The sequence below is a fragment of the Streptomyces sp. NPDC098789 genome (assembly GCF_044759975.1).
In the GTDB taxonomy this organism is placed as follows: domain Bacteria; phylum Actinomycetota; class Actinomycetes; order Streptomycetales; family Streptomycetaceae; genus Streptomyces.
This window is the reverse complement of the sequence record NZ_JBIWAJ010000001.1, coordinates 1-448,220: the sequence shown is the minus strand read 5'-3', so window position 1 is coordinate 448,220 and position 448,220 is coordinate 1. Positions and strand designations below refer to the sequence as shown.

At 71.4% G+C, this 448,220-nt stretch carries 451 protein-coding genes, 2 tRNA genes, 1 other RNA gene, 2 pseudogenes and 1 riboswitch (1 of these 457 running past the window's edge); of the genes and pseudogenes, 216 read left to right on the top strand and 240 right to left on the bottom strand.

The annotated features are described in order from the left end of the window. Positions 1-717, top strand: the 3' portion of a protein-coding gene (locus ACIQWR_RS02280) for an ATP-binding protein (protein ID WP_404004408.1). The gene continues 351 nt to the left of window position 1, outside the view; 717 of the gene's 1,068 nt are visible here — the last part of the coding sequence; its start codon lies off the left edge, out of view; the stop codon is at positions 715-717. 270 nt (positions 718-987) lie between these two features. After that, the gene (locus ACIQWR_RS02275) at positions 988-4,881 is read left to right on the top strand and encodes a multifunctional oxoglutarate decarboxylase/oxoglutarate dehydrogenase thiamine pyrophosphate-binding subunit/dihydrolipoyllysine-residue succinyltransferase subunit (protein WP_404004406.1); all 3,894 of its coding nucleotides are present in this window, start codon (positions 988-990) and stop codon (positions 4,879-4,881) included. Positions 4,882-4,968: 87 nt separating this feature from the next. Here the strand turns inward: ACIQWR_RS02275 and ACIQWR_RS02270 are convergent, their stop codons facing one another. Next, positions 4,969-5,205: a hypothetical protein gene (locus ACIQWR_RS02270; RefSeq protein ID WP_404005019.1), complete on the bottom strand. Its 237-nt coding sequence runs from the start codon at positions 5,203-5,205 to the stop codon at positions 4,969-4,971. Positions 5,206-5,370: 165 nt separating this feature from the next. On the opposite strand from ACIQWR_RS02270, the gene ACIQWR_RS02265 reads away from it, so the two are divergent. The 5 genes from ACIQWR_RS02265 (at position 5,371) to ACIQWR_RS02245 (ending at position 8,652) form a co-directional block, all read left to right on the top strand. Beyond that, on the top strand, positions 5,371-5,619 hold the full coding sequence (locus ACIQWR_RS02265) for a hypothetical protein (RefSeq protein WP_404004404.1): 249 nt from the start codon (positions 5,371-5,373) through the stop codon (positions 5,617-5,619). After that, positions 5,585-6,115 (top strand): DUF6879 family protein, encoded by a 531-nt coding sequence (locus ACIQWR_RS02260; protein WP_404004401.1) that lies wholly within the window; start codon positions 5,585-5,587, stop codon positions 6,113-6,115. Before ACIQWR_RS02265 ends, ACIQWR_RS02260 begins: the two co-directional genes overlap by 35 nt. A 31-nt stretch (positions 6,116-6,146) precedes the next feature. Next, positions 6,147-6,995: a helix-turn-helix domain-containing protein gene (locus ACIQWR_RS02255; RefSeq protein WP_404004399.1), complete on the top strand. Its 849-nt coding sequence runs from the start codon at positions 6,147-6,149 to the stop codon at positions 6,993-6,995. Between the two features lie 331 nt (positions 6,996-7,326). Then, positions 7,327-7,476: a hypothetical protein gene (locus ACIQWR_RS02250; RefSeq protein WP_404004397.1), complete on the top strand. Its 150-nt coding sequence runs from the start codon at positions 7,327-7,329 to the stop codon at positions 7,474-7,476. A gap of 6 nt (positions 7,477-7,482) precedes the next feature. Beyond that, a complete protein-coding gene (locus ACIQWR_RS02245; protein ID WP_404004394.1) occupies positions 7,483-8,652 on the top strand; it encodes a protein-L-isoaspartate(D-aspartate) O-methyltransferase in 1,170 nt (389 codons plus the stop codon). A gap of 12 nt (positions 8,653-8,664) precedes the next feature. Here the strand turns inward: ACIQWR_RS02245 and fxsT are convergent, their stop codons facing one another. From fxsT to ACIQWR_RS02210, 7 genes are all read right to left on the bottom strand, one after another. Continuing rightward, the gene (fxsT, locus tag ACIQWR_RS02240) at positions 8,665-11,667 is read right to left on the bottom strand and encodes an FxSxx-COOH system tetratricopeptide repeat protein (protein ID WP_404004392.1); all 3,003 of its coding nucleotides are present in this window, start codon (positions 11,665-11,667) and stop codon (positions 8,665-8,667) included. A 74-nt stretch (positions 11,668-11,741) separates the two neighbouring features. Then, the gene (locus ACIQWR_RS02235; RefSeq protein ID WP_404004390.1) at positions 11,742-13,025 is read right to left on the bottom strand and encodes an HEXXH motif domain-containing protein; all 1,284 of its coding nucleotides are present in this window, start codon (positions 13,023-13,025) and stop codon (positions 11,742-11,744) included. Further along, positions 13,022-14,314 carry an FxsB family cyclophane-forming radical SAM/SPASM peptide maturase gene (locus ACIQWR_RS02230; RefSeq protein WP_404004387.1) on the bottom strand — a complete coding sequence of 431 codons (1,293 nt, stop codon included), beginning with the start codon at positions 14,312-14,314 and terminating at the stop codon, positions 13,022-13,024. The genes ACIQWR_RS02235 and ACIQWR_RS02230 overlap by 4 nt, the downstream gene beginning before the upstream one ends. Positions 14,315-14,462: 148 nt before the next feature. Further along, positions 14,463-14,651 (bottom strand): FxSxx-COOH cyclophane-containing RiPP peptide, encoded by a 189-nt coding sequence (fxsA, locus tag ACIQWR_RS02225; protein WP_354382783.1) that lies wholly within the window; start codon positions 14,649-14,651, stop codon positions 14,463-14,465. A 103-nt stretch (positions 14,652-14,754) separates the two neighbouring features. Next, complete coding sequence (locus ACIQWR_RS02220; protein WP_404004384.1) at positions 14,755-18,336, bottom strand: SAV_2336 N-terminal domain-related protein; 3,582 nt, start codon at positions 18,334-18,336, stop codon at positions 14,755-14,757. Between the two features lie 6 nt (positions 18,337-18,342). After that, on the bottom strand, positions 18,343-19,353 hold the full coding sequence (locus ACIQWR_RS02215; protein ID WP_404004382.1) for an AAA family ATPase: 1,011 nt from the start codon (positions 19,351-19,353) through the stop codon (positions 18,343-18,345). A gap of 82 nt (positions 19,354-19,435) precedes the next feature. Beyond that, positions 19,436-21,514, bottom strand: coding sequence for a trypsin-like peptidase domain-containing protein (locus ACIQWR_RS02210; protein ID WP_404004380.1), 2,079 nt, complete (start codon positions 21,512-21,514; stop codon positions 19,436-19,438). Positions 21,515-21,683: 169 nt separating this feature from the next. On the opposite strand from ACIQWR_RS02210, the gene ACIQWR_RS02205 reads away from it, so the two are divergent. Continuing rightward, entirely contained in the window at positions 21,684-21,869 is a 186-nt protein-coding gene (locus ACIQWR_RS02205) for a DUF6104 family protein (protein ID WP_356415216.1), read from the top strand. A 99-nt stretch (positions 21,870-21,968) separates the two neighbouring features. Here the strand turns inward: ACIQWR_RS02205 and ACIQWR_RS02200 are convergent, their stop codons facing one another. Next, on the bottom strand, positions 21,969-23,171 hold the full coding sequence (locus tag ACIQWR_RS02200) for an NADP-dependent malic enzyme (RefSeq protein WP_404004377.1): 1,203 nt from the start codon (positions 23,169-23,171) through the stop codon (positions 21,969-21,971). Between the two features lie 528 nt (positions 23,172-23,699). Between ACIQWR_RS02200 and ACIQWR_RS02195 the strand changes: the two genes are divergently transcribed. From ACIQWR_RS02195 to ACIQWR_RS02185, 3 genes are read left to right on the top strand one after another with little or no spacing between them, the layout of a single operon-like run. After that, entirely contained in the window at positions 23,700-24,653 is a 954-nt protein-coding gene (locus ACIQWR_RS02195; protein WP_404004375.1) for an ABC transporter substrate-binding protein, read from the top strand. Positions 24,654-24,682: 29 nt separating this feature from the next. Beyond that, on the top strand, positions 24,683-25,624 hold the full coding sequence (locus ACIQWR_RS02190) for an amino acid ABC transporter permease (protein ID WP_399262610.1): 942 nt from the start codon (positions 24,683-24,685) through the stop codon (positions 25,622-25,624). Positions 25,625-25,635: 11 nt separating this feature from the next. Next, the gene (locus ACIQWR_RS02185; RefSeq protein WP_330335186.1) at positions 25,636-26,388 is read left to right on the top strand and encodes an amino acid ABC transporter ATP-binding protein; all 753 of its coding nucleotides are present in this window, start codon (positions 25,636-25,638) and stop codon (positions 26,386-26,388) included. Positions 26,389-26,491: 103 nt separating this feature from the next. On the opposite strand, the gene ACIQWR_RS02180 is transcribed toward ACIQWR_RS02185, so the two are convergent. Further along, positions 26,492-27,253 (bottom strand): class I SAM-dependent methyltransferase, encoded by a 762-nt coding sequence (locus ACIQWR_RS02180; protein WP_404004373.1) that lies wholly within the window; start codon positions 27,251-27,253, stop codon positions 26,492-26,494. Between the two features lie 94 nt (positions 27,254-27,347). Between ACIQWR_RS02180 and ACIQWR_RS02175 the strand changes: the two genes are divergently transcribed. Continuing rightward, positions 27,348-27,977, top strand: coding sequence for a CGNR zinc finger domain-containing protein (locus ACIQWR_RS02175; RefSeq protein ID WP_404004371.1), 630 nt, complete (start codon positions 27,348-27,350; stop codon positions 27,975-27,977). Here ACIQWR_RS02175 and sodX read toward each other — a convergent pair. Next, the gene (gene sodX / locus ACIQWR_RS02170) at positions 27,881-28,282 is read right to left on the bottom strand and encodes a nickel-type superoxide dismutase maturation protease (protein ID WP_404004369.1); all 402 of its coding nucleotides are present in this window, start codon (positions 28,280-28,282) and stop codon (positions 27,881-27,883) included. The genes ACIQWR_RS02175 and sodX overlap by 97 nt on opposite strands. 153 nt (positions 28,283-28,435) lie before the next feature. Here sodX and sodN point away from each other — a divergent pair, with 153 nt between their 5' ends. The 4 genes from sodN to ACIQWR_RS02150 all read left to right on the top strand — a co-directional run bounded on the left by sodN (position 28,436) and on the right by ACIQWR_RS02150 (position 31,074). Further along, positions 28,436-28,831: a superoxide dismutase, Ni gene (sodN, locus tag ACIQWR_RS02165; protein ID WP_399262602.1), complete on the top strand. Its 396-nt coding sequence runs from the start codon at positions 28,436-28,438 to the stop codon at positions 28,829-28,831. A 433-nt stretch (positions 28,832-29,264) separates the two neighbouring features. Further along, positions 29,265-30,227: a zinc-binding dehydrogenase gene (locus ACIQWR_RS02160; RefSeq protein WP_404004366.1), complete on the top strand. Its 963-nt coding sequence runs from the start codon at positions 29,265-29,267 to the stop codon at positions 30,225-30,227. Positions 30,228-30,331: 104 nt separating this feature from the next. Continuing rightward, on the top strand, positions 30,332-30,541 hold the full coding sequence (locus tag ACIQWR_RS02155) for a helix-turn-helix domain-containing protein (protein WP_354382421.1): 210 nt from the start codon (positions 30,332-30,334) through the stop codon (positions 30,539-30,541). Further along, a complete protein-coding gene (locus ACIQWR_RS02150; RefSeq protein ID WP_404004362.1) occupies positions 30,541-31,074 on the top strand; it encodes a Clp protease N-terminal domain-containing protein in 534 nt (177 codons plus the stop codon). The genes ACIQWR_RS02155 and ACIQWR_RS02150 overlap by 1 nt, the downstream gene beginning before the upstream one ends. A 25-nt stretch (positions 31,075-31,099) precedes the next feature. Here the strand turns inward: ACIQWR_RS02150 and ACIQWR_RS02145 are convergent, their stop codons facing one another. Both ACIQWR_RS02145 and ACIQWR_RS02140 read right to left on the bottom strand, forming a co-directional pair. Beyond that, complete coding sequence (locus ACIQWR_RS02145; protein ID WP_404004360.1) at positions 31,100-32,011, bottom strand: helix-turn-helix transcriptional regulator; 912 nt, start codon at positions 32,009-32,011, stop codon at positions 31,100-31,102. A 1-nt stretch (position 32,012) separates the two neighbouring features. Next, entirely contained in the window at positions 32,013-32,942 is a 930-nt protein-coding gene (locus ACIQWR_RS02140) for a DUF4097 family beta strand repeat-containing protein (protein ID WP_404004357.1), read from the bottom strand. A gap of 198 nt (positions 32,943-33,140) precedes the next feature. Here ACIQWR_RS02140 and ACIQWR_RS02135 point away from each other — a divergent pair, with 198 nt between their 5' ends. Continuing rightward, positions 33,141-33,959, top strand: a complete 819-nt coding sequence (locus ACIQWR_RS02135; RefSeq protein WP_404004355.1) for a hypothetical protein — start codon at positions 33,141-33,143, stop codon at positions 33,957-33,959. A gap of 43 nt (positions 33,960-34,002) precedes the next feature. On the opposite strand, the gene ACIQWR_RS02130 is transcribed toward ACIQWR_RS02135, so the two are convergent. Then, positions 34,003-34,998, bottom strand: a complete 996-nt coding sequence (locus tag ACIQWR_RS02130; protein WP_404004352.1) for a LysR family transcriptional regulator — start codon at positions 34,996-34,998, stop codon at positions 34,003-34,005. Positions 34,999-35,210: 212 nt separating this feature from the next. On the opposite strand from ACIQWR_RS02130, the gene snpA reads away from it, so the two are divergent. Continuing rightward, positions 35,211-35,879: a snapalysin gene (snpA, locus tag ACIQWR_RS02125; protein ID WP_404004350.1), complete on the top strand. Its 669-nt coding sequence runs from the start codon at positions 35,211-35,213 to the stop codon at positions 35,877-35,879. Positions 35,880-36,038: 159 nt separating this feature from the next. Here snpA and ACIQWR_RS02120 read toward each other — a convergent pair whose 3' ends face one another. The 3 genes from ACIQWR_RS02120 to ACIQWR_RS02110 form a co-directional block, all read right to left on the bottom strand. Further along, complete coding sequence (locus ACIQWR_RS02120) at positions 36,039-36,623, bottom strand: GNAT family N-acetyltransferase (RefSeq protein ID WP_404005018.1); 585 nt, start codon at positions 36,621-36,623, stop codon at positions 36,039-36,041. A 142-nt stretch (positions 36,624-36,765) separates the two neighbouring features. After that, positions 36,766-37,842, bottom strand: a complete 1,077-nt coding sequence (locus ACIQWR_RS02115; protein ID WP_404004348.1) for a family 2 encapsulin nanocompartment cargo protein polyprenyl transferase — start codon at positions 37,840-37,842, stop codon at positions 36,766-36,768. A gap of 25 nt (positions 37,843-37,867) precedes the next feature. Next, complete coding sequence (locus tag ACIQWR_RS02110) at positions 37,868-39,280, bottom strand: family 2B encapsulin nanocompartment shell protein (protein ID WP_404004346.1); 1,413 nt, start codon at positions 39,278-39,280, stop codon at positions 37,868-37,870. A 245-nt stretch (positions 39,281-39,525) separates the two neighbouring features. On the opposite strand from ACIQWR_RS02110, the gene ACIQWR_RS02105 reads away from it, so the two are divergent. The 4 genes from ACIQWR_RS02105 (at position 39,526) to ACIQWR_RS02090 (ending at position 43,123) form a co-directional block, all read left to right on the top strand. Next, the gene (locus tag ACIQWR_RS02105; RefSeq protein WP_404004343.1) at positions 39,526-39,999 is read left to right on the top strand and encodes an RrF2 family transcriptional regulator; all 474 of its coding nucleotides are present in this window, start codon (positions 39,526-39,528) and stop codon (positions 39,997-39,999) included. 153 nt (positions 40,000-40,152) lie between these two features. Further along, entirely contained in the window at positions 40,153-41,349 is a 1,197-nt protein-coding gene (locus tag ACIQWR_RS02100; protein ID WP_404004341.1) for a globin domain-containing protein, read from the top strand. Between the two features lie 211 nt (positions 41,350-41,560). Continuing rightward, a complete protein-coding gene (locus ACIQWR_RS02095) occupies positions 41,561-42,151 on the top strand; it encodes an N-acetylmuramoyl-L-alanine amidase (RefSeq protein ID WP_404004338.1) in 591 nt (196 codons plus the stop codon). Positions 42,152-42,208: 57 nt separating this feature from the next. After that, on the top strand, positions 42,209-43,123 hold the full coding sequence (locus ACIQWR_RS02090) for a 1-aminocyclopropane-1-carboxylate deaminase/D-cysteine desulfhydrase (protein WP_404004336.1): 915 nt from the start codon (positions 42,209-42,211) through the stop codon (positions 43,121-43,123). A 447-nt stretch (positions 43,124-43,570) separates the two neighbouring features. On the opposite strand, the gene ACIQWR_RS02085 is transcribed toward ACIQWR_RS02090, so the two are convergent. Beyond that, on the bottom strand, positions 43,571-45,148 hold the full coding sequence (locus tag ACIQWR_RS02085) for a Na+/H+ antiporter (protein ID WP_404004334.1): 1,578 nt from the start codon (positions 45,146-45,148) through the stop codon (positions 43,571-43,573). A 55-nt stretch (positions 45,149-45,203) separates the two neighbouring features. Between ACIQWR_RS02085 and ACIQWR_RS02080 the strand changes: the two genes are divergently transcribed. From ACIQWR_RS02080 to ACIQWR_RS02070, 3 genes are all read left to right on the top strand, one after another. Beyond that, entirely contained in the window at positions 45,204-45,464 is a 261-nt protein-coding gene (locus ACIQWR_RS02080; protein ID WP_399262570.1) for a UBP-type zinc finger domain-containing protein, read from the top strand. Positions 45,465-45,679: 215 nt separating this feature from the next. Next, entirely contained in the window at positions 45,680-46,093 is a 414-nt protein-coding gene (locus ACIQWR_RS02075) for an anti-sigma regulatory factor (RefSeq protein ID WP_283448400.1), read from the top strand. Beyond that, positions 46,090-47,244, top strand: a complete 1,155-nt coding sequence (locus ACIQWR_RS02070) for an RNA polymerase sigma factor SigF (protein ID WP_404004330.1) — start codon at positions 46,090-46,092, stop codon at positions 47,242-47,244. Before ACIQWR_RS02075 ends, ACIQWR_RS02070 begins: the two co-directional genes overlap by 4 nt. A gap of 5 nt (positions 47,245-47,249) precedes the next feature. Here the strand turns inward: ACIQWR_RS02070 and ACIQWR_RS02065 are convergent, their stop codons facing one another. After that, positions 47,250-47,687 carry a hypothetical protein gene (locus ACIQWR_RS02065; RefSeq protein WP_404004329.1) on the bottom strand — a complete coding sequence of 146 codons (438 nt, stop codon included), beginning with the start codon at positions 47,685-47,687 and terminating at the stop codon, positions 47,250-47,252. 94 nt (positions 47,688-47,781) lie between these two features. On the opposite strand from ACIQWR_RS02065, the gene ACIQWR_RS02060 reads away from it, so the two are divergent. Together ACIQWR_RS02060 and ACIQWR_RS02055 are read left to right on the top strand one after the other, a co-directional pair. Beyond that, on the top strand, positions 47,782-48,750 hold the full coding sequence (locus ACIQWR_RS02060; RefSeq protein WP_354382403.1) for a diacylglycerol kinase family protein: 969 nt from the start codon (positions 47,782-47,784) through the stop codon (positions 48,748-48,750). 319 nt (positions 48,751-49,069) lie between these two features. Next, positions 49,070-49,327 carry a WhiB family transcriptional regulator gene (locus ACIQWR_RS02055; RefSeq protein ID WP_004937597.1) on the top strand — a complete coding sequence of 86 codons (258 nt, stop codon included), beginning with the start codon at positions 49,070-49,072 and terminating at the stop codon, positions 49,325-49,327. A 200-nt stretch (positions 49,328-49,527) separates the two neighbouring features. Here the strand turns inward: ACIQWR_RS02055 and ACIQWR_RS02050 are convergent, their stop codons facing one another. Together ACIQWR_RS02050 and ACIQWR_RS02045 are read right to left on the bottom strand one after the other, a co-directional pair. Then, on the bottom strand, positions 49,528-50,997 hold the full coding sequence (locus ACIQWR_RS02050; protein WP_399262976.1) for a sensor histidine kinase: 1,470 nt from the start codon (positions 50,995-50,997) through the stop codon (positions 49,528-49,530). 351 nt (positions 50,998-51,348) lie between these two features. Beyond that, positions 51,349-51,966 carry a TetR/AcrR family transcriptional regulator gene (locus ACIQWR_RS02045; protein ID WP_404004327.1) on the bottom strand — a complete coding sequence of 206 codons (618 nt, stop codon included), beginning with the start codon at positions 51,964-51,966 and terminating at the stop codon, positions 51,349-51,351. 82 nt (positions 51,967-52,048) lie between these two features. Between ACIQWR_RS02045 and ACIQWR_RS02040 the strand changes: the two genes are divergently transcribed. Then, on the top strand, positions 52,049-52,810 hold the full coding sequence (locus tag ACIQWR_RS02040; RefSeq protein ID WP_404004325.1) for an SDR family oxidoreductase: 762 nt from the start codon (positions 52,049-52,051) through the stop codon (positions 52,808-52,810). A 10-nt stretch (positions 52,811-52,820) separates the two neighbouring features. On the opposite strand, the gene ACIQWR_RS02035 is transcribed toward ACIQWR_RS02040, so the two are convergent. After that, positions 52,821-53,867, bottom strand: a complete 1,047-nt coding sequence (locus ACIQWR_RS02035) for an SIS domain-containing protein (protein WP_404004322.1) — start codon at positions 53,865-53,867, stop codon at positions 52,821-52,823. A gap of 503 nt (positions 53,868-54,370) precedes the next feature. Between ACIQWR_RS02035 and nagB the strand changes: the two genes are divergently transcribed. Beyond that, the gene (gene nagB / locus ACIQWR_RS02030; RefSeq protein ID WP_404004319.1) at positions 54,371-55,156 is read left to right on the top strand and encodes a glucosamine-6-phosphate deaminase; all 786 of its coding nucleotides are present in this window, start codon (positions 54,371-54,373) and stop codon (positions 55,154-55,156) included. A gap of 77 nt (positions 55,157-55,233) precedes the next feature. Here the strand turns inward: nagB and ACIQWR_RS02025 are convergent, their stop codons facing one another. The 4 genes from ACIQWR_RS02025 to ACIQWR_RS02010 all read right to left on the bottom strand — a co-directional run bounded on the left by ACIQWR_RS02025 (position 55,234) and on the right by ACIQWR_RS02010 (position 59,979). After that, on the bottom strand, positions 55,234-56,724 hold the full coding sequence (locus tag ACIQWR_RS02025; RefSeq protein ID WP_404004316.1) for a glycoside hydrolase family 3 protein: 1,491 nt from the start codon (positions 56,722-56,724) through the stop codon (positions 55,234-55,236). Positions 56,725-56,731: 7 nt separating this feature from the next. After that, positions 56,732-57,619 (bottom strand): carbohydrate ABC transporter permease, encoded by an 888-nt coding sequence (locus tag ACIQWR_RS02020; RefSeq protein ID WP_399262553.1) that lies wholly within the window; start codon positions 57,617-57,619, stop codon positions 56,732-56,734. Beyond that, complete coding sequence (locus ACIQWR_RS02015) at positions 57,616-58,614, bottom strand: carbohydrate ABC transporter permease (protein ID WP_404004314.1); 999 nt, start codon at positions 58,612-58,614, stop codon at positions 57,616-57,618. The genes ACIQWR_RS02020 and ACIQWR_RS02015 overlap by 4 nt, the downstream gene beginning before the upstream one ends. A gap of 75 nt (positions 58,615-58,689) precedes the next feature. Continuing rightward, positions 58,690-59,979 (bottom strand): extracellular solute-binding protein, encoded by a 1,290-nt coding sequence (locus ACIQWR_RS02010; protein ID WP_404004313.1) that lies wholly within the window; start codon positions 59,977-59,979, stop codon positions 58,690-58,692. 291 nt (positions 59,980-60,270) lie between these two features. Between ACIQWR_RS02010 and ACIQWR_RS02005 the strand changes: the two genes are divergently transcribed. The 7 genes from ACIQWR_RS02005 (at position 60,271) to ACIQWR_RS01975 (ending at position 68,477) form a co-directional block, all read left to right on the top strand. After that, positions 60,271-61,035 carry a GntR family transcriptional regulator gene (locus ACIQWR_RS02005; RefSeq protein WP_404005017.1) on the top strand — a complete coding sequence of 255 codons (765 nt, stop codon included), beginning with the start codon at positions 60,271-60,273 and terminating at the stop codon, positions 61,033-61,035. 245 nt (positions 61,036-61,280) lie between these two features. Then, positions 61,281-63,491, top strand: coding sequence for a carbon starvation CstA family protein (locus ACIQWR_RS02000; protein WP_404004311.1), 2,211 nt, complete (start codon positions 61,281-61,283; stop codon positions 63,489-63,491). Further along, a complete protein-coding gene (locus ACIQWR_RS01995; protein ID WP_399262545.1) occupies positions 63,488-63,685 on the top strand; it encodes a CstA-like transporter-associated (seleno)protein in 198 nt (65 codons plus the stop codon). Before ACIQWR_RS02000 ends, ACIQWR_RS01995 begins: the two co-directional genes overlap by 4 nt. Before the next feature lie 146 nt (positions 63,686-63,831). Continuing rightward, positions 63,832-64,329, top strand: coding sequence for a GNAT family N-acetyltransferase (locus ACIQWR_RS01990; protein ID WP_404004307.1), 498 nt, complete (start codon positions 63,832-63,834; stop codon positions 64,327-64,329). A 76-nt stretch (positions 64,330-64,405) separates the two neighbouring features. Next, positions 64,406-64,491, top strand: a riboswitch (cobalamin riboswitch). A gap of 187 nt (positions 64,492-64,678) precedes the next feature. Then, the gene (locus ACIQWR_RS01985) at positions 64,679-67,072 is read left to right on the top strand and encodes a ribonucleoside-diphosphate reductase subunit alpha (protein ID WP_404004305.1); all 2,394 of its coding nucleotides are present in this window, start codon (positions 64,679-64,681) and stop codon (positions 67,070-67,072) included. Further along, positions 67,072-68,100, top strand: a complete 1,029-nt coding sequence (locus tag ACIQWR_RS01980; protein WP_404004302.1) for a ribonucleotide-diphosphate reductase subunit beta — start codon at positions 67,072-67,074, stop codon at positions 68,098-68,100. The genes ACIQWR_RS01985 and ACIQWR_RS01980 overlap by 1 nt, the downstream gene beginning before the upstream one ends. Positions 68,101-68,354: 254 nt before the next feature. After that, a complete protein-coding gene (locus ACIQWR_RS01975) occupies positions 68,355-68,477 on the top strand; it encodes a hypothetical protein (RefSeq protein WP_354382388.1) in 123 nt (40 codons plus the stop codon). A gap of 78 nt (positions 68,478-68,555) precedes the next feature. Here the strand turns inward: ACIQWR_RS01975 and ACIQWR_RS01970 are convergent, their stop codons facing one another. Next, complete coding sequence (locus tag ACIQWR_RS01970; RefSeq protein ID WP_404004299.1) at positions 68,556-69,002, bottom strand: GNAT family N-acetyltransferase; 447 nt, start codon at positions 69,000-69,002, stop codon at positions 68,556-68,558. Then, positions 68,980-70,176, bottom strand: a complete 1,197-nt coding sequence (locus ACIQWR_RS01965) for a helix-turn-helix domain-containing protein (protein WP_404004297.1) — start codon at positions 70,174-70,176, stop codon at positions 68,980-68,982. The genes ACIQWR_RS01970 and ACIQWR_RS01965 overlap by 23 nt, the downstream gene beginning before the upstream one ends. Before the next feature lie 169 nt (positions 70,177-70,345). Here ACIQWR_RS01965 and ACIQWR_RS01960 point away from each other — a divergent pair, with 169 nt between their 5' ends. After that, positions 70,346-70,741, top strand: coding sequence for a hypothetical protein (locus tag ACIQWR_RS01960; protein ID WP_404004294.1), 396 nt, complete (start codon positions 70,346-70,348; stop codon positions 70,739-70,741). After that, entirely contained in the window at positions 70,732-71,067 is a 336-nt protein-coding gene (locus tag ACIQWR_RS01955; protein WP_404004292.1) for a hypothetical protein, read from the top strand. The genes ACIQWR_RS01960 and ACIQWR_RS01955 overlap by 10 nt, the downstream gene beginning before the upstream one ends. A 32-nt stretch (positions 71,068-71,099) precedes the next feature. Here the strand turns inward: ACIQWR_RS01955 and def are convergent, their stop codons facing one another. The 13 genes from def to ACIQWR_RS01890 form a co-directional block, all read right to left on the bottom strand. Continuing rightward, a complete protein-coding gene (gene def / locus ACIQWR_RS01950; protein ID WP_404004290.1) occupies positions 71,100-71,735 on the bottom strand; it encodes a peptide deformylase in 636 nt (211 codons plus the stop codon). Positions 71,736-71,792: 57 nt separating this feature from the next. Further along, on the bottom strand, positions 71,793-72,779 hold the full coding sequence (locus ACIQWR_RS01945; RefSeq protein WP_404004288.1) for a tetratricopeptide repeat protein: 987 nt from the start codon (positions 72,777-72,779) through the stop codon (positions 71,793-71,795). A gap of 102 nt (positions 72,780-72,881) precedes the next feature. Next, a complete protein-coding gene (locus ACIQWR_RS01940; protein WP_404004286.1) occupies positions 72,882-74,264 on the bottom strand; it encodes an HD-GYP domain-containing protein in 1,383 nt (460 codons plus the stop codon). Next, positions 74,261-75,745, bottom strand: coding sequence for an HD-GYP domain-containing protein (locus ACIQWR_RS01935; RefSeq protein ID WP_404004284.1), 1,485 nt, complete (start codon positions 75,743-75,745; stop codon positions 74,261-74,263). The genes ACIQWR_RS01940 and ACIQWR_RS01935 overlap by 4 nt, the downstream gene beginning before the upstream one ends. Before the next feature lie 186 nt (positions 75,746-75,931). Next, positions 75,932-76,270, bottom strand: coding sequence for a mycothiol system anti-sigma-R factor (rsrA, locus tag ACIQWR_RS01930; RefSeq protein WP_404004282.1), 339 nt, complete (start codon positions 76,268-76,270; stop codon positions 75,932-75,934). Further along, positions 76,267-76,911, bottom strand: a complete 645-nt coding sequence (locus ACIQWR_RS01925) for a sigma-70 family RNA polymerase sigma factor (protein ID WP_385782695.1) — start codon at positions 76,909-76,911, stop codon at positions 76,267-76,269. Before ACIQWR_RS01925 ends, rsrA begins: the two co-directional genes overlap by 4 nt. A 395-nt stretch (positions 76,912-77,306) precedes the next feature. Further along, complete coding sequence (locus tag ACIQWR_RS01920) at positions 77,307-77,966, bottom strand: alpha/beta family hydrolase (RefSeq protein ID WP_404004280.1); 660 nt, start codon at positions 77,964-77,966, stop codon at positions 77,307-77,309. Positions 77,967-78,006: 40 nt separating this feature from the next. Beyond that, positions 78,007-78,822, bottom strand: coding sequence for an SOS response-associated peptidase (locus ACIQWR_RS01915; RefSeq protein WP_404004277.1), 816 nt, complete (start codon positions 78,820-78,822; stop codon positions 78,007-78,009). Positions 78,823-78,929: 107 nt separating this feature from the next. Next, positions 78,930-79,154, bottom strand: coding sequence for a hypothetical protein (locus ACIQWR_RS01910; protein ID WP_404004274.1), 225 nt, complete (start codon positions 79,152-79,154; stop codon positions 78,930-78,932). Further along, positions 79,154-79,366 carry a hypothetical protein gene (locus ACIQWR_RS01905; RefSeq protein WP_404004272.1) on the bottom strand — a complete coding sequence of 71 codons (213 nt, stop codon included), beginning with the start codon at positions 79,364-79,366 and terminating at the stop codon, positions 79,154-79,156. The genes ACIQWR_RS01910 and ACIQWR_RS01905 overlap by 1 nt, the downstream gene beginning before the upstream one ends. Before the next feature lie 65 nt (positions 79,367-79,431). Next, on the bottom strand, positions 79,432-80,262 hold the full coding sequence (locus tag ACIQWR_RS01900; protein ID WP_404004270.1) for a helix-turn-helix domain-containing protein: 831 nt from the start codon (positions 80,260-80,262) through the stop codon (positions 79,432-79,434). Next, positions 80,259-80,780 carry a DUF6879 family protein gene (locus tag ACIQWR_RS01895; protein ID WP_404004268.1) on the bottom strand — a complete coding sequence of 174 codons (522 nt, stop codon included), beginning with the start codon at positions 80,778-80,780 and terminating at the stop codon, positions 80,259-80,261. The genes ACIQWR_RS01900 and ACIQWR_RS01895 overlap by 4 nt, the downstream gene beginning before the upstream one ends. After that, positions 80,761-80,970: a hypothetical protein gene (locus ACIQWR_RS01890; RefSeq protein WP_404004265.1), complete on the bottom strand. Its 210-nt coding sequence runs from the start codon at positions 80,968-80,970 to the stop codon at positions 80,761-80,763. Before ACIQWR_RS01890 ends, ACIQWR_RS01895 begins: the two co-directional genes overlap by 20 nt. Positions 80,971-81,250: 280 nt before the next feature. On the opposite strand from ACIQWR_RS01890, the gene ACIQWR_RS01885 reads away from it, so the two are divergent. The 4 genes from ACIQWR_RS01885 to ACIQWR_RS01870 all read left to right on the top strand — a co-directional run bounded on the left by ACIQWR_RS01885 (position 81,251) and on the right by ACIQWR_RS01870 (position 84,847). Next, on the top strand, positions 81,251-81,973 hold the full coding sequence (locus tag ACIQWR_RS01885; protein WP_404004263.1) for a M50 family metallopeptidase: 723 nt from the start codon (positions 81,251-81,253) through the stop codon (positions 81,971-81,973). Positions 81,974-82,018: 45 nt separating this feature from the next. After that, a complete protein-coding gene (aroA, locus tag ACIQWR_RS01880; RefSeq protein WP_404004260.1) occupies positions 82,019-83,377 on the top strand; it encodes a 3-phosphoshikimate 1-carboxyvinyltransferase in 1,359 nt (452 codons plus the stop codon). Positions 83,378-83,385: 8 nt separating this feature from the next. Next, on the top strand, positions 83,386-84,396 hold the full coding sequence (gene rsgA, locus ACIQWR_RS01875; protein WP_404004257.1) for a ribosome small subunit-dependent GTPase A: 1,011 nt from the start codon (positions 83,386-83,388) through the stop codon (positions 84,394-84,396). Positions 84,397-84,523: 127 nt separating this feature from the next. Continuing rightward, a complete protein-coding gene (locus ACIQWR_RS01870) occupies positions 84,524-84,847 on the top strand; it encodes a DMT family transporter (protein WP_399260092.1) in 324 nt (107 codons plus the stop codon). Here ACIQWR_RS01870 and ACIQWR_RS01865 read toward each other — a convergent pair. Beyond that, positions 84,813-85,370 carry a TetR/AcrR family transcriptional regulator gene (locus tag ACIQWR_RS01865; RefSeq protein ID WP_404004255.1) on the bottom strand — a complete coding sequence of 186 codons (558 nt, stop codon included), beginning with the start codon at positions 85,368-85,370 and terminating at the stop codon, positions 84,813-84,815. The genes ACIQWR_RS01870 and ACIQWR_RS01865 overlap by 35 nt on opposite strands. 131 nt (positions 85,371-85,501) lie before the next feature. Here ACIQWR_RS01865 and hisN point away from each other — a divergent pair, with 131 nt between their 5' ends. Further along, a complete protein-coding gene (gene hisN, locus ACIQWR_RS01860; protein WP_404004252.1) occupies positions 85,502-86,305 on the top strand; it encodes a histidinol-phosphatase in 804 nt (267 codons plus the stop codon). 109 nt (positions 86,306-86,414) lie between these two features. Then, on the top strand, positions 86,415-86,825 hold the full coding sequence (locus tag ACIQWR_RS01855) for a CBS domain-containing protein (RefSeq protein WP_330335180.1): 411 nt from the start codon (positions 86,415-86,417) through the stop codon (positions 86,823-86,825). A 105-nt stretch (positions 86,826-86,930) separates the two neighbouring features. On the opposite strand, the gene ACIQWR_RS01850 is transcribed toward ACIQWR_RS01855, so the two are convergent. Then, positions 86,931-88,400, bottom strand: a complete 1,470-nt coding sequence (locus ACIQWR_RS01850; RefSeq protein WP_385788522.1) for a catalase — start codon at positions 88,398-88,400, stop codon at positions 86,931-86,933. Positions 88,401-88,530: 130 nt separating this feature from the next. Between ACIQWR_RS01850 and ACIQWR_RS01845 the strand changes: the two genes are divergently transcribed. Further along, the gene (locus ACIQWR_RS01845) at positions 88,531-88,950 is read left to right on the top strand and encodes a Fur family transcriptional regulator (RefSeq protein WP_399260084.1); all 420 of its coding nucleotides are present in this window, start codon (positions 88,531-88,533) and stop codon (positions 88,948-88,950) included. A 161-nt stretch (positions 88,951-89,111) separates the two neighbouring features. On the opposite strand, the gene ACIQWR_RS01840 is transcribed toward ACIQWR_RS01845, so the two are convergent. The 4 genes from ACIQWR_RS01840 to ACIQWR_RS01825 form a co-directional block, all read right to left on the bottom strand. Further along, positions 89,112-89,185 (bottom strand) — tRNA-Met (locus ACIQWR_RS01840). Between the two features lie 76 nt (positions 89,186-89,261). Continuing rightward, positions 89,262-91,130, bottom strand: a complete 1,869-nt coding sequence (locus tag ACIQWR_RS01835) for a sel1 repeat family protein (RefSeq protein ID WP_404004248.1) — start codon at positions 91,128-91,130, stop codon at positions 89,262-89,264. Positions 91,131-91,387: 257 nt separating this feature from the next. Next, positions 91,388-91,461: transfer RNA gene (locus ACIQWR_RS01830), tRNA-Met, on the bottom strand. A gap of 60 nt (positions 91,462-91,521) precedes the next feature. Next, positions 91,522-94,404, bottom strand: coding sequence for a UPF0182 family protein (locus ACIQWR_RS01825; RefSeq protein WP_404005016.1), 2,883 nt, complete (start codon positions 94,402-94,404; stop codon positions 91,522-91,524). Positions 94,405-94,553: 149 nt separating this feature from the next. Between ACIQWR_RS01825 and ACIQWR_RS01820 the strand changes: the two genes are divergently transcribed. Next, positions 94,554-95,123: a PPA1309 family protein gene (locus ACIQWR_RS01820; protein ID WP_399260080.1), complete on the top strand. Its 570-nt coding sequence runs from the start codon at positions 94,554-94,556 to the stop codon at positions 95,121-95,123. Between the two features lie 30 nt (positions 95,124-95,153). Here ACIQWR_RS01820 and ACIQWR_RS01815 read toward each other — a convergent pair whose 3' ends face one another. The 4 genes from ACIQWR_RS01815 to ACIQWR_RS01800 all read right to left on the bottom strand — a co-directional run bounded on the left by ACIQWR_RS01815 (position 95,154) and on the right by ACIQWR_RS01800 (position 98,826). Beyond that, on the bottom strand, positions 95,154-96,242 hold the full coding sequence (locus ACIQWR_RS01815) for a PDZ domain-containing protein (RefSeq protein ID WP_404004245.1): 1,089 nt from the start codon (positions 96,240-96,242) through the stop codon (positions 95,154-95,156). 132 nt (positions 96,243-96,374) lie between these two features. Beyond that, positions 96,375-96,566 carry a hypothetical protein gene (locus tag ACIQWR_RS01810; RefSeq protein WP_354382369.1) on the bottom strand — a complete coding sequence of 64 codons (192 nt, stop codon included), beginning with the start codon at positions 96,564-96,566 and terminating at the stop codon, positions 96,375-96,377. Between the two features lie 138 nt (positions 96,567-96,704). Continuing rightward, positions 96,705-97,166: a molybdenum cofactor biosynthesis protein MoaE gene (locus ACIQWR_RS01805; protein ID WP_404004243.1), complete on the bottom strand. Its 462-nt coding sequence runs from the start codon at positions 97,164-97,166 to the stop codon at positions 96,705-96,707. Between the two features lie 505 nt (positions 97,167-97,671). Further along, on the bottom strand, positions 97,672-98,826 hold the full coding sequence (locus tag ACIQWR_RS01800) for an SDR family oxidoreductase (RefSeq protein WP_404004241.1): 1,155 nt from the start codon (positions 98,824-98,826) through the stop codon (positions 97,672-97,674). A 192-nt stretch (positions 98,827-99,018) separates the two neighbouring features. On the opposite strand from ACIQWR_RS01800, the gene ACIQWR_RS01795 reads away from it, so the two are divergent. After that, positions 99,019-100,425, top strand: coding sequence for a zinc-dependent metalloprotease (locus tag ACIQWR_RS01795; protein WP_404004239.1), 1,407 nt, complete (start codon positions 99,019-99,021; stop codon positions 100,423-100,425). Further along, positions 100,422-100,955 (top strand): NUDIX hydrolase, encoded by a 534-nt coding sequence (locus tag ACIQWR_RS01790; RefSeq protein ID WP_404004237.1) that lies wholly within the window; start codon positions 100,422-100,424, stop codon positions 100,953-100,955. The genes ACIQWR_RS01795 and ACIQWR_RS01790 overlap by 4 nt, the downstream gene beginning before the upstream one ends. 110 nt (positions 100,956-101,065) lie before the next feature. On the opposite strand, the gene ACIQWR_RS01785 is transcribed toward ACIQWR_RS01790, so the two are convergent. From ACIQWR_RS01785 to ACIQWR_RS01770, 4 genes are all read right to left on the bottom strand, one after another. Next, entirely contained in the window at positions 101,066-101,821 is a 756-nt protein-coding gene (locus ACIQWR_RS01785; RefSeq protein ID WP_404004234.1) for an AIM24 family protein, read from the bottom strand. A 17-nt stretch (positions 101,822-101,838) separates the two neighbouring features. After that, positions 101,839-102,519, bottom strand: coding sequence for an AIM24 family protein (locus tag ACIQWR_RS01780; protein ID WP_351043374.1), 681 nt, complete (start codon positions 102,517-102,519; stop codon positions 101,839-101,841). Positions 102,520-102,548: 29 nt separating this feature from the next. Then, positions 102,549-104,255, bottom strand: a complete 1,707-nt coding sequence (locus tag ACIQWR_RS01775; RefSeq protein WP_404004232.1) for a TerD family protein — start codon at positions 104,253-104,255, stop codon at positions 102,549-102,551. A 136-nt stretch (positions 104,256-104,391) separates the two neighbouring features. Then, entirely contained in the window at positions 104,392-104,988 is a 597-nt protein-coding gene (locus ACIQWR_RS01770; RefSeq protein ID WP_404004230.1) for a M48 family metallopeptidase, read from the bottom strand. 235 nt (positions 104,989-105,223) lie between these two features. On the opposite strand from ACIQWR_RS01770, the gene ACIQWR_RS01765 reads away from it, so the two are divergent. Both ACIQWR_RS01765 and ACIQWR_RS01760 read left to right on the top strand, forming a co-directional pair. Further along, positions 105,224-106,357 (top strand): TOMM precursor leader peptide-binding protein, encoded by a 1,134-nt coding sequence (locus tag ACIQWR_RS01765; protein WP_404004228.1) that lies wholly within the window; start codon positions 105,224-105,226, stop codon positions 106,355-106,357. A gap of 41 nt (positions 106,358-106,398) precedes the next feature. Further along, positions 106,399-107,727, top strand: a complete 1,329-nt coding sequence (locus ACIQWR_RS01760) for an ABC1 kinase family protein (protein WP_404004225.1) — start codon at positions 106,399-106,401, stop codon at positions 107,725-107,727. 21 nt (positions 107,728-107,748) lie between these two features. Here ACIQWR_RS01760 and ACIQWR_RS01755 read toward each other — a convergent pair whose 3' ends face one another. The 5 genes from ACIQWR_RS01755 to ACIQWR_RS01735 all read right to left on the bottom strand — a co-directional run bounded on the left by ACIQWR_RS01755 (position 107,749) and on the right by ACIQWR_RS01735 (position 111,616). Continuing rightward, positions 107,749-107,955, bottom strand: a complete 207-nt coding sequence (locus ACIQWR_RS01755) for a hypothetical protein (RefSeq protein WP_404004222.1) — start codon at positions 107,953-107,955, stop codon at positions 107,749-107,751. A 112-nt stretch (positions 107,956-108,067) separates the two neighbouring features. After that, positions 108,068-108,397 carry a hypothetical protein gene (locus ACIQWR_RS01750; protein ID WP_399260054.1) on the bottom strand — a complete coding sequence of 110 codons (330 nt, stop codon included), beginning with the start codon at positions 108,395-108,397 and terminating at the stop codon, positions 108,068-108,070. Then, positions 108,394-108,765 (bottom strand): WhiB family transcriptional regulator, encoded by a 372-nt coding sequence (locus ACIQWR_RS01745; RefSeq protein ID WP_404004220.1) that lies wholly within the window; start codon positions 108,763-108,765, stop codon positions 108,394-108,396. Before ACIQWR_RS01745 ends, ACIQWR_RS01750 begins: the two co-directional genes overlap by 4 nt. Positions 108,766-108,947: 182 nt before the next feature. Then, entirely contained in the window at positions 108,948-109,280 is a 333-nt protein-coding gene (locus ACIQWR_RS01740; protein ID WP_385785026.1) for a hypothetical protein, read from the bottom strand. Between the two features lie 167 nt (positions 109,281-109,447). Further along, the gene (locus ACIQWR_RS01735) at positions 109,448-111,616 is read right to left on the bottom strand and encodes an ATP-dependent DNA helicase UvrD2 (RefSeq protein ID WP_404004218.1); all 2,169 of its coding nucleotides are present in this window, start codon (positions 111,614-111,616) and stop codon (positions 109,448-109,450) included. A gap of 173 nt (positions 111,617-111,789) precedes the next feature. Between ACIQWR_RS01735 and ACIQWR_RS01730 the strand changes: the two genes are divergently transcribed. Beyond that, complete coding sequence (locus ACIQWR_RS01730) at positions 111,790-112,050, top strand: mycoredoxin (protein ID WP_385785020.1); 261 nt, start codon at positions 111,790-111,792, stop codon at positions 112,048-112,050. A 57-nt stretch (positions 112,051-112,107) separates the two neighbouring features. On the opposite strand, the gene ACIQWR_RS01725 is transcribed toward ACIQWR_RS01730, so the two are convergent. From ACIQWR_RS01725 to ACIQWR_RS01700, 6 genes are all read right to left on the bottom strand, one after another. Next, a complete protein-coding gene (locus ACIQWR_RS01725) occupies positions 112,108-113,463 on the bottom strand; it encodes an MFS transporter (protein WP_404004216.1) in 1,356 nt (451 codons plus the stop codon). A 103-nt stretch (positions 113,464-113,566) separates the two neighbouring features. Beyond that, positions 113,567-114,538, bottom strand: a complete 972-nt coding sequence (nudC, locus tag ACIQWR_RS01720) for an NAD(+) diphosphatase (protein WP_404004213.1) — start codon at positions 114,536-114,538, stop codon at positions 113,567-113,569. A 52-nt stretch (positions 114,539-114,590) separates the two neighbouring features. After that, the gene (locus tag ACIQWR_RS01715; protein ID WP_404004211.1) at positions 114,591-116,015 is read right to left on the bottom strand and encodes a dipeptidase; all 1,425 of its coding nucleotides are present in this window, start codon (positions 116,013-116,015) and stop codon (positions 114,591-114,593) included. 10 nt (positions 116,016-116,025) lie between these two features. Next, the gene (locus ACIQWR_RS01710) at positions 116,026-119,598 is read right to left on the bottom strand and encodes a UvrD-helicase domain-containing protein (RefSeq protein ID WP_404004209.1); all 3,573 of its coding nucleotides are present in this window, start codon (positions 119,596-119,598) and stop codon (positions 116,026-116,028) included. Between the two features lie 102 nt (positions 119,599-119,700). Next, positions 119,701-123,225 (bottom strand): ATP-dependent helicase, encoded by a 3,525-nt coding sequence (locus tag ACIQWR_RS01705; RefSeq protein WP_404004206.1) that lies wholly within the window; start codon positions 123,223-123,225, stop codon positions 119,701-119,703. Between the two features lie 225 nt (positions 123,226-123,450). Then, positions 123,451-123,798, bottom strand: coding sequence for an MGMT family protein (locus tag ACIQWR_RS01700; RefSeq protein ID WP_404004203.1), 348 nt, complete (start codon positions 123,796-123,798; stop codon positions 123,451-123,453). 119 nt (positions 123,799-123,917) lie between these two features. Between ACIQWR_RS01700 and ACIQWR_RS01695 the strand changes: the two genes are divergently transcribed. Then, on the top strand, positions 123,918-126,803 hold the full coding sequence (locus ACIQWR_RS01695; RefSeq protein ID WP_404004200.1) for a lysylphosphatidylglycerol synthase domain-containing protein: 2,886 nt from the start codon (positions 123,918-123,920) through the stop codon (positions 126,801-126,803). A 351-nt stretch (positions 126,804-127,154) separates the two neighbouring features. On the opposite strand, the gene ACIQWR_RS01690 is transcribed toward ACIQWR_RS01695, so the two are convergent. Then, positions 127,155-127,967 carry a YwiC-like family protein gene (locus ACIQWR_RS01690; RefSeq protein WP_404004197.1) on the bottom strand — a complete coding sequence of 271 codons (813 nt, stop codon included), beginning with the start codon at positions 127,965-127,967 and terminating at the stop codon, positions 127,155-127,157. A gap of 205 nt (positions 127,968-128,172) precedes the next feature. Between ACIQWR_RS01690 and ACIQWR_RS01685 the strand changes: the two genes are divergently transcribed. The 7 genes from ACIQWR_RS01685 (at position 128,173) to ACIQWR_RS01655 (ending at position 139,486) form a co-directional block, all read left to right on the top strand. Continuing rightward, positions 128,173-131,832 carry a nitrate reductase subunit alpha gene (locus ACIQWR_RS01685; protein ID WP_404004194.1) on the top strand — a complete coding sequence of 1,220 codons (3,660 nt, stop codon included), beginning with the start codon at positions 128,173-128,175 and terminating at the stop codon, positions 131,830-131,832. A 4-nt stretch (positions 131,833-131,836) separates the two neighbouring features. Further along, a complete protein-coding gene (narH, locus tag ACIQWR_RS01680) occupies positions 131,837-133,366 on the top strand; it encodes a nitrate reductase subunit beta (protein WP_404004191.1) in 1,530 nt (509 codons plus the stop codon). Further along, the gene (gene narJ, locus ACIQWR_RS01675) at positions 133,363-134,076 is read left to right on the top strand and encodes a nitrate reductase molybdenum cofactor assembly chaperone (RefSeq protein ID WP_404004188.1); all 714 of its coding nucleotides are present in this window, start codon (positions 133,363-133,365) and stop codon (positions 134,074-134,076) included. The genes narH and narJ overlap by 4 nt, the downstream gene beginning before the upstream one ends. After that, a complete protein-coding gene (narI, locus tag ACIQWR_RS01670) occupies positions 134,076-134,801 on the top strand; it encodes a respiratory nitrate reductase subunit gamma (protein ID WP_404004185.1) in 726 nt (241 codons plus the stop codon). Before narJ ends, narI begins: the two co-directional genes overlap by 1 nt. Continuing rightward, entirely contained in the window at positions 134,798-135,994 is a 1,197-nt protein-coding gene (locus tag ACIQWR_RS01665) for a TIGR04053 family radical SAM/SPASM domain-containing protein (protein ID WP_404004182.1), read from the top strand. Before narI ends, ACIQWR_RS01665 begins: the two co-directional genes overlap by 4 nt. 55 nt (positions 135,995-136,049) lie before the next feature. After that, on the top strand, positions 136,050-137,426 hold the full coding sequence (hemG, locus tag ACIQWR_RS01660) for a protoporphyrinogen oxidase (RefSeq protein WP_404004179.1): 1,377 nt from the start codon (positions 136,050-136,052) through the stop codon (positions 137,424-137,426). A gap of 509 nt (positions 137,427-137,935) precedes the next feature. After that, positions 137,936-139,486 (top strand): alpha/beta hydrolase, encoded by a 1,551-nt coding sequence (locus ACIQWR_RS01655; RefSeq protein ID WP_404004176.1) that lies wholly within the window; start codon positions 137,936-137,938, stop codon positions 139,484-139,486. 72 nt (positions 139,487-139,558) lie between these two features. On the opposite strand, the gene moeZ is transcribed toward ACIQWR_RS01655, so the two are convergent. From moeZ to ACIQWR_RS01595, 12 genes are all read right to left on the bottom strand, one after another. Then, positions 139,559-140,737, bottom strand: coding sequence for an adenylyltransferase/sulfurtransferase MoeZ (moeZ, locus tag ACIQWR_RS01650; protein ID WP_399260004.1), 1,179 nt, complete (start codon positions 140,735-140,737; stop codon positions 139,559-139,561). An 81-nt stretch (positions 140,738-140,818) separates the two neighbouring features. Continuing rightward, on the bottom strand, positions 140,819-141,583 hold the full coding sequence (locus ACIQWR_RS01645) for a spherulation-specific family 4 protein (RefSeq protein ID WP_404004173.1): 765 nt from the start codon (positions 141,581-141,583) through the stop codon (positions 140,819-140,821). After that, the gene (locus tag ACIQWR_RS01640; protein WP_399260000.1) at positions 141,571-142,566 is read right to left on the bottom strand and encodes an NAD-dependent epimerase/dehydratase; all 996 of its coding nucleotides are present in this window, start codon (positions 142,564-142,566) and stop codon (positions 141,571-141,573) included. Before ACIQWR_RS01640 ends, ACIQWR_RS01645 begins: the two co-directional genes overlap by 13 nt. Before the next feature lie 59 nt (positions 142,567-142,625). Then, positions 142,626-143,753 (bottom strand): hypothetical protein, encoded by a 1,128-nt coding sequence (locus ACIQWR_RS01635; RefSeq protein WP_404004169.1) that lies wholly within the window; start codon positions 143,751-143,753, stop codon positions 142,626-142,628. Continuing rightward, positions 143,750-145,321 carry a GT4 family glycosyltransferase PelF gene (pelF, locus tag ACIQWR_RS01630; RefSeq protein WP_404004166.1) on the bottom strand — a complete coding sequence of 524 codons (1,572 nt, stop codon included), beginning with the start codon at positions 145,319-145,321 and terminating at the stop codon, positions 143,750-143,752. Before pelF ends, ACIQWR_RS01635 begins: the two co-directional genes overlap by 4 nt. 192 nt (positions 145,322-145,513) lie before the next feature. Then, positions 145,514-147,202, bottom strand: coding sequence for a dipeptide ABC transporter ATP-binding protein (locus ACIQWR_RS01625; protein ID WP_404004163.1), 1,689 nt, complete (start codon positions 147,200-147,202; stop codon positions 145,514-145,516). Next, complete coding sequence (locus tag ACIQWR_RS01620) at positions 147,199-148,188, bottom strand: ABC transporter permease (protein ID WP_399259992.1); 990 nt, start codon at positions 148,186-148,188, stop codon at positions 147,199-147,201. The genes ACIQWR_RS01625 and ACIQWR_RS01620 overlap by 4 nt, the downstream gene beginning before the upstream one ends. Continuing rightward, positions 148,185-149,159 carry an ABC transporter permease gene (locus tag ACIQWR_RS01615; protein WP_404005015.1) on the bottom strand — a complete coding sequence of 325 codons (975 nt, stop codon included), beginning with the start codon at positions 149,157-149,159 and terminating at the stop codon, positions 148,185-148,187. The genes ACIQWR_RS01620 and ACIQWR_RS01615 overlap by 4 nt, the downstream gene beginning before the upstream one ends. Before the next feature lie 5 nt (positions 149,160-149,164). Next, positions 149,165-150,901 carry an ABC transporter substrate-binding protein gene (locus ACIQWR_RS01610; protein ID WP_404004159.1) on the bottom strand — a complete coding sequence of 579 codons (1,737 nt, stop codon included), beginning with the start codon at positions 150,899-150,901 and terminating at the stop codon, positions 149,165-149,167. A gap of 194 nt (positions 150,902-151,095) precedes the next feature. Beyond that, the gene (locus tag ACIQWR_RS01605) at positions 151,096-151,191 is read right to left on the bottom strand and encodes an Ms4533A family Cys-rich leader peptide (RefSeq protein WP_354382332.1); all 96 of its coding nucleotides are present in this window, start codon (positions 151,189-151,191) and stop codon (positions 151,096-151,098) included. A gap of 71 nt (positions 151,192-151,262) precedes the next feature. Continuing rightward, the gene (locus ACIQWR_RS01600) at positions 151,263-152,723 is read right to left on the bottom strand and encodes a DUF3152 domain-containing protein (protein ID WP_404004156.1); all 1,461 of its coding nucleotides are present in this window, start codon (positions 152,721-152,723) and stop codon (positions 151,263-151,265) included. Between the two features lie 6 nt (positions 152,724-152,729). Further along, positions 152,730-153,719, bottom strand: a complete 990-nt coding sequence (locus ACIQWR_RS01595; RefSeq protein ID WP_404004154.1) for an alpha/beta fold hydrolase — start codon at positions 153,717-153,719, stop codon at positions 152,730-152,732. A gap of 150 nt (positions 153,720-153,869) precedes the next feature. Between ACIQWR_RS01595 and ACIQWR_RS01590 the strand changes: the two genes are divergently transcribed. From ACIQWR_RS01590 to ACIQWR_RS01575, 4 genes are all read left to right on the top strand, one after another. Continuing rightward, positions 153,870-154,085: a hypothetical protein gene (locus ACIQWR_RS01590; protein WP_404004152.1), complete on the top strand. Its 216-nt coding sequence runs from the start codon at positions 153,870-153,872 to the stop codon at positions 154,083-154,085. Positions 154,086-154,244: 159 nt separating this feature from the next. Next, positions 154,245-154,886 (top strand): TetR family transcriptional regulator, encoded by a 642-nt coding sequence (locus tag ACIQWR_RS01585; RefSeq protein ID WP_404004149.1) that lies wholly within the window; start codon positions 154,245-154,247, stop codon positions 154,884-154,886. Between the two features lie 140 nt (positions 154,887-155,026). Beyond that, the gene (locus tag ACIQWR_RS01580; protein ID WP_399259980.1) at positions 155,027-155,254 is read left to right on the top strand and encodes a DUF3107 domain-containing protein; all 228 of its coding nucleotides are present in this window, start codon (positions 155,027-155,029) and stop codon (positions 155,252-155,254) included. Between the two features lie 122 nt (positions 155,255-155,376). After that, a complete protein-coding gene (locus ACIQWR_RS01575; protein ID WP_404004147.1) occupies positions 155,377-155,673 on the top strand; it encodes a hypothetical protein in 297 nt (98 codons plus the stop codon). Between the two features lie 268 nt (positions 155,674-155,941). On the opposite strand, the gene ACIQWR_RS01570 is transcribed toward ACIQWR_RS01575, so the two are convergent. Then, the gene (locus ACIQWR_RS01570) at positions 155,942-156,700 is read right to left on the bottom strand and encodes a ferritin-like fold-containing protein (RefSeq protein WP_404004144.1); all 759 of its coding nucleotides are present in this window, start codon (positions 156,698-156,700) and stop codon (positions 155,942-155,944) included. Between the two features lie 494 nt (positions 156,701-157,194). Here ACIQWR_RS01570 and ACIQWR_RS01565 point away from each other — a divergent pair, with 494 nt between their 5' ends. The 3 genes from ACIQWR_RS01565 (at position 157,195) to ACIQWR_RS01555 (ending at position 160,360) form a co-directional block, all read left to right on the top strand. After that, entirely contained in the window at positions 157,195-159,132 is a 1,938-nt protein-coding gene (locus ACIQWR_RS01565; protein ID WP_404004142.1) for a DEAD/DEAH box helicase, read from the top strand. A gap of 114 nt (positions 159,133-159,246) precedes the next feature. Next, positions 159,247-160,122 carry an alpha/beta fold hydrolase gene (locus tag ACIQWR_RS01560; RefSeq protein ID WP_404004140.1) on the top strand — a complete coding sequence of 292 codons (876 nt, stop codon included), beginning with the start codon at positions 159,247-159,249 and terminating at the stop codon, positions 160,120-160,122. A gap of 85 nt (positions 160,123-160,207) precedes the next feature. Then, on the top strand, positions 160,208-160,360 hold the full coding sequence (locus ACIQWR_RS01555) for a hypothetical protein (RefSeq protein WP_330332467.1): 153 nt from the start codon (positions 160,208-160,210) through the stop codon (positions 160,358-160,360). A 101-nt stretch (positions 160,361-160,461) separates the two neighbouring features. Here the strand turns inward: ACIQWR_RS01555 and ACIQWR_RS01550 are convergent, their stop codons facing one another. From ACIQWR_RS01550 to ACIQWR_RS01535, 4 genes are all read right to left on the bottom strand, one after another. Further along, positions 160,462-161,067 carry a MarC family protein gene (locus tag ACIQWR_RS01550; RefSeq protein WP_404004137.1) on the bottom strand — a complete coding sequence of 202 codons (606 nt, stop codon included), beginning with the start codon at positions 161,065-161,067 and terminating at the stop codon, positions 160,462-160,464. Positions 161,068-161,237: 170 nt separating this feature from the next. Then, on the bottom strand, positions 161,238-162,110 hold the full coding sequence (locus tag ACIQWR_RS01545) for a PHP domain-containing protein (RefSeq protein WP_404004134.1): 873 nt from the start codon (positions 162,108-162,110) through the stop codon (positions 161,238-161,240). Between the two features lie 144 nt (positions 162,111-162,254). Continuing rightward, the gene (locus ACIQWR_RS01540) at positions 162,255-162,902 is read right to left on the bottom strand and encodes a DUF6758 family protein (protein ID WP_404004132.1); all 648 of its coding nucleotides are present in this window, start codon (positions 162,900-162,902) and stop codon (positions 162,255-162,257) included. Positions 162,903-163,079: 177 nt separating this feature from the next. Continuing rightward, positions 163,080-163,664 (bottom strand): suppressor of fused domain protein, encoded by a 585-nt coding sequence (locus tag ACIQWR_RS01535; RefSeq protein ID WP_404004130.1) that lies wholly within the window; start codon positions 163,662-163,664, stop codon positions 163,080-163,082. A 336-nt stretch (positions 163,665-164,000) separates the two neighbouring features. On the opposite strand from ACIQWR_RS01535, the gene ACIQWR_RS01530 reads away from it, so the two are divergent. Together ACIQWR_RS01530 and ACIQWR_RS01525 are read left to right on the top strand one after the other, a co-directional pair. Next, positions 164,001-165,116, top strand: a complete 1,116-nt coding sequence (locus ACIQWR_RS01530; protein WP_404004127.1) for a magnesium and cobalt transport protein CorA — start codon at positions 164,001-164,003, stop codon at positions 165,114-165,116. A gap of 32 nt (positions 165,117-165,148) precedes the next feature. Beyond that, positions 165,149-165,661, top strand: a complete 513-nt coding sequence (locus ACIQWR_RS01525) for a hypothetical protein (protein WP_404004124.1) — start codon at positions 165,149-165,151, stop codon at positions 165,659-165,661. An 11-nt stretch (positions 165,662-165,672) separates the two neighbouring features. On the opposite strand, the gene ACIQWR_RS01520 is transcribed toward ACIQWR_RS01525, so the two are convergent. Next, positions 165,673-166,518: a hypothetical protein gene (locus ACIQWR_RS01520; protein WP_404004122.1), complete on the bottom strand. Its 846-nt coding sequence runs from the start codon at positions 166,516-166,518 to the stop codon at positions 165,673-165,675. A 162-nt stretch (positions 166,519-166,680) separates the two neighbouring features. On the opposite strand from ACIQWR_RS01520, the gene ACIQWR_RS01515 reads away from it, so the two are divergent. The 3 genes from ACIQWR_RS01515 to ACIQWR_RS01505 all read left to right on the top strand — a co-directional run bounded on the left by ACIQWR_RS01515 (position 166,681) and on the right by ACIQWR_RS01505 (position 169,912). After that, positions 166,681-167,952 (top strand): magnesium transporter MgtE N-terminal domain-containing protein, encoded by a 1,272-nt coding sequence (locus ACIQWR_RS01515; RefSeq protein ID WP_404004119.1) that lies wholly within the window; start codon positions 166,681-166,683, stop codon positions 167,950-167,952. Positions 167,953-168,154: 202 nt separating this feature from the next. After that, the gene (locus ACIQWR_RS01510) at positions 168,155-168,694 is read left to right on the top strand and encodes a DUF1003 domain-containing protein (protein WP_385787782.1); all 540 of its coding nucleotides are present in this window, start codon (positions 168,155-168,157) and stop codon (positions 168,692-168,694) included. A gap of 42 nt (positions 168,695-168,736) precedes the next feature. After that, a complete protein-coding gene (locus ACIQWR_RS01505) occupies positions 168,737-169,912 on the top strand; it encodes an Mrp/NBP35 family ATP-binding protein (RefSeq protein ID WP_404004116.1) in 1,176 nt (391 codons plus the stop codon). 528 nt (positions 169,913-170,440) lie between these two features. On the opposite strand, the gene ACIQWR_RS01500 is transcribed toward ACIQWR_RS01505, so the two are convergent. The 5 genes from ACIQWR_RS01500 to sigE all read right to left on the bottom strand — a co-directional run bounded on the left by ACIQWR_RS01500 (position 170,441) and on the right by sigE (position 174,846). After that, positions 170,441-171,184 (bottom strand): hypothetical protein, encoded by a 744-nt coding sequence (locus tag ACIQWR_RS01500; RefSeq protein ID WP_404004114.1) that lies wholly within the window; start codon positions 171,182-171,184, stop codon positions 170,441-170,443. 149 nt (positions 171,185-171,333) lie between these two features. Further along, on the bottom strand, positions 171,334-171,792 hold the full coding sequence (locus ACIQWR_RS01495; protein ID WP_404004111.1) for a sec-independent translocase: 459 nt from the start codon (positions 171,790-171,792) through the stop codon (positions 171,334-171,336). Positions 171,793-171,885: 93 nt separating this feature from the next. Further along, entirely contained in the window at positions 171,886-173,253 is a 1,368-nt protein-coding gene (locus tag ACIQWR_RS01490; RefSeq protein WP_404004108.1) for a S1C family serine protease, read from the bottom strand. Positions 173,254-173,356: 103 nt separating this feature from the next. After that, positions 173,357-174,070, bottom strand: coding sequence for an anti-sigma factor family protein (locus tag ACIQWR_RS01485; protein ID WP_404004106.1), 714 nt, complete (start codon positions 174,068-174,070; stop codon positions 173,357-173,359). After that, a complete protein-coding gene (gene sigE / locus ACIQWR_RS01480) occupies positions 174,067-174,846 on the bottom strand; it encodes an RNA polymerase sigma factor SigE (protein ID WP_354379599.1) in 780 nt (259 codons plus the stop codon). The genes ACIQWR_RS01485 and sigE overlap by 4 nt, the downstream gene beginning before the upstream one ends. 167 nt (positions 174,847-175,013) lie before the next feature. Here sigE and ACIQWR_RS01475 point away from each other — a divergent pair, with 167 nt between their 5' ends. Beyond that, a complete protein-coding gene (locus ACIQWR_RS01475) occupies positions 175,014-175,676 on the top strand; it encodes a class I SAM-dependent methyltransferase (protein ID WP_354379600.1) in 663 nt (220 codons plus the stop codon). A 169-nt stretch (positions 175,677-175,845) separates the two neighbouring features. Here the strand turns inward: ACIQWR_RS01475 and ACIQWR_RS01470 are convergent, their stop codons facing one another. Beyond that, a complete protein-coding gene (locus tag ACIQWR_RS01470; RefSeq protein WP_069086806.1) occupies positions 175,846-176,013 on the bottom strand; it encodes a DUF3117 domain-containing protein in 168 nt (55 codons plus the stop codon). Between the two features lie 306 nt (positions 176,014-176,319). Here ACIQWR_RS01470 and ACIQWR_RS01465 point away from each other — a divergent pair, with 306 nt between their 5' ends. Continuing rightward, complete coding sequence (locus tag ACIQWR_RS01465; RefSeq protein ID WP_404004104.1) at positions 176,320-177,123, top strand: enoyl-CoA hydratase/isomerase family protein; 804 nt, start codon at positions 176,320-176,322, stop codon at positions 177,121-177,123. A 413-nt stretch (positions 177,124-177,536) separates the two neighbouring features. On the opposite strand, the gene ACIQWR_RS01460 is transcribed toward ACIQWR_RS01465, so the two are convergent. Together ACIQWR_RS01460 and ACIQWR_RS01455 are read right to left on the bottom strand one after the other, a co-directional pair. Further along, on the bottom strand, positions 177,537-178,124 hold the full coding sequence (locus ACIQWR_RS01460; protein WP_399259943.1) for a DNA-3-methyladenine glycosylase I: 588 nt from the start codon (positions 178,122-178,124) through the stop codon (positions 177,537-177,539). After that, positions 178,121-178,459 carry a DivIVA domain-containing protein gene (locus ACIQWR_RS01455; RefSeq protein WP_404004102.1) on the bottom strand — a complete coding sequence of 113 codons (339 nt, stop codon included), beginning with the start codon at positions 178,457-178,459 and terminating at the stop codon, positions 178,121-178,123. Before ACIQWR_RS01455 ends, ACIQWR_RS01460 begins: the two co-directional genes overlap by 4 nt. Before the next feature lie 119 nt (positions 178,460-178,578). Between ACIQWR_RS01455 and folP the strand changes: the two genes are divergently transcribed. Next, a complete protein-coding gene (gene folP, locus ACIQWR_RS01450; protein ID WP_404004100.1) occupies positions 178,579-179,439 on the top strand; it encodes a dihydropteroate synthase in 861 nt (286 codons plus the stop codon). A gap of 56 nt (positions 179,440-179,495) precedes the next feature. On the opposite strand, the gene ACIQWR_RS01445 is transcribed toward folP, so the two are convergent. Both ACIQWR_RS01445 and dapE read right to left on the bottom strand, forming a co-directional pair. Beyond that, positions 179,496-180,251 (bottom strand): TIGR00730 family Rossman fold protein, encoded by a 756-nt coding sequence (locus ACIQWR_RS01445; RefSeq protein ID WP_404004099.1) that lies wholly within the window; start codon positions 180,249-180,251, stop codon positions 179,496-179,498. A 65-nt stretch (positions 180,252-180,316) separates the two neighbouring features. Continuing rightward, the gene (gene dapE, locus ACIQWR_RS01440; RefSeq protein ID WP_404004096.1) at positions 180,317-181,396 is read right to left on the bottom strand and encodes a succinyl-diaminopimelate desuccinylase; all 1,080 of its coding nucleotides are present in this window, start codon (positions 181,394-181,396) and stop codon (positions 180,317-180,319) included. 78 nt (positions 181,397-181,474) lie between these two features. On the opposite strand from dapE, the gene ACIQWR_RS01435 reads away from it, so the two are divergent. Both ACIQWR_RS01435 and ACIQWR_RS01430 read left to right on the top strand, forming a co-directional pair. Beyond that, positions 181,475-182,476 carry a hypothetical protein gene (locus tag ACIQWR_RS01435; protein ID WP_404005014.1) on the top strand — a complete coding sequence of 334 codons (1,002 nt, stop codon included), beginning with the start codon at positions 181,475-181,477 and terminating at the stop codon, positions 182,474-182,476. Positions 182,477-182,767: 291 nt separating this feature from the next. After that, positions 182,768-183,190, top strand: a complete 423-nt coding sequence (locus ACIQWR_RS01430; RefSeq protein WP_404004094.1) for an ATP-binding protein — start codon at positions 182,768-182,770, stop codon at positions 183,188-183,190. 97 nt (positions 183,191-183,287) lie between these two features. Here the strand turns inward: ACIQWR_RS01430 and dapC are convergent, their stop codons facing one another. Together dapC and fdxA are read right to left on the bottom strand one after the other, a co-directional pair. Then, positions 183,288-184,382 carry a succinyldiaminopimelate transaminase gene (dapC, locus tag ACIQWR_RS01425; protein WP_404004092.1) on the bottom strand — a complete coding sequence of 365 codons (1,095 nt, stop codon included), beginning with the start codon at positions 184,380-184,382 and terminating at the stop codon, positions 183,288-183,290. A 140-nt stretch (positions 184,383-184,522) separates the two neighbouring features. Then, entirely contained in the window at positions 184,523-184,849 is a 327-nt protein-coding gene (fdxA, locus tag ACIQWR_RS01420) for a ferredoxin (protein ID WP_283459813.1), read from the bottom strand. Between the two features lie 117 nt (positions 184,850-184,966). Here fdxA and ACIQWR_RS01415 point away from each other — a divergent pair, with 117 nt between their 5' ends. Both ACIQWR_RS01415 and ACIQWR_RS01410 read left to right on the top strand, forming a co-directional pair. After that, on the top strand, positions 184,967-185,947 hold the full coding sequence (locus tag ACIQWR_RS01415) for a GNAT family N-acetyltransferase (protein WP_404004089.1): 981 nt from the start codon (positions 184,967-184,969) through the stop codon (positions 185,945-185,947). Continuing rightward, positions 185,947-186,732 carry a transglutaminase-like domain-containing protein gene (locus ACIQWR_RS01410; RefSeq protein WP_404004087.1) on the top strand — a complete coding sequence of 262 codons (786 nt, stop codon included), beginning with the start codon at positions 185,947-185,949 and terminating at the stop codon, positions 186,730-186,732. The genes ACIQWR_RS01415 and ACIQWR_RS01410 overlap by 1 nt, the downstream gene beginning before the upstream one ends. 728 nt (positions 186,733-187,460) lie before the next feature. Here the strand turns inward: ACIQWR_RS01410 and ACIQWR_RS01405 are convergent. The 21 genes from ACIQWR_RS01405 to ACIQWR_RS01305 all read right to left on the bottom strand — a co-directional run bounded on the left by ACIQWR_RS01405 (position 187,461) and on the right by ACIQWR_RS01305 (position 213,258). Then, positions 187,461-188,078: a response regulator transcription factor gene (locus ACIQWR_RS01405; protein ID WP_404004085.1), complete on the bottom strand. Its 618-nt coding sequence runs from the start codon at positions 188,076-188,078 to the stop codon at positions 187,461-187,463. Further along, positions 188,075-189,271 carry a sensor histidine kinase gene (locus ACIQWR_RS01400; RefSeq protein ID WP_404005013.1) on the bottom strand — a complete coding sequence of 399 codons (1,197 nt, stop codon included), beginning with the start codon at positions 189,269-189,271 and terminating at the stop codon, positions 188,075-188,077. The genes ACIQWR_RS01405 and ACIQWR_RS01400 overlap by 4 nt, the downstream gene beginning before the upstream one ends. Positions 189,272-189,273: 2 nt before the next feature. Next, the gene (locus tag ACIQWR_RS01395; protein ID WP_404004083.1) at positions 189,274-190,014 is read right to left on the bottom strand and encodes an ABC transporter permease; all 741 of its coding nucleotides are present in this window, start codon (positions 190,012-190,014) and stop codon (positions 189,274-189,276) included. Further along, the gene (locus ACIQWR_RS01390; protein ID WP_404004081.1) at positions 190,011-190,940 is read right to left on the bottom strand and encodes an ABC transporter ATP-binding protein; all 930 of its coding nucleotides are present in this window, start codon (positions 190,938-190,940) and stop codon (positions 190,011-190,013) included. The genes ACIQWR_RS01395 and ACIQWR_RS01390 overlap by 4 nt, the downstream gene beginning before the upstream one ends. Positions 190,941-191,167: 227 nt before the next feature. Next, positions 191,168-193,114: a peptidoglycan binding domain-containing protein gene (locus ACIQWR_RS01385; RefSeq protein WP_404004079.1), complete on the bottom strand. Its 1,947-nt coding sequence runs from the start codon at positions 193,112-193,114 to the stop codon at positions 191,168-191,170. Positions 193,115-193,458: 344 nt separating this feature from the next. After that, positions 193,459-193,842 (bottom strand): DUF6113 family protein, encoded by a 384-nt coding sequence (locus ACIQWR_RS01380; protein WP_404004077.1) that lies wholly within the window; start codon positions 193,840-193,842, stop codon positions 193,459-193,461. Then, a complete protein-coding gene (mshB, locus tag ACIQWR_RS01375; protein WP_404004075.1) occupies positions 193,839-194,756 on the bottom strand; it encodes an N-acetyl-1-D-myo-inositol-2-amino-2-deoxy-alpha-D-glucopyranoside deacetylase in 918 nt (305 codons plus the stop codon). The genes ACIQWR_RS01380 and mshB overlap by 4 nt, the downstream gene beginning before the upstream one ends. Before the next feature lie 22 nt (positions 194,757-194,778). Next, the gene (locus ACIQWR_RS01370) at positions 194,779-194,973 is read right to left on the bottom strand and encodes a hypothetical protein (protein ID WP_283459796.1); all 195 of its coding nucleotides are present in this window, start codon (positions 194,971-194,973) and stop codon (positions 194,779-194,781) included. Between the two features lie 330 nt (positions 194,974-195,303). Next, on the bottom strand, positions 195,304-196,383 hold the full coding sequence (locus ACIQWR_RS01365) for an ABC transporter ATP-binding protein (RefSeq protein ID WP_404004072.1): 1,080 nt from the start codon (positions 196,381-196,383) through the stop codon (positions 195,304-195,306). Further along, on the bottom strand, positions 196,376-197,350 hold the full coding sequence (locus ACIQWR_RS01360; protein WP_404004070.1) for an ABC transporter ATP-binding protein: 975 nt from the start codon (positions 197,348-197,350) through the stop codon (positions 196,376-196,378). Before ACIQWR_RS01360 ends, ACIQWR_RS01365 begins: the two co-directional genes overlap by 8 nt. Before the next feature lie 12 nt (positions 197,351-197,362). Next, on the bottom strand, positions 197,363-198,367 hold the full coding sequence (locus ACIQWR_RS01355) for an ABC transporter permease (RefSeq protein WP_404004068.1): 1,005 nt from the start codon (positions 198,365-198,367) through the stop codon (positions 197,363-197,365). Then, positions 198,360-199,283, bottom strand: a complete 924-nt coding sequence (locus ACIQWR_RS01350; protein ID WP_404004065.1) for an ABC transporter permease — start codon at positions 199,281-199,283, stop codon at positions 198,360-198,362. The genes ACIQWR_RS01355 and ACIQWR_RS01350 overlap by 8 nt, the downstream gene beginning before the upstream one ends. A 90-nt stretch (positions 199,284-199,373) precedes the next feature. Then, the gene (locus ACIQWR_RS01345) at positions 199,374-200,999 is read right to left on the bottom strand and encodes an ABC transporter substrate-binding protein (RefSeq protein ID WP_404004063.1); all 1,626 of its coding nucleotides are present in this window, start codon (positions 200,997-200,999) and stop codon (positions 199,374-199,376) included. Between the two features lie 141 nt (positions 201,000-201,140). Next, on the bottom strand, positions 201,141-202,070 hold the full coding sequence (locus ACIQWR_RS01340; RefSeq protein ID WP_404004061.1) for a GNAT family N-acetyltransferase: 930 nt from the start codon (positions 202,068-202,070) through the stop codon (positions 201,141-201,143). 142 nt (positions 202,071-202,212) lie between these two features. Beyond that, positions 202,213-203,361, bottom strand: a complete 1,149-nt coding sequence (locus tag ACIQWR_RS01335; protein WP_404004059.1) for an ABC transporter ATP-binding protein — start codon at positions 203,359-203,361, stop codon at positions 202,213-202,215. After that, complete coding sequence (locus tag ACIQWR_RS01330) at positions 203,354-204,409, bottom strand: ABC transporter ATP-binding protein (RefSeq protein WP_399259904.1); 1,056 nt, start codon at positions 204,407-204,409, stop codon at positions 203,354-203,356. The genes ACIQWR_RS01335 and ACIQWR_RS01330 overlap by 8 nt, the downstream gene beginning before the upstream one ends. A gap of 16 nt (positions 204,410-204,425) precedes the next feature. Then, positions 204,426-205,358 carry an ABC transporter permease gene (locus ACIQWR_RS01325; RefSeq protein WP_404004056.1) on the bottom strand — a complete coding sequence of 311 codons (933 nt, stop codon included), beginning with the start codon at positions 205,356-205,358 and terminating at the stop codon, positions 204,426-204,428. Positions 205,359-205,389: 31 nt separating this feature from the next. Continuing rightward, complete coding sequence (locus tag ACIQWR_RS01320; RefSeq protein ID WP_399259900.1) at positions 205,390-206,313, bottom strand: ABC transporter permease; 924 nt, start codon at positions 206,311-206,313, stop codon at positions 205,390-205,392. Between the two features lie 182 nt (positions 206,314-206,495). Beyond that, positions 206,496-208,139 carry an ABC transporter substrate-binding protein gene (locus tag ACIQWR_RS01315; RefSeq protein WP_404004054.1) on the bottom strand — a complete coding sequence of 548 codons (1,644 nt, stop codon included), beginning with the start codon at positions 208,137-208,139 and terminating at the stop codon, positions 206,496-206,498. 416 nt (positions 208,140-208,555) lie between these two features. Continuing rightward, positions 208,556-210,454, bottom strand: coding sequence for a translational GTPase TypA (gene typA / locus ACIQWR_RS01310; protein WP_399259896.1), 1,899 nt, complete (start codon positions 210,452-210,454; stop codon positions 208,556-208,558). A 317-nt stretch (positions 210,455-210,771) separates the two neighbouring features. Continuing rightward, complete coding sequence (locus ACIQWR_RS01305; RefSeq protein WP_404004051.1) at positions 210,772-213,258, bottom strand: ABC transporter family substrate-binding protein; 2,487 nt, start codon at positions 213,256-213,258, stop codon at positions 210,772-210,774. 360 nt (positions 213,259-213,618) lie between these two features. On the opposite strand from ACIQWR_RS01305, the gene ACIQWR_RS01300 reads away from it, so the two are divergent. The 6 genes from ACIQWR_RS01300 to ACIQWR_RS01275 all read left to right on the top strand — a co-directional run bounded on the left by ACIQWR_RS01300 (position 213,619) and on the right by ACIQWR_RS01275 (position 220,550). Beyond that, positions 213,619-213,840 carry a hypothetical protein gene (locus ACIQWR_RS01300; protein WP_404004049.1) on the top strand — a complete coding sequence of 74 codons (222 nt, stop codon included), beginning with the start codon at positions 213,619-213,621 and terminating at the stop codon, positions 213,838-213,840. 174 nt (positions 213,841-214,014) lie between these two features. Next, entirely contained in the window at positions 214,015-214,836 is an 822-nt protein-coding gene (locus ACIQWR_RS01295) for a hypothetical protein (RefSeq protein ID WP_354379631.1), read from the top strand. A 1-nt stretch (position 214,837) separates the two neighbouring features. Further along, a complete protein-coding gene (locus ACIQWR_RS01290; RefSeq protein ID WP_404004047.1) occupies positions 214,838-216,766 on the top strand; it encodes a fumarate reductase/succinate dehydrogenase flavoprotein subunit in 1,929 nt (642 codons plus the stop codon). Beyond that, positions 216,763-217,533 carry a succinate dehydrogenase/fumarate reductase iron-sulfur subunit gene (locus ACIQWR_RS01285; protein WP_404004046.1) on the top strand — a complete coding sequence of 257 codons (771 nt, stop codon included), beginning with the start codon at positions 216,763-216,765 and terminating at the stop codon, positions 217,531-217,533. The genes ACIQWR_RS01290 and ACIQWR_RS01285 overlap by 4 nt, the downstream gene beginning before the upstream one ends. 139 nt (positions 217,534-217,672) lie before the next feature. After that, positions 217,673-219,766 (top strand): TPM domain-containing protein, encoded by a 2,094-nt coding sequence (locus tag ACIQWR_RS01280; protein ID WP_404005012.1) that lies wholly within the window; start codon positions 217,673-217,675, stop codon positions 219,764-219,766. Between the two features lie 37 nt (positions 219,767-219,803). Continuing rightward, on the top strand, positions 219,804-220,550 hold the full coding sequence (locus tag ACIQWR_RS01275) for a PspA/IM30 family protein (RefSeq protein WP_404004044.1): 747 nt from the start codon (positions 219,804-219,806) through the stop codon (positions 220,548-220,550). Positions 220,551-220,635: 85 nt separating this feature from the next. Here the strand turns inward: ACIQWR_RS01275 and ACIQWR_RS01270 are convergent, their stop codons facing one another. The 7 genes from ACIQWR_RS01270 to ACIQWR_RS01240 all read right to left on the bottom strand — a co-directional run bounded on the left by ACIQWR_RS01270 (position 220,636) and on the right by ACIQWR_RS01240 (position 228,904). Next, a complete protein-coding gene (locus tag ACIQWR_RS01270; protein ID WP_404004042.1) occupies positions 220,636-223,275 on the bottom strand; it encodes a SpoIIE family protein phosphatase in 2,640 nt (879 codons plus the stop codon). A gap of 149 nt (positions 223,276-223,424) precedes the next feature. Then, complete coding sequence (locus ACIQWR_RS01265; RefSeq protein ID WP_399260146.1) at positions 223,425-223,853, bottom strand: ATP-binding protein; 429 nt, start codon at positions 223,851-223,853, stop codon at positions 223,425-223,427. A 276-nt stretch (positions 223,854-224,129) separates the two neighbouring features. Continuing rightward, complete coding sequence (locus ACIQWR_RS01260) at positions 224,130-224,525, bottom strand: (deoxy)nucleoside triphosphate pyrophosphohydrolase (protein ID WP_399259880.1); 396 nt, start codon at positions 224,523-224,525, stop codon at positions 224,130-224,132. 30 nt (positions 224,526-224,555) lie between these two features. Further along, complete coding sequence (locus ACIQWR_RS01255) at positions 224,556-224,744, bottom strand: SPOR domain-containing protein (RefSeq protein WP_399259878.1); 189 nt, start codon at positions 224,742-224,744, stop codon at positions 224,556-224,558. 160 nt (positions 224,745-224,904) lie between these two features. Beyond that, on the bottom strand, positions 224,905-226,647 hold the full coding sequence (locus tag ACIQWR_RS01250) for a purine-cytosine permease family protein (protein WP_404004040.1): 1,743 nt from the start codon (positions 226,645-226,647) through the stop codon (positions 224,905-224,907). Between the two features lie 132 nt (positions 226,648-226,779). Then, complete coding sequence (locus ACIQWR_RS01245) at positions 226,780-227,532, bottom strand: GntR family transcriptional regulator (protein ID WP_404004038.1); 753 nt, start codon at positions 227,530-227,532, stop codon at positions 226,780-226,782. Positions 227,533-227,695: 163 nt separating this feature from the next. After that, complete coding sequence (locus ACIQWR_RS01240) at positions 227,696-228,904, bottom strand: DUF4190 domain-containing protein (RefSeq protein WP_404004035.1); 1,209 nt, start codon at positions 228,902-228,904, stop codon at positions 227,696-227,698. A gap of 259 nt (positions 228,905-229,163) precedes the next feature. Here ACIQWR_RS01240 and ACIQWR_RS01235 point away from each other — a divergent pair, with 259 nt between their 5' ends. The 3 genes from ACIQWR_RS01235 to ACIQWR_RS01225 all read left to right on the top strand — a co-directional run bounded on the left by ACIQWR_RS01235 (position 229,164) and on the right by ACIQWR_RS01225 (position 232,292). Continuing rightward, positions 229,164-230,297 carry a pyridoxal-phosphate dependent enzyme gene (locus ACIQWR_RS01235; RefSeq protein WP_404005011.1) on the top strand — a complete coding sequence of 378 codons (1,134 nt, stop codon included), beginning with the start codon at positions 229,164-229,166 and terminating at the stop codon, positions 230,295-230,297. Positions 230,298-230,441: 144 nt separating this feature from the next. Beyond that, positions 230,442-231,260: an isocitrate lyase/phosphoenolpyruvate mutase family protein gene (locus ACIQWR_RS01230; protein WP_404004033.1), complete on the top strand. Its 819-nt coding sequence runs from the start codon at positions 230,442-230,444 to the stop codon at positions 231,258-231,260. A gap of 114 nt (positions 231,261-231,374) precedes the next feature. Then, positions 231,375-232,292, top strand: coding sequence for an EamA family transporter (locus ACIQWR_RS01225; RefSeq protein ID WP_404004031.1), 918 nt, complete (start codon positions 231,375-231,377; stop codon positions 232,290-232,292). A gap of 18 nt (positions 232,293-232,310) precedes the next feature. Here ACIQWR_RS01225 and ACIQWR_RS01220 read toward each other — a convergent pair whose 3' ends face one another. From ACIQWR_RS01220 to ACIQWR_RS01210, 3 genes are all read right to left on the bottom strand, one after another. Beyond that, positions 232,311-233,105: a trypsin-like serine peptidase gene (locus ACIQWR_RS01220; protein WP_404004030.1), complete on the bottom strand. Its 795-nt coding sequence runs from the start codon at positions 233,103-233,105 to the stop codon at positions 232,311-232,313. Beyond that, a complete protein-coding gene (locus ACIQWR_RS01215; RefSeq protein WP_404004027.1) occupies positions 233,102-234,334 on the bottom strand; it encodes an alpha/beta hydrolase in 1,233 nt (410 codons plus the stop codon). Before ACIQWR_RS01215 ends, ACIQWR_RS01220 begins: the two co-directional genes overlap by 4 nt. Positions 234,335-234,592: 258 nt before the next feature. Further along, positions 234,593-235,963, bottom strand: coding sequence for an alpha/beta hydrolase (locus ACIQWR_RS01210; RefSeq protein WP_404004025.1), 1,371 nt, complete (start codon positions 235,961-235,963; stop codon positions 234,593-234,595). A gap of 289 nt (positions 235,964-236,252) precedes the next feature. On the opposite strand from ACIQWR_RS01210, the gene ACIQWR_RS01205 reads away from it, so the two are divergent. The 5 genes from ACIQWR_RS01205 to ACIQWR_RS01185 all read left to right on the top strand — a co-directional run bounded on the left by ACIQWR_RS01205 (position 236,253) and on the right by ACIQWR_RS01185 (position 240,646). Beyond that, on the top strand, positions 236,253-236,441 hold the full coding sequence (locus ACIQWR_RS01205) for an SflA family class IV lanthipeptide (protein ID WP_404004022.1): 189 nt from the start codon (positions 236,253-236,255) through the stop codon (positions 236,439-236,441). A gap of 2 nt (positions 236,442-236,443) precedes the next feature. Then, a complete protein-coding gene (lanL, locus tag ACIQWR_RS01200; RefSeq protein WP_404004019.1) occupies positions 236,444-239,047 on the top strand; it encodes a class IV lanthionine synthetase LanL in 2,604 nt (867 codons plus the stop codon). Positions 239,048-239,105: 58 nt separating this feature from the next. Continuing rightward, complete coding sequence (locus tag ACIQWR_RS01195) at positions 239,106-239,837, top strand: HEAT repeat domain-containing protein (RefSeq protein ID WP_404004017.1); 732 nt, start codon at positions 239,106-239,108, stop codon at positions 239,835-239,837. Between the two features lie 268 nt (positions 239,838-240,105). Then, entirely contained in the window at positions 240,106-240,375 is a 270-nt protein-coding gene (locus ACIQWR_RS01190) for a type II toxin-antitoxin system Phd/YefM family antitoxin (RefSeq protein ID WP_380878260.1), read from the top strand. Between the two features lie 7 nt (positions 240,376-240,382). Further along, positions 240,383-240,646, top strand: a complete 264-nt coding sequence (locus ACIQWR_RS01185; protein WP_404004015.1) for a type II toxin-antitoxin system RelE/ParE family toxin — start codon at positions 240,383-240,385, stop codon at positions 240,644-240,646. 188 nt (positions 240,647-240,834) lie between these two features. Here the strand turns inward: ACIQWR_RS01185 and ACIQWR_RS01180 are convergent, their stop codons facing one another. From ACIQWR_RS01180 to ACIQWR_RS01030, 31 genes are all read right to left on the bottom strand, one after another. Next, on the bottom strand, positions 240,835-241,089 hold the full coding sequence (locus ACIQWR_RS01180; RefSeq protein ID WP_404004013.1) for a Txe/YoeB family addiction module toxin: 255 nt from the start codon (positions 241,087-241,089) through the stop codon (positions 240,835-240,837). After that, positions 241,086-241,367, bottom strand: a complete 282-nt coding sequence (locus tag ACIQWR_RS01175) for a type II toxin-antitoxin system Phd/YefM family antitoxin (RefSeq protein ID WP_404004010.1) — start codon at positions 241,365-241,367, stop codon at positions 241,086-241,088. Before ACIQWR_RS01175 ends, ACIQWR_RS01180 begins: the two co-directional genes overlap by 4 nt. 284 nt (positions 241,368-241,651) lie before the next feature. Next, complete coding sequence (locus ACIQWR_RS01170) at positions 241,652-242,866, bottom strand: tyrosine-type recombinase/integrase (protein ID WP_404004007.1); 1,215 nt, start codon at positions 242,864-242,866, stop codon at positions 241,652-241,654. A gap of 39 nt (positions 242,867-242,905) precedes the next feature. Beyond that, entirely contained in the window at positions 242,906-243,085 is a 180-nt protein-coding gene (locus tag ACIQWR_RS01165; protein ID WP_404004005.1) for a helix-turn-helix domain-containing protein, read from the bottom strand. Next, a complete protein-coding gene (locus tag ACIQWR_RS01160; protein WP_404004002.1) occupies positions 243,085-243,360 on the bottom strand; it encodes a hypothetical protein in 276 nt (91 codons plus the stop codon). Before ACIQWR_RS01160 ends, ACIQWR_RS01165 begins: the two co-directional genes overlap by 1 nt. Then, positions 243,357-243,593, bottom strand: coding sequence for a hypothetical protein (locus tag ACIQWR_RS01155; protein ID WP_404004000.1), 237 nt, complete (start codon positions 243,591-243,593; stop codon positions 243,357-243,359). The genes ACIQWR_RS01160 and ACIQWR_RS01155 overlap by 4 nt, the downstream gene beginning before the upstream one ends. A gap of 15 nt (positions 243,594-243,608) precedes the next feature. Then, positions 243,609-244,034: a hypothetical protein gene (locus ACIQWR_RS01150; RefSeq protein ID WP_404003998.1), complete on the bottom strand. Its 426-nt coding sequence runs from the start codon at positions 244,032-244,034 to the stop codon at positions 243,609-243,611. Further along, positions 244,031-244,384, bottom strand: coding sequence for a hypothetical protein (locus tag ACIQWR_RS01145; RefSeq protein ID WP_404003996.1), 354 nt, complete (start codon positions 244,382-244,384; stop codon positions 244,031-244,033). Before ACIQWR_RS01145 ends, ACIQWR_RS01150 begins: the two co-directional genes overlap by 4 nt. Positions 244,385-244,439: 55 nt before the next feature. Then, positions 244,440-245,246, bottom strand: coding sequence for a hypothetical protein (locus ACIQWR_RS01140; protein ID WP_404003995.1), 807 nt, complete (start codon positions 245,244-245,246; stop codon positions 244,440-244,442). A 355-nt stretch (positions 245,247-245,601) separates the two neighbouring features. Further along, positions 245,602-245,805: a hypothetical protein gene (locus tag ACIQWR_RS01135; protein WP_404003993.1), complete on the bottom strand. Its 204-nt coding sequence runs from the start codon at positions 245,803-245,805 to the stop codon at positions 245,602-245,604. Continuing rightward, positions 245,802-246,374 (bottom strand): hypothetical protein, encoded by a 573-nt coding sequence (locus ACIQWR_RS01130; RefSeq protein WP_404003991.1) that lies wholly within the window; start codon positions 246,372-246,374, stop codon positions 245,802-245,804. The genes ACIQWR_RS01135 and ACIQWR_RS01130 overlap by 4 nt, the downstream gene beginning before the upstream one ends. A 43-nt stretch (positions 246,375-246,417) precedes the next feature. Next, complete coding sequence (locus ACIQWR_RS01125) at positions 246,418-246,969, bottom strand: hypothetical protein (RefSeq protein ID WP_404003989.1); 552 nt, start codon at positions 246,967-246,969, stop codon at positions 246,418-246,420. A gap of 16 nt (positions 246,970-246,985) precedes the next feature. After that, a complete protein-coding gene (locus tag ACIQWR_RS01120) occupies positions 246,986-248,269 on the bottom strand; it encodes a DNA cytosine methyltransferase (RefSeq protein WP_404003987.1) in 1,284 nt (427 codons plus the stop codon). After that, on the bottom strand, positions 248,269-248,691 hold the full coding sequence (locus ACIQWR_RS01115; RefSeq protein ID WP_404003985.1) for a hypothetical protein: 423 nt from the start codon (positions 248,689-248,691) through the stop codon (positions 248,269-248,271). Before ACIQWR_RS01115 ends, ACIQWR_RS01120 begins: the two co-directional genes overlap by 1 nt. Before the next feature lie 9 nt (positions 248,692-248,700). Next, a complete protein-coding gene (locus ACIQWR_RS01110; protein ID WP_404003983.1) occupies positions 248,701-249,228 on the bottom strand; it encodes a hypothetical protein in 528 nt (175 codons plus the stop codon). 15 nt (positions 249,229-249,243) lie between these two features. Continuing rightward, a complete protein-coding gene (locus ACIQWR_RS01105) occupies positions 249,244-249,567 on the bottom strand; it encodes a hypothetical protein (RefSeq protein WP_404003981.1) in 324 nt (107 codons plus the stop codon). A 70-nt stretch (positions 249,568-249,637) separates the two neighbouring features. After that, the gene (locus ACIQWR_RS01100) at positions 249,638-249,934 is read right to left on the bottom strand and encodes a hypothetical protein (protein WP_404003978.1); all 297 of its coding nucleotides are present in this window, start codon (positions 249,932-249,934) and stop codon (positions 249,638-249,640) included. Beyond that, positions 249,924-250,142, bottom strand: coding sequence for a hypothetical protein (locus tag ACIQWR_RS01095; protein ID WP_404003975.1), 219 nt, complete (start codon positions 250,140-250,142; stop codon positions 249,924-249,926). Before ACIQWR_RS01095 ends, ACIQWR_RS01100 begins: the two co-directional genes overlap by 11 nt. Next, positions 250,139-250,372, bottom strand: a complete 234-nt coding sequence (locus ACIQWR_RS01090; protein WP_404003973.1) for a hypothetical protein — start codon at positions 250,370-250,372, stop codon at positions 250,139-250,141. The genes ACIQWR_RS01095 and ACIQWR_RS01090 overlap by 4 nt, the downstream gene beginning before the upstream one ends. Before the next feature lie 34 nt (positions 250,373-250,406). Beyond that, positions 250,407-250,625: a hypothetical protein gene (locus ACIQWR_RS01085; RefSeq protein ID WP_404003971.1), complete on the bottom strand. Its 219-nt coding sequence runs from the start codon at positions 250,623-250,625 to the stop codon at positions 250,407-250,409. Positions 250,626-250,725: 100 nt separating this feature from the next. Continuing rightward, on the bottom strand, positions 250,726-251,268 hold the full coding sequence (locus ACIQWR_RS01080) for an antirestriction protein ArdA (RefSeq protein WP_404003969.1): 543 nt from the start codon (positions 251,266-251,268) through the stop codon (positions 250,726-250,728). A gap of 22 nt (positions 251,269-251,290) precedes the next feature. Continuing rightward, positions 251,291-251,355: hammerhead ribozyme type II (locus tag ACIQWR_RS01075), an RNA gene on the bottom strand. A gap of 9 nt (positions 251,356-251,364) precedes the next feature. After that, complete coding sequence (locus ACIQWR_RS01070; protein ID WP_404003967.1) at positions 251,365-251,772, bottom strand: hypothetical protein; 408 nt, start codon at positions 251,770-251,772, stop codon at positions 251,365-251,367. Next, on the bottom strand, positions 251,769-252,062 hold the full coding sequence (locus ACIQWR_RS01065) for a hypothetical protein (RefSeq protein WP_404003965.1): 294 nt from the start codon (positions 252,060-252,062) through the stop codon (positions 251,769-251,771). The genes ACIQWR_RS01070 and ACIQWR_RS01065 overlap by 4 nt, the downstream gene beginning before the upstream one ends. A gap of 12 nt (positions 252,063-252,074) precedes the next feature. After that, positions 252,075-252,395, bottom strand: a complete 321-nt coding sequence (locus ACIQWR_RS01060) for a hypothetical protein (RefSeq protein WP_404003963.1) — start codon at positions 252,393-252,395, stop codon at positions 252,075-252,077. Positions 252,396-252,405: 10 nt separating this feature from the next. Further along, a complete protein-coding gene (locus tag ACIQWR_RS01055; RefSeq protein WP_404003961.1) occupies positions 252,406-252,816 on the bottom strand; it encodes a hypothetical protein in 411 nt (136 codons plus the stop codon). 30 nt (positions 252,817-252,846) lie between these two features. After that, positions 252,847-253,164: a hypothetical protein gene (locus tag ACIQWR_RS01050; protein WP_404003960.1), complete on the bottom strand. Its 318-nt coding sequence runs from the start codon at positions 253,162-253,164 to the stop codon at positions 252,847-252,849. Positions 253,165-253,242: 78 nt separating this feature from the next. Then, positions 253,243-254,049, bottom strand: coding sequence for a hypothetical protein (locus tag ACIQWR_RS01045; protein ID WP_404003959.1), 807 nt, complete (start codon positions 254,047-254,049; stop codon positions 253,243-253,245). Positions 254,050-254,136: 87 nt separating this feature from the next. Continuing rightward, positions 254,137-254,796 (bottom strand): hypothetical protein, encoded by a 660-nt coding sequence (locus ACIQWR_RS01040; protein WP_404003957.1) that lies wholly within the window; start codon positions 254,794-254,796, stop codon positions 254,137-254,139. A gap of 1,301 nt (positions 254,797-256,097) precedes the next feature. After that, a complete protein-coding gene (locus tag ACIQWR_RS01035) occupies positions 256,098-256,904 on the bottom strand; it encodes a hypothetical protein (protein ID WP_404003955.1) in 807 nt (268 codons plus the stop codon). A gap of 11 nt (positions 256,905-256,915) precedes the next feature. Further along, the gene (locus tag ACIQWR_RS01030) at positions 256,916-257,845 is read right to left on the bottom strand and encodes a helix-turn-helix domain-containing protein (RefSeq protein ID WP_404003953.1); all 930 of its coding nucleotides are present in this window, start codon (positions 257,843-257,845) and stop codon (positions 256,916-256,918) included. Positions 257,846-258,602: 757 nt separating this feature from the next. Here ACIQWR_RS01030 and ACIQWR_RS01025 point away from each other — a divergent pair. From ACIQWR_RS01025 to ACIQWR_RS00900, 26 genes and pseudogenes are all read left to right on the top strand, one after another. Further along, entirely contained in the window at positions 258,603-259,031 is a 429-nt protein-coding gene (locus ACIQWR_RS01025) for a hypothetical protein (protein WP_404005009.1), read from the top strand. 18 nt (positions 259,032-259,049) lie between these two features. Continuing rightward, positions 259,050-259,742 carry a hypothetical protein gene (locus tag ACIQWR_RS01020; RefSeq protein ID WP_404003951.1) on the top strand — a complete coding sequence of 231 codons (693 nt, stop codon included), beginning with the start codon at positions 259,050-259,052 and terminating at the stop codon, positions 259,740-259,742. Then, positions 259,657-260,706, top strand: a complete 1,050-nt coding sequence (locus ACIQWR_RS01015) for a terminase (RefSeq protein WP_404003949.1) — start codon at positions 259,657-259,659, stop codon at positions 260,704-260,706. Before ACIQWR_RS01020 ends, ACIQWR_RS01015 begins: the two co-directional genes overlap by 86 nt. Positions 260,707-260,741: 35 nt before the next feature. Beyond that, positions 260,742-262,169 (top strand): phage portal protein, encoded by a 1,428-nt coding sequence (locus tag ACIQWR_RS01010; protein ID WP_404003947.1) that lies wholly within the window; start codon positions 260,742-260,744, stop codon positions 262,167-262,169. A gap of 50 nt (positions 262,170-262,219) precedes the next feature. After that, complete coding sequence (locus tag ACIQWR_RS01005; RefSeq protein ID WP_404005007.1) at positions 262,220-263,284, top strand: hypothetical protein; 1,065 nt, start codon at positions 262,220-262,222, stop codon at positions 263,282-263,284. 190 nt (positions 263,285-263,474) lie between these two features. After that, positions 263,475-263,729 carry a hypothetical protein gene (locus ACIQWR_RS01000; RefSeq protein ID WP_404003945.1) on the top strand — a complete coding sequence of 85 codons (255 nt, stop codon included), beginning with the start codon at positions 263,475-263,477 and terminating at the stop codon, positions 263,727-263,729. Between the two features lie 137 nt (positions 263,730-263,866). Continuing rightward, positions 263,867-264,868, top strand: coding sequence for a hypothetical protein (locus tag ACIQWR_RS00995; RefSeq protein WP_404003943.1), 1,002 nt, complete (start codon positions 263,867-263,869; stop codon positions 264,866-264,868). A 72-nt stretch (positions 264,869-264,940) separates the two neighbouring features. Next, complete coding sequence (locus ACIQWR_RS00990; RefSeq protein WP_404003941.1) at positions 264,941-265,399, top strand: hypothetical protein; 459 nt, start codon at positions 264,941-264,943, stop codon at positions 265,397-265,399. After that, positions 265,396-265,731 carry a phage head-tail adapter protein gene (locus ACIQWR_RS00985; protein WP_404003939.1) on the top strand — a complete coding sequence of 112 codons (336 nt, stop codon included), beginning with the start codon at positions 265,396-265,398 and terminating at the stop codon, positions 265,729-265,731. Before ACIQWR_RS00990 ends, ACIQWR_RS00985 begins: the two co-directional genes overlap by 4 nt. Then, positions 265,731-266,114, top strand: coding sequence for a hypothetical protein (locus ACIQWR_RS00980; RefSeq protein ID WP_404003937.1), 384 nt, complete (start codon positions 265,731-265,733; stop codon positions 266,112-266,114). Before ACIQWR_RS00985 ends, ACIQWR_RS00980 begins: the two co-directional genes overlap by 1 nt. Continuing rightward, the gene (locus ACIQWR_RS00975) at positions 266,115-266,612 is read left to right on the top strand and encodes a hypothetical protein (protein ID WP_404003936.1); all 498 of its coding nucleotides are present in this window, start codon (positions 266,115-266,117) and stop codon (positions 266,610-266,612) included. 140 nt (positions 266,613-266,752) lie between these two features. Beyond that, positions 266,753-267,493, top strand: a complete 741-nt coding sequence (locus ACIQWR_RS00970; protein ID WP_404003935.1) for a hypothetical protein — start codon at positions 266,753-266,755, stop codon at positions 267,491-267,493. Positions 267,494-267,603: 110 nt separating this feature from the next. Beyond that, positions 267,604-267,927: a phage tail assembly protein gene (locus ACIQWR_RS00965; protein WP_404003932.1), complete on the top strand. Its 324-nt coding sequence runs from the start codon at positions 267,604-267,606 to the stop codon at positions 267,925-267,927. Between the two features lie 80 nt (positions 267,928-268,007). Continuing rightward, positions 268,008-268,307: a hypothetical protein gene (locus tag ACIQWR_RS00960; RefSeq protein ID WP_404003930.1), complete on the top strand. Its 300-nt coding sequence runs from the start codon at positions 268,008-268,010 to the stop codon at positions 268,305-268,307. A 3-nt stretch (positions 268,308-268,310) separates the two neighbouring features. Next, positions 268,311-271,781: a hypothetical protein gene (locus tag ACIQWR_RS00955; RefSeq protein WP_404003928.1), complete on the top strand. Its 3,471-nt coding sequence runs from the start codon at positions 268,311-268,313 to the stop codon at positions 271,779-271,781. After that, the gene (locus tag ACIQWR_RS00950) at positions 271,782-272,627 is read left to right on the top strand and encodes a phage distal tail protein (RefSeq protein WP_404003926.1); all 846 of its coding nucleotides are present in this window, start codon (positions 271,782-271,784) and stop codon (positions 272,625-272,627) included. Between the two features lies 1 nt (position 272,628). Beyond that, the gene (locus tag ACIQWR_RS00945; protein WP_404005005.1) at positions 272,629-273,837 is read left to right on the top strand and encodes a siphovirus ReqiPepy6 Gp37-like family protein; all 1,209 of its coding nucleotides are present in this window, start codon (positions 272,629-272,631) and stop codon (positions 273,835-273,837) included. Positions 273,838-273,873: 36 nt separating this feature from the next. Next, on the top strand, positions 273,874-274,140 hold the full coding sequence (locus ACIQWR_RS00940) for a hypothetical protein (RefSeq protein ID WP_404003923.1): 267 nt from the start codon (positions 273,874-273,876) through the stop codon (positions 274,138-274,140). Then, a complete protein-coding gene (locus tag ACIQWR_RS00935; protein ID WP_404003921.1) occupies positions 274,140-275,540 on the top strand; it encodes a hypothetical protein in 1,401 nt (466 codons plus the stop codon). The genes ACIQWR_RS00940 and ACIQWR_RS00935 overlap by 1 nt, the downstream gene beginning before the upstream one ends. A gap of 11 nt (positions 275,541-275,551) precedes the next feature. Then, positions 275,552-275,782 carry a hypothetical protein gene (locus tag ACIQWR_RS00930; protein ID WP_404003919.1) on the top strand — a complete coding sequence of 77 codons (231 nt, stop codon included), beginning with the start codon at positions 275,552-275,554 and terminating at the stop codon, positions 275,780-275,782. Positions 275,783-275,796: 14 nt separating this feature from the next. After that, positions 275,797-277,044 carry a tail fiber domain-containing protein gene (locus tag ACIQWR_RS00925; protein WP_404003917.1) on the top strand — a complete coding sequence of 416 codons (1,248 nt, stop codon included), beginning with the start codon at positions 275,797-275,799 and terminating at the stop codon, positions 277,042-277,044. Beyond that, positions 277,041-277,376: a hypothetical protein gene (locus ACIQWR_RS00920; RefSeq protein WP_404003915.1), complete on the top strand. Its 336-nt coding sequence runs from the start codon at positions 277,041-277,043 to the stop codon at positions 277,374-277,376. Before ACIQWR_RS00925 ends, ACIQWR_RS00920 begins: the two co-directional genes overlap by 4 nt. Further along, a pseudogene (locus ACIQWR_RS00915) lies at positions 277,373-277,897 on the top strand (N-acetylmuramoyl-L-alanine amidase); the annotation flags it as partial. The gene ACIQWR_RS00920 and the pseudogene ACIQWR_RS00915, both read left to right, overlap by 4 nt. Before the next feature lie 42 nt (positions 277,898-277,939). After that, positions 277,940-278,230, top strand: coding sequence for a peptidoglycan-binding protein (locus tag ACIQWR_RS00910; protein ID WP_404003913.1), 291 nt, complete (start codon positions 277,940-277,942; stop codon positions 278,228-278,230). Beyond that, positions 278,230-278,448 (top strand): hypothetical protein, encoded by a 219-nt coding sequence (locus ACIQWR_RS00905; protein ID WP_404003910.1) that lies wholly within the window; start codon positions 278,230-278,232, stop codon positions 278,446-278,448. Before ACIQWR_RS00910 ends, ACIQWR_RS00905 begins: the two co-directional genes overlap by 1 nt. Positions 278,449-278,921: 473 nt before the next feature. After that, positions 278,922-279,413, top strand: coding sequence for a hypothetical protein (locus tag ACIQWR_RS00900; RefSeq protein ID WP_404003908.1), 492 nt, complete (start codon positions 278,922-278,924; stop codon positions 279,411-279,413). A 57-nt stretch (positions 279,414-279,470) separates the two neighbouring features. Here ACIQWR_RS00900 and ACIQWR_RS00895 read toward each other — a convergent pair whose 3' ends face one another. Together ACIQWR_RS00895 and ACIQWR_RS00890 are read right to left on the bottom strand one after the other, a co-directional pair. Continuing rightward, positions 279,471-280,253, bottom strand: coding sequence for an IclR family transcriptional regulator (locus tag ACIQWR_RS00895; protein ID WP_404003906.1), 783 nt, complete (start codon positions 280,251-280,253; stop codon positions 279,471-279,473). A 103-nt stretch (positions 280,254-280,356) separates the two neighbouring features. Beyond that, positions 280,357-281,307, bottom strand: a complete 951-nt coding sequence (locus ACIQWR_RS00890; protein WP_404003904.1) for a zinc-binding alcohol dehydrogenase family protein — start codon at positions 281,305-281,307, stop codon at positions 280,357-280,359. A 346-nt stretch (positions 281,308-281,653) separates the two neighbouring features. On the opposite strand from ACIQWR_RS00890, the gene ACIQWR_RS00885 reads away from it, so the two are divergent. The 22 genes from ACIQWR_RS00885 to ACIQWR_RS00780 all read left to right on the top strand — a co-directional run bounded on the left by ACIQWR_RS00885 (position 281,654) and on the right by ACIQWR_RS00780 (position 294,807). Next, positions 281,654-281,896: a hypothetical protein gene (locus tag ACIQWR_RS00885; RefSeq protein WP_404003902.1), complete on the top strand. Its 243-nt coding sequence runs from the start codon at positions 281,654-281,656 to the stop codon at positions 281,894-281,896. Positions 281,897-282,080: 184 nt separating this feature from the next. Next, complete coding sequence (locus tag ACIQWR_RS00880; protein ID WP_404003900.1) at positions 282,081-282,842, top strand: hypothetical protein; 762 nt, start codon at positions 282,081-282,083, stop codon at positions 282,840-282,842. 54 nt (positions 282,843-282,896) lie between these two features. Further along, entirely contained in the window at positions 282,897-283,331 is a 435-nt protein-coding gene (locus tag ACIQWR_RS00875; RefSeq protein WP_404003898.1) for a hypothetical protein, read from the top strand. 115 nt (positions 283,332-283,446) lie between these two features. After that, positions 283,447-283,884 carry a hypothetical protein gene (locus ACIQWR_RS00870; protein WP_404003896.1) on the top strand — a complete coding sequence of 146 codons (438 nt, stop codon included), beginning with the start codon at positions 283,447-283,449 and terminating at the stop codon, positions 283,882-283,884. Positions 283,885-283,972: 88 nt separating this feature from the next. Then, the gene (locus ACIQWR_RS00865) at positions 283,973-284,791 is read left to right on the top strand and encodes an AAA family ATPase (RefSeq protein WP_404003894.1); all 819 of its coding nucleotides are present in this window, start codon (positions 283,973-283,975) and stop codon (positions 284,789-284,791) included. Positions 284,792-284,803: 12 nt separating this feature from the next. Further along, entirely contained in the window at positions 284,804-285,187 is a 384-nt protein-coding gene (locus tag ACIQWR_RS00860; protein WP_404003891.1) for a hypothetical protein, read from the top strand. After that, the gene (locus ACIQWR_RS00855) at positions 285,084-285,731 is read left to right on the top strand and encodes a CHC2 zinc finger domain-containing protein (RefSeq protein WP_404003888.1); all 648 of its coding nucleotides are present in this window, start codon (positions 285,084-285,086) and stop codon (positions 285,729-285,731) included. Before ACIQWR_RS00860 ends, ACIQWR_RS00855 begins: the two co-directional genes overlap by 104 nt. Continuing rightward, entirely contained in the window at positions 285,613-286,230 is a 618-nt protein-coding gene (locus tag ACIQWR_RS00850) for a topoisomerase (protein WP_404005004.1), read from the top strand. The genes ACIQWR_RS00855 and ACIQWR_RS00850 overlap by 119 nt, the downstream gene beginning before the upstream one ends. Further along, on the top strand, positions 286,227-286,577 hold the full coding sequence (locus ACIQWR_RS00845) for a hypothetical protein (RefSeq protein WP_404003886.1): 351 nt from the start codon (positions 286,227-286,229) through the stop codon (positions 286,575-286,577). Before ACIQWR_RS00850 ends, ACIQWR_RS00845 begins: the two co-directional genes overlap by 4 nt. Next, a complete protein-coding gene (locus tag ACIQWR_RS00840; protein WP_404003883.1) occupies positions 286,574-286,792 on the top strand; it encodes a hypothetical protein in 219 nt (72 codons plus the stop codon). The genes ACIQWR_RS00845 and ACIQWR_RS00840 overlap by 4 nt, the downstream gene beginning before the upstream one ends. Continuing rightward, positions 286,789-287,982, top strand: coding sequence for a hypothetical protein (locus ACIQWR_RS00835; RefSeq protein ID WP_404003881.1), 1,194 nt, complete (start codon positions 286,789-286,791; stop codon positions 287,980-287,982). The genes ACIQWR_RS00840 and ACIQWR_RS00835 overlap by 4 nt, the downstream gene beginning before the upstream one ends. Next, positions 287,979-288,320, top strand: a complete 342-nt coding sequence (locus tag ACIQWR_RS00830) for a hypothetical protein (RefSeq protein WP_404003878.1) — start codon at positions 287,979-287,981, stop codon at positions 288,318-288,320. The genes ACIQWR_RS00835 and ACIQWR_RS00830 overlap by 4 nt, the downstream gene beginning before the upstream one ends. Continuing rightward, positions 288,317-288,703, top strand: a complete 387-nt coding sequence (locus ACIQWR_RS00825; protein ID WP_404003876.1) for a hypothetical protein — start codon at positions 288,317-288,319, stop codon at positions 288,701-288,703. The genes ACIQWR_RS00830 and ACIQWR_RS00825 overlap by 4 nt, the downstream gene beginning before the upstream one ends. Positions 288,704-288,904: 201 nt before the next feature. Then, entirely contained in the window at positions 288,905-289,174 is a 270-nt protein-coding gene (locus tag ACIQWR_RS00820) for a hypothetical protein (protein ID WP_404003873.1), read from the top strand. After that, positions 289,152-289,664, top strand: a complete 513-nt coding sequence (locus tag ACIQWR_RS00815) for a DUF6879 family protein (protein ID WP_404003870.1) — start codon at positions 289,152-289,154, stop codon at positions 289,662-289,664. Before ACIQWR_RS00820 ends, ACIQWR_RS00815 begins: the two co-directional genes overlap by 23 nt. A 24-nt stretch (positions 289,665-289,688) precedes the next feature. Further along, positions 289,689-290,531, top strand: coding sequence for a helix-turn-helix domain-containing protein (locus ACIQWR_RS00810; RefSeq protein ID WP_404003868.1), 843 nt, complete (start codon positions 289,689-289,691; stop codon positions 290,529-290,531). Positions 290,532-290,686: 155 nt separating this feature from the next. Beyond that, the gene (locus ACIQWR_RS00805) at positions 290,687-291,070 is read left to right on the top strand and encodes a hypothetical protein (protein ID WP_404003866.1); all 384 of its coding nucleotides are present in this window, start codon (positions 290,687-290,689) and stop codon (positions 291,068-291,070) included. Further along, complete coding sequence (locus ACIQWR_RS00800; protein WP_404003864.1) at positions 291,067-291,609, top strand: NUDIX hydrolase; 543 nt, start codon at positions 291,067-291,069, stop codon at positions 291,607-291,609. The genes ACIQWR_RS00805 and ACIQWR_RS00800 overlap by 4 nt, the downstream gene beginning before the upstream one ends. A gap of 388 nt (positions 291,610-291,997) precedes the next feature. After that, positions 291,998-292,798 carry a diaminopimelate epimerase gene (gene dapF, locus ACIQWR_RS00795; protein WP_404003862.1) on the top strand — a complete coding sequence of 267 codons (801 nt, stop codon included), beginning with the start codon at positions 291,998-292,000 and terminating at the stop codon, positions 292,796-292,798. Then, entirely contained in the window at positions 292,795-293,889 is a 1,095-nt protein-coding gene (locus ACIQWR_RS00790) for an ATP-grasp domain-containing protein (RefSeq protein WP_404003860.1), read from the top strand. Before dapF ends, ACIQWR_RS00790 begins: the two co-directional genes overlap by 4 nt. Further along, entirely contained in the window at positions 293,822-294,451 is a 630-nt protein-coding gene (locus ACIQWR_RS00785) for a C39 family peptidase (protein ID WP_404003857.1), read from the top strand. The genes ACIQWR_RS00790 and ACIQWR_RS00785 overlap by 68 nt, the downstream gene beginning before the upstream one ends. Further along, positions 294,451-294,807 (top strand): glutamate ligase domain-containing protein, encoded by a 357-nt coding sequence (locus ACIQWR_RS00780; protein WP_404003854.1) that lies wholly within the window; start codon positions 294,451-294,453, stop codon positions 294,805-294,807. The genes ACIQWR_RS00785 and ACIQWR_RS00780 overlap by 1 nt, the downstream gene beginning before the upstream one ends. A gap of 259 nt (positions 294,808-295,066) precedes the next feature. Here the strand turns inward: ACIQWR_RS00780 and ychF are convergent, their stop codons facing one another. Then, a complete protein-coding gene (gene ychF / locus ACIQWR_RS00775; protein WP_404005002.1) occupies positions 295,067-296,155 on the bottom strand; it encodes a redox-regulated ATPase YchF in 1,089 nt (362 codons plus the stop codon). A 148-nt stretch (positions 296,156-296,303) separates the two neighbouring features. Between ychF and ACIQWR_RS00770 the strand changes: the two genes are divergently transcribed. Continuing rightward, the gene (locus ACIQWR_RS00770; protein WP_404003852.1) at positions 296,304-296,807 is read left to right on the top strand and encodes a DUF6542 domain-containing protein; all 504 of its coding nucleotides are present in this window, start codon (positions 296,304-296,306) and stop codon (positions 296,805-296,807) included. A 21-nt stretch (positions 296,808-296,828) separates the two neighbouring features. Here the strand turns inward: ACIQWR_RS00770 and ppgK are convergent, their stop codons facing one another. Continuing rightward, positions 296,829-297,572, bottom strand: coding sequence for a polyphosphate--glucose phosphotransferase (gene ppgK / locus ACIQWR_RS00765; protein WP_404003850.1), 744 nt, complete (start codon positions 297,570-297,572; stop codon positions 296,829-296,831). Positions 297,573-297,639: 67 nt separating this feature from the next. Beyond that, the gene (locus tag ACIQWR_RS00760; protein WP_399259840.1) at positions 297,640-298,632 is read right to left on the bottom strand and encodes a 4-hydroxy-3-methylbut-2-enyl diphosphate reductase; all 993 of its coding nucleotides are present in this window, start codon (positions 298,630-298,632) and stop codon (positions 297,640-297,642) included. Between the two features lie 86 nt (positions 298,633-298,718). Between ACIQWR_RS00760 and ACIQWR_RS00755 the strand changes: the two genes are divergently transcribed. The 4 genes from ACIQWR_RS00755 to ACIQWR_RS00740 all read left to right on the top strand — a co-directional run bounded on the left by ACIQWR_RS00755 (position 298,719) and on the right by ACIQWR_RS00740 (position 302,680). Continuing rightward, complete coding sequence (locus tag ACIQWR_RS00755) at positions 298,719-300,140, top strand: APC family permease (protein ID WP_404003848.1); 1,422 nt, start codon at positions 298,719-298,721, stop codon at positions 300,138-300,140. A 9-nt stretch (positions 300,141-300,149) separates the two neighbouring features. Continuing rightward, entirely contained in the window at positions 300,150-301,364 is a 1,215-nt protein-coding gene (gene xseA / locus ACIQWR_RS00750) for an exodeoxyribonuclease VII large subunit (RefSeq protein WP_399259836.1), read from the top strand. A 349-nt stretch (positions 301,365-301,713) separates the two neighbouring features. After that, a complete protein-coding gene (locus ACIQWR_RS00745; protein WP_404003846.1) occupies positions 301,714-301,947 on the top strand; it encodes an exodeoxyribonuclease VII small subunit in 234 nt (77 codons plus the stop codon). A 142-nt stretch (positions 301,948-302,089) separates the two neighbouring features. Beyond that, positions 302,090-302,680, top strand: coding sequence for a malonic semialdehyde reductase (locus ACIQWR_RS00740; RefSeq protein ID WP_404003844.1), 591 nt, complete (start codon positions 302,090-302,092; stop codon positions 302,678-302,680). A gap of 160 nt (positions 302,681-302,840) precedes the next feature. Here ACIQWR_RS00740 and ACIQWR_RS00735 read toward each other — a convergent pair whose 3' ends face one another. Next, a complete protein-coding gene (locus ACIQWR_RS00735; protein ID WP_404005001.1) occupies positions 302,841-303,359 on the bottom strand; it encodes a DUF4245 domain-containing protein in 519 nt (172 codons plus the stop codon). 224 nt (positions 303,360-303,583) lie between these two features. Here ACIQWR_RS00735 and glpX point away from each other — a divergent pair, with 224 nt between their 5' ends. Then, positions 303,584-304,615: a class II fructose-bisphosphatase gene (gene glpX, locus ACIQWR_RS00730; protein ID WP_399259831.1), complete on the top strand. Its 1,032-nt coding sequence runs from the start codon at positions 303,584-303,586 to the stop codon at positions 304,613-304,615. A gap of 217 nt (positions 304,616-304,832) precedes the next feature. Here the strand turns inward: glpX and ACIQWR_RS00725 are convergent, their stop codons facing one another. Together ACIQWR_RS00725 and ACIQWR_RS00720 are read right to left on the bottom strand one after the other, a co-directional pair. Beyond that, on the bottom strand, positions 304,833-305,219 hold the full coding sequence (locus ACIQWR_RS00725; RefSeq protein WP_354379663.1) for a WhiB family transcriptional regulator: 387 nt from the start codon (positions 305,217-305,219) through the stop codon (positions 304,833-304,835). A gap of 163 nt (positions 305,220-305,382) precedes the next feature. Continuing rightward, positions 305,383-306,075, bottom strand: coding sequence for a DUF1707 domain-containing protein (locus ACIQWR_RS00720; RefSeq protein WP_404003841.1), 693 nt, complete (start codon positions 306,073-306,075; stop codon positions 305,383-305,385). 148 nt (positions 306,076-306,223) lie between these two features. Between ACIQWR_RS00720 and ACIQWR_RS00715 the strand changes: the two genes are divergently transcribed. Further along, the gene (locus ACIQWR_RS00715) at positions 306,224-307,891 is read left to right on the top strand and encodes a fumarate hydratase (RefSeq protein WP_404003839.1); all 1,668 of its coding nucleotides are present in this window, start codon (positions 306,224-306,226) and stop codon (positions 307,889-307,891) included. A gap of 38 nt (positions 307,892-307,929) precedes the next feature. Here ACIQWR_RS00715 and ACIQWR_RS00710 read toward each other — a convergent pair whose 3' ends face one another. Beyond that, positions 307,930-308,181, bottom strand: a complete 252-nt coding sequence (locus tag ACIQWR_RS00710; protein WP_404003837.1) for a hypothetical protein — start codon at positions 308,179-308,181, stop codon at positions 307,930-307,932. Next, entirely contained in the window at positions 308,178-308,534 is a 357-nt protein-coding gene (locus ACIQWR_RS00705) for a DUF6247 family protein (RefSeq protein ID WP_404003835.1), read from the bottom strand. The genes ACIQWR_RS00710 and ACIQWR_RS00705 overlap by 4 nt, the downstream gene beginning before the upstream one ends. 49 nt (positions 308,535-308,583) lie before the next feature. On the opposite strand from ACIQWR_RS00705, the pseudogene ACIQWR_RS00700 reads away from it, so the two are divergent. Next, positions 308,584-308,739 (top strand): annotated as a pseudogene (locus tag ACIQWR_RS00700) (glycerophosphodiester phosphodiesterase); the annotation flags it as partial. A gap of 68 nt (positions 308,740-308,807) precedes the next feature. Here the strand turns inward: ACIQWR_RS00700 and ACIQWR_RS00695 are convergent. Beyond that, positions 308,808-310,331 (bottom strand): ricin-type beta-trefoil lectin domain protein, encoded by a 1,524-nt coding sequence (locus ACIQWR_RS00695; protein ID WP_404003832.1) that lies wholly within the window; start codon positions 310,329-310,331, stop codon positions 308,808-308,810. A gap of 107 nt (positions 310,332-310,438) precedes the next feature. On the opposite strand from ACIQWR_RS00695, the gene ACIQWR_RS00690 reads away from it, so the two are divergent. The 3 genes from ACIQWR_RS00690 (at position 310,439) to ACIQWR_RS00680 (ending at position 315,446) form a co-directional block, all read left to right on the top strand. Next, positions 310,439-311,842 carry a class II fumarate hydratase gene (locus ACIQWR_RS00690; protein ID WP_404003830.1) on the top strand — a complete coding sequence of 468 codons (1,404 nt, stop codon included), beginning with the start codon at positions 310,439-310,441 and terminating at the stop codon, positions 311,840-311,842. Positions 311,843-311,954: 112 nt separating this feature from the next. Next, a complete protein-coding gene (locus tag ACIQWR_RS00685) occupies positions 311,955-312,734 on the top strand; it encodes a DUF402 domain-containing protein (protein ID WP_404003826.1) in 780 nt (259 codons plus the stop codon). A gap of 276 nt (positions 312,735-313,010) precedes the next feature. Next, positions 313,011-315,446: a SpoIIE family protein phosphatase gene (locus tag ACIQWR_RS00680; RefSeq protein ID WP_404003824.1), complete on the top strand. Its 2,436-nt coding sequence runs from the start codon at positions 313,011-313,013 to the stop codon at positions 315,444-315,446. A gap of 114 nt (positions 315,447-315,560) precedes the next feature. Here the strand turns inward: ACIQWR_RS00680 and ACIQWR_RS00675 are convergent, their stop codons facing one another. Further along, positions 315,561-317,846 carry a transglycosylase domain-containing protein gene (locus ACIQWR_RS00675; protein ID WP_404003822.1) on the bottom strand — a complete coding sequence of 762 codons (2,286 nt, stop codon included), beginning with the start codon at positions 317,844-317,846 and terminating at the stop codon, positions 315,561-315,563. Between the two features lie 231 nt (positions 317,847-318,077). Between ACIQWR_RS00675 and ACIQWR_RS00670 the strand changes: the two genes are divergently transcribed. The 5 genes from ACIQWR_RS00670 (at position 318,078) to ACIQWR_RS00650 (ending at position 322,940) form a co-directional block, all read left to right on the top strand. Next, positions 318,078-318,989, top strand: coding sequence for an SPFH domain-containing protein (locus ACIQWR_RS00670; protein WP_404003820.1), 912 nt, complete (start codon positions 318,078-318,080; stop codon positions 318,987-318,989). Next, the gene (locus ACIQWR_RS00665; RefSeq protein ID WP_404003818.1) at positions 318,986-319,270 is read left to right on the top strand and encodes a hypothetical protein; all 285 of its coding nucleotides are present in this window, start codon (positions 318,986-318,988) and stop codon (positions 319,268-319,270) included. Before ACIQWR_RS00670 ends, ACIQWR_RS00665 begins: the two co-directional genes overlap by 4 nt. Before the next feature lie 111 nt (positions 319,271-319,381). Continuing rightward, a complete protein-coding gene (locus tag ACIQWR_RS00660) occupies positions 319,382-319,906 on the top strand; it encodes a PadR family transcriptional regulator (RefSeq protein WP_399259810.1) in 525 nt (174 codons plus the stop codon). Then, on the top strand, positions 319,903-320,589 hold the full coding sequence (locus tag ACIQWR_RS00655; RefSeq protein ID WP_399259808.1) for an ABC transporter ATP-binding protein: 687 nt from the start codon (positions 319,903-319,905) through the stop codon (positions 320,587-320,589). Before ACIQWR_RS00660 ends, ACIQWR_RS00655 begins: the two co-directional genes overlap by 4 nt. Further along, a complete protein-coding gene (locus tag ACIQWR_RS00650) occupies positions 320,586-322,940 on the top strand; it encodes an FtsX-like permease family protein (RefSeq protein ID WP_404003815.1) in 2,355 nt (784 codons plus the stop codon). Before ACIQWR_RS00655 ends, ACIQWR_RS00650 begins: the two co-directional genes overlap by 4 nt. A 72-nt stretch (positions 322,941-323,012) precedes the next feature. On the opposite strand, the gene ACIQWR_RS00645 is transcribed toward ACIQWR_RS00650, so the two are convergent. Beyond that, positions 323,013-323,987 (bottom strand): hydrogen peroxide-inducible genes activator, encoded by a 975-nt coding sequence (locus ACIQWR_RS00645; protein WP_404003813.1) that lies wholly within the window; start codon positions 323,985-323,987, stop codon positions 323,013-323,015. Positions 323,988-324,155: 168 nt separating this feature from the next. Here ACIQWR_RS00645 and ACIQWR_RS00640 point away from each other — a divergent pair, with 168 nt between their 5' ends. Together ACIQWR_RS00640 and ACIQWR_RS00635 are read left to right on the top strand one after the other, a co-directional pair. Next, positions 324,156-324,710, top strand: a complete 555-nt coding sequence (locus ACIQWR_RS00640) for a peroxiredoxin (protein ID WP_399259802.1) — start codon at positions 324,156-324,158, stop codon at positions 324,708-324,710. Positions 324,711-324,713: 3 nt separating this feature from the next. After that, positions 324,714-325,265 carry an alkyl hydroperoxide reductase gene (locus ACIQWR_RS00635; RefSeq protein WP_385782390.1) on the top strand — a complete coding sequence of 184 codons (552 nt, stop codon included), beginning with the start codon at positions 324,714-324,716 and terminating at the stop codon, positions 325,263-325,265. Between the two features lie 101 nt (positions 325,266-325,366). Here ACIQWR_RS00635 and ACIQWR_RS00630 read toward each other — a convergent pair whose 3' ends face one another. From ACIQWR_RS00630 to ACIQWR_RS00610, 5 genes are all read right to left on the bottom strand, one after another. Next, positions 325,367-326,098, bottom strand: coding sequence for a hypothetical protein (locus ACIQWR_RS00630; RefSeq protein ID WP_404003810.1), 732 nt, complete (start codon positions 326,096-326,098; stop codon positions 325,367-325,369). A 4-nt stretch (positions 326,099-326,102) separates the two neighbouring features. Next, positions 326,103-327,437 carry an AI-2E family transporter gene (locus ACIQWR_RS00625; protein ID WP_404003807.1) on the bottom strand — a complete coding sequence of 445 codons (1,335 nt, stop codon included), beginning with the start codon at positions 327,435-327,437 and terminating at the stop codon, positions 326,103-326,105. A gap of 112 nt (positions 327,438-327,549) precedes the next feature. Next, complete coding sequence (locus tag ACIQWR_RS00620) at positions 327,550-328,263, bottom strand: transglycosylase SLT domain-containing protein (protein WP_404003805.1); 714 nt, start codon at positions 328,261-328,263, stop codon at positions 327,550-327,552. 400 nt (positions 328,264-328,663) lie between these two features. Beyond that, positions 328,664-329,980 carry a PhoH family protein gene (locus ACIQWR_RS00615; protein ID WP_404003802.1) on the bottom strand — a complete coding sequence of 439 codons (1,317 nt, stop codon included), beginning with the start codon at positions 329,978-329,980 and terminating at the stop codon, positions 328,664-328,666. 366 nt (positions 329,981-330,346) lie between these two features. Next, positions 330,347-331,108 (bottom strand): isoprenyl transferase, encoded by a 762-nt coding sequence (locus ACIQWR_RS00610; protein WP_399259793.1) that lies wholly within the window; start codon positions 331,106-331,108, stop codon positions 330,347-330,349. Positions 331,109-331,236: 128 nt separating this feature from the next. On the opposite strand from ACIQWR_RS00610, the gene mgrA reads away from it, so the two are divergent. Continuing rightward, the gene (gene mgrA / locus ACIQWR_RS00605) at positions 331,237-332,274 is read left to right on the top strand and encodes an L-glyceraldehyde 3-phosphate reductase (RefSeq protein ID WP_404003799.1); all 1,038 of its coding nucleotides are present in this window, start codon (positions 331,237-331,239) and stop codon (positions 332,272-332,274) included. Positions 332,275-332,416: 142 nt separating this feature from the next. Here the strand turns inward: mgrA and ACIQWR_RS00600 are convergent, their stop codons facing one another. Then, positions 332,417-333,145 (bottom strand): prepilin peptidase, encoded by a 729-nt coding sequence (locus ACIQWR_RS00600; RefSeq protein ID WP_404003796.1) that lies wholly within the window; start codon positions 333,143-333,145, stop codon positions 332,417-332,419. A 132-nt stretch (positions 333,146-333,277) separates the two neighbouring features. Here ACIQWR_RS00600 and ACIQWR_RS00595 point away from each other — a divergent pair, with 132 nt between their 5' ends. From ACIQWR_RS00595 to ACIQWR_RS00585, 3 genes are all read left to right on the top strand, one after another. Beyond that, on the top strand, positions 333,278-333,700 hold the full coding sequence (locus tag ACIQWR_RS00595; protein WP_404003793.1) for a DUF192 domain-containing protein: 423 nt from the start codon (positions 333,278-333,280) through the stop codon (positions 333,698-333,700). A gap of 86 nt (positions 333,701-333,786) precedes the next feature. Then, on the top strand, positions 333,787-334,404 hold the full coding sequence (locus ACIQWR_RS00590; RefSeq protein WP_404003791.1) for an SMI1/KNR4 family protein: 618 nt from the start codon (positions 333,787-333,789) through the stop codon (positions 334,402-334,404). 295 nt (positions 334,405-334,699) lie between these two features. Further along, complete coding sequence (locus ACIQWR_RS00585) at positions 334,700-335,983, top strand: extracellular solute-binding protein (protein ID WP_404003789.1); 1,284 nt, start codon at positions 334,700-334,702, stop codon at positions 335,981-335,983. Between the two features lie 184 nt (positions 335,984-336,167). Here the strand turns inward: ACIQWR_RS00585 and ACIQWR_RS00580 are convergent, their stop codons facing one another. Next, positions 336,168-336,797: a hypothetical protein gene (locus ACIQWR_RS00580; RefSeq protein WP_404003788.1), complete on the bottom strand. Its 630-nt coding sequence runs from the start codon at positions 336,795-336,797 to the stop codon at positions 336,168-336,170. Between the two features lie 185 nt (positions 336,798-336,982). Between ACIQWR_RS00580 and ACIQWR_RS00575 the strand changes: the two genes are divergently transcribed. Continuing rightward, positions 336,983-338,125 carry a serine hydrolase domain-containing protein gene (locus tag ACIQWR_RS00575; RefSeq protein WP_404003786.1) on the top strand — a complete coding sequence of 381 codons (1,143 nt, stop codon included), beginning with the start codon at positions 336,983-336,985 and terminating at the stop codon, positions 338,123-338,125. On the opposite strand, the gene ACIQWR_RS00570 is transcribed toward ACIQWR_RS00575, so the two are convergent. The 3 genes from ACIQWR_RS00570 to ACIQWR_RS00560 all read right to left on the bottom strand — a co-directional run bounded on the left by ACIQWR_RS00570 (position 338,116) and on the right by ACIQWR_RS00560 (position 341,445). After that, positions 338,116-338,442 carry a nuclear transport factor 2 family protein gene (locus tag ACIQWR_RS00570; RefSeq protein WP_404003784.1) on the bottom strand — a complete coding sequence of 109 codons (327 nt, stop codon included), beginning with the start codon at positions 338,440-338,442 and terminating at the stop codon, positions 338,116-338,118. The two genes, ACIQWR_RS00575 and ACIQWR_RS00570, sit on opposite strands and share 10 nt — an antisense overlap. Positions 338,443-338,605: 163 nt before the next feature. Continuing rightward, a complete protein-coding gene (locus ACIQWR_RS00565; protein WP_404003782.1) occupies positions 338,606-339,496 on the bottom strand; it encodes a polysaccharide deacetylase family protein in 891 nt (296 codons plus the stop codon). 332 nt (positions 339,497-339,828) lie between these two features. Further along, positions 339,829-341,445, bottom strand: a complete 1,617-nt coding sequence (locus ACIQWR_RS00560; protein WP_399259774.1) for an MDR family MFS transporter — start codon at positions 341,443-341,445, stop codon at positions 339,829-339,831. Between the two features lie 116 nt (positions 341,446-341,561). Between ACIQWR_RS00560 and ACIQWR_RS00555 the strand changes: the two genes are divergently transcribed. Continuing rightward, entirely contained in the window at positions 341,562-342,137 is a 576-nt protein-coding gene (locus ACIQWR_RS00555; protein WP_404003779.1) for a TetR/AcrR family transcriptional regulator, read from the top strand. 44 nt (positions 342,138-342,181) lie between these two features. Here the strand turns inward: ACIQWR_RS00555 and ACIQWR_RS00550 are convergent, their stop codons facing one another. Further along, positions 342,182-342,601 (bottom strand): nuclear transport factor 2 family protein, encoded by a 420-nt coding sequence (locus ACIQWR_RS00550; protein ID WP_404005000.1) that lies wholly within the window; start codon positions 342,599-342,601, stop codon positions 342,182-342,184. A gap of 151 nt (positions 342,602-342,752) precedes the next feature. Between ACIQWR_RS00550 and ACIQWR_RS00545 the strand changes: the two genes are divergently transcribed. Beyond that, positions 342,753-343,310: a TetR/AcrR family transcriptional regulator gene (locus tag ACIQWR_RS00545; protein ID WP_404003777.1), complete on the top strand. Its 558-nt coding sequence runs from the start codon at positions 342,753-342,755 to the stop codon at positions 343,308-343,310. 43 nt (positions 343,311-343,353) lie between these two features. Here ACIQWR_RS00545 and ACIQWR_RS00540 read toward each other — a convergent pair whose 3' ends face one another. From ACIQWR_RS00540 to ACIQWR_RS00475, 14 genes are all read right to left on the bottom strand, one after another. Continuing rightward, entirely contained in the window at positions 343,354-344,067 is a 714-nt protein-coding gene (locus ACIQWR_RS00540; protein WP_404003776.1) for an OmpA family protein, read from the bottom strand. Between the two features lie 4 nt (positions 344,068-344,071). After that, the gene (locus ACIQWR_RS00535; RefSeq protein WP_404003774.1) at positions 344,072-344,662 is read right to left on the bottom strand and encodes a hypothetical protein; all 591 of its coding nucleotides are present in this window, start codon (positions 344,660-344,662) and stop codon (positions 344,072-344,074) included. A gap of 28 nt (positions 344,663-344,690) precedes the next feature. Then, positions 344,691-345,299, bottom strand: a complete 609-nt coding sequence (locus tag ACIQWR_RS00530; RefSeq protein WP_404003772.1) for a pilus assembly protein TadG-related protein — start codon at positions 345,297-345,299, stop codon at positions 344,691-344,693. After that, on the bottom strand, positions 345,296-345,544 hold the full coding sequence (locus ACIQWR_RS00525; protein ID WP_404003770.1) for a hypothetical protein: 249 nt from the start codon (positions 345,542-345,544) through the stop codon (positions 345,296-345,298). The genes ACIQWR_RS00530 and ACIQWR_RS00525 overlap by 4 nt, the downstream gene beginning before the upstream one ends. Before the next feature lie 110 nt (positions 345,545-345,654). Then, positions 345,655-346,353: a response regulator gene (locus tag ACIQWR_RS00520; RefSeq protein WP_404003767.1), complete on the bottom strand. Its 699-nt coding sequence runs from the start codon at positions 346,351-346,353 to the stop codon at positions 345,655-345,657. Beyond that, a complete protein-coding gene (locus ACIQWR_RS00515; RefSeq protein WP_404003765.1) occupies positions 346,350-347,624 on the bottom strand; it encodes a sensor histidine kinase in 1,275 nt (424 codons plus the stop codon). The genes ACIQWR_RS00520 and ACIQWR_RS00515 overlap by 4 nt, the downstream gene beginning before the upstream one ends. A gap of 5 nt (positions 347,625-347,629) precedes the next feature. Further along, positions 347,630-348,520: a DUF5936 domain-containing protein gene (locus ACIQWR_RS00510; protein ID WP_404004999.1), complete on the bottom strand. Its 891-nt coding sequence runs from the start codon at positions 348,518-348,520 to the stop codon at positions 347,630-347,632. A 91-nt stretch (positions 348,521-348,611) separates the two neighbouring features. Further along, positions 348,612-349,550: a type II secretion system F family protein gene (locus tag ACIQWR_RS00505; protein ID WP_404003762.1), complete on the bottom strand. Its 939-nt coding sequence runs from the start codon at positions 349,548-349,550 to the stop codon at positions 348,612-348,614. After that, positions 349,547-351,022, bottom strand: coding sequence for a CpaF family protein (locus tag ACIQWR_RS00500; RefSeq protein ID WP_404003760.1), 1,476 nt, complete (start codon positions 351,020-351,022; stop codon positions 349,547-349,549). Before ACIQWR_RS00500 ends, ACIQWR_RS00505 begins: the two co-directional genes overlap by 4 nt. After that, the gene (locus tag ACIQWR_RS00495; RefSeq protein WP_404003757.1) at positions 351,019-351,414 is read right to left on the bottom strand and encodes a TadE/TadG family type IV pilus assembly protein; all 396 of its coding nucleotides are present in this window, start codon (positions 351,412-351,414) and stop codon (positions 351,019-351,021) included. The genes ACIQWR_RS00500 and ACIQWR_RS00495 overlap by 4 nt, the downstream gene beginning before the upstream one ends. Before the next feature lie 56 nt (positions 351,415-351,470). Continuing rightward, entirely contained in the window at positions 351,471-351,800 is a 330-nt protein-coding gene (locus tag ACIQWR_RS00490; protein WP_399259748.1) for a TadE/TadG family type IV pilus assembly protein, read from the bottom strand. A 153-nt stretch (positions 351,801-351,953) separates the two neighbouring features. Beyond that, positions 351,954-353,255, bottom strand: a complete 1,302-nt coding sequence (locus ACIQWR_RS00485) for a CpaE family protein (RefSeq protein WP_404003754.1) — start codon at positions 353,253-353,255, stop codon at positions 351,954-351,956. A 7-nt stretch (positions 353,256-353,262) separates the two neighbouring features. Next, complete coding sequence (gene cpaB / locus ACIQWR_RS00480) at positions 353,263-353,964, bottom strand: Flp pilus assembly protein CpaB (RefSeq protein WP_399259744.1); 702 nt, start codon at positions 353,962-353,964, stop codon at positions 353,263-353,265. 36 nt (positions 353,965-354,000) lie between these two features. After that, positions 354,001-354,957: a hypothetical protein gene (locus tag ACIQWR_RS00475; protein ID WP_404003751.1), complete on the bottom strand. Its 957-nt coding sequence runs from the start codon at positions 354,955-354,957 to the stop codon at positions 354,001-354,003. 393 nt (positions 354,958-355,350) lie between these two features. Between ACIQWR_RS00475 and ACIQWR_RS00470 the strand changes: the two genes are divergently transcribed. Further along, a complete protein-coding gene (locus tag ACIQWR_RS00470; protein WP_404003749.1) occupies positions 355,351-357,042 on the top strand; it encodes a chitinase in 1,692 nt (563 codons plus the stop codon). Positions 357,043-357,169: 127 nt separating this feature from the next. Continuing rightward, a complete protein-coding gene (locus ACIQWR_RS00465; RefSeq protein ID WP_404003747.1) occupies positions 357,170-358,513 on the top strand; it encodes a M14 family metallopeptidase in 1,344 nt (447 codons plus the stop codon). A gap of 131 nt (positions 358,514-358,644) precedes the next feature. Here ACIQWR_RS00465 and ACIQWR_RS00460 read toward each other — a convergent pair whose 3' ends face one another. Both ACIQWR_RS00460 and ACIQWR_RS00455 read right to left on the bottom strand, forming a co-directional pair. After that, positions 358,645-358,992 (bottom strand): hypothetical protein, encoded by a 348-nt coding sequence (locus tag ACIQWR_RS00460; RefSeq protein WP_404003745.1) that lies wholly within the window; start codon positions 358,990-358,992, stop codon positions 358,645-358,647. A 43-nt stretch (positions 358,993-359,035) separates the two neighbouring features. Further along, positions 359,036-359,815, bottom strand: coding sequence for an IclR family transcriptional regulator (locus tag ACIQWR_RS00455; RefSeq protein WP_404003744.1), 780 nt, complete (start codon positions 359,813-359,815; stop codon positions 359,036-359,038). Positions 359,816-359,981: 166 nt separating this feature from the next. Between ACIQWR_RS00455 and ACIQWR_RS00450 the strand changes: the two genes are divergently transcribed. The 5 genes from ACIQWR_RS00450 to ACIQWR_RS00430 all read left to right on the top strand — a co-directional run bounded on the left by ACIQWR_RS00450 (position 359,982) and on the right by ACIQWR_RS00430 (position 364,051). Further along, the gene (locus ACIQWR_RS00450) at positions 359,982-361,367 is read left to right on the top strand and encodes an alanine racemase (RefSeq protein ID WP_404003742.1); all 1,386 of its coding nucleotides are present in this window, start codon (positions 359,982-359,984) and stop codon (positions 361,365-361,367) included. A gap of 69 nt (positions 361,368-361,436) precedes the next feature. Further along, entirely contained in the window at positions 361,437-362,447 is a 1,011-nt protein-coding gene (locus tag ACIQWR_RS00445; protein WP_404003740.1) for a YdcF family protein, read from the top strand. A gap of 107 nt (positions 362,448-362,554) precedes the next feature. Beyond that, complete coding sequence (locus ACIQWR_RS00440) at positions 362,555-362,740, top strand: hypothetical protein (RefSeq protein ID WP_404003738.1); 186 nt, start codon at positions 362,555-362,557, stop codon at positions 362,738-362,740. Between the two features lie 226 nt (positions 362,741-362,966). Continuing rightward, entirely contained in the window at positions 362,967-363,473 is a 507-nt protein-coding gene (locus tag ACIQWR_RS00435) for a peptidylprolyl isomerase (protein WP_404003737.1), read from the top strand. A gap of 134 nt (positions 363,474-363,607) precedes the next feature. Next, complete coding sequence (locus tag ACIQWR_RS00430; protein ID WP_404003735.1) at positions 363,608-364,051, top strand: nitroreductase family deazaflavin-dependent oxidoreductase; 444 nt, start codon at positions 363,608-363,610, stop codon at positions 364,049-364,051. Positions 364,052-364,095: 44 nt separating this feature from the next. Here the strand turns inward: ACIQWR_RS00430 and ACIQWR_RS00425 are convergent, their stop codons facing one another. Then, positions 364,096-364,572: a macro domain-containing protein gene (locus ACIQWR_RS00425; RefSeq protein ID WP_404003733.1), complete on the bottom strand. Its 477-nt coding sequence runs from the start codon at positions 364,570-364,572 to the stop codon at positions 364,096-364,098. A gap of 89 nt (positions 364,573-364,661) precedes the next feature. On the opposite strand from ACIQWR_RS00425, the gene ACIQWR_RS00420 reads away from it, so the two are divergent. From ACIQWR_RS00420 to ACIQWR_RS00410, 3 genes are all read left to right on the top strand, one after another. Beyond that, positions 364,662-365,267: a dihydrofolate reductase family protein gene (locus ACIQWR_RS00420; RefSeq protein ID WP_404003730.1), complete on the top strand. Its 606-nt coding sequence runs from the start codon at positions 364,662-364,664 to the stop codon at positions 365,265-365,267. A gap of 238 nt (positions 365,268-365,505) precedes the next feature. Further along, positions 365,506-366,717, top strand: coding sequence for a pyridoxal phosphate-dependent aminotransferase (locus ACIQWR_RS00415; protein WP_404003728.1), 1,212 nt, complete (start codon positions 365,506-365,508; stop codon positions 366,715-366,717). An 88-nt stretch (positions 366,718-366,805) separates the two neighbouring features. Continuing rightward, positions 366,806-367,198, top strand: a complete 393-nt coding sequence (locus tag ACIQWR_RS00410) for a hypothetical protein (RefSeq protein WP_404003726.1) — start codon at positions 366,806-366,808, stop codon at positions 367,196-367,198. Positions 367,199-367,272: 74 nt separating this feature from the next. Here the strand turns inward: ACIQWR_RS00410 and ACIQWR_RS00405 are convergent, their stop codons facing one another. Beyond that, on the bottom strand, positions 367,273-367,710 hold the full coding sequence (locus ACIQWR_RS00405) for a hypothetical protein (protein WP_404003724.1): 438 nt from the start codon (positions 367,708-367,710) through the stop codon (positions 367,273-367,275). A 142-nt stretch (positions 367,711-367,852) separates the two neighbouring features. Between ACIQWR_RS00405 and ACIQWR_RS00400 the strand changes: the two genes are divergently transcribed. From ACIQWR_RS00400 to ACIQWR_RS00385, 4 genes are read left to right on the top strand one after another with little or no spacing between them, the layout of a single operon-like run. Next, positions 367,853-368,956, top strand: coding sequence for a hypothetical protein (locus ACIQWR_RS00400; protein WP_404003723.1), 1,104 nt, complete (start codon positions 367,853-367,855; stop codon positions 368,954-368,956). Continuing rightward, a complete protein-coding gene (locus ACIQWR_RS00395) occupies positions 368,953-370,155 on the top strand; it encodes a toxic anion resistance protein (protein ID WP_404003721.1) in 1,203 nt (400 codons plus the stop codon). The genes ACIQWR_RS00400 and ACIQWR_RS00395 overlap by 4 nt, the downstream gene beginning before the upstream one ends. After that, entirely contained in the window at positions 370,152-371,777 is a 1,626-nt protein-coding gene (locus ACIQWR_RS00390) for a substrate-binding domain-containing protein (protein ID WP_404003719.1), read from the top strand. Before ACIQWR_RS00395 ends, ACIQWR_RS00390 begins: the two co-directional genes overlap by 4 nt. Further along, complete coding sequence (locus ACIQWR_RS00385; protein ID WP_404003717.1) at positions 371,764-372,417, top strand: hypothetical protein; 654 nt, start codon at positions 371,764-371,766, stop codon at positions 372,415-372,417. Before ACIQWR_RS00390 ends, ACIQWR_RS00385 begins: the two co-directional genes overlap by 14 nt. A gap of 96 nt (positions 372,418-372,513) precedes the next feature. Here ACIQWR_RS00385 and ACIQWR_RS00380 read toward each other — a convergent pair whose 3' ends face one another. Beyond that, complete coding sequence (locus ACIQWR_RS00380; RefSeq protein WP_399259710.1) at positions 372,514-374,367, bottom strand: phosphoenolpyruvate carboxykinase (GTP); 1,854 nt, start codon at positions 374,365-374,367, stop codon at positions 372,514-372,516. Positions 374,368-374,587: 220 nt separating this feature from the next. Here ACIQWR_RS00380 and ACIQWR_RS00375 point away from each other — a divergent pair, with 220 nt between their 5' ends. Then, entirely contained in the window at positions 374,588-375,292 is a 705-nt protein-coding gene (locus tag ACIQWR_RS00375; protein ID WP_404003715.1) for a hemolysin III family protein, read from the top strand. A gap of 120 nt (positions 375,293-375,412) precedes the next feature. On the opposite strand, the gene ACIQWR_RS00370 is transcribed toward ACIQWR_RS00375, so the two are convergent. After that, complete coding sequence (locus ACIQWR_RS00370) at positions 375,413-377,497, bottom strand: thioredoxin domain-containing protein (protein WP_404003713.1); 2,085 nt, start codon at positions 377,495-377,497, stop codon at positions 375,413-375,415. 145 nt (positions 377,498-377,642) lie between these two features. Between ACIQWR_RS00370 and ACIQWR_RS00365 the strand changes: the two genes are divergently transcribed. Genes ACIQWR_RS00365 through ACIQWR_RS00350 form a run of 4 tightly spaced genes read left to right on the top strand, consistent with a single transcriptional unit; the run spans position 377,643 to position 382,092 of the window. After that, entirely contained in the window at positions 377,643-378,386 is a 744-nt protein-coding gene (locus ACIQWR_RS00365; protein WP_404003711.1) for an NUDIX hydrolase, read from the top strand. Further along, positions 378,387-379,550, top strand: coding sequence for a purine phosphorylase (locus tag ACIQWR_RS00360; protein WP_404003708.1), 1,164 nt, complete (start codon positions 378,387-378,389; stop codon positions 379,548-379,550). It begins immediately after the preceding gene. Then, positions 379,547-381,532: a hypothetical protein gene (locus ACIQWR_RS00355; protein ID WP_404003705.1), complete on the top strand. Its 1,986-nt coding sequence runs from the start codon at positions 379,547-379,549 to the stop codon at positions 381,530-381,532. The genes ACIQWR_RS00360 and ACIQWR_RS00355 overlap by 4 nt, the downstream gene beginning before the upstream one ends. Positions 381,533-381,552: 20 nt before the next feature. Continuing rightward, positions 381,553-382,092: a hypothetical protein gene (locus ACIQWR_RS00350; protein ID WP_404003702.1), complete on the top strand. Its 540-nt coding sequence runs from the start codon at positions 381,553-381,555 to the stop codon at positions 382,090-382,092. A gap of 80 nt (positions 382,093-382,172) precedes the next feature. Here ACIQWR_RS00350 and ACIQWR_RS00345 read toward each other — a convergent pair whose 3' ends face one another. Further along, entirely contained in the window at positions 382,173-382,718 is a 546-nt protein-coding gene (locus ACIQWR_RS00345; protein WP_404003699.1) for a Uma2 family endonuclease, read from the bottom strand. A 128-nt stretch (positions 382,719-382,846) separates the two neighbouring features. Here ACIQWR_RS00345 and ACIQWR_RS00340 point away from each other — a divergent pair, with 128 nt between their 5' ends. After that, positions 382,847-383,119 carry a hypothetical protein gene (locus ACIQWR_RS00340; RefSeq protein WP_404003697.1) on the top strand — a complete coding sequence of 91 codons (273 nt, stop codon included), beginning with the start codon at positions 382,847-382,849 and terminating at the stop codon, positions 383,117-383,119. Next, on the top strand, positions 383,116-383,523 hold the full coding sequence (locus tag ACIQWR_RS00335) for a PIN domain-containing protein (RefSeq protein WP_404003694.1): 408 nt from the start codon (positions 383,116-383,118) through the stop codon (positions 383,521-383,523). Before ACIQWR_RS00340 ends, ACIQWR_RS00335 begins: the two co-directional genes overlap by 4 nt. A 51-nt stretch (positions 383,524-383,574) precedes the next feature. On the opposite strand, the gene ACIQWR_RS00330 is transcribed toward ACIQWR_RS00335, so the two are convergent. After that, complete coding sequence (locus tag ACIQWR_RS00330) at positions 383,575-384,333, bottom strand: DUF4344 domain-containing metallopeptidase (protein ID WP_404003692.1); 759 nt, start codon at positions 384,331-384,333, stop codon at positions 383,575-383,577. Positions 384,334-384,487: 154 nt separating this feature from the next. On the opposite strand from ACIQWR_RS00330, the gene ACIQWR_RS00325 reads away from it, so the two are divergent. Further along, positions 384,488-387,673 (top strand): tetratricopeptide repeat protein, encoded by a 3,186-nt coding sequence (locus tag ACIQWR_RS00325; RefSeq protein WP_404003690.1) that lies wholly within the window; start codon positions 384,488-384,490, stop codon positions 387,671-387,673. An 84-nt stretch (positions 387,674-387,757) separates the two neighbouring features. Here the strand turns inward: ACIQWR_RS00325 and ACIQWR_RS00320 are convergent, their stop codons facing one another. Together ACIQWR_RS00320 and mca are read right to left on the bottom strand one after the other, a co-directional pair. After that, positions 387,758-387,997 (bottom strand): hypothetical protein, encoded by a 240-nt coding sequence (locus ACIQWR_RS00320; RefSeq protein WP_399259698.1) that lies wholly within the window; start codon positions 387,995-387,997, stop codon positions 387,758-387,760. A gap of 2 nt (positions 387,998-387,999) precedes the next feature. Next, positions 388,000-388,881, bottom strand: coding sequence for a mycothiol conjugate amidase Mca (mca, locus tag ACIQWR_RS00315; protein ID WP_385785334.1), 882 nt, complete (start codon positions 388,879-388,881; stop codon positions 388,000-388,002). Positions 388,882-389,129: 248 nt separating this feature from the next. Here mca and ACIQWR_RS00310 point away from each other — a divergent pair, with 248 nt between their 5' ends. Both ACIQWR_RS00310 and greA read left to right on the top strand, forming a co-directional pair. Then, on the top strand, positions 389,130-389,546 hold the full coding sequence (locus ACIQWR_RS00310) for a DUF4307 domain-containing protein (protein WP_399259697.1): 417 nt from the start codon (positions 389,130-389,132) through the stop codon (positions 389,544-389,546). Positions 389,547-389,832: 286 nt separating this feature from the next. Next, entirely contained in the window at positions 389,833-390,330 is a 498-nt protein-coding gene (gene greA / locus ACIQWR_RS00305; RefSeq protein WP_399259696.1) for a transcription elongation factor GreA, read from the top strand. Between the two features lie 87 nt (positions 390,331-390,417). On the opposite strand, the gene ACIQWR_RS00300 is transcribed toward greA, so the two are convergent. The 3 genes from ACIQWR_RS00300 to ilvA all read right to left on the bottom strand — a co-directional run bounded on the left by ACIQWR_RS00300 (position 390,418) and on the right by ilvA (position 393,745). Beyond that, positions 390,418-391,269 (bottom strand): ABC transporter permease, encoded by an 852-nt coding sequence (locus tag ACIQWR_RS00300; protein ID WP_404004998.1) that lies wholly within the window; start codon positions 391,267-391,269, stop codon positions 390,418-390,420. A 2-nt stretch (positions 391,270-391,271) separates the two neighbouring features. Continuing rightward, on the bottom strand, positions 391,272-392,312 hold the full coding sequence (locus tag ACIQWR_RS00295; protein ID WP_404003686.1) for an ATP-binding cassette domain-containing protein: 1,041 nt from the start codon (positions 392,310-392,312) through the stop codon (positions 391,272-391,274). 200 nt (positions 392,313-392,512) lie between these two features. Then, complete coding sequence (gene ilvA / locus ACIQWR_RS00290) at positions 392,513-393,745, bottom strand: threonine ammonia-lyase (RefSeq protein ID WP_404003684.1); 1,233 nt, start codon at positions 393,743-393,745, stop codon at positions 392,513-392,515. A gap of 237 nt (positions 393,746-393,982) precedes the next feature. On the opposite strand from ilvA, the gene ACIQWR_RS00285 reads away from it, so the two are divergent. Genes ACIQWR_RS00285 through ACIQWR_RS00275 form a run of 3 tightly spaced genes read left to right on the top strand, consistent with a single transcriptional unit; the run spans position 393,983 to position 395,257 of the window. Continuing rightward, positions 393,983-394,504: a MarR family winged helix-turn-helix transcriptional regulator gene (locus ACIQWR_RS00285; RefSeq protein ID WP_399259693.1), complete on the top strand. Its 522-nt coding sequence runs from the start codon at positions 393,983-393,985 to the stop codon at positions 394,502-394,504. 34 nt (positions 394,505-394,538) lie between these two features. Beyond that, positions 394,539-395,006, top strand: coding sequence for a sigma factor-like helix-turn-helix DNA-binding protein (locus tag ACIQWR_RS00280; protein WP_404003681.1), 468 nt, complete (start codon positions 394,539-394,541; stop codon positions 395,004-395,006). Continuing rightward, the gene (locus tag ACIQWR_RS00275; RefSeq protein ID WP_404003679.1) at positions 395,006-395,257 is read left to right on the top strand and encodes a hypothetical protein; all 252 of its coding nucleotides are present in this window, start codon (positions 395,006-395,008) and stop codon (positions 395,255-395,257) included. The genes ACIQWR_RS00280 and ACIQWR_RS00275 overlap by 1 nt, the downstream gene beginning before the upstream one ends. Positions 395,258-395,336: 79 nt before the next feature. On the opposite strand, the gene ACIQWR_RS00270 is transcribed toward ACIQWR_RS00275, so the two are convergent. Beyond that, on the bottom strand, positions 395,337-396,494 hold the full coding sequence (locus ACIQWR_RS00270; RefSeq protein ID WP_399259690.1) for a cystathionine gamma-synthase: 1,158 nt from the start codon (positions 396,492-396,494) through the stop codon (positions 395,337-395,339). 94 nt (positions 396,495-396,588) lie between these two features. Between ACIQWR_RS00270 and ACIQWR_RS00265 the strand changes: the two genes are divergently transcribed. From ACIQWR_RS00265 to msrA, 5 genes are all read left to right on the top strand, one after another. After that, on the top strand, positions 396,589-397,695 hold the full coding sequence (locus ACIQWR_RS00265; protein WP_404003676.1) for a hypothetical protein: 1,107 nt from the start codon (positions 396,589-396,591) through the stop codon (positions 397,693-397,695). A 66-nt stretch (positions 397,696-397,761) separates the two neighbouring features. Next, positions 397,762-398,856, top strand: coding sequence for a hypothetical protein (locus ACIQWR_RS00260; protein WP_404003674.1), 1,095 nt, complete (start codon positions 397,762-397,764; stop codon positions 398,854-398,856). A gap of 191 nt (positions 398,857-399,047) precedes the next feature. After that, a complete protein-coding gene (locus ACIQWR_RS00255) occupies positions 399,048-400,652 on the top strand; it encodes a M48 family metalloprotease (RefSeq protein WP_404003672.1) in 1,605 nt (534 codons plus the stop codon). Further along, on the top strand, positions 400,649-401,758 hold the full coding sequence (locus ACIQWR_RS00250) for a hypothetical protein (RefSeq protein ID WP_404003670.1): 1,110 nt from the start codon (positions 400,649-400,651) through the stop codon (positions 401,756-401,758). Before ACIQWR_RS00255 ends, ACIQWR_RS00250 begins: the two co-directional genes overlap by 4 nt. A gap of 104 nt (positions 401,759-401,862) precedes the next feature. Next, positions 401,863-402,537, top strand: coding sequence for a peptide-methionine (S)-S-oxide reductase MsrA (msrA, locus tag ACIQWR_RS00245; RefSeq protein ID WP_404003668.1), 675 nt, complete (start codon positions 401,863-401,865; stop codon positions 402,535-402,537). A gap of 88 nt (positions 402,538-402,625) precedes the next feature. On the opposite strand, the gene ACIQWR_RS00240 is transcribed toward msrA, so the two are convergent. Together ACIQWR_RS00240 and ACIQWR_RS00235 are read right to left on the bottom strand one after the other, a co-directional pair. After that, positions 402,626-402,970, bottom strand: a complete 345-nt coding sequence (locus tag ACIQWR_RS00240) for an AQJ64_40280 family protein (protein ID WP_385785374.1) — start codon at positions 402,968-402,970, stop codon at positions 402,626-402,628. A 90-nt stretch (positions 402,971-403,060) separates the two neighbouring features. Continuing rightward, positions 403,061-404,131: an NAD(P)-dependent alcohol dehydrogenase gene (locus ACIQWR_RS00235; RefSeq protein ID WP_404003666.1), complete on the bottom strand. Its 1,071-nt coding sequence runs from the start codon at positions 404,129-404,131 to the stop codon at positions 403,061-403,063. A 218-nt stretch (positions 404,132-404,349) separates the two neighbouring features. On the opposite strand from ACIQWR_RS00235, the gene ACIQWR_RS00230 reads away from it, so the two are divergent. Continuing rightward, the gene (locus tag ACIQWR_RS00230) at positions 404,350-405,291 is read left to right on the top strand and encodes a helix-turn-helix domain-containing protein (protein ID WP_404003664.1); all 942 of its coding nucleotides are present in this window, start codon (positions 404,350-404,352) and stop codon (positions 405,289-405,291) included. Here ACIQWR_RS00230 and ACIQWR_RS00225 read toward each other — a convergent pair. The 5 genes from ACIQWR_RS00225 to ACIQWR_RS00205 all read right to left on the bottom strand — a co-directional run bounded on the left by ACIQWR_RS00225 (position 405,281) and on the right by ACIQWR_RS00205 (position 410,576). Then, a complete protein-coding gene (locus ACIQWR_RS00225; RefSeq protein ID WP_404003661.1) occupies positions 405,281-406,294 on the bottom strand; it encodes a GNAT family N-acetyltransferase in 1,014 nt (337 codons plus the stop codon). The genes ACIQWR_RS00230 and ACIQWR_RS00225 overlap by 11 nt on opposite strands. 110 nt (positions 406,295-406,404) lie before the next feature. Continuing rightward, complete coding sequence (locus ACIQWR_RS00220) at positions 406,405-407,082, bottom strand: ABC transporter ATP-binding protein (protein WP_404003659.1); 678 nt, start codon at positions 407,080-407,082, stop codon at positions 406,405-406,407. Positions 407,083-407,180: 98 nt separating this feature from the next. Next, positions 407,181-408,683 carry an ABC transporter permease gene (locus ACIQWR_RS00215; protein ID WP_404003656.1) on the bottom strand — a complete coding sequence of 501 codons (1,503 nt, stop codon included), beginning with the start codon at positions 408,681-408,683 and terminating at the stop codon, positions 407,181-407,183. 199 nt (positions 408,684-408,882) lie between these two features. Then, positions 408,883-410,151, bottom strand: coding sequence for an Ig-like domain-containing protein (locus ACIQWR_RS00210; RefSeq protein ID WP_404003654.1), 1,269 nt, complete (start codon positions 410,149-410,151; stop codon positions 408,883-408,885). 131 nt (positions 410,152-410,282) lie between these two features. Next, a complete protein-coding gene (locus ACIQWR_RS00205; RefSeq protein ID WP_385785394.1) occupies positions 410,283-410,576 on the bottom strand; it encodes a hypothetical protein in 294 nt (97 codons plus the stop codon). 155 nt (positions 410,577-410,731) lie between these two features. Here ACIQWR_RS00205 and ACIQWR_RS00200 point away from each other — a divergent pair, with 155 nt between their 5' ends. Beyond that, a complete protein-coding gene (locus tag ACIQWR_RS00200) occupies positions 410,732-411,088 on the top strand; it encodes a hypothetical protein (RefSeq protein WP_404003651.1) in 357 nt (118 codons plus the stop codon). An 88-nt stretch (positions 411,089-411,176) separates the two neighbouring features. Here the strand turns inward: ACIQWR_RS00200 and hutH are convergent, their stop codons facing one another. The 5 genes from hutH to ACIQWR_RS00175 form a co-directional block, all read right to left on the bottom strand. Beyond that, positions 411,177-412,718 carry a histidine ammonia-lyase gene (gene hutH, locus ACIQWR_RS00195; RefSeq protein ID WP_404004997.1) on the bottom strand — a complete coding sequence of 514 codons (1,542 nt, stop codon included), beginning with the start codon at positions 412,716-412,718 and terminating at the stop codon, positions 411,177-411,179. Between the two features lie 55 nt (positions 412,719-412,773). Beyond that, positions 412,774-413,883, bottom strand: a complete 1,110-nt coding sequence (locus ACIQWR_RS00190) for a diguanylate cyclase domain-containing protein (protein ID WP_404003650.1) — start codon at positions 413,881-413,883, stop codon at positions 412,774-412,776. Positions 413,884-414,357: 474 nt separating this feature from the next. Next, positions 414,358-415,176 (bottom strand): enoyl-CoA hydratase/isomerase family protein, encoded by an 819-nt coding sequence (locus ACIQWR_RS00185; RefSeq protein WP_404003648.1) that lies wholly within the window; start codon positions 415,174-415,176, stop codon positions 414,358-414,360. A gap of 29 nt (positions 415,177-415,205) precedes the next feature. After that, the gene (locus ACIQWR_RS00180) at positions 415,206-416,393 is read right to left on the bottom strand and encodes an adenylate/guanylate cyclase domain-containing protein (protein ID WP_404003647.1); all 1,188 of its coding nucleotides are present in this window, start codon (positions 416,391-416,393) and stop codon (positions 415,206-415,208) included. Between the two features lie 139 nt (positions 416,394-416,532). Further along, on the bottom strand, positions 416,533-417,399 hold the full coding sequence (locus tag ACIQWR_RS00175) for a biotin--[acetyl-CoA-carboxylase] ligase (RefSeq protein WP_404003645.1): 867 nt from the start codon (positions 417,397-417,399) through the stop codon (positions 416,533-416,535). Positions 417,400-417,529: 130 nt separating this feature from the next. On the opposite strand from ACIQWR_RS00175, the gene ACIQWR_RS00170 reads away from it, so the two are divergent. The 4 genes from ACIQWR_RS00170 to ACIQWR_RS00155 all read left to right on the top strand — a co-directional run bounded on the left by ACIQWR_RS00170 (position 417,530) and on the right by ACIQWR_RS00155 (position 420,264). Next, positions 417,530-419,125, top strand: a complete 1,596-nt coding sequence (locus tag ACIQWR_RS00170; protein ID WP_404003642.1) for an acyl-CoA carboxylase subunit beta — start codon at positions 417,530-417,532, stop codon at positions 419,123-419,125. A gap of 28 nt (positions 419,126-419,153) precedes the next feature. Further along, positions 419,154-419,363, top strand: a complete 210-nt coding sequence (locus ACIQWR_RS00165) for an acyl-CoA carboxylase epsilon subunit (RefSeq protein ID WP_404003640.1) — start codon at positions 419,154-419,156, stop codon at positions 419,361-419,363. A 105-nt stretch (positions 419,364-419,468) separates the two neighbouring features. After that, positions 419,469-419,606 carry a morphogenic membrane protein MmpB gene (gene mmpB / locus ACIQWR_RS00160; protein ID WP_354379760.1) on the top strand — a complete coding sequence of 46 codons (138 nt, stop codon included), beginning with the start codon at positions 419,469-419,471 and terminating at the stop codon, positions 419,604-419,606. Between the two features lie 34 nt (positions 419,607-419,640). After that, positions 419,641-420,264 (top strand): Maf family protein, encoded by a 624-nt coding sequence (locus tag ACIQWR_RS00155; protein ID WP_404003639.1) that lies wholly within the window; start codon positions 419,641-419,643, stop codon positions 420,262-420,264. Here ACIQWR_RS00155 and ACIQWR_RS00150 read toward each other — a convergent pair. Then, entirely contained in the window at positions 420,245-420,670 is a 426-nt protein-coding gene (locus ACIQWR_RS00150) for a hypothetical protein (protein ID WP_404003637.1), read from the bottom strand. The two genes, ACIQWR_RS00155 and ACIQWR_RS00150, sit on opposite strands and share 20 nt — an antisense overlap. Positions 420,671-421,029: 359 nt before the next feature. On the opposite strand from ACIQWR_RS00150, the gene ACIQWR_RS00145 reads away from it, so the two are divergent. After that, a complete protein-coding gene (locus tag ACIQWR_RS00145; RefSeq protein WP_404003635.1) occupies positions 421,030-422,793 on the top strand; it encodes an acetyl/propionyl/methylcrotonyl-CoA carboxylase subunit alpha in 1,764 nt (587 codons plus the stop codon). A gap of 100 nt (positions 422,794-422,893) precedes the next feature. Here the strand turns inward: ACIQWR_RS00145 and ACIQWR_RS00140 are convergent, their stop codons facing one another. Beyond that, entirely contained in the window at positions 422,894-423,844 is a 951-nt protein-coding gene (locus ACIQWR_RS00140) for a DeoR/GlpR family DNA-binding transcription regulator (RefSeq protein ID WP_404003632.1), read from the bottom strand. Positions 423,845-423,988: 144 nt separating this feature from the next. Beyond that, a complete protein-coding gene (locus tag ACIQWR_RS00135) occupies positions 423,989-425,428 on the bottom strand; it encodes an NAD(P)H-quinone dehydrogenase (RefSeq protein WP_351038327.1) in 1,440 nt (479 codons plus the stop codon). A 172-nt stretch (positions 425,429-425,600) separates the two neighbouring features. On the opposite strand from ACIQWR_RS00135, the gene ACIQWR_RS00130 reads away from it, so the two are divergent. The 3 genes from ACIQWR_RS00130 to ACIQWR_RS00120 all read left to right on the top strand — a co-directional run bounded on the left by ACIQWR_RS00130 (position 425,601) and on the right by ACIQWR_RS00120 (position 428,723). After that, positions 425,601-426,038, top strand: a complete 438-nt coding sequence (locus tag ACIQWR_RS00130; RefSeq protein ID WP_283460507.1) for a gamma-glutamylcyclotransferase — start codon at positions 425,601-425,603, stop codon at positions 426,036-426,038. A 173-nt stretch (positions 426,039-426,211) separates the two neighbouring features. Next, positions 426,212-427,018, top strand: a complete 807-nt coding sequence (locus ACIQWR_RS00125; protein ID WP_399259665.1) for a purine-nucleoside phosphorylase — start codon at positions 426,212-426,214, stop codon at positions 427,016-427,018. 49 nt (positions 427,019-427,067) lie between these two features. Next, positions 427,068-428,723, top strand: coding sequence for a phospho-sugar mutase (locus ACIQWR_RS00120; protein WP_404003630.1), 1,656 nt, complete (start codon positions 427,068-427,070; stop codon positions 428,721-428,723). A gap of 127 nt (positions 428,724-428,850) precedes the next feature. On the opposite strand, the gene ACIQWR_RS00115 is transcribed toward ACIQWR_RS00120, so the two are convergent. From ACIQWR_RS00115 to ACIQWR_RS00105, 3 genes are all read right to left on the bottom strand, one after another. After that, positions 428,851-430,029 carry a methyltransferase domain-containing protein gene (locus tag ACIQWR_RS00115; protein WP_404003628.1) on the bottom strand — a complete coding sequence of 393 codons (1,179 nt, stop codon included), beginning with the start codon at positions 430,027-430,029 and terminating at the stop codon, positions 428,851-428,853. A gap of 9 nt (positions 430,030-430,038) precedes the next feature. After that, entirely contained in the window at positions 430,039-430,170 is a 132-nt protein-coding gene (locus ACIQWR_RS00110) for a hypothetical protein (RefSeq protein ID WP_404003626.1), read from the bottom strand. A gap of 247 nt (positions 430,171-430,417) precedes the next feature. Then, entirely contained in the window at positions 430,418-430,648 is a 231-nt protein-coding gene (locus ACIQWR_RS00105) for a hypothetical protein (protein WP_404003624.1), read from the bottom strand. A gap of 214 nt (positions 430,649-430,862) precedes the next feature. On the opposite strand from ACIQWR_RS00105, the gene ACIQWR_RS00100 reads away from it, so the two are divergent. Continuing rightward, positions 430,863-431,624 (top strand): DUF5919 domain-containing protein, encoded by a 762-nt coding sequence (locus ACIQWR_RS00100; protein ID WP_404003621.1) that lies wholly within the window; start codon positions 430,863-430,865, stop codon positions 431,622-431,624. Then, complete coding sequence (locus ACIQWR_RS00095; protein WP_404003618.1) at positions 431,611-432,078, top strand: NUDIX hydrolase; 468 nt, start codon at positions 431,611-431,613, stop codon at positions 432,076-432,078. The genes ACIQWR_RS00100 and ACIQWR_RS00095 overlap by 14 nt, the downstream gene beginning before the upstream one ends. Positions 432,079-432,098: 20 nt before the next feature. On the opposite strand, the gene ACIQWR_RS00090 is transcribed toward ACIQWR_RS00095, so the two are convergent. The 4 genes from ACIQWR_RS00090 to afsQ1 all read right to left on the bottom strand — a co-directional run bounded on the left by ACIQWR_RS00090 (position 432,099) and on the right by afsQ1 (position 435,575). Further along, a complete protein-coding gene (locus ACIQWR_RS00090) occupies positions 432,099-432,542 on the bottom strand; it encodes a hypothetical protein (protein ID WP_404003616.1) in 444 nt (147 codons plus the stop codon). Between the two features lie 107 nt (positions 432,543-432,649). Continuing rightward, a complete protein-coding gene (locus ACIQWR_RS00085) occupies positions 432,650-433,312 on the bottom strand; it encodes a hypothetical protein (RefSeq protein WP_404003613.1) in 663 nt (220 codons plus the stop codon). Between the two features lie 77 nt (positions 433,313-433,389). Then, complete coding sequence (locus ACIQWR_RS00080; RefSeq protein WP_404003610.1) at positions 433,390-434,901, bottom strand: sensor histidine kinase; 1,512 nt, start codon at positions 434,899-434,901, stop codon at positions 433,390-433,392. Further along, the gene (gene afsQ1, locus ACIQWR_RS00075) at positions 434,898-435,575 is read right to left on the bottom strand and encodes a two-component system response regulator AfsQ1 (RefSeq protein ID WP_283460500.1); all 678 of its coding nucleotides are present in this window, start codon (positions 435,573-435,575) and stop codon (positions 434,898-434,900) included. Before afsQ1 ends, ACIQWR_RS00080 begins: the two co-directional genes overlap by 4 nt. A gap of 195 nt (positions 435,576-435,770) precedes the next feature. Between afsQ1 and ACIQWR_RS00070 the strand changes: the two genes are divergently transcribed. After that, positions 435,771-436,478, top strand: a complete 708-nt coding sequence (locus ACIQWR_RS00070; protein WP_399259657.1) for a SigE family RNA polymerase sigma factor — start codon at positions 435,771-435,773, stop codon at positions 436,476-436,478. 193 nt (positions 436,479-436,671) lie between these two features. Here ACIQWR_RS00070 and ACIQWR_RS00065 read toward each other — a convergent pair whose 3' ends face one another. Beyond that, positions 436,672-437,379, bottom strand: a complete 708-nt coding sequence (locus tag ACIQWR_RS00065) for a uridine kinase (RefSeq protein WP_404004996.1) — start codon at positions 437,377-437,379, stop codon at positions 436,672-436,674. 65 nt (positions 437,380-437,444) lie between these two features. Between ACIQWR_RS00065 and ACIQWR_RS00060 the strand changes: the two genes are divergently transcribed. Beyond that, entirely contained in the window at positions 437,445-437,795 is a 351-nt protein-coding gene (locus ACIQWR_RS00060; RefSeq protein WP_404003606.1) for a hypothetical protein, read from the top strand. Positions 437,796-437,948: 153 nt separating this feature from the next. Here the strand turns inward: ACIQWR_RS00060 and ACIQWR_RS00055 are convergent, their stop codons facing one another. Genes ACIQWR_RS00055 through deoC form a run of 3 tightly spaced genes read right to left on the bottom strand, consistent with a single transcriptional unit; the run spans position 437,949 to position 441,260 of the window. Beyond that, complete coding sequence (locus ACIQWR_RS00055) at positions 437,949-438,863, bottom strand: aldehyde dehydrogenase family protein (protein ID WP_404003603.1); 915 nt, start codon at positions 438,861-438,863, stop codon at positions 437,949-437,951. Beyond that, positions 438,856-440,292, bottom strand: a complete 1,437-nt coding sequence (locus tag ACIQWR_RS00050; protein WP_404003600.1) for an aldehyde dehydrogenase family protein — start codon at positions 440,290-440,292, stop codon at positions 438,856-438,858. Before ACIQWR_RS00050 ends, ACIQWR_RS00055 begins: the two co-directional genes overlap by 8 nt. Before the next feature lie 5 nt (positions 440,293-440,297). Then, positions 440,298-441,260 (bottom strand): deoxyribose-phosphate aldolase, encoded by a 963-nt coding sequence (gene deoC / locus ACIQWR_RS00045; protein ID WP_404003597.1) that lies wholly within the window; start codon positions 441,258-441,260, stop codon positions 440,298-440,300. 246 nt (positions 441,261-441,506) lie between these two features. On the opposite strand from deoC, the gene ACIQWR_RS00040 reads away from it, so the two are divergent. The 4 genes from ACIQWR_RS00040 to ACIQWR_RS00025 all read left to right on the top strand — a co-directional run bounded on the left by ACIQWR_RS00040 (position 441,507) and on the right by ACIQWR_RS00025 (position 444,705). Then, the gene (locus ACIQWR_RS00040) at positions 441,507-441,959 is read left to right on the top strand and encodes a hypothetical protein (RefSeq protein WP_404003594.1); all 453 of its coding nucleotides are present in this window, start codon (positions 441,507-441,509) and stop codon (positions 441,957-441,959) included. A 1,241-nt stretch (positions 441,960-443,200) separates the two neighbouring features. Further along, positions 443,201-443,809 (top strand): PH domain-containing protein, encoded by a 609-nt coding sequence (locus ACIQWR_RS00035; protein ID WP_404003592.1) that lies wholly within the window; start codon positions 443,201-443,203, stop codon positions 443,807-443,809. Positions 443,810-443,852: 43 nt separating this feature from the next. Next, a complete protein-coding gene (locus ACIQWR_RS00030) occupies positions 443,853-444,461 on the top strand; it encodes a VanZ family protein (RefSeq protein WP_404003589.1) in 609 nt (202 codons plus the stop codon). A gap of 37 nt (positions 444,462-444,498) precedes the next feature. Continuing rightward, complete coding sequence (locus ACIQWR_RS00025) at positions 444,499-444,705, top strand: PspC domain-containing protein (RefSeq protein WP_404003587.1); 207 nt, start codon at positions 444,499-444,501, stop codon at positions 444,703-444,705. A gap of 6 nt (positions 444,706-444,711) precedes the next feature. Here the strand turns inward: ACIQWR_RS00025 and ACIQWR_RS00020 are convergent, their stop codons facing one another. The 3 genes from ACIQWR_RS00020 to ACIQWR_RS00010 form a co-directional block, all read right to left on the bottom strand. Beyond that, positions 444,712-445,476, bottom strand: a complete 765-nt coding sequence (locus tag ACIQWR_RS00020) for a hypothetical protein (RefSeq protein ID WP_404003586.1) — start codon at positions 445,474-445,476, stop codon at positions 444,712-444,714. Between the two features lie 148 nt (positions 445,477-445,624). Continuing rightward, positions 445,625-445,906 carry a hypothetical protein gene (locus ACIQWR_RS00015; RefSeq protein ID WP_404003584.1) on the bottom strand — a complete coding sequence of 94 codons (282 nt, stop codon included), beginning with the start codon at positions 445,904-445,906 and terminating at the stop codon, positions 445,625-445,627. Between the two features lie 139 nt (positions 445,907-446,045). Then, positions 446,046-447,194 carry an adenosine deaminase gene (locus tag ACIQWR_RS00010; RefSeq protein ID WP_404003582.1) on the bottom strand — a complete coding sequence of 383 codons (1,149 nt, stop codon included), beginning with the start codon at positions 447,192-447,194 and terminating at the stop codon, positions 446,046-446,048. 114 nt (positions 447,195-447,308) lie between these two features. On the opposite strand from ACIQWR_RS00010, the gene ACIQWR_RS00005 reads away from it, so the two are divergent. Then, entirely contained in the window at positions 447,309-448,022 is a 714-nt protein-coding gene (locus tag ACIQWR_RS00005; protein ID WP_404003580.1) for an alpha/beta hydrolase, read from the top strand. The last annotated feature ends 198 nt before the right edge of the window (positions 448,023-448,220 follow it).

Genomic DNA, 448,220 nt, shown 5'->3' with positions numbered 1-448,220 from the left:
GTGGACCGGCACCGCAAGGAGCTCGTCGCGAACGTCTCCCACGAGCTGCGCACCCCCATCGCGGCCCTGCGCGCGGTGCTGGAGAACGTGGTGGACGGGGTCTCGGCCGCGGACCCCGAGACGATGCGCACGGCGCTCAAGCAGACGGAGCGGCTCGGGCGGCTCGTGGAGACCCTGCTGGACCTGTCCCGGGTGGACAACGGGGTGGTCCCGCTCAAGGCCCGCAGCTTCGAGGTGTGGCCCTACCTGTCGGGAGTCCTGAAGGAATCGGGTCTGGCGGCGGCCGGCCGGCCCGGGCTGAGCACCGGCTCCGGCGGGCACACCCGCAACGACGTGCACCTGCACCTGGACGTCTTCCCGCCCGACCTGGCGGCCCACGCGGACGCGGAGCGGCTCCACCAGGTCGTGGCGAACCTGATCGACAACGCGGTCAAGCACAGCCCGCCGCACGGCCGGGTCACGGTCCGGGCACGGTCCGCGGAGGGATCGGGGAGCCTGGCGCTGGAGGTGATCGACGAGGGCCCGGGCATTCCGGAGTCGGAGCGGCTGCGGGTCTTCGAGCGCTTCAACCGGGGCAGCGCCCGGGGCGGTGACGGCGGCACGGGACTCGGCCTGGCGATCGCCCGCTGGGCCGTCGGCCTGCACGGAGGCCACATCGGCGTGGCCGAATCTCCTCGTGGTTGCCGGATCCTTGTCACACTTCCGGGCAGCTCGTAGGTAGCGTGTTGACGTAGGGTTCGAGTGGGAAGGACATGATCTCGGCCACATCGGCCCGGGGTCCGTCAGGGGTGCGAAGCCAGGGGGCCGCAACCTGGGTGACCCCTACCCGAACCACGCTTGTTTCCCGCCATTCCTACCGGCGAAACCCGCCGTTCGATGTGACCTGCACGACGGAAGTCCCGCCCGGTCTGCATCTGACCGCCGGGGAGGCGTAGCCTTTATTCCCGCTGTCCATACCTTGTGAAGCGGAAGAGGGCGGTTGCCGCCGTGTCGCCACAGTCCCCCAGTAACTCGAGCACCACGACCGAATCAGCAGAGAGCGGGAAGACCCCTGCCTCAGGCTTCGGCGCGAATGAGTGGCTCGTCGACGAGATCTATCAGCAGTACCTCCAGGACCCGAATTCGGTAGACCGGGCCTGGTGGGACTTCTTCGCCGACTACAAGCCGGGTGGCGTAGCCGCCGCGGCCAAGGCGGAAGAGCCCCAGAAGTCCCCGACGACGGACGGCGCCTCCGCACAGGCCGCCCCCGCCGCCGTGGCCCCGCAGGCCGCCGACGCCGCCACGGGGGCGGCGCTCGCCGCGCCGACCCCCGCCGCCGCGCCCACGCCCGTGTCAGCTCCTGCCCCTGCTCCTGCCACCCCCTCTGGTGCCCCTGCTGTGACTGTCACCTCCCCGGCCCCGGCCGCCGCACCGGCCGCGCCCTCCGCTCAGGCACCGGCTCCGGCCGCCGCCGCCGCCCCCTCCGCTCCCGCCGCCGCCAAGGCCGCGCCCGCCGCCGAGGCCCCCGCGGGCCCCGAGCTGGTGACGCTCCGCGGCCCCGCCGCGGCGGTGGTCAAGAACATGAACGCCTCGCTGGAGGTGCCGACGGCCACGTCCGTCCGCGCCGTCCCGGTGAAGCTGCTGTTCGACAACCGCATCGTCATCAACAACCACCTGAAGCGCGCCCGGGGCGGCAAGATCTCCTTCACCCACCTCATCGGCTACGCGATGGTGCAGGCCATCAAGGCCATGCCGTCCATGAACTACTCCTTCACGGAGAAGGATGGCAAGCCGACCCTGGTCAAGCCGGAGCACATCAACTTCGGCCTGGCGATCGACCTGGTGAAGCCCAACGGCGACCGCCAGCTCGTCGTCGCCGGCATCAAGAAGGCCGAGACCCTCAACTTCTTCGAGTTCTGGCAGGCCTACGAGGACATCGTCCGCCGGGCCCGCGTCGGCAAGCTGACGATGGACGACTTCACCGGCGTCACCGTCTCGCTGACCAACCCCGGCGGCCTGGGCACCGTCCACTCCGTGCCCCGCCTGATGCCCGGACAGTCGGTCATCATGGGCGTCGGCTCGATGGACTACCCCGCCGAGTTCCAGGGCACCTCGCAGGACACCCTGAACAAGCTGGGCATCTCCAAGGTCATGACGCTGACCTCGACCTACGACCACCGCACCATCCAGGGCGCGGCCTCGGGCGAGTTCCTGCGCGTCGTCGCGAACATGCTGCTCGGCGAGAGCGGCTTCTACGACGACGTCTTCGAGGCGCTGCGCATCCCGTACGAGCCGGTCCGCTGGCTCCGGGACATCGACGCCTCGCACGACGACGACGTCACGAAGGCCGCCCGCGTCTTCGAGCTGATCCACTCCTACCGGGTCCGCGGCCACGTCATGGCCGACACCGACCCGCTGGAGTACAAGCAGCGCAAGCACCCCGACCTCGACATCACCGAGCACGGCCTCACCCTGTGGGACCTGGAGCGCGAGTTCGCGGTCGGCGGTTTCTCGGGCAAGTCGATGATGAAGCTCCGCGACATCCTCGGCGTGCTGCGCGACTCGTACTGCCGCACCACCGGCGTCGAGTTCATGCACATCCAGGACCCGAAGCAGCGCCGCTGGATCCAGGACCGCATCGAGCGCCCGCACACCAAGCCGGAGCGCGAGGAGCAGCTGCGCATCCTGCGCCGGCTGAATGCCGCCGAGGCCTTCGAGACCTTCCTGCAGACGAAGTACGTCGGCCAGAAGCGCTTCTCCCTGGAGGGCGGCGAGTCGGTCATCCCGTTGCTCGACGCCGTCATCGACTCGGCCGCCGAGGCCCGCCTCGAAGAGGTCGCGATCGGCATGGCCCACCGCGGCCGCCTGAACGTCCTCGCGAACATCGTGGGCAAGTCGTACGCGCAGATCTTCCGCGAGTTCGAGGGCAACCTCGACCCGAAGTCGATGCACGGCTCCGGCGACGTCAAGTACCACCTGGGCGCCAACGGCACCTTCACCGGCCTGGACGGCGAGCAGATCAAGGTCTCGCTGGTCGCCAACCCCTCGCACCTGGAGGCGGTGGACCCGGTCCTGGAGGGCGTCGTCCGCGCCAAGCAGGACATCATCAACAAGGGCGGCACGGACTTCACCGTCCTGCCCGTCGCCCTGCACGGCGACGCGGCCTTCGCGGGCCAGGGCGTCGTCGCCGAGACGCTGAACATGTCGCAGCTGCGCGGTTACCGCACCGGCGGCACCGTCCACGTCGTGATCAACAACCAGGTCGGCTTCACCGCCGCCCCGGAGTCCTCGCGCTCGTCGATGTACGCGACCGACGTGGCCCGCATGATCGAGGCGCCGATCTTCCACGTGAACGGCGACGACCCGGAGGCCGTGGTCCGCATCGGACGCCTGGCCTTCGAGTTCCGTCAGGCGTTCAACAAGGACGTGGTCATCGACCTCATCTGCTACCGCCGCCGCGGCCACAACGAGTCCGACAACCCGGCCTTCACGCAGCCGCTGATGTACGACCTGATCGACAAGAAGCGCTCGGTGCGCAAGCTGTACACCGAGTCCCTCATCGGTCGCGGCGACATCACCCTGGAAGAGGCCGAGCAAGCGCTCCAGGACTTCCAGGGCCAGCTGGAGAAGGTCTTCGCGGAGGTCCGCGAGGCCGCCACGCAGCCCGCCGTCGCCGCCCCGGCCGTCGTGGCCCCGGCCGCCGGCTTCCCGGTGACCGTGAACACCGCGATCTCCCAGGAGGTCGTCAAGCGGATCGCCGAGTCCCAGGTCACCATCCCCGAGGGCGTCACCGTCCACCCGCGTCTGCTGCCGCAGCTCCAGCGCCGCGCGGCGATGATCGACGAGGGCACCATCGACTGGGGCATGGGCGAGACCCTGGCCTTCGGTTCGCTGCTGATGGAGGGCACCCCGGTCCGACTGTCCGGCCAGGACTCCCGCCGCGGCACCTTCGGTCAGCGGCACGCGGTCCTCATCGACCGGGAGACGGGCGAGGACTACACCCCCCTCCTGTACCTGTCGGACGAGCAGGCCCGCTACAACGTCTACGACTCGCTGCTCTCCGAGTACGCGGCCATGGGCTTCGAGTACGGCTACTCGCTGGCCCGTCCGGACGCGCTGGTCCTCTGGGAGGCCCAGTTCGGTGACTTCGTCAACGGCGCGCAGACCGTCGTCGACGAGTTCATCTCCTCCGCGGAACAGAAGTGGGGCCAGACCTCCGGCGTCACGCTGCTCCTCCCGCACGGCTACGAGGGCCAGGGCCCGGACCACTCGTCCGCGCGTCCCGAGCGCTTCCTCCAGATGTGCGCGCAGGACAACATGACGGTCGCGATGCCGACCCTGCCGTCGAACTACTTCCACCTGCTGCGCTGGCAGGTCCACAACCCGCACCACAAGCCGCTCATCGTCTTCACCCCGAAGTCGATGCTGCGCCTGAAGGCCGCGGCGTCGAAGGCGGAGGAGTTCACCACCGGCGGGTTCCGCCCGGTCATCGGCGACGCCACCGTGGAGCCGAACGCGGTCCGCAAGGTCGTCTTCTGCGCGGGCAAGGTCTACTACGACCTTGAGGCCGAGCGGGAGAAGCGCGGCATCACGGACACCGCGATCATCCGCATCGAGCGGCTCTACCCGCTCGCGGGTGCGGAGCTCCAGGCCGAGATCGCCAAGTTCCCGAACGCGGCGAAGTACATCTGGGCCCAGGAGGAGCCGGCGAACCAGGGTGCGTGGCCGTTCATCGCGCTGAACCTGATCGACCACCTGGACCTGGCCGTCGGCGCCGAGGTCCCGGCCGGCGAGCGCCTGCGCCGCATCTCGCGTCCGCACGGCTCGTCCCCGGCCGTCGGCTCCGCCAAGCGCCACCAGGCGGAGCAGCAGCTGCTGATGAACGAGGTCTTCGAGGCCTAGTCGCTGCCGCTGAGCCGAGCAAACCAAGGAAGGCCCGGCCCCCTCGGGGGCCGGGCCTTCCGGCGTCCCGCCGACCTGCGGTCAGGCCTACTTCGCGGGATTCAGGACGTTGCCGTTGGTGCAGTGGTTGAAGGTGTTGCCGTTCCACGCGCCGCCGACGGGGACGACGGCCAGCTCCTGGAAGCAGACGGCGGCGGCGGTGAAGCCCCAGTTGTTGGCCGCGTTGACTCCGCTGCCGAAGTTCGAGTCGTTGTCGGCGTGGGCGGGAGCGGCGAGGGCGACGCTCGCGAGAACCAGGCCCGCGGTGGTGATCATCTTCTTCATGCCCGCCCAACGACCCACCCACCCCACCGTCACGGCCCGTCACCCGGCCGCCGACCCCACTCCGTACGACTCAACTGTCATGGCTGGTTGCCGTCTTGACGCTACCGGCCGAGAGGGGGATGGTCGTGCAATCAGGTGCAACCCCCCTCACTGTGGGAGGTAGTCATGGCCCTAGTGTTCATCGCGAAGGACCCCGATACGGACGAGCGGAACTGTCCGACCGTGTGGGTGGACGTAGAAGCGGAAGAGATGCTGTTCCAGGGGTGGAAGCCTGATGAGGCGAGGTTGGCCGAGTGCCTGCTGACTGGCCCCATCCCCGACGGCGAAGGAGTGGTTCGGCTGCCCCTGCGCATGGTGGCCGCGATCAGGAAGGCGTGCGATGAAGCAGAGCGGGCCGGCGTTCGACTTCGATGAAGTGCTAGCCCGGAGCACCCGCTCCGCTGTGCATCTCGAGTTGCGCGACTCCTACGCGGTCGACAACGAGACGGGGCGCTACGCCGAGTGGAAGGCGGGCAAGCGTCACGACCCGGACGACCGCTCGTCATGGTGGCGCTCCTGGCACTCGCTCGTGACGGAGACCGTTGCCCGCGGCGTCGTGGTGCGACGGGCTCGGATCGTCTCCGAGCCGGTTTCGGAGTACATCCGGTTCGAGTACGACGGCACGTTCATGAACGTGGCGGCGGGTGAGCTCGTGCGCTGGCTACCGCGACGGCAGGCGTCCGACCTGGCGTTGCCCGGAAACGACTTCTGGGTATTCGACGGCGGGCTCGTTCGCTTCGGCCACTTCTCAGGAGACGGTGAATACCTCGGCGAGGAGTGGACACAAGCACCTGCCGTTGCCGAGCTGTGCTCGTCCGCCTTTGAGGCGGTGTGGCGACGCGCCACGCCACACGAGGATTTCAAGGTCTGACGACTCGATTCCCACCCTGGATAGCTAGCTCATGCCCGTATCCCCATCGTCCAGTGCGCAGGCTGCCCGCGAGGCACTTGCCGCACGCCTCGGTGACCTGCGCTTGGATGCGGGACTCACAGGACGCGAGCTAGCTTCCCGGGCCGGCTGGAGCACGGCCAAGGCATCCCGGATCGAAAACGCCAAGACCCCGCCATCAGACGCCGATATCAAGGCGTGGTGCATCGCTTGTGGTGCGGCGGACCAGACTGCCGATCTGATCGCGGCAAACCGCTCCGCCGACTCCATGTACGTCGACTGGCGCCGGAAGCAGCGAACGGGGCTACGCAGACTTCAGGAATCCGCGGTTCCCCTGTTCGAACGAACGCGACGTTTTCGCGTCTACTGCTCCAACGTCGTCCCCGGACTGATCCAGACGGATGGGTACGCACGGGCACTCCTGACGTCGATCACAGAGTTTCGCCAGATTCCCAACGACGTGGAACAGGCAGTCGAGGCGCGCATGGCCCGATCCCACGTGATCCGCGAGGGGGACCACCGCTTCGCGCTGATCATTGAGGAAGACGTCTTGTACTACAGCTTCGGCGACGCCGAGGTCATGGCTGGTCAGCTCGGTTACCTACTGGCTGTCATGTCGCTGCCGTCCGTCTCGCTGGGAATCATCCCCCGCACCACCCCCCGCCGTATGTGGCCGATCGAGACGTTCATGGTGTTCGATGACGAGCGCGCAGCTGTGGAACTGCTATCGGCAGACGTGACGGTCACAGCGCCGTCCGAAGTCGCCTTGTACATAAAGGCCTTCAGTGAACTGGCGGACATGGCCGTCTACGGCGGACGTGCCCGTGCACTGGTGACCGATGCCATTACCTCGCTCGGGTAACTCGCGTGCAATCTCGTGTAACAACGTAGCTAGCCCCCCTCTGCTGCTCCTAGCGTGATTGTCATCCGGTAGGCAACGCGGAGGGGTGTGGCATGGCGACGGCAGCGCAACAGGAGACAGCACCGACTGGTCCGCGCGAACCGGTGCCCGTGCCGGGGTGCGGGGTCTGTGACGCGCTCGACAGGGATCGTGAGATCGCGTGGGCGGTCGGGAACATGTCGGCCGTGGCCGTGCAGAACGCGGAGCTGGGGAACCACCCGCACGACCGACCCGCCCAGGTTGCCGTGATCGGGACGGGCATCGGGTTCGCGGAGTGAAAGGGGAGAAGATCATGGGTGGTCAGCACGGTGGCGGGACCGGATCCGGTCAGGGTGGCAGTCAGCAGGACGACGGCAGCAGCGGCCGCGGGCACGGTGGCGGCGGTACGGACACGGGGAGCGGCGGTAACAGCTCCGACGGCTCCGGCCCCGCGAAGAAGTAGCGCCGGATGACCGTACGCGAAGAGGAAGCGGGCCCTTCGGGGCTCGCCTTCGCGCTCGTCGCCTCGGGCGCCTTGCGATCCGACTGGCTGCCGACGTACCGGGCAGTGCCGCGGGAGGCGTTCGTACCGGCCCGCGTGTGGCCCGGTATCCCGTCCGGGACGGAGCAGAACCCCTTGGTCGACCGTGCGGCGGACCCCGAGGGATGGCTCGCAGCGGTGTACTCGGACATTCCGCTGACCACGCAATGGGACGACGGAATGCACAGTGGGGATGGCCTCGGGCGGACCCCGAGCAGCTCCAATTCCCAGCCGAGCATGGTGTTCGGCATGCTGGCCGATCTCGACGTCCAGGATGGCGACAAGGTCCTGGAGATCGGTGCGGGCACGGGCTGGAACGCCGGGCTCCTCGCCCACAGGCTGGGCTCCGAGCACATCGCCACGATCGAGTGCGACCCCGAGGTGGCCCGGGGCGCGGGGGCGAACCTTCGCGCCGCGGAGCTGTCCCCCCTCGTGATCGTGGGGGACGGCCGGGCCGGATACGCCGGCGGAGCACCGTACGACCGGGTGATCGCCACGTGCGCCGTCGGCAAGGTCCCCTACCCGTGGGTGGAGCAGACGGTCGCGGGCGGACTGGTCGTCGCTCCGTGGGGAACGGAGTACGGCGGCGAGGCCGTCGTCCGGTTGACCGTGGGCGAGGACGGTACCGCCAGCGGACACTTCACCCGTTCCAGTGCCTTCATGCGGCTACGGCAGCAGCGAACCGACCGGCCGACCCATGAAGACCACTTCCACGGCCGACAGTGGCCCGCGGGCGGCCGCAAGACCGTCACCCGCCTCTCGCCCACCGAAGTCGGTGGGTGGGTCGAACAGTTCGCGATCGGGCTGCGGGTGCCCGGCGTGTTCTGGAGCACCGAGCCGTACGAGGACGGCGGCTACACGCTGTGGACGTACAGCCTGGACGCCCGGTCATGGGCGACGGCCGATTACGAGCCGGGTGCCACGGAGTACGCGGTGGTCCAGTCCGGTCCACGCCGGTTGTGGGACGAGACGGAAGCGGCCCACCGGTGGTGGACGGATCGGGGCCGACCCGGATTCGAGCGGTTCGGGCTCACCGTGGACAGCGCCGGGGAACGCGCCTGGCTGGACCGCCCGGACGACCTGATCCGCCCCCAGTAGGAGCGACCCGGCCTACGGTTGGGGTTCGAAGTCCCAGTAGGGGCGGACCCGTTGGCGGGCCGAGACCGTGTGGACGTGTTGGGTGCCCAGGGTGCGGGTCAGGGCCTTGAGGGCGTCGTCCTCGTTCTTGCGGGACTCGTCCGTCTGCTGGAGCGCACGCAGGTCGGCCGCCAACGCGATCTGCGCGCTCAGCGCCATCGGATGGTCCGGCCCCAGCACCCGCTCCGCCGTCCGCAGCGTGTCCCGGCTGAGGCGCACGGCGTCGTCGAGCCGCCCGGTGATGTTGCGGCAGCCCGCCGCGTTCAGGGCGCTGCCCAGGGTCCAAGGGTGCCGCTCCCCGAGCGCGCCCCGCATCCCGACGAGGGCCTGCTCGCACAGGCTCAGGGCCTCCTCCCGCTCGCCCTGGGCCCGGAGCACCAGCCCCAGGTTGCCGACCGTGCCGATGCTGTACGGGTGGGCCAGGCCCAGCTGTGACTGGTAGCCCCGGACCACCGCCTCGGAGATCCGCCGGGACTCCTCGATGTCCCCGTACTCGCGCAGGTAGGTGGCGTAGTCGGAGGCGACCATCAGGGTCCACGGGTAGTCGGCGCCGAAGACCCGGGTGGCGCGTTCCCAGACGGTCCGCAGCCGGGTGCCGGCGCCGGGGATGTCCCCCGAACGGCGCAGGCACAGACCGAGGTTGTGCTCCGCGCGCAGGGTCTGCGGGTGGTTGACGCCCAGGATCTGCTTGTTGAGCTTGACTCCCTGTTCCTGCCGGGTCTGGGCCTCCCGGTAGCGGCCCATCAGCCGCAGGCCCATGGCGCAGGCGATGCCGGAGGAGAGGGTGGAGATGTGGTGCGAGCGCAGCACCCGCTCGCGGCGCCGCAGGGTCTCCAGGTCGAGGTCGTAGGCCTCCTGGTAGCGGCCCAGCAGCCGGTAGGTGGCGGCGAGGTTGTTCTGGGCGTTGAGGGTGGTGGAGTCGTCCTCGCCGAGGAGCTCGCGGTAGGTGGTCAGGCAGTGCTCGAAGAGGGCGCGGGCCGGTTCGAACTTGGCGATGCACAGCAGGACGCCGCCGTAGGCGCTGGTGGCCCGCAGGGTCTCCAGGTCGCGGTCGCCGCGCTCGTCGACGAGCCGGTCCGCGACGGCCTTGGTGAGGGTCTCGGCGCGCCGGAACAGGCCGAGGTTGCGCAGCGCCCCGCCGTATTGGTAGCTCAGCTCGCGCACCCGGTCGTGGTCCTCGCCGAGCATGGACCGCCAGGCCAGGTCGGTCTGTTCGCACAGCCGCAGGCAGCTGCGGTACTCCCCGGCCAGGATCAGGTAGCGCAGGCAGCGCAGCAGGAAGGACTGGATCCGCGGGTTGGTGCTGGTGAGCACCCCGGCGGTCTCCAGGTGCGGGATGAGCTCGGCGTACCTCGGCCAGAGCCGGGAGTCGGAGGGCCGCCCGGGGTCGGCGGCGGCCAGGACCTGGCGGACGGCGCGGGAGAGCGGTTCGGCCTCGTCCTCGGAGAGGTTCTCGCGGACGATGCCGTGCACCATCCGGTGCAGTTGGACGGTCTCCAGGCCGCCGCCGCCCTCCTCGACGGGCAGGTCGGAGTACTCCAGGCGGACGACGGAGAACTGCACGAGCTTGTTGAGGGCCGCGTTCCAGCGGATCTGGTCGTTGATCAGCCCGGCGAGCTGCTCGGGCACGTCGTCCGCGGGGAACTCGCCGAGCAGGCGCAGCGGGACCGGGCCCGGCGCGAAGAACACGAACAGCCGCAGCAGGGCCAGGGCGTCGGGGAAGTTCTCGCGGACGTTGTTGAGGAGTATGGCGAGCGCGGTCGGGAAGGGCAGCGGGTAGTCGTCGGAGACGGCGACCGCCTCCCGGGAGTCCAGCCTGCGCCGCAGCAGCGCGAGGTAGTCGCCCACGCTCAGCGGGGAGTCGGCGAGCCAGCCCGCGGTCTGGTCGAGGGCGAGCGGGTAGTCCTCCAGCGCCTCGGCGAGCTGGTCGGCCTCGTCCCCGGTGAGGCGGCGGGCGCGGCGGCGGATGAAGGTGATGGACTCGGGGCGGGCGTAGAGCGGGACTTCGACCAGGCTGGTGTGCCGGTTGCCCCACTCGCGGTTGCGCGAGGTGATGATGACGTCGCCCGCGCCGCCGGGCAGCAGGTCGGTCAGGTCGTCGGGGTTGTCGCACCCGTCGAAGACCATCAGCCAGCGGTTGAAGGGGGAGCCGCGGCGCAGCGCTTCGAGGACGGCCCGGATCTGCTCGCCGTAACTGCCCGCGCCGCGCGGCAGCCCGAGGGCGGGCGCCAGGTCGGCGAGCCGCTCGCGCAGGGTGGGCCGGTCCTCGGCGGGCACCCACCACACCACGTCGTACTCGGAGGCGAAGCGGTAGGCGTACTCGGTGGCGACCTGCGTCTTGCCCACGCCGGACAGTCCGAGCAGGGTGACCGTGGCGGCGCCGGGGGGTGCCTCGGTCAGGGCGGCGCGGAGCTTGCCGATGACGTCGTTGCGGCCGGTGAAGCGGGGGTTGCGGCGCGGGACGCGGCCCCAGATCTCGGGCGGGTCGTTGGGGAAGCGGGGGCCGCGGCGGCCGGTCTCGGTGCCGATCCGTTCGGTGGGCAGCTCCAGCCTGCGCAGCACCCGGTACTCGGCCTCGTAGGCGTCCAACCCCCACAGGTCGGTCTTCTCCAGCGCGGCGACGGCGCTGGGCAGCGGGGCGTCGGTGAGGCAGACGGCGGCGAACCGGTCGGGGTGGGCGGCGGTGACCGTGCGCAGCGCCGTGTTCCATTCCTCGTCCGTGTGGGTGCCCGCGGAGAAGTACCGCTCGCTGAGGACGACCAGGACCCGGCCGCCGCCGCGGGCGAGGTCGTCGAGGGCCTCGTCGAGGCCGGAGCTGTTCTGCGGGTCCCAGCGCTGGAGGGCGACGCGGTGGCCGTGCTCCTCCAGCCGGTGGGCGATCCACACGGCCCAGGGGCGGTTGAACCCCGCGAAGCTGATGACGAAGCGCTGTGGCTGCGCCGCTGTGTCGCGGTCGTGGCGACTACCGGTGGTCATGCGGCCGTCTCCCTGGAATCCGGGCGGTGGACGGGGTTGAAAAGGTACCGCAGGTGACGGGGGCTCAGCCCTCCTCAGGACGCGGCGAATGCGGCGAGTTCGGGGTGGTCCTCGCACCAGGCTCGACGGTCGTGGTCGATCGCCCGGCGCGCGACGGCCTGCTGGTCCCCCGGCGGCGGCAGGTCGTCCATGGCGGCTTCCGCCGCGGCCATGCCGGCGGTGAACTCCCTTCCGGTGACCGTGAGTTCGCGGGCGCCCTGGAGGACGGGGAGGACCGCGGCCACCTGGGCCCGGTAGCGGGCGTGCCGGGCCCAGGCCCCGCGGGCGCCGTAGAGGGCGGCGCGCTGCCAGTAGCCGGCCAGGGCCAGGTGGGCGTACGCGCCGTGCAGCAGTCCCTCCAACGGGCGGGGGTCGGCGCGCCAGGGGGCCCAGTAGCAGGGGGTGCGGTCGGCGGTGTGCAGCGTGAGGACGTCCGCGAGGGCGGTCAGCTTCCCGTGCTGGACCTCGTGGACGAGGGTGGCGGCGAGCGCGGGCGGGGCCTGGCCGCGGACCAGGACGGATCCGGCGGCGGCGGGCAGGGTGGCGCCGGTGGAACGGGCCCCGCCGGCCAGCGGGACCAGGGTGCGCAGGAGTTCGCCGATCTCGCCGGCCCGGGTGGAGTCGTAGCGCTCCAGCAGGGTGAGGGCGCCGGTCCACTGGATGTCCCAGCGCCGGTGCCCCTTGGGGGTGAGCCGGCGGGCGGGGCGTACGGACGCGGAGTGGCCCAGGGCCCGGTACGGGTCGAGGTCGTCCAGGGCGGTGCGGCCGCCCGGCAGGCCGTGCAGGGCCAGGACGGCGGGGTCGGCCGGGTCCCAGGAGCGTTCGGTGAGCGCGACGGGCCCGGGGCGGGCGGGGCGCAGCAGGCCGAGGGTGGGCAGGACGAGGCGGCCGTGCAGCGGGCGCAGGGTGAGCTTGAAGTCGACTCCGGCGCGCAGGGCCGCGGCGGCGGCGAGGGCCCCGAGGTGCGCGAGGTCGGGGGCGGGTCCGTGGGGCGCGTGCAGCCGGCGCAGGGTCTCCTCGGCCCACGCCCCGGTCGCCGGGTAGTGCAGCACGTCGCGCACCGCGCCGGGGTCGTGCCGCTCGGCCTCCTCCAGCAGGGCCCAGTGCTGGCCGGTCTCCCCGTCGGCTCCGCCGGGGGCGGCGTCGAGCACCCCGCGCAGCAGGACCAGGCGCTTGGAGCGGCGGATGTCGCGGACCAGCCGGGTGCCCTCGGCGCCGGGTTCGGTGGAGGAGAGGGCGCGCAGCAGGTGGGAGGTGACGGAGAAGCCGGGGAGCGGGTCGGGGGCGGCGGGCGCGGCGCCGGGGGCGGGGCGGGTCACGAGGCGGCCCGCTCGGGGCCGCGCGCGGTGGCGGCGGTCGGCGCCGCGGTGGCGGCCGTGGCTGTGGCGGCGTGGTGCAGGGCCGCCGCGATGTGCCGGATGAGCACCTGGAGGTCCTCGCAGTACACGGAGGGGTGTCGGAAGCCCCGGCCGGGCCGGTAGCGGTGCGGGTAGTGGCCGCCCCCGCACACCTCGACGAGTTCGCAGGAGCGGCAGCCCGTGGTGAGTGCGGCCCGGCCGAGCTGGCGGGCGGCCAGCCCGGGGTGGTCGAGGAGTTCGTCGAAGCTGTGGCTGTCCAGGGTCATCCCGGTGGCGGCGGCGCCCTCGTAGGCGGACTTGAGGGAGTCGGCCTGTTCGATGCTGCCGTCGGTCTCGATGACGGCGGTGGTGACCGGGGCCAGGCCCAGGGATTCGTTGGCGGCGGGCAGTCCGAGCAGCAGGGCGATGATCTCCTCGAAGAGCCGGATGCGGGTCCGGCGCACCCCGTCGTGCCACCAGCGCTCGAAGACGGCGGTCAGCCAGTCGGCGTACGGGGTGGTGCCCGGGGCCGCGCCGGGCGGCGGGTCGGCCCAGTTGGCCAGGGGTAACAGCAGCCCGATGGTGGGCGGCGCGAAGGCGAGCAGCGAGGCGTACGTCTCCACCGGGTCCTGGTCCACGTCCACCACGCACAGCACCCCGGCGTAGCTCTCCGGATGCCGGGCCAGCAGGCGCAGGCCGCGCGCGGCGGCGGCGAAGCCGGGGCGCCCGGCGTGGTCCACGCGCCGGGCGTTGTGCGCCGGGAGCCCCCCGTCGAGGCTGACGCCGACCCGGATCCCGGCGGCCGCGAGCGCCTGGAGCCTGCCCCGGGTGAGCAGGGTGGCGTTGGTCTGCACGGTGGCGGTGACCCGGGTGCGCGGGGAGCGGCGGGCGAGGGCCGCCCGGACCGCCTCGACGGGCGCGGCGAGGCCGGCGGGCGGGGTCAGCAGCGGCTCGCCGCCGTGCAGGACGAGGTCGACCCGGGTCAGGGCGTGGGCGGCGGCGTGTTCGGCGATCCGGTCGGCGGCGCGGGCGGCGGTGGCGGCGGGCATCGCCACGGGTTGGGCGCGCCAGCCCTGGTCGGCCATGGAGTAGACGTAGCAATAGGTGCAGGCGAGGTTGCAGCGGCTGCGCGTCTTGAGGACGAACTGGCGCAAGGGATAGGGGCGGTGGCCCGCGGCGCGGAGCGCGGGGACATCGAGCCGGGTGTAGGGCCAGGGCGCGTGGACGCGGTGCGCGGGCAGCACGGCGTCGCGCGTGGTCGTCTGCCTCATTCGACTGTTCCTCCCGCTGCGGACGGTCCATCCCTGCCCGGTGGATGTGTACGGCTAACGGCGGAAAGTGGTCAACCAGGGGGCGTTTTCTGCCGGTTCGGACCGGCCGGTCCGAGGCTCCGGCGGCCCGGTCCGGTAGCCGGCCGGATCAGTCGACGCCGGAGTCGAAGGCGTTCAGTATCTCCGCCGGGTGGGTGACGCGCTCCACCATGCCCTCGACCACGTCCGCCAGCACCGGGTGGTCGATGCCCCGCAGCGCGGCCAGATCGAGCCCGGAGAGGTCCGGCAGCTGTCCCGAACACCGGCGTGCGACCACTTCCTGATGCTTTGTCACCATGGCTTTTCCGTCCCCCTGTTGCGTCGTGTGTTCGATGGGTCCACTCCCCTTTCCCGGTGCCCGGGGAGCGGAAACGGTCACGGGAGGGGCGCCCCGAGGCACGTCAGAGTGCCGCCTCCAGCGCGCGCACCCGCGCGCGCACCGCCTCGCGCCGATCGTCGGGGCCTCCACCGGACCCGGCCGCGGCCGCGGACCCGGTCGCAGCCGCCCCGGACCCGGCCCCTTCGAGGCGCTGCCACAGCTCCAGGGCCCCCCGGTAGGCGTCCAGCGCGGCCCGCGGCCGGGCCAGGCGCTCCAGCACCTGACCGCGCAACATCTGTACGCGGGCGGCCAGTTCGACCGCGGCCTCCTGGCGGTCCGTGCGGTCGGCCTCCATCGCGGCGCGCCAGGCCCGCCGGTAGGAGTCGGCCGCGCGGTCGAGCCGGTCGACGGCCCGGGTCTGGGCGTGGATCTCCTGCTGCACGTCGCCGTGCTCGCGCCAGGCGTTCGCCCGTTCCAGGGGGCCGCGGGCGTGCCGGACCGCCAGCTCCAACAGGTACTCGGCCTCGCGCAGGTCGACCAGGTCGCCCTCGTAGGAGTGCCGCAGCCGCAGGCCCGCGGCGAGCCGGTGCAGCCGGTGCGGGGCGCGCGGATCGTTCTGCGGCACGGCGGCGCGGCTGTCCCGCAGCACCCGGACCGCCGTCGAGACGAACCGCTGCCCGTCGCTCGCGCGGGCCCGCTCCAGGAGTACGTCGCCCCACTCGGGCAGCAGCTCCCCGTAGGCCTCACCGTCCCGGGGGATCAGCCGCCGGGCCCGGCCGTAGGCGTCGGCCGCCGCGTCGAGATCGGCGGGGTCCGCGTCCCGCGCGTACCGCTCCCGGTGCACCCGGGCCAGGCACACCAGCGCCGCCAGCCGCAGCTCCGGCTCCCCGGCGGCGTCGGCCAGCGCGGCCGTCAGCACCCCGGGCGCCTCGTCGAGCCGTTCCGGGACGTAGCGCAGCGCCCGGGCGAGCTCCACCCGTACCCAGCCCCGCTCCCCCGCGGCCCCGCCGTCCGGCGGCGCGGCTCCGGGCCCCGGCGTCGCGGCCCGCTCCTCGTCCGGCGCCGCCCCCCGCTCCCCCGGGCCCGTGCGGGCGCGCAGCAGCGGAGCCAGGCCCGCCGCCAGGCGGGTGGCGGCGCGGTCGGCGAGCAGGGTCCGCCCGGCCGGGTCCGGCTCGCGGTCGGCCAAGGCCAGCAGGACCCGGCCCAGGGCCAGTTGGAGCCCTCCGTCCGGCTTGCCGCCGAGCTCCCGCTCCGCGCGGTCGAAGACCTCCAGCGCGCCCAGGGCCTCGCGCAGCGCCGCCGGGTCGTCGTGCAGTTCGCACAGCCGCATCAGGGTCCGGGCCCGCCGGATCGCGCAGTCCAGGCGCAGTTCCCGTTCCAGCTCGGGCACGGCCCCGACGGCCGCGAACTCGCGCTCGGCGGCGGCCAGCAGCTCGGCCGCCTCGGTCCCGGGGCCCGGCAGGGCGGCGACGGCCCGTTCGTAGAGCACCCGGCCGAGCAGCGCGCGGGCCCGGACCATGCCGGGCAGCGCGCTCACCGCGCGCGCCGTGCGCTCGGCCTCGGTCAGCAGGTCGAGGTCCCGCTGCACCTCCCAGAGCCGCAGCAGCGCCCCGGCCAGCTCGAACTCGGCCTCGCCCGCCGGGTCCCCGGGTCCGGGCGGCGCCGTCACGGCGCGCCGCAGCACGGCGACGGCCTCGTACAGGGCGCGCTGGCCGCCGTCCCGGTCGCGGTCGAAGGCGGCGAGCCGCGTCCGGGCGGTGCGCACGGCCCAGGCCCGGCCGGGCACGGGGGCGCCGCCTCCCGGGGGCGGTTCCTCGACCCCGGGCGGGGTGTCCTGCGGCCCGGGCAGGTAGCGGCGCACGACCTTGGCGGAGACCTGGGCGAAGGCCTGCGGCAGCTGCGGCAACCGCGGTACCGGCACCCGCCCCGGCTCCTCCCCGGCCCCGACACCGACACCGGCCCCGACACCGCCCCCGGGGCCCGGGCCGATCCCCGCCGCCACCGCGGCGCCGGTGTCCGCTTCGGGCTCCCCGACCGGCGCGACGCCGGTCGACGCGGCGCCGGCCGACGCGGCGCCGGTGAGCTGCGAGACCGCGAGCGCGGGGAAGTTGCGCACGCCCCGCCCGAAGTGGGCCAGTACGTACTCCGAGCAGTGCTTGAGCACCAGCGCGGCCTCGTCCCGGCCCAGCGGCCCGAGCAGTACGTCCTGCACCCCGGGCACGAACTCGTACCACTGCCCCGGCGTCGGACCGCTGCGCCGCAGCAGCCCGCTGAGCAGCACCTCCGCGAGGTCGGACGGTTCCGAGTCGGGCAGCATCGTGCGCTGCACCAGCCGCATCACCGGGAGCGCGAGCGGGGTCGCCGACAGGTACACGGCGAGCTGCACGGCGCGCGGCGAGGCCGAGGAGCGGAAGCGGCGCACCAGTTCGCGCGGCGGCCGGGCGGCCCGCGGCAGCGGTGCGGGCGCCGCGGGATGGTCGGCCAGCACCCGCCCGACCTCGGCCGGTACGGCTCCGCTGCCCAGCCCGGCCACCAGCCGGGCCCAGGCCCCGAGCGCGGGGGCGCTGGGCGGCAGCACGGGCACGGTGAGCCCGCCGACCGGTCGACCCGGCCGCGGCGGCCGGTCGGGACGGAACTCCAGGTGGGGCTCGCCGCCGTCGCGCCGGGCCAGCGTGCCCCGCTCGGTCGGCAGCCAGCTGCGGCCCCACAGCCGCTGCGGCAGCGGCTGGACGACCACGCAGGGCGTGCACTGGGCCCAGCGGTGCAGCAGTCGCTGCGCCTCGCCCTCGCGCCACAGCGGCCCGGCGCAGTCGGAGACCACCATGGTCAGCCCGCGCCCGGTCGGATCGCGCAACACGTCCGCGGCCCGCATCCGCACTTCCGGTTCCGCTCCGGCTCCGATCGCGGGTCGGCCGTCGGCGAGCCGGTGGAGGTAGTGCACCTGGACGTCCCGGAAGGCCCCCAGCCGCTCGCACACCGCCCGTAACTCGTCGAACATGTCGTGCCAGACGGCCATCGACGGGGACGCGTCCAGGACCAGCCGCATCGTGCTCTCGCGCCGGGTCTCGGGCCGCATCACGGGGATGACCAGGCCCAGCGCCCGGGCGCTGGCCTCGGCGGTCGCCGGCTCGTCCAGCACGCTGCGGGCGCGGGGCGCGGGTGGCCGGCGGCGCTGGAGCGCGCGCAGGGCCCGCTGGATGTCCAGGATCCGGGGCAGCGCGGCCGCCGTCGGCACCCGGACCCGGATCCCGGCGGCGCCCTCCGGTTCTGCTTCCGCTCCGGCTTCCCCCGGGCGGTACGGGCCCGCGCGCCCGGGGACGTACAGGTCGAGGCGGTCCTCCTCGGGCGGGCCCGCACGCCCCGGCGCCGGGTCGGCCGCCCCGACCCCCGCGCCGCTGCTCGCGTCCGTCCCTTCCGTCCCTTCCCTGCCGTCCGTGCCGTCCGTCTCCTGCGCCCCGGGGTCGCCCACCGCGCGGGTCCCGGTCCCGTCGACCGCGCCCGCCCCGGTGACCGCCGCGGACCCCGCGCCCCGGGCCGCCCGGGTGTGCCCGGCCAGCCAGAGCGCGTCGGCCAGCTCCTCGACGGAGGGGTCGAGGCCGGCTGCGCGCAGCAGCGCGGTCAGGTCACGGATTCCGGGCGGCGGCGGTCCGGCGGCGGCGGTCACGGGCCCTCACCTCGAACGGTCGAGCCGCTGGATGAGCAGGTCGGCGAGGTCCTCCCGGGTGGGCGGCGCCGCGTGGTGGGTGAGGTAGATGGCGTTGAGGAGCTGGTCGGCGGCGACGAGCTCGCTCTGGGAGCGGCTGAGGAACTCCCGGATGAGGTCGGCGCCGAGCGCGGCCGCCTCCTCGCCCAGGTGGGCCCGGACCATGGTGGCGAGCCGCTTCTCGCCGGGCGGGCCGAGCTTGAGCTGGATGCAGCGGCGCAGCAGGGCGGCGGGGAAGTCCCGTTCGCCGTTGCTGGTCATGATGATGAAGGGGAAGGCCCGGCAGCGGATCCGGCCGCCCCGGACGCTCACCTTCGCGCCGTCGTCGGTGAGGACCTGGACCTCGGGTTCCCGGTCGGCGACCCGTTCCAGCTCGGGGAGCGCGAACTCGCCCTCCTCCAGGACGTTGAGCAGGTCGTTGGGCAGGTCGATGTCGCTCTTGTCCAGCTCGTCGATGAGCAGGACCCGCGGTCGGTCGGTGGGCAGCAGTGCGGTCCCGAGCGGCCCCAGCCGGATGTACTTCCCGATGCCGGGCGTCCCGCCCGGATCGCCGCCCCCGGCGGCGATCTGCACGTCCTGGAGGCGGGCGATGGCGTCGTAGCGGTAGAGGCCCTCCTGGAGGACGGTCCGGGAGACCACGGGCCAGCGCAGGACGCGGCCGAGCTTCAGCTCGTGCGCGACGGCGTGCGCGAGGGTGGACTTGCCGGTGCCGGGGTAGCCGGTCACCAGCAGGGGCCGGCGCAGGTACAGCGCGGCGTTGATGACGTCGAGCTCCTCCGGTTCGGGCCGGTGCATCTCGGCGGCGTGCCGGTGGGCGCCGAGCCGCCGGGTGGCGGCGCCGTCGACCGCGTCGGCCGCCTCACCGGGCTCGATGACCGGGCCGCCGTCGAAGTCCCGCCACGGCGGCGGGGGCGGCAGGGCGTCGATGCCGTCGTGGGGCTCGCCGACCCCGCGGTAGATGAGCCACTCGTCGTTCATGGTCGCTCCCCCTTCGTGGCGGCCGCCCCTGCCCCGCTCCCGCGGTGCGGTCGTACGGTCCCGGCCCCGGCGCGGCCGCGGCTCACAGGTCCCCCTGCAACGGTTCGTCGTCCGGCAGCGGCCGCCCGGGGTCGTCCCAGACCAGGCCCAGCCCGGCGGCCCAGTACGCGTCGGGGTCGTGCCCGTGGGCCCGCCCCCGCAGGGACTGGAGCCGCAGGGCCAGCACGCCGCCGCGGCCCGCGTCGGCGAGTTCCTCGCGCAGGGCGCGGTGGAAGGGCGCGCACGGCAGCGTCGGGTCCGCCGGGGGGCGCCGGCACAGCACCACCCCGTAGCCGGCGCGGTGGGCGGAGTGCAGCGATCCGAGGGTGGGGTCGGCGTCCGCGGCCCGGCAGTGGACGGGCACGGTGTTGTCGGGCTGGCCGTCGAGCCAGGCGTACGTCGGGGTGCGCCGGCGTCCCCGGTCGCAGTCGGCCCGTTCGTCGAGCAGCGGTCCGGCCTGGACCCGGGCCCAGCGGTCGGCGCGGCGGTGGCCGTCGTCCGTGGCGGGCCCGGGCTCGGGCGGGTGGCGGAAGACCACGGGCCGCTGGGTGCCGACCGGGGCCGCGCCCGCCACCACCCACTCGTCCACGGGCAGGGTGAAGAGGTCGGGTGCGACGGCGGCCTCCAGCAGCGCGGCCCCCTCGTGCGTGTCGCAGCGCCGGAAGGCCTCGGCGAGCGGGGCCCGCAGCACCTCGGGCAGCGCGGCGAGGGTGGCCCGCTCCCCCGCGTCGACGGGGGTCAGGTGCTCGGGGCCGAGCAGGACGGACACCCGCCAGTCGTAGACCCGCTCCCAGCTGTGCGCCCACACCTCCAGCAGGACCGAGGGGCCGGGCGGGAGGATCTCGGCGGCGCGGGCGGGCCCGATCCGGACGGCTTGCCCGGCGGCGGCCAGCCTGCGCTCCTCGCGCGCCCGCTCGCGTTCGAGCAGGCCCCGCTCGTGCCGCTCGCCCAGCTCCCGGCGCAGGGGTCGCCACAGCCGCTCGGCGGTGGCCCGCACCCAGTCCCAGAGCTCCTCGTCGGCGCCGGGGGCGGGCGGCTCGCGGTGTTCGGCGACGCTGACGTCGGTGGCGTAGCGCAGCATGGCGGCGGCTTCGCTGACCCCGCCGGGCGGGTCGTAGAGCAGGCCGAGCCCGTCGCGCCAGCTCAGCGGGGCCAGCGGGCCGGGGTCCGGCTCCTCGCCGCGGGCCGCCTCGACCAGCGTCCGTACGGCCTCGGAGGAGCCGGGCGGGGGCAGCTCGGCCAGCAGCCCGCACAGGGTGGTCCGCTCGCCGGGGGTGAGGCGCTGGCGGCCGCCGTAGGGGTCGGGTTCGGGACGCGGGAGTTCGTCGTGCGCGTCGGTCCAGGTGCGGCGGTTGTCGACGTCGCTGAGGTGCTGGTCGTAGTGGTGCAGGTCGTGGGCCTGCATGACGCGGCGGTAGAGCCCGATCCGGCTCTTGGCGGAGATCGGCAGGGTGCGCAGCTGGACGACGGAGACGGCGAGCCCGCCGCCGCCGCGCGCGCGGGCCTTGACCACGCCGACGACCTCGCCGCGGGCCAGGTCGACGACCGGGCCGCCGGACATGCCGTGCTCGATCTCGTCCTCGGCGCCGAGCCGGATGGCGGCGCCGTTGCCCGCGGTGCCGCGCAGCCGGGTGGTGCGGCCGGTGATCTCGGGGGCGCCCAGGTCCTCGGTGCAGCCGAAGTACGCGACCTCGTCGAAGCGGGGCCTGGCCCGGTCGGTGAGCCAGACGCAGGCGTGCGAGACGGGGGCCAGGACGCGCACGAGCGCCAGGTCGGGCAGCTCCCACAGGCCGGGCCCGCCCGGCCGCCGCTGCTCCAGCCGCTCGGGCAGGACGCATTCCACGCGTCCGGCGACGGTTCCGGTGGCGCCGTCCCCGCCGGAGGAAAAGGTGATGCCGACCTCCCGTCCGACCAGCCGCATCCCACCGCCCCCTTCGCCCACCACGTGCGCGCACGTCAGGACCCAGCCGGGAGCGATGAAGAACCCGCTGCCCCAGGTGGCTCCGGTCCCAGGGTCCTCATACCCGTTCGGCGGGGCGTGGACGCGTACGGTCGCGGCCTGGACGAGGGGTTCCAGGAGCTCGAAGGCGCGCGCGGAGTCGCCCGTGCGCCCGTCCGCCATCCCCCGCCCCCGGTCCCGGTGAATCAGCACCCGGCAGCAACCAACGGCTGCGTCCGCCAAGCGTGTTGAGGCCATCCAGGGTATCCCTGCCCGGTGCCCGGCGGGAGGTGTCCGGCCGACGCGGATTATCCTGGCCGGGAAACACCCCCCCTCACGCACGGAGCCTGTCTTGTACTTCACCGATCGCGGCATCGAGGAGCTGGAGAAGCGGCGCGGCGCGGAGGAGGTCACCTTCGAGTGGCTCGCCGAGCAGCTCCGCACCTTCGTGGACCTGAACCCGGACTTCGAGGTCCCGGTCGAGCGGCTGGCCACCTGGCTGGCCCGGCTCGACGACGAGGACGAGGACGACGAGTAGTCGCTGTCCTTCCCGTCCGGATGCGCCGAAGGCCCCGCCGCAGTGATGCGGCGGGGCCTTCGGCGTACTGGGTACTGGGCCGTACTGCGGGCGGCTCGCTCAGGCGAGGCGCGCCACGCCGTCCGCGCGGGCCGCGGCGGCGACGGCCGCGGTGACGGCCTCGGCGACGCGCTCGTCGAAGGGCGACGGGATCACGTAGTCGGCGGCCAGCTCGTCACCGACGACGCCGGCGATGGCGTCGGCGGCGGCGATCTTCATGTTCTCGGTGATCCGGGAGGCCCGGACCTTGAGGGCGCCCGCGAAGATGCCGGGGAACGCCAGCACGTTGTTGATCTGGTTCGGGAAGTCCGAGCGGCCCGTGGCCACGACCGCCGCGTACTTGTGCGCGACGTCGGGGTGGACCTCCGGGTTCGGGTTGGCCATGGCGAAGACGAAGCAGTCCTTCGCCATCGTCGCCACCGCGGCCTCGGGGACCGTACCGCCGGAGACGCCGATGAAGACGTCGGCGCCGACGAGGGCGTCCTCCAGGGAGCCGGTCAGACCGGTCTTGTTGGTGAGGCCCGCGATCTCCGCCTTGACGTCCGTGAGGTCGGAGCGGTCGGCGGAGACGACGCCCTTGCGGTCGGTGACGCAGACGTCACCGATGCCGGCGTCCACCAGGATCTTGGCGATGGCGATGCCCGCCGCGCCCGCGCCCGAGATCACGGCGCGCAGGTCCGCGAGGGTGCGGCCGGTGAGCTTGGCGGCGTTGCGCAGGGCGGCCAGCGACACGATGGCGGTGCCGTGCTGGTCGTCGTGGAAGATCGGGATGTCCACGCGCTCCTGGAGGCGGCGCTCGATCTCGAAGCAGCGGGGCGCCGAGATGTCCTCCAGGTTGACCCCGCCGAAGGAGGGGGCGAGCCGGACGATGGTCTCGATGATCTCGTCCGTGTCCTTGGTGGCGAGCGCGATCGGAACCGCGTCGACACCGCCGAACTGCTTGAAGAGGATGGCCTTGCCCTCCATGACGGGGAGCGAGGCCTCCGGCCCGATGTCACCGAGTCCGAGCACGGCGGTACCGTCGGTGACGACGGCGACCACGTTGGACTTCCAGGTGTACTCGTGGACCAGCTCGGGCTGCTCCGCGATGGCGGTGCAGACCTTGGCCACGCCGGGCGTGTATGCGAGGGACAGGTCGTCCTTGTCCCGGACGGGAACGGTGGCCACGATGGCCATCTTTCCGCCGCGGTGAAGCGCGAACACCGCATCCGGGTTGTTGTCCGTAACGCTGTCGCTGCGAGGATTGACGATCTCCGCTGCCACTTTCTTAACCCCTTAAGTCTTTAATTCGTTGAGGGTGACCACTCCTGGTTAAGGGGTGGGCGGGCACCGCGTCCGTACTCCGCGTCGACGGGTTGGTTGGTCCGTCTCCGCGAAGGGGAGGTTCGTACGCGCGGGCGCGCCGCACGCGCGCCCTGAGCCCCGGATGAGGGGTGTAAGGATCTGTTCTACCCGAAGAACGCTCACCCAGACGAGTCGATTCCTGCTCGACCATAAGCCTCTTGTCCTAGTTTCGGCGAAAAGTCCAAGAGTCTGTGTCCAGTACCCGAGACGGGCCGCAAAAACTCCGGTAAAGCAGGCCCCGGACGGTGCATACTCCGGCCGCGACAGCCCATCCCCGCAGCGATGTTGGGTTACCGGGGTCGCCCGTTATGCGATTTTGACCTGATGGGCATCCTGAATGCGCCAGTCCGAATGGCAAGATGCCGTAATCACACAAGGTCGCGACACTCGAAGGTGCGTGCCCGACCGCCATCGGATGCTTTCCACCCCTGTCGGAGGAACCAGCTCATGACCGCAAGCACCACCCGCCGCACGACTGCCGCCCGGTCCCGGATCGCCGCGGTCGGCGCGATCGCGGTCGCCGGCGCCCTGATCCTCACCGGGTGTGGCGACCAGACCGACAAGGGCTCCGACACGGGCGCCAAGACGAGCAGCGCCCCGCTGTTCTCGAAGCTCCCGAAGAAGATCCAGGACGCTGGCGTGATCAAGGTCGGCACCGACGCGACCTACGCCCCGATGGAGTTCAAGGAGGGCGAGAAGATCGTCGGTGTCGACCCCGACATCGCCGCCGCCCTCAGCAAGCAGCTCGGTGTGAAGTTCGAGTTCACCTCCGGCACCTTCGCCACCCTGCTGGGCGGTCTGCCCACCGGCCGCACCGACGTCGTCATGTCCTCCATGAGCGACACCAAGGCCCGCCAGCAGGGCCTCGACGACAAGGGCCAGAAGACCGGTAACGGCGTCGACTTCGTCGACTACTTCACCGCGTCGACCGGCATCCTGGTCAAGAAGGGCAACCCGGAGGGCATCAAGACCCTCGACGACCTGTGCGGCAAGAAGCTCGCCGTCCAGCGCGGCACGACGTACGAGCAGTCCGCCAAGGACCAGAGCGCCAAGTGCGAGAAGGACGGCAAGGCGAAGCTCTCCATCGAGGCCTTCGACACCGACGCCGAGGCGCAGACCCGTGTGAAGGCCGGCGGCGCCGTCGCCGACCTGAACGACTCCCCGGTCGCCGCGTACATCGCGCAGACCGCGGGCGGCGGCAACGACTTCGAGGCCGTCGCCAACCCGGGTGACGCCGGCCTCTTCGGCATCGCCATCGACAAGAAGAACACCGAGCTGCGCGACGCCCTGGCCGCCGCCATCGACGCGACGATCAAGGACGGCAGCTACAAGGCCGCCCTGGACAAGTGGAACGCGGCCTCCGGCGCCGTTACCAAGGCCCAGGTCAACGCAGGTCAGTGACCCCCACGCAGCACTGAAGGGCAGTCACTGTGACTGACAAGCTCGAAAAGGTCCCCGGACCGGCGGACACCCCGCCGGCCGGGTCCGTTCCGCCCGAAATGATCCGCGCCATCCCCGTCCGGCACTACGGACGCTGGATCAGCGGTGTGATCGCGCTCGTCCTGTTCGGCGCGATCATCTACGCCTTCTCCCAGGGCAACGTGCGCTGGCAGACCGTCCCCGAGAAGCTGTTCGACGCGAGCATCCTCAGCGGCCTGTGGCACACGGTCCTGATCAGCGTCGCGGCGATGGCGCTCGGCCTGGTCCTCGGCGTCGCCTTCGCCGTGATGCGGCTGTCGAAGAACCCGGTGACCAGCACCATCTCCTGGTTCTACATCTGGTTCTTCCGCGGCACCCCGGTCTACGTCCAGCTGCTCATCTGGTTCAACCTCGCCCTGATCTTCCCGATCCTGAACCTCGGGTTCTACAAGGACGAGATGACCCAGGTCATGACCCCCTTCCTGGCCGCCCTGCTGGGTCTCGGCCTCAACGAGGGCGCGTACATGGCGGAGATCGTCCGGGCCGGCATCCAGTCGGTCGACGAAGGGCAGTCGGAGGCGTCCCACGCACTGGGCATGACCCGCACGCAGACGATGCGCCGGGTCGTGCTCCCGCAGGCGATGCGCGTGATCGTGCCGCCGACGGGCAACGAGTTCATCAACATGCTCAAGACCTCGTCGCTGGTCGTCGCCGTGCAGTACGCGGACCTGCTGCGGGCGGCTCAGGACATCGCGGCCACCTCGTTCGCGGTGATGGAGATGTTCATCGTCGCGTCGATCTGGTACCTCGCCCTGACCAGCGTGTTCAGCGTCGGCCAGTACTACCTGGAGCGCCGTTTCGCGCGCGGCTCGCTACGCAGCCTGCCGCCGACACCGCTCCAGCGACTGCGCGCCAACCTGAACATGTTCCGCCGTACGGAGGTGGCGAAGTGACCGCCCAGCCGATGGTCAAAGCCGAGGCCGTGCACAAGTCCTACGGCGCCGCCCACATCCTGCGGGGCATCGACCTGGAGGTCGCGCCGCGTGAGGTGTTCTGCCTGGTCGGCCCGTCCGGCTCCGGCAAGTCCACCTTCCTGCGGTGCATCAACCACCTGGAGCAGGTCAACGCCGGCCGCCTCTACGTGGACGGCCAGCTGGTCGGGTACCGCCAGAAGGGCGACAAGCTCTACGAGCTGAAGGACAGCGAGGTCGCGGCCCAGCGCCGGGACATCGGCATGGTCTTCCAGCGGTTCAACCTGTTCCCGCACATGACGGCCATAGAGAACGTCATGGAAGCCCCGGTCATGGTCAAGGGCGAGAGCAAGGCGGTCGCGCGGGCGCGCGCCGTCAAGCTCCTCGACCGCGTCGGCCTGGGCGACAAGGGCGGGAACTACCCCTCGCAGCTCTCCGGCGGGCAGCAGCAGCGCGTGGCGATCGCCCGCGCGCTGGCCATGGAGCCGAAGCTGATGCTCTTCGACGAGCCCACGTCGGCGCTCGACCCGGAGCTCGTCGGCGACGTCCTCGACGTCATGCGGGACCTGGCCGAATCGGGCATGACCATGATCGTGGTCACGCACGAGATGGGCTTCGCCCGCGAGGTCGGCGACAGCCTGGTGTTCATGGACGGCGGCGTGGTCGTCGAGGCGGGCAACCCGCGCGACGTCCTGGGCAACCCGCAGCACGACCGGACGAAGGCGTTCCTGTCCAAGGTGTTGTAACCCGAGGTGTTGTAACCCCGCGCACACGGTGCGAAGAGGGGCGGTGCGGACCTTGTCCGTACCGCCCCTCTTCGTCGTTCCGCCGGCCCGCGGCCCGAATCCCCTACTTGAGTCCTAGGACCAGCGCGTCCGACGGCGAGCGCCAGACGGTACGGGCCTCCGCGAAGCCCGCCCCGCGCAGGGTGCGGGCGTGCCACGCCTCGTCCGGGGTGTCCCCGTCGGCGTGCTCGCCGTAGATCTCGTACCGCTTCCTCGTGGGCTCGGCGAGCACCGGGTCGGCCGCGGCGACGGCCCACCACTCGGCCCAGTCGAGCACGCCCTCGGCGCGGGCCCGGTCCATGCCCGCGTGGCGGTGGGCGCGCTCGGCGGCATTGAGGAGCGGGGTCGCCGGGTCGGGCATGTGGTCGGCGTTCATGAAGACGCCGCCGGGGCGCACCAGGGGCGCCAGCTGCCCGTAGAGCACGGCGAGCTGCGGGCTGTGCAGCCAGTGCAGGGCGGTGGCCGTGAGCACCGCGTCGTAGGAGTCGTGCGGGAGCCGCGCGACCCAGTCGGGGTCCTTGAGGTCCGCGGTGACGAAGGTGACCCGCGCGTCGCCCGCGAAGTGGCCCTCGGCGATGGTCAACAGGGCGGGGTCGAGGTCGACGCCCGTACTGGTGGCGTTCGGGAACCGTTTGAGGACCCGGTCCGTGATACTTCCCGTACCGCACGCCAGATCCAGCACCCGGGGGGCCGTGCCGACGACCGCCTCGACCATGTCCAGCATGACCCGGAACCGCTCCTCGCGGTCCGGGAGGTACCACTCCTGCTGGCGGTCCCAGCTGTCCTGCCAGGCCTGCCAGTCCGTTCCGGTCGCTGCGTCCGTCATCCCGAACCCCTCCACCCGTAATACCCTAGAAGGCATATCGGCCGTTACCCGAACGGCACACCCGCACACTAATCCTCATCCGTAAGGACTACAAGTGGAACTGGCCCATTACTCGGACTACGCCGTGCGCCTGGTCAACACCGAGGAGCCGGCCCGTGGCAAGGATGCGCTGACGTCGGCGGAGACGGCCCGGGCCCTGTTCGGGGCCAGCCTCCAGGACGCCCGCCGGGTCACCGACGCCGACGTCACCCGTTTCCGCAACGTCCGCGCGCGGCTGCGCGCGATCTTCGAGGCGGCCGACTCGGGCGACCACTTCCTCGCGGTGGACCTGCTGAACTCGCTCCTGATGGAGTTCCCCGTGAGCCCGCAGATCTCCGGGCACGAGACGCCCGGCCCGGACGGCGAGCCCAACTGGCACATGCACCTCGCCGACCACCCCTCCAACGCCTCGGCCGGGTACGCCGCGATCGCCTCCATGGGCCTGGCGTTCCACCTGACGTCCTACGGCGCGGACCGGTTGGGCCTGTGCCAGGCGCCGCCGTGCCGCAACGCCTACCTGGACACCTCCACCAACCGGTCCCGGCGCTACTGCTCGGACCGCTGCGCCACCCGGGCCAACGTGGCCGCCTACCGGGCCCGCAAGCGCGAGGAGGCGCTCGGGTCCGGGAACAGCGGGCGCACCGCGCGGGCCAGCCAGGACGCCCGGGCCGCCAGCGAGGTCTGACCGGCGGCGGGCGGCCGCAGGCGCAGCCGCCCGACGCCCAGCACGAGCTCGTCGGGCACCACGCCGTAGTCCTCGCTGTCCCCGCTCTCGTTGAAGCCGTTGTCCCCGAGCACCCACCAGCCGCCCCCGCGCCGCTCGGCGGCCCGCTTGACGACCAACAGGTCCTGCTGGAGGGGGTGGCGCAGCACCACGACGTCACCGGGGCGCACGCGCCCGCCGTAGTGGACGAGCAGCTGATCGCCGGAGTCCAGGGTGGGGGCCATCGAGGGCCCGAACACCTCCACCATCCCGATCGGCACGTGCATGTGACACCTTCCCGGTTCCGTCCGTACGTTCGCTCACCACCCCCATCGTGCCGCTGGACTTTTGTCCTAAGCCCACGGGGCCGCCCGCGAATTCCGCTTTCTCACGGAGTAATCTCCCCCTTGAGAAGACGATCACGAGGAGGACCCACCCCCATGCTTTCCCGCTTCTTCGCCCCCAAGGTCACGGTCAGCGCGCACTGCGACCTGCCGTGCGGCGTCTACGACCCCGCCCAGGCCCGTATCGAGGCCGAGTCCGTCAAGGCCGTGCAGGAGAAGTACCAGGCCAACGACGACGCGGACTTCCGCGCCCGCGCCATCACCATCAAGGAGCAGCGCGCGGAGCTCGCGAAGCACCACGTCTCGGTGCTGTGGAGCGACTACTTCAAGCCGCCGCACTTCGAGAAGTACCCGCAGCTGCACTCCCTGGTCAACGACACCCTGAAGGCCCTCTCGGCCGCCAAGGCGTCGAACGACCCGGCGACGGGCCAGAAGGCCCTCGAACTGATCGCGGAGATCGACCGCATCTTCTGGGAGACCAAGGCCGCCTGATCCCGGGCGCACACGCAGAGGGGCCCGGTCGCATCACAGCGACCGGGCCCCTCTGCGCACATCCCTCCCGGCCCCCGTGCCGGGAGGGCTGCCTGGTGGCGCCTGGCCAGAATCGTACCCCGGTTCCTGGCTTGCCCATGACGTTCCGGTTAACCCCATGGAACACACAAGGGCGCTGCCCACACAGGTAATTGACGATCGAACAAAGATTCCGCTCTGCGGTACGACCGGGGGCCCGAAGGCCCGTTTCGGTAGGGTCCGACGGCACGTGCCACGGGACCGAGCGAGGGGCTGACCGAGGACCGACCGAGGGGCCGACCGGGGGGTCGGCCGGGGGGTCGGCCGAGGGACCGGTCGACGTGATCCGAAAGACAGGCCGGGAGTGCCGGGAACCCTGGCGGCGGCCCCCTACCGGGCGGTAGCGTCTGGCCGCATGTTCGCTGCCTACGCCGCCCGTATCGACCGTGACCAGCCGCTGAGCGGCCTCGAACTGGGCGAGCGCCCGGCGCCCGAGGCACGCCCCGGCTGGGTGACCGTGAACGTCAGGGCCGCCTCCCTCAACCACCACGACCTGTGGTCGCTGCGCGGGGTGGGCCTCGGCCAGGAGAAGCTCCCGATGATCCTGGGCTGCGACGCGGCCGGGACCGACCAGGACGGCAACGAGGTCGTCCTGCACTCCGTGATCGGCCAGAGCGGCCACGGGGTCGGGCCGGACGAGCCGCGCTCGATCCTGACCGAGCGCTACCAGGGCACCTTCGCCGAACAGGTCACCGTGCCGGCCTGGAACGTCCTGCGCAAGCCCGCGGAGCTGTCCTTCGAGGAGGCCGCCTGCCTGCCGACCGCCTGGCTCACCGCCTACCGGATGCTCTTCACCAACGCCGGCGTGCGCCCCGGGGACTCGGTCCTGGTCCAGGGCGCGGGCGGCGGGGTCGCGACCGCCGCGATCGTGCTCGGCAAGGCCGCCGGGCTGCGGATGTACGCGACGAGCCGCGACGCGGCCAAGCGCGAGCGCGCCGTGGAGCTGGGCGCGGAGGAGGCGTACGAGCCCGGCGCGCGGCTGCCCCGTCGCGTGGACGCGGTGATCGAGACGGTGGGCGCGGCGACCTGGTCGCACTCGGTGAAGTCCCTGCGCCCGGGCGGCACCCTGGTGATCTCGGGCGCGACGAGCGGCGATCGGCCCGCGCACGCGGAACTGACCCGGATCTTCTTCCTGGAGCTGAAGGTCGTCGGCTCGACCATGGGCACGAAGGAGGAGCTGGAGGACCTGCTCTCCTTCTGCGCGGCCACGGGGGTGCGGCCGGTCATCGACGAGGTGCTGCCGCTGGACCGGGCCCGGGAAGGCTTCGCGAAGCTGGAGTCGGGCGACCTCTTCGGCAAGGTGGTGCTGACGGTCTGACGGCCCGCCCCTCCCGCACGCCTACCCCGTCCGCACCGCGCCCGCGGCACTCCGATCTGTCAATTCGGGTTGACACGGCTCACCCGTCAACCTAAATTGACAACGTGACGGAAGCAACCGATCTCGCCGAACGGGCCGGTGACCGTGACCCGCGCGTGGGCCTGCGCGCCGTGGCCGCCCTCCGCAGGCTGCTGGAGCAGCTGGAGGCGGTACAGGTGCGCAGCGCCCGCAACCAGGGCTGGTCCTGGCAGGACATCGCCGCCGAGCTGGGCGTCAGCCGGCAGGCCGTACACAAGAAGCACGGGAGGGCCTGATGTTCGAGAAATTCACGGCCGGGGCGCGCGACACGGTCACGGGCGCGGTCGACGAAGCCCGCCGCACCGGCGCCGCCCGGGTCACCGAGGACCACCTGCTGCTCGCCCTGCTGGAGCTGGGCGCGCTCGACCGGCTCGGCGTGGACCGGGGGGCGACCGCGGCCGCCCTGGCCGAGGCCCGGCGCCGGGGCGGGATGTCGAAGGCCGACGAGGAGGCCCTGGCGGGCCTGGGCATCGACCTCGCCGAGATCGTCGCCCGCGTCGAGGAGAGCCACGGCGAGGGCGCGCTCGCCGCGGCGGGGGCCCGCCCGCAGCGCGGCCGCCCGCAGAGCGCCCGCGTCCGCTTCGCACCGGGCACGAAGAAGACCCTGGCCCAGTCGCTCCGGATCGCCGTGGGCCACCGCGAGAGGGCCATCACGCAGACCCATCTCCTGCTGGCCCTGCTCATCGCCCCGGGCCCGGTGGCCGACGTACTGGCCGCGCAGGGCGTGACCTACGCCCGCGTCGCGGCCACCGCCCCGGCCGCCGCCTGAGCGGTTCGCCCGGGGCCGCGGCGCGTCAGCGCGGTGCGCGGACCGTGGTGGTGATGCGGGCCGCGGCCGTCGCCAGGTCGGCGCGGACCTCCTCCAGCTGGGCGGCGGTGACGCCGTGGTCGCGGGCCGCGTCGCGCACCTCGTCACGGAAGCGGTCCAGCAGCCGGTCGAGGTCGCGCGCCGGGTCCTCGGTCGGCTGCAGGTCCTCGGCCCATCCGGACTCCGCCGCCCGGGCCTTGGCCCCGTCGTGGGTCGCGGTGGATCCCAGCCAGACGCCCGCCAGGCTGCCGATCTTGTCGGTGAACTCCGACAGCCCCTCGCGGACCCCGGACTTCGTGAACTGCTCCTGGAGCTGGCTCGCGATGCGCTGGACCTCCTCGCGGGCCCGGTCCTGGGCCTCCTTCGCCTGGCGGCGGGCCTGCTGGGCCTCCTCGCGGGCCCGGCGGCTCTCGTCCTTCGCCCGGCGGGCCTGCTCCTTCCACTCCTGGCGGGCCCGGCGCAGCTCCTCCTTGGCCAGCCGCCAGGTCTCGTCCTCGACCCGGGTGTCGGAAGCGGTGGCGGCCGCCGCCGCCCGCATCTCGCGCCGCAGGTCGCCCGCGGCGCCCCGGACGTCGTCGCGCATCTCGGCGGCCAGCTCGGAGACGGAGTCGCGGATCTCCAGCTCCAGATCGGCCAGTTCACCGCTGCGGTCGGCCAGTTCGGCGCGGCCCGCCTCGGTGATCGAGTACACCTTGCGCCCGCCTTCGGTGGCGTGCGTGACGAGCCCCTCCGCCTCCAGCTTGGCCAGCCGCGGGTACACGGTGCCCGCGGAGGGCGCGTACAGCCCCTGGAAGCGCTCCTCCAGCAGGCGGATCACCTCGTACCCGTGCCGCGGAGCCTCGTCGAGCAGCTTCAGCAAGTAGAGCCGCAGGCGGCCGTGGGCGAAGACGGGCGGCATGTCAGAGCACCTTCTTTTCGAGTTCGAGGGGGGCGGACGGAGCGGCCGCGTCCGCCGGCTCGCGGCGCAGCAGCGCGATCGAACCGGAGACGGTCGTGGCCCGCAGCGTGCCGGTCCCGGAGCCCAGTGTGCCGGTGATCCGCTTGGCGCCCAGCTGGCCGGAGACCCGCAGGTCCTCGAAGGCGTTGGAGACCCCGCCGGTGGCGGTGTTGGCCTCGACGCGGGCGTCGGTGGGGTGCGGGAGCCGGATCGCGACCTGCCCGGAGACCGAGTTGAGCGCGATGTCCACCGGCTGCGGGGACGTCTGGTCCGGGTCGAGGTCCAGCAGCATGTCACCGCTGACCGAGTCCGCCCGTACGCTGCCGCCCGCGCCCTCGACCACGGTCAGCCCGCCGGAGACCGAGTGGAAGCCGAGGGTCCCGCTGAGCGCCTGGGCCTCCACGCTGCCGGAGACCGTGTGCGCCTTGACGGCCCCGGACAGTCCCACCAGGGTGGCGTCGCCGGAGACGCCGTTGACGTCGGTGGCGCCCGCGATGCCCGAGACGAAGGAGGTGGCGCTGACGGTCGCGACCTGCACGCGGGTGGCGGCGGGCACGGTCAGCGAGATGACGGCGCTGCGCTCCCAGGCCTTGCGGCCGCCCTCGGAGCCGGAGCCCGTCCAGGCCTTCCACGGCTTGGAGTCGAACCACTTGCGCAGGTTCTGCGAGCCGTTCCAGGGCAGGTCCTCGTAGGAGACGGTGAGGACGTCGCCCTCCTGCACCACGTGCAGGGGCGGCCCGCTGACCTCGGTGACCTGGAGCTGGACCGGCCCCTCGGCGGCGGCGACCACATTCACCGTGCCGCCCACGACGCGGACGCGGAGCTCGGCGACCGGCTCCTCGAAGGTGAGCTGCTGGGGTTCGGCGATGGACCAGGTCGTCTGGTGTGCCATGGTGCTGATCCTCCTCGGGCGGACGCGCGGGTGCCGGGGTTCGGCATGACGCAACATATCGCGTCTTCTGAGTAACACGATATATCGCGGTTGCCGGAAGTCAAGCGGCTCGGGCGGCACTGCGCCGCCACATGGCGCCGCGCCCCTTCACGCTCTTCCATTTGGGTGGGTTGGGGGGATTTGCCTTAGCGTGTGGGCATGTCGATCTCCCAGACCTCGGCGGGCGGGCTGCTGCTCTGCCGCGCCGAACCCGCCACCGTCCGCCCCGCCGCCACCCACGTCCTGCGCGAGCGCCTGGTGCTCGCCCCGGCGGGCGACTGGAGCGCGCTGGTCCCCGAGCGATACCCGGCCGCCGACGCGTCCGGGGCCGAGGAATCCCTGGCCGAGGTGCTGACCGGCTGGACCTCGGCGCTGGCGGTGGGCGGCAACTGGCCGGTGCTGGGCGTGTGGTGGGAGTCCGGGGAGAGCGGCTTCGCCCTCGCGTCGGGGCTGCGGCGACCCGTCTCCTACGGGTGGGCGGCGGACGGGACCCCGCTCGGCGACCCGGACGCCATGCGCACGCTCACCGCGCGGCTCGGCCTGGATCCCGTACTGGACCTGGAGGAGTTGGAGCGGCTCACCCGCCCCGACGAAGCCGCCGACGGCGGGACCCGGCTGCTGGGGCTGATCGCACTGCTGGCCCGGGCCGGGCTGGCCCTGCCCGCCGGGCTGGCCCCCGGCGAGCGCGCCGACCGGCTGCGGGAGGCGGCCCGCGTCGCCCCGGGGGCCGAGGCCCTGGAGTGGTCCGGCTGGCGCGACGCGGTACGGGCGGAGCTCGACGTCGTGGAGGACGGCCCGCTGGGCCCCTGGCTCCGCGGCCCCCGGGCCCGCTTCGTGGGCGCGGCCCAGGTCGCGGCCGGAGCCCCCCTGATGCTGTGGGCGGCCCGCCGCCGCAACTCCGGCTGGCTGACCGCCGGCACGCTCCTGGTCGCACACGGCGCCCTGGGCCTCGCCTACGACCACGCCCGCCGCCGCTGAGCCCCCGGGCCGCCGCGCCGGCGTCGCCGCCGGTGAAGAATCGTTACGCCGCTTCGGCTTCCGCCTCCGCGCCGGCGCCGGTCCCGACGCCCGCCCCCACCTCCACGTCCGCCTCCAGCAACGGGCTCTCGTGGTGGTGGAGCCAGGCGCGGTACGGCGGGGTGCCCAGCGCCGCCTCGCGGTAGGCCGCGCGCAGGTCCTCGTAGACCTCCGCGTGCGCCCCGGGACTGGTGGCCAGCAGCAGGCGCACCGCGAGCGGGTCCCCGTACAGCGGGCGGATCGCCATGTCCTCGCGCGGCCCGGAGGTCGGCTGGCAGGGGGCGACCGCCTCGCCGGAGACGATCAGCGACGCGGCGGTGTGGTAGTCGGCGTGGAGCACCGGGGGGTGCAGTCCGGCGCCCGCGAGGACCCGCCGCAGCCCGTCCCACTCGCCGTCGACGGAGGGGTCCACCGTCCACCGGTCGGTGGCGAACTCCCGTAGTTCCACCACCGGCCGGCTGGCCGCCGGATGGTCCCGCGCCATCGAGACGAACTGCGGCTCGCGCTCCATCAGCACGTGCACCTCCAGCCCCTGCGGCACCCGCAGCGGGAAGCCCTCCACCTCGTGCACGAAGGCCACGTCAAGCTGTCCCGAAGCCACCATCCGCAGCAGCGCGTTGGCCGAGACGTCCACCACGAGCGAGGTGTCGGTGTCCGGCAGCCGCCGGTGCAGCCTGCGCAGCCAGCCCGGCAGCGCGCTGCTGGCGGTCGAACCGATCCGCAGCCGCGGCCCGTGGGCGAGCGCCCGCGCCTCGGCCACCAGGGCCGCCATGTCCTCCAACAGGGGTCTCGCGCGGCCGAGTACGGTCCGTCCGAAGGGAGTGGGCCGGCACCCCGTGCGCTCGCGCAGGAACAGCTCGCCGTCCAGGGCCCTCTCGATCCGGCGCAGTTGGGTCGTCAGGGAGGGCTGGCTCACCCCGAGCTGCCGCGCCGCCTTGTGCAGGCTGCCGGCGTCGGCGATGGCGCACAGCGCGCGCAAGTGCCTCACCTCGAGCTCCATGTCCCGAGAGTAGGGCGGCCCCCGTGGACCGCACCAGCCACTGATAGCCCCCCGAATCCCGCCATTCTCACGGAAGTTGCCCTGCCGAAATCTCGCCGATAGTTCCGGGCTATCGGCCGCTGACATCATCCGCCGCCCGGTCCGGCTCCCGCAGACTCCGGTACCGAACGACCCTCCACCCCCCACCGCACCGGATGAGCAGGAGCCCCCACATGCGCCACTCCCGACGAACCGTGCTCGCCTCCGCCGCAGGACTCGGCCTCGCCGCGGCCCTCGGCGTCCTCCCCGCCACCAGCGCGAGCGCCGCCCCGGCCGCCGCCCCCACCGGCAGCCCGGCGTCGTACGCGGCCTACGAGCGTTCCACGGAGAACGCGAACGCCAACCGCGCCTTCTTCGAGGCCGTGCAGCGCTCGGTCGCCGAGCAGCGCGCCGCGAGCCCGGGCCTGATGGCCGTCACGGTCACCTACAACACCCGTAACGCGCCCAGCTTCCGCAGCCAGATATCCCGCTCCACGCAGATCTGGAACTCCTCCGTCTCCAACGTCAAGTTGCAGGAGGTGTCCTCGGGCGGGAACTTCTCGTACTACGAGGGCAACGACCAGCGCGGCTCGTACGCCAGCACGGACGGGCACGGCCGGGGCTACATCTTCCTCGACTACGCGCAGAACCAGCAGTACAACTCCACCCGCGTGACCGCCCACGAGACCGGGCACGTCCTCGGGCTGCCGGACCACTACTCGGGCCCGTGCAGCGAGTTGATGTCGGGCGGCGGGCCCGGCACGTCGTGTCAGAACACCAACCCGAACTCCGCCGAGCGCTCCCGCGTGAACCAGCTGTGGGCCAACGGACTCGTCGCTTCGGGCCTCGGCACCAAGGGCTGATCGGGCCGGCCGCACGGGGGGCGGCCCGGGTTCCCGCCAGGGACCCGGGCCGTCCGCGGCCGCCGGATCGGACCGTCCGGCTCCTTGAGCGAGCGCTCCTGCCCCACCAGGGCGCCGCTCAGGAGCACCCTCGCGCCCCCTCCGCGAACGGGTCGCGGATCAGCGCGACTTGCGCCACATCGGCCACATCGGCGGGCCGTCGGGCAGCCGCACCGGGGTGCCCGTGAACTCCCACCCGAGCCGCTCGTAGAGCCGCATGCTCCGCTCGCTGCTGGCCTCCAGGTACGCCGCCACGCCGTCCCGGTCGCAGCGCTCCAGCACGGGACGGATCAACTCGGTGCCCAGCCCCTCGCCCTGCCGGTCCGGGTCGACCGCGATCATGAGCAGGTACTCGTGCTCCTCGGACGTGGGGTGCACCTCGCCCATGAGCCGGCCCACCAGCTCGCACCGCTCGTTGTCCGGGTCCGCGGCCTCGCGCATGCGCGCCGGCACCTCGTCCTCGCCCTCCGGTTCGCCGGCCGGGATCCGCAGCCACAGCGCCGCGGCCGAGCCGTCGGTCGCGATGTCGATCCGCCCCTCGGCCAGCGCCACGTCGACGAAGACGCCGAGGAACGCGGCGTGCACGGCGCGCCGGTGCTCCGGTTCCGGGAAGACCCAGGTGCTGACCGGATCGTCGAAGAAGGCCGCGTCGAGCAGTCGCGCCACCGCGTCCCGGTCGCCCGGCCCGCCGGCGCGTATCTCCATGACCGTCTCCGCACCCATCAGCCTCACCTTTCGCCACGCGTAACAACCTTGCGTGATCCTAGAGTTGGGCCGGGGCAGCGGAAAGGCCGGTTCCGGCACCTTGCGGTACCGGAACCGGCCTCCTGCCGCCCGCCGGCGCGGCTCAGCGCGTCCGGCGGGTCACGAACTCGGCCAGGGCCAGCAGCCCGTCCGCCGCCCCGGGATCCGGCACGGCCCGGGCGAGCTGCTGCACGGCCCGTCCCATCCGGTCGGCGGCATGGGCCTGCGCCCAGTCCCGCCCGCCGGCCCGCTCCACCGCGTCCGCCGCCCGGCGCACGTCGGCCGCCTCCATCGGGCCGGCGTACAGGGCGGCCAGTTCGGCTCCCGCCGCGGTGCCCGAGGTGAGGGCGGCCACGACGGGCAGGGACTTCTTGCGCGCCTTCAGATCGGCGCCCGCGGGCTTGCCGGTGTGCTCCGGGTCCCCCCAGATGCCGATCAGGTCGTCGATCAGCTGGAAGGCCAGGCCGGCCTCCCGGCCGAAGGCGTCCATCGCGTCGACCTCCTCGGGGCCGGCCCCGGCGTAGAGCGCCCCGAGGGCGCAGGCGCACCCCAGCAGCGCCCCGGTCTTGGCCATCGCCATGGACAGGCACTCGTCGAGCGAGACGCGCTCGCGGCGCTCGAAGCCGATGTCCGCCTGCTGACCGCCGCACAGTTCGATGACGCAGGCCGAGAGCCGGGCCGAGGCCCGCCCCGAGGCCGGGTGGGGATCTTCCGCGAGCTGCTGGAGCGCCAGCGCCATCATCGCGTCACCGGAGATGATGGCCTCCGGCACCCCGAAGACGCTCCAGGCGGTGGCCCGGCCGCGCCTGCGCACGTCCTCGTCGATCACGTCGTCGTGCAACAGGGTGAAGTTGTGCGCCAGTTCCACCGCGATGGCCGCCGGTACGGCGTCCTCCGCGTGCCCGCCCAGCGCCTGGGCGGACGCGAGGACCAGGGCGGGCCGGATGGCCTTGCCCGCCTGGCCCGCGGCCGGGGTCCCGTCGGCCTGCTCCCAGCCGAAGTGGTACATGGCCACGCTGCGCATCGACCCGGGCAGGCCCTCGACCGTACGGCGCAGCCGCGGGTTGACCGTTTCTCTTGTTCTGGCCAGCAGGAGCGCGGCTTCCTGCCCGTCGCCGGGCGGCGCCTCCGGGCCGGTCGCCGCCCCCTCGCCGACCGGCCGTTCCTCGGTGGCCGTCATGCCGTCGTCTCCCCGGGCCGCCGGCTCAGCGCCAGCGCCCGATCTCGACGTTCTCCAGCACGCCGAGGGCGTCCGGCACCAGGACCGCGGCCGAGAAGTAGGCGGTGACCAGGTAGGAGATGATCGCCTGCTCGCTGATCCCCATGAACCGGACCGACATGCTCGGCTCGATCTCGTCGGGGATCCCGGGCTGGTGCAGGCCGATCACACCGCCGTCGTCCTCGCCGGTGCGCATGCAGAGGATGGAGGTCGTACGGGCGTCACTGACCGGGATCTTGCTGCTCGGGAAGATCGGCACGCCGCGCCAGGACGGCACCCGGTGGCCACCGATGTCGATCGACTCCGGGTACAGGCCGCGCTTGTTGCACTCGCGGCCGAAGGCGGCGATGGCCTTGGGGTGGGCGAGGAACATCTTGGACCCGCGGCGCATGCTGAGCAGCTGGTCCATGTCGTCGGGGCTGGGGGCGCCGTCGTGCGGCTGGATCCGCTGGTCGTACTCGGCGTTGTGGAGCAGGCCGAACTCGCGATTGTTGATCATTTCGAATTCCTGGCGCTCGCGCAGCGCCTCGACCGTGAGCCGCAACTGCTCCTCGGTCTGGTTCATCGGCTGGTTGTAGAGGTCCGCGACGCGGGTGTGCACCCGCAGGACGGTCTGGGCGATGCTGAGCTCGTACTCGCGGGGCCTGGCCTCGTAGTCCACGAAGGTGCCGGGCAGGACGGCCTCGCCGCGGTGACCGGCGGAGAGGTCGATGGCGGCCTCGCCGTGCTTGTTGGTGTCGTGGGCCGGCTGGGAGCGCACCTGCTCGACGTGGGCCCGGAGCGAGTCCACCCGGTCGGCGAGCAGCTGGAAGTCCTGGCGGGACAGGACGAGCGCGGTGCCGGAGGTGGCGGCGCGGGCGGTGTACTCCCAGATCGCCTCGTCGTCGGTGAGCGCGCCCTCCCCGAAGTACGCGCCGTCGGCGACCGTGCGCAGGACGGCGTCCTCGCCGTAGGGACCCGGGCCGATCTGGTCGATCCGGCCGTGGGCGAGCAGGAACACCCGGTCCGCGCTGTTGCCGAAGGAGGTCAGCTCCTGGCCGACCTCGAAGTCGATCTGCTGGCAGCGCTGGGCGAGCTCGGTGAGGACGTCGAGGTCCTCGTACTCGCGCAGCAGGGGCAGTTCACCGAGCTCGGCCGGGATCACCTGGACCTGGGTACCGGTCTTGATGAACTCCACGCGGCCGTCGCCGACGGTGTAGGTGAGGCGGCGGTTCACCCGGTAGGTGCCACCCTGCACCGAAACCCACGGCAGCATCTTCAGCAGCCACCGCGAGGTGATCTCCTGCATCTGCGGCTTGGACTTGGTGGTGGTTGCCAAGTTCCGCGCGGCTGCTGTCGCGAGACTGCGCTGCGGCTGCTGAGGCTGGGCCTCGGACTCGGAACCTGCCTGGACCGACATGTGTTTCCCTTTCGATCACTCCATGGGTCTGCGAGTGAAGCCTTGCAGCACGGAGTGTGGTGGGACCATTACACAAAAGGGTGGGACTACTCCGTCCGGGGGATGGGCATGGTGATGGGTCCCCACACGCCCCACGCCCCTCTGGGACCCCATCGGTTCCAGCCACCTCCCCCTCCCGCCCCGAGCCGCCGCCACCCACCGCCTTTAATTTGCCTGGCAGATGCAAGTTTTCTAGAGTGGGCGGCATGCGCCTCACCCGATTCACCGACCTGGCACTGCGCGTCCTGATGCGCCTGGCCGTCGAGGAGACGGACCTCCCCACCACCCGCGAGGTGGCGGCCGCGATGGAGGTGCCCTACACGCACACCGCCAAGGTGGTCGCGAAACTGCAGCACCTGGGGCTGGTCGAGGCGCGGCGCGGGCGCGGCGGCGGGCTGACGCTGACGGCCGCCGGGCGCTCGGCATCGGTCGGCGGGATCGTCCGCGAGCTGGAGGGGGCGGGGGACGTCGTCGACTGCGACGGCACGGTCCCGTGCCCGCTGCGCTCCGCGTGCATCCTGCGCGGCGCGCTGCGCCGGGCCCAGGAGGCCTTCTTCGCCGCACTGGACCCGCTGACGGTGAACAGCCTGGTGGCGGCCCCGACCGGGCCGCTCCTCCTGGGCCTGGGCAGCGGCGCCACGGTCGCAGCCATCCCGGGGGCCCAAAGTCCCGGGCGATGAGGGCCGGTTGGCCGATACGGGACGGCCGTCCGGCTGCCTAGCCTGATCCCGAGGGGTCGTTCGAACGGAATTCCGCACCGCGGTGGAGTTCCCTTCACCCTTAAATATGAGTTTCATATACCACTTACGGTATCCACTACGCGAGGTGCACCAGTGCTGTCCGAGAAGTCGACCACCACCGTCCGAGCCACCCTGCCCGCCGTCGGGGCGGCGATCGGCGACATCACGGAGCTCTTCTACACGAAGCTGTTCGCCGCCCACCCGGAGCTGCTGCGCGACCTCTTCAACCGCGGCAACCAGGCCGCCGGCCTGCAGAAGCAAGCGCTGGCCGGCTCCATAGCCGCCTTCGCCACCCACCTGGTGGAGCACCCGGACGTGCGCCCCGACGTGATGCTGCACCGCATCGCCCACAAGCACGCCTCGCTCGGCGTCACCCGCGAGCAGTACCCGGTCGTCCACACCCACCTCTTCGCCGCCATCGTCGAGGTCCTGGGCGAGGCCGTCACCCCCGAGGTGGCCGCGGCCTGGGACGAGGTCTACTGGCTGATGGCGAACGCCCTCATCGCCATCGAGGAGCGCCTGTACGCCGAGCAGCGGGTCATCGCCGGCGACGTCTGGCGCGAGTGGACCGTCGCCGACCGGACCGAGGAGACCGCGGACTGCGCCACCTTCCACCTCGTCCCCGCCGACGGCGCCCCGGCGCCGGACTTCAAGCCCGGCCAGTACGTCTCCGTCCAGGTCGCCCTCGCCGACGGCGCGCGCCAGATCCGCCAGTACAGCCTCTCCAGCGCCCCCGGCGCACCCACCCGCTCCCTCACCGTCAAGCGGGTGCACGGCCCGGCGGCCGCGGGCCCCGACGGCGAGGTCTCCGGACACCTACACGCCCACGTCCGCCCCGGTGACCGGCTGCGCGTCTCGGCGCCCTACGGCGACCTGGTCCTGCGCGACCCCGGGGCGCCGTTGCTGCTCGCCTCGGCGGGGATCGGCTGCACCCCGATGCTGTCGATGCTGGCGCACCTCGCCGACACCGGCCACGCGGCCCCCGTCACCGTCGTGCACGCCGACCGCTCCCCCGCCGACCACGCGCTGCGCACCGACCACCGGGCGGTCGCGGGCAAGCTCGCCGGCCCCGAGGCCCTGTTCTGGTACGAGGCGGAGCCCGAGGCCGGCGACCGCGCGGGCCGGGTCGACCTGACGGACGTCCCCGTCGCCCCCGGCACGCAGGCGTACCTCTGCGGACCGCTGCCCTTCATGCGGGCGGTGCGGGAGCAGCTGCTGGCCAAGGGCGTGGCGGCGGCCGACGTCCACTACGAGGTGTTCGGGCCCGACCTGTGGCTCGCCGCGGCCTGACGCCGCCGGGGCCACAAGGGGCGCGAGGGGTGTGCGGGATGCGAGGGGTGTGCGGGGCAGCCGGGGACAGAGTCCGACTGTCCGGATCGGCTCGCACACGACTCGTACGCCGTACGAACGACCTGGCTCCGCGAGGATCGCCTCCGCTACACCCGTTGCGTAACGAGACGGACACTCAAGGTGACCGTCGCGCACCGCAAAGGAGGTGGCCGTGGCCGCACCCATGTCCGCGGACCGGTTCATCAGGGCACTACGCGGCGAGGAACTGACCGTCGTCGAAGTCGGCTCCTGGCGCACGCACAACCGCAACCACAAGGGCCCCTGGGGCCCCGTCAACGGCGTGATGATCCACCACACCGTCACCCACGGGGCCGAGCACACCGTCGAGATCTGTCGCGACGGCTACGACGAGCTTCCCGGCCCGCTGTGCCACGGGGTCATCACCAAGGACGGCACGGTCCACCTCGTGGGCTACGGCCGCGCCAACCACGCGGGGGCCGGCGACCGGGACGTCCTGGCCGCGGTGATCGCCGAGAAGGCGCTGCCGCCGGACGACCGGGCCGACACCGACGGCAACTCCCGCTTCTACGGGTTCGAGTGCGAGAACCTCGGCGATGGCGAGGACCCCTGGCCCGAGGTCCAGCTCGACGCCATCGCCCGCGCGGCGGCGGCCCTCTGCCGGGTGCACGGGTGGACCGCCCGCTCGGTCATCGGCCACCTCGAATGGCAGCCGGGCAAGATCGACCCGAAGGGGTTCACGATGCGGTCGATGCGGGACCGCGTCACCGAGCTCCTGAAATGACCCCCCGGGGCGCGGGCCGCCGGCCCGCGCCCCGGCCACTGCGCACACAATGGGTGGGTGAGCCACCCAGTCGACCCCGACCCCGCCGACCTCCTCCGGGCCCGACCGCCGTCACCGCTGGTCGAGGTGTGCGACGACCGGTTCGAGCGGTACGGCGTACGGCTGCTGCTGAAGCGGGACGACCTGGTCCATCCGGAGCTCCCCGGCAACAAGTGGCGCAAGCTCGCGCCGAACCTGCGGGCCGCGCTGGCCGGGGGGTACGGGTCCCTCGTGACCTTCGGCGGGGCCTACTCGAACCACCTGCGGGCCACCGCCGCGGCGGGGCGGCTCGTCGGGATGTCGACGGTCGGGGTGGTCCGCGGTGACGAACTGGCCGACCGCCCCCTGAACCCCTCCCTGGCCCGGTGCGCGGCGGACGGCATGCGGCTGCACTTCGTGGCCCGGTCGGCGTACCGGCGCAAGGCGGAGCCGCGGGTGCTGGCCGGGCTGCTGGCCGATGCCGGTGCGGCGGGGGCGTACGTCGTCCCCGAGGGCGGCAGCAACGCCCTCGCCCTGGCGGGCTGCGCCGAGCTGGGCGGCGAGCTGCGGGGGCTGACGGACGTGGCGGCCGTGGCGTGCGGCACGGGCGGGACCCTGGCGGGGCTGGCGGCCGGGCTCGGCGCCGGGCAGCGGGCGCTGGGTGTGCCGGTGTTGCGGGGCGGGTTCCTGGCGGCGGAGATACGTTCCTTGCAGGCGGCGGCGTACGGGGGGCCGCGGGGGGTGTGGAGCCTGGCCGAGGACTACCACCACGGGGGGTACGCGAAGGTGCCGGCCGAGCTGGCGGACTTCGCGGCCGACTTCGAGGGGCGGCACGGGGTGCCGGTCGAGCGGGTGTACGTGGCGAAGCTCCTGTGGGCCCTGACCCACCTCCTCCCCGGCGGCACCTTCCCCCCGACCACCCGCCTGACGGCCGTCATCACCGGCCACCCCTGACCCGCCCGGGGTGTGTCCTCAATCGCCGGACGGGCTGACTCTGGCCCGGCACCCGCCGCCCCGGGTGTGTCCTCAATCGCCGGACGGGCTGGATCGCGCCCGGGCCCCCAGGCGAGCCGATTCGGGCCCGGCCCGAACCGCCTCCGGCGGGTCCTCAATCGCCGGACGGGCTGACTCTGGCCCGGCGGTCGGCGCCTCGGGTGTGTCCTCAAACGCCGGACGGGCTGAATGGGCCCGGCGCCGGACGTCTCCGACGAGGGTGCCCACATCAGCCCGTCCGGCGTTTGAGGACACACCCGAGGCAGCGACCCGGCCGCGCCGACCCGGTGGCCGAATCAGCCCGTCCGGCGTTTGAGGACACGCCGGAGGCAGAGCCGGCACGGGGGGGGCAGCCCGGCCGCTCGGGGCCGATCCAGCCCGTCCGGCGATTGAGGACGCGGGGCCCGGCTAGGCCTCCTCGCGGTAGGCCGCCGCTTCCTCCAGGTCCAGCCGCCGCAGCAACGCACGGAGCATCTCGTCGTCGATACGCCGCCGGTCGCGCAGGGACACGAAGACCTCCCGCTCGGCCGCGATCATCTCCCGCGCCAACCGCCGGTAGACGTCGTCCGCCGACTCCCCCGTCACCGCGTTGACCTCGCCCAACCGCTCCCACACCGCGTTGCGCCGCCGCTCCAGCACCGTCCGCAGCCGTTCGGCCAGCGGCGGCGGCAACGCGTTCGACGGCTCGGCCAGCAGCTCGGCGAGCCGCTCCTCCGCCGCCCGCGAGGCCTCGCTCTGGGCCTGCGCCTCGGCCAGGGTCTCCGCGTGCGCGTCCCGCGGCGGCAGCCGCAGCAGCCGGATCAGCGGCGGCAGCGTCAGCCCCTGGACCACCAGGGTGGCGATCACCGTCGTGAAGGTCAGGAACAGGATCAGGTTCCGGTGCGGCACCGAGATCGGCACGGAGAAGGCGATGGCCAGCGACACCACCCCCCGCATCCCGGCCCACCCCACGACCACCGGCGCCTTCCAGTTCGTGTCCGTTTCCCGGCCCCGGATCCGCCCCGAGAGCATCCGCGGCAGGAAGGTGGCGGGGAACACCCAGGCGAACCGCGCGAGGACCACCACCAGGAAGACGAACACCGCGTACCAGGCCGCCGCCGCGCCCTCGTACTGCGCCAGCCCCTTCAGGACCACCGGCAGCTGGAGCCCGATCAGCGCGAAGACCACCGACTCCAGCACGAAGGCGACCACCCGCCACACCGCCTCCTCCTGGAGCCGGGTGGCGAAGTCGACCTGCCAGTTCCGGTGCCCCAGGTACAGGCCGACGACCACCACGGCCAGCACTCCGGAGGCGTGCACCCGCTCGGCCGCCGCGTACGCCACGAAGGGGATCAGCAGCGACAGCGTGTTCTGCAGCAGCGGTTCCCGCAGCCGGGTGCGCAGGTGATGGATCGGCACCATCAGCACCAGGCCGACGCCGACCCCGCCGACCGAGGCCAGCAGGAATTCCGTGATGCCCTCCGACCAGCCCGCGCCGACGCCGACCACCGCGGCCAGCGCCACCTTGTAGGCGGTGATCGCGGTGGCGTCGTTGACCAGGGACTCCCCCTGGAGGATGGTCGTCATCCGGTTGGGCAGACCGAGCCGGCGCGCGATCGCCGTGGCCGCCACCGCGTCCGGCGGCGCGATCACCGCGCCCAGCACCAGCGCCACCGGCAGCGAGAGGTCCGGTACGACCAGGTAGGCGGCGTACCCCACCGCCACCGTCGCGAAGAGCACGTAGCCCACCGAGAGCAGCGCGACCGGCCGCAGATTGGCCCGCAGGTCCAGGTACGAGCTGTCCACGGCCGCGGTGTGCAGCAGCGGCGGGAGCAGCAGCGGCAGCACGATGTGCGGATCGAGGGCGTAGGACGGCACGCCCGGGACGTACGCGGCGATCAGCCCCGCGGCGACGAGCAGCAGCGGCGCCGGGATCGGGGTCCGGCGGGCCAGCCCTGCAACGGCGGCACTCCCCGCCACCAGTGCCACCAGCGGCAATACCTCCATCGAAGATCCATTCTGAGTCGTCGCGCGCCCGCACCGTCGTCGTACGCTGGCCATCATGAGCGAGTGCACCCACGTTCCCGAACTGCCGCGCCCCGAGCCCGTCCCGCTTGCCCCCACCTGTCCCGAATGCGAGGCACTGGGCAGTCATCCGGTCCAGCTGCGGCTGTGCCTGGAGTGCGGCAACGTGGCCTGCTGCGACTCCTCGCCGCACCGGCACGCGACGGCGCACCACGAGAAGACCGGGCATCCGGTGATGCGCAGCTTCGAACCGGGCGAGAGCTGGCGCTGGTGTTTCGTCGACGGTTCGATCGTCTGAGGAGGGGTAGGTCAACCCTCTGCCGGTTCCCCCGATTTGGGCCCGCAGACCCCTAGCCACTGTGCGTACCTATTGGCCTACCATCAGTCACCGGTCGTAGGCGGGGGTGTTCCGAGGGTGCTCTGCCGTCGGTCCGTGAGGGGTGCCGCGACACGATCGCCCGGATCGCGATAGCGTCACCGGCGAACACAGCTCGTACCACCTTGGAGGTGAGGGTGTCCCAGATCGCAGGCGAGCCCGGGACCCAGGACTTCGTGGAAGTCCGGCTGCCGGCTGCGGGTGCCTACCTGTCGGTGCTGCGTACGGCCACGGCCGGACTCGCAGCACGTTTGGACTTCACCCTCGACGAGATCGAGGACCTCCGCATCGCGGTGGACGAAGCCTGCGCGATCCTGCTCCAGCAGGCCGTGCCAGGATCCGTCCTCAGCTGCGTCTTCCGCTTGGTGGAAGGCTCGCTGGAGGTGACCGTCTCGGCGCCGACCACGGACGGACGTGCGCCGGAGCGCGACACGTTCGCCTGGACGGTGCTGTCGGCCTTGGCCGGCAAGGTCGAGGCCACGGTCGAGGAGGACCGCACGGTCAGCATCAGTCTCTACAAACAGCGCGGCGCGGGACCAGGCCCGGCGTGAGCGGCGGGGAGACCCCGGTACGGGGCGGGGAACGGCCCCGAGTACGACATGAGGTCGACGGCGGCATCCCGGAGCAGCACAACGCCCGGCCGCACCCGGCCGAGGCGGATGCGGAAGACGGCTTTTCGGACTCGGCGGAGCGACGGGCGGGCCCCATGAGCGAGACCCAGCAGGACGAGCCACAGCACGACGGGCCACGGGACGACCGGCCGCTGGAGGCCGCCGCGGACGGCGTCACGGACGGTGTCACGGACGACGTGGCGGCACGGACGGATCCGGACGCGGCGGCGGACACGGGCGCGGACGCCGCGGCGGCGGCCGTGGCCGCCGCCGTCCTGGCCTCCGACATCGTGACGGAGCCCGAGGAGGTGCGGGAGGTCCGCGACACGCGCGACCCGCGCGACCGCAGTGCCGCCCGGGCCCTCTTCGTTCAACTCCGCACCCTCCCGGAGGGTTCCCCGGAGCGGGCGGAGCTGCGCAACCGGCTGGTCCGGATGCACCTGCCCCTGGTCGAGCACCTGGCGCGGCGCTTCCGCAACCGCGGGGAGCCGCTGGACGACCTGACCCAGGTGGCGACGATCGGCCTGATCAAGTCGGTGGACCGCTTCGACCCCGAGCGCGGGGTCGAGTTCTCGACGTACGCCACCCCGACGGTGGTCGGCGAGATCAAGCGGCACTTCCGCGACAAGGGCTGGGCGGTACGGGTCCCCCGGCGCCTCCAGGAGCTGCGCCTGGCCCTGACCACGGCCACCGCGGAGCTCTCGCAGCAGCACCAGCGCTCGCCCACCGTGCACGAACTGGCGGAGCGCCTCGGGATCTCCGAGGAGGACGTGCTGGAGGGCCTGGAGTCGGCCAACGCCTACAGCACCCTCTCGCTCGACGTCCCGGACACGGACGACGAGTCCCCGGCGGTCGCGGACACGCTGGGCTCGGAGGACGAGGCGCTGGAGGGCGTCGAGTACCGCGAGTCCCTCAAGCCGCTCCTGGAGGGGCTGCCGCCGCGGGAGAAGCGGATCCTGCTGCTGCGGTTCTTCGGCAACATGACCCAGTCGCAGATCGCGCAGGAGGTCGGCATCTCGCAGATGCACGTGTCCCGGCTGTTGGCCCGCACCCTGGCCCAGCTCCGGGAGAAGCTCCTCGTCGAGGAGTAGGACGCTCAGGCGGCGTCGCGCGGCCCGATGCCCAGGGCCTGCGTCGTCGCCGGGTGGACCAGCAGGGCGACGACGGCCACCGCCGTCAGCACCAGCGCGATCCCGGCGGCCATCATCGCGCCCCCGGTGTTGAACAGCGTCCACGCCACCGGCAGCGCCATCAGTTGGGTGATCAGCGCCGGGCCGCGGCTCCAGCGGCGGCCCAGGCGCAGCCCCCGCGCCGCGATCAGCGGCAGCGCGGCGAGCGCCAACAGGGTGATCCCGCCGGTCTCGGCCTGCTGCGGGGAGTCCGGGTTCCCGGCGATGCCCACGAACAGCATGTAGACGCCGAGCCCGGCCAGGGCCAGGCCCTCCAGCGCGGTGAGCGCGGCGGCGGCGGTCAGCCGGCCGCCCGGGGTGGCGGCGGCGGACGGTCCGGGGGCGGGGGTCTGCTTCGTACTCACCCCAGCAGGGTAGCCGCGCGCCGCGGGCCCCTGACCTGACGGTCCCGACCGGGCAGTGCGGTGAGCATTACTGGGGGTGGGTAGTCTGCTGCTCATGCGTGCACTTCTCGTGGCCAACCCAGCAGCGACGACCACCAGTGCGCGCACGCGTGACGTCTTGACCCACGCCCTCGCCAGCGAGATGAAGCTGGAAGCGATCACCACCGAGTACCGCGGGCACGCCCGGGACCTGGGACGGCAGGCCGCCGAGAGCGACGACATCGACCTCGTGGTGGCCCTGGGCGGCGACGGCACGGTCAACGAGGTGGTCAACGGACTGCTGCACAACGGGCCGGATCCGGACTCCCTGCCCCGACTGGCCGTGGTGCCGGGCGGCTCCACGAACGTCTTCGCCCGCGCCCTGGGCCTGCCCAACGACGCGGTCGAGGCGACCGGCGCGTTGCTGGACGCGCTGCGCGAGCGCCGGGAGCGGACGGTCGGCCTGGGTCTGGCGGAGGGCGCGCCGGGCACGGAGGACGAATCGGTGCCGGCCCGCTGGTTCACGTTCTGTGCCGGATTCGGCTTCGACGCGGGCGTCGTCGGCCGGGTGGAACAGCAGCGGGAGCGCGGCAAGCGTTCGACGCATGCCCTGTATGTACGACAGCTCCTGCGCCAATTCTTCGAGGAACCGAACCGGCGGCACGGCACGGTCACGCTGGAACGCCCCGGCGCGGATCCCGTGACGGACCTGGTGCTGTCGATAGTGTGCAACACGTCACCCTGGACGTACCTGGGTAATCGGCCCCTCTACGCCTCCCCCGAGGCGTCTTTCGATACTGCGCTTGACGTACTCGCGCTCGACCGTTTGTCAACTCCGTCGGTCGCTCGCTACGCGACACAGCTCCTGACCTCGACTCCTGAGCGGGGTCCGCACGGGAAGCACGCGGTGTCCCTGCACGATCTGACCGACTTCACCTTGCATTCGAAGGTCCCGCTCCCCTTCCAGATGGACGGAGACCACCTCGGTCTGCGCACCAGCGTTCGGTTCACAGGCGTACGCCGTGCACTGCGTGTGATTGTGTGAGTAGAAGGGCCGAAAGTCCTTCCACTCGAACGTTTTAACGTCGGTCCACCCCTAGGAAGTACGGCTGTGACCTACTAGACACCGACGAATCCAAAAAAACTTTCCGGAAGGGGTTGTATCCCCGTCCGAGGTTTGCGAATCTCTACATGGCGATCGGGACAGCCCGCAGAACCCGGCACCCACACAGATCGCCAGAACCCCTCCACGAAACACGGACCGCACCAGGAAACTGGGCGTCGGCCCTTCCCCCATCAGGGGATTCGTGAAAGCGTTCACATTCACAAGCAACCTGCCCGCAATACAAGGAGATGGAGCAGCCATGGACTGGCGTCACAACGCCGTTTGCCGCGAAGAAGACCCCGAGCTCTTCTTCCCCATCGGCAACACCGGTCCTGCGCTGCTGCAGATCGAGGAAGCCAAGGCCGTCTGCCGCCGTTGCCCCGTCATGGAGCAGTGCCTGCAGTGGGCGCTCGAGTCCGGTCAGGACTCCGGCGTCTGGGGCGGTCTCAGCGAGGACGAGCGCCGCGCGATGAAGCGCCGCGCCGCTCGCAACCGGGCGCGCAACGCAACCGCCTGATTTCGACTTTCGAGCCTCGAGCCGCAGCGCGTAGTACCCCGCATCAGCGCTCAGCACCATGCTCTTGAGCCCCGGACCGATAACCAATCGGTCCGGGGCTCAGTGCTGTGCCCCGCGCGATCGACCGGACGGTCGGACGGGCCGTGGGCACCCTGGTCACGCACGGTCACATGAGGGATCTGGTCACGCGGTGTGACGGGTCACTTCTGCGGGCTGGCCGGTATGTCCAGGACGACCTTGGTGCCGCGCGTCTCCCCCGCCACCATGTCGAAGGTGCCGCCGAGCTCGCCCTCGACCAGGGTCCGTACGATCTGCAGTCCGAGATTGCCGGCCCGCTGGGGGTCGAAGCCCTCGGGCAGACCGCACCCGTCGTCGAGCACGGTGATCAGTAGGCGCGCGTCGTCGCGACGGCTGCCGCTGCGTAGCGCGGTCACCTCGACGGTGCCGCCCTCGCCCTGGACGAAGGCGTGTTCCAGTGCGTTCTGGAGGATTTCCGTCAGCACCATCGACAGCGGCGTCGCCACTTCGGCGTCCAGGATGCCGAAGCGGCCCGTGCGGCGGCAGGCCACGTTGCCCGGGGAGATCTCGGCGACCATCGCGATGACACGGTCGGCGATCTCGTCGAACTCGACCCGCTCGTCCAGGTTCTGAGACAGCGTCTCATGGACGATCGCGATCGAACCGACCCGGCGCACCGCCTCGTTGAGCGCCTCGCGCCCCTGCGCGGAATCCATCCGGCGGGCCTGCAACCGCAGCAGCGCGGCCACCGTCTGGAGGTTGTTCTTCACCCGGTGGTGGATCTCCCGGATGGTCGCGTCCTTCGTGATCAATTCCCGTTCGCGACGGCGCAGTTCGGTGACGTCGCGGCACAGGACCAGCGAGCCGATCCGGGTGCCCTTGGGCTTGAGCGGGATGGCGCGCAGCTGGATGACCCCGGTGCTGCCCTCGACCTCGGTCTCGCGCGGGGCCCAGCCGCTGGCCAGCTTGACCAGGGCCTCGTCCACCGGGCCCCGGGAGGGGGCGAGTTCGGCCGTGGTGTTGCCCAGGTGCTGGCCCACCAGGTCGGAGGCGAGACCGAGCCGGTGGTAGGCCGAGAGGGCGTTGGGGGACGCGTACGTCACCACGCCCTCCGCGTCGAGCCGGATCAGGCCGTCGCCGACCCGGGGCGAGGCGTCCATGTCGACCTGCTGCCCCGGGAAGGGGAAGGAGCCCGCCGCGATCATCTGCGCGAGGTCGGAGGCGGACTGGAGGTAGGTCAGCTCCAGCCGGCTCGGTGTACGCACAGTGAGCAGGTTGGTGTTGCGGGCGATCACGCCGAGGACGCGACCCTCGCGCCGGACGGGGATCGACTCGACGCGGACCGGCACCTCCTCGCGCCACTCCGGGTCGCCCTCGCGCACGATCCGGCCCTCGTCGAGGGCCGCGTCCAGCAGCGGGCGGCGGCCGCGCGGCACCAGGTGGCCGACCATGTCGTCCTGGTAGGAGGTGGGACCGGTGTTCGGGCGCATCTGGGCGACCGAGACGTAGCGGGCGCCGTCCAGGGTGGGGACCCACAGGACCAGGTCCGCGAAGGAGAGGTCGGAGAGCAGCTGCCACTCCGAGACCAGCAGATGGAGCCACTCCAGGTCGGTTTCACTGAGAGCGGTGTGCTGGCGTACGAGGTCGTTCATGGAGGGCACGCTGCGAGGGTACCCCGGGCTCGGGCCATGACTTTCCCCACCGGGATTACCCAGGAGTACCCAGGAGCGGTCGACTCCGCGTAATGTTGGAGGAAGTGACGGGAACCAAGGACCCGCCATTGGATGGACAGAACAGAATGGTCTAGTCCACAATTGCCGAAGAGCTTCCGCCCTCCCCGCACAGGAGGACGGATCGAGGTAAGCCGCGCGTTCTGCCCTGACCGCGTCGGCACCTCCCACCGGCCGCCGGGCACCGCACACCCGACCGGCCGTAAGTACTCCGGGCTGCGGTGCCGGACGGGCTGAGGGTCCCGTCCCGGCACCGTGGCCCAGAGGAATGCGTCAGGGTCGCACGGTCGTCGAGGATTCCTCCGGCCAGGCCGCCATCGCGAGCGCCGCCACCGCTTCCAGCTCCGCCCGGGTCGCCCCGTCGCGCGACTGCTGCGACATCCCCTGGAGCACCGCCCCGCTGTACCGCGCCAGCGCCCTCGCGTCGGTGTCCGCGGCCAGCGTCCCGGTGGCGACGTCCGCCCGGATCCGGCTCTCGAACAACGTCAGGTTGGCCTCGCGCCTCACCCGTAGCGCTTCGGCCACCTCGTCGGCGGTGGTGTTGACGGCCGCGCTGATCACCAGGCAGCCCGGCGGGTGGGCCGGGTCGGTGTAGACCTCGGCCGCCTCGTGCAGGATCCGCGCCACGGCCGCGCGGGCCGTGGGCTCCTCGCTCAGGGCCACCGCCGCGAAGTCCCCGTACCGGCTTCCGTAGACCACCACGACCTCGTCGAAGAGCTTGCGCTTGTCGCCGAAGGCCGCGTAGAGACTGGGCGCGCCGATCCCGAGGGCGCGGGTCAGGTCCGCGATGGAGGTCGCCTCGTAGCCGCGCTCCCAGAAGGCGAACATCGCCTTGTCGAGGGCTTCGCCACGGTCGAAGGAGCGGGGCCTGCCGCGCTGTCCGGTCACCATGGGTCGATTCTATAGCGGGCGCTATGAAATCTGATACGGTCCTTTCTGTAGCGACCGCTAGCAATTATGGAGGGGGACACCCATGGGCGTGCTCGAAGGCAGGACGGCGCTGGTCACGGGCGGTAGTCGGGGGATCGGACGGGCGGTGGCGCAGCGGCTGGCCAGGGACGGGGCGCTCGTGGCCGTGCACTACGGACACGACGGGGACGCGGCCGCGGAGACGGTCGCCGCGATCACGGCGACGGGCGGTCGGGCCTTCGCCATCCGCGCGGAATTCGGGGTGCCGGGCGACGCACAGGCGCTCTGGGCGGCGTACGACGCGCATCCGGAGCACACCGAGGGCGTCGACATCCTGGTCAACAACGCGGGGGCCGCCACCTTCGCGGGGATCGAGGACACCGACGAGGAGACCTGGGACCGGGTCCAGGCGGTCAACGCGAAGGCGCCGTTCTTCGTCATCAAGCACGGGCTGTCGCGGCTGCGCGACGGCGGTCGGATCGTGAACGTGACGGGCACCCCGGACATCGCGCTGCCGGCCATCTTGGCCACGATCACCGCCAAGGGCGCCGTGAACGCGCTGACCCGCTCGCTGGCCGCGCACCTCGCGCCGCGCGGCATCACCGTGAACTCGGTGGGTCCGGGGATCACCGCGACCGACCTGAACGCGGCCTGGCTCGCCGATCCGGCGGCCCGGGCGCACGCGGCCTCCCGCTCCGTCTTCGACCGGGTGGGCACGGCGGCGGAGATCGCCGACGTGGTGGCCTTCCTGGCCTCGGCGGATTCCCGCTGGGTGACCGGCCAGCACCTGAACGCGACGGGCGGTCTCCAGCTGGCCCTGCTGTAGCGACGCAGCACTAGTGGGTCTCGGTGACCTTCGCCAGGGCGCGCGGGGCGTCCGGGTCCTGACCCCGGGCGATGGTCACCTCGTGGGCCAGCAGTTGGAGCGGCAGGATCTCCAGCAGCGGCTGGAGGGCCTCCGGGACGCCGTCGCCGGGCAGTGCGAATCCGCTGGTGGCGGCGGCGACGCGGGCCGGTGAACCGATCACGCAGAGGTCGGCGCCGCGCCCGCGCAGCCGGTCCAGGACCGGTTGCAGGGCCTCGCCGCCGCGCCCGTCGGGGACCACCGCGATCACCGGGAAGATGTTGTCGACCATGGCGAGCGGGCCGTGCAGCAGGTCGGCGCCGGAGTAGGCGAGGGCGGCGATGTACGTCGTCTCCATCAGCTTGAAGGCGGCCTCCCGGGCCGTCGGGTAACCGAATCCGCGCGAGGTGACGACCATCCGCTCGGCGAAGCGGTACCGGGCGGCCAGGGTGCGCACCTCGTCGCGCCGGGCCAACACCTCCTCGGCGAGCGCGGGCAGCCCGCGGGCCGCCGGGACGCCGTCCGCCTCCCGCAGGGCCTCGCTGAAGAGGTACAGGGCGAGGAGGGAGGCGGTGTACGACTTGGTCGCGGGCAGCGCCTTCTCCGGGCCGGCCAGTACGTCGATGCGGTGCTCGCAGACGGCGGCGAGCCCGGAGTCGGGGTTGTTGGTGACGGCCAGGGTCACGGCGCCGGCGGCGCGGGCGGCGCGGGCGGAGGCGATCAGGTCGGGCGAGCTGCCGGACTGGCTGATGGCGATGACCAGCACCCCGTCGAGGCGGGGGCGGGAGCCGTAGGCGGTGACCGTGGACATCGAGCTCAGCCCGCAGGGCAGGCCGTGGTCGACCTCCAGGAGGTACTTCGCGTAGAGCGCGGCGTGGTCGGAGCTGCCGCGGGCGGCGAGCAGCACGAAGCGGGGGCGCTGCGCGGCGATGGCCCGGGCGGTTTCGCGGATCGGGGTGGCGGCGTGGGTGAGGATGCGTTGCCAGGTCGCGGGCTGCTGGCCGATCTCGGCGGCCATCATCGTCCCGGGTCGTTCCATCCCCCCAGTCTCCCCCTCCCGCCCCGGCCGGGCCCGCCGACGCGTGAGGCCCCGCCGCCATATCGCCTGCCGCGCTGGCCAACGCCCCCATATCAGCCTCGCTGGCGTGCGAGGCGCCGCCATTTCAGCCCGCCGCGCCGGCCAACGCCGCCATATCCAGCCTCGCCGGCGTTTGAGGCGCCGCCGGAGGCAACGGGAGCCGCGCGGCGATCGAGTGCGGGCGGATGGGGCACGTCCCGGCCGGTGGGTGCCTCCGGCGGCGCCTCAAACGCCGGCGAGGCTGGAGTGGGCGCGGCCCCTCGGATGCCGGCGGGGCTGGAGTGGTCGCGGCGCCTCAAACGCCGGCGGGGCTGGAGTGGGCCAGCGGTGGCGGCGACCCGGGCGCCGGCCCGGTTGCGCAGGACGGGTGGGGAGAAACGGCTCACCATGGGAGGCGGCAGGAAGGCACGGCTCTGCTAGATTGGTCTATACCACACGTACCTTCTCAGATCGGCAGGCAAAGCGTGGAAGTTGTCATCGTCCCGAACGCCAGGGCAGGCGGAGAGCTCATCGCGGAGGCCATGGCGGCCCTCGTCCGCCGCAAGGCCGACGCACTGCTCGGCGTGGCGACCGGCTCTACCCCGCTGCCCATCTACGAGGCCCTGGCGACCAAGGTCAAGGCCGGCGAGGTCGACGCCTCCCGCGCCCGGATCTGCCAGCTCGACGAGTACGTCGGCCTCCCCGCCGGGCACCCCGAGTCCTACCGCGCCGTCGTGCTGCGCGAGGTCGTCGAGCCGCTCGGCCTGTCCGAGGCCTCCTTCATGGGCCCCGACGGCTCCGCCGAGGACATCGTGGGCGCCTGCGAGGCGTACGACCGCGCCCTCGCCGCGGCCGGCGGCGTGGACCTCCAGCTGCTCGGCATCGGCACGGACGGGCACATCGGCTTCAACGAGCCCTGCTCCTCCCTCGCCTCCCGCACCCGGATCAAGACGCTGACGGAGCAGACCCGCGTCGACAACGCGCGCTTCTTCGACAACGACATAGACCAGGTCCCCCACCACGTCATCACCCAGGGCATCGGCACCATCCTGGACGCCCGCCACCTGGTCCTGCTGGCCACCGGCGAGGGCAAGGCCGAAGCGATCGCGCAGACCGTCGAGGGCCCTCTGTCCGCACTGGTCCCGGCCTCCGCGCTGCAGCTGCACCGGCACGCGACCGTCATCGTCGACGAGGCCGCCGCCTCGAAGCTGAAGCTGGCCGACTACTTCCGCCACACCTTCGCCAACAAGCCCGCCTGGCAGGGCCTGTAGCCCGTGGGCAGCTGAACGCACGAAAGGCCGGGCGCCCCCGTGACGGGTGCCCGGCCTTCCGCGTACGCGGGGGGTGGTCAGGCCCCCGCGATGACCTCCGCCGCTGCCTGTCCGCAGACCCGCGAGGCCCCGTGCGTCTCGATGTACAGCGCGCCGCGCGAACGCTCCCGCGGCAGGCCCATCTCGACGACGACCGTGTCGGGCCGGGCCGCGACGAGCGCGTCCAGGGCCGTCGCCATCCAACCGTGCCGGTGCGCGTCGCGGACCACGGCGACGACCGTACGGGCACCCGCCGCCGCCAGGATCTCCTCCACCGGGGAGTCCTCCCCGAACTCGCCCGAGGCGGTGTCGGGGAGCAGCTCGGCCAGAGCCGCCGCCACGCCCCAGGGGGTCTCGTCGCCCACCGCCATGTTCGGCGCGGGGGCGAGCGTGGCGACGTACGGCGCGGTCACGGGCACCCGGGTGCCGCTCACGCGCAGGGCGCGGCGGGCCGCTTCGAGACCGATGCCGGGCGCACTCCCCTCCTGCTGCGCGCCCGGCGCTCCGGCTTCGCGGACCTGTCGGGTCCAGGCGGCGAGGGCGCGCACCCGGGCGGCGGCGTCGGCGAGCCGCTCCTGCGGGAGGGCGCCCTCGCGGACGGCCTCGACGAGCGCGTCGCGCAGGCCGAGCACGGTGGCCTCGTCGCAGAGGCCGCCGCCGACGCAGATCGCGTCGGCGCCCGCCGCGATGGCGAGGACGGTGCCCCGCTCGATGCCGTAGGTGGCGGCGATGGCCTGCATCTCCATGCCGTCGGTGATGATCAGGCCCTCGTAGCCGAGTTCCTTGCGCAGCAGGCCGGTGAGGATCTGCGGGCTCAGGGTGGCGGGCCGGGTCGGGTCGAGCGCGGGCACCAGGATGTGCGCGCTCATCACGGCCTTGGTCCCGGCGGCGATGGCGGCCTTGAAGGGCACCAGTTCGCGGGCGTAGAGGGTGTCGAGGTCCGCGTCGATGCGGGGCATCGCGTGGTGGGAGTCCACGTTGGTGTCGCCGTGCCCCGGGAAGTGCTTGGTGCAGGCGGCGACTCCGGCGGCCTGGAGCCCCTCGACGTAGGCGGCGGTGTGCCGGGCCGCGAGGTCGGTCTCGGCGCCGAAGGACCGTACGCCGATGACCGGGTTGTCCGGGTTGGAGTTGACGTCCGCGGACGGCGCCCAGTTGAGGTTGACCCCGCACTCGGCCAGCCGCCGGCCCAGCTCGCGGGCGACGTCGCGGGTGAGCCCGGTGTCGTCGACGGCGCCGAGGGCCAGGTTGCCGGGGAAGGAGGAACCGCCCCGCACCTCCAGGCGCGTGACGTCACCGCCCTCTTCGTCGATCGCGACGAGTACGTCGTCCCGCACGGACCGCAACTGGGCGGTGAGCGCGCTGAGCTGCTCGGCGGAGACGATGTTGCGGCCGAACAGGCCCACGGAGGCGAGGCCCTCGCCGACCAGGCGCAGCACCCAGGCGGGGGCGGTGGTGCCTTCGAAGCCGGGCTGGAGGACCGCGAGGGCGTCGCGGGTGATCGTGTCGGTGCGTTCTGCGAGGACAGTCATGGGTCCGTTATCCCTTCACAGCGCCGGCGGTGAGACCCGCGGCCATCTTCCGCTGGACGAGGAGGAACAGCACGACGATCGGCAGCGCCATCATGGTGGAGCCGGCCATCATCGGGGCGAACTCGGTGCCGTGCTTGGTGGTGAAGTTGCCGAGCCAGACGGTCGCGGTCTGGTTCTGCTGGCTCATCAGCATCAGGGCGTAGAGGTACTCGTTCCACGCCTGGATGAAGGCGTAGACGGAGGTGGCGACCATGCCGGGGGCCAGCAGCGGGAAGACCACCCGGATGAAGGCGCCGGTCGGCGTGCAGCCGTCGACCATGGCCGCTTCCTCCAGTTCCTTCGGGATGTTGACGATGAAGCCGCGCAACGTCCAGACGGTGAAGGGGAGGATGAAGGTCAGGTAGGTGATGATCAGACCGGTGAGCTTGTCGTACTGACCGAGGTCGTTCAGCAGCAGGAAGACCGGGATGATCATCGCGACCAGGGGGATCATCTGGACGGCGAGGATGCCGACGATGACCACCTTGCGGCCCCGGAAGGCGAACCGGGAGATGGCGAGGGCCGCCAGCATGCCGACCGCGATGCCGATGACGACCACGACGGAGGAGACGATCAGGCTGCGGCCGACCGGGCCCCAGAAGTCGGCGATCTCCAGCGCGCGCTTGAAGTTCCCCAGCGTGAACGTGGTGGGGAAGAACTTCGGATGCGGGTCGATCGCGTCCTTCTCCGGCTTGAAGGCCGTGTTGAGCATCCAGTAGACCGGGAAGCCGACGACGGCGAAGACGAGCAGGCCGCCCAGGTTCCAGCCGAGCTTGGACTTCTTCCGGCTCGCCTTCGGCGCGGGGCGCGCGGCGGAAGAGGTCGCGGTGGGCGGGGTCGCGGTGGTGGCGGTCATTCCACGTCTCCGATCTTGAGCATCTGGCGCATGTAGACGGCGACCACACCGAGCAGCAGCAGGACGGTCACCAGGGCGATGGCGGAGCCGCCCGAGTAGTCGTTGACCACGAAGGCCTGCTGGTACGAGTAGGTCGTCAGCAGCTGGAACTCGGCCTCGGGGTTGCCGTTGCGCATCACGAAGACCTGCGGGAAGACGCCCATGTCCCAGATCACCGAGAGGGTCGTCAGCATGACGATGATCGGCTTCAGGATGGGGAGGGTGACGTGCCGGAAGACGCCCCAGGCGCCGGCGCCGTCGAGGCGCGCGGCCTCCTCCAGCTCCTTGGGCACCTGCGTCAGACCCGCGCTCAGGGTGATGACCACGAAGGGCACCGCGCCCCAGACCACGAGGAGCATGATCACCGCGAGGCCCTGGGGGCCGTTGGCGAACCAGTTGTGGCCGATCATGTCCACGCCGGGCAGCTTGCTCAGCATGTAGTTGAGGACGCCGTAGTTGGTGTCGAAGAGCCACTTGAAGACGGCCGTGGCGACGATGATCGGCATGCCCCAGCTCGCCACCAACGCGATGTTGATGAGGGCCTTGACCCAGCCGGAGACCTTCTGCAGCAGCAGCGCGATCAGCATGCCGATGACCATGGTCAGGACGACCGCACCGACCGCGAAGATCACCGTGCGCAGCACCACGGCCCAGAAGACCTCGTCGCCGAGGACCTTGGAGAAGTTGTCGAAGCCGACGTACTTGGCTTCCTTGAAACCCCAGAGTTCGGACTTGCCGAAGCTCTGGAAGGAGAGGGACACCAGTCTGAAGAGCGGGTATCCCATGACGAGCGCGATGACCAGCAGGCACGGCGCGAGCAGCAGCCAGGGGGTGGAGCCGGAACCCTTGCGGGGACCCGTTCCTCCCGGCTTGCCCACGTTCCCTGTCTTCGCTGCGCTGGAAGGCTTCTGGTCCGCCGGCGGCAGATCGGCGGTGGTTGTCTGTGCGGCACTCATCGCGTGCTCCTCGGGGGTCCCTCTCTTGACGGGCAGCAGGGCCCCGCCGCTCCGGCGGGGCCCTGCTCACTCAGGTCACTTGGTGTTGATGACCTTGTCGATCGCGGCGTCGGCGTCCTTCGCCGCGGCCTCGACCGTCTTCTTGCCGGTGCCGATCTCCACGAGCATGGTCTGGAGGAGCTTGCCCTTCTCGACCTGGCCCCAGCCGGGCGCGGTCGGGACGAACCAGGAGGACTCGGCCGCGGTGGCCGAGACCTGGGTCTTCGGGTCGGCCTTCAGCGGAGCGAGGTCCGTCTTGTTGTTGGGCAGGTTGCCCTTGGCGATCAGGCCCTTCTGGCCCTGCGCGCCGGTGAAGACGTTGATCCACTCGGCCGCGACGTCCTTGGCCTTGGACTTGGACGGGACCGCGAGGTCCGAGCCGCCGAGGAAGACCGGCAGGGCCTTGCCGTTCGGGCCGGGCATCACGAAGGTCTCGACCTTGTCCTTCAGGCCACCGACCTTGTCGTTCTTCGGGGTGGCGGCGTCAGCGCCCTCCCAGCCGGCGGAGAAGATCGCCGCGGCGTTGCCCTGGCCGAAGACGACCGGACGGTCCGACTCGTCCTTGGTCTTGTCCGCGTGCATGTACTTGTCGAGGAGCTCCTTGTACTGCTTGAGCCCCTTCAGCGACTCGGCGGAAGACAGGTTCGCCTTCCACTTGTCGCCGTCCTTCTTGGCGATGCTGCCGTTGGCGTCGTAGACGAAGGACATCGCGGCGTACCAGTCCGGGGAGGGCTGGTAGAGGGCGCTGAACTTGTCGCCCTTCGCGGTCTGGATCTTGTCCAGCGCGCCGGTCAGGTCGGCCCAGCTCTTCGGGGCGGCGGTGACGCCGGCCTCGGTGGCCAGGTCCTTGCGCCAGGTGCCCACGCGGCCACCGGCGTAGTAGGGGACGCCGTAGGTCTTGCCGTCGTAAGTGACGGATTCCTTCAGGGCGTCGAGCCAGGTGCCGGAGTTCTCGAACTTCGACGCGTCGAGATCGGCGAAGGCGCCGGTCGACATGTAGCCGATCATCTCGGAGTTGCCCATTTCGACAACGTCCGGGGCCTTGTCCGTGGCGAGCACGGCGTCCAGCTTGGCGTTCTTGTCCGGCCAGCCGTAGTACTCGTGCTTGATCGTGAGACCCGGGTGCTTCGCGACAATCGCGTCGTCGGCCGCCTTCACCAGGTCCGGCCAGTTGTTCTGGGCGTCAACCGTCAACCAGACGGTCAGCTCCTTGGCACCCGAAGCCTTGTCGGTCTCGGAGCCCCCCTTGCTGTCGGAGCCACCGCACGCCGCCAGGCCGATAACCATGCCCGCGACTCCAACCGCCGCGATGAGCTTGCGCTTCACGCCACCCTCCTCAGGGATGCCTGCCTGCACTTCCCTTGCCCGCCGCGGTGACATACGCGAAGTACCTGACGTGGGGCCGGGATCTGATCCATATTGGTTTAGACCAGTAGTCGGAGCTTGGCCTAGACCTTTAGGGGTGTCAAGGGTCTAATGAGCGGGTGATCGGTCCGTTACCGGACCGACACCTGAGGTGCGGGCGAGGCCCGCCCCGCGGCCCGTGTCACGATGTGACCGCACATATCGGAGGAGCCGGTGACGGCAGCGAAACTGGAGTCGGGAAGGCGGGCGGCGATGGCCACCGAAGGGGCGACCACGGAGCCGGAAGGCGGGGCACCCACTCGCACCGCACGTGTGCCCAAGTACTACCGACTCAAGCGGCACTTGCTCGACATGACCGAGACCCTGCCGCCCGGCACACCGGTACCTCCGGAGCGCACCCTGGCGGCCGAGTTCGACACCTCCAGGACCACCGTCCGCCAGGCCCTCCAGGAGCTGGTGGTCGAGGGACGACTGGAGCGCATCCAGGGCAAGGGCACCTTCGTGGCCAAGCCCAAGGTCTCCCAGCCGCTCCAACTGTCCTCCTATACGGAGGACATGCGGGCGCAGGGCCTGGAGCCCACGTCCCAGCTGCTCGACATCGGGTACGTGACGGCCGACGACACCCTCGCCGGACTGCTCAAGATCACCACCGGTGGACGGGTGCTGCGCATCGAGCGGCTGCGCCTGGCGAGCGGCGAGCCGATGGCCATCGAGACCACGCACCTTTCGGCCAAGCGCTTCCCCGCGCTGCGCCGCTCGCTGGTCAAGTACACCTCGCTCTACACCGCGCTGGCGGAGGTGTACGACGTGCGGCTCGCCGAGGCCGAGGAGACCATCGAGACCTCGCTGGCCACCCCGCGCGAGGCGGGACTCCTGGGCACCGACGTCGGCCTGCCGATGCTGATGCTGTCCCGGCACTCCCTGGACGCCGACGGTGAACCCGTGGAGTGGGTGCGCTCGGTGTACCGCGGCGACCGCTACAAGTTCGTGGCACGCCTGAAGCGCCCGGCGGTCTGAGCCCACCCACCGCCCGGGCTCCAGGGCGTGTTTCGGCCGGGGACGCGCACGCCCCCCGCGTTCCCGGTCCGCACCCCCTGGCCGCACCCGCGCCATCGTTATACGTTCGAGGCCCCGCGGCGTCGACCCGCCCCGCGAACCGTAGTTGACTCACGTACCGCTATGCGGACGGGGGCTTTCGTTCACCGGGCGGTCCCCGTAGATTCCCTGCGCTCACGCAGATGATCAACGAGGGGACGAGGATCATGCCGGAAGCTGGACCCCAAGAAACAACCGGGCGGTCGGGGGGCGGGGGGCTCACCCCCAAGTCCATCGCCATCTGGGGCGCGGTCGCCCTCGTCGGCGCCGTCGGCTGGGGCGTGCTCGCCCTCTCCCGCGGCGAGGAGATCTCCGCCGCCTGGCTGCTCGCCGCCGCCCTGGGCTCGTACGCCATCGGCTACCGCTTCTACGCGCGTTTCATCGCGGAGCGCGTGCTGAAGGTGGACAAGACCCGGGCCACCCCGGCCGAACGCCTCGACAACGGTGTCGACTTCCACCCGACCGACCGTCGGGTGCTCTTCGGCCACCACTTCGCGGCCGTCGCCGGCGCGGGCCCGCTGGTCGGCCCGGTGCTCGCCTCGCAGATGGGCTACCTGCCGGGCACCATCTGGATCGTCGCGGGAGTGATCTTCGCGGGTGCGGTCCAGGACATGGTGACCCTGTTCTTCTCCACCCGGCGCAACGGCCGTTCGCTCGGCCAGATGGCCCGGGACGAGATCGGCCCCGTCGGCGGCGCGGCCGCCCTGGTCGCCGTCTTCATGATCATGATCATCCTGCTGGCGGTCCTCGCCCTGGTCATCGTCAACGCGCTGGCGGACTCCCCCTGGGGCGTCTTCTCCATCGGCATGACCATCCCGATCGCCCTCTTCATGGGCTTCTACCTGCGGGTGCTGCGCCCGGGTCGGATCACCGAGGTCTCGCTCATCGGCGTCGCCCTGCTGCTGCTCGCCATCATCGCGGGCGGTTGGGTCGCCGAGTCCTCCTTCGCCGACGTCTTCACGCTCGACAAGGAGACGCTGGTCATCTGGATGGTCGGCTACGGCTTCCTGGCCTCGGTGCTGCCGGTGTGGATGCTGCTCGCCCCGCGCGACTACCTCTCCACCTTCATGAAGGTCGGCACCATCGGGCTGCTGGCCGTGGGCGTGGTCATCGCCATGCCGACGCTCAAGATGCCCGCCGTGACCGACTTCGCCTCCCGCGGCGACGGACCGGTCTTCGCCGGCTCGATGTTCCCCTTCGTCTTCATCACCATCGCGTGCGGGGCCCTGTCCGGCTTCCACGCGCTGGTGTCCTCGGGCACCACCCCGAAGATGATCCAGAAGGAGACCCAGGTCCGGGTCATCGGGTACGGCGCCATGCTGACCGAGTCCTTCGTCGCGATCATGGCGGTCATCGCGGCCTGCATCATCGAGCCGGGCCTCTTCTTCGCGGTGAACGCCCCCAGCGGCCGGATCGGCACCACCGCCCTGGAGGCCTCCCAGGCCATCGGCGGCCTCGGCTTCTCGATCACGCCGGACGCCCTGACCCAGGCGGCCAAGGACATCGGCGAGACCAGCCTGCTCTCCCGCACGGGTGGCGCGCCGACCTTCGCACTCGGGATGTCGGAGATCTTCTCGTCCGTCGTCGGCGGCACCGCGATGAAGGCGTTCTGGTACCACTTCGCCATCATGTTCGAGGCCCTGTTCATCCTGACCACGGTCGACGCCGGCACCCGGGTCGGCCGGTTCATGCTCCAGGACACCCTGGGCAATGTGCACAAGTCCTTCAAGGACGTCAGCTGGAAGCCGGGCGTCTGGTTCGCGAGCGCGATCGTCGTCGGCGGCTGGGGCTACTTCCTGTGGGTCGGCGTGAGCGACCCGCTGGGCGGCATCAACCAGCTCTTCCCGCTCTTCGGCATCGCCAACCAGCTGCTGGCCGCCGTCGCGCTCGCCGTCTGCACCACGCTGCTCGTGAAGTCGGGGCGGCTCAAGTGGGCCTGGGTGACGGCCGTGCCGCTGGCCTGGGACGTGGCCGTGACGCTCACCGCCAGCTACCAGAAGATCTTCTCGGACGACGCGGCCATCGGCTTCTTCGCCCAGCGCGACAAGTACCTGGCCGGCATCGACGCGGGCAAGGTCCTCAAGCCCGCCAAGAACATGGACCAGATGCACACCGTGGTCACCAACGCCACGGTCGACGGGGTCCTCTCCGCCGTCTTCGCGGTCCTGATCGTCATCGTCCTGCTGGACGCGGCCCGGACCTGCCTGAAGGCCGTCCGCGACCCGCAGAGCACCACGCTCTCGGAGGTCCCGTGGACCGAGTCGAAGATCATCGCGCCGGCCGGTCTGATCCCGACGGCCGCCGAGAAGGCGGAGCTGGCCGCCGCGGGCCTGGACACGGGCGGTGGCCGGGTCAAGGAGAAGGAACCGGTGACGTGAGCGCGCTCCGGGCGGCGCTGGGCCGGATCCGGTTCTACGTCCGCGAGTTCTCGGGCGAGTCCGCCTACGAGCGCTACGTCGCCCACGCGCGCGGCCACGACCCGCACGCCGAGGTCCCCACCCGCCGGGACTTCGAGCGGGCCCGCACCGACTCCCGCGAGGCGGACCCCCGCGAGGGCTTCCGCTGCTGCTGACGCGCGACCGTAGGGCCCTGCCGCGAGTGCGGCGGGGCCCTGCGGCATGTGCGGGGTCAGCGCACCCAGTCCTTGAGGGGTTCGGTGTCCAGGGTGATGCCGACGGGAGCCCCCGCCCGCCGACACCGTCCCGCACACTCGACGCCATGGACATCACCATCCGGGCGGCGCTGCCCGCCGAATACGAAGAGCTGGGCGGGATCACCGCACGGGCCTACCTGGACGACGGTCTGCTGGGTCCCGAGAGCGGCGCGTTCTACCTCGCCGTGCTGCGCGACGTCGCGGCCCGGGCCGCCGAGGCCGAGGTGCTCGTCGCCGTGCACGACGGTCTGTTGCTCGGCGGAGTGACCTTCGCCGCACCCGGCAGTCCACTTGCCGAGATCGCCGGTCCCCACGAGGCGGAATTCCGGATGCTGGCGGTCGCCCCGGAGGCCCGCGGGCGCGGCGCGGGCGAGGCCCTGGTGCGGGCCTGCATGGACCGCGCGCGGGACCTGGAGGGCGTCACCCACCTGGTCCTGTCCACGAAATCGACCATGCTGGGGGCCCACAGGATCTACGGGAGACTGGGATTCACCCGGACCCCGGAGCGGGACTGGGCACCGGTCCCGAGCGTCCCCCTTCTCACGTACCGCGTGGAGCTGTAGCCACGCCGACACAACATGTGGGGGGTCGCGCACGGGGCGGCCCCCACATGTATGCTCGTGCTCGCTGTCGCCGCAGGGGAATCCGGTGCGAATCCGGAACTGTCCCGCAACGGTATGAAACGCACCCAATCACCCATTGGGGCTGCCGCAAGTCCGAGGACCTGCCGACAGCGCGCCCGGACCGACCGGTCCGGACGCCGACACGTCCGGGCCTCGTGGTTGGGCCGGTGGACGCCATGTGCTGACGCGCGACCGGCCTGCCCGGATCCGCGCGTCCGAACGCGCTCATGGCCACCCTCCGCTTCCCGCCTCCGAGCCTTCCGGAGCCGAGCGAGGGAGAGCCCCCCACGTGACCATCGCGCCTGCCGCACCGCGCGCCGAGTCCGCCCAGCCCGAGGCCACCGAGGGTCCTGGCGCCGCGCTGCTGCGCACCCTCACCGACCTCACCGTCGACCTGGTCGACACCGACCCCGGCCGGGTCGCCGCCGCCGCGCTGCGGGGCCGCAGCGCCGTGGCCGACGATGCCGAGCTGCGCGGGCTGGCGACCGAGGCTGCCGCGGGCCTGATCTCGGAGGACCCGCAGTACTCCCGGCTGGCCGCCCGTCTGTTGACGCTGGCGATCGCCGAAGAGGCCGCGGGCCAGGGGGCCACCTCCTTCTCGGCGTCCGTCGCCGTCGGTCACCGCGAGGGCCTGATCGCCGACCGCACCGCCGAGTTCGTCCAGGCGCACGCCGCCCGCCTGAACGCGCTGGTCGAGCACGCGAGCGCCGAGGGCGCCGACGACCGCTTCGGCTTCTTCGGCCTGCGCACCCTGCACAGCCGTTACCTGCTGCGCCACCCGATCACCCGTCAGGTCGTCGAGACCCCGCAGCACTTCATGCTGCGCGTGGCCTGCGGCCTCGCGGAGAACGAGACGGTCCAGGCCGTCGAGGAAGTGGCCTCGCTCTACCGGCTGATGAGCCGCCTCGACTACCTGCCGTCCTCCCCCACGCTCTTCAACTCCGGCACCCGGCACCCGCAGATGTCCTCGTGCTACCTGCTGGACTCCCCGCTCGACGAGCTGGACTCGATCTACGACCGCTACCACCAGGTCGCGCGCCTCTCCAAGCACGCGGGCGGCATCGGTCTGTCGTACTCCCGCATCCGCGCCCGCGGCTCCCTGATCCGCGGCACCAACGGGCACTCCAACGGCATCGTGCCGTTCCTCAAGACCCTCGACGCCTCCGTCGCCGCCGTGAACCAGGGCGGCCGCCGCAAGGGCGCCGCCGCCGTCTACCTGGAGACCTGGCACGCGGACATCGAGGAGTTCCTGGAGCTGCGCGACAACACCGGCGAGGACCAGCGCCGCACGCACAACCTGAACCTCGCCCACTGGGTGCCGGACGAGTTCATGCGCCGCGTGAACGCGGACGCCGATTGGTCGCTCTTCTCCCCGGCCGACGTGCCCGAGCTGGTCGACCTGTGGGGCGACGAGTTCGACGCCGCCTACCACAAGGCCGAGGCGGCGGGCCTGGCCCGCAAGACCATGCCCGCCCGTGACCTGTACGGCCGGATGATGCGCACCCTCGCGCAGACCGGCCAGGGCTGGATGACCTTCAAGGACGCCTCCAACCGCACGGCGAACCAGACCGCGGAGCCGGGCCAGGTCGTCCACTCCTCGAACCTGTGCACCGAGATCCTCGAAGTCACCAACGACGGCGAGACCGCGGTCTGCAACCTGGGCTCGGTCAACCTCGGGGCGTTCGTGCTCGCCGAGGCGGGCGAGATGGACTGGGAGCGGCTGGACGAGACCGTCCGTACCGCCGTGACCTTCCTCGACCGCGTGGTCGACATCAACTTCTACCCGACCGAGCAGGCGGGCAACTCCAACGCCCGCTGGCGCCCGGTGGGTCTGGGCGCGATGGGCCTGCAGGACGTCTTCTTCCAGCTGCGCCTGCCCTTCGACTCCGCCGAGGCCAAGGCCCTGTCGACGAAGATCGCCGAGCGCATCATGCTCGCCGCCTACGAGGCCTCCGCGGACCTGGCCGAGCGCCACGGCCCGGTGCCGGCCTGGTCGCAGACCCGTACCGCGCGCGGCGTGCTGCACCCGGACCACTACGCGGACGCCACGCAGTACTGGCCGGAGCGCTGGAACGCGCTGCGCGCCCGGATCGCCGAGACCGGCATGCGCAACTCGCTGCTCCTCGCCATCGCCCCGACGGCGACCATCGCCTCGATCGCCGGCGTGTACGAGTGCATCGAGCCGCAGGTCTCGAACCTCTTCAAGCGCGAGACCCTCAGCGGTGAGTTCCTCCAGGTCAACGCCTACCTGGTGGACGAGCTGAAGCAGCTCGGCGTCTGGGACGCGCAGACCCGCGAGGCGCTGCGCGAGTCCAGCGGCTCGGTCCAGGGCTTCGGCTGGATCCCGGCCGACGTGCGCGCGCTGTACCGCACGGCGTGGGAGATCCCGCAGCGCGGTCTGATCGACATGGCGGCGGCCCGTACGCCGTACCTCGACCAGTCGCAGTCGCTGAACCTCTTCCTGGAGACGCCGACCATCGGGAAGCTCTCCTCGATGTACGCGTACGCCTGGAAGCAGGGCCTGAAGACCACGTACTACCTGCGCTCGCGCCCGGCGACGAAGATCGCCCGGGCCGCGCAGGCCGCCACCCCGGTGGCGCTCCCGCAGGTCGACGCCGACGCCGAGGCCGAGGCGCTCGCCTGCTCCCTTGAGAACCCCGAGTCCTGCGAGGCCTGCCAGTAATGAGCTCCCCCACCAAGGCCGCGGCCGACAAGAACCTGCTCGACCCGGGCTTCGAACTGACCCTGCGTCCCATGCGCTACCCGGACTTCTACGAGCGCTACCGGGACGCGATCAAGAACACCTGGACCGTCGAGGAGGTCGACCTCCACTCGGACGTCGCCGACCTGGCGAAGCTGACCCCGGGTGAGCAGCACATGATCGGCCGCCTCGTCGCGTTCTTCGCGACGGGTGACTCGATCGTCTCGAACAACCTCGTGCTGACGCTGTACAAGCACATCAACTCGCCCGAGGCGCGCCTGTACCTCTCGCGCCAGCTGTTCGAGGAGGCCGTGCACGTCCAGTTCTACTTGACGCTGCTCGACACCTACCTGCCGAACCCGGACGACCGCGCGGCGGCCTTCGACGCGGTCGAGGAGATCCCCTCGATCCGCGAGAAGGCGCAGTTCTGCTTCAAGTGGATCAACGAGGTCGAGAAGCTGGATCGGCTGGAGACGCAGGCCGACCGCCGTCGCTTCCTGCTGAACCTGATCTGCTTCGCGGCGTGCATCGAGGGCCTGTTCTTCTACGGCGCCTTCGCCTACGTCTACTGGTTCCGCTCGCGCGGCCTGCTGCACGGCCTGGCGACCGGCACCAACTGGGTGTTCCGCGACGAGACCATGCACATGAACTTCGCCTTCGAGGTCGTGGACACGGTCCGCAAGGAGGAGCCCGAGCTCTTCGACGACGAGCTCCAGCAGCAGGTCGTCGACATGCTGAAGGAAGCCGTCGAGGCGGAGCTGCAGTTCGGCCGCGACCTGTGCGGTGACGGCCTGCCAGGCATGAACACCGAGTCGATGCGCGAGTACCTGGAGTGCGTCGCGGACCAGCGCCTGGTCCGGCTCGGCTTCGCGCCGGTCTACGGCTCGCAGAACCCGTTCTCCTTCATGGAGCTCCAGGGTGTGCAGGAGCTGACCAACTTCTTCGAGCGCCGCCCGTCGGCCTACCAGGTCGCGGTCGAGGGCACCGTCGACCTGGACGAGGACTTCTAGCACGGCCCGCCGGCCCCCCGGGCCGGCGCGCGAAGGGGCCGGGACGCGACGCACCGTCGTGTCCCGGCCCCTTCGCGCGTGCGGGGCCGGTACGTGTCCCCCACACGCGGCCCGCTGACCGGAACCAGACCTTCCTTTGGCCGGATCCGCCACCACCCGTCAACAAGGGCTGACGTACGGTGGGGCCCACCCGGCCCGGTCCCGCCGCACAGCGCCCGGCCCCCGGGTCCCACAGCCGACCCACAGGGGTTCCCATGTCTCGTACGCTCCGCACGCTCACGGCCCTCGCGTTCGCCGCCCTGATGCTCGGCGGTACGGCGGCCACCGCCTCCGCCACGGACACCGGCTGGACGATCATCGGCCACGCCCGCCCGTGACCGTGCGCCCACCCGAGAGGCCCCGCTCCCCATCCCGGAGCGGGGCCTCTCGTCGTGCGGCGACTTCATACGCCTGAGCTAAGAGCTCTCCACCCGGTAGAAGACCTTCCCGTGATGCCGCTCGGCGCCCAGAGCCCGGTAGAAGGCGAGCGCTGCCGGGTTGTCCTGATCCGCCGTCCACTCGACGCGCGAGCACCCTGCGACGGCCGCCTCCACCTTGAGTGCCTCCATGAGGGCCCCGGCCACACCACGGCGGCGGGCTGCCTCGCGCACATACAGCTCCTTCAGGTACAACGAGCTGTCAGCACCTGCCGCCGGCCACAGCAGCGAGTACGAGGCCAGCCCCAGCACCTGCTCGCCGTCATGGGCCAGGAGTACCGTCGCCGCAGGTCGGACACCGAAGAGCGCCGCCCGAATCTGGTGGACGTCACCTGGTGTTGCGCTCCCGCCGTAGTAGTCCTCGATCTCCCCGAGGATCGCGGAGATGACGTCAACGTCCGCTTCAGTGGCCCGTTCGATCCGCATCGCTGTCCCTCTCCCCAGGGGGCAGCGCAAGCACTTCACGCAGCACCCGCACCTCCGGCACCGTCCGTGCCCCGGGCACCCTAGCCGCCACCTCGCGCGCCCGGTAGACGATCAGCGCGGAGCGATGCTCCTCCGGCAGGGCCAAGATCGTCGCTGTAGCGCTGGCCGCGGCACCGGCGGTATCCCCATTGATCTCGGCGCATATGGCCTGGTCGAGAGCGACGAGAGCCCGGTCGGTGTGCTCCCGTCGCGGGTACAGCTCCAATGCGCGGGCCTGCTCCTCAGCGGCCCGGTCCGTCTCTCCCAAGTGGGTCCAGGCATTGCCCGCGTGAAACCGGAGCTGCGACTCCGAGTACCCGAAGGCCGAGGCGGTGCGCTCCGTCTCCGGGAGCCGTTCCAGCGCGACCTCGGCGCGGGTCAGCGCTTCCCCCGCATCATCGCGCTGTTGCATGATGGCCCGCGCTCGGGCCTCCAGCGGAGCGGCCAGCGCTGGCCCTACACACGGCAGACCACCGGCCAGTTGCTGAGCCCGCGTCGCCAGCTCTACCGCCCCCTCCAAGTCGCCGCCGTAGTAGAGCTGGTAGGCCTCCTGGGCGTACATCCAGGACAGCGCCGACCGGTCTTCAGCCGCCGTGGCGGCCGCCCTGCCAGTGCGCCACCAGGCCCGTGAACGCTCATCCCCCAGCTTCAACAAGGTCAGTGCCATCAGCCCCGACATCCGTGCCACGGCAATCGTCAGCCGCTTCCGCGCCATCGCCGACTGCCGGTGCGTCAGGACGAGACGTAAGTCCGTGAAGTCCGCCAATAGCTCCGGCAGCAGCTCGCCCTCCGGCCGGTACCGTGTCGCCCGGCCGTGCCGATCGACGGTGTACTCCCATTCGTCCAGTGACGCGTCGGTGAGCGGACCGGCGGCCAGGGCCTGACGGAGGCCCCGCTGGAGTGCGTCCGCCTGGTCGAGCGGGGACGAGTCGGGCCGGGTATCAGCGAGTGCGATCAGCTCCCCCTTGGCGCCCAACGCTTGGTCCAAGGCTCTGGCGATCGTCCGTGTTGGCTGCCGCTTGCCGAGTTCCAGGTCGCTGACCTGTGTCTTCCCACAGGCCGCAAGCTGGGCGACGTCCCGCACGGAGCGGCTGCCCCGAAGGCGGCGCAGGGCTTCACCGAAGGATTCGGGCACGGTTCCACCTCCGGGATCCGCAGCGTCCGCAGTGTCCGCAACGGTGCGGACGGATGCGGACACATCAACATGGTTCCTTACGTTCCGTACGCGACAGGCTACTCCCAGGAGCAACTCTCACCCGTCCATCGGGAGTTGCCAGCCCACTCATGACGCTAGGGAGACCAGCATGGACGTACGCGAGGGCAGGCCGGACGAGACGTTCGGGCACGTGGACCACCCGCTGCTGCGCCAGCGGGTCCGCGACCCGAAGTCGCTTCGCGAGGGCGAGTTGATGGCCGTGGTCGAGGAGTCCCTCGGCACGGTGGGCGGTATCCCGCGGTACACGCGGACCGCGTACGTCCGCGGCGACGACGGCCTGGAGTTCACCGCGGCCCCGGACACCCTGGAGCAGCCGCACGCCGCGGCGGCCGCCGCCGGGCGGGTCTGTGTCCGCTGCGACCACCCCATCCGGGCCGGCGGGGTGGAGGTCATCCGCTTCTCGGCGTCCGGGGCCCGGCCGAACGAATGGGCGCACGACCTCCGCGACCCCTCGTGCAGGCCCGCCCGCGCGCAATGGCGATGAACCGCGAGGCCCGCCTCGTCCAGGGCATCGCGTACGTCCTCGCCCACGCCGAGCAGCAGCCCGACGGGGCGGTCGCCGCCGATTGGGCGGCGTACCTGGCCGACGAGGGCGACCTCGCCGCCCACGGGGTGAAGTGCTTCCACTTCCAGGCCCGGGGCCGCCGCACACCGGCCGCCGAGCAAGCGATCGCCGCGTGGGACACCGCGATCCGCCTGGCCGACGGCTGGCCGAAGGCCGTGGCCCTCGCGGCCGCGATCCGCGACCTGCTCAGCGAGGAGGACCGGCACCAGGCCCGGCGCCGCGCACGACAGGCACGGGCTCAGTGAGCACGTGCCTGCCGCGGGGTATGTCGGAGGGCTCAGGCGTTCGGGACCGTCTCGTAGCGCGGGGTGCCCTCTTCCATCTGGCGCAGCGCGTCCTTGCGGTCGCGCTTGGACAGCCGGTCGATGTACAGGTACCCGTACAGGTGGTCCGTCTCGTGCTGGAGGCAGCGCGCGAAGTAGCCGGTGCCCCGCACCTTGATCGGGTTGCCCTGGGCGTCCTGGCCCTCGACCTCGGCGTAGTCCGGGCGGGCCAGGGCGGCGTAGGCGGTCGGGACCGAGAGGCAGCCCTCGTTCGAGTCGTCCAGCACGCGCGCGGCGGCGGGCAGCTCGACCAGCTTCGGGTTGACCACCACACCGGTGTGCCGGTTGCCGTCGTCGTCCGGGCAGTCGTAGACGAAGACCTTGGCGTCCACGCCGATCTGGTTCGCGGCCAGGCCCACGCCCTCGGCGGCCTTCTGGCTGGCGAACATGTCGTCGATCAGCTGCGCCAGCTCGTCGCCGAACTCGGTGACGTCCTTGCACTCGCGGTGCAGGACGGGGTTGCCGACCACCGTGATCGGGCGGGCGGTGCCGCGCTCGCGGTGGGCCAGCTCACGCTCCGCACCGTTCTCGGTGTCCACGACGTATCCGTCGTTCACGGTCTCGACGACCTCGTTCTCCTGCTGCGCCATGTCCGCCGTACGCCTTCCCTAGGTCACCGATGTGCCCGTACAGCCTACGGCCCCCGGTCAGCAGACTTCTTCGAGATCCCGCCACTCCCGGCTGTCGGGGCTGTCGGCGACCCACCCGTCGAGCAGTCCGCGCACCAGTCCGGGCGGGGCCGCGATCCCGCATTCGCGCTCGGGCACCCACAGGGAGCCGGATCCGGTCGTGCGGTGGCCGAGCGGTCCGGGGTGACCGGGCTCGCTGTGATCGTGCGGATCCAGCTGGTCGCCGTCGCCCTCGCCGCTCGGCATCTCGCTCTCCGAGCAGGTCCGGCACAGCAGCCGGACCGAGGAGGACCAGTCCTCGGCGGCGAAGCCCGCGTCCGAGGCCAGCTGCTCCAGGGCGTCGCGGTCGGCCTCGGTGGCCGCCTCCAGCAGCACCACCCAGGTCGGCACCGGCGAGGGCGCCCACAGCTCGATCTCGTCGAACACCGGGTAGGAGGGACCGGCGGCGGTCACCCGCTCGCCGTGCGGGACCCCGTCGTGCAGGACGACCTCGCCCCAGCGCCGCCCGGAGGAGGGCAGCGGGATCGAGAGGACCTCCATCCGGGCCGGGTCCAGCCTGCGGCCCCAGACCACCTCGGCCTCGCCCTCGGGCGAGAGCCGGACCGCCGCGCTGCCGAGCTCCATGCCGACGGGCTCACCGGATCCGTTGGCCTCGCCGGGCACCTTCAGCCCGTACGCCTGCCAGGCGCGGCGGGCCAGCGGCCAGTCCTGCAGGGCGGTGGCGGCGATGCCCACGTTCCACCAGTCGGGGGCGCCCGACTCGCGGTCCAGCAGCGCCACGGCGCGCAGCCCCGCGGCCCGCGCCTGCTCCCAGTCGTGCCGGAACTTGTGCAGCAGGGCCAGGTTGAACCAGGACTCGGACAGCCAGGGTTCCAGGTCCGCCGCCCTGGTCAGCAGCGCACCCGCGTCCTCGTACCGCCCGTCGCCGATCAGCGTGAACGCGCGGTCGGTGGCCTGCCGCCACGAGGCGGAGGGCCGATGCCGTACCTTCCCGAAGATCCTCACGATTCCCGCCTGCCGGTCCAACGATGCAACAGTGCAGCCTTGCGGACACTCTCACTTCGCATCCAACCATGCCCACGGATACGGCCGCTCATTACCCATGGGTTACCCAGGTCGGCCAGGTACAACTCTGGCACGTCCGCCGCGCCCCCGCGCATCCCGTTTCGGCCGCTCCAGGCGGGCACCATCCCGCCTCGAACTGTTCCGCCGCAAAACGTACGCGAGGCACTCGACGACGTCGGGATGGTGGTCGTGGGCCGTGCCGAGGCGCAGCTGCTCCAGCGCGGCCAGTGAGCCGCCCGGGTGACGGGAGCCGCCCACCAGGTCGTCGTAGGCGTTGGCGGTCCGCACGATGCGGGCCAGGACCGGCTGGTCGCGGTAGGGGTCGGCCTGTCTCTCGACGACCACGGCGACCTCGGCGGACACCCCGGTCTGGCGGGCCACCTCACCGCCCAGCACGGCGATCCGGCGGGCCTCGGCGGCGGGCAGCGGGGCGGTGGCCCCGGCGGGGACCGGGTCGACGAGGGAGAGCTGTCCGATGTCGTGCATCAGGGCGGCGTACTCCAGGACGATCAGCTCCCGCTGCGAGAGGCCCAGCTCCCGGCCCACGGCGCAGCTGAGGGCGGCGACCCGGCGGGCGTGCCCGGGCCGGGTGTAGCCGGCGATCTCGGTGGCCCGGGCCAGCGAGGTGATCGTCTGCCGGTAGGTGGTGCGGACGGCGTCGATCCGGCGGAAGGACATCTGAGTGAGCAGCAGGGGCACGCTGAGGACGGGCAGCGCCCAGAGCCCGGCGACCGCCACCCCCAGGGCCATCACCACGCCGGTGGCGCAGATCGCCGAGCCGATGCCGAGCAGGGCGCGCAGCTCGTCCCGCAGCAGCGGTCCGTACGGCCACCCGGTGCGCAGTCCGGCCAGCGCGGCGGCGAGCACCGCGTCGCACAGGGCGGTGAGGCCGAGCAGGAGGAGCAGGAAGAGCACCAGGTACGGGCCCCGGCCGACCTGCTCCTCCAGCCGGCCGGAGTTGTGCAGCGGCTGGAAGCAGGCGGCGGCGAAGCCGACGGTGAGGACCCGGCGGGCCACGTGGTCGACCGCGGGCCCGCGGCCGCGGGCCACCTGCGCGGCGATCCCGACGAGGGCGGCCGCGACGACGACGGCGACGACCTGGAGCGCGCCGTGGTGGGTGGGCTGCCCCGCGTCCGCCCCGAGCAGGGCGTAGGCGAGGGCCGCGGCGGACCCCAGGGGCGCGGGCTGGCGGTCCTCGGCCCGCAAGGGTCCGATCCGCGGCGGACCGGCCTGCGGCGGACCGGCCCCCGGGCGCCCGCTCGGACCGGGCGGGTCCCGGCGGGCGAGTTCGCCGAGGGTGATGAGCAGGCCGAAGGCGAGGGCGGTGCCGGGGCCGCTCACGCCGAACCACAGGGTGTGCGCGAGGGCCGCCGCGGTGAGCAGGGCGGCGGCCGCGCGGACGGCCTTGGCGCCCCGGTCCCTCATCCGGTCGCTCCGGGGCCGGTGGTGGCTCCCGGGCCGGCGGTGGCTCCGCCGGCGGCCGTGTGCGCCCGGGAGTCGCCGTTCTGGGCGGGCAGCCCCGGCAGACCCGGCGGCGGCGCGGGGGCCCGTACGGGCGCGGCGGCGGGGGCCGCCGCCGGTGCGGACTGGGGGATCACCTGGAGCTCCTCGTCCGAGGTGACCACCGGGTGCCAGCCGTGCCGGCCGATCGCCCGTACCAGCGCGCCCACCATGTCGGGGTCGAACTGGGCCCCCGCGCAGCGCTCCAGCTCGCCCAGCGCCGTCGGTACCGGCCGGGCCCGGCTGTAGGAGCGGGTCGAGGTCATCGCGTCGAAGGCGTCGGCCACCGCCACCACCCGGGCGAGGACGGGGATCTGACCGCCGGCCAGGCCGTACGGGTAGCCGGAGCCGTCCACCCGCTCGTGGTGGTGCAGGATCGCGGACCGCGCCTCGCCGAGGAAGCCGATGCCGCGGACCATCTCGTGCCCGTACTCGGGGTGGAGTTCGATGATCCGGCGCTCCTCCGGGGTCAGCGGACCGTCCTTGCGCAGCAGCCGGGTGGGCACGCCGATCTTGCCGACGTCGTGCAGGATCCCGGCGATCCGGACCACCTCCAGGCGGTCCTCGGCCATGCCCAGTTCGCGGGCGATCATCGCGGACGCCTGGCCGACCCGCTCGCTGTGGCCGCGCGTGTAGCGGTCCTTGAGGTCGACGGCCTGCACGAGGGCGCGGATGGTGGACCGGTGGGCCGCCCGTTCGTGGTGGTACTGGGCGAAGACCCAGCAGGAGATGTACATCGGCAGCAGCACCAGCAGCGCCGCGGGCGGCCCGTAGGGGCTGCGCCACATGACGGCCATCATGAGCCCCGCCAGGCCGTGCACGCAGTGCGGGGCGAGGGAGAGGGCGAGCGGCGCGCGCCAGGCGGTCGCCGCCGGCCGCCGCTCGGCGGTGGCCAGCACGCCCGCTTCGAGGGCGGTGAGCACCAGGCAGAAGACGACGGCCGCGAGGGCCGCCGGGAGCATCACGTAGGGGAAGTCCGCGACCGCTCCCCCGGGGTGGGCGGCGCCGCCGAGCGCGGCGGGACCGCCGAGCAGGGCGAAGGTGACCCCCGCGGCCCAGGCTGCAAGCGCCTGCTGCGCCCCGTGCCAGGCCCGGCGCACCGCGGCGGGGGGCTCGGCCGCGGCCCCGGCGAGCGCGCCGGGGAGGGCGACCAGCGCGGCGGCGGAGGGCGGCAGCAGGAAGACGGCGGCGAGGACGACGGGGAAGAAGGCCCCGATGCCCGCGGGCGCCCGCCCGCCGAGCCGCGGGCAGACCTTGGCCAGCTCGCAGGCGAGGTAGAGGACGGCGAGCATGGCGACGGCGGCCCGGGGCGTGCCGGAGCCGAGCAGCGCGGGCAGGACGCAGGCGAGGGTGCCGAGGACGGCACAGAGGACGTAGGCGCGCGCCGCCGGCGGAAGTCCCCGCATGGCGCTCTCCTCCCCCGGAACCTTCGAGCCAGGTACGGAAAAACAACCGGTACCGGAAGGGGAGAATAGGTGTGGCCCGCGGCGAGCGGGCCACATTCGCGTGTTGGGCCGTCCGGAGGCCCCTGGATTAGCACCTTCGGGTGAACGAAGTCGCTTTCCGGGGGCACCCGTTCCCTCGGAAAGGGATCAGCCCGTCGCCGGAGCGGCGGGAGCGGCGGGAGCGGCGGGACTCGGCGGCGCCGCCGTCACGTCGTGATCGGGTACGGCTTGTCCCGAGCGGATCAGCTCGATCCGGCCCATCACCTTCGAGCGCAGGTCCTGCGGTACGTCGTCCGACCCGCAGCAGCGCTTGACCAGCTTCTTCACGGCCTGTTCCAGGCCGTACTTCTCCAAGCAGGGATTGCACTCGCCGAAGTGCGTTTCGAACTTCGTGCAGTCGCTGTCCGGCATCTCGCGGTCCAGGAACTCATACAAGTGGTCCAAGACCTCAGAGCACTCCGTCTCGTGCGGATCTCCGCAGCTCATGAGCCCGAGCCTTTCCCGTCGTTCGACTCTCCCGCGCCGGCGGGGACCAGCCCGCGCTCACGGGCGTAGTCCTCCAGCATTCCGCGGAGTTGGCGGCGCCCACGATGCAGTCGCGACATGACCGTACCGATGGGTGTACCCATGATGTCCGCGATCTCCTTGTAGGCAAAGCCCTCTACGTCCGCGAGATAGACGGCGATGCGGAACTCTTCCGGAATGGCCTGGAGTGCTTCCTTCACATCCGAATCGGGCAGGTGATCGAGCGCCTGCGATTCGGCGGAACGCAAACCGGTCGACATGTGCGACTCGGCGCGCGCCAGCTGCCAGTCCTCGATCTCCTCCGCCGCACTGCGCTGGGGTTCGCGCTGCTTCTTGCGGTAGGAGTTGATGAAGGTGTTCGTCAGAATGCGGTAGAGCCACGCCTTGAGGTTGGTGCCCTCGCGGAACTGGTGGAAGGACGCGTACGCCTTCGCATACGTCTCCTGGACCAGGTCCTCGGCGTCGGCCGGATTGCGCGTCATGCGCAGCGCGGCCGAGTACATCTGGTCGAGGTAGCCGAGGGCGTCCCGCTCGAAGCGCGCATTGCGCTCCGGGGTCGTCTCCTCCGCGTGGCCTTCGTCGGTCCCAGCGACAGGACCCACCTCCTCCGACAGCGTGGCGGCTCCGAAAGCGGACCCGCTCGAATCGGAGAATAGTCGACCTTCCCGGCCATCCGCCGCCCGAGGGGCACCGTGCTTGGACCCGGGCAGCACCGTCCACTCCAGGCCGCTGGCGGCCTGCGGACGGTTCTGACTGATGACCTGGGTCATGCGCTCCCTCTCCTCCGGCGAGATTCCGTACGTTCCGACATCCCGCACAACAGCGGGGCCGGGGCACGGCATTCCCCGCCGCCCGGCGAGTTTCCCCGGAGTTCCGGAAAGGCTGGAATGCGAGGTCGCTCACATGCCCCCACGCGCTCCGGGAATGTGTCAGGTCGACTCCGGACACCGCCCGGAACCGGGGTCCGAGAGGGGCCTCGGAGGCGCCTCGGAAAATCTCAAACGGGCAGGTCCACGAGCCAGTCCGCCACCGCGTCCGTGATCACCGCGAGGGCCTCCTCCTGGGTGGTCGCCGCCCGCTTCGGCACCGCGAAGCCGTGATCGCCGTACGCCACCTCCACGAGCCGGTACGTGTCCCCCGCGCCCGGAGCCGGGAACTCCGCGGGGCCTCCGAAGGGGTCCCGGCCGCCCTGTACCACCAGCGTCGGCCGCCCGGCGCCCAGCAGCTCGGCCAGCCGGGTCTTCTCGGGCCGGCCCGGCGGATGCAGCGGGAAGGCCAGCGCCAGCACCCCGGCCGCTCCCAGCTCGGCGGCGGTCCGGCAGGCCACCCGGGCCCCCGCGCTGCGCCCGCCGGCGACCACCGGCAGGCCGGGGCCGCCCAGTGCGGGCCACAGCGCCCGCCAGCCCGTGTCCAGCACCTTCGGCGCGGCCGCCACCTTCTTCCCGGCCACCCGCCAGGGCTGCTCCACGAGGGCGACGGTGATCCCCCGGGCCGGCAGGGCGGCCGCCAGCGCGACCAGGTCCCGGGCCTCGATCCCGCCGCCGGCGCCGTGGCTGACGGCCAGTACCAGCCGCGGCCGCGCCGCCGGGTGCCAGGTGATCCGGGCCTCGCCCGCCGGGGTGTCGACGCTCTGGACGTGCTGCGTAGGCGTGCTCATGCCCCCATCCTGCGGGACACCGGCGTCGGGGCGGTGGAAGCTAGAAGAGCGTGGCCTCCTCGGGCGCCTCCAGCTCCGTCAGCAGCTCGGGCCCGTTGTTGCGGACGTTGCTGACCGAGGTGGAGACCGGATAGGCCCGCATCCGCCCGCCCGGCGGCGGCGCCAGCAGGGCCCGCAGCTCGGCCTCGTCGGTGCGCGCCGGGTCGAGCCAGGCGTCCCAGCGGTCCGGGGTCAGCATGAGCGGCATCCGGGGGTGGATGTCGGAGAGCGAGCGCGGCCCCTCGGCGGGCGCCACCCCGAGCGGGCCGGTCTCGGCCTCGGCGGTGATCACCGAGCAGGTGGCCCACCAGGCGAGCGGGTGCTCGTCGGGCAGGGTCCGGTCGCGCCAGAACTCGTATATCCCGGCCATCGCGAAGACCGCGCCGTCGTCGGGGAGCACGAAGTAGGGCTGCTTGCGGGCCCGCTTCTTCTTGCCCTCGACCTCCAGCTGCCGCTCGTCGTGGGCGGTGACCCACTCGTAGTAGCCGTCGGCCGGGACGATGCAGCGCTGCCGGGCGAAGGGGCGACGGAAGGACGGCTTCTCGTGCAGGGTCTCGGACCGGGCGTTGATCATCCGGGCGGCGCCCTCGGGGTCCTTGGCCCAGGAGGGGACCAGCCCCCACTTCAGGCGGCGCAGCTGGCGAACCGGACGCCGCTCGGCCGCGTCCTTCAGCGGCCGGTCGAGGACGACGAGGACCTCCTTCGTCGGCGCGACGTTCCAGTCCGGCGCCAGGGCCTCGGCGGGCTCCCACCGCTCCACCCCGAACGCGCCCGCCAGTTCCTCCGGCCCACGACTCGCCGCGAACCTTCCGCACATGGCGCTCCCCCTCACCTCTCCGCCGACACGTTCAAGAGTGGCAGACGGCTGTCCGCCGGAGCCGGGGGCGGGCGATCTTCCGCAAGCGCGGGACCACTCGCGCGACCTCAACGCGCGGCGGCCTCCGCGCCCCTCAGGGCCTCGGCCATCCGCTCCACCGCGTCGGCCGGGAGCATCCCCAGGTGGACGTGGGGCAGGCCGTCGGAGGTGACCGTGGGCCACATGCCGGTCCACGCGGCCTCCGGCACCCCGAGCCCGACCAAGGCGGCGCGCAGGGATTCCAAGGCGTCAGCGGCCCGTGCGTGACCGTCCCGCCACGTCCGCATGTCCATCACGCGGCCGCGCCCCCGGCGCCGGGGCACGTGGGGTGCCGGTAGACCACCGCGGACGCACCCGGCGCACGGCCGACACTCCCCCGCCGAACGGGCTCCAGCGGCCCGACCTCGCACTTGCAGGCCGCGCACACCTGCCCGGGCGCGTAGGTCAGGTACTCCCACTCGCCCCGGTCGAACGCCAGGGCCTCCGCCTGCTGAGCCTTTGCCATGTCGCACCCTTCGCTGCCGTCTCCGTGCATCGGCAGCTCATGGTGTCCGGATCGGGAGGTGAGATCTAGGAAATTTCCTGTTCCCTCAAGAAGTCGTCGCGAATTCCTGTGACGAGATCCCGCATGCCTTCACCTGAAAGGGCCACGCGGTCGAACATCCGATATTTGTTCTCGTACAGGGCGATGTCCCTGACTTCGCTGGTGGTGATCTCAGCGTGAGGGATTTCCACAATGACGAGCCGGCTGTCGAACAGGACGAAGGAGGACGTGGGAAGCCCGGGCATCGAAGCCGAGAGAGGAACGATCCCGATCCGAACGTTCGGCATCCTGGACATGGTGATGAGCCTGTCCAGTTGCGCAGCCATCATAGGGGCCGGCACCAGCTTCCACCTGAGCACCGACTCCGTGACGAGAAAGTCGAATGTGCGGGATCGGTCGTACAGGACTTCCTGACGACGCAGACGCGCACCGATCATCTCCTCAAGAGCATCATCGGTCAGCTCCGACCCTCTTTGCACTCCGCGCACATACTCGGGAGTCTGAAGCAGGCCGGGAATGCAGGAGCACTGGAAAACCCTGAGCAGATCCGTCTGCGCCTCCATCGCCTGGATCTCTTCCTGATGCTTGTGCAGTCCCGTACGCCGATAGATGCGCCACGCTGTGGCTTCAGTGGCTACATGCCGCGCGGCCTCCGCCAGCTCGGCCCGGACCTCAGGCGAGACCCCCAGGGCCTCCAAGACACGTTCCACGTCGAGAACGCTCGGGGGCAGAACCCCGTTCTCGATCTTGCTCAGCTTGCTCGGGGACATGACGGCGCTGCGGGCGACTACTTTCGCCTGCTTTCCGCTGGCTACTCGCAATTCCCGCAGCGCTCGCCCCAGGTCTGTTCCGTTCACGCGTCTCCGTACTGCTCCCACCATGCAGCGAAGGGAACAGCCCGCCCCAGAGCGACGTCCCGCCACTCCAGCCAATCAGCCGGATGGGGATGTGACTCCGCGCCGAGGAATTTTCCGCCTTCCGCATACTTCATGGACACCACGGATGATTCATCGAACATCCAGAAGTCCGGGACGCCTTCGAGGGGGTTCGGTTCATGCGTGGTGTCAAGAATGAAGAACTCTTCCCCGGCTTTCGCGTTCTTCCGGTATCCCCACCCGAGTTCGAAGCGAAGGTAGTCCGTCATGGGGCGGGAGATGATGTGGACGCGGTACATGCGCTTTCCCGCATCGATGTTTCCGCGCACTTCATCGGCCCATTGCTGATTGTAGCTCTCAGGTTGAGGCTCACCGGCGAGGAACGCACGGATCATCTCCGGGTTCGACGAGCCGCTGTAGTCGTCCAGGGTTTCCAGCCGGAACGCCTCGCGGTGAAAAGTGGCGAACAGATTCTCGAATTCATCGGGTGAGATGTTCACGAACGTACCTCTCGATGATCTCGGCGGGGATGCGGACGACTGTCTCACCGACAGGGATCTCGATGCCGACCAGCGCCCCCGCGTCCTCCACGTCATAGCCCTGCACCAGGAGGTCCCCTGTGCCGTCGAGGCGGTACAGCGTCGCGCACGACCCCTTCTCGCACTCCCCGACCAGCCGTGTCACTGCCATGCAGTCCCCCTTGGTAGCGGCGGCGCCGCCCCTGCTGTGAGGCCTTCGGTTGTCCTGTCCGATGCTCTCGACCACGTGGCCAGGGGGTCAAGCGATCACAGTTGAGAGAACAGGAAACCGGGATAGTAGGCCTAATACCAGCGTGGAAAATTCTCCCGCTGCCCCGAGGCCGGAACCTCAGCCGGTGCCCCGTGCGTCCTCATCACACGGGCACGCCTTCCGCACAGGGCTGCCAGACTGCCACGACACCCGATCACCACCGCAAGGAGCCGGCACACCCGTGGACGACACGCACACCCTCTCCGCCGCCGGCCTGTGGGACCGGCTCACCGGTATACAGACCGCGCCAGAACTCTGGCTGGTGATCGCCACGGCCGTCGTCGCGCTGGCCGTGGTGGTGCCCCGGCCGCTCTGGCTGCTCTCCCGCAACGCCGTGACCATCGCGCACGAGGGCGGGCACGGGCTGATCGCGGTGCTCACCGGGCGCAGGCTCGACGGGATCCGGCTGCACTCGGACACGAGCGGGCTCACGGTGAGCCGGGGCCGGCCGACCGGGATCGGCATGATCCTGACGGCCGCCGCCGGCTACACCGCGCCCTCCCTGCTGGGACTGGGCGGGGCCTGGCTGCTGGCCGCGCACCGGATCACCCTGCTGCTGTGGGTGGCCACCGCACTGCTGCTGGCGATGCTGCTCATGATCCGCAACGCGTACGGCGTGCTGACCGTCTTCCTGTCCGGCGGGGCGTTCCTGCTCGTGTCCTGGCTGGCCCCGGCCGAGGTACAGGCGGCGTTCGCCTACGGCGTGGTGTGGTTCCTGCTGCTGGGCGGCGTGCGTCCGGTCTTCGAGCTCCAGCACAAGCGGCGCGGCGGCGGGGCCCCGGACTCCGACGCGGACCAGCTCGGGCGGCTCACGCACGTGCACCCGGTGATGTGGCTGTTCCTCTTCCACGCCGTCTCGCTGTGTTCGCTGATCGGCGGCGGGCGCTGGCTCGTGGACCTGTGAGCCGATCAAGATCTGGGTCGCGCCCGACCAACTAAAGTGAGGGCCATGACCGACACCCCCGCGCCGTCCGCCCTCTGGCCCGCCCCCCTAGCCGACGGGCCCGTGCGCGCCTCCGTCACCGTCCCCGGGTCCAAATCGGTCACCAACCGGGCCCTGGTGCTGGCCGCCCTCTCCGCCGAGCCCGGATGGGTGCGCCGGCCGCTGCGCTCGCGGGACTCCCAGCTGATGGCGGACTCGCTGCGGGCGATGGGCGTGGGCATCGAGGAAACGGTCTCCTCCAGCTCCGCGGGCGACGGCGAGACGGGCGAGGCCTGGCGGATCATCCCGGCGGCCCTGCACGGCCCCGCGACGGTGGACGTCGGCAACGCGGGCACGGTCATGCGCTTCCTGCCGCCCGTGGCCACCCTGGCCGCCGGCGACATCCGCTTCGACGGCGACCCGCGCTCCTACGAGCGCCCGCTCGGCGAGGTCATCAACGCACTGCGCGCCCTGGGCGCCCGCATCGACGACGACGGCCGGGGCGCGCTGCCCCTGACCGTCCACGGCGGCGGCGCCCTGGAGGGCGGCACGGTCGAGATCGACGCGACCAACTCCTCGCAGTTCGTCTCCGCGCTGCTGCTCTCCGCCCCGCGCTTCAACCAGGGCGTCGAGGTCCGGCACGTGGGCAGCAACCTGCCGTCGATGCCGCACATCCGGATGACGGTGGAGATGCTGCGCGCGGCCGGCGCCCAGGTGGACACCCCCGAGGCGGGCGGCGAGAAGAACGTGTGGCGGGTGACGCCCGGCGCGCTGCTGGGCCGCGACATGGTCGTCGAGCCCGACCTGTCGAACGCGCAGCCCTTCATGGCGGCCGCGCTGATCACCGGCGGCACGGTGACCGTCCCCGACTGGCCGCGGCGCACCACGCAGCCCGGCGACGCGCTGCGGGCGATCTTCACCGAGATGGGCGGCTCGTGCGAGCTGACCGACGCGGGCCTGGTGTTCACCGGGTCCGGCAAGATCCACGGCATCGACGTGGACCTCGGTGACGTCGGCGAGCTGACCCCGGGCGTCGCGGCGGTGGCCGCGCTGGCCGACTCCGAGTCGGTCCTGCGCGGGGTGCAGCACCTGCGGATGCACGAGACGGACCGGCTGGCGGCCCTGACCGCGGAGATCAACGCGCTCGGCGGCGACGTCACCGAGACCGCGGACGGCCTGCGCATCCGCCCGCGCCCGCTGCACGGCGGGACCTTCCACACCTACGACGACCACCGGATGGCCACCGCGGGCGCGGTGATCGGCCTGGCGGTGCCGGGCGTGCTGATCGAGAACGTGGCCACGACCGCGAAGACCCTGCCGGACTTCCCGCGGATGTGGGCGGACATGCTCGCCGAAACCGGAACCGGAACCGGAGCGGGAGCGTAGGGACCGTCATGCGCAGGTACGGCAAGCACACCGACGAGGACGACATCCGCCAGCGGCCCAACCCCAAGGGCAACCGGCCGCGGACCAGCATCCGCCCCAAGCACGAGGACGCCGCCGAGGGCTTCGTCCTGACGGTGGACCGGGGGCGGCTGACCTGCCTGGTCGACGGCCGCACGATCCACGCGATGAAGTCCCGCGAGCTGGGGCGCAAGGCGGCGGTGGTCGGCGACCTGGTCTGGATCGTCGGCGACCTGTCGGGCAAGAAGGACACGCTGGCGCGGATCGTGCGGATCGAGGAGCGCAAGTCGGTGCTGCGCCGCACCGCCGACGACGACGATCCGTACGAGCGCGTGGTCGTCGCCAACGCCGACCAGCTGGCCATCGTGACGGCACTGGCGGATCCGGAGCCGCGGCCCCGGATGATCGACCGCTGTCTGGTGGCGGCGTACGACGCGGGGCTCGAACCGCTGCTGGTGCTCACGAAGTCCGACCTGACCTCCGCGGACAAGATCCTGGAGATCTACTCGACCTTCGGCCTGAACTACGTGGTCACCAACCGTGAGGAGCTGGCGACGGGCGACGCGGCCGAACGGGTGCGCGAGCGCCTGAACGGCCGGATCACCGCCTTCGTCGGCCACTCGGGCGTCGGCAAGACCACGCTGGTGAACTCGCTGGTCGCCGAGGGCCGCCAGCGCGCGACCGGCGTCGTCAACGCGGTGACCGGCCGCGGCCGGCACACCACCACCTCGGCGCTCGCGCTGCCGCTGCCGGGCGGGGACGGCTGGGTCATCGACACCCCGGGCGTGCGCTCCTTCGGCCTGCACCACGTGGACCCGTCCCGGGTGATCCTGGCCTTCCCGGAGCTGGTGCCGGGGACCGAGGGCTGCCCGCGCGCGTGCAGTCACGACGAGGCGGACTGCGCGTTGGACCAGTGGGTGGAGGACGGTCACGCGGATCCGGCGCGGCTGTACTCGCTGCGACGGCTGCTCCAGACGCGTGAGCGCCGCGAGGGCGACTGATCGGCCTTCGCCGGACGGTGGTCGATCGTCCGGCGGGGTTTGCCGGACGCCATGTCTGGTAAATGCATAATCGCACCAAGCGGCGCCGGCGCGAGCCGGGCCGCACGAGCGCGGGGAGGCATTCGACATGGCGTGGCTGCTCGTCGTGGTCGCGGGAATCCTGGAGACCGGTTTCGCGGTCTGCCTCAAGCTGTCCCACGGTTTCACCCGGCTGTGGCCGACCATCGCCTTCGCGTGCTTCGCCCTGGGCAGCTTCGGCCTGCTCACGATGGCGCTGAAGAAGCTCGACGTCGGTCCGGCCTACGCGGTCTGGACGGGCATCGGCGCGGCCGGTACCGCCATCTACGGCATGATCTTCCTCGGCGACCTGGTCTCCACCCTCAAGCTGGTCTCGATCTCGCTGGTCATCCTCGGGGTCATCGGTCTCCAGCTGTCCGGGTCGGCGCACTGAGCCCGCGGCCCGCTCCGAAGAGGGCGAGGTCCCCCAGCGGGGCGTCCCCGCCGGGCGCGACCACGTAGGACAGGGCCAGGCGCACGACCAGCTCGCAGCGGTACGCGGTCCACTCCCCCGGCGCCAGCGCGGCGGCGGCCCGGTCCCGGACCGCCCGGGTGAGCTCCTCCGGGCGCGGTCCGGGCACGAGCAGCGGGAGCCGCGCGTCCCAGCATCCGGTGAGCAGGGCCCGTAACAAGGGGTGCGCGCGGGCGGTGCGTACGGTCCAGCTCGCCAGCTCGGCCATCCGCTCGTGGGCGCCCTCCTCGGCGCCGAGCACCCGGTCCACTCCGGCGAGGTAGCGCTCGGTCTCGCGGCGGACCAGCGCCCGGCCCAGGCCGTCCTTGCCACCGAACTCGTTGTAGAGGGTCTGCCGGGACACCCCGGCCGCGGCGGCCACTTCCACCATCCGCACCACGGGCCACGGGCGCGCCGCGAGCGCCGCCACCGCCGCCTCAAGCAAGGACTCCCGCGCTGCCGGCATCTTCGCCTCCGCTCGTCTGTCCGTCAGGGTTGACGCGTGCGCGGAGCCTGTCAAGAGCGGCCGTCGGCCGGTGTGCGGCTTGATCGTGGACACCGTTGGTCCGGCCGATCCGATGTCGATACTGTTCGGCCATGCCCGAGTATGACGATGACCTTCGCCTTGCCCACGAGCTCGCCGACGCCGCCGACGTGGCCACGATGGCCCGCTTCCAGGCCCTCGACCTCAAGGTCGAGACCAAGCCCGACATGACTCCGGTGAGCGAGGCCGACAAGGCCGCGGAGGAGCTGATCCGCGCGGGCATCCTGGCCGCGCGGCCGCAGGACGCGATCCTCGGCGAGGAGTACGGGGTCGAGGGCACGGGCCCGCGGCGCTGGGTCGTCGACCCCATCGACGGTACGAAGAACTACGTGCGCGGGGTCCCGGTGTGGGCCACGCTGATCTCCCTGATGGTGGAGGGCGCCGACGGCACCTGGCGGCCGGTGGTCGGCGTGGTGTCCGCGCCCGCGCTCGGCCGTCGCTGGTGGGCCGCCGAGGGCGGCGGGGCGTACACGGGGCGCGGACCGGCGGACGGGACCCGGATCGGGGTCTCCAAGGTCGCCTCGCTGACCGACGCCTCCTTCTCGTACGCCTCGCTGGGCGGCTGGGAGGAGCGCGGGCTGCTGCCCGGCTTCCTGGACCTGACCCGCGCGGTGTGGCGGACCCGGGCGTACGGGGACTTCTGGCCGTACATGCTCGTCGCCGAGGGTGCGGTGGACATCTGCGCGGAGCCGGAGCTGTCCCTGTGGGACATGGCGGCGAACGCGATCGTCGTACAGGAGGCCGGGGGGCGTTTCACCGGCCTGGACGGGATCGACGGCGTGCACGGCGGCAACGCGGCGGCGTCCAACGGCGTGCTGCACGATGAGCTGCTCGGGTACTTGCGCCCGAGCGACTGAGTGCGCCCTCTTGATGACACTCCGTGTCCGTGGGAATCTGGGGCTCCTCCGCTTGTGGGTTTGTGAACCGGGCGGAGGGTCTCACCCCTAGGAGGTGGCTGTCTTCATGATGCTTGTCCGTGACGCCATGAGCACCCTGATCCTCACCCTCGGTCCCACCCATACCCTCCGGCAGGCCGCGTGCCTGATGTCCGGCCGGCACGTCGGCGCGGCCGTCGTGCTCGATCCGGAACACAGCGGCATCGGCATCCTGACCGAACGTGACATCCTCAATTCGATCGGCGCGGGGCACGATCCCGACCGCGAGATCCTGAGCGCGCACGCCACTACCGACGTGGTGTTCTGCACTCCCGACGCCACGCTGAACGAAGCCGCCGAGGCCATGGTCCGCGGCGGCTTCCGGCATCTGATCGTGCTGGAGGACGGCGGGCCGGTGGGCATCGTCTCCGTGCGCGACATCATCCGGTGCTGGCTGCCGCAGCGGCGTACGATCCTGCCCTCCCCGTCCCCCTTGCGCTGAGCCCGACCCGCCGTCCCGCGCGCCCGCCCGGGAAGCGGGCGGGAAGGCCGACGGGCCGGCACCCCCGTGGGGGTACCGGCCCGTCGCCTACGACAAGAGATCCGATCAGCCGCGAAGGGCCTGGACCGCGGCGTCGAGCCGCTTGCCGAAGTCGCCGTCCGCCTGGCGGAAGTTGTTGATCGCGCGCTCGACGATGTCGTCGCGCGAGACCTTGGCGATGAAGCCCGACAGGTTCTCGATCAGGCGGGACTTCTCGTCCTCCGAGTACAGGCGGTAGAGGTTGCCGGCCTGGACGAAGTCGGTGTCCTCGCTGTGCACCGCGGCCGGGTGGTTGCCGGTGCCCCCGGTGACGGGGAGCGGCTCCCACAGCGGACGGTCCGTCTGGTTCGGGCCGCCGAAGCTGTTCGGCTCGTAGTTCTTCGCACCCGCGTGGCGACCGTCGTAGAGGTAGCCGTCACGGGAGTTGGTGCGCGCCTCGGTGGCGTGCGGACGGTTCACCGGCAGGTGGTCGGCGTTGATGCCGACGCGGTAGCGGTGGGCGTCGCCGTAGCCGAAGAGGCGACCCTGGAGCATCTTGTCCGGGGACGGACCGATGCCGGGGACGAAGTGCGCCGGGGAGAAGATCGACTGCTCGACCTCGGCGAAGACGTTCTCCGGGTTGCGGTTGAGCTCCAGCTTGCCGATCTCGATCGGCGGGTAGTCCTCGTGCGGCCACACCTTCGTGAGGTCGAACGGGTTGAAGCGGTACTGGGCCGCCTCGGCCGCGGGCATGATCTGGACCTGCACGGTCCAGGTCGGGAAGTCGCCGCGCTCGATCGACTCGCGCAGGTCGCGCTGGTGCGAGTCGGCGTCCTCGCCCGCGAGGACGTTGGCCTCGGCCTGGGTGAGGTTCTTGATGCCCTGGTCGGTCTTGAAGTGGTACTTGACCCAGAAGACCTCGCCGGCCTCGTTGTTCCACTGGAACGTGTGCGAGCCGTAGCCGTTCATGTGGCGGTAGGACGCCGGGATGCCGCGGTCACCGAAGAGCCAGGTCACCTGGTGGGTCGACTCGGGCGACAGGCCCCAGAAGTCCCAGACGTTGTCGGCCTCCTGCGAGCCCGTGTACGGGTCGCGCTTCTGGGTGTGGATGAAGTCCGGGAACTTGATGGCGTCCTTGATGAAGAACACCGGGGTGTTGTTGCCGACGAGGTCGTAGTTGCCCTCTTCGGTGTAGAACTTCAGCGCCCAGCCGCGGGGGTCACGCACCGCGTCCGCGCTACCGAGGTTGCCGGCGACGGTGGAGAAGCGCAGGAAGGTCTCGGTCTGCTTGCCGACCTCGGAGAGGAACTTCGCCCGGGTCCACTCGGAGACGTCACGGGTGAGGGTGAAGGTGCCGTAGGCACCCGCGCCACGGGCGTGCACGACGCGCTCCGGGATGCGCTCGCGGTTGAAGTGCGCGAGCTTCTCCAGCAGCAGCTGGTCCTGGACCAGGACGGGGCCGCCGACGCCCGCGGTCTCGCTGTTCTGGTTGTCGGCGACCGGAGCCCCGGCCTCCGTGGTGAGCGGTCCCTGCGTCACGTGCGCCTCCTGCGTCATTCCTGCAAGTCCTGTCCTTGGCGTTTGCCGTAACCGATCCTACGATGGACTTTGTCTAAGTCAAGTAAGCATCCAAGTCCACACTGATTCGGGATCTACACCGAGTCACCTCGCTGTTAGGCTGGCGTCTATGAGTGACCTGCTGGAGAGACTTCGCGGACGCGGCTGGCGCATGACTGCCCAGCGGCGAGTCGTGGCCGAGGTGCTCGACGGTGACCACGTTCACCTGACGGCGGACGAGGTGCACGCGCGCGCCGTGACCAGGCTCCCGGAGATTTCCCGGGCGACGGTCTACAACACCTTGGGCGAACTCGTCACTCTGGGTGAGATCCTCGAAGTGTCGACGGACCACCGGCGCGCCAAGCGCTACGACCCCAACGCGCACCGCCCGCACCAGCACCTGGTCTGCGCCCAGTGCGGGGCGATCCGCGACGTCTTCCCGGCGGGCAACCCGCTGGCCGACCTGCCGGACAGCGAGCGCTTCGGCTTCGCCGTCTCCGCGGTCGAGGTGACCTACCGGGGCATCTGCCCGAACTGCGCGGGCGCGTAGCCGTACGGCGAAGAGCGCGAGCACAACGAAGACGGAAACGAAGACGAAGACGAAAACGACGAAGGGCCGGGGTCTCCACCCCGGCCCTTCGTCGTAGGGTCTGCGCACATGGGAACGACCGAAGGCCCGGATCCAGGGGATCCGGGCCTTCGGTATTTCAGTAGCGGGGACAGGATTTGAACCTGCGACCTCTGGGTTATGAGCCCAGCGAGCTACCGAGCTGCTCCACCCCGCGTCGGTAAACATGACTCTACGCGAAGGTCGCCTGCGGGAGCAAATCCATTGAACGGCGGCCCCGCGGGGCCGCCGGCTCAGGCCGACAGTTCCTCGGCCAGCGCCTCGCGCAGCCGCGCGGCCCGCTCCGAGACCTCCGCCGGCCCCAGCTCCATGGCCCGCGCGCACCACTTCTGCCCCTCGGCCAGGTCCCCGTGCCGCGCGGCGAAGAGCCCCAGCCGCAGCGCGGCGCGGCCGTGCCCCGCCACCGCGGCCCGGGTCCACCACAGGGCGGCCTCGGGCTCGCTGCCCTCGCGGGCCAGCAGCACCCCGAGGTTGAAGGCGCCGTTGCGGGAGCCGGCTTCCGCCGCCTCCCGGTACCAGCGCGCCGCCGCGACCATGTCACCGCGCCCGGCGGCCATCATGCCCACCCGGACCTGGGCCCGGCGGTGACCCTCCTCGGCGGCCCGCTCGTACCACTCCTCGCTCTCGGACTTGGGCGCGCCGCCGATCGGCTCGCCCAGCGCCACCGGCTCCGGCGGCGGGGCCAGCGACTCCAGCAGCGCGGCCAGCCGGAACGCGGCCTCCGCGCTGCCGCCGCCCGCCGCGCAGCGCAGGTGCCGCTCGGCCGCCCGCTCCTCGCCGTCGCGGACCAGCGCGATGCCGACCTGGAGGGCCGCGTCCGTGTGCCCGGCCGAGGCCGCCCGCTCGTACCACTTGAGCGCCGTACGGTCCTCGTCGCGGCTGGCGAAGAGGATGCCCAGGTTGAAGGCGGCGTCCACGCTGCCCGCCTCCGCCGCCTTGGAGAACCACGGCTCGGCCCCGGCCGCGTCGCCGCCCTGGAGCAGCAGGATGGCGAGCGCGTTGGCCGCCTCGCGGTGCCCGGCGTAGGCGGCGCGGCGGTACCACTGCTCGGCCTGCGCGGTCCGGTCCTGCGCCGCGCACAGCAGGGCGAGGTTGTACGCCCCGTTCTGGTCGCCCGCGTCCATGGCGCTGCGGTACCAGCGCTCGGCGGTCTGCGTCTCCCCGCGCGCGGCGTGCAGCGCGCCCAGCGCGTTGGCCGCGTTGCCGTCGCCGTCCTGGGCGGCCCGCAGCCACCAGGTGACGGCGTTGTCCTCGTCCCCCGCGTCGCGCAGCAGGAAGCCCAGGGCGCAGGCGGCCCGCGCCTCGCCCTGCTTGGCGGAGCTGAGGTACCAGCGGCCGGCCTCCTTGAGCTCCCCGCGCGCCTCCAGCAGGGCGCCCAGGTGCAGCGCGGCGCGCCGGTGGCCGCGCGCGGCGGACTGGCGGTACCACTGCTCGGCCTCGGCGGGCTCGCGGCGGCGCAGGTGCCGGGCGAGCCGGTAGGCGGCCTCGCGGTGGCCCTGTTCGGCGGCGGCGCGCAGCCACCGCTCGGCCCCGCCGTCCCCGCGGTGGGCCAGCAGGTCGGCGAGCCCGAAGGCGCCGAGGGCGTGGCCGGATTCCGCTGCCTGGCGCAGCCAGTACTCGGCGGCGGGCTCGTCCCCCCGCTCGCGGTAGTGCCGGCCCAGCGCGTGGGCGGCGGGTGCGGATCCGGCCACGGCGGCGACCCGCCACCAGCCGGCCGCGTCCTCGGGGTAGCCGCGCTGGTGCAGCAGGACGCCCAGGTTGTTGGCGGCCGCCCGGTCTCCCGCGGCGGTGGCTCCGCGCAGGTACGGCTCGGCCCCGGCCAGGTCGCCGCGGCGCAGCAGCAGCGCCCCGAGCACGCTCATGGCGCCGGGGTCGCCCTTGTCGGCGGCTCCGCGGTGGCGGGCCTCCAACTCGGCGTCGCTCGCCGCGTCGGCCTCGGCTCCGTCGAAGACCTCGTCGGTGCGGTACGTGTTCCGCTGGTCGGCGCCGGTCCGTACGGGCTCCGCGCTCACGGCCGCGGCCGGTTCACCGGCTCCCGTGCCCGTTTCGGCCTCCGCCCTCACAAACCGCCCTGTCTCCAGCAGAGTTGACCTGTCCCCCATAAATCCCATCGTCGCATCACCTGCTACCCGCGTACACCTGGTATGTCGCAGCCAGTGAGGTCACTAGTGAGGTCACTACAGCGCTTTGTCGACTTGCCCCCGATGGGACAAGTCAAACACGCTCCCGCCCCAACTCACCCACCTCAGCTACCGCGTGGCGTGTCCCGCATGTGCCGTGGGCACGGGTCACCGCCGCGCGGCCCAGGATCGGGCACGACGAAGGCCCGGATCCCATGGATCCGGGCCTTCATCTTCAGTAGCGGGGACAGGATTTGAACCTGCGACCTCTGGGTTATGAGCCCAGCGAGCTACCGAGCTGCTCCACCCCGCGTCGGTAAAACCACAGTACCACGACGCGGAACGGAACCCCTCATCCTTGATCGCCGGGCGGCTAGCCCCCCGGCTTCGGCTGGGTCGTCAGCTTGCCCTCGGCCTCGACCGCACGCTTCAGTGCCGCCGAGAGGTCGGCCTGCGCCTTGCCGTACGCCGCCCAGTCACCGGCCTTCATGGCCTTGTCGGCGTCGTCGAAGGCCTTCGAGGCGTCCGCGAGGGCCGCCTTGACCGTCGGGTCCTGGTTGGCGGGCGGCTTGGTGGTGCCGTCGCCCGGCGGCGGCTGGTTCGGCGTCGTCGGCGGCGTCGCCGTGTCCGCGCCGAAGACCACGCCGAGCGCCTTGTCCAGGGTGTCCTCGAAGGCCGTCTGGTTGCCGTAGGTCACGAGGACCTTGCGCAGCAGCGGGTACTTCAGCCCGGAACTGCGCACGTACACCGGCTCGACGTAGAGCATGCCGCCGTCCAGCGGGACCGCGAGCAGGTTTCCGTACTCGACCTCGGAGTCGCCACCGCGCAGCAGGCGGATGGACTCGGCGATCTTGGGTTCGGAGTTGAACTTGCTCTGGACCTGCTTGGGACCGTCGACCGGCTTGCTGGTCGGCATCTTCAGGATGCGGATCTTGCCGTAGTCCGGGGTGCCCGGATCGGCGTTGACCGCCATGAAGGCGCTCAGGTTGTCCCGCTCGTTCGGCGTGAAGGTCGTCGTGAGCGAGAAGACCTGGTCCTTCTCGGTCTGGCCCGGCATCTTCATCGACAGGTAGTACGGCGGGACCGCCGTGCCCTTGGTCGTCGGGTCGTCCGGGACGGCCCACGCCTCACTGCCGCTGAGGAAGGTCTGCGGGTCGGTGACGTGATAGCGGGTCAGCAGCTCGCGCTGGACCTTGAAGAGGTCCTGCGGGTAGCGCAGGTGCGCCATCAGGTCCTTGGAGATCTCGCTCTTCTCCTTGACCGTGCCCGGGAACGCCTTCATCCAGGTCTTGAGGACCGGGTCCTCGGTGTCCCACTGGAACAGGTTGACCTTGCCGTCGTAGGCGTCGACGGTGGCCTTCACCGAGTTGCGGATGTAGTTGACCTGGTTCTCCTGGGCCACCACCGCGCGCTGGCTGTTGGTCAGCGAGTCCGCGGTGCTGTCGCCCAGCGTGGTGCGCGAGGCGTAGGGGTAGCCGTTGGTCGTCGTGTAGGCGTCGACGATCCAGACGACCCGGCCCTTGACGACCGCCGGGTAGGGCGCGCCGTCGATGGTCAGCCAGGGGGCGACCGCCTCGACGCGCTCCTTGGGCGTGCGGTTGTAGAGGATCCGCGAGCCCTTGCCGATGGCGCCGGAGTACATGATCTGCGGCTCGCTGAAGGCGAGTGCGTAGGCGGCCCGGTTGATCGGGTTGTCGAGGTTGACCCCGCTGTCCCCGGTGTAGCTGGTCTCCTTCTCGCCCTTGTCGTCCGAGTAGTCGAGCTCCTTCTGCGGTCCGCCGACGATCGAGTACTGCTTCGTCTGCTCGCCGTAGTAGATGCGCTGCTCGAAGTCCGTGCCGAACATCCCCTTGGAGGGGAGGTCGGACTGGGTGAAGTCGGGAGCGCCGTCCTTGACGGTGGTGCCCTTGGCCGCGACCACGCCGTAGCCGTGCGTGTACTTGAAGTGGTCGTTGATCCAGTTGTTCTTCGGAATGCCGCCGATGTTCAGCTCGCGCAGACCGATGACCGTGTCCTGGCCGTTGTACCGGTCCACGGCGAGCGTGGACGGGAAGGCGTAGTAGCCCTTGACCTGCTGGAGCTGCTGGAAGGCCGGGGAGACGATGTTGGGGTCGAGGAGGCGGACGCTGGCCGTGGTGTCGGCGGCCTGCCGCAGCTTCGCCTTGTCCGTGCCCTCGGCGGGCACGCCCGCGTAGTCCTTCACGTCGGAACCGGCGATCCCGTAGGCGTCGCGCGTCGCCTTGATGTTCTTCTCGACGTACGGCGACTCCTTGGCCTGCTCGTTCGGCTGGACCTGGAACTTCTGCACGATCGCCGGGTAGAGCCCGCCGATCAGGATGGCCGAGAGCACCATCAGGCCGAAGCCGATCACGGGCAGCTGCCAGGTGCGGCGCCACAGCGTCGCGAAGAACAGCGCGGCGCAGATCGCGGCGATGCAGAAGAGGATGGTCTTGGCCGGCAGGTAGGCGTTGGCGTCGACGTAGCGCAGGCCGGTCCAGTTGTCGGCGGCCTTGAAGTCACTGGACTTCACGGCGAGGCCGTACCGGTCGAGCCAGTAGGCCACGGCCTTGAGCGAGACGAAGATGCCGAGCAGCACCGACAGGTGTCCGGTGGCCGCGGCGGTCGCGCGGGCGCCCGGGCTGGTGACGCGCAGGCCGCCGTACAGGTAGTGCACGATGGCCGCGGCGATCAGCGACAGCACGGCGGCGGCGAAGCCGAAGCCGAGCAGGAAGCGGTACCAGGGCAGGTCGAAGGTGTAGAACGACACGTCCATGTGGAACTGGGGGTCCTTCTGCCCGAAGGGCACCCCGTTCACGTACATGAGCCAGGTCTTCCACTGTCCGGCCGCCGAGGCGCCCGCGATCAGCCCGACGAGCACCGCGATGCCCAGGAGCAGCCACTTCTTGAACGGCGCGACGCTCATCCGGTAGCGGTCGAGGCTCTGCTGCTCCATCGACATCGCGCTGAGCGGCGGCCGGAGCCGGTGCGCCAGCCAGATGTTGAACCCGACCGCGCCGGCCATGACCAGGCCGAAGACGGCGAAGAGGCCGACCTTCGTCCAGAGCGTGGTGGTGAAGACGGTGGAGTAGTGGACGGAGCGGAACCAGAGCCAGTCGGTCCAGAAGCCCGCGAACATGATGAAGGCCATGGCCAGGACGGCCAGGACTCCCAGGGTCATCAGGAGAGTCCGGGCGCGCCGGGAGGGGCGGCCGACTCTCATCCGTGGCCCGGAGGGGCCTCCGCCGCGGTCCGGCATCTGGAAAGCCAAGGTGCGCACCTCGAAAGTCGCTGTGTGTCGTGTGTTACTGGAAAATTTTCAAGAGCAGGGCCCCCGATGGTAGAGCCCACTCATGCAACTTACTGAGGCTTTAGTCAGTTCCCGGTATCGCGTCGAAAGGAGGCAGGATGTTGTCCATGTCCAACCTTTCCCCCTCCCCCGGCACTCCGATGGCGGCCAGCCCGCTGACCCGCGCCGTGCTAGAGATCGACGAATACGCCGCCGGCCTGGGCTGGGACCGGCCCGCCCGGCTCTTCGCCCTCGTCGACACGGCCCGACTGCGCAAGCAGGAGCCCCGCCTCGCCCAGCAGCTCGGCCTCGACCAGGACGACGCCGGCAAGATCCAGCTGACCCCGATCGAGCAGGACGAACTCCCGAAGGGCATGGCCCTGGACAAGTTCCTGGGCACGGTCGCCTGGCCCGCGTCGGTCGTCGGCTGCGCGCTGACGGTGGAGCGGCTGATGCTGCCGCCGTCCGCGGAGGCCGCCGTGCCCTCCGACCTGAACGACAAGCAGCTCGCCAAGTGGGTCGCCGGGCACCCGGAGCGCCAGGAGGTGCGCCTGACCGTGGGCGTCCTGCGTGACGGGTCGCGCGAGTCGGCCGTCCGGCTGCGCGAGAAGGACGCGGCGAGCGAGGTGCTCACCGGGGCCACTCTGGTGCCGGGCCTCGCCGAGGCGCTGGCCTCCACCTTCTCCTGACGCCCGGGGGCGGCCGGCGGGGGGACGGGGTCAGGACGCGCCGCACTGCGGCAGTCCGGCCTTGTCCCCCTTGCTGATCTTCTCCAGTGCCTTGACGGCGTCGCCGATGGTCGAGACCTTCACGAGGGTGAGGCCGTCCGGTACGTCCTTGGCGGCCGCCGCACAGTTCTCGGCGGGGGTCAGGAAGTACTGGGCGCCGGCCTGGCGGGCGCCGATGGTCTTCATCTCGATGCCGCCGATCGGGCCGACCGTACCGGCGTCGTCGATGGTGCCGGTGCCGGCGACGAACTTCCCGCCGGTCATGTCCTGGGGCGTCAGCTTGTCGACGATGCCGAGGGAGAACATCAGGCCGGCGCTGGGGCCGCCGACGTCGGCCAGGTTGATGTCGATGCGGAACGGGAAGGTGTGGTCGGTCCCGGCCCGGATGCCGACGACCGCGTGAGCGTCCTCCGGCGACTTCCCAGTGGTGATCTCCACCTTCTTGGTGCCCGAGGGGTCGCGCCCGGCCTTCTTCGCGGCGGCCGCCTCGTCCGCGCCGATGACGGTGAACTCGACCTTCTCGCCCGCCTTGTGCTTGGTGACCAGCTTGGCGACGTCCGCCGGTTCGTTCACCGGGGCGCCGTCCACGGCGACGATCACGTCACCGGCGTGCAGCAGACCCTCGGCGGGGCTGCCCTTGACCACGGTGGCGACGTTCACGCGGGAGGTGAAGGGGATGCCCAGCTGCTTGAGGGCGGCCACCTTGGCGCTCTCCTGCGACTGGCTGAACTCCTCCGCGTTCTCCTGCGTGGACTGCTTGTCCGTCTTGCCGTGCGGATACAGGTTCTCGTGCGGCACCACGATGTTGTCGTGGGCCGCCCAGCCGTAGACCGCTTCCAGCAGGTTCATGTCGTAGTCCGCGCCGGTCACCCGGACCGTGGTCATGTTGAGGTGACCGCTGGTCGGGTAGGTCTTGCGGCCCGAGATGTTCAGGACCGGCTCGCCGCGCGAGTCACCGAGGGTGTTCACGGTCGGGCCGGGGCTCATCTCGGAGTACGGAACCTTGATGAACACTCCGGCGCAGAGCAGCGCGAACAGCATGAGGGTGGACGCGAGCATCGTCGCAGTGCGGCGTGGCATGGATCGACAGTACGTGACGGCCCTGTGGGGCGGCCCGTGGGGCCGGTCCGTACGGGGTGGTGCACGGGATGCGCCCGGGGGTTCCCGGTGGGGAGGTGGGTCGGACGCCTGGCGGGCCATTCACGGGACGCGTCAGACGGCGTCGGAACCGGAATGCGCCTTGGCCTTGTCGGCCTGGCCCGTACCCATGACCTCGCGGAATCGTGCGTAGCCGGCGAGTTCGGATATGTCGCCGGAAGTGCGGTCGCGGGCCGCCCAGCTTCCCCATATCGCTGCGCCGATGGCGGCGAAAAGCGGAATCAGCAACCACGCCAAAGAACCCATGTGCGTGCTCCCTACCCCGAGAACGAGCGGTTTGTTGATCCAACGCTCGTGCCCGGGGCGGGGTTACGCAAATCGAGGGCGTGTTGCGCGTCCGTTCGGGTGCGGACGCGGGGGTGCGGGGGCGCGGACGGGGGCGCCTCAGCAGGCGCCGACCCACTCCTCGGTGCCGTCCGAGAAGGTCTGGTGCTTCCAGATCGGCACCTCGTGCTTGAGGTCGTCGATCAGCATCCGGCAGGCCTCGAAGGCCTCGCCCCGGTGCGGGCACGACACGGCGACCACCACGGCGAGGTCGCCGACCCCGAGGTCACCGACGCGGTGGACGGCGGCCAGGGCGCGGACCGGGTACTTGGCCACGACGCGCTCGGCGACGCGGCGCATCTCGGCTTCGGCCGTCGGGTGGCAGGAGTAGCCGAGGGCGTCGACGTCCGCCCCGCCGTCGTGGTCGCGCACGGTGCCGACGAAGAGCGCGGTGCCTCCCGTCGCGTCGTCGCCGACGGCCCGGAAGACCTCGTCGAGCGAGAGCGGGGCGTCGCGGATCGCGAGCAGTCGGATCGGGTCCGGGGCGGCCTGCTCGCCGGGGTGGTCGAAGTGCGGAGCCATGCACTCATCGTGCACCACGGTTCTCACATCGCGGAATAGCCGATTCGACCGGTCGCGCACCCCGCGTATGGAGCCTCCTACAGAACCCGGCCCGAACGCCTCAAGCCCCGGCGGGGCTGTGCCCATGGCGGCCCCGTAGGCGGGCCGCCCTCGTAGCCTCCGGCTCCGGCAGCGCCTCAAACGCCGGCGAGGCTGAAGGGGGCCACATCGAGCCCGCCGACAAGGCTGGGGCCACATCAAGCCCGCCGGAGGCTGACGGGGGCCACATCCAAGCCCGCCGGGGGCTGAGGCGGGGCACATCGAGCCCGCCCGGCGATTGAGGGCCCGCCGGAGGCAGCGCCGGCCGAGGGCGGCGGGGAGCCACAGGTCGACCGTCGGCGAACCGTCCGTGGGGCCTCCGGCGGCGCCTCAAACGCCGGCGGGGCTGGACCGGGGCCACATCGAGCCCGCCGGGGGCTGAGGCGGGGCACATCGAGCCCGCCCGGCGATTGAGGGCTCGGGTGGGTCAGAGGCCCCGGCGGCGGCGGGCGGCGCGGACCACGGCGGCCGCACCCAGCAGCGCCACCGTCGCCCCCGCGGCCCCCGCGGCCGTCGCGTCCTTGCGGCCCAGCCGCCGCCCGGCGACCGTGTGCCGTCCGGCCACCTCCTGGAGCAGCTCGGCCAGCACCTCCTCGTTGGTCCAGCGCGGCCGCCACCCCGCCGCGTGCAGCCGACTGACGCTGACCACCCACGGGTGCATCGTGTACGCGAGGTCACCGGCCGGCGACGGCGTGAGCCCGATCCGGTGCAGCCGGGCCGCGGCGCCGAGCGCGACGGCGGACGGCAGCTCCATCCGGCGGATCCCGCTCAGCTCCTCGACCTCCTCCTGCTCCAGCCAGCCCTCGCAACCGACGGCCAGCTCGCCCTCCACCTTCTCCAGCGCCGCGTACTCCAGGGCGCTGACCAGGTCCTCGACGTGGCAGAACTGCCAGGTCGGCCGGGACCCGGCGACCACGAGCAGGCGCGGCGACTCGAAGTAGCGGGTCAGGGCCGTGTCCGTACCCCCGACCAGCACGGCCGGGCGCACCACCGTGACGTTGAGCCCCGGGTGCGCGCGCGGGGCCCGCCGGCCGAGGCGTTCGATCTCCAGCAGGTCGCCGACGCCGGTGGCCTCGGCGGTGGCCCGCAGCTCGGAGTCCTCGGTGAGCGGGATGTCGTTGTCCGGCAGGGCGCCGTAGACCATCGCGGAGGTGCAGAGCACGACCCGGTGCACCCCGGCCGCCGCGGCGGCCGTGAGCACGGTCTGGGTGCCGCGCACGTTGTAGGCGGTGCGGGCCGCCGGGTCGGTCTCCAGGTCGAGGTCGAGCGCGAGGTGGACGACCACGTCGGCGCCGCGCAGCTTCTCGGCGATCGCGGGGTCCCGTACGTCCAGGACGTGCCACTGCGCGCTCGCGCACTCACCGCGCCGCTCGTCGATCGCGATGACCTGCTTGACCTCGTCGGAGGCCGCGAGCCGGGCGACCAGGGCGGCGCCGACCCCCGCCGCGGCGCCGGTCACGGCGACGACGGGGCCCCGCGACGACGGGTTTCGCGACTGGCGAACGCCCTCGGGGCGCTCGTCGTGGTCAGGGTGGTTCTCGTCGCCGTGCGGCTCTCGAACCTGCGGATCTGGGGAACTCACCGGGCGTCTCCAGCGGTTGTCTTCAGTAGGTGAGCGTCCTGACGCGTACCTACCAGGTGATGTCCATCCTGCCGCAGCCCAGGAGTCGGCGGAGCACCGAGCCCGGATGCGGCTGTGGTGTCTACGCTGGGTGGTGTTGTCGGACCATTGCCCGTCGGCTCCCGCCGACGGCCCTACGAGCCGAGGAAACCCGTGAGCGACACCCCATTCGGATTCGGCCTTCCGCCGGAGGAGCCGGACAACGGCGACGAGGGCAAGAAGAAGGGCGATCAGGGCGGTCAGGGCGGCCCGGCGAATCCGTTCGGGTTCCCCGGGGCCGGACTGCCGGGCGCCGGCGGCCCCGGCGGCGCGGACAATCCGTTCGCCGCGATGTTCGGTTCGATGAACCCGAACGACCTGGGCGCGGCCTTCCAGCAGCTGGGCCAGATGCTCAGCTACGAGGGCGGTCCCGTGAACTGGGACATGGCCAAGGACATCGCCCGCCAGACCGTCGCGCAGGGCACCGCGGACGGCGTGAAGGACGCGAGCATCGGCCCGGCCGAGAAGTCGGCCGTCGAGGAGGCCGTGCGGCTGGCGGACCTCTGGCTGGACTCCGTCACCTCCCTGCCGTCGGGCGCCGGTACGGCCGTGGCCTGGAGCCGCGCCGAGTGGGTCGAGGCGACCCTGCCGGTGTGGAAGGAACTGGTCGACCCGGTCGCCGAGCGGGTGGGCGCGGCCATGGGCGACGTACTGCCCGAGGAGATGCAGGCCATGGCGGGCCCGCTGCTCGGCATGATGCGCTCCATGGGCGGCGCGATGTTCGGCCAGCAGATCGGCCAGGCGGTGGGCACGCTCGCGGGCGAGGTCGTCGGCTCCACCGACATCGGGCTGCCGCTGGGCCCGGCGGGCCGGGCGGCCCTGCTGCCGCTGAACGTGACGGCGTTCGGCAAGGACCTGGGCGTCCCCTCGGACGAGGTGCGCCTCTACCTGGCCCTGCGCGAGGCCGCCCACCAGCGGCTCTTCGCCCACGTGCCGTGGTTGCGCTCGCACCTGTTCGGCGCCGTCGAGGGATACGCGCGCGGCATCAAGGTCGACACCTCAAAGCTGGAGGACGTGGTCGGCCAGCTCGACCCGTCGAATCCGGAGCAGCTGCAGGAAGCGCTCCAGGGCGGCATGTTCCAGCCCCAGGACACCCCCGAGCAGAAGGCGGCCCTGGCCCGTCTGGAGACCGCGCTCGCGCTGGTCGAGGGCTGGGTGGACGCCGTGGTGCACGAGGCCGCCAAGCCCCGTCTGACCTCGGCCGACGCGCTGCGCGAGACGCTGCGCAGGCGCCGCGCCTCGGGCGGTCCGGCCGAGCAGACCTTCGCGACCCTGATCGGTCTGGAGCTGCGTCCGCGCCGGCTGCGGGACGCCTCGCGGCTGTGGGCCTCGCTCACCGACGCGCGCGGCGTGGACGGCCGCGACGGGCTGTGGGAGCACCCGGACATGCTGCCGACGGCCTCCGACCTGGACGACCCGGACGGTTTCGTGCACCGCGAGCAGCTGGACTTCTCGGAGCTCGACAAGATGCTCGGCGAGGCCGCCGAGAAGCGCGAGCAGGACGGTGACGACACCAAGTGAGTCTGTACGACGACGCGGTCCGCGTCCTGAAGGAGTACGACGGCCAGGGCGAGCAGGCCGCGCTCCGCGAGGTGTACCTGGAGCACCTGGCCGCCCACCCGGACGGGATGTGGAAGCCGTGCGAGGCCGGGCACGTCACCGCCAGCGCGCTGGTGATCGACCCCGTGCGCGGCCGCGTGCTGCTGACGCTGCACAAGAAGCTCGGCATGTGGTTGCAGATGGGCGGGCACTGCGAGAGCGATGACCGCACGCTCGTGGACGCCGCGCTGCGCGAGGCCCGCGAGGAGTCCGGGATCGAGACCGGGCTGACGCTGCTGCCCGGGGGTCCGGTGCGGCTGGACCGGCACCCCATTCCGGCGCCCTGCAACTGGCACCTGGACGTGCAGTACGCCGCGCTGGCCCCGGCGGGCGCGCAGGCGGCGATCAGCGACGAGTCCCTGGACCTGCGCTGGTTCGCCTACGACGAGGTGGCCGCCGTCGCGGACGACTCGGTGGTCAGGCTGCTGGAGGCGACCCGGGCGCGGCTCTGACGCCCGGCGGCCCGGCGCGCGGGGGCGGACCCGGATCCTGAAGGGTCCGGGTCCGCCCCCGCGGCATTGCCGGCGGGCGTCGGGCGCAGTGCCGGGCTTGGTGCCGGGCGTCAGTTCCAGGCGTTGTTCTGGTTCTGCGCCTGGGCGCCCTGCTGGCCCATGCCGTACTGCGCGGCGAGGCCCTGGCCGAGCTGCGCGTTCTGCGGCGGGAGCAGCTCGCTGGGCTGCACCAGGGCGAAGCCCTGGCCGAGGAAGCTGAGCTCCCAGCCCTCGCCGGTGTTCCCGCGGCGCCGCCACACGCCGGTGGAGTGCGTCTGGGCCTGCATCTGCACGCGCAGCGAGGTGGACCAGGCGACGATGGCGTCCGCGTCGACGTTGACGTACTTGTCGGGCGTGATCTGGAGCATCAGCGGCTGCCCCGAGGTCATCAGGGCGACCTTGCCGCGGCCGGTGATGTTCAGCTGGTACTTCCCCGAGCCGGAGATGCCGTACTGGCTGTCGACCGCGATCGCCTCGGTGTGCAGGGTGGAGTCGAGGGCGAGGACGTAGCTGCTGTCCACGGTCAGACCGTCCTGGTCGACGTCCACCACGTGCACGTCCTGGGCGAGGTTGGCGAAGTACACCGTCCCCTGCCCCGAGCAGCGCATGAGGTCGAGGCCCTCGCCGGTGCGGGCGCGGGCGTTGCGCTGATTGGTGCTCTGGTACTCGCCGTCGAAGTCGATCAGGCCCTGGTAGGCGACCATCGATCCCTTGCGGGCGAGGACGTCGTCCTGGCCGGTGAGGGAGACCCGCAGCATCTGCGGGTTCTGGACGACGTACCGCTCCTGGGACTGCGCCTCGGAGTGGCCGAAAAGTGCACTTTGCATGATGTGTCCGCTCCCCCTCAGCCCCGGGCCCGGAGCCGGTCGGTGCTGTCCTCGCTCGGCTGTACGACGACGATGCCCTGGCCGGAGAAGGCCATCTGGAAGGCCTCCCCGCTGCCGCGGCCGATCATCGACGAGGCCTTGAAGCTGCGCTTGCCCTTGACCTTGAGGTTCGGCGACCAGGCGACGAGCGCGTCCGGGTCGACGTACGTCTCGTCCTCGCCGCGGCCGCAGTCGACCACGATCGGCGTGCCGCGCGAGGTCAGGGCGACCCAGCCGGTGCCGGAGACCTGGACGTTGAACAGCCCCTGGCCCGCGAACTTCGCCAGCCCCTTGACCCGCTCGACGCCCCAGGTGAGGTGGGCGTCGAAGGCGAGCAGGTTGGTGCCGTTGACGGAGAGGGCGTCGTTGTTGAGGTTGATGACGACGACGTCCGCGCCGTAGTCGGCGAGGTAGAGGAGGCCGTCGCCGGTGCACTTCATCAGCGGTGCGCCCTCGCCCGTCAGCCACTGCGAGGCCATCTGGCGCACGGCGGGCGGGTTGGGCTCGTACTGCACGAAGCCCTCGTAGGCGACCATCGAGCCGGTGCGCGCGAAGAGGTCGTGGCCGCTCTGCATGGCGACCTTGAGCATGGCGCGCCCGTGGTTCTCCATGCGGGCCGCGACGGGGGTCGGGGCATAGCCGGCGAGCTGCGGGTTCATGGCGTTCATTGCGTTCATGGCGGGCTCCCTCAGACCTCGTAGGGCTGGACGATGATGAAGTTTCCGGGGGCTGCCCGGAACTGGAGGTTCACGGTCTCCCCGCTGTGCCCGGGGTAGGCGTTGCGGCGCAGCCGGACCTGGCTGGAAATGACCACCTGGGCGCCCGCGGACCACGCGACGATCGCATTGCTGTCGGCGAAGGTCGTCGGGGTGACCGGCAGGACCACGGGGGTGCCGTGCGTCTTGACGATGACCGTGCCGGAGCCCTGGAACTGCATGGTGAACAGGGCGCCGCCCGGAATGCCGTGGCCCTCGATGCGGCGCACCTCGTGCTGGAGCGACTCGTCGAAGGCGAGCACGCTCTCGGCGGAGACGCAGATCCCGTCGCCCTGGAGCTCGATGGCGTGCAGGTGGGTGCCGTTCTCGGCGAGGAAGACCTGGCCGCGGCCGGTGCAGCGCATGAGCTGCATCTCCTGGCCGGTGGCGTTGCCGACGATGCGGCCGGCGAAGCCCGCGCCCTTGTAGCTGAAGTCCACCTTGCCCTGGTACAGCACCATGCTGCCCTGGCGGGCGAGGACGGGCTGGCCGCCGATGCCCAGGTCGACGCGCATGAGCTGGTGGTTCTGCGCGGTCCAGCGGGCGCCGGTGGGGGACTCCTTGTAGAGCTGGAGGGCGGAGGTGAGGCCGGGGGCGGCGGGGGTCTGCGCCGGCATGCCGGGCTGCTGACCGTACGGGGCCCCGGGCGCGCCGGGCGGCGGGTAGCCGCCGGGGACCTGGCCGGGGACCTGGTGTCCGTACGAGGGCTGCGGCGGCTGGCCGTAGGGACCGGCCGGGGCGGGCGGCGGGTAGCCGCCGGGAGCCTGGCCGGGGACCTGGCGCCCGTACGACGGGCTCGGCGGCGGCTGCGGCGGGTGCACGGGCTGGCCGTACGGGCCGGGGGCCGCCGGGGCCGGTGCGAGCGGGCCCACCATCGTGGGCGCGGCGTGCATCGCGGGGGCGGGCTGCGGCGGCGCGGCGTACGGCGCGGGGGCCGGGGGCGGCGTGTGCTGCGGCGGCTGGGCGTGCTGCGGCGGCTGCTGGTACTGCGGCTGCTGCGGCGGTGCGGCCTGTGCGGGGGCTCCGGGCGGGGCGGCGAAGGCCGGGGGCGCGAAGGAGGGCGCGGCGGCGCTCTGCTGCGGGGCCTGCTGCTGCGGGGCGGGGGCCTCCTCCTCGGCGACCTCGCCGCCGAAGTTCTTCAGCAGCGCTTCCAGGCCGCCGTCGAAGCCCTGGCCGACGGCGGCGAAGCGCCACGCGTCCTTGAAGTAGAAGTCGCCCAGCATCACGGCGCGCTCGGTGCTGAACTCCGCGCCGGTGAAGGAGTAGCGGACCACTTCCTCGCCGCCGGCGACGACCCGGATGTAACCCGGACCGATCTGGGACATCTGGCCGGCGCCGTCGATCGTCGCCGTGAAGGAGAGCTTGCGGATGCCCGCCGGGATGCGGTCCAGGGTCACCCGGAAGGATTCGCTGTCACCGGACTGCTGGCCGAGGAGCTGGACGGACTCCTCGGGCGACTTGGGCTGGTTGAAGAAGATGAAGTAGCGGTCGTCCGACAGCCGCTCTTCCGCGTCGAGGCCGAAGCAGCTGATGTCGAAGGTCAGCCCCGGCCCGGCGATCTGCACACCCACGTACAGATCGGTGCCCGCGGTGAGATCACTGATCTTGGCCTTGTGGCCGCGCTGGAATTCCCTGGCCATACGTAACGACCGTCCCCCATCCCGACGATGAATGCGTGCCCGTCAGGCTAACGGCTCCCGCCGACATCGAACCAAGCCGGTACCGACCCGGTACACATCACGGACGGGTCACGTCGCGGGGCACGGCGGCGCGGGCTCATTCCTCGCGCGCGGCCGGGACCTTGGGCAGGCGCTCCGCCGCGACCACGCCTTCGAGATAGCCGCGCGCCCGCTCCGTACGGGGGTACGCCTCCAGGAGCTGCCAGAAGCTCGGGCCGTGCCCCGGGACCAGCAGGTGGGCCAACTCGTGCAGCAGGACGTAGTCCAGCACGTACTCCGGCATGCCCTGGAGGCGGTGGGACAGCCGGATGCTGGCCTCGGCGGGGGTGCAGGAGCCCCAGCGGGTGTTCTGGTTGGTGACCCAGCGGACCGAGCTGGGGCGCGCGCGGCCGCCGAAGTACTGCTCGGACAGACGCGCGGCGCGCTCGGTGAGTTCCGCGTCCCCCAGGGTCCGCTTGCTCTCCTGCGCGGCGAGCTTGTCGAGCATCACGCCCACCCAGCGCTGCTCCTCCGCCTCGGACATCCGGGCAGGGATGAGCACGACCGTCCGGTCACCCTCGCGGTAGGCGGAGACGGTCCTTCGGCGGCGCGCACTCCGGCGGACTTCGACGGCGCGGTGCGGTGGATCGGCGGACACGGCACGACCGTACCGGGTGGCCAGGGCGGAAGTCCCGCCCCGCGGCGGTTCGAACATGATCGATTCGCGGTTCGCTCCTTTCGGCGCCTCCGGACACCCCCGGGCGGTCGTCTCATATGCCGAATCGGGTCCACCTGTGGATAACTTTCCGCGCCGCGGGCGGGGTGCGGTCATGCTGCGAGAGCGGCGTCGGGGCCGCTCGGTGGACGAAGGCCGAAGGGCGAAGGCCGAAGGCGAAAGCCGACGGGTGAGGTTCGACAGGCGAAGGTCGACAGGCGAAGGGGGAAGGGCGATGTATCCGAAGGTGAAGCCCGCGCTGGCACGGGCCTGGCGGGATCTGCAGACCGTGCAGTTCGGGGTGACGCCCGCGCACGCGGTGGTGTTCGGGCCGGTGGACACGGCGACGGGGACCCTGCTCGAACGGCTCGACGGGACCCGCGGCATGGACCTGCTGCGCAAGGAGGGGGCCGCACTGGGGTTGCCGGACGGGCAGGTGGACGAGCTGGTGCGACGGCTCGCGGCGGCCGGGGTGCTCGATGACGCCACTGCGGGCGGGCCGCGGGCCCAGTCGTTGCTGCGGCGCCCGGAGGTGCTGGAGCGGCTGGGGCCCGACCGGGGTTCGCTGTCCTTGGTGCGCCGGGAGCCCGGCGGCGATCTGCGGGGGATCGCGGCGCGCCGGACCGTGCGGGTGCAGGTGCGGGGCAGCGGTCGGGTGGGCGCGCTGATCGCGGCGGTGCTGGCGGGGGCCGGGGTGGGCCGGGTCGAGGTGCTGGACGGCGGCCGGGTGGAGCCGGGGGACGTGGCGCCCGGCGGGCTCGGGCCGGAGAGCGTGGGCCGGCCGCGGGCGGAGGCGGCGGGGGCGCTGGTGCGGGCGTCGGCTCCCGGGCGGGCGCCGCGGGCCCAGGAGAGGGAGGGGCCCGAGCCGGGGCTCGCCCTGGTGGTGGTCGCGCCCCGGGACGGGCTCCAGGCGTGGGCCCCGGATCCGGACACCGCCGCGGATTGGGTGGCCGCGGGGATCCCGCATCTGTATGCCGGGGTGCTGGAGGGTACCGGGCTGGTGGGGCCGCTGGTGCTGCCGGGGACGACGGGGTGCGCGGGGTGCATGGAGCGGGCGCGGGTGGCACGGGACCGGGGCTGGGCGCGGATGCTGGTGCAGTGGCGCGGGGCGCACCGGCGCCGTGGCTCGGTCGCCTGTGACCTGGGGTTGGCCACCGCGGTGGCGGGGTTGGCGGCGGCCCATGCGCTGGCCTTCCTGGACGGGGAGTTGCCCGCGTCGACGGGGGCCCGCTGGGAGGCCGCGCTGCCCGCGCTGCACTGGGAGCGGGCCCGGGTGCGCGCTCATCCGGAGTGCGCGTGCGGGGCGGCGGGGTCCGGGGAGGGGGACTCCTCCGTCGCCCGAGAGGGACAGGACACAATGGCCGGGTAAGCGCCGCGTGCGGCGCGGCTGTCTGGGAACTGGAGGGGCGCATGTCTGATCTTCCCCGGAAGGCGGTCACTCGTACCGTCAAGCTGGCCGCGCTGCCGCTCGGCATAGCGGGCCGGGCCACCTGGGGGTTGGGGAAGCGGATCGGGGGCAAGTCGGCGGAGATCGTCGCGCGCGAACTGCAACAGCGCACCGCCGAGCAGCTCTTCCGCACCCTGGGTGAGCTGAAGGGCGGTGCGATGAAGTTCGGGCAGGCCATGTCGGTCTTCGAAGCGGCGCTGCCCGAGGAGGTCGCCGGGCCCTACCGGGCCGCGCTGACCAAGCTCCAGGAAGCCGCCCCGCCGCTGCCCGCCGCGCGGGTGCACCAGGTGCTGGCGGAGCGGCTCGGCGAGGACTGGCGGAAGTTGTTCTCGGAGTTCGAGGACAAGCCCGCGGCGGCCGCGTCCATCGGCCAGGTCCACCGGGCCGTGTGGCACGACGGGCGACAGGTCGCGGTCAAGGTGCAGTACCCGGGGGCCGGGGAGGCGCTGCTGTCGGACCTCAAGCAGCTCGGCCGGTTCGCGGGTCTGCTGGGACCGCTGATCCCGGGCATGGAGATCAAGCCGCTGATCACCGAGCTGCGCGACCGGGTGTCGGAGGAGCTGGACTACGAGCTGGAGGCGGAGGCCCAGCGGATCCACGCGGAGGCCTTCGAGGGCGATCCCGACGTGGTCGTGCCGGATGTCGTGCACCAGAGCGACCAGGTGCTGGTGACCGAGTGGATCGAGGGGACGCCCCTGTCGGAGATCATCGCCGACGGCACCCAGGAGGAGCGCGACCGCGCCGGACAGCTGCTGGCCCGGTTCCTCTTCTCCGGCCCCGCGCGCACCGGGCTGCTGCACGCCGATCCGCATCCGGGCAACTTCCGGCTGATGGAGGGCCCGGACGGTCGACTCCGGCTAGGGGTGCTGGACTTCGGTACGGTCGACCGCCTCCCGGGCGGGCTGCCCAAGCCGGTGGGCCGCTCCTTGCGGATGACCCTGGACGACGACGCCGAGGGGGTCTACGGGCACCTGTGCGCCGAGGGCTTCGTGAAGGAGTCCATCGATCTGGACCCGGACGCGGTGCTGGACTACCTCCGCCCGATCATCGAACCGGCGAAGGTCGACGAGTTCACCTTCACCCGGGCGTGGATGCGCAGCCAGGCGGCCCGGATCGCCGACCCGCGCTCCCCCGCGCACCAGTTGGGCCGGCAGATCAACCTCCCGCCGGCCTACCTGCTGATCCACCGCGTGACGCTGAGCACGATCGGGGTGCTGTGCCAGTTGGGTGCGACGGTGCGACTGCGGGAGGAACTGGAGGCCTGGCTCCCGGGGTTCCTGCCGGAGTCCTGATCCGTCGCGCCACGTCCCGGCTCACCACCAGGAGGAGTCGAGCCTGCCCTCGATCGCGCGGAGGTTGGCCCGCGCGCAGTCGTGGCAGAAGTACTGTCTGCTGCCGTTCTCGACGGAGCAGGTCCAGGTGGGCGGTGCGCCCTCGGGGGAGCGCGCGCCACAGCGTGCGCAGGTGACGGGAGGGGCCTCGGGTCCCTGGGGCGCGGGGCGGGGAGTCGGCTGGTCCACCTCCCGACGATACCGCCGCCCGGTGCGCGGCGGTCCGCAACGCACCGGGGGGCCGCTCCGAACGGAGCGGCCCCCCGGGGGTCTGCTGGTGTCACTCCAGGCGGGGCCTGGATCAGTTCATGACGGCCATGGCCAGTGCACGACGGGCGCGCAGCGAAACGCGCTCGGCTCGCCGCTGCATGCGGCGGGCGGCGACCACGCGCAGGGCACGGCGTTCGCCGTCCGCCTCACGCATGCGGTCCGCCATATGGGCACGGGCCAGGGCTTCTGGAATGAGTTGCATCTCGCGGGTCCTGTTCTGACGCGAGGTGATCGCGCCCATGGTGATGAAGTCTTCGGTGGCGGAGCCGGACGGCTGCTCGCTCGTGTTCTGCGGGGTCATGAGGGCCTGCTTCAGGGGATCGCGCGTCAGGGGGCGGTCGATGGTTCCGGTGAAGTTCATGCCGCAACGACCGGGTTCTTGCGCGGACGGCCACGCGGACGCTTGCGGGCGACGACGACGCCCTGGACGAAGAGCTCGCCACCCCAGACGCCCCAGGGCTCGCGGCGCTCGACCGCACCGGCGAGGCAGGCCTCGACCAGCGGGCACGTGCGGCAGAGCGACTTGGCGTACTCGACATCGGCCGGGGACTCGGCGAAGAAGACCTCCGGGTCGTAGGTGCGGCAGGCGACGGGTACGCCGAGGTTCTCGATGGCGTCGTCGAGCGCGGTGAGCGCGGTGAGGGGAATCAAGGTGGAGTCCTCCGGGACTGCGGGCGGGGAGATCGTCTGGGTCTGCGGTACGGACGGGGCGTGCGCTTCGAGTTGCACGGTGGTTTTTTCCTCGTCTGGTTCGTCAAGTCGTTCCGGCCGGTCGGCCGGGTTCGGCTGGTACCTGTTCTTGCCAGTCCCGTGGCCCCTTCGCGTTGTCGTCCCCGGTCGGGGACAAACAAAAGGGCCGCGGATCCCGGGTGGGGTTCCGCGGCCCTGAAGGCGCCGGCCTGATCGTGCGATCAGACTGGATCACTCCAGGGTTCGAGCCCGCGGAAGGCCCACATCAGGTGGTGCTGCGTCGTCTGCTTCGTCTGGTTTCCGGCACCGGCTGCCGCCGCGAAGCCGCCATAGGCATGCGCCTTGGCCTGGCCAGCTGCTACTGCCACCGGTGCCTGGAACGGTCGTTCATTGCGCTCGCTCACCCGGCGGGTGACCAGGGCGACGGGGCTGACCGCGGAAATGGCGGACAGACCGGTGCCCAGGACGGAGGGCGCAGAGGTAGCGAGAAGCAGGCAGGAGGAAGCGGCAACCGAGCGATCGGTCAGTTTGGTGGTGGTCATCAAGCTGGTCACTGGTCTCGCCTCCTCTCGGCGTCTCGGGGAGCGGGCCCGAGGGCCTGTCCCATGCGTATTCGGATAAGTACAGCACGAATCCGGGGCTTCGGAGAAGCCACCGTTTCCGTTGCTAAGAACCTATGGGGCTTCACAGGGCATGTGCAAACTATTTTTCCGACGAGTTTCTACGCGTCGTCCCCGGCACCGCTCCCGGGGTCCTCACCTGCACAGATGGCCAGGACGTCCGCCCCGAACCGGTCGAGCTTGCGTCCACCCACACCCGAGATCATCGACAGCTCTCCCGCCTCGGACGGCGCGGCCTCCGCGATCGCCATCAAGGTCTTGTCCGTGAAGACGCAGTAGGCGGGCTGGCCCAGCTCCTTCGCCTGGCCCGCGCGCCAGTCCCGCAGCCGCTCGTAGAGGCCTTCGTCCATGTCGGACGGGCAGTCCTCGCACCGCATCAGCTTCAGCTCGCCCGCCTCGGTCAGGGTCTTGCCGCAGACCCGGCACAGCGCGGGCCCGCGCCGGACCCGCTTGCGGGCCCCGCGCTCGGCGATCGCCACCGCAGAGCGGCTCCCCGCGGCCGTGGAGCCCGGTCGCAGCCCGTTCAGGAAGCGGCTGGGCCTGCGGGCCGCCCGACCGCCCGGAGCCCGCGACAGGGACCAGGAGAGCGTCAGGTGCACCCTCGCCCGGGTGACGCCGACGTAGAGCAGCCGGCGCTCCTCCTCGACCTGCTCGTCGGTCTTGGCGTAGGTGATCGGCATCATGCCGTCGGTGAGGCCGACGAGGAAGACCGCGTCCCACTCCAGGCCCTTGGCCGCGTGCAGCGAGGCGAGGGTGACGCCCTGGACGGTCGGGGCGTGCTGGGCGGCCATCCGCTCCTCCAGCTCGACCGCGAGGTCGGCCAGGGTGGCCCGGGGTCTGCTGCGGGCGAAGTCCTCCGCGAGCCGGACCAGCGCGGCCAGCGATTCCCACTGGTCGCGCACGGCCCCGGACCCGGCCGGCGGCTCGGTGGTCCAGCCGTTGGAGCTGAGCACGGCCCGGACCTGGGAGGCCAGCCCGACGACCTCGTCGACCAGCGGGTCGTTCCCCCCGGAGCGCGCGGCGCCCCTGAGGGTGAGCATGGCCTTCTTGACCTCGGGGCGCTCGAAGAACCGCTCCGCGCCGCGCAGCTGGTAGGGCACGCCGGCATCGGCGAGGGCCTGCTCGTACACCTCGGACTGGGCGTTGATGCGGTACAGCACGGCGATCTCGCCCGCGGGGACGCCCGCGGCGATCAGGTCCCGGATCCGGCCGGCGACCCCCTCCGCCTCGGCGGGCTCGTCGGGGTACTCGGCGTACGCCGGGTCGGGGCCCGCCTCGCGCTGGGAGACCAGCTCCAGGCGGTGCTCGGCGGCCCGGCCGCTGGCCTGGCCGAGCAGCCCGTTGGCGAGGTGGACCACCTGCGGGGTGGAGCGGTAGTCCCGGACCAGCTTGACCACGGTGGCCTGCGGGTACCGGCTGCGGAAGCCGAGCAGGTGGTCCGGGGTGGCGCCGGTGAAGGAGTAGATCGTCTGGCTGGCGTCGCCGACGACGCACAGGCTGTCCCGGTCGCCGAGCCACAGCTCCAGCAGGCGCTGCTGGAGGGGGCTGACGTCCTGGTACTCGTCGACGACGAAGTGCTGGTACTGGGTGCGGATCTGTTCGGCGATGTCGTGCCGGTCCTGGAGGATGCCGACGGTGAGCAGCAGCACGTCCTCGAAGTCGATCATCGACCGGTCGCGCTTGAGCTGCTCGTAGGTGCCGTAGATCTGGGCGATCTCGGCCATGTCCCGGGGGGCCTCGCGCCCCGCCTTGAGGGCGGCCGCCGGATAGTCGGCGGGGACGGTCTGGGTGACCTTGGCCCACTCGATCTCGCCGGTGACGTCGCGCAGCTCATTGCGGTCGAGGCGGATCCGGCAGCGCGCACCGGCCTCGGCCACCAGCTGGATCTTGCGCTCGACCAGCCGCGGGACGTCGCCGCCGATCGCCTTGGGCCAGAAGTACTGGAGCTGGCGCAGCGCGGCGGAGTGGAAGGTGCGCGCCTGGACGCCGCCGGCGCCCAGGGTGCGCAGCCGCCCGCGCATCTCGCCCGCGGCGCGGTTGGTGAAGGTGACCGCCAGCACGCTCGCCGGCATCAGCTGGCCGGAACGCACCCCGTAGGCGATGCGGTGGGTGAGGGCCCGCGTCTTGCCCGTGCCGGCGCCCGCCAGCACGCACACGGGCCCCTGCAGGGTCGTGGCGACCTCGCGCTGCTCCGGGTCCAGGCCCAGGAGCACCGCGTCGGCCGATTCGGCGGCGGCCGGGAAGGATGAGGAGTGCGTTGCTGCTGTCACCCCGCCATGCTGCCAGGTCCGGTGGGTCGGGCGAGAAACCTGTCCACAGGCGGTCCGAACCGGTCATACGAATGCACCGCCGAGCCCCGCCCCGGGGTCCCGGGAATGGGCGGGCCCCTTCGTACGTTCGACTACTCGGACGTATCCAGACCCCCCAGAGGAGAGCTCCCGCCATGCAGGACAAGGGTTCCGTGACGATGTACAGCACCACGTGGTGCGGCTACTGCCGCCGGCTGAAGAGCCAGCTGGACCGGGAAGGCATCGCCTACACCGAGATCAACATCGAGCAGGACCCCGAGTCGGCCGCCTTCGTCGAGAAGGCCAACGGTGGCAACCAGACCGTTCCCACCCTGCTCGTCGTGGCGCCCACGGGCACCGAGTCCGTGATGACGAACCCGAGCCTGGCCCAGGTCAAGCAGGCGCTCGCCGTCTGATCCGCCTCCCCGGCACACAGAAGGGCCCCCGCTCCGGCGGGGGCCCTCTGCGTGTGGTCAGGCGGCCGGGGCGCGGTCGCCGGCGCTGCCCGCGACGGTGTCGTGGGTCGTGTCGGCGGCGCCGGCCGCACCGGCGGCGACGGCCTCGCGGTCGGCCCTGCGGCGGAGCGCGTCCTCGTCGGTGCGGGCGTCGTACGTGAACAGCTTGGGGAGCAGCGCGGACAGGACGGCCACCGAGGCCACGCAGGCCACGCCGCCGCTCCAGAACGCGGAGCGGGTGCCGGTCCAGCCCGCCATCGTGCCCGCCCGGACCTGGCCGAGCTGCGGGCCGACGCTGTAGGAGAGGACCTCGATGCCGGCGAGCCGGCCGCGCAGTTCCTCGGGGATGGTCTGGTTCCAGATCGTGGCGCGGCCGAGGCCGCTGAGCATGTCCCCCGCGCCCGCCACGGCCAGGCAGGCCAGCACCACCCAGATGCTGCCGGTCCAGCCCGCCGCCGCCACCGCCAGGCCCCACACGGTCGCGCCGCCGATCACCAGGAGGCCGTGCCGGTGGACGCGCGAGGTCCAGCCGCTGGTGAGGCCCAGCAGGAGCGAGCCGACCGCGCCCGCCCCGTACATCAGGCCCAGGGCCCACACGGCGTCCAGCTCGTCCGCGAGGAAGGGGAAGATCGTGTTGGGGAAGGCGAGGAACATCGCCGCGAGGTCCACCGCGTACGTGCCGAGCAGCACCGGCCTGCTCCACGCGTACCGGGCGCCTTCGGCTATCGAGCGCAGCGAGGGCCGCTCGCCGCCGTGGACGGGCGGCGCGGGTGCCAGCCGGGTGCACAGCACCACGGAGGCGACGAAGCCGATCACCGTGATCGCGTAGGCGCAGGCGTACCCCGCCCACGCCACGACCAGGCCCGCCAGGGACGGTGCGGCGATGGCGCCGATGTTGTAGCGCAGCGAGTTCAGGGCGGCCGCGGCCGTCATCTGGTCGTGCGGGACGATCCGGGCCATCAGCGAGTCGAGGGCGGGCCGCTGGAGGCCCGCGAGACCGGAGACGCCCGCGGCGACCACGTACAGCGGCCACAGGAGGGGGTCCGGGAGTACCGCGTTGACCAGCAGGAGCAGGGCCAGGACGCCGAGACCGGCCTCGGTCAGCAGGATCAGCCGCCGCCGGTCCACCGCGTCCGCGAGCGCCCCGCCGTAGAGGCCGCAGACCACCATCGGTACGAGCTCCACCGCGCCCATCGCGCCCACCGCCAGCGGTGAGTCCGTGAGGTGCTTGATCTGGAGCGGCAGGGCGATCATCGCCATGAAGGAACCGAAGAAGGTGACCGTGCCCTGCCAGAAGAGCAGCCGGAAGTCACGGCTGGAACGCCAGGGCGTCAGATCGGGCAGGAGCGCGGCGAGGCGTCGGGGGGTACTCACGACGGACCATCATCCGCAGGCCGACAGAAGTCGACAAATGATTTGTTTCCGGCCGCCCGGCCCCCGTGCCGGGCGGCGGGGTGCGGGCGGCCGGGTACGGGCGTCAGGCGGTGGGCTTGGGGAGGGGGGCGCCGTACCAGAGTTCGACCAGGCGGGCCGCGATGGAGATGCCCGCCGGGGGGAGCACCTCGCCGGCCTCGATCGCGCGCCGCAGGTCCTCGCGGGAGAACCAGCGGGCCTCCTCGATCTCCTCGCCGTCCACGGTGATCTCCGAGGAGATCGCGCGGGCGTTGAAGCCGAGCATCAGGCTGTACGGGAAGGGCCAGGGCTGGCTGGCGACGTACTCGACCGCGCCGACCCGGACGCCCGCCTCCTCCCACACCTCGCGGATCACCGACTGCTCGATGGCCTCGCCCGGCTCCACGAAGCCCGCCAGGGTCGAGAAGCGCCCCTCCGGCCAGTGCACCTGGCGACCGAGCAGCGCGCGGTCCTGGTCGTCGGTGACCAGCATGATCACGGCCGGGTCGGTGCGCGGGTAGTGCTCCGCGCCGCAGCCCGGGCAGCGCCGGATGTGGCCCGCGGCCGCGACCACCGTGCGCTCGCCGCAGCGGGAGCAGAAGCGGTGCATGCGCTGCCAGTTCTCCAGGGCCACGGCGTGCACCATCAGCCCGGCGTCCCGCGGGGAGAGCAGCAGGCCCGCCTCGCGCAGGCCGGCCGGGCGGGCCGACTGGTCCATGCGGCCGGGCAGCGAGTCCTTCTGGAGCGCGAAGTACCGCACGCCGTCCTCGCCGGTGCCGAGGAAGTAGCGGTGGGTCTCGGTGGCCGGGGCCTCGAAGGCCGGGGTCATGACGATCTCCGTGCCCCCGTCCGGGGTGTCGTCGATCAGCACCTGGCCGCCGGAGACCACGAAGACGCGGGTCGTCGGGTGGCTCCAGGCCGCGGCCAGCCAGGCCTCGTCGAGGCGGTGGTGCGCGGCGCGGTCGATGCCGCTGGGCGCGGTCAGCGAGACGGGCCGGTCGGCGGCCAGGCCGTCGGCGGCGGCGTGCTCGGTCGAGATGCTCACTAGTACTTCCAACTCCCCCGGAGTGGTGGGACGGGTACGGGCGCGGGCGCGGGTGCGGGCGCGATCAGCCGGCGGTGGGCGCGGACGCGGACGCGGGCTTCCAGTTCTCGGCGAGGTCGGACCACAGGTACGCGGTCGTTTCGACGCCCTTGAGCAGCAGGTCCAGCTCGACCTTCTCGTTCGGCGAGTGCCAGCCGTCGGAGGGTACGGAGATCCCGAGGAAGAGCACGGGCGCGCCCAGCACGTCCTGGAGGTCCGCCGCGGGACCCGAGCCGCCCTCGCGGGTGAAGCGGATCTTCTCCCCGAAGGCGCGCCCCATGGCCCGTACGACCGACCGCAGCGCCGGGTGGTCCAGCGGGGTCAGGCAGGGCCGGGTGGGGGCGCCCCAGACGATGGAGTGGCGGATCCCGTCGGGCACCCGGGCCGCGACCCAGTCCGTCACGGCCTTCTGGACCTCGTACGGGTCCTGGCCGGAGACCAGCCGGAACGACAGCTTCAGCTGGGCGGAGGCCGGGACGATGGTCTTCCCGCCGGGCCCCTGGTAGCCGCCGCCGATGCCGTTGACCTCGGCCGTCGGGCGGGCCCAGACCCGCTCCAGGGTGGAGTAGCCGGCCTCCCCCGAGGCCGCGTGGGACTTGGCGGTGCGCAGCCACTCGGCCTCGTCGAAGGGCAGCTCGGCGATCAGCGCGCGCTCGGCGTCCGTCAGGACGGCGATGTTGTCGTAGAAGCCGGGGACGGTGACCCGCTCGTCGGCGTCGTGCAGCGCCGCGACGAGGCGGGCGGCCACGGTCGCCGGGTTGGGCACGGCGCCGCCGAAGGCACCGGAGTGGATGTCCTGGTCCGGCCCGTTCAGCTCGATCTCGCAGTCGGCGATGCCGCGCATGCCGGTGCAGACGGTCGGGGTGTTCTCGGACCACATGCCGGTGTCGGAGACGATCACGACGTCGGCGGCGAGGCGGGCGGCCTCGGCCTCGACGAGGGCGCGGAAGTTCGTGGAGCCGGACTCCTCCTCGCCCTCGATCAGCAGCTTGAGGTGCACGGCGGGGGCGGCGGCGCCGGTCGCGGCCAGGTGCGCCCGTACGCCGAGGGTGTGGAAGAAGACCTGGCCCTTGTCGTCGGCCGCGCCCCGCCCGTACATCCGGTCGTCCTTGACCACCGGCTCGAACGGCTCGGTGTGCCAGCCGTCGGCGAGCGCGGCGGGCTGTACGTCGTGGTGGCCGTAGACCAGGACGACGGGCGCGTCCGGGTCCTCGCTCGGCCACTCGGCGAAGACGGCCGGGGCGCCGGGGGTGGGCCAGACCTCGGTGACCGGGAAGCCGGTCTCCGCGAGCGCCGAGGCGAGCCACCGCGCGCTGCGCTCCACATCGTCCGCGTGCTCGGGCTGGGCCGAGACGGAGGGGATGCGCAGCCACTCGGCGAGGTCGTCGAGGAAGGCGGCGCGGTGCGTGTCGATGTAGGCGCGGACGGCGCTGTCCGGGGTCTGGCTCATACCCACGAGCCTAACCGTCCGCCTGTGGGGCGCCGTCCGTGTCCGTTTCGCCTTGGAGGATCCGCTCAAGGCGGGCCCTGGTCGGCAGGTTCGCGGGCCGTATCACCCGGCCGCTGCGGACGTGCAGGAAGGCGACGGTGATCCGGTCGAGCGGGGTTCCGGTCGCTTCCGACCAGGCCAGGCGGTAGACGGCGAGCTGGAGCGGATCGGCTTCGGCGGACCGGCCGGTCTTCCAGTCGACGATCTCGAAGCTGCCGTCGTCATTGCGGTAGACCGCGTCGATCCGGCCCCGGACGACCCGGCCCGCGAGGGTGAACTGGACGGGCACCTCCATCCGGTACGGGGTGCGCTCGGCGTACGGGCTGCGCTCGAAGGCGGCCTTCAGCGCGTCCAGGTCGCGCTCGTCGGCCACCTCCTGGTCGGAGCCGGGCAGCTCGGTGACCGGGTCCAGTACGTCGAGCAGCGGCAGCGGCAGGTCGTCGAAGCGGGACTCCACCCAGGCGTGGAAGCGGGTGCCCTGGCGGGCGGCGGGCTGCGGGGGCTTGGGCAGCGGGCGGGCGAGGTCGCGGACGAAGCCCTCCTCGTCGGCGGCCAGGCGCAGGAGCTGGCTCGCGGAGAGGGTGGCGGGCAGTTGGACGTCGCGGACGGCGGCGCGGGAGCGGCGCAGTTCGCCCTCCAGGGCGTCCAGGTCGCGGTCCCAGGAGGCGAGGGTACGGGTCTCCTCCGGAGTGGGGCGGGGGCCCTGCGGGGCCGCGGGTTCCGGGGCGGGTGTGGGTGCGGGTCGGGGGCCCTGCGGGGCTTCGGGGCTCCGCCCCGGACCCTGCTCCTCAAACGCCGGAGGGGCTGGATCGGGGGCGTCGGGGTGCCCGAGCGGGGCGGAGATCGGCCCGGAGGTCTCGGGGCTCCGCCCCGGACCCCGCTCCTCAAACGCCGGAGGGGCTGGATCGGGGGCGTCGTCGTCCCAGGGGGGTTCTTCTTCGTCCCAGGGCTCTTCGCAGTCCGGGGGCCAGAGGTAGTCGTCCTGGGGGGCCGGGGCGGGCTCGGGGGCGGGCGGGGCGGCCAGGTAGGAGGCGACCAGGGCCGCCGCGCGGCGGCGCAGGGCCAGGGAGTCCGGGTCCAGCGGGAGCGGCCAGGAGCGGTCGGGGGCGTCGGCGGTGTCCAGGGCCGGGTTCACGGCGTCCGGCTCGGGCTCCTCGGCCCAGGCCTCGATCTCGCCGAACCCGGCCGCGCAGTGGTCGTACAGGGCGGTCAGGAAGGAGGAGGGGCCGCGGCGGCGCTTCTGGGTCGGGCCCCACCAGTGGCCGGAGCCCAGCAGCAGGGACCTGGGGCGGGTGAAGGTCACGTAGCCGAGGCGGAGCTCTTCGGTGGACTGGTGGGCGCGCAGCTGCGCCTTGAAGTCCTTCAGACCGGCCGCGGTCCACTCCGGGTCGGCGGGCAGGGTCTCGGCGTCGCCGCGCAGGGAGTGCGGGAGGACCTTCGCGTACGAGGTCCAGGCCTCGCGGGAGCGTTCGCTCGGGAAGGCGCCCGCATACAGCCCGGGAACGGCCACGACGTCCCATTCCAGGCCCTTGGACTTGTGGGCGGTCAGCACCTTGACCGTGTTCTCCCCACCGGGGAGGGCCTGGTCGAGGCCCTTCTCGTACTGGGCGGCGGTGCGCAGGTAGGCGAGGAACGCGAGCAGCGTGGCCTCGCCGTCGAGGGCGGCGAAGCCGGCGGCCACGTCCATGAATCCGGACAGGGTCTCACGGCGGCGGGCCGCGAGCGCGTGGGGGGACGCGGACAGCTCGACGTCGAGCCCGGTGGCGGCCAGCACCCGGTGCAGGACGTCCATGAGCGGGTCGGACAGGGCCCGGCGCAGGTCGCGCAGCTCCTGCGCGAGGTGCGCGAAGCGGACCCGGGCCTCGGCGGAGAAGGGCAGCGCGTCCTGCTGCGGGGCGTCGCCGAGGAAGGTCTCCAGGGCGTCGGCCAGCGAGACGACCTCGGCCGGATCGACCCCCTCGACGGCCGCGGCCAGCCGCTGGTCCGCGTCGTCGCCCGCGGCCGGGGCCCGGGCGACCAGCAGCCGGGCCCGCTGGCCGAGCAGGGCCAGGTCGCGCGCGCCGATCCGCCAGCGCGGGCCGATCAGCAGCCGCACGAGGGCGGCGTTGGCTCCGGGGTCCTGGAGCACCTCGCAGACGGCGACCAGGTCGGCGACCTCGGGCAGGTGCAGCAGCCCGGACAGGCCCACGACCTCGACGGGGACGTCACGGGCCACCAGGGCGCCCTGGATCGCGGCGAAGTCGCCGGCCGAGCGGCACAGGACGGCGATCTCGCCCGGTTCCTTGCCGGTGCGCACCAGGTGGGCGATGGAGTCGGCGAGCCACTCCAGCTCCTGGGCGTGCGTCTCCAGCAGGGCGCAGCGGACGAAGCCGTCGCGCTCGGCGCCGGGCGCCGGACGCAGCGCCTCCACGCCTTCGTGCAGGGACCGCAGCGGCGCGGCCAGGTCGTTGGCCAGGTCGAGGAGGCGGCCGCCGCTGCGCCGGTTCTCGCTGAGGGAGAGCCGGGTGGCGGGGGTGCCGTCGGCGTGCGGGAAGTGCTCGGGGAAGTCGTCGAGGTTGGCGACGGAGGCGCCGCGCCAGCCGTAGATCGCCTGGCAGGGGTCGCCGACGGCGGTCACGGCGTGGCCGGTGCCCTCCCCCGGGACTCCGTCCCGGGGGGACGCCTTGCCGAAGAGCCCGGACAGCAGCAGCCGCTGGGCGACCGAGGTGTCCTGGTACTCGTCGAGCAAGACCACGCGGAACTCCTCGCGCAGCAGCGCGCCGACCTCGGGGCGGGTGGTGGCCAGCTGTGCGGAGCGGGCTATCTGGTCGCTGAAGTCGAGCAGGTCGCGGGAGGCCTTGGCGGCGCGGTAGCGGCCGACCAGCTCCAGCAGTTCGAGCCGGCCGCGGGCGGCCTCGGGGACCTTGCGGAGGTCTTCGTTGCCGAGCTTGACGTCCGCGAGGGCGTCGAGGAGGGCGGTGTCGTGGGCGCGCAGCCCCGCCGGGTCGACCAGGTGCTCGGAAAGCTCGCTGTCCAGCGCGAGCAGGTCGCTGACCAGGTCGGGGAGGGACTTGGTGAGCGAGGGGTAGGGGCCGGGGGCCTCGCGCAGCACGCGGGCGGCGAGCTGGAAGCGGGTGGCGTCGGCGAGCAGCCGGGAGCTGGGCTCCAGCCCGATGCGCATCCCGTGGTCCTTCAGGAGCTGCCCGGCGAAGGAGTGGTAGGTGGAGATCCGGGGCTCGCCCCCGGCGGTGTCGTCGGCCGGGGAGGGGTCGGGGTCGCTGATCCCGGCCCGCGCCAGGGCCGTCCGTACCCGCTCGGCCAACTCGCCGGCGGCCTTGTTGGTGAAGGTCAGGCCGAGGACCTGCTCGGGCGCGACCGTGCCCGTACCGACCAGCCAGACCACGCGGGCGGCCATGACGGTCGTCTTGCCGGAGCCCGCGCCCGCGACGATCACCTGGGGGGCGGGCGGGGCGGTGACGCAGGCCAGTTGTTCGGGCGTGAAGGGGATCCCGAGGAGCTGCTTGAGCTGCTCGGGGTCGGTGAGGACGGGCTGGCGCGCGGACACGTAAAAAGGCTAGCGGCCCCCACCGACAGCCCCTACCTACAGCCCCGACCGGGTGCCGGGACCGAGCACTGCGACCGGCCGCCGTCGTCCGTGTGCCACGCGCTAATCGACGGTCTGGCGGCCCTCGGGGCGGGCGCTGCAGGCCGCCCGGAAGGAGCAGCGGGAGCAGTGGTCGCCGGTGGCGGGCGCGAAGCGCTCGTCCAGGACCCGGCCCGCCGCGGTGGCCAGCAGGTCGCCGACCCAGTCCCCCGCCGGGCCGCCGTCGAGCGGCTGCTGGGCCTGCACCTTGGGGACCTCGTCGCCGCCGTCCTTCTTCGCCGCGCCCTGGCGCAGCTGGACCAGTTCGGCGCCGCCGGGCTCGGGCCGGCGGCCGTCGAAGACCCCGTCGACCGCGCCCTCGCGCACGGCGAGCTGGTAGACGGCGAGCTGCGGGTGCCGTTCCACCTGTTCGCGGGTGGGGGCGGCCTTGCCGGTCTTGAAGTCGACGACGTACGCCCGGCCCGCCGCGTCCGTCTCGACCCGGTCCATGGAGCCGCGGATGCGGACCTCGTACTCGCCCGCGCCCAGGGTCACGTCGAAGCCGTGCTCGGTGGCCACGGAGGTGCGCCCGCCGCGGTCGGAGTTGTGCCAGCGGATGAAGCGCTCCAGGGCGGACCGGGCGTTCTCCTTCTCCTGGCGGGACTTCCAGGGCGCGTCGAAGGCGAGGGCGTCCCACACCGAGTCCAGGCGCTCCATGAGGACGGCGAGGTCGGCGGGGGTACGACCGGAGGCGACCTCGTCGGCGAGGACGTGGACGACGTTGCCGAAGCCCTGGGCGGCCGACGACGGGGCGTCGGCCTTGACCTCGCGGCCCAGGAACCACTGGAGGGAGCAGGTGTTCGCCAGCTGGTCCAGGGCGCTGCCGGACAGCGCCACGGGCCTGTCCCGGTCGCGCAGCGGGACCGTGGCCCGGGTGGGCTCGTACAGGCCCCACCAGCGCTGCGGGTGCGCGGCCGGTACGAGCGGACGGTCCTCGTCGTCGGTGAGCGCGGCGAGCCGGGCCAGCCGCCGGGCGGCGGCGTCGCGCAGCGCCTCGGAGGCGTCCGGGTCGACGGTCGTGGCGCGCAGCTCGGCGACCAGGGCCGGGACGGCGAGGGGGCGCCGCGGGCGGCCGGTGACGTCCTTGGGCGTGACGCCGAGTTCGGTGAGGAAACGGGAGGGCTGGTCGCCGTCCTCGGCGGGGGCCTTGACGGCGGTCACGACGAGGCGCTCGCGGGCGCGGGTGGCGGCGACGTAGAAGAGGCGGCGCTCCTCGGCGAGGAGGGCGCCGGGGGGCATCGGCTCCGCGAGGCCGTCGCGGCCGATCCGGTCGGCCTCCAGGAGCGAGCCGCGGCGGCGCAGGTCCGGCCAGAGGCCCTCCTGCACGCCGGCGACGACGACCAGGCCCCACTCCAGGCCCTTGGAGCGGTGCACGGTCATGAGGCGGACCGCCTCGGGGCGGGTGGCGCGGTGGCTGAGGGTGTCGGCCGCGATGTCCTCGGCCTCCAGCTGTTCGAGGAAGTTGAGGGCGCCGCGGCCGCCGGTACGGTCCTCCGCGCGGGCGGCGGTGTCGAAGAGGGCGCAGACCGCGTCGAGGTCGCGGTCGGCGTTGCGGCCGGCGGCGCCGCCGCGGCGGGCGTTGCGCTCCAGGCGCTGCGGCCAGGGGGTGCCGTCCCACAGGACCCACAGGGCCTCTTCGGCGGTGCCGCCGCCCTGGAGCAGCTCGCGGGCCTTGCGCAGGAGCGTGCCGAGGCGCTGCGCTCCGCGGGCGTAGGCGGGGTCGTGCGCGGTGAGGCGTTCGGGTTCGGCGAGGGCGCGGGCCAGGAGGACGTCGGAGGGGGCGGGGACGATCGTGCCGGCGGCCCGTTCCTCGTCGCGCAGGGCCCTTCCCAGGCGGCGGAGGTCGGTGGCGTCCATGCCGCCGAGGGGGGAGGTGAGGAGGGTGAGGGCGGCCTCCACCGGGAGCCAGGATTCCGGGCCGGGGGTGGGTTCGGCTTCCGCCGTGGGGGTGGCTTCCGCCGTGGGGGTGGCTTCCGCCGTGGGGGTGGCTTCCGCCGCGGGGGGCTCGGGCTCCGCCGGGTGGTGCCGGTGCGTCGGGTCCTGCGGGTGCTCTTCTGCCTCCGGCGGCGCCTCAAACGCCGGCGGGGCTGAATTTGGCTCGGCCAGAGCGGGATTGAGCTCGGCCAGAGCGGGGTTTGGCTCGGCCGGGGCTGCATTGGGCTCGGCGAGAGCGGGGTTGTGCTCGGCCGGGACGGGGTTTGGCTCGGCCGGGGGTGGGGTGGGGGTGGCTGCGGTGCGGAGGGCGGTGAGGAGGGGGGTTACGGCTGGTTCGTGGCGTAGGGGGGCGTCGTTGCCGTCCGTTTCGGCCGGGACGCCCGCGGCGACCAGGGCGCGGCGCATCGCGGGCAGGGTGCGGCCGCCGGAGCGGACCAGGACGGCCATGTCCTGCCAGGGCACCCCGTCCTCCAGGTGGGCCCGGCGCAGGATGTCGGCGATGTTCTCCAGCTCGGTGGCGGACGTCGGGTAGGTGTGGACCTCCACCCGCCCGCCCTCCCGCACGGCCCGCAGCTCGCGGTGGGCGCGGACCGCGGCGGCCGGGAGCCGGGTCATCGGCATCCGGGTGGTGAGCAGCCGGGTGGCCGCGAGGAGGCCCGCGCCGGATCGGCGGGACACGGTCAGGGAGCGGATCCCGGCGCCGGGGAAGACCGAGGCGAAGTCCAGGATGCCGTTGACGTCACCGCCGCGGAACGCGTAGATCGACTGGTCCGGGTCACCGAAGGCGACCAGCGTGCCGGCGGGACCGTTCAGCGCGCGCAGCAGCCGGACCTGGGACGCGTCGGTGTCCTGGTACTCGTCGACGTAGATCGCGTCGTAGGCCGCGGACACCTGCGGGGTGCGCTCCGCGAGCAGCACCGCGCGGTGCAGGAGCTCGGCGTAGTCGAGCGTCCCCTGCATGTCCAGGACGTCGAGGTACTCGGCGAGGAAGGCGGCGGCGGCCCGCCAGTCGGGGCGGCCGGTCCGGGAGGCGAAGGCGTCCAGCGCGGCCGGCCCCAGCCCCAGCTCGCGGCTGCGGGCGAGGACCGCCCGCACCTCGTCCGCGAATCCGCGCGTGGTGAGCGCGGCCCGCAGGTCGTCGGGCCAGCGGATCGACTTCAGGGCGCGCTGGCCTTCGAGCAGGGCCCGTACGGTCACGTCCTGCTCGGGGCCGGACAGCAGCCGCAGCGGTTCCGTGAAGAGCTCGCTGTCCTGGTGGGCGCGGACCAGGCCGTAGCAGAAGGAGTGGAAGGTGGTGGCCTGCGGGGCGCGGGCCCCGCCGAGCCGCAGCGCGGTCCGGTCGCGCAGTTCCACCGCCGCCTTGCGGCTGAAGGTGAGGACGAGGATGCGGGCGGGATCGGCGCCGGCCTCGACCCGGGCCGCGACCGCCTCGACCAGGGTCGTCGTCTTTCCGGTGCCCGGTCCCGCGAGGACCAGCAGCGGTCCGGCGGCGTGGTCAACCACGGCCTGCTGCGCTGCGTCCAGGACAGGGGGATCCACCTGCGCCGGTCCGCCGCGGACCAGCCGGTACGCGTGCGGGGCCCGCGTACGACGGTCCGAAGGAGAGCTGATCACGTGGGGTGCCGGTCCTGGTGGGTCTGGGTTCGTGGGTGCGCGGGGCGGCCTGCGCGGCGCGGGCGAAGGCTCAACGCTACGGCAAGCGGGCGACCCCGCGCAGTCTCCCCGGGGGCCCCGCGTCCCCCGTACGGGCCTGTGGGAGCACACCCGCACGTCCGATGGCCGAAGCTGGCAGGTGTGACACTGCACACGCCCGCGCCGGGGCCCGGAGCGAACCGGACGTCAACCGTCCGCCGCCCGGTGTCCGTCCCAGCGCGCGCGTTTCATGTCGAGGCGCGGCACGTGTCCCGTGGCCGCTGTGGAGGCCGCGCGCAGCGGTGTGCCCTCGTCCCGGTAGTGCGCCAGCGCGCGCGGTTCGCTGCCGGGCAGCAGGACCCCGTCCGAGCGGACCACGCGCCACCACGGGACCGGGCCGCCGTAGAGCGCCATGACGCGCCCGACCTGGCGCGGGCCGCCGTCGCCGAGCCATTCCGCGACGTCCCCGTAGGTCATCACCCGGCCGGGCGGAATCTCCTCGGCGACGGCGAGGACTCGTTCCGCGTACTCCGGCAGCTCCGGTTCATCGCTCATGCGGCACATGGTGCCGCACCCCGCACCCGGACCACCGAAACGGTTCCCTCCGGTGGGACGCGCACCCTGCTGCCTCGCGCCCCGGCTCCGCCGTGCCACCATCTTCCGGGCGGTGACAGGTGATACGTGATCAAGAAGAGACGGATGTGACGGCGAAGGAGCAGGGTGTGAGCCCTCCCGCGAGCAGTCCGGACGGCCCTCCAGGCCCTTCGGGAACCCCCGGCTCCCCGGACTTCCCCGGAGCCGATCCCGGTCCCGGGGCAGGAGCACGGCGGGCGAAGGCGGACGGTGCGGCGCGAGCCGACGGCGCCGCCGCTTCCGCGCGCCCGGACGCCGTCACCGAAGCCACCGATATCACCGACGTCACAGCCATCACCGACGTCACAGCCATCACCGCCGACCGGGTCGAGGTCGACGAGCCCCTGCTGGCCGCCCGCGTGCACCGGCCCTCCGACCTGGTCCGGCTGCTCGTCGGCATCCTCGGCATCGCCGTCGTCCTCGGCATCGCCGCCTTCGCCCACGGCACGACCGTCGGCCTGGAAGCGGACATCAACAAGGGCACCGGGCAGGCGCCCGACGTGCTCATCAAGGTCGCCGGGCTGGTGTCGAGCATCGCGATCCTGCTCGTGCCGGTCGCCTTCGCCATCGAGCGGTTGATCAAGCGCGACGGCCTGCGCATCGCCGACGGCGTGCTCGCCGCCGTGCTCGCGCACGGCGTGACCCTCGCCATCGACCTCTGGGTCTCGCGCGCCGCGCCGGGCACCATCCGCGAGGCCCTGACCCGCCCCACCGGCATCGGCGAGGACCTCACCGATCCGGTCCACGGCTACCTCGCGCCCGTCATCGCCTACATGACCGCCGTCGGGATGACGCGCAGACCCCGCTGGCGCGTGGCCCTGTGGGCCGTGCTCCTCCTCGACGCCTTCGCGATGCTCGTGGGCGGCTACACCACCCCCTTCTCGATCATCCTCACCGTGCTCATCGGCTGGACCGTCGCCTACGGCACGCTGTACGCCGTCGGCTCCCCCAACGTCCGGCCCACCGGCCAGAACCTCCTCGCGGGTCTGCGCCGGGTCGGCTTCCAACCGGTCAGCGCGACGCGTGCCGAGGTGCCGGAGAGCCCGGAGGGCAAGGAGGTCTCGGAGCAGAACGACCGGGGCCGCCGCTACCACGTCACGCTGGCGGACGGACCGCCGCTGGACGTCACGGTCGTGGACCGCGAGCAGCAGGCCCAGGGGTTCTTCTACCGGGTCTGGCGGCGGCTCACCCTGCGCGGGATCACCACCCGGCGCAGCCTCCAGTCGCTGCGCCAGGCGCTGGAGCAGGAGGCGCTGCTCGCGTACGCGGCGATCGCCGCCGGGGCGAACGCGCCCCGGCTGATCGCCACCTCCGAACTGGGGCCGGACGCCGTGATGCTCGTCTACGAGCACCTGGGCGGCCGGACCATGGACTCGCTCGCCGACGAGGAGATCACCGACGAGCTGAGCCGCAACGCCTGGGAGCAGGTCCGGGCCCTGCAGTCGCGGCGGATCGCGCACCGGCGGCTCACCGCGGACGCCCTCGTGGTGGATCGTTTTGGCAACGTCATCCTCACCGACCTGCGCGGCGGCGAGATCGCGGCCGGCGACCTGGTGCTGCGGATGGACATCGCCCAGCTGCTGACCACCATCGGCCTGCGGGTCGGGGCCGAGCGCTCGGTGGCCTCGGCGCTCCAGGTGCTGGGTCCGGACGCGGTCGCGGACTGTCTGCCGCTGCTCCAGCCGATCGCGCTGAGCCGCTCCACCCGGGCCACCCTGCGCAGGCTGGCGCGCGAGCGCTCGACCCGCGAGCGGGAGGCCGTGTTGGAGAGCTCGCGGCTGGCCAAGGCGCAGCGCGAGGCGGAACGCGAGGCCGACGCGGCCGCGCGCCGCTCCTCCAAGGCCGTCTCCAAGGCGGAGACGAAGGCCGAGCGCAAGGCCGAGAAGCGGGCGCTGGACGAGGCCCTCGACGAGGCGCGCGAGGAGGACCTGCTCAGCCAGATCCGCCAGCAGGTCCTGCTGATCCGTCCGCAGGCGCCGGTGGAACCGGCCCGGCTGGAGCGGATCAAGCCGCGCACGCTGGTGTCCTTCATCGCGGGCGCGGTGGCGGCGTACTTCCTGCTCTCCCAGCTGACCCAGGTCGACTTCGCGACCACCTTCGGGCAGGCGCGCTGGGGCTGGGTCGGGGTGGTGCTGGCCTTCTCCGCGCTGACCTACTTCGCGGCGGCCATGAGCCTCTTGGGCTTCGTGCCGGAGCGGGTGCCCTTCTTGCGGACCGTGTGCGCGCAGCTGGCCGGGTCCTTCGTGAAGCTGGTCGCTCCGGCGGCGGTGGGCGGGGTCGCGCTGAACACGCGCTTCCTCCAGCGCTCGGGCGTGCGGCCGGGGCTGGCGGTGGCGAGCGTCGGCGCTTCGCAGCTGTTCGGTCTGGCGAGCCACATCCTGCTGCTGCTGTCCTTCGGCTATCTGACCGGGACCGAGAACACCACGCAGATGACCCCGTCCCGGGCGGTCATCGCGGGGCTGCTCACGGTCGCCGTGCTGGTGCTCGTGGTGACGGCGATCCCGTTCCTGCGGAAGTTCGTGGCGACCCGGGTACGGGCGTTGTTCGCCGGGGTGGTGCCGCGCATGCTGGACATCCTCCAGCGGCCGCAGAAGCTGATCACCGGCATCGGCGGGATGCTGCTGCTGACCGCCTGCTTCGTGATGTGCCTGGACGCCTCGGTCCGCGCCTTCGGCGGGGGCGAGGCGCTGAGCCTGGCGAGCATCGCGGTGGTCTTCCTCGCGGGCAACGCGCTGGGGTCGGCGGCGCCGACGCCGGGTGGTGTGGGCGCGGTGGAGACCACGCTGACGCTCGGGCTGATCGCGGCCGGGCTGGAGAAGGAGATCGCGATCTCGGCGGTGCTGTTGTTCCGGCTGTGCACCTTCTGGTTGCCGGTGCTGCCGGGGTGGATCTCGTTCAACTATCTGACCCGCAAGGAAGCCATCTAGTTCCGGCGGCGGGCGGGGGTACGGGGCGGAGGTCGGGCCGGCCCGGCCCGCCCCGCCCCCGGTGGGGCCCTCAATCGCCGGGCGGGCTCCACTTCCTCCAGCCCCGCCGGCGCCTGAGGCGCGGGTCCCGACCCCCAGGTCCCGGCCTCCAGGTCCCGACATCCAGCCTCGCCGGCGTTTGAGGCGCGGGTCCGGGCGGAGCCCGGGGGCCGGCGGAGCCGGGTTGCTGGTTCCGCCCGAGTGGGGCCGCCCGTGCGGCCCGTCGTGCCTCCGGCGGGCCCTCAATCGCCGGGCGGGCTCCACTTCCTCCAGCCCCGCCGGCGATTGAGGCGCGGGCCGGGCGGAGTCGGGTCAGAAGGTCAGAAGGAGCGTGGTCAGGAGGAGGGCCGAGGCTGTCAGTTCTGCGGCGCCGACCAAGGGGGGCTTCAGGCCTCGGCCCGGGAGCAGGGCGGCTCGGGCGAGGTAGAGGGCGAACGGGAGGGCCAGCCAGGGGCTCAGCCAGGCGGCCGCGACCAGCGCCACCGCGTGGTAGGCCACCGAGGCCCGGCGCCAGGCGGGCGAGTTGCGCTCCCGGATCATCGTCTTCACGTACGGGACGGTGCCGCCGAAGTAGAGCAGGCAGGCCAGCGCCGCCCGCCAGCCGTCGGCGAGGTCGCCGCCGCCCAGGCGCAGGGCCACCAGCAGCATCCCGCAGGCCGGGACCACCGCCGCCAGGCCGTTCCACAGGGCCCGTTCGCGGTTCTGCCGCGCCGCGTACGTGTTCACGGCGACGCAGGGGGCGGCCGCGGCCCCCGCCCACAGCAGCCAGGGGTGCAGGACGGCGAGCGGCAGCGCGAGCAGCGCGCAGGCCGCGCCGAAGACGAGCCCCGGGCGCAGGTGGCGGCCGGCGGCGCGCGGGTTGCGCGAGTGCCGCCGCAGCCGCAGCCACTGCTGGCCGTGGAAGACGGCGACGTAGCCGAGCAGCCAGGCGCCGAAGAGCGCCGCGTGCGCCGGGCGGGGCCGCGGTGCGAGCAGGACGCCGACGAGGAACGGCACGGCGAGCATCGCCCACGCCCCGTGCTGGTCCGGCAGCCAGCGCCGCGCCCACGAGCGCCGGGGCGCGGCGGGTCGGGGCGCGGCGGGGCGGGGGCGCGCACCGCCGCGGGTTTCCGTTTCCGGTCGCACGGGTCGACCCACCACCTAATTGGCATGAATGCGCGTAATTAACCTGCGCCGTCGCGGAATTGACGCCATTCCAGAATGCACCCGATCGGCCCGTGAAACTCCGGCAGATGGTCACCCCCCTCCGGGACCTTTGTCACCGGATGCGGCCATTGCGCGGGCGTACGGTCGTTCGGGGATTCGAATTTGCGATGGCCTGGAGGTCGCGTTGCAGGAGCATCAGGGTGCCGCCGAGCAGTTGATCAAGGCGGGCAGCTTCTTCAGCCGGGCCGAGGTCTCGGACGACCTGCGCACGGTCCACCGGACCGGCGGCCGGGCCGCGGAGGCGTTCTACCGCGACCGTTGGAGCCACGACAAGGTCGTGTACTCGACGCACGGCGTGAACTGCACCGGTTCGTGCCGCTGGAAGGTCTACGTCAAGGACGGGATCATCACCTGGGAGACCCAGGCCACCGACTACCCGTCGGTGGGCCCGGACCGCCCGGAGTACGAGCCGCGCGGCTGCCCCCGCGGGGCCTCCTTCTCCTGGTACTCCTACTCGCCGACCCGGGTCCGCTACCCGTACGTCCGCGGCACGCTGCTGGAGATGTACCGGGAGGCCAAGGGCCGCCTCGGCGATCCCGTCGAGGCCTGGGCCGACATCCAGTCCGACCCCGAGCGCCGGCGCCGGTACCAGAAGGCCCGCGGCAAGGGCGGTCTGGTGCGCGCGACCTGGGAGGAGGCGACCGAGCTGGTCGCCGCCGCCCACGTGCACACCATCAAGGAGCACGGCCCGGACCGGGTCGCGGGCTTCTCGCCGATCCCGGCGATGTCGATGGCCTCGCACGCGGCGGGCGCCCGCTTCCACTCCCTCATCGGCGCGCCGATGTTGAGCTTCTACGACTGGTACGCCGACCTCCCGGTGGCCTCGCCGCAGGTCTTCGGCGACCAGACGGACGTGCCGGAGTCCGGTGACTGGTGGGACGCCGCGTACCTGATGATGTGGGGCTCCAACGTCCCGGTCACCCGGACGCCGGACGCCCACTGGATGACCGAGGCCCGCTACCGCGGCCAGAAGGTCGTCACGGTCTCCCCCGATTACGCGGACAACACCAAGTTCGCCGACGAGTGGATGCACCCGCATCCCGGTACGGACGGTGCGCTGGCCCTCGCGATGGGCCACGTCATCCTGAAGGAATTCTTCGTCGACAAGCAGACGCCGTTCTTCGCGGATTACGTCCGCCAGTACACCGACCTCCCCTTCCTGGTGTCCCTGCGGGAAACGGAACAGGGCCTGGTGCCCGGCAAGTTCGTCACCGCCGCCGATCTCGGGCACGACACCGAGAACGCGCAGTGGAAGACGGTGCTGATCGACGACGTCACCGGCGAGCCGGTGGTCCCGAACGGCACGCTCGGCCACCGCTGGGGCAAGAACGAGAAGCCCGAGTGGAATCTGGACCTCGGGGACACCGTCCCCCGGCTGACCCTCCTCGACGACGGCCCGGACACGGTCGAGAGCGTCTCGATCACGCTGCCCCGCTTCGAGGACGACGAGCGCGGCGGGGTCATCCGCCGCGGCGTGCCCGTGCGCCGGCTCGGGGACCGACTGGTCACCACGGTCTTCGACCTGATGCTCGCGCAGTACGGGGTGGCCCGCGAGGGGCTGCCCGGCGAGTGGCCCGCCTCGTACGAGGACGCGAGCCAGCCCGGTACCCCCGGCTGGCAGGAGTCCCTGACCTCGGTGCCCGCGGCCCAGGCGGCCCGGGTGGCCCGCGAGTTCGCCGAGACCGCCGAGCAGTCGCGGGGTCGCTGCATGATCCTGATGGGCGCGGGCACGAACCACTGGTTCCACTCCGAGACCATCTACCGCGCCTTCCTCGCCCTGCTCACCCTCACCGGCTGCCAGGGCCGCAACGGCGGCGGCTGGGGCCACTACGTCGGCCAGGAGAAGTGCCGCCCGGTCACCGGCTGGGCCACCCTCGCGGCCGCCTCCGACTGGTCGCGCCCGCCGCGCCAGATGATCGGCGCCGCCTGGTTCTACCTGCACACCGACCAGTGGCGCTACGACACCCTGCCCGCCGAGGCGCTGGCCTCGCCGTTGGCCGAGGGCGCCTTCGCCGGCATGACCGGTTCCGACTGCCTGGCCGCGAGCGCCCGGATGGGCTGGATGCCCTCCTACCCGACCTTCGACCGCAACCCGCTGGAGCTGGGCGAGGCCGCGGACCCGGTGGCCAGCGCGGTCGAGCAGCTCAAGAGCGGCGAGCTGGGCTTCGCGGGCGAGGACCCGGACGCCCCCGGCAACTGGCCGCGCGTGCTGAACGTATGGCGCGCCAACCTGCTGGGCTCCAGCTCCAAGGGCAACGAGTACTTCCTCAAGCACCTGCTGGGCACGCACTCCAACCTGCCCGAGGACGGGCCGCGTTGCACGCCGAAGGACGTCACCTACCGGGACGAGGACGTCGAGGGCAAGCTCGACCTGCTCATGACGATGGACTTCCGGATGACCTCCACGACGCTCCTGTCGGACGTGGTCCTCCCGGCGGCGACCTGGTACGAGAAGCACGACCTGTCCTCCACCGACATGCACCCCTTCCTGCACGCCTTCACCCCGGCGGTCGACCCGCCCTGGCAGGCCCGCTCGGACTACGACGCCTTCAAGGGACTGGCCGAACGATTCGGCGAGTTGGCCGGGATCCACCTGGGCGTGCGCAAGGACCTGGTCGCCACCGCCCTCCAGCACGACACCCCGGGCGGCGAGATGGCCCAGCCGGGCGGGGTCGCGCTGGACTGGTCGAAGGGCGAGTGCGAGCCCGTACCCGGCCGGACCATGTACAACCTCCAGGTCGTCGAGCGCGACTACGGCGCGGTCGGCGAGAAGTTCGCCGCGCTGGGCCCGCTGGTCGACGCGCTCGGCGTGACGACGAAGGCCATCACCTTCGACGTCGCCGAGGAGATCGACTACCTCCGCGCGAAGAACGGCGCGGTCCGCGGTGGCGTCGCCGACGGCCGCCCGCGGCTGGAGACCGCGCAGCAGGCCTGCGAGGCGATCCTCTCGCTCTCGGGCACCAGCAACGGCCGCCTGGCCACACAGGGCTTCGAGACGCTGGAGAAGAAGGTCGGGACGCACATGGCCCACCTGGCCGCCGAGGCCGAGGGCAAGCGGATCACCTTCGCCGACACCCAGGCCCGCCCGGTGCCGGTGATCACCTCGCCCGAGTGGTCGGGCAGCGAGGCGGGCGGTCGCCGCTACACCGCCTTCACGATCAACACCGAGCACCTCAAGCCCTGGCACACCCTCACCGGCCGCCAGCACTTCTTCATCGACCACGACTGGCTGCACGAGGTGGGCGAGTCGATGCCCGTCTACAAGCCACCGCTGAACATGCACCAGCTCTACGGGGAGCCCGAGCTCGGAGTCGTCGACGAGGGCAAAACGGTCGCCGTGCGGTACCTGACCCCGCACAACAAGTGGGCGATCCACAGCCAGTACCAGGACAACCTCTACATGATGACCCTGGGCCGCGGCGGGCAGACGGTGTGGATGTCCCCGCAGGACGCCGGGGCGATCGGGGTCGCGGACAACGACTGGATCGAGGCGGTCAACCGCAACGGCGTGGTCACCGCCCGCGCGATCGTCTCCCACAAGATGCCGCCGGGCACGGTCTACATGAACCACGCCCAGGAGCGCACGGTCGGCGTCCCCAAGACCGAGAAGACGGGCCGCCGCGGCGGCATCCACAACTCGCTGACCCGGGTGATGCTCAAGCCCACCCACCTCATCGGCGGCTACGCCCAACTGACCTGGGCCTTCAACTACCTCGGCCCGACCGGCAACCAGCGCGACGAGGTGACGGTCATCCGCCGCCGCGACCAGAACGTGGAGTACTGATCAGATGCGCGTCATGGCTCAAGTGGCGATGGTCATGAACCTCGACAAGTGCATCGGCTGCCACACCTGTTCGGTGACCTGCAAGCAGGCGTGGACCAACCGGCAGGGCACCGAGTACGTCTGGTTCAACAACGTCGAGACCCTCCCCGGCCAGGGCTACCCGCGCCGCTGGGAGGACCAGGAGAAGTGGAAGGGCGGCTGGGAGCGGACCCGCTCCGGCAAGCTGCGACTGAAGGCGGGCGGCCGGCTCGCCAAGCTCGGCAAGATCTTCGCCAACCCGGACCTGCCGGAGATCTCCGACTACTACCAGCCCTGGACGTACGAGTACAAGAACCTCACCGAGGCGCCGGCGGGCGACGACATGCCCACCGCCCGCCCCGTCTCGCAGGTCACCGGCGAGCCGATCGACAAGATCGAGTGGGGTCCCAACTGGGACGACAACCTCGGCGGCGCGCCCACCCACGCCCCGCGGGACCCGATCATCGAGAAGATCCGCGACGAGGTCGGCGAGAAGATCCGCTTCGAGTTCGAGCAGAGCTTCATGTTCTACCTCCCGCGGGTCTGCGAGCACTGCCTGAACCCCGCGTGCGTCTCCTCGTGCCCCTCGGGCGCGATGTACAAGCGCGAGGAGGACGGCATCGTCCTGGTGGACCAGGACCAGTGCCGCGGCTGGCGGATGTGCGTCACCGGCTGCCCGTACAAGAAGGTCTACTTCAACCACCAGACCGGCAAGGCCGAGAAGTGCACGCTGTGCTTCCCGCGCATCGAGGTCGGCATGCCGACCGTCTGCTCGGAGACCTGCGTCGGGCGGATGCGCTACCTCGGCGTGATGCTCTACGACGCCGACAAGGTCGCCGAGGCCGCGTCCGTCGCCGACGAGCACGACCTCTACCCCGCGCAGCTGGAGTGCTTCCTCGACCCGCACGACCCGGCCGTGGCCGCCGCCGCCCGGGCCTCGGGCATCACCGACGAGTGGCTGGACGCGGCCCGCCGCTCCCCCGTCTACGACCTGATCGCCACCTACCAGGTGGCCCTCCCGCTGCATCCGGAGTACCGGACGATGCCGATGGTCTGGTACGTCCCCCCGCTCTCCCCCGTCGTCGAGGCGGTCGCGGCCACCGGCAGCGACGGCGAGGACGCGGGCAACCTCTTCGGCGCCATCGACGAGATGCGCATCCCCGTGGAGTACCTCGCCGAACTGATGACCGCCGGTGACGCCTACCCGGTGCGGGCGGTGCTGCGCCGGATGGCCGCGATGCGCTCGTACATGCGGCGGATCAACCTCGGCGAGGACCGCGACGAGTCGATCGCGGCGGCCGTGGGCCTGACCGGCCTGGAGATGGAGGACATGTTCCGGCTGCTGGCCATCGCCAAGCTGGAGGACCGCTTCGTCATCCCGACCGCCGCCCGCGCCGACGCGGACGCGCTCGCCGAGAGCCACCCGCTGGACGCCACCTGCCCCGTGGGCGAGCCCGCGGGATCCGCGCCCGCTCGCGTCCTGCTCAACATCAGCCCCACGAGGAGGACCCCGTGACTCCGGACGCCGTCGTACGACTGGTCGCGAGCTGTGTGTTGCAGTATCCGGGAGACTACTTCCATGACGAACTCCCCCGGCTCCGTGCGGCCCTGGCCGGGGCGCCCGCCGAACAAGCCGCCGGGCTCGGCTCCTTCCTCGACGAGACGGAGGCGCTGACGCCGATCGAGCTGTGCGCCCGGTACACCTCGACCTTCGACACCCGCAACCGCCGCTGCCTCTACCTCACCTGGTGGGTGGACGGGGACACGCGGCGCCGCGGGCTGTCGCTGGTCCGGCTGAAGCGGATCTACCGGGACTTCGGGCTGGAGTACACGGGCGAGGAACTGCCCGACTTCCTGCCCGTGGCGCTGGAGTTCGCCGCCCGCACCGAGGAGGCCGGCACCCGGCTGCTCCAGGAGCACCGGGCCGGGCTGGAGCTGCTGCGCCTCGCCCTGACCGAGTCCGACTCGCCGTACGCCCCGGTGCTGGAGGCGGTCTGCGCGACGCTGCCCGGCCCCTCGCCGGAGACCCGGGCCGAGGCGAAGGCGCTCGCGAGGAACGGGCCGCCGCAGGAGCTGGTGGGCGCGGGCTCGGCCCTCGAACCGTTCGGCCCGGGCCTCGACATGCCCTCGGACCTGCCCGTCGGCCTCCCCCTGGGCCGGCCCACCGACCTGCCCTGGCCCCAGGCCCCGAAGCGGCCGATCGAGATGAAGGACGCGGTGGCCTGATGGACCTCCTCCTGTGGGGCGTACTGCCGTACGTCTCGGTCGCCCTGCTCATCGCGGGCACCTTCTGGCGGGCCCGGTACGACAAGTTCGGCTGGACCACCCACTCCTCGCAGCTGCACGAGTCGCGGCTGCTGCGGATCGGGTCGCCGCTCTTCCACTTCGGCATGCTGTTCGTGATCATGGGTCACGTCGTGGGCCTGCTGATCCCGAAGAGCTGGACCGACGCGGTGGGCCTGAGCGACCACGCCTACCACCTGCTCGCGATCTCCACCGGCACGGTGGCGGGCGTCGCGGCCGCCGCCGGCATCGGGGTGCTGGTCTACCGGCGCTTCAAGGTCCCCGCGGTCCGCAGGGCGACGCTGCGCAGCGACCACGTGATGTACACGTGCCTGCTCGGCGCGATGGTCCTCGGCCTGACGGCCACGATCCTCAACTCGACCGGCATGACCGACGACTACAACTACCGCACCGGCATCTCGCTCTGGTTCCGCAGCCTCTTCACCTTCCAACCGGACTACCACCTGATGGCGGGCGCCCCGCTCGCCTTCCAGCTGCACATCCTCTTCGGCTTCACGCTCTTCGCGCTGATCCCGTACTCGCGACTGGTGCACATGTTCTCGGTGCCGCTGAAGTACCTCTTCCGGCCGTACGTGGTCTACCGCAAGCGGGACCCGAAGCAGCTGGCCAACCGCCCGAGCAAGCGGGGTTGGGAGCGCGTGTCGTGACCGGCACCCCGCGCACCGTCGTGCGCAAGCCCGTGCACGCGGTCTCCGAACGGCCCTTCATCGTCATCTGGGAGGCCACCCGGGCCTGCCCGCTGGCCTGTCTGCACTGCCGGGCCGAGGCGCAGACCGCCCGTGACCCGCTGGAGCTGGACGGACGGGACGCCCGTCGGGTCATGGACCAGGTCGCCGCCTTCGGCCGGCCCGGTCCGCTGTTCGTGATCACCGGCGGCGATCCCTTCCAGCGCCCCGACCTCACCGAGCTGGTCGCGTACGGCACCGGGCTCGGCCTGCGGGTCGCGGTCTCGCCCTCCGGCACGCCGACCCTCACCCGGGAGAACCTGGTCGCCGTCCGCGAGGCCGGGGCGATCGCGCTGTCCCTGTCGCTGGACGGGTCGACGGCCGAGCGCCACGACAGCTTCCGCGGGGTCGACGGGGTCTTCGACTGGACCCTGGAGGGGTGGCGCACGGCCCGGGAGCTCGGGCTCAAGGTGCAGATCAACACCACGGTGACCCGCGAGAGCCTGGAGGACCTCGCCGACATCGCGGCGGTGGTCCGCCGCGAGGTCGCGATGTTGTGGTCCGGCTTCGTGCTGGTGCCGACGGGCCGCGGCGAGCGGTTGGCGTCCCTGACCCCGGACGAGATCGAGGACGTACTGCACTTCCTCTACGACTGCGGCGCCGTGATGGCCACCAAGACCACCGAGGGCCACCACTTCCGCCGGGTCGCGCTCCAGCGCACGATCCTCGACGCGAAGGGCGAACGGCCCGAGCTCGGGCCGCTGTACGAGCGGCTCATGGCGCGGGCGCACGAGCTGGGCGTCTTCGACGGCGCGCGGCGCACGGTGCGCAGGCCGCCGATGGACGTCTCCTCGGGGCGGGGCTTCGTCTTCATCTCGCACACCGGCGAGGTGCACCCCAGCGGGTTCCTGCCGGTCTCGGCGGGCAACGTGAAGAACCACGCGCTGGCCGACATCTACCGGGGCTCGGCGCTCTTCACCACGCTGCGGGATCCGGAGCTGTTGCGCGGCAGGTGCGGTGCGTGCGAGTTCAAGACGGTGTGCGGGGGTTCGCGGTCGCGGGCCTACGGGTTCACCGGTGACGTGCTGGAGGCCGATCCGTACTGCGCCTACCGGCCGGGGAGCTTCCCCCATCAGGACGAGCTGCGTGTCCTGACCGAAAGCATGAGGCACTGACGCACAGGATTCCCATATGTTTCATATGGGAACATATCGGCCACAGGAGAAGACAATGCGCTCAGTGATCGTCGTCGGCGGCGGCATCAGCGGCCTGGCTGCCGCCTGGCAGCTGCGCGGGCGGGCGGACGTCACCGTCCTGGAGAGCCACGCGAAGGTCGGCGGCAAACTGCGGACCGGCACCATCGCGGGCATCACCGTCGACGAGGGCGCGGAGTCCCTGATGGCCCTGCGGCCCGAGGCCGTCGAGCTCGCGGCGGCGGTCGGACTCGGGGACGCGCTGTGCGATCCCGCGAAGGCCCCCACCACCATCTGGACCAACGGCGGCCTGCGGCCGCTGCCCCCCGGACACGTCATGGGCGTGCCCACCGACCCGGCCGCCCTGACCGGCACCGGACTTCTCTCCCCCGCCGGCGTCGCGCGGGTCGCAGCCGAGGAGACCCTGGAGGCGCCCGCGCTCACCGGGGACTGTTCGGTGAGCGCCTACCTCGCCTCCCGGTTCGGCCAGGAAGCCGTGGACCGGCTGATCGAGCCCCTGCTCGGCGGGATCTACGCCGGGCGCGCCGACCGGCTCTCGCTGCGCGCCGCGATGCCGCGGATCGCGGCCCTCGCCGAACAGGGCGGGCCGCTGCTGCCGGCGCTGCGCCGGATGAAAGCGGCGGGCGCGCCGCGCTCGGCGGCCGTCGCCGTCCAGGGCGTGACCGGCGGCACCGGGCGCTTCCCGCAGGCCGTGGCCGACGCGTGCGGTGCGCGGATCCTCACCGGTACGACGGCCCGCTCGCTCCAGCGGACGCCGGCGGGGCGGTGGCGGGTGCTCGCCATGACGGACGACGGGCCGCTGACGATGGAGGCGGACGCGGTGATCCTCGCGCTGCCGGCCTTCGCGGCGGCCGAGCTCCTGCGGCCGCACTCGCCGCTGGCCGAGGCCGAACTGTCGGGCATCGCGCACGCCTCGACGGCCGTCATCACGATGGCCTTCTCCCGGGCACAGGCGCACTTCCTGCCCCAGGGCAACGGGTTCCTGGTGCCGCCCGTGGACGGGCACACCCTGAAGGCCGCCTCCTTCCTCTCCAACAAGTGGTCCTGGCTGGGGGCCTCGGCGCCGGACACCTTCGTGTTGCGCGCCTCCATCGGGCGGATCGGCGACGAGGAGCTGCTGGACCGGCCCGACCGGCACCTGGTGCGGACCGCGATCGCCGAACTCCACCACGCGGTGGGGCCGATGGGCGAGCCCGTCGCGACGCGCGTGACCCGGTGGGACCGGGGGCTGCCGCAGTACGGGGTGGGGCACCGGGAGCGGGTCGCGCGGATCCGCGAGGCCGCCGGGAAGCTGCCGGGGCTGGCGCTGTGCGGGGCGGCCTACGAGGGGGTCGGCGTGGCGGCCTGCGTAGCCACGGGCCGCGCCGCCGCCCACACCATCCTCCCCACCTGACCCCTGGGCCCCTGGCCCCGCCATTTCAGCCCCGCCGGCGTTTGAGGCGCCCCCGGAGGCCCCACGGCCCGCACCGGCCCACCCAGTTCAGCCCCGCCGCCGGGAACGGCCCGCCAGTTCAGCCCCGCCGGCGTTTGAGGCGCCGCCGGAGGCCCCACGGGCCGCACCGGCCCCACCGGACCTGGCCCGGATCCAGCCCGCTGGGCCCGCCGAGGTGACGCCCGGCTGTGGCCGCGGTTGCCTCCGGCGGCGCCTCAAACGCCGGCGAGGCTGAAACTGGGCACTCCACCGCCGGCGAGGAAAAGGTGACCGGCCCCGGCCGCGCGGCGCCTCAAACGCCGGCGAGGCTGGATCGGGCGCTCCACCGCCAGCGAGGCTGAGGTGGCCGGCCCCCAGGCATGGGCGCTCACACGCCGGCGAGGCCGAGTTCGGCCAGGCCAGGACGGTGGGGGGTACACGAACGGACCATGGCGGGGGCGAGGGGGGGAGGGGGGAAGCAGGATGGGGGCATGCCCACTGCCCCGCGGATCACCGCCGTCGCCGCCCTCGCCGCCGCCCTGTTGTCCACCGGCGCCTGCTCCGACGCCGGCAAGGACACCACCAGGGGCAGGGAGAACGCCCCGGGCGCCCCGGCCGCCCCCGCCTGGAAGCCCTGCCCCGCCCCCTCCGCGGCACAGGGCGCCGGCCAAGCGCCCGGCAAGGACTGGGAGTGCGCCACCCTGGAGGTCCCCGTCGACTACGCCGAGCCCGGCGGCGACACCCTCCCGCTCGCCCTGATCCGCGCCAAGGCCACCGGCCCGGGGTCCGCCCGCATCGGCTCGCTCGTCTTCAACTTCGGCGGCCCCGGCGGCTCCGGCGTCGCCTCCCTGCCCGGCGCCGCCAAGGAGTACACGGCCCTGCGCACCCGCTACGACCTGGTCAGTTTCGATCCTCGCGGGGTCGGCCGCAGCGCCCCGGTGCTCTGCGAGAGCGACGCCCAGCTCGACCGGTACTACGCCGCCGACAACACCCCCGCCACCCCGGCCGAGGAGCAGGCGTACCTGGCCGGGATCAAGACCTACCGGGACGGTTGCGTCCGCAATTCCGGCAAGCTCCTCCCCCACGTCGGCACCGAGAACGCCGCCCGCGACCTGGACCGGCTGCGCCAGGCCCTGGGCGACGAGAAGCTGTACTACTTCGGCATCTCCTACGGCACCGAGCTGGGCGGGGTCTACGCCCACCTCTTCCCGAAGAACGTCGGCCGGGCCGTCTTCGACGCGGTCGTCGACCCGACCAAGACGTCGGAGGAGGGCGCGCTGGGCCAGGCGAAGGGCTTCCAACTGGCCCTCGGCAACTTCGAGCAGGACTGCGTGGACCGCGGGGACGCCTGCCGCCTCCAGGGCAGCACCGCCAAGGAGATCGACGCGAACATCGTCAAGCTCCAAAAGGCCCTGGCCGCCAAGCCCGTCGAGGGCGTGGGCGAACGCCGGCTCACCGCTTCCGCCGCGACCAACGGCATCGCCTACGCCCTCTACTCCAAGGAGGGTTGGCCGCTGTTGGAGCAGGGGCTGGACGAGGCCGAGGGCGGCCAGGGGCAGTTGCTCCTCGTCATGTCGGACGCGCTCAACGGCCGCGACGCCAAGGGCACGTACAACAACATCGGCGCGGCCAACACCGCGATCAACTGCGCGGACTCCAAGGAGCGCTTCACCCTGGAGCAGACGAAGGCCAAGCTCCCGGCCTTCCGCGCCGCCTCCGCCGTCTTCGGCGACTTCCTCGGCTGGGGCCTGCTCGGCTGCACCGACTGGCCGGTCAAGGGGGCCTTCGACACCCCGGACGTGAGCGCTCGGGGCGCCGCCCCGATCGTGGTGATCGGCAACACCGGCGACCCGGCGACCCCGTACGAGGGCGCGCGCAAGATGGTGGAGCGGCTCGGCCCCGGGGTGGGCGTGGAGCTGACCTACAAGGGCGAGGGGCACGGCGCCTACAACAGCGGCAACGCCTGTGTGCAGAAGGCGGTGGACGCCTACCTGCTGAACGGCAAGGTCCCGGCGGCCAAGGCCGTCTGCACCGCGGTCTGAGCCCGGACGCGCGGAAGGGCCCCGCCGCGCGTCGCGCGCGGCGGGGCCCTTCCCGTACGGAGAGCGGGTCGCCTAGTAGATCGGCTTCTCCGGCTCGATCTGGTGGACCCAGCCGATGACGCCGCCGCCGACGTGCACCGCGTCCGCGAAGCCCGCGGACTTCAGGACCGCGAGGACTTCCGCACTGCGGACACCCGTCTTGCAGTGCAAGACGATCCGCTTGTCCTGGGGCAGGTCCTGGAGGGCGGTGCCCATCAAGAACTCGCCCTTGGGGATCAGCTTCGCGCCGGGGATCGAGACGATCTCGTACTCGTTGATCTCGCGGACGTCGATGATCTCGATCGGCTCGTCGTTGTCGATCCACTCCTTGAGCTGCTTGGGAGTGATCGTCGAGCCGGCGGCCGCCTCCTGGGCCTCCTCCGACACGACGCCGCAGAAGGCCTCGTAGTCGATGAGCTCGGTGACGGTCGCGTTCGGACCGCAGACCGCGCAGTCGGGGTCCTTGCGGACCTTGACCTGGCGGTACTGCATCTCCAGGGCGTCGTAGATCATCAGGCGGCCGACCAGCGGGTCGCCGACGCCGGTCAGGACCTTGATGGCCTCGGTGACCTGGATGGAACCGATGGACGCGCAGAGCACGCCCAGCACGCCGCCCTCGGCGCAGGAGGGAACCATGCCCGGCGGGGGCGGCTCCGGGTAGAGGCAGCGGTAGCACGGGCCGTGCTCGGACCAGAAGACCGAGGCCTGGCCGTCGAAGCGGTAGATCGAGCCCCAGACGTACGGCTTGTTCAGCAGCACGCAGGCGTCGTTGACCAGGTAACGGGTCGCGAAGTTGTCCGTGCCGTCGACGATCAGGTCGTACTGGCTGAAGATCTCCATCACGTTCTCGGCTTCGAGCCGCTCTTCGTGGAGGATCACGTTCACGTACGGGTTGATGCCGAGCACGCTGTCGCGCGCCGACTGCGCCTTCGAGCGGCCGATGTCCGCCTGGCTGTGGATGATCTGGCGCTGCAGGTTCGACTCGTCGACCTCGTCGAACTCCACGATGCCGAGGGTGCCCACACCGGCCGCGGCCAGGTACATCAGGGCGGGGGAACCGAGGCCGCCGGCGCCCACCGCGAGCACCTTGGCGTTCTTCAGGCGCTTCTGCCCGTCCATCCCGACGTCCGGGATGATCAGGTGGCGGGAGTACCGACGGACCTCGTCAACGGTGAGCTCAGCAGCTGGCTCTACCAGGGGTGGCAGCGACACGGGCACTCCAGGCGGGTCATCCCCGCACCAGCGGGGAGCATTAAAGTGTTGTTCTGTTCCGCAACACTGCCACGGCCCACTTCATTCCGAGACACTCGTCCCGATCCGCGAGACGATTTCGTCCCAGTACCCGGGCATCGAGGCCCACGGGTCGCTGCCCGCACGCGTTCCGAGCCGGTCCGTGAACCAGATCGTGCCCGCCCCCTGCCACCGGGCGACCCGCACGGCCTCCTCCAGGTGCGTGCGCGGAACCCCGTGCACGAAGTGGCAGAACCGCTCCGGCGGATGGTCCGCCGTCCACTCCGCCACCTGCGACCAGCGGTAGTCGGCCCAGCTCCCGGAGAAGGTGACCAGCTGGTCCGCGGCCTCGGTGTAGCCCTCGTACGGGTGCGTGCCGTGCCCCAGCACCAGGTGCGGGCGGTGCCCGCCGGTCCCCAGCGTGCGCAGGGTGTCCGTCAGCTTGCGCACGGCGTCCAGCCCGGCCCGGTCGGCCGGGGCGCCGGCCAGGTAGAAGCCGCCGACCCGGTACCAGTCGACGAAGCGGTGGGCGTCCGAGACCAGCTCGCCGAAGGACCGCTCACCGTCCCGCATCGCGAGATGGCCGAGCACGGCGGCGCCCGTCTCCCGGAGCCGGACGGCCGCCTGCGAACAGTGCGGGTCGGGCCGCTGCCCGGGGCCGTCCGCCACGTTCAGGACGGCCCAGTGCAGCGGGGTGCCGGGCCGGGACAGCTCGGCCCACTCGGCGGGCGCGACCAGCGGGTGCCCGTACCCGGGGACCCCGAGGCCCAGCCGGCCGGCCCCGGTGGCCGCCTGCCGCGCCCCGGGCGGGGTGGTCAGATGCGGCACGCCGCCTCCATCCAGATGTCCGCGAGCGATTCCTCCAGATTGATCCGGGGCCGCCAGCCGAGCCGGTCGCGGGCCGTGCGGACATCGGCCTGCTGCCAGGTGCCGCAGCCGTCCGGGTACGGGTACGGCGGCGGGGTGGCGGCCAGTTGCTCGGCGGTCGCCTCGGCGCGCGGGGAGCCGATCGCGGCCAGCCCCGCCGGACGGCCGGGGTGCGCGTGCGGCTGCTGCGGGCCGTCGAGCTCGTGGATGGCGCCGCCGTAGCCCGCCACCCGGGCCAGTACGGCGGCCGCGTCGCGCAGTCGGACCGCGCGTCCGGTGCCGATGTTGACGACGCCCTGCGCGGCGGAGAGCGAGGCCGCGTGCACGGCCCGCGCCACGTCGCGCACGTCGACGAAGTCGCGCTGCACGCCGAGGCCGCTGAGCTTCAGCTCCGAGTCCCCGGACTGCATCGCCCGGCGCATCGCCTCGGCGAGCCGGCCGAGCGGGGACCCGGCGGGGGTGCCGGGGCCGACGGGCGAGAACACCCGCAGCACGACCGCGTCGAGGCCGGACCCGAGGACGAGTTCGGTGGCGGCGAGCTTGCTGACGCCGTACGGCCCGCCGGGTCTCGGCACGGCGTCCTCGGCCGTGGACGATCCGGGCTGGCTGGGCCCGTACTCGGCCGCGCAGCCGAGCTGCACCAGCCGGGCCCCGCAGCCGCTGCGGCGCAGCGATTCGCAGACCGTCGCGACGGCGACGGTGTTGTGCCGGGTCAGCTCGCGCGCACCGCCGCGGGTGGCCCCCGCGCAGTTGATCACGACGCCCGGGTGGACGGCGTCGAGGAAGCGGGTGAGCGCGCCGGGGCTGCCGGTCGCGAGGTCGAACCGGACGTCGGCGTCGTCGCCCCGGCCGAGGGCCGTGAGTTGGACGGCGGGGTCGGCGAGCAGCCGGTCCGCGACGTAGCGGCCGAGGTACCCGTTGGCTCCGATCAGCAGCACCCTCATCGCGCGGCCCCGTGGTCGTTTGGCTGGCCGGTCATGTCTTCTTCTCCTTGTTGGCGCGGTCAGGTCTGTGCGTGTGCGGATGCGCGGGAGAGCGCGACCGTGGCGTGGACGAGCAATCCGGCGGCGGCCGCCGCGGCGGCGACCGGGTTCGGGATCAGCGCCACCGCGAGGGCGATGGCGGCCGGGACCCGGTGCGGCGTGTGGCGGACCAGCAGCCGGGTCAGGAAGAGGAGCAACGCGAGCGGCACGGCGACCGCGAGCGGGGCTCCGAGGAGGACGAGCGGGACGGCCGCGAGGGCGGTGAAGCAGAGCGCCGCCCCCACCAGCAGCGGCCGCGCGCCCGCCGCGAAGTCCTCCAGCGCGCGGCTCCCGGCGAGGCGGCGGCGCGCGCGGGCCGTGAAGGCGGCGTCGCACCAGTGCGCGGGGGCGGCCGCGAGGGCCAGGCCCACCCCGAGGGGCGTGCCCAGCGGCGTACCGAGCCGGTACACGGCGTACCCGGTGGCCGCGGCGGCCAGCAGTTGGGGGAGCCAAGGGTGCCGGCGGCCGCGGGGGCGCGGCCGGGCCAGAACGCCGACGGCGAGCGCGACGGCGAGGACGGCCACCCAGGGGGCGGGCCCGCCGAGCAGGTCGGCGCCGAGCGCGAGGGCGCCGGGGACCAGCGCGTACGCCGCCCCCCGCAGCTCCGCCGGGCCCGCGCCGGCCGGGGCGGCGCTCCGGGGGGCGTCGGGGACCTCCCCGCGCGGGACGCGGGCGTAGAGCTCCTCGGCGAGGGAGAAGACGTCCCGGTGGCGGAACCGGGCGGCGGTCCGGTCGGTGATCCCGTGCGCCTCCAGTCCGGCGGCGATCTCCAACGGGTCGACGGCCCGCTCGCACAGCTCCCGGTGCCGGTGCATCAGTGCCTTGACCGGGTCCCCGCTCGCGCGGCGCCGTCCGGTGACGCCCCGGCCCGGGCGCGCGTCGGCGTCCGGCGCGGGCCCGGCGGCCGGGGCGGGCGCCGCCGGGGCGGGCTCGGGCGACGGTTCGGGCGACGGCTCGGGGTCGGCCGGCGGCGGGGGCGCGAGCCGCAGCACGAGCGTGGTCTCCACCGGGTCCGCGCCGGGCTCCGGGTCCGGGTCGGGCGCCGGGACCAGGACCGGGCGCCGGGCCAGGTCGAAGAGGGACGGGGTGGTGTCCGGGTGGGTCGTCATACCGTCGCCTCCGGGGACGCGGCCCACGTCGGGGTGGTCCAGTGGCCCGGCACGCGGGCCTCCGGCGGATGGGTGAAGGGGGCGTCCGCGGGCGGGCAGGCCGCGCCGTCGGCGATCAACTGGAGGTAGATCTCCCGGAAGGCGGCCACGTTCTGCTCGACGGTGAAGAGCTCCAGCGCCCGCGCCCGGGCCGCCGCCCCCAGCCGCCGGGCGCGCTCCGGATCCCGCAGCAGGGTCAGGCAGGCGTCCGCGAGGGCGCGCGGATTGCGCGGCGGGACCACCAGTCCCGTACCGCCGATGACCTCGCGCACCGCCCCCACGTCGGTGGAGACCGTGGCGCGGCCGCAGAACATGGCCTCGACGAGCCGGATCGGGAAGCCCTCGACCACCGAGGACAGCACGGTGACCGGGGCGGAGCCGTAGGCGTCGGGCAGGGCCGGGGTCTCCGGCCCGCCGATCTCCTCGAAGGTGACGGGGCTCTCGCCGACGGTCACCGCGTCCGCCGCCTCGTCGGGGAAGAGCTGGGCCGCGAGCGAGCGGCAGTCGGCCAAGTACCCCGGCGCCGCCGCGGTCGCGAAGATCCGCAGGCGGGTGTCCGGTTCGGCCCGCCGCACCTCCGCGAACGCGTGCAGCAGCGCGATGAGGTCCTTGGCCGGTTCTATCCGGCCGACCCACACCAGGGTGGCCGGGTCGCCGTGGTCGGCGGCCTCCCCGACGGTGGCGAATCGGTCCGCCTCCATGCCCGGGTAGACCGTCCGCAGCCGCTCCCGGCCGGCACCGCACTTCTCCTGCCAGCGCCGCGCGTGCGCGTTGCCGGGGGTGAGCAGGTCCGCCCGGGCGTAGATCTCGGCGGCGAGGCGGACCTGGAAGGCGCCGAGCAGGGCCCGCAGGGCCGGGCGTTCCTCCGCGTGCTCCAGGTAGTGCGCCCGGAGCTGGACGCCGTACTCCGTGACCAGCAGCGGGACTCCGAAGAAGCGTTTGGCCACCAGCCCGGGCAGTGCGGCCAGCCCGCCCGCCGCCGCGTGGCAGACGTCCACGGCGCCGAGTTCCTCGTACCAGTCCAGGCTGAGCGGGCGCAGCGCGCGCTCCAGCTCGTCGACGAAGGCGAGCAGGTCGGGCACCTGCGCCGCCCGGACGGCGCGGCTCGCGCCCGGTGCCCGGCAGCCGGCCTCGACGGCCCGCACCGCGGTCTCGGAGCGCACGGCCGCGTACAGGCCGCCCTGGTCCCGGGCGAGTTCGGCGAGCCCGTACAGCCCGGCGGCGAACGCCTCGGCGTCGGCGGCGGCGATCCCGCGGACCAGGTCCGTGAAGCAGGCCAGGAAACGGCGCCGCTCGCGGCGCGAGTAGCTGCGGCCGTCGTCGTCGGGGGCCCACAGGGAGGCCGTCCGCACCCGTGTGACGTGGGCGGGCAGCGGCACCCGGCCGCGCTCCTCCTGCCCGGCGCTGCGGCTCAGCGCGTACAGCTCGAACTCGTGCTGCGGAAGCCCGCGCACCAGCCGGTCGCACCAGAGCCTCGCTTCGCCCGTCGCATACGGATAACCACCTTCCGTGAGCAGTGCGATCCGCACGAGTGGCACCCCCGATCTCCCGTTCAGGCGGCCTCCGTCGGTCCGGTGACCCGCCGCGAGAACTCAAGCGGATATGCCGAAGGCGCGACGGACGGTTGTCCGTCGCGCCACCGGAAGGGGTGAAGAGTCGTAACTTTCCCGTACGGTTCGCGTTCGACCGCGCTAAGACTGGTGCGCTGCCTGGTACACGGCCTACTGCGCGGGCTGGTGCGCGGCCTCCTTCTGCCGGGCCCGGGCGGCGCGCCGTTCGGCGGCCAGGGTCGGGTCCAAGGAGGGCACGGCCGCCAGCAGTTGCCGGGTGTAGGCGTGCCTCGGCCGGTCGTAGACCTCGTCCACCGGGCCCTCCTCGACGACCTCGCCGCGGCGCATGACCACGACCCGGTCGCTGACCTGCCGGACCACGGCGAGGTCGTGCGCGATGAAGACGAGCGCGATGCCGCTCTCCCGCTGGATCTCCGCGAGCAGGGCGGTGACCTGGGCCTGCGTGGTGACGTCGAGCGCGGAGACCGGCTCGTCGCAGACGATCAGCCGCGGCCGGGGGGCGAGCGCCCGGGCGATCCCGACCCGCTGGCGCTGGCCGCCGCTGAACTCGTGCGGGTAGCGGTCGTGGTGCGCCGCCTCCAGCCCGACCCGGAGAAGGAGTTCGCCGACGCGGGCCCGGATGGCGGCCTCGTCGCGCTCGCCGGCCGCGCGCAGCGGGTCGGCGATGGACTCGCCGATGCTGCGGCGCGGGTTGAGGGAGGAGACCGGGTCCTGGAAGACCATCTGGACGCCGGGGGCGATGCCGGAGGTCTCGCGGCCCTCGTGGCGGACGGTGCCGGAGGTGGGCTCCAGCAGCCCGACGAGCATGCGCCCCAGGGTGGACTTGCCGCTGCCGCTCTCGCCGACGATGCCGAGGGTCTCGCCCGCGGCGACGGTGAGGGAGACCCCGTCGACCGCGGTGACCCGCTTGCCGCGCCGCCCGAACTCCCGCCGCAGGCCGACCGCTTCGACCACGGGCGTACGCTCCCCCGCGGGCGCGCCGGCGGTGCGCGGGGCGTCCAGCCGGGGCACGGCCGCGAGCAGCTCCTTCGTGTACGGGTTCCCGGGCGCGGCCAGCACCCGCGCCACCGGGCCGTGCTCCACGGCCCGCCCGTGGCGCATCACGAGCAGCTCGTCCACGCTCTCGGCGGCCACTCCCACGTCGTGGGTGACGAGCAGCAGACCGAGGCCGCGCTCGGCCCGCAGCCCGTGCAGCAGGTCGAGGATCTGGGCCTGCACGGTGACGTCGAGCGCGGTGGTCGGCTCGTCGGCGACGAGCAGCCGGGGTTCGCAGGCCAGCGCCATGGCGATGAGGGCGCGCTGGCGCATGCCGCCGCTGAACTCGTGCGGTCGGGCGCGCGAGCGGCGCACGGCGTCCGCGATGCCCACCCGGTCCAGCACCTCGACCGCCCGGGCGCGCGCGGCGCGCCGGGAGACGTCGGCGTGCACCCGGTAGACCTCGGCGATCTGGTCGCCGATGGCGTAGTAGGGGTCGAGGGAGGTGAGCGGGTCCTGGAAGACCATCGCGGCGACGCCCCCGCGCAGCGCGCGCAGCGCGGCGGGCGGGGCGGACCCGACGTCGGTGCCGCCCACCCGGACCGTGCCGGAGAGCCGGGCGCCGGTCCCGTGGTGCAGGCCGAGCAGGGCGGCGGCGACGGTGGACTTGCCGCTGCCGGACTCGCCGACGACGGCGAGCGCGCGCCCGGGTTCCAGCCTGAAGGAGATCCCGTCCACGGCCCGTACGTACTCCCCCGGCCCGCCGACGGGGAAGTCGACGGCGAGGTCGACCACCTCGACGAGCGCCTCGGCCGGGGGCGGGGTCGGGGTCGAGGTCGGGGGCGTGGGCGTCGTTCCGGTCATGTGAGCACCACCCTGCGGTCGGCGGCGGCGTACAACAGGTCGGCCACGGCGCCCGCGATGACGACGGCGGCGCCGGTGACCAGCACCACCCCCACCACGACGGGCAGGTCCACGACCCGGACCCCGTCGATCAGGGTCTTGCCGAGCCCCGGGATGCCGAAGAGCGACTCGGTGAGCACCGCGCCGCCGAAGAGGGTGCCGAAGTCGACCGCGCTGAGCGCGACGACCGGCGCCACCGCTCCGCGCAGCGCGTGCCGGGTGACCACGCGCCGCTCCGCCACGCCGTAGGCGCGGAAGGTGCGGATGTGGTCCTCGGCCAGCGTCTCCAGGGTGGAACTGCGGGTCAGCCGAGCGTATTTGGCGCTCTCGAAGAAGCCGAGGACGAGCCAGGGCAGCAGCATGTTCCAGGCCCACTGCTCGGGGTCCTCGCCGAAGGGCACGTAGGTGGGGAACGGCAGCCACTGGAGGTAGGCGCACACGACCATCAGGGCCAGCAGGCCGAGGATGAAGACGGGGGTGCCGGTCCCGGCCAGGGTGAGCACGGTCAGCACCCGCTCGGTGATCCCGCCGCGGCGCAGCGCGGAGAGGAGTCCGGTGCCCACCCCGACGGCGAGCCAGATCACGAGGGTGCCCACCGCGAGCGAGGCGGTGGCGGGCAGCCGCTCCAGGAGGAGCTCGGTGACCTGCTGGTCGTTCTGGTAGGAGAAGCCGAGGCAGGGCGCGTCGCAGTGGACGAGCGCGGCGCCGCCGGAGTAGTCCCGGCCGGCCACGATGCCCTGGAGGAAGTGCAGGTACTGGACGACCACGGAGTCGTTCAGCCCGAGCTGTTCGCGGACCTGGGCGATCTGCTGCGGGTTGCAGCGTTCGCCGCAGGCGAGCCGGGCGGCGTCGCCGGGGGCGAGGTAGAAGAGGAGGTAGACGGCCACGGACAGGGTGAGCAGCACCAGCAGGGCGCCACCGGTCCGTTTGAGGACGAAGCCGATCACGCCCGTCGCTCCTTTCTCGACCCGATCCGCAGGCGGGATTCCTCGCGCGGGTCGAGGGCGCTGCGGACGGCGTCGCCGAGCACGGTGAAGGCGAGGGTGGTGACGAAGAGCAGCCCGGCGGGCAGCAGGACGTACATCGGGTCGGCGCGGAACCAGGTCTGGGCCGAGGAGAGCATCTGCCCCCAGGAGGGGGTCGGGGGTTTGACGCCGACGCCGAGGAAGGACAGCGAGGCCTCGGCGACGATGCTGATGGGCAGCAGGATCGCGGCGAAGGTGATCAGCGGCGCCGCCAGCGAGGGCAGCAGCTCGCGACGGGCGACGCGCAGCCGGCCGCTGCCGCCGAGCCGGGCGGCGGCGACGAAGTCGAGGCCGCGCAGGGCGAGCGCCTGGGCGCGGACCATGCGGGCGGTCTGGCCCCAGCCGAGCAGCCCGATGATCAGGACGAGCAGCAGCGGGCGCGGGAAGTCCGCGGGGACCACGGCGGTGAGCGCGATCCCGAGGACGATCGCCGGGAGGCCGAGCATCACGTTGGTGAGCCAGTCGATGACGAGGCCCACGGGCCGGCTGCCCAGTGCGGCGGCGAGTCCGGCCACCAGCCCGGTCAGCACCTGGACGGTGGTGGCCCCGATGGCGACGAGCAGCGAGATCCGGGCGCCGTGGGCGAGCCGGGTGAAGAGGTCGCGGCCGGTGCCCGGTTCGACGCCGAGCCAGTGGTCGCCGGAGACCCCGCCGAAGGAGCCGAGGGGGACCCCGCCGCGGGCCGAGTCCACGAGGTCGTCGTGGTAGGCGTTCGGGTCCTGGCCCGCGAGGTGGGCGAGCAGGGGCGCGGCGAGGGCGACGAGGACGAGCACGGCCAGCACGACGGCCGCCGCGAGGGCGCCGGGACGGCGGCGCAGCCGCCGCCAGACCTGGCGCGCGGCGCCCGCGGCCGGGGTGGTGACCCCGGCCGCGGACGCCGATCGTTCGGATATGAGCGTCACTTGACCGAGACCTGCGAGATGTCGAGGACGCCGGTCCAGTCGCTGATGACGACGCCCTTGACGTCCTTGCCGACGAGCCGCTTGTAGACCGGGTGGAAGAGCGGGACGTCCAGGGCCTGCTCACCGATCTTCTTGTCGAGGGCGCCCCAGCGCTTGCCCGCCGCGGCGAGGTCGGTCAGCTTCGCGATCTCGTCGATCTCGGTGTTGACGGCCGGGTCGTCGAGCTGGGCGTGGTTGTAGTTGGAGCCGTCCTTGACGATCTGGCGACCGTCGAAGATCGGGGCGAGGAAGGGGGCGCCGGAGGGCCAGTCGGCGCCCCAGCGGGAGAGGAAGAAGCCGGGGGTGTTCTTGACGTCCCAGCGCTTCTCGTTGAAGGCGTTGTTCTCCAGGCCCTCCAGCTTGACCGTGATCCCGGCGGCGGCCAGCGCCTGCTGCACGGCGGTGGCGACCTCGGGGCTGGTCTGCCGGTTCTGCGCGGTGGAGTGGGTCAGCGTGATGGTGAGCCCGTCCTTGAAGCCGGCCTCGGCCAGCAGCTGCTTGGCCTTGGTCGGGTCGCCGGTCTTCCCCGCGGGGAAGTGGTCGTAGGCGGCGTGGCCGAAGGCCTCGCGCTCGGGCAGGAAGGTGGTGGCGGGCTCGGCCAGCGCGGAGCCGCCCGCCGCGTTGATCACGCTGGTGCGGTTGATCGCGTACGAGATGGCCTGGCGCACCTTCGGGTTGTCGAAGGGGGCCACCTTCGGGTTGAAGGCCAGGTAGTTGATGTAGCCGAAGTGGCCGGTGCCGACCCGGGCGGCGAGGTTCTTGTCGGCGCCGATCTGGGCGAGTTCGGCCGGTCCCAGGTTGGTGTCGGTGGTGATGGCGGCCGCGTCGGCGCCGGAGCTGGTGGAGAGCCGCTGGTTGATGACCGCGGAGTCCAGGCCGGAGCGGACGTCGATCCTGTCCGGGTAGGCCTTGCGCTCCTCGTCGGTCTTCGGGTCCCAGTTCTCGTTGCGCTCCAGGGTCAGGCGTTCGCCGTCGTTCTCGTTCTTGACCACCTTGTACGGGCCCGAGGACACCGGGTGCTCCTCGTACTTGACCCCGGTGTCCTTGGCCTTGGGGACCGGCGCGAACTGGGTCTGGGTGGCCACGAAGGGGAACTCGCCCTCGGGCTTGCGCAGCTTGAAGGTGATGGTCTTCGCGTCGGGCACGACGATCGAGTCGAGGCCCTTGCCGCCGTCCTTGTACGGGCCCTGGTAGGTGTCCCCGCCGACCAGCCAGTCCCTCAAGTAGGGCGCCCCGCCGGAGAGTTCGGCGGCGAAGGAGCGCTCGATGCCGTACTTGACGTCGGCGGTGGTGATCGGGGTGCCGTCCTCGTACTTCAGCCCGTCCTTGAGCGTGTACGTCCACTCGGTGGCGTCGGCATTGGCCTTGCCGGTGTCGGTGGCGAGGTCGGGCACCACCTTGGCGCCGGGGGCGCCGTCCTCGCGGTTGCGGGTGGTGAGCGTGCGGAAGACCAGCGAGGGGACGTTGCCGCCGCCGGAGGTGTACAGACGGGCCGGGTCGAAGTCGCTCTGCGGCTCGTTGTTGAGGACGGTCAGCGTGCCGCCCTTCTGCTGCGAGCCGGTGGCGCCGGACGCGGCGCCGCCGGAGCTTTCCCCGTCGCTGCCCTTGGGGCCGCAGGCCGCGGCGCCCCCGGCCAGTACGAGGCTGACGGTGACCGCGGCCAGGCGGCGCGATATGTGGGAGTGACGGAACATCGGAAAAGGGACCTCTCGGCGTGATGGGTCGAACGGGAAGGGCCGCGCGAGGGGCGACGTCCGACCGTCCGGCCACCCGGCCGTCAGGCCGACCGAAAGGGGAACAGGGACATGCGGAGCCGCACCCGCGGGCAGGGAGTGCCCGGGCGCGGCGGAATGACGTGAAGAGGGGTCGTCGCGCGCTCAGGCAGGCGTCAGCGACAGAGGATGTCGGCCACGCTGTGCGCGGCCACACCGAGGAGCGCCAGCTCTATGGCGGCGCTCGCGGTCATGGTGTGGTGGTGCGACATGCGGAGAACCATTGCCGACCATCGAACACCTTGTCAATCCGGCCCCGCACCCCCCACCACCACGGACCTGGTCAACTGGTCGGGTAGACCCAGGGGTTGGGCTTGCAGGAGATTCCGTCGATGTCGAGCGACTTCGTCTGCTGCTGCATGATCGGCGCGAGCGCGCCCGGCGTCCTGCAGCTCACGTGGTCGTGTCCGAGCCGGTGCCCGACCTCGTGGTTGATGAGCATCTGGCGGTAGGCGTACATCTGGTCCTGGCCGTAGGTCGGCGAGCCCTGTGCCCAGCGGAAGGCGTTGATCATCACGCGCTCGGTGGACGCGGAGTCGCAGGACACGTTGTCGACGGTCGTGTCGAGGCTGGACTTCGCGCACCACACCCCGGTGGTGCCCGGGCTGGCCAGGGTGATCGCGAAGTCGGCCGTCCCCGAGGCGACCCGCTCGAAGCGCATGTCGCCGTCGTGCGCCCAGCTGCGCGGATCGTTCAGGGTGCGCTGGACGGCCTCGGCGAAGAGGTCCGCGTCCAGGCCGAGGCCCTGTTCCACGTCGACCCGGTAGCGGACGAGGCGTCCCTTGCCGGGGGCCGGTGCGCCGGTGGAGACCGTGTCGAAGGTGCCCGGGCCGGCGAGGTTCGCGGCGATCGGGTAGGGGTCGGCCATCTTCTGCTCGTACGTCTTGACGACCGCCTGCTGACCACCGCCCACCGCGGGCGCGTCGGGCGTCGCGCGGCCGTCGGAACGGGAGGCCGCGGACTGGCCGGGGGCGGCCCGGTCGGCGGCGGTGTCGCCGGCGCTCTGCACGCCGAGGTGGCTGCCGCCGTCGTCGCCCACGACCTGCCCGGCCACGACGACCGCGAGGACGGTGGTGACGGCCGCGGCGGCCATGCCGGTGTAGGTGCGGACCTTGCGGCCCCGGGTCGCCGGGGACCGCTTGACCGGCGTCGAGCGCGAGCCGCGGCGGGGCGGGGGCACCCGGCGGTGCGAGCCGGTCGAGGGGCCGCCGCCCGCGGGGTGCGCGGAACCGGCGCCCGGCACCGCGGCCCGGGGCGTCGCGGCCTCGGGGAAGACGGCGGTATCGGGGAACACGGCGGTATCGGGCGCTTCGGCCTCGGGGAAGACGGCGGCCGCGGTGGCCACGGCGGCCCGGTACGCCGCGGCGGCCGGGGCCGGCGCGGGGCTCCCGTACGCGGCGGGGCTCCCGTACGGCGCGCCGCTCCCGTACGCCGCCGGGGCCGGGGCCTGCGCGGGGACACCGGGGGCGGGGGACGGCGCGGGGTGGCTGCGGGGAACGGCGCGCCAGTCGCCGTACGCCCCGCCGGGCTCGTGGATCTCGGGGTGGCCGGCGCGCGCCGCGGGCGCGGGCTCGTTCGCGTACCCCTGGTGGCTGGCCGTGGGCTCGGGCCGGTGCCGGTGCCCGCTCCCGGAAAGGGGTGCGGCGGCCGCGGCTTCCGGGTGCGCGGAAGCCGGGTCGGGGCCGCCCTGGTCACCGTGGACCGGGCGGGGAGGAGCGGAGTCCTTGCGACTATGTCGTCCCACCGGTGCTCAGCCTCTGCCGTCTTCGTCTCGTACGTCGTTCTGCCCGGCGGTGCCCAGCAGGTCCCGGAAGGCCGATGCCACGACCTCGGGGTGCTCCATCATCGCCACGTGCCCGGCCTCGGGCAGGCACAGCAGCCGCGAGCCCCGGAAGGAGGCCGCCGCCTTGTGCGCCATGCGGTACGAGACCAGTTGGTCCCTGCCACCGTAGACCAGCAGGGTCGGCGCGAGGACCCGCTCGGCCTGGCGCCACAGCCCGTGCTGTCCGCCGAGCGTGTAGGCGTCGACGATTCCGCGCGAGGAGCGGGCGAGCGCCTCCCAGAAATAGGGGAGCCGCATCCGCCGTTCGGTCTCCTCCACGGCGTGCCGGAAGCCCTCGGACGTCACCCGTGAGGGGTCGCCGTAACAGAGCCCCATCACCCCGCGGGTGCGCTGTTCGGCGGTCAGGTCCCGGCTGAGGCGCGCGAAGAGCGGCGCGACGCCCGGGACCGCGAGCAGCGCGGTGGGCACGGCGGAACGCTGCACCCGCAGCTCGGGCAGGGCGGGCGAGATCAGCGTCAGCGTGCGGACGAGGTCGGGCCGCACCGCGGCGACGCGGGTGCTGACGGCCCCGCCGAGCGAGTTCCCGACGAGGTGCACGGGCCCCCGCCCCGCGGCGTCCAGGTGCCGGATGACCGCGCGGGCCATGGCGGTGACCGAGTAGTCCCGGTCGGCGGGCGGCGGGGAGGTCCCGAAGCCGGGGAGGTCGACGGCCTCGCCGTCGACGGTGTCCTCCAGCAGCGCCATCAGCGCCGACCAGTTCTGCGAGGAGCCGCCGAGTCCGTGGACGAAGAGGGCCGGCGCGAGTCCTTCGCGCACGGGCGGCCGCGAGCGGACGGTCAGCGTCAGACCGGGCAGCGACGCGCTGCGCAGCCGCTCCCCGTCGGCCACGCGGACGGCGCCCACCAGGCCCGATGGTTCGGCGGCGGAGCGTACACCGGGCAGCTCGGTCGAAGACATGGGCGCAATGTTACGAGAGGATCACGTCCGGAACCGTGTGTTCGCCATCACAGAGCCGTATAGCGCCCGGCCCCGGAGGCTCCTACGCTCGAAGGAGGAGGCGGGAATTCCAGAGGAGACGAAGGTAATGAGGGGAATGAGGGGAACCACATGACGGTCGACCCTGCGGAACCGGAGACCTTCCGGGACCTCGTGCGGGAAGCACCGGGACCCGAGGCTCCCGAGGCGGACGCGGCGGAGCAGCGCACCGAGCTGACCCCGCTCGACGACGATCCGGTCATCGCGGCCGATCCCGGCCGAGCGGCGGACGGGGACGCGGCGGAGCAGGCGCGCGTGGTGGCCCTGGACGAGGACGACTACCGCTGACCGGGCCGACCGCGACCGACCCGGGCTGACCAGCGGCGCTTGCCGGCGTCCGTACCGCGAGAAAACTCGGCCCGGACCCCCCGGATTCGGTTACCGAAAAGTACGATGGCGGGCGCGGCGCACTGCGCCGCAGGGTTCCGAGAGAAAGTGGGAGGCGGCGTGACAGCCATCGAGCAGACCGAGGCGGCGCGCCCGCGGGGCACCCGACTGCCGCGCCGAGCCCGACGCAACCAGCTCCTGGGCGCGGCCCAGGAAGTGTTCGTCGCCCAGGGCTACCACGCGGCGGCGATGGACGACATCGCCGAGCGCGCGGGCGTCAGCAAGCCGGTGCTCTACCAGCACTTCCCGGGCAAGCTGGACCTGTACCTGGCCCTGCTGGACCAGCACTGCGAGTCGCTGCTCCTGGCGGTGCGCACCGCGCTGGCGTCGACCACCGACAACAAGCTGCGCGTGGCCGCGACGATGGACGCGTACTTCGCGTACGTCGAGGACGAGGGCGGCGCCTTCCGGCTCGTCTTCGAGTCCGACCTGACCAACGAGCCGTCCGTGCGCGAGCGGGTCGACCGGGTCTCCCTCCAGTGCGCCCAGGCGATCTCGGAGGTCATCGCCGAGGACACCGGCCTGTCGACGGACGAGTCGATGCTGCTGGCCGTGGGCCTGGGCGGGGTCTCGCAGGTCGTGGCCCGGTACTGGCTGTCCAGCTCCAGCCCGGTCGCCCGGGACACCGCGGTCGGCCTGCTGACCTCGCTGGCCTGGCGCGGCATCGCGGGCTTCCCGCTGCACGGCACCGACGGCCACTGACCGCGCACGACGCACCCGTCGGCGCACCTGTTCGCTGCCAGCGTGTCGGCTGTACGCCATTCGCGTCGCCTCCGCGGGCTAGGGTGGGGGCGAGTACGGCGCGGTGATCGCGCGAACCGGATCGTCGGAGGGACAAAGCCGTGGAGGTCAAGATCGGCGTGCAGCACGCACCCCGGGAGATCGTGCTGGAGAGCGGCCTGAGCGCCGACGAGCTCGAGAGCATCGTCGCCGACGCACTGTCCGGCAAGACGCAGCTGCTCAGCCTCACCGACATCAAGGGCCGCAAGGTCCTGGTGCCGGCCGACCGCCTGTCGTACGTCGACCTGGGCGAGCCCAGCATCCGCAAGGTGGGCTTCGGCGCGCTCTGAGGAGCGAAGAGAACCGAACGCGACGGCCCGGTGGTTGACCCCACCGGGCCGTTTCTCTTTCTTCCGCTTCGGGTAGGACGCCTGTGATCCGATTTGCCCTGACCTGCGGGAGGGACCTCATCATGCTGCTGGAAGCGCTCGGCTCAGCCCTGCTCGGTCTCGCCTTGGCCGCCGCGGCCCTCAGAATGCTCCCGACGCGCCTGCCCTCATCCAGAACCGTGCTGGTCAGCGCGGCATTGGGGGCGTTGTTCGGGTCGTACCTCACGCACTACGCGCTGGGCCCGGGACACACCACGCCGAGCGCCACCATCCTCGGTGGGGCGCTCGTGTCGGCGGTGGTCCTCTCCCTCCTGCTGCGGCCCGCGCGGCGGCCCGGGAGGACGTCCGGCCGGACTCCGTTTTCGGTCCCGGCGGGCTGATGAATAGCTGACGAACACCTAGTGCTGTGGCCGGAAAGGTTTGCCGGGTCGCGGTGTCCGGTGCGGTACATCGCAAGGCGGAGGGCCACGGCTCGTACTGGACGTACTTGCGTGGTCCGACAACGCCGCGAGGTGCCGTGCCGGGCGCCGCGACACGGCGAACCTTTCCGGTCACAGCACTACCGGTCATGGCGGTGGCCCCGAAGCGGACATCCGCTGCGGGGCCACCGTCATGACCGGCCGGGATCCGGCCGGCGGGCGGGCGTCGTCAGGCCGCGAGGCCGAGGGCCGCCATCCGCTTGGTGTGCGCCTTGGTGATGCGGGTGAACATCTCGCCGACGGCCGCGAGGTCGAAGCCCGCGGCCATCCCGTCCACCCCGCCGACGAGCATGGTGGAGAGCGCGTCGCGCTCGGCGACCACGCGCTGCGCCTGCGAGAGCGCCTCGCCCATCAGGCGGCGGGCCCACAGCGCGAGGCGGCCGCCGCAGCGCGGGTCGGCCTCGATCGCGGCGCGCACCTTCTCGACGGCGAAGCCGCCGTGACCGGTGTCGTCGAGCACGGCGAGCACGAGGGCGCGGGTGTCGATGTCGAGGTGGGTGGCGACCTCGCGGTAGAAGTCACTGGCGATCGAGTCGCCGACGTAGGCCTTGACCAGGCCCTCCAGCCAGTCCGACGGCGCGGTCTGGCGGTGGAAGTCGTCCACGCCCTTGGCGAAGGGCTCCATGGCGCCGGTCGGCTCGGCGTCGATGGCCGCGAGCCGGTCCCGCAGCCGCTCGAAGTGGTGGAACTCGGCGGACGCCATCTTGGCCAGCTCGGCCTTGTCATCGAGGGTGGGCGCGAGCTTCGCGTCCTCCGCGAGTCGCTCGAAGGCGGCCAGTTCTCCGTACGCGAGGGCGCCGAGCAGGTCCACGACGGCGGCCCGGTACTGCGGCGAGGCGGAGGCCTCGGACCAGTTCTGGGCGGCGATGCCGGCGTTCGCGCCGGGATCGTCGGCTGCGGCGGGCGATGCGTTTTCTACGGTCGACATGCTCCGCACAATAGCCCGCTCGGGCCCCGTGGAAACCACGTGCCCACCACACGGGAGCCCGCCGCGAAACCGGTGGTCCGACCCGCACGCCGGTGTCGACCTGGTGAATTCACCCGACACAGCTGCGCGATTCCGGGGTACAGTGGTAATGCGCCTGCCGGATACTCGGCGGGCCGTCCCAATGAGGATGCCCGGTCGGTGGCCCGATCGGCTCCAACCCCGACCGCCCTCGGCGTGGTGTGTGCGTTCATGCGCATCGCCCACGAGGGGCCCCCTCAGCGGCATGAGCGCTTGAGCGAAGGCCCGTGGTCCCGCGCAGCTTCCGTACACAGCAGTACTGCAAGCCTGGCACGGTACGACCCCCTTCGCCGCCTCGGGCCGCGTCTCACAGAAGAGGCAGCACCCTGACTACGTTCCGAGACCTCGGGATCTTCCCCGAGACCGCCGAAGCCCTTGAAGCCGTCGGCATCGTGTCCCCCTTCCCGATCCAGGAGATGACCCTCCCCGTCGCCCTCACCGGCACGGACGTCATCGGCCAGGCCAAGACCGGTACCGGCAAGACGCTCGGTTTCGGCCTTCCCCTGCTGGAGCGGGTCGTCGTCCCCGCGGACGTCGAGGCAGGCCGGGCCCGCCCCGACCAGCTGACCGACGCCCCGCAGGCCCTCGTGGTGGTTCCGACCCGCGAGCTCTGCACCCAGGTGACCAACGACCTGCTGACCGCGGGCAAGGTCCGCAACGTCCGCGTCCTCGCCATATACGGCGGCCGCGCGTACGAGCCGCAGGTCGAGGCGCTCAAGAAGGGCGTCGACATCATCGTCGGCACCCCGGGCCGCCTGCTCGACCTGGCCGGGCAGAAGAAGCTCGACCTGTCGCACATCAAGGCCCTCGTCCTGGACGAGGCCGACGAGATGCTCGACCTGGGCTTCCTGCCCGACGTCGAGCGGATCATGAGCTACCTGCCGCCGAAGCGTCAGACCATGCTGTTCTCGGCGACCATGCCGGGCGCGGTCATCGGCCTGGCCCGCCGGTACATGACGCAGCCGACGCACATCCGCGCCGTCTCCGAGGACGGCGAGGGCGCGACCGTCGCCAACACCGCGCAGCACGTCTTCCGCGCGCACAACATGGACAAGCCGGAGCTCGTCTCCCGCATCCTGCAGGCCGAGGGCCGCGGGCTCGCCATGATCTTCTGCCGCACCAAGCGCACCGCGGCCGACATCGCCGAGCAGCTCGAAAAGCGCGGCTTCGCGTCCGGCGCCGTCCACGGCGACCTGGGCCAGGGCGCCCGCGAGCAGGCGCTGCGCGCCTTCCGCAACGGCAAGGTCGACGTGCTGGTCTGCACCGACGTCGCCGCCCGCGGTATCGATGTCGAGGGTGTCACCCACGTCATCAACTACCAGACCCCCGAGGACGAGAAGACCTTCCTGCACCGCGTGGGCCGCACCGGCCGCGCGGGCAAGAAGGGCATCGCCGTCACCCTGGTCGACTGGGACGACATCCCGCGCTGGCAGCTGATCAACAAGGCGCTGGAGCTGGACTTCCACGACCCGGTGGAGACGTACTCCACGTCCCCGCACCTGTACGAGCAGATGAACATCCCGGCCGGCACCAAGGGCATCCTGCCGCGCGCCGAGCGCACGCGGGCCGGCCTGAAGGCCGAGAACCTGGAAGACCTGGGCGAGACCGGCGGCCGCGGTGGCCGTGGCGGTCGCGGCCCGGCCGCCGCCGCCGCTCCGGTCGCCGAGGAGCGTCCCGAGCGCACCCGCACGCCGCGTCAGCGCCGCCGCACCCGTGGCGGTTCCGAGGCCGAGGGCGCCGTGGCCGTGGAGAGCCCGGCCGTGGAGAGCTCGGCCGTGGCCGTGGCCGCTCCGGTGAGCCCGGTCGCCGAAGCCCCGGTCGCCGACGAGGCGCGCAAGCCGCGCCGCCGCCGCACCCGTGGCACGGCGCCCGCCGCCGTCACCGAGGCGCCCGCCGCCGCGGTGACCGAGGCGCCCGCGGTCACCCGCACCCCGGCCATGCGCACCCCGATCACCCGCGCACCGGCCACCCGCACCTCGGCCACGCGCACCCCGGCCAAGCTCGAACCGCTCGCGCCGTTCGTCCCGGCCGTGGCCGAGGTCGACTTCCAGATGGCGCCGCTGGTCGAGCCCGCCCCGGTCCGCAGGGCCACCCGCGCGCCCCGCAAGGCGCCGGCTCCGGTGACCCGTACGGTCGCCAAGGCCGCCGTGGTCGAGGCGCCCGTCGCCGTGGCCCCCGCGGTCGCCGTGGTCGCCGTGGTCGAGGAGGCTCCGGTCAAGCCGAAGCGCACCCGGACCCGCAAGGTCGCCGAGGCCGCCCCGGTCGCCGAGGCCGCCGCGGTCGCCACCGAGGACGCTCCGGTCAAGCCGAAGCGGACCCGGACCCGCAAGGCCGCCGCCGCCCCCGAGGCGTAGGCACCCGTTCCACCGGACGGCCCCGCTCCCCCCTTCCGAGGGGGGAGCGGGGCCGTCCGCGCATCCCGGCGCAGTGCCCGGGCGGCGCTGCCTACGGGCCGGTAACCTCTGGCCATGAGCAAGCCGCCGCGCCTCACCCTGCCGCCCCACGCCCGCGCCCGGTCCCTGAGCACCGACCGGGGCGCGTTCGCCGTACACGAGGCCGGTGAGCCGCTGCGCGGCACCGCCTTGCTGGTCCCCGGGTACACCGGGAGCAAGGAGGACTTCATCGGCCTGTTGGAGCCCCTGGCGACGGCCGGGTACCGGGTCGTCGCGGTGGACGGGCGCGGGCAGTACGAGAGCGCCGGGCCGCGCGACGAGGACGCCTACACCCTGGCCGAGCTGGGGCGGGACCTGCTGGCCCAGGCGGCCGCGCTGGACGCCGGCGACCGCCCGGTGCACCTGGTCGGCCACTCGCTGGGCGGTCTGGTCGCCCGCGCCGCCGTCCTGCGCGACCCGGCCCCCTTCGCCTCGCTCACCTTGATGAGCAGCGGCCCCGCCGCCATCGACGCCGGCCAGCAGGACCGTACGAAGCTGCTCGTGGCGGCGCTGGAGATGCTGCGGGAGGACATGCCCGCCGTGTGGGCGGCCATGCGCGCCCAGGATCCCGTGGACGCGGCGCCGGACGGCGAGGAGCTGGCGGAGTTCCTGCGGGGGCGCTGGCTGGCGACCGTACCGGAACAGCTGATCGCGACCGGGCGGATCCTGATCTCCGAGCCCGACCGGGTGGCCGAGCTGGCCGCGGTGGAGCTGCCGAAGCTGGTGCTGTCGGGGGCCGTGGACCAGGCGTGGCCGGTGCCGTGGCTGGACGCGATGGCCGCCCGCCTCGGGGCCCGGCGGGCCGTCATCGAGGGCACCGAGCACTCCCCCAACGCGGAGGATCCGGCGGCGACGGCCCGGGCCCTGACGGCCTTCTGGGCAGACTTCGACGGGTCAATCCTTAGCAAGTGAAAAAATTTCCTTAGCGTAGGGAATGTTTGCCTCCTACACTTCGTTGGAACACATGCAAGGAGAACACCGACGAAGGGAGAAGCCGATGCGCTTCGAGATTCTGCGCCTGGACGATGTCGACGGAACCGCCGTGGACAGCACCGTCGTGGACGCGGCCTCCGTCAACCGGATCGTGCAGCAGGCCGCGTCTATCGGCCAGCGCATCCTCATCCGACCGTTCGAGTCCGCGTCCTCCTGACGGCGAACCCACGCCGCACCCATTGCACGACGCCCCCGCACCGACCCGGTGCGGGGGCGTTCGCATGACCGGCGGCGGGCGCCGCGGCCCGTTCGGGGCGCTCAGGCGTTGTGGACGACCTGGAGCACGCCGTTGATGATCTGCTGGACCGCGATCGCGGAGAGCATCATGCCCGCCAGCCGGGTCACCAGCACCACGCCGCCGTCCTTGATGACCCGGATGATCACCAGCGAGTAGCGCATCGTGAGCCACAGCACCACGTGCATCGCGATGATCGCGCACCAGACCGAGATCTGTCCGGTGAAGCCGTCGGCCTTCTGCACCGCGAGGATCACCGAGACGATCGCACCGGGACCGGCCAGCAGCGGCATGCCCAGCGGCACCAGCGCGACGTTCACGTCCTTGGTCTGCTTCGGCTCGTCCGTCTTGCCGGTGAGCAGGTCGAGCGCGATCAGCAGGAGCAGCAGACCGCCCGCGATCATCAGCGCGGGCACCGAGACGTGCAGGTAGTCGAGGATCTGCTGGCCGCAGATGCCGAAGACGGCGATCACGCCGAAGGCGACGCACACCGCCTGCCAGGCCATCCGGCGCTGCACCTTGGCCGGGCGGCCGGAGGTCAGCGCGAGGAAGATCGGGGTGATCCCGGGGGGATCCATGATGACGAAGAGGGTGAGGAAGAGGGAGCCGAAGACGGCGAGATCGAACACAGTGATGCCTTGCGCCTTGCAGGAGATGAGGGGTGTGGGTGAAGGGTGTGGGGACGTACGCGAGCGCGCGTGCGGGACCCGCTCCGGGAGGGGACCCGGAAGCCGGGGAGAACCCGTGGGACGCGTGGGCCCTGAAGGGGATGGCGCGCGCGGCGGGCGTACGGGGGCGCTTACGCGCCGGTGCGGTCGCGTCCGCCCGCGCCGGGCACCGGGAAGGCGCCGGTCGCGCGGCGGGTGATCTCGCCGTAGATCTCGGGGTCGGTCGTGAACTCCCCGAGCCGGCAGGTCTTGCGACTGCCGTGGTAGTCGCTGGAGCCCGTCGTCAGCAGGCCCAGCTCGCCCGCGAGGCCGCGCAGCCGCGCGCGCGTGGCGGGATCGTGGTCCATGTGGTCCACCTCGACGCCGTCCAGACCCGCGGCCGCGAGCTCGGCTATCGCGGCCTCCGGCACGCACTGCCCCCGTTTGAGGGCGAGCGGGTGCGCGAAGACGGTGACGCCGCCGGCCGCCTTGACCAGCCGGATCGCCTCGAAGGGGTCCAGCTCGTGCTTGCGGGCGTAGGCACGGCCGCCGTCGGCCAGCCACTGCGGGGTGAAGGCGTCCGAGACGCTGGCCACGACGCCCGCCTCCACCATCGCCGTGGCGATGTGCGGGCGGCCGACCGAACCGTCGCCGGCGATCCGTGCCACCTGTTCCCAGGTGATGGGGACGCCGAGCTCCTGGAGCGTGCCCACCATCGCCCGCGCGCGCGGCACCCGGTCGTCGCGGACCAGCTCGCGCTCGCGGAACAGCTCGGGCTCGGCCGGATCGAAGAGGTACGCCAGCATGTGCAGCCCGATGCCGTCGAGGCGGCAGGACAGCTCGGCGCCGGTGACCAGGGTGAGTCCGCGCGGCGCCGCCGCGATCGCCTCGGCGTAACCGCCGACGGTGTCGTGGTCGGTCAGGGCGACGACGTCCAGCCCGGCGGCGGCCGCGTTGCGGACCAGCTCTGCGGGGGTGTCCGTACCGTCGGAAGCCGTGGAGTGGGCGTGCAGGTCGATGCGCACGGCACGGCTCCAGGGATCGGACGGACGGGGACACCTCAGGATAACCGGGCAGAAGGTCCTGCTCTGGCCAAGGCTTGACGGGCGTACGGGCGAAGGGGACCGGCGGGCGGGGGCCGCGACCGGGACCCGCTCAGCCGGCCCGTCTCACGTGGCTCCGCCCAGGATCCGCGGGCTCAGCGCCCCGCAGGGCAGGAGCTCCACCTCGGCGCCCGCGTCCCGCAGATCGGTCAGCACCAGCTCGTCGTACATCAGCAGCCCGGACTGCTCGGGCCACACGACGGCCCACAGCCACAGCCCGCGCGCCTCGCCCGCGAAGACGGCGCGGTCCTCCGGGGTCCCCGTGACGTGCCACATCGGGGTCGGCCGCCCGGCGGCCACCACCTTGGCGTGCGGCGGGGCCGATACGTCCATGAAGGGGCCCGGGTCGGGGCCGTCGATGCCCGCGTACCGCGCGCCCAGGCCCACGCCCAGCTCCTCGGCGACCAGCAGCAGCTCGCCGATGCCGCCCAGCGGACCGGGCCCGGAGCACGCCACCGCGGTGGCCCGCCCGCCGCTGCGGTCGTCCCCGGCGGACACGACCCCGGTGAACAGCCAGCCGACCGGCAGCGGCCACGGCATCCACACCGGCACCTGCGCGCGGTGCACCACGACGCCGAGACCCTCGACGCTGGGCGGGATGACGGGCTGCAGGGGGTGGACGGTGCCGTGCACGGAGCACTGCCAGGAGTCAGCGAAAAGACCGGGCGCCCTGACCCGGCCACCACACTTCGGGCAACTCGGTTCGCCCCTCATACAGAGCCACGCTCCTCCCCGTCCGCCGCCGCGTCAAGGGACGATCACCCGTCCGGAGTCGATACCTACCCCCGGTGGCGCCCGTCAGTCGCCCGGAGCCGCCCGTCCGGGGCGCCGGTCGGCCCCGCCCGGTCGGCCCCGGCCGTGTCGGCGCCCGGCCGTGTCGGCGCCCGGCCGTCAGTCCAGGGACACGGAGGTGCGCCGGGGGTCGCGCAGGTCCGTGCCGCGCGCGAGCCAGCGTTCCTGCAGGGCCGCCGCGCCGTGCACCCGCTTCCAGGCGGCCTCGTTCCCGGTCATCGGCAGCAGCGGCAGGAACCGCACCGGGTCCATCGGCGCGTCCAGCTCCAGGTCCTCCACCAGCCCGCCCGGCTCGGCGACCAGGACGGAGCTGAACGGCGCCCCGGGCCACAGCGGTTCACCCACGTCCAGCGAGGCCCCGGGCGACACCACGAGCCCCTCGACCTGCGGGGAGGCCCCGAGGACCGCGAGCGGCCGCAGCACCGGGTCGGTCGGGACCACGCCCGCCCGCACCGTCAGGACCAGCTCGGCGCGCGGCCCGCGGACCGGATCGGACACCACCACGGTGGGATCGCCCATCGGCTGCGCCGACATCCCGAGGGTCGCGTAGCGCACCACGTCGCCGTCGAGGAAGCGGAGGACCTCGATGCGGTCGGTGCCGAGGAAGGTGACGGCGGCGCGGGCGTCGGGCTCACCCAGCGCGGTGCGCAGCCGGGCTTCGACAAGTGCCAGAAGTTCTGCCATGGGGCGAGCATAGAACTCCTATCGCTGGGGTAAAGGCAGGCTCTTGACCATCCGTCGGCTGTTACTGTGGACCGCTGGCCGGGGCCACACGCAGAAGCGTGGATGCATGCTCCGGCGACAGGACTTCCCCTACGGGGGACCGGCCGGAGGAGGTGGGGCTGCAATGGGTCGAAGTCGATCGTGCAGTACCAACCGCTCTTCCACGGGCGCATCACGCTCCCTTTGAGCTGAAGAGCGACGGCAGAACCTTTCCTCCCGTCCTGCTTCCTTCCGTCTGCCCGCAGCGGCGGAAGGTCTCCGACCCGCGTGGCCCGCAGCCGCGCGAAGGAGCCTGCCATGTCGATGCTGCCCTACCTCCGCGCGGCCGTACGTCCCGCGCTGCGCAGGTCCACCCCGGCCCAGTCCGGCTACGACACCACCCGCGACCACTCCGCGAGCAGCGCGGTCGTCGACTGCGCCGTCTACCGCGCGGGCCGCCGCGACCGGGGTGCCGGCTGCCTGACGCCGCGCGAGGCGATGCGCCGGGTGCGCGAGGACGGCGGCTTCGCCTGGATCGGCCTGCACGAGCCGACCGAGGCCGAGTTCGCCGGGATCGCGGCCGCCTTCGGACTGCACCCGCTGGCCGTGGAGGACGCGGTGCACGCCCACCAGCGGCCGAAGCTGGAGCGCTACGACGACACCCTCTTCACCGTCTTCAAGACCATCCACTACGTCGAGCACGCCCAACTCACCGCAACCAGCGAGGTCGTGGAGACCGGCGAGGTGATGTGCTTCACCGGCCCGGACTTCGTCATCACCGTGCGGCACGGCGGCCAGGGCTCCCTCAAGGGCCTGCGCCACCGGCTCCAGGACGACCCCGAGCTGTTGGCCAAGGGGCCCTCTGCCGTCCTGCACTCGATCGCGGACCACGTGGTCGACGGGTACATCGCGGTGGCCTCGGCGGTCCAGGACGACATCGACGAGGTGGAGAGCGCGGTCTTCGCGGCCCCCGCCAAGGGCAGTCCGCGCGGTGCGGACGCGGGCCGGATCTACCAGCTCAAGCGCGAGGTGCTGGAGTTCAAGCGGGCGGTGTCCCCGCTGCTGCGGCCGATGGAGCTGCTCAGCGAGCGGCCGATGCGGCTGGTGGACCCGGACATCCAGAAGTACTTCCGCGACGTCGCCGACCACTTGGCCCGGGTGCACGAGCAGGTCATCGGCTTCGACGAACTGCTGAACTCGATCCTCCAGGCCAATCTGGCGCAGGCCACGGTCGCGCAGAACGAGGACATGCGCAAGATCACCTCGTGGGCGGCGATCATCGCGGTGCCGACGATGATCTGCGGGGTCTACGGCATGAACTTCGAGCACATGCCGGAGCTGCACTGGCGCTACGGCTACCCGATGGTGATGGCCGCCATCGCCGCCAGTTGCTTCGCCATCCACCGGTCCCTGCGCCGCCACGGCTGGCTGTAGGGGCCGCACGCGCGGCTGGCTACCCTGTGCGCATGACTCTCAGCACGCTCGACCTGGCCCTCGTCGAGGAGGCCACCAAGAAGTCCGGCCTCATCTGGGTCCGGGGCAGCGGGCCCGACCGGGCCCTGTGGCACGCGTGGGTGGACGGGGCGGCCCACGTCCTGGGCGACGGGCCCGGCGAGCAGCCCTTCCCCGGTCTCGCCGACGGCGCGACGGCCGAGGTGACCGTGCGCAGCAAGGACAAGGGCGGTCGGCTGGTCGCCTGGACCGCCGCGGTCACCGAGCTGGCCCCGCACGGCGAGCCCTGGCTGGCGGCGGTGGCCGAGCTGAAGGGCAAGCGGCTGAACGCGCCCGACTCGGAGCGGATGACCGAGCGTTGGGCGCGCGAGTGCCGGCTGCTGCGGTTGGAGCCGGTGGCGGCGACGACCGAGCTGCCCGCCGCATCGCTGGCCGCGCGGCCGCTGCCGTCCCCGGCCACCACCCGGCTGCCCGCCCCGGCGGCCCTCCCGAAGCTGCTCCTGAAGCGCAAGAAGGCCCGCGGGTAGCGGGAGACTCCTCAGCCGCCGCTGCCCGGGTCCGCGCCCTGGCCGCCGGATCCGCCGGTCGCACCGCTCGCGTCGTCGTCCCCGGCGCCGCTCTTGCTCGCGCCGGGGCCCGGGCTCTTGCCGGTGCCGGTGCCCTTGGTCGTGGGCAGCTGGGACCCGTAGTCCACGGTCTGGTCCTGGGCCGGGGCGGCCAGCGGGAACTGCTGGCCCCACTCGGTCAGCTCGACCCGACCGGCGCCGCCCGCGCGTTCCATCCGCAGCGGGTACGGGGTGCCCTCCAGGGAGACGGCGAGCTTGCCGCCCTTCCCGCCGTCCGAGGTGAGCAGGACCGCCCTGGTGGGGCCGACCTTCGTGTACTCGGCGCCCTTGGCGATCTTCCCGCCGATGCCGAGCAGCCCGTCCAGCAGGACCTGCATGTCGGTGAAGCCGCGGAACTGCTTGTAGGAGGGGTCGGCCGCGGGGACCTTCACGAACTTGTCGCCGAGCTTGCCGGCCGCCTCCGACTGCCCCCAGAACGCCGCGTCGGCCTTCAGGTAGAGCTGCTCCCCCACCCGCAGCAGCCGGAAGGTGTTGTCCTTGGACCTGACCTCGCCCGAGCCGCCGTCCGACTTCAGCTTCATGTCCAGCGTGAAGGACTTGCCGCCGCTGACCAGGGTGCCCGACAGGTGCACCGCCTTGGCCTCCGAGGCGGCCGCGCGCGCCTTGGACTCGATCTTGTCCGCGGACAGCTTGCCGACCCCGTTGGTGCCCTTGTCGGGGTCCTCCCCGCAGCCCGTGGCGGCGATGGCCAGACCCGCGCAGAGGACCCCGATGGCGGTGGTCCGGCGCAGCCGTGCGGCAGGGAAGGTGGCGGTCACGGGCAGGTGCCTCTCGTCGGTCGTCAGCGAGCAGCAGGCAGCGTACCCGCACGTCGTGCGCGACCCGGGCCCGGGCGCGGCGCCCCACCAGGGCGGTTCGCGGCGGCACGGGCTAGCCTGAGGGCGGCAGGAATCTTGATCGACGCTTCAGGAGGCGCTCGGATGGTGGCAGGCGCCCCGCGGATCTTTGTCTCGCATCTGTCGGGCGTACCCGTCTTCGACCCCAACGGCGACCAGGTGGGCCGGGTCCGCGACCTGGTGGCGATGCTGCGCGTGGGCGGACGGCCGCCCCGGCTGCTGGGCCTGGTCGTCGAGGTGGTGAGCCGGCGCCGCATCTTCGTACCCATGACCCGGGTGACCGGCGTGGAGTCGGGACAGGTCATCACGACCGGCGTGGTCAACATGCGGCGCTTCGAGCAGCGCCCCACCGAGCGCCTCGTCCTGGGCGAGCTGCTGGACCGCCGGGTGCGGCTCGTCGCGGACGACGAGGAGGTCACCGTCCTGGACGTGGCCATCCAGCAGCTCCCGGCCCGGCGCGACTGGGAGATCAACCGGATCTTCGTCCGCAAGGGCAAGGCGGGCGCGCTGCGCCGCCGCGGCGAGACGCTGACCGTGGACTGGTCGGGGGTGACCGGCTTCTCCCTGGAGGAGGACGGGCAGGGCGCCGAGAACCTGGTCGCCACCTTCGAGACGATGCGTCCCGCCGACCTCGCGAACGTCCTGCACCACCTGACGCCGAAGCGGCGCGCCGAGGTGGCCAACGCCCTCGACGACGACCGGCTCGCGGACGTGCTGGAGGAGCTGCCCGAGGACGACCAGGTGGAGATCCTCGGCAAGCTCAAGGAGGAGCGCGCCGCGGACGTGCTGGAGGCGATGGACCCGGACGACGCGGCCGACCTGCTCTCCGAGCTGCCCGAGGTCGACAAAGAGCGGCTGCTGACCCTGATGCGGCCGGACGACGCGGCCGACGTGCGGCGCCTGCTGTCCTACGAGGAGCGCACGGCGGGCGGTCTGATGACGACCGAGCCGATCGTGCTGCGGCCGGACGCCACGGTCGCGGACGCGCTGGCGCGCGTACGGCAGTCGGACCTGTCCCCGGCACTGGCCGCGCAGGTCTACGTGTGCCGACCGCCGGACGAGACGCCGACCGGCAAGTACCTGGGCACCGTGCACTTCCAGCGGCTGCTGCGCGACCCGCCGTTCACGCTGGTGAGCTCGCTGGTGGACACGGACCTGCCGCCGCTGCGCCCGGACGCCTCGCTGCCGGTGGTGACCAGCTACCTCGCCGCCTACAACATGGTCGCGGTGCCGGTGGTCGACGAGAGCGGCTCGCTGCTCGGCGCCGTGACGGTGGACGACGTACTGGACCACCTGCTGCCCGACGACTGGCGCGAGACGGACTTCCACTCCGAGGAGGCCGGGCGTGGGCACTGACCGGGGGCGCGATTCCGGGCGGGAGCGCCGCCGGGAGCAGATCAAGGAGCGCCGCGAGCAGGCCAGGGCGCAGGCGCGTGAACACGGGCGGGAGCACGGTTTGTCGGACCGGCTGGACGAGGTCGCGGGCCGGGTGCGCGCGGAGCGGGCGGACCGGCACGACCGGGCCGAGCGCGAGGCGCGCGAGGGCCGGGCCGAGCGGATGAAGGCCGGCCAGTCGACCGGGTCGAGCGCGCTGACGCGTTCGCGCGTGCGCCTCGACCTGCCGCGCCCGGCGCGCCGGCGGCTGCTCCCCGAGTACGACCCGGAGGCCTTCGGCCGGCTGTCGGAGCGGGTGGCGCGCTTCCTCGGCACGGGGCGGTTCATCGTCTGGATGACGGTCGTCATCATCGCCTGGGTGCTGTGGAACATCTTCGCGCCCGACCCGTGGCGGTTCGACGAGTACCCCTTCATCTTCCTGACCCTGATGCTGTCCCTCCAGGCGTCCTACGCCGCTCCGCTGATCCTGCTCGCGCAGAACCGGCAGGACGACCGCGACCGGGTCAACCTGGAGCAGGACCGCAAGCAGAACGAGCGCTCCATCGCCGACACGGAGTACCTCACCCGGGAGATCGCGGCGCTGCGGATGGGCCTCGGCGAGGTCGCGACCCGCGACTGGATCCGGTCGGAGTTCCAGGACCTGATCAAGGAGATGGACGAGCGCCGGCTCTTCCCCTCCGAACGTGACGAAGGCGACCGCTGACGGGCTTACCGACGGCGTGCTACCGAGCCGTACCATCGGGGCATGGCTACCGACACAAGCTCCGCCGCCGCGCCCGACCAGGCCGGGCCCGATCAGGACGCGATCCTCGACGCGCTGGCGACGGTGAACGACCCCGAGATCCACCGGCCGATCACCGACCTCGGCATGGTCAAATCGGTGGACGTCGGCGACGGCGGAGCGGTCGCCGTCACCGTCTACCTCACGGTGTCGGGCTGCCCCATGCGCGAGACCATCACCAAGAACGTCACCGAGGCCGTCGAGCGGGTCCCGGGCGTCACCTCGGTCGCCGTCACGCTGGACGTGATGAGCGACGAGCAGCGCAAGGACCTGGCGAGCAGCCTGCGCGGCGGCACCGCCGAGCGCGAGGTGCCCTTCGCCCAGCCCGGCTCGCTGACGCGCGTCTACGCCGTCGCGTCCGGCAAGGGTGGCGTGGGCAAGTCCTCGGTCACGGTCAACCTCGCCGCGGCGATGGCGGCCGACGGCCTGAAGGTCGGCGTCGTGGACGCGGACATCTACGGCCACAGCGTGCCGCGCATGCTGGGCGTCGAGGGCAAGCCGACCCAGGTCGAGAACATGATCATGCCGCCGTCGGCGAACGGCGTGAAGGTCATCTCCATCGGCATGTTCACCCCGGGCAACGCGCCCGTGGTGTGGCGCGGCCCGATGCTGCACCGCGCGCTCCAGCAGTTCCTGGCGGACGTGTACTGGGGCGACCTGGACGTCCTGCTGCTCGACCTGCCGCCGGGCACCGGTGACATCGCGATCTCGGTGGCGCAGCTGGTGCCGAATGCGGAGATCCTGGTGGTCACCACCCCGCAGCAGGCCGCCGCCGAGGTGGCCGAGCGGGCCGGTTCGATCGCCGTGCAGACCCACCAGAAGATCGTCGGCGTCGTCGAGAACATGTCCGGGCTGCCCTGCCCGCACTGCGACGAGATGGTCGACGTGTTCGGCACGGGCGGTGGCCAGGCGGTCGCCGACGGCCTGACGCGGACCATCGGCTCCACGGTGCCGGTGCTGGGCCAGATCCCGATCGACGTCCGGCTGCGCGAGGGCGGCGACGACGGCCGCCCGGTGGTGCTGGCCGCGCCCGACTCGCCCGCCGGTGCGGCGCTGCGGGCCATCGCGGGCAAGCTGGGCGGCCGCGCGCGCGGCCTGTCGGGCATGTCGCTGGGGATCACCCCGCGCAACAAGTTCTAGTACGGCCGCGCCCTCGGGCCGCGGGTACGCGAGAGGGGCGCCACCGCTTGGGTGGCGCCCCTCTCGCGTACCCGTCCCGGGTGTGTCCTCAATCGCCGGACGGGCCGGAACGGGCCCGGCACCGGCCACCCGGGGCCGGGCCTGCCCTCGAACGCCGGACGGGCCGGATCTGCCCCGGGCCGGCGCGGATCGTCTCCGACGAGGGGACCCGATTCAGCCCGTCCGGCGTTCGACGACACGCCCGAGGCGGCCGGACCCCACCGACTCCGGAACCGAATCAGCCCGTCCGGCGTTTGAGGACACCCCGGGGCATGCGGGCCCCACCGACTCCGACTCCGGAACCGAATCAGCCCGTCCGGCGTTTGAGGACACCCCGGGGCATGCGGGCCCCACCGACTCCGACACCGGAACCGAATCAGCCCGTCCGGCGTTTGAGGACGCGCCCGAGGCGGGTCGGACCCGCGGACTCCGAGACCTGGGCCGCATCAGCCCGTCCGGCGTTTGAGGACCCACCACGGGCAGGCGTCGCTACGCGTACGTGCCCAGGTCGCCGATGACGGAGAAGCCGAGCCCGTAGGCGCTCATCCCGCGGCCGTAGGCGCCCAGGTGGACGCCGTCGCGGGTGGAGCCGGCCAGCACCCAGCCGAACTCCGACTCGCGGTAGTGGAAGGGCGTCGGCTCCCCGTCGACCGGCAGGGAGAGCGTGGACCAGTCCTCGCCGCCGAGGTCGTCGGCCAGCTCCCAGGCGGCCTCGGTCTGCTGGTCGAGCCAGTCGCTGCGCAGGGTGTGGTCCATCTGGCCGGGCCAGCTGAAGGCCAGCAGCCCGGAGCCGGCCAGCCAGGCCGCGGAGGAGACCGAGGTGGCCTCCAGGACGCCGGTGCCGTCGGCGCTGCGGCGCAGCGGGTTGCTCGCGACGGTGACGACCACCGCGAAGCGCTCCTTCTCGCCGGTGGCGATCTCGCCGCGGGCCGAGGGCTCGTCGCCGTGGCCGGTGGAGCCGTGCTCGACGGTTCCGTCGGCGGCCGTGCCCACCTGCATGAGCCAGCGGGGGCCGGTGAAGGCCGCGTCCAGCCCGTACCAGGGGAAGGAGGCCCGCAGGTAGCCCTCGGCGGCCCGGCGGGCGCTGGGGACGGGCGTGGGGGGTGCGGGGGCGGTCTCGTCCTGCGGAGCCTGTGCGGCCGCCTCGGCGGCGGCTTCCGGGGCGGCCGGGGCGGGCGCGGTGTGCGCCTCGGCGGGCTGCGCCCCTACCCGACTACTGCTCGTCGTCTCCATCGGTGCGGCCTCTCGTTCCGTGGGACCCGGAACGACCCTCCCCCCTGCTGCGCTGGGGGGACCCCCTCCCTGGGGCGTCGGCGTCCGGACAGATGGAGAGGATAGCCATCCGACCCCGCGCCGCCCGGCAGGCCGAGGTGTCAGGCGGGTCAGGTGGCGTCGGCGTCGAAGGGGGCGCGCTGCTCCGGCGCGGGCGGCGCGACGCGCTTCACCAGGTCGGGCCCGCCCGGTGCGGGCGCGGCGCCGGCGGCCGGCGCGGCCGGGGCCTCACCGGGGACGGGCTCGGCTTCCTTGCTGTTGACGGCGTCGGTGACGTCGTTGAGCTCCTTGCGCAGGTCGAAGCTGCTCCGGATCTCCTTGAGGTCCTCGTTCTCGCTGAGCTGCTTGCGGATGAAGGTCTTCGGATTCAGGTCCTCGAACTCGAAGTCCTTGAATTCCGGGCCCAGTTCGGAGCGGATGTCCTGCTTGGCGCTGTCCGAGAACGCCCGGATCTTGCGGATCACCCCGGACACGTCCTGGATCACCTTCGGGAGCTTCTCCGGACCGAAGATGAGGATGGCCAGCACCACGATGGTGACCAGTTCGAGTGCGCCTATGTCGTTGAACACGTTGCCGCTCCTCGGCTGTCATCCTGCGGGCCTGGACAACGGTACCCGGCCGGCTCCACGGGCCGACACCTCGCTCCCCGTTTCCCCTGCCGGTCATCCACTGTTCGCCGAACCCAGTACGAGTTCCAGCGTGCGCTCCTTGCCACCGCGCAGCACGGTGAGGCCGAGCGGATCACCCGGCCGGTGGGCCCGCACCTTGATGATCAGCTCGTCCCCGCCGTGCACGCGCTGGCCGTCCACCTTGATGATCACGTCACCGGACATGATCCCGGCGCGGGCGGCGGGGCTGCCCGCCGGGACGGCCGGCTTGCCGTCGGCCGCCTTGTCCCCGACCCGGGCACCATCGCCGGTGTACTTCATGTCGAGCGTGACGCCGATGACCGGGTGGGTCGCCCGGCCGGTGCGGATGATCTCCTCGGCCACCCGCTTCGCCTGGTTGACCGGGATGGCGAAGCCGAGACCGATGCTGCCGCTCTGGCGCGCCGGGTCCTTGTCGCTCGTGTCCTGGTCCGCGCCGCGGATCGCGCTGTTGATGCCGATGACCCGGCCCAGGGAGTCGAGCAGCGGGCCGCCGGAGTTGCCGGGGTTGATGGGCGCGTCGGTCTGCAGGGCGTCGACGTAGCTGACGTCGCTGCCGTCCCCCTTGTCCCCGCCCGCGGTGATGGGCCGCCCGGTGGCGCTGATGATGCCCGCGGTGACCGTGTTGGACAGGTCGAAGGGCGCGCCGATGGCCACCACCGGGTCGCCGACCTTGACGTTCTCCGAATTGCCGAGGGCCAGGGGCCGCAGGCCGCGGACCCCGTCGACCTTGACCACGGCGAGGTCGTAGCCGCCGTCCCGGCCGACCACCTCGGCGCCCACGCTCTCGCCGGTGCTGAAGGTGACCGTTATCCGCTGGGCGTCCGCGACGACGTGGTTGTTGGTGAGGATGTGGCCCTGCCCGTCCAGCACGAAGCCGGTGCCGGTCCCGTTGCCCGCGCCGCCCGCGACGTGCAGGGTGACCACGCCGGGCAGGGCGGTCGCGGCGATGCCGGCCACGCTCTCGGGGGCCCGGCCCTTGGGCTCCACCCCGGCCTGGGGCAGCTCCAACCGGGTGCTGCTCTGCCGTTCGGCCAGGACGCCGAGCCAGGCGCCGACGCCTCCGGCGAGCAGCGCGCTGCACACGGCCAGGGCCACCAGGTGCCGCATCCGGATCCCCGGACCCTCGTGGCCCGCGTCCGGCAGCTGGAACGGGGCGGTGCTCCAGGGGTCGTAGCGGGGCGCGGGCGCGGCGGCGGGTCCGTCCTCGGGGGCGGCCCCCGCTGCCGCGAGGGGCACCGCCGCGGTGTCCTGCGGCTCCTCGCCGCCGGTCCGGGGCCCCGGTACGCGCTGCTCCTGCGCGCCGGTCCCGTCGGGGCGGCTCCACCACCGAGGGGCCGGCCGCGTGGGAGCCGGATCGGTCGGAGGGTGGGTGTCGGACATGAGCGCTCCCCGCGTGCCTCGCGCGCGCCCCGCCGGGCGCACCTGGCGAGGATTCAACCAGGTCGCCCCGCGGGACGGCAGAGGCGGGCGGGGGTGTCACCCCCTAGCGGGTGAGCGACACCGGGCGCGGTGACAGGCTGGGTGCCGCGGGTGCCACGGGCGGCAACGGCGTCGCACGCGGCGCCGGGGGGTCCAGCACCGACGTCAGCCGGGGGCCGAGGGTCGCGCTCGCGCCCGGGGGCCGGGGGCGGTCCCTGATGACCGCGTCGACCACGGACAGGGCGCCGCCGGTGGCACCGGGCTGGGTGGCCGGGGTGACACTGGCACCGCCCTCACCACGGGCGTTGGGCTCGAACTGGTCCAGCGGCAGCGCGCCGCCGAGCGCGAGCGCGGCGAGCGAGACGGCTCCCGCGGCGACGAAGGCGAACCGGCGGCGCGGGCGGCCCACCTCGTGTATCCGGAAGCCCTCTTGCGGGCGGGGCGCCTGGAAGGCGTACCCGAAGGTGGCGAAGGGATCGGTGGCGCCGGCACGGGTGGTCGGGGCGGGCGGACCGGGCGGGGCGGCGGGACCGTCGGGTCCACCTCCCGGCAGGCCCTGGAGCCGGGCGAGCAGCCCGGCGGAGAGCGGCGGCGGCGCGCTCTCGACGAAGAGGGTCTTCAGCCGGCGGTGGGCGTCGGCCTCGGCCTTGCACTTGGCACAGGTCGCCAGATGGGCGAGGACGCGCTCGCGCACGTCGTGGCTCAGCTCCCCGTCCACCAGGGCGGCGAGCCGGTCGCCCAGGTGGTGTTCCGCTGCGGACGGACTGACTCCGCTCACTCCACTCCGCCCTCTCCCCCCACGAACGGGGCGCCCACGGCCACACCCGCCAGCGCACGCTGCTCCGCCCGGGCTTCGGGGGAACGGTGCTTGAGCGCCTTGCGCAGGTGCGAGCGGCCACGGTGGATCCGGCTGCGGACGGTGCCGAGCTTCACGCCGAGGGTGGCGGCGATCTCCTCGTACGACAGACCTTCGATGTCGCACAGCACCACGGCGGCGCGGAACTCCGGCGCGAGGGTGTCCAGCGCCTGCTGGACGTCCGCGTCGAAGTGCGTGTCGTGGAGCACCTGCTGCGGGTTGGGCTCGCGGCTCGGCAGTCGCTCGGCGGCGTCGTCGGCGAGCGCGTCGAAGCGGATGCGCTGCTTGCGGCGCACCATGTCCAGGAAGAGGTTCGTGGTGATCCGGTGCAGCCAGCCCTCGAAGGTGCCGGGCGTGTACGTCGACAGCGAACGGAAGACGCGGACGAAGACCTCTTGGGTGAGGTCCTCGGCGTCGTGCTGGTTGCCCGTCAGGCGGTACGCCAGCCGGTAGACCCGCGCACTGTGCGTGCTGACGATCTCCTCCCAGGAGGGAGGGGTCCACGCCTGGGAGCCCGCATCGGCGGCAAAGGTTGCGGTGGTTGCGGTGGCAGCGGTGTGGATACGGTCAGCAGTGTTGATCACGGATTTCGGCTCACCCGCCGACCAGAAGAGACGTCTGATGACGCCGCCACGATCCACAGGCGCAGCCGCACCTCCCCTGTCGGCTCTGGTGGTGTCCAGTGGAGCCCCTACCATAGCCACCCCTCCCGTCAGCTCTGGATAAGCATTTTTGCAGTAACTTTGCACGGGTCCGAGGTCCTTGACCGCCGATCTGCCCGGCGCCGTCCCCTCTATCCCGCCTCTTCCCCTCACAACGCCCGGTCCCATCTGCGGGTTCCCGACGTCAGCGGATACAGTCACCGTTGCGCCAACTATGGGGACAGGAGAGGGTCATTAGCGGCAACCGGCAGACGAGCTGGGCGTTCGCCGACGCGTTTGTCGCCGAGGACGACGCTCTGCGGTGGGCCCGCGACCGGGCGAGGGAAGCGGGCTTGCGCTCGGTCTCCCCCGGCACCGGGGCCGCGCTGCGCCTGCTGGCCGCCACCGCGGACGCCAAGGCGGTCGCGGAGATCGGTACCGGCACCGGCGTCTCCGGCATCCACCTGCTCCACGGACTGCGCCCCGACGGGGTGCTGACGACGGTGGACCCCGAGCCGGACCGGCAGGCCTTCGCCCGCCAGGCCTTCCGCGCCGCGGGCTTCGCGGGCAACCGCGCGCGCTTCATCCCCGGCCGGGCCCTGGACGTCCTGCCGCGGCTCGCCGACGGCGGCTACGACCTGGTCTTCTGCGACGGCGACCCGGCCGAGTCCCTCGATTACCTCGCTGAATCGTTGCGGCTGCTGCGACCGGGTGGGCTGGTGTGCTTCGAGGGAGTCTTCTCGGACGGCCGTACGGTCGACTCCTCGGCCCAGCCGGTGGAGGTGCTGCGGGTGCGCGAGCTGCTGCGCACGGTCCGTGAGAGCCCCGCCCTGGAATCCGCGCTGCTGCCGGTGGGCGACGGCCTGCTGTGCGCCGTGCGCCGCTGAGCGGACCCCGTTCCGGGGTGCCGGGCGGGCCCGGACGCACCGGCCGCGCACGCACCGGTCGCGGGCGGGCGGGTCCGGACATGCCGCTGCCCCGCCCGTGGCGAGCACGGGCGGGGCAGCGGTGAAGATCAGGAAACGGAACCCTGATATCTCAGATAACGCGGGCGCGTCAGCCGACGACCTTCTTCAGGGCGTCACCGAGGGCGCCGGCCTCGTCCGGGGTCAGCTCGACGACAAGCCGACCGCCGCCTTCAAGCGGAACGCGCATGACAATGCCCCGCCCCTCCTTGGTGACCTCGAGCGGGCCGTCGCCCGTCCGCGGCTTCATGGCCGCCATGCTCGTTCCCCTTCCTGAATCCAGCTGATCGTCAGCCGACGGCCCCATTCAGGCGCCTAATACCCGGCATCGAACACATTGCTTCCCGCCATTATCCCGCATGTCAGGACCCGATGACCAACATCAGCCGGGAACGCTTGTGCAACGCGCTTGACCAAAACCACTCATTTCGGCGATCCGCCTGCGATACTTCGCCCTCGCCCGGCCCACGGAGCACCCGGTTTGTTTGACCTACATCACATACCCGGTGGCCCGTACGGTCCGCCATGCTGGGACTTCTGCCCGCGACGAAGGGGGATCCCCACCATGTCCGACAGCGTGCTCTACGAAGTGACCGACGGACTCGCGACGATCACGATCAACCGGCCCGACGCGATGAACGCGATGAACATCGAGGCCAAGGTCGCGCTGCGGGACTCCGTCCTCGCCGCCGCGGAGGACTCCGGGGTACGGGCCGTCCTGCTGACGGCGGCGGGCGGCCGGGCGTTCTGCGTCGGCCAGGACCTCAAGGAGCACGTCGGCTTCCTGGCGGCGGACCGCGAGAAGGGCTCCTCGCTCACGATGAGCACCGTCTCGGAGCACTACAACCCGATCGTGCGGGCGCTCACCACCATGGCGAAGCCCGTGGTGGCCGGGGTGAACGGGGTGGCCGCCGGGGCGGGCTTCGGCTTCGCGCTGGCCGCGGACTTCCGGGTGGTGGCGGACACCGCCTCCTTCAACACCTCCTTCGCCGGGGTCGCGCTGACCGCCGACTCCGGGGTCTCCTGGACCCTGCCGCGGCTGATCGGCCAGTCGCGCGCCGCCGACCTGCTGCTGTTCCCCCGGTCGGTGCCGGCGCGGGAGGCGTACGAGCTCGGCATCGCGAACCGGATCGTGCCCGCAGAGTCGCTGGCCGCGGAGGCCGCCGCGGTGGCGCGGGCGCTGGCCTCGGGGCCGACGGTGGCCTACGCGGCGCTGAAGGAGTCCCTGGCGTACGGGGCCTCGCACGGGCTGGCCGAGGCCCTGGAGAAGGAGGACGAGCTCCAGAGCCGGGCCGGGGCGTCCGCCGATCACGGGATCGCCGTCGCCGCGTTCCTGGCGAAGCGGGCCCCGGAGTACCTGGGCCGCTGAAGCGGGCCCCCAAGATTCCGACCCCGCCAGCGTCGGGGGCGCCCCGCTTCCAGCCCCGCCGGCGTCGGGGGCGTGCCCGACCGGGGGGGGACGCCCCGCTTCCAGCCCCGCCAGCGTTTGAGGCGTCCCCGACCGGCGGGCGCGCCACTCCAGCCTCGCCCGGGGGTACCTCCCAGCGGTAGCTGGGGGAGTTTGAGGCGCCCCCGGAGGGCAGGACCCCCCGAGGCCGACGACCAGGCAGAGTCCCGGCCAGCCCCGTCGTCGTCCTACGGTGGTCGGCCCTCCGGGGGCGCCTCAAACGCCGGCGAGGCTGGATACGGCGGGCCGGAACCCCCGTCGGGTCCGGCGAGGCTGGATTCGGCGGGCCGGAACCCCATCGGGTCCGGCGGGGCCGGCGGGGCAGCGCCGGGGCGTCAGGGGTTGCGGGAGACGCAGGTGGCCAGGTGGTCGTTGACCAGGCCGCAGGCCTGCATCAGGGCGTAGGCCGTGGTCGGGCCGACGAAGCGGATGCCGGCCTTCTTCAGGGCCTTCGCCAGGGCCACGGACTCCGGGGTCACCGCCGGGACCTGGGTGGTGCTCCGGGGGGCCGCCGCGGGGCGCTCCGGGGCGTGGGACCAGATCAGCTCGTCCAGCTCCCCCGCGCCCCACCCGGCCAGGACCTTCGCGTTGGCCAGGGTCGCCGCGATCTTCGCCCGGTTCCGGATGATGCCCGGGTCGGCCAGCAGCCGCTCCGCGTCCGCCTCCCCGAACTCCGCGACCTTGGCGATCTCGAAGTCCGCGAAGGCCTTCCGGAACCCCTCCCGGCGCCGCAGGATCGTCAGCCAGGACAGCCCGGACTGGAAGGCCTCCAGGCAGAGCCGCTCGTACAGCGCGTCGTCCCCGTGGACCGGCCGCCCCCACTCCGTGTCGTGGTAGGCGACGTAGTCCTCGGTCGACAGCGCCCACGGGCAGCGCAGCCCCCCGTCCGGCCCCGCGACGGCGGCACCCGGCGCCGGGGTCACCGGTCGCCCTTGGTCAGGTCGGGCCCGGCCGCGGCCACCGGGGCCACCCGGGCCGCCTCCAGCTCCGCGATCCGCGCGTCCCGCTCGGCCAGTTCCGCGCCCAGGCGCGTCAGTACGTCGTCCACCTCGGCCATCCGGTACCCGCGCGGCGCCACCGGCAGCCGCAGCGCGTCGATATCCTCCCGCACCACCGGTCGGGTCTCCGGCAGGCCGTCGGCGACGATCTCCGGATCCACCTCGGGCAGCACCGCTTCGCTGCCGCCGCCGATCACCGCGAGGGTGACTCCGGCGACGACCACGACCAGCGCGATCAGCAAGAACCAGAACACGAGCAACTCCCCTGAGAGACTGCGGCCACGGAGTCGATCGTGCCATGCGCCGGCCGCGTCCACGCGCGCGCGGCGGTTAAGGTCGCTGGCGGGGCGGCGAGGGCCGCCGAAGGAGGAAACACGGGATGCTGCGACTGGGCAGGCGCGAGTTCGACACCCACGAGCCCGTGATCATGGCGATCGTGAACCGGACCCCGGACTCGTTCTACGACCAGGGCGCCACCTTCCAGGACCGGCCCGCGCTCGACCGCGTCGAGCGGGCCGTGGCCGAGGGCGCGGCGATCATCGACATCGGCGGGGTCAAGGCGGGCCCCGGCGAGCACGTGGACGCGGCCGAGGAGGCCCGCCGCACGGTGGGCTTCGTGGCCGAGGTCCGGCGCCGCCACCCGGACGTGGTGATCAGCGTGGACACCTGGCGGCACGAGGTCGGCGAGGCCGTCTGCGAGGCCGGCGCGGACCTGCTGAACGACGCGTGGGGCGGGGTGGACCCGAAGCTCGCGGAGGTCGCGGCCCGCTACGGCGCGGGGCTGGTCTGCACGCACGCGGGCGGCGTGGAGCCGCGGACCCGGCCGCACCGGACCTCCTACGAGGACGTGATGGCGGACATCCTGCGCGTGACGGTCGGGCTCGCGGAGCGGGCCGTCGCGCTGGGCGTGCCGCGCGAGTCGATCATGATCGACCCGGGCCACGACTTCGGCAAGAACACCCGCCACTCGCTGGAGGCCACGCGGCGCCTCGGGGAGATGGCCTCGACCGGTTGGCCGGTGCTGGTGTCGCTGTCCAACAAGGACTTCGTGGGCGAGACCCTGGACAAGCCGGTCAAGGAGCGGCTGCTGGGCACCCTCGCCACGACGGCCGTCTCGGCCTGGCTGGGCGCGCAGGTCTACCGGGTCCACGAGGTCGCGGAGACCCGGCAGGTCCTGGAGATGGTGGCGTCGATCCAGGGCCACCGCCCGCCCGCCGTCGCCCGCCGGGGCCTCGCGTAGGACCGGTCGCCGCGGGGCCCGGACGACCTCGGTGGCCGGGCCCCGCGCGCCGGTCGCTACTTCCCGACTTCCTTCGTCACCAGGGCGATCGCCTCGTCCACGTCGTCCGTGACGTGGAAGAGGTAGAGGTCCTTCTCCGAGGCCTTGCCCTGCGCGACCACCGTGTTCTTCAGCCAGTCGACCAGCCCGCTCCAGTAGGCCGTGCCGAAGAGCACGATCGGGAAGCGGGTGATCTTCTGCGTCTGGACCAGCGTCAGCGCCTCGAACAGCTCGTCGAGCGTGCCCAGGCCGCCCGGCAGGACCACGAAGCCCTGGCTGTACTTGACGAACATCGTCTTGCGGACGAAGAAGTACCGGAAGTTCAGGCCGAGGTCGACGTGCTGGTTGAGCCCCTGCTCGAAGGGCAGCTCGATGCCGAGCCCGACGGAGATCCCGTTGCCCTCGCGGGCGCCCTTGTTCGCGGCTTCCATCGCGCCCGGGCCGCCGCCGGTGATGACCGCGAAGCCCGCGTCGACGAGGGCCCGGCCGATGGCCACGCCCGCCTCGTAGTCCGGCGAGTCCACCGGGGTGCGGGCCGAGCCGAACACGCTGATCGCCGGCGGCAGCTCCGCCAGGGTGCCGAAGCCCTCGATGAACTCCGACTGGATGCGCAGGACCCGCCAGGGGTCGGTGTGCACCCACTCGGAGGGTCCCGCGGAGTCCAGCAGCCGCTGGTCGGTCGTACTCCCCGCCTGGACCTGGTCGCGCCGTCGCAGTACGGGACCCAGCTGTTGCTCCGCCGGCTTGCCCCGGCCGCCCTCAGGGTTGCCCATGATGTGCTCCCTCCTGCTGATCGTTCGGATCAGGGTAGGCGCACAAAGGTGACGAGAAGCGGAATTCAGGAGGTCAGCCAGGCGCGGAGTCGCTCCTCGCAGTGCAGGATCGCCTTCGTCCGGACCCGTTCGTCGACCTTGTGGGCCAGCAGCGCGTCCCCCGGGCCGTAGTTCACGGCCGGGACGCCCAGCGCGCTGAAGCGCGACACGTCCGTCCAACCGAACTTCGGCATGGCCCGGCCGCCGACCGCCGCCATGAACGCGGCCGCCGCCGGATGCGACAGGCCGGGCAGCGCCCCGCCGGAGCTGTCGTCCACCACGAACTCCGCGATCTCGCAGTCGGCGAAGACCTCGCGGACGTGCGCGAGCGCCTCGGCCTCGCTGCGGTCGGGGGCGTAGCGGAAGTTGACCGTCACCCTGCACGCGTCGGGGATCACGTTGTTGGCGACGCCGCCTTCGATCCGTACGGCGTTGAGGCCCTCGTGGAACTCCAGGCCGTCGATGACCGGGCGGCGCGGCTCGTACGCGGCCAGCTTCGCGAGGATCGGTCCGGCCGCGTGGATCGCGTTGGACCCCATCCAACTGCGCGCGGAGTGGGCGCGCTCGCCGGCCGTGTGCAGGATCACCCGCAGGGTGCCCTGGCAGCCGCCCTCGACCTCAGCGTCGGAGGGCTCCAGGAGGACCGCGAAGTCGCCGGTCAGCCAGTCCGGGTGGGCCTCGGCGACCTTGCCCAGGCCGTTGAGGTGGGCGGCGACCTCCTCCTGGTCGTAGAAGACGAAGGTGAGGTCCCGGTTCGGCTCGGGCACGGTGGCCGCGATCCGCAGTTGGACGGCGACCCCGGACTTCATGTCGGTCGTGCCGCAGCCCCACAGGACGCCGTCCTCGTCCAGCCGGGAGGGGACGTTGTCGGCGATCGGCACGGTGTCGAGGTGCCCGGCGAGCACGACGCGCTCCGCGCGGTCGAGGTGCGTGCGGGCCACGACGTTGTTGCCGAAGCGGTCGACGGTGAGGTGCGGCAGGCGGCGCAGGGCCAGCTCCACGAGGTCCGCGAGGACCTTCTCGTCGCCGCTCACGGAAGGGATGTCGACGAGCCGGGCGGTCAGCTCGGCAGCGTCCAGGGTGAGGTCCAGCTCGGATTCGGACATGGCTCCGACCCTAATGCCCCACCTCGACCGGAAGGCCGGACCGTCCGGCCGATGGACGAGTCGAACGGCTCAAGTACGGTGGGCCGCGTGTCCGAGACTCATCAGATGGCTCCCCGACCGCGCCGCCGCCGCCCGTACAGGCTGGCCGCGGCGCTGCTCGTGCTGCTCGGGCTCGCCGGTTACTACCTCGTCCAGAACGAGTCGACGGGCGGCGACGGCGCCCCGCACTGCACCGTGGTGGCCGCCGGGCCGGGCGGCGGGGAGGCGGGCGGTTCGTACTCCATGAACCTCGAACAGGCCCGGTACGCGGCGACGATCGCGGCGGTCGGCTCGGCCAGGAAGATGCCGGAGCGGGCGGTGACGATCGCGATGGCCACGGCCATGCAGGAGTCCGCGCTGCGCAACCTCGACCACGGGGACCGGGATTCGCTGGGCCTCTTCCAGCAGCGGCCCTCACAGGGGTGGGGCACCCCGGCGCAGATCATGGACCCGGTCTATTCGGCCGGGATCTTCTACGACCGCCTCAAGGAGGACGTGCCCGACTACGCGGACCTCCCGCTCACGGTGGCCGCGCAGAAGGTGCAGCGCAGCGGCTTCCCGGACGCGTACGCGAAGCACGAGCCGGACGCCGCCCTGCTCGCGGCGGCCTTCACCGGACGCGCCCCGGGGGCCCTGAGCTGCTCCGGGCCGCTCCCGCAGAACACGGGGGACGCGACGCGGGTCAAGGCGGAGCTGGTGAAGGTGTTCGGGGACGCGCTGGCACCGAAGGCGGGCCCGCCCGCCTCCCGGGTCGCCGCGCAGCGGGTGCCCACCGACGACTCCGAGGTCACCATGTCCGTCTCGGGGAAGGACTACCAGGGTCCGGCCGACCAGCGGCGCGGCTGGGAGCTCGCGAACTGGACGGTGGCGCACGCCGCCGAACTCGGCGTCCAGCGGGTCTCGTACGGCTCCAAGGCGTGGATCGCGGGCAAGAACAAGGGGCGGTGGATCGACAAGCCGCCGGGCAAGTCCGGTGACGGCGACCCGCGCAACGCGGGCCCGGACGACGTGCGGATCTTCGTCGCCCCGCTGACCCGCTGAAACACTGACCCGCCGACGGCGCGAACCGGCCACCGGCCGGGCCCTCACCGGCCGATCCGCGCACCCGGTCAGCCGTGCGGGACGTCACCCGCACGGGGCCGGTACGCAGCGGCGCACGCCGGTGCGCGCGGGGGGCAGAAGGCCAGCTCATCGCACATCCGATGGGCTTGTCACCGAAGCCGATAAAACGACGCGTTGCCAAGCCTTTACCCACCCGCTCCGCAACTCAGGGCGCCCCCGAGGGAGTTGTGCACGGCGTACTCAGCCCGCACGACGACGCTTAGGAGCACCATGTCCCTCCCCCTGACCCGCCGGATCGCCCGTGCCGCACTGCTGCTCGCAGCCGGAGCGGCGCCCGTGGTCGGCGCGGCCGGCTCGGCGAGCGCCGTGGGCCTGGAGTCCGCACCCCAGCTGGGTTCGCTGACCGCCCCGGACTCGGCGGGCCTCGGGCACGCCGTGGACGGCGTCGCCGGCAAGAGCGGCCTGCCGACGGACGCGGTCACCGGCAAGCTGATGGGCGGCCTGCCCACCGACGCCGCCCCGGCCGCCGCGCCCGCGCCCGCCGCACCCGCCGCCGACGCGCCCGCCGCGCCGCTGCCGGCGCCCGTCCCCGCCCTGCCGACCGACGGGCTGCCCGGGGCGGCCGCCCTCGCCCCCGTCCAGTCGCTGCCGCTGGGCGGCCTTCCGCTGGGTGGTCTGCCGCTCGGCGGCTGACGCCCGTACGCGGGACGCGGGAACGCCGAAGGGGCCGGGAGCACGAACTCCCGGCCCCTTCGGGCCGTACCGACCGCAGTGGTCGCCGGCAGCGGCCTCAGCCGAGGCGCTTGACCGCCGCCGCCACCCGCTCGTCCGTCGCCGTCAACGCGACGCGCACGAAGTTCGCGCCCGCCTCGCCGTAGAAGTCGCCGGGGCAGACCAGCACGCCGAGTCCGGCGAGGTAGGCGACCGTCTCCCAGCAGGGCTCGTCGCGGGTCGCCCACAGGTAGAGGCTGGCCTCGCTGTGCTCGATCCGGAAGCCGTGCCCCTCCAGGGCCGCGCGCAGCGCCTCGCGGCGGGCCGCGTAGCGCTCGCGCTGCTCCCGCACGTGCGCGTCGTCGCCCAGCGCCGCCGCGGCCGCGGCCTGCACCGGGGTCGGCGTCATCATCCCGCCGTGCTTGCGGATCTCCAGCAGCTCGGCGAGGACGGCGGCGTCACCGGCGATGAAGGCCGCCCGGTAGCCGGCCAGGTTGGAGCGCTTGGAGAGGGAGTGGACGGCCACCAGGCCGTCGTAGGAGCCGCCGCTCACCTCGTCGTCCAGTACGGAGACGGGCTCGACGTCCCAGCCCAACTCCAGGTAGCACTCGTCGCTGAAGACCAGGATCCCGTGCTCGCGGGCCCAGGCCACGATCCGGATCAGCTCCTCCTTGGCGAGGACCTTCCCGGTCGGGTTGGACGGCGAGTTCAGCCACAGCAGCTTCAGCCCGGTCGGGTCGAGCGCGGTCGGGTCGTCGTAGACCACCGGCTCGGCGCCGCACAGCAGCGCGCCGACCTCGTACGTCGGGTACGCGAGCCGCGGGTAGGCGACCTTGTCGCCCGCGCCCAGGCCCAGCTGGGTCGGCAGCCAGGCCACCAGCTCCTTGGAGCCGACCACCGGCAGCACGTTGCGGTGCCCGGCGTTGCTCGCGCCGAGGCGGCCCCGCACCCAGTCCGTGATCGCGTCGCGGTACGCGGCGGTGCCCCACACGGTCGGGTAGCCCGGGGAGTCGGCGGCCGCCACCAGGGCGCGCTGGACCAGGTCCGGCACCGGGTCCACGGGGGTACCGACGGACAGGTCGACGATGCCGTCCGCGTGCGCGGAGGCGGTTGCCTTGTACGGCTCCAGCTTGTCCCAGGGGAAAGCGGGAAGGCGAGCGGATACTGCGGCCACGGTGGTCTCTGCTCTCTCTCTGCGTGCTCTGCGTACCGGTGCGTGCACGGGCGCGCCCTGCGCACCGGATTCGGAAAACACCTCGGTCCCGTGCGGCGCGTTCGCCGTACGGGACCGAGGGACGCGCCCGCCTAAGACGGTCAGTGCTCGCCGTTCATGGGCGGCAGCGCGGCGATGAAGGAGTGGTCGCGCTCGATCAGGCCGAGCTTGGAGGCACCACCGGGCGAGCCGAGCTCGTCGAAGAACTCGACGTTCGCCTTGTAGTAGTCCTTCCACTCTTCCGGAGTGTCGTCCTCGTAGAAGATGGCCTCGACCGGGCAGACCGGCTCACACGCACCACAGTCGACGCATTCGTCCGGGTGGATGTACAAGGACCGCTGGCCCTCGTAGATGCAGTCGACGGGGCACTCTTCGATGCATGCCTTGTCCTTGACGTCGACACAAGGCTCCGCGATGACGTAGGTCACGCTCTCGTTCCTCCTCGGTAGGGCTTCCCATATCGCGCGGGAGCGCGGCGTCGTCGATGCCCGCATCTAGTATCTCCGTTCCCGGGCACGATCCGAACAGGAGGGGCGGAGACAGCTGTGGAAATCACTGCCGGCGCACTGATGGAAATCCGTATCACCCAGGCTGACGTGGGCAAACGGGTCTCTGTACGACGGGTGGAGACCGCATCGGGCCGGTCTGTCACGTTCACGGACACCCTGGGGGTGCTCACATCGTGGACCGGTGGTGTGCTGCTGATCACACAAAAGAACGGCAAGAGCGTCCGCATCGCGGAATCCTTGCTGGTCGCGGGCAAGGTCGTGCCTCCCGCCCCGGCCCGCCGCAAGGGTCCTTCGGCCACGTACGAGGAGCTGTCCCGCTCCGCCGCGCGGGCCTGGCAGCCGCTGGAGAGCGAGGCCCTGGGCGGGTGGACGCTGCGGGCGGCCGCCGGGTTCACCCGGCGGGCCAACTCGGTTCTCCCGCTGGGCGACCCGGGAATGCCGGTCGAGGAAGCACTCGCGCGGGTGACGGCCTGGTACGCGCGGCGCGGACTTCCCGCCTACGTCCAGGCCGCGACGGGCGCCCTCGGCACCCAGGAGCTGCTCTGCGCGGACCTGGAACGGCTGGGCTGGGTCCGCGAGGTCACGACGCAGGTGCGGATCGCCGCGCTCGCGCCGATCGGCGACCTGGACGCGGACGTCTCCGGCGTGGAGTTGACCCGCGCGTGCGACGAGGAGTGGCTGGGCCGGTACGGGCGTACGGGCGCCCTCGCGCCGGTCGCGCGGCAGGTGCTGTCGGCGGGGCCCTCGGTGTGGTTCGCGAAGGTCGCGGGCCGCGCGATCGGGCGGTGCGTGGTGGACGGCCGCTGGGCCTCCTTCGCGGCGGTGGAGGTCGATCCCGCGCACCGGCGGGAGGGGCTGGCCACCGCCGTGATGACGGCGCTGGCCCGGCGCGCGCTGGACGAGGGCGCGTCGGCCGCGTGGCTCCAGGTGGAGGACGACAACGCCGGGGCGCTCGCGCTGTACGACCGCCTCGGCTTCGCGGTGCACCACTCCTACCACCACTTCCGGGCGGCGTGATGGGGTTCCGCGAGGAGTTCGCTGCGGAGGCCCGGGCGGAGCGGCCCGACCTCGCGCTGCTGTGCCTCTACCTGGCCGCCGAGGCGGACCCCGCGCTGGACCAGCGGGCCGTCGACGAGGCGCAGATCGAGTTGGACCGGCTGGCCGGGCTGCTGCCCTACGGGCTGCGCGGGGCGCGGGCCTGGGCTTCGGCGGTGACGGAGCTGCTGGGCGGGCGGATGGCGTTCCACGGGACCCCGGCCGATTACGACCGGCTGTCGTCCTCGCTGTTGCACGAGGTGCTGCGGCGGCGGCGCGGGCTGCCGATCCTGTTGTCGGTGGTGTGGCTGGAGGTGGCCCGGCGGGCCGGTGCGCCGGTGTACGGGCTGGCCCTGCCGGGGCACTTCGTGGTCGGCTTCGGGGATCCCGAGGAGGGCGTCACGGCGGATCCGTTCGCGAGCGGGGCCGCGCTGGGGGCCGGGCCGGCGGAGCTGGCGCAGGGGCCTCGGCTGGCGGCCCGCACGCTGGACATCGTGCTGCGGATCCTGAACAACATCCGGGTCTGGGCCTCGACCCGGCCCGAGCACTCCGGGGTGGCGCTGTGGGCGCTGGACCTGGCGCTGCTGCTGCCGTCGCATCCGGCGGCGCTGCGGTACGAGCGGGCGCGGCTGTTGGTGGAGCGGGGCTCCTACACGGAGGGTGCGGTGGAGTTGGAGGGGTACGCGGTGGTCGTGGACGCGATAGACAAGGAGGCCGCGGCCCGCATCCGAGCCGAAGCGGTGGCTGCGCGAGCCCGCCTGAACTGAATCCGGCCCCGGGTGGGGCCGGCCGCCGCTCGACCGGGTCGGCGCTTTGCGGGCTCCGCCCCACACCCCGCGCCTCAAACGCCGGCGGGGCCGAATCTGCCCGGCCCCACTGTGCCTCCGGCGGCGCCTCAAACGCCGGCGGGGCTGATTTTGGCTGAGCCGGGGGCCAGCAGGCCCCGTGCGGACTCGATTTCACCGAGGCCGATCCAGCCGATCGGGCTCCACGGATCCAGCCTCGCCGGCGATTGAGGCGCGGGGTGCGGGGCGGAGCCCCGCGAGGGGCCGACCCCGCCTAGCAAAACCCAGCCCCGCCGGCGTTTGAGGCGCCGCCGGAGGCACATCCGGCCCCGCGAGGGCCGATCCCGCCGAGGCACGTCCAGCCCCGCCGAGCCAAATACAGCCCCGCCGGCGTTTGAGGCGCGGGGTGTGTGGCGGAGCCCCACGAAGGCCGACCCCGCCTAGCAAAACCCAGCCCCGCCGGCATTTGAGGCGCGGGGTGTGGGGCGGAGCCCCGCGAGGGGCCGACCCCGCCTAGCAAAACCCAGCCCCGCCGGCGTTTGAGGCGCCGCCGGAGGCACATCCGGCCCCGCGAGGGCCGATCCCGCCGAGGCACGTCCAGCCCCGCCGAGCCAAATACAGCCCCGCCGGCGTTTGAGGCGCGGGGTGTGGGGCGAAGCCCCGCGAAGGCCGACCCCGCCGAGCAGAACCCGGCCCCGCCCGGGCTCCGGTTACAGCCAGCCCTTCGTGCGGGCGATGCTCACCGCTTCCTGGCGGTTGCGGGCCGCCAGTTTCTGGATCGCGGTCGAGAGGTAGTTGCGCACCGTGCCCTGGGACAGGTGCAACCGGGCCGCCAGTTCGGCGTTCGTCGCCCCGTCCTCCGCCGCCCGCAGGACCTCCCGCTCGCGGTCCGTCAGCGGGTTCGCCCCCTCCGCCAGGGCCGCCGCCGCGAGCGTGGGGTCGATGACCCGGTCCCCCGCGAGCACCTTCCGTACCGCTTCGGCCAGTTGCGCGGCCGGCGCGTCCTTGACCAGGAACGCCGAGGCCCCCGCCTCCATGGCCCCGCGCAGGTACCCCGGCCGACCGAAGGTCGTCAGGATCACGATCTTGAGCCCCGGCACCCCGTCCCGCAGCAGCGCCGCCGCCTCGATGCCGGTCAGCCCCGGCATCTCGATGTCCAGCAGGGCCACGTTCACGTCGTGCGCCTTCGCCGCGGCCAGCACCTGGTCCCCGCGGGCGACTTGGGCGACGACCTCGATGTCCGGCTCCAGCCCGAGCAGTGCCGCGAGCGCCTCGCGCACCATCGACTGGTCTTCGGCGAGCAGGATGCGGATCGGCGCTGAGGTCATGACGGCGATCCTAGAGGGACCTGCGCGGCCAGCCGGAAGCCGCGGTGGGCGGTCGTGGACACCGGGCCCGCGGTCAGCGTGCCGCCCGCCGCCACCAGCCGTTCCGTCAGGCCGGTGAGGCCGTTGCCGGGCGCGCCGGGTTCGCACTTGCCGTCGTCGGTGACCGTCAGCTCCATCACGGGTCCGGCCAGCGTCTGGCGCACGGTCAGCCTGATGGTGCACCGCGCGGCCCCGCTGTGCCGGACCACGTTGGTGACCGCTTCGCGCAGCGCGTAGGCCAGCGCGGACTCGGCCTCCTCGGGCAGTTCCACCTCGGGTTCGGCGGCCGGCAGGTCGGCGGCCACGCCCGCCGCCGTCAGCGCGGTCCGGGCCCCGGCGAGTTCGCCGGGCAGGGTGGGCCGCCGGTAGCCGCTGACCGCTTCCCGCACGTCGGTCAGCGCCTGCCGGCTGACCTGCTCGATGTCGGCGATCTGCTGTGCGGCCCGGTCGGGGTGCTCCGGGAGCATCCGCCCGGCCAGTTCGCTCTTGAGCGTGATCAGGGAGAGCGAGTGCCCGAGCAGGTCGTGCAGGTCGCGCGCCATCCGCAGGCGCTCCTCGTTGGCCGCGAGCTGCGCCACCGTGGCCCGCGCCTGGCGCAGTTCGACGGTGGTGGCGATCATCTGCCGGATGCCGACCATCGCGAAGCCGCCCAGGAAGGCGGGTACGAGCAGCCCCGCCAGGAAGTCCCGGCCCGCGGGCACGGCCAGCGAGGTCAGCGTCAGGAGCACGGTCGCGGCGGGCACGGCCCAGCGCGAGAGCCGGCCGGGCAGCGCGGCCCCGGAGGAGACCGAGACGTAGACGAAGAGGACCAGCCACTCCCGGCCCAGGCACACGGACAGGACGACCGCCTGCGCGGACATGACCGCGAGCGAGATCAACACCCGGCGCTGGGCGAACTGTCGGACCGTGCGGAAGACCAGGGTCAGGTACCAGCCGACGAAGGCGGCCAGGCCCAGGGAGCCGAGCAGCACCGCGTACCAGCTGTGGCCGCCGCTGACCAGGTCGGTCACCGGGGCGCTGAGGTAGAAGAGCCAGATGCCGACCCAGAGGGACTTCACGACCGTCTGGCGGCGGTTCTCGGGGGGCTGCCCGATGCGGTCGAGACCGTCGCTCTCCAGTGGAGCGACGGCCGGTCCCGTCTTCGTGCGTGTCATGGTCACGCCTTCAGTGTGTCCTTGCGGTAGAGCCAGGCGGCACCGCCCGCGAAGAGTACGAAGTACACGGCGAGGATCGCCACGTCCTTGAGGTGCGGCGCGCCGCCCAGTTCGATGGCCTGGCCGAGTCCGGCGTAGGCGCGGGTGGGGAGCCACTGGGTGATGTTCTGGAGCCACTGCGGGTAGACCGTGGTGGGCATCCACAGGCCGCCCAGGATGGACAGGCCGAAGTAGACGATCATCACGATGGGGCGGGCGCTGTCGCCGCTGACCAGGTAGCCGATGGCCACGCCGAGCGCGGCGAAGACCAGGCTGCCGGCCCAGATGGCCGCGGTGAGCGCGGCCCACTGCCAGGCGTCGAACCGCACGCCCTTGACGATCGCGGCGACCAGGAAGACGACCACGATCGCGGGCAGCGAGAGGATCGCGGCACTGGAGATCTTGCCGAGGACGTAGCCGTGCCCGGGGAGGGCGGTCAGCCGCAGCTGGCGGACCCAGCCCTTCTCGCGCTCCTTGGCGATCATCTCGCTCTGGCCCACCAGGACGGCCGTCAGGGCGCCGAAGGAGGCCATCGCCACCATGTAGAAGGCGGCCATCGTCAGGTCGGTGCCGTAGACCTTGACGGTGCCGCTCTGGGTCCCGCCGATCATCAGGAAGAGCGCCGCGGGGTAGATCACGGTGAAGAACAGGTACTTCTTGTTGCGCAGGGCCCGGGTGATTTCGAGCTTGACGAGGGTCTTCATGATGCGGCGGCCTCCTCGGCCTCGGTGAGGGCGATGAATGCCTGCTCCAGGCCCAGCCCGGCGACTTCGAGGTTGCGCGGGTAGAGGCCCAGGCCGTAGACGGCGTGCACGGTGGCGTCGGCGTCGCGCGACTGGAGCTTGACGGTCGAGCCGTGGACGTCGAGCCGGGTCAGGAACGGCAGCTCGCGCAGCCGCTCCTCCTCGAAGGGCTCGGTGAGGTCGAAGGAGACCTTGCGCGCGCCCGCCTTGGCCTTGATCTCGGCGGCGGAGCCGTCGGCGAGGATCCGGCCGCGGTGCAGGACGATGACGCGGTCGGCGATCGCGTCGGCCTCTTCCAGGTAGTGCGTGGCGAAGAGGACCGTACGTCCCTGGTCGGCCTGTTCGCGCATGGTGGCCCAGAAGGACTGGCGGGCGGTGACGTCCATGCCGGTCGTCGGCTCGTCCAGGACGATCAGGTCGTTGGCACCGGCCGTGGCGAGGGCGAAGCGGACCCGCTGTTCCTGGCCGCCGGAGAGCTTGTTGACCTTGCGGTCGGCGATCGCGGTGATGCCGGCCCGGGTCAGCACCTCATCGACCGGGTGGGCCCGGGGGTGCAGCGCGCAGCCGAGGGTGACCAGCTCGCGGACGGTGACCTCCTCCATCAGGCCGCCGCTCTGGAGCATCGCGCCCACCCGGCCGGCCGCGATGGCCTGCCCGGGGGTGCCGCCGAAGACCGTGACCGAGCCGGTGTCCGCCGGGCGCAGGCCCAGGAGGAGGTCGAGGGTGGAGGACTTGCCCGCCCCGTTCGGGCCCAGCAGTGCGACGGTCTCGCCCGGGTGCAGCTCCAGCGAGAGGCCGTCGACCGCGCGGACCGCGCCGTAGCTCTTGGTCACGTTCTCGAAGCTCACCACGGTGGTCCCGGTGGTCTTCGCAGTGGTCGTCGTCATGGGGAAAGACTCCCCCGGGCGGGGGCGCCGGCGGCAGTGTCCGCCGTCGTGCGTCCGGACTGACAAATGTCATGCACAAGGCATGACAGCGCAGGTCAGGGGCGGCGCGGGGCGGGAACGGCGCAGGCCCTGCCCGGAGCTCCGGGCAGGGCCTGCGACCCGCTGTCCCCGCCGCGGGGCGCGGCGATCAGCTGGGGTCGGTGTCGATCAGCTGGGGTTGGTGTCGATCAGCTGGGGTTGGTGTCGATCGTGACGGTCCGCTCGGCGGCGGTCTTGCCGCGCAGTCCCTTGCGCAGGGCGCCGACGATGTCCTGCGGGGTGACGGCGGTCTTCTCGCCGTTGCCGCGGGCGATCAGGACCCCGTCGAACTGGGTCCCGGTCAGTTCCTTGATCGCTTCGAGGTCGTACTTGTCGACCAGCTTGCCGTCGATCACCGTCATGCTCAGGATCTTGGGCAGCGACCGGGCGGGGCCGTAGGGGACGGACTTGTCGCCCGCCTTGACGGTGACGTTGCCCGACATCGCGGGTTCGGCGAACTCCTTCATCGCCCGGTCCAGCTCCGCCTGGTTGACGACGGGCGCCCGCTTGGCGGTCGGCAGCTCGACCGGAGCGGCCTTGCCGGTGCCGACCTGGCCGCGGTAGGCCGCCACCACCTTGGTGATGGAGGCGTCCACGTCCAGAGAGGTGCCCTCCTTGCCCGGGACCGCCACGACCTTGTTCGGCTCGAACTTGATCGTGCCCTCGGAGGCGGACCCCGCGGTGCCGGCCAGCTCCTCCAGGGCGACCTGGAGCTTCTCCTCGTCGACCGGCATGACCGGCTCGGCCACCCGCTTCTGTCCCAGCAGCGAGCCGATGACGGTGACGGGGTTGTAGTCGCTGCCGGCGGCGTTGCGCACGGTGGTCTGGGCGTCGAGGGTCAGCCCGGCCTTGTCGGGCTTCAGCTCGACCTGCTTGCCGCCGACGGTGAGCTTGACCGGGGCGTTGCTGCGGGGGCCGAAGGTGCTCTGGAGCTTGGCCACCGCCTCGTCGCGGGTACCGGTGATGTCCACGCCGAAGACGGTGGTGCCCTTGGGCACGTCGGAGTGGTTGAGCAGCAGACCGGCGCCGTAGGCGATGCCGACCACGGCGAAGAGGGCGCCGCCGAGCAGGACCACCTTGGAGCGGCCCTTCTTGGCCTTCTTGGCGGAAGCCGCCGGGGCGGCGGACCCGGTGGGCCGGGCCGCGGCCTTGCCCTTCTTGCCCTTCTTGCCGTTCTTGCCCTGGGGCTCCGCGGCAGCGGGCGCCGGGGGCGGCGGCGTGAAACCGGCCGGGGGCGGCGGGTTGAAGCCGGCCGGGGGCGGCGGGTCGGCCACCGGGAAGGCGCTGGTGGCCGCGCCACCGGTGCCGTTCAGCTCGGGGCCGGGCCAGCGCGGCGCGGCGAAGTTGGCCGTGTCGTCGTCGAGCCGCGGCGGGCCGCCGACGGGCACGGTGCCGTGGACGGGACCGCTGGTCGGGCCGGCCGGGGGCGCGGCGGGACCCGTGCCGTAGCCGGGCGCCGGGGGCGGGGCCGGGACGCCGCCGGGCGCGCCGCCCTGGTAGCCGCCGCCGAAGCCGTCGACCGGCGGGGCGGGCGGGTTCGCCGGGTACTGGGCGCCGTAGCCGGCGCCCAGGGACGGGCCGCCGGAGCCGCCGGGCGCCTGCGCACCGGGCGCGCCGGGCGGGAAGCCGGCGCCGGGGCCGCTGGTACGGGCCACCGGGCCGGGCCGTGCGGGCAGCCCGGGGCGGCCCTGGCCGGGCCCCTGGGCCGGGCCGGGACCCTGACCGGCGGCCGGACCCTGACCGGGCTCCGGGGCGTCGCCCGGACCGGCCTTGCGCGGCGCGAACCAGTTGCTCGGCGGTTCCGCGCCGGGTTCGGGCGCGGCGGGGACCGGCGGCGGCCCCTGCGGCGACGGCGCGGGCGCCCCGGCTCCGTGGCCGAAGGGCGCACCGGAACCGGCGGACGGACCGGCGGGCGCGGCCGCGGGCGCCTGCGGGCGCTGCTCCGGCTCACCGGCGCCGGCGCCGACCGGCTTGCGGACGACCACGGGCGGGATCGGCCGCGAACCCGGGATGTTGATCCGGATCCGCGTCGTCAGCGTCGTCTCGGTCTTGGGTCCGTCGGAGTCCGCGGCAGGCGTGGACGGCTTCGAGGTCACAGGCTTCTCCTCCGGGGCGTTACCCGCGGCGTCCGTGGACGGGTACTGGCCGGTTCCATACGGCGGTGTACCCGACGGGTAGGCGGCTCCACCGAGGCCCTGGGGCCCGGAGGACGAACGGTCGGTTTCACGAGTCAAGGCAGGATCTCCCGGTTGGCTCCGCCGCCCGCGTGCCGTGCGCGGGCAGCTCGGCGGCCCGTCCACCATACTGGCCGCCGCCGGCGCGCAACTGACCACCGGGGGCAATGGCATTCCCCGGGGGGACCGGCGCATGGGGCAAAGGGGGCGTGCCGGGCGCTTTCACAACCCCGGGCGCAGATCGCGGTGTAGCACCCAACGGCACGTCACCTGCCGGGCCTCCCGGCCGAAACCGGTTGCTCGACCGGGCCGCGCAGGGTGGCGCACATCACAGCGATCACGATGCCCCCGAGGAGGTAGGCATACATCCCGATTCCGGTCGAACTGAGCAGGAAGTCCCCTTCGGGCCGCGGGGCGCCCAACAACACGTAGGCGAGGAACCAGCCGATGACGGGCACGCCCACGCCGATCCCGTTGCCGATGACCAGACGGCCCGCCAGGAAGAGCCCCAGCAGGGCGAGCAGGGCCAGTACGAGGCCGCCGGGGAACCAGAGGTCGACGACGAGCCAGCCCGCCGCGCCGGCCAGCGCGCCGAGCACCAGCAGGGCGAACAGCGCGACGACCCGGGCCGGGGTCCAGGTGGTGCTCACGCGCCCGCTCCCGCCGCGTCGGTGACGCCCGCGAAGAGGTCGCTCTCGCGCTCCCCCGCCGGGGCGCCGGAGCGGCCGGCCACCAACTCGTAGTACTCCCGCACGAACAGCGGCTGGGCGAGGTCGTTGGAGAGCGCGAAGACGGCTCCGTCGACGGCGACCTGGGTGGCGTGGGCGCGCATCGCGGCCGCCTTGGCCGCCGCGTACGGTTCGCCGTCCGCGGCGCCGATCTCGGCGGTGACGCGCTCGTCGGCGACCACGCCGGGTACGTCGTCGGGCACGGCGATGCCAGGGAAGGGCGCCCGGTCCGCGGCGCGCAGCCGCGCGAAGCCCTCCTCGACGACCGAGCGCGGCACCCGGTTCCAGTAGACCTTCCCGATCGCGTGGGGCGCGCCGAGGTGGTCCCCGTACGCCGGGTCCGCGGCGAGTTCGGCGGCGCGGGTGGCGACCCGGTGGGCCTGGATGTGGTCGGGGTGGCCGTAGCCGCCGTCGGGGTCGTAGGTGACGAGCACCTGGGGCCGGACGCGGCGGATCACCTCGACCAGGAAGCCGGCGGCCTCATCCACGTCGGCGGACCAGAAGGCGCCGGGGCGGTCGTTCTGCTCGGCGCCCATCATCCCGGAGTCCCGGAACCGGCCGGGGCCGCCCAGGAATCCGTGGTCGGTGACGCCCAGCTCGCGCATGGCGGCGGCCAGCTCGTCGATCCGGTGCGCCCCCAGGGCGTCCTCCCGGTCGGCGGCCAGGTGGGCGAGGCCGGGCGGGATGACCTCGCCCTCCTCGCCCAGCGTGCAGGTCACCAGCGCGACGTGGGCGCCCTCGGCCGCGTACTTGGCCATGGTGACGCCGTTGTTGATCGACTCGTCGTCCGGGTGCGCGTGCACGAGGAGGAGACGACGGGCGGGAAGACCGTTCATGGGGTCAGCCTACGAGGCGCCCCTACAACTTGAGGCCACCGATCATGCCCGCGACGTTCGTGGTCAGCTGGCTCAGGGTGGGAGCGATCGAGGAACTGGACAGGTAGAAGCCCAGCAACACGCACACGACCGCGTGCCCCGCCTTCAGTCCGGACTTCCGGACCAGCAGGAAGACGACGATCCCCAGTAGCACCACGGCCGAGATCGAGAGTGCCACGGCGGTTCACCTCCACGTCGAGCGGACATCGAATCGATTCGCGTGCTCGGCGGACACATACCCACCGTGCGCTACGGATCATAACTATCCGTACCAGCGCATCGATCGAGAACCGGCAGCACGAGGGGCGCACACCGCGCATACGGAGGAGCACGGGCACCACGCGCGACCGTCCGGCGGGGCTCTCACCCCGCCGGACGGTTGACGGCACCCGCACGGACCGTACGGCGATCAGGTTCCCCCGCCCGGATCTCGTCGCCGAGACGGTCAAGTTGCCTCCATGTTAAGCCGGTTGCCGGCCCCGTGCGATCTTCTTCGGCGCGTCGCGCACTACGCTTCGGGCGGATCCGGAGGCCCTGGTTCCGATGGTGTCGCGGGCCGGGCCTCGGGCCGGGTCGACGGCTTCTCCGACGCGAAGTGACACGCCGACGGATGGGCCGCGGGTCCCCCCGCGGCGCGCAGCTCCAGCGGGACCGCCAGCAGCGGCACCTCCTGGGCGCACCGGTTCTCCGCCTTCCAGCAACGGGTGCGGAAGGGGCAGCCCGACGGCGGATCGGCCGGGGAGGGCACGTCCCCGGAGAGGATGATCCGCTCGCGGTGCTTGCGCGCCTCCGGGTCCGGGACGGGCACGGCGGAGAGCAGGGCCTGCGTGTACGGGTGCGTCGGGTGGTCGTAGATCTGGGTGTCGGTGCCGATCTCGACCACCCGGCCGAGGTACATCACGCCCACCCGGTCCGAGATGTGCCGGACGATCGAGAGGTCGTGCGCGATGAACACGTACGACAGGTCGAACTCGTCCTGGAGCCGCTCCAGCAGGTTGACCACCTGCGCCTGCACCGAGACGTCCAGCGCGGAGACCGGTTCGTCCGCGACGATGATCTCGGGGCGCAGGGCCAGGCCGCGGGCGATGCCGATGCGCTGGCGCTGGCCGCCGGAGAACTGGTGCGGGTAGCGGTTGATGTACTCCGGATTCAGCCCGACCACGTCGAGCAGGTCCTGGACCTTGCGGCGCCGGTCGCCCTTGGGGGCCACCTCGGGGTGGATCTCGTACGGCTCGCCGATGATGTCGCCGACCGTCATGCGCGGGTTCAGCGAGGTGTACGGGTCCTGGAAGACCATCTGGATGTTGCGGCGGACGGCCCTGAGGGCCTTCCCCGACAACTTCGTGAGGTCCTCGCCCTTGTAGGAGATCGCGCCCGCCGTGGGCCGTTCCAGATTGACCAGCATCCTGGCGACCGTGGACTTGCCGCAGCCGGACTCGCCGACGATGCCGAGGGTCTCGCCCTGGGTCAGGGAGAAGGACACGCCGTCGACCGCCTTGACCGCGCCGACCTGCTTCCTGAAGAGGATGCCCTGGGTCAGCGGGTAGTGCTTGACCAGGTCGGTGACTTCGAGGATCGCGTCAGGCACCGAGGCACTCCTTCCAGAAGAAGCACGCGCTGGTGCGGTCCTCGGCCACCTGCGCCAACGGCGGTACGTCGCCCCGGCAGACGGCCTGTGCCATCGGGCAGCGCGGGTTGAAGGCGCAGCCGGGCGGGATGGCCAGCAGGTTGGGCGGCAGGCCCTTGATGGCGTACAGCTCCTGGCCCTTCTGGTCCAGGCGCGGGATGGAGTCGAGCAGGCCGCGGGTGTAGGGGTGCGCCGGGTTGCGGTAGATCTCGTGCACCGGGGCGGCCTCGACGATCCGGCCCGCGTACATCACGGCGATCTTGTCGGCGACGTCCGCGACCACTCCGAGGTCGTGGGTGATCAGGATCAGGCCCATGTTGAGCTCGCGCTGGAGCTCCGCGAGCAGGTCCATGACCTGGGCCTGGACGGTGACGTCCAGGGCGGTGGTCGGCTCGTCCGCGATGATCAGCGAGGGTTCCAGGGCCATGGCCATCGCGATCATGATGCGTTGGCGCATGCCGCCGGAGAACTGGTGCGGGTAGTCCCCCACCCGCTGCTTCGCGGCCGGGATCTTGACCCGGTCCATGAGCTCGACCGCCTTGGCGCGGCCGTCCCTGCGGGACATCCCGCGGTGCACCTCGTACATCTCGCCCAGTTGGGCGCCGACGCTGAGCACCGGGTTCAGCGAGGACAGCGCGTCCTGGAAGATCATCGCCATCTCGGCGCCACGGATCTTGCGGCGGGCCTCCTCCTTCATGGTCAGCAGGTCCTGGCCCTTGAAGAGGATCTCGCCGCCCGCGATCCGGCCCGGGGGCATGTCCAGGATGCCCATGACGGCCTGCGCGGTGACGGACTTGCCGGAGCCGGACTCGCCGAGCACGGCGAGGGTCTCGCCCTCGGCCACCGAGTAGGTGACGCCGTTGACCGCCTTGGCGACCCCGTCCCGGGTACGGAACTCCACGTGGAGGTCGCGGACTTCGAGCAGCATGGTGCCCACTCCTCAGCGCAGCTTGGGGTCGAGGGCGTCGCGCACCGCGTCGCCGAGCATGATGAAGGCGAGCACGGTCAGGCTCAGTGCGCCCGCCGGGTAGAGCAGCATGTGCGGGGCGTTGCGGATCTGCGAGGCGGCGTTGGAGATGTCGATGCCCCAGGAGACCGTGGGCGGGCGCAGCCCGACGCCGAGGAAGGACAGGGTCGCTTCCAGGGCGATGTAGGTGCCGAGCGCGATCGTCGCGACGACGATGACCGGCGCGACGGCGTTGGGCGCCACGTGGCGCAGCATCATCCGGCTGTTGCTCGCGCCGAGCGCACGGGCGGCCTGGACGTAGTCGTTCTGCTTGGCGGTGATGACGGAGCCGCGGGCGATGCGGGCGATCTGCGGCCAGCCCAGGAGCACGATGAAGCCGACCACCGGCCAGACCGTGGTGCTGGTGACCACCGAGAGGAAGACCAGGCCGCCGAGGACGACCGGGATGCCGAAGAAGATGTCGGCGACCCGGGAGAGCAGCGCGTCGCCCCAGCCGCCGAAGAATCCGGCCAGGCCGCCGAGGAAGGAGCCGAGGAGGGCCGCGCCGACGGTGGCGCAGACGCCCACGGTGATGGATGCGCGGGCGCCGTACACCGTCCGCGTGTAGACGTCGCAGCCCTGGGTGTCGAAGCCGAAGGGGTGGCCGGAGGCCGGGCCCTGCTGGGACTTGGACAGGTCGCACCGCAGCGGGTCCCCACTGGCGATCAGCTGCGGCCAGATCGCGATGACGACGAGGAAGGCGATGAGGAGGGCGGAGAGGATGAAGACCGGGTTGCGGCGCAGCTGCTGCCAGGCGTCGGACCACAGCGAACGCGCCTTCTCCTGGGGCCCGGTGGCTCCGGGGCCGCCGGGCCCCAGGGGCTTCTCCAGGCTCTCGGCCTCCTCCAGGGCCAGATCCATGGCCCCGCCCTGTCCGGTGGGGGCGATCGCCTCCCCCTTGCCGGGTCGCAGCGGGTCGTAACGCTCGGGCTCAGGCATAACGGATCCTCGGGTCCAGGACCGCGTAGAGCAGGTCGACGAGCAGGTTCGCCAGCAGGAAGACGATGACGAGGATGGTCACGAAGCCGACGACCGTGGGGGCGTTGTTGCGCAGGATGCCCTGGTAGAGCTGGTAGCCGACGCCGTGGATGTTGAAGATGCGCTCGGTGACGATCGCGCCGCCCATCAGGGCGCCGATGTCGGTGCCGATGAAGGTGACCACGGGGATGAGCGAGTTGCGCAGCAGGTGGCGGGTGATCACCCGGCCGCGCGGCAGGCCCTTGGCCACCGCGGTGCGGACGTAGTCGGCCTTGACGTTCTCGGCGATGGAGGTGCGCGAGAGCCGGGTGACGTAGGCGAGGGAGACCAGGGCGAGCACGATGCCGGGCAGGATCAGTTCGTTGAAGGGCGCGTCCGGGGAGACGGTGGGCCGGACCCAGCCCCACTTCACGCCGAGCAGGAACTGGAGCAGGTACCCGGTCACGAAGGTCGGCACCGAGATGACGACCAGGGTGAGCACCAGCAGCGTGGTGTCGATGGCCTTGCCGCGGCGCAGCCCGCTGACCACGCCGAGGGTGATGCCGACCACGACCTCGATGACGATGGCCACGATGGTCAGGCGCAGGGTGACCGGGAAGGCCGTGGACATCAGGGAGGTGACCTTCTGCCCGTTGAAGGCGGTGCCGAAGTCGCCCTTGAAGATCTGGCCCATGTAGTGGAGGTACTGCTTCCACAGGGGTTGGTCGAGGTAGAGGTCCTTGCGGATGCGCGCGGCGGTGGCCGGGTCGGGGGCCTTGTCGCCGAAGAGCGCCGCCACGGGGTCACCGAGCGCGTAGACCATGAAGAAGATCAGGAACGTGCTGCCGATGAACACCGGGATCATCTGGAGCAGCCGCCGGATCACGTACCGTCCCATGGAGGCCTCCAGGGTGTCGGCGGGACTGCCGCCACCGGTTCACTGATGGTGACGGTGGTGGCGGCAGGCCCGGTCTCTGGTGGGGACGGGTCAGCTGACCTTGATCTGGTCGTACACGGGCACGCTGAACTGGTTGAGCGCGACGCCCGAGAGGCGCTCCGAGTAGCCCGCGCTGCCGTTCTGGTACCAGAGCGGGATGGACGGCATCTGCTCGGCGAGGATCTTCTCCGCGTCCTGGAACTTGGCCGTCGCCTTGGCCGTGTCGCTCTCCTGGTTCGCCTCGTCGACGAGCTTGTCGAAGTCCTTGTTGTTGAACTTCCCGTAGTTGGAGGAGGCGCCCGTGTAGTACAGCGGCTCCAGGAAGTTCTGGATCAGCGGGTAGTCGGCCTGCCAGCCGGAGCGGAAGGGGCCGGTCAGCTTGAAGGCGCTCTGCTGGTTGCGGAAGTCCGCGAAGGTGCCGATCGGGTTGACCGTGCAGACCGCGCCCTTGCCCAGGGCGTTGTTGATGCTGTTGCAGACGGCGTCCATCCACTCGCGGTGCGAGCCGGTGTCCACGTTCGAGGTCAGCGTGACCTTCCCGCCGGGCAGCCCGCCGCCCTCCTCGATCAGCTTCTTCGCCTGCGCGGGGTCGAACTTGCAGCCGTCGCCGCACGCGGTGGCGGAGTAGCCGCCCTTGTCGCCGAGCGCCGCGGAGGTCCAGTCCTTGGCGGGGGTGCGGGTGCCCTGGAAGATCTGCTTGGTGATCTCGTCGCGGTTGATCGCCATCGAGATGCCGCGGCGGACCTTCTCCATGCCCGGCTTGCCCCAGGCGGCGTCGTACAGCGGGAAGGTCAGCGTCTGGATGATCAGGGCGGGCTGGTTGATGTACCGGTCGCCCAGGTCCTTCTTGACGTTCTTCAGCTGCTGCGCCGGCACGTCGTCGACGAGGTCGAGGTTGCCGGAGATCAGGTCGGTGTAGGCGGTGTTGTTGTCGGTGTAGACCTTGAGGTCCACGCCGCCGTTCTGCGCCTTGTCCGGGCCGGTGTACCCGTCCCACGTGCGCATCTTGATCGCCGTGCCCTTGGTGTAGGAGTCCACCGTGTAGGGGCCGTTGCCGACGGGCTTGCTCAGCCAGCCCGCGTGGTCGGTGAAGAAGCCCTTGGGCAGCGGGGAGAACGCCTGGTAGCCGAGGGTGTCGGGCCAGGTGGAGAACTTCTCCTTGAGGGCGACCGTGAAGGTCTTGGCGTCCTTGACCACCAGGCCCGACATCGTCTTGCCCTTGGGGTCGCCGGATTCCGGGTGCAGGTCGGCGTAGCCGACGATGTCCGCGAAGAAGGGCGAGTTGTTCTGCTTGTTGCGCACGTCCGCCGCGTAGTTCCAGGCGTCGACGAAGGACTGGGCGGTGACCGGCTCGTCGTTGCTGAACTTCCAGCCGTCCTTCAGCGTGATCGTGAAGTTCTGGCTGTCGGTCGTCTCGATCTTGTCGGCGACCATGTTCTTGGCCTCGCCGGTCTTCGGGTCGTAGCGCTTGAGCCCCCGGAAGAGCATGTCGAGGACCTTGCCGCCCTGCACCTCATTGGTGTTGGCCGGCTCCAGCGGGTTCTGCGGGTCGCCCCAGGAGGAGCTGATGATGCCGGCGCCACCGCCGCCGCTGTCGCTTCCGCCGCCGCAGGCCGTCGCCGTGAGGGCGACGGCGACCGCACAAGCGGCCCACTTGGCGTGGGTGGCTCCGCGCATGGAGTGCCTCCTTGGGCTCCCGAGACTCACCGAGACTCGCTGGAGACCCAATGTCACCCGACCGATGTGCCCGCGCACTCCAAGCGCGCCCGATTGGGCACGCCCGGGGGACCTCTGTCACTCCTGCGAGTGGACGGACGGTCAGGGAAGGGGCAGCTCCCAGGTGTCCACCGCGAAGTGCACGCCCATGCCGTGGCGCTCGTACAGGCCCAGCGCCCCGGTCTCGTTCTGCGTGTCGACGCCCAGGCCGAGCGTGGTGCGCCCGCGCGCCGCGTAGACGGCGAAGGCGTGGCGCAGCAGGTGGCCGCCGATCCCGCGGCCGCGCTGGTCGGACCGTACACCGATGTGGCTGACCCAGCCCATGGCCGTGCGGTCGTCCCGCGTCAGCACCACGCCCACGTCCCCCCGCACCGGCAGGCTCGCGATCCACACCAGGGACCAGTCCAGCTCGCGCGCGTCGAGGTAGTCCAGCCAGGCCTCGTACGGGCGCTCCACGTGGCCGAAGTGCGCCGCGAAGGTCTCCTCGATCAGGGCGTGGGCCCGCCGGGGGTCGGCCGGGTCGGCGGCGCAGTCGCGCAGCACCAGGCCGCCCAGGCCGGTGGGCGGCGCCGGCGCCGGGCGCGGGTCAGCGGTGAGGTCGAGGGTCATCACCTGGTAGTGGCGCACGGTGCTCCAGCCGTACCCGGCGATGAGGCCGAGGTCCAGGGTCGGCCGGACGTTGAGCTGGAGCCGCAGCCGGGCACCGGGGGCTCCGGCGGCCATCTCCCGGGCCCGCGCCTCCATCAGCTCCAGCAGCTGCGCGCCCGCGGCCTGCCGGTCGGGCAGGACGTAGTGGTCGCAGTCGATCCGGCCCGGCCCGGAGTCCGCCCAGACGAGGGCGTAGGCGACGAGCCGCCCCTCGTCGAAGGCGAGCCAGGAGTCGGTGGCCAGGTTCACCTCGGGGTGGTTGAGGTCGGCCTCGACCGTGTGCAGATCGGTCTCCGGCCTGCCGATCTCGATCCGGTCGACGGCGTTCAGGAGGGCGCAGATGTCACCGGCGTCACCGGGCCCTGCGGGGCGTACGGTCAGCATCGCTCCACTGTCGAGGGGACGGCGCCACGGACGCAACGGGATTTTCCCCTATCAGGGGGAACGGGATCGGATCCGTGCGGGAACGCGCGAGCGCCCGGCACCGGAATGGATCTTCCGGTACCGGGCGCTCGTCGCACCGGGGTCAGACGGCCAGAACGGCCTTCTCCTCGGCGAAGTGGCACGCGGACTCGTGCGCGGCCAGGGACTCCTGCCCCTTGAAGCGCTCCGGGATCGCGAGGAGCGGCTCCTCCGTGGAGCACTTGTCCTCGGCCTTCCAGCAGCGGGTGCGGAAGCGGCAGCCCGACGGCGGGTTGGCCGGCGAGGGGATCTCGCCCGACAGGATGATCCGGTCCCGGCCCTCGCGGGCGGACGGGTCCGGCACCGGCACGGCGGAGAGCAGTGCCTGCGTGTACGGGTGCGTCGGGTGGTCGTAGATCTGCTTGTCGGTGCCGATCTCCGCCATCTTGCCGAGGTACATCACGCCCACGCGGTCCGAGATGTGCCGGACGATCGAGAGGTCGTGCGCGATGAAGATGTAGGAGAGGTTGAACTCGTCCTGCAGCTTCGCCATCAGGTTGATGACCTGCGCCTGCACCGACACGTCGAGCGCCGAGACGGGCTCGTCGCAGATGATGATCTCCGGGTTGAGCGCGAGGCCGCGGGCGATGCCGATGCGCTGGCGCTGACCGCCGGAGAACTGGTGCGGGTAGCGGTTGATGTACTCCGGGTTCAGGCCCACGACGTCCAGGAGTTCCTGGACCTTGCGGCGCCGGTCGCCCTTGGGAGCCACCTCGGGGTGGATCTCGTACGGCTCGCCGATGATGTCGCCGACCGTCATGCGCGGGTTCAGCGAGGTGTACGGGTCCTGGAACACCATCTGGATGTTGCGGCGGACGACCTTGAGGGCCTTCCCCGACAGCTTGGTGATGTCCGTGCCCTTGTAGAACACCTCGCCGGACGTGGCCGTCTCCAGCAGCATCAGCAGCTTGGCGACGGTCGACTTGCCGCAGCCCGACTCGCCGACGATGCCGAGGGTCTCGCCCTGGTGCAGGTCGAAGGAGATCCCGTCGACCGCGCGGACCGCGCCGATCTGCTTCTTGAAGAGGATGCCCTGGGTCAGCGGGAAGTGCTTGACCAGGTTGCGCACCTGCAGGATCGGCTCACCACGGTCCACGGGGGACGCGATGGCCTCCAGGGCCGCTTCCTCGGACGCGACGTCGACGGTCTCGACCTCGGCCAGGCTCGGGGTGGCATCGTCCACGGCGTTGTCCTTCTTGCTCAGCTCAGCCATGGATCTGCTCCTCCCAGAAGTGGCAGGCGCTGCCGCGGCCGACCAGTTCGACGCCGTCGCGCTCGGTCACCGGCAGCAGGGCCGGGACCTCGGTGCGGCAGATGTCCTGCGCCTTGGGGCAGCGCGGGTTGAAGGCGCAGCCCGTCGGGATCTTGAGCAGGTTGGGCGGCAGCCCCTTGATCGCGTAGAGCTCTTCGCCCTTTTGGTCCAGACGCGGGATCGAGTCCAGCAGACCGCGCGTGTACGGGTGCGCGGGGCGCCCGTACAGCTCGTGGACCGGAGCCTGCTCGACGATGCGGCCCGCGTACATCACGGCGATCTTGTCCGCGACGTCGGCGACGACGCCGAGGTCGTGGGTGATCAGGATCAGACCCATGTTGTACTCGCGCTGCAGGTCCGCCAGCAGGTCCATGACCTGGGCCTGGACCGTCACGTCGAGAGCCGTGGTGGGCTCGTCCGCGATGATCAGGTCCGGCTCCAGGGCGAGCGCCATCGCGATCATGATGCGCTGGCGCATGCCGCCGGAGAACTGGTGCGGGTAGTCGTTGACACGGCTGCGGGCAGCCGGGATCTTCACCCGCTCCATCAGGTCGATGGCCTTGGCCTTGGCGTCCTTCTTCGACATGCCCTGGTGGACGCGGAACATCTCGCCCAGCTGGTTGCCGACGGAGTACACCGGGTTCAGCGCGGAGAGCGCGTCCTGGAAGATCATCGCCATCTTCGGGCCGCGCAGCTTGCGCCGCTCGCTCTCCGGGAGCTTCAGGATGTCCTGGCCCTTGAAGAGGATCTCGCCCTGGGAGACCCGCCCGGGGGGCGAGTCGAGGATGCCCATGATGGCCTGCGCGGTCACGGACTTGCCGGAACCGGACTCGCCGAGAACCGCCAGCGTCTCACCTGAGGAGACGCTGTAGTTCACGCCGTTGACGGCCTTGACCACGCCTTCGCGGGTCTTGAACTCGACGTGCAGGTCGCGCACTTCGAGCACGGGTGCCTCGGCACCCGCTGCCCTCTGGTGGGGCACTTCTGCGGTGACGCTTGAAGTAGTCATAAGTGGTGCCGCCCTTCTAGCGCAGCTTCGGGTCGAGGGCGTCGCGGAGCCCGTCGCCGACGAAAACGAAGCCGAGGACCGTCAGCACGATCGCGATGCTGGGGTACGTCCACAGGTAGTCCTTGACGCCCATGAAGTCCTTGGCACCGGCGAGCATGTTGCCCCACTCGGGAATCTCCGGGCTCACGCCGACGCCCAGGAAGGACAGCGAGGCCTCGGCCACGATGGCTCCGCCGACGCTGAAGGCGGCGTAGGCCATCACGGCGGCGATGGAGTTGGGCAGGATATGCCGGATGATGATCCGCCGGGTGTCCGCGCCGAGGGCGCGCGCGGCCAGCACGTAGTCGGCCTCGCGGACCGACAGGATCGAGCTGCGCAGCAGACGGGCGACCGTCGGCCAGGAGAAGATGGCCAGCGAGATGATCACCGGGGTGACACCACGGCCCATCGCGATGATGATCACGATCGCGCCGATGAGCAGCGGGAAGGCGAAGAACACGTCGGCGATGCGCATCAGGACGGAGTCCGTCGCGCGGCCGAAGTAGCCGGCGACGGCGCCGATGACGATGCCGATCGCACAGGCCAGGAAGATCGACGCGAGACCGACGATGACCGCGATGCGGCTGCCGTAGATGATGCGCGAGAACTGGTCGCGGCCGAGCGCGTCCGTACCGAGGAAGTGCGCACCACCCGGGGCCTGCAGGGTGTTGGTCAGATCCTGCGCGTACGGGTCGTGCGGCGCGATCAGCGGTGCGAACAGCGCGACCGCGAACAGCCCGACGACGAGCGCGAGGCCGACGACGGCCAGCTTGTTGGCGAGGAAGCGGTGGCGGATCTCGCCCCACTGGGTGACGCGGGCGATGGCGGGTTCGGCCTCCGAGGCCTTCGCGCCCCCTGCCACGGCGGTCGCGTCCCCCGCCACCGATGTGCTCTTGGTGAGCTCGGTCATGGGTATGACTCCTAGAACGGGCTGCCTGGGGTCAGGCGAGACGGATGCGGGGGTCGAGGACCGCGTACAAGAGGTCGACGATCAGGTTGAGCAGGACGAACACGGCGACACCGAAGGTCACCACGCCGATGATGATCGGGTTGTTCTGCTGCTGAACCGCCTGCACCAGGGCGAGCCCGATGCCGTCCCAGTTGAAGATCGCCTCGGTGATGAGTGCGCCACCGAGCAGCGAGCCGAAGGAGATACCCAGGTACGTGACGACCGGGATGATCGAGTTCCGCATGACGTGCTTGACGAGCACCGTGCGCCGGGGCAGGCCCTTGGCGACGGCCGTCTTGACGTAGTCGGCCCGCAGGACCTCCAGCATGGTGCCGCGCATGAGCCTCGCCACGAGCGCCGCGTCGAGGATCGCGAGCACGAAGGCCGGCAGGATCATCGACTTGAAGGTGCCGTCCGAGATCAGCGGGACCCATTCCAGCTGGATCACGAAGACCTTCTGGAAGACCATGCCGATCACGAAGGATGGGAAGCCGACGGCCATGGTCGTCAAGAGCGTGATCAGTACGTCCCAGAAGGAGTATCTGAACAGCGCGGCGATCAGGCCGGCGAACAGGCCGATCGCGATGTCCAGGACGATGGCCAGCAGCGCGAGCTCGGCGGTGTTCACGAGCTTCGGCTGGAGCACCTCGGTGACGGGGCGCCGCTGGGTGAAGTCCTCACCGAGGTCGCCCTGCACGAGGTTCTTGACGAAGTTGCCGTACTGGACCGGCAGCGGGTCATTGAGTCCGTAGCGCTCGCGGAGCGCTTCGATGACCGCCGGGTCACGGGCCTTGTCGCCACCGAGCGAACCCACCGGGTCGGACGGAAGTACGAAGAGACAGCCAAAGAGAACAATCGTCGCACCGAAGAGGACGACCACCATCTGTCCGAGCCGCCGGATCACATATCTGCCCACGATGCCTCCTTCACATACTGAGCGTGGGGGTTGGCGGCATCATCCGATCGGGAGATTGGCCGCATCCGGGCGCGGAACGGGAGAGATGAGGGGTGCGCCCGGGACTGAGCGAAGGCCGTGGGGACCGAAGAAGTTACTCCGGCCCCCACAGCCTTCGCCTACCTACTGGTGAAGAAGTACGACTACTTGGCGGTGATTTCCGCGAGGTTCGGGTCCTCGAAGAAGTCCATCGCCATGTTGCTGAACTTGTCCGTGTTCGCGAGACGGTACTGCGAGCGCTTCCAGGTCGGGATCAGCGCCTGGTCGTCCTCGACAGCGATCTTCTCGGCCTCCTTGTAGACCGCGGCGCGAGCGGCCGGGTCCTTGGTGGCGCGAGCCTTGGTGATCAGCTCGTCGAACTTCGGGTTGTTGTAACGACCGCGGTTGTCACCCTGGGCCTTGCCGGTGGCCGGGTCCTCGTTGATCGAACCCGAGTCGAGCAGCGGGAACAGGAAGTTGTCCGGGGTCGGGTAGTCCGCGCCCCAGGCCGAACGCCAGATACCGGCGGTCGCCTTGTCCTGCTGCTGCGCCAGGGCCTCCTTGAACGGCTTGCCGTTCAGCTTGACCTCGAGGCCGAGGACGTCCTTCAGCTGCTGCGCGATGGCCTGGACCCACTCTTCGTGGCCGCCACCGGTGTTGTAGCCGAAGTCCAGGACGGTGCCCGGCTTCAGGCCGCCCTTGGCCGCGAGCTCCTTGGCCTTGGCCGGGTCCTGCTTGATGCAGGAGGTGCAGAGGTTGTTGGTGTACGTGTCCGCGAACGAGGGCGGGAGCACGGACGTGGCGGGCTTCTGCATGCCCTGGAAGACGCCCTTGGCGATGGCCTCGCGGTCGATCGCGTAGGAGATCGCCTTGCGCGCGTCGACGTTGTTCATCGGCGCGTTCTGGTTGAAGACGACCAGGTAGTTGATACCCGAGGTGTCGGCTTCGATCCACTGCTTCTTGGCCGAGTACTTGGCCTTGGCGACCGGCAGCTGCGGCGTGGGCATACGGGCCCAGTCGAAGCTACCCGCCTGGTAGCCCTGGTACTCGAGGGTGGCGGCGTTGGCCGAGTTGAGGATCGAGATCTCAACCTTGGCGAGCTTCGCCTTCTCCAGGCCGTAGTCGTCGTTACGGACCATGGTGATGGACTTGTTGTGCTGCCACGAACCCTCCATCTTGAAGGGGCCGTTGCCGATGGGAGCGTCGTTGTACGCCTTGTTGCTGGCGGCGCCGGCGACCTTCGGAACGGGGCTGAAGACCGTGTGGACGGTCTTCTTGTCGAACTCGAAGTCAGCCGCGGACAGCTCGACCTTCAGCGTGTTGGCGTCCGGAGCGGTCAGACCGGCGAACTTGTCGCTCGTGCCGCCGTTCAGCTCCTTGTAGCCGACGATTCCGTCCATCGGGTACGCGACGTCGGAGGCCGAGGCCTTCGAGACGGTGCGGGTCCAGCCGCGGATGAACGACTCCGCGTCGACCACTTCACCGTTGGAGAACTTGGTGCCGGCCTTGATCTTGAAGGTCCAGGTCTTGCCGTCGTCGCTCGTGGTGAACGACTCGGCCAGAGCCGGCTTCAGCTTGCCGTCCGGCGTCGCGCTGTACAGGCCGGTGAAGAGGTTGTGCGCGACCAGGGCGCCCTCAGACTCCTGCGTGTTGTACGGGTCGATCGCCACCGGCTCGGTGATACCGAGGCGGAAGGTACCGCCAGCGGGACCCGCCGACTTCTTCTCCCCGCCGCCACCACAGGCAGTCGCGGCCAGGGCAATGATTGCCGCGCCCGCGACCCACTTGGCGCTCTGAGCACCACGCATGGGTTTCCTCCTCATGAGTCCACTTGTCACTACAAGACGGGGTACTCGATCGCACGCTGACACCCCTGACAGCGATGACGCGATGAGTTACCCACAGTGTGCTCGTGAGTCGACACTCCCCACAGTGTGTGACCCATTGACCCGAGCTTGGTGCCAACTATTAAGTACGGCCGACCCGTAAACCACACTTAAAGGGTCTCGTTTTGACAACATCACTACAGGTCAGTAGCCCGAAATACGGACAAACTGAGCCTAGACAGACACACGCGAAACGGACGGTTAGTACACCTTCCGGAGTGTGACGCCCGATATACGGACACATGAACGAGACAATCCGCTTGACAAAAGCGAACGACCCCTCCACCACGGAGCCCGTGGGGAAGGGGTCGAGTCACGAAACGTGATGTTCGCGGCAATTACCGCTTGGCGCGCGAAGACGAGCGGCCGCGCTCCTTCTGGTCCAGAACGACCTTGCGGATGCGGACGGCCTCCGGGGTCACCTCGACGCACTCGTCGTCGCGGCAGAACTCCAGGGACTGCTCCAGCGACAGCCTGCGCGGGGGCACCACGTTCTCCGTGTTGTCCGCGGAAGCCGCACGCATGTTCGTGAGCTTCTTCTCCTTGGTGATGTTCACGTCCATGTCGTCGGCGCGCGAGTTCTCGCCGATGATCATGCCCTCGTACACCTCGGTGCCGGGCTCGGTGAACAGGACGCCGCGCTCCTGCAGGTTGATCATCGCGAACGGCGTGACCGACCCGGAGCGGTCCGCGACCAGCGAACCGTTGTTACGGGTCTTCAGCTCGCCGAACCACGGCTCCAGGCCCTCGTGGATCGAGTGGGCGATGCCCGTACCGCGGGTGTTGGTGAGGAACTCCGTACGGAAGCCGATGAGGCCGCGGGACGGGACGACGAACTCCATGCGGACCCAGCCGGAGCCGTGGTTCGACATGTTGTCCATGCGGCCCTTGCGGACGCCCATGAGCTGCGTGACCGCGCCCATGTGCTCCTCGGGGACGTCGATGGTCATGCGCTCGACCGGCTCGTGCACCTTGCCGTCGACGAGCTGCGTGACGACCTGCGGCTTGCCGATGGTCAGCTCGAAGCCCTCGCGGCGCATCTGCTCGACCAGGATGGCCAGCGCCAGCTCACCGCGGCCCTGCACCTCCCAGGCGTCGGGGCGCTCGGTGTCCAGGACGCGCAGCGAGACGTTACCGATCAGCTCGCGGTCCAGACGGTCCTTGACCTGGCGGGCGGTGACCTTGCGGTCCTTGACCGCGGACTTGGCGTCCGCGCCCTTGCCGCTGCCGCCGCGGCCGACCATCGGGGAGGTGTTCGTACCGATGGTCATGGAGATCGCGGGCTCGTCGACCGTGATCAGCGGGAGCGCGATCGGGTTCTCCGTGTCGGCCAGGGTCTCGCCGATCATGATGTCGGGGAAACCGGCCACCGCGCAGATGTCACCCGGGCCCGCCACCTCGGCGGGCTTGCGGGTGAGCGCCTCGGTCATGAGGAGCTCGGTGATGCGGACGTTGGACTGCGAACCGTCGCGCTTGATCCAGGTGACGGTCTGGCCCTTGCGCAGCTCGCCCTGCTCGACGCGGACGAGCGCGATGCGGCCGAGGAAGTTGTCGGCGTCCAGGTTGGTGACGTGGGCCTGGAGCGGAGCGGCCTCGTCGTACTCGGGAGCCGGCACGTGGGCCAGGATCGTCGAGAAGAACGGCTCCAGGTTCTCGCTGTCGGCCGGGACGGTGCCGTCCTCCGGCTTGGTCAGCGAGGCGACGCCGTCACGGGCGCAGGCGTAGACGATCGGGAATTCGATCTGCTCTTCGTCCGCGTCCAGGTCGAGGAAGAGGTCGTACGTCTCGTTGACGACCTCGTCGATCCGCGAGTCGGGGCGGTCGGTCTTGTTGATGCAGAGGATGACGGGCATCTTCGCCTGCAGCGCCTTGCGGAGCACGAAGCGCGTCTGCGGCAGCGGGCCCTCGGAGGCGTCGACGAGCAGGACGACGGCGTCGACCATGGACAGGCCGCGCTCGACCTCACCACCGAAGTCGGCGTGACCCGGGGTGTCGATGATGTTGATCGTGATCGGCGCGCCACCCTCCTTCGGGTGGTACTTGACCGCGGTGTTCTTCGCGAGAATGGTGATGCCCTTCTCGCGCTCCAGGTCGTTCGAGTCCATCATGCGGTCGTCGAGGTGCTGGTGGGCGGCGAAGGCACCTGCCTGCTTCAGCATGGCGTCGACGAGGGTCGTCTTGCCATGGTCGACGTGGGCGACGATGGCTACATTACGAATGTCGTGGCGCGTGGTCATACTGGCGGCGCTTCTCCCGGAATCGTGGATGGCGTCGCGTACGGTCCGGCACGCGCGCCCGCCGGGCGGAAAAACCTGCCACGGCCTTACCCCATCGTACGTTGCGTGGCGGGAACCGCACGCCGGGGGGTCTGTCAAGAGGCCGGAGGGCTGACCGCGACGAGGTCGCGGATGGTGCTGGGCCGGGGTTGGGGTGGGGGGTCCCGGCCGGTGTTCCTGCGGGTCAATGGCTACGTACGACCTTGCCCGCCGAGGTGAGCGGCGGGCAAGGGACTTGAGTCACTTCTGAGCTTGTTCACCCGTCCTTGGGTGTCAGGTCAGCTCTTCTTCGCGGCCTTTTCCTTCGCGGACCTCGCCGCGCCGGCGGGCTTGACCCAGCCGATGTCCTGGAAGCGGGGCACCCCCAGGCCGAAGGCGCCCGCGTTGACCAGGCCGGGCTTGGCCGCCACCAGCTCGGGGCGCTGGAAGAGCGGGATGGAGCCGGCCGCGGCCCAGATCCGGGCGTCCGCCTTGCGCACCAGGTCGCGGGACTGCTCCTCGTCCAGCTCGCCGAGCGCCTGGTCGAAGAGCTGGTCGATCCGGTCGGTGCCGACGCGGGTGTAGTTCTGCTCCACGAGCAGCGAGCCGTCGGCGGCGGGCGCGGGCTTGGCGAAGATCGGTCGGGCGTCGGTGGCCGGGAAGGCGGTCGCGGGCCACGAGTACAGGGCCAGGTCGTACTGGCCCGAGGCGATGTGGTCCTTGAAGAAGCTGTCGTCGGCGACCTTGATCAGCTCGGTGCTGACGCCGATCTTCTGGAGCATCTGGGAGATCCGCTCGCCGACCGTGCGCAGCGCCTCGGAACCGGGACCCGAGGGGAGCACGAAGCGCAGCGCGAGCGGCTTGCCGTCCTTGGCCAGCATCGCGCCGGAGGTGCGGACGGCGTGCTTGGCGGGCGCGGGCGCCGGGCTGGCCTTGGCCGCGCCCTGCTCCTCGGCCGGGGCCGCCTCGGCGTCCAGGGACGGGTTGCGCTTGCCGTCGTCGACCGCGGCGGCCTGGGCGAGGAGCGCGGCCTCCTGCTGCTCGGCGAGCGGTACGGCCGCCAGCACCGGGGAGGGCTGGTGCGCTCCGGAGGCGAAGCGGTCGGCGTCGACGACCTCCCCGTCGGGGGCGTAGCGGCCGTCGCCCTCGGGGAGCCCGCCGGCCTGCGGCTCGACCGGGCCCTCGGGCCGGCGGACGGCTTCGTCCTCCTGGCGGGCCGGTCGGTCGCCGGGGCGCAGGCCCGGGAGGGGGGCCGGGCGCAGCGGCGGGTTCAGGGCCGCGGGCGGGCGGGCGCCGTTGCGGTCGTCCTGGCCCACGATGTACAGGCCGTCGTTGCCGGTGCCGTCCCCGTCAGCGGGGGCGCCGGGGGCGCGGCGGCCGAGGGTCTTCCCGTCGTCCTTCTTCTCGCTCTCGGAGCCGGCCTTGGCGCCGGCGGGGTCGGAGAGCTTCCCGCCCTTGCGCCAGCCCGCGTCGGCGAGGAGGGCCTGGGCGGCCTGGGTGTCCTGGCCGCCGAGCGCGTCGCTGTTGTCGGCGTACGCGCGCTGCCCGGCCAGGGCCACGTGGCTGCCGACCGGCTTCGAGGGCAGGCCGAGGGGCTTCAGCACGATGTCGGTGAGGCCCTGACGGTCCAGCGCCCGGGCCACCGCCCGGCGCACCCGCTCGTCGGCCAGCGGTCCGGAGGCACCGTTGAGCGCGAGCTGGGTGTAGGCGGGCTCCAGGGACTTGCGCACGGTGAAGGAGCGCAGGGCCTTCTGCTGGGCGGCGTAGGCGGCGGCGGCCTCGGCGTTCTTCTTGCGGCTCTCCTGCTCGTCCCTGGCCTTGCCCTCGTCGGCGCCGAAGGCGACCGCCCAGGAGAGCGTGGCCTGGGCGGCGGTCACCGCGGCGCCGGGGCCGTGGGCGGGGGCGCCCTGGTGGGCTGCGTCCCGGTGGGCGAGCGCGATGCGCTCCGCGCCGCCGCGGTCGATCTCGGCCAGGTCCAGCTTCCCGGCGGCGAGCGCGGCGGCGCGCTCGGCGCGCGGGACGGCGGTCAGCACGAGGGAGTCGAGCTTGGCGGGGCGGCCCCACCAGCGCGGGTTGCGCGAGAGCGCCGCGGTGCCGGTCTTCTTGTCGATGGCGCCGAGGTTGAAGGGGCCCGCCGTCACCTTGAGGGTGCCGCGCGCGCCCTCGTTGAAGGCTTCGGGGCTGCCGGTGACCTGCTTGGGGTAGAGCGGGCTGAACAGGGAGCGCCAGTCGGTGTAGGGCTTGGCGAAGGTGACCTTGACTTCCAGGTCGTTGGCGCCGCGCTCGATCTTCTCGATCCGGTCGTAGCCCGCGTTGCGGGCCGTCCAGTACGCCGAGTCCTTGCCGTTCAGGGCCCGCCACTGCGCGACGAAGTCGGGTGCGCCGACCTCGCGGCCGTCGCTCCACACCGCCTGCTGGTTGAGCTTGTAGAGCACGACCTGCTTGGGCTCGCGCTCGATGACCTCGGCCTTCTCCAGGAAATCGGGGTTGGCGGCGGGCCGTCCCTTGGCGTCCATGACGAAGAGCTGCGGCAGGACGGCTCCGGCGATCCGCCCGGTGGTGGCGTCGGCGTCCGCCTGGAAGGCGTTGAGGGTCTCGGGCAGCGCGTCGACGGCCCAGCGCACCGACCCGCCGTCCGCGACCAGGTCGCGGGTGGTGGACGAGATGTCCTGACCGGCGGCGGCCGGGCCGCCCTCGTCTTCGCCGCCGCCGCAGCCCGTCAGCAGCGGCAGTGCGAGGACTCCCGAGGTCAGCAGCGCCAAGGACCTGCGCCTTCTCTGGGACATGGGTGGTACCTCCGGAGCGGGGCCGAGCGGGGCGGGACTCGGTGGGGTGGCTTGATCACGTTTGGCGGTATATGGAGCTGATCACACTGGTGATGAACCCACTGAAATCGACCGCCTCGCGCACCCTCCGCAGCCGACCCGCGCCACGCCGCGAACCCCACCCGTGCGGACCAATCCCGGGCACGCGGCGGGCGGGCACTGGCCCGTTCGGGGGATCCGGGGCGGCGGACCGGGGGCGCACGGTTCCGGCCTGCGCGCCCGCAATACCGTCACGTCCCTTCACAACCGGCGCCCTCAGGCGCGACACTCGCAGGCGCACATGAGCGTTGCCACCGCAACCTGCGGAAGTGAGGGCAAGTCATGTCCCTGCAGGACGATTTGACCGCCGTACGACGCAATCTGAACGAGCTGGTCCGCTCGGTCGAGCGACTGGAGCGGGACGTCGCGCGCCAGGCGCCCGCGACCGCGGGACCCCCGGGCGGGGAGGAGACGGTCTTCGTCCCGGACACCCCGTACGACAGCACGCTGTGGACGGATTCCGACGACGAGGGCCTCGGCGCCCGCGACCGCCGGGCGCCCTGAGCCGTACGGCACCGCACGCGCACGGCCCGCACCGCACGCCACGCAGCACACGGAGCACGGAGCACGACACACGGCACGCGACGGCCGGTTTCGCCCGGCACTCCCCATCAGGCCCCGCCGCCACCCGACGGCCGGGTCTCCTGGGCCACCCCTCCACTCCTCCCGGAGTCCCCTTTGGCCACAGGCACGGAACCACCCCGACCCCTGACCGGCGTGCACGGCGCCTCCCGCGCCGCGATCGCCGCCCGGCACCTGCGCACCGACCGGTGGTGGCTGGCCCCCGCCGGCACCGCGGCCGGGTTGCTCGCCTTCATCGTCTATTCGACCTGGCGGGCCTTCTCCAACGCCGACTACTACGCGGCCCCCTACGTCTCGCCCTTCTACTCCCCGTGCCTCGCGGAGAACTGCCGGGAGATGCGCGACGGGCCCAACTGGGACCTCTTCGGCAGCTGGTGGGGCCTGTCCCCCGCGCTGCTGGTGCTGGTCTTCCCGCTCGGCTTCCGGCTCACCTGCTACTACTACCGCAAGGCCTACTACCGGGGTTTTTGGGCCTCGCCCCCGGCCTGCGCGGTCGCCGAGCCGCACGCGAAGTACTCGGGGGAGACCCGCTTCCCGCTGGTCTTCCAGAACATGCACCGCTACTTCTTCTACGCGGCGCTGCCGGTCGCGGGCATCCTGACCTACGACACCGTGCTGACCTTCCGCGACGCGCACTACGCCTGGGGCCACATGGGCCTCGGCTCGCTGCTGTTCCTCGTCAACATCGCGCTGATCTGGGCCTACACGCTGTCCTGCCACTCCTGCCGGCACATCATGGGCGGCAAGCTCAAGCACTTCTCCAAGCACCCGGTGCGCTACCGGCTGTGGGGGTGGGTGAGCAGGCTCAACTCCCGTCACATGCAGCTGGCCTGGGCCTCCCTGATCAGCGTCGCGCTCTGCGACTTCTACGTGTACCTGCTGGCCAGCGGTGCGCTCGACGACCCGAGGATCTTCTGACATGGCTCAAGTCGACCGGCAGCAGTGGGACGTGGTCGTGGTCGGCGCGGGCGGCGCCGGGCTGCGGGCCGCGATCGAGGCCCGCGAGCGGGGCGCCCGTACCGCCGTGATCTGCAAGTCCCTCTTCGGCAAGGCCCACACCGTGATGGCCGAGGGCGGCATCGCCGCCTCCATGGGCAACGTCAACGAGGGCGACAACTGGCAGGTGCACTTCCGCGACACGATGCGCGGCGGGAAGTTCCTGAACCAGTGGCGGATGGCGGAGCTGCACGCCAAGGAGGCCCCCGACCGGGTCTGGGAGCTGGAGACCTGGGGGGCGCTCTTCGACCGGACGCCCGACGGGCGGATCTCCCAGCGCAACTTCGGCGGCCACGAGTACCCGCGCCTCGCGCACGTGGGCGACCGGACCGGACTGGAGCTCATCCGGACCCTCCAGCAGAAGATCGTCCAGCTCCAGCAGGAGGACTTCAAGGAGTACGGGGACCACGAGGCCCGGCTCAAGGTCTTCCAGGAGTGCACCGTCACCCGCGTCCTGAAGGACCACGGTCGGGGCGACGGCGGGCGGGTCGCCGGGGTCTTCTGCTACGAGCGCGAGTCCGGCCGCTTCTTCGTCCTGGAGGCACCCGCGGTGGTGCTGGCCACGGGCGGGATCGGGAAGTCCTTCAAGACCACCTCGAACTCCTGGGAGTACACCGGCGACGGCCACGCGCTGGCCCTGCTGGCCGGGGCGCCGCTGCTGAACATGGAGTTCGTGCAGTTCCACCCGACCGGCATGGTCTGGCCGCCCTCGGTCAAGGGCATCCTCGTCACCGAATCGGTGCGCGGTGACGGCGGGGTGCTGCGCAACAGCGAGGGCAAGCGGTTCATGTTCGACTACGTCCCGGACGTCTTCAAGGAGAAGTACGCCGAGTCGGAGGCGGAGGGCGACCGCTGGTACGAGGACCCGGACCACAACCGGCGCCCGCCCGAGCTGCTCCCCCGCGACGAGGTCGCCCGCGCGATCAACTCCGAGGTGAAGGCGGGCCGCGGCTCCCCGCACGGCGGGGTCTTCCTGGACGTGTCCACCCGGATGCCCGCCGAGCGGATCCGGCGGCGACTGCCGTCGATGTACCACCAGTTCAAGGAGCTGGCGGACGTGGACATCACGGCGGAGCCGATGGAGGTCGGCCCGACCTGCCACTACGTGATGGGCGGGATCGCGGTCGACTCGGAGACGGCGGCGACCCTCGGGGTGCCCGGGCTCTTCGCGGCGGGCGAGGTCGCGGGCGGGATGCACGGTTCGAACCGGCTGGGCGGGAACTCCCTGTCCGACCTGCTGGTCTTCGGCCGTAGGGCGGGACTGCACGCGGCCGAGCACGCCGCGGGTCTGGCCGCCGCCCCGCCGGTCGCCCCGCAGCGGGAGGTCGACGCGGCGGCCGAGGAGGCGCTGGCCCCCTTCCACGCCGAGGACGGCGCGGAGAACCCGTACACCCTCCACCAGGAGCTCCAGCAGGCGATGAACGACCTGGTCGGCATCATCCGGCGCGCGGGCGAGATGGCCGAGGCGCTGGAGCGGCTGGCGGGACTGCGCGCACGGGCCGCCCGCGCCGGGGTGGAGGGGCACCGCCAGTTCAACCCGGGCTGGCACCTGGCCCTGGACCTGCGCAACATGCTGCTGGTCAGCGAGTGCGTGGCCCGGGCCGCCCTGGAGCGCACCGAGAGCCGCGGCGGCCACACCCGGGAGGACTACCCGGCCATGGAACGGGCCTGGCGCCCGGTGAACCTGCTCTGCCGACCGGTGCCAGTGGACCCGGCGGACCCCGCCGGCCCGGCGGCCGACCGGATCGCCCTGGAACACACCCGGACCGAGCCCGTCCGCCCGGACCTGCTCGCGCTCTTCGAGAAGGAAGAGCTGGTCAAGTACCTCGCCGAAGAGGAGCTCTACGAGTGAGTAGCTACGACGCCGCGTTCCGGATCTGGCGGGGCGACGCCGAGGGCGGTGAACTGCGGGACTTCACCGTCGAGGTGAACGAGGGCGAGGTGGTCCTCGACATCGTCCACCGGCTCCAGGCCACCCAGGCCGGCGACCTCGCGGTCCGGTGGAACTGCAAGGCGGGCAAGTGCGGATCGTGCAGCGCGGAGGTCAACGGGCGGCCGCGGCTGATGTGCATGACCCGCATGTCGACCTTCTCCCCCGAGGAGACGATCACGGTCACCCCGCTGCGGGCGTTCCCGGTGGTCCGGGACCTGGTGACGGACGTGTCCTTCAACTACGCGAAGGCGCGGGAGGTCCCGGCCTTCGTACCGCCCGAGGGGGTGGCGCCGGGCGAGTACCGGATGCAGCAGGTGGACGTGGAGCGCTCGCAGGAGTTCCGCAAGTGCATCGAGTGCTTCCTGTGCCAGGACACCTGTCACGTGGTGCGCGACCACGAGGAGAACAAGGCCGCCTTCGCGGGGCCGCGGTTCCTGATGCGGGTGGCGGAGCTGGACATGCACCCGCTGGACGCGGCCGCCGAGCAGGGCCTGGACCGCAAACGGACGGCCCAGGAGGAGCACGGGCTGGGCTACTGCAACATCACCAAGTGCTGTTCGGAGGTCTGCCCCGAGGGCATCAAGATCACCGACAACGCACTGATCCCGCTGAAGGAGCGGGCGGTCGACCGCAAGTACGACCCGTTGGTCTGGCTGGGCTCGAAGATCGGCCGCCGCAAGGACTGACCTCGGGGGCGGGTGCTCGGGGTGCGGGGGCGCTCGGGGTCCGGGGGGGGTGCTCGGGGTGCGGGGGCGTGAAACCCCCCATAACCTCCCAAATGTGATCCCGCCGAGAAGCAGGACGAAGCCGAGCGCCACCTCCCGGATATCCCTGCGGGCCGCGCTCGCCCTGGCCGCCGCGCTGCTCGCGCTCGGCGGCCAGGGCGCGGCCGGGGCCCCGTCGGCCCGGGCCGACGATCCCGTCACCCTGTCGCAGCAGGGGCAGATCACCGACCGGGTGGGCGCCCTGGGCGACCGCGAGCCCGCCGTGGCCGCCGCCCTCGACAAGCTGTACGCCGACCAGCGCATCCAGCTGTTCGTGGCGTACGTCCGCGACTTCTCCGGACGCTCCGCCCAGAGCTGGGCCGATGCCACCGCGCAGCGCAGCGGCCTCGGGCAGAACGACGTCCTGCTCGCCGTCGCGACCGGGGCCCGGCAGTACGCCTACTCGGCCGATGTCGACTCCGGCTTCACCAAGGAACAGCTGGCGTCCGTCGCCCGTACCGCCATCGAGCCCGCCCTGAAGGAGAACGACTGGGCGGGCGCGGCGATCGGCGCCGCCAACGGCTACGACGCCGTGCTCGCGGGGCGTCCGGTACCGGTGCCCGCGATCACCCCGGGCGTGGCCGATCCCGGTGGGGACCGGGCGGGCGGCGAGAGCGGGGCCGGTGACTTCGTCCTCCCCGTGATCGCGGTCGGCGCCGCGGGGGCGCTCGGCGCCTACGCCTACAGCCGCCGCAAGCGCAAGGGCCCGACCGACCGCGGTACGACGACCCGCTCGGGCTGGGGCGAGCAGGGCCCGCCCCGGCTCCCGCTCGCCGAACTCGACGCCGAGGCCAGGTCGCTGCTGGTGGAGGCCGACGACGCGGTCCGCACCAGCACCGAGGAACTCGGTTTCGCCTCGGCCCAGTTCGGCGAGGCGGCGGTGGGGCCCTTCACCGCGGCCGTGGCCTACGCCAAGGACGAGCTGACGCACGCCTTCCGGCTGCGCCAGCAGCTCGACGACGCCTATCCCGAGGACGACGCGACCCGGCGCCGGATGCTGGACGAGATCGTGGCGCGCTGCACCGAGGCCGGCCGGCGCCTCGACGCCGAATCGGCCGACTTCGACCGGCTGCGCGCCCTGGAGAAGAACGCCCCGCAGGCGCTGGAGACCGTACAGGCGCACTTCCGCGCGCTGACCGGCCGGACCTCGACGGCCGAGGCGACCTTGACCGCGCTGGCCCGGCGGTACGCCGATTCCGCGTCCGCCCCCGTGGCCTCCAACGCCGAACAGGCCAAGGACCGACTGCTGTTCGCCACCACGAACCTCGGCGAAGCGCGCGCCGCCGTCGACGGCGGGGACAACGGCAAGGCGGCCGTGCACGTGCGGGCGGCCGAGGGCGCCGTCGACCAGGCGGCCACCCTGGTGGACGCGGTGGAGCGGCGCGCGCAGGAGCTGGCCGAGGCGGCGGGCAAGCTGACCGGCGCCCTGAACGAGACCGAGACCGACCTCGCGGACGCCCGCGGGCTGCTGACGGGAACCGCCGAGGGCGTCTCCACGGCGGACCTGCGGGGCCGGATCGGCCGGGCGGAGTCCGTACTGACCGACGTACGGGCGGAGCAGGGCGCGGGCCGCTACGACCCGATCGACGCCCTGCGCCGGATCGAGGAGGCCGACGCGGCCCTGGACGAGGCGCTCGCCGGAGCCCGGGAGCGCGAGTCGGGCCGCGGGCGGGCCGCGGCCCTGCTGGACCAGGCCCTGCTGTCGGCCCGCAGCGCGATCGGCGCGGCCGCGGACTACGTCACCACCAGCCGCGGAGCCGTCGGCAGCCAGGCCCGCACCCGGCTGGCGGAGGCCCAGCGGCACCTGGAGCGCTCGCTCGCGGTGACGGGCTCGGACCCGGCGGCCGCGCTGGCGGAGGCGCAGCAGGCGGACTCGCTCGCCCGGCAGGCGCAGCAGCTGGCGGAGGCGGACGTGCGGGCGTACCAGGACCCGTACGGCGGCCGCCGCTCGCAGCAGGGCGGCATGGGCGGCGCGGTGCTGGGCGGGATCATCCTCGGCGAGATCCTCGGCGGCGGCAGCCGCGGCGGCCGCGGGGGCGGGTACGGCGGCTTCGGCGGCGGTGGCGGTGGCGGCTTCGGGGGCGGCGGCCGCGGTCCGGGCTCCTTCGGCGGCGGCGGCACCCGCGGCCGGATGGGCGGTGGCGGCCGCTTCTGACGTCACCGACACCCCTTCCCACTAGGAGTAGGCACCCATGAGCAAGCAGACCATCCTCGGCCGCGTCACCCAGCTCGCGAAGGCCAACATCAACGCGCTGCTGGACCAGGCGGAAGACCCGCAGAAGATGCTGGACCAGCTGATCCGGGACTACACGAACAACATCTCCGAGGCGGAGCAGGCCGTCGCCACCACGATCGGCAACCTGCGGATGCTGGAGGCGGACCACACGGAGGACGTGAACGCGGCGGCCGAGTGGGGCGCCAAGGCCCTGGCGGCCAGCCGCAAGGCCGACGAGCTGCGGACGGCGGGGACTCCGGGCACGCCGACGGACGCGGACAAGTTCGACAACCTGGCGAAGGTCGCGCTGGGCCGCCAGCTCCAGTCGGAGAAGGAGGCGAAGACGGCGGAGCCGACGATCGCGGCGCAGACGGAGGTCGTCGAGAAGCTCAAGTCCGGGCTGAACTCGATGAAGACGAAGCTGACCGAGCTCCAGGCGAAGCGCGACGAACTGGTGGCGCGCGCGAAGACGGCGCAGGCGCAGAACACGATGATGGACGCGGTGAAGAACATCGACGTGATGGACCCGACGAGCGATCTGAACCGCTTCGAGGACAAGGTCCGCCGCGAGGAGGCGATGGCCCTCGGCAAACAGGAACTGGCCGCCTCCACCCTGGACGCCCAGTTCGAAACCCTGGACGACCTCGACAAGAACGCAGAGGTCGAAGCCCGGCTCGCGGCCCTGAAGGCCGGCGGGGGCAAATCCAGCCCCGCCGGCGTTTGAGGCGCGGGGTCCGGGGCGGAGCCCCGGGAGCGGTCCGCACGGACCCACCCGCCTCCGCCCCGGACCACCCCGCCCGCCCCCGGAACTACCCGTACATGCTGAGCAGCTGCTCCGCCGACAGCTCGGCGACCGCCTCCCCCGCCACCCCCGGCAACGGCAGCTCGAACCACACCGTCTTCCCCCGGTGCGTGCGCCGCGTGCCCCATCCGGCCGACAGCAGCCCGACCAGTTGCAGCCCGCGCCCGCCCTCGTCCGTGTCCCGGGCCCGCCGCCGCCGGGGCTGCACCAGGTTCCCGTCCCACACCTCGCACACCAGGGTCCGGTCCAACAGCAGCCGCAGCCTGATCTCGCCCTCCCCGTACCGCAGCGCGTTCGTCACCAGCTCGCTGACCAGCAGTTCGGTCGTGTCGAGCAGCCCCTCCAGGCCCCACGCGGGCAGCTTCGCCCGGGCCAGCTCGCGCGCCCGGCCCACCGATCGGGCCTCGCGCGGCAGTTGCCAGTCGCCGACCGCGTCGATCGGCAGCCCCTGGACCCGGGCCAGCAGCAGGGCGATGTCGTCCTCGCCGTGCCGGGTGTGCAGCGAGGAGAGGACGTGGTCGCAGACGTCCTCCAGCGGCCGCACCGGATCGGCCAGGGCCTCCCGCAGCCCGCGCAGGCCCTCCTCCAGCGGGTGGTCGCGGGATTCGACGAGCCCGTCGGTGTACAGGGCGAGCAGTGCGCCTTCGGGAAGGTCCACCTCGACCTCCTCGAAGGGTTCGCCGCCGACCCCGAGCGGCATGCCGGGCGGCACCTCCAGCAGCAGCGCGGGCCGGGGCGGGCCCCCGGGTTCGGCGGGTTCGACCAGCACGGGCGGCATGTGGCCCGCGTTGGCTATGGTGCAGCGCCTGGTCACCGGGTCGTAGACGGCGTAGACGCAGGTCGCGAGGTAGACCTCCGACAGGTCGTTCCGGTCGGCGTCGCGGGACTGCAGGGCCGCCCGCGAGGCCTGCTGCGAACCGCCGGGGGTGCCGAGGCCCCGGGCCACCTCGTCCAGGGCCGTGAGCACTTCGGCCGGTTCGAGGTCGAGCAGGGCCAGGGTCCGTACGGCCGTGCGCAGTTCGCCCATGGCCACGGCGGCCCGCAGGCCGCGGCCCATCACGTCACCGACGACGAGCGCGGTGCGGTGCCCGGGCAGCTCGATGACGTCGAACCAGTCGCCGCCGACCTCGGTCGCCGCGTTGCCGGGCAGGTAGCGGCAGGCGATGTCGAGGCCCGCCGCGGCCGGATCGCCGGGGGGCAGCAGGCTGCGCTGGAGTATCAGCGCGCGTTCGTGTTCGCGCCGGTAGAGCCGCGCGTTGTCGATGCACACGGCGGCCCGCGCGGCGAGCTCGACGGCGACGGCCCGGTCCCGCTCGCCGAAGGGCTCGCTGCCCTTCGTCCGGGAGAACTGGGCCAGGCCGACCACCGTGTCGTGCGCGACGAGCGGTACGACGAGGGTGGACTGGATCAGGTCCTCGGCCGCGGCGCCCTCCAGCAGCCGCGTCCGGGCGGTGCGCAGCGCCAGGGTGCCGGGCGAGCCGGGCGGGTAGCGGTGGACCTCGCCCACGGCGACCAGTGCGCCGGGGCCGGGCCCGGACAGCGGTGCGTCGGAGACGGCGGAGGCGAAGGCGACCCGGCGCAGCGGTGCGGAGGGCGCGCGCCCGGGACCGCCCCCGGGGAGCGAGGGGACCCCGGGTCCGTGCGGCCGGGCGGGGCGGTCGCGGTCGTCGTCGCCGAGCAGGAGCCCTTGGTAGAGGTCCACGGCGGCCAGGTCGCAGAAGCCGGGGACGGTGACGTCGAGGAGTTCGCGGGCGGTGGTCTCCAGGTCGAGGGAGTTCCCGATCCGGTGGCCCGCTTCGTTGAGGAGGGCGAGGTTGCGGCGCACGCCCGCGGCTTCGCGGGCGGCGAGGTGGCGGCGGGTGACGTCGGTGCCCAGGCCCGCGACGCCGATGGGCAGGCCGTTGCCGCCGTGCACCCGGTAGAGGTTGATGGACCAGTGCCGGTTGTCGCGGCTGCCGGGGGCCGCGCCGGTGATGCGCAGGTCGGTGACCGAATCGCCGGTTTCCAGGACGCGGCGCAGCGCCTCGGCCATCCGGTCGGCCTCGTGCGGGGGCAGGTAGTCGTGGACGGTGCGGCCCCGGTGCTCCTCCACCCCGCCCCCGAAGACGGTGGCGAAGCGGCGGTTGGCGCGCTGCACGGTGAGGTCCGTACCAAAGAGCAGGAAGCCGAAGGGAGATTGACCGAATATCGCCTGAGAGGCCGCCAGGTCGGATTCGATCCGGCGCAGCGCGCGTACGTCGACCACGACGCAGAGCGCGGCCCGCTCGGCGGTCTCGGTCTGGGTGGGCATCACGTAGATCTCGGCCACGCCGTGTTCGCCGTCCCCGTCGGGGATGCGGAACGGGATCAAGCCGGTCCACTCCTTGCCGTCGAGGATCTCGGCGACCCTGCGGTGCGCGCCGGGGCGGAGTTCCGGGGGCATGAAGGCATCGACCGGATCGCGGCCCACCGCTTCGGCGGCGCTCAGCCCGAAGAGTTCCTCGGCGCGCAGGCTCCACTGGTCGATGAGGCCGTCGGGCCCGATCGAGAAGGATGCGACCTTTATATAGTCATATATCGAGCCAGGCGGGCTGCTGTGCCACAAGGAGTCGTTCCACGCCTCCCCTGACACATGGGCCTGATGTGCCTGCGCAGGTATTTCGCTCACGCGACCGTCCCCTCCAGCTCACCGCAACCGGACCGGCCATGACCGCAGTATTCAGCACCACGGGCACGCTCGGCACGGCGTTCACGATCACAGCACGGTCTCGTTCATTTCGAGCCACACCCGATGATCGTCAGAGACCCTTCTCCTTGTTACTCACCAGGTAGGGCCAATTCGAACCACACTGTCTTGCCCGACTTCCCGTGCCGGGTCCCCCACCGCTGCGCCGAAACCGCCACCAGGTGCAGCCCGCGACCGCCCTCGTCGTCGGGTGCGGCGACCCGCTCGCGCGGCGGATCCGGAAGCGGATCAGAGACCTCCACGAGGAGGGCGGGACCCGCCGCGGGTTGGGCGGTGGCGGAATCGCGCCGTACCAATCGGACCCCGATCGGGCCGGAGGCGTACCGCAGCGAGTTGGTGACCAGCTCGCTGACCAGCAGGACGGTGACGTCGCACACCGCCTCCAGACCCCAGGCGCGGAGCTTGCCGCGCACGGCGTGGCGGGCGGTGCGGACGGCGCCGGGCTCGGCAGGGAAGTCCCATTCGGCACATTCACCATCTGTGTCGATCACGCCGATCACTTCCCGGGCCAGCAGCGGACCCCAGTCCGGTTCGTCAGCGACGAGGAGGGACGAGATAGGGACTAATAGCGACATACCCGATATTCACGGCGTCGTACCATCCGACCCCCCAGGCACCGGCGCACTGTGGTGCACCTGGCCTACACCGTGAGCCGTACGCGCCCCCGCGCCCCTCCACCGACCCCGCTCCAGCTGCCGCGCCCCGGTGACGCGCCGTTGACCCCGGCGCGCGCCGGCCGAGCACCACCCGGGGCGACCCGATCCGAAGGGGACGACCTACTGCGCGCGCAACCGCCGACCGGCTTCGGCGACGGCGGGGCGGTCCTGGTCGAGCCAGTCCACGGAGTCCAACTCGTCCGGCCCGAGCCAGCGCAGCTCGTCGTGGTCCTCCAGCGGCGCGGGCTCGCCGGAGACCAGGCGCGCGGTCCACACGTGCAGCACCAGGCCGGGTTTCAGGGGCCACTCCCCCGGGATCCGCTCCAGGGCTTCGCTCTCCACGCCCAGCTCTTCGCGCAGTTCCCGCACGAGGGCCTCGGGGACGGATTCACCCGGTTCGGCCTTCCCGCCCGGCAGCTCCCAACGGCCGGCCAGCTCGGGCGGGGCGCTGCGTCGGGCGGCCAGCAGGCGCCCGTCACGACAAAGGGCTCCGCCCACGACCACGCGTTCAGTCATGGGCGGAGCCTATGTCACACCGGTGCGACGTCAGTTGGCGGTGGTGGCGCCCTGCCCGAGCCGCTCGACCCAGTAGAGCTGCTTGTGCCCGCGGTCATCGAGGCTGTCGACGACCTTCTGGGCCTCGGCGCGCGTGGGGTAACGGCCCACGCGGTAGCGGTTGCCGTTGTCGTCCTGCCGTATGACCAGCCATGGGAGCAGAGCACCGCTGTCGCTCATCGCGCTCCACCCTCCGCCGATGTACCTGCCCAGGAAACCGCATTACGCATATGCCCGAGCTTACGCCCGACCTTTACTCAGCGGATACGGTTTTTCACGAAGAGGTACCTCCCAGGCGTACTCATCCGGCCATGAGTGCGAAAGGGTCGCGCACGCCGGTTCAGAGCCGGCGCACCGTCGGCAGCGGCAGGACGACCGCACCTCCCCCGGCGCCCTTCCCCGCGCCCTTGCGGCAGACGTCCCCGCAGGTGGCGTCCAGCGAACAGCACAACGAGCAGATCGGCCCGGCCTGGACGGGGCAGTCGGCGATGTCCGGGAGCTCGTACGCGCTCTCGCAGACCCCGCAGGTGTGGGTCGCGGTGACGTCCGCGACCTCCACGCCCGGGCCGGTCAGCGTGTTCGGCCGGGCCAGGTAGTACTTCCCCCCGGTCGCCCAGGCGATCAGGGGGCACAGGACGAGCGCGAGGAAGGCCGCGATGAAGGTCGAGAAGGCCTGCGCGTACGTCCCGAAGGCCCCGGCGAAGGCCACGATCGACACGGTGGACGCGATCACCATCGCCCCGAAGCCGGCCGGGTTCACGGCGTACAGGTACGCGCGCTTGAACTCGATGTACGGCGGGCTCAGCCCGAGCCGCTTGTTGATGACCAGATCGGCGGCGACCGCCGCGATCCAGGCGATGCCGACGTTGGAGTAGAAGCCCAGCAGTTTGCCGAGCATCGCGAACATGTCGAGTTCCATCAGCGTCAGCGCGATGGCCAGGTTGAGGAAGATGTACCAGACCCGACCCGGGTGCCGGTGGGTGATCCGGGAGAAGAAGTTCGACCACGACAGCGAGCCGCTGTAGGCGTTGGTGACGTTGATCTTCACCTGGGACACGATGACGAAGAGCGCGGCGGCGGGCAGCGCGAGGCCGCCGAGCCAGGGGCGCAGCGCCTCGATCTGCGGGGCGATCGGCTCCAGGGCCCGGGTCTCGCCCACCGCTTCGAGCGCGACGAAGGCGAGGAAGGCGCCGCCGAGCTGCTTGGCCGCGCCGATGACCACCCACCCGGGTCCGGCGGCGAGCACGGCGAGCTTCCAGCGGCGGCTGGTGGCCGGGGTCCGGGCGGGCATGAACCGCAGGTAGTCGGCCTGTTCGCCGATCTGCGCGATGAGGGACAGGGCGATGCCGGTGCCGAAGCCGAAGCCGATCCAGGAGAAGCCGGACCCTGCACCCCGCACCCCGCCGAAGTGCGCGAACGCGCCGAAGGCCGCCGGGTGCTCGAAGCCGAGCACGAGGAACGGCAGCACCAGGCCGATCAGCCACACGGGCTGGGTCCACGCCTGCACCTTGGCGAGGGCGCCCATCCCGCGGAAGACGATGGGGATGACGATCAGGGTGGTGAGCAGGTACCCGATCTCCAGCGGCAGTCCGACGGCCTGGTGCATGGCCTGGGCCATGATCGAGCCTTCGAGGGCGAAGAAGATGAAGGTGAACGAGGCGTAGATGAGCGACGTGAGGGTCGAGCCGAAGTAGCCGAAGCCCGCGCCCCGGGTGACCAGGTCCATGTCCAGGCCGTACGTCGCGCACGCCCGGGCGATCGGGATGCCGGTGAGGAAGATGACCGCGGCCGCGGTCAGGATCGCGGCGAGCCCGCTGGTGAAGCCGTAGGCGAAGACGATGGAGGCGCCGATCGCGAAGTCGGCGAGGTAGGCGATCCCGCCGAGTGCCGTACCGGCGACCGTGGCGGGACCCCAGCGGCGGTAGGAGTGCGGCGCGTACCGCAGGGAGAAGTCCTCGCGGCTCTCGTCCGCGGCGAGCCGGGCGTAGCGGCGGGCCGGCTCCGGGGCACCGCCCGTGGCGGCAGGGCCGGTGGCGGGGCCATCGGCGGGGGCGGTGGCAGGGGTGGTGGTGGCGTCCGTCATGCGCGCCGAGGCTAGGCCCCGCACGTGACGGCCCGTCACCTCACCGCATTGCCCCGGGGTTACGCCCGGGGCCCGCGCATGACCGGGGCGTTACACCAAACCGACCGGACCGCCGCCGCCGGGGTCACAGCACTAGCGGACCGGCAGGTGGTAGGCGAGGCGGTAGCGGTCGGCCGGGACCACCACGTCCGCCGTCTCCACGGCGCGGCCGGAGGCGAAGTACGTCCGCCCGATCACCAGCACCACGTGCCCCGGCACTCCGCCCAGCGCCAGGATCTCCTCGGCCAGCCCGGGTCGGGCCCCGACCTCCTCCACCACGTTGTCCACGACGACGTCGATGGCGGCCATCCGATCCACCACACCGCTCCCGCCGAGCGGGCCCTCCTCCGGCAGCATCACCGGCGTGCGACCGGTCACGGACAGGGGCTCCCACGAGGTGGAGAGCATCATCGCCTCGCCCGCGTCGCGGAAGACGTAGCGCGTGCGCATCACCCGCTCCCCCGGCTCGATGCCCAGCCGTGCGGCGACCTCGGCCGGCGCCTCGGTCTGTTCGCTGTTGGATTCCCAGGTCCCGCGGCTGCCCGAGTCCGCCTGCTCCTGCCGGAAGGGGGTGGACGCCCCCGTCGTGCGGTACCCGGCGCGGGCCACCCGGCGCGGCACCGGCTGCTCCCGCACATAGGTCCCCGAACCGGAGCGGCCCTCGACGAGCCCCTCCGCCATGAGGACCTTGCGGGCCTCCAGGGCGACGGTGTCGGAGACCCCGTACTCCTCGCGGATGCGGGCCTGCGAAGGGAGCCGCGCATGCGGGGGCAGGGACCCGTCGACGATCTTCCGTCGCAGGTCACCGGCGACGCGAAGATAGGCCGGCTGCTCACCGAAAGTCACTAGCCACTCCCATCAGGTTGACAGACAGCTACAGCCTGGCAACCTACGGTTGTGCACCGCAAGCAAGGGCCAAAGTTTCACCCGAAGTGATGAAGCCAGGTCACTGAAACCCGTTACCCTGCGTTACAGTCGCGCGGTCATGGTCCCGACGTCACGGCCCCGGCTACACCGACTGCGACCCGGCACCCTCGCCGTCGAGCCAGCCCGTGTCCGAACCGTCCGAATCCTCCAGCCACGACGGCACCTTCGTCGCCAGCCCGAGCGCCCCGCGCAGCGTGCGCTCCGTCTGGACCGACGTCGCGTCCACCGCCCGGCTCCACGCCGCGCGGAAGTCCTCCGGCCGCTGCGCGTCCGCCGCCGCCCGCCACTGCACGCGGGCCGCCTCGACCTCCTTGAGCAGCGCGTCGGCCGGGGCGCCGGCCGTGGATTCGCGCAGCGCGGCGGCCTCGGCCGCCATCGCCGGTTCCACCTTGGCCGCCCACGCCCGGTACTGGGGCAGCGAGCCCTTGAGGTCGGTCACCGGGGCGGCCGTCAGCGCGGAGTCCAGCCGGTTCGCGGCGCCCAGGAAGGACGCCTGCCCGGCCGTCAGCATCGTCGCGTCGCGCTTCAGGCTCCCGCGCTGCTCGCCCTCCGTGGTGCCGAGCACGCACAACACGCTGCGCCTGCCCTGCTCCCACTCGTCCTCGCTCGGCGCGAAGAAGTACATCTCCGCGAACTCCGGCAGCGCCCACGTGTCCATGGCGTAGGTGTCCTGCGCCAGCCAGCAGCGCTCCTCGGCCCGCGCCGCGAGGGCCTCCTCGCCCGGGAAGGCGCCCGGGTCCGCGAGGAAGGACGCGGTGATCTCCCCGTGGTGCGGGCGGGTGCACGCCACCTTGAAGACCAGGGGCGCCTCGGCGAGCAGGTCCGCACCCGGCACGTTGAAGCAGTCCCCGGCCCGGACCTGCTCCAGGTCCGCCGGATCCCCCTCCACGTCACGGGCGGCGCTCCCCGTGCCGCCCGTACCGGCCGTGCCGCGATCGGCCGCCCGGGCCAGTCGCTCGCCGACCGGACCCACCAGCTCCACGGCGACGAGCGCCAGCGCGCCCGACATCAGCACGGAGACGGCGAGCCCGGTGACCGCCAGGCCCCTGCCCCGCTCCCCGCGCGCGGCGATCTGGACCAGCGCCACGATCCCGAAGACCACTCCGAGCGGTGGGAAGCAGAGGAGCCCGACCAGCAGCGCGGCCAGGGCGAAGCCGTTGAGCGGAGGCCTGCCGCCCGGAGCCGGAGCGCCGGGGTGGCCGTAGCCGTACGGGGCCCCGGTCTGCGGGGCGGCCCACGGATCGCGGGGAGGCGGAGGGGGCGGGGGAGGGGGCTGCGGCGGGGTACTCACGGCGTGAGCTGCTCCATCATGCGGGGGTGCGGGGGGGGTGCGGCGTTGCGCGAACGACTGCGCGAATAGTACGCAAGGGCAACGGTCGGCCGGCCGCTCGCCCCCGCGACCCCCGCCCGGCGGACACCCCCCGCGTACGATCCGTCACGGAGACGGGCCACCCCCGGACCCCGCACGAGCCCACGACGGAGCCCGAGAACCCGAGGGAGGGCCCGTGGAAGACCCGACGGAGCGGAGCCGTTCGCGCATGACCCACGCAATGACGCACGCACTTCCCGATGACGTCTGCCCCGATTACATCTGCCCCGACGACGGCACTCGCGCCGACGTCCGCACCGCGCCCTGGTGCTGCCCCGTCTGCGCGGGCCCCTGGGACCTTGACTTCGCGCCGCAGCCGCCGAAGGCCGTCGAGCTGGGCTCCGGGCCGAACTCGCTGTGGCGCTACGGGTCCGCGCTGCCGCTGCCCGGGGCGCCCGCGGTGACCCTCGGCGAGGGGCGCACCCCGCTGGTCCCGCTGACCGGGCGGATCTCCGCCAAACTCGACTTCCTGATGCCGACCCTGTCCTTCAAGGACCGGGGCGCGGTGATGCTCGCCGAGCTGGCCCGGCGGCTCGGTCCGCGGCGCGTGGTCGCGGACAGCAGCGGCAACGCCGGCACCTCCGTCGCGGCCTACAGCGCGCGGGCGGGCCTCCCCTGCGAGGTCTTCGTGCCCGAGGGCACCTCGGAGAAGAAGACCGAGCAGATGCGGGCGCACGGGGCGCGGGTCCGGGTGGTGCCGGGCGGGCGCGAGGCGGCGGCCCGCGCCGCGCGGGCGGCGGCCGACGAGCCGGGCGTCTTCTACGCGAGCCACGTCTTCAACCCCTACTTCCTGCACGGCACGAAGACGTACGTGTACGAGGTGTGGGAGGAGCTGGGCGGCGAGCTGCCCGAGGCCCTGGTGGTGCCCGTGGGCAACGGCACGCTGCTGCTCGGCGCGGCGCTGGCGACCCGGGAGCTGGCGCGCGCGGGCGTACGGGCCCCCGCGCTGATCGCCGTCCAGGCGAAGGCCATGGCTCCGCTCGCGCGGGCCTTCGCCGCCGGGGAGCGCGAACCGACGGCCCCGGTCCCGGACCCCGTACCGACGCTGGCCGAGGGGATCGCGATCCCGGCCCCGCCGCGGGCCCGGCAGATCCTGGCGGCCGTGCGGGAGTCGGGGGGCACCTTCCTGACGGTGTCCGAGGAGCAGATCCGTGCGGCCCAGCGGGACCTGGCGGCGCGGGGGCTCTTCGTCGAGCCGACGGGCGTGGCGTGCTGGGCCGCGGTCGGCCCGGACGCGCCCGGTGACCCGCTCGCGGGCCGCTCGGCGGTCGTCCCGCTCTGCGGCGCCGGCGCCAAGACGGGCCTGGCCCCCTGACCGCGGCCCCCCGCGCCGGCTCGGCCGGGGCCTGGGTCGGTCCGGGGCCTGGGTCGGCGCGGGCCCCGGGAGGCATGGCTCCGGTCCACGCAGATGTCCGGTTTTCGCCAGCCCCGGCCCGCCCCCTTCTGATGAAATGCCCGCATGACTAAGTCCGTTGACCTCTCCCGCGTCCGCGCCTTCCACGCCCTGCACACCCCCGCCGCCCCGCTCGCCCTCGCCAACGCCTGGGACGTCGCGAGCGCCCGCCTGGTCGAGGCCGCCGGGTCCCCCGCCGTCGCCACCACCAGCGCCGGTGTCGCCTGGTCCCTCGGCTCCCCCGACGGGGACCTGCTGGCCCGGGACCGCGCCCTCGACCTGATCGCCCGCGTGGTCGCCGCCGTCGACGTACCGGTGACCGCCGACATCGAGGGCGGTTTCGGCGCCGACGCCGACGGGGTCGGGCAGACCGTCGCCGGGGTGCTGGCCGCCGGAGCCGTCGGGGTCAACATCGAGGACCGCTTCCGGGACCCCGCCGAGCAGGTCGAGCGCCTCGCCGCCGCCCGCGCGGCCGCGGACGCCCTCGACGTCCCGCTCTACATCAACGCCCGCGTGGACACCTACCTCCTCGGCCTCGGCGAGCCCGGTCCGGCCCGGGTGGAGGAGACCCTGGCCCGCGCCGCCGCCTACCTGGAGGCGGGGGCCAGCGGCATCTTCGTGCCCGGCGTGTACGACCCGGCGACCGTGACCGAGCTGGCCCGCGGCATCGACGCCCCGCTGAACGTGCTGGTCGGCCCCGACGCGCCGAGCGTCGCCGCGCTGGGCGAGCTGGGCGTGGCCCGGGTCAGCCTCGGCTCGTGGGTCGCGGAGGCCGCGTACGCCGTGGTCCGGCGCGCCACCGAGGAGCTGCTCTCGGGCGGCACCTACGGCGCGCTCTCCGGCTCCCTCTCCTACGGCGAGGTGAACTCCCTGTTCAAGGGCTGATCCTGACGGGCGCGGGGCGGTGTCCCCGCGCCCGCCCGCGGCGGCCCCGGGGCGAGCTGACAGAGGCGGGGGCCGCCCGTACGACGGCCGCCGGTCCGATCGTAGGATCCCGGGGTGACGACCCTCATCGACTCCCCCCGGCCCCGGGCGGCCTCCGGCGCCGTGTGGGCCGCCCTCGCCCTCGTCTACGTCGTGTGGGGCTCGACCTACCTCGGCATCCGCGTCGTCGTGGAGACGATGCCGCCCTTCCTCTCCGCCGGGGCCCGCTTCCTCTCGGCCGGCGTGCTGCTGGCCGCCCTGGTCGCCTGGCGGTCCGGCCCGGCCGCGCTCCGGGTGACCCGGGCGCAGCTGGGTTCGGCCGTGCTGGTCGGCCTGATGCTGGTCCTCGGCGGGAACGGCCTGGTGGTGCTGGCCGAGACCGCCGTGCCGTCCGGTCTGGCCGCGCTGCTGGTGGCCGGGGTGCCGATGTGGGTGGTGCTGCTCCGACTGACCGGGGGCGACCGGCCGCCGGTGCGCACGCTGGGCGGCGTACTCGTGGGACTCGCGGGGCTGACCGTGCTGACCAGCCCGGGGCTCAGCGGCGAGGTGGAGCTGTGGGGCGTGCTGACGATCCTGGCCGGGTCGCTGCTGTGGTCGCTGGGCTCGTACTCCTCGAACCGGCTGCCGATGCCGGCCGACCCCTTCGCCGCCAGCGCCTACGAGATGCTCGCGGGCGGCGCCGCCGCCCTCCTGGTGGGCCTGGCGCGGGGCGAGCAGCACGGTCTCGACCCGGCCGACTTCTCCACCCGATCGTGGCTGGCGCTGGGCTACCTGATCCTCGTGGGGTCGCTGGTCGGCTTCACGGCGTACGTCTGGCTGCTCCAGTCGGCGCCGCTCTCGCTCGTGTCGACCTACGCCTACGTCAATCCGGTCGTCGCGGTCACCCTCGGCGCGCTGGTCCTGGGCGAGGAGCTGACCTGGCCGATCCTGGTCGGCGGCGGGATCGTGGTGGCGGCGGTGTGCGTGATCGTGAGCACCGAGCGCCGGACGTAGTGCCGCGGCCGGAAGGGTTCAGCCGCGGGCGGCCCGCTCGTACAGGGCCTTCGCGCGCCCGTCGAAGAGCGCGGCCGTGGAGTCCACGTCCGTGTCCCCGCCGCTGAGCACCGCGATGAGGCGGCCGGGCGAGCCGGGGCCGCCCCGGTCTGCGATCCAGGGGCTGCCGCTGGTGCCCGTCCAGAAGCCCGCACAGCTGATGTGGAGCATGTTCGGGTCCTCGGTGTCGTGCGCGGTCTGGGTGGTGCAGGAGACCGGCCGGTTCTTCGGGTTGAAGGCCGAGTCCGGGTAGCCGACCACGGTGACGTCGCGCTCGTAGCCCGAGGCCCAGTCGGGGGTCGGCGCCTCGCCGTCGCCGACCGCCTGCTGGAGGGTGCGGCCGCTCTTGTCGGGCTCCACGGTCAGGAAGGCGAAGTCGGCGGTGTCGTCGCCCCACTTCGTCCAGCGGTCGTCCACGTGGATCGCGCTGACCTTCCAGCGCCCGAGGGGCTGCGAGCCCTTGCCCTCGCCGGAGAAGGCCGGGGCGAAGGACAGCTCGCCGATGGCGAGGCCGTCGTGGGCCACCTCGCCGGGCGAGCCGTCCTCACCCGCCGGGGCCACGCAGTGCGCGGCGGTGGCGACGACGTTGCCCTTGGGGCTGTCGACCACGCTCGCCGTGCACCAGTGCTCCCCGTTGGCCATCAGCACGCCGACGGTGGGGAAGGGCATCGCCTCGGGCTTCTCGGCACCGGCCGAGTCGAAGCCCACGACGGCGACGACCGCCACGAGCCCGGCGGCCGCGGCGGAGGCGCCCATCACCACCGGCTTGCTCATCGCGCGGCGGAAACGGGAGCCAGGGCCGTGGCCGGGGCCGCGGGGGTCGTGGCGGGAGCCGTCGCGGGGCCCGTCCCAGGACCCGTGCTCGCGCTCGGTCCGGGGGTCGGGGGCAGCAGTACTTTGCTGATCCACTCCAGCGAACCCTCCCTCATGCCACGGACGTACGACTTCCCATTGTGCTCACCATCCTGGATGACCTGCAGGCGGGTGTGCACCGGGCCCTTCGTGTAGTCCCGCATGAACTTCTCGGCCCTGTCCCGGCCGCTCTCCTTGGTGCCGATCTGGAAGTTGATGTAGACGTCCGGACCTCCCGCCTTGATCAGCTTCTCGGCCAGCTTCTCCGGGTTGTTCTCGTCCATCGCCTTGACGTCGCCCTTCCACAGCGGGGAATCGGGCACGAAGTCGACGCCGCTGGCGATGACCGCCTTGAACCGGTCCGGGTACTTCAGGACGTGCTTGAAGGCGCCGAACCCGCCGGAGGAGGAACCCATGAAGGCCCAGCCGTCGCGGGAGGTGAAGGTGCGGAAATTGGCCTTCACGAAATCCGGCACGTCATCGGCCATCCAGGTGCCCATCTTGGGCTCCCCCGGGATGTCCGAGCCGTCGAAGTGGTGCTTCGTGTCGGCGTTGATCACCGGCATGACGAGCAGGAAGGGCAGGCTCTTGCCCGACTTCACCCCGTCGATCACGGCCTGCTGGAGGCCGAGGCCGGGGCCGGTGCCCCAGTAGTTGGTGGGGTAGCCGCGGCCGCCGGGCAGGGCGATCAGCACCGGGAAGGCGCTCTTGTCGTAGCGCGGGTCGTTGTACTCCTTCGGCGCCCACACCCACACGTCGCCCGTGAAGCCCGACTTCTTCCCGACCAGGGTGGTCTTCCCGATCTCGGTCCCGTCGGGGAGCCGGCTGGAGCGCTCGAAGACGGCCCGGGGGCCGGTGGGCAGGCGTACGCCGTCCACCGCACCCGTACCCGTACCCGCGTGGGCGTCGGTGACGTCGCTCGCGGTCTCCTGGACCCGGCCGAAGGACATCGGGTCGCCGATGTCGGAGAAGAGCCCGAACCCGTACGCCGCCGCGCCGCCCCCGGCGGTCAGGGCCAGGGCCAGCGCGCCGCCGATCAGGCGGCGGCGGGGGTGCTTGCGACGGCGACCCCCGGTCGAGGGGCCGCCGTCCGACCGCGGGTCCGACTGCGGGTCGGACTGCGGGTGGTCGAGCTGCTGGTCTTGCTGCACGGAAGTGTCCCGTTCCTTTCCGGCGCCCGCCACGAGGGCGGGCAGGACCGTTTGGTCCCCCTTACACCCCTATGAGAGGGACGATCGGCGGGTCGGGTTGCCTGGGACGACCGTGACGTGCATCTAACGCGACGTGCGCCGGGGCGCACGGGGGCACGGGGGCACAGCGGCATGGGCGCACGGGCGCACGGGCGCACGGGCGCACGGGCGCACAACGGCGTGGGGGCACAGCGGCGTGGGGCCGGGGCGCGGCCGGGGTCAGCCTTCGGCGGGCTTGGGGCCCTTCATCGCCTTGCTGATCCACTCCAGCGAGCCTTCCTTCATGCCGCGCACGTAGTGCCAGCCGTTGTGCTCGCCGTTCTGGATGTCCCGGATGGTGACCTTGACCGGGCCCTTGCCGAACTCCGCCTGGAACTTCTCCATCCGGGCCCGGTCCTTCTCCTTGGTCCCGAGCTGGAAGTTGACGTAGACCTCGGGGCCCTTGGTGTCGATGAGCTTCTGGGCGAGCTTGCGCGGGTTGTTCTCGTCCATCAGCTTGGTGTCCCCCTTCCACAGCGGGGAATCGGGAACTATCTCGCCGCCGCTCGCGATCACGGCCTTGAACCGGTCCGGATGCTGGAGCACCTGCTTGAGCCCGACGAAGGCGCCGGAGGAGGAGCCCATGAAGGCCCAGCCGTCGCGCGACGTGTAGGTGCGGAAATTGGCCCGGGCGAAGTCCGGGATGTCATCGGCAATCCAGGTGCCCATCTTGGGCTGGCCCGGGATGTCGGAGCCGTCGTAGTAGTTCTTCTCGTCCGGGTTCAGCACCGGCATGATCAGCACGAACGGCAGGCTGGTGCCCGCCTGGACGCCGTCGCTGATGGCCTTCTGGAGGCCGAGGCTGCGGTCGGACCAGTAGTTGCTGGGGAAGCCGTTGCCGCCGGGGAGCGCGATCATCACCGGGAAGGCGCTCTTCGCGTACTTCGGGTCGTCGTACTCCTTCGGCGCCCACACCCACACGTCGCCCGTGAAGCCGGACTTCGCCCCGGTCAGCCGGGTCTTGGCGATCTTCGTGCCGTCGTCGAGGCTGCCGGTCTGCTTGAAGTCCGCCTTCGGCCCCGTCGGCAGCTGCACGTCCGGGTCGCCGCTGGGCTTCGCCGATTGGCCGCCGCCCGGAGTACCGGCGTCCGCGGCCGGCGGCGGGGTCTTGCCGAAGCTCACCGGGTCGCCGTCGCCGGAGAACCAGCCCGCCTTCCAGGCCCCGAAGCCACCGCCCGCCAGCAGCACGACGGCGAGGGCCGCGCTGATCCACACCGCGCGCCGGGACCGCCCGGGCCGCGGGGTCCGGCCGCCGCGCCGACCGGAGCCGCCCGAACCGCCCGCGCCGTCCGAGCCGCCCGGCGGGGTCGGCGGGGTCGGCGCCTCCTGCCGGAAGGGCTCGAACGGCTGGGCCCCGTACTGCTCACCGCCCTGCGGCTGGGCGCCGTACGACTGGTCCTGGTGGGGCTGGGCGCCGTACTGCTGGCCCTGGTGGGGCTGGGCCCCGTACGACTGGTCCTGGTGCGGCTGGGCCCCGTACGGCTCGTACGGTCGGCCCCCGGGCGGCTGGTCATCGGGCCGCTGGCGCTGCGGGTACTGGTGCACTGACATCGCTCCGAACGGTCTTGACTGCCCTCGCGGGACAGAACGGCGGGGCATTCCCCTCTCCTCCTGATGGTCGAATCCCGCCCGAGGTTTCAAATCCAGGCAAATAAATGCTCTACATCTCACCAAATGACCACCGGAACCCCGATCGATCCGAACGCATCCTGTGTCCCACCGCCGGGGGAGGCTGCGCTTTTGGCCCTGGTCGGCCGGACCGGGCCTCCCTACCTTCGGGGGATCAGGCACCCGCCTGAGCACGTACGACACGACACACGACACGACACGGAGGCGTCACATGCCCACTGCCACTGCCACCGCGCGGCTCGCGGAGCTCGACGAGTTCCTCGACGCGGGTCCGCTGCTCGTCGACGACGAGACGATCGCGTTCGAGGACGACGACCGCGGCGACCGCGAGCACACCGCCTGTCTCGCCGACCCGTGGGTGACCGCCACCACCCGCTTCGCCTGCGAGAACAACTCCTAGCGGTGACCGGGTCCATCGCCGGCGCGGCCGGCTGGTCCGATGACACGTGGTCGTACCTGAACGACCCGCGGATGCCGGCGATGGACCACGGCTGGAAGCTGCACGTGTCGGCCCGCCCGGGCGCGCTGGCCGAGGTGTGCGCCCTCGTCCTGCCCGTGCTGCGCCGGCACGTGTGCCACGCGAAGTTCGCCAAGGACCGACAGACGCTGCGCACCATCAATTCCGGGGCGTCGGGCCCCGGCCTCGTGGGCAAGGCGATCACCGTCTATCCCGGCCCCGGCGCCCTCGTCGCCCTGGCCGCGGAGCTGGTCGACGTACTGCGCGGCCGCGAGGGGCCGCGGGTCGTCAGCGACCGGCAGGTCGATCCGCACGCACCCGTCTACTACCGCTACGGGCCCTTCACCGGCGACTACCGGACCGGCAGCGGCGGGCGGCTCGAATCGGTCATGGCCGGACCGGACGGCCAGCTCTTCGACGGGCTGGCGAGCAACGCGTACCGCTGCCCGCCCTGGGCCGAGGACCCCTTCGCGCCGGCCCCCTCGGCGGCCCCCGCGGGGACTCCGGAGGCGGCGCCCGGACCCCGACCCGGACCCGGCTCCGGCTCCGGCTTCGGCGTGGGCGGTCGCTACGCGGTCACGGCCGGGATCGTCCGCAAGCCCCAGGGGAACGTCTACCGCGCCCTGGACCGGGCCACCGGACGCCCCGTGGTCATCAAGCAGGCGCGGGCCTTCGTATCCGAGGACGCCGCCGGTACGGACACCCGCGACCGGCTGCGCAACGAACGCCGGATCCTCGCCGCGCTCGACTCCGTCCCGGGCGTGCCGCGCGGCCTGGACTACTTCCTGCACGCGCCGGACGAGTACCTGGTGCTGACCGACTGCGGCGACCGGGACCTGCGCCGGGACGTCCAGGAGAACGGCCCCTACGGGGTGCTCACCCTCACCCACCTCGCCACCCGCCTGCTGCGGACCCTCGACGAGGTCCACGCCCGGGGCGTCGTGGTCCGCGACCTCAAGCCCGACAACGTGGTCCTCGACGGCGCGGGCCGGTGCCACCTGATCGACTTCGGGATCAGCGAGCGGGACGGCGCCGGCCCGGGCGGCGCGACCCCCGGCTACGGCGGGCCGGTCCTCCCCGCGACCGGGCCGGCCGCCCCCGCCGACGACTACTACGCCCTGGGCGCGACCCTGTGCTTCGCCGCCACCGGCCTGGACCCCGTGATCGTCGACGCCGACGCCGCGGTCAACCGGGACCGGACCCTCGACGCCCTGGCCTGGGCCCTGCCCGGCCCGGCCCACCAGGGGATCCGGGCGGCGATCACCGGCCTCATGAGCCTGGCCCCGACCGTACGGACCGCCACCGCGGCCGGGCTCCGCAGCGACCCCTCCGGCACGAGCGGCGGCAGCGGTCCGGGCCCCTCGCACCGACCACGCCGATCGGACCGACTCGACGCCGACCGGCTGACGGAGATCATCGAGCACACCACCGCCTTCTGCGTCGAGGAGGCACTGCGGATCGTGGACCCGGAGCGCGCCGCCCGCCTGCACGTCCCGACACCGATCGACGTCTACGGCGGTACCTCCGGGCTCGGCCTGGAACTCCTCCACCACCGGCACCGGCCGGGCGTGCGCGACGCCGTGGCCGCACTGGCGCGGTGGACCGCGACGCAGCCCAGGTCCAGGAACATGTCGCCGGGCTTCTACTCGGGCCACACCGGCGTGGAGCTCTTCCTCACCTCGGCGGGGGCGCCGCGACCGTCCCTCCCGCCCGCCCCCCTCCTCCCCGCCCGCACTCCGGACGGCGGGCCGCCGGAAGCCGACCTGATCGACGGCGCCGCCGGGATCGGCCTGGGGCACCTCCTCCTGGCCCGGCACCCCGGCGCTGCGGGCGACCACCTCGCCCTCGCCGCCGAGTGCGCCCGGATGCTCGCGTCCGGGGAGGCCCGGCTGTCGGCCACGGGCCCGGGCACGCCCGGCAGCGCCGCACTGGGCGAGGGCATCGCGCACGGCACGGCGGGGATCGCGCACTTCCTACTGGAGTACGGCGCCACTACGGGCGACCCCGCCGCGATCGACCGGGCCCGGCGGGCGTGCGCGCAGCTCGCCGCGCGCACCCCGGACGTCATCGCGGCGGCGGGCGCACCGGGCGCGACGCGCCGCTATGGCTCGTGGTGCCGCGGCCTCGCCGGGATCGGCACGGTCCTCGTCCGGGCCGCCGCCCTCCTCGACGAACCCGGCTACCTGACCCTGGCCGAGCGCAGCGCCCGCACCTGCGCGGCGCTCGCCCCGCGCATGCCCCTGGTCGGCCAGTGCTGCGGCCTGTCGGGCGTCGGCGAGCTCCTGCTGGACGTCGCGCACGCCCGCGGCGCCGAGGAGTTCCGCACCGCCGCCGAGAAGGTCGCGCTGATCATCCTGAGCCGCAGCGGCGGCCCGAGCTCCCGCCCCGCGTTCCCGGACAGCACCCTGACCACCTCCACCGCCACCTGGTCCACCGGCTCAGCCGGCGTCCTCGCCTTCCTCCGCCGCCTGGACCGGTACGGACAGGGGCGCCGAAGCGGAGAAATCCCTGGCGCGCCGCCCGGACCCGCGACGAGACTGCACAGGTGAGCGAACGTCACCCCCTCCCCTGCCGCGGACACCGCGTGCCCGACGGCCCCGCCTGGCCATGACCACCCCCATCGAGAGCCTCGTCCAGCAGCTCGACGGCGAGTCCGGCGAGTCCTACGACGCCCGCGCGGAACTGATCCACATCGGATCCGCAGCCACCCCCGCCATCCTCGACGCCCTCCCCGCCCTCGGGTGCTTCGGACAACTGACCGCCATCGAGGTCTTCGAAGAGGTCGCCGACCCCCGCTGCGGCCCCGCCCTGATCGCCCTGCTCGACGGCGACAACGCCACCGTCCGCCAGTGGGCGGCCACGGCCCTGGCGAGCCTGGAGATGGAAGCCGCGGTCGAGCCCCTGCGCCACGCCTACCGCGCCTGCTTCGAGCGGCGGACTCCCCCCGACGAATGCGAACCCATCGCCATCCGCTGGGCCCTGACCGACCTCGGCGCCCGCAGCCCCGTCGTCCCCGCCCTGACCGCCCGGCTGCAAGCCGGTACGGGACCGGACAGCCCAGGCTGGCCCTCGGCCCGCTTCGCGGAGATCATCGACGATCTGGCCGACCACTCCCAGCTGATCCTCTACTCCCAGTTCTGGCGAGTCGACGCCGGCCACACGTACAGCGTCTCGGGCGCCGGCCTCGACTGGCAGCTCGACTGGGCCGCGCCCTGGGAGCACCTGGTCGAGGAAGCCCGCGCCTGGTCCCTCCTGGAAGCCACCGAAGCACCGGTCGGCGACCACGTCTTCGTCGCCCCCACCTGGATCGACCGCGCCGACCTGCACCCGGAGAGGTGACCCATGCCGTTCCAGCACCCCGAGAAAGCCGGCCACGGCCACGTGGTCGAGCGCTACGTGACGAGGAACGACGTGGAGCACTCGTGGGCGGTCAGCAGTGGTACCGAGCCGCGAGGACAGCGATCTCCTTGTCCGTCTTGATCAACGGGAAAAGCGCCTTGCGGGCCTCACTCGCAGTCATCGACACGACTCGACCCTTCCGCTCAAGCGGCACCTAACGTACCTGGCTGAGTCGTGTACACATGGCACACTCGGTACGCTTGAGCGCATGACGCAGCCGCTGCCCATAGAGTCCATCCGCGACGTGCGCGCCCACCTGGCGGAAGTCGTGGAGCGGGCCGACCGCGACGACGTGCCCACGGTCATCACCCGGCGCGGCAAGCAGGTCGCCGCCGTCGTCTCCATCGAGGTCCTGCGCAAGTACCAGGAGTGGGAAGAGCGCGAGATCAACCGGATCATCGACGAGCGCATGGCCGATCCGGCACCCGGCATCCCGATCGAGGACATCATGAGGGAGACGCTGGCGCGCAGTGAATGAGCACGGCGTGAGTGCGTACCGAACCGTCTTCCGGCCCGAGGCCCAGGCCGAGCTGCGCAAGATCCCGCGCGACATGGCGCTTCGCATCCTGGCCAAGCTGACCGAGCTGGAGAGCGACCCCTTCGGCTTCAACACCACCGCGCTCGTATCCCAGCCTGAGCGCCGCCGCCTGCGGATCGGCGACTACCGGGTCGTCTACACGATCGACAACGGAGAGCTGGTGGTGTGGGTCGTGCACGTCGGACACCGCTCCACCGTCTACGACACGTAGCCGCTCCGGGTTCTGCGGAATGCCGCGAAATGCTGCGGACAGCACAACGGCCTGACCTGCTCTCTCGCAGGTCAGGCCGTTCGTTCATGTCCGATCAGACGTTGAAGCGGAACGACGAGTGCAGAGCTATGGCCTGCGGAAACGCTATTTTCGAGGGGGTCACCCCAGCACCATCCCAGCACGGGCGGTCAGTAGTGGTACCGAGCCGCGAGGACGACGATCTCTTTGTCCGTCACCAGGTAGACGAGGCGGTGCTCGTCGTCGATCCGCCGCGACCACGCGCCGGGCAGGTGGTACTTTAGAGGTTCAGGCTTGCCGATACCTGAGAACGGGTCACGCCTGACGTCCTCGATGAGCTTGTTGATCCGGGCGAGCATCTTGCGGTCGTTCTTGAGCCAGGACGTGTAGTCCTCCCAGCCCTGATCCTCGAAGACGAGCCTCACGCGGCACCCGCACCCGCGTCCGCCGAGTCCGGATCGATCAGCTCGCGCTCCGACACGTTGATGTTCGCCAGGGCGTTCTCGTACGCCTTGAGGAGCCGGCGAGCATTCGCCGGAGAGCGCAGCAGGTACGAGCCCTCGCGCAGCGCCGCGTAGTCCTCGGCCGAGACGAGCACGGCGTTGCCGTGCTTCGAGACGATCTCGATGGCCTCGTGATTCTCGTTGATCTTCTTGATCAGCGGAAAGAGTTCCTTGCGGGCTTCACTCGCCGTTATGGCCATGGCCTGACCCTCTCCCTCAAGTGGTACCTAATAACGTACCACTCTCGGCGGCTTCAGCCAGGCGAAGAGCGGCTGATGGACGACCAGCCGCACCATCCCAGCACGGGAGAGCCAAGGGCCCACCTCCTCGGAGGTGGGCCCTTGTGAGCCGCACGTCGACTAGACGTTGAAGCGGAACGTCGAGTGCAGAGCTATGACCTGCGGAAACGCTGTTTTCGAGGAGGCCATCCCAGCACCATCCCAGCACGGGCGGGCCATCCCAGCACCCGGCCGTCGGAGGTGACTCACGCCGCCTCCGCGAAGGCTGACTGCATGATGCCACGGCACCTCTCCCAAGACTCTGGGACCATGTGACCGTAGATGTCGACCGTCGTCTTGATCGACTTATGGCCGAGCCAGCGTGAGACCTCGTGGATCGGGATGCTGGCCGCCAGGGCGGTCGAGACGAAGAAGTGCCTCAGTGAGTGCGGATGGTACTTCGGCTTGCCCTCAGCGTCCACTAGGCCGGCCGCCACGCACGCCTTCCTGAAGTGGTAGGTGTAGGTGTTGGCAGTGGGCATGATGCCCTTCCCCCGCTCCCGGGGCGCGAAGTACACCTCGACCATCCGCGCCTTACCTGCCGCGTTCTGGAATGTGAGGGGGATCGGCTTCCACAGCTCCGCGTGGTTGGCGATCTCGGCGCAGAGAAAGCGAGCGGCCGGCACGTCGCGGTACTCGCCCTCCTCGCGGTGCTTGAGGGGTACGAGGCGGGTCTTGCAGTCCGCGCGGTTCGCTTTGGCGCTGATCTGCCAACGTACGCGGATCACGTCGTCTCGAAGGCAGCCGATATGGAATCCGAGTGCCTCACTAACTCGCAGGCCGGCACCGGCCTGGAGCCAAACAGTGAGCTTGTACTGCGGAGACATGTGCTGATGCAGCAGGCGAACCTCGGAGAGGGTAGGGATCTCGTCCTCGTCGACCGCGCGGTTTCCAGGGGCGTTCTTCACATCCCTGGTCGGGTCCTCCTGAATCCGCTTCTCTTCCTTCGCAGACCAGAAGAGGTGCTTCACCATCTTCATCCGGTCGTACACCGTGCTGGCGGCGAGCTCCTTGCTGATCGCCGCCTTGAAGTGCTCGATGTCTCTCTTCGTCACTCCAGCGATGGTCTTGCGGCCGAGCCTCGGTATCAGGTGATTGTCAATGAAGCCCTTGTAGTTCGAGTACGTGCTTTCACCGATGATCCGCCGGGCGAGCCAGTCCTCGGCATAGGCGCGGACGGTGATCTTGCCCGCGCTGGGATCGATGAAGACGCCCTGATCCTTGTCGTGTTCGACCTTCGAGGCGAAGGCGTCTGCCCCGTTCGGTCCGGTCTTCTTGTCGAAGCTCGCTTCCCTCTGGCCCCCGCCACGGCCACCCGGCTCGCGATAGCGCACGGTCCACGAGTGGCCGCACCGCGGCTTCGTGCAGGGGTAGGTAGCGACCTTGGGGTCGGATTTGCATCGTTGGAAAACGGTAGCCATCTGGCCCCCTTCTCTTGCTGGGGTATGGCTGAGCAGCTCTTACCCGTAGTTGTCTTCGAGGTAGGCGACGATGTCGCGTTCGCGGAATCGCAGAAGGCGGCCGACTTTCTGGGGCCGCAGTCCCCACGTCCGATACTTGTTCTTGACCGTGATCTCGCTGACCTTGAGCCACTCGGCAACTTCGAGCGGGGTCAGCAGTGCGTTACTTCCGCCCTTCATCAGCGCCAGGTCACCCGACTGGCCGTGTGCACGGCCCGCCAGGCAGTCTCGGCAGAGACGAGAGCTTGAGTACGGTCCTCACAGAGCTGCTGGATTCGTGCCGGCACGAGCTCCAGGTCCTCCACGCCGAGCAGCTTCGCGGCTCGTCCGAGCACCTCCGCCGGGTTGACCGCCGGGGGCTGCTGGGCGGGACGCGAGTACACCCGGTACTCCTGTCCGCTATTGCCGAGGACCCAGCCCCAGCCGTTCTTCAGGGCCTTCTCCGTGGGCTTCAAGCGGCGGCTCCGACATAGTCCGCGCGGGAGAGGGACGTCAGGTGGTACATGCCGTGCTCGCATTCGTAGTAGCGGTTCTCGAAGGCGACCCCTCGGCCGGTTCCTCGTCGTTCAGCAACGCCGCGCCGCTTGGCCTGCGCCTTGCCGAGGGCTCGCTCGGCGGCTCGCGGGTCGGGGTAGGCCCGCTTTGAGCCGCAGGGGCAGGTTCTGAAGTCGATGGTTCTGGTGGTCATCTCGGTCTCCTGTTCCTATTTGCGGAACCCGTTGCACGGGCAGGTGGGTATCTGGCAGGCGCCCCGGGCGGCGGAAGCCGCCGAGTGGGCGAAGGGGGCGTGGCCGCACTCGTCGTGCTGGCAGTAGCCCTTCCACTTCTTGCCGTCGTGGTTGGCGAGCATCGTTCCCGGGCTGTGAAGTGGAACGATGCGCCCAGTGCCGCCGAAGGCCATCTTCGAAGCGAAGGTCTTGGCCTCGGCCTCGTTGCCGAAGGGCGCGAAGTTCAGGCCGCGGTGACCATCGCTCCACGTGTGGACGAGAGCCACCCAGTCACGCATCTGGAGAATCTCGCCGACCTCCTTGATCACGGCCTTCGCCATGTGGGTCGCGCTCTCATAGGTGTCGTCCTCAAGGAGCGCCACGACCGCCGCAACCTCTTCCTTGCGGGGGGTAATCCTCACGGGCGCCCTGCCGGAGCGAGAAGCCGCTCCAGGCGACCCAGGACTTCCAGCAGGGCGCCGGCCGATGCGCCGGAACGGATATCGGCGACGATGCTCCGAAGCTCGCTCTTGAGGATCGGCGTGGTCACCGGGCCGGTGAGGTCCCCGACCAGTTCGGCGATGGCCGCAGTGGGATCGACAACCTCAACCGGGAAGCGGAACCAGTCGGCATCCAGAGCCCAGGCATATCCGATGACGTGCCAGCCTCCGCCCTGGGCCTTGAAGCCAACGTCGCCGTCGGCGTCGCGGATTTCGGTGCCGACCGGCAGCTCATCCAGAACGGCGGGGTTGTTGATGGGGTTAGTGGTCACTGTGTCCCCTCCTTCTGGTGAGTACACTATTACAATAACCCGATCAGTTCAACTCTTACATTGGCTGCGCGAAGGCCTGAAGCTTCTGGCCGAGCTCCTGGGCTGTGTGGTCGTTGACGAGGACGTCGTCGAAGTGCCAGGTCGCGAGGGCGTTCTCACTGGTGTGACCCGACTCCGAGATCAACTGCTGTCCGGGCCGGACGATGTTGACCACCCGGCCACCTCGCCGGACGATCTCTGCGGCCTCATTGGGGAATCGGACATCGGTGACGACCGTCGGGCCCCATCCCGCCGCGTCGTGGAAGAGGGCGTCAACCCAGACGTTCTCGCCGAGCACGGTCCTGCCGGCCTCGGTGCCGCACCGCTGAAGGTACTTCCGCACTTCAGGATGGGCCGACTTGGCGTAGCTCCAGCCGTATCGGTCCACCTCATCGGCGAGCGGGAAACTCCCGTTGATCTCGTCGTCCACGGTCCACGGGTTGACCGCGTACATGAAGTCCTTGACCTTGTCGGCGAAGGCGCGGCGCTGCCAGCCGATCGCTACGAGGGCCTTGGCCGCGGTGTCCTTGCCGGAACCGGCAGCACCGGCCAGCCCGATCAGGCTGACGGGACGCGGCGGCTCGTCGAGGAGCTCCACGTCAGACTCTGCCAGCACGGAGACCCAGTTCTGCCGGTTCGGCTCGGCGCCGGGGTTTTCGTCTACGTGAAGCCGGAAGACCTGACGGCGCGGACCGTCCCAGGCCGCAGTCTTCGCTTGGGGTTCAGCAACGAGGTAGCCCTCGCGGGTGACGGTGTGGCCTCGGGTGTCGCGGCCGGTAGCGCGGACTCGCTGCCCGGTCTCCAGCTTGATCTTCATCTTCATTCTCAATTTTCCCTGCTGTCGATAAGGCGGTGGAGACCTGGTGCGTGAACATGGCCGCGACACACATCGCAGTCACAGTGGTGGAGACAGAGCGAGCATCCGGGCTCGTCGCAGTACGGATCGGGCCCATGCCATGTGTGGGAGGCGTCGGGTTCTGAGCAGCCCCATCCGGCGCAGGATGAATCGCGTGACCAGGTCGGGTAGACGATGTGCTCGCGTTGCCCAAGGAGCCCATGAGCAACGCGTTCGCCGGGGCAGTCGGCTCGGGAGCGGTCTGCGCCGTCCTGGGTCAGGAAGGCTGCCCGACATCGGGTGCATTGGAGCCGGCCCTCGGGGCGAAGCCGTACGCAGTGCTTCACTGGCCGTCATCCTGCGCGGGGCGGCCGTACAGTCGGCCGTCGGAGTCGACACCCCACATATGGCCAGGGTCCAGCCACAGGTCGAGGTTGGCGTCGATGGCTGATCCGCAGCGGGAGCAGGCGAACTCCCCGCTCGGGACGGCGTGCAGGAGGCCGCGAGTGCAGGGTCCGCACCAGACGTAGTCCACCCCCGCCTTCACGCGGGGACCTGCTGCCGGCCGATGTGCAGGGCGAGGGCCTGCTTGGCCGCGGTGACGGCCCAGTCGAATCCGTAGTGGCCCCAGCAGGTGTCTATCGCTTCCCAGGTGGACATGGTCGTGCCCTGGTCATCGGCGCGCAGCCAGTCGACCGCTTCTTCGACGATGTAGCCGTATACGTCGCCCTCGGCCCACGCCTGGTACTCGGCGCGCTCGGCGTCGAGGTACGCCTCGGGCAGCATGCCGAGGTCTTCGGCGTCCTCGCGCATCAGGTACCAGAGGGAGACGGGGCCGAGCGCGGGCCGGGACTCTATGACGATGGCGCCGTGGAAGATGCGGGCCCACCGGGTGAACGTCTCGACGCCCTTCCAGCGGTTCCAGCTCACGCGGTCCCAGGCGTGGGCGAAGGGGCCACCGTCCTCGTCGATGGTGTTGTAGTAGCCGAGATGGGTGTCGATGGTGATGACGTGGGCCAGGTGGTCGAAGTCATCGCGCGGATTTCGGGCGTCCCCGTCGGGGACCAGGCGGACGCGGAAGCGGCCGTCGTCGGTGGTGGCGATGGTCTCGTGCATGGTGTTACTCCCGTGACGGTGTGGTGCTTGCGGAGCGGGGGTTTCACACTCCGGCGGCGATGAGCCGGGCGAACTGGCCTTCGCCGTTTCGCGGGATGAATGGCATGACAGCGCCGACCGTCTCCACGTGCGTGGTGGTGTTGCCTGCCTTGTTGGGGACCTTGATGTCCCGTTCGATGCGCAGACATTGTTCGCTGTCGTGGGCTTCGATGCGAAGGTCGTTGGGCAGGTGGTCCAGCCATGCCCCGGGAACCATGACGGGACTCCTGTTCACCACTCCGACCTGTTGGAAACCCCGGGTGCTGTGCATGTGGCCCCACTCCGTCCACTGGACTCGACGCCAGTTTCCGGCTGCGTCCCGGGTGAGCCGGGCCATCTGGTTCTCCAGGGTGGCGCTCGTGCTGAGGGGCCGCCCAACAAGGGTGGCGGGCCGGGTGGCCTTCAGCTCGTAGCAGCCATCTTCTTCAACCCCTGCGGGGCGCCGGATGTACGGCAACTTGGCCAGGTTCCACATCACGTACTTGTCGCTGACGTAGTTACCGGCGATCAGCACTGACGTGGGGCTGACCATGAGGTCGTAGAGGCGGTACGACATGGAATTCCTTGGGAATCTAGGCCGCGAGCACGTGCTCGGGTTCGATGGGTGCGTGGTTGTAGATCTCGGTGAGGTATTGCCGAAGGCGGTCCTCCCAGGGCCGGGACAGGAGGCTTCCGATGACGACGGCGCTCATCGGTGGAGCGACCACATTGCCGATCTGCTGTGTGCAGCTCGACCGGGAGCCGGTCCACGGGTAGCCGGGGCGGAAGCCCACCAGGAGCGCGGCCTCGTCGAGGCTGAACGTCCGGTCCTTGCCGTGCTCCCAGTACCAGCCGCGGATTTTCGAGGTGATGCCGGTGGCGGGCTTGTCCGCGCTCCAGCAATTCCCGCCCGCTGTCTTGCGGACGCCTCTGGTGTTGACGCGGATACCTTCGGGCCAACCGAGGGCCTGGGTGGCGGTGGTGGCCGGCATGGGCGCCTTGGGTGTGAGGGCGTCGATATCGACGTAGGCGTGGCGGGCCGCCACGAGGAAGACCCTCTTGCGGCGGGAGGCGAGGCCGTAGTCGACGGCGTCCAGGACGCGGTACTCCGCGCTGCACCAGTCGGCCGACCACAGCTCTTCGCGTATCCCGTCGAGGATCGTCTCCGGCAGGGCCGAGCTCTGTTCCATGGCCAGCCACCGGAGGTTGTCCCACTGGGCGGTGAGGGTGAGCGACCAGATCAGCACCTCGGCGAGCAGCCCGATCCGCTCGTCGGTCATCTCGGCCATGGGTGCCCGCACCTCGTCGAGGGTGAGCAGGGGGCCGGTGTACCCGGAGAACCCGTCCCAGTCGGGGTCGGTACAGGTGAGGCACTCGCCCTCCCCGTCGCAGGGGCCGCTGTCGTGCCAGTGTCCGAAGGTCGCTTCGAACGCCATGGTGAACACGTCCAGCAGCAGGTCCTGATTCCGCGGGTCCTGTCCGGCCCTCTTGCCAGCCGGACTCCAGCACTGGCAGGGCGCCGAAACGATCAGGCCGCGTACCCAGCGCAGCGCCGGGTGCTTCGGGTTGAGTGACCGAACGTCGGCGATGATCCGACTGAAGCCTGCTGCTCGGGCGGTGGCCGAGGCGTCCTTGTGGAGTTCGACCCCCACGATGTTGAGATCATGCCGGAGAACGTCCCGCACTCCGAAGTCCCAACCTCCGCCACCCGCATAGAGGTTGACGGCTCGGTCGGGCTCTCCGGGTCCCGGCCGGTACAGCCAGCGCACCGGCCAAGGGGCGGCGAGCTCCTCCAGCTCCGCAGGGGACATGCGGTTGAGGTCCAGCTCGTCGGGTGTGGCGAGCGAACCCGCTGTGTCCAGGCGGGTGAGGGACATCAGCGTGCCTGCGTTGCGGCGCTGGGGATCAGGCAGAGGGCTGCGGCGACGAGGCGGCCGTGGGCCGATGGGTCCCGGCACACCCAACCGCAGGTGGGGCAGTCTGGCAGGAGGTCCACGTCAGGGCGGCCGGCATGGCCGCGCCTGAAGAGTGTCCGAGTCCTCCGGCTGGCGCGCTTCTTGCCTGTGCCAACGTGTTCGTACTCGTAGACCTCGACTGCGAGGGTGCCGAGCATGTCGTCCTCGGTGCCCCTGCGAGCCCAGGAGGCGCGGGCGCTCCACACCGCCGTCCACACCGACATGCCTCGCCCGTAGACCTGACCGGTGTCGGTTCGCCCGAGCGCGTCGGGGCGGGCGTTCTTGCGGAGGATGACGGCGGGGCCGAGTTGCGAGGGCTCTTCGTGGTTCGGGTAGTAGCTCATGGTTCGTCCTCAGACCGCGTAGGCCGCTATGCGGGCGTGGAGGTCGATGATCTTCGCGTCCGTCTTGCGGAGGGCATCACAGACCCCGGCCCTGGCCACTTCGGTGTTCCGGAGTTCGTTTTCGAGCTCCAGGCGCTCGCTGGTACGGCGCCACTCGGGATGCTCGGCCTCGAAGCGGTCTGCGGCTTCGCCGACCATCTCGCTCAGGCGCCCGCTGGCGGCCGTGTTCCAGCCGACCTCTTTGCCTTCGCGGTTGGTGCACTCCCACCGGACCGTGGGGTTGTCCCAGCGCCAGCGGCCGAGGTGGGCGGAGTGCCGCTCAGGATTGCGGATGCGGCGGGCGCCGAGCCGGTACTCGCGCCCTCGGATCTTCAGGAAGCCCGGCTCGTTGTCCTCGTCGGTCGAGGAGCTGACGGCCAGGCGCCCGAAGAGGTGCTTCCCCCGTGCGTCTCCCCAGTTCTCTTCCTTCGCCTGGGCCTTGATGATCGTGATGTAGAGCTTCCCCTCGGGGAACTCGTACGTGGCGTCGTGGTTCATGGAGTCCTCCATCGGTCAGGCGGGGGTGGAGTAGGTCAGGCCGGCACGGAGGGCGGCTTCGAGCTCTTTCGCCGCGCGCTTGAACTGTCCGAGCGCCTGCATCGCGAGGGCCCAGTCCCCGGTAGGGAGATCCGAGATGTCGTCCATCCACGTCAGGCAGGCGTGCGGGCTGAGGTAGTGGAGAAGGTTGCCGTCCATGTCCACGACGACGACTTCGGCGGGGTCGAACCAGGCCGTGTCGAGGTCGAGGAGGTGACCGCAGTGGTCGCAGAGGAAGAGGCCGGAGGGCTGGGCCCCGTAGGGGCCGATGCCGCAGTCGCGGCAGGTCATCGTGCTCATGGGTGTCCCTTGGAGGGCGCCCGCCCCGTGTCCTTGAACGTGCGGGGCGGGCGCTGGGGTGATGTGCGGGTCAGCTGTCGAGCAGGGCGAGGATCTCGGTGACGAGCTGCTGCTCGTAGGCGCTGAGAGGAGGGTGCGCGGCCTTCGGCTCTTCCTTGAACCAGGCGGCCGGCCAGATGGCGGCGGGGAGCGCGAGGATCAGCGCTTCGGCGGCATCGGCCAGGTTCAGTCCAGCGACGTGCTCGTCTTCCCAAGACCAGGTACGGCCCGGTTCGGGCTCCTGGCGCATCGTCTCGACGGCCTCGTTCAGCTCGCCGACCAGGTGCTTGACTCGGTCGCTTCTGCGGATTGCGGGCTCAGTGGGCATCGACGAGCCTCAGGACTACCGAGGTCTGGATTTCCTCGTAGACGGGGTCGAGTTCGTCCACCGGTTCGTTGTCATTGATCCAGTCGCACAGGCCGGTGTCGTCGTAGATTTCGCCGTCATCGTCGAGGAACTCGTCCGGGACGTCGATCTCAAGCTCCATGTCTCCATGGGTGGTGCGTGCGAGGGTGAACTTCACGAGCTTCTTCACGCCGCGACCTCCCCGTCCTCGTCGTCCTCCAGCAGATCGGCCTGGAACTGCTCCAGAACCAGAAGCTCGGCGGCGTCGGCGGTGGGGGCCTCGACGAACCGAAGGAACCGGTACAGGCCCTCGGTGTACACGTCGCTGCTCTCGTCATAGCGGTGGTCTGCGAAGACTCCGGAGATCAGGAGCGTTTTGCGGCGCTCGTTGTGTATTGCCGAGACGGTCCACTTGTGCATGGGTGGGTCCTCCGATGCGCAGCTATGGGTGGGGTTAGGCGTCGGTGCCGTAGACGTCGATGACGTCGAGGTCGAAGGAGTGGGCATCGTCGGCATCGATTCCGTCGGCCCAGAGCCGCTCGTTGTCGGCCAGCCATGCGTGGAGGGCTTCGTCGTCGTGCACCAGGTCCACGGGCACGTCGAGAACAGCCTCGACGTCGATGGTCGCGGTCTGCTGAACTTCAAAGCGGACGGTTACGGTCTGCGTGGTCATTTGCTGGCCCTCCTGTGGATACGGAAGCGGCAAGGGCCGCAGGTGAGGTCTTCGTCGAGGAGTTCGGGGGTACGGCCGCACTCGACGCAGGGTTCGGTGTTCATCGCGGGCAGAAGACGTAGATGCCGTCGCTCACGCGCTCGGCATGAAGGTCGCCGGAGAAGAGCTCTTCGGCGGCGCGGTCCCAATCGATCGAGTTCCAGGGCCAGCGCGTCATGCGCTCCTTGTCCTCATCCTGAGAGGTGTCCTCGGCCCACTCCTGGGCGTAATGCCCTTCGGATTTGTGGAAGCCGCGGTACTCGTCACGGAAGCGATCGACCCAGTGCGCGTTGTTGACGTCGTCGCCCCACTCGGCGACCCAGACGGAGAACGCGCCGAGCTCGTCGTGGGTCAGGCCCTGGAGGGCTTCCGCAATCTCGGCGGCGTGCCCCGGGGAGCACTCCCCTTCAAGAGCGCCGTGGAAGTCCTCGTGGTCCGTCACCCACAGCTCCTCGTGATCCGTGGGGCCGCCGTGGAGGTCTTCGGGGGTGACAAGGTCACCCGCGTCGGCGTCATACCAATCACCGACCAGATAGCCGGAGTTGTAGCAGGCCAGGCAGCAGATCCAGACCCGTGGCTGAATGGTCAGGGATGTGGTGGTCATGTGTCCTCGCCTATCGGTGCGATGCGAGCTGGCATCGTCAGGCAGGGCAAACCACTGCCCCGCGACCTCCTTTCGGAGGTTTCGCCTGGTGATCGCTTAGCGGTAGGTGTCTTCGAGGACAGGCCGGAGTTCCCGGGATCGGTAGGCGCCGATGGACTTGTGCATGTCGTCCAGGGCGCCTTGCAGATCGCGGGCACACGGTTCGCACAGGAACCGGCGGCTATTTGGGGAACGGGTGTACGGTCCACGCCGGCCGGTTGCCGGGCCGCACAGCTCGCAGAGCCCTCCGCCTTCGATGTGCTGGAAGGCCACGGCCTTGTTGCCGTTGAACGGGCTGGTCGTCTCGACGTACGCGTGGCCCTCGCGGGCGGCGGCCTGGAACGCCTGGCGGTAGCCGTAGTCGTGGAAGGTGCCGCCGTGCCGCCATGCCCCACACGAGCCGTCGTGGTCCTCAGGCTGCTCGTATCCGCAGTCGCAGATGTAGAGGTCGTAACGCCAGCTCACGCGGCACGCTCCTGCGCTTCGGAGACCGTGGTCCACAGCGTGTCGGAGTTGGAGACGAGGTCGTACACCGCGTCCTGCAACCGATCCTTGACAATCTCCCACTCCGCATCGGTCAGCAAGGTGGGCTCCCCTTCGTCGTCGATGGCGCGCTCGTCTGCCTCCTCGCGGGCCCAGTAGGCGAGGCATACCTCCGGGAAGTCCTCTCGGAGTTCGTGGAGCCGCTCCTGTAGCTGCCTCAGCCGCTCGGCCTTCGAGGCCTGCGCCCCACACGCAAGGTCTTCGGGTTCCATCGCAACGCTCCTCTACAGGGCTGATTTGGTGGGTCGTCCGGCCAGCACAGTGGCGAAGTTGGCTGAGACGACCATGGCCATGTGCTCCAGGTCCGGGCCGCCCTCCGGTATCGGTGCTCCGATATCTCGGAGGGCGGTGAGCGAACGCTCGACGAGCCGGGCCATGTCGTTCGTGTCAACAAAGCGGGAGCAGAGGCCGCAGGCTCGCCACCGTCCGTCGTTCAGGAGCGGGGTCACCACGCCCTCGTCGCTCATGAGGGCGATGTGGACCCGTTCCTGGGGGATGTAGAGCCACTGCGCGCCGGGCAGGCAGCAGAAGTCACACTCGAACATCGCGCCGCCCTCAGGCCGTCAGGACGAGCTGAGACGTCTCGCCCTTGTAGTGGAGGTCGCCTTCCTCGTCGTCCTCGGCGTGGCACTCCAGCCACATTTCGGCGGCACGGGCCTGGTCATGGGCCTTGAGGAAGTCCGCAAGGCGCTCGACCTCCCCGCAGTTCAGATGCTCGGCGACGCCGGACGCCAGCATGCCGTCGTCAAGGAGGTCCACCAGGTCATCCGCTGCGAACCGCAGCGCATAGAGCTCGCCTTCCAGGGTGCCCACGATGTCGGCCGCGAAGGCCAGCGCGACGACCGTGGTGTCGCGGTGGGTACGCATGGCACCCCAGGGATTCAGGAGGCGACCGAGCCGGGAGGGCTCAGCCGGCATGGCCTTGCGGTTCGTGAAGATCGAGGTCAGTCGCTTGAAGGCACGCATGTGTGTCACTCCGGTGATGGTGGGGTCGTCTTACAGGCAGAGCAGGGGCGGGGTGATCAGGGAGAACTCGGGCTTGACCTCCTGGACGGAGATGCCGTGGGGCTCCCAGAACCCGCAGTCGGGATCGCCTTCGCACGGGCAGTCGCGGCGAGAGGTCTCGACGAGGGCCTCGGCGCCGAGGCGGGCATAGTCCAGCGCGGCGTCCCGGTCGTCGAAGACGGTCTCCTCGCGGTGGTCGTGGGTGACGATGTAACGGTCCTTGCCGGTTCTCTGGATCTCCCAGAGTCCGAGGAGGTCGGCGACCTCGTTCCAGACACGGACCTCGTACGGGCGGGTGGTGGTGCGCATGTGTCCTCGCGTTCGGGTGGAGAGCCACCCCTCCCCGGGAGGGGAAGCGCAGGGAGGGGTGGCAGTTCAGGGGGTAAGTCAGGCCGGCATGAGGGCGAGCTGACCGGTGATCTCGTTGCGCATGAAGTCGCGCCCCAGCGCGAGGAAGTGCTCACCGCGGCCGTAGTCGTAGGCGTCTCGTACGCCGTCCCAGTCGGCCCAGCCGTCCGAGTCCTGGTACTCCAGATCCCACAGGGGATCGGAGGCGTGCTCGACGATGCTCTGGTGGTCGGCTTCGGTGTCGTACGGGTAGTGCGCCTTCACGTCACCCAAGGCCTCGTTCAGGTTGCCCTCGAAGACAGTGCGGCGCTGGTCGTAGTAGTCGTCCTCATCGAGGAACGGGTGATCGTTCTTGATGAACTCCGCCAGGGCGACGGCCGCTCGGAAGGCGGCGGTGTACGCACGGGTGCTGTGGCAGTCGCCCTCGCACGCCTCTCCGTGGCAGAAGTCCACGTCGGGTTCACACCCCGGCCGGCATTCCTCGGTGTGCGTGCCAGGGCAGTCCTCGGGACAGCCTCCCTGGTGGACCTGGACGAAGAGCCGGGCGTAGTCCCAGGCGCTCGTACCGCGCCCGCAGTCGTACAGATGCTCGTCGGAGACCACGGTGTCCGTGCGGCCCTCGTCGGCAGCCGTGCGGACCAGGTCGCGGGCGACCTCAAAGTTGCTCTTGTCGCCGATCCATCCGAAACGGTCGTCATGCCAGGTGAACAACTCGACGTGGGTCGGCGTGTCCTCGTCGCCGTACGTCCCCGTTCGCCAGGAAGGCCAGGAGCAATGCGCGTCATCGAGCCGGGCCGCGTACTCGGCCAGCACGTCATCGGTCGGGGTGTCGAAACTCTGGTACATGGTCCTCGTGTCCGGTCAGGACGGGTGCCCCTTCGCGCCTCCAACACGGAAGGAGCACCCATCTAGCTACACTCTTACATTGAGACGTCAGGCCACGTCGGACTCTTCGAGTTCCACCTCGTCAACGTGGATGTCCGAGTAAGCCCAGACGAACCCCGGCAGGTTCGGCGCGTCAGCATCTACCGCAGCGCGAACGGCCGCCTCGATCACGTCACGGCCATCCCGGCTCCGGAGCCCTTCATACGTGATGGTGATGGTGACTTCAGCACGGTACTCATCAACGATCGGCGCCAGATTCAGCGCTTCGAGGATCTCGTTGGCGGCATCCCTGGAAATCTCGTCGGCCTGATGCGAGGCAAGGAGCTGATCACGCACGCTCCCGCGGAACTGGCCGGCATCGCGGTCGGCTTCCTGATAGAGCCCTTCCCAGCGCCCAGCCTCGGTCTTGTAGTGGTCACGCAGCCCGACCACCTCCGCGACCTCCAGGCCGTGATCTGTGGTCAGGTCGTTGATCACCTCACGAAGGAGCTCGAACGCGTCCGACGACTCCCGCAGCTTCCTGCGGGTGCCATCCAGCTCGTAGGCGATCTCGAAATTGCGCTCGCTCAGGTTGCAGGCGATCTCAAAGAAGGTGAGATCGCCGAACGGGTGGTCCTTGTAGAGGTTTACAGCCACGTGTCTCCCATCCCAGGCCGGGCAACGCCCGGCTCCGAACCGCAGCGCGGACTGCGCTGCGGTCTCGGCCACCCCAAGCTAGTTACACTATTACATTCGGGGCGACGCCAGCGCCCCCCGGTGGCTTCGCACCTACGCCCAAGGCGTCCGGGAGGCCCGATCCTTACGGACCGGATGTTCATTTCGAGTGATTTGGGTGAGGCTCACTCGGCGCCTCGTTCACCGTCCACCGTTCTGCCGTCCACGTTCCGCGCGCCTCACTTTCGAAGCGCGCAGCCCGCTTGCCTCGCTTTCGAGGTTCGCGGTCCGATTCCGGCCGTCCAATGGACGGTGAGCCCTGACGCACCTAGTCACATTCCTGCCGACCGAATCCTTCGACCTCCTGAACACTGCACCGCAGGGCATCCCACGGGGCAGCACACGGAGTTGAGCCGAGAAGACCGGCGCCCGATTGCTATCGACTGGATAGGTCGATACGGGCAGCGTTCCTTTCACCTGGGTGGCTGTACCCGAAGGGGTTCTCGATGCCGTCCGATCGCGCTTCCATCAAGCGGCAGGATGCCCTACCTACGGTCACGCTTTCATCCGGGCCGGGGTCGCCCTTCCTTCACCCCCGACGCCTGCCTCTCGGCGGTATCGGGACGGTGGTCCTGCTGTCCGCACAGCGGCATGTAAGCCAGCAGGCGGGGAGTGTGTGAGCCGTTCCGGCGAGCCGGTCTGGCGTTGGCTCCAACCCTAGTGGGCCTCGGCCTAGTTTCGCAACTCTTACATTCGCTCGGTTGCGATCCGCCCTTCCGTTCCCTCGGCGGCGCCGCTCATGCGGCCCGTTCTCGATGTCCCGGTCTGGCGTTGGGTCCCAACCTAGTAGATCGGGGCCCTAATTCGCAACTCTTGCATTCGCTTCGAGTGCCTGCCCCACCTCGTTGACCTGCCTTGCGACTGGCGTTCCGTGGTGGCGACATGGAGAACATTACGACCCCGGCGACACTCTTGCAAATCCCTACTCGAAACCGCAGGTCAGAGCATGTTTCCGCGCCCCTCGGGTCCCGCCCGAATGGCCCTGTGAGGCCCGATCGGGGCCCGTTCCTGCACTCCCCCGGGCCCTGCTTGCCATGCCCTCAGCCGGGCGTCTGTCTGCCTTGGGGGGTGCGGGGGGTGAGTGCCTGCACGACGCGCGGAGGGTAGCGCACGGCGTGCGTCGTAGGGCGGCCGGGGCCCGGCGGGGGGGTGGGGGGTGACCCCCGGTATGCGCGCACGCGGACCGCCATGTCTTAGCAGCTCGAATTCCGCCACGGTTCCAAAGTCGCCCAGACGCACACGGCCCGCCTGCCACCTGGGCAGACGGGCCACGAACCGTGCGGAAGAATGCCGTTTTACGCCGCCTGGGCCTCGCCGAGATACCGGTATCCCGAGCGTTCGGAGCAGCCGAGCCTCTCCGCCAATGTGGGCCCGGTGACCTTCTCGCCGCTGGCTTTCATCGCGGCGATCGTGTTCTTCACGACGGCGAGCGGAACTGCCTTCCTCGGCGCCCGCTGCCGGTCGGGCTTCGGCTCCGCGGCTGCCTCTGCCAACTCCTCTGCAATCTCGTCGACCATCTCGGCGGCCTCGGCAGTCAACTCGCCAACGGCTTCTGCCAGCTCCTCGTACTCATTGGCAATGCCGTAGCCCTTCGACACGAGCTGGCGGCCTGCCAGGTCGAGGGCCTCTGCCAATTCGGCCGCCAGGTAGGCAGCGGTCTGTTCGGCCTCTCGCGCACGGTCACGTGCTGTCAGCTCCTCGGCCGGCATCGCCGCCATGTGGAGCATGTGTGCCACGACGAGCGGAGGCACCGAAGAGACGACTGCCACCAGCAGGGCGGAGGTCGCCATGTACTCGCGGTCGATCAGGTGGGCCACGACCTGAGCTGACAGTGCCAGCGCCAGCGCGACCCCGGCGCCGATGGTGGCAGTGATGCGGCCGGGCGCCTTGGCGAGGTGGCGCTGGGTGGCGATGACGGCTGCGCACGCGGCGTACGCGGAGACGCACACCGGCATGAGCCAGGTGACCCAGCCGTGCCAGCCCGCGATCTCCGCCATGCGGATCTCGCCGGGCACGGACATGACGAGAGCTGCCACCAGGACGAGCGGCCTGCCAGCGACGAAGACCGTCTTGGCGTACCAGGGCATCTGCATGTTGGTCATCGTTTCGTCCCTCACGCGGCCATGGCGGCGCGGCAGCGCTCGCGGCCCTGTCGGGCGGTGGTCAGCTCGTCAAGGGTCGGCTCGGCCTCGGCGGAAATGGTTCCCGCCAGGAGTTCGGCGGCCCGGTCGAGCTCTGTCTTGCAGGTGGCGCACACGTCGCCGTGGCGGCCCAGGGGGAAGGGCGCCCGGCAGACCTCGCAGAGGTCGCGGGTATCGGGAAGCGGCCTCGGCTTCGGTGCCGGCCGGTCGGGCATCTGGTTCTTGAGGCGGTAGGACACCAGGGCGGCGGCGGAGTCGATGTGTTCGGGAAGGCGGGTGATAAGCGTGGCGGTGATCTTCGCAGCGTTGTGGCCCTCGGCGAGCCAGGCGACGGCGAGCGGGGCCAGGCGGAGAACCTCCGTGGTGCTCAGCTTGAGCCGGGGCTCGATCCCTCCGAGGTGGGCAAGCGCAGCGGCGGCCTGGCCCGCCTCGGCGGCCGGGTTCGGGTTGTTGGCCGTGTCGGAGACTTCTTCCTCCTCCTCGGCCTGGTGCTCATCGGTCTGCTGCGGCGCCGAGTCGGGGAGGAGGTTCTTTCCCCGGTTCTTTATCCCCTTGGGGGAATCGCCGACGATCCGAGTGCCCGGCTCACCGGCCGCCGGGATGCGGTCGATCGGAAGATCGGAGACGTGGGACTGGGTGCCCCAGAGTCCTGTCTCGGGGTCTTGGCCGCGCTCGCGCCGCAGGTAGCCAGCGGTCTCCAGGGCGGTGAACGCCTTCGAGACGGCCCGCCGGCCTTCCTCTACCTGATCGGTGATGGTGTCGATGGTGGCCCGCGTCCCGTCCGGCAGGGACAGGAGCGTGACGAGCAGGCCCCGAGCGGTGAGGGACAAGCCGCGGTGGCGTGCGGCGGCGTTCGGTACAACCACGAAGGCGCTGACGTGCCGGTTACGATGCACTCGCATCTAGAGGTCTCTTCTCTAGGTGAAGACCCCGGCCGGTGTTACAGCACTGACCGGGGTCGTTTGCGTTCTGTGCTCTGCACCGTATGACAGAGTGTGACCTCAATGCAAGACTTGATCTATCGGCGGGGATGTCTCGCAGTGCAAGAGTGTGTTGGCGGTCACGTCCTGGTCGGTTCCAGAACAGGCGGCTGCCTCCGTATATATGAGTAGAGGGGCAAGCCTCCTGGGGCTTCCCTCCGAGGGCGCCTCCGGCGCCCACCCCTCGAAGCCTGCTTCGCCGCTGCCCCCTGCCGGGGGCTACCTGCCGCAGCTCCTGTTCGCCGCTGCGTCGGACCTGACGTAGGAGGCTCATGTCCTGGACTACGTCTGATCGACGACTTCGCCTGCCGCCGAACTGGCCGCAGATCCGAATCCGCATCCTGGCCAGGGACGGTCATCGCTGCACAGCCAGAGATCACTACGGCGTGCGCTGCACCGAACCAGCCAGCGACGTAGACCACGTCCGGCCCGGTGATGACCATCGCGAGGCCAACCTCAGATCGCTCTGCGGGTGGCATCACCGGGCCAAGTCCTCTCGCGAAGGAGCCGCCGCCAAGGCGGCCAACCGCAGGCGCCATGACCGCAAATTCCGCAGGACCGAAGCCCACCCGGGCCTGCTATGACCGCGCAGAGCTCCAGGCCATGAGCCCGTTGAGCCGCGCTGGCCCCCGAGGAACCCTCCCCTCGGGGGCCCACGACTTTTCTGGAGGTGAGCAAGATGCCCGGCCCCGTACCCAACCGCGAGGCAGACCTTGCCCGCCCCCGTGAGCGCAAGGGCAGCGACGTCCAGCCGGTAACCCGAGGGCTGGCCCGACCTGCCAGGCCGCCGAACGCGGATCGCGATTGGCACCCGATCGCACGACGCCTGTGGGACTCCTTGAAGCAGTCAGGGCAGGCCGACTTCTACCAGGCGAGCGACTGGGCCTTGGCCTACTCCCTGTGCGAGGACCTGTCGTACTACAAGAACGCCGGCAAGCGCAGCGGCCAAATGCTCCAGACCATCTACTCAGCATTCGAGCGGCTACTCGTCGCCGAGGGTGATCGGCGCCGCGTACGAATCGAGCTGCACGAGCCAGAGCCCGAGGTGCAATCCGCGGCGGTGCTCGCCATCGCCGACTACCGGCAGGATCTCGGGCTCGCCGAGTAGCCCCGGGGGTGAGCCGCCATGACGAATGCTTCCCCGAAGCTGACCGAGGAGGAGATCGACGCCCTCGAACCGAGCTTCCTTGGCCCGACCTGGCTACGTGAGCCGGACGGCTCCTGGAAGCTCCCCGAGCACACGCTCGGGTGGCAGATTGCTGGATGGGCGGCCGAGTTCCTCAAGGCCGAGGACGGCGGTCCGTGGCGGTTCACCCGCGAGCAACTGCGCTGGGTGCTCTGGTGGTACGCCGTCGACGAGAACGGCCGCTTCATCTACCGCAAGGGCGTGCTGCAACGTCTCAAGGGATGGGGCAAGGACCCTCTCCTTGCGGTGGTCAGCCTCGTCGAGTTTGTCGGCCCGAGCCGCTTCGCGCACTGGGCCCCGGATGGACAGCCGGTCGGCGCACCCCACCCGCAGGCGTGGGTTCAGATCGCGGCCGTCTCGCGCGACCAAACGCGCAACACCATGACCCTGATGCCGAGCCTCATGAGCGACAAGCTCATCGAGACGTACGGCATCAAGGCCGGCGCGGAGCTGATCCGCGCGAACGGCGGCCGACAGCGACTTGAGGCGGTGACAAGTAGTTACCGCGCCCTGGAGGGGGCGCGGTCCTTAGCGGTCCACGTTTTGTGTGCTCAACGAGACGCACCACTGGGTCACCGGCAACAACGGCGACCGCATGTACGAAACGATCGACGGCAACACCACCAAGCGTGACAGTCGGTATCTCGCGATCACGAACGCCTACCTCCCTGGGGAGGACAGCGTCGCCGAGAAGATGCGAGAGGCCTACGAGAAGATCCTCGAAGGCCGTGCGGCGGACATCGGCTTCATGTACGACAGCATCGAGGCTCACGCTGCGACGCCCCTGACGCCCGAGGCGATACGGATCGTGCTGCCGAAGATCCGCGGTGACGCGGCCTGGCTGCGGGTCGAGACCATCCTTCAATCGATTCTCGACACGACGATCGCGGCCAGCCGCTCGCGCCGGATGTGGCTCAACCAGATCGTCGCCAGCGAAGACGCCCTCTTCGGGCCGGCCGAGTGGGACGTCCTACGCGACGACTCGAAGGTACTCCAGCCTGGCGACGAGATAGTGATCGGGTTCGATGGCGGCCTCCGCGACGACTCAACTTGCCTCGTGGCACTGCGCGTCAGCGACATGTACGCATGCGTTCTCGGTCTCTGGGAAAAGCCCGACGGGCCTCGCGGCGACGACTGGACCGTCCCACGCGCCCAGGTGGACAGCGCCGTTCACGACGCCTTCCGCGCCTTCGACGTGAAGGGCTTCTACGCCGACGTGGCTCTCTGGGAGAGCTACATCAGCGAGTGGTCCGACACCTACGGCGAGGGGCTGGCCGTGAAGGCTCCGGGCAAGGACTCAGTCGGCTGGGACATGCGGGCATCACTGAAGGCGTCGACCATGGCGCACGAGCGCCTCATGCGCTCCATCTTCGACCGCAAGCTCGTTCATGACGGTGACCGGAAGCTTCGCCGACACGCGCTCAACGCGCGGCGCCGGACCAACAATTACGGGATCTCATTCGGCAAAGAAGGCCGAGAGTCCCCCAAGAAGGTCGACGCCTACGCCGCGCTCATGCTCGCGCACGAGGCCATGGTCGACCTGCGCGCCCGAGGCAAGAAGATCCGCAAGAGGACCGGCCGAGGCTTCTTCCTCTAGCCGATTCGCAAGAGTGTAACTATGGTGGTGATCGCGTGGCCTTCTCGGCCTCCCCGCTTGCGCTCGCGCGCCAGCTCCTCGCCATCCTCAACCGCGACGGCGACCGCCTGCGGCGGATCGACGACTACCTTCACGGCCGCCACGCCGACCCCTACATGCCGGCCATGGCGGATGACGAATACCGGCTGCTCGCGAAGCGGTCCATCTCCAACTGGCTGCCCCTCCTGGTCGGAACTCCCGCTCAAGCCCTGTACGTCGATGGCTTTCGGCCCGGGATGGTCGCAGGCGGCCTCCCCGCCCAGGCCGAGACCACTTCGGACGAGTGGGCGCACTGGCAGCGCTCGCGGCTCGACGCCCGGCAGGCAGCCGTCTACCGGGGCGCGTTGACGTACGGGCACAGCTTCACCGTGACAGAGCGGGATTCCGCGGGCCGGGTCCGGACGAAGGGGCTCTCCGCCCTGAAGACGGCCGCCCTGTTCGAGGACCCGGCGAACGACGACACTCCCCACGCGGCCCTGACGGTGACCGCCTGGCCGTCCCCCGACGCCCCCGGCCGGGCTCGGATGTGGGACGCGCGCGAAGAGTTCGCGGTCAGCTTCAAGAGCCTGGACGACGCCAAGGGCGTCACCGTGTCACGCGTCAGCCGACACGGTGCTGGTGAGTGCCCCGTCACCCGCTTCGCAGCCCTCGTCGACCTTGAGGGCCGGACGCTCGGCGTCATCGAGCCGATGATTTGCCTCCAGGATCGAATCAATCAAACGATCTTCGATCTTCTCGTCGCTCAGACGTACGCCAGCGTAAAGGTCCGCACGGCCACCGGGATGGCGCCTCCCATTCAGCGTGATCCGGAGACCGGAGATCCCGTCCTCGACGGGCAGGGAAACCCGATCCCGCTTCCGATCAATCACAATGCGAGGCGCTTCCTTTTTGCAGAGGACCCTGACGTCAGATTTGGCAGCCTAGACGAAACCCCGCTCGGGGGATTCATCGACAGCGTGGATATGTCCATCAGGCACCTCGCCGCCGTCAGCCAGACACCGCCTCATCACCTGCTGGGCCAAATAGCCAACTTGAGCGCCGAGGCACTCCTGGCTGCGGAAACTTCCCTGAGTAGGAAGATCGCCGAATTCCGTACCGCATTCGGTGAAAGCTGGGAGCGCGTCTTTCGGCTCGCAGCCGAACTCGCCGGTCACGGCGGCGCTGAGGATTATCAGGGCGAGGTCATCTGGCGCGACATGGAGTCACGCTCCCTGGCGCAAGCAGCGGATGCTCTCGGCAAACTGCGCGAGCAGCTCGGCATTCCCGCAAAGGGGCTCTGGAGGCGTGTGCCTGGTGTCACGCAGACAGAGTTCGAAGACTGGGAGGAGCTGGCCGAAGACGAGGATTCAGTCGGCCAGCTCGCGTCGGCCCTGACCCGGGCGACTTCGGATTCGCGGAGCGAAACCTACGCAGAGGCCGCCTGATGCCGCGATCAACGCAGGCAGAGGCCGAAAAGGTCTCTCTCGCCTACAGCGTGGCCTTGTCTCAGATCGGCGCCGCCACCACGGCTGACGCCCTGGCCCTGTGGGCCGAGGTGCCGGCCGCGCAGCGGGCCGCGACGGTCGGTGGCTGGTTACGTCGGGCGATCACGCTCGTGATGGGTCGCAGGCGACAGGCCCGCGATCTGGCCCGCGCGTACTACCGCCTGGCCCGCGCTCTTCAGACGGGCACGACCGTGGCCGACCCCTACCACCCCGAGCCGGCACACGTCACGCTTGGCGATCTCCGCCGTGAGTTCGCGGGCCTGGCCGACACCTACGAGCCCCCCAACGCAGGGGCGGACGAGACCGCGACCGGCGAGCCCGGGGAAGTCCCGCCTGCCCCTGACGCGGGCGAGCCGCCTGCCGACGAAGACGACGAGTGGGAGCGGGTCCTCGTCGAGGAGCTCGACCGGCTACGCGAAGACGAAGAACAGGTCGAGCGGGAGGCGGAGAAGGAACTTCAGACAGTCTTGGAGGCCCTGGGCACGGAGAACCTCCGGCGCCGCACTTCCGCCGTTGATGACCAGCAGCCAGCACGGGTAGCAGACCGGCAGCGTGAAGAGGCCCACCGTCAGGCGGGTGCTCAGCAGGCTGCCGCGGCTTCTCGGATCGCAATGAACGGTGGCCGCTCGACGGCCTGGAATCACATGCGCCGTGATGGCCGCGCACTTGGCTACGTCCGGCTCTCCCGCACGGGCACACCCTGCGGCTGGTGCGCGATGCTCATCAGCCGGGGCGTGGCGTACAAGAACGCGCTGACGGCCCAGTTCAAGGACGGTGATCTCTTTCATGATCACTGTCACTGCTACGCCGAGCCGATCTTCAGCCGCCAGCAGTACGGATCTGCCGCCCTCTTCGCCCTGAACCGTGAGTACGAGGCCCTATGGCCCAAGGTCACCAAGGGGCTGACCGGTAAATCCGCGGTGAGCGCCTGGCGGCGCTTCATCCGCCAGAAGCAGCGAGCCGCAGCCCTGGAGGCTCGGCGAACACCCTCGACAGCCCAGGAGGCTTCCCCTGTCCGAGCAGACCCCAGACCTTACCGACGAGCAGTCGACTGAAGGCGCCCAGCCCGATGGTGCCGCCCAAGGTGCTGCCGGCATCCCAGAAGACGACCTTCCCGACTGGGCCCGTCGCGAGCTGACCAAGGTCCGGGGCGAGGCCGCGTCCTACCGTACCCGGCTCAGGGATGCCGAGACCAAGCTCGGCAGCGCCAAGACCACCGAGGAGTTCGAAGCGGCCCTCGCCGAAGTGACGGCGAAGAACGCCGAGCTGGAGCACTCTCTCACCGTGGGACAGGTCGCCCGCAAGTACGACCTGCCCGAGGAGCTGACCAGCCGCCTGCGGGGTACCACCGTGGAGGAGCTGGAGGCGGATGCCAAGGCCCTTCAGGTACTCCTCGCCCCGAAGCAGCCCGAGCAGCTCGGCGGCGGCCTGACGCCGTCCGATGAAGACGACGGAGAGATGGACCCCCGCGCTCTCGCGCGTCGCTCCCGCCGCATCTGACGCATTGCAGAAACGATCCGCTTAACCCCCGATGCCATCTGGCCGGGGGTTTCCTTATGCCCCCGGAGTTGCCCAACTTGCCCACCGCTCAGCACCAGGTTGTAAAGCCTCAGAAGCTCGTGAACACGGCGGTCGGAATGCTTGAGCAGGAGCTCATCATTCCCAACCTCTTCCAGAAGACCGGCATCGACCAGTTCAAGGGTGCCGACAACGACACCGTCACGGTCAAGGTCGAAGGCGTTCTGCCCTTCCACGACTACGCTTTCCGCAACGACCGCAGCCAGCCTATCCAGTTCGACGAGTACAGCGAACGCAAGATCGCCGTCACTTTCGGCGGAAACTCGTACTCGGCTGTCAAGCTCACCGACGAGCAGAATGATTTTGACATCGACCAGTGGTCGAAGCTGCTCCGCCCCCAGGTGCGAGCCGTCGGGCGAGGACTTCAGCGGCGCGCCGTAAAGACCCTGACGAACCAGAACTACAACGTCACCATCGGCAATGCCGGCCAGAACCTGCGTGGCGCCCTGATCGAGGCCCGCCGGGTACTCAACAAGCTCCACTCGCCGAAGGAGGGCCGCTACCTCCTGGTCGGCAGCGACTTCGAGTCGGCCCTCCTGACGGACGAGAAGCTCAACCTCGCGCAGAACGTCGGCGACTCCGAGGCCGAGTCCGCCCTCCGGACCGCGTCTCTCGGCGAGCGCTTCGGATTCCGCATCATCGTTGACCAGACGATCCCGACCGACACGGCCTTCGCCTTCGCCAGCTCCGCGTTCATCTTCCTCTCCGGCGCCCCTTCCGTTCCGCAGAGCGTCCCCTACGGTGCGACCACTTCCTTCGAGGGCATCGCCCTCCGGTGGATTCGCGACTACGACTCGCTGTACCTTCAGGACCGCTCGGTCGTGAACACGTACAACGGCTTTCGCTCCGTGACGGACGTCCTCGTCGGCTGGGACGACATCGCCGAGAAGGAGATCATCAGCTCGCAGGAGCACTTCGTTCGCGGCATCAAGCTCACCCTCGACGGGAAGAGCGACTACCCGCCCGCAGCTTCCGAGCTTGCGAAGATCACGGGCATCACCGATGCCCGGGTCTGGACTCCGACCGGCATCAAGCCCGAGAGCGACCCGGCCAACGCCTAATCCCACGCCCGGCAGGGGCTGAGCACTCCATGTGCCGGCCCCTGCTCGGCCTGCCTGAAAGGAGGTCGACGCGTGGCATACGCGACGCTCGACGAACTCAAGGGCCGCCTGGATTGGGAGCTGGACGAGGACGAGCTCCGCATCGGAGCCTCCGCACTGGAGGACGCCTCGGACCTTGCGGCCGAATACGGTCGCGACTGGGCGACGGCCACCGCCCCCCGTCTCGTGAAGACGCTCGTCCTCAAGGCCGCAGCCCGCTACGTGCGCAACCCTCACGGATACACACAGAGCCGTGCGGGAGACGAGACACTCGCGTGGGGGGACGCCGCCGGGCGCGACGCAGGCTCGGTCTATTTCACTCGCGAGGAGACCCGGCTCCTGGCCGAACTCGCCGGCCGCAGGCCCGGCCTGACCAGTGCACCGATCGTCGCCTGGGGGACAACGCCCCGGCCCGGTGGAGCGGGCACCGTGCCAGTCGACTACGGCGGCGACCGCTTCCCCCTCTATCGCGATGCGGTGAGTCCCTGGTGAGCGTGCAGCGCAGACGCGGCCAGCAAGCCCGGGTCTGGAGGACCGTTGAGATCACCGACTCTCGCGGAAACACGGTGACCATGGCCGACCCGAAGGGGCCGGTGAAGGTCCGAGCCGCCTTCATTCCCCAACGATCCGCGCGTGCCGAGGTGCCAGGTCAGCAACAGATCAACGTGACCCGGATGGTCGTCGACGCTCATCTCGAAGGCGTCAACCTCTGGTCCCGCGTTGAGTACGCGGGCAAGGAGTGGGACATCGTCTCGCCCCCGGCCTACCACCACGGCGACCGTCGCACCCGGCACTGGTCGATCGACATTCGGGAACGCCCCTGATGGCGGAGATTTATTCCAGCGTCAACGGCCGGAAGATCGGAAAACTCATCGCCGTCCACGATGGCGTACAGGCCGAACTCGACCGCAGAGTGTTCGAAATTGCGGTGAGGGCCGAGGAAATTCTCGTACAGCACCGCGCTGACGGCAACGCCGAAATCGACATCGAGATGGCCGACAACAACCGCTACGTCATCCTTTCCGACGAGCGAGGCCAGAAGGCCGCCCTCTCCATTGAGTACGGCCGCGAGGAGTCGATCATCGTCCGCAAGGACAAGCATGGGAGGAAGTACCTGGACGTGCTCCCCGCCATGGACGGTCTCTACATTCTTGCGACTGCCTCGAATCTTCCCAAGAAGAGGAAGGGGAAGGTGAAACTCGACTAAGTGGCCGGCATACCCAATCACATTAAAGCCCTAGCTGAACTCTCACCCGTCGAGGATCTCCTCCTGGCCGTACTACGCCAGGGCTTGCCGGGTATCCGTGTTCAGTCATTGGTCAACCGCAACCAGCGATTTCCCCTCGTACTCGTTCGACGCGACGCCACATTCGGCGCCTGGAGCGGGGACACCCGCTTCACGGACTCCGCCCGCATCGTCATCAATGCCTTCACGGAAGACCCCGATGGAGATGAAGACGCCGCAATCCTCTCCGAAGCGGTTCGGGTGGTCCTCCGAAACGCCTGGCTGAACAACGTGGTCATCCCCGGACGCGGGCATCTCACCCGGGTCGAGCTGAACTCGGCCGGCCGCCGGGCTTCCGACTGGGCGACGGCCACCGGCCCCGTGCAATACGCAGATCTACCCACGGGCGTATGGCGATACGAGTCGATCTTCGACATCCAGATTCGCAAACCGCGGACGCGCCCTTACCCCTCCCCGTAAATCCACAGCACACCGAAAGGCCCGGCCCCTATTGGGGTTCGGGTCTTTTTTTATGTCTCCAGAAGGCATAGAGAAAGGCCCACCCTCCTTGTCCGGAGGTTGCGGGCCTTCTTTGTGCCCGAAGAAGGAACTGCTTCTTTTTGGCGCTCAACGATGATGCCACCCTTGTCGTCGGATCTGGCAACTACCTGACTGCTCCGGTTGGTACTCCCGCCCCCGACAACCTTTTGGTCCCAACTTCTCCGTGGCAGAACGTCGGCCACACCAGCCTTGAAGACGTCTTCGGAATCACCTCCGAGGGCGGCGAGGCAACCACTATCGGAACGCTCCAGAACAAGAGCCTACGAACGAAGTATTCGGCCCGTACCGAAACGATGACCTTCACATTGCAGCAGTTCGACACTCCTGCACTACGGCTCTACTTCGGCGCCAATGCCCCACTTCTGCCTGACGGTTCCGTGGGTGTGCCGGCCGACCCGAAGCCGACTCAGTCAGCGTTCCTTGCCATCTTCATCGATGGCGAGAACCATTTCTCCTTCTTCGCTCCGAAGGCCGAGATCTACCGCGCCGACGATATGGCGATTGCCGACACCGAGAGCCTTGCCGGACTTCCCCTCGGCGTGAAGCCGATGGTCCACGGCAGCAACGTGTGGACGTACGCCGTCACCCCGCTCGGCGGGACCATCGCGACCGGCGCGAGCGCGGGCGTCCCCGGCACCTACACCCCTGCGAGGGCCGTCGCCCCGGGCAACCTGGCCGCGCTCAGCGGCGTGATCGCCACGCCCACCACGAAGTGGACGACCGGCCAGCACATCGTGCTCGGCGACTCCGCGAAGGCGTTCTGGAACGGCTCCGCCTGGGCGAACGGCGCCGCCACCTGACGGGCCCCTCCCCTCTCCCGGCGCGAGCGAACGCGGACCCGCTCGCGCCGGCCCCACTCAACGCCTGGTCCGCCTCCCCCTTCTCTCCCAATCCGGAGGTCCGCACCCCCATGGCTTCTTACACCCTCGACGCGATCCGCGATGCCGCCGAGGCCCGCTACGGCTCGACCGATATCGAGCTCGGCGACGACACGATCCGCCTACTCAACCCGCTGCGGCTCTCCAAGGCCGCGCGCAGTGACCTGACCCAGCTCCAGGACCGCATGAGCGGCGAGGACGCCGACCAGGAGGAGCTGCTCTCCGAGGCAATCCGCCTGGTCGCCGAGCACCCCAAGGCGGCAACGAAGCTGCTGAACGCCATCAACGGTGACCTGGCCGTCCTCGCCGAGATCTTCGACGCCTACGGTCGGGGCACGCAGGCGGGGGAAGCCTAGGCCTCGCGGGGCTGATCGACGACTACGGGGAGGGCCTGTACGCGGACCTGCATTTTCACTACGGCGTTGACCTCGCCGAGGTGATCGCAGGCCGCGGGCCCTCCCCCGTTCTCGTCCTCGCCCTGGTGCAGAGGCTCCCCGACACCTCATTGACCGTCGCCCTCGCGTCCGGCGACAGGCAGCACTTCGGCTGGGGCCAGGACCGCCACCTGGCCGCCGACCTCTTCGACGCGATCAACGCGAACACCAAGGCCACGGGCCAGTGGGGCAAGGGCAAGGCCCCGAAGATCCCACCCTTCCCGCGCCCCTCGGCAAAGAAGGCCGGCACTCGGCCTGCCGCCACGGTTGCCTCGCTCTACCAGCAGTTCTCCCGGAGGTAGCCCTTGTCAGCGGGCCAGATCATCGGCCGCGTCGCCGTCAAGGTGTCCCCCGACACCCGCGACTTCAAGCGGGAAGCAGAGCGCCAGCTCGACCGCATCGAGCAGCAGCTCGACAACCTCAAGGTGTCGACGAAGATCGACATGTCCGGCGCCTCGCGCGAGTTCGTCGAAGAACTCCGCAAGATCAACCGGCGGAACAAGCAGATGGACGCGCGGAAGATCCGCTTCTTCACGACCATCAGCACCGACGGCATGGCGACCGCCGTCCGCAACGCCGCTCGCGAGCTCCAGCAGCGCGCCAACACCCAGCAGGTCAAGTTCACGGTCTCCGATCTGAAGGCCACCGGCAAGATCGAGCTGGAGCTTGACCAGCAGTCGGCCGACAAGGCGAAGCGGAAGCTCAAGGACTGGGCCGACGACGTGTCGCCGCTCAAGGTCAAGGTCGAGCTGGACATCGCCAACGGGACCGGCGCGGCAATGTCCGCACGCCTTCAGGTACTGACCCGTCCGCGTACGGTCCCGATCCTTCCGGAGCTCGACAACGGCGCCGTGGCCCGCGTCGCCACCGCCCTGGCCGCGCTCAGCGGCGCCCGCGTCCTGAACTCCGTCTTCGAGCGGCTCGGCCGGACGCTGAAGAACCTCGACAAGTCCGTCCCGGTCATCGGGTCTCTGGCCCTGGCGATTGCCGGCCTGGCCGGGTGGGGCCTCTCCGCGGCTTCCAACCTGGCAGCCCTGAGCGCCTCTCTCGCACAGATCGGGGCAACGTCCCTTCTGCTGCCGGGACTTCTCGGCGGGATGATCGTCGGCCTCGGCGTCACCATCGCGGCCTTCAAGGATTTCAACAAGGTCGTCCCCGAGGTCAAGGCCGCGCTGAGCGGCCTCCAGGACACGATCTCGGCGAACTTCTGGAAGAAGGCAGCCGAGCCGATCCGGGCGGTCGTCGACGACCTCCTTCCCCGCTTCCGCGACGGGGTCGCCAAGACCGCCACGGAACTCGGGGGCTTCTTCGGATCGTTCGCGACCAACCTGGGCACCGCGCTCACCCCGGCGCTGGGCCAGATGTTCACGGACCTCTCGGGGTCCATCGCGGTCGCCACCGCAGGCACCGACACCTTCGCGTCGATCATCGCGACGCTGGGCACGGTCGGCACCAGCTACCTCCCGAGCCTCGCTGCCTGGTTCGTCCAGATCAGCGAGCAGTTCGACTCCTTCCTCCAGCGGAAGGGCGAGGCCGGACTCAAAGCGGAGATCGACCAGGGCATCCAGGCCCTCCAAGATCTCGGCTCCGTCCTCTACAACACGGGCGGCATCCTCGCGGGTGTAGCCCGTGCGGCTGAGGCTGCGGGCGGTTCCTCACTGGGGATGCTGGCCGGCACTCTGGAGCGCATCCACGCCACGGTGGACTCCCCTGGGTTCCAGGAGGGCCTGACCGGCGTCTTCGTCGCCGCGCACGAGGCAATGAACCGGATCGCCACGATCTCCGGTCCGGCGGTCAAGCAGTTCTTCATCGAGCTCGGCCAGCTTGCAGAAACGATTCTGCCGCAGGTCGGCACGATCATCGGGAGCGCCCTCGCGGCGGTCGCCTCGGCGCTCGCGCAGCCCGCCGTCACCGACGGCGTCAAGGCGATGTTCGACGGCCTCCAGGCCGCCGTTCAGAGCCTGGCCCCGGCCATGGCGCCCATCGGCGCCGCGCTGGGCACCCTGATGACGGTCGTCGGCGCGTTCGCGTCGATGCTCGGCCCGCTCGTCTCGGCCGCGCTCGTCCCCCTCGCGCAGGCGTTCACCGCGCTGGCCCCGGCGGTCATCCCGATCATCGCCCTGCTAGGCGGCGCCCTGACCGGCGTCCTCCAGCAGCTCACGCCAATCCTCGCCCAGCTCGTTCCCGTCGTAGGGGCCGCGCTCGGCGTCGCCTTCGGCGCACTGGCGACGATCCTGCCGCCGGTCGCCGCGCTGTTCACGACGATCATGACGGCGGTCGCCCCGCTGGTGGCGTCGCTGATCGAGGGCCTGGCCCCGATCCTGCCCCTGCTGGCGAGCGCCTTCTCCGCGATCGTCACGGCCGTCACCCCGGTCGTCGCACTGCTTTTCCAGCTCGTTTCCGCGGTCATCACACCGCTGATTCCGCTGGTCGAGTACATCGTCAGCGCGTGCCTGCCACCGCTGGTCGACGCTTTCCAACGCGTTTCCGAGGCCGTTCAGCCCTTCCTCCAGGCACTGATCCAGGTCGTCAACTTCCTCATGCCGGTGCTCGTACCGGCGCTGAAGTTCGTCGCCGACTTCATCATCGGCTCGCTGGCGATGGCGCTCGACGGCATCGTGCTCGTGATCACCGGCGTCCTCGACGTAATCATGGGCGTCTGGGAGGTCTTCGCCGGCATCTTCACCGGCGACTGGGACCGGGCCTGGCAGGGCGTCAAGCAGATCTTCGGCGGCATCTGGGACGTGATCGTCGGCCTCTTCGAGATCGTCATCAACATCGGCATCTTCGGCGTCCTGAAGAAGGGCATGGCGCTCATCAAGGGCGTCTGGGAGTTCGGCTGGTCCGGAATCGGCTCCTTCTTCACCGGGATCTGGAGCGCGATCCGCGGCGGCCTCGGCGTCGCCTGGACCGCCATCCGCAGCTACATCGACGACGGTCTGCGCAGCCTGCGCGGCACCTGGTCCTCCGGGTGGTCCGCGATCAAGCAGTTCTTCATCGACTGCTGGAACGCGATCAAGGAGAAGGCCGTCGCGGGAGCCCGCGCCCTATGGGAGGCGATCAAGGACGGCGTCGAGCAGTCGATCCGCTTCGTGCGCGAGCTGCCCGGCAAGGCCCGCGAGGCGCTGTCCGACCTCGGCTCCACCCTGGTCAACGCGGGCAAGGAGCTGATCAAGGGCCTCATCCGGGGCATCACCTCGATGTTCGGCGGTGTTCAGGAGTCCCTCGGTAGCCTGACGAACAAGCTGAAGGACTGGAAGGGCCCCCCGAAGAAGGACCGGGTCCTTCTGACCCCCGCAGGCAAGCTGATCATCCGCGGATTCATCCGTGGCCTGGAATCGGAGTACGGCTCCGTCCGCCGCTCCCTCTCCGGCCTGACCGCCAGCATCCCCGACGCGGGATCGCTCCTCGGCGACCGGGCTAACCGGGACCGCGACGGCCTGCGCTCGCTGGCCTCCCAGTGGGACACGGGCGCCAAGCAGCTCGGCTCCGCACGCGAGCACCTCGACGAGGTTCTCGGCCAGGCCCTCCCGGCCGGCGCCTTCACCAGCGACGGCGCCGCGAAGGCGGTGCGCGCGCTCACCGCGCGCCCCAGCGTCTCGGACTATTCCGGTGCGGCGCGCACGCTCGACATCGCAGTCTCCGGCGGACTCAGCAACGCCCCAATCGGAGGCACGACGAAGGTTCTCAACTACTACGCGGCCAGCGGGACTTCGCTCAGCTCCGAAGAGGAACTCTTCGCGGCGACGCACCGCGCACGAATGGTGGGGTGGTAAATGACCACCCTCCTCCTCGAAAGCGAGCGAGACGTCCTCGACCTGAACGGAGTGGCAGACGAAGGCGTGGGCTACCAGGCAACCAAGGGAGCCACCGGCTTCGGCCTGCCCTCCGTTGCCGCACAGTGGCTGGAGGGCGCCGGAGACGGTGCCCGCTTCCGGGGCCGCCGGGTTTTGCCCCGCGACCTCGACATACCTCTCGACATCGTCGGGCAGACCCGGACGCACCTGGCCTCCCTGATTTCCAGACTCGCCCGCGTCGTCTCCGAGGACTGCACCCTGGTCCTTGTCGACGAACAGGGGGTCCGCTGGTCCACCCCGGTCGTCTGGACTGGCGGCGGCGAACTCGAACTCGACGATGCCACCGACGTGCAGACCGTCATCTCCTTCCGGGCCCCCGACCCCTACTTCACCGCGTCCACCATCTCGACACAGCGAGTCGTGGGCGACCCGGGCACCACACCTTTCCTGTCCGCCGTGTCGTCCATGCCGCTGGCCGCCTCGCAGGCCATCGGATCGATCCAGCTCGACAACGGCGGCGACGTGCCGGCCTACCCCGTCTGGGAAATCTATGGCCCCGGCCGGGACCTCACGGTCACCTCCCCGACCGGCGAGACCCTGCGCTGGACCGGGACCCTGACCGCAGCGGAGAAACTGATCGTGGACACCCGGGCCGGAACGGTCAAGGACGGAAAGGGCGCCAACCAGTACACCCTCCTCGACACCGCGCCCCGGTTCTGGACTGTCCCACCCGGCGTCTCCACGGCGACCGTCCGCCTCCTCGACACCACCGCGGCTTCGCGGATCGTCTGCTCGTGGCGGCCTCGCCGATGGATGGTGATCTGACCTGAAGCTCACCGACCTCACCGTAGAAGTCCGGGCCAAGAACCTGGTCCGCCAGGGCCTCATCCGCCCCGAGGATCTCGCCCTGGAACTGGAGGACGCCTTCAACAACGTCGGCACGTGGAAACTCGTGCTGGCCTCGGAGCATCCCCTCGCCGATACCCTGCGCACCCCGGGCTCCGGGCTCATCATCACCGGCCCCGGGGATGTGCTGATGTCTGGTCCGGTCGTCTCCTCGGAGTACGCGGCCACCCCGGAGGACCGGCGCGGAAGCATCGCCTTCGAGGGCGTCTCCGACTCGGTGATCCTCTCCGACATGCTCGCCTGGCCCGAGCCCTCAAATCCCGACGTGGCCACTCAGCGCGTCGGCCACGACGAGCGCACCGGCCCGGCCGAATCCCTCATGCACGCCTACGTCGGCGCCAACTGCGGCCCGGCCGCCCCTTCGTCGCGGCGCCGGGCGGGTCTGCTCCTGGGCCCGAACCAGGCCCGTGGTCCGGTCATTGCGAAGGCCGCCCGCTTCCCCACCCTGGGCGAGTTGCTGACCGGGATCGCGGCCGTGGCCGGGCTCGGGTTCCGTATCGTGCAGCGCGGGGCGCAGCTCGTCTTCGAGACGTACGCGATCACCGACCGGACACGCGAGGTCCGCCTCGACGTGCTGGCCGGCACCCTCGCCGGACAGCGGGTCTCCGTCTCCACCCCCGGCACAACCCGCGTCATCGTCGCGGGCCAAGGCGAGCAGGAAGCCCGCACGTTCGTCCCCGTCGACAACGCCGCCTCCCTCGGAGCGGAATCGGACTGGGGGCGGCGCATCGAGAAGTTCGTCGACCAGCGCAACACCAACGACGTGGCCGAGCTGACCCAGGCCGGCAACGAGCTCTTGGCCGACTCCGGGTTCACCGCGACCGCCGTGCAGGCCGTCCCGGTCGAGGACAGCTCCATGGAGTTCGGCCTCGACTGGGGTCTCGGCGACCGCGTGAGCGTCGTCGCGGGCGGCCAAGAGCTGACCGCCCCGGTCACCGGAATGGTCCTGAAAGCGGGCGACGGAGGCTTCAGAGCCGGAGCCCTCCTCGGCGACCTCACCGCGTTCGATCCGCAGGCCGCCTCCGCACAGCGAGCCCAGACCACCGACCGCCGCGTCTCCGCCCTGGAACGCACAGCGGAAGCGGGTGGGGCCGCCGACCCCGTCATGAGCCTCATGGGAGTTTTCTAGTTGGCGACCACGCCCAAAGCGTTCTACCGGGCGGCCTTGCCGACCGCAGTCACCGCCGTCTACACCGTCCCGGCTTCCGGCATCGCCGTGGTGACCAACCTGGTCGCCACCAACCCGGCCGCGACAGCCGCCAGCGTCACCGTCCGACTCGGCGGCATCCCGCTCCTCTCCAGCGTCGGCATCGCACCTGGCGGCCTCCTGGCCCTCGACGTGCGCCAGGTACTCGGCGCGGGCGACAAGATCGAAGTACAGGGCAACGCCGCGCAGGCCCTGCTGCACATCAGCGGCGTGGAGGTGACCTGATGGGACTCACCGTCTGGCCCGCCCCCGAGGACAAGGGCGTCGTCGGCCCGACCGGCGCGACCGGCCCGCAGGGCAGCAAGGGCGACAGCGGAGCCGCCGGAAGCAAGACGTACAACGGGACGACCGTGCCCGCGTCCAGCCTAGGAGCGGACGGCGACACCTACCTCCAGAGCGACACTCGCACCTTCCTTGGCGTCACCACCACGAACGTCACCTACTGGGCCAAGGCCGCGGGGGCCTGGGCCAAGTCGGCCGGCGACGTGCGCGGAGCCGCCTGGTACATCAACACCACCTCCACGCCCAGCACCGAAACCCGGCCCGGTGACATGCTGCTTCGCACCGACACGGGCGACCTGTGGCAGCGCGGCGACTCCGGCTGGGGCAGCTCCATCGGCAACCTGAAGGGACCCAAGGGCGACCCTGGCGGCGTCACTTCCGTCAACGGGAAGACCGGGACGGCGCTGTCCCTTTCCGCGGCCGACATCGGCGCGGTCCCGGCCACAGGCCCGGCCGTCATCACCCTGCCTACCGGATCATCCGAGATGCCGCTCACCGTCAAGGCGGCCGACAAGACCACCACGCTGATGGAGATCCGGGCCACCGGCAGCGTCCGGTTCGCCACCGGCAACGTCTACGCGGACAAGAACATCCGTATCGGCGACGCCTTCGCCGACACAGGCGGCGGCACCGGAGTCTTGGCGCTGCGGGACGCGGCGACCGTCCCGACCACCGCCACCACCACCTCGGCGGGCGTCATCGTCTACTCCGAGGGCGGCGTCCTCAAGATCCGCCAGGGCGACGGCTCGATCATCACCCCCGGCGCGGCCCCCGCCGTCTCGGCGACAGGCTGGAGCCCCGAAGACCACGGACTCCTCACCTGGAGCTTCGACCCGGCGCTCGCCAACTCCACCGGCCTGTATCCGGGCTCCGGCCCAATCCGCGTCACCGCCGTACCCCTTCGCCAGTCCACACAGGTGAGCCGCATCGTCTGGCACGCCACCGGATACGCGGGCGGCCTCACCTCCGGCTCCTGGGCGGCAATCTTCAACGGCGCGGGAGACCGAGTCGCCACGACCGGCGACCTGTCGGCCGCTCCGTACGAACCGGCCGAGGTCCACACCGGAGGCGGTGCCGCCATCAGTTCCCCGCTGGCCTCCGCCACGACCCTGACGGCCGGCACGTACTACGTGGCCTGGCGTATGCAGTACAACGCCACGACCGGCGATGGCCCCATGCTCCTGGCCAGCGAATCGTCAGCAGGCGCCCCTCCGAACTTCTTCGGCCTCAACGGGCTGCGGCGCTTCGGTTACTACGCCTCCGGCGCGGCCACCGCGCCCACCTCGATCAACGTCAGCTCCATGCTCAACGGGGCCAACCGATTCTGGGTGGGCCTCAGCTGAAAGGCCTCTGAATGAAAGCCATCTCCGCAGTCGTCCCGTTCCACCCCACGGGTGAGGTCCAGAAGATCTACGGAACGGTCCAGGTCACCATCGGCGAGCCGAACACCCCGTACCCGGACCTCACCGCCGACGAGCGCGAGAGCATCCTGCGCGCCGCCGTGACAGCGATCCGCGGTGCCCTTCCCGTCGATCTGGAATCCACGTTCCCCACCCTGCGCGCCGCCGAGGACCGCACCCCCTGAAAGGAGGTCGCCTCTTGGCGATCACGTCCTACCCCTTCGACGGCCAGGCCGTCACCGAGAGCCAGTTCAGCCAGCTCTTCCGTGAGTTCGCAGACTCCGGCATCGCGGCTTCCGCCCAGGCCAACGCCTTCAACACCAGCGCGGACGGCGCCACCATGTCCGTCAAGGTCCAACCCGGCTTCGCCGTGGTGCGCGGACACGCAGTGTTGTCCACAGCGGTGGAAGCCCTGACGATCGCGGCGGCCGGTACCTCCGCACGCTTCGACCGCATCATCCTGCGACTCGATCCGGCTGTGAACCAGATCACACTGACCGTTCTGCAGGGTGTAGCGGGAGGAGCCATTCCGACCCCGTCCCAGACCGACACGGGCATCTACGAGCTGCCGCTCGCAACCGTGTCCGTGGCCGCGAACGCAACCTCCATCGCCTCCGCGGCCGTCACCAAGGAGCGGCCCTTCATCGGCCAGTCCGTAGGCGTGTGGGTCAACGCCACACGCCCGGCGGCCCCGCGCCTGGGCAAGCTCGGCTACAACTACGACAACTCGGCCTGGGAGTTCTGGAACGGCACGGCCTGGACCTCCCTGGTCTCCTCCGTCTCCTGGTCGAGCCTCACCGGCAAGCCCGCCACCTTCCCCGCCACAGCGCACTCCCACCCCTGGGCGGAGGTCACTGGTGCCCCCACGTCGATGCCTCCCACCGCCCACAAGCATCCATGGGGGGATATCACCGGCACCCCGGCGTCGTACCCACCTGCCGGCCACGCGCACGACTGGAACGACATCGCAGGCAGGCCGGGTCAGTTCCCGCCCACCGACCACTGGCACGGCCAGTACCTCGACTCCGGCGGCACCATCTCGTGGGCCAACGGCTCCAAGATGCCCCACAACAACTCCGCCAGCGGCTCGGGGACCTGGTACGCGGTGTGGGTGGAAGGCGATGGGACGTTCTGCCGCAACACGTCGAGCATCCGGTTCAAGGAGAACGTACGGCCCCACGAGATCCGTCCCGAAGACGTACTCGCACTGCGGCCCGTGATCTACGACCGTAAGCCGACCGAGGAGCGCCCCGAGCCGCGCACCAACGAGGTGGGCCTGATCGCCGAGGAGGTCGAGCGGACGCTCCCCTGGCTCGTGAACTACTACGAAGGCCAGGTCGACGGCCTGCGATACGACCTCCTCGGCGTCGCCCTGGTGGCTGTCGCCAAGGACCAGGCAGCACGCATCGAGCGCCTGGAGGCCCTCCTCGGGGAGCTGTCCCCGTGAGCCTGGAGCCATCGGTGCAAGTCGCCCTCGTCTCGACCGGCGGAGCCATAACGGTGGCCCTCGTCGGGGTCTTGGTCGAGCTCGTACGCCGCCAGGGCGCCGCGCTGGCCGAGGTGCGCGAGCACACCCAAGAGGCCCGCGACCAGGTCTCCAACGACCACACGACGAACCTCCGCGACGACCTCGACCGAGTCATCCACGGTCTCGATCGAGTCCTCGACAGCCAGGATCACCACGGCGAGGAGCTGGCCAGTCTGCGCCGCGATATCGCACATGAGCGAGCCGAACGGCTGGCGGTCGCGGAGCGGCTGGACGCACACCTCACACCCTGATTTTCCTAACCACCTACTTAATTAGTAGGTGGTTCCCTCGACCCCTGACACCCATCGGTGCAGGGGTTCTTGCATGTCTGGAGAACCACCCCCTGAGCATCAACATCACCCCCCGCTCCGAGTGGGGCGCGAAGCCCTGGAACGGCAACCCCAACTCCGTCGCCCTCAGCCAGCGCACCGAGTTCTTCATCCACTACGACGGCGCCGATCACATCAATCGAACCGGCCCTTCCGTCCCGCAGGCGATTGAGCGCAGCCATCTCGGTCAGGGCTGGGCGGGGATCGGCTACAACTTCGTCGTCGACCAGGCCGGCAACGTCTTTGAGGGGCGCGGCTGGAGCCTCCAGGGCGCCCACTGCCCCGGACACAACGTCACCGGCTTCGGTGTCCAGATCGCTATTGGCGGCGACCAGGAGCCCTCGGCGAAGGCTCTCGCCGCAGCACGCGCGCTCTACGACGAGGCGTGCAGGAAGACCGACCGCACGCTTGCCCAGCGAGGCCACAAGGACGGCTTCGCCACCGAATGCCCCGGCGGTCGGCTCTACGCGTGGGTCCAGGCCGGTATGCCGGCCAACTCCACCGAGGACGAGGGCAACGGCAACGTGGTCGCCCTCGCATCGGCCGTGAAGCCCGGGGCCCGGCACCCGCAGGTCCGTGAGCTTCAGCAGCTACTGCTTCAGGCCGGGTACGGCCCGATCCCGGGCGCGGTGACCGACTTCTACGGTCCGGCGACTCAGACCGCAGTGGCCCGATTCCACAACCGCCACACCGAGCTCAAGTCCACCGGCGTTTCTCGGGACGTCGCTATCGGAGGCCGCGGCTTCGCGGTGCTCCAGAAGGAGGCTGGTCGCTGATGAGCAAGATACTGATGCCGGGCTCCAAGCCCCCGAGCCTGGTAGCCCTGCTGCCTGTCCGCTACCGCACCCGCGCAGGCGCGATCCTGGCCGCGATAGGCGTGGCCGTGAGCGTCGCGGCGATCGTCTACGCGGATAGTCCCGAGGTCGCGGTCATCGTGCAGATCCTGACCGCCCTCGGCGTCGTAGCCCCGTCCGAGTCTGAGGACGTCGAGTAACAACCAACGCCCCCACCAGCACTTGCTGGTGGGGGCCCTTCGCTGTTTCTCTACGCCTTGCCCGCAGCCTTCGCGGCTTCGATCTCTGCGACGGTCGTCACCCTGCGGTTTCGTCGCCGCTGGGGTTCCGAGGTTGCAGCAGCCTTCACTGTCGGCCGGGGCCTGGACACCTCGGCCGTGGTTGTGGTCTCGCTGCGCGGGCCGAGGACGTCCTCGAAGGGCGCGGCGTCGTCGCTGCACCGAACCGTGACACCGGAGCGACCACTCCCCGGCTCCGTAATGGTGTAACTAGCGACCGGCACGCCAAGCCGTCGGCAGACATCGCAAACTTCTACCTCGATCAGCACAACCCTTACGTCTCCTCGTTCGTCTTGACTCGCCCAACTATTACATGCCACTGTAGAGCCGTGCCTGCTGCCGCAACGACGATCATGCACTTGCGAGAGAACCATCAAACCAGAAGGGGTGGACCCATGGGTCGTGTAAGCAAAGTCCAGAACCACGACGAGGCGAAGCGCTGGCTCAAGGAAGGCAAGTCGTATGCCTGGATGGTAGAGACGTACAAAGAGAAGTACAGCGTCGATACCACCCCCACCTATTGGGCGGTCTACCGCAACCGCAACGATCTCCCACTTCGCATTGCCCGCGATAACGACCTGATTCCCTGGCAGGTCGAAGAGAAGCATCGGTGGGCCTACGACTTGGTGATGCTCCGCTTCGAGGCCCGGCGGCGCGCCGTAGCAAACGGCGACCCGAACCTCAAGGCTCTCGCGGAAGCCGATGCCACCCGTCTTGAATCCTGGAAGAAGTCCCTCGACAAGGAATCGGCTGTCGTCTACTACGACCCCACAACCGAAGATGGATTCTTCCTTGTACCCCGGGAAGAAGAAGACGCGGACATTGTCCGGAAGATCAGGCCAGGTGACCCCGCGAAGCCTCGCCGCTCGGACAGCACGGGTAACTGAAAAGACGCGACAGGCCACCCCTAGAGAATCTGAGGGTGGCCTGTTCTGGTTTCCGGACTAGGGCGCCGAGGCGATTCGGCTGAGCATGTCACCGGCGATGAGTGTCGCGGCGACCAGCCCGCTCGTGTCCTCGGGCATCTCTTGCGCCGGAATCCAGAGCAGCAGAGATCCCTGAATGGTCTCGTCCCACAGCACGGGGACGGCGACGGAGTCCCAGCCACTCATGCATTCCTGGCGTCCGATGGCGAAGCCGGAGTCGATGATGTCCTTGAGAGATTCGACGAGGACGTCGTTGTCGCGGATCACGCCGGGGCCGACGCCTTCCGGTACCTGCTCGGCGAGAACCTTCTCCTGAAACGGCGCCGGCATGTGCGCCAGGATCACACGCCCACTGGCGCCCGTGCGGAGCGACCGGGAGTACTTGACCAGCTCGAACGGGTCGATGCCGATGGACTTGGGGTCGAAGTCGCCGATGGCGTAGTCCGTGCAGATGCGCCGGGTTCCGACTACCGCGTAGTAGGCAACCAGGCCGCCCGTAGACCGCTGGAGCTTGTCGAGGACGGCGTGCGTCATCTCTTCGTCAGGGGTCTGGGCGAGCGCCTGCATCGAAAGTCGAAACGCGCCGGGGCCGAGGCGGTAAAGCTGGCGGCCGTTTTCCTTCACCTGGACAAAGTTTCCGTCGGCGAGTCCATCCTGAAGGACGCGGTAAACGGTTGCCCGGTCGAGGCCGGTGGCCTTTGCAATAGCCGCAGGCCCGTGACAGTCCCCGTCGAGTTCAGCGAAAGCCCGCTGAACTAGAAATACCCGCTTACCGTGCGCCGTGCCCTTGACCGTGGTCATTACTTCCCCTGAACAAAACGCAGCGCCGCCTTCCCCGGCGACGCCACGAATACCTGTGGTCCCAAATCTGCGCCGCTGTGGAGCGCGGACTTAGAGATCGATGTTACTGCTGAGTTTGCTTGATCATTACCTTACCCATCGTCAGGCGGGCCTCAAGGTCCGTGTGCGCCCTCGCTGCCTCACTACTGTTGTAGCAGGGACCTATGACAGGCCGCAGATCCCCGCTTGCCGCGGCGGCGAACAGGGTGGCTATGGAGTCCCGCAGGGCATAGCGGACGCCGTACAGGTTCGGAAGCCAAAACCCCGTTACTGACTGCGACTTCTGCATGAGGTCTGTGATTGACGGCGAGCGGCGATCTCCCGAGACGCACCCGTAGACCGCCATCCGCCCACGAGGGGCGAGGGCGGCGAGAGTTGAGTCGAATACGGAGCCGCCCGTCATCTCCAGGGCGGCGCTCACGGGCCCTTCGTTGGCTTCGAGGATTCGCGCGGTGAGGTCCCCGTCCACGAAGGTATCGAGGACAGCGTCGGCCCCCAGGCCGCGGACGAGCTCGGCCTTGTCAGGCCCTCCGGCCAGGGCGATGACGCGGGCGCCTGCGAGCTTGGCGAGCTGGACCGCGAGGGAGCCGACACCGCCAGCAGCCGCCGGCACCAGCACCGAATCGCCTGCTGTGATCCTGATCACCGAGTGCAGGAGGTGCCACGCGGACTGGCCCTGGAGGGTGAGGGCCACGGCCTGGTCATCACTGACCTCGTCCGGGACCTCCCAGGTCAGAAGGCGGCGCACCACCGCCTTCTCTGCGTAACCGCCCCCCTGGCACAGCCCAACGACGCGACGCCCGTCGGGCAGGGTTCCCATGACTTCGTTGCCCGGGATGATCGGATACTCGACCGGCGCCAGGTAGTCCCCCTGCCGCACATGGATGTCCGCGTAGTTGACCCCGGACCGCGAGACGGTCACTACGTGGTGGCCTGCGATGGCTCTCGGGTCTGGCACCTCCATCTGCCGCAGCACCTCCGGGCCGCCCGCCTGAGTCATCACAATCGCTCGCATGTTGATCCTTTACTGGTTAGCTGTATCCACCACTTTATGGGCCCCCGTAAGGATTCATCTCGTCATTTCACGTGGCGAAACGGGCTGAAGCCGCCGCTCGTTTCGCCACATGAAACGAGCCCTGGTTCATTTCACGTGGCGAAATGAAAGGTTATTTCAATTCCCCAGAAGGGGTTTAAATCACTCCGACCGGAAGCCCTGGGTCCAGTACGGTTTGCAAGGGTTGACCAGAAGGCAGCCCAGCGGGCAAGATCTAGGCTCGCACGAACGTTCGACCGCTGGCGCGGGGAAGCGCTGGCACGGGGAGAGGAGCCGTCGGATGATGCATGGCCAGGGGGCGGTCTCCATGTGTGAAGCCGAACCGATCAGGCGTGCCGAGGTCCTGTACCTGCCGGGCGTCGCCCTGCACGTCGCCGAGGACCAGTCGGACTGCCACATCACGGTCAGCCCCAATCACGTTCCAGACCACCTGCGCCGCATCCTCCAGGTCGCCGAAGAGCGCGGTCTGGGACTCCTTGACCAGGATGAATGCGAGCCCACCATGCTCGCGGATGACTCCGTACGCCTTTACCTACAGACCGCCGCCTAATTACTTGGAGCCCAGCTTGCCCCTGCCCCTGACTGACCTGCCGGCCCCCGCTGTCCCTCGGGACGGGTGGGGGCGACCTCTTGTCGTACCCAAGACAGGAGGGACCCCCAAGCCGCTGACGAGGACAACCACGTACATCGACTGCATCGAGGACAAGGCGGCCCTGACTGCCTGGAAGACCCGCATGACCCTCGTTGGCGCATCCCGTGATCCGGCTCTCGTGGCGCGAACGAAAGAGTTGAACCCTGATACCCGTGAAGGGAAGACGGCACTGGACGGGCTCGCCGAGCGGGCCGTCACCCTCGCCGGGGCGAACAGGAAGCGCGAGCACGGGACCCATCTGCACACGCTCTCCGAGGCCGTAGACCGCGGGGAGCCCCTTCCTCTCGGCACGTCAGACCGCGATCTGGCCGACATGGCGGCGTACAAATTGGCGACCGTCGGGTTCGACACGGTGGACATCGAGCAGTTCGTCGTTGTGGACGAGCTCGGGGTAGGCGGCACATTTGACCGGCTCCTTCACTACTCAGGCCCAGGACCCGACGGCCGCCCCTTCAACGGCACGCTGATCGGCGACCTGAAGACCGGGTCGGTTCAGTACGGTGGGCTCAAAATGGCCAGCCAGCTCGCGGTCTACGCCCATGGCGAGCGCTACGATCACACGCCCTTCCCCGTGGATGGACGCGACAAGAAGGCCCTGGCCGCCTGGCGGAAGACCCCGGTGCCGGCCGATGAGGCCAAAGCCGCCTACGCCGAAGCGCCGGAGGTAAGCCGGGACTGGGGCGTGATCATTCACCTACCTGCCGGGGAGGCGGAGTGCACCCTGTACTGGGCGGACTTGCGGATCGGGTGGGAAGCGGCGCTCCTGGCTCGCGACATCCGACGCATGCGTGCAACTCGGGGGGCGCTCAACGAGTTCGGGAGCCCGGCCCGTCGAATCGTTTGATAGAGTGTAACTACGCACTGGGGAGGCCCGGTGGTCACGTGAAGGGAAACAGCGATGCCCGAAGAGGCTCTACCGATCACCATCAACATCCCATGCGGGGATGGCGAAGACGCCCCCCGAATCGCCTTCAGCGGCACCGCGAATGGCCTTCGCGAGGAGCTCGGCTCCTTCTTCGGGCTCGACCGTAAGAGTGTAACTGCGCTCACCCTTCACGAGATCCTCGTCGAGGTCAGCCAGCTCGCCAGAAGCGCGGAGGCCATCACCTCCGGGCTGGGCGCCCATGTCGTCCCGCAGGCAGCCGCACCGACGGCCCCAGCGCCGCAGGCCGCCCCCACCGGCAGCCCGTCGGCGGCCATCCTGGAGCAAATCACCGCCTGCCAGACAGCCGAGGAGCTGCGGCGCCTCTGGGCGGCCAACCAGGTCGCCTTCGCCGAGTCGGTCGTCATGGACGCCTGGAAGGCGCGTGGCCGAACGCTTCAGGCGTCGTGATGGGCCGTCGACTGCTTGGCGCGGCTGTTGCCGTGGTTCTCGCCACCGGGACCTTGAAGCCCCGCTCCCCCCACATCCCCTACCCCGTTCACCGAAAGAGTGGAGATCAGCACTAGTGACCCTGAACCTCAAGAGCATCCCGACGCAGGCCGGCGGTTGGTTCAAGCCGAAGGAAACGCTCGACGCAGTCGCCATCCTCGTCGAGGTATCGGCATGGGACCGCCAGCGCCCGACGCCCAACGGCCCAAAGGACAGCGCCCTTTGCAACGTATCCGTCTTCCGGACCCCGGAGCAGCTCTCGTCGCTGACCCCCGAGGTCTCGCAGGGGATGCGTATCGAGCAGACCGTCCTCGCCCGCGACCTGGAGACGATGATCGGCAGCGCCGTCCTCGTCACCGTCGCCCAGATCCCGCCGACGAAGCCAGGAGCCAATCCGGCATGGGTGTGGCGCCAGGTCAATGACCCGACCATCCGGGCTCAGGTCATCGCGTATGCCGAGCAGCGCGACAAGGCAGTCGAAGCCGCGGTGACCGCAGCTCCCACCTTCGACTGACAGATCGGCCAGCAGGAGGGGGCGGCCTCTGCGCCGCCCCCTCCCCTTCACGATTGGAGCCGATCAAGTGCTCACTCCCGGAAGGTCTTTGACCCTCCACGCCGAAGCGGGGCGCGAACTGCCGAGGATCGCGGCCTTCGAGGCTCTCTACAACATCGGCTGCCGCCCCCGCCAGGGCGAGGTCATCATGATCGCTGGCAGGAGTGGCACCCAGAAGTCCGGCCTCGCCCTGTACTGGGTCGCCCAGATGAACCTGCCCACGCTGTACTTCTCGGCCGACATGTCAGCCTTCACCGCCTCTTCGCGTCTGGCGAGCATGGCAACCGGCGACACGACCGAGATGGTCGAGGCGGGAATGGCGGCCGGTGGCCGGCACCGCGAGGGGTACCTGTCCGCGCTCGCGGACTCCCGCATCACCTTCTCCTTCGGAAGCCCGATCGCGTGGAAGAACGTGGACGAGGAGCTGGAGGCCTACATCGAGCTCTGGGACGCGTACCCGGAGGTCTTGGTCTTCGACAACCTCATGGACTTCGAGAACTCGGAGTCGGACTACACCGAGCAGATGGCCGTCATGAGCGGCTTGACCGAACTGGCCCGCGCGACCGGCGCCACCGTGATCGTCCTGCACCACGCGAGCGACAAGTCCTGGGAGGCGAAGTCCGACCCCTGGGCGCCACCCTCGCGCGATCAGGTCAAGGGTGGGCTCAGCGAGAAGCCAGAGCTCAGCCTGTCCGTCGCTCTCGACCCGTCCAGCCTCGAATACCGCATTGCTGTGATCAAGCAACGCATGGGGCCGAGCGACCCCACCGCCCGCCGGTACGCCACCCTCCGTTGCCATCCGGAGATCACTCGATTCTCCGCGCTCGCGCCACGTCAGTGGTCCCCGCTCGATGCGCTCAAGCAGTGAGGAATGTAAGAGTTGACTGACATAGCAGCGCGGAACCGGCGGAATAAGCGACGAGGGTCCGACTGGGAGTCGGAGCTCCGCGACCAACTCCGCGCCGCAGGCTTCGACATCGAGCGTCTGCGCCTCACGGGCAAGGACGACGAGGGCGATCACGTTGTCCGCCGCTCAGGCGGGCGCCTCCTGATCATCGAAGCCAAGAACGCGAAATTCGAGCCGGGCACCTTCGTCCGCGAGGCCCTGGGCGAGCGGGACAACTACGCGCGCCATCGCGGGCTGGTCTCCTCCGAGGTTGATGCCGTGGCCATCGTCCGTCGCCGGGGAGCGAGCTGGCGCGACGCCTACGTCCTCACCACGGTCTCCGAGTATTTCGGTCTGTCCCGCGCGGCCGAGCGGTGAGGCAGTTCGAGGAGATGGCCGAGCACCGACGCCTGGCCCGGGAGCTCTCCGACCTGCCGAGCGAGTCGGAACCCGATGGTCTCGACGACCTCGGATGGGACAGGCAGGCTGCCCACTTCCGGGGACGGAGGCTCGCATGAGACTTCGCGACATCGGCCGGCACGACAACGAGGACCAGCCGAAGCCCGATCTGGTGGCGGTCCTGGAGCACTACGGGGTCTCGATGACCCGGACCGGAATGGTCGCGTGCCCGCTGCACGAGGACCGCACCCCCTCGTGCTCCGTGGACGAGCACAAGGGCCTCTGGAAATGCCATAGCTGCGGCCAGGGCGGCGATTCATACAACCTGATCATGCAGAAGGAGAGCACCACCTTTGTCGGAGCGCGAACCCTTGCGGCCTCTCTCGGCCTCCCAGCGGACGATGCTGGAGGAGGCGACGAACACCTATCAGGCAGCGCTTACGGCGGACGCCGCCCACTACCTGGCCGAGCGAGGGATCGGCGAGGAGGAGGTGGCTACGTACCGGCTTGGCGTCGTAGTTGACCCTCTGCCCGGTCACGGCCGCTACCGCGGAATGCTGGCGATCCCCTACCTCGGCCACGACGGCCACACGCTGACCGTCCGCTTCCGCTGCCTGGAAAAGCATGATCACCGTGCCCTGGGCCACGGCAAGTACAACACCCTGCCGGGCGACCCGCCCCGCATCTACGGCGTCGACTCCATCCACCAGGCCGGAGACGAGATCCACCTCGGCGAAGGCGAACTCGACAGGATCATTCTCCGGAAGATCGGCTGGCACGCCGTATCGGCGCCCGGCGTCGAGATGTTCTTCGGCAGGCACCGCCGGATGCTCGCCGGGTTCTCCCGCGTCTGGGTGTGGTCCGACCCGGACGATGCCGGCGCCCGCCTGACCGCCAAAGTCACCCGGTCCCTCCGCTCCGCCGCGAGCGTCCGTCTGCGCGCAGGCGACGTGACCGAGACCTACAAGGCCGGAGGCGCCCAAGCCCTCTATGACCTACTCGAAGAGGAGAAGTCCAAGTGACCGAGAAGGCCCCCCTGAAGCGGGCGACCCGCAAGCCCGATCCAACCACCACCGTGCTGGCCGAGGTGCGAGCCGCTCGCAAGGCACTGGTCGACGAGGGCCGCCCGCTGGGCGGTGGACTGCGCCCCGAGCGCGCCCGCCTCCACTACCGCCGGGAAGCCGACCGCTGGGCCGAGATTGCCTTCGCCCGCTCCCTCGCCGACCGGCCCGGCCTGGACGCCGAACTGCTGGCCTCACTCAACACCGCCCTCGCCACTGCGGATTCGGCGGCTGCACGCGCCGAGCTGATCCAGGTAGCCGCGCTGGCGACGGCCGCTATCGAACAGCTCGACCAGGAGGCCTCGTGAGTACCCCCCTGCCGGGGAGGCCAGGCCCGCGGCTTCAGGCCGTATGGGCGGCGCTCACGCCCGTCGAGCGCGAAGCCTTCGAACGGCATCTCCTTCAGGGAACTGCCGCCGAGGATCTCGTCTGGATTCTCGACCGCTACGGACATCGCGTCTCCGCATCCACCATCCGTACCTACCGGCGCCGCCTGCGCCAGGAAGAGAACGATCACGCTTGAGTGACACCCTGCTCGACGAACTCCTCTCGAAGCCCGTAGGACCGCCCGTTCCTGCCCGCCTGATCGACCCTGACCGCGACTACACCCGCCAGATCGAAGTGTCCGGCGACGCCGCAGAGGTCACCGTCCGAGGACCCCAGGGCATCGACCCAGAATCGACTGCGGCCGACGTCCTTCGCGCGCATCAGCTTGACCCGGCTGAGTGGGAGGTAACAGCATTTCGGTCGTCTGAATGGACGATGCCGGGAGGCGAGACGGGCGTCTCCGCACGCTTCAACTTCGGCCGGCGCAAGGGTGCCGTCACCGAGCGGCCCAGCCTCGACGAGCTGCTTGCCGTCTTCGACAACTACACCCCACCCGTACGCCTGGCCCAAGGCATCGAAGGCGAGTGGACCTACGTCATCGCGCTCGGCGACATGCAGTTCGGCAAGGCCGACGGTGACGGACCCGAAGGGACGCTCCGCCGTTCGATCGAATGCATCGATCGAGCCGCAGTGCTGCTCTCCGAGTACCGCAAGCGCTTCACGATCGACCACGTTCACCTGGCTTGGCTTGGCGATCACGTCGAGGGCTTCGTGTCCCAGGGCGGCGCGAACACCTGGAGGACTCCGCTTACCCTTACCGAGCAGATCCGCCTCACACGGCGCCTGATGGCCTACGCCATCGTGAAGCTGGCCCCCCTCGTTTCCCGCCTGACGGTCGTTGCCGTACCTGGAAATCACGGCGAGGCCGTGCGGCCGGGCGGCAAGGGTGTGACCCGGTACGACGACTCCCACGACACCGAAGCCTTGATCTCCGTCAGCGAGGCCCTGGCGCTTGCAGGCGAGAACTTCGCGCACGTCGAGGTCTACGTGCCGGACTCCGACGAACTCACGGTCGTCGTCGACTGCTCCGGCACCGTCGTGGCCCACGCACACGGCCACCAGTGGCGTGCCGGCCGCCACTTCGAATGGTGGAAGGGCCAATCCTTCAACAAGGCGTCCGCCATGCACACCGCCGATCTTCTGCTTGCGGGCCACCTCCACCACGAGCTGATCGACACTGACGGTCCCAGGACCTTCGCCCAGGTCCCCGCCATGGAGTCCGAATCGACGTGGTGGCGGCACCGCACCGGCACCACTGGGGCACCCGGCCTGATGGTCATGGTGACCAAGGACGGCCAGGTACCGGTCAAGGAGGTGGTCCGATGAGCCTGGACCTCGCCGATCTCCGGTCCACCGGGGCCGGAGTGGACTGGTCCGTACTCGCCGAGCCGCAGGTCGACAGCGTGGCCAAGGCGGTCGCCCGGGGATTCGCCCGCGACTACGGGTTGACGCTGGAATACGACGACGCCTTCCAGGAGGCCGTCCTCGTCTGCGCAGAGCGGGCTACCGACGTCCGCCGCATCCTCGCCGACTCCGGGCCCGGCCTGCTGCATCGTTGGGTGTCTCAGCGCCTTCGGGATCGTTGGCTCACGGAGGCCCGGCATCGCACCGCCCACACGTCATACGAAGCCGCTCAGCAGGCGGCTGGAGCGGGTGACCGGTGAGTGGCTACGATCGGCGACTCGTCGAACACCTTCTGCCGGCCGTCTGGGACATGGAGGCCGCCTACGGCATCCGCAACCCCACGGCTCCTGACGCCGACATGCCGAAGGGCACGATCGACAAGAAGGCCGCGGGAACCCTGTTCGCTCACCTCGCGGACATCCGTCTGGGTTGGGCAGCGGCCCCCCTCTCGCTGGGCGAGCGCCAGGCCCTGCTTCTCCGGTACGGGGCTGACATCCATGACGACGAGGCCGGGGCCCTCCAGGGCGTGTCCGGCCGGGCTGTGCGGTACCGCTGCGAGCGCGGGGTCGGGAAGCTCGCCGCCCACCTCAACGGCGTCGCATATGTCGACGGCTACGACGGCCTGAGCGAGGCCGCAGCCTAGCCCGGGGGCGGGAAGTCGATCGGTTCCATTCAGCCAGCCCGCGACTCCGGGAACGGCTGATCGACTTCTCGCTCCTCACCCCCTTACCTGCATAGAGTCACCGTTGAAGTCCCGGCAAGTTTGGGCAAGTTCCTCGCCTTCCAGTGAAGGCGGGGGCAAGCTCTGGCATGGGAAGCATCACCGGCAATCGAGGAGGACATCATGGCTCTGCGCATGCTCGGTAAGGACCCCAACAGCCCTGACGGCAACTCCCCTACGATCTACGTGGACGAGGAGACGGACAGGTACCTCGTCCAGGGTTACAAGGTCCTGGACGAGGAGCGGCTCAAGCAGTTGAACCTCCCCGCGCACGAGGGGGCGGTGGAGATCCCGCGCTATATGGTGCAGTTCTTCCTGGCGAGCGACAGGGAGGCCGCCGCCAAGAACGCCGAGCCGGAGGAGAAGAAGGTTGTCGAGTCCCCCGACGTTTAAGGACCTGTTTCGCGACTGCCAGCGGACGGCCATCCACCTGGAGAGCCGGGACGCGTACAGCAAGACGCACTCGACCTTCGTCGACTGGAAGGCCGGCAGGCCGATCGATCCAGTCGAGCGCTGGGCCGCCTGGCACTCGATCGTCTCAGAGGCAGTATCGCGAGGTGTCGAGGTTCGTCGAGCCCGGATCGTATCGACACCCGTGAGCGAGTACATCCGCTTCGAGCACGAGGTGACCGAGGGGCTCAACATCGCGGCGGGCGAGCAGGTTCGGTGGCTGGCTCGTCGGAATGCTTCAGACCTACTCGTGCCCGGAAACGACTTCTGGCTGTTCGATTCCCGGCTGGTATACCTGAACCATTTTGACGGGGAGGGTGAACCCACGGAGCCTGAGATCACCGAAGACCCGGAGATCGCGAAGCTCTGCGAGTCTGCCTTCGACTCCGTCTGGAGCAGGGCAATCCCGCACGCCGACTTCGAAGCCCGCTGAGCACCACATAGGATCGTCACCTCCATGGAACCGGCATCTTCGAGCGCGCAGGAAGCGCGCAAGGCGCTCGGGAAACGGCTCGCAGAGATCCGGGAAGCATCCGGACTCACCAAGCGAGCCCTTTCCGAGAGACTGGGGTGGCACGAATCGAAAGCATCGCGCTTCGAGAGCGCCAAACGCGCGCCCTCGGAGCGCGATCTTCGCGAATGGTGTAGCGCATGCGGTGCTGACGGCGAAGCGGACCATCTCGTTCGGACCGCCCGCCGCATCGAGGGCATGTACGTCCAGTGGCAGCAGTTGGAGAGCAGCGGGCTCAAGCAGGCCCAGCAATCAGCCCTTCCCCTTTGGGATCGGACACAGCAATTCCGCTTCTACTCGCCGTGGCTGATCCCTGGACCGGTGCAGACGGCCTCCTACATCAAGGCGTTGCTGACCTCCATCCGTGACCGTCGCAACACGATCGACGACGTCGACGCGGCTGTTGAGGTCCGCCTTGAGAAGCAGAAGATCGTATACACGCAGCGCACATTCGCCATCCTCTTGGAGGAGAGCGCCCTTTACAACCGGATGGGCGGCACCGACGTGATGGTGGGCCAACTCGGCTACCTTCTCAGTGCCATGGCTCTACCCAGAGTGGCTATAGGGATCATTCCCCGCCATATCGAGCGACCACTCATGCCCGTCGAAGGCTTCTTCATGTTCGACGACCACACAGTCAAAGTCGAACTCGTTTCAGCTCACCTTACGGTCGAGCAGGAGCATGAACTCCGCATGTACTCACAGACGTTCGCCGAGCTTTACGAGATGGCCGTGTTCGGCTCGGCTGCTCGGGAAATCATCACCGCTGCCATCGAATCGTTCGGGTGATCGACTGGCAAGTCCGGGCAAGTTCCGCTTGAGCGCGGCAAGTTCCGGCAGGTTTCACTACCTCCTGGCAAGTGCGGGCAATTTCCTGGTGCTCCTGCTATCTCCGTCCGTAGCTTGATGCTTCCGGCTCCAGAACTTGCCCGGAGGAGGCAGAGATGGCTTTGGCAAGTACCGGCAAGGCGTTGGGGGCGGCTGAGGAATCGGCCGAGAATTCCCCCATCGACTCCGAGGAAATCTCCTTACGTACGGATTCAATCCTCGCGATGCGGATGGGGTCCACGACCCGCGAGGACATCGACGGCGTCACGCCGGCAGTCGTCCAGCACCTGAACCTCCTGCTCAACCAGGACCTGGGGGCGGACAAGGACGCCGAGGTGCAGCAGCTCGTCCGCAAGGGTCTTGCCCTGATTGACCCCAAGGAGCGCCCAACCGCGGGCACGCCGACCTTCGGGGCGTGGCTCTACGCCCGAGACGTCGCCACGCTCACGCGGCGGCTGCTCTGGGTCTACACCGAGCTCAACGGGCTGGACGCGCCGTGAGCGTCAAGGGAGACCAGATCATCCGGGAGCTCTCCCACTATCTCCACGAACACCCCGGCGACCAGATGGCGTTGATGCCGGTGTACGACGCCGCCCTTGACCACTCACGGCGCCAAGCCTGTACGCACGACCAGCGCTGTCCCCTCGTGATGACGGCGGCCGTCATCGTCGATGAGTACGACCGCGTCTTGTGCCTGCGCCACGAGGGTGACTACGCCCTCGCCGAGGCGGAGCCCGAGGATCAGGACGACTCGCTGAGCGAGGCGGCCCTCCGCCTGCTGGCAGAGGAGGCCGGCATTCGGGACGTATGGACGGAGCCCGGGAGGGAGAGCCCCTTCCTGGTCGACGTGACGCCTGCCGGCAGACACCCGTACGGACCTCGCCTCCGGGTCGGCATCCGCTACCTCTTCCGGGCGCACTCGGGCGCCGTGTTCCCCTCGATGCTCCACGTCGGCGCGGCGGCCTGGGTGCCCATCGCTGAGGTCGGTATTCCGGCTCTCCGTGAGCGGCTGGAAAGCCTCTCGATCGGAACCCGATGAGCCCGCGCAACCAGCAAATCGGCTACGTCACCTGCCTCGTGATAGTCGGCGGGGCCCTCCTGCTGGCCATCTGGAGGAACTGATGCAGGAGCGCAGGATCAAGGGATCGCAGGCCAAGCCGACCCCTCCCGTCGGGACGGTCGAACAGCCGAGCACACCGCCGAGCGATGTCCAGGTAGGCGACTTCCTTTACCTCAACGGCAGCTTTCAGCGCGTCCGGGACATGAGGACCGCCAGCACCTCGGGCCACCGCGTCTTGCACTTCGCTGGACGGGCCCCGCTGATCATGCGCAAGGCCCTGACTGTCTACCGGCTTCTCACCCGGGGCTAATCAGAGCGCGCCCGCATCGCACCGCTCTTCACACCTCAAGCCGCAAGGAGCTTCGTCATGCGCTTCCGCAAGGTCCACGGAGCAGGCAACGACTTCGTACTGCTCACCGACGTCGCCCCGGCGAACGTCCGAGAATGGCCCAAGGAGGCCGAACGCCTCTGCGCTCGACGTACCGGTGTCGGCGCGGACGGGCTCGTCATCAGCAGCCTGCTCAGCGACGAGCCGGCCGTTCTTGAAGTCGACTGCTTCAACGCGGACGGGTCGGTGGCCACGATGTGTGGCAACGCCCTCCGTTGCTCCGCCTGGGCCGCGCAGCAGGACCACGGCTTCAGCGAGATGCGCCTTCGCATGGCCGGGGTCATGCACGAGGCACGCGTCACGGATGACTCAGTGTGGGTAACTGCCGAGGTCGGCATGGTTGACCTGCGCCGGGTCCAGACCGTGATCAACGGTAAGCCGACCTGGTTCGACAGCGTGCACACCGGCACCGAGCACGTCGTCGCCATCGTGGACGACGTGGACGCCGTCGACGCGGCGTTGATCGGACGGCTCATCCGTCACCACGAAGCCCTCGCGCCGCTCGGCACGAACGTCAACTTCATCCAGCCCTTCGGCAACCAGGCGCTGAAGATTCGGACGTACGAGCGCGGCGTCGAAGAGGAAACCCTGTCGTGCGGCAGTGGAGCCGTCGCCGCCGTCATCGTCGCCAGGCTGCGCGGACTCGTCGGCCTTCGCCCCGTCACGATCCACAACCGTGCTGGCGAGCCGCTCACGGTCCGCTCCCACAACAACCGACCCGAGCAGACGCAGTGGGTCGGGGGCCCGGTCACCAACACCTTCGAAGGGGTACTTGCATGACTCTCTTCTTCACGTCCAGCTCGGAAGCCGCGGTGCAGAATGCCACCGCGTTCCTCCGCGACTGGCAGCGTGACCACCAGGGGCTCAGGGTTGCCCTGGTCTACGGCCCGGTGTCGGCCGAGGACCGGCTCTACCACTCGAAGTGCCCCGTGGACCAGCGGTCCGTGACTGCGCTCGCCGGGGCCCTGGACGAGATCGGTGCCTCGTGGCGGGAGCTGAACCCGTGCGAGGTCGACTTCATCCGGGAGGTGTCCACGTACGACGTGGTCCTCTCCAACCTCCACGGCCCGTACGGCGAAGACGGGCGCCTGCAAGGTCTGCTCGACTACGTGCGCGTGCCGTACTGCGGCAGCGGAGTTGGGGCGTCCGCAGTGACCGCCGACAAGATCCTCTGCAAGCGAGTCATGCTGACCCTCGGGGTCCCCACGCCGGGGTGGTGGGCATGGTCGGCCGGCAGCGCGATCAAGTGGAACGGCCGACCCGTCATGGTCAAGCCGCCCTTCGGTGGGTCGAGCGTGGGCATGAGCCTGGTCCGCGAGCAGGCGGATCTCGCCACGGCGCTGGAGGAAGCGGTCGGCGAGGAGGGTGACACGGTCCTCGTCGAGGAATACCTGACCGGTGTCCCGCTGACCGTCGGCATGTTGGAACTGCCCGGTGGCGATGTCGTCGTGTTCCCCGCGCTGGCGACCGAGGCCATCGAGGCGGAGTTCTACGACGCCGACACGAAGCTCGATGCGGACTCGAAGGGCGGCGTGGCCGTGAGGGCTGCCGAGCTGACCCCCCAGGTGCTGGACAAGGTCAACGAGCACGCCATCGCGTTGTGGAACGGGCTCGGACTCCGCGGCTCCGCCCGTGTGGATTTCATCCTCACCGAGGACGGCGAGCCGTACGTGCTGGAGGTCAACAGCACGCCGGGGATGTCCCGCGAGAGCAACTTCGTGGTGGGCGCCGCGATGGTCGGACTCACGCATACGGACGTGGTGCTGGCCCTGCTACACGAGGCGCTGACCCGCCAGCCGTACGATGTCCCCCTGCCCTCTCCCGCGTTCTCCGGTAGCACGGCGACTCGGGAGGCTGCCGTCTCACCGTAGGAGCCCTGCCGTTGTGCCGCGCGTCCACGATGTCCCCCTGTGCCGTCAGCTCATCTCCCCCGCCGAATGGGATCTCCACGGAGGGTGGGCACTGGGAGACAGGATCGAATGGTCCAACCGGGCGTGCGGCCTGGCATCGCTGAGAATGATCCTGCTCGCCTACGGGCGGGAGGCGCCCACGGTGACGGAACTCCTGAAGCTCGCCGTGAAGCACGAGGTTCTGACCCCGCGTGGAGCACTTCACGCGGGGATCGCGAACCTGTCGACCGAACTAGGCGTTCCCGGCCTGGCAGAACCCGTCCCCGACGAAAAACTGCTCGACCGCCTCGATGACGCCCCCCTCATCGTGTCCGTGACCGAGCAGTTCCCCGAAGACGGCCGATCAGGCGGTCACCTCGTCATCCTGCGCGGCTACGAGGACGGCCCCGATCCGACGATCCTCTTCCGAGACCCGTCGGCTTGGGGCCAAGCGCATGATCAGGTCCCCCTCAGCCGTCTGTCCGCTTCGTACACGGGCCGCGCCATCACCTTCGCGCCCCTCGTCCACAACGGAGAGTCCTGATGACCGAGGTCGAGGCCGAGGGCGGCCGACGGATCGCCGTGTTGGGCGAAATGCTGGAGTTGGGCGACGAAGCAGTAGAGGCCCACCGGCAGGTGGGACGCATGGCCGCTGAGAACGGCGTGGACCTTGTGGTAGCCGTTGGCGGCAGCCTGGCCAAGCAGCTCGCGCTCGCGGCTGGAGAGGCCGGCGTACCAGAGGTGGCCATGGTCGCCGACAACGAGACCGCTGCGGCTTACGTCGATTCCCTCCTCCGGCCGGGCGACGTGGTCCTCGTCAAGGCTTCACGTGGCGGAATGCTGTGGCAAGTCGCTCAGGCTCTCGCGGGACAGCCCGTCACGGGGCTCGGAGACCACTGAGGTCAGCAGACATTCGCCCCGGTTCGCCCCTCGCGCGAGGCGAGCGAGCCGGGGCTCTTTCATGTCGACTCAGGCCTCACGGGCATCCCAGCACCAACCCAGCACGGGAGGGGTGAAGAGGGGTGACGACAGGTGACGAGGGGTCAGATTTCCCAGCACCATCCCAGCACGGGAAAAAGCTAGGGGCCCGACCCCGAAAGGTCGGACCCCATCTGACCTGCATGTTTGCCAGATCAGCGACGTGGTGGTATGTCACCCACTACACGTTGAAGCGGAACTCCACCACGTCGCCGTCCTGCATGACGTAGTCCTTGCCCTCCATGCGGGCCTTGCCCTTGGAGCGGGCTTCGGCGACCGAGCCGCATTCGACCAGGTCCGCGAAGGAGATGACCTCGGCCTTGATGAAGCCGCGCTGGAAGTCCGTGTGGATCACGCCGGCCGCCTCGGGGGCCGTGGCGCCCTGCTTGATGGTCCAGGCGCGGGTTTCCTTCGGGCCGGCCGTCAGGTAGGTCTGGAGGCCGAGGGTCGCGAAGCCGACGCGGCCCAGGGTGGCCATGCCCGGCTCTTCCTGGCCGACGGACTGGAGGAGTTCGAGGGCCTCGTCGTCGTCCAGCTCGATCAGCTCGGCCTCCAGCTTGGCGTTCAGGAAGATCGCCTCGGCCGGGGCCACCAGCGCGCTCTGCTCCGCCTTGAAGGCGTCGTCGGTGAGCTCGTCCTCGTCCACGTTGAAGACGTAGAGGAACGGCTTGACGGTCAGCAGGTGCAGCTCGTGCAGGAGGTCGCCCTGCTCCGTGCCCTTGGTGATGCCGTGCGAGAAGAGGGTGTCGCCCGCTTCGAGGATCTTCTGGGCCTTCTCGACGGCCCCGAGGACCGCGACCTTCTCCTTCTGGAGGCGGGACTCCTTCGTCAGGCGCGGCACCGCCTTCTCGATCGACTGGAGGTCCGCGAGGATCAGCTCGGTGTTGATCGTCTCGATGTCGTCCTTCGGCGAGACCTTGCCGTCGACGTGGACGACGTTCTCGTCGGCGAAGGCGCGGATGACCTGGCAGATCGCGTCGGACTCGCGAATGTTCGCGAGGAACTTGTTGCCGAGGCCCTCGCCCTCCGAGGCGCCGCGGACGATGCCCGCGATGTCGACGAAGTCGACGGTCGCCGGGAGGACCTTCTGGGAGCCGAAGATGCCCGCGAGGACAGCGAGGCGGGTGTCCGGTACGCCGACGACGCCGACGTTCGGCTCGATGGTGGCGAACGGGTAGTTGGCCGCCAGCACGTCGTTCTTGGTCAGGGCGTTGAAAAGGGTCGACTTGCCGACATTCGGCAGGCCGACGATTCCGATCGTGAGCGACACGTTGGCGACTTCCCGTAGCTGGAGGGGGCTGACCCGGGTACGGGCCATCGGACAGTTTACTTTCCGATGGCCGGGGGTGGATGTACGCGTGTCCACGCACCCATCCGGGGTCCGCGACGCCTAGCTTGGTCCAGTGGAGCGAGACAGGATGCGATCGGCATATCACCCGCAGCGACAGCCGGAGGCGGCCCGCCGGCCCGCCGTACCCCCGCAGGGCGGTGGCAACCGGCCCAGGCCCCGGCCCGCCGTGGCCCGCAGGCTGCCCCGGCCCAAGCTGACCGGGCTCGGGGGCGGGCTGTTCGCCTGCGCCGCGATGGTGCTGGCCTCCGGGATCGACTGGTTGATCTTCGACGCGTCGCTGCTCGGGTACGGGCTGCTCTTCATGCCGGTCGCCGCCGCGACCGCGCTCTGGGTGCGCCCGGCCGACCTGATCACCGCGCCGATCGCCGCCCCCATCGCCTTCACCGCCGGAGTGTGGCCCATCGCGGGCGGCTCCGGCGGCTTCGGCGGCCAGTTGATGGGCGTGGTCACGGCGCTGTCCCTGCACGCCGGCTGGCTCTACGCGGGGACCCTGATCGCCGGTCTGATCGCGGTGGTGCGCAAGGCCGTGCTGATCGGGCGCCGGCGCACCATGCCCCGCCGCGTGGCCTGAGCCCCCCTCGCGCAGGGGGCCTCAGCCGGCCGGGCGCGCCGCCATGGCCGCGCCCACGATGCCCGCGTTGTTGCGCAGGGTCGCGGGGACGATCTCGGCGCGGATGCCCTCGATCAGCGGCAGGAACTTCTCCGGTTTGCGGCTCACCCCGCCGCCGAGGATGAAGAGGTCCGGGGAGAACAGCATCTCCACGTGGGCCAGGTACCGCTGCAGCCGGTGCGCCCAGCGCTCCCAGCTGAGGTCGCCGTCCTCCTTGGCCTTCACCGAGGCCCGGGTCTCCGCGTCGTGACCGCGCAGTTCCAGGTGGCCCAGCTCGCTGTTGGCGACCAGGTGCCCGTCCGTGAAGAGGGCGCTGCCGATGCCGGTGCCGAGGGTCAGCAGGATGACCGTACCGCCGCGGCCGCGGCCGGCACCGTACGTCATCTCCGCGACGCCCGCCGCGTCCGCGTCGTTCAGGACCGTGACCGGCAGGCCGCCGAGGCGCTCCGAGAGGAGGCCGGCCGCGTCCAGGCCGACCCATCCCTTGTCGACGTTCGCGGCCGAGCGGGTGATGCCGCCGGTCACGACCCCGGGGAAGGTGACGCCGACCGGGCCCTTCCAGTCGAAGTTGCGTACGACCTCCGCAACGCAGTCGGCCACCCCGTCGGGGGTGGCCGGATGCGGTGTCAGTACTTTGTGGCGCTCCTGCGCCAGGTCGCCGCGGTCAAGGTCCACGGGAGCGCCCTTGATCCCGGAACCGCCGATGTCCACACCGAAGATCTGCATGGACTCACCGTACGAAATGACCCCGGGACGAGCGGGGCGACCCGGCTGCTTCCGGGCTACTTCCGGGCTACTTCCCGGCGAGCAGGTTCGCGGCCTCGGTGCGCAGGTCGCGGCGCAGTTCCTTGGGCAACGAGAAGACGATCGACTCCTCGGCCGTCTTGACGATCTCCACGTCGGCGTAGCCGCGCTGGGCCAGCCACTCCAGCACTTCCTCGACCAGGACCTCCGGGACCGAGGCGCCCGAGGTCAGGCCGACCGTGGTGACGCCCTCCAGCCAGGCCTCGTCGATCTCGCTCGCGAAGTCCACGAGGTGCGCGGCTGCCGCGCCGGCGTCCAGGGCGACCTCGACCAGCCGGATCGAGTTCGACGAGTTCTTCGAGCCGACGACGATGACGAGGTCGGAGTCGGCGCCCATCACCTTGACGGCCGCCTGCCGGTTCGAGGTGGCGTAGCAGATGTCGTCGCTGGGCGGCGAGACGAGCAGCGGGAACTTGGTCTTCAGCGCGTCGACCGTCTCCATCGTCTCGTCGACCGAGAGCGTGGTCTGCGACAGCCAGACGACCTTGGACTCGTCGCGGACGGTGACCTTGGCGACGTCCTCGGGGCCGTCGACGATGGTGATGTGGTCCGGGGCCTCGCCGGAGGTGCCGATGACCTCCTCGTGGCCCTCGTGGCCGATGAGGAGGATGTCGAAGTCCTCGTTCGCGTAGCGGACGGCTTCCTTGTGCACCTTGGTGACCAGCGGGCAGGTCGCGTCGATCGTGGCGAGCTTGCGCTCGGCGGCCTCGTCGTGGACGACGGGGGCGACGCCGTGCGCCGAGAACATCACGATGGAGCCCTCGGGGACCTCGGCCGTCCGTTCGACGAAGATGGCCCCCTTCTTCTCCAACGTCTGGACGACGTACTTGTTGTGGACGATCTCGTGGCGGACGTAGACCGGCGCACCGTACTGCTCAAGGGCCTTCTCGACGGCGATCACGGCTCGGTCGACGCCCGCGCAGTACCCGCGGGGGGCGGCGAGCAGGACACGGCGGGAAGCGGAAGCAGTCATGACGTCCATCGTACGGGGGTGTCCAACAGGCCGGACGTCCCCCGTTCGACACAGACTGGACCGAAAGCGTGTCCACTACATCGCTCGGAGGGCGGATGGTGTCCGATACGGATCCCGGCACGGAGGCCGGGCCGTCACCCGGTGCCGCCCCCGAGGGGCGGCTGCGGCGCAGTCTCGGCTTCCGTGACCTGGTCGTCTACGGGCTGCTCTTCATCGCGCCGATGGCTCCGGTCGGCATCTTCGGCACGCTCGACGCGAAGTCGCACGGCGCCGTGGCCCTGGTCTACCTCGCCGCCACCGTGGCGATGGCCTTCACGGCCTTCTCCTACGCGCAGATGGTCCGGGTCGCGCCGCAGGCCGGTTCGGTCTTCACCTACGCCCGCAAGGGCCTCGGCGAGGGGCCCGGGCTGATCGCCGGCTGGATGGCGATGCTCGACTACCTGCTGATCCCGGCGGTGGCGTACCTCTTCTCCGGGATCGCGATGCACGCGCTGGTGCCGGAGGTGTCGCGCTGGGTGTGGACGGCGCTGGCCGTGGTGGTCACCACCGCGCTGAACCTGTGGGGCGTACGGGCGGCGGCGCGCGTGGGCTTCGCCGTGCTCGCCCTGGAGGTGGTGGTCCTGCTGGTGTTCCTGGTCGCCGCCGTGAGCGCACTGGTCCAGGACGGCGCCCGGCGCGGCTGGCTGTCCCCGCTGACCGGGGACGGGTCCCTCGGCTTCTCTACGGGCGCGGTGCTCGGAGCGGTGTCGGTGGCGGTCCTGTCGTACCTGGGGTTCGACGCGATCGCCTCCTTCGCCGAGGAGGTGACCGGGGGCAGCGCGAAGGTGGCGCGGGCGGTGCTCTTCTGCCTGGCGCTGACCGGGGTGCTCTTCATCGCCCAGACCTATCTGGCGGCGCTGCTGACCCCGCTCTCCGCCGCCGAGCTGGCGGCCGATCCGGGGCTCCAGGGGCCGGCCTTCTACACCACCGTCGAGTCCGCCGTCGGGCCCTGGTTGCACGACCTGGTCGCGGCCAGCAAGGCGATCGGGGCGGCCTTCGCGGCGCTCGCCGGGCAGGCGGCGGCCGGTCGGCTGCTGTTCGCGATGGCCCGGGAGGGGCGGCTGCCGAAGCAGCTCGCGCGGACCTCGGGCGGCACCCCGCGCCCGGCGCTGCTGGTCGCGGCGACGGTGACGCTGGTCGCGGCCGTCTGGGCGGCCCGGCGCGACGACGGGCTGGACCACCTGGTCTCCGTCGTCGACATCGGGGCGCTGGTGGCCTTCACCCTGCTGCACGCCTCCGTGGTCGGCTGGTTCGTCGTACGCCGCTCCGCGGGCCCCCCGAACTGGTGGAAGCACCTGGTGGTGCCGGTCCTGGGCGCGGCCGTGACCCTCGCGGTGATCGTCGAGGCCTCGCACACGGCCCAGTGGGTCGGCGCGCTCTGGCTGGCCGTGGGGCTGGCGGTGCTGGTGGCGCAGCGGGGGCGGCGCGCGGGGCGGGGACCGGGCGGACCTGGCGACGCTGTCGGTCCCGGCCGTTAGCCTGCCTGCATGGGTCTGAATTCATCGCCGGAGACGCCACTGCCCGTCGGTCAGGTGTCCCGGCTGATCGGGGGGTGGATCGACCGCCTCGGCCAGGTGTGGGTGGAGGGGCAGATCACCCAGCTCTCGCGACGACCGGGGGCCGGGGTGGTGTTCTTGACCCTGCGCGATCCGTCGCACGACATCTCGGTGGCGGTGACCTGCTTCCGGCAGGTCTTCGACGAGGTCGCGGACTCCGTGTCGGAGGGCGCGCGCGTCCTCGTCCTCGCCAAGCCCGAGTGGTACGCGCCGCGCGGCCAGCTGTCCCTGCGGGCCACCGAGATACGGCCCGTGGGCATCGGCGAGCTGCTGGCGCGGCTGGAGAAGCTCAAGCGGTCGCTGGCCTCGGAGGGCCTGTTCGCGCTGGACCGCAAGAAGCCGCTGCCGTTCCTGCCGCAGCTGATCGGGCTGGTGGTCGGGCGGGCCTCGGCGGCCGAGCGGGACGTGCTGGAGAACGCGCGCCGCCGCTGGCCGGCGGTCCGCTTCGAGGTGCGCAACGTCGCCGTGCAGGGCGTCCACGCGGTGCCCCAGGTGATCGAGGCGGTCAGGGAGCTGGACGCGCTGCCCGAGGTCGACGTGATCATCGTCGCGCGCGGCGGCGGCAGCGTGGAGGACCTGCTGCCCTTCTCGGACGAGGAGGTCGTGCGCACGGTGGCCGCGGCCCGCACCCCGGTGGTCTCGGCGATCGGGCACGAGCCCGACTCCCCGCTGCTGGACCTGGTCGCCGACGTACGGGCGTCGACGCCCACCGACGCGGCGAAGAAGGTGGTCCCGGACGTCGGCGAGGAGCTGGAGCGGGTGCGCCAGTTGCAGGGCCGGGGGCTGCGCGCGGTGCGCGGCCTGCTGGACCGGGAGGAGCGCGGGCTCGCGCACGCCCTCGCACGGCCGGTGTTCGTGCACCCGCAGCGGATGGTGGAGACCCGGGAGGCCGAGCTGGACGCGACTCTCGCGCGGGCCCGGCGGACCGTGGGCCACCTGCTGGACCGGGCCGAGTCCGAGCTGGCGCACACCCGCGCCCGGGTCGTGGCGCTGTCCCCCGCGGCGACGCTGGAGCGCGGGTACGCGGTGCTCCAGCGGGCCGACGGGCACGTGGTGCGCTCCCCCGCGGAGCTGGGGGCGGACGAGGTGCTGCGGGCACGGGTCGCGGAGGGCGAGTTCACCGTCCGCGTCACCGATGCCGGCTAGTGCTGTGGCCGGAAAGGTTTGCCGGGTCGCGGTGTCCGGTGCCATGGGGCATCCCCAGGCCCGCAGGGCCGAGGGGAAGCATCGCAAGGCGGAGGACCTCGACTCGTACTGGACGTACCGTCGTGGTCCGACAACGCAGGGGGCACCTCCCAGCGGTAGCTGGGGGAGAGGTGCCGTGCCGGGCGCCGCGACACGGTGAACCTTTCCGGTCACAGCACTAGCCACGAGCGGCGGGCGGCCACCGGTGGCCGCGAGGCGGCGGGCGGCCACGGGACCGCGGGTGGCTCCGGAAGCCGCCATGTTCCCGAAACAATTTCCTTGGGACACGAAGAATACGATCGGAGCGGGAATGACTGAGGCCGGTACGGCGCTGGGGTACGAGCAGGCTCGGGACGAGCTGATCGAGGTCGTCCGCAAGCTGGAGGCGGGCGGCACCTCCCTGGAGGAGTCGCTGGCCCTCTGGGAGCGCGGCGAGGAGCTGGCGAAGGTCTGCCGGAACTGGCTGGAGGGCGCCCGGGCCCGGCTGGACTCGGCCCTGGCGGGGCGGGACGGAGCGGGCGCGCCCGACGGGGGCGTCGAGTAGACGGCGGCCCGACCCGGCCCCGGGGGCGTCGTGCTGTGAGGCCGCTCACCCCCGCCGAGCCATTAGTTGAAATTTCAATTTCTTTGGCGTAGTGTCGGGGACATCGCTTCACCCCGGTTTTCGTATGGAAGAAGGCTTTCCGATGTCCCTCGTTCTTGACTCCGCCGCTCAGGACCTGCTGTTCCGCGAGGCCCGTACCGCCAACTCGTTCTCGGACGAGCCGGTGACCGAGGAGCAGGTCCAGGCGATCTACGACCTCGTCAAGTTCGGCCCGACGGCCTTCAACCAGACGCCCCTGCGCATCACGCTGGTCCGCTCCGCCGAGGCCCGCGAGCGCCTCGTGAAGCACATGGCCGCGGGCAACCAGCCCAAGACCCAGGCCGCCCCGCTGGTCGCGATCCTCTCCGCGGACAACGAGTTCCACGAGGAGCTGCCGGCCCTGCTCCCGAGCTTCCCGCAGGCCAAGGACCTCTTCTTCAGCGAGCGTCCGGTCCGCGAGCAGTCCGCCCTGATGAACTCGGCCCTGCAGGCCGCCTACTTCATCGTCGGCATCCGCGCCGCCGGCCTGGCCGCCGGTCCGATGACGGGCCTGGACTTCGCCGGTGTCCAGAAGGAGTTCCTGGACGACGACCACACCCCGCTGATGGTCATCAACATCGGCAAGCCGGGCGAGAACGCCTGGTACCCGCGCTCCCCGCGCCTGGACTTCGACCAGGTCGTCACGACCGTCTGAGTCCCGGCGCGCCGCAGCGGTACGCATCCGACGTACCCGCGGCCGCATGAGAAAGCCGCCCGCCCCGGTTCCCCCGGGTCGGGCGGCTTTTTCGTGCATCCGTTCGTGCGGGCGACCGTACGAACGGATGCCCGTACGTACGGTCGCCCGACCGCTCGGCTCAGCTGCCCTGCTTGAACTCCAGCGCGCCGGCCAGCTCCGCCAGCTCCCCGAAGGCGCCGGTGCCGGTGACCACGGTCGCGTGGCCCTGCTCCTGGCGCACCAGGGCGCGGTACTTCGGGCCCTCCCAGCGCTCCCAGGACAGGTCGCCGACCTGCTGCGTCTGTCCGGTGGCCTTGGCCTTCTGGGTGACCTTGTCCAGGTACTTGGCCGAGGTGTCGCTCGACTGCTCCACCGCCACGTACTCGCTGCGCGGGTCGAGGAAGCCCAGGTGCCAGGCGTTCGCGTCCTTGCGGTCGTAGGTCACCGAGGTCGCGCGCCACTCCTTGGCGAGCCCGACGGGCGAACCCACCGGGTACGGCGCCGCGCGGCGGGCCGTGAGGGTCTCGATGCGGTAGTCGACGACGTGCGTCGGGTCGGCCTTGTCGTCGTGCGGGACGGCCAGGTAGATCCCTCCCGCGACCACGCCGATGATCGCCAGCGACCGGACCATGTCCCAGATCGTCTGCTTGCCTTTCATGCCTGCCACGGGACCATCGTCCCGCATCGCGGTACGCGATCATCACCAGGGTCGCCCCGGCGGGGCCGCGCGGGGCGCGACGGCGGACCCGATCCGTCCGCTCAGGCCAATACGCTGACCGATATACCGCTCATACGTGCCCCGCCCTGCTCAATTTATCGACGTACCGATAGAGTTCCAGGACCCTCACTTCCGGCCGTCGCCGTACAGAAAGGTGCGCTCCGATGACCGAGCACAACCTGCCGCCCCAGCTCGAAGTCTCTCCGGAGGCACCCGACCGCAACCTCGCCCTGGAACTCGTCCGGGTCACCGAGGCCGCCGCCATGGCCGCGGGCCGTTGGGTCGGGCGCGGCGACAAGCTCGGCGCCGACGGCGCCGCGGTCAATGCCATGCGCACCCTGATCTCCACCGTTTCGATGAACGGCGTCGTCGTCATCGGCGAGGGGGAGAAGGACGAAGCCCCCATGCTCTTCAACGGCGAGCGGGTCGGCGACGGCACCGGCGCCGAGGTCGACATCGCCGTCGACCCGATCGACGGCACCACCCTGAACGCCAAGGGCATGCCGAACGCGATCGCCGTCCTGGCCGCCGCCGACCGCGGCACCATGTTCGACCCGTCCGCGGTGTTCTACATGGAGAAGCTGGTCACCGGCCCCGAGGCCGCCGACTTCGTCGACATCAACGCCCCCGCCTCGGTGAACATCCGCCGGGTCGCCAAGGCCAAGGGCATGGCCGTGGAGGACGTCACCGTCGTCATCCTGGACCGCCCCCGCCACGAGGGCATCGTCAAGGAGATCCGCGAGACCGGCGCCCGCATCAAGTTCATCTCGGACGGCGACGTCGCGGGCTCGGTCATGGCGGTCCGCGAGGGCACCGGCGTGGACCTGCTCCTCGGCATCGGCGGCACCCCCGAGGGCATCATCTCGGCCTGCGCCATCAAGTGCCTCGGCGGCACCATCCAGGGCAAGCTGTGGCCGAAGGACGAGGCCGAGCGCCAGAAGGCCATCGACGCGGGCCACGACCTGGACCGGGTCCTGCACACCGACGACCTGGTCTCCGGCGACAACGTCTTCTTCGTCGCGACCGGCATCACGGACGGCGAGCTGCTGCGCGGCGTCCACTACCGCTCCGCGACCGCGACCACGTCCTCGCTGGTCATGCGGTCGAAGTCGGGCACGATCCGGCAGATCGACTCCACCCACCGCTTGTCGAAGCTGCGGGCGTACAGCGCGATCGACTTCGACCGCGCGCAGTAGGCCTGCGGCCGGCACGACTGGAGGGGCGGCCACCGCGTGCGGCGGTGACCGCCCCTCCAGCACGCCCAGGGGACCGCGCGGGCCGCTTCCAGCCCCGCCGGCGTTCGAGTCGCGGGGTCCGGGACGGAGTCCCGACGGCGGCGCCGCGCCGACCCGCCCGGCGGACGGACGGACCCGGCGGCTCCGGCGGCTCCGGCGGCTCCGGCGGCAGGCCCGATCAGCCCGCGGCGGCGATCGGCTCGGAGCCCGGACCCTGGCGCAGCTCGGCCGCCCGGCGCCGGCGGCGGGCCAGCACCACGCGGCGCTCGGCGGCGGTGAGACCGCCCCACACGCCGTAGGGCTCGGGCTGGAGCAGTGCGTGTTCCCGGCAGGCGACCATCACGGGGCAGCGGGCGCAGACGCGCTTGGCCGCCTCCTCGCGGGCCAGCCGGGCCGCGGTGGGCTCCTTGGAGGGGGCGAAGAAGAGGCCCGCCTCATCCCGGCGGCACACCGCCTCCGCGTGCCATGGGCCGTCCTCTTCCCTCGCGGGCGTCCGTGGGCCCGGGATACCCCGAACGCTCTGCACGGTGGCTACCTGCAGGGACTGATGCGGCGGATGCTGCACGGTCTACTCCTGACGACGTATTCGCGAGCGAGAGACGATGCACCTGTCCCTACCCGCTGTACGCCCCCCTATGCACTCTGTGCCACCCGGGGGAAGTTCGACCGGAATCCGCTGCATCCGGAAGCCAAACGGAACCATTCGGCCGTGATCCGGACGAGACGGCTCAGCCCTCCAGTCGCTTGCGGAACCTCTCCGCGAGGTCGACGAGGCGGGAGCCCATTTTGCGGCGGGCCTCGATGTTGCCGAGAACGGTGAAGCCGCGCACGATCACGACGGGCGCCTGCGGGTCGGCGACGGACTCCCCCTCGCCGTGCACCTCGAAGTTGCCGAGGACCCCGCTGCCGTACCCCCGCAGGGTGACGTTCTCCGGGACCTTGACCTCGACGTTGCCGAGGACGCAGGTCACGTTGATCTCGGTGACCTGCTGCTCGAAGACGGCCTCGGTGAGGTCGATGGTGATGTCCCCGAGGACCGAGACGGCCCGGGTGTGGGACGCCGGGCGCCAGCGGCCCTTGCGGGTGGAGCTGCTGAACACCGCCACCACGTTCTCGACGTAACCGCCACCGGGCGGTCCGGAAACCGGCCAGGCCGGACCGGAAGCGGGCGCGGCGGCGGCGTAGGCTGCCCCCGGAGCGGCCGGGAGGTCCCGGACCAGCACCTCCAGCTCGGCGACGGTCTTGACGGCGTAGAGGGCGTCGAGGCGCTCCGAGTGCTCCTCCGCGGTCAGCCGGCCCTCGGCGAGGGCGTCGCCGATGATCTGCGCGATGCGGTCACGGTCGGCGTCGGAAGCGCGCAGCGCGACGGGCGCGGATTCGGCTGCGGGCGCGGGCGCGGCGGGGTGCTTTTCGAGGTCCACGCCCCCAGCATAGCGAGACACGATAGATCGCGATACTGCTGAGTGAGCCTTACCTCACAGACGGAGCCGGGGAAAGAGGTCCTACGCTGGAGGACTGCGCTGCCAATTGGGCGCCAGCGCTGTCTGCCGAGTGAGGATTGGCCACACGATGCCGGAGTTCGCGTACACCGACCTGCTGCCCCTGGGCGAGGACACCACCCCCTACCGGTTGGTGACCGCGGAGGGCGTCTCCACCTTCGAGGCCGACGGCCGTACGTTCCTCAAGGTCGAGCCCGAGGCGCTGCGCGCGCTCGCCGAAGAGGCCATCCACGACATCCAGCACTTCCTGCGCCCCGCGCACCTCGCGCAGCTGCGCCGCATCATCGACGACCCCGAGGCCAGCGCGAACGACAAGTTCGTGGCGCTGGACCTGCTCAAGAACGCGAACATCGCGGCGGCGGGCGTGCTGCCGATGTGCCAGGACACCGGCACCGCGATCGTGATGGGCAAGCGCGGCCAGAACGTGCTGACGTCAGGAGCCGACGAAGCGGCCCTGTCCCACGGCATCTACGACGCCTACACCCGCCTCAACCTGCGCTACTCGCAGATGGCCCCGATCACCATGTGGGAGGAGAAGAACACCGGCTCGAACCTGCCCGCGCAGATCGAGCTGTACGCGACCGACGGCGGCGCGTACAAGTTCCTCTTCATGGCCAAGGGCGGCGGCTCGGCGAACAAGTCCTTCCTCTACCAGGAGACCAAGGCGGTCCTCAACGAGGCCTCCATGATGAAGTTCCTGGAGGAGAAGATCCGTTCGCTGGGCACGGCGGCCTGCCCGCCCTACCACCTGGCGATCGTGGTCGGCGGCACCTCGGCGGAGCACGCGCTCAAGACCGCGAAGTACGCCTCGGCGCACTACCTGGACGAGCTGCCGACCGAGGGTTCGCCGCTGGGCCACGGCTTCCGCGACGAGGCCCTGGAACAGCAGGTCTTCGAGCTGACCCAGAAGATCGGCATCGGCGCCCAGTTCGGCGGCAAGTACTTCTGCCACGACGTCCGCGTGGTCCGCCTCCCCCGCCACGGCGCGTCCCTCCCGGTCGCCATCGCGGTCTCCTGCTCGGCGGACCGCCAGGCCACCGCGAAGATCACCGCGGAGGGCGTCTTCCTGGAGCAGCTGGAGCGGGACCCGGCGCGCTTCCTGCCGGAGACCACCGACGAGCACCTGGACGACTCGGCGGACGTGGTCTCCATCGACCTCAACCGGCCGATGGACGAGATCCTGGCGACCCTGACCAAGCACCCGGTCAAGACCCGTCTGTCGCTGACCGGCCCGCTGGTCGTGGCGCGCGACATCGCGCACGCCAAGATCAAGGAGCTGCTGGACTCGGGCGCGCCGATGCCGCAGTACCTCAAGGACCACCCGGTCTACTACGCGGGCCCGGCGAAGACCCCCGAGGGCTACGCGTCCGGCTCCTTCGGCCCGACCACGGCCGGCCGGATGGACTCCTACGTCGAGCAGTTCCAGGCGGCGGGCGGCTCCAAGGTGATGCTGGCCAAGGGCAACCGCTCGCAGCAGGTCACGGACGCCTGCGGGACGCACGGCGGCTTCTACCTCGGCTCGATCGGCGGCCCGGCGGCCCGCCTCGCGCAGGACTGCATCAAGAAGGTCGAGGTCCTGGAGTACGAGGAGCTCGGCATGGAGGCGGTCTGGAAGATCGAGGTCGAGAACTTCCCGGCCTTCATCGTGGTCGACGACAAGGGCAACGACTTCTTCCAGAACCCGGCCCCGGAGCCCACCTTCACCCACATCCCGGTCCGCGGCCCGGGCCTGGCCTGACCCCACCCACCGGGGCGCGGTGTCCGCGCCCGCCCCGGCTAGAGGCAGGTCACCTGACGGATGTACACGCATTCGCTCCTGGGGACGATCAGGTAGACGAACATGCCGTCGTCAAGGTCCATGACGGCGCCCCTGGGCCCGATTTCCCGGTAAGCGGTGCCATCGAGGTAGAGGGCTTCCGCCGCTCGTACGAGTTCGTCGGCGGCCTTCTCGACCTCCACCACGAACGCGGGTGGAGCACCTCCGACGACGTGCGCCTCGCTGGGGTCGTACTCCCACCGCCAGGTCACTCGTTCACCGCCCGCGCGGCCTCGTCCTCGACGGCGGCCAGTGCGTCCATGGCGGGGCGGAAGCCCGGATCGTCCTTGTCGGTGGTCCGGTGGACCGCGGCCAGAGCGTCGTCGCGACGCCGGTAGAGGTCCGGGCGGCGTTCGATCTCGACCTCCCGCATCCACCAGTCGAGCCAATGCGTGAGGTGGCCGATCTTCCCACTGCGGATCGCGGCCGCCAGCGCGTTCTCCTTGTGTCGTTCCAGCTCGGCCAGACGATGCGGGGCGAGGCGGGCCAGTGCGACCCGCACCGCCTCTGGGGTGCGCTCGGGGCGCGGGATCAGCGCCGCGCCATGGTCCGGCTGTGTGGTCACGGTGTCCTCCAAGGGGTGACCGAGCCAGCGTATCCATTCCTCGACACCGCCAGGGGCCGACCACCGGCTCAGGGCGGCGGGGCTCGGCGTACGGGTGTGGACGGTCGACGAGCCCGAGGACGTGGACCTGTGCCTGCGCCTCGGCGTGGACGCGATCATCACCAACCGCCCGCGGCAGGTGCGGGACCAGCTCGACGCCTGCTGATCGAACGGGAACACCCGGCCGGGGTGCGCCGGCCGGGTGGGGGTGCGGGGGTGCTGGCGGTTCGGGTGTTACGCGAAGCGCTGGTTCGTCGCGCCGGTGCAGGTCTGCAGGCGCACGGCTTCGTGGGCGGCGCCCACGGTGAGGCACATGCCGGGGGCGGCCTGCGGGCGGATGGTGGCGCCGTTGCGGACGAACTGCTGGTTCGCGCCGCCGTGGCAGTTCCAGATGATCAGGCCGGTGCCCGCGCCGTAGTTGGCGCCGGGGGCGTCCAGGCAGCGGTCCTGGGTCAGTTGGACGTGCAGCGACTTGCGGGGCGCGTCGTACCACCAGCCCTGGTTGCGGCCGCCGTGGCAGTCCCAGCCGAGGAGCCCGGTGCCGTTGGCGCTGGAGCCGCCGTTGGTGTCGACGCAGGTGCCGTTGGCCTCGTTCTTGAGCGGCTTGTACAGGTCGTCCCAGGCCCCGGCCTGCAGGACGGGGGTGCCGGTGCTCGCCGGGTCGGCGCAGGAGGCCTCGCGCAGGCCGGAGTCGTAGAGCTGGGTCAGACAGGACGCGAAGGCGCCGTGGCCGCGGTAGTTCGGGTGGAAGGACTGCCGGGCGGTGTTCTCGTCCCACGGGAAGTGGTCGCCCAGGTCCAGGTAGAGGCCGCGGGCCCAGGTGTCCTCCATGCAGACCTCGTGGCCGTTGAAGAGGCGCGAGTTGTCGAGGTAGTAGGCGCCGGAGGCGAGGGCGGCGGCACGCATGCCCTTCTCGAAGGTGGGCACCGCGTAGTTGCGGCCCCACGCGGCGTCCGAGTCGTAGCCCGCGCAGCCTCCGGGGAGCTTGCCGGGGAAGTTCGGGTTGTCGTAGAAGTCGGGGCCGATCGGGCTCGGGTAGCCCATCACGACCAGCTTGTAGTCGGTGTCGGCGTAACCGGCGTCCCGCATGACGGTCTTGAGGTCGGCGACCGTCGACTCGACCTTGGGCCGCAGGCCGTCCACCCGGGCCTGCCAGCCCGGCCCGTACTTGGGCTCGCAGGTGCCCTGGCTGAGCACCCAGCGGGTCACGCAGTCGGTCATGACGGGGCCGAACTGGAGGTCGTCGTTGGCCCCGGCGACCAGCAGCACCATCTTGATGCGGGTGTTGCGGGCCTTGATGGCGAGGTTGTCGCTCTGGACCAGCTCGTCGGCGTACTGCTTGCTGCCGCCGATCCGGATGTTGCCGGTGTAGCCGCCGGAACAGGCCACGTTGAAGGTGAGGTCGGCGGGGATGCCGGTGCGGTGGATGGCCGAGTCCGGCGAGCGGTGGCACTGGTTGGACGAGGTGTTGGTCGCGGGGTCGTAGTTGCCGACGCCCTCGCCCGAGATCTCGCTGTCGCCCAGCGAGATCAGCCCGGTCCTGCGGTCGGCCGGCGGACGGATCGCCGGGTCGCCGTAGATCTTGGTGGCTTCCGCGGCGCGGATCGCCTCCAGTTCGGGCGACAGGGCGCTCGCCGCGGCCGGGGCGGCGGTGGCCGCCTGGGCCATGGGGGTGATGGCGGTGACGCCGCCGAGGGCGGCCGCGATCGCCGCGACCGCGGCGAAGGTAGATCTGAGCCTGGGTGTGGTGCGGGCCATGGATGTCTCCCCGGTGTCAGTGTTACCCCCGGTATTTACTGGCCGGTAGGGGAGTTGGGAACACTTCGAACAAGACAATTGCTCAACTTTTTGAGGAGGCCACGAACATGACCGAAGAACAGCAGGCCGCAGGGTTCCGCGTGGAACACGATTCGATGGGCGAGGTGTTGGTCCCCGCCGATGCCAAGTGGCGGGCCCAGACCCAGCGCGCCGTGGAGAACTTCCCCATCTCGGGGCAGCGCCTGGAGCGGGCGCACATCGCCGCCCTCGCCCGGGTCAAGTCCGCGGCCGCGAAGGTCAACGCGGAGTTGGGCGTCCTGGACCGGGACGTCGCCGACGCCATCCGGTCGGCCGCCGCCGAGGTGGCCGAGGGGCGCTGGGACGCGCACTTCCCCGTGGACGTCTTCCAGACGGGGTCCGGCACCTCGTCCAACATGAACGCCAACGAGGTGATCGCGACCCTGGCCACCGAGCGGTCGGGGCGCGAGGTGCACCCCAACGACCACGTCAACGCCTCGCAGAGTTCCAACGACGTCTTCCCGTCCTCGATCCACATCGCCGCCACCGCCGCCGTCACCGGCGAGCTGGTCCCGGCCCTGGAGCACCTCGCGGCCGCGCTGGAGCGCAAGTCCGAGGAGTTCGCCGGGGTGGTCAAGGCGGGACGCACCCATTTGATGGACGCCACCCCGGTGACGCTGGGACAGGAGTTCGGCGGCTACGCGGCCCAGGTGCGCTACGGCGTCGAGCGGCTCCGGGCGGCGCTCCCCCGGCTCGCCGAACTGCCGCTGGGCGGCACCGCGGTCGGCACCGGGATCAACACCCCGCCCGGATTCTCCGCCGCGGTCATCGCCGAAGTGGCCGCCGAGACCGGGCTGCCGCTCACCGAGGCCCGCAACCACTTCGAGGCCCAGGGCGCGCGGGACGCGCTGGTGGAGACCTCGGGGATGCTCCGCACCATCGCGGTCTCGCTCACGAAGATCGCCAACGATCTGCGCTGGATGGCTTCGGGGCCACGCACCGGATTGGCCGAAATCAATCTCCCGGATCTCCAACCGGGCTCCTCGATCATGCCCGGAAAGGTCAATCCGGTCGTCGCCGAGGCCGTCCTGATGGTGGCCGCCCAGGTGACCGGAAACGACACCACGGTCGCCGTGGCCGGCGCGGCGGGCAACTTCGAGCTGAACGTGATGCTCCCGGTGATGGCCCGCAACCTCCTGGAGTCGATCCGGCTGCTGGGCAGCGCGAGCCGGCTGCTGGCCGACCGCACGGTGGACGGGATCACCGCCAACGCGGCCCGGGCCAGGGAGTACGCGGAGTCCTCGCCCTCCGTGGTGACCCCGCTGAACCGCTACATCGGCTATGAGGAAGCGGCCAAGGTCGCCAAAAAGGCGCTCGCGGAACGCAGGACGATCCGGGAGGTCGTGCTGGAGTCCGGCTACATCGAACGCGGCTCGCTCACCCTGGAGCAGCTCGACGAGGCCCTTGACGTGCTGCGGATGACCCACCCCTGACCCACCCACGGCCTCCTCGGGCGAGGGCCGGATTTCGGTCGAATGCCGTCCCCGAACCCCTCCGTGACCTGCACCGCAGCGGGCGCGGGGGGCCCAGCCCTAAGATCTGCGCATGACAGGTACCGGAGGCCGCGGGGGCGGCGGGGCGCGCGGTGACGCCCGAGGGGGCGCCCGCGGCGATGCGAGCGGCCGCCCGTACGGCGACGTGCGCCAGGGCGCGTACGAGGCCGCCACGGGCCCGCGTTGGGCCCCCGGGGAACACGTCCTGTGGCGCTACCGCGACCACGCCCCGGGCCCGGAGGGGCCGGTCCACATCTGCCGTCCGGTGACGGTCGTCCAGGACACGCCCGAGCTGCTGGCCGTGTGGATGGCCCCGGACACCGAGCTCGTCAAGCCGGTGCTGGCCGACGGGACCTCGGTGCACGACGAGCCGCTCGCCACCCGCTACACCGCCCCGCGCACCACCGCCCGCTCGCGGTGGTTCGGCGCCGGCGTGCTGAAGCTGGCCCGGCCCGGCGATCCGTGGTCGGTCTGGCTGTTCTGGGACCATGGCTGGCGTTTCCGGAGCTGGTACGTGAACCTTGAGGAGCCCAGGACCCGATGGTCCGGCGGCATCGACTCCGTGGACCACTTCCTCGACATCTCCGTCTACCCCGACCGCACCTGGACGTGGCGGGACGAGGACGAGTTCGCGCAGGCGCTGCGCTGCGGGTTGATCGACGAGGGGACGGCCGAGCGGGTGCGGGAAGCCGGGCGGGCGGCGGTGCGACTGATCGAGGAGTGGGGGGCTCCGTTCTCCGCCGGCTGGGAGAACTGGCGGCCCGATCCGGGCTGGAACGTTCCGGTACTGCCCGAGGACTGGGACCGCACCCCGGCGCATATGACCTCATGAGACCCTTGATGCGCCCCAGGGTGCCAAACGTAGGATCAGCCTCCGCAAGCGTGCAGACAGGGCTTCATGCGAGGGTGTACACCCGTAATTGACGTGTTGTGCGCGGCACTTGACCGGAGGTCAACGCAGACCGAGAGGTAACGAGAGGCGGGGGTCCCCCGACGAAGTCCGGGGGAGGTGCCGCGGGCGACGGTGCCCCCGCCGCTGAGCGGGTATACCGCGACTGACCGAGTTGAGTGCAGCGCACATCCAGCGCAAACGGACGGAATGCCACGCGTGACGGAGTACCCCACCTCTTACGAGGGCCCGCAGCCTGCCGCGGCCGCCGCGACACCGGCGCCGGGCGGCTCCGACCTGCCCGGGCCCCGCCCGGCACGGCGGGGTGCGGAAGCTTCCGGCGTGGGCGGCGGATCCGGTCCCCGCTCCGACGACCGGGGCGACATCCGCGGCCACGACAGCGGCCACGATCAGGGTCACGACCCGGGCCACGGCAAGACCCCGGCCCCGGCCGCCCAGGACACCCGGCCGGGCCCGCCCGACACCGGCTCCTCCGGTTCCAGTTCTTCCGGCTCCGACTCCGCTTCCGGCTCCGCTTCGGGTTCCGGTACTGATTGCGGTGGTGGTTCCGACACCGACCGGTCCGCCCCGATCCCGGCCGCCCGCCGCGGCGGGACCGCGCCCTCCCGGGACGCCGCCGCCGCCCACAACGCGGCCGCGGCGGGAGCGGCGCCGGAGCGCCCCGACGCCACCGGTCCGGCCGCCGCGCCGGAGACCGCTGCGGACACCTGGCCCGCGCCCGCCGCGGGCGGCCCGCCGGGCGCGTCCGCAATGGGTTCCGCTTCCGGCGTCGGCTGGGGTGTCGGGGGCGCCGCCGCAGGGGAGCCCGGCGGCATAGCCGGTGTCCCGGACCCGGGGGCCGCCCGCCGCGAGGGCGACCGGCTCCGCTTCGTCGGCGCCGCCACCCGCCGGATCGCCCGCGGCATCGACCTCGACGAGATCGTCCTCGGCCTGTGCCGGGCCACCGTGCCCACCTTCTCCGACGCGATCCTCGTCTACCTGCGCGATCCGCTGCCGGTCGGCGACGAGCGCCCCATCGGCCCGGTCGTCCTGAGGCTGCGCCGGACCGACCGGTTGCGGCCGATCGACGACCTCACCGACGCCCTGCGCGGCGGCGGCGACACCATCGGCGCCGGGCTGGACCTCTCCGCGGTCACCGGGGCCGGGGGCGAGCTGGACTTCAGCCAGCTGGCGCTCGTCGGCCCGCAGGGCGACCTGCCCGCGGCCGAGCTGTGCGAGATCCGCTCCGGCGGAGCCCTCGCCGAGGTGCTGCGCGGGGTGCGGCCCGTCTTCGGGTCCTCCGCCGCGGCGCGCGCCGCGCTGCCCGAGCTGCTGGGCGCGGACCACCCCGTACCGCGCGGCCAGCGGGCGATCCTGGCCCCGCTGCGGGGCCGGCGCCGGGTCATCGGCGCCGCCGTCTTCCTGCGCACCCCGGACCGGCCCGCCTTCGAGCAGAACGACCTGCTCGTCGCCGCGCAGCTGGCCACCCACACGGCGCTCGGCATCGACAAGGCCGTCCTGTACGGCCGCGAGGCCTACATCGCCGACGAGCTCCAGCGCACCATGCTCCCGGACAGCCTGCCGCAGCCCACCGGGGTCCGGCTCGCCAGCCGCTACCTCCCGGCCGCCGAGACGGCCCGGGTCGGCGGGGACTGGTACGACGCGATACCGCTGCCCGGCAGCCGGGTCGCCCTGGTCGTCGGCGACGTCATGGGCCACTCGATGACCTCCGCCGCGATCATGGGCCAGCTGCGGACCACCGCGCAGACCCTCGCCCAGCTGGACCTGCCGCCCGCCGAGGTGCTGCACCACCTGGACGAGCAGGCCCAGCGGCTCGGCTCGGACCGGATGGCGACCTGCCTGTACGCGGTCTACGACCCCGTCTCGCACCGGATCACCATCGCCAACGCCGGCCACCCGCCGCCCGTCCTGCTGCACCTGGGCGGCCGCGCCGAGGTGCTCCGGGTGCCGCCCGGCGCCCCCATCGGCGTCGGCGGCGTCGACTTCGAGGCCGTCGAGCTGGACGCGCCGGCCGGGGCCACCCTGCTGCTGTACACGGACGGGCTGGTCGAGTCCCGGCTGCGCGACGTGTGGACCGGCATCGAGCAGCTGCGCGAGCGCCTCGCCACGACGGCGCAGCTCACCGGCCTGGACCACCCGCCGCCGCTGGAAGCGCTCTGCGACGACGTACTGGACATGCTCGGGCCGGGCGACCGGGACGACGACATCGCGCTGCTCGCGGCCCGCTTCGACGGGATCGCCCCGAGCGACGTCGCGTACTGGTTCCTGGACCCGGAGGAGACCGCTCCGGGCCGCGCCCGGCGCTTCGCCCGCCGCGCCCTGACCCGTTGGGGCCTGGAGGAGCTGAGCGACTCCCTGGAGCTGCTGGTGAGCGAGGTGGTCACCAACGCCGTCCGCTACGCCGAGCGGCCCGTGACGCTGCGCCTGCTGCGTACGGACGTACTGCGCTGCGAGGTCGGGGACGACTCCCCGCAGCTGCCGCGCCAGCGCCGGGCCCGGGACACCGATGAGGGCGGCCGCGGGCTGTTCCTGGTCAACCGGATGGCGAAGCGCTGGGGCGCCACCCGGCTGAGCAGCGGGAAGGTCGTGTGGTTCGAGCTGGCGCTGCCGGGGGCGGCGCACGACCGGCAGTGACCGGGCGCGCGAACGCGCCCCGTAGAGGCGCCCCGTGGAGGCGAACGAACGAAGACCGCCGCCCGGCAGCATTCCTGCTGCCGGGCGGCGGTCTTCGTTCGTTCCTGCGGGCGCCTACGGGAAGGGCGGGAAGCCCTGGCTGCGGGTCGGTCCCGGTGAGGAGTGCCCCGGATCCGGCGAGGAGTGCCCCGGATCCGGCGACGAGTGGCCGGGGTCCGGGCTGGAGCTGCGCGAGCTGGAGCTGCTCGGGTTCGGGCTGCTCGACCCGGACGAGGAGCGGCTGGTGCTGGGCGACGGGGTGCGGCTGGTCGAGGCCGAGGTGGACGGGGTGGGGCTCGGGGGCGGGGTGCCCATGTCCGCGTCCGGGAGCTCGAACTTGCTGGTGTCGACGCCCGAGAGCGCGGCCAGCGTGTAGGCCTTCCAGATGGCGGCCGGGAAGCTGGAACCGCCCGCGCGGCCGAGACCGGCGGTCCCGGTCAGGGTGGTCTGCTTGCCGCCGCTGACCTCTTCACCGAACATCGCAACGACGGTGACCAGTTCGGGGGTGTAGCCGGTGAACCAGGCCGCGTAGTTGGACTCGGTCGTACCGGTCTTGCCCGCCGCCTGGTAGGCGTCGCTGAAGACCTTCTTGCCCGAGCCGTCGCTGACCACTCCGGTGAGCACCTTCGTGACGGTGTCGGCCGTCGCGGTGTCGATCACCTGGTCACCGATGGGGACCACCGGCTTGTAGGTGCGCGCGTGGTTCTGCGCGCTCTTGATGATCGACGGGGTGACCTTCTTGCCGTGGTGGTCGAAGGTCGCGTAGACGCCCGCCATCTCGACGGTGCTCGCGCTCATGGTGCCGAGCGCCATGGCGGGCTTGTCGGCGGGCCAGCCGTCGCGGTCCCGCATGCCGAGGGCGAGGCCCATCTCCTTGACCTTCTCCGGCTTCGCGTCGACGGTCATCTGCGCGTAGACGGAGTTGACCGAGGAGTTGGTCGCGCTCTGCACGGTGACGTCGTGGCCGATCTCCCAGTAGTTCTCCTGGTCCTGGTTCTGCGGGGAGAAGGGAGTGTCGCTGCCGACCACCGGGCGGCCGCTGGTGCCGTCGTAGAGGGTGCTCGGGTTGATCGGCTTGCCGGCCTGCGTCTTGGCGCCGTTCTGCAGGGCGGTGGCGAGGACGACCGGCTTGAAGGTCGAGCCGGGCTGGAAGTCGGTGCGCAGGGCGTTGCTGGACCACTTCTCGGCCTGGCCGGTGCCGCCGTACATGGCGACAATCGCACCGGTCTTCGGGTCGACGGAGGTGGCGCCCGCCTGGACGTTCTGGTCGACCGGGCGCTCCGCGGTGTTCTTGCGCTCCAGCTTGGATTCCAGCTCGTCGTTGACGGCCTTCTCCAGCGCGGCCTGCTTCTTCTTGTCGATGTTGAGCTTGATCGTCCAGCCGCCCGCGTCGATCGCAGCCTTGGGGACGCCCTGCCGGTTGAGCTCGGCGTCGGCGGCCTCCATCAGGTAGCCCTTCTGACCCTCGCGCCCGGGGGTGGGCTTGGGCTTGATGGGCTCCTGGAACTTCAGGGTCTTGCGCTTGGCCTCGTCCAGCTTGCCCATGCCGACCATGTTGCCGAGGGTCGCGTTGAAGCGGCCCATGACGAGGCGCTTGCCGTTGGGGCCCGCGGTCGCCCAGTCGTAGGAGCTGGGGGCCTGCAGGACGGCGGCGAGGTAGGCTCCCTGCTCCAGGGTGAGCTTCTGCGCGTCGACGTTGTAGTACGCCTGGGCGGCGGCCTGGATCCCATAAGCACCGCGACCGAAGTAGCTGGTGTTCATGTAACCCTCAAGGATCTGGTTCTTGTCCATGTCCTGGTCGGTCTTGAGGGCGATCACCATCTCCTTCAGCTTGCGCGTCGCGGTCTGGTCCTGGTTCAGGTAGTAGTTCTTGACGTACTGCTGCGTGATCGTCGAACCACCGGCCTTGCCCTTGCCGGTCACCGTGGAGATGAACCCGCGCACCAGACCCTTGAAGTCGATTCCCTGGTCCTGGTAGAAGTTCTTGTTCTCGATCGCGATGAACGTGGTGCGCACGTCCTCCGGGACCTTGTCGAAGGGCAGGATCTCGCGGTTGTACTTGCCCGTGCGGGTCATGAGGGAGCCGTCGGACCACTGGTAGACGTTGCTCTGGAGCGTCGCCTCTTCGTTGGGCTTGGGCGCGTCGACGTAGAAGTAGAGGCCGACGAGGGCCGCCATGCCGAGCAGGATCAGGCCGAAGAAGGTGCCGAGGATCTTCTTCCAGGTGAAGAACCTGCGTATGCCGGTCCGTTTGCCCGCGCCCGCACCGCTCTTGCCGCGGTCGCTCTTCGACGCGCGACCGCGCGACGCACGCCGCGTCCCGCGCTGCTGCTGCGCCCGTCGCGCTTCTGCTCGGCCCATCGCTCCCGCTCCGCTCAATTACCCCCGACGTCAGCTCAGAAAGCTAACACCGGAGGCTGTGACAAGGGCTGCACAATCCTGATCAATAACGGTCAATTCGGACGTGAGAATCAGCACCCACACCATAAGAACCGACGCCTAGGAGACCAGAAGAGTTGCGGTGCGCCAAAAAAGTGATATCACTTTGCTAGGGAGTCCGACCGGCTCCTCATGAATGAAACGGGGCGAACCATGACGAAGACCACTGAAATGCCGGCGCCACAGGTACGGGAGTTCACCGCGAAGAGCGTGGGCGGCGGGCTGGCCCTGCTGCTCGGACTGCTGGGGCTGCTGCTCGGATCGGGCCTGATCGCGACCGGCGCCGTCCTCACCGCCGTGGGCGCCAAGGCGGGCCTGATCGCCTTCGGCGTCGTCGTCATCCTCGGCTCGCTCTACGCGATGTGCGGACTCAACACGGTCGCGCCTGGCGAGGCCCGCGTGGTCCAGCTCTTCGGCCGCTACCGGGGCACGATCCGCACCGACGGCCTGCGCTGGGTCAACCCGCTGACCTCCCGCGACAAGATCTCCACCCGCGTGCGCAACCACGAGACGGCCGTCCTGAAGGTCAACGACGCCTACGGCAACCCGATCGAGCTGGCCGCGGTCGTCGTATGGAAGGTGGAGGACACCGCGCGGGCCCTCTTCGAGGTCGACGACTTCACCGAGTTCGTCGAGACCCAGACCGAGGCCGCCGTCCGCCACATCGCGATCGAGTACCCCTACGACGCCCACGACGAGGGCGGCCTCTCCCTGCGCGGCAACGCCGAGGAGATCACCGAGAAGCTCGCGGTCGAGCTGCACGCCCGGGTCGAGGCGGCCGGCGTCCACATCATCGAGTCCCGCTTCACGCACCTCGCCTACGCACCCGAGATCGCCTCGGCCATGCTCCAGCGCCAGCAGGCCGGCGCGGTCGTCGCGGCCCGTCGCCTGATCGTCGAGGGCGCCGTGGGTATGGTCGAGCTGGCCCTGACCCGCCTGCAGGAAGAGGACGTCGTGGACCTCGACCCGGACCGCAAGGCCGCCATGGTCTCCAACCTCATGGTGGTGCTCTGCGGGGACCGCGCGGCCCAGCCCGTCGTGAACACCGGAACCCTCTACCAGTGAGGGCGGGCGGCGAGCCGCCGGCCCCCGACGGGGCCGGCGAGGACGACCGACCCGCGACGGCCACCGGCCCGGCCCGGCGCGCGGCCCGCAAGCAGGTGCTGCTGCGGCTCGACCCGCAGGTGTACGACGCCCTCGCCCGCTGGGCCGGGGACGAGCTGCGCAGCGCCAACGCCCAGATCGAGTTCCTGCTCCGCCGCGCGCTCGCCGAGTCCGGCCGGCTCCCCTCCGCACCGGGCCCCATGCCCCGCCGCGGCCGCCCCCCGAAGGCGGCTCCCGAATAGGGAACCCGCGCGAACGCCCCCGCCCCACCGGGCCGGGGGCGTTCGCGCACCGCTCCCGGCCCCGCACACCTCGTATGCGGACGGCGTGCGCGCCGTGGGTAGAGTCGGGCCATGTCCATAGGTCACACACTGCTCGGCCTCCTGGAGGCCGGGCCGCGCGACGGCTACGACCTCAAGCGCGCCTTCGACGAGAAGTTCGGCCAGGGGCGGCCGCTCGCCTACGGTGAGGTCCACGCGACCATGACCCGGCTGCTGGAGAACGGCCTCGTCGAGGTCGACGGCGTCGAGAGCGGCGACGGTCCGGAGCGCAAGCGGTACACCATCACGGACGCCGGGATCACCGACGTCGAGGTCTGGCTGGGATCCCCGGAGAAGCCCGAGTCCTACCTCCAGTCGACCCTCTACGCCAAGGTCGTACTGGCCCTGCTCACCGGCCGCAGCGCCGAACAGCTCCTCGACACCCAGCGCGCCGAGCACCTGCGCACGATGCGCCTGCTGACCAACCGCAAGCGCAAGGGCGACCTCGCCGCCCAACTGATCTGCGACCACGCCCTCTTCCACCTGGAAGCCGACCTGCGCTGGCTGGAGCTGACCGCGGCCCGCCTGGACCAACTCAGCCACGAGGTGCGCCCGTGATCCCCGACGGTTCGCTGCTCGGCGCCGAAGGGCTGCACAAGTCCTACGGCTCCAACACCGCCCTGATCGGGGCCGAGTTCTCCATCCACCCCGGAGAGGTCGTCGCCGTCATGGGGCCCTCCGGCTCCGGCAAGTCGACGCTGCTGCACTGCCTGGCCGGGATCGTCGCGCCCGACGCGGGGACCATCACCTACGCCGGACGCGAGCTGTCCGCCATGAACGACGCCCAGCGCAGCGCCCTGCGCCGCAGCGAGTTCGGCTTCGTCTTCCAGTTCGGCCAGCTCGTCCCGGAGCTGACCTGCCTGGAGAACGTGGCCCTGCCGCTGCGCCTGAACGGTGTGAAGCGCAAGCAGGCCGAGGCCACCGCCCTGGCCTGGATGACCCGGCTGGAGGTGGAGGACATAGCCGCCCAGCGCCCCGGCGAGGCCAGCGGCGGCCAGGGCCAGCGCGTCGCGATCGCCCGCGCCCTGGTCACCAGCCCCCGGGTGGTCTTCGCCGACGAACCCACCGGCGCCCTGGACACGCTCAACGGCGAACTGGTCATGCAGCTGCTCACCGAAGCCGCGCGGGCCGCCAGCACCGCGGTCGTCCTGGTCACGCACGAGGCCCGGGTCGCCGCGTTCTCGGACCGCGAGGTGGTCGTGCGGGACGGTCGGACGCAGGACATGGAGCGCATCGTATGACCGCTGCGCAGGGCTGGATCCGCGACCTGCTCATGGGCGCCCGGTTCGCGCTGAACGGCGGCCGCCAGGGCTGGACCCGCACGCTGCTCACCGGGGTCGGCGTCGGGCTCGGCGTCGCCCTGCTGCTGGTCACGGCCGCGCTGCCGAGCGCACTGACCGCCCGTACCGACCGCGGTGACGTCCGCACGAACATGTCGCTGACCGGCCCCGAGCGCCCCCGCCCGGAGACCTTCCTGATCGCGCGGGCCTCCCAGGAGTACCACCGCAAGTCCATCGAGGGGTTCCGCATCCAGGCCGAGGGGCCGGACGCCCCGGCCCCGCCCGGCCTCTCCCGGTTCCCCCGCCCCGACGAGTTCGCCGTCTCCCCCGCCCTGGACGCGCTGCTGAAGTCCGCCGACGGGCAGCAGCTCCGCGAGCGCTTCGGGGCCAAGTCCTTCACCCTGATCGGCGATGCGGGCCTGATCGGCCCCGGCGAGCTGTTCTTCTACGCGGGCACCGACGACCTGCGCACCAACGGCGCCCGCTACGGGCAGGTCCAGCGCTACGACGCCTTCGGCGCCGACGACGAGGGCGACCCGCTCGACCCGGTCCTGGCCCTGATGGTCGTCCTGACCTTCGTCGCCCTGCTCATGCCGGTCACCGTCTTCATCGCCGCCGCCATCCGCTTCGGCGGCGAGCAGCGCGACCGCCGCCTCGCCGCGCTCCGCCTGGTCGGCGCCGACGTCCGGATGGTGCGCCGGATCGCCGCGGGCGAGGCGCTGGCCGGGTCCGTCTTCGGGCTGGGCCTCGGCGTCCTCTTCTTCCTCGTCTCACGGCAGTTGGTCGGCAGCCAGGCGCTGGGGCGGCGCAGCGTCTTCCCCGCCGATCTCGACCCGAGCCCCTGGCTGGTGGCGCTCGTCGCCGTCGCCGTACCGCTGCTCTCGGTCGCGGTCACCCTGTTCACCCTGCGCGGCGTGGGCATCGAACCGCTGGGCGTCGTACGGGCCGCGCCCCCCGCCAAGCGCCGGATCTGGTGGCGGCTGCTGCCGCCGCTCGGCGGGATCGCGCTCCTCGCGCCCCTGGCGAACCGGAACTCCGGCGACCCGGCGCGCTTCAACCAGGGCCAGGTGGGCACGGGCGTCGTCCTGCTGCTCGTGGGCATCACCGCCGTGCTGCCCTGGCTGGTCGAGCGGAGCGTGTCCCGGCTGTCCCGCGGCCCCGTCTCCTGGCAGCTCGCCGTACGCCGCCTCCAGGTCGCCAGCGGCACGGCGGCCCGGCTGGTCAACGGCGTCGCGGTCGCGGTCGCCGGGGCCATCGCGCTGCAGATCCTCTTCGCCGGCACCGAGTCCGTGTACACCTCTCTCATCGGCGTCGACCCCGCGCGGGCCCAGATGGCCGTGACCGCGGACCGCCAGCCCGGCTCCGACCTGCGGATCGAGGACATCGCCGCGAAGGTCGCGCGGGCCGAAGGCGTCACCAAGGCCGTCGCCCTGACCAGGATCAGCGCCGCCACCAAGCTGCCGGCCGACGCGTCGAGCGTCCAGATCACCGTGGGCACCTGTGAGGCGCTGCGCGAGGTCGCGGTGATCCAGACCTGCGCCGAGGGCGACTCCTTCGCCCTGACGGGGAGCCCGAACCCGGACGGATCGTCGTCCGGGATCGCGCCCGCGGCCGGCACCAAGCTCTTCGCGGGCGGCGTGTCGGGAGACCCGGACGACGGCAAGCCGGTCGAGTGGACGGTCCCCCAGGCCGTCCGGCAGGTCGCGAGCCGCCCCGACCCGGACGGGGGCCTGAACACCGGCCTGCTGACCACCCCGTCCGCCGCCCCGCGGGTGGCCGACGCGCAGGTCTTCGCGAGCGTGTACGTCATGCTCGACCCGACGGTGGCGGACGCGGTGGAGAACGTCCGCACGGCCACCTACCGGGCGGACCCGCTCGCCCGGGCGTACCAGCTCCAGTACGCCAAGACCAACGGCCAGTACGACGCCATCCGGGCCGGCCTGTACATCGGATCCGTGCTGGTGCTGGTGCTGATCGGGCTGAGCCTGCTGGTGGCGCAGCTGGAGCAACTGCGCGAACGGGCGCGGCTGCTGTCCTCGCTGGTGGCCTTCGGCACCCCGCGCGGCACGCTGTGCCTGTCGGTGCTGTGGCAGACCGCGCTGCCGATCGCGCTGGCCCTGGTCCTCGCCAGCGCCGTGGGCCTGGCCCTGGGCTCGGTCCTGTTGCGGATGACGGGGCTGCCGGTGCTGATCGAGTGGAACGTGGTCCTGGCGATGGTCGGGGCCGGCGGCGCCCTGGTCCTCCTGGTGACGCTGCTCAGCCTGCCGCCGCTGCTGCGGATGATGCGACCGGACGGCCTGCGGACCGAGTGAGCGGCGCGGCCCCGCGCCCGCGCCCACACCCTCGCTGACGTCCGCACCCGCGCCCGGCGGCCGGCCCGCGGCCTACTCGGCGGTCCAGACCGGGAGCGGGCGCACCGCGTGCCGCAGCGACTGCGCGACGGCCCGGAACTCCTGCGCCCGGGCCGTGCCCGTCCGCATCGCCAGCGCGATCCGGCGCGAGGGCGCGGGTTCGGCGAAGTAGCCGGTGGCGAGGTACTCGTTGCGGGTGGTCTCCAGCCGCAGCGCGGTGCGCGGCAGCAGGGTGACGCCCAGGCCGCCCGCGACAAGTTGGACGAGGGTGGAGAGCCCGGCGGCGGTCGTGGTGACGTCCGCGCCCTCGCCGCGCCCGGCCTCGCGGCAGATGTCCAGGGCCTGGTCCCGCAGGCAGTGCCCCTCGTCGAGCAGCAGCAGTTGGAGCCCGCGCAGCGCCTCGCGCGGGATGTCCCGGCGCCCCGCGAGCGGGTGCTCGCGCGGGACCAGCAGCACGAAGTCCTCGTCGAAGACCGGGACTTCGGTGACCCCTGGCACCCCGAGCGGCACCGCGAGCAGCAGCAGGTCGAGGCGCCCGCCGGTGAGCCCCTCCAGCAGCGAGGAGGTCTGCTCCTCGTGCACCTGGAGGTCCATCAGCGGGTAGCGCCGCTGGAAGAGCCCGAGGACGGTCGGCAGCAGGTAGGGGGCGACGGTGGGGATCACCCCGAGCCGCAGCACTCCGGTGAAGGGGGCCCGTACCGCCTCGGCCTCCTCCATCAGCGCGGCCATGGACTCCAGGACCACCTTCGCGCGGGCGGCGATCCGCTCGCCCGCCGGGGAGAGCAGCACCTTGCGGGTGGTGCGCTCCAGGAGCTGTACGCCGACGGCCTCCTCCAGCGCGGAGACGGCGCCGGACAGGGCGGGCTGGCTCATTCCGATGGCGGCGGCCGCGTCCCGGAAGTGCAGGTGCTCCGCGACGACCGCGAAGGCGCGCAGCTGGGCCAGCGTGGGCTGTTTCGAGCCACCCTTCGAGCCGGACTTCGCGCCGCTCTTGGCAGGGGCCGACACGGCGCCCTTCATTCCACTCTTACTGGTAGCCACTGATAGGTACCTCCGATCACCCACCACAAGAGTAGCTATTTCTGTAATCAATCCAGGTGTGCCAGCATGTGAGATCCGTCCAACCCCCTCGGAAAGCCCCCAAAAAGGCCACTTTCCTGTCCGCTTGGAGTGCGCGTGCTCACTGTCGGTGACAAGTTCCCCTCGTACGATCTGACCGCTTGTGTCTCCCTGGAGGCCGGTAGCGAGTTCGCCCAGATCGACCACAAGGCCTACGAGGGCAAGTGGCGCGTGGTGTTCTTCTGGCCGAAGGACTTCACCTTCGTCTGCCCGACCGAGATCGCCGCCTTCGGCAAGCTGAACGACGAGTTCCTCGACCGCGACGCCCAGCTCCTCGGCGTCTCCGGCGACTCCGAGTTCGTCCACCACGCCTGGCGCAAGGACCACGCCGACCTGCGTGACCTGCCCTTCCCGATGCTGGCCGACTCCAAGCACGAGCTGATGCGCGACTGCGGCGTCCAGGGCGAGGACGGCTTCGCCCAGCGCGCCGTCTTCATCGTCGACCCGAACAACGAGATCCAGTTCACGATGGTGACCGCCGGTTCCGTGGGCCGTAACCCCAAGGAGGTCCTGCGGGTCCTCGACGCCCTGCAGACCGACGAGCTGTGCCCCTGCAACTGGAACAAGGGCGAGGGCACCCTCGACGCCGGCGCGCTGCTGGCCGGTGAGTGACCCGTGTCCCTCGACACGCTGAAGTCGGCCGTCCCCGACTTCGCCAAGGACCTGAAGCTGAACCTCGGTTCGGTCATCGGCAACCAGGACAAGCTCTCGCAGCAGCAGCTGTGGGGCACCGTCCTGGCCTGCGCGATCGCCGCCCGCTCCCCGCGCGTCCTGCGTGAGCTGGAGCCGGAGGCCAAGGCGAACCTGTCGGCGGAGGCCTACACCGCGGCCAAGTCCGCCGCCGCGATCATGGCGATGAACAACGTCTTCTACCGCACCCGCCACCTGCTCTCCGACCCGGAGTACGGCACGCTGCGCGCGGGCCTGCGGATGAACGTCATCGGCAACCCGGGCGTCGAGAAGGTCGACTTCGAGCTGTGGTCGCTCGCGGTCTCCGCGGTCAACGGCTGCGGCCAGTGCCTGGACTCGCACGAGCAGGTCCTGCGCAAGGCCGGCGTCGACCGCGAGACGGTGCAGGAGGCCTTCAAGGTCGCCTCGGTGATCCAGGCCGTCGCGGTCACCCTCGACGCGGAGGCCGCGCTCGCCGAGGCCACCGCCACCGTGTAACACCCCACGGATCCGCGCCACCGCGCGTGCACCGCACAGGGCCCCGCCGCCGTCACCACGGCCGCGGGGCCCTGTGTGCGTCCGGCTGCTCGTGCGTGGGGCTACTTCTTCAGGGCCGCCATCAGGTCGCGCATGTCGGAGATCATGGCCGCCTCGATCGGGGCGTAGTCGACGGTGTCGCTCGCCCCGGGGTCCCGCACCTTGACGCTGACGGACACGAGCGACAGCGAGAACACCGCGCCGCCGTCCAGCACCTTCAGCTCGGGCCCCTCGCCGTCGCTCGTCCGGGCCATCACGGCCCGTTCGCCGAGGTCCGGCACGGAGATCCGGTCCCCCGGGTTCCTGAGCGTCATCCACGGGCTCTCGACGTCGAACTCCGGCTCCGGGTCGGTCTTCTTGTGCAGTTGCACGGACGCCCACAGGTTGTAGTTGACGACCCGGTCCGTGTCGGCCGGGCTGCCCATCATGCACATCGCCCAGCCCATCGCCGGATGCTCGGAGGTCTGGCTGGTCGGACTGCCCGAGCGCAGGTCCCCGATGGCGGCGGTGAGCGCCTTGGCCTTCAGCACGTCGCACAGCTTCTCCGGCAGCGCGTAGGCCATCGGCGGCGCGTCCAGCCGGTCCCCGAGCGCGTAGAGGGAGCCCGCCCAGAGCGCGGAGGCCACGACCGCCCCGCCCAGGGCCCACGCCCACCGGCCACCCCGCGAGGTGCCCCGGCCGGCGCTGCCGGGGCCCTCGGCGAGGTCCTGCGCGGGCGACCCCGGTGGCCCGTCGGCCGACCCGGTCGCCTCGGGCGTCGTCCAGCCTGCGTCGGCCTCGGGCTCGGATATCACTGCGCTACTCCCCCTGTTCGACCGCCGTCCGGTCCACGGCCGTCGCCCCGTGCGGGCCCGGTCCGAACTGCGCGTCCTGTTCCCTGGAATACACCCGCAGGTAGCCGACGACCGTGTTGGTGACGGCCACGAGCGGTACGGCGACCACGGCGCCCCCGATACCGGCGATCATGCCACCGGCGGCCACCGAGAGCACCACCGCGAGCGGGTGCACCCGTACCGCCCGGCCCAGGATGAAGGGCTGGAGCACGTGCCCCTCGATCTGCTGCACCGCCAGGACGACGGCCAGCACCATCAGGCCCGTGAACGGACCCTGGGTCACCAGCGCCACGACCACCGCGAGGGCTCCCGAGATGACCGCGCCGACCAGCGGGATGAAGGCGAACAGGAAGATGAAGACGGCCAGCGGCACCGCCATCGTCACGTCGAGGAACCAGAGGCCCAGGCCGATGAAGATGGCGTCGATGAGGGCCACGATGACCGTGCCCCGCACGTAGGCGGTCAGGGTGCGCCAGGCGCGCGGGCCGGCGCCCGCGACCCCGGCGCGCGCGGCGGTGGGCACCAGGCCGAGCACCCACTCCCAGATCTTCTTGCCGTCGTACAGCAGGAAGAGGGTGGAGAACATGGCGAGCAGGATGCCCGTGAGCACCTCGACCATCACCGTGACGCCCTGGAGCCCGGCGGAGGTGATCTCCTGGGTGTTGGTGCCGATGGTGTCGCTGAGGTTCTTGGCGATGTCGTTGATCTGTTGCTCGGTCACGTGGAACGGGCTGTTGAGGGCCCACCGCTTGAGCTCCTCGATGCCGTCGCGGACCCGCGCGGAGAGTTGGTCGAGGTTCTCCATGACCTGCCACACCACGAACCAGCCGACGAGCCCGATGACCACGAAGCCGAGGATGGCGGTGACGGCGGTGGCGAGCCCGCGGGGCAGGCCCAGCCTGCGCAGCCGGACCACGAAGGGCTGGAGCAGCGCGGTGACGAGCAGGGCGGCGGCGAAGGCCAGCACCACGAGCCTGACTTCGCTGATCACCTTCATCACGACCCAGAGCATCCCGGCGACCAGCAGCAGCCGCCAGCTGACCTCCGCGGCCACCCGCATCCCCCAGGGCACCACGGCCACCGGGTCGGGCCGCAGGCGCGCCGCCGCCGGATCGGGTGCGCCGGGGTCCGCGGTCGCCTCGGCGCCGGCCCCCCGGGTGGCCGCGCGCGCCGGAGCGGCCGCGGCGAGGGCCGGTTCCGCGTTCTCCGCCTCCACCTCGGCCCGGCGTTCGTCCAGCTTCGCCTCGACCTGGCTCAGCCCTCTTCCGAGTCTGCCCAGCCAGGCTGCCCACTTCGACATGTCGTCCCCTTCCCCCCGTCCGTCCGAACGCGACCCCGACGACGGTACACGCGAGGAGCCCCGCACCGTAGGACGGTGCGGGGCTCCTCGGGGTTGAGCGAGGGGGTGCGGCCTAGTACCAGTCGTTGGCCTGGTGGAAGGACCAGGCAGCACACGGGCTGTTGTACCGCTCGTTCATGTAGTTCAGGCCCCACTGGATCTGCGTGGCCGGGTTGGTGCGCCAGTCGGAGCCGGCCGAGCTCATCTTCGAGCCGGGCAGGGCCTGGACCAGACCGTAGGCGCCCGAGCTGGAGTTGACGGCCTGGTAGTTCCAGGTGGACTCGGCATCGACGATGTTCGAGAAGCACTGGAACTGCGACGCCGGGACGATCTGGCGCGCGATCGACTTGAGCTCGGCGATCGTGTAGGAGCTCTTCGGGGTGAAGGAGGAGGCGTCACGGCCGGCCGAACGGCTGGCCACCTCTTCCTTGTCCTCGCGCTCCTTCTTCGCCTTCGCCTCGGCGTCCGACTTCTCCTTGGCCACGGCCTCGGACTTCTTGTCCTTGGCGTCCTTGGCGGCCTGGACGCGCGCGGCTTCCTCGGTGGAGCGCTTGGCGTCGGTGTCGGCGGCGTGCGAGAGGGCGTCGGCCTGCTGCGTCAGCGAGGCGTTCTGCACGCGGGCCTGCTCACCCGCGGGAATGTCTGCGAGGAGAGTCGCTCCCGACGCGGTCGTCTCGAGGTTGTTCGAGTTCTGGGGGTCGCCTGTGGCAACACCCACGACGGCGCCGACGGTGGTGACCGCGGTGGCGGATGCCACGGCGAATCCCCTGACCGAGATGCGGCTCACACGGTGTCCTTCCAGCAGCGTCCGGGCGGTGACCTCGGGGACGCAGGAGTGCCCCTGACGCTGGCCTCCATGGTCTGTGGTCACGGGAGGCGCGGGCCCGTGGGCAACTCCCTCGTCGGGAGTGCCACATGGTGCTTGCGGGCGGCATACGGCGGTCGTCTGTGGAGTTGTTGCTGAGCTGTGCAGCCACGAGGGATACACGTGTGCCGTATGCGGGGCCTTACGGAGACCAGACTCTGCCGGACCTCGACGCCGCGAGGCAATTCTCCGTTGCGTGGGAAAGGTCACACCTGCTGGGACGCCGTTGTTTTCGACGAAGCCCTGTGCAGCGGTGCGCCGCCCGGCTAGGGTCTTTCACCTTTGCCGGACGGCGCCAACTTCCGTACCGCTATGGGTCCTTTCAGAGGGTTTCGAGCATCTCCGTCACGAGGGCGGCGATGGGCGAACGCTCGGAGCGGGAGAGCGTGATGTGGGCGAAGAGCGGATGGCCCTTCAACTTCTCCACCACGGCCACCACTCCGTCGTACCGGCCGACCCGCAGGTTGTCCCGCTGGGCGACGTCATGGGTCAGCACGACCCGACTGTTCGCCCCGATTCGGGACAACACGGTCAGCAGGACGTTGCGTTCCAGCGACTGGGCCTCGTCCACGATCACGAAGGCGTCGTGCAGCGAACGTCCCCGGATGTGCGTGAGCGGCAGCACCTCCAGCATCCCGCGACCCAGCACCTCCTCGATGACGGCCCGTCCGGCGACCGCCGAGAGGGTGTCGAACACCGCCTGGGCCCAGGGGCTCATCTTCTCGGCCGCGTCACCGGGGAGGTAGCCGAGGTCCTGGCCGCCCACCGCGTACAGCGGCCGGAAGACCATCACCTTCTGGTGCTGCTGGCGCTCCAGCACCGCCTCCAGGCCCGCGCAGAGCGCGAGCGCGGACTTGCCGGTACCGGCCCGGCCGCCCATCGAGATGATCCCGATCTCCGGGTCGAGCAGCAGGTCCAGCGCGATGCGCTGCTCGGCGCTGCGGCCGTGCAGCCCGAAGGCTTCGCGGTCGCCCTTCACGAGCCGCACGTTGCCGTCGGCGGTGACCCGGCCCAGCGCCTTGCCGCGCTCGGACTGGATGACCAACCCGGTGTGCACGGGCAGTTCCGCCGCCTCGGGGACGTACAGCCGGTCCTCGGAGTAGAGGAGGTCCACCTGCTCGCCGGAGAGGGCGATCTCGCTCATGCCGGTCCACCCGGCATCGGTGATGGCGAGTTCCGCCCGGTACTCCTCGGCGATCAACCCCACGGAGGAGGCCTTGATGCGCAGCGGGAGATCCTTCGACACGACCGTGACGTCGTACCCCTCGGCCTGGAGGTTGCGGGCGACCGCGAGGATCCGCGAATCGTTGTCCCCCAACCTGAAGCCCGCGGGCAGGATGCCCGGATCGGAGTGGTTGAGCTCGACACGCAGGGTGCCGCCGAGATCGCCCAGCGGGATGGGGGCGTCGAGGCGACCGTAGCGAACCCGGAAGTCGTCGAGCAGGCGCAGCGCCTGCCGGGCGAAGTAGCCGAGTTCGGGATGGTGCCGCTTGGCCTCCAACTCGGTGATCACCACGATCGGGAGCACGACCTCGTGCTCGTCGAAGCGGGAGATCGCGTTGGGGTCTGCCAGCAGGACGCTGGTGTCGAGGACGTAGGTCCGCCTGTCGGGCAGGCGGCGCTTTGTACTGGTCACCACGGAAGGACGTACCCCCTCGGAAGAGGTCGGGCCATGAAGACCGGACCGGTCATCGGCCCCCGTGCCAGGGCCGAGCACCGGCCCTCCAATCCGTCCGTGCGAACCGCACGCGCGTCCTGGTGCAAAGGGCCTCCCGGGCGGACGGCCCTGTGCCGCCCGCTGAGACTCGACACCCGTGGATCGGGCGTCGACCTGCATGGGGTATGCCCTCGAACACCCACTGCCATGCCACGGCATATGACGGACGCTCGGTGAATCCCTGGTGAAGGCCGCGGGTGGAGCGTGGAGGGGCGGGGCGGGAACGCGCAACGGGCCCCGGACGGAGTCCGGGGCCCGTTGTCACGGCGGGGCGGGGAGCGGTCGGGATCAGGTCCCGTAACGCCGGTGACGTGCCGCGTAGTCGCGCAGCGCCCGCAGGAAGTCCACCTTGCGGAAGGCCGGCCAGAACACTTCGCAGAAGTAGTACTCGGAGTGGGCGCTCTGCCAGAGCATGAAGCCGGAGAGCCGCTGTTCACCGCTGGTGCGGATCACGAGGTCCGGGTCGGGCTGGCCCCGGGTGTAGAGGTGCTCGGCGATGTGGTCGATGTCGAGGATCTCGGCCAGCTCCTCGAAGGAGGTGCCCTTCGAGGCGTGCTCCAGGAGCAGCGAGCGCACCGCGTCCGCGATCTCCTGGCGGCCGCCGTAGCCGACCGCGACGTTGACCAGTATTCCGCCGCGGTCGAGGGTGGCCTGCTCGGCCTCCTTGAGCACGGACTGCGTGCGGGAGGGCAGCAGGTCCATGTTCCCGACGTGGTGGACGCGCCAGCGGCCGTCCGCGGCGAGGCCCCGCACGGTGTTCTCGATGATCGTCAGCAGCGGGCCGAGCTCGTTCTCGGGTCGGTCGAGGTTGTCCGTGGAGAGCATCCACAGGGTCACGACCTCGACGTCCGACTCGTCGCACCAGCCGAGCAGCTCGGAGATCTTCTCGGCCCCGGCCTGGTGGCCCTGTTCCGTGGTGCCCCCGGAGGCCTTGGCCCAGCGCCGGTTGCCGTCCAGGATGACGCCGATGTGCTTGGGCGCCGCGTCATGGTCGATGCGGCCTTCCACCCGGCGTGCGTAGAGCCTGTACACCAGGTCGCGCAGATTCACGATCTTCCAGCCCCTCCGTGCAATGCCCCCGTGCGAATTGCGGTCCCCCCTCAAGGCCGCAACATTACTGCGCTTGCGGGGGCCTCACCCAACTCGGTCTGTCACAGGTCCGTGATAGGCAGGACAACGTGACTGATACCAATCCCTATCGGGCAGAGCCTTCGCGCTACGACTCCATGAACTACCGACGCTCGGGCCGCAGCGGCCTGAAGCTCCCCGAGATCTCGCTGGGCCTCTGGCACAACTTCGGGGACGACGCGTCCCTGGGGAACCAGCGCGCGATCCTGCGGCGGGCCTTCGACCTCGGCGTGACCCACTTCGACCTGGCCAACAACTACGGCCCGCCCCCCGGCTCCGCCGAGCTGAACTTCGGCAAGATCTTCGCCCAGGACTTCGCGTCCCACCGCGAGGAGCTGGTCCTCTCCACCAAGGCCGGCTACCTGATGCACGCCGGCCCCTACGGGGAGTGGGGCAGCCGCAAGTACCTGCTCGGCTCCCTCGACGCGTCCCTGAAGCGGATGGGCGTGGACTACGTCGACATCTTCTACTCGCACCGCTTCGACCCGCACACCCCGCTGGAGGAGACCATGGGCGCCCTCGCGTCCGCGGTCCAGCAGGGCAAGGCGCTGTACGTCGGCGTCTCCTCCTACACGGCCGCACAGACGGCCGAGGCGGTGCGGATCCTGCGCGAGCTCGGCGTGCGACCGCTGATCCACCAGCCCTCGTACTCCATGATCAACCGCTGGACGGAGGAGGACGGGCTGCTGGACACGCTGGAGGAGGCCGGCATGGGCTGCATCTCCTTCGCGCCGCTGGCCCAGGGCCTGCTGACCGGCAAGTACCTCAAGGGCATCCCGGAGGGCTCGCGGGCCACGCAGGGCAAGTCCCTGAACCCGGACCTGCTCTCGCAGGACGTGGTCCGGCGGCTGAACGGCCTGAACGACATCGCGGCCCGGCGCGGGCAGTCGCTGTCGCAGCTGGCGCTGAACTGGGTGCTGCGCGACGAGCGGATGACCTCGGCGCTGATCGGGGCGTCCAGCGTGAAGCAGCTCGACGAGAACGTGGCCGCGCTGACGGCGGCGCCGCTCTCGGCGGAGGAGCTGAAGGAGATCGATTCCTTCGCGGTCTCGACTCCGGGGACCAACATCTGGGCCCAGCGGGGATGACCTGCGCGTTCCCCGCGCCCTCGGGTCCGGGGGACCGGAGACAAAAAACGGGCCGGTCCGTGGGGGGGATACGGACCGGCCCGAGGGGGGGGTTCCACCATAACCCTTCGTAAAGCCTGCTGCGTGCATTGCCGCGCCAGGATTACGCTCCGAAACCACCGAGGAGCATTCCGGTGAGTGCCCCGGCGGCCATGAAGGGTCCGAAGGGGAAGGGGTCCCTACCCCGCGCCCGGCCCCGCAGCACAAGGCCGAGGCCGTACAGGGCGCCGTAGAGCAGGCCCAGGAAGGCGCCCGTGGCCCATACCCCCCACCCGTACCACCCAAGAGCGACCCCGAGCGGGAGCGCGAGCTTGACGTCCCCGAAGCCGAGTCCGGCCGGGTTGACCACGAAGAGCACGAGGTACGCCGCCCCCAGTGCGCCGCCGCCCAGCAGCGCGAGCGGCCAGGACCCGGCGGTCCCGGGCAGCAGGGCCGCCACCCCGAGCAGAGCGGCCACCGCGGCCGCCAGCGGCAGGGTCAGCACGTCGGGCAGCCGGTGCACGGCCAGGTCCACCAGGGCGAGCAGGACCGGTACGGGCGCCAGCGCGACGAAGACCCCGGTTTCCGGCCGGGCCCCGGCCACCGCCGCCAGCGCCGCGCAGACCAGCGCGGCGAGTACGGCCGTACGGGGGGCGCTCGGCCCGTACGGACGGCCCGAGCACCGCGCGGGCCCCAGCCAGCCGCGCACCCCGCGGCCCAGCGGGTGCCCCCGGGGGCAGCTCTCCCGCCACGGCTGGTCCGGCTCGACCCCGAGCCGGTAGGCGGCCAGCGGCAGGAGCAGCCCGGCGGCCGCGCCGTAGCCGGCGGCAAGGATGATCACGACCACGCCCATCCCGCCGACCGTAGGCGCCCGCGCCCCCGGGGGCATGGGCCCGGGGACCCATGGCCCGGCCGCACGCCCCGGCGGAGACTGGTCCCGGCCGGGACCCCGCCGGGGCGTGCGGCCGGGAGACGAGGGGTGCGGATGGCACGGCGTTGGCGGGACGGACCGGGCGCGCTCGACCTCCCGGAGGGCGGCGCGGTCGCCCTGGAGATCGCGGCCTCGTACCGCGCGCGGACCCGGGGCCTGCTCGGGCGGGACGGGATCGGGGGCGCGCTGCTGCTGACCCCGGCCGCCAGCGTGCACACCTTCGGGATGCGCTTCGCGATCGACGTGGCCTACCTGGACCGGCGGCTGCGGGTCCTGGCGGTGCGCACGATGGTCCCGGGCCGGCTCGGGCTGCCGCGACCGCGCGCGCGGCACGTGCTGGAGGCGTCGGCGGGGGCGATGGCGGGCTGGGGGCTGCGGCGGGGCGTGAGCGTGCGGGTGCGCACGGAGGGCGGGGCGGAGGGCGGGGCGGAGGGCGGGGCGGGAGGCGGGGCGGAGGCCGGGTCCGCCCCCGGCTGAGCACGGCACTGGGACCGGCCGGCGGCACGGGGTAAGTTGGGACGGTTGGGCATCGGGCGGGGTGCAGGGATCGTCGGGGAGCGGACGTGGCGGAGAACGCGCGGGTCAAGGCGTTGGAACAGATCATGTCCGCGACGCACGGGGCCGACGAGGACATCGACTGGCCGGCCGCCGAGGCGGTCTGGGGCACCCGGTTCCCCGCCGACTACGTCGCCTTCATGGGGCGCTTCGGCGCGGGCACGATCAACGGCGAGGCGGGGATCCTGCTGCCGCTGCCCAAACCGGGACCGCAGTGGGACCCGGCCGAGATGGCCGAGGAGACCGCCAACGCCCGCGCCCTGTGGGCGGCGGAGGGCGGCCGGGCCGCCTTCGACGTCGATCCGGAGTCGATCCTGGCCTGGGGCGTGGTCGGCGGCGCCGACATCCTGTGCTGGCTGACCACCGATCCCGACCCGGACCGCTGGCCGGTGCTGGTCTGCGGGCGGCACACCGCCGACGTCTTCGCGGTGTACCCGTACGGCATGGCGGAGTTCCTGCTGCGGATGTGCTCGGACGAGTTCGACATGAGCCCCGTCGGCATCACCTTCTGGGACGGCGAGCAGCTCGGCTTCGTGCACTGGCGCAAGGCCCAGCGCCGCTGGCAGGAGGGCCGCAACCCCGAGACGGGCGAGCCGGACCCGTACGCGGGCGAGTTCGCCGACTGACGGCCGCTTCGCGCCACCCGCGGTCGCGGCGCGAAGCCCCTCCTACCGAAAGCCCGTTTCCCGACCGGAAACGGGCTTTTCGGCATGTCTACGCGCGTCCGAATTGTTGATCACATATCGGAAAACACCAGTCCGAAATCCATTGCTTGGAGCATTGCCCACAAGTAGTGCCCCAATGGAATCAATCACCCTTCAGCAGGAGAGAATTCCGGCCAACGGGCCGTGCGGGGACACCCCGACCCGGAGCAACCCATAAGTAACGTCGGGCTACAAAAGAAACTCGGGGAATTCTCTCGTGCGACGAAGAACATTCGGCGCGGCCGCGGGCGCGGCCGTGCTCGGTCTCCTGCTCCCGCTGACGGGCTGTGGTTCCACCGCAGGTGGCAGCGGGGACGCCGTGACGCTGCGGCTGGTCGCCGCCGAATACGGAGACGGTCCGAGCACCAGCTCGAAGGCCTTCTGGGACAAGATGTCGGACTCTTTCACCGCCTCCCATCCGGGCATCGAGGTCGAGGTCACCCTGCTGCCGTGGGCGGACATCGACCGCGAGGTCAGCAAAATGGTGAAGGCCGGCAAAGCGCCCGACATGGCCCTCATGGGCGGGTACTCCGACTTCGCGGCCCAGGGCAAGCTCTACTCGGCCGAGGAACTGCTGTCGGTCACCGCCGAGGCGAACTTCCTGGCGCCGCTGGCCGAGGCGGGCTCGGTCGGCAACACCCTCTACGGCCTGCCCTTCGTCGCGAGCAGCCGGCTGCTCTTCTACAACCAGACCCTCTTCGCCAAGGCCGGCGTGAACGCCCCGCGGACCTGGTCGGAGCTCAAGAGCGCGGCCAAGGCGCTCAAGGACAAGGGCGTGAAGTACCCGTACGCCCTGCCGCTGGGCCCCGAAGAGGCCCACGCGGAAGCGATGATCTGGGAGCTGAGCAACGGCGGCGGCTACGCCGACAGCAGCGGCAACTACAGCCTGGCCTCCGACGCGAACGTCGAGACCTTCCGCTGGATCAAGGACAACCTGGTCGTCCCGGGCCTGCTCGGTCCGGTGCCGCCCGCCCAGCTCAACCGCCAGGACGCCTTCGCCGCCTTCCTGCGCGGCGAGGTCGGCATGCTCAACGGCTACCCCTCGCTGCTCCACGAGGCGAAGGCCAAGGGCATCGGCGTCGGCACGGTGACCATGCCGGTCAACGACGCCCTGGGCAGTGGCGAGACCCCGCCGGCCGTCGGCGTCGCCGACTGGATGATGGCCTTCAAGCAGAACGGCCACCGCGAGCAGATCGGCCGGTTCCTGGACTTCGTCTACCAGGACAAGAACCTGAGCGACTTCGCCGGCCGCTACCACCTGCTGCCCTCCACCATCTCGGCGTCGCGCACCCCGGCGGGCGGCGGCCTCGACAAGGGCGACGAGCAGTTTCTGACCGCCCTGCGCGGTGCTCAGCTCTACCCGGTCAACGACCCGTCCTGGGTGACCGTCAGCGACACCATCAAGCGCAACATCGGCCGCGCCGTGGACCCCGCCGGCGACCCGAAGGGCGTCCTGGAGGGCATCGCGCAGAAGGCCCGCGAAGCGTCCAAGCAGCACTGAATCCTGCGCGTCATCCTGCGCGTCCCGCCTGTTCGACCCTGACATCAGGGACCTTCGACCCGCCTCCACCACCCCCCGCGTGCGCCAGGATGGCTGTCACGGCACTCGATCCGAGGCCGCAGCCCGGTCGCCCGCACCGCGCCCACAAGGCGCGCGGGGCGACGGGCCACTCGGAACGCGACCGTCAGTGCCGGCCGTTGTCGCCGGCGAAGGCGGTGCGGTACTGCTCGCAGCTGGAGTTCCAGCGCAGGCTGCCGTTCACGGTGCCGTAGCCGGTGCGGGTGGCCGACCACTCGACCGTGTACTCCCCCGTGTCGCAGGCGATCCGCTTGTCCCCGCCGACCGTGGCGCGGCCGGTGGCCGGGCGGTCCTTGGAGTCGCTGCTGACCTTCGCCGCCTCGACCCCGTCGGCCCTGCGCACCACCGCGTACAGCGTGATGGGGTGCTTGCCGTTCTTGGTGGTGACGGCCTTCTTCACCAGCGTGGAGTCCGAGATGGACCACGCGAACTCGAACTTCGGCTGCCAGGCCAGCGTCTTGGGGTCGGCCTTCTTCGCCTCCCACTCCGGGGCGCCGGACGGGCCCGGGACGGTCCTCGTCTCGTACTGGACGCCGGGGTGGAAGCGGAACTGCGCCTCCAGCTTGTGCATCTCGTCCTTGGTCCAGCGGGACTTCATCGCCTTCTCGCCACCGGACGGGTCCTGGAGGTACGAGGACCCCTCGGCTGGCACAGCCGCCGCGGCCTGCACGAGGGCGGGCACGAGGGCCGCGGCGGCGGTGGCGAGGGCGACGGCGGCGATACGGGTGCGCTTCATGCGCTGCCCAACGGGCCCCCGGGGCGGGCCGGAACGACACCGGGCGCGCGTTCACCCGTACGGGAGTGCGCCGAGGTGACGGACTGCGGCGCGTCAGGAATATGACCCCACCGGCGCTCGTTGGCCCAGCTGACACGAGGCGGTACGAGGCGATCACGGATCCGCGGATCCGGCAGGGGGACGACATGGCGGTACAGGTGGACGGAACGGTGGCGGCGGGCTGGGAGCCGGTGCGGGAGACGTTCGCGGCCTTCGCACTGGCCGAGGAGACCTCTCCCGAGGCGCAGCTGGCGGTGCACCACCAGGGGCGCCGCGTGGTGGACCTGTGGGCGGGCGAGGACACCGCGGGGGACACCCTGACCGGCGTCTACTCCATCACCAAGGGCGCGGCCCACCTGGTCGTGGCGCTGCTCGTGCAGGACGGCGTACTGGACCTGGAGCGTCCGGTGTCGCAGTACTGGCCCGAGTTCACCGGGCACGGCAAGGAGCGCCTGACGCTGCGCCAGCTGGTCTCGCACCAGTCCGGTCTGATCAACACTCCGGAGGGCTTCACCCTCGACGAGGTCGCGGACGACGCGCTGGTCGCCGCCCGGCTCGCGGGGCAGAAGCCGTACTGGGAGCCGGGAACGGGCTACGGCTACCACGCCTTCGTGATCGGCGCGCTGACCGGCGAGGTGGTGCGCCGGGCCACCGGCAAGACCCTGCGGGAGGTCTACGAGGAGCGGATCCGCGCGCCCTACGGGCTGGACCTGTACATCGGGCTGCCGGCGGAGCTGGAGCCGCGCTGGAAGCCGGTGCTGCCGCAGGTCCCGACGGCCGCGGGGCTGGCGGCGCTGGCGGGCGGCCCGCCGCCGCCGGCGCTGATGGAGACCGCGTTCAACTGGCACACCCGGCCCCCGATGGACCTGGTGGCCTACGCGAACCACCCCGCGGTGAAGTCGCGGGGTCCCGCCTCGGCGGGCGGGATCGGCACGGCGCGCGGCGTCGCGGGGATGTACGCGGCGGCGATCGGCGAACTGGCCGGGCGGCCCGCGCTGCTGAAGCCGGAGACGGCCGCCGAGTTCGCGAAGCTGCACACCCCGGGTGACGACCTCGTGACGCCGGAGAAGGATCATTTCGGACTGGGCTTCGAGCGGCAGCCGCAGGTCGGTCCGGAGGCCTTCGGCCACTGCGGTGCCGCGGGCGGCCTCGGTTTCGCCGACCCGGTGACCCAGGTTGCGTACGGGTACACGCGCCGCCGCTTCGGCTTCCCGGGCGGCCTCTCCCCGGAGAACGTGCCGCTGACGGCGGCGGTGCTGGCCGCGGCCCGGGCGGCCGATCAGGCCTGACCGGTCTCGAAGCGGCTGATCCGGCCCGCGCCGTCGACCACGAACCGCCAGGCGGTGCGCATCTCGCCCCAGGTGGAGTTGCGGTAGTTCACGACGAGGGCGCGCCCGTCGTCGGACTGGGACTCGATGTCCATGTGACCTTCGGAGGAGAAGATCTCCTTGTCGGTCCACTGCTGGACGTCGCGGTCCGAGCCGTCGTCGGACATGGCCGCGTCGGGGGTGAGGACCGCGAAGACGGCAGCCCTGTCCCCCGCGTTGACGGCGGTGACGAAGGCGCGGACGGCGGGGTCGGTCAGCTGGTCGGGCGAGATGCTCACGGGGGCCTCCTGGGCGGCGTGCGTACGGGGCGTACGTACGTACGGACGGACGGGGCGTACGGGGGGACCCGTACGCCGACCAGGGAACACCGGGGCCGGGGCCCGCGCACCGACCTTCACCCGTTCGCCACCCGACGGCGTGTCAGGGGCGGGGCGGCGCGGATCAAGGAGTGGTGCGGACCGGGAAGCCGGTGGGGCGGCCCTGTTGTGCCAGCCGGGTCAGCACCTCGTCGAGGGCCGCGACGGTCTGCTCGCGGTTGCCGCCGCCGTCGTGGAAGAGGACGGTGGGGCCGCTGTGCAGCTCCTGCTCGACCGTCTTCACGATCGCGGCGCTGCCGGGCTTCTTGAAGTCCTTCGTGTCGATGTTCCAGCCGAGCGGGCGCATGCCCGCGGCCGCCGCCAGCGCTCGGCTCTCGGGGGTGAACGCCCCGCCGGGGGCCCGGTAGTACTCGACCTTCGCACCGTTCCCGGCCGCGTCCTCGATCAGCTTCTTCGCGTCCAGGATCTGCCGCTTCTGGTAGTCCACCGGCTTCTTGGCCATCGCGATGTCGTGGTCCATGGTGTGGTCGCAGAGCCGGTTGCCGTCCGCGACGACCTGCTTCACCAGGTCCGGGTGGGCCTTGGCCTGCGGCCCGATCATGCAGAAGGTCGCCTTCGCGCCGTGCTTGCGGAGCACCTCCAGGACCTTCGGGGTCCAGGTCGGGTCGGGGCCGTCGTCGATGGTGATGTTGACGGCGTTCCCGCCCGCTTCCGAGGCGTGGGCGATGGTGTCGGGGACCTGGCCCGGCTGGGCGCCACCGGAACCCGGGCGCTCCGCCCCGCCGCCCTTGGGATCGTCCGGATCGTCCGGATCGCCCCCGGGATCGTTCCGCTCCTCGGCGGCGTCCTTCTGCCGGGACACGTTCTGGTGGTCGTGCCCGTCGCCGGGGCCGTGCGCGGGTGAGGCGAGCGTCGCCACGCCCCACACCGTGGCCGCGACGGCAGCGGCCGCTGCCGCCACGGCTATCCGGGCCCGAACCCCTCGCTGCGCCATGTGACTCGTGATGCGCTCCATGAACCGTCCACTCCCCATCCGCCTTTGCAGGTCCTGTGAGGGAGGATGACGGTGAACGACGGCCGGTTCCAGGTGCTTTGACCATAAAATCTACGTATAGGCACTAAGGGAGCTTGGTCCTTGATCGTCCCTTTTCGGATCTCGTGGGGAACCGCACCACATGTACGGAAACTCCTACCCCGCGGAGCGGCGCCCCAAGCCCGCGACCGGGCGGGGCGGTTCACCGACCCGGCGACGCACCGGGAAGGCGGGAGGACTCGTGCGACCGCGCACGAAAACGCCCGGCCCCCGTGGATCCGTCCATCCACGGGGGCCGGGCGTCGCGGCAGGTGTCAGTGGGCCACGGAGGCCTGCGCGGCGGCCGCGGCCGCGGCGCCCTTGTCCGTGCCGGCGTCCTTGGCACCGCCGGCGGCGGGGCCGGCGCCGCGCAGCGGCACCTCCTTGACGAACCAGGCGGCGATGAAGCCGATCAGCGCGATGCTCGCGCCGAGCAGGAACGCGGAGTGCGTACCGGCGGCCACCGCGTGCTGGTACGCCTCGCGCACCACGGCCGGCAGCTGCGCCAGGTGCGCCGCGTCGAGCTGCGCGGAGCCGGACTTGGCGGCGGCGGCCGGGCCGAGCCGGTCGGTCATGGTCTGCGTGACCTGGCTGGTGAACAGCGAGCCCATCAGGGCCACGCCGAACGAGCCGCCGAGCGTGCGGAAGAGGGTCGCGGAGGAGGAGGCGACGCCCATGTCCTTCATCTCGACGCTGTTCTGCGCGACCAGCATGGTGATCTGCATCAGGAAGCCGAGGCCTGCGCCGAGGACCGCCATGTAGACGCCGGACATCAGGCGGCTGGTGCCGGTGTCCATCTGCGAGAGCAGGAACAGGCCGACGACCATCAGGGCGCCGCCCGCGATCGGGAACATCTTGTACTTGCCGCTGCTGGTGGTGACGCGGCCGGCGATCAGCGAGACGACCATCATCGACAGCAGCATGGGCAGGAGCAGCAGGCCCGAGTTGGTGGCCGAGGCGCCCTGGACGGACTGCTGGAAGAGCGGCAGGTAGAGCACGCCGCCGAACATCGCGAAGCCGGTCAGGAAGCCGATCACCGACATGAGGGTGAAGTTGCGGCTGCGGAAGATGTGCAGCGGCATGACCGGTTCGGCGGCGCGGGTCTCGACGAAGAGGAAGCCGGCGATGGAGACGATGCCGACGGCGATCAGGCCGATGATCTCGGCGGAGCCCCAGGAGTACTCCGTACCGCCCCAGGTGGTGACGAGGACGGTGGAGGTGATCGCGAGGGTGAGCAGGGCCGCGCCCAGGTAGTCGATCTTGCCCTGCGTCTTCTTCTTGGGCAGGTGCAGGACGGCGCTGACCATCGCGAGGGCGACGACGCCGAGCGGCAGGTTGATGTAGAAGGACCAGCGCCAGCCCCAGTGGTCGGTGATGGTGCCGCCGATCAGCGGACCGCCGATCATCGCGAGGGCCATGACGCCGGCCATCATGCCCTGGTACTTGCCGCGCTCGCGGGGCGGGATGAGGTCACCGATGATCGCCATGACGCCGACCATGAGGCCACCGGCGCCGAGCCCCTGGATCGCGCGGAAACCGATGAGCTCGCCCATGTTCTGGGCCATGCCGCTGAGCACGGAGCCGATCAGGAAGATCACGATGGAGGTGAGGAACGAGCCCTTGCGCCCGTACATGTCGCCGAGCTTGCCCCAGATGGGGGTGGAGGCGGCGGTGGCGAGGGTGTAGGCGGTGACCACCCAGGACAGGTGCTCCAGGCCGCCCAGCTCGCCGACGATGGTCGGCATCGCGGTGCCGATGATCATGTTGTCCAGCATCGCCAATAGCATGGCGATCATGAGCGCGAGCAGCACGACGCGCACGCTGCGCGGCTTGGCTCCGCCCTGGGGCGCCTCCGTCCCCGCTCCGGGCTCCGCCTGTGTCGTCTTGCTCATGTCCGTCCGCTCCCCGATGACACCCGGGCACTTACTTGCCGCCCGGCTAGTTCACTACACTGGGGAAACTAGACCCGTAACTAGCCGGGCGTCAAGTAAGTAATTGGAGCGTGCCCATGTCCAGCAGTCCGCAGCCGCGCCGTGGCAACACGCGCCAGCTCATCCAGGACGTCGCACTGGAGCTCTTCGCCGAGCAGGGGTACGAAAAGACGTCGCTGCGGGAGATCGCGGAGCGACTGGAGGTCACGAAGGCGGCGCTGTACTACCACTTCAAGACCAAGGAAGAGATCCTGATCAGCATCTTCGACGACACCACGCGTCCGATCGACGAGCTGATCGCGTGGGCCGGGGAGCAGCCGCGCACGCTGGTGACGAAGAAGGAGATGCTGCGCCGCTACAGCGAGGCGATGCTCTCCAGCCGCCAGCTCTACCGCTTCATGCAGGAGAACCAGGCGACGATGCGCGAGCTGAGCATCGGCGAGACCGTCAAGAAGCGGATGCTTCAGCTGGTCGACCTGCTGCGCACGGACGACGCCCCGTTGCCGAACCAGGTGCGCTGCGTCAGCGCGATCTTCACGCTGCACGCCGGAATGATGTTCCTCCAGCACGTGGAGGCCGACCCGGAGGAGACCCGGCTGGCCGCCCTGGAGGTGGCGATGGACCTGATCACGCGCGCCCACGAGGAGGGCTAGGACGGACGGGACGGCCAGGGCGGACGGCGCGGATCGCCCGGGCCTCAGCCGGCGTGCAGGCGACGTTCCGATTCCGCGATGGGGACGTCGTTGATGCTGGCCTCGCGGCGGCGCATCAGGCCGTTCGGGTCGAACTCCCACTGCTCGTTGCCGTGGCTGCGCCACCACTGACCGGCCGCGTCGTGCCACTCGTACGCGAAGCGCACGGAGATGCGGTTGTCGGTGTAGGCCCACAGCTCCTTGCGCAGGCGGTAGTCGAGCTCGCGGGTCCACTTGTCGGCGAGGAACTCCCTGATCTCGGCGCGGCCCGTGAGGAAGCGGTCGCGATTGCGCCAAACGGAGTCCTCGGTGTAGGCGAGGGCGACCCGGTCGGGGTCGCGGCTGTTCCAGGCGTCCTCGGCGGCCTGGACCTTGGCCAGGGCGGTCTCCCGCGTGAAGGGCGGCAGGGGCGGGCGCGGGGTGATGGGGCCGGGGCTACTGCCGGGGCTGGGGCTGGCAGTGGGGCTGGACGACGACATGGCGGGGCCTTTCGACGCTGCACGAGTGGAGAACGTACGTTCTCACCGTAGAGAACGGGCGTTCTCGCCGCAAGCGAAAGAGGGCTACGCTGCCCTCATGGACGACGAAGAGGCCCGGACCCGACTGCTGGACACGGCGGAGGAGCTGTTCTACGCCGAAGGCGTCCAGGCCGTGGGCATGGATCGCATCCGCACCGGTTCGGGGGTCCCGCTCAAACGGCTGTACCGGGTCTTCCCGGCCAAGGAAGCGCTGGTAGAGGCCTACTTGGACCGGCGCGACCAGCGGTGGATGACCAGCCTGCGGACCGCCGTGGCCGCGGCCGGACCGGAGCCGGCGGCCGCTGCGGCGGCCGTCTTCGACTGGCTGGCCGAGTGGTTCGCGGAGCCCGGCTTCCGGGGGTGCGCCTTCCTGAACGCGCACGGGGAGCTGGGCGCGGGTCCGGCCGGGGTGCGGGAGGTCGTACGGCGCCACAAGGCGCAGCTGCGGGAGCTGCTGGGCGAGGTGGCGGGCCCCGGGGCGACGGAGCTGGCGGACCGGTTGATGATCCTGGTCGAGGGCGCGACGGCGGTGGCGTCCCTGGACCCCGGCCCGGCCCCCGCCCTGCGGGCGCGCGACATGGCGGAACTCCTCCTGGTGCGGAGCGGGTCCCGCTAGTGCTGTGGGGTGGTGCGGGTGGTGCGGGTGGTGCCTGGTCGGGCTACTTGTCGCTGCCGCGCGGGAAGGTGATCTCCACGCGGCGGTTCTTCTTGCGGCCCTCTTCCGTGCCGTTGTCGGCGATGGGGTAGTCCTCGCTGTAACCGCGGATGTCGAAGACGACGGAGGCGTTGGTGACGGTCTTGGCCAGCTCGGTGTGCACGGCCTCGGCGCGCTGCTTGGAGAGTTCCAGGCCGTGCTCGTAACTGCCCTGGTCGTCGGTGAAGCCGAAGACGCGGACGCGGGTGGCCTTCTGCTGGTTGATCTCGTTGGCGATGGCCAGGATGCGGGCCGCGGCCTGGGCGTTGAAGACGGCGCTGTTCTCGGGGAAGAGGACCTCCGACTGGAGCGCCATCATGACGTTCTGGTTGGTCTCCTGCCGCCGCTGCTCGCCGCCGAGGTCCTCGACGACCTCGGCGATGTCGAGCACCTTGGCGGGGGCGAGCGTGCCGCCCTGCGGGATCTTGAGCCCGGGCGAGTTGGAGTCGATGGCCACGGGCGCGGCACTGGACGCCTCCGTCCCGGGGGGCGTGGTGCCGGTCGGCGTACCGCCGGGGCGCGGCGAGCCGGAGGGAGCGGCCCCGACGGGCGCGCCGGCCCTGTCGTCGGCGTGGGCGCTCGTCGCGCCGAGCAGGTGCCCCCCGGCGATGATCAGCGCGGAGACCGCGGTGGCGGCGGCTGCGCGGTGGCGGGCGTGTGGGCGTGAGCGTGTGGTCATGGGGTCACCCGGAGATTTTGATGGTGGCCGTGGCGAAGGTGGGGAGGCTGAAGTCGACCTGCGTCGTTCCCGCCGGCGGCACGGGGAACTGCGCGAAGAAGGGAACCGACTGGCCTGCGTCGATGATGGTCAGGCCGGTCGTGCAGAGGCAACGGCCCTCGGTGTCACGCAGTACGTAGTACCGCTTCTTGCCCGCCTTGTCGACGAGGGTGACACCGGCGACCGACACCCCACTACCGTTGAGCTCGTTGCCGCGCCACGCCGCGGTGCTGGTGAACGGCTTGGTCCCGGTGTTCTTCAACTGGCCGCTGACCGTGAGGAATCCGCCCGCGTCGCGCACGGCGGAGTTGATGGCCAGTGTCATGCCGAGCTCACCGTTCACCGTGGCGAGGATCTCGGTCGGAGTGGGGCTGGGGCTGTTGTTCGAAGGCTGCGCCGATGAAGGACCGCTCTGCGCCTTCCCTGCCGGCGGGCTGCTCTCCGCCGCCTTGGGCTTGTCGCTGCCTCCACCGCATCCGGCCACCGTGACCGCCAAGATGGCGGCAATGGCAACTGCCGTGCCCCCGCGGGTCTTCACCGTGTGCCGAGTGCTCATCTATGAAGCTTCCTTCTCTCGTTCACTGTCAGTTGACCAAGCGCACGTCGAACAGGCTCCTGGCCAGGATGCGCCACGGATCCGGATTCAACGGGTCGAACGTGATAACGGATCCGCCCGTGCAGCGGATCTCGACGGGATCCGGCTTGTCCGGCGAACCGCCGGCGCCGGAGGCAGGGGGGCCGAGCTGGCATCTGGGCTCGATCACAGCCGTGGCTGTCGCCGTCCCGTGCAGGCTCGACGTCCCGGGAATGACGGACCGCCCCACCGTCCCGTTCGTCCTCACCTGAACGGTGAAGCGGGGCATGGCCGACGTACAGGTCGACGACGCATCGTTCTGTGCGGCGAAGCCGGCTGCCGCACCACAAGCCCCCGCGGCATCGAACCAGTTCCCGTCGAGGATCTTCTTCCAGTCCTCGGGCTTGAGTTTCGTGAAGTCCAGCCCTGGGAGCAGGTGATCGCGCGCGTCACCTGCGGCGGCGAGGGCCGCCGCGTCGGCGGCACCCTGCGCGTTGCTGCGCGTGAGTGCCGCCTGCCCCACGGCGAAGAAGGCGAACGCGGCGAAGAGCATTCCTGCCACCACCACGATGTAGACGGGGAAAGCCTGCCCCTGGTCACCCGCCTTCTTCGGGATCACGTGCCGGCGGTCACCGCTGCGACAGCCGCAGCGATCCGGTTCGTAATGGCCTGCCCGATACCCGTGCCGATGATCGCCCCGATGATCACTACGACCACCAGGATGATGCCCAGGTACTCGAACGCCGTCTGGCCGCGGTCGGTCGTTGCGTAGCGCTTGCGGAGATTGGTCGTGGCCGTGTTCGTCCATCCGCTGACGCGGATCTTGGTCTGCACGGTGGCCTTCAGCAGCGTGCTGTGTGACATAGAGGGGCCCTCCCGGTCCGGTGCCGCTGTCGATTTGCGGACCGTACGGGGTGGGGGTGGGGGTGCCCAAGGGTCCCGGGGCCCAATTACGGACCCAATGCGCTCGGCGTCTACCCATGGCCGGTCACTCCTGGACGGGCGGTTCCCAGCCAGCGGGCTATGGCTTCGCTGCGGGTGGTGCTGTGGAGCTTCGCGAAGATGCGGTTGATGTGGTTCTTGACCGTCTTCTCGCTGATGAAGCAGGTGGCGGCGATCTGCTGGTTGCTCATCCCGGATGCGATCAGGTCCATCACCTCCACCTCCCTCGAACTCAGGCCGTATACCGCGTGGTTGTGGTGCTGCATAGAAGACTGTGCCACAACTCGTTGCGGTTGCGAAGCCCCCCGGAGGTCTGCGAGCAAGATGCTCGACGGGGTCGAGGTGAAGTTCGCGCGGCCCGCGTGGGCGTCGCGGACCGCCGACGTCAGCTGGTCCGGGGTGAATTCGCCGTGCACCAGATAGCCCGCCGCGCCCAACAGGAGGGATTCGCGGATGGTGTCGGACTCCCGGCTGTACGTCAGCATCAGGACGGGCGCCAGCCGGACCAGGTGCGGGAGGGCCGAGATGCCGTCCACGCCCGGCATCCGGACGTCCAGCAGGACCACGTCCGGGCGGTGGGTGCGGGTCAGTCGCAGGGCGCCGCGGCCGTCGGCGGCCTCCGCCACCACCTGGAGGTCCTCGTGGGTGGCCAGCAGGGCGGCCAGGCCCGCCCGGACGACCGGGTTGTCGTCCGCGATCAGGATGCGCAGCGCCGTGGTGGGGGGCGTCATCCGGCGCGCTCCCCCAGGAGCGCGGCCGGGGCCGGGAGCGTCAGGCGGACCTCCGTGCCCGACGGGGTGGCCCGGGCGATGGTCAGCTCCGCGCCGATCGCCGCCGCCCGTTCCCGCATGCCCAGCAGGCCGAAGTGGCCCGCCGATCGCAGGGCCGCGGGCGACGCGTCCACGGCGAAGCCGCGGCCGTCGTCCCGGACGGTGAGGGCGAACAGGTCACCGGTGACGGACGCCGTCACCGTCGTACGGGTCGCCCCCGCGTGGCGCCGGCCGTTCTCCAGGGCCTCGCAGACGACGGCCAGGAGGTGGCGGCGCACCCGCGCGGGGTAGTCGGGGAGGTCCGCCGGGGCCGACAGCGTGGCGCCGGCGAACGGGGCCGCGCAGCGGGCCAGTTCCTCGACCAGCGGGCCGGCCGGGGGCGCGGGGACCGTGTCGGTGCCGCGCAGTTCGCACAGCAGCTCGCGGGATTCCGCGGCCGCGCGGCGGGCCGCGTGGGCGATCAGGGCGGCCTGGCCCCGTACCGCCTCCGGGTCGGTGGTCCGGCCCAGCGCCTCGGCCGCCAGGGCCAGGCCGTGCAGGGTCTTGGACACCGAGTCGTGCATCTCCCGGGCCAGTCGGGCCCGTTCGTCGCGGACCGCCTCTGCCACCGCCAGCCGGGCCCGGGTCTCGGTCAGGGCCCGGCTCGCCTCGCCGACCCGCAGCAGCAGGCCGCGCAGGCTGGAGCCGGCCGCGCCCGCGAGCAGGCACAGGGTGGCCAGCAGGTACGCCGCCGGCACGTGGTGCGCCAGCGCGGCCACGGCCACCGCCTGGAAGGCGGCGTACAGGGCCGAACCGCGCCACCCCTGGACCAGGCCGGCCAGCAGCGGGGTGCACACCGAGACGAAGCCGAGCGGGGACTCGGGGCCCGCGGTGACCAGCAGCAGGGCGCTGAAGGTCATGTCCACCGCGAGCAGCCAGGGGTGGCGCAGCAGCAGCGGGCCGAAGCGCTCCCAGTCGCGGAAGAGGGCGTACGAGAACATGAAGACGGTCAGCAGCGCCCCCGAGACCAGCCAGAGCGGCAGGCCGGGCGCGGTGTGGGTGAGCGCGAGCGGGGCGCCGAGGGCGATCATCACCAGCCGGAAGGCGAAGACCTGGCGGCACAGGGCCTGGAGGGCGTTCGCCTGGAGGGGGAGGGCGACCGGCACCGCGGACGCCGCCGGCGCGGCTCGGCGCGCGTACCCGAGGCGCGGTGCGCGTCCGCTCCCCGGCCCCGTGAAGGACAGTGCGGCCATCGTCGTCAGCCACCCCCCAGGATCGCGCCGAAGTCGACGTTCGCGCCGTAGACGAAGCCGCAGACCAGCAGGATCAGTGTGCCGGGCAGCATGAACATGGTGACCGCGAAGGTCGCCTTGGGGACCGCGCGGGCCGCCCGGCGCCGGGCGTTCTGGGCGTCGGTGCGGCGCATGTCCTCGGCGATCGCGATCAGCGTGTCGACGATGGGCGAGCCCAGTTCCTCGCCCTGTTGGAGCGCGGTGACGAACTGCGCCACCTGCTCGGAGTCGTTGCGCCGGCGCAGTTCGTCGAAGGCCTGGCGGCGGCTGACGCCCATGTTCATCTGCTGGAGGGTGATGCGGACCTCGTCGGCCCAGGGGCCCTCGTACTTGTCCGCGACCCGCTCCAGCGCCTGCCGGAAGCCGAGCCCGGCGCTCACCACGACGGCGAGCACGTCGAGGAAGTCGGGCAGGATCCGTTCGATGTGCTCGCGCCGGACCCGGATCGCCGACCACAGGCCGAACTCGATCCAGAACAGCCCGAACGCGACCATCAGCAGCGCCGCGACCAGCTGGCCGTTGATCAGCATCGCGAAGGCGCCGAGCGCGCCGAGGGCGCCGTACACCGCGCGCCGCGCCGCGTAGCGGTCGATGGTCAGACCGGCCGGATTTCCCGCCATGTCGATCTGGCGGCGCTTGCGGGCCACCCGGTCCCGGCCCATCAGGCGCAGCACCAGCGGCGCCCAGCGGATGCCGAGCCGGTCGATGAGGGAGCCGACGGCGGTGGTGCGCGAGGCGCCGACCTCCAGGGCGAGGGCCAGGTCGCTGGGGAGCTTGGTGTCGGCGCGGTAGAGGCGCAGTCCGTGGAAGGCGCCGAAGACGGACAGGCCGACGACCAGGGCCAGTACGGGCCCCAGCCATCCGCCGGTCGCCACCACTGCGGCCAGCGCACCGGAACCGGAACCGGAACCGATGACGGCGGTCATGGAGAGTGTCATCCGGCGGCCCTCACACGTCGATCTTGGACAGGCGGCGGATGAGGACGAAGCCCAGGGCGAAGAGGCCGAGCGCGACGAGCACCGCGGTCTGTCCGATGAACGCGCCGGTCATCCGGTCCAGCGCGCCCGGCATCATCGCGTCCACCAGGAGCAGCGAGGCCAGTCCGATCGCGGGCACCAGGTAGGCGGTGACCGTGACCTGCGAGAGCTGCGTACGGATCTCGCGCCGCGTCTCCTTGCGCTGCTCCAGGGTCACCGTCAGGTTGCGCAGGCTCCCCACGATCGCGCCGCCCGCGCGGGCGGAGAGCACCAGCGTGGACACCAGGACGACGAGCTCGCGCGAGGGCAGCCGCTCGGCGATCTCCCCCAGTGCCTCCTCGATGGAGTGCCCGATCGCCAACCGGTCTGCGACGCGCGAGAGTTCCTCGCCCGCGGGGGCCTCCAGCTCCTCGGCGGCGATGCCGATGGCGGTGCGCAGGGCGAGGCCGGCCTGGGTGGCGTTGGCCAGGATCCGGGCCAGCTCGGGGAGCTGGTTGATGAAGCGTTCCGTGCGCCGGGCCCGCTGCCAGTTCAGGAAGGCGTTGCCCGCCCAGATGCCGATCAGGCCCGCGACCGGGCCGAAGAAGGGCGCGAGGAAGGCGGCGGACAGCAGCCAGACCCCGGCGACGGCGGCCAGCACGTACACGAGGAACTCGCCCGGGGTCAGGTCGAGTCCGGTGGTGGCGAGCTTCTGCTCGATCCGGCGGCCGAAGGAGGTCGTGCGCAGTCTGCGGTCGAGGGTCGGGAAGCGGCGCCTGCGGCCGCCGGGCGGGGGCTCGCCGCTCGCCGTGAGCCGTTCGACGAGGGCCGCGCGCTGGGCGCGTCCGGCGGCGTACGCGTGTGCGCCGAGGACGACGAGCAGGCCGGCCAGCAGGGTGGCTCCGAGGGTGAGGAGCACGAGAGCGTTCACAGGATGGTCCGGGGGTCGAGCGGATCGAGCGGATCGTGGGGGTACGGCGGCTGGAGCGCCGCCGGGTGGGGCGGCTGGTGCGCCTCGAACTGCGGCTGGTGCGCCTGGTACGGGGGTTGGTGCGGCTGGTACGGCGGCTGGTGCGCCTCGTAGGGCTGGCCGGCGCCGGTCGTCGCGACGCCGAAGGCCTGCGGGACCGGCTGGTTGTTCATGTACAGCCGGTCCGCGATCCGGCGCGGCAGGGGGCGGTACTCGAAGTAGCCGAGGACGCGGCCGTCGGGCCCCGGGGGCTGGGCGGCGTAGCGGCACACCGTGGTGATCCGGAACGGTTCGCGGCCGTGCGAGTCGAGGATGGAGATCTCGGTGATCCGGCGGGAGCCGTCGCCGAAGCGGGTCAGCTGGACGATGACGTTGACGGCGCTGTTGATCTGGTCCTGGAGCGCCTCGAAGGGGATCTCGACCTCCGACATGGACGCGAGGGTCTGCAGGCGCATCAGGGCGTCCTCGGAGCTGTTCGCGTGGACGGTGGCGAGCGAGCCGTCGTGGCCGGTGGACATGGCCTGGAGCATGTCGAGGGTCTCGCCGCCGCGGACCTCGCCGACGATGATGCGGTCGGGGCGCATGCGCAGGGAGTTGCGGACGAGGTCGCGGATGGTGATGCGGCCCTTGCCCTCGACGTTCGCCGGGCGCGTTTCGAGGCGGATCACGTGCGGCTGCTGGAGCTGGAGTTCGGCGGAGTCCTCGATGGTGATGATGCGCTCGCCCTCCGGGATCAGCCCCGAGAGGGCGTTGAGGAGGGTGGTCTTGCCGGTGCCGGTGGCGCCGGAGACGATCACGTTCATCTTCGCCTGCACCAGCCCGGAGAGCAGCAGCAGCATCTGCTCGTCGAGCGAGCCGAGGCCGATCATCTCGTGCAGGGTGAAGGCGCGCGGGAAGCGGCGGATGGTGAGGGTCGCGCCGGTCAGTGACAGCGGCGGGATGATGACGTTGACGCGTTCGCCGCTGGGCAGCCGCGCGTCGACCATCGGATTGGCCTCGTCCACGCGGCGGTTGACGGTGGAGACGATCCGCTCGATGGTCTGCATGAGCTGGTCGTGGGAGGCGAAGCGGAGCGGGAGCTGCTCGACCCGGCCGCCGCGCTCGACGAAGATCTGGTCGGGTCCGTTGACCATGATCTCGGAGATGGAGGGGTCTTCGAGGAGCGGTTCGAGCACGCCGAGACCGAGGGCCTCGTCGACGACCCGGCGGATCAGCTGGGCGCGCTCGGCGGTGGACAGGACCGGGCCTTCGCGGCTGATGATGTGCCCGAGCACGCGCTCCAGGCGCGCCCGGCGCTCGGCGGGCGCGAGCGCGGACATCTCGGCGAGGTCGATCTCCTCCAGCAGTTTGGCGCGGTACGCGGAGACCAGACGGCCGTCCTCGCGCGGGCCGTGCCGGTCGTCGGGGGTGTTGACCCGGGAACGCAGGCTCATGGTCCGGTCACCTTCGGGTCGTCGTTGGGCATGATCGCGGTGCGGGTGGCGTCGGGCACGCTCAGTCCCGGGACGATGGAATTGACGGAGATCGTCACCGTCACCGTCACGGCGTCGGCGTTCTTCGAGACCACGACCCGCGCGCGCGAGGCCAGGCCGCCGCTGATCGCGGCCCGGCCCGCCGCTTCGCCGCCCTCGCCGTAACGGGCTTCCACGCGGGCGGCCGTACGGGCCGCGGTGTCGGCCTGTTCGTGGACGTAGCCGATCCAGCCCAGCTGGATCCCGCAGAGCCCGACGAAGAGCACGATGGGGACGAAACCGATGTACTCCAGGGCCACTTGCCCCCGGTCGCCGCGGAGCCCGCGCCCCGCGCCCCTCCCTGCGAACCTCATCCCGTTCCTCCGCACCGCGTTCCTCCGCACCGCGTCCCTCCGCACCGCGTCCCTCCTCACCGCGCGCTCTCCTTGGCCGATCCGCCCTCGCCGACGATGGGCACCCCGATGTTCAACCCCGGGTAGAGCACGGGGAGGTTGAGCGTGACGGTCGCCTTGTAGAGGTCCCCGGAGGTCCGGCAGCTGGAGGTCATCCGCCAGGCGCCGCCGATGTGCCGCCCCGCGGCCGCCGCGCAGGCGCCGTCGCCGCGGGCCGCGCCCGCGCGCGCCGCCTCGTCCGCCGCGTTGCCCGCGAGGGAGAAGGCGTAGCCGATCAGCACGCACTCCCACACCGCGACCACCAGCAGCAGGATCAGCGGCACCGTCCCCAGGAACTCGATGGCCACCTGACCTCGGTCGCCCCGGCAGCGATCCACCGGCCCGCGCTCACCCCGGCAGCGGTCCACCTGCCCGCGGTACCCGCGCCCGCCGCCGCCCGGCCCCCCGGTCCCCCGCCCGCGGACCGCGCTACGTCGTGCACGCCCCCCGGCGCGCACCCCTCAGCCCTCCCCGGCCCGGCGCCGCCACGGGCCCACCGCGCCGCGGTCGCCGCCGCGCAGCCGGGCCACCGGTCCGCCCGCGCGCACCGCGAGGGCGCCGCCGGTCGTCGGCGGCGGCTCGTCGGCGTCCGGGGCGGCGAGCAGGCCCAGCTCCCCGGCCAGGGTCCACAGGGCCTGCTTGACGGTGGAGCGGTTGTCGAGGTCCTGGACGCGGCCCGCGTCCACGACGGCCTGGAGCTCCTTGAAGGCCGCGGGGACCGGGGTCCGGGTGGCCCGGGTCTTGGTGATCTTCTGGATGAGCGAGGGCTGTATCTCGGTGTGCTTGGTCCAGCGGTTGACGACCAGGGAGGTCTCCTCCGCCTTGCGGATCTGGAGCCGTTCCCACATCCGCACCATCCGCTTGGCGGCGCGTACGGCGACCACGTCCGGCGTGGTGACCAGGACCGCCACGTCCGCGCTCTCCACGGCGGTGGCGCTGGCGCCGGTCAGTTGGGTGCCGCAGTCGATGACGACGAGGTCGTAGCGTCCGCGCAGGGCGGCGATGACCTGGCGGGCGGCCCGCTCGTCGACCTCCTCGCCGCGCTCCCCCTCGCCGGGGGCCAGCAGCAGGGCGAGGCCGGTGCGGTCGTCGTACACCGCGTCCTGGAGCACCCGGGGCGAGATGTCCTGGATCCCGGCGAGGTCGGCGATGGAGCGCCGGAACTGCACGTCGAGGTAGGAGCCCACGTCCCCGGCCTGGAGGTCCATGTCGACCAGGGCGGTGCGCCGCCCGGCGGCCGCCGCGGCCAGCGCGAACTGGACGGCGGTGAAGGTGGCGCCCACCCCGCCCTTGGCTCCGGTGACCGTGACCACGCGGCCGCCGGGGCCGGGCAGGACGTCGGGGCCGCGGCCCAGGTGGCGGCGTACGCCCACGGACCACTGGGCGGCGGCCTGGACGCGGGCGGCGAGTTCCTCGTAGGCCAGCGGCAGCCCGATCAGGCCGCGCGCGCCGGAGTCCATGGCCGCGGAGAAGAGGCCGGGGCCGGCTCCGGAGCTGACCAGGATGACGCCGACGGCCGGGAAGCGCAGGGCGACGTCGCGGATGAGCTCCAGGGCCGGGACGGGGCCGATCCGCTCGTGGACCAGCACCACCTCGGGCAGTTCGTCGAGGGATTCCGCGGCCAGCCGGGCCAGGGTGTCCAGGAGCGAGGTGGAGTCCGGCACCGGGGCGGCCGGTTCCGCCTCGGGGAGCTGGCTGAGCAGGGTGATGATGGAGCGGGCGGCCTCCGGGTCACCGACCGCAGGGAGGATTCGGGTGGTCATCCGGGCCTCACTTGTCCCCGTCGAGGGTGTACGTGCGATCGCTCGGGGCGGGCGCCGATTCGGCGCCGGGGGCCACGAGGGCCAGGCGGACGTGCGCCGCGAAGGACTCGGCGTAGGCGACGCGCTGGGTGTCCTTGGTGTTCAGGGCGAAGGTGATCGGCACGACCTCGGCCGGTCCGGTGCGGCTGCTGTCCTTGTCGAGGGAGGTCAGCTTGCCGACGTTGATGACGCGGGCGTTGGCCACGATGATCACCGAGCGGGCGGGATCGTTGTCCTTGGCCCCCTTGAAGGTGGCGATGATGTTGACCTTGGCACCGGAGTAGATCTTTCCGGCCACTCCGGTCGCCGCGTCGATCATGATGGCGATCTCCTGCTCACCGGGTTGGAGCTGCGGCTTGTCGACGACCATGTCGCTCTGGAGCAGGGAGCCCTTGCGCAGGGTGGTGAGCGCGATCTTGTCCCGGACGGCGCCCAGGTCGGTGATCGCGGTCGTCGAGAGCCAGCGCTTGGGCATCTTGATCTCCTCGAACTGGCCCGCGTTCAGCGGGCTGTACGGGGCTATGTCGCCCTTGGCCCGGTACGCCACGACCTCGGGGCCGACCTTCGAGTTGACGTCGCCGATCACCATCAGCACCCCGGCGATGGCGCCGAGGGCGCACAGGACCGACAGGAGCAGCAGGATGACGCCGCGGCGCTGGCGTGAGTTCATGGCCGGGACTACCTCGTCGTTCTTCGTTCGGGCCGGTCAGGATCTGGGACGGGACGCGGGGCCGCCCGCGGAGCGGGCTCCGGGGACGGTGGTGGACGGTGCGGCGGCGGGCGGTGCGGCGGCGGGCGGTGCGGCGGCGGGCGCGACGAGCGGGGCGGCGCAGAATCCGCAGCGGTCGCCGATGAGTTCGGCCCCGCACCAGCGGCACTGCTCGCGGCGGACGGAGGCGACCAGCTGGTAGAGCATGGCGATGTCGGGGATGGCCGCGGCGAACTCGACGAGCTTGCCGGTGGCCCACCAGGCGGGCGAGTCGGCGGGCAGCGGGTTCTCCATCACCCCTTGGACCTGCCAGGCGGGGGCGAGTTCGGCGGTGACCCAGTCGGAGGCGAGCTGACCGCGGGCGAAGGTGAGGTGCGTGGCGAAGCCGGGCCCGGGGGGCATGACGACTCCCCCGGCGCCGTGCGCCCCGCCGCCCCCGCCCGAACCACCGAGCTTGACCAGGTGGGGCTCGGGGTTGGCCAGTACGGCGAACTGGGCGTTCGGACTCCAGGACCTGGCGTGCGCCTTGAGGCCGACCGGCACCCGGTCGAGCTTGGCCACGCTGCCCAGGAGGGCGCCCGCGTAGATGTAGTGGGAGAGCAGCCGAGCGGCGGACGCAATGATTCCGGGACTAAAATCGCACACGCTCAGCTGGCGCAGCTGACGCACCAGCAGGGCGGTCGCCAGCGGCGGCAGATCGGTGCCGATGAGCGCGATCCGGTCGCTTTCCAGGATGGCCCGTACGGTGTGCAGCCGACGGACCGTGGCGGCCGGCAACCAGGACGGAACGACGGCCACGACGTGCCCGTGACGCTCCAACAGGGCCGTGGTTTCGGCGAGCGCGCCCTCCAGGTCCAGCTGCTCCGGCGGGTGCAGCACGACGCCCGCCGGGGTGTGCCGGTCGGGGGCGGGCAGCACCAGATCGGCACTGGTGACAGCGATGGCGGTCGGCACGCGAATCCCCCTGTTCACCCCGTGCGCCACGGACGTTCACGGGTCCGGCGCGTCCGCGCGCATGCTGCGCGACCGCAAACGACCGACGCGTTTCCCTCCTGCTCCAGCACCATATCCGCGTCCTCCCTGGCGGGGCAGGGGCTTGTCGATTCCCGTGCCGCGGGCACGTGTCACAGGTGGCTGGAAACCGGGACAACAAGGAACTGACGACTGGCCAATTCCGGCCACATCGCAAAGACCCTTGACATGGAGATTGGTCTGGACCAACTTGGCTACCACCTTTGACGCCAACGCGACGACGGGGCACCCCACTTGCCCCGCCCCCGTCGCTCCCCCTCGCCTTCCCCCATCCCCGCCGTCCCACTCCCCCCACCGGAGTCCTCCGTGAAACGCATGCGCACACTCGCCCTGCTGGGCGCCACCACCCTCACGGCAGCCGGGCTCACGGCCCTCGCCGCCGGCACCGCACAGGCCGCCGATGTGAACGTCGCCCGCAACGGCGGCTTCGAGTCCGGGCTGTCCAACTGGAGCTGTACGGGCTCCAGCGGCGCGGCCGTCGCCTCCCCCGTCTTCGCCGGGACCGGCGCCCTCAAGGCCACCCCGGCGGGCCAGGACAACGCCCAGTGCAGCCAGAGCGTCACGGTCAAGCCGAACTCGACCTACACCCTGAGCACGCAGGTCCAGGGCTCGTACGTCTACCTCGGCGCGACCGGCACCGGCACCCAGGACGTCTCCACCTGGACCCCCGGCTCGGGCTCCGGCTGGCAGAAGCTGTCCACCACCTTCACCACGGGCCCGAACACCACCCAGGTCACCGTCTGGACCCACGGCTGGTACGGCCAGAGCGCCTACTACGCCGACGACTTCAGCGTCTTCGGCCCCGACGGGGGCGGCGGCACCGATCCGGGGCCCTCGGTCCCCGGCGCCCCGGCCGGCCTCGCGGTTTCCGGCCAGAGCCAGAACGCGCTCACCCTTTCGTGGGGCGCGGTCAGCGGCGCGACCGGCTACTACGTCTACCAGGACGGCGTGCGGGTCAAGACGGTCACCGGGGCCACCTCGGCCCAGCTCCAGAACCTGGCCGCGTCCACGACGTACTCCCTCCAGGTGAGCGCGTACAACCAGGCGGGCGAGGGCCCGCGCTCGGCGCCCGTGAGCGGCACCACGACCGGCGGCGGGGGCGACCCCGGCCCGAACCCGTCCGTGCCCAAGCACGCACTGACCGGCTACTGGCAGAACTTCAACAACGGCGCGACCGTCCAGAAGCTCTCCGACGTCCAGGCGCAGTACGACATCATCGCGGTGTCCTTCGCCGACGCCACCTCCACGCCCGGCGCCATCTCCTTCAACCTCGACTCGGCCGGCCTCGGCGGCTACACGGTCGCGCAGTTCAAGGCCGACCTGGCCGCGAAGAAGGCGGCCGGGAAGTCGGTCGTCCTCTCGATCGGCGGCGAGAAGGGCACGATCTCGGTCAACGACTCCGCCTCGGCGAACAACCTGGCGAACTCGGCCTACGCCCTGATGCAGGAGTACGGCTTCAGCGGGATCGACATCGACCTGGAGAACGGCCTCAACCCGACCTACATGACCCAGGCACTGCGCTCCCTGGCACAGAAGGCCGGCCCGTCCTTCGTCCTCACCATGGCCCCGCAGACCATCGACATGCAGTCGACGCAGGGCGGCTACTTCAAGACGGCGCTCGCGGTCAAGGACATCCTCACCGTCGTCAACATGCAGTACTACAACAGCGGCGCGATGCTCGGCTGCGACGGCAAGGTCTACTCGCAGGGCTCGGTGGACTTCCTCACCGCGCTGGCCTGCATCCAGCTGGAGGGCGGGCTCGCCCCCTCGCAGGTGGGCCTGGGCGTGCCGGCCTCGCCCAGCGGCGCGGGCAGCGGCTACGTCTCGCCGACCGTCGTGAACAACGCGCTGGACTGCCTGGCCAAGGGCACGAACTGCGGGTCCTTCAAGCCGTCCAAGACCTACCCGGGCCTGCGCGGCGCGATGACCTGGTCGACCAACTGGGACGCAAAAGCGGGTAGCGCTTGGTCCAACGCGGTGGGTCCGCACGTGCACGGCCTGCCGTAGCGGGTACCTGTGGGGGTGGCCGGATCCCGGCTCATGACCGGATACCGACTCTTGACCTGGACATGCCACGGGCGGACGCTGTGCGCGTCCGCACGGCTACCCCCACACTCCCCACCCAGGAGAACGCATGCGGCTCCACGCCCGCCGAAGGGCCGCCGTCACGGCGGCCCTGCTGGCGCTCGCGCTCGGCGCACCCGCCTACGGCATGAGCGCGGCCACGGCCTCGCCCCCGCCCACCCCCTCCACCCAGACCCAGGACGAGGCGATCGTCCAGTACCGCATCCACGGCCCCTCCTCGGCCGCCGACCGTACGGCGCTGCTCGCGACCGGCGTGTCGATCGACGAGGTCGACGACCACACCGTCGTCGTCAGCGCCGACCCGATGCAGGCCAAGGCCCTGCGCGCACGCGGCTACGAGCTGACCGCGCTGGCCGGGCCGCCGGACCGCTCGCTGCCCGGCATCGCCGCCGCCCCCTTCGACTTCCCCTCGGCCGACTCCAGGTACCACAACTACGCCGAGGCCACGGCGGAGATCAACCAGGACATCGCGGCCTATCCCTCGATCATGAGCAAGAAGGTCATCGGAAAGTCCTACGAGGGCCGGGACATCATCGCCATCAAGATCAGCGACAACGTCGCGACCGACGAGAACGAGCCCGAGGTGCTCTTCACCGCGCACCAGCACGCGCGCGAGCACCTCACCGTCGAGATGGCCCTGTACCTGCTCAAGGAGTTCGGGTCCAAGTACGGCACCGACCCCCGGATCACCAGCATGGTCAACGGCCGCGAGATCTGGGTCGTGCCGGACCTCAACCCCGACGGCGGCGAGTACGACATCGCCTCCGGCTCCTACCGGTCCTGGCGCAAGAACCGGCAGCCCAACTCCGGCTCCTCCGCCATCGGCACCGACGAGAACCGCAACTGGAACTACAAGTGGGGCTGCTGCGGCGGCTCCTCCAGCAGCAAGGGCTCCGAGACCTACCGTGGCGCGGCGGCCGAGTCGGCGCCCGAGGTCAAGGTGGTCGCGGACTTCGTGCGCAGCCGGATCGTCGGCGGCAAGCAGCAGATCAAGGCGTCCATCGACTTCCACACCTACAGCCAGCTGGTCCTGTGGCCGTACGGCTGGACCTACAACGACACCGCCCCGGGCCTGACGGCGGACGACCTCGCGGTCTACAAGAAGATCGGCACCAGCATGGCCGCGAGCAACGGCTACACCCCCGAGCAGTCGAGCGACCTGTACATCACGGACGGGACGATCGACGACTGGCTGTGGGGCTCGCAGAAGATCTTCACCTACACCTTCGAGATGTACCCCGGCGAGTCCGGCAGCGGCGGCGGGTTCTACCCGCCCGACGAGGTCATCGACCGCGAGACCGCGCGCAACAAGGACGCGGTGCTCCAACTCCTGGAGAACGCCGACTGCATGTACCGCTCGATCGGCAAGGCCGCGCAGTACTGCACCGCGTAGCACTTCCTGACACCGCGTAGAACGCACCCAGCGGTCCCGTCGGACAGCGGCACTGTCCGACGGGACCCGCGGGCTGTCGGCGGTCGGAGGCCGGCGGTCGGCGGTCGGCGGTCGGCGGTCGGCGGTCGGACCTAGGCCGCCGTGTCCAGGGCGTCGGCCCGCCGTTCGAGAGCGGCGGCGATGTCGTCCCAGTCGGGCCCGTGGCTGAAGAGGCTGCGCGCCGCCTCCCGCATCAGCTCCGGTTCGTCCGGCCGCTGGAGGAGGACGAGCCGGTAGGCGAGGTTGCGGATCCGCACGGGCAGGTGCCCGTCGACCAGGTACGGGCACAGTTCCCGCAGCATCGCCAGGATCGCGTCGGCGTCGGCGAAGGTCAGCTCCTCGATGAAGTAGGTCTCATCGTGCTCACCCGCGCACGGCGGCGTCGCTCGGTACTCGTCCCCGAAGAGGCATCGGGCGTGATCCGTCAGGGTGACGTGCATGGACCGAGCGTACGACGCGGCGATCCGCCGGAAGCCCCCGGGCTCAGGCCCCCGCTCCGGCTTCCGCGGGCAGCGGGGACGGGCCGGAGCCCGCGTACTCCCTGCTGATGGCCTCGGCGCCGGCGCGCACCAGCGGCAACAGGTCGAGCAGTTCCTCCGCGGTGACGACCACCCCGGGCGCCGACAGCGACATCGCGGCGACGGCCCGCCCGTCCGCCCCGCGCACCGGCGCGCCCACGCAGTTGATCGACTCCTCGTGCCCGCCGAGATCGGCCGCCCAGCCCTGGTCCCGTACGAGGTCCAGCTCGCGCAGGAAGGCGTCGGCGTCCGGGATCGAGCGGGCCGTGTAGCGCGGGTACTCGACGCGCGCCGCCAGTGCGCGGCGTTCCGGCTCCGGCAGGTCGGCGAGCAGCACCTTGGAGACGGCCGCGACGGTCAGCGGGACGGGCTTGCCGATGCGCGAGTACATGCGCACCGGGTAGCGGCTGTCGACCTTGTCGATGTAGACGACCTCGTCGTCCTGGTGGACGGCCAGGTGCACGGTGTGACCGGTGCGAGCGCCGAGTTCGACGAGGTGGGGGTGGGCGATCTCGCGCACGTCGAGGTTCTCGACGGCCTCGGCGGCCAGGGCGAAGAGGTGCGCGCCGAGGCGGTAGCGGCCGTCGGGCTGGCGGTAGACGAGGCCGTGCGCGTGCAGCGTGCGCAACAGGCGCAGGGCGGTGCTCTTGTGGACGTCCAGCTCGCGCGCGACGCCGCCGAGGTCCGCCGGTCCCCGGGCGAGGAGCGGCAGGATGCCGAGCGCGCGGTCGACCGACTGGCTCATGCGGCTCTCCTGTCGTCTTCCGCCCCCGGGCCGGGCACGGCGTGCGTGGCGGGTGGGGCGGGTGTGGCGGCCGGGCCGCGTTGACCCGCCGTCATCCGGGATGTTAGACAGCGGGAGCCACAACCGGCAACGACCGTTGCATCAACCGCAACGCGAGGAGGCTCCCATGGCCCACGCCCCCGCCGAAGCGGCCCACGCCGCCAGGCCCGCCGCAGACGACGCGCACGCCCCGGACGTCACGGAGGCCGCGAAGACCGCGAAGACCGCGAACGCCGTCGCGCGGCTCGCCGACGAGCCGGTCGACCACCGCTTCAAGGGCCTGCCCCCGGACGCCGAGGCCGCCGGCCTCACCGTCGGCGAGCTGGCCGCCCAGCGCCGCGACCTGCACACGGGCGGGTTCACCACGCCCGTGCTGACGCTGGACGCCGACGCCCTCGAACACAACCTCGCCGTGCTCGGCCGCTACACCGCCCGCCACGGCCTCGCCTTCGCCCCGCACGGCAAGACGTGCATGTCCCCGCAGCTCTTCGAGCGCCAGCTGGAGCACGGGGCCTGGGGCATCACCGCCGCCATGCCCCACCAGGCCCGCGTGTACCGCGCCTTCGGGATCCAGCGGATCTTCCTGGCGAACCAGCTCGTCGACGCCGCCGCCCTGCGCTGGGTCGCCGCCGAGCTGACGGCCGACCCGGAGTTCCGGTTCGTCTGTTACGTCGACTCCGTGCGCGGCGTCGAGCTGATGGACCGGGCCCTCGCGGACACCGGCGCCACCCGCCCCGTGGACGTCGTCGTCGAACTCGGCGCCGGCGAGGGGGCCCGTACCGGCGCCCGGACCGAGGAGGAGTGCCGCGCCGTCGCGGACGCGGTGGCCGCCGCCGCCACCCTGCGGCTGGTCGGCGTCGCGGGCTACGAGGCCGAGGTGCCCGGCGCGGACCCCGCGAAGGTCACCGCCTGGCTGCGCCGCCTGACCGCCCTCACCGTCGCCCTGGACGCCGAGGGCCGCTTCGGCGCCCTCGCTCCCGGCGAGGAGATCGTGCTGAGCGCGGGCGGCAGCTCCTGGTTCGACGCCGTCGCCGAGGCCTTCGCCGAACTGCCGCCGCTGTCCGGGCCGGTCCTGAAGCTGCTGCGCTCCGGTGCGTACGTCTCCCACGACCACGACTGGTACACCAAGCTGACCCCCTTCAACCGGGTGCCCGAGGAGGGCGGACTGCTCCCCGCCTTCCGGCTCTGGGCCCAGGTCGTCTCCCGCCCCTCCCCCACCCAGGCGTTCTTGAACGCCGGCAAGCGGGACGTGGCGTACGACCTCGGGCTGCCGGTGCCCGAGGTGGTGCGCGGGGCCCTCGACGGGGTGGAGCGCCCGGCCGACGGGGTGCGCTTGGTGAAGCTCTCCGACCAGCACGCCTGGCTGGAGACCGACGGCGCCGCGGACCTGGAGGTCGGCGATCTGGTGGGGCTGGCCATGTCCCACCCCTGCACGATCTTCGAGAAGTGGCAGCTGGTCCCGGTCGTGGCCGCGGACGGGACGGTCACCGAGTTCGTCCGCACCTTCTTCTGAGGTGGGGCGGCCGCGGGCGCGGCGACCACGGCCGCGGCCGCCACGGGCCGGGCACCTACGATGTGCGACATGTTCGCCTTCGTGGTGTCTGCCCTGTTCTTCCTGCTCTTCTGGATAAGCGTCCGCGAGGACCGGCGGCGTTTTCGCAACGCCGTCTACCTTGGCCTGACCTGCATCAGCCTCTCGGTGGCGGTGCTGTCCCAGATCGACCGCCTGCCCGCCGGCAGCGGCCGGTTCGTGGCCCCGCTGGTCCTCGCGGTCCCGGCGCTCGGGGTGGTCGCGCTGGCGCTGTTCCTGATCGCCAACGGCGTGACGATGGCCCGCAAGGAGGGCGTCGCGCTGGCCAACCTGCTGTCGCTGCTCGCCGGGCTGGCGATCATCGGGCTGCTCGTCCTGACGGCGCTGGCCCTCGCCACGGAGTCGGACGTGCTCGCCGTCCCCGTCGCCACGGTGGTGCTGGTCTCGCTCTACGTCTCCTTCCTCTTCCTCTGCTTCCTCGGCTACGCCTACCTCTACGGGCGGATCACGGTGCGCGGTGACGTCGACTTCGTGGTGATGCTGGGCTCCGGCCTGATCGGCGGGGACCGGGTGCCGCCGCTGCTGGCGTCCCGGCTGCGCAAGGGCATGCAGATCCACGCGGCCCAGACGGCCCGCGGCGGACCGGCCCCGCTGCTGCTGGCCTCCGGCGGCAAGGGGTCGAACGAGAAGGTCGCCGAGGCGCGGGCGATGGCGGACTGGCTCATCGCGCAGGGCGTACCGGCCGAGCACGTGCGCCTGGAGGACCGCTCGCGGACCACGGAGGAGAACCTCCTGTTCAGCGAGCGGATCATGGCCGGGTCCGTGCCGGGGTACCGCTGCGTGGTCGTCACGAACAACTTCCACGCCTTCCGCGCCGCGATGATGGCGCGCAAGGCGCGGGTCAACGGACAGGTGCTCGGGTCGCCGACGGCGGCGTACTTCTGGCCGAGCGCGACGATCCGCGAGTTCGTCGCGGTGTTCATGGAGCACAAACTGGTCAACCTGATCATCTGCGGGGCGCTGGTGGCGGCCGGGGCGCTGCTGACGCTGACCGTCGCGTAGGGGGTGTCTGACGGATGTGGACCGGCCAGCCCGCGTGACGCGAGCCGACGTGCGTTCAAGGGCGGGGCGCCGCACGATGGGGCCAGGGGGCAGTGGAGGAGGTACCGATGGACAGTGACACGGACCAGCAGCCCGGCCGACCGGCCCAGCTCTTCTCCGGCGGAGAGCGGCCCTACGACCCCGAAGACCTCGTGATGGCGCGTGGACAGGACCCGACTCCGGAGCGGCTCGAAAAGGCGCGCGAGCTGATGGAGAAGGAGGGGCCGGCGGTCATCGAGCGCTACCTCCCGTAGCCCGCCCCCTCGAAGCGAGCCCCGGGGGCGCCGCCCCCGGGGCTCGCGCACGCCCTCCTCCGGTCCTCCGCACGACCCCCACCCCTCGACCACCCCTGCCCGTTGGCACGTATTGCCAGGTCTGCGAAGCTAAAAGGAAGATCCACACAGGGATCCACGCCAGGGTCCGCACCCAGGATCCGCCCCTCCCGCCAGCTCCACGCCCCCAGAAGGGACCGGACCTCCCATGCCCAAGGTCAGGCTGACCACCAACTTCGGCGCCATCGTGATCGACCTCGACGAGGAGCGGGCTCCCGCGACCGTGGCGAACTTCCTCTCCTACGTCGAGAGCGGCCACTACGCCGGAACGATCTTCCACCGGGTCATCCCCGGCTTCATGAACCAGGGCGGCGGCTTCACCCCGGACATGAACCAGAAACCGACCCGGGCCCCGGTGGAGAACGAGGCGGCCAACGGCCTGAAGAACACGAAGTACACGGTCGCCATGGCCCGCACCAGCGCCCCGCACTCGGCCACCGCGCAGTTCTTCGTGAACACCGCCGACAACGCCTTCCTGGACCACACCGCCCCGACCCCGGGCGGCTTCGGCTACGCCGTCTTCGGCACGGTCACCGAGGGCCGGGAGGTCGTCGACGCCATCGCCGCCGTCAGGACGGGCCGCGCGGGCGGCCACGGCGACGTACCGGCCGAGGCGGTCCTGATCGAGCGGGCCGAGCGGGCCGAACCGGCCTGAGCGCCGCCCACGAGGGCCACGGGTGCCGGCGCCGGCCGTCGTGACGGAACCCGCGGCGCCTCGTTAGCCCCTCACATCCGCTCGCGTCCGCACCGGACGGCACGCACCCGCACCACGGAGGGCAGGACCCGCCCATGCAGAACCCCCACGCCGACTGGGACCACCCCGCGGACCCGCGGGGCGAGCGGGAGCTGGCGCACGTACGCGCGTACGTGGCCACCGGCGGCGTCGACGGACACCTCTGGCGCGGCGTCCCCACCCTCCTGCTCACCACCCTCGGCCGCGTCAGCGGCCGCACGGCCCGCACCCCGCTGATCTTCGCCGAGGACGAGGGCCGCCTGATCGTCGCCGCTTCGGCCGGCGGCGCCCCGGACCATCCCGACTGGTACCGCAACCTCGAAGCGGAGCCCGAGGTCCGCGTCCAGACGGGCCCGGCCCCCTTCCAGGCCAAGGCCCGCCCGGCCACCGCCGCGGAGCGCGAGGCCTACTGGCCGGCGCTGACCGCCCTGTGGCCGCCCTTCGAGGACGACCAGGCCCGCACCGCGCGCGAGATCCCGCTGGCGATCATCGAGCGCTGAGGGGACGGGTCGCCCGGCCCGCAGCCGACCCGCCCCCGGACCGCTCAGTCGAAGTCGTACACCGTCACCGGGACGTCGCGGGCGGACAGCGCGGCCGTGATCAGGGGCTCGACGCGGGTCCACGTACCGCCCGCGAGGCCACAGCCGATGCGGGGCATGTGGACGGAGGCGCCGGGGGCGACGGCGTGCTCGGCCAGGGCCGCGAGGCAGCGCCCGACGGCGTCGTAGCGGACGGGCGGGCCGCCGCTGCCGGTGCGCATGCCGTGCTGGCCCACCATGTTGGCGACCCGGACGTCCGCCCGGACCTGCACCAGTTGCACGGCGCCCAGCCCGAAGTCGTTCCCGCTGCGGCCCCGGTGCCAGGCCCGGTACGCGACCTCGGGCTCCGGCCAGCGCTTCGAGACCGCCAGGACGAACCCCTTGCCCCAGCCGCCCAGGTCGTTGCACACGTGGGCGACGATCTTCGGCCCCTTCGCCTGCGGGCTGGTCGCGTCCCCCTTGATGATCCTCAACGGCTGCATCGGGCCATGCTGCCAGGGCCCACCGACAGCCGTCGACGGCGTGCTTCAATGATCGAACAGCCGTTCCTCGACTCCAGGAGCACCCCTTCATGAGCGACGCCGACGGCGCCGGCGACCCCACCAGCTACCGGATCGACCCCACCGAGCTGTCCACCGCGGGCGCCGCCCCCACCGACCGGCCGTTCCGGACCGCCGCGACCATCGGGGTCAGCCTCGACGGGTTCATCGCCCGCCCCGACGGCGACATCGAGTGGCTCACCATGCGGGGCGCGCAGGCCGGGGAGACGGGCTACCTGGAGTTCATGGCCGGGATCGACACCCTGGCCCTGGGCCGCCGCACGTACGAGAAGGTCCTCACCTTCGGCTTCTGGCCGTACGAGGGCAAGCGCGTCCTGGTCCTCAGCACCGGGCTCAGCACCGACGACCCGCGCGTCACCGTCCACCGCTCGCTGGCGGAGCTGCTGGCCGGGCTGACCGAGCACGGGGCGCGCAAGGTGTACGTCGACGGCGGCAGGATGATCCAGACCTTCCTGCGGGAGCGCCTCCTGGACGAGCTGATCCTCACCACCGCCCCGGTCCTGATCGGCGAGGGCCTGCCCCTCTTCGGCGCCCTGGACCGGGACATCGACCTCCAGCTGACCGCCGCGAAGGTCCTGGACGCGGGCTTCATGCAGACGACGTACGCCGTCCTCTAGGGGGCGTTGCCCCGGGTCGTCGGGCGACCGGCCCCGCGCACCGGCGTGACGAGCGCAACACCCGCCCGCGCCCGGCGCCCGCCCCACGCCATTCCGCAGGCCGCAGCGCGGGCGCACCCACGTTTCCAAGGGCGCGGCCCACCCCACCCCGCCCATTCCGCGAAACAGGGCAATTCGCCCTTCACCCGGCGGGCCGAATCCCGCAGCGCCGGGGCGCCCGGCCCCGTAAGCTCCCGCCATGCAGGTGATCCAGTCAACGAAACTCGCCAATGTCTGCTACGAGATCCGCGGGCCCGTGCTCGAAGAGGCCATGCGGCTCGAAGCGGCAGGTCATCGCATCCTCAAGCTCAACACGGGCAACCCGGCGGCCTTCGGCTTCGAGTGCCCGCCCGAGATCCTTGAGGACATGCTCCGCAACCTGGGCACGGCCCACGGCTACGGGGACGCGAAGGGGCTGCTGTCCGCGCGCCGCGCGGTGATGCAGCACTACCAGACCAAGGGCATCGACCTGGACGTCGAGGACATCTACATCGGCAACGGGGTCTCCGAGCTGATCCAGATGTCCATGCAGGCACTGCTGGACGACGGCGACGAAGTGCTCGTCCCGGCGCCCGACTACCCGCTGTGGACCGCCTCCGTCTCGCTGGCCGGCGGCACCGCCGTCCACTACCGCTGCGACGAGCAGTCCGACTGGATGCCGGACCTGGCCGACATCGAGCGGAAGATCACCGACCGCACCCGCGCGCTCGTGATCATCAACCCGAACAACCCGACCGGCGCGGTCTACGACGACGAGATGCTGCGCGGGCTCACCGACATCGCCCGCCGCCACGGCCTCGTGGTCTGCTCCGACGAGATCTACGACCGGATCCTCTTCGACGGGGCCACCCACACGCCGACCGCCGCCATCGCGCCGGACCTGCTGACCCTGACCTTCAACGGGCTCTCCAAGAACTACCGCGTCGCCGGTTACCGCTCCGGCTGGATGGCCGTCTGCGGCCCCAAGCAGCACGCCTCGTCCTACATCGAGGGCCTGACGATCCTGGCCAACATGCGACTGTGCGCGAACATGCCCTCGCAGCACGCCGTGGCCACCGCCCTCGGCGGTCGCCAGTCGATCGTGGACCTGGTGCTGCCGGGCGGCCGGCTGCTGGAGCAGCGCGACACGGCGTACGACCTGCTCACGCAGATCCCGGGGATCACCTGCGTGAAGCCCAAGGGCGCGCTGTACCTCTTCCCGAAGCTGGACCCCTCGGTCTACAAGATCAAGGACGACCGCCAGATGGTCCTCGACCTGCTGCGGGCCGAGAAGATCATGGTCGTGCACGGTACGGGCTTCAACTGGCCCGAGCCCGACCACTTCCGGATCGTCACGCTGCCCAACGCCAAGGACCTGGCCGACGCGGTGACCCGGATCGGCACCTTCCTGGACGGTTACAGCCAGCATTAGGACCGACCGGCAGCCGCAGCCGGATTCAGCTCAACTTTAGACCGGATCCAATGTAGGATGGTCTCCTGACCCCGCAGGAGGCCCCCTCATGTACGAGCCGATCCGCACCAAGTCGGTCCACCGCATGGGCGGCGGCCGCGCCGAGTACCCGCACAGCAGCCGTGGCGAAGCGCTGGACACCCAGCTCGCAGGACACCTGGCCGCCCTCCTCGCCGTGACCGACGAGCTGGGCCTGGACGAGGCCGGCGAGCAGATCTCCGGCCAGGTCGCCCGGCTGCGCGGCCGCGTGCCCGCGCGCATCAAGGGCAGGCCCGCCGCCGCCGGGGACGCCGACCGCGGCGCCCTGCACCAGCGCGCCCACGACCTCGCCGCCCGCGCGCTCCTCGTCGCCGCCTCGCGCGCCGACACCGCCGTCGCGATCCTCGCCGCCGAGCGCATGGACGCGCACTCCGCCGCCGTCGACCCGGCAGGCGCCCTCTAGACGGCCCCGGTCCGGGGCCGCGGAGGCCTCGGACCGGGTGCCATGCTCCTTCCCCGCGCCCTCCGCGCCCCCGCTCAGCCGCCGGGCGCGACCAGCTCCACCCCCGCCACCCCGCACCAGGGCACCACGCCGGCGGGCCAGGCCGGACCGACCGCCTCGCCCCGGCCGACCTCACCCGGCCGCGGGGCGGCCACCTTCACCAGGGACCGCACCGGTACGTCGGCGGCTTCGGCGTCGCCCGTAGCGCCCGCGGCGCCCCGGCGGAACTCGACGGTCACGACGTACGAGCCCGACCGCGCCGTCCGGCTCACCACCTCGATCCCGGCCAGCACCCGATGGCTTGCCGGATCGATTCGGCAGCCCGTGACCGCCACGTCCTCGGCCACCGGCCGCGCCGCCGCCCCGGAGGGACCGGGCCCGCTGCTCGCCCACACGTACAGGCCGAAGGGGACGAAGACCATCCCCGCGGCCACCATCACCAGCGCCGCCAGCCACCCGCTCACTTGCTTCATGGTCGCCTCATGCCCTCGCGTCCTTGCCCGAGCCCCGCTTCATGCACCGATGATTCACCCGCGGTCGAAGTGGGACCACCTGCTCACCTGACGTTCACTCAACCGCGCGCGGAATGTGGGTTTCCGTGAGCACGCTGCCCTCGTGAGACGCATCTTCGGAATCGCCCTGGCGGCCCTCCTGATCGGCGGCGTCATAGCCGTCGTCCTGGTGGGCCACGGAGACCCGGGCACAGAGCGCACGGCAACGAAGACCGTGCGGGGAGTCATCGGATCGGAGAAGGCCGACTTCTTCGACGATCCCGAGGTGGTGAAGGCCCTGTCCGCCAAGGGCTACACCGTCAAGACGGAGACCTCCGGGTCCTGGGCGATGGACAAACTGCCCCTGGACCAGTACGACTTCGCCTTCCCCAGCAGCAGCGAGCCCGCCCGCGAGATCGAGGCCAAGGCCAAGCTCCAGGGCGCGCAGACCACCCGTCCCTTCTACTCGCCGCTCGTCGTCGTGGCCCGTGCGAGCGCCGCCAAGGTGCTCGCCGACAACAAGCTCGTGACGATGACCGGCAAGCGCACCGGCACCCTCCTCATGGGTCCCTACCTCAAGGCCGCCGCCGAGGACCGCACCTGGCAGCAACTGCCCGGATCCGCCGCCGACGCCGCACTGACCGGAACGGTGTTCATCAGGACCACCGATCCCGCCTCGTCCAACTCCGGCGCGCTCTTCCTCGCCGCGGCCTCCAACGTCGCCAACGGCAACACCGTCGTCTCGGACGACGCGGGCATCGACCGCACCGCACCGCTGCTGCGCAAGCTGATCGCCGTCCAGGGCGCGCTGGCGCCCTCCACCGACGATCCCTTCCGGGCCTTCATCAGCGGCGCGGGCGATCCGCTCATCCTGGTGTACGAGTCCCAGGTGGCCGCGCTGTTGCTGCAGAAGCAGGCGGGCGACCTCGACTCCGTGGTGGTCCTCTACCCGGACACCACCGTCAACTCCGCGCACACCTTCGTGCCGCTGAACGACAAGTCCAAGGCCCTCGGCGCTCTCCTGGCCACCGATCCGACCCTGCGACAGCTGGCCGTCAGGCACGGGCTGCGCCCGCAGGACGGAATGGCCGAGTTCACCGCGGCCACCGCCCCGCACACCGACTTCCTCAACCAGAAGCTCACCGGAATCCGCCAGGTGAACACGCCCACCGTCAAGATCCTGATGACGCTCGCGGCGCGCGCCAAGGCGCAGGGGGACACGCCATGACACTGACACCTCCCGAGGGGCCCGATCCTTCCGGGGCCGGCCCGCTGGTCCTGACCGCGCCCGAACCGGTCGCCGCGATCCGCACGGAACAGGCCGCGGGCCTGGTGCCGCTGCAGGACGGGGTCCGCGACGAGATGGCCCGCCGGGCCGGGGAGTACGTGGGTTCGCTCGCCGGACTCGACGCCCGCTCGCCCGAGTTCGCGCAGCGCATCGGCGAGATCGCCGGGCTCGGCGCCGCCGACATCCGGGGCGCCTCCCAGCAGTCCAACCGGATGCTGGACCGGGCCGTGCGCTCGCTCGCCACCGAGGGCGGGGACGCACAGGCCCGGGTCGCCGGCTCGCTGGTCGAGCTGCGGCGCACCGTCGAGGACCTGGACCCGCGCGACACCCCGGCCAAGGGCGCCCGGCGCCTCCTGGCCAAGCTCCCGGGCGGCAACAGGTTCCGCGACCACGTGGCGAAGTACGCCACCTCCCAGGCCACCCTCAACCGGATCGTCGGCGCGCTGCGCGGCGGCCAGGACGAGCTGCGCCGCGACAACGCCGCGCTGCACACCGAACGGGCCCGGCTCTGGGAGACGATGGGCAAGCTCCAGGAGTACGTCGTGCTGACCGACGCTCTCGACGGGGCGATCGGGCAGCGGATCGCCGAGACCGAGCACACCGATCCCGCGCAGGCGGACGCGCTGCGCGCGGACGTCCTCTTCCCGGTCCGGCAGAAGCACCAGGACCTACTGACCCAGCTCGCCGTCTGCGCGCAGGGGTACCTGGCGATGGACGTGGTGCGGCGCACCAACGACGAGTTGGTCAAGGGGGTCGACCGGGCCGCCACCACGACGGTCTCGGCCCTGCGGATCGCCGTCATGCTCGCCTCCGCGCTCGACAGCCAGCGCAAGGTGATCGAGCAGGTCACCACCCTGCGCGACACCACCGAGGAGCTGATCCGCGGGAACGCGCAGATGCTCTCCACGCAGAGCGGCGAGATCCAGCGGATCGCCGCCGATCCGGCCGTGGGGGCGGAGACCCTGCGCACGGCGTTCGCGCAGATCTACCAGACCCTCGACACCATCGACACCTTCAAGGTGCAGGCCACCGAGAACATGGCCGCCACCATCGAGTCCCTGACCGGCGAACTCCAGGCCGCTTCCGGCTACCTGGAGCGCACCCGGTCCGCGGGCGCCCTCGAAGGGGGCGCCCGATGAGCCGGCGCACCGCCGCGCTCCGCAGGCGCCTCGCGGCGGCCGTCGCACTGACCGCCGCCCTGCTCGGCGCCACCGCCTGCACCTCGGACGGATCGGGCGGATCGGACGGTTCGGGCGGGCCCAAGGCGAGCCCGTACCGGGACGGCACGCTGCGGGTGCTGGCCTCCAGCGAGCTGGCGGACCTGGGTCCGGTCCTGGAGGAGGCGAAGAAGGCCACGGGGGTCACCGTCGAGCTGACCTGGTCGGGCACCCTGGACGCGGCCGAGCAGGTCGCCTCCGGCACGGCCGACGGGAAGTACGACGCGATCTGGCTCTCCTCCAACGACTACCTGCGGCTGCGTCCCGGGGCGGCGGGCAAGCTCAGCTCCGAGACGCCGGTGATGTCCTCGCCGGTCGCGCTGGGGGTGCGGCCCGAGGCGATGGCCCGGCTCGGCTGGAAGCCGGAGGAGGTGACCTGGTCGGCCGTGCACCAGGCGGTGGCCGCCGGGAAGCTGTCGTACGGGATGACCGATCCGGTGCGCTCCAACTCGGGCTTCGCCGCGCTGGTCTCGGTCGCCTCCGGCCTCTCCGGGGCCCAGTCCGCGCTGACCGAGGCGGACGTGGCCAAGGCCGCCCCGCAGCTCAAGGAGTTCTTCACCGGCCAGAAGCTGACGTCCGGGTCCTCGGGCTGGCTCGCCACCGCCTATGCCAAGCGGCCGGACGTGGACGCCCTGGTCAACTACGAGTCGGTGCTGCTGTCCATGAACCGGGACGACAAGGCCGGCCTGACGGTGATCCGCCCGCGCGACGGGGTGGTCACCGCCGGCTACCCGCTGACCCTCCTGACCTCGGCCCCGGCCGGGGCGCGCGAGTCGGGCCGGGCGCTGACCGGGTACCTGCGGGGCGGGGCCGCCCAGAAGGCGATCACCGAGCGGACCCTGCGGCGCCCGGTGGCACCGGGGGTGGCGCCGGCGGCGCCCCTGGCCGCGGACAAGCGGCGCGAGCTGCCGTTCCCGGGCAGCCTGGCGGTCGCGGACGGGCTGCTGGGCTCGTACGAGAACGTACTGCGCCGCCCCTCGCGGACCGTGTACGTCCTGGACACCTCGGGCTCGATGGCCGGGGACCGGATCAAGCGGCTGAAGGCCGCGCTCACCGAGCTGACGGGCACCGGGAGTTCGGGGACGGGGCAGCGCTTCCGCGACCGCGAGGAGGTGACGCTGCTGCCCTTCGGCGACGGGGTGAAGAAGGTCCTGACGCACATCGTCGAACCGGGGAACCCGGGCAGCGCCCTGGACGCCATCCGCGGGGACGTGAAGTCCCTGGACGCGGACGGGGGCACGGCGGTCTACGGCAGCCTGAAGGCGGCGTACCAGCACCTGGGGAAGGGCGGCGCGGACGCCTTCACCTCGATCGTGCTGATGACCGACGGGGAGAGCGGGGACAGCGCGAAGGAGTTCGAGTCCTTCTACGCGGGGCTTCCGGAGGCGCAGAAGCACACCCCCGTCTTCGCGGTGCTCTTCGGCGACTCCTCCCGCAAGGAGCTCTCCCGCATCACGGAGCTGACCGGCGGGCGGCTCTTCGACGCCACTGACGGCAAGGGTTCGCTGGACGGCGCCTTCGAGGAGATCCGTGGCTACCAGTAGGAGCGGGAGGAGGAGCGGGAGGAGCGGCGGCGGCGGCGCGGGGGGCCGGGCCCTCCGCTACCTGGAGTCGAAGAAGAACCTGGCGGGCTGCGCCGGCGGGCTGGCCGGGCTGGCCCTGACCGTGACGGGGGCGGCCGGGACGTTCTGGCCGCTGGTGGTGGCCGGGCTGTACGGCGCGGGCGCGCTGATCGCCCCGCCGGAGGTCGCGGCCCTCCCGCCGGTCCCGGACGCGGCCGAGGAACTGGACGCGCTGCGCGCGGATTTCGGGCGGTTGCGGCAGTACCTCGCGGAGGTGGAGCTGACACCGGCCGCCGGGGGCCGGCTCACCGAGCTGATGGACCTGTACGGGGCGATGCTCGACCCCGGCTGGGTCGCGGACGTCCTGGTGGGCGATGCGGAGACGGTGCACGCGCTGTCCCGGGGGATCCGCCAGGACGTGCCGGAGTGTGTGGACACCTACAACCGGACCCGCTGGTGGACCCGGCTCACGCCGGGCGGGGATCCGCCGGAACGGCATCTGGAGCGGCAGTTGTCGGCGCTCCACGACGAGGCGGAACGCATGACGGCGGGCCTCCGAGAAGCAGAGGCCCGCCGTCAGCAGACGCACACGACCTATTTGGAAGGTCGCAGGGAATCCTAGTCGGGACATCCCGCGTCGGTCCTCGGCCGGGGACAGCCGGCCGCGGTTCTTGGGGCCACGAGGTGGCCGGGGTGGGCCACGGGGTGGCCGGGGTGACTAGCCGAGGCGCTCGACCAGTGCGTGGTACTGGTCCCACAGCTCCTTGGGAGTGTGGTCGCCGTAGGTGTTCAGGTGCTCGGGGACCAGTGCGGCCTCGTCGCGCCAGATCTCCTTGTCGACGGTGAGCAGGAAGTCGAGGTCCTCGGCCGGCAGGTCCAGGCCGTCGGTGTCGAGGGAGGCCACGGTCGGCAGGATGCCGATCGGGGTCTCGACGCCTTCGGCGGTGCCGTCGAGGCGCTCGACGATCCACTTCAGGACGCGGCTGTTCTCGCCGAAGCCGGGCCACACGAACTTGCCCGCGTCGTTCTTGCGGAACCAGTTCACGTAGTAGATCTTCGGGAGCTTGGCCTGGTCCTTGTCGGCGCCGACCTTGATCCAGTGCCCCATGTAGTCGCCCATGTTGTAGCCGCAGAACGGCAGCATGGCGAAGGGGTCGCGGCGCAGCTCGCCGACCTTGCCCTCGGCGGCGGCGGTCTTCTCGGAGGCGATGTTCGACCCGATGAAGACGCCGTGGTTCCAGTCGAAGGACTCGGTGACCAGCGGCACGGCGGAGGCGCGGCGGCCGCCGAAGAGGATCGCGGAGATCGGGACGCCCTTGGGGTCCTCCCACTCGGGGGCGATCGTCGGGCACTGGGAGGCCGGGACGGCGAAGCGGGCGTTGGGGTGGGCCGCCGGCGTGTCGCTCTCCGGGGTCCAGGCGTTGCCCTTCCAGTCGATGAGGTGCGCGGGCGCCTCTTCGGTCATGCCCTCCCACCACACGTCGGAGCCGTCCGGGGTGAGCGCGACGTTCGTGAAGACGGTGTTGGCGTACATCGTCTTCATGGCGTTGGCGTTGGTGTGCTCGCCGGTGCCGGGGGCGACGCCGAAGAAGCCGGCCTCGGGGTTGATCGCGTAGAGGCGGCCGTCGGCGCCGAAGCGCATCCAGGCGATGTCGTCGCCGACCGTCTCGACCGTCCAGCCGGGGATCGTGGGCTCCAGCATGGCGAGGTTGGTCTTGCCGCAGGCGCTCGGGAACGCGGCGGCGATGTACTTCGACTCGTCCTGGCCGGAGGCGGAGGCCGGCGGGGTCAGCTTGAGGATCAGCATGTGCTCGGCGAGCCAGCCCTCGTCGCGGGCCATGACGGACGCGATGCGCAGGGCGTAGCACTTCTTGCCGAGCAGGGCGTTGCCGCCGTAGCCGGAGCCGAAGGACCAGATCTCGCGGGTCTCGGGGAAGTGCGAGATGTACTTGGTGGTGTTGCAGGGCCACGGCACGTCGGCCTGGCCCTCGGCGAGCGGCGCACCGAGGGTGTGGACGGCCTTGACGAAGAACCCGTCGGTGCCGAGCTCGGCGAGGACGGGGGCTCCCATGCGGGTCATGGTGCGCATGGCGACGGCGACGTAGGCGGAGTCGGTGATCTCGACGCCGATCGCGGACAGCTCGGAGCCGAGCGGGCCCATACAGAAGGGGACGACGTACATCGTCCGGCCCTTCATGGCGCCGCGGAAGATCCCCTTCTCCCCCGCGAAGATCTCCTTCATTTCCGAAGGAGCCTTCCAGTGGTTCGTGGGGCCCGCGTCCTCGGCCTTCTCGGAGCAGATGAAGGTCCGGTCCTCGACGCGCGCGACGTCGGTGGGGTCGGAGGCGGCGTAGTACGAGTTCGGGCGCTTGGCCGGGTCCAGCTTCTTGAACGTGCCCTGGGCCACGAGCTCCCCGCACAGGCGCTCGTACTCGGCCTCGGATCCGTCGCACCAGACGATCCGGTCCGGCTCGGTGATCGCGGCGATCTCGTCGACCCAGGTGATCAGTTCGGCGTGATCGGTGGGGAGGACCGTCGGGTGGGTGGTGGGAGCCGCGTTGTCGCGCGCCACGATTGCTCCTTGTTGAGGGGTTTGTTTGGTGTTTGCCCCGTGGGGGCTGCGACCCGGATGCTTCGCGCTCCGCTCATCCGGTGCCGACCGCACTCATCTGATCATCGGGTGCATGTGCGCATATGTCCAGGGGGCCTCTCACGTGAGCATCACCACTCGTGTCAATCTTCGGCAAAGCGCACTAACCGAAACCTACGCACCCGTAGGTAGCATGAGGACCATGACTTCTGACGCCGCCGCCGTGGCCACCCCCCTGGCTGGACCGCAGGTCGAAGCCGGGGCCGAGCCGGAGACCAAGCCGCTGATGCGCGGCTGGCTCCACACCGGGATGTTCCCCGCCGTGGTGGTCGCGGGTCTGGCGCTCATGACGTTCACGGACTCGACGAAGGCCCGGGTCGCCTGTGGGATCTACGTCCTCACGGCCTGCCTGCTCTTCGGTGTCAGCGCGGTCTACCACAGGGGCACCTGGGGACCGCGCGGCGAAGCGATCCTGCGCCGCCTCGACCACGCCAACATTTTTCTGATCATCGCAGGGACCTATACCCCGCTGACGGTGCTCCTGCTCCCGGCCTCCACCGGACGGACGCTCCTGTGGGCGGTCTGGATCGCCGCCGCGGCCGGGATCGCCTTCCGGGTCTTCTGGGTCGGCGCCCCGCGCTGGCTCTACACGCCCTGCTACATCGCCATGGGCTGGGCCGCCGTCTTCTTCCTCCCCGACTTCATGCGCACCGGCGGCATCGCGGTCCTGGTGCTGGTGATCGTCGGCGGACTGCTCTACAGCGTGGGCGGGGTCATCTACGGGATGAAGCGCCCCAACCCCTCCGTCCGCTACTTCGGCTTCCACGAGGTCTTCCACTCGCTGACCCTGGTCGCCTTCGTCACCCACTTCGTCGGCATCGCGATGGCCGCCGCCCAGCACGCGTAGCGACCGCACGACGGCGCCCCGGACCCCTCGCGGGGTCCGGGGCGCCGTCGGTTTCCGGGCGGGCCGTCGGCTTTCGGGGCGCCGTCGGTTTCCGGGTGGGCCGGCCTCAGCGTGCCGGCCTCAGGGGCGGGCCGTGGCCAACTGGTCGGCCAGCTCCGCCGGGTCCGTCGTCGGCAGCGCGCAGACGAAGTGCCGGCACACGTACGCCGTCGGCAGGTCCCCCACCAGGGTCCGGCCGGCCAGCAGCGGGAACTCACCGACGCTCCCGTCCGCCTTCCCCGGCAGCCCGGCCGCCACCACCGCGCCGGGGGCCGCCCCCAGCAGCGCGGCCCGGTGCAGCGCGGCCGTCGCCGGATCCTCCGGATGCCCGGCCACCGCCACCTCGCGCGGCCCGTCCAGGAGCGCCTCGACCACCGCCAGCCCCTGCCCGATGAAGCGCGGGGCCCGCGGCCCGAGCGCCCCCACCACCCCGAGCGCCCGCTCGGCCGCCGTCCGGTGCGCCTCCGAGCCGGTGTGCGCGGCGTACGACAGGAGCGCCCCGGCGGCCGCCGTCCACCCCGAGGGCGCCGCGCTGTCCGTCGGGTCCTGCGGGCGCCGGATCAGCTGCTCGGCGTCGTGCGCGGTGTCGTACAGCGACCCGTCCTCGGCCGTGAACCGGTCCAGCACCAGGTCCACGAGGAAGCCCGCGAACTCCAGCCACACCCCCTCGCCGGTGACCGCCGCCAGCGCGAGGAACCCCTCGGCGACGTCGCCGTAGTCCTCCAGCACCCCGGCGTTGACGCCGACCGTGCCGTCCTTGCTGGTCCGGGCGAGGCGGGCGCGGCCGTCCATGTGCACCCGGACGAGCAGGTCCGCGGCCTCGGTGGCCCGCTCGACCAGGTCGGGGCGGTCGAAGTACGCCCCGCACTCGGCCAGGGCGGCGACGGCCAGCCCGTTCCAGGCGGCCACGACCTTGTCGTCCCGGCCGGGCGCCGGGCGCTGCGCGCGGGCGGCGAGCAACCGCGCCTTGATCCCGGCCACCCGGTCGTCCTCCGCCGCCGGGTCGTCGTCAGCCGCGGCGCCGTCGGCGGGGCCACCCGCGGGCAGTTGCAGCACCGAGGTCCCGTGCTCGAAGGTGCCCTCCTCGGTCACCCCGAAGAGCGCGGCCGCGAACTCCCCGTCCGCCGTTCCCAGCACCTCGGTCAGCTGCGCGGGGGTCCAGGCGTAGTAGGCGCCCTCCACGTGTTCCCCGGTGGCCGGGTCCTCGCTGTCGGCGTCCAGCGCGGAGGCGAAACCGCCCTCGCGGGTGCGCAGTTCCCGGACCATGAAGTCAGCGGTCTCCAGGGCGACCCGCCGGGCCAGCGCGGAACCGGTGGTGCGCCACAGGTGCGCGTACGCCCGGCAGAGCAGGGCGTTGTCGTAGAGCATCTTCTCGAAGTGCGGGACCACCCACTCCCGGTCCACCGCATAGCGCGCGAAGCCGCCGCCGAGCTGGTCGTAGATCCCGCCGCGGGCCATCGCCTCGCAGGTCCGCTCGGCCATCTCCAGCGCGCCCTCGGCTCCCGTGCGGGCGTGGTGGCGCAGCAGGAACTCGATGACCATGGACGGCGGGAACTTCGGGGCCCCGCCGAACCCGCCGTGCGCCTCGTCGTACTCCCGGGTCAGCCCGAGCAGCGCCTGCCCGGGCACCTCGGCGCCGGGCAGGGCGGCCTTGCCGTAGTCCAACGTCCGCCCGGCCAGGTCCCCCACGATCCGCCGCGCGACCTCGGCGACCTCCTCGGGCCGCCCGACCCAGGCGGCCCGCACGCCTTCGAGCACCTGCGTGAAGGAGGGCATCCCGTGCCGCGGCTCGGGCGGGAAATAGGTCCCGAAGTAGAAGGGCTCGGCCTCGGCGTTGAGGAAGACCGTCATGGGCCAACCGCCCTGCCCGGTGGCCGCCTGAACGGCCTCCATGTAGACGGCGTCGATGTCGGGACGCTCTTCGCGGTCGACCTTGATGTTGACGAAGTGCTCGTTCATGTAGGCGGCGGCGAGCTCGTCCTCGAAGGACTCGTGCGCCATGACGTGACACCAGTGGCAGCTGGAGTACCCGACGCTGAGCAGCACGGGCACCCCCCGCTCCCGCGCCGCCGCGAACGCCTCCGGCGACCAGGGCCACCAGTCGACGGGGTTGTCGGCGTGCTGGAGCAGGTAGGGCGAGGTCTCGTTCGCGAGGCGGTTCGACATGCCGCCCATCCTCGCCTACGACTCCCCCGGGACCGGCCCACGGCACCCCACCCGGCCGGGTCGCCCGGTGACGCAACCCGGTTGCGGGGTAAGACTCCCACCTCCTTCTTGTGCAAGTGACAGTAACTGAAGTAGCTTGCAGGGCATGCACGATGACGTGTGGTCACCCACTCCAGTACTACTGACGGTCGATCTCGTGATCCTGACGCTGCGAGAAGGCCGCCTGCACGTGCTCCTGGTGGAGCGGGGCGAAGATCCCTTCCGCGGCATGCCCGCCCTGCCCGGAGGATTCCTGAACCACGATCGTGAGGAAATCCTGGATGCCGCCCACCGCGAACTGAGCGAGGAGACGGCCCTGACCGCCGGCTGGGTACACCTTGAGCAGCTGTCCGTGTACGGAAGCCCGGACCGCGATCCACGGGGCCGCGTCGTCTCCGTGGCCCACCTGGCCATCGCCCCAGGGCTACCCGACCCGATCGCGGGTACGGATGCCACCGATGCCGCGTGGGTTCCCGCGGAAGCCGTCCTATCCGGCGAGGTGGAGCTCGCTTTCGACCACCGCCGCATCGCTGCGGACGGGATCGAACACGCGCGCGCCAAGCTCGAGTTCTCGGCACTGGCCACAGCATTCTGCAGGGAGAGCTTCACCATCGCAGAGCTGCAACAGGTGTACGAGGCCGTCTGGGGCACCGAACTCGACACCCGCAATTTCTACCGGAAGGTTCAAGCCGCGAAGGGATTCATCGTTCCCGTCGGCACGGATCGCAGGACCACGGGAGGACGGCCCGCACGGCTGTACCGCGCCGGTCCGACGACCGTGCTATTCCCGCCGCTGATCCGACCTGCGCCATTCGCCTTGGAAGAGAACACGACAGACGAAGGGGAATAGATGTCGAACGGCCCGGTGGTGGTTCTCACTGCCCTCAATCTTGAATACCAGGCTGTGCGCCAGAGGCTGGCGGGTCCGCAGGTGCATCGCCATATGCGTGGTACCCGGTTCGAGGTAGGAAGCGTGCAGGGCACATCGTGCCGTGTCGCACTCGGCCTCACGAGCAAGGGAAACACGTCCGCCGCAGTGATCGCCGAGCGTGCGATCCAGGAATTCTCGCCGGTGGCCGTGCTGTTCGTCGGAGTCGCCGGCGCTCTATGGGAAAACGCCAAGCTGGGCGATGTGGTGATGGCGACACACGTGTACGCGTACCACGGCGGGACCAGCGAGGATGACGGGCTCAAGGGCCGCCCCCGGGTCTGGGAAGCGCCGCACGGCGTCAGCCAGCTCGCCGCGCATCTGGCTCGCTTGAACGACTGGGCGGACCCCACGCCCCCTCACGAGGACATGCCGCAGGTGCGCTTCGGGGTGATCGCCGCCGGCGAGATCGTCCAGAACTCCAGGATCTCGGCCGAGGCCAAGTGGATCCGAGAGCACTACAACGACGCACTCGCCATCGAGATGGAGGGGGCCGGTGTGGCACAGGCCGGCCATCTCAGCGGGGCGCCGGTCGCCATCATCCGGGGGATCAGCGACCGGGCCGACGGCACGAAGAACACTGCGGATGACCGCAACTGGCAGCCGCGGGCCGCGGCGAACGCGGCGGCGTTCGCCGTCCGATTAGCCGTGGAACTGGTGGGGGAACAGGAGCAGACCGCAATGTTCCGGGACGAGAGGGCCCGTTCGGCCGACCAATTCGACCGACGCATCACCAATACTGCCCACAACAGCACCGTCGGCATCATGGCCGCGTCGGTCACGGGCAGCAACGTCCACATGAACGCAATCCCGAAGACACCCGGCCCGATGGACCTGATCGCGGAACTGAACGGTTTCCGCGAGCGGCTGGGGCGCCACCTCATCGAGGGCGTCCTCGACGCGGACACCTATCGAGAGGCCCTGACCGATCTGGACTCGGCCATCCAGGCGGCCGGGAGGAACACCCCTGAGTCATCGAAGCGGACCGTCATGACCCTCAAGCGGCTGCGCGGATTAGTCGCGGAGTGCCCCGCACTGGTAGCCGAGCTGGGTCCCATGGTGGCTGCGGCCGGTGACCAGGCATGAGCCACAGCAGCGGTGCCGAGTACCGCTCGGCCGCCTACGACTCCAACGTTGGAATCCAGGCCGAGACCGTACACAACTCCAACGTCTATTTCGTCCACCCGGACGCCTCGCCGGAGGAGAAGTACAAGGTAGGAGTGCGGCTGCTGGAGGACGGCATCCCCAGCCGCGCCCGCGAAATGATCACTGATGCGATCGCCCACGGGTACGACGGCGCGGAGGTTCGATTCCATTCGGTTCTCGCCGTGCTCAGCGCACGCACGTACCACGACCTCAGTACCGAAGAGGTCCAAGGCCTGCATTACACCTCCGGGATCGTACGGACCTATGCCGACGACGGGTGGAGGGCAGCCCTGCACGTCACTTTCGATCTACTAGCGGTGCTGAGCACCGCGGGTGGCGAGACCGGACCCGTGCTGAAGCGGCTGCAAGACCTACCGCTCCGCCAGCACAACGCGATCCTCCGCCACCTGGATCTCATGCTCACCGGAGGATTGAAGGACGACCTGTGGGCGGAGACCCGCGAACGGGCCGGTGTGGACCGCTTCGACAACGACCGGGCCGGGCGGGTCTGGGCCTACTTCGCGGCCGACCCCATCGGGGCACGGGCCGTTCCACCCCGCCCGAGCACGGCAGCCGCCGCCGAAGAGTCCCTCCCGGTCCGGGCGGTCCTGTTCGTGGTCAGCAGCGTGCTCCTATGGGCCCTGGCGCTGATGGCGGATCCGGCCAAGGCCGTCGTCGAGTTACTGGTGACGCTAGGCGCAGGGCTGACCGCGGTCCGCTTCGGTGTCCGGTGGTGGGGCCGCCAGGAACCCCGGTCCGACCTCACGGTCGGAGTCCACATCCCGCAGACACACGATCCGGCCTCTATCGAGGACGGGTTCACCAACCGCGTCCGCCATTCGTTCGATCACTACTTCAGTATTCGCACACCCCACGGCTTCACTCCGGACGCCTGGCTCACCCACACCGCTCAGGTCCGCAGCAGCCTCGCCGCCGAGGTCGCGGACCTCTACCGGGAGAGCAGGATCAGTGTGGACCGGGTCGCCTGGTTGATCCGGTACCTCGCTCAGGACGCCCGGACCCGCTACACCAACGGCACCCTGTTCGATGAACAGCGCGAAGACCAGGTTCCGGCCGGGACGAAGGCCCTGACCGTGGTGAGCCTAGCCGTGCTCGCCATCGCGGCTCTGAACACGTTCGGAACTGCCTTCACAGGCGCCGCCGCTCCGCGGCCACTGTGGGCCTTCCTGGCCGTGCTAGGTGTTGCCTGGTCCGGGCACTCGGCTGCTTCCCTGTGGCTGAAGGTCAGGCGCGAGGAGCATCGGTTGACCCGGGAAACCCAGAAATACCGTGAACATCTGACCGCGCGACAAATCGAGCACCAGCGCTGGCAGTCGCTCCTGGACACCACGCGCCCCAGCGAGCGGGAAATGGAAACCTGGCTCACCTGCGACAAGACGTTGTTCGTCGATGAAGCGCTCCGGCACCACCGGCTCACCTGGCGTGACCTGATCACTCACACCATCCTGGTGTCCCCGGCCCCTTCCTACAAACGGGGCCGGGTCAAGCGCGGCCCCTGGCGGTACTCGCATTACGTGTTCCGCCTTTTCCTGTTCACCCAGGACGGCATCCGCGAGATCAGCTCCGAGTTCAACTTCTCCGACGCGACGCGCAAGAACGAGCAGCGGAGCAACTACCGCTTCGACGCGCTGTCCTCCGTGCAGGTGACGGAGAACGCCGATGTCGGCTACGACCTGGAACTCGTCCTCACCAACGGGCCGGTGAGGAAGATCCGCGTCAAGGACGCCGATGCCCATCAACTGGCTCCGGACGAGAATGCTCAGGAAATCTCCGAGATCAACCTGAGTGCGGCCGGGTTCACCCATACCTTCCGCCTCCTAGAGGGGATTGCGGCGGACGGGAAGGGCTGGATCGAACGGCACAGCCCCGACAACCTGACGCCCTTCCAGACCGCTGGCTGATCACGAGCTCGAGCAGAGGAATGCCTGTGACCTCCACGGACGATGTCACCGAGAGCAAAATCCTGCTGGCCGAGTACGACTGCCTCAAGGAGGAACAGAAGACCCGCATAGGATTCCGTGACAACCTGCTCTATTTCACGCTCGCCGCGGCCACTGCGGTCGTGGCGGTCACCGTCCAGAGCGGGCAGTCCCGACTGCTGCTCTCCGTCCCCGCGATCTGTCTGATCCTGGGCTGGACCTACCTCGTCAACGACGAGAAGATCTCAACGATCGGCTGCTACGTCCGCGACCGACTGGGGCCCCGCCTGGGGGAACTCGCCTCCGTCCGCGGCACGGTGTTCGGCTGGGAGGTCTATCACCGCAACGTCGCGGGCCGCACCCTACGGAAGCGGATTCAGACCGCGGTGGACCTGTTCGCGTTCCTGGTCCTGCCCATGGTCTGCACGACCGCATATTGGTGCTCCCCCACCCCCCAGCCGCTGCTTGTACTCACATCCATCGCGCAGACACTCGCCCTAGGCGTACTGGGCTGGCAGTTCCTTCGCCGTACGGAGCGGTAGCACCAGCCCCGCCGGAGCCGGTCCACGCGCACGTAGGACCCCTGGCTCGCGGACGCGCGGGCCGGCCTCCGCTATTTCGGTCAGCGGGTTTCCGGCTCAGGCCGGGGCAGCTCGTCCAGGTCAAGGGTGTAGGTGCGACCGTCGGCCAGCTCGATGGGCAGTTTGCCCGAGCCGTACTTGTGCGTGTGCGCCGCGATGTAGCCGGAGCCGGTGGGCTGGGTGTGGACGACGACCTCCGCGGCGTACGGGTCCACCACCACGTAGACCGGGATGCTGTAGCGGCCGTACTTCGCGGTGCAGTCGTCGTAGTCCTTGCGCGCGGAGGATACGGACACCACTTCGGCGATCAGCAGCACGTCCTCGAAGCCGTAGCGCTTGCCCTGTCGCTGCGCGTCCTCCCGCAGGATCGCGAAGTCCGGGGCGGAGTTCTCGTCGGCCGGGAAGTCCAGGTAGACGTCGGAGGCGGTCTTCGCGTGCCGGCCGAGCGAGAGCGAGTCGATCTGCATCGACTTGATCGTGCTGGAGTGCTCAAAGCTCCGCGGAGTCATGATCAGCTTCCCATCGGTACCGAAGAAGACCACATGCCCGGCGGGGAGCTCGGCGTGCATGACCGCGTCGACGCTCATCAACGGCTCCTTCCCGTCGCCTCTCAGAATATGGGGCCACGGTCCCGCACGGGATCCACTACGAGAGTGCCGGCCCAGTAACCACGAATCCCGAGCGATGTAATAGAACCAGTCTTACACTGTGAGCCATGAAGCAGAACCGAGCCGGGAGCACCGAGAACATCTCCGTCTCCATGCCCGCTGAACTGATCAACGAGCTCCGTTCACGGACCGGTCGTCGCGGGCTGTCCAGCTACATCACCGAGGCGGTCAGACACCAGCTCGCCATGGACGGGCTCGCCGAGATCGTCGCGGCACACGAAGAGGAACACGGCGCGCTCACGGAGCAGGAGATCGAAGCCGCTCGCCGCGAGTTGTTCGGAGACGAGCGGGCCGCGGACGTCGAGCGAGGCGCGGTGTGAAGGAGCACCCCGTCCGCTCACTGGTGCTCGACTCCGAGGCGCTCTCCCTGCTCCTGCGCAATGACCGGCAGATGGTGGCTCGCATTGAGGCATCGCGCCAGGCCGGCGTCACCGTGCTCGTATCAGCGCTCACCATCGTGGAAGCGGTTCAGGGGAAGACTGACAGCGCGCGATTGGGCTGGGTCCTCTCTCGACTGCGGGTGGAACCGGTGAGCCAGGAGGATGCGCTGACCGCGGTGGGGCTCCTGCGGGACGCGGGCGGCCTGCACGGGCACAAGTACGGCATCGACGCGCTCGTCGCCGCGCTCGCACTCCGCGCACCGGCACCCGCCGTCGTCCTGACGTCCGACCGCGACGACTGGTCGAAGCTCTGCGCAGGCCGCGTGATCATCAAAGCGGTGTGAGGTCACGGACCACTCGGTCCGCGAAATCCACGCACACCTTCTAGCCGGGGGTCATTGCCGCAGCATCGGGGTCAGGTCTTTCAGCCAGGCGTTGCGGGTGGTGGTCCAGGTGGTTTCGCAGTGGGGGAAGCGGGGGGCCAGGTCCGGGTGGCGGGTGGGGGCGGCGCCGTAGAGGTGGCACAGGTGGGTGGCTTCGCGGAGGGCGTCGGGGGCGTGTTCGTCCTGGTCCTCGGCGTGCGGGCCGGTGCCGGAGGCCGCGGCGAGGGCGTACTCCCGGGCGGCCAGTCGCAGCGCGCGCTCGCCCGGCGGGCCCTGGCGCAGGAGCATCAGGGCGGCGAAGCGGTCCGCCGCGTCCTCCTCGGCCCTGCCCTCGGCCGGTAGCTCCAGGAGGTCCACGAGGGCGTGGCCCGCCTCGTGGAAGAGGGTTTCGGTCCAGACCGCGGAGACCGCCTCGTCGGCCGGGCTGTCGCCGGCCCCTTCGAACAGGGCCCGGTCCTCGACGGCGTCGTCGTAGCACAGCTCGATGCGGCGGGTCCCGGGTGCGTAGCCGGAGCCCTCGCCCGCGCAGGACATGGCGACGACGACCACCTCGTGGGACAGGTCGAGGAACGCGTTCAGTCGTTCGGCCGCGTCCTCGGCCCCGCGCCCGGCGCGCAGCCGGGCCGCCTCCGTACGGTCGACCGCGGCGGGGGCTTCGTAGCGGACGGTGAAGCCGGTGCGGGCGGGGGACGGGTCGCCGCAACCGGTCAGCAGGATCGCCGCGACCGCGGTCGCCGCCGCCGCCGTCGCCGTCCTCACGCGTCGTTCCATACGCGTGATTCTCGGTCATCGACGGAGTCGACGGGTCGTCAATTCGGTGGCGAAGAGCGGCCGATAGCTCTGAACTCGCTCAGATTCTCTCGCGCTCGGGCCCACCGCGAAGGACACTTGGGGCTCGTGCCGGGCTCTTCGGAGGAGGATGCGGATGCGGGTCAGCCATCGCAATGAGGCCGAGCGTCTGCTGGAACGGGCCGTCGACGAGGAGTCGTCGCGGTCCGGGACGGCCGGGGACAGGGCCGCGCTGCTCGCGCGGGGGCGGGAGGCCCTCGACGCGCTGGCCGCCAGCGCCGCCGAGGAGTACGCGGCGTACGTGAGCGCCCTGGACGAGGCCGCCGCCGGGGAGCATTCGCTGCGCGAGGCGTTCCGGCGGCAGAGCGCCTCGACGGCGGTACTGGCCTGCACGGTGGCGGCGGCCGCCGCCTTCGGGATGGACGTGGCGCTCGACGCGCCTGCGGCGACGGCGGCGACCACGGGGGCCGCCGCGCTGGTCGCGGGCGCCCTCGCGACCGTCGCGAAGGTGACCGGCACCCACCTGCCCGCGGCCAGCCGCCGGGCCGGCGCGCTGGGCCAGCCGGGCGGCCCCGAGCAGCTGAAGCTCCAGTGGTTGTCGGCGCTGGAAGTGCGGGGCATCCGACCCTTCCTGGCGCAGCAGCGGCAGGTGACGACGGCGGCGCGGACGCAACGGCCGGCACGGGCACCGCAGTTGCGCGGATCGGACCGCAGCGCCGAGGCGCGCCAGCGCCGGGTGCTGGAGCAGTCCTTCGGGCAACTGCCGGACCCGGTCGGTCCGTTCGCCGGTCGACGCGCGGAGATCGGACAGATCGCGCAGTGGGTGCAGGCCGCGCGGGCCAGTACGCAGACCCGCCCGGTGGTCGTCGTACTGCACGGCGAGCCGGGCGTGGGGCGCACCGCGCTCGCGGTGCGGGCGGCGCACCAGCTGCGGGACCAGTACCGGGGCGCCTGCGTGGTGGCGCTGAGCGGGAGCGGCGGCGGTGGCGGCAGTGGCGAGGCGGCGCTGCCGACCCGGGAGGCACTGCTGCACCTGCTGAACCGGCTGGGTGCGCCGCGCGAGCAGCTGCTCTTCCGGGAGCGCTCCTCGGCGGACCAACAGGTGCGCAGGCTGACGGAGTTGTACCACCAGCACCTCCAGGGCATGCCGGTGACGGTGGTGCTGGACGACGCGGCGGACGCGGCGCAGGTGCGCACGCTGGTGCCGGAGCGTTCGGACAGCCTGGTCCTGGTGACCGCGCGGGAGGCACTGGAACTGCCCGCGGACACGCCGGCGTGGGTGCACCACCTGGCGGTGGAGCGCCTCGGCGCGGCGGAGTCCGCGGAGGTGGTGCGGGCGGGCGCGGAGGCGGCCGGCGTCGGCCCGCACGCGGACGAGGTGACGGCGGGGATGCTGGGCTTGGGGGCGGGGCTGCCGCTGGCGCTGCGCGTACTGGCCCCGCTGGGCGGCGTACGGGCCGGCGAAGGGGGGCTGCTGGACCGGTCGCTGGAGCTGGCGTACGTACGGCTGCCCGAGGACCGGCGGCGGCTGCTGCGGCGGCTCGCGCTGGCCGGGCGGGCCTCGCTGGGGGCGGCCGCGGCCGCGGCGCTGATCGGGGCCGACCGGGCGGAGGCGGGACGGCTGCTGCGGGAGCTGGCGAAGGCGGGGCTGCTGGACCACGTGCGCGGGGAGCGGTACCGGATGCACGACGCGGTGCGCTCCTTCGCGGCGGCGCGGCTGGCGGCGGACGAGGAACGGGCTTCGGCGACGGCGGCGCACGAGCGGCTGATCCGGAACTACGCGCAGCTGGCGGACTCGGTGATCCGGATGGTCGACGGGAAGACCTCGACCCGGGCGAACCACTTCGACGGGCACGGCTTCGCCTCCCTGGACGCGGCGCTGAACTGGCTGGAGGAGGAGTCGAGCTTCATCACCTCGGCGCTGCGGCAGTCGGAGGGGGTGGACCAGCAGGCGGTGCTGGACCTGCTGGGGGCGCTGTGCGACTTCTGCCTGCTGCGCGGGGACCTCTACCGCCTCGGCGAGATCAACGAGCTGGCGCAGGCGGTGAACCAGGGCCGGCTGGTGCGCTCGGTGCAGTGGCGCACGGGCATCGCGGCCCGCCAGCTCGGTGAGCTGGACAAGGCGCGCACGACGCTGACGTCGGTGGTGGACCAGTACATGGAGGCGCACCAGGAGGCGGGCGCGGCGATGGCGCTGGTCTCGCTGGGGATCACCCTGCACCACCAGGGGAACCTCCCGGAGGCCGCGGCGCGGATCCGGCAGGCGATCGCGCTCCAGGAGCCGCCGGAGCTGGCGGGCGACCGCGCGTGGGCGCTGCACGCGCTGGCCGCGGTGGAGCGGGACCGGGCGCACCTGGCCGAGGCGCTGGCGCTGCTGGAGCGCTCGCTCGTGCTGCACCGGGAGAACGAGAGCGTGCACGGCGAGGCGTGGGCGCACTTCCAGCTGGGGCAGGTGTGCCTGCGGATGGACGACGTGCCGCGCGCGGAGGCGGAGCTGCGGCTCGCGCTGGAGCTGTACGGGCGCACGCACGACGGCCGCGGCGAGGCGTGGGCGCTGACCCAGCTCGGGCGGGCCCGGGTGGTGGACGGCGATCCGGCGACGGCGGTCGGGCAGCTGCGCGAGGCACTGGCCCGGCACCGGGAGGCGGAGGACGCGCGCGGCGAGGCGTGGACGCTGTACTACCTGGGGCAGGCGCTGGAGGAGAGCGGGGAGCGGGATCCGGCGGTGCGCGAGCTGGAGCGGGCCCGGACGATGTTCTCGCGGATGCGGGACGTGTACGGGCTGGCGTGCGCGCGCCACCATTCGGGGCGGGTGACCCGGGACCAGCGCGCGGCCCAGACCGGCAACCTGCGCAATTCCGGCTTCGCCCGGCAGCTGCTGGTGGACGCCCGGGCGGACTTCCGCCGGATCGGGCTGGCCCACGGGGAGGGCTGGACCTGCCTGGAGCTGGCCGTGGTGGACGCGGGCAACGGGCGCCTCGCCCAGGCGGTCGGACTGTGCGAGGAGGCGGGGCGGCTGTTCGCCTCGTACGGGGACCTGCGCGGCGGGGACTGGGCGCGCTTCCTGCGGTGCACGATGCTGGCGTACGCGACCCCGGGCCCGGAAGGCCTGGCGGCGGCCCGCGCGGAGCTGGCCGCCCTGGCGGCGGAGCCGCACCCGGCGCGGGACGGGAAGCTGGAGGACTGCCTGGAGCCGTACGCGCTGATCCTGGCGCGCGGGGTGGACCCGGCGGAGGGCTGGCAGGCCTGGCGGCTGTCGATGGTCCCGGACCGTCACTCGCGGGAGATCATGGGCGTCGCGGTCCCGGCGCCGTCGGCGTAGGGCCGCCCCTGTGGTGCGGGGCATGCGGAACCCGCACCACCGGCCCTGGATCCTGCTGGGCGGTGGCGCGGGTTCCGCGGATGCCTAGGAGGCCCGCGGGGCCTCGGTCGCCGTGGTGGCGGGACCGGCCGTGGCGGGGTCGGGGGCCTCTTCGAAGCTGACCCGCCCCATGTGGCGGTTCATCGACTTCATCAGGAACCACACGCCGACGGCGAGGGCCGCGAACACGATGAAGCCGAGGAGGCCGGGGGTCACCTTGTTCTTGTCGAAGGTGTCACCCGCCAGCGGGAGGAGCTGGGTCAGTGCTGCCTGCGTAGCGCTCATAGCTACGCATTCTCCCGGATGCCCGCGAAGAGGTCGGACTCGGGGAGGGAAGTGTCGACGAGCGACTTCGCCAGCTCGTACTCCTCCGTGGGCCAGACCTCCTTCTGGACGTCCATGGGCACGCGGAACCAGCCGCCGTCCGGGTCGATCTGCGTGGCGTGCGCGATGAGGGCCTTGTCGCGGATCTCGAAGAACTCCGCGCACGGCACGTGCGTGGTCAGCGTCCGCTCGGTGCGCTCGAACTCCTTCCAGCGCTCCAGCCACTCCCCGTAGGGGGACTCCATGCCGCGCGCGAGGAGCGCCTCGTGCAGGGCGACGGTGCGCGGCTTGTTGAAGCCCTGGTTGTAGTAGAGCTTGAGCGGCTGGTACGCCGGCCCGAACTCGTCCTCCGGGTACTTCTCGGTGTCGGCCGCGCCCTCGAACGCCACCATGGAGATCTGGTGGGTCATGATGTGGTCGGGGTGCGGGTAGCCGCCGTTCTCGTCGTAGGTGGTGATGACCTGCGGCCGGAAGCCGCGGATCTTCTTCACCAGCTCGCCGGCGGCCTCGTCGACGTCCGCGAGCGCGAAGCAGCCCTCGGGCAGCGGCGGCAGCGGGTCGCCCTCGGGCAGGCCGGAGTCCACGTAGCCGAGCCATTCCTGCTCGACGCCGAGGATCTCGCGGGCCTCGTCCATCTCCTTGGCGCGCACCTCGTGGATGTGCTCCTCGATGTACTTGTCGCCCTGGAGCTTGGGGTTCAGGACCGAGCCGCGCTCGCCCCCGGTGCAGGTCACGACCAGTACGGGCACCCCTTCGGACACGTACTTGGCCATGGTGGCCGCGCCCTTGCTCGACTCGTCGTCGGGGTGTGCGTGGACGGCCATCAGTCGAAGCTGCTCGGTCAAGACAGGATCCTCTTTGGGTCGGGCGTGGCCGTCGGTATCGGCTCCTCGTCCCCCTCAGCAAGCTACTTCCGAGGGGTATTCCTGGCGACAACGGTAGTGCGTGCCCGCCGCCGGGCGGACCGTCCGCCCGCGCCCCGCACCCTGCTGACGGGGGGCCCGATTCCGCCGCGCGCCGAGCGGCGTGGGATCCTCCAGGGGTCGGGTGGCTCGCGGACCGGAAGGGGCCGGCCCTTGCGAGAGGAACGATCATGAGCGCGGTGCGCGAGGGACTGCCCGAGGGCCGGTACGGCCGGTCGGCGGACGAGCGGACCGACCGCAAGCTCAAGATCGTGGGCGGGGTGCTCGGGGCGGTGCTGCTGGGCGTGGTCGGCTGGATCGGCTGGGACTACGTCGGCGGGCAGAGCGTCAGCGGGGAGATCATCAAGTTCCAGGTGGTCTCGGACTCCGAGGTGCAGGTGCACCTGGAGGTCCGCAAGGACGCCTCCGTCACCGGGGTCTGCACGCTCAGCTCGCAGGACAAGGAGCACGGTGAGGTCGGCCGCGCGGACTACACCTTCGACCAGGCGTCGGGCCGGGTCGACGAGATGCTCACGCTGAAGACCACCGGCCGCGCCACGATGATCGAGCTGATCGGCTGCCAGCCGGCCGGGGACGACGAGCACTAGGGACGCGCGGGCCGCCGTACGGGTCGAACGGGCCGTCGTACGGGCCCCCGGGCCGCCGTACGGGGCGAACGGGCCGTCGTACGGCCGTCGCGCGGGCCGCCGTACGGGTGATCATGATGTGGCCGCAGGGCCGTGCTGCCGGGCCCTGACGGACTTCAGACGGCTGGTGTCCTCCCTCTTTTCTTCCCGAATTGTTAGGCTCGTGGTTTCGCCCGTTGCCGGCGACTTTGTTGTCCCCCTAGTTCCCATAGTTCCCCTAGTTCCCCTGTACCGACGAGGAGCACCTGTGACCCAGACGAGCGAGAACGTCACCTGGCTGACCCAGGCGGCGTACGACCAGCTGAAGGCCGAGCTGGACTACCTCTCTGGTCCCGCACGCACGGAGATCGCGGTCAAGATCGCAGCCGCCCGCGAGGAGGGCGATCTGCGCGAGAACGGCGGTTACCACGCGGCCAAGGAGGAGCAGGGCAAGATGGAGCTGCGCGTCCGCCAGCTCACTCAGCTCCTGGAGAAGGCCAAGGTCGGCACCGCGCCCGCGTCCGACGGCGTGGTCGCGCCCGGCACCCTCGTGACGATCGCCTTCGACGGCGACCCGGACGACACGCTGGAGTTCCTGCTGGCCTCCCGCGAGTACGCCTCCTCGGACTTCGAGACCTACTCGCCGCAGTCCCCGCTGGGCTCGGGCGTGATGGGCAAGGCGATCGGCGAGGACGCCCAGTACGAGCTGCCGAACGGCAAGAAGGCCCTGGTCAAGATCCTGGCCGTGACGCCCTTCAACGGCTGACCCCCGGGTCGCGCACGCGCGAGGGCCCCCGCCGGACACGTTCCGGCGGGGGCCCTCGCGCGTGCGGCGAGCGCTACGCGGCGCCCCCTACGCGGTCGCCGAGCGGTACTTGCGGACCGCCAGGGTCCGGAAGACCACGATGATCACGACGGACCAGATGATCGAAGCCCAGACGGGGTGCTGCATCGGCCAGGCGTCCGGGACCGGATAGCCGGGCGGCAGGTTCCCGAAGAGCGTGCGGGCGGCCTGGACGGTCGCGCTGAAGGGGTTCCACTCGGCGATGTGCCGCAGGAAGGTCGGCATGTTGTCGGAGGGGACGAACGCGTTGGAGATGAAGGTCAGCGGGAAGAGCCAGATCAGCCCGCCCGACGTGGCCGCCTCCGGGGTCCGCACCGAGAGCCCGATGAGCGCCCCGATCCAGGAGAAGGCGTAGCCGAGCAGGAGCAGCAGGGCGAAGCCCGCCAGCACCTTGCCCAGGTTCTCGTGGGTGCGCCAGCCGACGATCACCGCCACGATCGCCAGCACCACGATGGTGAGCGCCGTCTGCACCAGGTCGGCCAGGGTGCGCCCGGTGAGCACCGCGCCGCGCGCCATGGGCAGCGAGCGGAAGCGGTCGATGAGGCCCTTGTGCATGTCGTCCGCGATGCCCGCGCCGGCGCCTGCGGTGGCGAAGGTGACGGTCTGGGCGAAGATGCCGGCCATCAGGAACTCGCGGTAGGCGGCGGGCGAGGTGTTGCCGCCGACACTGATGGAGCCGCCGAAGACGTAGCTGAACAGCACCACGAACATGACCGGCTGGATCACCCCGAAAATTATCATTTCGGGAATCCTGGACATACGAATCAAATTGCGCTTGGCGATCACCAACGAGTCGTTGACCGACTGGACGATGCCGCCCCGGGGGCGCGGCGCGGCCAGCTCCGGCGTGCGGGAGGTGATGCTCACTTGGCCTCCTCCTTCTGCGCCTTGGCGGCCTTGCCGCTCCTGTTGCCCCGGCCGCCCTTGGCGGCGCCGGGGTCCTCCCCGTCGTCCTCCTGCGCCGACTCGGCGGCGTGGCCGGTCAGGGAGATGAAGACGTCGTCGAGGGTCGGGCGGCGCAGGCCGATGTCGTCGATCTCGATGCCCCGGCCGTCCAGTTCGCGGATGACCTCGGCGAGCAGCTTGGCGCCGCCCGTGACGGGCACGGTGAGCTTGCGGGTGTGCTCCTCGACGGTCGTCTCGCCCTTGCCGAAGGCGGCGAGGACCTCGCGGGCGGTGGCGATGTGCTCGCGCTCGTGCACGACCACCTCGACGCGCTCGCCGCCGGTCTGCGCCTTGAGCTGGTCGGAGGTGCCGCGGGCGATGACCCGACCGTGGTCGACCACGCAGATGTCGTGGGCGAGGTGGTCGGCCTCTTCGAGGTACTGGGTGGTGAGCAGCAGGGTGGTGCCGCCCGCCACGAGCTCCTGGATGATCCCCCACAGCTGCTGGCGGTTTCGCGGGTCCAGGCCGGTGGTCGGCTCGTCCATGAACATCACGGGCGGGCTGACGACCAGGGCGGCCGCGAGGTCGAGGCGCCGGCGCATGCCGCCGGAGTAGGTCTTGGCGGTGCGGTCCGCGGCGTCGCCGAGGTTGAAGCGTTCGAGCAGTTCGGCGGCCCGCGCCTTCGCCGCCTTGCCGCTCATCTGGTAGAGCTGGCCGACCATCTGGAGGTTCTCGCGGCCGGTGAGGTACTCGTCGACCGCGGCGAACTGACCGGACAGGCCGATCGCGCGGCGCACCTCGTTGGGGTGCTTGAGGACGTCGATGCCGGCGACGACGGCCCTGCCGCTGTCGGGTTGGAGGAGGGTGGTCAGGACGCGCACGGTGGTGGTCTTGCCCGCCCCGTTGGGGCCGAGCAGACCCAGGACGGTGCCTTCGGGGACATCGAGGTCCACCCCGTCCAGAGCCCGTACGTCGCCGAAGGTCTTGACCAGACCTTCGGCGTAGATGGCGCCTGGCATATGGATTCTCCTAGCAAAAAGGACGATTCCTACGCAAATCTTATGGTTGCCAGGCCGACCTCGCCCGGCCGAACGGGTGACCCCGCGGAGACCGGGCACACGCTATCGCGTCATATCGCGATGCGCAGCTGTACGGAACGATCCCAATGCTCGAATGCTCGAATGCTCGAACGGATCGGCGTGATCGGCGTGATCGCCCCTCAGCCCATGACCTTGTACCCCGCGCTGTGCAGCGACCGCGCCACCTCGGCGCAGTGCTCCGGCCCCTTGGTCTCCAGGTGCAGCTCCACCTCCACCTCCGTGAGCCCGAGCCGCGGATCGGTCCGTACGTGGCTCACGTCCAACACGTTCGCATCCACCACTGACAACACCCCCAGCAGACCGGCCAGCGCCCCCGGCCGGTCCGTCACGCGCAGCCGCAGCGACAGGTACCGTCCCGCGGCCGCCATGCCGTGCCGCAGGATCCGCTGGAGCAGCAGCGGGTCCACGTTGCCGCCGGACAGCACGGCGACCACCGGGCCGTCGCCGTACCGCTCGGGCTCGCTCATCAGGGCGGCGACCGGACTGCAACCCGCCGGTTCCACCACGAGCTTGGCCCGCTCCATGCAGAGCAGCAGCGCGCTGGAGAGCGCGTCCTCCGACACCGTACGCACGTCGTCGAGGAGTTCGCCGATGATCTTGAAGGGGACGTCGCCCGGGCGCCCGACCTTGATGCCGTCGGCCATCGTGTTGGGGGCGTCGATGGAGACCGGGTGACCGACCTTGAGCGAGGGCGGATAGGCGGCCGCGCCCGCCGCCTGCACGCCGATGACCCGCACGTCGGGGCGTAGCGCCTTGACGGCGACCGCGATGCCCGCGGCCAGGCCGCCGCCGCCGATGCCGACGACGATCGTGCGGACCTCGGGGCACTGCTCCAGGATCTCCAGGCCCACCGTGCCCTGGCCCGCGATGACGTCGCGGTGGTCGAAGGGGTGGATGAAGACGGCGCCGGTGCGGTCCGCGTAGTCCTGGGCGGCCGCGAGGGTCTCGTCGACGACCTGCCCGTACATGCGCACCTCGGCGCCGTACTCGCGGGTCGCGGCGACCTTGGGCAGCGGGGCGCCGACCGGCATGAACACGGTCGAGCGGACGCCCAGCAGCGAGGAGGCGAGGGCGACGCCCTGCGCGTGGTTGCCGGCGCTGGCCGCCACGACGCCGGCGGCGCGCTGTTCGGGGCGCAGGCCGGAGATCCGGACGTAGGCCCCGCGCAGCTTGAAGGAGCCGGTGCGCTGGAGGTTCTCGCACTTGAAGTGGACCGGGGCCCCGACCAGCGAGGTGAGGTACCGACTGCCTTCCATGGCGGTCACCCGCGAGACGCCGGACAGCATCTTCTGGGCCCCCCGGACGTCGTCGAGGATGACCTGGGGGACGGGCTCCGGCACGCGGTAGTTCATGGCTCCAAGTCTCGCAGTTGTGCGGGAGCCCGGCGCGGGCCGTCCGCGGGGCGGACGCCGCCCGCCCCGGATCCGGGACGGGGGCGAAATCTCGCCATCCGAGACCGGTACGGAAGGCGTCCCATTCCCGTCTCCGGCCCGCCGTACCAGTTCTCGCACGAGGCGTACGAGCCGCAGCGCAGCCGCGTACTCTGTCCCCCATCCTTGTCGGCCCCCATGCGAAGAGAGCCCACGGCCATGCCTTCCACTCCGGCCAATTCCGACCTCCCGGCGGCGCCGGACGCGCCCGCCGGGGCGGGTCTCCTGGACGCGCTCCAGCATCAGGTGGCGGTCTTCGCCCGGCGGGCGGAGCAGACCCGTCTCGGCGGGGTCGGCCAGGCCCGCAACTCGATGGACCGCGCCGCGTACCTGCTGCTGAACCGCCTCGACCTGGAAGGCCCGATGGGGGTCAAGGCGCTCGCGGGCGGCATGGGCATCGACTCCTCCACCGTGACCCGCCAGGTCGCACCGCTGGTCGACACGGGCCTGGTCAAGCGCACCTCGCACCCGGAGGACGGGCGCGCGGTGGTCCTCGCGCTGTCCCCGCGCGGGCTGGCGCGGCTGGAGGAGGTCCGCTCCTCGCGGCGCGAGCTGATGTCCCGGGTCACGGAGGGCTGGTCGCCGCAGGAGCGCGAGGCGTTCACCTCGCTCCTCACCCGTTTCAACCTCTCGCTGTCGGAACTCATGGCGGCCGTCGCCGAGGGTGGTCCGACCTCTTGACCCGGGTGGTCCGACTGCCCGCACTATGTGGATTGTGGACCACCAAACGACCTACGGACGGGCGGAGTTCGAGGCCTTCGTCGCGGGTGCGGCGGGCCGACTCCTGCACGTCGCCGTCCTGTTGACCGCCGAGCCGGAGGGCGCGGCGCCGCTGGCCCGGCGGCTGCTGTCGGGCGCGCTGGCGCGTACGTTCGCGGACTGGCGGCGGCTGCGCGGCGACGACCCGTACGCCGCCACCCGCGCCGAACTGTGCGCCGCCTTCGCCCGCTCCGCCTGGCGCCATCACGGGCGCCCGCGGCCGGACGCGGGGGTGCTCGCCCGGCTGAGTCCGCAGGAACGTCTCGTCGTGGTCCTGCGGGTGTACGAGGGCGTGGCCGAGGAACAGACGGCCGCGCTGCTCGGGATCCCCGCGGACCGGGTGCGGGCGGTGTGCCACCGCGCGATGACCGCACTGCGGGCGGCCGCCGCGGCGGGCCCGCCCCCGCCCGGCCGGGTCGCGTGATGGGCGCGCCCGATCGCAAGGAGGCCGAGGTCCGGCGGCTGCTGGAGGGCCCGCACCCGGTGGTGCCGGTGGACCTCGCGGCCGTCGCCGCCGCCCGCGGCACGCGGCTGCTGCGGCGGCGCCGGGCGCTGCGCCGCTCGGGGTGGGCCCTGGTGTTCGCGCTGGTCGTCGCCTTCGCGGTGTGGGCCTCGCTCGCGCACCCGTGGGAGATACCGCCGACGGACGTGGCCCCGCCCCTGCGGGGCTGGTAGCCACGTCCGTCGCGGTGCGCCTGCCGACCGGTGTCCCGGCCGGTGTCCGGTCCGTGTCCGGTCGGTGTCCGGTCGGTGTCTAGCCGAGCGCCTGGGTCAGGTCCGCGATCAGGTCGTCGGCGGCCTCGATGCCCACCGACAGCCGGACCAGGTCGCCCGGGACCTCCAGGGCCGAGCCCACCACCGAGGCGTGGGTCATCCGGCCCGGGTGCTCGATCAGGGACTCGACGCCGCCCAGGGACTCGCCCAGGGTGAAGAGCTTGGCGCGGTTGCAGACCTCGACCGCCGCCTCCTCGCCGCCGACGACCTGGAAGGAGATCATGCCGCCGAAGGACTTCATCTGCTTCGCGGCGATCTCGTGGCCCGGGTGGTCCGGCAGGCCCGGGTACAGGACGCGGGAGACCTTCGCGTGGCGGGTCAGCATGTCGGCGACGCGCGTGGCGTTCTCCGAGTGCCGGTCCATCCGGACGGCCAGCGTCTTGATGCCGCGCAGCACGATCCAGGAGTCGAAGGGACCGGCCACCGCGCCCATCGCGTTCTGGTGGTAGGCCAGCTCCTCGCCGAGGGCCGCGTCGGCCGTGATCAGCGCACCGCCGACGACGTCCGAGTGGCCGCCCATGTACTTGGTGAGGGAGTGCAGGACCACGTCCGCGCCGAGGGCGAGCGGCTGCTGGAGGTAGGGGGAGGCGAAGGTGTTGTCCACGACGAGCTTGGCGCCCGCCGTCCGCGCGATGTCGGCGATCACGGCGATGTCCGTGATGCCGAGGAGCGGGTTGGAGGGGGTCTCGACCCAAATGACCTTGGTCTTCGGGGTGATGGCCGCCTGGACCGCCGCCGCGTCGGAGGTGTCGGCCACCGACCAGTCGACGCCCCAGCGGGAGATGACCTTGGCGAAGAGGCGGAAGGTGCCGCCGTACGCGTCGTTCGGGATGACCACGTGGTCGCCCGGCGAGAGCAGCGTGCGCAGCAGGCAGTCCTCGGCCGCCAGGCCCGAGGCGAAGGCCAGGCCGCGGCGGCCGCCTTCCAGTGCCGCCAGGTTCTCCTCCAGGGCGGTACGGGTCGGGTTCGCGCTGCGGCTGTACTCGTAGCCGCCGCGCAGGCCGCCGACGCCGTCCTGCTTGTACGTGGAGACCTGGTAGATCGGGGGCACGACCGCGCCGGTCAGGGGGTCCGCCTTGTTCCCCGCGTGGATGGCGCGGGTTTCGAAGCTCTGGTGCTCGTGGCTGTCGTCGCTCATGAGCAGAGCCTAAGGGCTGTCCGGGGTGAACCGGCTGGTGGCAGGGGCACCCCTCATTCGCGTCCGGGGGCGTGCGTCTGGTTCGCTTGGGCGCATGGAGATTCTGTGGTTCCTGATCGCGATCGGCATGCTCATCGCCGTCGTCGGGCCTTACGTGCGGCGCCGGCGCTCCGGCCTCCGCCTCGTCACGCCCGACAGCCCCGACGCCGCCGACCCCGAGAACTACGGCTTCGCCCGGCAGGAGCAGCTCGACATCCGGATCCCCGGACCCGACCAGGACCTGATGGACGCCCTCGGCAACGTCGAGCGCAGCGGCCAGTGGCAGGCGGCGTCCATGCTGCTCGCCGGCACCCCGCGCGACGGCGAGGTGCGCTGGCAGCGCGTGCAGGCCTTCGCCGGGGCGGCGGCGCTGGACCTCGCGCAGCGGCCGGGCATCGGTGCGCCGTGGTTGAAGGCGTGGCGGCTGGAGGCCCCGAAGGACGCGGGCGGCGCGCAGGTGCACGCCGAGCTGCTGGTCCAGCAGGCGTGGCGGCAGTCGGGCGGCGTGGGGTCGACGGACCACAGGATCATCCTGGAGGAGGCCCGTACGGCGGGCGCCGGCAGCGCGCTGCTGGCCCCCGGCGACCCCGTCCCGTACATCACCGAGCTGGCCGTCGCCCGTGGACTGGGCTATTCCGAGGCCGAGTTCGACGCCCTGTGGGCGAAGATCATCGACCGGGCGCCGCAGCACATGGGCGCGCACCTGGCGGCGCTGCACTACTGGTGCGAGAAGTGGCACGGCTCCCGCGAGAAGGCCGACGCCTTCACGCACGCCGCGGCCGCGCGCGCCCCGCAGGGCTCGCTGCTCGCCGCGCTGCCGCTGTTCGCGGTGTACGAGCACCTGCCGGAGTTCACGACCGTGCAGAGCTTCTACCAGAGCGCCGTGGTCACCCGGGCCGTGGAGGGCGCGCTGTACGCCGTGCACTCGGCCCGCGCCGACGATCCGATGCTGGCGCACGTCCGTCACCTGTTGATCCTGTTCCTGGTCAACAGCGAGCGGTGGGCCGAGGCGATGGAGCAACTGCGGCACGTCGACGGGTACGTCGGCGCGCTGCCGTGGTCGCACAGCGCGGATCCGGCGGCCCAGTACGCGGTGTACCGGGCGCTGGCCGTGGCGGGCTACGAGGCGAACGGCGGCTCCCCGGCGACCCTGCCGCACTGACCCGTCACGAATCCACCTGTGCTTATAAGGTTGCCATAAGCGCAGCTCAGGCCGCATGATCCGGCCGTGAACCTCGCACTCGTCCTCGTCATGGTCCTCATCCCGCTCAGCATGGTCGTCTTCCTCGCCCGGACCAAGGGCAAGCCCGCCGGCCCGCGGGCCGAGCGCTGGATACGCACGCGGTTCGACCCGGCCGCCTTCGGCCTCGTCCCCCGCGACCAGCTCGACCCCAGCCGCGGCGGCCCCGTCCTCGAACCCGGCACGCGGGCGCGGGCCCAGGAGGTCGCCGACGCGGCCTGGGACGGGGACTGGCGGGTGGCCGCCGCGTACTGCGAGGCCGCCGGGCGGGACTGGGACGAGCGGTGGTCGCGGATCGAGCTGCTCATCCAGATCGCCGAGAGCGACGACCGCTGGCTGAACGACTGGCGCGGCGCCCAGCCCGACAACGGCGACGCGGGCAGCGTGTACGCCCAGGTGCTCCTGCACCGCGCCTGGGAGATCCGCGGCGCCGAGTACGCGAACAAGGTCCCGGCCGAGCGGATGCGGCAGTTCAAGGAGCTGCTCCCGGCCGCCATGGCCGCTGCCCAGCAGGCCGCGGACCGCGCCCCGCACGACCCGGGCCCCTGGGTCGTGATGGTCACGGCGGCGCGCGGGATGCAGTACTCGCACAGCCAGTTCACGGAGCTGTGGCGCAACCTCCAGCTGCGCGCCCCGCACCACGGGCCCGCGCACTGGCAGGCCCTGCAGTACTGGTGCGACAAGTGGTTCGGCTCCGACAAGCTGATGTTCGACTTCGCCGTGCGCGCCGTCGGGACCTCCCCCGCCGGCAGCACCCTGGCGGGGCTGTACCTGCACGCCCTCGACGAGGTCGAGAAGCGCGGCGGGCAGCGCGGGAACCGGGCCGACCAGCACGTCAAGGCCCGACTGGAGGACGTGGCCCGGCGCCTGGACACCGTGCCGGAGACCCACGAGGACCTGCCCCGGCTGCGCCACAAGCTCGCCCACCACCTGCTGGCCGCGAGGATGGACCGGGAGGCGCTGGAGCAGTTCCGGCGGATCGGCCCCTACTGCGGCGCCGCCCCCTGGTCCCAGGACAACGCGGGCGCCGTGGCCGCCTTCGACCACGCGCGCGGGCGCGCGGCCTACGGTTCACGGGCCTGAGCGGCCGACCGGCCCGAGCCGGCCGAGCGGCCCGAGCCGCACCCCGACGCCGCCCCGCGGCCGACGGGCCTGCATACTTTGCTCTCTCTTGGGGCGCCCGCGGTGCCCGCTACGCACCGCGCCCACCGCCTCGTACACACAGGTCACATCACGTGACGCACATGTCACATCCCGTGGGGGGATCCTTCCAAATGGGCGCTTCGCTGCGCGCATTGCGCGCGCTCGTACTCCTGTCCGGCTTCTATCTGCTCGGCTTCGTCCTGCTCGCCGTCCTGGCGGGCATCGACTACGCCATCATCGCCTCGGGCGGACACGGCCCGGTCGTCGCCAAGCTCGTCATCGTCAGCCTGGTCCTGGCCTTCCCGGTCGTGCGCGGCATGTTCATGCTCCGCACGCCCAAGGCCGAGCCCATGGCGGGCCTGCGCCCCACCGAGCAGCAGGAACCGCACCTGTGGGCCATGGTCCGCGAGCTGGCCGCCGCCGTCGGCACCCGCGCGCCGGACGAGATCGTGCTGACCGACGAGGTCAACGCGGCCGTCGGCGAGGACCCCCGGCTGCTCGGCCTGCTGCCCGGCCCGCGCCGCATGTACATCGGCCTGCCGCTGATGACGGGGCTCGACGAGATGCAGCTGCGCGCCGTCCTGGCGCACGAGCTCGGCCACTACAGCAACGCCGACACCCGCTTCACCCCGCTGATCGTGCGCGGCAAGGCCCAGATCGGCCGGACCATCGCGCACTTCCACGAGCGCGCGGACAACACGGTCGCCAAGGAGCGCGCCAAGCAGGAGAAGCAGGCCGGCAAGCGGATCGCCAAGGGCAAGAAGGCCAAGGAGGTCAACACCTCCGGTTCGGGCGTCATGTACCGCTCGATGGCCAAGATCTACACCGCCTACGGCTCCTTCTTCATGCGGGCCACCCTCTCCGGCTTCCGCCGCCAGGAGTACGCCGCCGACCTCGCCGCGGCCAGGATCGCCGGCCGCGACGCCTACGCGTCCGCGCTGCGCGAGCTGCCCGCGCTGGTCTCCGCGCACACCTTCTACATGGACCGCTACGCCACCCTCGGCGTCGGCGCGGGCCTGCTGCCCGCCCCCGGCCAGGTCTTCGGCGGCTTCGGCGAGCTGCTCGGCGCCCGCGCGGAGGAGCTGGCGGGGATGCGCGAGGAGCTGCCCGAGCGCCCCGCCTCCCCCTACGACTCGCACCCGCCCATCGCGGACCGGGTGGCCCGGATCGAGGCCCTGGCGGACGACGGCCGCGGCGCCGCCGCCACCCGTCCCGCGCTGGACGTCCTGGTCTCCGCGGCCGGCGCCTTCGCCGCGCTGGAGCACGAGGTCCTCACCTCCGAGGCGCTGGGCCTGCGCCGCGCCGACTGGTCCGACCTGGTGCACGAGAGCATGAGCCTCTACGTCGCCCAGGGCGCCGAGGACATCCGCGCGGCCGTGGCCGCCGAGCGCCCCGGGACCCAGGGCGACCTGGGCGACTTCCTGGACCTGATCGACACCGACCCGGCCGCCCTGTGGCGGGTCGCGGACCGGCTGCCGAAGTCCGAGGAGGCGACGGCGGCCACCGGTCGCGCCGCCCGCGAGTTCGCCCGCCCGGGGGTGCGGCGCGCGCTGAACCAGCTGGTCACGGTGGAGCTGACGGCCCGCGGCGCGGCCCGCTGGCAGCTGTCGTGGTCGGACTCGGCGACGCTGGGCTACTCCTCCGAAGGCGTCCAGGACGAACTGGACGCCGCCCTGGACGCGGCCGTGGCCGACCAGGGCGACACCGCACCGCTGCGAAAGCTGGCATTGGCATGATGATCTTCTTCGGCGTGCTCGGGCTCGCCCTGTTGGCCGTCGCCGGCTACGTGCTGCGCGGCGTCTACTACATCCGCAAGGCCAAGCGGCTGACCGCCGAGGTCGAGGCCATCGGTGCCCGCGTGGCGGGCCGCTCGGTCGACCAGGGCTTCCTGCCGGGCGACCGGCTCGACACCGAGAACTCGGGGCCCGTACCCGCCGAGCACGGCGTCGTCCGGGCCGCCGTCCGCTCCGGTGACTGGCAGGCGGGCGCGGCCTGGGTCGAGGCCGCGGGGCAGCACTGGGAGGAGCGCTACACGCGCGTCTACGTGCTGGGCGAGGAGGCCGCGCAGGACGACGCCTGGCTGCGCGCCTGGCGCGCGGCCCGGCCCACCGACCCGACCGCCGCCGCGATCGACGCGGACTCGGCGCTCACCGTCGCCTCGAACGTGCGGGGCGCGCTGCGGGCCAACCAGACCTCGCGGGAGCAGTTCCGCGTCTTCCACGAGCTCCAGCGCAAGGCGCAGGTCCTGGTCGAGGAGGCGCAGGCGCTCGCCGACCCGGCGGACCCCACCCCGTACGTCCTGGAGCAGCCGATCGCGCTCGGCCTGGGCTACTCGAACGAGCGCTACCGCGCGCTCTCCGCGGAGATCATCAAGCGGGACCCGAAGAACCTGTCGGCGCACGTGCGCTCGCTCCAGTACTGGTGCGCCAAGTGGCACGGCTCGCACGAGGAGGCCATGGCCTACGCGCGGGAGGCGGCCGCGCTCGGCGGGCCCGGCGACCTGCTGACCCTGCTGCCGCTGTACGCGTACTTCGAGCAGGAGACGCACGAGGACGACCTCGACCCGGACGTCTACTTCAAGGAGCCGGAGGTCGTCGCCGCCGCGACGGCGGCGCTGGCGGACCTCGCGGCGGCCGCCCCGGACGACCGGCGGGCGCTGCGCCTGCGGCACATGCTGGCGTGGTTCCTGTACTGGCAGGACCGCTACCCGGAGGCGATCGAGCAGTTCCGCCACGTCGACGGCCACATCGGCACGGCGCCGTGGACCTACTCGGGCGACCCGGCGGCCCGCTACCTGAAGGCGCGCGACTACAGCGTGGGCCAGGTGACGCCGGGCGCCTGAAGCGCCGGGCTCGGGGGCGGGGCGGGTCGGATCCTTCCAGGTGGGGGAATCCCGGCCCGCCCCGTCCTGTTGTCCCCTGTGCGACCGCCGCCGAGGAGGCCCCTGTGTTCAGTTACCGCCGCACCCCCGAACTCCCCACTCCCGAGCAGGCCCTCAAGGGCCGCCCCACCCCGCAGTTCGACCTGCCGTCCCGCCACACGGTGCTCGGCAACCCGCTGGCCGGTCCCTACCCGGCCCACCTGGAGGTCGCGGACTTCGGGCTGGGCTGTTTCTGGGGCGCGGAGCGCATCTTCTGGCAGACCCCGGGCGTGTGGACCACGCTGGTCGGCTACCAGGGCGGATCCACGCAGAACCCGTCGTACGAGGAGGTCTGCTCGGGCGGTACGGGCCACACGGAGGTCGTCCGCGTCGTCTTCGATCCGGCCGTGCTGCCGTACGAGTCCCTGCTGAAGGTGTTCTGGGAGAACCACGACCCCACCCAGGGCTTCCGCCAGGGCAATGACGTGGGCACCCAGTACCGCTCCGCGGCCTACACCCACTCCCCCGCCCACCAGGCCACCGCGGAAGCCTCCCGCGACGCCTACCAGCAGGTCCTGACCGCGTCCCGCTACGGCGCGATCACCACGGCCGTCCTGCCGGCCGCCGACCGCCCGTTCTGGCCCGCGGAGCCGTACCACCAGCAGTACCTGGACAAGAACCCCACGGGCTACTGCGGCATCGGCGGCACGGGCGTCTCCTGCCCGATCGGCGTGGCGAAGCCGCCGTCGACGCAGGCCTGAGCCGGCAGCCGACCGGGCCGCCGCGCGTCACCCGTCATCGGGTGGCGCGCGGCGGCCCGCCAGCGGTCAGCCGGCGCCCCGCCCCCGGTCACAGGAGGCCGAAGGCCGCCTGGAGGGAGGGGGCCACCGAGTGGCCCACGAGGTGGTTGAAGGCCGTGCCCGGGAGGGCGGGGAGGTAGGCCCAGTGGGTGACGCCCTCCGGGTCCGGGCCGACCCCCGCGTAGGGGAAGCGGATCACGGCCCCCCGGTCCACGAAGCAGTCACGGAACTCGCGGCCGTCCGGCTCGCTCACGTGGTGTGCGAGGAAGCGCATCGGCAACACCACCCAGAAGTCCGACCCCGGCCCCCTCGCGTAGCGGCCGGCCACCGCTCCCAACACCCCCGAGCCGGTCTCCGGAAGCTCGTCCAGCGCGTCGGTCCACTGCAGTACCACTGTCCATCACATCCTCGACTGCCCCGACTGAAAGGGGCATTGAGGACATCCTCTCCCAGCTTCGCGAGGGCCGCCCGTCGATCTACGACGTCAGATCGTCGACGCGTCGATCACGAAGCGGTAGCGGACGTCGCTCGCCTCGACCCGGCCGTACGCCTCGTTGATCCGGTCGGCGCTGATCAGCTCGATCTCCGCGCCCAGACCGTGCGCCGCGCAGAAGTCCAGCATTTCCTGGGTCTGCGGGATCCCGCCGATCATCGAACCGGCCAGCGTCTTGTTGCCGCCGATGACGGAGAACAGGTTGAGCGAGACCGGCTCCTCGGGGGCGCCGACGTTCACCAGCGCGCCCTCCACCTTCAGCAGGCCGAGGTACGCGCCCAGGTCCAGCGGGGCCGAGACCGTCGAGACGATGAGGTCGAAGGTGCCGGCCAGCTCCGTGAAGGTCGCCGGGTCGTTCGTCGCGTGGAAGTGCGCGGCGCCGAGCTCCAGCCCGTCCGCCTTCTTGCGCAGGGTCTGCGACAGGACGGTCACCTCGGCCCCCAGCGCCGCGGCGATCTTGACGCCCATGTGCCCGAGACCGCCCAGGCCGACGATGGCGACCTTCTTGCCCGGACCCGCGCCCCAGCGCTTGAGCGGCGAATAGAGGGTGATGCCCGCGCACAGCAGCGGCGCCGCCACGTCGAGGGCGATGCCGTCCGGGATGCGCAGGGTGTGGCTCTCGGCGACCACGATGTGGGTGGAGTAACCGCCGTACGTCGGCTCGCCGTCGGTTCCGACCGCGTTGTACGTGCCCGTCGCGCCGCGCTCGCAGAACTGGTCCTGGCCCTGCACGCAGTTCGCGCACTCGCCGCAGGAGTCGACGAAGCAGCCGACGCCCACCCGGTCGCCCACGGCGAACTTCGTCACGCCGGCGCCGGTCGCGGTCACGATGCCCGCGATCTCGTGGCCCGGGACCATCGGGAAGATGCCCTCGCCCCAGCCGTCGCGGGCCTGGTGGATGTCCGAGTGGCAGATCCCGGAGTATTTGATCTCGATGAGGACGTCGTGTTCGCCGACCGGGCGGCGCGGCACGGTGGTGCGCTCCAGCGGGGCCTTGGGCGAGGGGGCCGCGTAGGCGGCGACCCGGGTGGGGGCGGACACGGCAGCGGTGGGGTGCGACACGGGAGGGGCTCCTTGGACGGTGCGCTGGGGTATGGGGTGGTGCGGAATGCGGGGTGGTGCGGGACAGCGGGAACAACGGAAAAGCGGTACTGCAGAAACGATGCCTCGCATCCGGCCGCGCACCCAGACCCCTGTCGGAGCTAGGACTGGCGAACCTACCCCTGGCGGGGTCAGGCTCCCGACCTCCGCCCCGCCCCCGACCCGGGGATACTGGACGGATGGACCAGGCCGACGACCAGCGACCCGACCGGCGGAGCGACCTGCGCACCGAACTCGGCGAGTTCCTGCGCTCCTGCCGCGCGAGGCTGCGCCCGCAGGACGTCGGCCTGCCCGACTACGGGCGCCACCGCCGCGTGCCGGGGCTGCGCCGCGAGGAGCTGGCCCAGCTGGCCGGGGTCTCCGTGGCCTACTACACGCGGCTGGAGCAGGGCCAGGGGCAGAACGTGTCGGCCGAGGTCCTCGATGCCCTCGCCCGCGCCCTGCGCCTCGACGACACCCAGTACACGCACCTGACGCACCTGGCCCGGCCCAAGGCGCGCAAGCGCCGCCAGAGCCAGAGCCACCGCCCTGAGAAGGTCCGGCCGGAGCTGCTGCACCTGCTGGACGCGCTGGACGGCGTACCGGCCTACATCATCGGCCGGCGCCAGGACGTCGTGGGCTGGAACCGGATGGCGGCGGCCGTCTTCGGGGACTTCGGCGCGCTGCCGCCCCAGGAGCGGAACCTGGTGCGGATGGTCTTCCTCGACCCGGCGACCGCGGAGCTGTACGACGCGTGGGACTGCCGGGCCTGCGAGGTGGTCAGCAACCTGCGGCTGTATGCGGGCCAGTACCCCGACGACCCGCAGTTGTCCGCGCTCGTCGGCGAACTCTCCGTGAAGAACGCGGAGTTCCGGCAGCTGTGGGCGGAGCACACCGTGCACGACAAGTCGCACGGCACGAAGGACCTGCGGCACCCGGTCGTGGGCCCGCTCACCCTCTCCTTCGAGACCTTGACCTTCCCGGACAATCCGGAGCAGTCGCTGGTCACCTACCACGCGGAGCCGGGATCGGCCTCGGCGGACGCGCTGCGCCTGCTCGGCTCCTGGGCCGCGCCCTCGTCCGAGTCGTCCTCCGGCCCTTCGTCCGCCTCGGCGCCCACGGGCCGAACCGCTACAGCTTGAGCTGGAACAGGCCCACGCCGCGCTCGCGGCGGTAGCCCAGGGACTCGTTGATCCCGAGCATCGGCGCGTTCTCGTCCGCGACCGTCGTCACGATCTCCCGCACCTGCGGGTACCGCCGCACGGCCTGGGCCACCATCTGCCGCTTGACCAGCCGACCGAGCCCCCGGCCCCGATGAGTGGGGACGACGACCGTGTCGTACTGGACGGCCCGGGTGTCCGCGGGATCGGGGAGGACCAGTTCCGTGTACGCCGCCATCTCGCCGGTGCCGGTCAGCGCGGCCACCGAAAGGATCACTCCGCCCCGGTCCACGATCAACCGCTGCGCCTGGCGCACGCGCTCCCCCGTCCAGACCGGGGCCCGCTCGTCCAGCTCGCCCATCGGCGCGTCCTCCATCGCCCCGTGCGCGACGGCCGCGGCCTCGGCCCACGCGTCGGGGGTCTCGCCGCTCCAGCTCACGAGCCGGTAGCCGGGGACCTCCTGCGGCTCCTCGACCGGCCCGGCGGGGACCTCCTGCACGTGCCAGGCCATCGGCAGGACGTTCTCGAAACCGAGAGCCTCCGCGAACCGCTGCGCGGAAGAGCCGAGTTCGACCGTCGATGACACCGACGTACGCCCCTGTGCGAGGAGTTCGCCGCGGACCCGCTCCCACAGGGCGCGCCCGAGACCGCGGCGCCGGGCGGAGGGACGGACCGCGAGCACGTCCAGGTACGCGCCGTGCGTATTGCCCTCGTCGGTGAAGAGCAGCAGGGCGGCGGCGCCGTCGATCTCGCCGTCCTCACCCGGTATCGCCCACTGGACGGAGCGCCCGCGGATCGAGGGGACGCCGAGGCGGCCGCCCACCTCCACGACGCTCGGCGCGGGCACGCCGGGCAGATCGACCGCGTGGACGGCGCCCAGCAGGCGGGTCCACGCGGCGATTTCGGCGGCGGTCGGCGGTACGGAGAGGAGCGGGACGGAAGGGGGCGTCGAGGCGGGCGCGGGTGCGGGCGCGGAATCGGTCATCCGATGACCGTAGCTCCGGCCCGCGCACCGCGGCCAAGGCTTTTCCGCCCGGACCGGACGTTCTCGGACGTCCTCAGACGTTCGCAGACGTCTCAGATGTCTCAGATGTCTCAGACGTTCTCGGTGACCGTGACCCGACCCCGTCGGATCGTCGCCAGCCGCGGTGCCCGCTTCGCGAGCGCGCTGTCGTGCGTGACCATGACGAAGGTCAGGCCGTGTTCCTTCCAGAGCCCCTCCAGCAGGTCCATCACCTCGTCCCGGGTGGACTCGTCGAGGTTGCCGGTCGGCTCGTCGGCGAGCAGCACCTTCGGCTTCTTCACCAGGGCCCGGGCGATGGCGACGCGCTGCTGCTGGCCGCCGGAGAGCTCGCCGGGCAGGTGGCCCATGCGCTCGGCCAGGCCGACCGAATCTAGCGCCTCGGCGGCCTGTTCGCGCCGGGCCTTCGCCTTGAGGCCGAGCGGGACGAGCGCCGTCTCGACGTTCTCCTGCGCGGTGAGGGTGGGGATGAGGTTGAAGGACTGGAAGACGAAGCCGATGTTCTGCGCCCGGACCTCGGTCAGCCGGGCCTCCGACAGGCTCGCCAGGTCCTGGCCGTCGAGCACGACGGAGCCGGCGGTGGGCCGGTCGAGACCGCCGAGCATCTGGAGCAGCGTGGACTTGCCGCCGCCGGTGGGGCCCTGGATGACGAGCCTGCCGCCGTCCTCGATGGTCAGGTCGACCCCGGCGAGCGCGGTGACGGTGTCCTTGCCGCGCCGGTAGTTCTTGGTGACACCGGTGAGTTGGTACATCGTGCGTGGGTTCCTCTCGTACGTTCGGCAGTGCGCGGGGCCGGTCCTCGACCGGGAGGTCGGGCGGGCCGTGCAGGGGCAGGGCCCGCCCGACCGGCCTACTCGACGCGGCGCAGGGCGTCCGCCGGGCGCAGCCGGGACGCGCGCCAGCCGCCGAAGCCGCCCGCGATCAGGCCGCCCGCCACCGCGAGGGCGACGGCGAGGCCGATGGTGGACAGGGAGACGGGCGCGGTGAGCGCGACGTCCAGGGCCTTGGCCGCGGTGCGGCGGGCGCCGCCGAAGCCGCCACCGCCGCCACCGAAGCCGCCCGCGCGGCCGCCGCGCGCGCCGCCACCGCCGCCGCCGAGCTGCGCGGTGAGGGTGGGGCTGATGGCCGTGATCAGGTAGGCGGCGCCGAGCCCGAGCCCGATGCCGAGGGCGCCCCCGATGAGGCCGTTGACCACGGCTTCGCCGGCGACCTGACCGGTGACCCGGCGGCTCTTCCAGCCGAGCGCCTTCAGGGTGCCGAATTCGCGCACCCGGCGGCTGACGGCCGAGGAGGTGAGCAGCCCGGCGACGAGGAAGGCCGCGGCGAGGACCGTGTAGGAGAGCCAGGTGCCGACGGTCGAGGCGAGCGAGGAGGCCGTGGAGAGCGAGCCCGAGACGGTGTCCGCGAGGTCCGCGGAGGTGGTGACGGTGGTGTCGGGGACGTTCGCCTGGATGGCCGTCTTGACCGAGTCGATCGCCTTGGAGTCCTTGGCCTGGACGTAGACCGTGGTGATCTTGTCCGGCGATTCGGCGAGGGTCTGGGCCTGCTTGAGCGGGACGTAGAGGTTGGCGGCCGCGTCACCGCTGTCGGCGGTCGCGATGCCGATGACCTTGAAGGTGGCGCCCTTGACGGCGACGTCGGACCCGACGGCCAGCTTGTTCTTCGTGGCGTAGGCGCTGTCGACCACGGCCACGGCCGCATCGGCCTCGGCGGTCTGGAAGGTGCGCCCGGAGGTGAGCTTGGAGGTGGTCAGCGGACCCAGCTCCGGCTTGGCGACGTCGGTGCCGTAGACGGTGAAGGAGTTGACGTCGAAGTCGGCGCCGCCGCCCTCGACGGAACCGCCCGCGCCGCCAGCGCCCTGGCCGCCACCGCTGCGACCGCCCTGCGCGCCGCCCTGGCCGGCGCCCTCGGTGCGCTTGAACTCACCGCGCCGGAACTGCCCGTTGACCTTCATCACCTGAAGGCTGAGGCCGCCGACGGCGTCGGCGACCCCGCGCTGGCCGGAGACCTTGGCGACGGTGGTCGCGTCCAGGGTCTGGAATCCCTGGGGCATCACGATGTCGTGGCTCTGCTCGGCACCGGCGGCCCCGTCGGCGCCGTCCTTGGCGTCGAACTTGAAGCGCTGGCGCTGCGGCGCGCCCCCCTCGCCCGGCGGGGTCTGTGCCTTGGTGACGGTCATGTCCGTGCCGAGGCCGTAGAGGGACTGGAGGACCTTGGCCTGCGCCTGCCCCATGCCCGCGGACACGGAGGTCACGACGATGACGAGAGCGATGCCCAGCGCGAGCCCGGAGGCGACGACGAGCGCCGCCTTCCTGCGGCGGCGCAACTCGCGCCGGAGGTAGGTGAAGAACATGGGGCGAAGCTAGGCACGGGCCGTGATGGCTGGATAAGTGGCGGATAAGAGTCGGATGAGAACGCGGACGCGGACCCGCACGAGAGAACGCGAACGGCGGGGGCGCCCCTGGGGGCTCCCCCGCCGTCGGCGGTGTCCGGTTCAGCCGACCGGTCCGCTGTTCAGCGGACCGGTCGGCCGCTCGGTGGATTCAGCGGGCTCAGACGGCCGACCCGGCCTTCCAGTCCGCCCAGCTGAGGTTCCAGCCGTTCAGGCCGTTGTCCGGCTTGATCGTCTTGTCCGGGGAGTTGACCACGTTCACGACGTCGCCGACGAGCGAGTTGTCGAAGAACCACGCACCGGGCTGGTCCGGGTCGTTGGCACCCTTGGCGTCGTTCAGGCCGACACAGCCGTGGCTGGTGTTGGCGCTGCCGAAGATGGAGTCGTCACCCCAGTAGTTGCCGTGGATGAAGGTGCCGGAGGTGGACAGCCGCATCGCGTGCGGAACGTCCTTGATGTCGTACTCGCCCTTGCCGTCGCCGTCCTTGAAGCCGACGGTGGCGCCGTCCATCCGGGTCTCCTTGAACTTCTCGGAGATCACCATCTGACCGTTGTACGTCGGGTTCGCCGGGGAGCCGGCGGAGATCGGGATGGTCTTGACGACCTGGCCGTCGCGCGTGACGGTCATCTTCTTCGTCTTCACGTCGACGGTCGAGACCTGGCTGCGGCCGATCTGGAAGGTCGCGGTGCGGTCCTGCACGCCGACGACGCCGGGGGCGCCCTGGACCCCGTCCAGCTTCATCTTCATCGTGATGGTGGAGTTGGCGGTCCAGTACTGGTCCGGACGGAAGTCCAGGCGCTGGTCGCCGAACCAGTGGCCGACGACTTCCTGGCCGGTGCTGGAGGTGACGTTGATGGCGGCCTGGACGGCCTTCTTGTCCTTGATCGGCTTGTTGAAGTCGATCGAGACCGGCATGCCCACGCCGACCTTCGCGCCTTCCTCCGGCGTGAAGGAGCCGATGAAGCTGTTCTCGGGCGAGACGGTGGTGAAGGAGGCGTTCTCGTGCGCCTCCTTGCCGGCGGTGTCCTTCGCGGACGCGGCCAGCGAGTACTTCTGGGAGCGCTTGAGCGCACCCTCGGGCTTCCAGCTCTTGCCGTCGGCGGCTATCTTGCCCTCGACCGCGGCGCCCTCGGAGGTCTTCAGCTCCACCTTGGTGAGCGTTCCCTCGGTCACCGTCACGGTGGCGTTGTTCAGACCGACGTTGGTGGCGCCGTCCTTGGGCGCGATGACTATTCGCGCCTTGGACGTGTCCTTCGCGGCCGCCGCGTCCACGTCCGCCTGGGACTTGCTGGTCTTGTCACCGTTGCCGGCGGCCTTGTCGTCCCCGCCGCTGCACGCCGAGAGCACCAGTACCCCACCGAGCACCGCCGCTGCGGCCGCGAGGCCCCGCCTGCGCCGCTTGCTGTCCGTCCTCACACGCCACTCCATCGTTGCCGGATCACCGAGCATCAGCAGGGCAGGGAGGCAAGCCCCCCTGCCAGAATCCCTGCCTCATCCATACAACGCGTTAACGTGCCGGTCCGGTTCCACATCCCGTTCGAATGTGGGCCACCGCACGGTCAGGCGTTGTCGTCTTCTTCGTCGAATACCCCATCTTCCTCGTCGATGTCCCACTCCATCGACTCGGGGTCGTATTCGACCGGCTCGGTGCTCCACGAGGCCTGCGCCAGCTCGACCCCGGGGATCTCGGCGACCAGATCGGTGGGGTCGATGAGGTACGCCAGGGCCTCCGACGCGTCCTCGCGCACCGCCGACTCCGCGTGCCCGCGCTCCTCGTCGGGCATGAACTCGTCGGCCTTGATGTGCGCGAGGGCGGCTCCGGTGAGAGCGTCCGGTTCCGGAACCTCCAGCACCAAATCAACCCGAAGCCGTACGTACCGTGATTCTTCAGAAGCATTCATACGACGGAGGGTAAGGCTCAAGAACCCCCGGGTTTCCCACGACCCGCCCCTTTAACTAGCATCTGCCCACACGGCCAATTCGCTGCTGCCACAAGGGGGATCGAACTGTGTCCGCACGTCGACCGCTGCTCACCGCCCTCGGGGCGACCACCCTGCTCGGCGCCCTCTGGTTCGTCCCCAACGCGGGCGCCACCTCCGCCACCTCCTCCACCACCTCCTCCGACGCCGCCCCGGGCGCCCCGGCGAACGCGAACGCGCAGGCCGGCGAGGGCCTGCCGGACGAGGACGGGGCCGCGGCTTCCGCTTCCCGGTCCGCACCCGAGTCCCGGCCCCAGCTCCTGCTCGCGGACACCGGCAGCGTGGACACCGGCCCGTACCTCATCGGCGGCACGCTCTGCCTCGGCGCCGGGGCCGGTTTCGTCGCCTTCTCGGTGCGCCGCGCCCGCGCGGGGGACACCCCGTAAGGGAAGCGGCCGACCCCGCGCACGCCGAAGGGCCGCCCCGAGGGGCGGCCCTTGACGTACGACGGTCAGGTCGGGTCGGTCAGGTCACTCAGGCGAGGGGGCCGGTGACCGGTTCCACGGCTTCCAGGAGAGCACCCGAACGGATGAACGCGTCAGCGGCCGCCAGGTCGGGGGCGAGGAAACGATCCGGCCCGGGACCCTCGACGCCGGCCGCCCGCGCGGCGGCGATCGCGGCCCGGCTGGCCGGGGCCGGGGTCAGCCCGTGGCGCAGCTCGATGGCGCGGGTGGCCGCGTACAGCTCGATGGCGATGATCCGGTTCAGGTTCTCGATCGAGGTGCGCAGCTTGCGGGCGGCGGACCAGCCCATGGAGACGTGGTCCTCCTGCATCGCGGAGGACGGGATCGAGTCGGCGGAGGCCGGTACGGCGAGCCGCTTCATCTCGCTGACCAGGGCGGCCTGCGTGTACTGGGCGATCATCAGGCCGGAGTCGACGCCGGCGTCGTCCGCGAGGAAGGGCGGCAGCCCGTGCGAACGGTTCTTGTCGAGCAGCCGGTCGGTGCGGCGCTCGGCGATCGAGCCGAGGTCGGCGGCGACGATGGCGAGGAAGTCCAGCACGTAGGCGACGGGCGCGCCGTGGAAGTTGCCGTTGGACTCCACGCGCCCGTCCGGCAGGACGACCGGGTTGTCGACGGCGGCGGCCAGCTCGCGCGAGGCGACCAGGGTGGCGTGCGCGAGGGTGTCCCGACCCGCGCCCGCGACCTGCGGGGCGCAGCGCACGGAGTACGCGTCCTGCACCCGCGGCGCCGACTCCTCCTGGAAGTGCCCGGTGAGCCCGGAGCCCTTCAGCACGGCGGCCATGTTCGCGGCGGAGGCGCCCTGCCCGGGGTGCGGGCGGATGGCGTGCAGCTCGGGCTGGAGGACCCGCTCGCTACCGAGCAGCGCCTCCAGCGTGAGGGCGGCGGTGATGTCGGCCGACGTGTAGAGCTTGTTCAGGTCGGCGATGGCCATGACCAGCATGCCGAGCATGCCGTCGGTGCCGTTGAGGAGGGCCAGGCCCTCCTTCTCGCGCAGCTCGACGGGGGTGATCCCGGCCTCGGCGAGCAGCTCGCCGGCGGGGCGCACGACGCCGTCGGGACCTTCCGCGTCGCCTTCGCCCATCAGGGTGAGCGCGCAGTGCGAGAGCGGGGCGAGGTCGCCGGAACAGCCGAGGGAGCCGTACTCGTGGACGACCGGGGTGATCCCGGCGTTCAGGACGTCGGCCATGGTCTGGGCGACCTCGGGGCGGACCCCGGTGTGCCCGGAGGCGACGGTCTTCAGGCGCAGGAACATCAGGGCGCGGACCACCTCGCGCTCGACGCGCGGGCCCATGCCCGCGGCGTGCGAGCGGACGATGTTGCGCTGGAGCTGGGCGCGCAGCTCGGGGCTGATGTGCCGGGAGGCGAGCGCGCCGAAGCCCGTGGACACCCCGTAGACGGGCTCGGGCTTGGCGGCGAGGGCGTCCACGATGGCGCGGGCACGCGCGAGGGCGTCGACCGCCTCGGCGGACAGCTCGACGCGAGCGCCCTGGCGGGCGACGGCGATGACGTCCTCGGCGGTGGTCCCGGACGTCCCCATCACGACAGTGTGCATATCCATATTCAGCACCCTACGGACTGAATCCCAACATGTCACTAGGTCTCGGCGGTCACCTGCCGCGGAAGCGGCGGCGCTCGCCCGAACCGCCCGGCGGGGTGTCGGCGAGCCGCATCACGGCCGTGTCCCGACCGGCGACCACCGGCTTGGGCAGCCGGGCCGCCTTGGCCTTGTACTGCGCCGCGTCCGCCAGCCGGAACAGGCGCCGCGAGGACTTCACCGGGCCGATGTCGTCCCCGGTCGAGGCGACCCCGCAGGCCACCCCCTCCCCCAGCTCCAGCTCGGCGGCCCGCAGGCACAGCTCCTCGGTGACCCGGACCACCTCGTCGGCCGTCGGGCCCACGCTCACCAGGCAGAACTCGTCCCCACCGAGGCGCGCCACCAGCGCCCCGGGCAGCATCGCCCCGCACAGGCTCAGCACCGACCCGAAGCGCTCCAGCAGCCGGTCGCCCATGGCGTGGCCCAGGGTGTCGTTGACCCGCTTGAGGCCGTTGAGGTCGCAGACCACCAGGCTGACCACGGCGCCCTTGCCGCGGTGCTCCTCCAACGCCTCGTCGAGGCGCATGTCGACGGCCCGGCGGTTGGCGAGGCCGGTCAGGGGGTCGGTGAAGGCGAGCGCGCGGGCCTCTTCGAGGCGTTCGTTCTGGGCGAGCCCGGCGGCCACCACGGCGGCGAGCACGGTCGCGAACTCGGCGTCGTCCTCATCGAAGTCCGGGAGCCCCTCGTCCCGGGCGACGTACAGCTCGCCCCAGGCGCGGCCGCTGAGCACGACGGGCGCGACGACGCAGGTGCCGCGGCCGCGGCGGCGCAGCGCCTCTCCGCGGCGGCCCGGGCGGTCGCCGACGGCGCTCTCGACCCAGGCGTGCGGGCCGCCGCCGCCGACCCAGCGCTCGTGCAGGAACTCGGTGATCTCGGGGAAGTCGTGCACGGGGTAGGACTCGTCGACGGGGAACTCCGCCTCGCCGTCGCGCAGCTCGCCCTCATTGACCAGGACGCGCAGGCGACCGCGCTCGCGCTCCCACGCGGAGATCGCGGCGAAGGAGCCGTCCATCGCCACCCGCGCCCCGCGGGCCGCCGCGCGCACGCTGTCGCGCGGTGCGTGCGCGGCCGCCATGGCCTGCGCGAGTCCCACCACGGCCCGCAGTCGCGCGTCAACTCCCATCACCCCAGATTAGGCAGTTTCGCCCGTTTCGCCACGTTCCCCCTTGCCGCCGCGCGACCATCTCGCCCCGGCGGACCCAGCCGATCCGGCCCCGCCGGCATTCGAGGCCCGGGCCCGGCGGAGCCACTCCAGCCCCGCCGGCGTTCGAGGCCCGGGCCCGGCGGAGCCACTCCAGCCTCGCCGGCGTTTGAGGCGTGGGGTCTGGGGCGAACCCCAGCCATCCCAGCCTCGCCGGCGTTTGAGGCGCGGGGTTCGGGGCGGAGCCCTGAGAAGCGGCGCCGCAGGTCGCCCACTGGGGCTCCGCCCCAGACCCCGCGCCTCAAACGCCGGCGAGGCTGAGATGGGCGGAGCCTGAGGGACCAGCCGGGTCCGGGATGCCCGGAGCCGGAGGGACCGGCGATGGCCGGAGAGGGCCGGAAGACCGGGCCCGGGAAGGCCGGGGCCGGAAGGGCCGGGCCCGGTGCCCCGCAGGGGTCAGGCCACCGGCCAGTTCGGCTTGCGCTTCTCGTTGAACGCCGCCACACCCTCGGCCCGGTCCGCGGAGAAGGCCACGCCCCACCAGGCCGCGTCCTCGACGTCCAGGCCCGCCGCCAGGTCGAGCCCGTGCCCCAGCCGCAGCGCCCGCTTGGCCGCCCGCAGCCCCACCGGGGAGTTCGCCGCCATCCGCCCGGCCAGCTCCAGGGCCGCCGCACGGTCGGTGCCCGCCGGGACCACCGATTCGACCAGGCCCAGCGCCAGCGCCTCCGCCGCCTCCACCCGCCGCGCGGTGAAGATCAGCTCCGCGGCCCGCGCCGCCCCGACCCGCCGCGGCAGCAGCTGCGTACCGCCGCCGCCCGGGATCACGCCCACCGACACCTCCGGCAGGCCCACCACCGCGGTGGTGTCGGCCACGATCACGTCGCAGGACAGGGCCAGCTCGAAGCCGCCGCCGAGGGCGAAGCCGTGGACCGCCGCGATCGTCGGCATCGGGAGGGCGAGCACGCCCCCGTACGCGCCGCGCGAGGCGGGCCGCCGGGCCGCCAGCTCCGCATCGGTCAGGGAATTGCGCTCCTTGAGGTCCGCGCCCACGCAGAAGGCCCGCTCGTGCGTGGAGGTCAGGACCGTCACCCGCACCCCGGCGTCGGCGGCCAGCGCCTCGCACGCGGCGCCCAGCGAGCGCGCCAGCGCGTCGGAGACGGCGTTCATGGCCTTGGGCCGGTCCAGGACCAGCTCCGCCACCGCGCCGCCCTCGCCGTGGCGCCGCACCGCGACGAACTCCCCGAACCGGACCTCAGCCTCGTCGCCAGTGCCCACAGCGCCCACACCCTCCTGGTTAACGAACGTTACCCAGGGATCTTAGGTGTCCGCCGCGTCAGCAACCAGGGCTCCACGACCCCCAGTCCGCGCACCGGCCGCTGCCACATCGGCTGGAGCGCGAAGCGGTACGTCACCCCGTCCGCGTCGGGACCCGCCTGCGCCTGCTCCTCGGCCGCCTTCTTCTCCGAGACCGGCGACGCCCCGGTACGGCCCAGCTCCTCGGCCATCGCCCCGTCCACGAGCACCGCGTCCTTCGGCGCTATCGAGGTCAGTCGCGAAGCCAGGTTCACGGTGGTCCCGAAGACATCGCCCATCCGGGTCGTCACCGTGCCGAAGGCGATGCCCACCCGCAGCTCGGGCATCTGCGGGTCCTGCTCCATCGTCTCGATCAGGCGCAGCGCGATCTCCGCCGCCGTCCCCGCGTCGTCGGCGCAGTACAGCACCTCGTCGCCGAGGGTCTTGATCAGCCGGCCGCCGTGCGCCGCCACCAGGTCCGCCGCCGTGGTCTCGAAGGCCTCGACCAGCTCGCCCAGCTCCTCCTCCTCCAGGCGCCGGGTCAGCCGGGTGAAGCCCACCAGGTCCGCGAAGCCCACCGCGAGCCGCCGGTCGACCATCTCCTCGTCGTCGGCGACCTGCACCACCCGCCCGGTGGCCGCCGCCAGCTGGCGGCGCCACACGTAGACGAGGAACTCCTCCAGCTCCGGCAGGAGCAGCTCCACCAGCGGGTACGTGACCTCCGTACGGGTCATCCCCGGCTCCGGCGGCTCCGTCAGCCCCTCCAGGAACGAGTCGATCTGCCACTCGGCGAGGCGCGCCGTGGTCTGCCCGGTGGAGCGCGCCACCTGCACCGCCATCGGCTCGCTGAGCAGCCCGGCCTCCACCAGGCCGGCCAGCCGGCGCAGGGCCAGCACGTCCGCCTCGGTGAGCGCCTTGGCCTGCCCGATGTCCGCGAAGCCCATGGCCCGCCAGAAGCGCGACGCCAGCTCCATCGAGACGCCGGCGCTGCGGGCCGCCTGGAAGGGCGTGTACCGGCGCTCGGCGCCCAGGATGAGCTGCTCCAGCCGGATGGCGAGCGGATCCGCCGTCGGCTGGACGGTGTGGTCGACCTCGTGGTGGGGAGTGTGCTGGTCACGCCCGATCGGGGTGCCCGGACCGCTCACGGGTCCGCCGCCCGGGGAGCCGGACGCGCTGGACGTCGGGTCGTCGACGGTCAAGAGCCGCCTCCTGTCCATTCCGTGCGCACTGCCCTGCCGAACCGGTTGATCACCGGGAGCACCGGGATCGCCTAAACCATACGGCAGGTGTGCCGTAGCTCACTCCCCACTCCACCAGCTGTTCATCGCCGGTCCGCGCCTAGTGGATCGACCGCAGGTGGACGACGTCCCCCGCGCCCACCGCTTCGTGCGCGTCGTCCGCCGTCCGGATCACCAGCCGCCCGTCCGCGTCCACCGCTTCGGCCGTTCCGGTCAGCTGCCGCCCGCCGGGCAGCTCCGCCCGCACGTGCCTGCCCAGCGTCGCGCAGCCCGCCGCGTACGTCTCCTGCAGACCGCTGGTCGCCGGGTCGCCGCCGGCCGCCCGCCAGCGCTCGTACCACTGCTCCAGGGAGCGCAGTACGGACTTCAGGAGCGGGTCGCGGTCGGTGACGGTCGCCTTGGCGAGCAGCAGCGAACCGGCCGTGGGCACCGGCAGCTCGTCCTCGGTCAGCGAGACGTTCAGCCCGATCCCGACGACCACCCCGTCACCGACGCGCTCGGCGAGGATGCCGCCGGCCTTGCGCTCCTCGCCGTCCACGGCGACCAGCAGGTCGTTGGGCCACTTGAGGGCGGTGTCCACCCCGGCCGCCCGGGACAGTCCGGTCGCGGTGGCCACCCCGGCGAGCAGGGTCAGCCACCCCCACCGCTCCATCGGCACGTCCGGCCCGGGCCTGAGCAGGACCGAGAAGAACAGCCCGGAGCGCGCGGGGGCCGTCCAGCTGCGGTCGAGGCGCCCGCGCCCGGCGGTCTGCTCCTCGGCGACCAGTACCGCCCCCTCCGGGAGCCGCGCGGCCCGTGCGGCGAGGTCGGTATTGGTGGAGCCGGTGGATCCGGTCACCTCGACCGAGGTCCACAGTCCACCCGGGACCACGAGGGCCCGCTGGAGCGCGGCGGCGGACAGCGGCGGCCGGCTCAGGCTGGACCAGCGGTCGGCGGCGGCTCCGGATGAGGCATCTGATGGCGTCATGCAACCCACAGTAGGTGTGGCAAACGCCGCACTGCCGAGCGCCATGCCCGCCGATACGCTACGCACCAGTAGCCAGCAGCAGTCAATCAATTGACCATGGCAGTTGACCTTCCAGGGAGCCGCGACCCCGATGTCTCAACCCTCAGAGCCGATCGACATCCACACCACCGCGGGCAAGCTCGCGGACCTGCAGCGCCGCATCGACGAGGCGACCCATGCCGGATCCGCGCTCGCCGTGGAGAAGCAGCACGCCAAGGGCAAGCTGACGGCTCGTGAGCGGGTGGCGCTACTGCTGGACGAGGGGTCGTTCGTCGAGCTGGACGGCTTCGCCCGGCACCGCTCGACCAACTTCGGCCTGGAGAAGACCAAGCCCTACGGCGACGGCGTGGTGACCGGCTACGGCACGGTCGACGGGCGCCCGGTGGCCGTGTTCTCGCAGGACTTCACCGTCTTCGGCGGGGCCCTCGGCGAGGTCTACGGGCAGAAGATCATGAAGGTCATGGACTTCGCGCTGAAGACCGGCTGCCCGCTGGTCGGCATCAACGACTCCGGCGGCGCCCGGATCCAGGAGGGCGTCAGCGCGCTCGGCATGTACGGCGAGATCTTCCGCCGCAACGTGCACGCCTCCGGCGTGATCCCGCAGATCAGCCTGGTCGTCGGGCCCTGCGCGGGCGGCGCCGTGTACTCCCCCGCGATCACCGACTTCACGGTGATGGTCGACCAGACCTCGCACATGTTCATCACCGGTCCGGACGTCATCAAGACGGTCACCGGCGAGGACGTCGGCTTCGAGGAGCTGGGCGGCGCCCGCACGCACAACAGCGTCTCGGGCGTGGCCCACCACCTGGCCGGGGACGAGAAGGACGCGATCGAGTACGTGAAGTCGCTCCTCGCGTACCTGCCATCGAACAACCTCTCGGAGCCGCCCGCCTTCCCCGAGGAGGCGGACACCGAGGTCTCGGCCACGGACCTCGAACTGGACACCCTGATCCCGGACAGCGCCAACCAGCCGTACGACATGCACACCGTGATCGAGCACGTCCTGGACGAGGGCGAGTTCCTGGAGACCCAGGGGCTGTTCGCGCCGAACATCCTGACCGGCTTCGGCCGGGTCGAGGGCCACCCGGTGGGCATCGTCGCGAACCAGCCGATGCAGTTCGCGGGCTGCCTGGACATCGACGCGAGCGAGAAGGCCGCCCGCTTCGTGCGGACCTGCGACGCCTTCAACGTGCCGGTGCTGACGTTCGTCGACGTACCGGGCTTCCTGCCGGGCACGGACCAGGAGTACAACGGAATCATCCGGCGCGGCGCGAAGCTGATCTACGCGTACGCCGAGGCCACCGTCCCGCTCATCACCGTGATCACCCGCAAGGCCTTCGGCGGCGCCTACGACGTCATGGGCTCCAAGCACCTCGGCGCCGACCTGAACCTGGCCTGGCCGACCGCGCAGATCGCCGTCATGGGCGCGCAGGGCGCGGTGAACATCCTGCACCGGCGGACGATCGCGGCCGCCAAGGACGAGGCGGAGGCCGAGGCCACCCGGGCCGCGCTGATCGCCGACTACGAGGACACCCTGCTCAACCCGTACACGGCCGCCGAACGCGGTTACATCGACGCGGTGACCATGCCGTCCGAGACCCGGGCGCACATCGTGAAGGGGCTGCGGCAGCTGCGCACCAAGCGCGAGTCGCTGCCGCCGAAGAAGCACGGCAACATTCCCCTGTAGGACCCCGGACCGGACCCTGGAGGTCTCTGTGGTGATCAAGGTGGTCAAGGGCAACCCGACCCCCGAGGAGCTGGCCGCCGCACTGGCGGTGGTCCAAGCGCGCGCGGCGGCGCTGGCAGCGGCGGCGCCGGGCGCTCCTCCGGTCGAGGACGAGTGGGCGGCCCCCTCACGGGTGGCCCGGCGGCGGCTGCCGCAGCCGGGGCCGCGGGCGTGGGGGCGTACGTACTGGCCGTCCTGAGCCGGCGCCCGGGCACGCGCCCGGGCCGAAGATGACGTGAACGGACGGTGGCGCCTGAGTACCCGTACTCAGGCGCCACCGGCGTGCCCGGAGCACGATCGGGTCATGCTCTGGTCCGATCCGAAGAACGAGCCGCCGAAGGACATGCGCGAGGCGCAGTCGATGATCCGCCGGATGAGCGTGGTCCTGGCGCTGGCGATGGTGGTGGTCGTCTACGTCCTCGGCGTGCACGGCCTGCGCTGAGGCCGCCTGCGCCGGGCCCCCCGGGGCTCCTACGATGGCCCCCATGACCGCCACGCCCGCGCAGCCGCGCGCCCTCGTCCTCGCCTCCGCCTCGCCCGCCCGACTGAACCTGCTGCGCCAGGCCGGCCTCGCCCCGCACGTGATCGTCAGCGGGGTGGACGAGGACGCCCTGGAGGCGGACTCGCCGGCCGAGCTGGCGCTCGTCCTGGCCGAGGCGAAGGCCGCCGTGGTGGCGGCGCTGCCCGAGGCCGCGGGGGCGCTGGTGATCGGCTGCGACTCCGTGCTGGAGCTGGACGGGGAGGCGCTGGGCAAGCCCGCCGACGCCGAGGAGGCCGTGGCCCGCTGGAAGGCGATGCGCGGCCGCAGCGGCGTCCTGCGCACCGGGCACTGCCTGATCGACACCGCGAACGGGGCTCAGGTCTCCGCCACCGCGTCCACGACGGTCCGCTTCGGCGAGCCGACGGACGCGGAGGTCGCGGCGTACGTGGCGAGCGGCGAGCCGCTGCACGTGGCCGGGGCGTTCACCCTCGACGGCCGCTCGGCGCCCTTCGTCGACGGCATCGACGGGGACCCGGGCAACGTGATCGGGCTGTCGCTGCCGCTGCTGCGCTCACTGCTGGGCGAACTGGGCGTGTCCATCACGGACTTGTGGACGTGATCTGCATCTCCCCGCTGACCTTGGCGTAGAGCGTCAGGGTCAGCACCAGCAGGCAGAAGATCAGCATCGTGGCCGCGAAGGCGCCCCAGCCGACCAGTGCGGCGGCGAGGGCGCCGAGCACGATGTGGGTGACGGCCGTGACGACGAACAGCACCCGGGCGAAGCGGCCCGGGGGCCGGTCGCGGACCGCGGTGACGGCCAGGAACACCGCCGTCGACAGCAGGAAGATCCCGATGCCCGCGCCCAGGGCGTAGGTGGCCGTCGACATGACGTCAGGGTCCATGCCCGCTATCGACATGGCCTGGTTGTGCGTGGTCGCGCCCAGCACGATGTGGACGAACACCAGCACCGCCGCTTCCACCACAAGAACGATCGCGGCCACCGAGGCCACGAGTCTGCGCAGCACGGCGCCCCCACCCGATCCGCATGCGTCCACAAAAGCGTTCGACTCCTGGAGGCTACTAACGGGTAAACCTCCGGACAAGGGGTCGGGGCCGCTTCGTTACGGGCAAAGAAAGCCGGGCCCGTTGGTAGGGAGTCCACAAAGAAACCCGGCGACCCGCTGACCCCAAACGCAGAGACCTTCGACACACGGCACGGCTAGGGTGCAGTCGGGGATCCCGCTGACCTGGGGCGCCACAAGGGGTGTCGACACTCGAGGGAGCCTCGAATAACGCTCCGTGTGGGCAAGCTCACCTCTGGGGACGGGTCGAAAGGCCGTGTCGGCTGTCCCTAAACTCAGCTTGTTTCAAGGAGGGAGCCATCGTGCGCAAGGTGCTCATCGCCAACCGTGGCGAAATCGCTGTCCGCGTTGCCCGGGCCTGCCGGGATGCCGGGATCGCTAGCGTGTCCGTGTACGCCGATCCGGACCGGGACGCTCTGCACGTCCGCGCGGCCGACGAAGCTTTCGCGCTGGGCGGTGACACCCCGGCCGCCAGCTATCTGGACATCGCGAAGGTCCTTCAGGCGGCTGCCGATTCCGGAGCCGACGCCATCCATCCCGGATACGGCTTCCTGTCGGAGAACGCCGAATTCGCGCAGGCCGTCATCGACGCGGGCCTGACCTGGATCGGCCCGCCCCCGCAGGCCATCCGCGACCTCGGCGACAAGGTCGCCGCCCGACACATCGCGCTGCGCGCCGGGGCCCCCCTCGTCGCCGGCACCCCCGACCCGGTCTCCGGGCCCGACGAGGTCGTCGCCTTCGCCACCGAGCACGGGCTGCCGATCGCGATCAAGGCCGCCTTCGGCGGTGGCGGTCGCGGCCTCAAGGTCGCCCGCACCCTCGAAGAGATCCCGGAGCTCTACGACTCCGCGGTCCGCGAGGCCGTCGCCGCCTTCGGCCGCGGCGAGTGCTTCGTCGAGCAGTACCTCGACAAGCCCCGCCACGTGGAGACCCAGTGCCTGGCCGACTCCCACGGCAACGTGGTCGTCGTCTCCACCCGTGACTGCTCGCTCCAGCGCCGCCACCAGAAGCTGGTCGAGGAAGCCCCCGCCCCGTTCCTGAGCGAGGCGCAGAACGCGGAGCTGTACGCCGCGTCCAAGGCGATCCTCAAGGAGGCCGGCTACGTCGGCGCCGGCACGGTCGAGTTCCTGGTCTCCGCCGACGGCCTGATCTCCTTCCTGGAGGTCAACACCCGCCTCCAGGTCGAGCACCCGGTCACCGAAGAGGTCGCCGGCATCGACCTGGTCCGCGAGATGTTCCGGATCGCCGACGGCGAGGAACTCGGTTACGGCGACCCGGTCCTGCGCGGGCACTCCTTCGAGTTCCGCATCAACGGCGAGGACCCGGGCCGCGGCTTCCTGCCCGCCCCGGGCACGGTCACCCGCTTCGCCCCGCCGTCGGGCCCCGGTGTCCGGCTCGACGCGGGCGTCGAGTCCGGCAGCGTCATCGGCCCCGCCTGGGACTCGCTCCTGGCCAAGCTGATCGTCACCGGCGCCACGCGCGAGCAGGCCCTGCAGCGCGCCGCCCGCGCGCTCGCGGAGTTCGAGATCGAGGGCATGGCCACCGCCGTTCCCTTCCACCGCGCGGTCGTCGTCGACCCCGCGTTCGCGCCCGCCGACGGCAACCCGTTCACGGTCCACACCCGGTGGATCGAGACCGAGTTCGTCAACGAGATCCCCGCCTTCGTGGTCCCCGCGGTCGACGAGGAGCCGGACGAGCCGGGCCGCGAGACCGTCGTGGTCGAGGTCGGCGGCAAGCGCCTGGAGGTCTCGCTGCCCTCCAGCCTGGGCATGACCCTGGCCCGCACCGCGGCCGCCGGGGGCGCCAAGCCCAAGCGGCGCGCCGCGAAGAAGTCCGGCCCGGCCGCGTCCGGCGACACCCTGGCGTCCCCGATGCAGGGAACCATCGTCAAGGTCGCCGTCGAGGAGGGCCAGCAGGTCAACGAGGGCGACCTGATCGTCGTCCTGGAGGCCATGAAGATGGAGCAGCCGCTCAACGCGCACCGCTCCGGCACCGTCGTCGGCCTGGCCGCCGAGGTCGGCGGCTCGGTCACCTCGGGCGCCACGATCTGCGAGATCAAGGACTGAGGTCGTCGGGCCGCGGCGACCGCTGCCCGCACCTCATCGCACCGCACCGACGGGGCCGGATCACTCCGGCCCCGTCGGCGTTGCTCCACGTTCATGCGCCCTAGCGGCGGCGCATGTCCGCGACCCTGGCGCGCTCCCCCGCCTGCTGCTCCAGCATCCCCGAGGGGGCGCTGCGCAGTTGTGCGGTGGGGCCGCCACGGCGTTGTACGGGCAGCGGGGAGTCGCGGCGCGGACGCCGGCCCTGCATGCCGTCGGTGGCCGCGGGGGCGGTGGCCCCCGCGATCGTGATCTGGACGCCCTGGTCGGCCAGCGCCTGGAGCTCGGTGGCGGCCCGGTCGTCGTGCGACTGCGGCTCGTCCGTCACGAGTCGGGTGATGAGGTCCGTGGGCACCGTCTGGAACATGGTGTCCGTGCCGAGCTTGGTGTGGTCGGCCAGGACCACCACCTCGGCGGCCGCCTGCACCAGCGCCCGGTCCACGCTCGCGGAGAGCATGTTGGACGTGGACAGCCCGCGTTCGGCCGTCAGACCGCTCCCGGACAGGAACGCCCGGGAGACGCGCAGCCCTTGGAGGGACTGCTCCGCACCGCTGCCGACCAGGGCGTAGTTGGACCCGCGCAGGGTCCCGCCGGTCATGACGACCTCGACCCGGTTGGCGTGCGCCAACGCCTGGGCGACGAGCAGCGAATTGGTGACGACGGTCAGACCCGGCACCCGGGCGAGCCGACGGGCCAGCTCCTGGGTGGTGGTGCCCGCGCCGACGACGATGGCCTCGCCTTCTTCGACGAGACCCGCCGCGACATCGGCAATGGCGGTTTTCTCCGCCGTCGCGAGATGGGACTTTTGCGGAAAGCCGGACTCCCGCGTGAAACCGCCCGGCAAGACCGCACCGCCGTGCCGGCGGTCGAGGAGTCCTTCTGCCTCCAGTGCCCGCACGTCCCGCCGTACGGTCACTTCGGAGGTCTGGACGACGCGGGCGAGCTCACGGAGCGATACCGCTCCGTTGGCGCGCACCATTTCGAGGATCAATTGACGACGTTCTGCAGCGAACACGAAACTGACAGTAACGCAACCAGTCCGTTCCTTTCAGGGCCCGACGCCGAAATGCAGAAGATGAGAACAGATCGGGCACTGGTGTGATATGCGCGCTTCCGGCGCAACCGGTCACAAGCGGAAGCGCCGGAAGCGGTACGGCAATTACGCCTCGCCGGCCGCCTTGCGCGTGTGCAGCTGGCGGGCCACCTCGGCGATCGACCCCGACAGCGAGGGGTACACGGTGAACGCGTTTGCGATCTGCTCGACCGTCAGGTTGTTGTCGACGGCGATCGAGATGGGGTGGATCAGCTCGCTCGCGCGCGGGGCCACGACCACGCCGCCCACGACGATCCCGGTGCCGGGGCGGCAGAAGAGCTTCACGAAACCGTCGCGGATGCCCTGCATCTTGGCGCGCGGGTTGCGCAGCAGCGGCAGCTTCACGCAGCGGGCGTCGATCTTGCCGGAGTCCACGTCGGCCTGCGTGTAGCCGACGGTGGCGATCTCGGGGTCGGTGAAGACGTTCGAGGACACCGTCTTGAGGTTCAGCGGGGTCACCGCGTCGCCGAGGAAGTGGTACATCGCGATCCGGCCCTGCATGGCCGCGACGGACGCCAGGGCGAAGATCCCGGTGACGTCACCGGCGGCGTACACGCCCGGGGAGGAGGTCCGCGAGACCTTGTCGGTCCAGATGTGCCCGGACTCGGTGAGCCGGACGCCGGACTCCTCCAGGTTCATGTTCCCGGTGTTGGGGATCGCGCCGACCGCCATCAGGCAGTGCGTGCCGGTGATGACGCGGCCGTCGGACAGGGTGACCTCGACCCGGTCGCCGACCCGCTTGGCGGACTCGGCGCGGGAGCGGCCCACGACGTTCATGCCGCGGCGGCGGAACACGTCCTCCAGGACGGCCGCGGCGTCCGGGTCCTCGCCCGGCAGCACGCGGTCGCGGGAGGAGACGAGGGTGACCCGGGAGCCGAGGGCCTGGTAGGCGCCGGCGAACTCGGCGCCGGTGACGCCGGAGCCGACCACGATCAGTTCCTCGGGGAGCTCCTCCAGGTCGTAGACCTGGGTCCAGTTCAGGATCCGCTCGCCGTCGGGCATCGCGTCCGGGATCTCGCGCGGGTGCCCGCCGGTGGCGATCAGGACGGCGTCGGCGGTCAGGATCGTCTCCGTGCCGTCCGCGGCCGTCACGATGACGTCACGGGTGCCGTCGATGCCCTGGGGGCCGCCGAGCTTGCCGCGGCCGCGCAGCACGCGGGCGCCCGCCCGGGTGACGGAGGCCGTGATGTCGTGCGACTGGGCCAGCGCGAGGCGCTTGACCCGTCGGTTGACCTTGCCGAGGTCCACGCCGACCACCCGGGCCGCCTGTTCCAGCGGCGGGGTGTCGTCGGCGACGACGATGCCCAGCTCCTCGTAGGACGAGTCGAAGGTCGTCATCACCTCGGCGGTGGCGATCAGGGTCTTGGAGGGCACGCAGTCGGTGAGCACCGATGCCCCGCCCAGACCGTCGCAGTCCACGACGGTCACCTCCGCGCCGAGCTGGGCGCCTACCAGGGCCGCCTCGTATCCGCCGGGGCCGCCGCCGATGATCACGATCCGGGTCACGAAAAGTCCGCCTCACGTCTACCCGGCCGGCTGCCCCCCGGCCGGGGTTCCGGGGGGTCTCCCCGGGGGATGCATTCCGTGCCCCATTGTCCCGCACGCATCAAGGTGCTTCGCGCCCGGTCCCGCCATCCGGGCACGCGTCCATCGCCGTACCTCCCGTACCCTCGACCTCATGTCGCTCTACGCCGCGTACGCCGGCAACCTCGACCCGCGGCTGATGACGCGCCGCGCTCCGCATTCCCCGCTGCGCGGAACGGGGTGGCTGAACGACTGGCGGCTGACGTTCGGCGGGGAACAGATGGGCTGGGAAGGCGCGCTCGCCACGATCGTGGAAGCGCCCCGCCACCAGGTCTTCGTCGCCCTGTACGACGTCGCGCCGCTGGACGAGGAGTCCATGGACCGCTGGGAAGGTGTCGGGCTCGACATCTACCGCAGGATGCGGGTGCGCGTGCACACGCTGGACGGCGAGGAGGCCGCCTGGGTGTACGTGCTGAACGGCTACGAGGGCGGGCTGCCCTCGGCGCGCTACCTCGGGGAGCTGGCGGACGCCGCCGAATCCGCGGGCGCGCCGCACGACTACGTGATGGAACTGCGCAAGCGGCCCTGCTGACCCGGTCGGGTCCGGCGCGCCGCGCCGGACCCCCGCCGGGCCCCTCACCGCGCCGGGCCGGGCCCGCGCCGGGCCCCGCCGGGACATTTGGTCGGAAACGACAAGGCAACGATCCGAACACCGTGAGCTGTGCCATCTACGCGCGTAGGGGCAGAGCGGTTACGCTCGTCCGCGTGAACGCATCTGTTACCGATCCCCATGCCGCCGCCGACGCCGCGGCCGCGCGTCTGCGTGAGCTGACCGGCGCCGAGACCCACGACGTCGCCCTCGTCATGGGCTCCGGCTGGGCACCCGCCGCCGAAGCGCTCGGCGCTCCCGAGGCCGAATTCCCGGTCACCGAACTCCCGGGCTTCCCCCCGCCCGCCGTCGAAGGCCACGGCGGCAAGATCCGCTCGTACAAGATCGGCGACAAGCGCGCGCTGCTCTTCCTCGGCCGGACCCACTACTACGAGGGCCGCGGCGTCGCCGCCGTCGCGCACGGCGTCCGTACCGCCGTCGCCGCCGGCTGCAAGACGATCGTCCTCACCAACGGCTGCGGCGGCCTGCGCGCGGGCATGCGCCCCGGCCAGCCGGTCCTGATCAGCGACCACCTCAACCTGACGGCCACCTCGCCCATCATCGGCGCGAACTTCGTGGACCTGACCGACCTGTACTCGCCGCGCCTGCGCGCGATGTGCAAGGAGATCGACCCGTCGCTGGAAGAGGGCGTCTACGTCCAGTTCCCCGGCCCGCACTACGAGACCCCGGCCGAGATCAACATGATCCGCGTCATGGGCGCGGACCTGGTCGGCATGTCCACCGTGCTGGAGGCCATCGCGGCCCGTGAGGCCGGCGCGGAGGTCCTGGGCATCTCCCTGGTCACCAACCTGGCGGCGGGCCTGTCGGGCGAGCCGCTCAACCACGAAGAGGTCCTGCAGGCCGGCCGCGACTCGGCCGCCCGCATGGGTCAGCTGCTCACCCAGGTCCTCGCCCGGATCTGAGCCATCCGGGCCGGCGGTACGCGAGGTTACGAGAGGTAAGGCGGAAGCAGTGCAGGAACAGGACGACCTGATCGGCCGGGCGCAGGCCTGGCTCGCGGAGGACCCGGACCCGGAGACCGCCGAGGAGCTGGCCGGGCTCATCGAGAAGCGGGATCTGGACGAGCTGGCGGACCGGTTCTCCGGCCTGCTCCAGTTCGGCACGGCCGGGCTCCGCGGCGAGCTGGGCGCGGGCCCGATGCGGATGAACCGCAACGTGGTCATCCGCGCCGCGGCGGGCCTCGCGGCCTACCTGAAGGCGCAGGGACACGCGGGCGGCCTGGTGGTCGTCGGCTACGACGCGCGCTACAAGTCGGCGGACTTCGCGCGGGACACCGCCGCCGTGATGACCGGTGCCGGTCTGCGCGCGGCCGTCCTGCCCCGACCGCTGCCGACGCCGGTCCTGGCGTACGCCATAAGGCACCTGGGCGCCGTCGCCGGTGTCGAGGTGACCGCGAGCCACAACCCTCCCCGGGACAACGGCTACAAGGTCTACCTCGGCGACGGCTCCCAGATCGTGTCCCCGGCGGACGTGGAGATCGCGGCCGAGATCGACGCGATCGGCGCGCTGGCCGACGTACCGCGTCCGGACAGCGGCTGGGAGGACCTCGGTGACGAGGTCCTGGAGGCCTACCTGGCGCGTACGGACGCGGTCCTGACCCCTGGGTCGCCGCGGACCGTGCGGACCGTCTACACGGCCATGCACGGCGTCGGCAAGGACGTCGTCCTGGCGGCCTTCGCCCGGCACGGCTTCCCGGCGCCGGTGCTCGTCGCCGAGCAGGCCGAGCCGGACCCGGCCTTCCCGACGGTGGCCTTCCCCAACCCGGAGGAGCCGGGGGCGATGGACCTGTCCTTCGCCACGGCCGCCCGGGCGAACCCGGACATCGTGATCGCGAACGACCCGGACGCGGACCGCTGCGCCGTGGCCGTCCCGGACGACGCCTCGGCGTCGGGCTGGCGGATGCTGCGCGGCGACGAGGTCGGCGCCCTGCTGGCGGCGCACCTGGTGGCCAAGGGCGCGCGCGGCACCTTCGCGGAATCGATCGTCTCGTCCTCGCTCCTGGGCCGGATCGCCGAGGCCGCGGGCCTGCCCTACGAGGAGACCCTCACGGGCTTCAAGTGGATCGCCCGGGTCGAGGGCCTGCGCTACGGGTACGAGGAAGCGCTGGGCTACTGCGTGGACCCCGAGGGCGTCCGCGACAAGGACGGCGTGACCGCCGCCCTGCTGGTGGCCGAGCTGGCCTCCGTGCTCAAGGAGCAGGGCCGCACCCTGACCGACCTGCTGGACGACCTGGCGATGGCCCACGGCCTGCACGCCACCGACCAGCTGTCGGTCCGGGTCGAGGACCTGTCGGTCATCGCCTCGGCGATGGCGGCGCTGCGCGCGAACCCGCCGGTCTCGCTGGCGGGCCTGCGGGTGGTCTCGGCGGAGGACCTGAACGAGGGCACGGCGTCGCTGCCGCCCACCGACGGCCTGCGCTACCACCTGGACGGCGCCTACAAGGCCCGCGTGATCGTCCGCCCCTCCGGCACCGAGCCCAAGCTCAAGTGCTACCTGGAGGTCGTCGTCCCGGTCGCGGACGCCCCGGACCTGACCCCGGCCCGCACCCGCGGCCAGCAGGTCCTGGACGCGATCAAGAAGGACCTGGCGGCGGCTGCGGGCATCTGATCTCCACGCGCACCTCGCACCGCTCCGCGGGCTTCGGCCCGCTGCGCCGGACTCCGTCCGTCGGTCTGCGGCCCCCCGAGCACCTCTCGCTCGGGGGGCCGTCGGCGTCCGGAGGGACGTACGGGTGTCAGGTCAGGTCGGGTACGGGGTTGTCCGAAGTGTCGAGCCATGGCACGTGCGCGCCCTCGGCGGTGACCGTCAGCCCGAACCGCTCCGGTCCTGGGCGGCCCGCGTCGCGCCACCAGACGTAGCCCGCCTCCACCGACTCCCACAGGCGTCGGGGTCCGTGTTCCCACACGGTGAAACGGTCAGATCTCTTCCCGTCCCAGTCCACCGCCGCCCACGATCTCGCATCCGTCGTGGCCAGCCACAGGCGTGAGGCCACGCCCCTGACGTCGGGGTTGTCATGCCAGGTCCGCCAGACGTCGCCGAGCTGGAGACCGACCGCGAACTGCGCCGCCCAGTCGTCCCCGGAGACCGCCCACGGGGACAGCCGCGTGGACGACTCCGCCGGAACGTGCTCGTCGCGCAGTACGTCCCGATAGATCCTCAGGTCCGTACGCTGCCCGCGCATCAGCATGAATGCCGAGTGCGGTGAGAAGGTGCCCGAGGCGCCGCCGTAGCCGTCCACGGTCAACCGCACGAGCCCGTAGCAGAACCACGGCGACTCCCACGGCGCCAGGATCACGCCACCCGGCTTCGTCTGTGCGATCCAGGCCGGCGGAATCGATCGCACCGAGCACGTGGCGATCACCCGGTCGTATCGGCCGCCCTCCTCGTACCCGAAGGCACCGTCACCACAGATCACCCGCGGCTCCAGCCCCACGCTCCCGAGGCGCACCGCAGCCCGAGCGGACAGCTCCGGATCCACCTCGATCGTGGTGACGCGCTCCGGCGCCAGGCGCTGCGCGAGCAGGCCCGCGTTCCACCCCGTACCGGTGCCGATCTCCAGGACGCTCTGCCCAGCGGTCACGTCCAGCATGTCGAGCATGCGGAAGACGATGGAGGGAGCCGAGGCGGAAGAGGAGGCCCAGCGATCCTCAGGTTCCGCGGGCCGCCCGTCGTTGACCTGGGTGACCACAGGCGTGTCCGCGTACGCATGACGCAGCCAGGTTTCCGGCGCGGCCTCCCGCGAGCACTCCGCCAGGTCATCGCCCAACCAGACCGTCTCGGGCAGAAAGGCGTGCCGGGGCACGGCCCAGTACGCGGCTTCCCACACGGGGGCCGGCGGGGCCCCGAGACTCTCGTTCACCGAGTCGAGCAGGCCGCGCATGGCGGCCCGCTCCGCTGCTCCGATCAGTGTCATTCCCGCGGCCTACTTTTCCTTGTGCTTCGGGTCCGGCTTCGGCTTCTCGGTGTCCGACGACGGCTTGGCCGTGCCGGGATCCTTTTTCCCCGCGTGCTTGCCGTCACCACCGCCGCCACCCTTTCCCGTTCCCCAACCCATCGCAGTCTCCTTTGACTTGTGTTGATCGTTCAGGACGTTCGCGAGGCGGGAAGTAGCGACCGCGCCGCTACCGAGCGCTGCCCCACACACCGCGGGCACTCACACGGCGGATATCGGCCCGGGTCCGACAGGATGACCACCGAGTCCCCCTCACGCACCTCGGACGCACGCCCCCAGCTCCGACCCGAATCCCTGGACACCCGCACGGTCATCAGCACGCGCGCTTCCCGGGCGCCCAAGCCCCGGATCACAGCCGCCGTCCCGACGTACTGACCACCGGAGGGTGGCGACGCAGGCGATCGGCACGCCTCTGGACGACGGCCAGGCTGTCCGGGTCGGTGGTCACCCACTGCGGCGCCAAGAGCGCGTCGGCGGAGCGCAGCACCCACACCGTGCCCGCAGCCACGTCGGTGACGACGGCCAGCTGACCGTCTTCGTCCTCGACGAGGTCGCCGATCCACGCTCGGGGACCGTTCATGACGTGGCCACGGTTGTCTGACTACACACGGGTGATCTCCTTGGTCTCCGCGATCGGGGTCAACTCCCGCCCCCACGTAGCTACTCAATGCAGTCAGGCGGGTACGCACCGATGTTCCGTCCCCCGTCAGAACGTTGCTACCGCGTTTGCAGGACGTTTGGGACGTCTAGCCCCTACCGTTCGTCCCGTCCTCGACGGCCCACGGAGGCGAACTGTGAATCAGGCACTGCGTCGCGCGATGGCGAATGCCAACATGACCGAAAAGCAGCTCGCAGAAGCCTGTGGCGTCGACGCAAAGACGGTTGGTCGGTGGATCACCGAGTCGAGCCGCATCCCCCATGCCCGCCATCGGTGGGCAGCTTGCGAGGCATTAAGCGAGGAGGAGGCCGCCTTGTGGCCCAACGCCATCCGATCGGCACTCACCACAGGACCGGACAGAGAGATCGTCCAGGTCTTCCCCTACCGCTCGGCCGCACCGGCAAGTCTGTGGCGGTCTCTCGTGACGCAGGCCCGACGAGATCTCGTCTTCGCCGGGTACACCAACTACTTCCTGTGGCTTGAACAGGCCAATTTTTCGGGCGCTCTCCGCCGAAAGGCGCAGAGTGGATGCAGGGTTAGGTTCCTGGTCGGGGACCCAAAGAGTTCCGTCACCGCGGCGCGCGAAGCCGAGGAGGACGTACCGTTGACGCTCTCCACCCGCATCGCCGTAACGTTGAAGGAGTTGGAGCGGCTGCGCGATGTGAGCAACATCGAGGGGCGCTTCGAGACGGGCCATGTCAACCTGTCCGTCTTCCAGTTCGACGATCAAATGATCGTCACACCGATCCTCGCCCGCAGAGTCGGACACGATTCACCGATGATGCATCTACGACGCAGGCAGGCGGACGGCATGTTCGACCGGTTCGCCGACCACGTCGAAGAACTGTGGAGCCGAGGGCGCGACATCAGGGAGGGCACCGGCGGTGGCCAGGCGTGATTACGAGGACGACCCCGACGCCCCGCGGGCGAACAGTCTGGTGCCGGCCGCTTCGGCGGTCGTGGTCGACGGCGAGGGGCGGGTGCTGTTGCAGCGCCGCACGGACAACGGGATGTGGGCCCTGCCGGGCGGGAAGATGGAGCTCGGGGAGTCCATCGGCGACTGCGCGGTCCGGGAGACCCTTGAGGAGACGGGCGTGACGGTCGAGGTCACGGGCATCGTCGGGACGTACACCGACCCCGGCCACGTCTTCGCGTACGACGACGGCGAGGTGCGGCAGGAGTTCTCGATCTGCCTGCTCGCCCGTCCCACCGGGGGCACGCTCCGGACGTCCGACGAGTCGTTCGAGGTGGCGTGGTGCGCACCGGACGCCATCGACGACCTCCCGATGGTGGCCAGCATCCGCAAGCGCATCGACGACTGGCGGGCGGGGCGGGGGCCCGTGGTCCGCTGACGACAAGCGGATTCAGGCTGTCACCGGAGCACGGAGGCCGCGTCATCGCTCTGGGCCTGGTAGACGGTCACGATCGAAGCCACGGCGTCGACTTCGAGCGGCCCGGTGATCTTCAGCCAGACCAGTTCGGGCAGGTCCTCGGAGCGATCCAGTCGGCCGACCGCCTCTGCGGGCCAGGGCGACGGCAGCTTCGGCAGGTGGACGAGGGACATCTCGTCGATGAAGGAGCCGCCGAGTCCGGGACTCCACGGGCGGACCGAGTGGAGATTCGACAGCGAGATCACTACATCGGGCTTCCACGGTCCCTCGCGCAGCCACACGTCCAGCGTGTTGTCCTTGCGGTCCTCGTTGGCCTCGTCCAACGAGATGCGGTCGATGGAGTAGCTGACGCAGGATTCCAGCGTCAGCGCCGCATTCGCGCACCGGTTCTTGAAGGCATCGGTTGCCCTGTGTTCGTCGTCCACGGCACGAGGTTAAGGCGAGTGGAACGGGACACGGAAGTGCTCCCCCACCGGTACCGGTACCGGTACCGGTACCCTCGCCGGGCGGCTCGATGACTGCGAGCGCGGCGTCAAGAAGGGCTCTGCATCGGGCTGCTCGCGCTCGGGCTGCCGCTCGGTCTGACCACGTCGCCCAGGGTCGGGATCGACTCCGGGCGGGCGCGGACCGCGTCCGTGCACTCCCAGGTCCGCGGCGGGTCCGCGTCCGGGCCGCCCAGGACCACCGGGCCCGAGCCCAGGCCCGTCGCCTCGCTGCCGGCCAGCGTGCAGACGATCTGGGACAGGGCGATCGGGGTCAGGTCCTCCGGCTTGCGGCTCAGCCGCAGCGTGCCCTCGGGGTCGCCGGGCCGCGGCGCACCGGCCGACAGGTTCTGCGGCACGCCGGTGCTGAACCCCGCGTCCGCCTCCTGCCCCGACGGCGGCCGCTCCAGCGCCTCCAGCAGCGCCTGGGCGACCAGGGCCAGCGGGTCGCGCGCCGTGCTCTTCTCCGGCAGCGGCACCACCCGTTCCACGCCCACCAGCTGCGATCCGCAGAGCAGTTGCACGCTGGCCCGGAACCCCTGCGGGTCCGCGCCCGGCTGGGCGGGCGTGTCGCAGGACACCCGCGAGGGAGCCGCCCCGACGTCGACCGGGACCGTCGTGGCCCGGATGCCGCAGCCGACCGTACCGGCCAACAATCCCGCGGCGGCAGCGCCGAAGAGCAGCCCGTTGCGCATCCGCCTCATGCGGTTCATGCGGTTCATCCGGCCCATCTGGTTCGTCCGGCTCGGCCGGCTCGTCTGGTTCACCCGGCTCGTTCGGCCCACCCGGCTCATCCGCCCGCCCCGCCGCCCAGGTCCACCGGCAGCTTCAGCGTGAACACCGCACCGCCGCCGTCCCCGTTGGCGGCGGTGATCTCACCGCCCTGGATGTGGGCGTTCTCCACCGCGATGGACAGGCCCAAGCCGCTGCCGTCCGATCGCGGCCGGGAGGCGCTCGCCTTGTAGAAGCGGTCGAAGACGTGCGGCAGCACCTCCTCGGGGATCCCGGGCCCGTTGTCCTTGACCTCGATGACCAGCCACGACACGCCCTCGGCGTCCTCCGCGGGATCCGAGACCCGTACCGAGACACGCACCGGCGAACCGCCGTGCTTGAGGGCGTTGCCGATCAGGTTCGCGAGGATCACGTCGAGGCGGCGCGGGTCGAGGCGCGCCATGATGCCGCGCTCCGCGTCCAGTTCCACCGCGTCCAGCCAGGCCCGCGCGTCGATGCAGGCCGTGACCTGGTCGGCGACGTCGACGTCGTCGAGCACCAACCGGGCCGTTCCCGCGTCGAAGCGGGTGACCTCCATGAGGTTCTCGACCAGCTCGTTGAGCCGGCGGGTCTCGCTCACGACCAGCCCGACCGCCGGTGCGATCATCGGGTCCAGCGTGTCGGCCTCCTCTTCGAGGATCTCGGCGACCGCCGTCAACGCCGTCAGCGGGGTGCGCAGTTCGTGGGACATGTCGGCGACGAAGCGCCGGCTCGACTCCTCCCGCGCGCTCATGTCGGCGACCTTCTTCTCCAGCGCCTCGGCCGTCTTGTTGAAGGTGTGCGACAGGTCGGCCAGTTCGTCCGTCCCGGACACCTCCAGCCGCGTGTCCAGCTCCCCCTCGCCGAGCTTGCGCGCCGCGTCCCCGAGCCGCTGCACGGGCTTGAGCACGGTCCGGGCCGCCGCCTGCGCGAGCAGCGCCGAGCCCAGCAGGGCGAGCCCGGTCGCGATGCACAGCGACCAGGCGAGCGCGTTCAGGTCGTCCCGCTCCTGGGCGAGCGACTTGTACATGTAGCCGGTCGGCCCGCCGCCCACGATCCGCGTCCCGCCGACCAGGTACGGGTTGCCGCGCGGCTTCGTGCGCTGCCAGTACATGTGGTACTCGGCACTGTTGGCCGAGGTGGTCTTCTGCCGGTCGTTGACGGCCTGCTGGAGGGACTTGGGTACGTCGTCCAGCCCGAAGGAGTCGGTACCCGCGGTCCCGAAGATCTTGCGCCCGTCCTTGCCCTCGCGCACCAGCAGCACGCTGTAGCCGGGGCTGCTGCCCGCCATCAACTCGGCGGTGCGCTGGAGCTCCTCCTGCGAGGGGTCGGCGGGCAGCGCCGCCGCCCGGTTCTGCATCTCCTGCCGGAAGTCGCCGAGCGCCGCGTCCTGGGTACGCGTGAGGACCGCCTCGCGGTTGAGCCAGTACGCGATCCCCGAAGCCGAGACCGCCGCCGTCAGCGCGACCAGCGCGAAGACCAGGAGCAGCCGCAGGCGCAGGCTCGTCCAGCGCCGTCGCGCGAGCAGCGACTCCGCAGCCGCACGGATCACTGCGGGGAGTCCAGGCGGTAGCCGACGCCGCGCACGGTACGGATGAGCGTCGGCGAGGAGGGGATCTCCTCCACCTTGGCGCGCAGCCGCTGGACGCACGCGTCGACCAGGCGCGAGTCGCCGAGGTAGTCGTGCTCCCAGACCAGCCGCAGCAGCTGCTGGCGCGAGAGCGCCTGACCGGGCCGCCGGCTCAGCTCCAGCAGCAGGCGCAGCTCGGTCGGCGTGAGCTGGAGGTCCTCGCCGTTCTTGGTCACGGTCATGGCGGCGCGGTCGATCACCAGCGAGCCGAAGACCGCCGAATCGGTGGCCTCGCGCTCGCCACGGCGCAGCACGGCCCGGATCCGGGCGTCGAGCACCCGGCCCTGGACGGGTTTGACGACGTAGTCGTCGGCCCCCGACTCCAGGCCGACGACGACATCGATGTCGTCGTTGCGCGCGGTCAGCAGGATGATCGGCAGCTGGTCGGTGCGCCGGATCCGGCGGCACACCTCGAAACCGTCGATCCCGGGCAGCATCACATCCAGCACGATCAGATCCGGCCGCTGCTCTCGCAGCAGTTTCAGGCCGTCCTCACCCGTCGCCGCGGTGGCCACACGGTGGCCCTGGCGTGACAGGGAGAGTTCGAGGGCCGTGCGGATGGCGTCGTCGTCCTCGATCAGCAACAGGAAAGGCACGGGCTCATTCTGTCCCATCGACCGTCGGGCGTACGACCGTCGTGCGGCGAACTCCTGCAAGGAGCTCCGTCCACAGGTGCCTGTGACAGGCCTGTGACAGTCGAAGGACACCCCGGTTATCTCACCGGGGCAGGCTTCTACCAACGCACAGGACGAAGAACCGAAGCAGACACACTCCACGACGGGGGGCGCGAGATGAACACGCTGTACGGCACCACGACCAGCGCGGTTGTCACGCGGCTGCACGATGTGAACCGACGGGCGGGTGTCCGTCCGGTCACCGTCGCCCGACAGCGGCCGGCGCACACGGTAGCCATCGACGCACAGACCTACACCGCCCCCTCCGTGGCCCCCGCGGCCGCACCCGAGCCGTCCCTTTCGGCGGAAGCCGAGTTCACGGCGTACGTCGAAGCCCGCCGGGCCTCGCTCTACGCGACCGCCTTCCACCTCACCGGTGACCGCCACGAGGCGGAGGACCTGCTCCAGAGCGCGCTCTTCTCCACCTACCGCGCCTGGGACCGGATCAGCGACAAGGCGGCCGTCGGCGGCTACCTGCGCCGCACCATGACCAACCTGCACATCAGCGCCTGGCGCCGCCGGAAGCTGAACGAGTACCCGACCGAGGAACTGCCGGAGACGGCCTCCGACACGGACGCGATGCGCGGCACGGAGCTGCGCGCGGTCCTGTGGCAGGCCCTGACCCGGCTCCCGGAGCCGCAGCGCACGATGCTGGTGCTGCGCTACTACGAGGGCCGCACGGACCCGGAGATCGCCGAGATCCTGGACATCAGCGTCGGCACGGTCAAGTCGAGCATCTGGCGCTCCCTGCGCCGCCTGCGCGAGGACCAGGCCCTGAGCTTCGGCGCCGACGAGGCGGAGTCCTTCGAGGAGCTGGTGGCGTAACGCCACGGAGACCACACGGCCGGGGGGACCGTCCTACGGGGGTGGGACGGCGGCCATGGAGGGGGGACGAGCGGGATCAGGCGGCCGGGGGTCCGCGTGATCCCGCTCGTTTTTTGTCGTGCCGCCGTGGTCGTGACGGCTACGTCGTGACGGCCACGTCGTAACGGCCACGTCGTAACGGCCACGTACGTATTTACGCCGCCGCTGTGGGGCGCGTCGTGCGGTGGCGCCCGGCCGCGGCGGCGGCCAGTCGACCGAGGGCCTCGTCACGGGCGCAGGCGTGCGCGCCCAGTGCGGTGTGCCGCGCGACGATCCCGCGCTCGGCCCGCATCAGCCGCCAGCCCCTGCGCAGCAGGAACGGCACCGACTTCCGGCCCTCCCGCAGATCGCGCGCGAGGCGCCGCCGGAACGTGGTGGAGGGCCGGCCGCGCAGACAGATCGCGTCGGCCAGCAGCCCCAGCTCCTGACACCGCGCCACGATGTCCGCGGCGAAGATGCCCTCCGCGATGAACAGCGGGGTGCGCGCTATGTCCAGGGTCTCGGCCCCGGTCCGCGAGCTGGTGGAGATGTCGTAGACCGGCACTTCGGTACGACCGCCCGCGCAGAGCTCCGCGACGGCGGCGACCGCGGCGTCCGCGTCCCACGACAGCGGCGAGTCCCAGTCGATGTCGGAGCTGCCGTCGACCAGCGGCAGGCTGGGGTCGTCGCCCTCTTTGTAGAAGTCGTCGAGACGCAGCACGGGCAGCCCCGAGCGCGCGGCCAGCGAGGATTTTCCGGAGCCCGACGGACCGGTCAGCAGGACGACTCGGGTCGGGGAGGGGGAGGAGCAGCTCACGGAACACAATTGTGAACCATTAACCCGCGCAGGGGGTCCTCCCGGTGGCCGGTTGGTATCCAGGATCACACTTCAACTACGCTGCGTGCGCACGCGACTACGACCACAGACCCGACCTCAGGTGGACATCCATGGCACGTCACGCAGCCTCCTCGTCGGCCCTGCGCAGCGCAGGGCTCACCCTCACGATGGCCGGTGCGGCCCTCGCCCTGGCCACCGGCGGGGCCCAGGCGGGTGAGCTGGACGTCCCGGCCGCGCTGGCCGGGGTCGCCAACCCGATCAAGAACCTCCAGGTCAACCCGCTGGCCAACACCGGTGTGGACCCGCTGAACAACGGCATCGCCACGAAGGTCGCGGACTTCCCTTCGGTCGGCACGAACATGGTCACCGACAGCGTGACCAAGGGCGCCAAGGTCGGCGAACTCCCCACGGCGGCGGCCTCCTCGCTGCTCGGGCCGCTGCTCCCGGGCGCGGTGAAGTAGGCGCGAAGCCGCCCGCCCGGACACACACGGGGAGGCCGGACACGGGAAGGCCCCGACAGCACGGGGGTCGCTGTCGGGGCCGGTTCGGGGGCCCGTACGGCCCCGGCGGCCCCCTGTGGGGGCTCGCGGGGCGTCGGTGGGGCGTCGTAGGGGCTAGTAGGCGGAGCCTGAAGCGCCCAGGGAGCCCGTGGGGTGCCAGACCGTCTTCGTCTCCAGGAACGCGGTCATCCGCTTCGTCCCCGGGTCGGCGGTCCAGTCGTCCGTGGACGACCGGCGCAGCACGCGCTTGAGGTTGTCCGCGGCCGCGATCTCCAGCTCCTTGGCCAGCGCCTCGTCGGCGCCGGCCAGGTCGATCGCGTTGACGTCCTGGTGCGAGGCCAGGTGCGGACCCATCTCGGCGGCCTTGCCGGACAGGATGTTGACCACTCCGCCGGGCAGGTCGGAGGTGGCCAGCACCTCGCCCAGGGAGAGGGCCGGCAGCGGGGCCTTCTCGCTCGCGATCACGACGACGGTGTTGCCCGTCGCGATCGCCGGGGCGATCACCGAGACCAGGCCCAGGAAGGACGAGTCCTGCGGGGCGACGACGGTGACGACGCCCGTCGGCTCCGGGGTGGAGAGGTTGAAGAACGGCCCCGCGACCGGGTTCGCCCCGCCCACGAGCTGCGCGATCTTGTCGGTCCAGCCCGCGTACCAGACCCAGCGGTCGATGGCCGCGTCCACGACGGCGGCCGCCTTGGACTTGGACAGGCCCTCGGCCTCGCCGACCTCGCGGACGAACTGGTCCTTGCGGCCCTCCAGCATCTCGGCGACGCGGTAGAGGATCTGGCCCCGGTTGTAGGCGGTCGCTCCCGACCAGCCACCGAACGCCTTGCGGGCGGCGACGACCGCGTCACGGGCGTCCTTGCGGGAGGACAGCGGAGCGTTGGCCAGCCACTTGCCCTTGCCCCCACCTGATGTTTTCGCGGACACCTCGTACACCCGGCCGCTCTCGGAGCGGGGGAACTTCCCCCCGACGTACAGCTTGTAGGTCTTGAAGACGCTCAGACGCGCCGACGACGACTCAGACATCGAGGTAACCCTCCAGGCCGTGACGGCCACCTTCGCGGCCGAAGCCCGACTCCTTGTAGCCGCCGAAGGGCGAGGTCGGGTCGAACTTGTTGAACGTGTTGGCCCAGACGACACCCGCGCGGAGCTTGTTCGCGACCGCGAGGATGCGGGAGCCCTTCTCCGTCCAGATGCCGGCCGAGAGGCCGTACTGGCTGTTGTTCGCCTTGGCGACCGCCTCGTCCGGAGTACGGAAGGACAGCACCGACAGGACCGGGCCGAAGACCTCGTCGCGGGCGATCGTGTGCGCCTGGGTGACGTTGGTGAACAGCGTCGGGGCGAACCAGTAACCGGCGGACGGCATCTCGCACGCCGGAGACCAGCGCTCGGCGCCCTCGGCCTCGCCGGTCTCGGCGAGCGCGGTGATCCGGGCCAGCTGGGCCGCGGAGTTGATCGCGCCGATGTCGGTGTTCTTGTCGAGCGGGTCGCCGAGGCGCAGCGTGGAGAGGCGGCGCTTGAGCGCGTCGAGCAGCTCGTCCTGGATCGACTCCTGCACCAGCAGGCGCGAGCCCGCGCAGCAGACCTGGCCCTGGTTGAAGAAGATGCCGGTGACGATGCCCTCGACAGCCTGGTCGATGGGGGCGTCGTCGAAGACGATGTTGGCGCCCTTGCCGCCCAGCTCCAGGGTGACCTTCTTGTCCGTACCGGCGACCTGGCGCGCGATGGCCTTGCCGACGGCGGTGGAGCCGGTGAAGGCGACCTTGTTGACGTCCGGGTGCTCGACGAGGGCCGCGCCCGCGTCGCCGTAACCGGTGAGGATGTTGACGACGCCCTTGGGCAGGCCCGCCTGGCGGCAGATGTCCGCGAAGAACAGGGCCGAGAGCGGGGTGGTCTCCGCCGGCTTCAGGACGACGGTGTTACCGGTCGCCAGCGCCGGGGCGATCTTCCACGCCAGCATGAGCAGGGGGAAGTTCCACGGGATGACCTGGCCGGCCACGCCGAGCGGGCGCGGGTTCGCGCCGTAGCCCGCGTGGTCGAGCTTGTCGGCCCAGCCCGCGTAGTAGAAGAAGTGCGCGGCGACCAGCGGGAGGTCCGCGTCGCGGGTCTCCTTGATCGGCTTGCCGTTGTCCAGGGTCTCCAGGACGGCCAGCTCGCGGCTGCGCTCCTGGATGATCCGGGCGATCCGGAAGAGGTACTTGGCGCGCTCCGAGCCGGGCAGCGCGGACCACTTCTCGAAGGCCTTGCGGGCGGCCTTCACGGCGCGGTCGACATCGGCGGCGCCCGCCTGGGCGACCTCGGCCAGCACTTCCTCGCTGCTCGGCGAGATGGTCTTGAAGACCTTGCCGTCGGCGGCGTCGGCGAACTCTCCGTCGATGAAGAGGCCGTAGGACGGCGCGATGTCGACGACCGAGCGGGACTCGGGAGCCGGTGCGTACTCGAAAAGGGATGCCATGGTGATCAGTCCACCGTCACGTAGTCGGGACCGGAGTAACGGCCGGTGCTCAGCTTCTGGCGCTGCATCAACAGGTCGTTGAGCAGGCTGGAGGCGCCGAAGCGGAACCAGTGGTTGTCCAGCCAGTCCTCGCCCACGGTCTCGTTGACCAGGACCAGGAACTTGAGCGCGTCCTTGGTCGTACGGATGCCGCCCGCGGGCTTCACGCCGATCTGCACGCCGGTCTGCGCGCGGAAGTCGCGTACGGCCTCCAGCATCAGCAGCGTGTTGGCGGGGGTGGCGTTCACGCCCACCTTGCCGGTGGAGGTCTTGATGAAGTCGGCGCCGGCCATCATGCCGATCCAGGAGGCGCGGCGGATGTTGTCGTAGGTCGACAGCTCGCCGGTCTCGAAGATGACCTTGAGGCGGGCGGCCGCCCCGTCGGGGCGGACGCAGGCTTCCTTGACGGCCTTGATCAGCTCGAAGGTGTCGAGGTAGCGGCCCGCGAGGAAGGCGCCACGGTCGATGACCATGTCGATCTCGTCCGCGCCCGCGGCGACGGCGTCACGGGTGTCCGCGAGCTTGACGGGCAGGGCGGCGCGGCCGGCGGGGAACGCCGTCGCCACGGAGGCCACCTTGATCCCGGTCCCGGCGAGCGCCTCGTGCGCGATCCCGGCCATGTCGGGATAGACGCAGATGGCGGCCGTGCGCGGGGCGGTCCGGTCGGTCGGGTCGGGGTTCGCGCCCTTGGCGCAGAGCGCCCGGACCTTGCCCGGGGTGTCCGCGCCCTCAAGCGTGGTCAGGTCGATCATCGAGATGGCCAGATCGATGGCGAACGCCTTGGCCGTCGTCTTGATCGAACGGGTACCGAGAGCTGCGGCGCGCGCTTCCAGGCCGACGGCGTCGACGCCGGGCAGCCCGTGCAGGAAGCGGCGCAGCGCGCTGTCGGACGTCGTCACGTCAGCGAATGCGGGGAGTGTGGTGGGCATGGTCACCAGATGAGCATATCTACGCGCGTAGCGGCCTGTCACCCCCTCCCCCATAACCACCCGATATCGGTCTGAGAGGGAGTGGTCACGTGAGCGGATACGCGAGTGGTCACGTGACTGGTCCGGGATGACTACGGACCGTGCGGGCGGTTGCGGGAAGGGCTCCCCGGGCGGACGCTGTCGTTGCGCTCCACACGGTTCGGGCGCCCACACCGCCCGACCGCTCCAGCTGCCCGAGGAGTCGTCATGCGTCACCCCCTGCGCACTTCCCTCGCCACTGCCGCCCTGGCCGGAGCCCTGCTCGCCCCCGCCGCAACGGCGGCCTTGGCCGCCCCGGGTGCGCCGGGCACCCCGACGGTGGTGGGTACGAGCGTGATCACGGGTGCGGGTACGAGCAGCGCGTCGGGCGACGGCCGGTACGAGGGGACTCCGGTCTACATCGGCGAGGGCCTGGTCGCGGTGCTGCGCAACAAGGCGGAGGGACCCGAAGCCTGGATCCGGTACGTGGGCCCCGGCTGGAAGCCCGGTGACCCCTACTTGGTCCGCGTGATGGCCAAGCTGGATCGCGAGCACCCCACCGCCACCCTCAGCGGTCTCCACCTCACCCTCACCAAGGCGAACACCCCCACCCCGGCCCTGACGGTCACGAACCCGGCGAGCGCCGCAACGACGTCCTACCCGCTACCGCGGGGGGCGTGAGGGGGGCGGCTATGCCGTGGGGGTGGGGCGGTGGTGGGCGCGGCTTCGCCGCGGTGGGCGAAACGGGGGTGGCGCGGCTTCGCCGCGGTGGGCGGGTGCTTCGGGTGGGGCGGGGTCGGGGAGGTTCCGGGGGCTGCCCGTCAGTTCAACTGTCTCTCCGTGGGGCCGTGACCTGTCAAGGGCGCTCCCTGCGGTCGCGTCGCTGCGCGATGGCCTGCGGCCACCCTTGACAGCCCCCGTCCCCACGGAAAGCCAAGAACTGTCGGGCGGCCCCCGGGGGAAGGCATGGGGGACCTGACCCTGTGCGACTGGATTCCGAGCAATGAGGCAGCCGCTCCGAGTGCGGCCTTGCCGCGCCCTCCGGGCGACAAGACAACGACCACAAGCCACAAGCGACAAGAACGCCCTCAGATCGCTACGCGCTTCTCCGAGAGAAGCGTCAGCGGGCTGATTTGGGCTGGTGGGGGGGGTGGTGAGTGGTGCGGGAGGGTGGATGCTCGGCCCCACCGAGCAGGAGTCGGGTCAGGAGGCGGTGGGGACTCCACACCCCTCCAAGATGCCCCTTTTGTTGGCATTTGGAGCCCACGTCCGTGGGGCGGACGGCCTCAGACCCGCCCATTGCTCGGCCTCGCCGAGTTCCCACCCCGAGCAGCCCCCGGCCGGCACCCAACAGCCCTCATCAGCCCCCCACCAGCCCCTATGCAGCCCCCACCAACCTCCACCAGCCCTCACCAGCCCAAATCAGCCCGCTGACGCTTCTCTCGGAGAAGCGCGTAGCGATCTGAGCGCGTGCTTGTCGCCTTTCGTCTGTTTCCGTTCGCCCGGAGGGCGCGGCGGGGCCGCACTCGGAGCCCATCCCTCGGTGTCCGGAATCCAGTCGCACACGGTCAGGTCCCCCCTGCCTTCCCCCGGGGGCGGCCCGACAGTTCTTGGCTTTCCGGGGTGGGACGGGCGGTCAAGGGTGGCCGCAGGCCATCGCGCAGCGACGCGACCGCAGGGAGCGCCCTTGAGGGCCCGGCCCACCCCGGAGAGACAGTGGAACTGACGGGCAGCCCCCGGAACCCCACCGACCCCGCCCCACCCGAAGCACCCGCCAACCGCAACAAAGCCGCACACCCCGACCCCGCCCCACCAAAGCCACCGCCCACCACAGCAAAGCCGCCCCCACCCCGACCCCGCCCCGCCGGAGCCGCCGCCCGCCCCGACCGCCGCCGCAGTCGGCGTGCGGCAGAATCGGGGGCATGACGAGCCCCGTGCCCCCTGCTGCCGACGAGCCGGTCTATGACGACCGGGTCTATCGCTCCCCCATGGCCATGGTGACCGGCGTGCTGATGCTGGCGCTGGTCGCTTGGTTGTGCGGGGACGCGCTGGTGCGGGGGGCCGGGTCGGCGCCTTGGATCGCCGGGGCGGTGTTGCTGTGCGCGGTGCCGCTGATCGTCGCGTTCACGCTGCGGCCCGCGGTCTTCGCGAACGACAACCGGATGCGCGTGCGGAACCCCTTCCGCACCATCGAGCTGCCCTGGGCCGCCGTGGACGCGGTGCGCGCCGGGTTCTCGGCGGAGGCGCTGGCCGAGGGGGACAAGTACCAGCTGTGGTCCATTCCGGTCTCGCTGCGCGAGCGGAAGAAGGCGAACCGGCGGGCCGGGCGCGCCCAGGGCGCCGGGGCCGGCGCCAAGGACGCGGTGCCGGCCGGGGCGGACAAGGCCGTGCACGAGCTGACGGAGCTGGCCGAGCGCGGGGCTTCGCGCGCCGGGGCGCAGGGCAGCGTGCGGGTGCGTTGGTCGTACGAGATCATCGCGCCCGCGGCCATCGGAGCGGTCGCTCTCATCGTGCTCCTCGCCACACGCTGAACCGGCCGGAACCGCGGCTACCGGCTGGTGCGTCTTCGCAGGTGTGCAGCGTCATGAAGCCGGCGGCAGCGCCGCCATTCAACTCCGGCTCCGGCTCGTGGGCGGCGGTCTGCTGGCCGCCCACCTCCTGCTCGTCGCCTGGGTGACCCTGCGACCCCTGGACGTGCCATGGGCCGCCTCCGCCAATCTGACCCCCTTCGCCGGGATCAGAGCCGACCTGGCCGCCGGGCCGCTGGAGGCGGCGCAGCGGATCGGCTCGTCGCTGGTGCTGCTCGCACCGCTCGGGGTGCTCCTGCCGCTGGTCAGCGGGCGGCTCGCGCCGTCGCCGCTGGCCGCGTGGGCCTCGATGACCCGGACCGTCGCGGCGGGGGCGCTCGTCTCCGTGAGCATCGGGATGCTCCAGACCGCGGTGCCGGGCCGGGTGGTCGACGTCGACTCGGTGTTGCTGAACGTGGTGGGTGTGGCGCTGGCGCACCTGGCCGTCGTACCGGCCCTGCGCGCCCGGCTGCGGCGCTCCGGGAAGCGGGTCGCGTCGCGGCCCGCTTCCCCCGAGCCTTCTCCGGTGCGTTCTCAGGGGCCTACCCCGAGAGTTGCCAGGGTCGGTATCGGCCCCTGGACCGAGGTCCTGTCGGCGATTCAGCGGGAGTATTGAGGCATCGCAAGAAAGCGATCCCTACGAAGGAGACACCATGAGCGCCCTTGCCCGCCCCCGTGACGGACGATGGATCGGCGGAGTCTGTGCCGGTCTGGCGCGACGCTTCGGGCTTTCCGCCAACACGATGCGTCTCATCTTCGTCGTCTCCTGCCTCCTGCCCGGCCCGCAGTTCCTGATCTACCTGGCCCTGTGGGTGGTCCTGCCGAACGAGAAGAGCGGCGCCGGGTCCGGCACCTGGTAGGCGCCGTCAGCGGACGGTCCGCTTGACCTTCTGGACCTGCTTGTCCGTGAGGTCGTGCGGCACTTCCGCCTTGCGCTGGGCGTCCGCGACGTTGAGCGCCATCAGCCGCACGATCGTCGAGCCCTGGCGTACGAGGACCAGGTGGACGTGGGCCGAGACACCCTGGGCGGCTGCGACGACCGTCCAGCTCACGCTGTCGTCGCCCCCGGCCTGGTAGGCGACGGGTTTGACCTCGCGGTAGCTGCCGGTCTGCTTCTGGATCGTGGCGTTGAACCCCGCGCCGCAGGCGGCGACGGCCGCCTTGAGCCGGGCCATGAGCTGCTTCGCGTCGCTCTCGCCGTAGGCGCTGACCGAGTCGGAGATGGCGAGGCCCGCCTGGGTCTGGGAGCCGACGCCCCGGTTCACCGTTTCGCGAGCGGCCGGGTCCGGCTTGTCGCCCATGACGTCGGCGAGGGGCTGGCAGGCCTTCTTGTCGGCCTGCGGCTGGCCGTCGGGGGCGTTGGGGTTCTTGCCCTGGGCCGAGATCTGGTAGCCGACGACGTCGCCCTGTTCCAGGGCGGACTTCTCCAGCACGGTGCCGGTGCGCGGCGCGGCGGAGGCGCCCGCGGGCGCGCTCGCGGAACCGGGGGCGCCGGAGGCTCCTCCGGTCGCCGCGGAACCCTTCGGGTCGGGCCCCTTGTCGGCTGCCGGGCCGCCCGCGGACATGCATCCGGCGGCGGCGCTCAGGAGCAGGGGGGCCAGTGACGCGACCGCGACGGCTCGTGCCTTCATGCGCATGTCCTCGACCTCATACCCCGTGCGTGGATGGGCAGTTCGGGGTGATCGTGGCACATGCCACAGCGGGGCGCACACCTCCTCGAAGAGGCGTGCGCCCCGCGTGTGTACGTGCGGATCCGTGTGCGATTTCGCGTGCGGCGGGTCAGCCGCCGAGGCCGCCGGGAAGGTTGCTGGTCGGCAGGCCGCCGAGAAGGCCGGTGACCGGCTTGAGGGCCTCCGCCGGGTCGCTCTGCCCGGACTGGGCCTCCTCGCCCGGGGCGACCTTCTGCTGGCTGGTCACGCCCTGGGCGGCGGCGGTCACGGTACCGAGCGCGTCGGCGACGCCGATCGCGGGCACGGCGGCGGAGGCGGTACCGGCGGCGGCCGCGGCGAAGGCGGCACCGATGACGGCGACACCGAGGGTCTTGGCTGCTGACTGCTTCATGAAGAATCGTCCTTGCGGCAGGGAATTGAGCGGCTCCGCAAACTAGTCACTTCGAACCCCCTCCTGCAAACATCCTTAAATATGAGAAAGCGCCCGGGAATTGCTCCTCCCGGGCGCTTTCAGTACGTCATGCCATGGCCTACGCCGAGACAGAACCGCTGGTCGAAGCGGTCTGCTGGAACAGCCACTCCGACTTCAGCTCCGCATAACCGGGCTTGATCACGTCGTTGATCATCGCCAGTCGTTCATCGAAAGGAATGAACGCGGACTTCATCGCATTGACCGTGAACCACTGCATGTCGTCGAGCGAGTACCCGAAGGTGTCGACCAGGTGCTCGAACTCCCGGCTCATGCTCGTGCCGCTCATCAGCCGGTTGTCGGTGTTGACCGTGAGCCGGAAGTGCAGCTTGCGCAGCAGCCCGATCGGGTGCTCGGCGTAGGAGAGCGCCGCGCCCGTCTGCAGGTTCGAGCTCGGGCACATCTCCAGGGGGATGCGCTTGTCCCGGACGTACGAGGCCAGCCGGCCCAGCGTGACCGAGCCGTCGGCGGCGACCTCGATGTCGTCGATGATCTTCACGCCGTGACCGAGGCGGTCCGCGCCGCACCACTGCAGGGCCTGCCAGATCGACGGCAGACCGAAGGCCTCGCCCGCGTGGATGGTGAAGTGGTTGTTCTCGCGCTTGAGGTACTCGAAGGCGTCGAGGTGGCGGGTGGGAGGGAACCCGGCCTCGGCGCCCGCGATGTCGAAGCCGACCACGCCGTTGTCGCGGTAGCGGTTCGCCAGCTCGGCGATCTCCAGCGCGCGGGCCGCGTGGCGCATCGCCGTGAGCAGGGCGCCGATGCGGATCCGGTGGCCGTTGGAGCGCGCGCGGCGCTCGCCCTCGCGGAAGCCGTCGTTGACCACTTCGACGACCTCTTCGAGGGTCAGACCGGCTTCGAGGTGCTGCTCGGGGGCGTAACGGATCTCGGCGTACACGACGCCGTCCTCGGCGAGGTCCTGGGCGCACTCGGAAGCGACCCGGAAGAGGGCCTCCTTCGTCTGCATGACGGCGCAGGTGTGCGCGAACGTCTCCAGGTAGCGCGGCAGGGAGCCGGAGTCGGCGGCTTCGCGGAACCAGACGCCCAGCTTGTCGGCGTCCGTCTCGGGAAGGTTCTCGTAGCCGACCTTGTGCGCCAGCTCGATGATGGTCCCGGGGCGCAGTCCACCGTCGAGGTGGTCGTGGAGCAGCACCTTCGGGGAGCGGCGGATCTGATCTGGGGTGGGCAGGTTGGGGGTCTCGCTCGTCATCTGGGCACTCTAGCTCCTACGCGCGTAGAGCGCGGGGCAGGCGGCCAGGGTCGATACGTAACAGTGACCGTGCGGACGGGTGGCGTACACCTGTGGGTCTGAGACTGTTCCGCCATGGCACAGCATGCGCCGCCGGCGCGCGGGGCCCGCCTGGGGCGGGCGGCCGGCGCGAACGGCTCGGGCTCGACGGTCAATGGTGTGGTGCTCCTGCTCCCCGGGGCGTCCAGACTCTTCCCCGGTCCACTGCGGCCGCTCGCGCGGGCGCTGGCCCGCGGGGGCGGGACGCAGGGGCTGGTCACGCACACCGTCCAGCACGGTGCGGACGGGCGTCGGGAAGCGGCGCGGTGGGCCGTGGAGGAGGCGTTACGGCGCTACGGCGACGTACCCGTGTGCCTCGTCGGCTATGACGCGGGCGGCCGGGCGGCGCTGGCCGCGGCCGGGCACGAAGCCGTCAACTGCGTGGTCGCGCTGGCGCCTTGTCTGCCGGAGGCGGGGGCGGATCCGGAACCGGTGAAGCAGCTGTCGGGGCGGCAGGTCCTGATCGTGCACGGCACCGACGACGCGCGCAGCGACCCGGAGTCGTCGTTCCGGCTGGCGGCTCGGGCGAAGAAGACGAACCGGGCCACATGTCGGTTCGAGGTGCACTCCGACGGGCACGGGCTGCGGGAGCATCAGGCGGAAGTGGTCGCGCTGACCGTGGACTTCGTCCTCGGGACGGTGTGTTCGGGGCGGTATTCGCGGCCGGTGACGGATGCGTTGGCGGCTCCGCCGCCGTTGGGGTTGCGCATGCCGTTGGGTTCCGGCTTCGGGCGGTCGTTGCGGGGGTGACTGCGGCCCACCCAGCCTCGTCCGGGGCTCCGCCCCGGAACCCCGCGCCTCAAACGCCGGCGGGGCTTGATTGGGCCGGGGTCGGCACGCCGCCTCGGACTTCCCCCGGCTGTCGCTGGGAGGTGCCTTCGGCCGGAGCCATTCCAGCCTCGCCGGCGGTTGGGGCGCGGGGCCGGGCCGGCCCCCGGGCGGGCCGCC

Bases quoted from the DNA above. Each gene is read 5' to 3' on its own strand.
- ACIQWR_RS02270 (WP_404005019.1), bottom strand. From the start codon at position 5,205: ATGAAGAAGATGATCACCACCGCGGGCCTGGTTCTCGCGAGCGTCGCC.
- ACIQWR_RS02265 (WP_404004404.1), top strand. From the start codon at position 5,371: ATGGCCCTAGTGTTCATCGCGAAGGACCCCGATACGGACGAGCGGAAC.
- ACIQWR_RS02260 (WP_404004401.1), top strand. From the start codon at position 5,585: ATGAAGCAGAGCGGGCCGGCGTTCGACTTCGATGAAGTGCTAGCCCGG.
- ACIQWR_RS02255 (WP_404004399.1), top strand. From the start codon at position 6,147: ATGCCCGTATCCCCATCGTCCAGTGCGCAGGCTGCCCGCGAGGCACTT.
- ACIQWR_RS02250 (WP_404004397.1), top strand. From the start codon at position 7,327: ATGGGTGGTCAGCACGGTGGCGGGACCGGATCCGGTCAGGGTGGCAGT.
- ACIQWR_RS02245 (WP_404004394.1), top strand. From the start codon at position 7,483: ATGACCGTACGCGAAGAGGAAGCGGGCCCTTCGGGGCTCGCCTTCGCG.
- fxsT (WP_404004392.1), bottom strand. From the start codon at position 11,667: ATGACCACCGGTAGTCGCCACGACCGCGACACAGCGGCGCAGCCACAG.
- ACIQWR_RS02230 (WP_404004387.1), bottom strand. From the start codon at position 14,314: ATGAGGCAGACGACCACGCGCGACGCCGTGCTGCCCGCGCACCGCGTC.
- fxsA (WP_354382783.1), bottom strand. From the start codon at position 14,651: ATGGTGACAAAGCATCAGGAAGTGGTCGCACGCCGGTGTTCGGGACAG.
- ACIQWR_RS02215 (WP_404004382.1), bottom strand. From the start codon at position 19,353: ATGAACGACGAGTGGCTCATCTACCGCGGGGTCGGCGAGCCCCACGAC.
- ACIQWR_RS02210 (WP_404004380.1), bottom strand. From the start codon at position 21,514: ATGGCGGACGGGCGCACGGGCGACTCCGCGCGCGCCTTCGAGCTCCTG.
- ACIQWR_RS02195 (WP_404004375.1), top strand. From the start codon at position 23,700: ATGACCGCAAGCACCACCCGCCGCACGACTGCCGCCCGGTCCCGGATC.
- ACIQWR_RS02185 (WP_330335186.1), top strand. From the start codon at position 25,636: ATGGTCAAAGCCGAGGCCGTGCACAAGTCCTACGGCGCCGCCCACATC.
- ACIQWR_RS02180 (WP_404004373.1), bottom strand. From the start codon at position 27,253: ATGACGGACGCAGCGACCGGAACGGACTGGCAGGCCTGGCAGGACAGC.
- sodX (WP_404004369.1), bottom strand. From the start codon at position 28,282: ATGCACGTGCCGATCGGGATGGTGGAGGTGTTCGGGCCCTCGATGGCC.
- sodN (WP_399262602.1), top strand. From the start codon at position 28,436: ATGCTTTCCCGCTTCTTCGCCCCCAAGGTCACGGTCAGCGCGCACTGC.
- ACIQWR_RS02160 (WP_404004366.1), top strand. From the start codon at position 29,265: ATGTTCGCTGCCTACGCCGCCCGTATCGACCGTGACCAGCCGCTGAGC.
- ACIQWR_RS02150 (WP_404004362.1), top strand. From the start codon at position 30,541: ATGTTCGAGAAATTCACGGCCGGGGCGCGCGACACGGTCACGGGCGCG.
- ACIQWR_RS02145 (WP_404004360.1), bottom strand. From the start codon at position 32,011: ATGCCGCCCGTCTTCGCCCACGGCCGCCTGCGGCTCTACTTGCTGAAG.
- ACIQWR_RS02140 (WP_404004357.1), bottom strand. From the start codon at position 32,942: ATGGCACACCAGACGACCTGGTCCATCGCCGAACCCCAGCAGCTCACC.
- ACIQWR_RS02135 (WP_404004355.1), top strand. From the start codon at position 33,141: ATGTCGATCTCCCAGACCTCGGCGGGCGGGCTGCTGCTCTGCCGCGCC.
- ACIQWR_RS02130 (WP_404004352.1), bottom strand. From the start codon at position 34,998: ATGGAGCTCGAGGTGAGGCACTTGCGCGCGCTGTGCGCCATCGCCGAC.
- snpA (WP_404004350.1), top strand. From the start codon at position 35,211: ATGCGCCACTCCCGACGAACCGTGCTCGCCTCCGCCGCAGGACTCGGC.
- ACIQWR_RS02120 (WP_404005018.1), bottom strand. From the start codon at position 36,623: ATGGAGATACGCGCCGGCGGGCCGGGCGACCGGGACGCGGTGGCGCGA.
- ACIQWR_RS02115 (WP_404004348.1), bottom strand. From the start codon at position 37,842: ATGACGGCCACCGAGGAACGGCCGGTCGGCGAGGGGGCGGCGACCGGC.
- ACIQWR_RS02110 (WP_404004346.1), bottom strand. From the start codon at position 39,280: ATGTCGGTCCAGGCAGGTTCCGAGTCCGAGGCCCAGCCTCAGCAGCCG.
- ACIQWR_RS02105 (WP_404004343.1), top strand. From the start codon at position 39,526: ATGCGCCTCACCCGATTCACCGACCTGGCACTGCGCGTCCTGATGCGC.
- ACIQWR_RS02085 (WP_404004334.1), bottom strand. From the start codon at position 45,148: ATGGAGGTATTGCCGCTGGTGGCACTGGTGGCGGGGAGTGCCGCCGTT.
- ACIQWR_RS02080 (WP_399262570.1), top strand. From the start codon at position 45,204: ATGAGCGAGTGCACCCACGTTCCCGAACTGCCGCGCCCCGAGCCCGTC.
- ACIQWR_RS02060 (WP_354382403.1), top strand. From the start codon at position 47,782: ATGCGTGCACTTCTCGTGGCCAACCCAGCAGCGACGACCACCAGTGCG.
- ACIQWR_RS02055 (WP_004937597.1), top strand. From the start codon at position 49,070: ATGGACTGGCGTCACAACGCCGTTTGCCGCGAAGAAGACCCCGAGCTC.
- ACIQWR_RS02050 (WP_399262976.1), bottom strand. From the start codon at position 50,997: ATGAACGACCTCGTACGCCAGCACACCGCTCTCAGTGAAACCGACCTG.
- ACIQWR_RS02045 (WP_404004327.1), bottom strand. From the start codon at position 51,966: ATGGTGACCGGACAGCGCGGCAGGCCCCGCTCCTTCGACCGTGGCGAA.
- ACIQWR_RS02040 (WP_404004325.1), top strand. From the start codon at position 52,049: ATGGGCGTGCTCGAAGGCAGGACGGCGCTGGTCACGGGCGGTAGTCGG.
- ACIQWR_RS02035 (WP_404004322.1), bottom strand. From the start codon at position 53,867: ATGGAACGACCCGGGACGATGATGGCCGCCGAGATCGGCCAGCAGCCC.
- ACIQWR_RS02025 (WP_404004316.1), bottom strand. From the start codon at position 56,724: ATGACTGTCCTCGCAGAACGCACCGACACGATCACCCGCGACGCCCTC.
- ACIQWR_RS02020 (WP_399262553.1), bottom strand. From the start codon at position 57,619: ATGACCGCCACCACCGCGACCCCGCCCACCGCGACCTCTTCCGCCGCG.
- ACIQWR_RS02015 (WP_404004314.1), bottom strand. From the start codon at position 58,614: ATGAGTGCCGCACAGACAACCACCGCCGATCTGCCGCCGGCGGACCAG.
- ACIQWR_RS02005 (WP_404005017.1), top strand. From the start codon at position 60,271: ATGGCCACCGAAGGGGCGACCACGGAGCCGGAAGGCGGGGCACCCACT.
- ACIQWR_RS02000 (WP_404004311.1), top strand. From the start codon at position 61,281: ATGCCGGAAGCTGGACCCCAAGAAACAACCGGGCGGTCGGGGGGCGGG.
- ACIQWR_RS01990 (WP_404004307.1), top strand. From the start codon at position 63,832: ATGGACATCACCATCCGGGCGGCGCTGCCCGCCGAATACGAAGAGCTG.
- ACIQWR_RS01980 (WP_404004302.1), top strand. From the start codon at position 67,072: ATGAGCTCCCCCACCAAGGCCGCGGCCGACAAGAACCTGCTCGACCCG.
- ACIQWR_RS01975 (WP_354382388.1), top strand. From the start codon at position 68,355: ATGTCTCGTACGCTCCGCACGCTCACGGCCCTCGCGTTCGCCGCCCTG.
- ACIQWR_RS01970 (WP_404004299.1), bottom strand. From the start codon at position 69,002: ATGCGGATCGAACGGGCCACTGAAGCGGACGTTGACGTCATCTCCGCG.
- ACIQWR_RS01960 (WP_404004294.1), top strand. From the start codon at position 70,346: ATGGACGTACGCGAGGGCAGGCCGGACGAGACGTTCGGGCACGTGGAC.
- ACIQWR_RS01955 (WP_404004292.1), top strand. From the start codon at position 70,732: ATGGCGATGAACCGCGAGGCCCGCCTCGTCCAGGGCATCGCGTACGTC.
- def (WP_404004290.1), bottom strand. From the start codon at position 71,735: ATGGCGCAGCAGGAGAACGAGGTCGTCGAGACCGTGAACGACGGATAC.
- ACIQWR_RS01940 (WP_404004286.1), bottom strand. From the start codon at position 74,264: ATGAGGGACCGGGGCGCCAAGGCCGTCCGCGCGGCCGCCGCCCTGCTC.
- ACIQWR_RS01935 (WP_404004284.1), bottom strand. From the start codon at position 75,745: ATGCGGGGACTTCCGCCGGCGGCGCGCGCCTACGTCCTCTGTGCCGTC.
- rsrA (WP_404004282.1), bottom strand. From the start codon at position 76,270: ATGAGCTGCGGAGATCCGCACGAGACGGAGTGCTCTGAGGTCTTGGAC.
- ACIQWR_RS01920 (WP_404004280.1), bottom strand. From the start codon at position 77,966: ATGAGCACGCCTACGCAGCACGTCCAGAGCGTCGACACCCCGGCGGGC.
- ACIQWR_RS01915 (WP_404004277.1), bottom strand. From the start codon at position 78,822: ATGTGCGGAAGGTTCGCGGCGAGTCGTGGGCCGGAGGAACTGGCGGGC.
- ACIQWR_RS01910 (WP_404004274.1), bottom strand. From the start codon at position 79,154: ATGGACATGCGGACGTGGCGGGACGGTCACGCACGGGCCGCTGACGCC.
- ACIQWR_RS01905 (WP_404004272.1), bottom strand. From the start codon at position 79,366: ATGGCAAAGGCTCAGCAGGCGGAGGCCCTGGCGTTCGACCGGGGCGAG.
- ACIQWR_RS01890 (WP_404004265.1), bottom strand. From the start codon at position 80,970: ATGGCAGTGACACGGCTGGTCGGGGAGTGCGAGAAGGGGTCGTGCGCG.
- aroA (WP_404004260.1), top strand. From the start codon at position 82,019: ATGACCGACACCCCCGCGCCGTCCGCCCTCTGGCCCGCCCCCCTAGCC.
- rsgA (WP_404004257.1), top strand. From the start codon at position 83,386: ATGCGCAGGTACGGCAAGCACACCGACGAGGACGACATCCGCCAGCGG.
- ACIQWR_RS01870 (WP_399260092.1), top strand. From the start codon at position 84,524: ATGGCGTGGCTGCTCGTCGTGGTCGCGGGAATCCTGGAGACCGGTTTC.
- ACIQWR_RS01865 (WP_404004255.1), bottom strand. From the start codon at position 85,370: ATGCCGGCAGCGCGGGAGTCCTTGCTTGAGGCGGCGGTGGCGGCGCTC.
- hisN (WP_404004252.1), top strand. From the start codon at position 85,502: ATGCCCGAGTATGACGATGACCTTCGCCTTGCCCACGAGCTCGCCGAC.
- ACIQWR_RS01855 (WP_330335180.1), top strand. From the start codon at position 86,415: ATGCTTGTCCGTGACGCCATGAGCACCCTGATCCTCACCCTCGGTCCC.
- ACIQWR_RS01850 (WP_385788522.1), bottom strand. From the start codon at position 88,400: ATGACGCAGGAGGCGCACGTGACGCAGGGACCGCTCACCACGGAGGCC.
- ACIQWR_RS01845 (WP_399260084.1), top strand. From the start codon at position 88,531: ATGAGTGACCTGCTGGAGAGACTTCGCGGACGCGGCTGGCGCATGACT.
- ACIQWR_RS01835 (WP_404004248.1), bottom strand. From the start codon at position 91,130: ATGGGGGACAGGTCAACTCTGCTGGAGACAGGGCGGTTTGTGAGGGCG.
- ACIQWR_RS01825 (WP_404005016.1), bottom strand. From the start codon at position 94,404: ATGCCGGACCGCGGCGGAGGCCCCTCCGGGCCACGGATGAGAGTCGGC.
- ACIQWR_RS01820 (WP_399260080.1), top strand. From the start codon at position 94,554: ATGTTGTCCATGTCCAACCTTTCCCCCTCCCCCGGCACTCCGATGGCG.
- ACIQWR_RS01815 (WP_404004245.1), bottom strand. From the start codon at position 96,242: ATGCCACGCCGCACTGCGACGATGCTCGCGTCCACCCTCATGCTGTTC.
- ACIQWR_RS01810 (WP_354382369.1), bottom strand. From the start codon at position 96,566: ATGGGTTCTTTGGCGTGGTTGCTGATTCCGCTTTTCGCCGCCATCGGC.
- ACIQWR_RS01805 (WP_404004243.1), bottom strand. From the start codon at position 97,166: ATGGCTCCGCACTTCGACCACCCCGGCGAGCAGGCCGCCCCGGACCCG.
- ACIQWR_RS01785 (WP_404004234.1), bottom strand. From the start codon at position 101,821: ATGCAAAGTGCACTTTTCGGCCACTCCGAGGCGCAGTCCCAGGAGCGG.
- ACIQWR_RS01780 (WP_351043374.1), bottom strand. From the start codon at position 102,519: ATGAACCCGCAGCTCGCCGGCTATGCCCCGACCCCCGTCGCGGCCCGC.
- ACIQWR_RS01775 (WP_404004232.1), bottom strand. From the start codon at position 104,255: ATGGCCAGGGAATTCCAGCGCGGCCACAAGGCCAAGATCAGTGATCTC.
- ACIQWR_RS01770 (WP_404004230.1), bottom strand. From the start codon at position 104,988: ATGTTCGAACCGCCGCGGGGCGGGACTTCCGCCCTGGCCACCCGGTAC.
- ACIQWR_RS01765 (WP_404004228.1), top strand. From the start codon at position 105,224: ATGTATCCGAAGGTGAAGCCCGCGCTGGCACGGGCCTGGCGGGATCTG.
- ACIQWR_RS01760 (WP_404004225.1), top strand. From the start codon at position 106,399: ATGTCTGATCTTCCCCGGAAGGCGGTCACTCGTACCGTCAAGCTGGCC.
- ACIQWR_RS01750 (WP_399260054.1), bottom strand. From the start codon at position 108,397: ATGAACTTCACCGGAACCATCGACCGCCCCCTGACGCGCGATCCCCTG.
- ACIQWR_RS01730 (WP_385785020.1), top strand. From the start codon at position 111,790: ATGCAGGACAAGGGTTCCGTGACGATGTACAGCACCACGTGGTGCGGC.
- ACIQWR_RS01715 (WP_404004211.1), bottom strand. From the start codon at position 116,015: ATGAGCCAGACCCCGGACAGCGCCGTCCGCGCCTACATCGACACGCAC.
- ACIQWR_RS01700 (WP_404004203.1), bottom strand. From the start codon at position 123,798: ATGAGCGATGAACCGGAGCTGCCGGAGTACGCGGAACGAGTCCTCGCC.
- narH (WP_404004191.1), top strand. From the start codon at position 131,837: ATGCGCGTCATGGCTCAAGTGGCGATGGTCATGAACCTCGACAAGTGC.
- narI (WP_404004185.1), top strand. From the start codon at position 134,076: ATGGACCTCCTCCTGTGGGGCGTACTGCCGTACGTCTCGGTCGCCCTG.
- hemG (WP_404004179.1), top strand. From the start codon at position 136,050: ATGCGCTCAGTGATCGTCGTCGGCGGCGGCATCAGCGGCCTGGCTGCC.
- ACIQWR_RS01655 (WP_404004176.1), top strand. From the start codon at position 137,936: ATGCCCACTGCCCCGCGGATCACCGCCGTCGCCGCCCTCGCCGCCGCC.
- ACIQWR_RS01640 (WP_399260000.1), bottom strand. From the start codon at position 142,566: ATGAGGGTGCTGCTGATCGGAGCCAACGGGTACCTCGGCCGCTACGTC.
- ACIQWR_RS01635 (WP_404004169.1), bottom strand. From the start codon at position 143,753: ATGACGACCCACCCGGACACCACCCCGTCCCTCTTCGACCTGGCCCGG.
- ACIQWR_RS01625 (WP_404004163.1), bottom strand. From the start codon at position 147,202: ATGACCGGAACGACGCCCACGCCCCCGACCTCGACCCCGACCCCGCCC.
- ACIQWR_RS01610 (WP_404004159.1), bottom strand. From the start codon at position 150,901: ATGTTCCGTCACTCCCACATATCGCGCCGCCTGGCCGCGGTCACCGTC.
- ACIQWR_RS01605 (WP_354382332.1), bottom strand. From the start codon at position 151,191: ATGTCGCACCACCACACCATGACCGCGAGCGCCGCCATAGAGCTGGCG.
- ACIQWR_RS01595 (WP_404004154.1), bottom strand. From the start codon at position 153,719: ATGTCTTCGACCGAGCTGCCCGGTGTACGCTCCGCCGCCGAACCATCG.
- ACIQWR_RS01590 (WP_404004152.1), top strand. From the start codon at position 153,870: ATGACGGTCGACCCTGCGGAACCGGAGACCTTCCGGGACCTCGTGCGG.
- ACIQWR_RS01575 (WP_404004147.1), top strand. From the start codon at position 155,377: ATGCTGCTGGAAGCGCTCGGCTCAGCCCTGCTCGGTCTCGCCTTGGCC.
- ACIQWR_RS01570 (WP_404004144.1), bottom strand. From the start codon at position 156,700: ATGTCGACCGTAGAAAACGCATCGCCCGCCGCAGCCGACGATCCCGGC.
- ACIQWR_RS01565 (WP_404004142.1), top strand. From the start codon at position 157,195: ATGACCCTCCCCGTCGCCCTCACCGGCACGGACGTCATCGGCCAGGCC.
- ACIQWR_RS01560 (WP_404004140.1), top strand. From the start codon at position 159,247: ATGAGCAAGCCGCCGCGCCTCACCCTGCCGCCCCACGCCCGCGCCCGG.
- ACIQWR_RS01555 (WP_330332467.1), top strand. From the start codon at position 160,208: ATGCGCTTCGAGATTCTGCGCCTGGACGATGTCGACGGAACCGCCGTG.
- ACIQWR_RS01540 (WP_404004132.1), bottom strand. From the start codon at position 162,902: ATGAGGGGCGAACCGAGTTGCCCGAAGTGTGGTGGCCGGGTCAGGGCG.
- ACIQWR_RS01535 (WP_404004130.1), bottom strand. From the start codon at position 163,664: ATGGCAGAACTTCTGGCACTTGTCGAAGCCCGGCTGCGCACCGCGCTG.
- ACIQWR_RS01530 (WP_404004127.1), top strand. From the start codon at position 164,001: ATGTCGATGCTGCCCTACCTCCGCGCGGCCGTACGTCCCGCGCTGCGC.
- ACIQWR_RS01525 (WP_404004124.1), top strand. From the start codon at position 165,149: ATGACTCTCAGCACGCTCGACCTGGCCCTCGTCGAGGAGGCCACCAAG.
- ACIQWR_RS01515 (WP_404004119.1), top strand. From the start codon at position 166,681: ATGGTGGCAGGCGCCCCGCGGATCTTTGTCTCGCATCTGTCGGGCGTA.
- ACIQWR_RS01510 (WP_385787782.1), top strand. From the start codon at position 168,155: ATGAAGGCCGGCCAGTCGACCGGGTCGAGCGCGCTGACGCGTTCGCGC.
- ACIQWR_RS01505 (WP_404004116.1), top strand. From the start codon at position 168,737: ATGGCTACCGACACAAGCTCCGCCGCCGCGCCCGACCAGGCCGGGCCC.
- ACIQWR_RS01500 (WP_404004114.1), bottom strand. From the start codon at position 171,184: ATGGAGACGACGAGCAGTAGTCGGGTAGGGGCGCAGCCCGCCGAGGCG.
- ACIQWR_RS01490 (WP_404004108.1), bottom strand. From the start codon at position 173,253: ATGTCCGACACCCACCCTCCGACCGATCCGGCTCCCACGCGGCCGGCC.
- sigE (WP_354379599.1), bottom strand. From the start codon at position 174,846: ATGGTAGGGGCTCCACTGGACACCACCAGAGCCGACAGGGGAGGTGCG.
- ACIQWR_RS01470 (WP_069086806.1), bottom strand. From the start codon at position 176,013: ATGGCGGCCATGAAGCCGCGGACGGGCGACGGCCCGCTCGAGGTCACC.
- ACIQWR_RS01465 (WP_404004104.1), top strand. From the start codon at position 176,320: ATGTCCGACAGCGTGCTCTACGAAGTGACCGACGGACTCGCGACGATC.
- folP (WP_404004100.1), top strand. From the start codon at position 178,579: ATGCTGCGACTGGGCAGGCGCGAGTTCGACACCCACGAGCCCGTGATC.
- ACIQWR_RS01445 (WP_404004099.1), bottom strand. From the start codon at position 180,251: ATGGGCAACCCTGAGGGCGGCCGGGGCAAGCCGGCGGAGCAACAGCTG.
- dapE (WP_404004096.1), bottom strand. From the start codon at position 181,396: ATGTCCGAATCCGAGCTGGACCTCACCCTGGACGCTGCCGAGCTGACC.
- ACIQWR_RS01430 (WP_404004094.1), top strand. From the start codon at position 182,768: ATGTCCCTCCCCCTGACCCGCCGGATCGCCCGTGCCGCACTGCTGCTC.
- ACIQWR_RS01410 (WP_404004087.1), top strand. From the start codon at position 185,947: ATGGGGTTCCGCGAGGAGTTCGCTGCGGAGGCCCGGGCGGAGCGGCCC.
- ACIQWR_RS01405 (WP_404004085.1), bottom strand. From the start codon at position 188,078: ATGACCTCAGCGCCGATCCGCATCCTGCTCGCCGAAGACCAGTCGATG.
- ACIQWR_RS01400 (WP_404005013.1), bottom strand. From the start codon at position 189,271: ATGACACGCACGAAGACGGGACCGGCCGTCGCTCCACTGGAGAGCGAC.
- ACIQWR_RS01395 (WP_404004083.1), bottom strand. From the start codon at position 190,014: ATGAAGACCCTCGTCAAGCTCGAAATCACCCGGGCCCTGCGCAACAAG.
- ACIQWR_RS01390 (WP_404004081.1), bottom strand. From the start codon at position 190,940: ATGACGACGACCACTGCGAAGACCACCGGGACCACCGTGGTGAGCTTC.
- mshB (WP_404004075.1), bottom strand. From the start codon at position 194,756: ATGAACGGTCTTCCCGCCCGTCGTCTCCTCCTCGTGCACGCGCACCCG.
- ACIQWR_RS01360 (WP_404004070.1), bottom strand. From the start codon at position 197,350: ATGCTGCTCGAAGTCCGCGACCTCCACGTGGAGTTCCGTACCCGGGAC.
- ACIQWR_RS01355 (WP_404004068.1), bottom strand. From the start codon at position 198,367: ATGCCTGAGCCCGAGCGTTACGACCCGCTGCGACCCGGCAAGGGGGAG.
- ACIQWR_RS01350 (WP_404004065.1), bottom strand. From the start codon at position 199,283: ATGGGACGGTACGTGATCCGGCGGCTGCTCCAGATGATCCCGGTGTTC.
- ACIQWR_RS01345 (WP_404004063.1), bottom strand. From the start codon at position 200,999: ATGCGCGGAGCCACCCACGCCAAGTGGGCCGCTTGTGCGGTCGCCGTC.
- ACIQWR_RS01340 (WP_404004061.1), bottom strand. From the start codon at position 202,070: ATGCTGACCGTACGCCCCGCAGGGCCCGGTGACGCCGGTGACATCTGC.
- ACIQWR_RS01335 (WP_404004059.1), bottom strand. From the start codon at position 203,361: ATGGCTGAGCTGAGCAAGAAGGACAACGCCGTGGACGATGCCACCCCG.
- ACIQWR_RS01330 (WP_399259904.1), bottom strand. From the start codon at position 204,409: ATGACTACTTCAAGCGTCACCGCAGAAGTGCCCCACCAGAGGGCAGCG.
- ACIQWR_RS01325 (WP_404004056.1), bottom strand. From the start codon at position 205,358: ATGACCGAGCTCACCAAGAGCACATCGGTGGCGGGGGACGCGACCGCC.
- ACIQWR_RS01315 (WP_404004054.1), bottom strand. From the start codon at position 208,139: ATGCGTGGTGCTCAGAGCGCCAAGTGGGTCGCGGGCGCGGCAATCATT.
- typA (WP_399259896.1), bottom strand. From the start codon at position 210,454: ATGACCACGCGCCACGACATTCGTAATGTAGCCATCGTCGCCCACGTC.
- ACIQWR_RS01305 (WP_404004051.1), bottom strand. From the start codon at position 213,258: ATGTCCCAGAGAAGGCGCAGGTCCTTGGCGCTGCTGACCTCGGGAGTC.
- ACIQWR_RS01300 (WP_404004049.1), top strand. From the start codon at position 213,619: ATGTCCCTGCAGGACGATTTGACCGCCGTACGACGCAATCTGAACGAG.
- ACIQWR_RS01290 (WP_404004047.1), top strand. From the start codon at position 214,838: ATGGCTCAAGTCGACCGGCAGCAGTGGGACGTGGTCGTGGTCGGCGCG.
- ACIQWR_RS01275 (WP_404004044.1), top strand. From the start codon at position 219,804: ATGAGCAAGCAGACCATCCTCGGCCGCGTCACCCAGCTCGCGAAGGCC.
- ACIQWR_RS01260 (WP_399259880.1), bottom strand. From the start codon at position 224,525: ATGACTGAACGCGTGGTCGTGGGCGGAGCCCTTTGTCGTGACGGGCGC.
- ACIQWR_RS01255 (WP_399259878.1), bottom strand. From the start codon at position 224,744: ATGAGCGACAGCGGTGCTCTGCTCCCATGGCTGGTCATACGGCAGGAC.
- ACIQWR_RS01250 (WP_404004040.1), bottom strand. From the start codon at position 226,647: ATGACGGACGCCACCACCACCCCTGCCACCGCCCCCGCCGATGGCCCC.
- ACIQWR_RS01235 (WP_404005011.1), top strand. From the start codon at position 229,164: ATGACGCACGCACTTCCCGATGACGTCTGCCCCGATTACATCTGCCCC.
- ACIQWR_RS01230 (WP_404004033.1), top strand. From the start codon at position 230,442: ATGACTAAGTCCGTTGACCTCTCCCGCGTCCGCGCCTTCCACGCCCTG.
- ACIQWR_RS01220 (WP_404004030.1), bottom strand. From the start codon at position 233,105: ATGAGCAAGCCGGTGGTGATGGGCGCCTCCGCCGCGGCCGCCGGGCTC.
- ACIQWR_RS01210 (WP_404004025.1), bottom strand. From the start codon at position 235,963: ATGTCAGTGCACCAGTACCCGCAGCGCCAGCGGCCCGATGACCAGCCG.
- ACIQWR_RS01205 (WP_404004022.1), top strand. From the start codon at position 236,253: ATGCCCACTGCCACTGCCACCGCGCGGCTCGCGGAGCTCGACGAGTTC.
- ACIQWR_RS01195 (WP_404004017.1), top strand. From the start codon at position 239,106: ATGACCACCCCCATCGAGAGCCTCGTCCAGCAGCTCGACGGCGAGTCC.
- ACIQWR_RS01190 (WP_380878260.1), top strand. From the start codon at position 240,106: ATGACGCAGCCGCTGCCCATAGAGTCCATCCGCGACGTGCGCGCCCAC.
- ACIQWR_RS01175 (WP_404004010.1), bottom strand. From the start codon at position 241,367: ATGGCCATAACGGCGAGTGAAGCCCGCAAGGAACTCTTTCCGCTGATC.
- ACIQWR_RS01170 (WP_404004007.1), bottom strand. From the start codon at position 242,866: ATGGCTACCGTTTTCCAACGATGCAAATCCGACCCCAAGGTCGCTACC.
- ACIQWR_RS01165 (WP_404004005.1), bottom strand. From the start codon at position 243,085: ATGAAGGGCGGAAGTAACGCACTGCTGACCCCGCTCGAAGTTGCCGAG.
- ACIQWR_RS01155 (WP_404004000.1), bottom strand. From the start codon at position 243,593: ATGACCACCAGAACCATCGACTTCAGAACCTGCCCCTGCGGCTCAAAG.
- ACIQWR_RS01140 (WP_404003995.1), bottom strand. From the start codon at position 245,246: ATGAAGATGAAGATCAAGCTGGAGACCGGGCAGCGAGTCCGCGCTACC.
- ACIQWR_RS01130 (WP_404003991.1), bottom strand. From the start codon at position 246,374: ATGCACGAGACCATCGCCACCACCGACGACGGCCGCTTCCGCGTCCGC.
- ACIQWR_RS01125 (WP_404003989.1), bottom strand. From the start codon at position 246,969: ATGTCGTACCGCCTCTACGACCTCATGGTCAGCCCCACGTCAGTGCTG.
- ACIQWR_RS01120 (WP_404003987.1), bottom strand. From the start codon at position 248,269: ATGTCCCTCACCCGCCTGGACACAGCGGGTTCGCTCGCCACACCCGAC.
- ACIQWR_RS01115 (WP_404003985.1), bottom strand. From the start codon at position 248,691: ATGAGCTACTACCCGAACCACGAAGAGCCCTCGCAACTCGGCCCCGCC.
- ACIQWR_RS01110 (WP_404003983.1), bottom strand. From the start codon at position 249,228: ATGAACCACGACGCCACGTACGAGTTCCCCGAGGGGAAGCTCTACATC.
- ACIQWR_RS01105 (WP_404003981.1), bottom strand. From the start codon at position 249,567: ATGAGCACGATGACCTGCCGCGACTGCGGCATCGGCCCCTACGGGGCC.
- ACIQWR_RS01100 (WP_404003978.1), bottom strand. From the start codon at position 249,934: ATGCCCACTGAGCCCGCAATCCGCAGAAGCGACCGAGTCAAGCACCTG.
- ACIQWR_RS01090 (WP_404003973.1), bottom strand. From the start codon at position 250,372: ATGCACAAGTGGACCGTCTCGGCAATACACAACGAGCGCCGCAAAACG.
- ACIQWR_RS01085 (WP_404003971.1), bottom strand. From the start codon at position 250,625: ATGACCACGCAGACCGTAACCGTCCGCTTTGAAGTTCAGCAGACCGCG.
- ACIQWR_RS01080 (WP_404003969.1), bottom strand. From the start codon at position 251,268: ATGACCACCACATCCCTGACCATTCAGCCACGGGTCTGGATCTGCTGC.
- ACIQWR_RS01065 (WP_404003965.1), bottom strand. From the start codon at position 252,062: ATGGAACCCGAAGACCTTGCGTGTGGGGCGCAGGCCTCGAAGGCCGAG.
- ACIQWR_RS01060 (WP_404003963.1), bottom strand. From the start codon at position 252,395: ATGTTCGAGTGTGACTTCTGCTGCCTGCCCGGCGCGCAGTGGCTCTAC.
- ACIQWR_RS01055 (WP_404003961.1), bottom strand. From the start codon at position 252,816: ATGCGTGCCTTCAAGCGACTGACCTCGATCTTCACGAACCGCAAGGCC.
- ACIQWR_RS01050 (WP_404003960.1), bottom strand. From the start codon at position 253,164: ATGCGCACCACCACCCGCCCGTACGAGGTCCGTGTCTGGAACGAGGTC.
- ACIQWR_RS01045 (WP_404003959.1), bottom strand. From the start codon at position 254,049: ATGTACCAGAGTTTCGACACCCCGACCGATGACGTGCTGGCCGAGTAC.
- ACIQWR_RS01035 (WP_404003955.1), bottom strand. From the start codon at position 256,904: ATGACCAACATGCAGATGCCCTGGTACGCCAAGACGGTCTTCGTCGCT.
- ACIQWR_RS01030 (WP_404003953.1), bottom strand. From the start codon at position 257,845: ATGCGAGTGCATCGTAACCGGCACGTCAGCGCCTTCGTGGTTGTACCG.
- ACIQWR_RS01025 (WP_404005009.1), top strand. From the start codon at position 258,603: ATGCCCGGCCCCGTACCCAACCGCGAGGCAGACCTTGCCCGCCCCCGT.
- ACIQWR_RS01020 (WP_404003951.1), top strand. From the start codon at position 259,050: ATGACGAATGCTTCCCCGAAGCTGACCGAGGAGGAGATCGACGCCCTC.
- ACIQWR_RS00995 (WP_404003943.1), top strand. From the start codon at position 263,867: ATGCTTGAGCAGGAGCTCATCATTCCCAACCTCTTCCAGAAGACCGGC.
- ACIQWR_RS00980 (WP_404003937.1), top strand. From the start codon at position 265,731: ATGGCGGAGATTTATTCCAGCGTCAACGGCCGGAAGATCGGAAAACTC.
- ACIQWR_RS00965 (WP_404003932.1), top strand. From the start codon at position 267,604: ATGGCTTCTTACACCCTCGACGCGATCCGCGATGCCGCCGAGGCCCGC.
- ACIQWR_RS00950 (WP_404003926.1), top strand. From the start codon at position 271,782: ATGACCACCCTCCTCCTCGAAAGCGAGCGAGACGTCCTCGACCTGAAC.
- ACIQWR_RS00935 (WP_404003921.1), top strand. From the start codon at position 274,140: ATGGGACTCACCGTCTGGCCCGCCCCCGAGGACAAGGGCGTCGTCGGC.
- ACIQWR_RS00930 (WP_404003919.1), top strand. From the start codon at position 275,552: ATGAAAGCCATCTCCGCAGTCGTCCCGTTCCACCCCACGGGTGAGGTC.
- ACIQWR_RS00910 (WP_404003913.1), top strand. From the start codon at position 277,940: ATGCCGGCCAACTCCACCGAGGACGAGGGCAACGGCAACGTGGTCGCC.
- ACIQWR_RS00905 (WP_404003910.1), top strand. From the start codon at position 278,230: ATGAGCAAGATACTGATGCCGGGCTCCAAGCCCCCGAGCCTGGTAGCC.
- ACIQWR_RS00900 (WP_404003908.1), top strand. From the start codon at position 278,922: ATGGGTCGTGTAAGCAAAGTCCAGAACCACGACGAGGCGAAGCGCTGG.
- ACIQWR_RS00895 (WP_404003906.1), bottom strand. From the start codon at position 280,253: ATGACCACGGTCAAGGGCACGGCGCACGGTAAGCGGGTATTTCTAGTT.
- ACIQWR_RS00890 (WP_404003904.1), bottom strand. From the start codon at position 281,307: ATGCGAGCGATTGTGATGACTCAGGCGGGCGGCCCGGAGGTGCTGCGG.
- ACIQWR_RS00885 (WP_404003902.1), top strand. From the start codon at position 281,654: ATGTGTGAAGCCGAACCGATCAGGCGTGCCGAGGTCCTGTACCTGCCG.
- ACIQWR_RS00880 (WP_404003900.1), top strand. From the start codon at position 282,081: ATGACCCTCGTTGGCGCATCCCGTGATCCGGCTCTCGTGGCGCGAACG.
- ACIQWR_RS00875 (WP_404003898.1), top strand. From the start codon at position 282,897: ATGCCCGAAGAGGCTCTACCGATCACCATCAACATCCCATGCGGGGAT.
- ACIQWR_RS00855 (WP_404003888.1), top strand. From the start codon at position 285,084: ATGCCGTGGCCATCGTCCGTCGCCGGGGAGCGAGCTGGCGCGACGCCT.
- ACIQWR_RS00830 (WP_404003878.1), top strand. From the start codon at position 287,979: ATGAGCCTGGACCTCGCCGATCTCCGGTCCACCGGGGCCGGAGTGGAC.
- ACIQWR_RS00820 (WP_404003873.1), top strand. From the start codon at position 288,905: ATGGCTCTGCGCATGCTCGGTAAGGACCCCAACAGCCCTGACGGCAAC.
- ACIQWR_RS00810 (WP_404003868.1), top strand. From the start codon at position 289,689: ATGGAACCGGCATCTTCGAGCGCGCAGGAAGCGCGCAAGGCGCTCGGG.
- ACIQWR_RS00805 (WP_404003866.1), top strand. From the start codon at position 290,687: ATGGCTTTGGCAAGTACCGGCAAGGCGTTGGGGGCGGCTGAGGAATCG.
- dapF (WP_404003862.1), top strand. From the start codon at position 291,998: ATGCGCTTCCGCAAGGTCCACGGAGCAGGCAACGACTTCGTACTGCTC.
- ACIQWR_RS00790 (WP_404003860.1), top strand. From the start codon at position 292,795: ATGACTCTCTTCTTCACGTCCAGCTCGGAAGCCGCGGTGCAGAATGCC.
- ACIQWR_RS00785 (WP_404003857.1), top strand. From the start codon at position 293,822: ATGTCCCCCTGCCCTCTCCCGCGTTCTCCGGTAGCACGGCGACTCGGG.
- ACIQWR_RS00780 (WP_404003854.1), top strand. From the start codon at position 294,451: ATGACCGAGGTCGAGGCCGAGGGCGGCCGACGGATCGCCGTGTTGGGC.
- ACIQWR_RS00770 (WP_404003852.1), top strand. From the start codon at position 296,304: ATGCGATCGGCATATCACCCGCAGCGACAGCCGGAGGCGGCCCGCCGG.
- ppgK (WP_404003850.1), bottom strand. From the start codon at position 297,572: ATGCAGATCTTCGGTGTGGACATCGGCGGTTCCGGGATCAAGGGCGCT.
- ACIQWR_RS00760 (WP_399259840.1), bottom strand. From the start codon at position 298,632: ATGGACGTCATGACTGCTTCCGCTTCCCGCCGTGTCCTGCTCGCCGCC.
- ACIQWR_RS00755 (WP_404003848.1), top strand. From the start codon at position 298,719: ATGGTGTCCGATACGGATCCCGGCACGGAGGCCGGGCCGTCACCCGGT.
- xseA (WP_399259836.1), top strand. From the start codon at position 300,150: ATGGGTCTGAATTCATCGCCGGAGACGCCACTGCCCGTCGGTCAGGTG.
- ACIQWR_RS00745 (WP_404003846.1), top strand. From the start codon at position 301,714: ATGACTGAGGCCGGTACGGCGCTGGGGTACGAGCAGGCTCGGGACGAG.
- ACIQWR_RS00740 (WP_404003844.1), top strand. From the start codon at position 302,090: ATGTCCCTCGTTCTTGACTCCGCCGCTCAGGACCTGCTGTTCCGCGAG.
- ACIQWR_RS00735 (WP_404005001.1), bottom strand. From the start codon at position 303,359: ATGAAAGGCAAGCAGACGATCTGGGACATGGTCCGGTCGCTGGCGATC.
- glpX (WP_399259831.1), top strand. From the start codon at position 303,584: ATGACCGAGCACAACCTGCCGCCCCAGCTCGAAGTCTCTCCGGAGGCA.
- ACIQWR_RS00715 (WP_404003839.1), top strand. From the start codon at position 306,224: ATGCCGGAGTTCGCGTACACCGACCTGCTGCCCCTGGGCGAGGACACC.
- ACIQWR_RS00695 (WP_404003832.1), bottom strand. From the start codon at position 310,331: ATGGCCCGCACCACACCCAGGCTCAGATCTACCTTCGCCGCGGTCGCG.
- ACIQWR_RS00690 (WP_404003830.1), top strand. From the start codon at position 310,439: ATGACCGAAGAACAGCAGGCCGCAGGGTTCCGCGTGGAACACGATTCG.
- ACIQWR_RS00685 (WP_404003826.1), top strand. From the start codon at position 311,955: ATGACAGGTACCGGAGGCCGCGGGGGCGGCGGGGCGCGCGGTGACGCC.
- ACIQWR_RS00675 (WP_404003822.1), bottom strand. From the start codon at position 317,846: ATGGGCCGAGCAGAAGCGCGACGGGCGCAGCAGCAGCGCGGGACGCGG.
- ACIQWR_RS00670 (WP_404003820.1), top strand. From the start codon at position 318,078: ATGACGAAGACCACTGAAATGCCGGCGCCACAGGTACGGGAGTTCACC.
- ACIQWR_RS00660 (WP_399259810.1), top strand. From the start codon at position 319,382: ATGTCCATAGGTCACACACTGCTCGGCCTCCTGGAGGCCGGGCCGCGC.
- ACIQWR_RS00650 (WP_404003815.1), top strand. From the start codon at position 320,586: ATGACCGCTGCGCAGGGCTGGATCCGCGACCTGCTCATGGGCGCCCGG.
- ACIQWR_RS00625 (WP_404003807.1), bottom strand. From the start codon at position 327,437: ATGTCGAAGTGGGCAGCCTGGCTGGGCAGACTCGGAAGAGGGCTGAGC.
- ACIQWR_RS00600 (WP_404003796.1), bottom strand. From the start codon at position 333,145: ATGGGCGTGGTCGTGATCATCCTTGCCGCCGGCTACGGCGCGGCCGCC.
- ACIQWR_RS00595 (WP_404003793.1), top strand. From the start codon at position 333,278: ATGGCACGGCGTTGGCGGGACGGACCGGGCGCGCTCGACCTCCCGGAG.
- ACIQWR_RS00580 (WP_404003788.1), bottom strand. From the start codon at position 336,797: ATGAAGCGCACCCGTATCGCCGCCGTCGCCCTCGCCACCGCCGCCGCG.
- ACIQWR_RS00575 (WP_404003786.1), top strand. From the start codon at position 336,983: ATGGCGGTACAGGTGGACGGAACGGTGGCGGCGGGCTGGGAGCCGGTG.
- ACIQWR_RS00565 (WP_404003782.1), bottom strand. From the start codon at position 339,496: ATGGAGCGCATCACGAGTCACATGGCGCAGCGAGGGGTTCGGGCCCGG.
- ACIQWR_RS00560 (WP_399259774.1), bottom strand. From the start codon at position 341,445: ATGAGCAAGACGACACAGGCGGAGCCCGGAGCGGGGACGGAGGCGCCC.
- ACIQWR_RS00555 (WP_404003779.1), top strand. From the start codon at position 341,562: ATGTCCAGCAGTCCGCAGCCGCGCCGTGGCAACACGCGCCAGCTCATC.
- ACIQWR_RS00545 (WP_404003777.1), top strand. From the start codon at position 342,753: ATGGACGACGAAGAGGCCCGGACCCGACTGCTGGACACGGCGGAGGAG.
- ACIQWR_RS00540 (WP_404003776.1), bottom strand. From the start codon at position 344,067: ATGACCACACGCTCACGCCCACACGCCCGCCACCGCGCAGCCGCCGCC.
- ACIQWR_RS00535 (WP_404003774.1), bottom strand. From the start codon at position 344,662: ATGAGCACTCGGCACACGGTGAAGACCCGCGGGGGCACGGCAGTTGCC.
- ACIQWR_RS00525 (WP_404003770.1), bottom strand. From the start codon at position 345,544: ATGTCACACAGCACGCTGCTGAAGGCCACCGTGCAGACCAAGATCCGC.
- ACIQWR_RS00520 (WP_404003767.1), bottom strand. From the start codon at position 346,353: ATGACGCCCCCCACCACGGCGCTGCGCATCCTGATCGCGGACGACAAC.
- ACIQWR_RS00515 (WP_404003765.1), bottom strand. From the start codon at position 347,624: ATGGCCGCACTGTCCTTCACGGGGCCGGGGAGCGGACGCGCACCGCGC.
- ACIQWR_RS00500 (WP_404003760.1), bottom strand. From the start codon at position 351,022: ATGAGCCTGCGTTCCCGGGTCAACACCCCCGACGACCGGCACGGCCCG.
- ACIQWR_RS00495 (WP_404003757.1), bottom strand. From the start codon at position 351,414: ATGAGGTTCGCAGGGAGGGGCGCGGGGCGCGGGCTCCGCGGCGACCGG.
- ACIQWR_RS00485 (WP_404003754.1), bottom strand. From the start codon at position 353,255: ATGACCACCCGAATCCTCCCTGCGGTCGGTGACCCGGAGGCCGCCCGC.
- cpaB (WP_399259744.1), bottom strand. From the start codon at position 353,964: ATGAACTCACGCCAGCGCCGCGGCGTCATCCTGCTGCTCCTGTCGGTC.
- ACIQWR_RS00470 (WP_404003749.1), top strand. From the start codon at position 355,351: ATGCGCACACTCGCCCTGCTGGGCGCCACCACCCTCACGGCAGCCGGG.
- ACIQWR_RS00465 (WP_404003747.1), top strand. From the start codon at position 357,170: ATGCGGCTCCACGCCCGCCGAAGGGCCGCCGTCACGGCGGCCCTGCTG.
- ACIQWR_RS00460 (WP_404003745.1), bottom strand. From the start codon at position 358,992: ATGCACGTCACCCTGACGGATCACGCCCGATGCCTCTTCGGGGACGAG.
- ACIQWR_RS00455 (WP_404003744.1), bottom strand. From the start codon at position 359,815: ATGAGCCAGTCGGTCGACCGCGCGCTCGGCATCCTGCCGCTCCTCGCC.
- ACIQWR_RS00450 (WP_404003742.1), top strand. From the start codon at position 359,982: ATGGCCCACGCCCCCGCCGAAGCGGCCCACGCCGCCAGGCCCGCCGCA.
- ACIQWR_RS00445 (WP_404003740.1), top strand. From the start codon at position 361,437: ATGTTCGCCTTCGTGGTGTCTGCCCTGTTCTTCCTGCTCTTCTGGATA.
- ACIQWR_RS00440 (WP_404003738.1), top strand. From the start codon at position 362,555: ATGGACAGTGACACGGACCAGCAGCCCGGCCGACCGGCCCAGCTCTTC.
- ACIQWR_RS00435 (WP_404003737.1), top strand. From the start codon at position 362,967: ATGCCCAAGGTCAGGCTGACCACCAACTTCGGCGCCATCGTGATCGAC.
- ACIQWR_RS00430 (WP_404003735.1), top strand. From the start codon at position 363,608: ATGCAGAACCCCCACGCCGACTGGGACCACCCCGCGGACCCGCGGGGC.
- ACIQWR_RS00425 (WP_404003733.1), bottom strand. From the start codon at position 364,572: ATGCAGCCGTTGAGGATCATCAAGGGGGACGCGACCAGCCCGCAGGCG.
- ACIQWR_RS00420 (WP_404003730.1), top strand. From the start codon at position 364,662: ATGAGCGACGCCGACGGCGCCGGCGACCCCACCAGCTACCGGATCGAC.
- ACIQWR_RS00415 (WP_404003728.1), top strand. From the start codon at position 365,506: ATGCAGGTGATCCAGTCAACGAAACTCGCCAATGTCTGCTACGAGATC.
- ACIQWR_RS00410 (WP_404003726.1), top strand. From the start codon at position 366,806: ATGTACGAGCCGATCCGCACCAAGTCGGTCCACCGCATGGGCGGCGGC.
- ACIQWR_RS00405 (WP_404003724.1), bottom strand. From the start codon at position 367,710: ATGAAGCAAGTGAGCGGGTGGCTGGCGGCGCTGGTGATGGTGGCCGCG.
- ACIQWR_RS00395 (WP_404003721.1), top strand. From the start codon at position 368,953: ATGACACTGACACCTCCCGAGGGGCCCGATCCTTCCGGGGCCGGCCCG.
- ACIQWR_RS00390 (WP_404003719.1), top strand. From the start codon at position 370,152: ATGAGCCGGCGCACCGCCGCGCTCCGCAGGCGCCTCGCGGCGGCCGTC.
- ACIQWR_RS00375 (WP_404003715.1), top strand. From the start codon at position 374,588: ATGACTTCTGACGCCGCCGCCGTGGCCACCCCCCTGGCTGGACCGCAG.
- ACIQWR_RS00370 (WP_404003713.1), bottom strand. From the start codon at position 377,497: ATGTCGAACCGCCTCGCGAACGAGACCTCGCCCTACCTGCTCCAGCAC.
- ACIQWR_RS00365 (WP_404003711.1), top strand. From the start codon at position 377,643: ATGCACGATGACGTGTGGTCACCCACTCCAGTACTACTGACGGTCGAT.
- ACIQWR_RS00360 (WP_404003708.1), top strand. From the start codon at position 378,387: ATGTCGAACGGCCCGGTGGTGGTTCTCACTGCCCTCAATCTTGAATAC.
- ACIQWR_RS00355 (WP_404003705.1), top strand. From the start codon at position 379,547: ATGAGCCACAGCAGCGGTGCCGAGTACCGCTCGGCCGCCTACGACTCC.
- ACIQWR_RS00350 (WP_404003702.1), top strand. From the start codon at position 381,553: ATGCCTGTGACCTCCACGGACGATGTCACCGAGAGCAAAATCCTGCTG.
- ACIQWR_RS00345 (WP_404003699.1), bottom strand. From the start codon at position 382,718: ATGAGCGTCGACGCGGTCATGCACGCCGAGCTCCCCGCCGGGCATGTG.
- ACIQWR_RS00340 (WP_404003697.1), top strand. From the start codon at position 382,847: ATGAAGCAGAACCGAGCCGGGAGCACCGAGAACATCTCCGTCTCCATG.
- ACIQWR_RS00330 (WP_404003692.1), bottom strand. From the start codon at position 384,333: ATGGAACGACGCGTGAGGACGGCGACGGCGGCGGCGGCGACCGCGGTC.
- ACIQWR_RS00325 (WP_404003690.1), top strand. From the start codon at position 384,488: ATGCGGGTCAGCCATCGCAATGAGGCCGAGCGTCTGCTGGAACGGGCC.
- ACIQWR_RS00320 (WP_399259698.1), bottom strand. From the start codon at position 387,997: ATGAGCGCTACGCAGGCAGCACTGACCCAGCTCCTCCCGCTGGCGGGT.
- ACIQWR_RS00310 (WP_399259697.1), top strand. From the start codon at position 389,130: ATGAGCGCGGTGCGCGAGGGACTGCCCGAGGGCCGGTACGGCCGGTCG.
- ACIQWR_RS00295 (WP_404003686.1), bottom strand. From the start codon at position 392,312: ATGCCAGGCGCCATCTACGCCGAAGGTCTGGTCAAGACCTTCGGCGAC.
- ilvA (WP_404003684.1), bottom strand. From the start codon at position 393,745: ATGAACTACCGCGTGCCGGAGCCCGTCCCCCAGGTCATCCTCGACGAC.
- ACIQWR_RS00285 (WP_399259693.1), top strand. From the start codon at position 393,983: ATGCCTTCCACTCCGGCCAATTCCGACCTCCCGGCGGCGCCGGACGCG.
- ACIQWR_RS00275 (WP_404003679.1), top strand. From the start codon at position 395,006: ATGGGCGCGCCCGATCGCAAGGAGGCCGAGGTCCGGCGGCTGCTGGAG.
- ACIQWR_RS00270 (WP_399259690.1), bottom strand. From the start codon at position 396,494: ATGAGCGACGACAGCCACGAGCACCAGAGCTTCGAAACCCGCGCCATC.
- ACIQWR_RS00265 (WP_404003676.1), top strand. From the start codon at position 396,589: ATGGAGATTCTGTGGTTCCTGATCGCGATCGGCATGCTCATCGCCGTC.
- ACIQWR_RS00255 (WP_404003672.1), top strand. From the start codon at position 399,048: ATGGGCGCTTCGCTGCGCGCATTGCGCGCGCTCGTACTCCTGTCCGGC.
- ACIQWR_RS00250 (WP_404003670.1), top strand. From the start codon at position 400,649: ATGATGATCTTCTTCGGCGTGCTCGGGCTCGCCCTGTTGGCCGTCGCC.
- ACIQWR_RS00230 (WP_404003664.1), top strand. From the start codon at position 404,350: ATGGACCAGGCCGACGACCAGCGACCCGACCGGCGGAGCGACCTGCGC.
- ACIQWR_RS00225 (WP_404003661.1), bottom strand. From the start codon at position 406,294: ATGACCGATTCCGCGCCCGCACCCGCGCCCGCCTCGACGCCCCCTTCC.
- ACIQWR_RS00220 (WP_404003659.1), bottom strand. From the start codon at position 407,082: ATGTACCAACTCACCGGTGTCACCAAGAACTACCGGCGCGGCAAGGAC.
- ACIQWR_RS00215 (WP_404003656.1), bottom strand. From the start codon at position 408,683: ATGTTCTTCACCTACCTCCGGCGCGAGTTGCGCCGCCGCAGGAAGGCG.
- ACIQWR_RS00210 (WP_404003654.1), bottom strand. From the start codon at position 410,151: ATGGAGTGGCGTGTGAGGACGGACAGCAAGCGGCGCAGGCGGGGCCTC.
- hutH (WP_404004997.1), bottom strand. From the start codon at position 412,718: ATGCACACTGTCGTGATGGGGACGTCCGGGACCACCGCCGAGGACGTC.
- ACIQWR_RS00190 (WP_404003650.1), bottom strand. From the start codon at position 413,883: ATGGGAGTTGACGCGCGACTGCGGGCCGTGGTGGGACTCGCGCAGGCC.
- ACIQWR_RS00175 (WP_404003645.1), bottom strand. From the start codon at position 417,399: ATGACGCCATCAGATGCCTCATCCGGAGCCGCCGCCGACCGCTGGTCC.
- ACIQWR_RS00170 (WP_404003642.1), top strand. From the start codon at position 417,530: ATGTCTCAACCCTCAGAGCCGATCGACATCCACACCACCGCGGGCAAG.
- mmpB (WP_354379760.1), top strand. From the start codon at position 419,469: ATGCTCTGGTCCGATCCGAAGAACGAGCCGCCGAAGGACATGCGCGAG.
- ACIQWR_RS00155 (WP_404003639.1), top strand. From the start codon at position 419,641: ATGGCCCCCATGACCGCCACGCCCGCGCAGCCGCGCGCCCTCGTCCTC.
- ACIQWR_RS00130 (WP_283460507.1), top strand. From the start codon at position 425,601: ATGTCGCTCTACGCCGCGTACGCCGGCAACCTCGACCCGCGGCTGATG.
- ACIQWR_RS00115 (WP_404003628.1), bottom strand. From the start codon at position 430,029: ATGACACTGATCGGAGCAGCGGAGCGGGCCGCCATGCGCGGCCTGCTC.
- ACIQWR_RS00110 (WP_404003626.1), bottom strand. From the start codon at position 430,170: ATGGGTTGGGGAACGGGAAAGGGTGGCGGCGGTGGTGACGGCAAGCAC.
- ACIQWR_RS00105 (WP_404003624.1), bottom strand. From the start codon at position 430,648: ATGAACGGTCCCCGAGCGTGGATCGGCGACCTCGTCGAGGACGAAGAC.
- ACIQWR_RS00085 (WP_404003613.1), bottom strand. From the start codon at position 433,312: ATGAACCGCATGAGGCGGATGCGCAACGGGCTGCTCTTCGGCGCTGCC.
- ACIQWR_RS00070 (WP_399259657.1), top strand. From the start codon at position 435,771: ATGAACACGCTGTACGGCACCACGACCAGCGCGGTTGTCACGCGGCTG.
- ACIQWR_RS00060 (WP_404003606.1), top strand. From the start codon at position 437,445: ATGGCACGTCACGCAGCCTCCTCGTCGGCCCTGCGCAGCGCAGGGCTC.
- ACIQWR_RS00055 (WP_404003603.1), bottom strand. From the start codon at position 438,863: ATGTCTGAGTCGTCGTCGGCGCGTCTGAGCGTCTTCAAGACCTACAAG.
- ACIQWR_RS00050 (WP_404003600.1), bottom strand. From the start codon at position 440,292: ATGGCATCCCTTTTCGAGTACGCACCGGCTCCCGAGTCCCGCTCGGTC.
- deoC (WP_404003597.1), bottom strand. From the start codon at position 441,260: ATGCCCACCACACTCCCCGCATTCGCTGACGTGACGACGTCCGACAGC.
- ACIQWR_RS00040 (WP_404003594.1), top strand. From the start codon at position 441,507: ATGCGTCACCCCCTGCGCACTTCCCTCGCCACTGCCGCCCTGGCCGGA.
- ACIQWR_RS00035 (WP_404003592.1), top strand. From the start codon at position 443,201: ATGACGAGCCCCGTGCCCCCTGCTGCCGACGAGCCGGTCTATGACGAC.
- ACIQWR_RS00025 (WP_404003587.1), top strand. From the start codon at position 444,499: ATGAGCGCCCTTGCCCGCCCCCGTGACGGACGATGGATCGGCGGAGTC.
- ACIQWR_RS00020 (WP_404003586.1), bottom strand. From the start codon at position 445,476: ATGAAGGCACGAGCCGTCGCGGTCGCGTCACTGGCCCCCCTGCTCCTG.
- ACIQWR_RS00015 (WP_404003584.1), bottom strand. From the start codon at position 445,906: ATGAAGCAGTCAGCAGCCAAGACCCTCGGTGTCGCCGTCATCGGTGCC.
- ACIQWR_RS00010 (WP_404003582.1), bottom strand. From the start codon at position 447,194: ATGACGAGCGAGACCCCCAACCTGCCCACCCCAGATCAGATCCGCCGC.
- ACIQWR_RS00005 (WP_404003580.1), top strand. From the start codon at position 447,309: ATGGCACAGCATGCGCCGCCGGCGCGCGGGGCCCGCCTGGGGCGGGCG.